The sequence below is a fragment of the Streptomyces sp. NBC_00448 genome, from assembly GCF_036014115.1.
Taxonomy (GTDB): Bacteria; Actinomycetota; Actinomycetes; order Streptomycetales; family Streptomycetaceae; genus Actinacidiphila.
Genome location: NZ_CP107913.1, coordinates 115,344 through 571,714, shown reverse-complemented (window position 1 = coordinate 571,714; position 456,371 = coordinate 115,344). Strand labels below are relative to the sequence as shown.

Annotated in this window: 404 protein-coding genes, 18 pseudogenes and 2 riboswitches (2 of these 424 cut by a window edge); of the genes and pseudogenes, 212 read left to right on the top strand and 210 right to left on the bottom strand. The window is 72.5% G+C overall.

The window, feature by feature from the left end; all coding sequences use genetic code 11:
* The 5 genes in view from OG370_RS02605 to OG370_RS02585 are tightly spaced (at most 31 nt apart) and all read left to right on the top strand, a layout consistent with a single transcriptional unit that may run on beyond the window.
* On the top strand, positions 1-22,245 hold the 3' portion of the coding sequence (locus OG370_RS02605; protein WP_328460126.1) for a non-ribosomal peptide synthase/polyketide synthase. 1,731 nt of this gene lie to the left of the window's left edge; the window shows 22,245 of its 23,976 coding nt (coding positions 1,732-23,976); the start codon falls outside the window, past its left edge; it ends in the stop codon at positions 22,243-22,245.
* Positions 22,246-22,248: 3 nt separating this feature from the next.
* Entirely contained in the window at positions 22,249-22,464 is a 216-nt protein-coding gene (locus tag OG370_RS02600) for an MbtH family protein (RefSeq protein ID WP_328460124.1), read from the top strand.
* 10 nt (positions 22,465-22,474) lie between these two features.
* Positions 22,475-23,719, top strand: coding sequence for a cytochrome P450 (locus OG370_RS02595; RefSeq protein ID WP_328460122.1), 1,245 nt, complete (start codon positions 22,475-22,477; stop codon positions 23,717-23,719).
* A 31-nt stretch (positions 23,720-23,750) separates the two neighbouring features.
* Positions 23,751-24,509, top strand: a complete 759-nt coding sequence (locus OG370_RS02590; RefSeq protein ID WP_328460120.1) for an SRPBCC family protein — start codon at positions 23,751-23,753, stop codon at positions 24,507-24,509.
* On the top strand, positions 24,509-24,709 hold the full coding sequence (locus OG370_RS02585) for a hypothetical protein (RefSeq protein ID WP_328460118.1): 201 nt from the start codon (positions 24,509-24,511) through the stop codon (positions 24,707-24,709). Before OG370_RS02590 ends, OG370_RS02585 begins: the two co-directional genes overlap by 1 nt.
* Positions 24,710-24,800: 91 nt before the next feature.
* Here OG370_RS02585 and OG370_RS02580 read toward each other — a convergent pair whose 3' ends face one another.
* The 3 genes from OG370_RS02580 to OG370_RS02570 all read right to left on the bottom strand — a co-directional run bounded on the left by OG370_RS02580 (position 24,801) and on the right by OG370_RS02570 (position 25,565).
* Complete coding sequence (locus tag OG370_RS02580; RefSeq protein WP_328460116.1) at positions 24,801-24,935, bottom strand: hypothetical protein; 135 nt, start codon at positions 24,933-24,935, stop codon at positions 24,801-24,803.
* 64 nt (positions 24,936-24,999) lie between these two features.
* Positions 25,000-25,233 (bottom strand): hypothetical protein, encoded by a 234-nt coding sequence (locus OG370_RS02575; RefSeq protein WP_328460114.1) that lies wholly within the window; start codon positions 25,231-25,233, stop codon positions 25,000-25,002.
* Positions 25,234-25,391: 158 nt separating this feature from the next.
* Complete coding sequence (locus OG370_RS02570; RefSeq protein WP_328460112.1) at positions 25,392-25,565, bottom strand: hypothetical protein; 174 nt, start codon at positions 25,563-25,565, stop codon at positions 25,392-25,394.
* Between the two features lie 732 nt (positions 25,566-26,297).
* On the opposite strand from OG370_RS02570, the gene OG370_RS02565 reads away from it, so the two are divergent.
* The 4 genes and pseudogenes from OG370_RS02565 (at position 26,298) to OG370_RS02550 (ending at position 28,311) form a co-directional block, all read left to right on the top strand.
* Positions 26,298-26,552, top strand: coding sequence for a hypothetical protein (locus OG370_RS02565; RefSeq protein ID WP_328460110.1), 255 nt, complete (start codon positions 26,298-26,300; stop codon positions 26,550-26,552).
* 9 nt (positions 26,553-26,561) lie between these two features.
* Positions 26,562-27,389 (top strand): lipase family protein, encoded by an 828-nt coding sequence (locus tag OG370_RS02560; RefSeq protein WP_328460108.1) that lies wholly within the window; start codon positions 26,562-26,564, stop codon positions 27,387-27,389.
* Positions 27,390-27,628: 239 nt separating this feature from the next.
* A pseudogene (locus OG370_RS02555) lies at positions 27,629-27,847 on the top strand (transposase domain-containing protein); the annotation flags it as partial.
* Positions 27,848-27,885: 38 nt separating this feature from the next.
* Positions 27,886-28,311: a hypothetical protein gene (locus tag OG370_RS02550; RefSeq protein ID WP_328474888.1), complete on the top strand. Its 426-nt coding sequence runs from the start codon at positions 27,886-27,888 to the stop codon at positions 28,309-28,311.
* Positions 28,312-28,522: 211 nt separating this feature from the next.
* Here the strand turns inward: OG370_RS02550 and OG370_RS02545 are convergent, their stop codons facing one another.
* Positions 28,523-29,944 carry a DUF1254 domain-containing protein gene (locus OG370_RS02545; protein WP_328460106.1) on the bottom strand — a complete coding sequence of 474 codons (1,422 nt, stop codon included), beginning with the start codon at positions 29,942-29,944 and terminating at the stop codon, positions 28,523-28,525.
* A gap of 164 nt (positions 29,945-30,108) precedes the next feature.
* Here OG370_RS02545 and OG370_RS02540 point away from each other — a divergent pair.
* Positions 30,109-30,570: pseudogene (locus OG370_RS02540) on the top strand (ABC transporter permease); the annotation flags it as partial.
* Positions 30,571-31,063: 493 nt separating this feature from the next.
* Positions 31,064-31,362 (top strand): annotated as a pseudogene (locus OG370_RS02530) (DNA-binding response regulator); the annotation flags it as partial.
* Here the strand turns inward: OG370_RS02530 and OG370_RS02525 are convergent.
* Both OG370_RS02525 and OG370_RS02520 read right to left on the bottom strand, forming a co-directional pair.
* Positions 31,350-32,654 carry a sensor histidine kinase gene (locus OG370_RS02525; RefSeq protein ID WP_328460104.1) on the bottom strand — a complete coding sequence of 435 codons (1,305 nt, stop codon included), beginning with the start codon at positions 32,652-32,654 and terminating at the stop codon, positions 31,350-31,352. The pseudogene OG370_RS02530 and the gene OG370_RS02525 sit on opposite strands and share 13 nt — an antisense overlap.
* Positions 32,655-32,788: 134 nt before the next feature.
* Positions 32,789-33,463 carry a response regulator transcription factor gene (locus OG370_RS02520; RefSeq protein WP_328460102.1) on the bottom strand — a complete coding sequence of 225 codons (675 nt, stop codon included), beginning with the start codon at positions 33,461-33,463 and terminating at the stop codon, positions 32,789-32,791.
* 435 nt (positions 33,464-33,898) lie between these two features.
* Between OG370_RS02520 and OG370_RS02515 the strand changes: the two genes are divergently transcribed.
* Positions 33,899-35,206 (top strand): COG4705 family protein, encoded by a 1,308-nt coding sequence (locus OG370_RS02515; protein WP_328460100.1) that lies wholly within the window; start codon positions 33,899-33,901, stop codon positions 35,204-35,206.
* Between the two features lie 364 nt (positions 35,207-35,570).
* Here OG370_RS02515 and OG370_RS02510 read toward each other — a convergent pair whose 3' ends face one another.
* Positions 35,571-36,518, bottom strand: a complete 948-nt coding sequence (locus OG370_RS02510) for a Rieske 2Fe-2S domain-containing protein (RefSeq protein ID WP_443060604.1) — start codon at positions 36,516-36,518, stop codon at positions 35,571-35,573.
* Positions 36,519-37,173: 655 nt separating this feature from the next.
* On the opposite strand from OG370_RS02510, the gene OG370_RS02505 reads away from it, so the two are divergent.
* The 3 genes from OG370_RS02505 to OG370_RS41395 all read left to right on the top strand — a co-directional run bounded on the left by OG370_RS02505 (position 37,174) and on the right by OG370_RS41395 (position 39,175).
* Positions 37,174-38,151 carry an NAD-dependent epimerase/dehydratase family protein gene (locus OG370_RS02505; RefSeq protein WP_328460096.1) on the top strand — a complete coding sequence of 326 codons (978 nt, stop codon included), beginning with the start codon at positions 37,174-37,176 and terminating at the stop codon, positions 38,149-38,151.
* 532 nt (positions 38,152-38,683) lie between these two features.
* On the top strand, positions 38,684-38,794 hold the full coding sequence (locus OG370_RS02500; RefSeq protein WP_328460094.1) for a hypothetical protein: 111 nt from the start codon (positions 38,684-38,686) through the stop codon (positions 38,792-38,794).
* Between the two features lie 57 nt (positions 38,795-38,851).
* Positions 38,852-39,175, top strand: a complete 324-nt coding sequence (locus OG370_RS41395; RefSeq protein WP_443060603.1) for a helix-turn-helix domain-containing protein — start codon at positions 38,852-38,854, stop codon at positions 39,173-39,175.
* 44 nt (positions 39,176-39,219) lie between these two features.
* On the opposite strand, the gene OG370_RS02495 is transcribed toward OG370_RS41395, so the two are convergent.
* From OG370_RS02495 to OG370_RS02480, 4 genes are all read right to left on the bottom strand, one after another.
* A complete protein-coding gene (locus tag OG370_RS02495) occupies positions 39,220-39,756 on the bottom strand; it encodes a hypothetical protein (RefSeq protein ID WP_328460092.1) in 537 nt (178 codons plus the stop codon).
* Positions 39,753-42,719, bottom strand: a complete 2,967-nt coding sequence (locus tag OG370_RS02490; protein WP_328460090.1) for a hypothetical protein — start codon at positions 42,717-42,719, stop codon at positions 39,753-39,755. The genes OG370_RS02495 and OG370_RS02490 overlap by 4 nt, the downstream gene beginning before the upstream one ends.
* 196 nt (positions 42,720-42,915) lie before the next feature.
* Positions 42,916-44,355: a carboxylesterase/lipase family protein gene (locus OG370_RS02485; RefSeq protein WP_328460088.1), complete on the bottom strand. Its 1,440-nt coding sequence runs from the start codon at positions 44,353-44,355 to the stop codon at positions 42,916-42,918.
* 27 nt (positions 44,356-44,382) lie between these two features.
* The gene (locus tag OG370_RS02480; RefSeq protein WP_328460086.1) at positions 44,383-45,288 is read right to left on the bottom strand and encodes an MBL fold metallo-hydrolase; all 906 of its coding nucleotides are present in this window, start codon (positions 45,286-45,288) and stop codon (positions 44,383-44,385) included.
* A 134-nt stretch (positions 45,289-45,422) separates the two neighbouring features.
* Here OG370_RS02480 and OG370_RS02475 point away from each other — a divergent pair, with 134 nt between their 5' ends.
* Entirely contained in the window at positions 45,423-46,319 is an 897-nt protein-coding gene (locus OG370_RS02475; RefSeq protein WP_328460084.1) for a helix-turn-helix transcriptional regulator, read from the top strand.
* Between the two features lie 519 nt (positions 46,320-46,838).
* Here the strand turns inward: OG370_RS02475 and OG370_RS02470 are convergent.
* Positions 46,839-47,555, bottom strand: coding sequence for a class I SAM-dependent methyltransferase (locus OG370_RS02470; RefSeq protein WP_328460082.1), 717 nt, complete (start codon positions 47,553-47,555; stop codon positions 46,839-46,841).
* Positions 47,556-47,635: 80 nt separating this feature from the next.
* Complete coding sequence (locus tag OG370_RS02465; protein WP_328460080.1) at positions 47,636-48,133, bottom strand: hypothetical protein; 498 nt, start codon at positions 48,131-48,133, stop codon at positions 47,636-47,638.
* 135 nt (positions 48,134-48,268) lie between these two features.
* Between OG370_RS02465 and OG370_RS02460 the strand changes: the two genes are divergently transcribed.
* The 6 genes from OG370_RS02460 (at position 48,269) to pip (ending at position 54,451) form a co-directional block, all read left to right on the top strand.
* Positions 48,269-49,528, top strand: a complete 1,260-nt coding sequence (locus OG370_RS02460) for a sensor histidine kinase (protein WP_328460078.1) — start codon at positions 48,269-48,271, stop codon at positions 49,526-49,528.
* Positions 49,516-50,166, top strand: a complete 651-nt coding sequence (locus OG370_RS02455; RefSeq protein WP_328460076.1) for a response regulator transcription factor — start codon at positions 49,516-49,518, stop codon at positions 50,164-50,166. Before OG370_RS02460 ends, OG370_RS02455 begins: the two co-directional genes overlap by 13 nt.
* 652 nt (positions 50,167-50,818) lie before the next feature.
* A complete protein-coding gene (locus tag OG370_RS02450) occupies positions 50,819-51,289 on the top strand; it encodes a hypothetical protein (protein WP_328460074.1) in 471 nt (156 codons plus the stop codon).
* 310 nt (positions 51,290-51,599) lie between these two features.
* Positions 51,600-52,673 (top strand): pentapeptide repeat-containing protein, encoded by a 1,074-nt coding sequence (locus tag OG370_RS02445; protein ID WP_328460072.1) that lies wholly within the window; start codon positions 51,600-51,602, stop codon positions 52,671-52,673.
* A 151-nt stretch (positions 52,674-52,824) separates the two neighbouring features.
* Positions 52,825-52,986, top strand: coding sequence for a hypothetical protein (locus tag OG370_RS02440; protein ID WP_328460070.1), 162 nt, complete (start codon positions 52,825-52,827; stop codon positions 52,984-52,986).
* Positions 52,987-53,449: 463 nt separating this feature from the next.
* Positions 53,450-54,451, top strand: coding sequence for a prolyl aminopeptidase (gene pip / locus OG370_RS02435; protein WP_328460068.1), 1,002 nt, complete (start codon positions 53,450-53,452; stop codon positions 54,449-54,451).
* A gap of 332 nt (positions 54,452-54,783) precedes the next feature.
* On the opposite strand, the gene OG370_RS02425 is transcribed toward pip, so the two are convergent.
* Complete coding sequence (locus OG370_RS02425) at positions 54,784-57,573, bottom strand: hypothetical protein (RefSeq protein WP_328460066.1); 2,790 nt, start codon at positions 57,571-57,573, stop codon at positions 54,784-54,786.
* 592 nt (positions 57,574-58,165) lie between these two features.
* On the opposite strand from OG370_RS02425, the gene OG370_RS02420 reads away from it, so the two are divergent.
* The gene (locus tag OG370_RS02420; RefSeq protein WP_328460064.1) at positions 58,166-59,623 is read left to right on the top strand and encodes a sensor histidine kinase; all 1,458 of its coding nucleotides are present in this window, start codon (positions 58,166-58,168) and stop codon (positions 59,621-59,623) included.
* Here the strand turns inward: OG370_RS02420 and OG370_RS02415 are convergent.
* Complete coding sequence (locus OG370_RS02415) at positions 59,517-60,305, bottom strand: response regulator transcription factor (protein WP_328460062.1); 789 nt, start codon at positions 60,303-60,305, stop codon at positions 59,517-59,519. The genes OG370_RS02420 and OG370_RS02415 overlap by 107 nt on opposite strands.
* Before the next feature lie 117 nt (positions 60,306-60,422).
* Between OG370_RS02415 and OG370_RS02410 the strand changes: the two genes are divergently transcribed.
* Positions 60,423-61,679 carry a CaiB/BaiF CoA transferase family protein gene (locus OG370_RS02410; protein ID WP_328460060.1) on the top strand — a complete coding sequence of 419 codons (1,257 nt, stop codon included), beginning with the start codon at positions 60,423-60,425 and terminating at the stop codon, positions 61,677-61,679.
* A gap of 65 nt (positions 61,680-61,744) precedes the next feature.
* Positions 61,745-62,806 carry a bile acid:sodium symporter family protein gene (locus OG370_RS02405; RefSeq protein WP_328460058.1) on the top strand — a complete coding sequence of 354 codons (1,062 nt, stop codon included), beginning with the start codon at positions 61,745-61,747 and terminating at the stop codon, positions 62,804-62,806.
* On the opposite strand, the gene OG370_RS02400 is transcribed toward OG370_RS02405, so the two are convergent.
* The 3 genes from OG370_RS02400 to OG370_RS02390 form a co-directional block, all read right to left on the bottom strand.
* Complete coding sequence (locus OG370_RS02400) at positions 62,724-64,463, bottom strand: MFS transporter (RefSeq protein WP_328460055.1); 1,740 nt, start codon at positions 64,461-64,463, stop codon at positions 62,724-62,726. The two genes, OG370_RS02405 and OG370_RS02400, sit on opposite strands and share 83 nt — an antisense overlap.
* A gap of 322 nt (positions 64,464-64,785) precedes the next feature.
* Positions 64,786-64,956 (bottom strand): hypothetical protein, encoded by a 171-nt coding sequence (locus OG370_RS02395; RefSeq protein WP_328460053.1) that lies wholly within the window; start codon positions 64,954-64,956, stop codon positions 64,786-64,788.
* A gap of 640 nt (positions 64,957-65,596) precedes the next feature.
* A complete protein-coding gene (locus tag OG370_RS02390) occupies positions 65,597-65,743 on the bottom strand; it encodes a hypothetical protein (protein ID WP_328460051.1) in 147 nt (48 codons plus the stop codon).
* A 93-nt stretch (positions 65,744-65,836) separates the two neighbouring features.
* Here OG370_RS02390 and OG370_RS02385 point away from each other — a divergent pair, with 93 nt between their 5' ends.
* Both OG370_RS02385 and OG370_RS02380 read left to right on the top strand, forming a co-directional pair.
* Positions 65,837-67,237, top strand: a complete 1,401-nt coding sequence (locus tag OG370_RS02385) for a cytochrome ubiquinol oxidase subunit I (protein WP_328460049.1) — start codon at positions 65,837-65,839, stop codon at positions 67,235-67,237.
* The gene (locus OG370_RS02380) at positions 67,234-68,418 is read left to right on the top strand and encodes a cytochrome d ubiquinol oxidase subunit II (protein WP_328460047.1); all 1,185 of its coding nucleotides are present in this window, start codon (positions 67,234-67,236) and stop codon (positions 68,416-68,418) included. Before OG370_RS02385 ends, OG370_RS02380 begins: the two co-directional genes overlap by 4 nt.
* 9 nt (positions 68,419-68,427) lie before the next feature.
* On the opposite strand, the gene OG370_RS02375 is transcribed toward OG370_RS02380, so the two are convergent.
* Positions 68,428-68,607 carry a hypothetical protein gene (locus tag OG370_RS02375; RefSeq protein ID WP_328460045.1) on the bottom strand — a complete coding sequence of 60 codons (180 nt, stop codon included), beginning with the start codon at positions 68,605-68,607 and terminating at the stop codon, positions 68,428-68,430.
* Positions 68,608-68,999: 392 nt separating this feature from the next.
* Here OG370_RS02375 and OG370_RS02370 point away from each other — a divergent pair.
* A pseudogene (locus OG370_RS02370) lies at positions 69,000-69,203 on the top strand (integrase core domain-containing protein); the annotation flags it as partial.
* Positions 69,204-69,332: 129 nt separating this feature from the next.
* Here OG370_RS02370 and OG370_RS02365 read toward each other — a convergent pair.
* From OG370_RS02365 to OG370_RS02355, 3 genes are all read right to left on the bottom strand, one after another.
* Complete coding sequence (locus OG370_RS02365) at positions 69,333-70,928, bottom strand: carboxylesterase/lipase family protein (protein ID WP_328460043.1); 1,596 nt, start codon at positions 70,926-70,928, stop codon at positions 69,333-69,335.
* Between the two features lie 85 nt (positions 70,929-71,013).
* Positions 71,014-71,688 carry a GntR family transcriptional regulator gene (locus OG370_RS02360; protein ID WP_328460041.1) on the bottom strand — a complete coding sequence of 225 codons (675 nt, stop codon included), beginning with the start codon at positions 71,686-71,688 and terminating at the stop codon, positions 71,014-71,016.
* 608 nt (positions 71,689-72,296) lie between these two features.
* Complete coding sequence (locus OG370_RS02355) at positions 72,297-73,283, bottom strand: ABC transporter substrate-binding protein (protein ID WP_328460039.1); 987 nt, start codon at positions 73,281-73,283, stop codon at positions 72,297-72,299.
* 1,264 nt (positions 73,284-74,547) lie between these two features.
* On the opposite strand from OG370_RS02355, the gene OG370_RS02350 reads away from it, so the two are divergent.
* The 15 genes from OG370_RS02350 (at position 74,548) to OG370_RS02280 (ending at position 91,852) form a co-directional block, all read left to right on the top strand.
* The gene (locus OG370_RS02350) at positions 74,548-75,351 is read left to right on the top strand and encodes an ABC transporter ATP-binding protein (protein ID WP_328460037.1); all 804 of its coding nucleotides are present in this window, start codon (positions 74,548-74,550) and stop codon (positions 75,349-75,351) included.
* A gap of 9 nt (positions 75,352-75,360) precedes the next feature.
* Positions 75,361-76,131 carry an SRPBCC domain-containing protein gene (locus OG370_RS02345; RefSeq protein ID WP_328460035.1) on the top strand — a complete coding sequence of 257 codons (771 nt, stop codon included), beginning with the start codon at positions 75,361-75,363 and terminating at the stop codon, positions 76,129-76,131.
* Positions 76,115-76,969, top strand: coding sequence for an HpcH/HpaI aldolase family protein (locus OG370_RS02340; protein ID WP_328460033.1), 855 nt, complete (start codon positions 76,115-76,117; stop codon positions 76,967-76,969). Before OG370_RS02345 ends, OG370_RS02340 begins: the two co-directional genes overlap by 17 nt.
* 124 nt (positions 76,970-77,093) lie before the next feature.
* Complete coding sequence (locus OG370_RS02335; RefSeq protein WP_328460031.1) at positions 77,094-78,233, top strand: amidohydrolase family protein; 1,140 nt, start codon at positions 77,094-77,096, stop codon at positions 78,231-78,233.
* Complete coding sequence (locus tag OG370_RS02330) at positions 78,230-79,882, top strand: thiamine pyrophosphate-binding protein (RefSeq protein WP_328460029.1); 1,653 nt, start codon at positions 78,230-78,232, stop codon at positions 79,880-79,882. The genes OG370_RS02335 and OG370_RS02330 overlap by 4 nt, the downstream gene beginning before the upstream one ends.
* Positions 79,882-80,775, top strand: coding sequence for an ABC transporter substrate-binding protein (locus OG370_RS02325; RefSeq protein WP_328460027.1), 894 nt, complete (start codon positions 79,882-79,884; stop codon positions 80,773-80,775). The genes OG370_RS02330 and OG370_RS02325 overlap by 1 nt, the downstream gene beginning before the upstream one ends.
* A 45-nt stretch (positions 80,776-80,820) precedes the next feature.
* Entirely contained in the window at positions 80,821-82,035 is a 1,215-nt protein-coding gene (locus OG370_RS02320) for a DUF3500 domain-containing protein (RefSeq protein ID WP_328460025.1), read from the top strand.
* Between the two features lie 17 nt (positions 82,036-82,052).
* A complete protein-coding gene (locus OG370_RS02315; RefSeq protein ID WP_328460023.1) occupies positions 82,053-82,919 on the top strand; it encodes a hypothetical protein in 867 nt (288 codons plus the stop codon).
* Between the two features lie 53 nt (positions 82,920-82,972).
* Positions 82,973-83,983, top strand: coding sequence for an ABC transporter substrate-binding protein (locus tag OG370_RS02310; RefSeq protein WP_328460021.1), 1,011 nt, complete (start codon positions 82,973-82,975; stop codon positions 83,981-83,983).
* Between the two features lie 81 nt (positions 83,984-84,064).
* Entirely contained in the window at positions 84,065-84,925 is an 861-nt protein-coding gene (locus OG370_RS02305; protein WP_328460019.1) for an amidohydrolase family protein, read from the top strand.
* A 77-nt stretch (positions 84,926-85,002) separates the two neighbouring features.
* Positions 85,003-85,671 carry a GntR family transcriptional regulator gene (locus OG370_RS02300; protein ID WP_328460017.1) on the top strand — a complete coding sequence of 223 codons (669 nt, stop codon included), beginning with the start codon at positions 85,003-85,005 and terminating at the stop codon, positions 85,669-85,671.
* A gap of 180 nt (positions 85,672-85,851) precedes the next feature.
* Positions 85,852-86,961, top strand: a complete 1,110-nt coding sequence (locus tag OG370_RS02295; protein WP_328460015.1) for an ABC transporter substrate-binding protein — start codon at positions 85,852-85,854, stop codon at positions 86,959-86,961.
* 38 nt (positions 86,962-86,999) lie between these two features.
* Positions 87,000-87,872 carry an ABC transporter permease gene (locus OG370_RS02290; protein ID WP_443060602.1) on the top strand — a complete coding sequence of 291 codons (873 nt, stop codon included), beginning with the start codon at positions 87,000-87,002 and terminating at the stop codon, positions 87,870-87,872.
* 106 nt (positions 87,873-87,978) lie between these two features.
* Entirely contained in the window at positions 87,979-89,265 is a 1,287-nt protein-coding gene (locus OG370_RS02285; protein WP_328460011.1) for a lactonase family protein, read from the top strand.
* 514 nt (positions 89,266-89,779) lie between these two features.
* A complete protein-coding gene (locus OG370_RS02280) occupies positions 89,780-91,852 on the top strand; it encodes a hypothetical protein (protein ID WP_328460009.1) in 2,073 nt (690 codons plus the stop codon).
* Between the two features lie 86 nt (positions 91,853-91,938).
* Here OG370_RS02280 and OG370_RS02275 read toward each other — a convergent pair whose 3' ends face one another.
* Positions 91,939-92,484, bottom strand: coding sequence for an ATP-binding cassette domain-containing protein (locus tag OG370_RS02275; protein WP_328460007.1), 546 nt, complete (start codon positions 92,482-92,484; stop codon positions 91,939-91,941).
* Positions 92,485-92,602: 118 nt separating this feature from the next.
* Here OG370_RS02275 and OG370_RS02270 point away from each other — a divergent pair, with 118 nt between their 5' ends.
* Positions 92,603-93,220, top strand: coding sequence for a flavin reductase family protein (locus OG370_RS02270; protein WP_328460005.1), 618 nt, complete (start codon positions 92,603-92,605; stop codon positions 93,218-93,220).
* Here OG370_RS02270 and OG370_RS02265 read toward each other — a convergent pair.
* A complete protein-coding gene (locus OG370_RS02265) occupies positions 93,174-93,974 on the bottom strand; it encodes a TVP38/TMEM64 family protein (protein WP_328473731.1) in 801 nt (266 codons plus the stop codon). The two genes, OG370_RS02270 and OG370_RS02265, sit on opposite strands and share 47 nt — an antisense overlap.
* 207 nt (positions 93,975-94,181) lie before the next feature.
* Positions 94,182-95,396 carry an MFS transporter gene (locus OG370_RS02260; RefSeq protein WP_328460003.1) on the bottom strand — a complete coding sequence of 405 codons (1,215 nt, stop codon included), beginning with the start codon at positions 95,394-95,396 and terminating at the stop codon, positions 94,182-94,184.
* A 581-nt stretch (positions 95,397-95,977) separates the two neighbouring features.
* On the opposite strand from OG370_RS02260, the gene tuf reads away from it, so the two are divergent.
* Both tuf and OG370_RS02250 read left to right on the top strand, forming a co-directional pair.
* Positions 95,978-97,156: an elongation factor Tu gene (tuf, locus tag OG370_RS02255; protein WP_328460001.1), complete on the top strand. Its 1,179-nt coding sequence runs from the start codon at positions 95,978-95,980 to the stop codon at positions 97,154-97,156.
* Between the two features lie 125 nt (positions 97,157-97,281).
* Positions 97,282-98,136: a spermidine synthase gene (locus OG370_RS02250; protein WP_328459999.1), complete on the top strand. Its 855-nt coding sequence runs from the start codon at positions 97,282-97,284 to the stop codon at positions 98,134-98,136.
* Positions 98,137-98,228: 92 nt separating this feature from the next.
* On the opposite strand, the gene OG370_RS02245 is transcribed toward OG370_RS02250, so the two are convergent.
* Positions 98,229-99,584 carry an MFS transporter gene (locus tag OG370_RS02245; protein WP_328473730.1) on the bottom strand — a complete coding sequence of 452 codons (1,356 nt, stop codon included), beginning with the start codon at positions 99,582-99,584 and terminating at the stop codon, positions 98,229-98,231.
* A 227-nt stretch (positions 99,585-99,811) separates the two neighbouring features.
* Positions 99,812-101,020, bottom strand: coding sequence for a hypothetical protein (locus tag OG370_RS02240; protein ID WP_328459997.1), 1,209 nt, complete (start codon positions 101,018-101,020; stop codon positions 99,812-99,814).
* A gap of 72 nt (positions 101,021-101,092) precedes the next feature.
* Here OG370_RS02240 and OG370_RS02235 point away from each other — a divergent pair, with 72 nt between their 5' ends.
* Both OG370_RS02235 and OG370_RS02230 read left to right on the top strand, forming a co-directional pair.
* Entirely contained in the window at positions 101,093-101,545 is a 453-nt protein-coding gene (locus OG370_RS02235; RefSeq protein WP_328459995.1) for a DUF4442 domain-containing protein, read from the top strand.
* Positions 101,546-101,858: 313 nt separating this feature from the next.
* Positions 101,859-102,515, top strand: coding sequence for a DedA family protein (locus OG370_RS02230; RefSeq protein ID WP_328459993.1), 657 nt, complete (start codon positions 101,859-101,861; stop codon positions 102,513-102,515).
* 105 nt (positions 102,516-102,620) lie between these two features.
* On the opposite strand, the gene OG370_RS02225 is transcribed toward OG370_RS02230, so the two are convergent.
* Positions 102,621-103,133, bottom strand: a complete 513-nt coding sequence (locus OG370_RS02225) for a gamma carbonic anhydrase family protein (RefSeq protein ID WP_328473729.1) — start codon at positions 103,131-103,133, stop codon at positions 102,621-102,623.
* Positions 103,134-103,310: 177 nt separating this feature from the next.
* Between OG370_RS02225 and OG370_RS02220 the strand changes: the two genes are divergently transcribed.
* Positions 103,311-104,072, top strand: coding sequence for an acyltransferase (locus tag OG370_RS02220; RefSeq protein WP_328459991.1), 762 nt, complete (start codon positions 103,311-103,313; stop codon positions 104,070-104,072).
* Positions 104,073-104,471: 399 nt separating this feature from the next.
* The gene (locus tag OG370_RS02215; protein ID WP_328459990.1) at positions 104,472-105,002 is read left to right on the top strand and encodes a YbaK/EbsC family protein; all 531 of its coding nucleotides are present in this window, start codon (positions 104,472-104,474) and stop codon (positions 105,000-105,002) included.
* A gap of 46 nt (positions 105,003-105,048) precedes the next feature.
* Here OG370_RS02215 and OG370_RS02210 read toward each other — a convergent pair whose 3' ends face one another.
* Entirely contained in the window at positions 105,049-105,453 is a 405-nt protein-coding gene (locus tag OG370_RS02210) for a CoA-binding protein (RefSeq protein WP_328459989.1), read from the bottom strand.
* 108 nt (positions 105,454-105,561) lie between these two features.
* On the opposite strand from OG370_RS02210, the gene OG370_RS02205 reads away from it, so the two are divergent.
* The 3 genes from OG370_RS02205 to OG370_RS02195 all read left to right on the top strand — a co-directional run bounded on the left by OG370_RS02205 (position 105,562) and on the right by OG370_RS02195 (position 110,817).
* Entirely contained in the window at positions 105,562-106,191 is a 630-nt protein-coding gene (locus OG370_RS02205) for a YigZ family protein (RefSeq protein ID WP_328459988.1), read from the top strand.
* Positions 106,192-106,351: 160 nt separating this feature from the next.
* Positions 106,352-107,515: an exonuclease SbcCD subunit D gene (locus OG370_RS02200; RefSeq protein WP_328459986.1), complete on the top strand. Its 1,164-nt coding sequence runs from the start codon at positions 106,352-106,354 to the stop codon at positions 107,513-107,515.
* Positions 107,515-110,817, top strand: a complete 3,303-nt coding sequence (locus OG370_RS02195) for an AAA family ATPase (RefSeq protein WP_328459984.1) — start codon at positions 107,515-107,517, stop codon at positions 110,815-110,817. The genes OG370_RS02200 and OG370_RS02195 overlap by 1 nt, the downstream gene beginning before the upstream one ends.
* Before the next feature lie 219 nt (positions 110,818-111,036).
* Here OG370_RS02195 and OG370_RS02190 read toward each other — a convergent pair whose 3' ends face one another.
* Complete coding sequence (locus tag OG370_RS02190; protein WP_328459982.1) at positions 111,037-111,780, bottom strand: SDR family NAD(P)-dependent oxidoreductase; 744 nt, start codon at positions 111,778-111,780, stop codon at positions 111,037-111,039.
* Complete coding sequence (locus OG370_RS02185) at positions 111,777-112,664, bottom strand: SDR family NAD(P)-dependent oxidoreductase (RefSeq protein WP_328459980.1); 888 nt, start codon at positions 112,662-112,664, stop codon at positions 111,777-111,779. Before OG370_RS02185 ends, OG370_RS02190 begins: the two co-directional genes overlap by 4 nt.
* Before the next feature lie 147 nt (positions 112,665-112,811).
* On the opposite strand from OG370_RS02185, the gene OG370_RS02180 reads away from it, so the two are divergent.
* A complete protein-coding gene (locus OG370_RS02180; RefSeq protein WP_328459978.1) occupies positions 112,812-113,525 on the top strand; it encodes a TetR family transcriptional regulator in 714 nt (237 codons plus the stop codon).
* Positions 113,526-113,570: 45 nt separating this feature from the next.
* Here the strand turns inward: OG370_RS02180 and OG370_RS02175 are convergent, their stop codons facing one another.
* Positions 113,571-114,017 (bottom strand): Lrp/AsnC family transcriptional regulator, encoded by a 447-nt coding sequence (locus tag OG370_RS02175; protein WP_328459976.1) that lies wholly within the window; start codon positions 114,015-114,017, stop codon positions 113,571-113,573.
* A 93-nt stretch (positions 114,018-114,110) separates the two neighbouring features.
* Here OG370_RS02175 and OG370_RS02170 point away from each other — a divergent pair, with 93 nt between their 5' ends.
* Positions 114,111-114,629, top strand: coding sequence for a rhodanese-like domain-containing protein (locus tag OG370_RS02170; RefSeq protein ID WP_328459974.1), 519 nt, complete (start codon positions 114,111-114,113; stop codon positions 114,627-114,629).
* A gap of 38 nt (positions 114,630-114,667) precedes the next feature.
* Here the strand turns inward: OG370_RS02170 and OG370_RS02165 are convergent, their stop codons facing one another.
* From OG370_RS02165 to pdxR, 4 genes are all read right to left on the bottom strand, one after another.
* Positions 114,668-115,192 (bottom strand): GNAT family N-acetyltransferase, encoded by a 525-nt coding sequence (locus OG370_RS02165; RefSeq protein WP_328459972.1) that lies wholly within the window; start codon positions 115,190-115,192, stop codon positions 114,668-114,670.
* Positions 115,193-115,428: 236 nt separating this feature from the next.
* Positions 115,429-117,117, bottom strand: a complete 1,689-nt coding sequence (locus tag OG370_RS02160; protein ID WP_328459970.1) for a DUF885 domain-containing protein — start codon at positions 117,115-117,117, stop codon at positions 115,429-115,431.
* 217 nt (positions 117,118-117,334) lie between these two features.
* A complete protein-coding gene (locus tag OG370_RS02155) occupies positions 117,335-118,798 on the bottom strand; it encodes a GNAT family N-acetyltransferase (RefSeq protein WP_328459968.1) in 1,464 nt (487 codons plus the stop codon).
* An 81-nt stretch (positions 118,799-118,879) separates the two neighbouring features.
* On the bottom strand, positions 118,880-120,460 hold the full coding sequence (pdxR, locus tag OG370_RS02150; RefSeq protein WP_443060601.1) for a MocR-like pyridoxine biosynthesis transcription factor PdxR: 1,581 nt from the start codon (positions 120,458-120,460) through the stop codon (positions 118,880-118,882).
* A gap of 47 nt (positions 120,461-120,507) precedes the next feature.
* Here pdxR and OG370_RS02145 point away from each other — a divergent pair, with 47 nt between their 5' ends.
* Positions 120,508-121,494, top strand: coding sequence for a DMT family transporter (locus tag OG370_RS02145; RefSeq protein ID WP_328459966.1), 987 nt, complete (start codon positions 120,508-120,510; stop codon positions 121,492-121,494).
* Positions 121,495-121,867: 373 nt separating this feature from the next.
* Here OG370_RS02145 and OG370_RS02140 read toward each other — a convergent pair whose 3' ends face one another.
* Positions 121,868-123,346: an NCS2 family permease gene (locus OG370_RS02140; protein WP_328459964.1), complete on the bottom strand. Its 1,479-nt coding sequence runs from the start codon at positions 123,344-123,346 to the stop codon at positions 121,868-121,870.
* A 304-nt stretch (positions 123,347-123,650) separates the two neighbouring features.
* Positions 123,651-124,397 (bottom strand): SDR family oxidoreductase, encoded by a 747-nt coding sequence (locus OG370_RS02135; RefSeq protein WP_328459962.1) that lies wholly within the window; start codon positions 124,395-124,397, stop codon positions 123,651-123,653.
* 366 nt (positions 124,398-124,763) lie between these two features.
* Here OG370_RS02135 and OG370_RS02130 point away from each other — a divergent pair, with 366 nt between their 5' ends.
* Positions 124,764-125,528, top strand: a complete 765-nt coding sequence (locus OG370_RS02130; protein WP_328459960.1) for a GntR family transcriptional regulator — start codon at positions 124,764-124,766, stop codon at positions 125,526-125,528.
* A gap of 195 nt (positions 125,529-125,723) precedes the next feature.
* On the opposite strand, the gene OG370_RS02125 is transcribed toward OG370_RS02130, so the two are convergent.
* Together OG370_RS02125 and OG370_RS02120 are read right to left on the bottom strand one after the other, a co-directional pair.
* Entirely contained in the window at positions 125,724-126,881 is a 1,158-nt protein-coding gene (locus OG370_RS02125) for an ROK family protein (RefSeq protein ID WP_328459958.1), read from the bottom strand.
* Positions 126,882-127,115: 234 nt separating this feature from the next.
* Positions 127,116-127,997, bottom strand: a complete 882-nt coding sequence (locus tag OG370_RS02120) for a helix-turn-helix domain-containing protein (protein WP_328459956.1) — start codon at positions 127,995-127,997, stop codon at positions 127,116-127,118.
* Between the two features lie 174 nt (positions 127,998-128,171).
* On the opposite strand from OG370_RS02120, the pseudogene OG370_RS02115 reads away from it, so the two are divergent.
* A pseudogene (locus OG370_RS02115) lies at positions 128,172-128,501 on the top strand (alpha/beta hydrolase); the annotation flags it as partial.
* A gap of 679 nt (positions 128,502-129,180) precedes the next feature.
* Complete coding sequence (locus OG370_RS02110) at positions 129,181-129,867, top strand: LysR substrate-binding domain-containing protein (RefSeq protein ID WP_328473726.1); 687 nt, start codon at positions 129,181-129,183, stop codon at positions 129,865-129,867.
* Here the strand turns inward: OG370_RS02110 and mug are convergent.
* The 8 genes from mug to OG370_RS02070 form a co-directional block, all read right to left on the bottom strand.
* The gene (gene mug / locus OG370_RS02105; RefSeq protein WP_328473724.1) at positions 129,854-130,477 is read right to left on the bottom strand and encodes a G/U mismatch-specific DNA glycosylase; all 624 of its coding nucleotides are present in this window, start codon (positions 130,475-130,477) and stop codon (positions 129,854-129,856) included. The genes OG370_RS02110 and mug overlap by 14 nt on opposite strands.
* Positions 130,474-131,907 carry an adenylosuccinate lyase gene (gene purB / locus OG370_RS02100; protein WP_328459954.1) on the bottom strand — a complete coding sequence of 478 codons (1,434 nt, stop codon included), beginning with the start codon at positions 131,905-131,907 and terminating at the stop codon, positions 130,474-130,476. The genes mug and purB overlap by 4 nt, the downstream gene beginning before the upstream one ends.
* 40 nt (positions 131,908-131,947) lie before the next feature.
* Positions 131,948-132,790, bottom strand: coding sequence for an SGNH/GDSL hydrolase family protein (locus tag OG370_RS02095; protein WP_328459953.1), 843 nt, complete (start codon positions 132,788-132,790; stop codon positions 131,948-131,950).
* A gap of 67 nt (positions 132,791-132,857) precedes the next feature.
* Positions 132,858-133,199, bottom strand: a complete 342-nt coding sequence (locus tag OG370_RS02090; RefSeq protein WP_328459951.1) for a hypothetical protein — start codon at positions 133,197-133,199, stop codon at positions 132,858-132,860.
* Between the two features lie 27 nt (positions 133,200-133,226).
* Positions 133,227-134,957 carry an aa3-type cytochrome oxidase subunit I gene (gene ctaD / locus OG370_RS02085; RefSeq protein ID WP_328459949.1) on the bottom strand — a complete coding sequence of 577 codons (1,731 nt, stop codon included), beginning with the start codon at positions 134,955-134,957 and terminating at the stop codon, positions 133,227-133,229.
* A gap of 193 nt (positions 134,958-135,150) precedes the next feature.
* On the bottom strand, positions 135,151-136,167 hold the full coding sequence (locus OG370_RS02080) for a hemolysin family protein (RefSeq protein WP_328459947.1): 1,017 nt from the start codon (positions 136,165-136,167) through the stop codon (positions 135,151-135,153).
* The gene (locus OG370_RS02075; RefSeq protein WP_328459944.1) at positions 136,164-137,528 is read right to left on the bottom strand and encodes a hemolysin family protein; all 1,365 of its coding nucleotides are present in this window, start codon (positions 137,526-137,528) and stop codon (positions 136,164-136,166) included. The genes OG370_RS02080 and OG370_RS02075 overlap by 4 nt, the downstream gene beginning before the upstream one ends.
* 167 nt (positions 137,529-137,695) lie before the next feature.
* Complete coding sequence (locus OG370_RS02070; RefSeq protein WP_328459942.1) at positions 137,696-138,118, bottom strand: GNAT family N-acetyltransferase; 423 nt, start codon at positions 138,116-138,118, stop codon at positions 137,696-137,698.
* Between the two features lie 156 nt (positions 138,119-138,274).
* Here OG370_RS02070 and OG370_RS02065 point away from each other — a divergent pair, with 156 nt between their 5' ends.
* Together OG370_RS02065 and OG370_RS02060 are read left to right on the top strand one after the other, a co-directional pair.
* Positions 138,275-138,511, top strand: a complete 237-nt coding sequence (locus tag OG370_RS02065) for an antitoxin (protein ID WP_328459941.1) — start codon at positions 138,275-138,277, stop codon at positions 138,509-138,511.
* A complete protein-coding gene (locus OG370_RS02060) occupies positions 138,508-138,879 on the top strand; it encodes a fic family toxin-antitoxin system, toxin component (RefSeq protein WP_328459940.1) in 372 nt (123 codons plus the stop codon). The genes OG370_RS02065 and OG370_RS02060 overlap by 4 nt, the downstream gene beginning before the upstream one ends.
* A gap of 61 nt (positions 138,880-138,940) precedes the next feature.
* On the opposite strand, the gene bioD is transcribed toward OG370_RS02060, so the two are convergent.
* Entirely contained in the window at positions 138,941-139,678 is a 738-nt protein-coding gene (bioD, locus tag OG370_RS02055; RefSeq protein WP_328459939.1) for a dethiobiotin synthase, read from the bottom strand.
* Positions 139,679-139,758: 80 nt separating this feature from the next.
* Between bioD and OG370_RS02050 the strand changes: the two genes are divergently transcribed.
* Entirely contained in the window at positions 139,759-140,028 is a 270-nt protein-coding gene (locus OG370_RS02050) for a 3,4-dihydroxy-2-butanone-4-phosphate synthase (protein ID WP_443060600.1), read from the top strand.
* Between the two features lie 109 nt (positions 140,029-140,137).
* Here the strand turns inward: OG370_RS02050 and OG370_RS02045 are convergent, their stop codons facing one another.
* A complete protein-coding gene (locus OG370_RS02045; RefSeq protein ID WP_328459936.1) occupies positions 140,138-141,442 on the bottom strand; it encodes an adenosylmethionine--8-amino-7-oxononanoate transaminase in 1,305 nt (434 codons plus the stop codon).
* On the bottom strand, positions 141,435-142,661 hold the full coding sequence (bioB, locus tag OG370_RS02040) for a biotin synthase BioB (protein ID WP_328459933.1): 1,227 nt from the start codon (positions 142,659-142,661) through the stop codon (positions 141,435-141,437). Before bioB ends, OG370_RS02045 begins: the two co-directional genes overlap by 8 nt.
* A gap of 120 nt (positions 142,662-142,781) precedes the next feature.
* Between bioB and OG370_RS02035 the strand changes: the two genes are divergently transcribed.
* Positions 142,782-143,981 (top strand): 8-amino-7-oxononanoate synthase, encoded by a 1,200-nt coding sequence (locus tag OG370_RS02035; RefSeq protein WP_328459931.1) that lies wholly within the window; start codon positions 142,782-142,784, stop codon positions 143,979-143,981.
* On the opposite strand, the gene OG370_RS02030 is transcribed toward OG370_RS02035, so the two are convergent.
* Positions 143,953-144,204: a DUF397 domain-containing protein gene (locus OG370_RS02030; protein WP_328459929.1), complete on the bottom strand. Its 252-nt coding sequence runs from the start codon at positions 144,202-144,204 to the stop codon at positions 143,953-143,955. The genes OG370_RS02035 and OG370_RS02030 overlap by 29 nt on opposite strands.
* Entirely contained in the window at positions 144,201-145,055 is an 855-nt protein-coding gene (locus tag OG370_RS02025; protein WP_328459927.1) for a helix-turn-helix domain-containing protein, read from the bottom strand. The genes OG370_RS02030 and OG370_RS02025 overlap by 4 nt, the downstream gene beginning before the upstream one ends.
* Positions 145,056-145,320: 265 nt before the next feature.
* Between OG370_RS02025 and OG370_RS02020 the strand changes: the two genes are divergently transcribed.
* A complete protein-coding gene (locus OG370_RS02020; RefSeq protein WP_328459925.1) occupies positions 145,321-145,749 on the top strand; it encodes an ATP-binding protein in 429 nt (142 codons plus the stop codon).
* 30 nt (positions 145,750-145,779) lie between these two features.
* On the opposite strand, the gene OG370_RS02015 is transcribed toward OG370_RS02020, so the two are convergent.
* Positions 145,780-146,517, bottom strand: coding sequence for a GNAT family N-acetyltransferase (locus OG370_RS02015; RefSeq protein ID WP_328459923.1), 738 nt, complete (start codon positions 146,515-146,517; stop codon positions 145,780-145,782).
* Positions 146,518-146,753: 236 nt separating this feature from the next.
* On the opposite strand from OG370_RS02015, the gene OG370_RS02010 reads away from it, so the two are divergent.
* The 5 genes from OG370_RS02010 (at position 146,754) to OG370_RS01990 (ending at position 150,540) form a co-directional block, all read left to right on the top strand.
* A complete protein-coding gene (locus tag OG370_RS02010) occupies positions 146,754-147,422 on the top strand; it encodes an ADP-ribosyltransferase (protein ID WP_328459921.1) in 669 nt (222 codons plus the stop codon).
* 117 nt (positions 147,423-147,539) lie between these two features.
* Positions 147,540-147,986: a hypothetical protein gene (locus OG370_RS02005; protein WP_328459919.1), complete on the top strand. Its 447-nt coding sequence runs from the start codon at positions 147,540-147,542 to the stop codon at positions 147,984-147,986.
* A gap of 98 nt (positions 147,987-148,084) precedes the next feature.
* Positions 148,085-149,014: a hypothetical protein gene (locus OG370_RS02000; protein ID WP_328459917.1), complete on the top strand. Its 930-nt coding sequence runs from the start codon at positions 148,085-148,087 to the stop codon at positions 149,012-149,014.
* A gap of 108 nt (positions 149,015-149,122) precedes the next feature.
* Entirely contained in the window at positions 149,123-150,313 is a 1,191-nt protein-coding gene (locus OG370_RS01995; RefSeq protein ID WP_328459915.1) for a permease, read from the top strand.
* Complete coding sequence (locus tag OG370_RS01990; protein ID WP_328459913.1) at positions 150,310-150,540, top strand: hypothetical protein; 231 nt, start codon at positions 150,310-150,312, stop codon at positions 150,538-150,540. The genes OG370_RS01995 and OG370_RS01990 overlap by 4 nt, the downstream gene beginning before the upstream one ends.
* 185 nt (positions 150,541-150,725) lie before the next feature.
* Here the strand turns inward: OG370_RS01990 and OG370_RS01985 are convergent, their stop codons facing one another.
* From OG370_RS01985 to OG370_RS01975, 3 genes are all read right to left on the bottom strand, one after another.
* Positions 150,726-151,223 carry a C40 family peptidase gene (locus OG370_RS01985; protein WP_328459911.1) on the bottom strand — a complete coding sequence of 166 codons (498 nt, stop codon included), beginning with the start codon at positions 151,221-151,223 and terminating at the stop codon, positions 150,726-150,728.
* A gap of 3 nt (positions 151,224-151,226) precedes the next feature.
* A riboswitch (cyclic di-AMP (ydaO/yuaA leader) is annotated at positions 151,227-151,358 on the bottom strand.
* A gap of 506 nt (positions 151,359-151,864) precedes the next feature.
* On the bottom strand, positions 151,865-152,200 hold the full coding sequence (locus tag OG370_RS01980; RefSeq protein WP_328459909.1) for a hypothetical protein: 336 nt from the start codon (positions 152,198-152,200) through the stop codon (positions 151,865-151,867).
* A gap of 6 nt (positions 152,201-152,206) precedes the next feature.
* Entirely contained in the window at positions 152,207-152,872 is a 666-nt protein-coding gene (locus OG370_RS01975) for an ATP-dependent Clp protease proteolytic subunit (protein WP_328473722.1), read from the bottom strand.
* 182 nt (positions 152,873-153,054) lie between these two features.
* Here OG370_RS01975 and OG370_RS01970 point away from each other — a divergent pair, with 182 nt between their 5' ends.
* From OG370_RS01970 to OG370_RS01940, 7 genes are all read left to right on the top strand, one after another.
* Entirely contained in the window at positions 153,055-153,345 is a 291-nt protein-coding gene (locus OG370_RS01970; protein WP_328459907.1) for a type II toxin-antitoxin system Phd/YefM family antitoxin, read from the top strand.
* A 67-nt stretch (positions 153,346-153,412) separates the two neighbouring features.
* Positions 153,413-153,715 (top strand): urease subunit gamma, encoded by a 303-nt coding sequence (locus OG370_RS01965; protein ID WP_328459905.1) that lies wholly within the window; start codon positions 153,413-153,415, stop codon positions 153,713-153,715.
* A 12-nt stretch (positions 153,716-153,727) separates the two neighbouring features.
* Positions 153,728-154,060, top strand: a complete 333-nt coding sequence (locus OG370_RS01960; RefSeq protein WP_328459903.1) for an urease subunit beta — start codon at positions 153,728-153,730, stop codon at positions 154,058-154,060.
* Positions 154,053-155,792, top strand: coding sequence for an urease subunit alpha (locus OG370_RS01955; protein WP_328459901.1), 1,740 nt, complete (start codon positions 154,053-154,055; stop codon positions 155,790-155,792). Before OG370_RS01960 ends, OG370_RS01955 begins: the two co-directional genes overlap by 8 nt.
* A gap of 6 nt (positions 155,793-155,798) precedes the next feature.
* Positions 155,799-156,548: an urease accessory protein UreF gene (locus OG370_RS01950; RefSeq protein WP_443060837.1), complete on the top strand. Its 750-nt coding sequence runs from the start codon at positions 155,799-155,801 to the stop codon at positions 156,546-156,548.
* Positions 156,549-156,737: 189 nt separating this feature from the next.
* Positions 156,738-157,421: an urease accessory protein UreG gene (ureG, locus tag OG370_RS01945; RefSeq protein ID WP_328459896.1), complete on the top strand. Its 684-nt coding sequence runs from the start codon at positions 156,738-156,740 to the stop codon at positions 157,419-157,421.
* Between the two features lie 104 nt (positions 157,422-157,525).
* On the top strand, positions 157,526-158,269 hold the full coding sequence (locus OG370_RS01940) for an urease accessory protein UreD (RefSeq protein WP_328473720.1): 744 nt from the start codon (positions 157,526-157,528) through the stop codon (positions 158,267-158,269).
* Positions 158,270-158,332: 63 nt separating this feature from the next.
* Here the strand turns inward: OG370_RS01940 and OG370_RS01935 are convergent, their stop codons facing one another.
* Together OG370_RS01935 and OG370_RS01930 are read right to left on the bottom strand one after the other, a co-directional pair.
* Positions 158,333-158,908: a YbaK/EbsC family protein gene (locus OG370_RS01935; protein ID WP_328459894.1), complete on the bottom strand. Its 576-nt coding sequence runs from the start codon at positions 158,906-158,908 to the stop codon at positions 158,333-158,335.
* Between the two features lie 57 nt (positions 158,909-158,965).
* Complete coding sequence (locus tag OG370_RS01930; protein ID WP_328459892.1) at positions 158,966-159,790, bottom strand: TIGR02452 family protein; 825 nt, start codon at positions 159,788-159,790, stop codon at positions 158,966-158,968.
* A gap of 187 nt (positions 159,791-159,977) precedes the next feature.
* Here OG370_RS01930 and OG370_RS01925 point away from each other — a divergent pair, with 187 nt between their 5' ends.
* A complete protein-coding gene (locus tag OG370_RS01925; RefSeq protein ID WP_328459890.1) occupies positions 159,978-160,751 on the top strand; it encodes a DUF1707 SHOCT-like domain-containing protein in 774 nt (257 codons plus the stop codon).
* 147 nt (positions 160,752-160,898) lie between these two features.
* Here the strand turns inward: OG370_RS01925 and OG370_RS01920 are convergent, their stop codons facing one another.
* A complete protein-coding gene (locus OG370_RS01920) occupies positions 160,899-161,942 on the bottom strand; it encodes an NAD-dependent epimerase/dehydratase family protein (RefSeq protein ID WP_328459888.1) in 1,044 nt (347 codons plus the stop codon).
* Between the two features lie 473 nt (positions 161,943-162,415).
* Between OG370_RS01920 and OG370_RS01915 the strand changes: the two genes are divergently transcribed.
* Positions 162,416-164,005, top strand: a complete 1,590-nt coding sequence (locus OG370_RS01915) for a TROVE domain-containing protein (RefSeq protein ID WP_328459886.1) — start codon at positions 162,416-162,418, stop codon at positions 164,003-164,005.
* Positions 164,006-164,198: 193 nt separating this feature from the next.
* On the opposite strand, the gene OG370_RS01910 is transcribed toward OG370_RS01915, so the two are convergent.
* The 6 genes from OG370_RS01910 to OG370_RS01885 all read right to left on the bottom strand — a co-directional run bounded on the left by OG370_RS01910 (position 164,199) and on the right by OG370_RS01885 (position 170,530).
* Positions 164,199-165,188: a hypothetical protein gene (locus tag OG370_RS01910; RefSeq protein WP_328459884.1), complete on the bottom strand. Its 990-nt coding sequence runs from the start codon at positions 165,186-165,188 to the stop codon at positions 164,199-164,201.
* A gap of 18 nt (positions 165,189-165,206) precedes the next feature.
* Positions 165,207-166,187 carry a cytochrome c oxidase assembly protein gene (locus tag OG370_RS01905; RefSeq protein ID WP_328459882.1) on the bottom strand — a complete coding sequence of 327 codons (981 nt, stop codon included), beginning with the start codon at positions 166,185-166,187 and terminating at the stop codon, positions 165,207-165,209.
* Positions 166,188-166,319: 132 nt separating this feature from the next.
* Positions 166,320-167,345, bottom strand: coding sequence for a 6-phosphofructokinase (locus OG370_RS01900; protein WP_328459880.1), 1,026 nt, complete (start codon positions 167,343-167,345; stop codon positions 166,320-166,322).
* A 199-nt stretch (positions 167,346-167,544) separates the two neighbouring features.
* Positions 167,545-168,273 (bottom strand): type 1 glutamine amidotransferase, encoded by a 729-nt coding sequence (locus tag OG370_RS01895; protein WP_328459878.1) that lies wholly within the window; start codon positions 168,271-168,273, stop codon positions 167,545-167,547.
* Positions 168,274-168,347: 74 nt separating this feature from the next.
* Positions 168,348-169,586, bottom strand: a complete 1,239-nt coding sequence (locus OG370_RS01890; RefSeq protein WP_328459876.1) for a Mur ligase family protein — start codon at positions 169,584-169,586, stop codon at positions 168,348-168,350.
* 296 nt (positions 169,587-169,882) lie between these two features.
* Positions 169,883-170,530, bottom strand: a complete 648-nt coding sequence (locus OG370_RS01885; protein WP_328459874.1) for a TetR family transcriptional regulator — start codon at positions 170,528-170,530, stop codon at positions 169,883-169,885.
* A 207-nt stretch (positions 170,531-170,737) separates the two neighbouring features.
* Between OG370_RS01885 and OG370_RS01880 the strand changes: the two genes are divergently transcribed.
* Positions 170,738-171,967, top strand: a complete 1,230-nt coding sequence (locus OG370_RS01880; protein WP_328459871.1) for an acyl-CoA dehydrogenase family protein — start codon at positions 170,738-170,740, stop codon at positions 171,965-171,967.
* Between the two features lie 255 nt (positions 171,968-172,222).
* Here the strand turns inward: OG370_RS01880 and OG370_RS01875 are convergent, their stop codons facing one another.
* Positions 172,223-172,363 (bottom strand): hypothetical protein, encoded by a 141-nt coding sequence (locus tag OG370_RS01875; protein ID WP_328459869.1) that lies wholly within the window; start codon positions 172,361-172,363, stop codon positions 172,223-172,225.
* A 163-nt stretch (positions 172,364-172,526) separates the two neighbouring features.
* Between OG370_RS01875 and OG370_RS01870 the strand changes: the two genes are divergently transcribed.
* Positions 172,527-172,655, top strand: a complete 129-nt coding sequence (locus tag OG370_RS01870; protein ID WP_328459867.1) for a hypothetical protein — start codon at positions 172,527-172,529, stop codon at positions 172,653-172,655.
* Between the two features lie 107 nt (positions 172,656-172,762).
* A complete protein-coding gene (locus OG370_RS01865; protein WP_328459865.1) occupies positions 172,763-173,383 on the top strand; it encodes a winged helix-turn-helix domain-containing protein in 621 nt (206 codons plus the stop codon).
* Positions 173,384-173,464: 81 nt separating this feature from the next.
* Here the strand turns inward: OG370_RS01865 and OG370_RS01860 are convergent, their stop codons facing one another.
* Positions 173,465-173,929, bottom strand: coding sequence for a universal stress protein (locus tag OG370_RS01860; protein ID WP_328459863.1), 465 nt, complete (start codon positions 173,927-173,929; stop codon positions 173,465-173,467).
* A 221-nt stretch (positions 173,930-174,150) separates the two neighbouring features.
* Here OG370_RS01860 and OG370_RS01855 point away from each other — a divergent pair, with 221 nt between their 5' ends.
* Positions 174,151-174,780: an SRPBCC family protein gene (locus tag OG370_RS01855; RefSeq protein ID WP_328459861.1), complete on the top strand. Its 630-nt coding sequence runs from the start codon at positions 174,151-174,153 to the stop codon at positions 174,778-174,780.
* A gap of 97 nt (positions 174,781-174,877) precedes the next feature.
* Here the strand turns inward: OG370_RS01855 and OG370_RS01850 are convergent, their stop codons facing one another.
* From OG370_RS01850 to glsA, 5 genes are all read right to left on the bottom strand, one after another.
* Positions 174,878-176,125, bottom strand: a complete 1,248-nt coding sequence (locus OG370_RS01850; RefSeq protein WP_328459859.1) for an MAB_1171c family putative transporter — start codon at positions 176,123-176,125, stop codon at positions 174,878-174,880.
* Positions 176,118-176,678: a ParH-like protein gene (locus OG370_RS01845; protein WP_328459857.1), complete on the bottom strand. Its 561-nt coding sequence runs from the start codon at positions 176,676-176,678 to the stop codon at positions 176,118-176,120. Before OG370_RS01845 ends, OG370_RS01850 begins: the two co-directional genes overlap by 8 nt.
* Before the next feature lie 266 nt (positions 176,679-176,944).
* A complete protein-coding gene (locus tag OG370_RS01840; RefSeq protein ID WP_328459855.1) occupies positions 176,945-177,379 on the bottom strand; it encodes an XRE family transcriptional regulator in 435 nt (144 codons plus the stop codon).
* Between the two features lie 166 nt (positions 177,380-177,545).
* Positions 177,546-178,643 (bottom strand): baeRF3 domain-containing protein, encoded by a 1,098-nt coding sequence (locus tag OG370_RS01835; protein ID WP_328473718.1) that lies wholly within the window; start codon positions 178,641-178,643, stop codon positions 177,546-177,548.
* Between the two features lie 195 nt (positions 178,644-178,838).
* Entirely contained in the window at positions 178,839-180,224 is a 1,386-nt protein-coding gene (gene glsA / locus OG370_RS01830) for a glutaminase A (protein WP_328459853.1), read from the bottom strand.
* A 191-nt stretch (positions 180,225-180,415) separates the two neighbouring features.
* Between glsA and OG370_RS01825 the strand changes: the two genes are divergently transcribed.
* The 7 genes from OG370_RS01825 to OG370_RS01795 all read left to right on the top strand — a co-directional run bounded on the left by OG370_RS01825 (position 180,416) and on the right by OG370_RS01795 (position 188,721).
* Positions 180,416-181,354, top strand: a complete 939-nt coding sequence (locus OG370_RS01825) for a DUF4129 domain-containing protein (RefSeq protein WP_328459851.1) — start codon at positions 180,416-180,418, stop codon at positions 181,352-181,354.
* Entirely contained in the window at positions 181,351-181,899 is a 549-nt protein-coding gene (locus tag OG370_RS01820; RefSeq protein ID WP_328459849.1) for a hypothetical protein, read from the top strand. Before OG370_RS01825 ends, OG370_RS01820 begins: the two co-directional genes overlap by 4 nt.
* A 126-nt stretch (positions 181,900-182,025) precedes the next feature.
* Complete coding sequence (locus OG370_RS01815; protein ID WP_328459847.1) at positions 182,026-183,036, top strand: AAA family ATPase; 1,011 nt, start codon at positions 182,026-182,028, stop codon at positions 183,034-183,036.
* Positions 183,033-184,445 (top strand): DUF58 domain-containing protein, encoded by a 1,413-nt coding sequence (locus OG370_RS01810; RefSeq protein WP_328459845.1) that lies wholly within the window; start codon positions 183,033-183,035, stop codon positions 184,443-184,445. Before OG370_RS01815 ends, OG370_RS01810 begins: the two co-directional genes overlap by 4 nt.
* Positions 184,442-185,089 (top strand): hypothetical protein, encoded by a 648-nt coding sequence (locus OG370_RS01805; RefSeq protein ID WP_328459843.1) that lies wholly within the window; start codon positions 184,442-184,444, stop codon positions 185,087-185,089. The genes OG370_RS01810 and OG370_RS01805 overlap by 4 nt, the downstream gene beginning before the upstream one ends.
* Before the next feature lie 150 nt (positions 185,090-185,239).
* Positions 185,240-187,726, top strand: coding sequence for a glycoside hydrolase family 2 protein (locus OG370_RS01800; protein ID WP_328459841.1), 2,487 nt, complete (start codon positions 185,240-185,242; stop codon positions 187,724-187,726).
* Positions 187,727-187,914: 188 nt separating this feature from the next.
* Positions 187,915-188,721 carry a putative protein N(5)-glutamine methyltransferase gene (locus tag OG370_RS01795; protein WP_328459839.1) on the top strand — a complete coding sequence of 269 codons (807 nt, stop codon included), beginning with the start codon at positions 187,915-187,917 and terminating at the stop codon, positions 188,719-188,721.
* Between the two features lie 27 nt (positions 188,722-188,748).
* Here OG370_RS01795 and OG370_RS01790 read toward each other — a convergent pair whose 3' ends face one another.
* Entirely contained in the window at positions 188,749-189,375 is a 627-nt protein-coding gene (locus tag OG370_RS01790; protein WP_328459837.1) for an NADPH-dependent F420 reductase, read from the bottom strand.
* 617 nt (positions 189,376-189,992) lie between these two features.
* Positions 189,993-190,613 (bottom strand): TetR/AcrR family transcriptional regulator, encoded by a 621-nt coding sequence (locus OG370_RS01785; RefSeq protein WP_328459835.1) that lies wholly within the window; start codon positions 190,611-190,613, stop codon positions 189,993-189,995.
* Between the two features lie 87 nt (positions 190,614-190,700).
* On the opposite strand from OG370_RS01785, the gene OG370_RS01780 reads away from it, so the two are divergent.
* A complete protein-coding gene (locus OG370_RS01780) occupies positions 190,701-192,236 on the top strand; it encodes an MFS transporter (RefSeq protein ID WP_328459833.1) in 1,536 nt (511 codons plus the stop codon).
* A 705-nt stretch (positions 192,237-192,941) separates the two neighbouring features.
* Here the strand turns inward: OG370_RS01780 and OG370_RS01775 are convergent.
* Both OG370_RS01775 and OG370_RS01770 read right to left on the bottom strand, forming a co-directional pair.
* Positions 192,942-193,367 (bottom strand): hypothetical protein, encoded by a 426-nt coding sequence (locus OG370_RS01775; protein ID WP_328459831.1) that lies wholly within the window; start codon positions 193,365-193,367, stop codon positions 192,942-192,944.
* Between the two features lie 284 nt (positions 193,368-193,651).
* Positions 193,652-193,870, bottom strand: a complete 219-nt coding sequence (locus OG370_RS01770; protein WP_328459829.1) for a hypothetical protein — start codon at positions 193,868-193,870, stop codon at positions 193,652-193,654.
* Positions 193,871-194,185: 315 nt separating this feature from the next.
* On the opposite strand from OG370_RS01770, the gene OG370_RS01765 reads away from it, so the two are divergent.
* Entirely contained in the window at positions 194,186-195,196 is a 1,011-nt protein-coding gene (locus tag OG370_RS01765; RefSeq protein ID WP_328459827.1) for an alcohol dehydrogenase catalytic domain-containing protein, read from the top strand.
* A 184-nt stretch (positions 195,197-195,380) separates the two neighbouring features.
* On the top strand, positions 195,381-195,761 hold the full coding sequence (locus tag OG370_RS01760; RefSeq protein ID WP_328459825.1) for a VOC family protein: 381 nt from the start codon (positions 195,381-195,383) through the stop codon (positions 195,759-195,761).
* 45 nt (positions 195,762-195,806) lie between these two features.
* Here the strand turns inward: OG370_RS01760 and OG370_RS01755 are convergent, their stop codons facing one another.
* The 9 genes from OG370_RS01755 to OG370_RS01715 form a co-directional block, all read right to left on the bottom strand.
* Positions 195,807-196,712, bottom strand: a complete 906-nt coding sequence (locus OG370_RS01755; RefSeq protein WP_328459823.1) for a hypothetical protein — start codon at positions 196,710-196,712, stop codon at positions 195,807-195,809.
* A 73-nt stretch (positions 196,713-196,785) separates the two neighbouring features.
* A complete protein-coding gene (locus tag OG370_RS01750; protein WP_328459821.1) occupies positions 196,786-197,307 on the bottom strand; it encodes a methyltransferase domain-containing protein in 522 nt (173 codons plus the stop codon).
* A complete protein-coding gene (locus OG370_RS01745; protein WP_328459819.1) occupies positions 197,304-197,654 on the bottom strand; it encodes a class I SAM-dependent methyltransferase in 351 nt (116 codons plus the stop codon). Before OG370_RS01745 ends, OG370_RS01750 begins: the two co-directional genes overlap by 4 nt.
* An 82-nt stretch (positions 197,655-197,736) precedes the next feature.
* Positions 197,737-198,810, bottom strand: coding sequence for a HoxN/HupN/NixA family nickel/cobalt transporter (locus tag OG370_RS01740; RefSeq protein WP_328473717.1), 1,074 nt, complete (start codon positions 198,808-198,810; stop codon positions 197,737-197,739).
* 171 nt (positions 198,811-198,981) lie between these two features.
* The gene (locus tag OG370_RS01735) at positions 198,982-199,863 is read right to left on the bottom strand and encodes a (2Fe-2S)-binding protein (RefSeq protein WP_328459817.1); all 882 of its coding nucleotides are present in this window, start codon (positions 199,861-199,863) and stop codon (positions 198,982-198,984) included.
* Between the two features lie 50 nt (positions 199,864-199,913).
* On the bottom strand, positions 199,914-200,780 hold the full coding sequence (locus tag OG370_RS01730) for a CbtA family protein (protein WP_328459815.1): 867 nt from the start codon (positions 200,778-200,780) through the stop codon (positions 199,914-199,916).
* A 29-nt stretch (positions 200,781-200,809) separates the two neighbouring features.
* Positions 200,810-201,028: a CbtB domain-containing protein gene (locus OG370_RS01725; protein ID WP_402443661.1), complete on the bottom strand. Its 219-nt coding sequence runs from the start codon at positions 201,026-201,028 to the stop codon at positions 200,810-200,812.
* Positions 201,029-201,065: 37 nt separating this feature from the next.
* Positions 201,066-201,191, bottom strand: a riboswitch (cobalamin riboswitch).
* Positions 201,192-201,222: 31 nt separating this feature from the next.
* Positions 201,223-202,437 carry a homoserine O-acetyltransferase MetX gene (metX, locus tag OG370_RS01720; protein WP_443060836.1) on the bottom strand — a complete coding sequence of 405 codons (1,215 nt, stop codon included), beginning with the start codon at positions 202,435-202,437 and terminating at the stop codon, positions 201,223-201,225.
* Positions 202,434-203,801: a bifunctional o-acetylhomoserine/o-acetylserine sulfhydrylase gene (locus OG370_RS01715; RefSeq protein WP_328459811.1), complete on the bottom strand. Its 1,368-nt coding sequence runs from the start codon at positions 203,799-203,801 to the stop codon at positions 202,434-202,436. The genes metX and OG370_RS01715 overlap by 4 nt, the downstream gene beginning before the upstream one ends.
* A gap of 553 nt (positions 203,802-204,354) precedes the next feature.
* On the opposite strand from OG370_RS01715, the gene OG370_RS01710 reads away from it, so the two are divergent.
* The 6 genes from OG370_RS01710 to OG370_RS01685 all read left to right on the top strand — a co-directional run bounded on the left by OG370_RS01710 (position 204,355) and on the right by OG370_RS01685 (position 210,191).
* Positions 204,355-205,002, top strand: a complete 648-nt coding sequence (locus OG370_RS01710) for an HD domain-containing protein (RefSeq protein ID WP_328459809.1) — start codon at positions 204,355-204,357, stop codon at positions 205,000-205,002.
* A gap of 5 nt (positions 205,003-205,007) precedes the next feature.
* Entirely contained in the window at positions 205,008-206,063 is a 1,056-nt protein-coding gene (locus OG370_RS01705) for a GlxA family transcriptional regulator (RefSeq protein WP_328459807.1), read from the top strand.
* A 196-nt stretch (positions 206,064-206,259) separates the two neighbouring features.
* Positions 206,260-207,168, top strand: a complete 909-nt coding sequence (locus OG370_RS01700; protein ID WP_328459805.1) for an ABC transporter ATP-binding protein — start codon at positions 206,260-206,262, stop codon at positions 207,166-207,168.
* 107 nt (positions 207,169-207,275) lie between these two features.
* Positions 207,276-208,064 carry an ABC transporter permease gene (locus OG370_RS01695; RefSeq protein ID WP_328459803.1) on the top strand — a complete coding sequence of 263 codons (789 nt, stop codon included), beginning with the start codon at positions 207,276-207,278 and terminating at the stop codon, positions 208,062-208,064.
* Positions 208,065-208,071: 7 nt separating this feature from the next.
* Positions 208,072-209,565, top strand: a complete 1,494-nt coding sequence (locus OG370_RS01690) for a sensor histidine kinase (RefSeq protein WP_328459801.1) — start codon at positions 208,072-208,074, stop codon at positions 209,563-209,565.
* Positions 209,562-210,191 (top strand): response regulator transcription factor, encoded by a 630-nt coding sequence (locus OG370_RS01685; RefSeq protein ID WP_328459799.1) that lies wholly within the window; start codon positions 209,562-209,564, stop codon positions 210,189-210,191. The genes OG370_RS01690 and OG370_RS01685 overlap by 4 nt, the downstream gene beginning before the upstream one ends.
* Positions 210,192-210,242: 51 nt before the next feature.
* Here OG370_RS01685 and OG370_RS01680 read toward each other — a convergent pair whose 3' ends face one another.
* Positions 210,243-211,163: an NAD-dependent protein deacetylase gene (locus OG370_RS01680; RefSeq protein ID WP_443060599.1), complete on the bottom strand. Its 921-nt coding sequence runs from the start codon at positions 211,161-211,163 to the stop codon at positions 210,243-210,245.
* An 82-nt stretch (positions 211,164-211,245) separates the two neighbouring features.
* Between OG370_RS01680 and OG370_RS01675 the strand changes: the two genes are divergently transcribed.
* Positions 211,246-211,473, top strand: coding sequence for a DUF6296 family protein (locus OG370_RS01675; protein WP_328459797.1), 228 nt, complete (start codon positions 211,246-211,248; stop codon positions 211,471-211,473).
* A gap of 139 nt (positions 211,474-211,612) precedes the next feature.
* On the opposite strand, the gene nhaA is transcribed toward OG370_RS01675, so the two are convergent.
* A complete protein-coding gene (gene nhaA / locus OG370_RS01670; protein ID WP_328459795.1) occupies positions 211,613-213,529 on the bottom strand; it encodes a Na+/H+ antiporter NhaA in 1,917 nt (638 codons plus the stop codon).
* Between the two features lie 231 nt (positions 213,530-213,760).
* Between nhaA and OG370_RS01665 the strand changes: the two genes are divergently transcribed.
* The 4 genes from OG370_RS01665 to OG370_RS01650 all read left to right on the top strand — a co-directional run bounded on the left by OG370_RS01665 (position 213,761) and on the right by OG370_RS01650 (position 216,730).
* A complete protein-coding gene (locus OG370_RS01665) occupies positions 213,761-214,624 on the top strand; it encodes an alpha/beta fold hydrolase (protein WP_328459793.1) in 864 nt (287 codons plus the stop codon).
* Positions 214,625-214,810: 186 nt separating this feature from the next.
* Complete coding sequence (locus tag OG370_RS01660; RefSeq protein ID WP_328459791.1) at positions 214,811-215,044, top strand: hypothetical protein; 234 nt, start codon at positions 214,811-214,813, stop codon at positions 215,042-215,044.
* Between the two features lie 50 nt (positions 215,045-215,094).
* Complete coding sequence (locus OG370_RS01655) at positions 215,095-216,276, top strand: SPFH domain-containing protein (RefSeq protein WP_328459789.1); 1,182 nt, start codon at positions 215,095-215,097, stop codon at positions 216,274-216,276.
* 202 nt (positions 216,277-216,478) lie between these two features.
* Complete coding sequence (locus tag OG370_RS01650; RefSeq protein ID WP_328459787.1) at positions 216,479-216,730, top strand: DUF6480 family protein; 252 nt, start codon at positions 216,479-216,481, stop codon at positions 216,728-216,730.
* A 34-nt stretch (positions 216,731-216,764) separates the two neighbouring features.
* Here OG370_RS01650 and OG370_RS01645 read toward each other — a convergent pair whose 3' ends face one another.
* Positions 216,765-217,565, bottom strand: coding sequence for an IclR family transcriptional regulator (locus OG370_RS01645; protein WP_328459785.1), 801 nt, complete (start codon positions 217,563-217,565; stop codon positions 216,765-216,767).
* Positions 217,566-218,015: 450 nt separating this feature from the next.
* Here OG370_RS01645 and OG370_RS01640 point away from each other — a divergent pair, with 450 nt between their 5' ends.
* From OG370_RS01640 to OG370_RS01610, 7 genes are all read left to right on the top strand, one after another.
* Positions 218,016-219,173, top strand: coding sequence for an ABC transporter substrate-binding protein (locus OG370_RS01640; protein WP_328459783.1), 1,158 nt, complete (start codon positions 218,016-218,018; stop codon positions 219,171-219,173).
* Between the two features lie 41 nt (positions 219,174-219,214).
* Entirely contained in the window at positions 219,215-220,237 is a 1,023-nt protein-coding gene (locus tag OG370_RS01635; RefSeq protein ID WP_328459781.1) for an NrtA/SsuA/CpmA family ABC transporter substrate-binding protein, read from the top strand.
* A gap of 11 nt (positions 220,238-220,248) precedes the next feature.
* Positions 220,249-221,082 carry an ABC transporter permease gene (locus OG370_RS01630; protein WP_328473711.1) on the top strand — a complete coding sequence of 278 codons (834 nt, stop codon included), beginning with the start codon at positions 220,249-220,251 and terminating at the stop codon, positions 221,080-221,082.
* 215 nt (positions 221,083-221,297) lie between these two features.
* Positions 221,298-222,155, top strand: a complete 858-nt coding sequence (locus OG370_RS01625) for an ABC transporter ATP-binding protein (RefSeq protein ID WP_328473709.1) — start codon at positions 221,298-221,300, stop codon at positions 222,153-222,155.
* Entirely contained in the window at positions 222,152-223,114 is a 963-nt protein-coding gene (locus OG370_RS01620) for an ABC transporter substrate-binding protein (RefSeq protein WP_328459779.1), read from the top strand. Before OG370_RS01625 ends, OG370_RS01620 begins: the two co-directional genes overlap by 4 nt.
* Positions 223,111-224,199: an LLM class flavin-dependent oxidoreductase gene (locus tag OG370_RS01615; protein WP_328459777.1), complete on the top strand. Its 1,089-nt coding sequence runs from the start codon at positions 223,111-223,113 to the stop codon at positions 224,197-224,199. Before OG370_RS01620 ends, OG370_RS01615 begins: the two co-directional genes overlap by 4 nt.
* Entirely contained in the window at positions 224,199-225,371 is a 1,173-nt protein-coding gene (locus tag OG370_RS01610; RefSeq protein ID WP_328459774.1) for a M20 metallopeptidase family protein, read from the top strand. Before OG370_RS01615 ends, OG370_RS01610 begins: the two co-directional genes overlap by 1 nt.
* 100 nt (positions 225,372-225,471) lie before the next feature.
* Here the strand turns inward: OG370_RS01610 and paaK are convergent, their stop codons facing one another.
* Together paaK and OG370_RS01600 are read right to left on the bottom strand one after the other, a co-directional pair.
* Positions 225,472-226,779 (bottom strand): phenylacetate--CoA ligase PaaK, encoded by a 1,308-nt coding sequence (paaK, locus tag OG370_RS01605; protein ID WP_328459772.1) that lies wholly within the window; start codon positions 226,777-226,779, stop codon positions 225,472-225,474.
* A 622-nt stretch (positions 226,780-227,401) separates the two neighbouring features.
* The gene (locus OG370_RS01600) at positions 227,402-228,130 is read right to left on the bottom strand and encodes a TetR/AcrR family transcriptional regulator (protein WP_328459770.1); all 729 of its coding nucleotides are present in this window, start codon (positions 228,128-228,130) and stop codon (positions 227,402-227,404) included.
* A 241-nt stretch (positions 228,131-228,371) separates the two neighbouring features.
* Between OG370_RS01600 and OG370_RS01595 the strand changes: the two genes are divergently transcribed.
* Entirely contained in the window at positions 228,372-228,959 is a 588-nt protein-coding gene (locus tag OG370_RS01595; RefSeq protein WP_328459768.1) for a flavodoxin family protein, read from the top strand.
* Between the two features lie 84 nt (positions 228,960-229,043).
* Positions 229,044-230,033 (top strand): aldo/keto reductase, encoded by a 990-nt coding sequence (locus tag OG370_RS01590; protein ID WP_328459766.1) that lies wholly within the window; start codon positions 229,044-229,046, stop codon positions 230,031-230,033.
* A 302-nt stretch (positions 230,034-230,335) separates the two neighbouring features.
* Here the strand turns inward: OG370_RS01590 and OG370_RS01585 are convergent, their stop codons facing one another.
* Entirely contained in the window at positions 230,336-231,073 is a 738-nt protein-coding gene (locus tag OG370_RS01585) for a CGNR zinc finger domain-containing protein (protein WP_328459764.1), read from the bottom strand.
* Between the two features lie 134 nt (positions 231,074-231,207).
* On the opposite strand from OG370_RS01585, the gene OG370_RS01580 reads away from it, so the two are divergent.
* On the top strand, positions 231,208-232,200 hold the full coding sequence (locus tag OG370_RS01580) for a quinone oxidoreductase family protein (protein ID WP_328459762.1): 993 nt from the start codon (positions 231,208-231,210) through the stop codon (positions 232,198-232,200).
* Between the two features lie 527 nt (positions 232,201-232,727).
* Here OG370_RS01580 and OG370_RS01575 read toward each other — a convergent pair.
* Positions 232,728-233,222, bottom strand: a complete 495-nt coding sequence (locus OG370_RS01575; RefSeq protein WP_328459760.1) for a MarR family winged helix-turn-helix transcriptional regulator — start codon at positions 233,220-233,222, stop codon at positions 232,728-232,730.
* 105 nt (positions 233,223-233,327) lie between these two features.
* On the opposite strand from OG370_RS01575, the gene OG370_RS01570 reads away from it, so the two are divergent.
* The 3 genes from OG370_RS01570 (at position 233,328) to OG370_RS01560 (ending at position 236,563) form a co-directional block, all read left to right on the top strand.
* Positions 233,328-234,290 carry a quinone oxidoreductase family protein gene (locus OG370_RS01570; RefSeq protein WP_328459757.1) on the top strand — a complete coding sequence of 321 codons (963 nt, stop codon included), beginning with the start codon at positions 233,328-233,330 and terminating at the stop codon, positions 234,288-234,290.
* Positions 234,291-234,426: 136 nt separating this feature from the next.
* The gene (locus OG370_RS01565; protein ID WP_328459755.1) at positions 234,427-235,794 is read left to right on the top strand and encodes an NAD(P)/FAD-dependent oxidoreductase; all 1,368 of its coding nucleotides are present in this window, start codon (positions 234,427-234,429) and stop codon (positions 235,792-235,794) included.
* A gap of 76 nt (positions 235,795-235,870) precedes the next feature.
* Complete coding sequence (locus OG370_RS01560; protein WP_328459753.1) at positions 235,871-236,563, top strand: ribonuclease H family protein; 693 nt, start codon at positions 235,871-235,873, stop codon at positions 236,561-236,563.
* On the opposite strand, the gene OG370_RS01555 is transcribed toward OG370_RS01560, so the two are convergent.
* The 5 genes from OG370_RS01555 to OG370_RS01535 form a co-directional block, all read right to left on the bottom strand.
* Positions 236,520-237,677, bottom strand: coding sequence for a PP2C family protein-serine/threonine phosphatase (locus OG370_RS01555; RefSeq protein ID WP_443060835.1), 1,158 nt, complete (start codon positions 237,675-237,677; stop codon positions 236,520-236,522). The genes OG370_RS01560 and OG370_RS01555 overlap by 44 nt on opposite strands.
* 552 nt (positions 237,678-238,229) lie before the next feature.
* On the bottom strand, positions 238,230-239,177 hold the full coding sequence (locus tag OG370_RS01550) for a DUF4232 domain-containing protein (protein WP_328459751.1): 948 nt from the start codon (positions 239,175-239,177) through the stop codon (positions 238,230-238,232).
* Positions 239,178-239,301: 124 nt separating this feature from the next.
* A complete protein-coding gene (locus OG370_RS01545) occupies positions 239,302-239,790 on the bottom strand; it encodes an RNA polymerase sigma factor (RefSeq protein ID WP_328473707.1) in 489 nt (162 codons plus the stop codon).
* A gap of 95 nt (positions 239,791-239,885) precedes the next feature.
* Positions 239,886-240,584 (bottom strand): class F sortase, encoded by a 699-nt coding sequence (locus tag OG370_RS01540; protein WP_328459749.1) that lies wholly within the window; start codon positions 240,582-240,584, stop codon positions 239,886-239,888.
* Complete coding sequence (locus tag OG370_RS01535) at positions 240,581-241,309, bottom strand: DUF4232 domain-containing protein (protein ID WP_328459747.1); 729 nt, start codon at positions 241,307-241,309, stop codon at positions 240,581-240,583. Before OG370_RS01535 ends, OG370_RS01540 begins: the two co-directional genes overlap by 4 nt.
* Positions 241,310-241,520: 211 nt before the next feature.
* Between OG370_RS01535 and OG370_RS01530 the strand changes: the two genes are divergently transcribed.
* From OG370_RS01530 to OG370_RS01520, 3 genes are all read left to right on the top strand, one after another.
* Positions 241,521-242,780, top strand: a complete 1,260-nt coding sequence (locus tag OG370_RS01530; protein ID WP_328459745.1) for a VWA domain-containing protein — start codon at positions 241,521-241,523, stop codon at positions 242,778-242,780.
* Positions 242,780-243,616, top strand: coding sequence for a hypothetical protein (locus tag OG370_RS01525; protein ID WP_328459743.1), 837 nt, complete (start codon positions 242,780-242,782; stop codon positions 243,614-243,616). The genes OG370_RS01530 and OG370_RS01525 overlap by 1 nt, the downstream gene beginning before the upstream one ends.
* A 367-nt stretch (positions 243,617-243,983) precedes the next feature.
* Positions 243,984-244,799 (top strand): VOC family protein, encoded by an 816-nt coding sequence (locus OG370_RS01520; protein ID WP_328459741.1) that lies wholly within the window; start codon positions 243,984-243,986, stop codon positions 244,797-244,799.
* Positions 244,800-244,841: 42 nt separating this feature from the next.
* Here OG370_RS01520 and OG370_RS01515 read toward each other — a convergent pair whose 3' ends face one another.
* The 4 genes from OG370_RS01515 to OG370_RS01500 form a co-directional block, all read right to left on the bottom strand.
* On the bottom strand, positions 244,842-245,756 hold the full coding sequence (locus OG370_RS01515; RefSeq protein WP_328459740.1) for an NADP-dependent oxidoreductase: 915 nt from the start codon (positions 245,754-245,756) through the stop codon (positions 244,842-244,844).
* 92 nt (positions 245,757-245,848) lie between these two features.
* A complete protein-coding gene (locus OG370_RS01510) occupies positions 245,849-246,748 on the bottom strand; it encodes an alpha/beta hydrolase (protein ID WP_328459738.1) in 900 nt (299 codons plus the stop codon).
* Between the two features lie 42 nt (positions 246,749-246,790).
* Positions 246,791-247,681, bottom strand: a complete 891-nt coding sequence (locus tag OG370_RS01505) for an SDR family NAD(P)-dependent oxidoreductase (protein WP_328459737.1) — start codon at positions 247,679-247,681, stop codon at positions 246,791-246,793.
* A gap of 81 nt (positions 247,682-247,762) precedes the next feature.
* The gene (locus OG370_RS01500) at positions 247,763-248,512 is read right to left on the bottom strand and encodes an SDR family oxidoreductase (RefSeq protein ID WP_328459736.1); all 750 of its coding nucleotides are present in this window, start codon (positions 248,510-248,512) and stop codon (positions 247,763-247,765) included.
* Between the two features lie 155 nt (positions 248,513-248,667).
* Between OG370_RS01500 and OG370_RS01495 the strand changes: the two genes are divergently transcribed.
* Entirely contained in the window at positions 248,668-249,345 is a 678-nt protein-coding gene (locus tag OG370_RS01495) for a TetR-like C-terminal domain-containing protein (RefSeq protein WP_328459734.1), read from the top strand.
* 83 nt (positions 249,346-249,428) lie between these two features.
* Here OG370_RS01495 and OG370_RS01490 read toward each other — a convergent pair whose 3' ends face one another.
* The 4 genes from OG370_RS01490 to OG370_RS01475 form a co-directional block, all read right to left on the bottom strand.
* Positions 249,429-251,246 carry a right-handed parallel beta-helix repeat-containing protein gene (locus OG370_RS01490; RefSeq protein ID WP_328459732.1) on the bottom strand — a complete coding sequence of 606 codons (1,818 nt, stop codon included), beginning with the start codon at positions 251,244-251,246 and terminating at the stop codon, positions 249,429-249,431.
* A gap of 156 nt (positions 251,247-251,402) precedes the next feature.
* The gene (locus OG370_RS01485; RefSeq protein WP_328459730.1) at positions 251,403-253,028 is read right to left on the bottom strand and encodes a substrate-binding domain-containing protein; all 1,626 of its coding nucleotides are present in this window, start codon (positions 253,026-253,028) and stop codon (positions 251,403-251,405) included.
* Positions 253,029-253,101: 73 nt separating this feature from the next.
* Positions 253,102-254,043 (bottom strand): carbohydrate ABC transporter permease, encoded by a 942-nt coding sequence (locus OG370_RS01480; RefSeq protein ID WP_328459728.1) that lies wholly within the window; start codon positions 254,041-254,043, stop codon positions 253,102-253,104.
* Entirely contained in the window at positions 254,040-255,017 is a 978-nt protein-coding gene (locus OG370_RS01475) for an ABC transporter permease (RefSeq protein ID WP_328459726.1), read from the bottom strand. Before OG370_RS01475 ends, OG370_RS01480 begins: the two co-directional genes overlap by 4 nt.
* A gap of 282 nt (positions 255,018-255,299) precedes the next feature.
* Between OG370_RS01475 and OG370_RS01470 the strand changes: the two genes are divergently transcribed.
* Positions 255,300-257,474 carry an ROK family protein gene (locus OG370_RS01470; protein WP_328459724.1) on the top strand — a complete coding sequence of 725 codons (2,175 nt, stop codon included), beginning with the start codon at positions 255,300-255,302 and terminating at the stop codon, positions 257,472-257,474.
* Positions 257,475-257,516: 42 nt separating this feature from the next.
* Here OG370_RS01470 and OG370_RS01465 read toward each other — a convergent pair whose 3' ends face one another.
* Positions 257,517-258,155 carry a TetR/AcrR family transcriptional regulator gene (locus tag OG370_RS01465; protein ID WP_328459722.1) on the bottom strand — a complete coding sequence of 213 codons (639 nt, stop codon included), beginning with the start codon at positions 258,153-258,155 and terminating at the stop codon, positions 257,517-257,519.
* 103 nt (positions 258,156-258,258) lie between these two features.
* Here OG370_RS01465 and OG370_RS01460 point away from each other — a divergent pair, with 103 nt between their 5' ends.
* Complete coding sequence (locus OG370_RS01460; protein WP_328459720.1) at positions 258,259-259,314, top strand: medium chain dehydrogenase/reductase family protein; 1,056 nt, start codon at positions 258,259-258,261, stop codon at positions 259,312-259,314.
* Between the two features lie 117 nt (positions 259,315-259,431).
* On the opposite strand, the gene OG370_RS01455 is transcribed toward OG370_RS01460, so the two are convergent.
* Positions 259,432-260,526 carry an NAD(P)-dependent oxidoreductase gene (locus tag OG370_RS01455; protein ID WP_328459718.1) on the bottom strand — a complete coding sequence of 365 codons (1,095 nt, stop codon included), beginning with the start codon at positions 260,524-260,526 and terminating at the stop codon, positions 259,432-259,434.
* Complete coding sequence (locus tag OG370_RS01450) at positions 260,454-261,293, bottom strand: SDR family NAD(P)-dependent oxidoreductase (RefSeq protein ID WP_328459716.1); 840 nt, start codon at positions 261,291-261,293, stop codon at positions 260,454-260,456. The genes OG370_RS01455 and OG370_RS01450 overlap by 73 nt, the downstream gene beginning before the upstream one ends.
* Positions 261,294-261,380: 87 nt before the next feature.
* On the opposite strand from OG370_RS01450, the gene OG370_RS01445 reads away from it, so the two are divergent.
* The 4 genes from OG370_RS01445 to OG370_RS01430 all read left to right on the top strand — a co-directional run bounded on the left by OG370_RS01445 (position 261,381) and on the right by OG370_RS01430 (position 265,343).
* Complete coding sequence (locus OG370_RS01445; protein WP_328459714.1) at positions 261,381-262,232, top strand: helix-turn-helix transcriptional regulator; 852 nt, start codon at positions 261,381-261,383, stop codon at positions 262,230-262,232.
* A gap of 138 nt (positions 262,233-262,370) precedes the next feature.
* A complete protein-coding gene (locus OG370_RS01440) occupies positions 262,371-262,922 on the top strand; it encodes a hypothetical protein (RefSeq protein ID WP_328459712.1) in 552 nt (183 codons plus the stop codon).
* 429 nt (positions 262,923-263,351) lie between these two features.
* Positions 263,352-264,500, top strand: a complete 1,149-nt coding sequence (locus OG370_RS01435) for an RICIN domain-containing protein (protein ID WP_328459710.1) — start codon at positions 263,352-263,354, stop codon at positions 264,498-264,500.
* 159 nt (positions 264,501-264,659) lie between these two features.
* Positions 264,660-265,343, top strand: a complete 684-nt coding sequence (locus tag OG370_RS01430; protein ID WP_328459708.1) for a class I SAM-dependent methyltransferase — start codon at positions 264,660-264,662, stop codon at positions 265,341-265,343.
* 78 nt (positions 265,344-265,421) lie between these two features.
* Here the strand turns inward: OG370_RS01430 and OG370_RS01425 are convergent, their stop codons facing one another.
* Positions 265,422-266,006, bottom strand: coding sequence for a TetR/AcrR family transcriptional regulator (locus tag OG370_RS01425; RefSeq protein ID WP_328459706.1), 585 nt, complete (start codon positions 266,004-266,006; stop codon positions 265,422-265,424).
* Between the two features lie 38 nt (positions 266,007-266,044).
* On the opposite strand from OG370_RS01425, the gene OG370_RS01420 reads away from it, so the two are divergent.
* The gene (locus tag OG370_RS01420) at positions 266,045-266,419 is read left to right on the top strand and encodes a nuclear transport factor 2 family protein (protein WP_328459704.1); all 375 of its coding nucleotides are present in this window, start codon (positions 266,045-266,047) and stop codon (positions 266,417-266,419) included.
* A gap of 39 nt (positions 266,420-266,458) precedes the next feature.
* On the opposite strand, the gene OG370_RS01415 is transcribed toward OG370_RS01420, so the two are convergent.
* A complete protein-coding gene (locus tag OG370_RS01415; RefSeq protein WP_328459702.1) occupies positions 266,459-267,478 on the bottom strand; it encodes an NADP-dependent oxidoreductase in 1,020 nt (339 codons plus the stop codon).
* Between the two features lie 110 nt (positions 267,479-267,588).
* On the opposite strand from OG370_RS01415, the gene OG370_RS01410 reads away from it, so the two are divergent.
* Positions 267,589-268,185, top strand: coding sequence for a TetR/AcrR family transcriptional regulator (locus tag OG370_RS01410; RefSeq protein ID WP_328459700.1), 597 nt, complete (start codon positions 267,589-267,591; stop codon positions 268,183-268,185).
* Between the two features lie 214 nt (positions 268,186-268,399).
* On the opposite strand, the gene OG370_RS01405 is transcribed toward OG370_RS01410, so the two are convergent.
* The 6 genes from OG370_RS01405 to OG370_RS01380 form a co-directional block, all read right to left on the bottom strand.
* Positions 268,400-268,969, bottom strand: a complete 570-nt coding sequence (locus OG370_RS01405; RefSeq protein ID WP_328459698.1) for a histidine phosphatase family protein — start codon at positions 268,967-268,969, stop codon at positions 268,400-268,402.
* A 218-nt stretch (positions 268,970-269,187) separates the two neighbouring features.
* A complete protein-coding gene (locus OG370_RS01400; protein WP_328459696.1) occupies positions 269,188-271,794 on the bottom strand; it encodes a hypothetical protein in 2,607 nt (868 codons plus the stop codon).
* Between the two features lie 356 nt (positions 271,795-272,150).
* Complete coding sequence (locus OG370_RS01395; protein WP_328459694.1) at positions 272,151-273,227, bottom strand: NAD(P)/FAD-dependent oxidoreductase; 1,077 nt, start codon at positions 273,225-273,227, stop codon at positions 272,151-272,153.
* A 326-nt stretch (positions 273,228-273,553) separates the two neighbouring features.
* Positions 273,554-274,228: a DUF6000 family protein gene (locus OG370_RS01390; RefSeq protein WP_328459691.1), complete on the bottom strand. Its 675-nt coding sequence runs from the start codon at positions 274,226-274,228 to the stop codon at positions 273,554-273,556.
* 260 nt (positions 274,229-274,488) lie between these two features.
* On the bottom strand, positions 274,489-275,094 hold the full coding sequence (locus OG370_RS01385) for a YdeI/OmpD-associated family protein (RefSeq protein ID WP_328459689.1): 606 nt from the start codon (positions 275,092-275,094) through the stop codon (positions 274,489-274,491).
* A gap of 225 nt (positions 275,095-275,319) precedes the next feature.
* Positions 275,320-276,216 carry a DUF3626 domain-containing protein gene (locus OG370_RS01380; RefSeq protein ID WP_328459687.1) on the bottom strand — a complete coding sequence of 299 codons (897 nt, stop codon included), beginning with the start codon at positions 276,214-276,216 and terminating at the stop codon, positions 275,320-275,322.
* 339 nt (positions 276,217-276,555) lie between these two features.
* Between OG370_RS01380 and OG370_RS01375 the strand changes: the two genes are divergently transcribed.
* Together OG370_RS01375 and OG370_RS01370 are read left to right on the top strand one after the other, a co-directional pair.
* The gene (locus OG370_RS01375; protein ID WP_328459685.1) at positions 276,556-276,996 is read left to right on the top strand and encodes a hypothetical protein; all 441 of its coding nucleotides are present in this window, start codon (positions 276,556-276,558) and stop codon (positions 276,994-276,996) included.
* 67 nt (positions 276,997-277,063) lie between these two features.
* Positions 277,064-277,747 (top strand): class F sortase, encoded by a 684-nt coding sequence (locus OG370_RS01370; protein ID WP_328459683.1) that lies wholly within the window; start codon positions 277,064-277,066, stop codon positions 277,745-277,747.
* Positions 277,748-277,835: 88 nt separating this feature from the next.
* On the opposite strand, the gene OG370_RS01365 is transcribed toward OG370_RS01370, so the two are convergent.
* The 5 genes and pseudogenes from OG370_RS01365 to OG370_RS01345 form a co-directional block, all read right to left on the bottom strand.
* A complete protein-coding gene (locus tag OG370_RS01365; RefSeq protein WP_328459681.1) occupies positions 277,836-278,501 on the bottom strand; it encodes an SDR family NAD(P)-dependent oxidoreductase in 666 nt (221 codons plus the stop codon).
* A gap of 108 nt (positions 278,502-278,609) precedes the next feature.
* A pseudogene (locus OG370_RS01360) lies at positions 278,610-278,983 on the bottom strand (DUF2255 family protein).
* A gap of 76 nt (positions 278,984-279,059) precedes the next feature.
* The gene (locus OG370_RS01355; protein WP_328459679.1) at positions 279,060-280,082 is read right to left on the bottom strand and encodes a zinc-dependent alcohol dehydrogenase family protein; all 1,023 of its coding nucleotides are present in this window, start codon (positions 280,080-280,082) and stop codon (positions 279,060-279,062) included.
* A gap of 287 nt (positions 280,083-280,369) precedes the next feature.
* Positions 280,370-280,579: pseudogene (locus OG370_RS41390) on the bottom strand (cupin domain-containing protein); the annotation flags it as partial.
* Positions 280,580-280,682: 103 nt separating this feature from the next.
* A complete protein-coding gene (locus OG370_RS01345; RefSeq protein WP_328459677.1) occupies positions 280,683-281,000 on the bottom strand; it encodes a carboxymuconolactone decarboxylase family protein in 318 nt (105 codons plus the stop codon).
* Between the two features lie 245 nt (positions 281,001-281,245).
* On the opposite strand from OG370_RS01345, the pseudogene OG370_RS01340 reads away from it, so the two are divergent.
* From OG370_RS01340 to OG370_RS01325, 4 genes and pseudogenes are all read left to right on the top strand, one after another.
* Positions 281,246-282,141 (top strand): annotated as a pseudogene (locus tag OG370_RS01340) (helix-turn-helix domain-containing protein).
* A gap of 99 nt (positions 282,142-282,240) precedes the next feature.
* Positions 282,241-282,648, top strand: a complete 408-nt coding sequence (locus OG370_RS01335; RefSeq protein WP_328459675.1) for a RidA family protein — start codon at positions 282,241-282,243, stop codon at positions 282,646-282,648.
* Positions 282,649-282,667: 19 nt separating this feature from the next.
* On the top strand, positions 282,668-283,276 hold the full coding sequence (locus OG370_RS01330; protein WP_328459672.1) for a histidine phosphatase family protein: 609 nt from the start codon (positions 282,668-282,670) through the stop codon (positions 283,274-283,276).
* Between the two features lie 106 nt (positions 283,277-283,382).
* Positions 283,383-284,003 carry a hypothetical protein gene (locus tag OG370_RS01325; protein WP_328459670.1) on the top strand — a complete coding sequence of 207 codons (621 nt, stop codon included), beginning with the start codon at positions 283,383-283,385 and terminating at the stop codon, positions 284,001-284,003.
* 111 nt (positions 284,004-284,114) lie between these two features.
* Here the strand turns inward: OG370_RS01325 and OG370_RS01320 are convergent, their stop codons facing one another.
* The 3 genes from OG370_RS01320 to OG370_RS01310 all read right to left on the bottom strand — a co-directional run bounded on the left by OG370_RS01320 (position 284,115) and on the right by OG370_RS01310 (position 290,009).
* Positions 284,115-285,074, bottom strand: a complete 960-nt coding sequence (locus OG370_RS01320; protein WP_328459668.1) for an aminoglycoside phosphotransferase family protein — start codon at positions 285,072-285,074, stop codon at positions 284,115-284,117.
* 138 nt (positions 285,075-285,212) lie between these two features.
* Positions 285,213-286,325: a PP2C family protein-serine/threonine phosphatase gene (locus tag OG370_RS01315; protein ID WP_328459666.1), complete on the bottom strand. Its 1,113-nt coding sequence runs from the start codon at positions 286,323-286,325 to the stop codon at positions 285,213-285,215.
* A gap of 279 nt (positions 286,326-286,604) precedes the next feature.
* Complete coding sequence (locus OG370_RS01310) at positions 286,605-290,009, bottom strand: lectin (RefSeq protein ID WP_328459664.1); 3,405 nt, start codon at positions 290,007-290,009, stop codon at positions 286,605-286,607.
* 563 nt (positions 290,010-290,572) lie between these two features.
* Between OG370_RS01310 and OG370_RS01305 the strand changes: the two genes are divergently transcribed.
* The 6 genes from OG370_RS01305 to OG370_RS01280 all read left to right on the top strand — a co-directional run bounded on the left by OG370_RS01305 (position 290,573) and on the right by OG370_RS01280 (position 295,695).
* Entirely contained in the window at positions 290,573-291,388 is an 816-nt protein-coding gene (locus OG370_RS01305) for a class I SAM-dependent methyltransferase (protein ID WP_328459662.1), read from the top strand.
* A gap of 296 nt (positions 291,389-291,684) precedes the next feature.
* A complete protein-coding gene (locus OG370_RS01300; protein ID WP_328459660.1) occupies positions 291,685-292,254 on the top strand; it encodes a carboxymuconolactone decarboxylase family protein in 570 nt (189 codons plus the stop codon).
* Positions 292,247-293,053, top strand: coding sequence for a helix-turn-helix domain-containing protein (locus OG370_RS01295; protein WP_328459658.1), 807 nt, complete (start codon positions 292,247-292,249; stop codon positions 293,051-293,053). Before OG370_RS01300 ends, OG370_RS01295 begins: the two co-directional genes overlap by 8 nt.
* 182 nt (positions 293,054-293,235) lie before the next feature.
* Positions 293,236-293,805, top strand: a complete 570-nt coding sequence (locus OG370_RS01290) for a universal stress protein (RefSeq protein ID WP_328459656.1) — start codon at positions 293,236-293,238, stop codon at positions 293,803-293,805.
* Between the two features lie 31 nt (positions 293,806-293,836).
* Positions 293,837-294,763 carry a phosphotransferase family protein gene (locus tag OG370_RS01285; protein ID WP_328459654.1) on the top strand — a complete coding sequence of 309 codons (927 nt, stop codon included), beginning with the start codon at positions 293,837-293,839 and terminating at the stop codon, positions 294,761-294,763.
* A 569-nt stretch (positions 294,764-295,332) separates the two neighbouring features.
* A complete protein-coding gene (locus OG370_RS01280) occupies positions 295,333-295,695 on the top strand; it encodes a beta/gamma crystallin domain-containing protein (protein ID WP_328459652.1) in 363 nt (120 codons plus the stop codon).
* A 241-nt stretch (positions 295,696-295,936) separates the two neighbouring features.
* Here the strand turns inward: OG370_RS01280 and OG370_RS01275 are convergent, their stop codons facing one another.
* Positions 295,937-296,614 (bottom strand): hypothetical protein, encoded by a 678-nt coding sequence (locus OG370_RS01275; protein WP_328459650.1) that lies wholly within the window; start codon positions 296,612-296,614, stop codon positions 295,937-295,939.
* Positions 296,615-296,640: 26 nt separating this feature from the next.
* Here OG370_RS01275 and OG370_RS01270 point away from each other — a divergent pair, with 26 nt between their 5' ends.
* Positions 296,641-296,814, top strand: a complete 174-nt coding sequence (locus tag OG370_RS01270) for a hypothetical protein (protein WP_328459648.1) — start codon at positions 296,641-296,643, stop codon at positions 296,812-296,814.
* 26 nt (positions 296,815-296,840) lie between these two features.
* Here OG370_RS01270 and OG370_RS01265 read toward each other — a convergent pair whose 3' ends face one another.
* On the bottom strand, positions 296,841-297,233 hold the full coding sequence (locus tag OG370_RS01265) for a PPOX class F420-dependent oxidoreductase (protein WP_328459646.1): 393 nt from the start codon (positions 297,231-297,233) through the stop codon (positions 296,841-296,843).
* A gap of 220 nt (positions 297,234-297,453) precedes the next feature.
* A complete protein-coding gene (locus OG370_RS01260; protein ID WP_328459644.1) occupies positions 297,454-297,624 on the bottom strand; it encodes a hypothetical protein in 171 nt (56 codons plus the stop codon).
* A 272-nt stretch (positions 297,625-297,896) separates the two neighbouring features.
* Between OG370_RS01260 and OG370_RS01255 the strand changes: the two genes are divergently transcribed.
* Both OG370_RS01255 and OG370_RS01250 read left to right on the top strand, forming a co-directional pair.
* The gene (locus OG370_RS01255) at positions 297,897-299,573 is read left to right on the top strand and encodes an FAD-binding oxidoreductase (protein ID WP_328459642.1); all 1,677 of its coding nucleotides are present in this window, start codon (positions 297,897-297,899) and stop codon (positions 299,571-299,573) included.
* A gap of 116 nt (positions 299,574-299,689) precedes the next feature.
* On the top strand, positions 299,690-300,796 hold the full coding sequence (locus OG370_RS01250) for a DUF4037 domain-containing protein (protein WP_328459640.1): 1,107 nt from the start codon (positions 299,690-299,692) through the stop codon (positions 300,794-300,796).
* Between the two features lie 111 nt (positions 300,797-300,907).
* Here the strand turns inward: OG370_RS01250 and OG370_RS01245 are convergent, their stop codons facing one another.
* The 7 genes from OG370_RS01245 to OG370_RS01215 form a co-directional block, all read right to left on the bottom strand.
* Positions 300,908-302,098 carry a Gfo/Idh/MocA family protein gene (locus OG370_RS01245; RefSeq protein ID WP_328459638.1) on the bottom strand — a complete coding sequence of 397 codons (1,191 nt, stop codon included), beginning with the start codon at positions 302,096-302,098 and terminating at the stop codon, positions 300,908-300,910.
* A gap of 100 nt (positions 302,099-302,198) precedes the next feature.
* A complete protein-coding gene (locus OG370_RS01240; protein ID WP_328459635.1) occupies positions 302,199-303,794 on the bottom strand; it encodes a peptide ABC transporter substrate-binding protein in 1,596 nt (531 codons plus the stop codon).
* 60 nt (positions 303,795-303,854) lie between these two features.
* A complete protein-coding gene (locus OG370_RS01235) occupies positions 303,855-304,871 on the bottom strand; it encodes an ABC transporter ATP-binding protein (RefSeq protein WP_328459633.1) in 1,017 nt (338 codons plus the stop codon).
* Positions 304,846-305,847, bottom strand: a complete 1,002-nt coding sequence (locus tag OG370_RS01230) for an ABC transporter ATP-binding protein (protein ID WP_328459631.1) — start codon at positions 305,845-305,847, stop codon at positions 304,846-304,848. Before OG370_RS01230 ends, OG370_RS01235 begins: the two co-directional genes overlap by 26 nt.
* Positions 305,847-306,773 carry an ABC transporter permease gene (locus OG370_RS01225; protein WP_328459629.1) on the bottom strand — a complete coding sequence of 309 codons (927 nt, stop codon included), beginning with the start codon at positions 306,771-306,773 and terminating at the stop codon, positions 305,847-305,849. The genes OG370_RS01230 and OG370_RS01225 overlap by 1 nt, the downstream gene beginning before the upstream one ends.
* Positions 306,766-307,662, bottom strand: coding sequence for an ABC transporter permease (locus OG370_RS01220; protein ID WP_328473705.1), 897 nt, complete (start codon positions 307,660-307,662; stop codon positions 306,766-306,768). Before OG370_RS01220 ends, OG370_RS01225 begins: the two co-directional genes overlap by 8 nt.
* 26 nt (positions 307,663-307,688) lie before the next feature.
* A complete protein-coding gene (locus OG370_RS01215) occupies positions 307,689-309,824 on the bottom strand; it encodes an ROK family protein (protein ID WP_328459627.1) in 2,136 nt (711 codons plus the stop codon).
* A gap of 436 nt (positions 309,825-310,260) precedes the next feature.
* Between OG370_RS01215 and tdh the strand changes: the two genes are divergently transcribed.
* The 4 genes from tdh (at position 310,261) to OG370_RS01195 (ending at position 314,469) form a co-directional block, all read left to right on the top strand.
* Positions 310,261-311,289, top strand: a complete 1,029-nt coding sequence (gene tdh, locus OG370_RS01210; RefSeq protein WP_328459625.1) for an L-threonine 3-dehydrogenase — start codon at positions 310,261-310,263, stop codon at positions 311,287-311,289.
* Between the two features lie 133 nt (positions 311,290-311,422).
* The gene (locus OG370_RS01205) at positions 311,423-312,634 is read left to right on the top strand and encodes a glycine C-acetyltransferase (protein WP_328459623.1); all 1,212 of its coding nucleotides are present in this window, start codon (positions 311,423-311,425) and stop codon (positions 312,632-312,634) included.
* Between the two features lie 4 nt (positions 312,635-312,638).
* A complete protein-coding gene (locus OG370_RS01200; protein ID WP_328459621.1) occupies positions 312,639-313,559 on the top strand; it encodes a LysR family transcriptional regulator in 921 nt (306 codons plus the stop codon).
* Positions 313,560-313,662: 103 nt separating this feature from the next.
* Complete coding sequence (locus OG370_RS01195; protein WP_328459619.1) at positions 313,663-314,469, top strand: DUF6461 domain-containing protein; 807 nt, start codon at positions 313,663-313,665, stop codon at positions 314,467-314,469.
* A gap of 255 nt (positions 314,470-314,724) precedes the next feature.
* On the opposite strand, the gene OG370_RS01190 is transcribed toward OG370_RS01195, so the two are convergent.
* From OG370_RS01190 to OG370_RS01180, 3 genes are all read right to left on the bottom strand, one after another.
* A complete protein-coding gene (locus OG370_RS01190; protein WP_328459617.1) occupies positions 314,725-316,365 on the bottom strand; it encodes an MFS transporter in 1,641 nt (546 codons plus the stop codon).
* A gap of 295 nt (positions 316,366-316,660) precedes the next feature.
* Positions 316,661-316,786 carry a hypothetical protein gene (locus OG370_RS01185; protein ID WP_443060598.1) on the bottom strand — a complete coding sequence of 42 codons (126 nt, stop codon included), beginning with the start codon at positions 316,784-316,786 and terminating at the stop codon, positions 316,661-316,663.
* A gap of 1 nt (position 316,787) precedes the next feature.
* Positions 316,788-316,967 (bottom strand): CopG family transcriptional regulator, encoded by a 180-nt coding sequence (locus OG370_RS01180; RefSeq protein ID WP_328459615.1) that lies wholly within the window; start codon positions 316,965-316,967, stop codon positions 316,788-316,790.
* Positions 316,968-317,019: 52 nt separating this feature from the next.
* Between OG370_RS01180 and OG370_RS01175 the strand changes: the two genes are divergently transcribed.
* Positions 317,020-317,493 carry a cupin domain-containing protein gene (locus tag OG370_RS01175; RefSeq protein ID WP_328459613.1) on the top strand — a complete coding sequence of 158 codons (474 nt, stop codon included), beginning with the start codon at positions 317,020-317,022 and terminating at the stop codon, positions 317,491-317,493.
* Positions 317,494-317,617: 124 nt separating this feature from the next.
* On the opposite strand, the gene OG370_RS01170 is transcribed toward OG370_RS01175, so the two are convergent.
* Both OG370_RS01170 and OG370_RS01165 read right to left on the bottom strand, forming a co-directional pair.
* Positions 317,618-319,420 carry a vWA domain-containing protein gene (locus tag OG370_RS01170; protein ID WP_328459611.1) on the bottom strand — a complete coding sequence of 601 codons (1,803 nt, stop codon included), beginning with the start codon at positions 319,418-319,420 and terminating at the stop codon, positions 317,618-317,620.
* Positions 319,417-320,478 carry an ATP-binding protein gene (locus OG370_RS01165; RefSeq protein ID WP_328459609.1) on the bottom strand — a complete coding sequence of 354 codons (1,062 nt, stop codon included), beginning with the start codon at positions 320,476-320,478 and terminating at the stop codon, positions 319,417-319,419. Before OG370_RS01165 ends, OG370_RS01170 begins: the two co-directional genes overlap by 4 nt.
* A 231-nt stretch (positions 320,479-320,709) precedes the next feature.
* Between OG370_RS01165 and OG370_RS01160 the strand changes: the two genes are divergently transcribed.
* The 3 genes and pseudogenes from OG370_RS01160 to OG370_RS01145 all read left to right on the top strand — a co-directional run bounded on the left by OG370_RS01160 (position 320,710) and on the right by OG370_RS01145 (position 325,018).
* On the top strand, positions 320,710-322,242 hold the full coding sequence (locus tag OG370_RS01160; RefSeq protein WP_328459607.1) for a ricin-type beta-trefoil lectin domain protein: 1,533 nt from the start codon (positions 320,710-320,712) through the stop codon (positions 322,240-322,242).
* A 450-nt stretch (positions 322,243-322,692) separates the two neighbouring features.
* Positions 322,693-324,215, top strand: a pseudogene (locus OG370_RS41385) (UxaA family hydrolase).
* Positions 324,216-324,235: 20 nt separating this feature from the next.
* Positions 324,236-325,018 carry a LysR family transcriptional regulator substrate-binding protein gene (locus OG370_RS01145; protein ID WP_328473701.1) on the top strand — a complete coding sequence of 261 codons (783 nt, stop codon included), beginning with the start codon at positions 324,236-324,238 and terminating at the stop codon, positions 325,016-325,018.
* Positions 325,019-325,050: 32 nt separating this feature from the next.
* Here OG370_RS01145 and OG370_RS01140 read toward each other — a convergent pair whose 3' ends face one another.
* Positions 325,051-326,115, bottom strand: a complete 1,065-nt coding sequence (locus tag OG370_RS01140) for a dipeptidase (RefSeq protein ID WP_328459605.1) — start codon at positions 326,113-326,115, stop codon at positions 325,051-325,053.
* Positions 326,112-327,455 (bottom strand): amidohydrolase family protein, encoded by a 1,344-nt coding sequence (locus OG370_RS01135; protein ID WP_328459603.1) that lies wholly within the window; start codon positions 327,453-327,455, stop codon positions 326,112-326,114. Before OG370_RS01135 ends, OG370_RS01140 begins: the two co-directional genes overlap by 4 nt.
* A gap of 272 nt (positions 327,456-327,727) precedes the next feature.
* On the opposite strand from OG370_RS01135, the gene OG370_RS01130 reads away from it, so the two are divergent.
* The 5 genes from OG370_RS01130 to OG370_RS01110 all read left to right on the top strand — a co-directional run bounded on the left by OG370_RS01130 (position 327,728) and on the right by OG370_RS01110 (position 332,806).
* Complete coding sequence (locus OG370_RS01130; RefSeq protein WP_328459601.1) at positions 327,728-328,495, top strand: IclR family transcriptional regulator; 768 nt, start codon at positions 327,728-327,730, stop codon at positions 328,493-328,495.
* Positions 328,492-329,541, top strand: coding sequence for an ornithine cyclodeaminase family protein (locus OG370_RS01125; RefSeq protein ID WP_328459599.1), 1,050 nt, complete (start codon positions 328,492-328,494; stop codon positions 329,539-329,541). Before OG370_RS01130 ends, OG370_RS01125 begins: the two co-directional genes overlap by 4 nt.
* 318 nt (positions 329,542-329,859) lie before the next feature.
* A complete protein-coding gene (locus OG370_RS01120; RefSeq protein ID WP_328459597.1) occupies positions 329,860-330,774 on the top strand; it encodes an NADP-dependent oxidoreductase in 915 nt (304 codons plus the stop codon).
* Between the two features lie 169 nt (positions 330,775-330,943).
* Positions 330,944-331,432 (top strand): MarR family winged helix-turn-helix transcriptional regulator, encoded by a 489-nt coding sequence (locus tag OG370_RS01115; protein WP_328459595.1) that lies wholly within the window; start codon positions 330,944-330,946, stop codon positions 331,430-331,432.
* Positions 331,433-331,732: 300 nt separating this feature from the next.
* Positions 331,733-332,806 carry an alkene reductase gene (locus OG370_RS01110; protein WP_328459593.1) on the top strand — a complete coding sequence of 358 codons (1,074 nt, stop codon included), beginning with the start codon at positions 331,733-331,735 and terminating at the stop codon, positions 332,804-332,806.
* A gap of 222 nt (positions 332,807-333,028) precedes the next feature.
* Here OG370_RS01110 and OG370_RS01105 read toward each other — a convergent pair whose 3' ends face one another.
* Positions 333,029-333,664, bottom strand: a complete 636-nt coding sequence (locus OG370_RS01105; RefSeq protein ID WP_328459591.1) for a TetR/AcrR family transcriptional regulator — start codon at positions 333,662-333,664, stop codon at positions 333,029-333,031.
* 91 nt (positions 333,665-333,755) lie between these two features.
* Between OG370_RS01105 and OG370_RS01100 the strand changes: the two genes are divergently transcribed.
* Positions 333,756-334,877, top strand: a complete 1,122-nt coding sequence (locus OG370_RS01100; RefSeq protein ID WP_328459589.1) for a Gfo/Idh/MocA family protein — start codon at positions 333,756-333,758, stop codon at positions 334,875-334,877.
* A gap of 401 nt (positions 334,878-335,278) precedes the next feature.
* Here OG370_RS01100 and OG370_RS01095 read toward each other — a convergent pair whose 3' ends face one another.
* The gene (locus tag OG370_RS01095) at positions 335,279-335,740 is read right to left on the bottom strand and encodes a MarR family winged helix-turn-helix transcriptional regulator (protein WP_328459587.1); all 462 of its coding nucleotides are present in this window, start codon (positions 335,738-335,740) and stop codon (positions 335,279-335,281) included.
* 61 nt (positions 335,741-335,801) lie between these two features.
* Here OG370_RS01095 and OG370_RS01090 point away from each other — a divergent pair, with 61 nt between their 5' ends.
* A complete protein-coding gene (locus OG370_RS01090) occupies positions 335,802-336,713 on the top strand; it encodes an LLM class flavin-dependent oxidoreductase (RefSeq protein WP_328459585.1) in 912 nt (303 codons plus the stop codon).
* Positions 336,714-337,208: 495 nt separating this feature from the next.
* Here OG370_RS01090 and OG370_RS01085 read toward each other — a convergent pair whose 3' ends face one another.
* Positions 337,209-338,075: an LLM class flavin-dependent oxidoreductase gene (locus OG370_RS01085; RefSeq protein ID WP_328459583.1), complete on the bottom strand. Its 867-nt coding sequence runs from the start codon at positions 338,073-338,075 to the stop codon at positions 337,209-337,211.
* A gap of 582 nt (positions 338,076-338,657) precedes the next feature.
* Between OG370_RS01085 and OG370_RS01080 the strand changes: the two genes are divergently transcribed.
* Positions 338,658-339,383 carry a dienelactone hydrolase family protein gene (locus OG370_RS01080; RefSeq protein ID WP_328459581.1) on the top strand — a complete coding sequence of 242 codons (726 nt, stop codon included), beginning with the start codon at positions 338,658-338,660 and terminating at the stop codon, positions 339,381-339,383.
* A gap of 159 nt (positions 339,384-339,542) precedes the next feature.
* On the opposite strand, the gene OG370_RS01075 is transcribed toward OG370_RS01080, so the two are convergent.
* Both OG370_RS01075 and OG370_RS01070 read right to left on the bottom strand, forming a co-directional pair.
* A complete protein-coding gene (locus OG370_RS01075; protein ID WP_328459579.1) occupies positions 339,543-339,791 on the bottom strand; it encodes a hypothetical protein in 249 nt (82 codons plus the stop codon).
* A gap of 267 nt (positions 339,792-340,058) precedes the next feature.
* Positions 340,059-340,976, bottom strand: a pseudogene (locus OG370_RS01070) (DMT family transporter); the annotation flags it as partial.
* Here OG370_RS01070 and OG370_RS01065 point away from each other — a divergent pair.
* Both OG370_RS01065 and OG370_RS01060 read left to right on the top strand, forming a co-directional pair.
* A complete protein-coding gene (locus OG370_RS01065; RefSeq protein WP_328459575.1) occupies positions 340,975-342,402 on the top strand; it encodes an aminotransferase-like domain-containing protein in 1,428 nt (475 codons plus the stop codon). The pseudogene OG370_RS01070 and the gene OG370_RS01065 overlap by 2 nt on opposite strands.
* Positions 342,403-342,443: 41 nt before the next feature.
* Positions 342,444-342,680: a tetratricopeptide repeat protein gene (locus OG370_RS01060; protein ID WP_328459573.1), complete on the top strand. Its 237-nt coding sequence runs from the start codon at positions 342,444-342,446 to the stop codon at positions 342,678-342,680.
* 60 nt (positions 342,681-342,740) lie between these two features.
* Here the strand turns inward: OG370_RS01060 and OG370_RS01055 are convergent, their stop codons facing one another.
* Positions 342,741-343,712: a helix-turn-helix transcriptional regulator gene (locus OG370_RS01055; protein ID WP_328459571.1), complete on the bottom strand. Its 972-nt coding sequence runs from the start codon at positions 343,710-343,712 to the stop codon at positions 342,741-342,743.
* A gap of 192 nt (positions 343,713-343,904) precedes the next feature.
* Between OG370_RS01055 and OG370_RS01050 the strand changes: the two genes are divergently transcribed.
* Positions 343,905-344,666, top strand: coding sequence for an SDR family oxidoreductase (locus OG370_RS01050; protein WP_328459569.1), 762 nt, complete (start codon positions 343,905-343,907; stop codon positions 344,664-344,666).
* An 83-nt stretch (positions 344,667-344,749) separates the two neighbouring features.
* Here OG370_RS01050 and OG370_RS01045 read toward each other — a convergent pair whose 3' ends face one another.
* The gene (locus OG370_RS01045; protein WP_328459567.1) at positions 344,750-345,880 is read right to left on the bottom strand and encodes an FAD-dependent oxidoreductase; all 1,131 of its coding nucleotides are present in this window, start codon (positions 345,878-345,880) and stop codon (positions 344,750-344,752) included.
* A gap of 100 nt (positions 345,881-345,980) precedes the next feature.
* On the opposite strand from OG370_RS01045, the gene OG370_RS01040 reads away from it, so the two are divergent.
* A complete protein-coding gene (locus OG370_RS01040; protein ID WP_328459565.1) occupies positions 345,981-346,682 on the top strand; it encodes a TetR/AcrR family transcriptional regulator in 702 nt (233 codons plus the stop codon).
* Between the two features lie 33 nt (positions 346,683-346,715).
* On the opposite strand, the gene OG370_RS01035 is transcribed toward OG370_RS01040, so the two are convergent.
* Complete coding sequence (locus tag OG370_RS01035) at positions 346,716-346,886, bottom strand: hypothetical protein (protein WP_328459563.1); 171 nt, start codon at positions 346,884-346,886, stop codon at positions 346,716-346,718.
* Between the two features lie 307 nt (positions 346,887-347,193).
* Here OG370_RS01035 and OG370_RS01030 point away from each other — a divergent pair, with 307 nt between their 5' ends.
* Positions 347,194-347,520 (top strand): putative quinol monooxygenase, encoded by a 327-nt coding sequence (locus OG370_RS01030; RefSeq protein WP_328459561.1) that lies wholly within the window; start codon positions 347,194-347,196, stop codon positions 347,518-347,520.
* Positions 347,510-348,337, top strand: a complete 828-nt coding sequence (locus tag OG370_RS01025; RefSeq protein ID WP_328459559.1) for a hypothetical protein — start codon at positions 347,510-347,512, stop codon at positions 348,335-348,337. Before OG370_RS01030 ends, OG370_RS01025 begins: the two co-directional genes overlap by 11 nt.
* Here the strand turns inward: OG370_RS01025 and OG370_RS01020 are convergent.
* Positions 348,334-348,882, bottom strand: coding sequence for a hypothetical protein (locus OG370_RS01020; RefSeq protein ID WP_328459557.1), 549 nt, complete (start codon positions 348,880-348,882; stop codon positions 348,334-348,336). The two genes, OG370_RS01025 and OG370_RS01020, sit on opposite strands and share 4 nt — an antisense overlap.
* 276 nt (positions 348,883-349,158) lie before the next feature.
* Between OG370_RS01020 and OG370_RS01015 the strand changes: the two genes are divergently transcribed.
* Both OG370_RS01015 and OG370_RS01010 read left to right on the top strand, forming a co-directional pair.
* The gene (locus OG370_RS01015; protein ID WP_443060834.1) at positions 349,159-350,166 is read left to right on the top strand and encodes a DUF3533 domain-containing protein; all 1,008 of its coding nucleotides are present in this window, start codon (positions 349,159-349,161) and stop codon (positions 350,164-350,166) included.
* A gap of 54 nt (positions 350,167-350,220) precedes the next feature.
* A complete protein-coding gene (locus OG370_RS01010; protein ID WP_328459553.1) occupies positions 350,221-350,643 on the top strand; it encodes a GNAT family N-acetyltransferase in 423 nt (140 codons plus the stop codon).
* 184 nt (positions 350,644-350,827) lie between these two features.
* On the opposite strand, the pseudogene OG370_RS01005 reads toward OG370_RS01010, so the two are convergent.
* From OG370_RS01005 to OG370_RS00995, 3 genes and pseudogenes are all read right to left on the bottom strand, one after another.
* Positions 350,828-352,024 (bottom strand): annotated as a pseudogene (locus tag OG370_RS01005) (Cmx/CmrA family chloramphenicol efflux MFS transporter); the annotation flags it as partial.
* A 225-nt stretch (positions 352,025-352,249) separates the two neighbouring features.
* The gene (locus OG370_RS01000; RefSeq protein ID WP_328459551.1) at positions 352,250-353,206 is read right to left on the bottom strand and encodes an aldo/keto reductase; all 957 of its coding nucleotides are present in this window, start codon (positions 353,204-353,206) and stop codon (positions 352,250-352,252) included.
* Positions 353,203-355,101, bottom strand: a complete 1,899-nt coding sequence (locus OG370_RS00995; protein ID WP_328459549.1) for a hypothetical protein — start codon at positions 355,099-355,101, stop codon at positions 353,203-353,205. The genes OG370_RS01000 and OG370_RS00995 overlap by 4 nt, the downstream gene beginning before the upstream one ends.
* A gap of 158 nt (positions 355,102-355,259) precedes the next feature.
* Here OG370_RS00995 and OG370_RS00990 point away from each other — a divergent pair, with 158 nt between their 5' ends.
* Together OG370_RS00990 and OG370_RS00985 are read left to right on the top strand one after the other, a co-directional pair.
* The gene (locus OG370_RS00990) at positions 355,260-356,105 is read left to right on the top strand and encodes an amidohydrolase family protein (protein ID WP_328459547.1); all 846 of its coding nucleotides are present in this window, start codon (positions 355,260-355,262) and stop codon (positions 356,103-356,105) included.
* A gap of 332 nt (positions 356,106-356,437) precedes the next feature.
* Positions 356,438-357,175 (top strand): GntR family transcriptional regulator, encoded by a 738-nt coding sequence (locus OG370_RS00985; RefSeq protein ID WP_328459545.1) that lies wholly within the window; start codon positions 356,438-356,440, stop codon positions 357,173-357,175.
* 63 nt (positions 357,176-357,238) lie between these two features.
* Here the strand turns inward: OG370_RS00985 and OG370_RS00980 are convergent, their stop codons facing one another.
* The 6 genes from OG370_RS00980 to OG370_RS00955 form a co-directional block, all read right to left on the bottom strand.
* Complete coding sequence (locus tag OG370_RS00980) at positions 357,239-359,239, bottom strand: right-handed parallel beta-helix repeat-containing protein (protein WP_328459543.1); 2,001 nt, start codon at positions 359,237-359,239, stop codon at positions 357,239-357,241.
* A 49-nt stretch (positions 359,240-359,288) separates the two neighbouring features.
* Positions 359,289-360,203 carry a carbohydrate ABC transporter permease gene (locus OG370_RS00975; protein WP_328459541.1) on the bottom strand — a complete coding sequence of 305 codons (915 nt, stop codon included), beginning with the start codon at positions 360,201-360,203 and terminating at the stop codon, positions 359,289-359,291.
* A 9-nt stretch (positions 360,204-360,212) separates the two neighbouring features.
* Complete coding sequence (locus OG370_RS00970) at positions 360,213-361,052, bottom strand: carbohydrate ABC transporter permease (RefSeq protein WP_328473699.1); 840 nt, start codon at positions 361,050-361,052, stop codon at positions 360,213-360,215.
* Between the two features lie 98 nt (positions 361,053-361,150).
* Entirely contained in the window at positions 361,151-362,398 is a 1,248-nt protein-coding gene (locus OG370_RS00965; RefSeq protein WP_328459539.1) for an ABC transporter substrate-binding protein, read from the bottom strand.
* 634 nt (positions 362,399-363,032) lie between these two features.
* Entirely contained in the window at positions 363,033-365,027 is a 1,995-nt protein-coding gene (locus OG370_RS00960) for a heparinase II/III domain-containing protein (protein ID WP_328459537.1), read from the bottom strand.
* Between the two features lie 5 nt (positions 365,028-365,032).
* Positions 365,033-366,292 (bottom strand): alpha-L-fucosidase, encoded by a 1,260-nt coding sequence (locus OG370_RS00955; RefSeq protein ID WP_328459535.1) that lies wholly within the window; start codon positions 366,290-366,292, stop codon positions 365,033-365,035.
* A gap of 155 nt (positions 366,293-366,447) precedes the next feature.
* On the opposite strand from OG370_RS00955, the gene OG370_RS00950 reads away from it, so the two are divergent.
* Positions 366,448-367,224 (top strand): ribonuclease activity regulator RraA, encoded by a 777-nt coding sequence (locus OG370_RS00950; protein WP_328459533.1) that lies wholly within the window; start codon positions 366,448-366,450, stop codon positions 367,222-367,224.
* 167 nt (positions 367,225-367,391) lie between these two features.
* On the opposite strand, the pseudogene OG370_RS00945 reads toward OG370_RS00950, so the two are convergent.
* Positions 367,392-367,784 (bottom strand): annotated as a pseudogene (locus OG370_RS00945) (VOC family protein).
* Positions 367,781-368,083, bottom strand: coding sequence for an ArsR/SmtB family transcription factor (locus OG370_RS00940; protein ID WP_328459531.1), 303 nt, complete (start codon positions 368,081-368,083; stop codon positions 367,781-367,783). Before OG370_RS00940 ends, OG370_RS00945 begins: the two are co-directional and overlap by 4 nt.
* Positions 368,084-368,252: 169 nt before the next feature.
* On the opposite strand from OG370_RS00940, the gene OG370_RS00935 reads away from it, so the two are divergent.
* The gene (locus OG370_RS00935; protein ID WP_328459529.1) at positions 368,253-369,644 is read left to right on the top strand and encodes an FG-GAP repeat domain-containing protein; all 1,392 of its coding nucleotides are present in this window, start codon (positions 368,253-368,255) and stop codon (positions 369,642-369,644) included.
* A gap of 395 nt (positions 369,645-370,039) precedes the next feature.
* Entirely contained in the window at positions 370,040-370,849 is an 810-nt protein-coding gene (locus OG370_RS00930; protein ID WP_328459527.1) for a trypsin-like serine peptidase, read from the top strand.
* 85 nt (positions 370,850-370,934) lie between these two features.
* Here OG370_RS00930 and OG370_RS00925 read toward each other — a convergent pair whose 3' ends face one another.
* Complete coding sequence (locus OG370_RS00925; protein WP_328459525.1) at positions 370,935-371,957, bottom strand: lactonase family protein; 1,023 nt, start codon at positions 371,955-371,957, stop codon at positions 370,935-370,937.
* Positions 371,958-372,410: 453 nt separating this feature from the next.
* Here OG370_RS00925 and OG370_RS00920 point away from each other — a divergent pair, with 453 nt between their 5' ends.
* Together OG370_RS00920 and OG370_RS00915 are read left to right on the top strand one after the other, a co-directional pair.
* The gene (locus OG370_RS00920; protein WP_328459523.1) at positions 372,411-373,148 is read left to right on the top strand and encodes a hypothetical protein; all 738 of its coding nucleotides are present in this window, start codon (positions 372,411-372,413) and stop codon (positions 373,146-373,148) included.
* A gap of 62 nt (positions 373,149-373,210) precedes the next feature.
* Positions 373,211-373,791 (top strand): annotated as a pseudogene (locus tag OG370_RS00915) (class I SAM-dependent methyltransferase).
* 138 nt (positions 373,792-373,929) lie between these two features.
* On the opposite strand, the gene OG370_RS00910 reads toward OG370_RS00915, so the two are convergent.
* Entirely contained in the window at positions 373,930-374,346 is a 417-nt protein-coding gene (locus OG370_RS00910; protein ID WP_328459521.1) for a hypothetical protein, read from the bottom strand.
* Between the two features lie 312 nt (positions 374,347-374,658).
* Between OG370_RS00910 and OG370_RS00905 the strand changes: the two genes are divergently transcribed.
* On the top strand, positions 374,659-375,582 hold the full coding sequence (locus tag OG370_RS00905) for an ArsR/SmtB family transcription factor (RefSeq protein ID WP_328459519.1): 924 nt from the start codon (positions 374,659-374,661) through the stop codon (positions 375,580-375,582).
* Between the two features lie 462 nt (positions 375,583-376,044).
* On the opposite strand, the gene OG370_RS00900 is transcribed toward OG370_RS00905, so the two are convergent.
* The 7 genes from OG370_RS00900 to OG370_RS00870 all read right to left on the bottom strand — a co-directional run bounded on the left by OG370_RS00900 (position 376,045) and on the right by OG370_RS00870 (position 384,931).
* Positions 376,045-377,358, bottom strand: coding sequence for a nucleotidyl transferase AbiEii/AbiGii toxin family protein (locus tag OG370_RS00900; protein WP_328459517.1), 1,314 nt, complete (start codon positions 377,356-377,358; stop codon positions 376,045-376,047).
* On the bottom strand, positions 377,355-378,065 hold the full coding sequence (locus OG370_RS00895) for a hypothetical protein (protein ID WP_328459515.1): 711 nt from the start codon (positions 378,063-378,065) through the stop codon (positions 377,355-377,357). The genes OG370_RS00900 and OG370_RS00895 overlap by 4 nt, the downstream gene beginning before the upstream one ends.
* Before the next feature lie 109 nt (positions 378,066-378,174).
* Positions 378,175-379,944, bottom strand: coding sequence for a glycoside hydrolase family 35 protein (locus OG370_RS00890; RefSeq protein WP_328459513.1), 1,770 nt, complete (start codon positions 379,942-379,944; stop codon positions 378,175-378,177).
* A gap of 281 nt (positions 379,945-380,225) precedes the next feature.
* Complete coding sequence (locus tag OG370_RS00885) at positions 380,226-381,221, bottom strand: LacI family DNA-binding transcriptional regulator (protein ID WP_328473697.1); 996 nt, start codon at positions 381,219-381,221, stop codon at positions 380,226-380,228.
* A gap of 382 nt (positions 381,222-381,603) precedes the next feature.
* Positions 381,604-382,947 carry an ABC transporter substrate-binding protein gene (locus OG370_RS00880; RefSeq protein ID WP_328459511.1) on the bottom strand — a complete coding sequence of 448 codons (1,344 nt, stop codon included), beginning with the start codon at positions 382,945-382,947 and terminating at the stop codon, positions 381,604-381,606.
* A 97-nt stretch (positions 382,948-383,044) separates the two neighbouring features.
* Entirely contained in the window at positions 383,045-383,989 is a 945-nt protein-coding gene (locus OG370_RS00875; RefSeq protein WP_328459509.1) for a carbohydrate ABC transporter permease, read from the bottom strand.
* 3 nt (positions 383,990-383,992) lie between these two features.
* Positions 383,993-384,931: a carbohydrate ABC transporter permease gene (locus tag OG370_RS00870; protein ID WP_328459507.1), complete on the bottom strand. Its 939-nt coding sequence runs from the start codon at positions 384,929-384,931 to the stop codon at positions 383,993-383,995.
* A 499-nt stretch (positions 384,932-385,430) separates the two neighbouring features.
* On the opposite strand from OG370_RS00870, the gene OG370_RS00865 reads away from it, so the two are divergent.
* Entirely contained in the window at positions 385,431-386,528 is a 1,098-nt protein-coding gene (locus OG370_RS00865; protein ID WP_328459505.1) for an alpha/beta hydrolase family protein, read from the top strand.
* A gap of 712 nt (positions 386,529-387,240) precedes the next feature.
* Here OG370_RS00865 and OG370_RS00860 read toward each other — a convergent pair.
* Positions 387,241-388,803: an MFS transporter gene (locus tag OG370_RS00860; protein ID WP_328459503.1), complete on the bottom strand. Its 1,563-nt coding sequence runs from the start codon at positions 388,801-388,803 to the stop codon at positions 387,241-387,243.
* A 115-nt stretch (positions 388,804-388,918) separates the two neighbouring features.
* Here OG370_RS00860 and OG370_RS00855 point away from each other — a divergent pair, with 115 nt between their 5' ends.
* A complete protein-coding gene (locus tag OG370_RS00855; RefSeq protein ID WP_328459501.1) occupies positions 388,919-389,830 on the top strand; it encodes a TetR/AcrR family transcriptional regulator C-terminal domain-containing protein in 912 nt (303 codons plus the stop codon).
* A gap of 323 nt (positions 389,831-390,153) precedes the next feature.
* Here OG370_RS00855 and OG370_RS00850 read toward each other — a convergent pair whose 3' ends face one another.
* Both OG370_RS00850 and OG370_RS00845 read right to left on the bottom strand, forming a co-directional pair.
* The gene (locus tag OG370_RS00850) at positions 390,154-390,849 is read right to left on the bottom strand and encodes an HAD family hydrolase (RefSeq protein ID WP_328459499.1); all 696 of its coding nucleotides are present in this window, start codon (positions 390,847-390,849) and stop codon (positions 390,154-390,156) included.
* Positions 390,850-390,990: 141 nt separating this feature from the next.
* Entirely contained in the window at positions 390,991-391,503 is a 513-nt protein-coding gene (locus OG370_RS00845) for an NAD-dependent epimerase/dehydratase family protein (protein ID WP_328459497.1), read from the bottom strand.
* A gap of 78 nt (positions 391,504-391,581) precedes the next feature.
* Here OG370_RS00845 and OG370_RS00840 point away from each other — a divergent pair, with 78 nt between their 5' ends.
* A complete protein-coding gene (locus tag OG370_RS00840; RefSeq protein WP_328459495.1) occupies positions 391,582-392,115 on the top strand; it encodes a GNAT family N-acetyltransferase in 534 nt (177 codons plus the stop codon).
* Positions 392,116-392,159: 44 nt separating this feature from the next.
* Here the strand turns inward: OG370_RS00840 and OG370_RS00835 are convergent, their stop codons facing one another.
* From OG370_RS00835 to OG370_RS00820, 4 genes are all read right to left on the bottom strand, one after another.
* Entirely contained in the window at positions 392,160-392,516 is a 357-nt protein-coding gene (locus OG370_RS00835) for a MazG-like family protein (RefSeq protein WP_328459493.1), read from the bottom strand.
* Positions 392,458-392,967: a DUF6907 domain-containing protein gene (locus OG370_RS00830; protein WP_328459491.1), complete on the bottom strand. Its 510-nt coding sequence runs from the start codon at positions 392,965-392,967 to the stop codon at positions 392,458-392,460. Before OG370_RS00830 ends, OG370_RS00835 begins: the two co-directional genes overlap by 59 nt.
* A 39-nt stretch (positions 392,968-393,006) precedes the next feature.
* Positions 393,007-393,420, bottom strand: coding sequence for a hypothetical protein (locus OG370_RS00825; RefSeq protein ID WP_328459489.1), 414 nt, complete (start codon positions 393,418-393,420; stop codon positions 393,007-393,009).
* Between the two features lie 712 nt (positions 393,421-394,132).
* A complete protein-coding gene (locus tag OG370_RS00820; RefSeq protein WP_328459487.1) occupies positions 394,133-394,282 on the bottom strand; it encodes a hypothetical protein in 150 nt (49 codons plus the stop codon).
* Between the two features lie 200 nt (positions 394,283-394,482).
* Here OG370_RS00820 and OG370_RS00815 point away from each other — a divergent pair, with 200 nt between their 5' ends.
* Positions 394,483-394,935 carry a hypothetical protein gene (locus tag OG370_RS00815; protein ID WP_328459485.1) on the top strand — a complete coding sequence of 151 codons (453 nt, stop codon included), beginning with the start codon at positions 394,483-394,485 and terminating at the stop codon, positions 394,933-394,935.
* Positions 394,936-394,960: 25 nt separating this feature from the next.
* A complete protein-coding gene (locus tag OG370_RS00810) occupies positions 394,961-396,301 on the top strand; it encodes a hypothetical protein (protein WP_328459483.1) in 1,341 nt (446 codons plus the stop codon).
* A 650-nt stretch (positions 396,302-396,951) separates the two neighbouring features.
* Here the strand turns inward: OG370_RS00810 and OG370_RS00805 are convergent.
* Positions 396,952-397,707, bottom strand: a complete 756-nt coding sequence (locus OG370_RS00805; protein WP_328459481.1) for a DUF6348 family protein — start codon at positions 397,705-397,707, stop codon at positions 396,952-396,954.
* 105 nt (positions 397,708-397,812) lie between these two features.
* On the opposite strand from OG370_RS00805, the gene OG370_RS00800 reads away from it, so the two are divergent.
* Entirely contained in the window at positions 397,813-398,346 is a 534-nt protein-coding gene (locus OG370_RS00800) for a hypothetical protein (protein WP_328459479.1), read from the top strand.
* Positions 398,347-398,362: 16 nt separating this feature from the next.
* Here OG370_RS00800 and OG370_RS00795 read toward each other — a convergent pair whose 3' ends face one another.
* Entirely contained in the window at positions 398,363-399,067 is a 705-nt protein-coding gene (locus OG370_RS00795; RefSeq protein WP_328459477.1) for a TetR/AcrR family transcriptional regulator, read from the bottom strand.
* 167 nt (positions 399,068-399,234) lie between these two features.
* Here OG370_RS00795 and OG370_RS00790 point away from each other — a divergent pair, with 167 nt between their 5' ends.
* The 6 genes from OG370_RS00790 to OG370_RS00765 all read left to right on the top strand — a co-directional run bounded on the left by OG370_RS00790 (position 399,235) and on the right by OG370_RS00765 (position 405,045).
* Positions 399,235-399,795 (top strand): hypothetical protein, encoded by a 561-nt coding sequence (locus tag OG370_RS00790; RefSeq protein WP_328459475.1) that lies wholly within the window; start codon positions 399,235-399,237, stop codon positions 399,793-399,795.
* Positions 399,796-400,042: 247 nt separating this feature from the next.
* Entirely contained in the window at positions 400,043-400,804 is a 762-nt protein-coding gene (locus OG370_RS00785; RefSeq protein WP_328459473.1) for a (5-formylfuran-3-yl)methyl phosphate synthase, read from the top strand.
* A gap of 8 nt (positions 400,805-400,812) precedes the next feature.
* Positions 400,813-402,216: an aldehyde dehydrogenase family protein gene (locus OG370_RS00780; protein ID WP_328459470.1), complete on the top strand. Its 1,404-nt coding sequence runs from the start codon at positions 400,813-400,815 to the stop codon at positions 402,214-402,216.
* 8 nt (positions 402,217-402,224) lie between these two features.
* Positions 402,225-403,325: an NAD(P)-dependent alcohol dehydrogenase gene (locus OG370_RS00775; protein WP_328473695.1), complete on the top strand. Its 1,101-nt coding sequence runs from the start codon at positions 402,225-402,227 to the stop codon at positions 403,323-403,325.
* A 185-nt stretch (positions 403,326-403,510) separates the two neighbouring features.
* On the top strand, positions 403,511-404,419 hold the full coding sequence (locus tag OG370_RS00770) for a class I SAM-dependent methyltransferase (RefSeq protein WP_328459468.1): 909 nt from the start codon (positions 403,511-403,513) through the stop codon (positions 404,417-404,419).
* A gap of 89 nt (positions 404,420-404,508) precedes the next feature.
* Positions 404,509-405,045 carry a hypothetical protein gene (locus OG370_RS00765; protein ID WP_328459466.1) on the top strand — a complete coding sequence of 179 codons (537 nt, stop codon included), beginning with the start codon at positions 404,509-404,511 and terminating at the stop codon, positions 405,043-405,045.
* Positions 405,046-405,150: 105 nt separating this feature from the next.
* Here the strand turns inward: OG370_RS00765 and OG370_RS00760 are convergent, their stop codons facing one another.
* Complete coding sequence (locus tag OG370_RS00760) at positions 405,151-405,930, bottom strand: class I SAM-dependent methyltransferase (protein WP_328459464.1); 780 nt, start codon at positions 405,928-405,930, stop codon at positions 405,151-405,153.
* Complete coding sequence (locus tag OG370_RS00755) at positions 405,873-406,472, bottom strand: VOC family protein (RefSeq protein WP_328459462.1); 600 nt, start codon at positions 406,470-406,472, stop codon at positions 405,873-405,875. Before OG370_RS00755 ends, OG370_RS00760 begins: the two co-directional genes overlap by 58 nt.
* 126 nt (positions 406,473-406,598) lie before the next feature.
* Between OG370_RS00755 and OG370_RS00750 the strand changes: the two genes are divergently transcribed.
* Positions 406,599-406,868: a hypothetical protein gene (locus OG370_RS00750; protein ID WP_328459460.1), complete on the top strand. Its 270-nt coding sequence runs from the start codon at positions 406,599-406,601 to the stop codon at positions 406,866-406,868.
* 12 nt (positions 406,869-406,880) lie between these two features.
* Here OG370_RS00750 and OG370_RS00745 read toward each other — a convergent pair whose 3' ends face one another.
* A complete protein-coding gene (locus OG370_RS00745) occupies positions 406,881-407,588 on the bottom strand; it encodes a 2-phosphosulfolactate phosphatase (RefSeq protein WP_328459458.1) in 708 nt (235 codons plus the stop codon).
* A 320-nt stretch (positions 407,589-407,908) separates the two neighbouring features.
* Between OG370_RS00745 and OG370_RS00740 the strand changes: the two genes are divergently transcribed.
* From OG370_RS00740 to OG370_RS00725, 4 genes and pseudogenes are all read left to right on the top strand, one after another.
* A complete protein-coding gene (locus OG370_RS00740; RefSeq protein ID WP_328459457.1) occupies positions 407,909-408,262 on the top strand; it encodes a hypothetical protein in 354 nt (117 codons plus the stop codon).
* A gap of 108 nt (positions 408,263-408,370) precedes the next feature.
* Positions 408,371-408,688, top strand: a pseudogene (locus tag OG370_RS00735) (molybdopterin-dependent oxidoreductase); the annotation flags it as partial.
* Entirely contained in the window at positions 408,630-408,923 is a 294-nt protein-coding gene (locus tag OG370_RS41380) for a hypothetical protein (RefSeq protein ID WP_443060597.1), read from the top strand. The pseudogene OG370_RS00735 and the gene OG370_RS41380, both read left to right, overlap by 59 nt.
* Positions 408,924-409,126: 203 nt before the next feature.
* Positions 409,127-409,771 (top strand): peptide deformylase, encoded by a 645-nt coding sequence (locus OG370_RS00725; protein ID WP_328459455.1) that lies wholly within the window; start codon positions 409,127-409,129, stop codon positions 409,769-409,771.
* A gap of 176 nt (positions 409,772-409,947) precedes the next feature.
* Here OG370_RS00725 and OG370_RS00720 read toward each other — a convergent pair whose 3' ends face one another.
* The 3 genes from OG370_RS00720 to OG370_RS00710 all read right to left on the bottom strand — a co-directional run bounded on the left by OG370_RS00720 (position 409,948) and on the right by OG370_RS00710 (position 412,488).
* Positions 409,948-411,036 (bottom strand): alpha/beta fold hydrolase, encoded by a 1,089-nt coding sequence (locus OG370_RS00720; RefSeq protein WP_328459453.1) that lies wholly within the window; start codon positions 411,034-411,036, stop codon positions 409,948-409,950.
* A 541-nt stretch (positions 411,037-411,577) separates the two neighbouring features.
* On the bottom strand, positions 411,578-411,886 hold the full coding sequence (locus tag OG370_RS00715) for a hypothetical protein (protein WP_328459451.1): 309 nt from the start codon (positions 411,884-411,886) through the stop codon (positions 411,578-411,580).
* Positions 411,883-412,488, bottom strand: coding sequence for a SigE family RNA polymerase sigma factor (locus OG370_RS00710; protein WP_328459449.1), 606 nt, complete (start codon positions 412,486-412,488; stop codon positions 411,883-411,885). Before OG370_RS00710 ends, OG370_RS00715 begins: the two co-directional genes overlap by 4 nt.
* 408 nt (positions 412,489-412,896) lie before the next feature.
* Here OG370_RS00710 and OG370_RS00705 point away from each other — a divergent pair, with 408 nt between their 5' ends.
* Entirely contained in the window at positions 412,897-414,177 is a 1,281-nt protein-coding gene (locus OG370_RS00705) for an alpha/beta hydrolase (RefSeq protein WP_328459447.1), read from the top strand.
* Between the two features lie 251 nt (positions 414,178-414,428).
* Here OG370_RS00705 and OG370_RS00700 read toward each other — a convergent pair whose 3' ends face one another.
* Together OG370_RS00700 and OG370_RS00695 are read right to left on the bottom strand one after the other, a co-directional pair.
* Positions 414,429-414,668, bottom strand: a complete 240-nt coding sequence (locus tag OG370_RS00700) for a hypothetical protein (RefSeq protein WP_328459445.1) — start codon at positions 414,666-414,668, stop codon at positions 414,429-414,431.
* A 666-nt stretch (positions 414,669-415,334) separates the two neighbouring features.
* A complete protein-coding gene (locus tag OG370_RS00695; RefSeq protein ID WP_328459443.1) occupies positions 415,335-415,898 on the bottom strand; it encodes a dihydrofolate reductase family protein in 564 nt (187 codons plus the stop codon).
* Between the two features lie 134 nt (positions 415,899-416,032).
* Here OG370_RS00695 and OG370_RS00690 point away from each other — a divergent pair, with 134 nt between their 5' ends.
* Positions 416,033-417,475, top strand: coding sequence for an FG-GAP and VCBS repeat-containing protein (locus OG370_RS00690; protein WP_328459441.1), 1,443 nt, complete (start codon positions 416,033-416,035; stop codon positions 417,473-417,475).
* A 102-nt stretch (positions 417,476-417,577) separates the two neighbouring features.
* Here the strand turns inward: OG370_RS00690 and OG370_RS00685 are convergent, their stop codons facing one another.
* Positions 417,578-418,330, bottom strand: coding sequence for a hypothetical protein (locus OG370_RS00685; RefSeq protein ID WP_328459439.1), 753 nt, complete (start codon positions 418,328-418,330; stop codon positions 417,578-417,580).
* A gap of 267 nt (positions 418,331-418,597) precedes the next feature.
* Between OG370_RS00685 and OG370_RS00680 the strand changes: the two genes are divergently transcribed.
* A complete protein-coding gene (locus OG370_RS00680; RefSeq protein ID WP_328459437.1) occupies positions 418,598-419,599 on the top strand; it encodes a LysR family transcriptional regulator in 1,002 nt (333 codons plus the stop codon).
* Here the strand turns inward: OG370_RS00680 and OG370_RS00675 are convergent.
* On the bottom strand, positions 419,583-420,002 hold the full coding sequence (locus tag OG370_RS00675) for a VOC family protein (protein ID WP_328459435.1): 420 nt from the start codon (positions 420,000-420,002) through the stop codon (positions 419,583-419,585). The two genes, OG370_RS00680 and OG370_RS00675, sit on opposite strands and share 17 nt — an antisense overlap.
* Positions 420,003-420,060: 58 nt before the next feature.
* Here OG370_RS00675 and OG370_RS00670 point away from each other — a divergent pair, with 58 nt between their 5' ends.
* A complete protein-coding gene (locus tag OG370_RS00670; protein ID WP_328459433.1) occupies positions 420,061-420,660 on the top strand; it encodes a TetR/AcrR family transcriptional regulator in 600 nt (199 codons plus the stop codon).
* 130 nt (positions 420,661-420,790) lie between these two features.
* Here the strand turns inward: OG370_RS00670 and OG370_RS00665 are convergent, their stop codons facing one another.
* A complete protein-coding gene (locus OG370_RS00665; RefSeq protein ID WP_328459431.1) occupies positions 420,791-421,939 on the bottom strand; it encodes a phosphotransferase in 1,149 nt (382 codons plus the stop codon).
* A gap of 280 nt (positions 421,940-422,219) precedes the next feature.
* Between OG370_RS00665 and OG370_RS00660 the strand changes: the two genes are divergently transcribed.
* Positions 422,220-422,516: a hypothetical protein gene (locus tag OG370_RS00660; protein WP_328459429.1), complete on the top strand. Its 297-nt coding sequence runs from the start codon at positions 422,220-422,222 to the stop codon at positions 422,514-422,516.
* Here OG370_RS00660 and OG370_RS00655 read toward each other — a convergent pair.
* A complete protein-coding gene (locus OG370_RS00655; protein WP_328459427.1) occupies positions 422,500-422,856 on the bottom strand; it encodes a hypothetical protein in 357 nt (118 codons plus the stop codon). The genes OG370_RS00660 and OG370_RS00655 overlap by 17 nt on opposite strands.
* 390 nt (positions 422,857-423,246) lie before the next feature.
* Here OG370_RS00655 and OG370_RS00650 point away from each other — a divergent pair, with 390 nt between their 5' ends.
* A complete protein-coding gene (locus OG370_RS00650) occupies positions 423,247-423,732 on the top strand; it encodes a hypothetical protein (protein ID WP_328459425.1) in 486 nt (161 codons plus the stop codon).
* 61 nt (positions 423,733-423,793) lie between these two features.
* On the opposite strand, the pseudogene OG370_RS00645 reads toward OG370_RS00650, so the two are convergent.
* Positions 423,794-424,150 (bottom strand): annotated as a pseudogene (locus tag OG370_RS00645) (DUF2083 domain-containing protein); the annotation flags it as partial.
* Positions 424,151-424,251: 101 nt separating this feature from the next.
* Here OG370_RS00645 and OG370_RS00640 point away from each other — a divergent pair.
* From OG370_RS00640 to OG370_RS00630, 3 genes and pseudogenes are all read left to right on the top strand, one after another.
* Positions 424,252-424,668: pseudogene (locus tag OG370_RS00640) on the top strand (citrate/2-methylcitrate synthase); the annotation flags it as partial.
* A gap of 410 nt (positions 424,669-425,078) precedes the next feature.
* Positions 425,079-427,655 (top strand): DNA/RNA non-specific endonuclease, encoded by a 2,577-nt coding sequence (locus OG370_RS00635; RefSeq protein ID WP_328459423.1) that lies wholly within the window; start codon positions 425,079-425,081, stop codon positions 427,653-427,655.
* Positions 427,656-427,669: 14 nt separating this feature from the next.
* Positions 427,670-428,224: a hypothetical protein gene (locus OG370_RS00630; protein WP_328459421.1), complete on the top strand. Its 555-nt coding sequence runs from the start codon at positions 427,670-427,672 to the stop codon at positions 428,222-428,224.
* A gap of 69 nt (positions 428,225-428,293) precedes the next feature.
* On the opposite strand, the gene OG370_RS00625 is transcribed toward OG370_RS00630, so the two are convergent.
* Complete coding sequence (locus OG370_RS00625; RefSeq protein ID WP_328459419.1) at positions 428,294-428,623, bottom strand: peptidase inhibitor family I36 protein; 330 nt, start codon at positions 428,621-428,623, stop codon at positions 428,294-428,296.
* Positions 428,624-428,987: 364 nt separating this feature from the next.
* Here OG370_RS00625 and OG370_RS00620 point away from each other — a divergent pair, with 364 nt between their 5' ends.
* Positions 428,988-429,269 carry a DUF2087 domain-containing protein gene (locus tag OG370_RS00620; protein WP_328459417.1) on the top strand — a complete coding sequence of 94 codons (282 nt, stop codon included), beginning with the start codon at positions 428,988-428,990 and terminating at the stop codon, positions 429,267-429,269.
* An 89-nt stretch (positions 429,270-429,358) separates the two neighbouring features.
* On the opposite strand, the gene OG370_RS00615 is transcribed toward OG370_RS00620, so the two are convergent.
* Both OG370_RS00615 and OG370_RS00610 read right to left on the bottom strand, forming a co-directional pair.
* On the bottom strand, positions 429,359-429,634 hold the full coding sequence (locus OG370_RS00615) for a hypothetical protein (RefSeq protein ID WP_328459414.1): 276 nt from the start codon (positions 429,632-429,634) through the stop codon (positions 429,359-429,361).
* Between the two features lie 100 nt (positions 429,635-429,734).
* Positions 429,735-430,466, bottom strand: a complete 732-nt coding sequence (locus OG370_RS00610) for a hypothetical protein (RefSeq protein WP_328459412.1) — start codon at positions 430,464-430,466, stop codon at positions 429,735-429,737.
* A 386-nt stretch (positions 430,467-430,852) separates the two neighbouring features.
* On the opposite strand from OG370_RS00610, the gene OG370_RS00605 reads away from it, so the two are divergent.
* Positions 430,853-431,620: a hypothetical protein gene (locus OG370_RS00605; protein ID WP_328459410.1), complete on the top strand. Its 768-nt coding sequence runs from the start codon at positions 430,853-430,855 to the stop codon at positions 431,618-431,620.
* Positions 431,621-431,893: 273 nt separating this feature from the next.
* On the opposite strand, the gene OG370_RS00600 is transcribed toward OG370_RS00605, so the two are convergent.
* On the bottom strand, positions 431,894-432,817 hold the full coding sequence (locus tag OG370_RS00600; protein WP_328459408.1) for a CDP-diacylglycerol diphosphatase: 924 nt from the start codon (positions 432,815-432,817) through the stop codon (positions 431,894-431,896).
* Between the two features lie 339 nt (positions 432,818-433,156).
* Positions 433,157-433,908 (bottom strand): annotated as a pseudogene (locus OG370_RS00595) (transposase family protein).
* 181 nt (positions 433,909-434,089) lie between these two features.
* On the opposite strand from OG370_RS00595, the gene OG370_RS00590 reads away from it, so the two are divergent.
* Positions 434,090-434,731: an HAD family hydrolase gene (locus tag OG370_RS00590; protein ID WP_328459406.1), complete on the top strand. Its 642-nt coding sequence runs from the start codon at positions 434,090-434,092 to the stop codon at positions 434,729-434,731.
* A gap of 143 nt (positions 434,732-434,874) precedes the next feature.
* Here OG370_RS00590 and OG370_RS00585 read toward each other — a convergent pair whose 3' ends face one another.
* Positions 434,875-435,480 (bottom strand): hypothetical protein, encoded by a 606-nt coding sequence (locus tag OG370_RS00585; protein ID WP_328459404.1) that lies wholly within the window; start codon positions 435,478-435,480, stop codon positions 434,875-434,877.
* Between the two features lie 274 nt (positions 435,481-435,754).
* Complete coding sequence (locus OG370_RS00580; RefSeq protein ID WP_328459402.1) at positions 435,755-436,198, bottom strand: NUDIX hydrolase; 444 nt, start codon at positions 436,196-436,198, stop codon at positions 435,755-435,757.
* 517 nt (positions 436,199-436,715) lie between these two features.
* Here OG370_RS00580 and OG370_RS00575 point away from each other — a divergent pair.
* Positions 436,716-436,934: a hypothetical protein gene (locus OG370_RS00575; RefSeq protein ID WP_328459400.1), complete on the top strand. Its 219-nt coding sequence runs from the start codon at positions 436,716-436,718 to the stop codon at positions 436,932-436,934.
* Positions 436,935-437,720: 786 nt separating this feature from the next.
* The gene (locus tag OG370_RS00570) at positions 437,721-437,903 is read left to right on the top strand and encodes a hypothetical protein (RefSeq protein ID WP_328459398.1); all 183 of its coding nucleotides are present in this window, start codon (positions 437,721-437,723) and stop codon (positions 437,901-437,903) included.
* 24 nt (positions 437,904-437,927) lie between these two features.
* Here OG370_RS00570 and OG370_RS00565 read toward each other — a convergent pair whose 3' ends face one another.
* From OG370_RS00565 to OG370_RS00540, 6 genes and pseudogenes are all read right to left on the bottom strand, one after another.
* The gene (locus OG370_RS00565) at positions 437,928-438,635 is read right to left on the bottom strand and encodes a dienelactone hydrolase family protein (RefSeq protein WP_328459396.1); all 708 of its coding nucleotides are present in this window, start codon (positions 438,633-438,635) and stop codon (positions 437,928-437,930) included.
* A gap of 31 nt (positions 438,636-438,666) precedes the next feature.
* Positions 438,667-438,885 carry a hypothetical protein gene (locus OG370_RS00560; protein ID WP_328459394.1) on the bottom strand — a complete coding sequence of 73 codons (219 nt, stop codon included), beginning with the start codon at positions 438,883-438,885 and terminating at the stop codon, positions 438,667-438,669.
* A gap of 121 nt (positions 438,886-439,006) precedes the next feature.
* The gene (locus tag OG370_RS00555; RefSeq protein WP_328459392.1) at positions 439,007-439,741 is read right to left on the bottom strand and encodes a Type 1 glutamine amidotransferase-like domain-containing protein; all 735 of its coding nucleotides are present in this window, start codon (positions 439,739-439,741) and stop codon (positions 439,007-439,009) included.
* 541 nt (positions 439,742-440,282) lie between these two features.
* Positions 440,283-440,468: pseudogene (locus tag OG370_RS00550) on the bottom strand (sigma factor); the annotation flags it as partial.
* Positions 440,461-441,042 (bottom strand): carboxymuconolactone decarboxylase family protein, encoded by a 582-nt coding sequence (locus OG370_RS00545; RefSeq protein WP_328459390.1) that lies wholly within the window; start codon positions 441,040-441,042, stop codon positions 440,461-440,463. The gene OG370_RS00545 and the pseudogene OG370_RS00550, both read right to left, overlap by 8 nt.
* A 382-nt stretch (positions 441,043-441,424) precedes the next feature.
* Positions 441,425-442,252 carry a LysR family substrate-binding domain-containing protein gene (locus OG370_RS00540; RefSeq protein WP_328459388.1) on the bottom strand — a complete coding sequence of 276 codons (828 nt, stop codon included), beginning with the start codon at positions 442,250-442,252 and terminating at the stop codon, positions 441,425-441,427.
* Between the two features lie 59 nt (positions 442,253-442,311).
* On the opposite strand from OG370_RS00540, the gene OG370_RS00535 reads away from it, so the two are divergent.
* Positions 442,312-442,704 carry a DUF5997 family protein gene (locus OG370_RS00535; protein WP_328459386.1) on the top strand — a complete coding sequence of 131 codons (393 nt, stop codon included), beginning with the start codon at positions 442,312-442,314 and terminating at the stop codon, positions 442,702-442,704.
* Between the two features lie 518 nt (positions 442,705-443,222).
* On the opposite strand, the gene OG370_RS00530 is transcribed toward OG370_RS00535, so the two are convergent.
* The gene (locus OG370_RS00530; RefSeq protein ID WP_328459384.1) at positions 443,223-444,194 is read right to left on the bottom strand and encodes a LacI family DNA-binding transcriptional regulator; all 972 of its coding nucleotides are present in this window, start codon (positions 444,192-444,194) and stop codon (positions 443,223-443,225) included.
* 94 nt (positions 444,195-444,288) lie between these two features.
* Here OG370_RS00530 and OG370_RS00525 point away from each other — a divergent pair, with 94 nt between their 5' ends.
* The 4 genes from OG370_RS00525 to OG370_RS00510 are packed head-to-tail and all read left to right on the top strand — an operon-like array spanning position 444,289 to position 450,196.
* A complete protein-coding gene (locus OG370_RS00525) occupies positions 444,289-445,278 on the top strand; it encodes a PfkB family carbohydrate kinase (RefSeq protein WP_328473693.1) in 990 nt (329 codons plus the stop codon).
* A gap of 41 nt (positions 445,279-445,319) precedes the next feature.
* Positions 445,320-446,903, top strand: coding sequence for a purine-cytosine permease family protein (locus tag OG370_RS00520; RefSeq protein WP_328459382.1), 1,584 nt, complete (start codon positions 445,320-445,322; stop codon positions 446,901-446,903).
* A gap of 57 nt (positions 446,904-446,960) precedes the next feature.
* On the top strand, positions 446,961-449,717 hold the full coding sequence (locus OG370_RS00515; protein WP_328459380.1) for a hypothetical protein: 2,757 nt from the start codon (positions 446,961-446,963) through the stop codon (positions 449,715-449,717).
* Between the two features lie 35 nt (positions 449,718-449,752).
* Positions 449,753-450,196, top strand: a complete 444-nt coding sequence (locus OG370_RS00510; RefSeq protein WP_328459378.1) for an RbsD/FucU family protein — start codon at positions 449,753-449,755, stop codon at positions 450,194-450,196.
* Positions 450,197-450,282: 86 nt separating this feature from the next.
* Here the strand turns inward: OG370_RS00510 and OG370_RS00505 are convergent, their stop codons facing one another.
* The gene (locus OG370_RS00505) at positions 450,283-450,420 is read right to left on the bottom strand and encodes a hypothetical protein (RefSeq protein WP_328459376.1); all 138 of its coding nucleotides are present in this window, start codon (positions 450,418-450,420) and stop codon (positions 450,283-450,285) included.
* 936 nt (positions 450,421-451,356) lie between these two features.
* On the opposite strand from OG370_RS00505, the gene OG370_RS00500 reads away from it, so the two are divergent.
* A complete protein-coding gene (locus OG370_RS00500; RefSeq protein WP_328459374.1) occupies positions 451,357-451,842 on the top strand; it encodes a DoxX family protein in 486 nt (161 codons plus the stop codon).
* Between the two features lie 312 nt (positions 451,843-452,154).
* Here the strand turns inward: OG370_RS00500 and OG370_RS00495 are convergent, their stop codons facing one another.
* A complete protein-coding gene (locus tag OG370_RS00495) occupies positions 452,155-452,535 on the bottom strand; it encodes a hypothetical protein (RefSeq protein WP_328459372.1) in 381 nt (126 codons plus the stop codon).
* Positions 452,536-453,700: 1,165 nt separating this feature from the next.
* On the bottom strand, positions 453,701-456,371 hold the 3' portion of the coding sequence (locus tag OG370_RS00490) for a carboxypeptidase regulatory-like domain-containing protein (protein ID WP_328459370.1). 1,433 nt of this gene lie beyond the right edge of the window; the window shows 2,671 of its 4,104 coding nt (coding positions 1,434-4,104); its start codon lies off the right edge, out of view — the gene reads right to left on this strand; it ends in the stop codon at positions 453,701-453,703.

Here is a 456,371-nt window from a genome sequence, read left to right as displayed (position 1 = left end):
GCCGATCGGCTGGTGCTCGACGATCCTGCGACGGCTGCTTGGGTGGCGGGTTGTCCGGCGGTCGACCCGCGGGTGGCCGTCGATCCTCGCCACCCGGTGTACGTGATCCACACCTCCGGTTCCACCGGCAGGCCCAAGGGCGTGGTGGCCACCCACGGCGGCCTGCTCAACCTGCTCACCGACCAGCGGCTGGTGCGGTTCGCACCGCTGCTGGAGGACCGGCAGCGGCTGCGGGTGGCGCTGACCACCTCGGTGTCGTTCGACGCCTCCTGGAACCAGCTCCTCGCCCTCTTCGCGGGTCACGAGCTGCACGTCCTGGACCACGCGACCTGGACCGACCCGGAAGCCCTGGTCGACTACGCGGCGCGCCGAGGGCTGGACTATGTGGAGGCCACTCCTTCCTATCTTCAAGTCCTCCTTGCCCACGGGCTGTTGGACGATCCGCTGCGCCGTCCCGCACTGGTCGCGGCGGGCGGGGAGGCCGTTCCCGAGCAGTTGTGGGAGTGGCTGCGGGCCGCCGGCGGGGGCTCCTGCCTCAACTTCTACGGACCCTCCGAATGCACCGTCAACTCGGTGGCCGCGGCCGTGGCCGCGAGTCCGCGCCCGGTGATCGGCCGACCCGTCACCAACGCCCGGCTGTACGTGCTCGATGCCGCGTTGCGGTTGGTGCCCGCGGGTGTGGCGGGTGAGCTGTACATCTCGGGTGCGGGGTTGGCGCGGGGGTATCTGCGGCGGCCGGGTCTGACCGCGGGGCGGTTCGTGGCGGACCCGTTCGGTCCGGACGGGTCGCGGATGTACCGCACGGGCGACCTGGTGCGGTGGAACCCGGAGGGGAACCTGGAGTTCCTGGGCCGTACCGACGACCAGGTCAAGGTGCGCGGGTTCCGGATCGAACCCGGCGAGATCGAGGCGGCGCTCGCCGAACACCCGCACGTCGCGCGGGCCGTCGTCACGGTACGCACGGACGAGGAAGCCCGGTTGGTCGCCTACGTCCTCCCCGCCGCGGGGCAGACCGTCCGAGCGGAGGCGCTGCGGGCCCGGCTGCGGGAGCGGCTGCCCGCGTACATGGTGCCGTCGGCGTTCGTGGTGCTGGACGAGCTGCCCCTGACCCCGAACGGCAAGCTCGACCGGCGCGCTCTCCCGGCGCCCGGACAGCAGCCCGTCGCATCGGGCCGCGCACCGCGCACCGCGGTCGAGCACCTGCTCTGCGGGTTGTTCGCCGAGGTGCTGGGGGTCGCCGAGGCCGGGCCGGACGACAGCTTCTTCGACCTCGGCGGGCACTCCCTGCTCGCCACCCGGCTGGTCGCCCGGGCCCGGTCCGTGCTCGGTGTGGAGCTGAGGCTGCGCGACCTGTTCGACGCGCCGACGGTGGCGGAACTGGCGGCCGCGGTGGACGTCGCGGGCCGGGCGCGCCCGGCGCTGGGGCGGCGCGAGCGGCCGGGGACGGTCCCGCTGTCCTTCGCGCAGCGGAGGCTGTGGTTCCTGCACCGGCTGGAGGGGCCGAGCGCCACCTACAACATCCCGCTGACCCTGCGGCTGTCCGGAAGCCTGGACCAGTGTGCCCTGGAAGCCGCACTGGCCGACGTGGTCGAGCGGCACGAGAGCCTGCGCACCGTGTTCCCGGTGGTCGACGGCGTGCCGAACCAACGGGTGCTCGACCTCGACGCCGCACGGCCGCGGCTGCGGGTGACCGAGGTCGGCGAGCACGACCTGCCGGACCGGCTGGCGGAGGCCGCGCGGTACGGCTTCGAGCTCTCCGAGGAGCCGCCGCTGCGTGCCGAACTGTTCCGGCTCGGCACGGACGAGCACGTGCTGCTGCTGGTGGTGCACCACATCGCCGGCGACGGCTGGTCGACCGGACCTCTCGCGCGGCACCTGACGACCGCCTACGCTGCCCGGAGCGAGGGTGCGACGCCGCAGTGGGAGGAACTGCCAGTCCAGTACGCCGACTACGCTCTCTGGCAGCAGGAGCTGCTGGGCGACGGCGCCGACCCGGACAGCCTGCTCAACGACCAACTCGCCTACTGGCGCGAACAGTTGGCGGACCTGCCCGAGCAGGTCGAGCTGCCCTTCGACCGACCCCGGCCGGCGGCGATGTCCTACCAGGGCGCCCACCTGCCGATGCGGATCGACGCCGAGCTGCACCGGGGCCTGCGCGAGCTCGCCCGTGACGACGGAGCCAGCCTCTTCATGGCGCTCCAGGCCGGCCTGGCCGCTCTGCTGGGCAAGCTCGGAGCCGGCACCGACGTTCCGATCGGTACCCCGGTCGCGGGACGCACCGACGAGGCACTGGACGACCTGGTCGGCTTCTTCGTCAACACCCTGGTGCTGCGCACCGACCTGTCCGGCGACCCGTCGTTCACCGAACTGCTGGGCCGGGTGCGCTCCGACGCGCTGGCCGGGTACGCGCACCAGGACGTGCCGTTCGAGCACCTCGTGGAGGCGCTGAACCCGACCCGGACACTGGCGCACCACCCGCTGTTCCAGACCATGCTCACGCTGCAGAACGCGCCGTCCGGCACCTTCGACCTGCCGCGGCTGCGGGTGGCGACCGACCTGGTCCCCACCGGGACGGCCAAATGCGACCTGACCTTCGTCCTGGCCGAACAGCCCGGCGAGGACGGGCTGTCGGGCGTGGTGGAGTACAGCACCGACCTGTTCGACGCGGCCACCGTCAGCGGGATCGTCGAGCGGTGGCTGCGGCTGCTGCGCGCCGTCGTCGCCGCCCCCGGCCGACGGATCGGACAGGTGGACGTGCTGTCCGCCGACGAGCTCCGGGCGCTGCTGCCGGCCGGCACCGACCAGGGCGATGAGCGGCCGGAGTCCGGCCTGCCCGCGCTGTTCGAGCGGCAGGTCCGGGCGAACCCGGCCGCGATCGCCCTCACGGACGGCGAAGCCACGCTCACGTACGGCCGGTTGAACGCCCGCGCCAACCAGCTCGCGCATGCCCTGGCCGACCGGGGGGTGGGGCCGGAGCAGTTGGTGGCCCTGGCCCTGCCGCGCTCGGCGGAGTTGGTCGTCGCGGTGCTCGCGGTGCTCAAGGCCGGCGCCGCGTACGTACCGGTCGACCCCCAGTACCCGGCCGCCCGGATCGCCTACCTGCTCCAGGACACCCGACCTGCGCTGCTCGTGACGACCAGCCGGATCGGAGAGCTTCCGGGGGCGGACCACGTGGACCGGCTGCTGCTGGACGCCGCGGACCTGGACGGGCTGCCGGACACGGACCTCGGGGTCCCCGTCGACCCGAGCCACGCCGCCTACGTCATCCACACCTCCGGTTCCACCGGCAACCCCAAGGGCGTGGTGGTCCCGCACCGCAACGTGGTGCGCCTGTTCGGCACTACCCGGGAGCTGTTCGACTTCTCCGCCGAGGACGTGTGGACCCTCTTCCACTCCTACGCCTTCGACTTCTCGGTGTGGGAGCTGTGGGGCCCGCTGCTGCACGGCGGCCGCCTGGTGGTCGTGGACCACGAGACCAGCCGCTCGCCCGGCCGGTTCCTGGAACTGCTCGCCCGCGAGCGGGTGACGGTGCTCAACCAGACACCGTCCGCCTTCTACCAGCTGATGGAAGCGGACGCGGAGGCTCCGGAGACCGGCAGCCGGCTCGCCCTGCGAACAGTAGTGTTCGGCGGAGAGGCGTTGGAACACGCCCGACTGGAGGGCTGGTACCGCAGGCACCCGGAGGACGCGCCGCGGCTGGTCAACATGTACGGCATCACCGAGACCACGGTGCACGTCACGTACGCGGCGCTCGACCGGTCCGGCACCACCGCCGGCCAGGTCGGTGCGGCCCTCCCGGACCTGCGCGCGTACGTGCTCGACAGCGGCCTGCGGCCGGTCGCCCCGGGCGTGCCGGGTGAGCTGTACGTCGCGGGAGCGGGGCTGGCGCGCGGCTACCTCAACCGGCCCGGCCTGACCGCCGGCCGGTTCGTGGCGGACCCGTTCGGAGCGCCGGGGTCGCGCATGTACCGCAGCGGCGACGTGGTGCGCCGCGCGGCTGACGGCAGCCTGCGCTACGTCGGCAGGGCGGACCAGCAGGTCAAGGTGCGCGGCTTCCGGATCGAGCTCGGCGAGGTCGAGGCGGCGCTGGCCGGGTACCCCGGCATCGCCCAGGTCGCCGTCCTGGCCCGGCAGGACCGCGCCGACGACACCCGGCTGACCGCGTACCTGGTGCCGGCCGCGGGCGCCGCACCGAGGTCCGCGGACCTGCGGGAGTACCTGCGCGAGCGGTTGCCGGAGTACATGGTGCCGTCGGCGTTCGTCGTGCTGGACGCGCTGCCGCTGACCGTCAACGGCAAGCTGGACCACCGGGCCCTGCCTGCCCCCGACCTCGCCCCGGCGGCCACATCCCGCGCGCCGCGCACCTCGCAGGAGCAGATCCTCTGCGAGCTGTTCGCGGAGGTCCTGGGGGTGGCGTCGGCCGGCGTCGAGGACGGGTTCTTCGACCTGGGCGGGCATTCGCTGCTGGCCACCCGGCTGGCCGCCCGCATCCGCGCGACGCTCGGCGTGGAAATGCCGCTGCGCACCCTGTTCGAGGCGCCGACACCGGAGGGTCTGGCCGCCGCCCTGGTGGCGGCCGGGCCGGCGCAGGTCGCCCTGGCCCGGCGCGAGCGCCCCGCGGTGGTCCCGCTGTCGTTCGCGCAGCGGCGGCTGTGGTTCCTGCACCAGTTGGAGGGAGCCGGCGCGAACTACCACATCTCCCTGGCCTGGCGGCTGTCCGGGGACCTGGACCGACCGGCCCTGGCGTCCGCCGTCGCGGACGTGGTGGCCCGGCACGAGAGCCTGCGCACCGTCTTCCCGGCGGTGGACGGCGTGCCGTACCAGCGGGTGCTGGACATCGAGGCAGCCCGCCCGCGACTGCCTGTGCACCGGACCACCGAGGCCGGGCTGCCGGCCGCCATGGCGGAAGCGAAGGACCGCCTGTTCGACCTGGCGGTCGACGTGCCGCTGCGGGGCGAGCTGTTCGAACTGGCGCCGGACGAGCACGTCTTCCAGGTGGTGCTCCACCACATCGCGGGTGACGGCTGGTCGCTGGGCCCGCTCGCGCGGGACCTGACCGCCGCCTACGCGGCGCGCCGCCGCGGCGAGGAGCCGCAGTGGGAGGAACTGCCGGTCCAGTACGCCGACTACACCCTGTGGCAGCACGAACTGCTCGGCGACTCAGCCGATCCGGACAGCTTGTTCGCCGGCCAGGCGGAGTACTGGACGAGGGCGCTGGCCGGTCTGCCGGAACGGGTCCAGCTGCCCACCACCCGGCCCCGTCCGCCGGTCGCCTCGCACCGTGGCGGTTCCGTGCGCGCCGGGCTGGACGCCGAGCTGCACCGCGGTCTGCGCGAGCTCGCCCGCGCGCACGGGACCAGTCTGTTCATGGTGCTCCAGGCAGGGCTGGCGGCGTTGCTGAGCAAGCTCGGCGCGGGAGACGACATCCCGGTCGGCAGCCCGGTCGCCGGTCGGACCGACCAGGCGCAGGACGAGCTGGTCGGCTACTTCGTCAACACCCTGGTGTTCCGTACCGACACCTCGGGCGATCCGACGTTCGCCGAGCTGCTGGACCGGGTCCGGGACACCGCGCTGGCCGGGTACGCCCACCAGGACCTTCCGTTCGAGTACCTGGTCGAGGTCCTGAATCCGTCCCGGTCGCTGGCGCACCACCCGCTGTTCCAGGTCATGCTGGTGCTGCAGAACGCACCCCGGGCCGACTTCGCGCCGGCCGGGCTGCGGGTCGGCGAGATGCCGCCCACGTCGACCACCGCCAAGCTCGACCTGATCTTCACCATGTCCGAGCGGTACGCGGAGGACGGCTCTCCGGAGGGGATCGACGGGGCCGTCGAGTACGCCCTCGACCTGTACGATCCGGCCGCCGTCGAGGCGGTGATCGGGCGGTGGGAGCGGTTGCTCCGCGCCGCGGTCGCCGACCCGGGGCAGCGGCCCAGCCGGATCGACCTGCTCACCGACGAGGAGCACCGCCGGCTTGACGCCCTCGGCAGCGGGCCGGCGGCGCGGGTTCCGGCCGGAAGCCTGCCGGAGTTGTTCCGGGACCACGTGCGCAGGGTTCCCGACGCCCTCGCGGTGGTGGGTCCGGAAGCGTCGCTGACGTACGCGGAGTTGGATGCGCGGGCGAACCGGTTGGCGCACGCGTTGATCGCGCGGGGTGCGGGGCCGGAGCGGTTGGTGGCGGTGGCGCTGCCGAGGTCGGCCGAGTTGGTGGTGGCGATCCTGGCGGTGTTGAAGTCGGGGGCGGCGTACGTGCCGGTGGACCCGGGGTATCCGGCGGCCCGGGTCGCCTATCTGCTGGACGACGCGTGTCCGGTGCTGGTGGTGACCGATGTGCGCAGCGGGGGGCGGCTGCCGGAGGGCGGAGCCGACCGGCTGGTGCTCGACGATCCTGCGACGGCTGCTTCGGTGGAGGCTTGTCCGGCGGTCGACCCGCGGGTGGCCGTCGATCCTCGCCACCCGGTGTACGTGATCCACACCTCCGGTTCCACCGGCAGGCCCAAGGGTGTCGTGGCCACGCACGGCGGCCTGGCCAACCTGTTCGCCAACCAGTGTGCGCTGGTCTTCCGGACAGGGGAGCGGATGCGGGTCGGGTTGACCACGTCCGTGTCGTTCGACGCCTCCTGCGACCAGTTCCTCGCCCTCTTCGCGGGGCACGAGCTGCACGTCCTGGACGAGGCGACCTGGTCCGACCCGGACGCTTACCTCGAGTACGCCGTACGCGCGGGACTGGACACCGTCGGCGGCACTCCCTCCTACCTTCAGGTCCTCGTCGACCGCGGCCTGCTGGACGACCCGCGATGGCGCCCCTCGGTCATCGGATTGGGCGGGGAGGCCGTTCCGGAGCAGTTGTGGGAGCGGCTGCGAGCGGCCGACGGGGTGACGTCCCTGAACTTCTACGGCCCCACCGAGTGCACGGTGGACTCGGTCTTCGCACCGCTGGAGTCGAGCCCGCGGCAAGTGATCGGCCGACCGCTCGGCGGTGCCCGGCTGTACGTGCTCGATGCCGCGTTGCGGTTGGTGCCCGCGGGTGTGGCGGGTGAGCTGTACATCTCGGGTGCGGGGTTGGCGCGGGGGTATCTGCGGCGGCCGGGTCTGACCGCGGGGCGGTTCGTGGCGGACCCGTTCGGTCCGGACGGGTCGCGGATGTACCGCACGGGCGACCTGGTGCGGTGGAACCCGGAGGGGAACCTGGAGTTCCTGGGCCGTACCGACGACCAGGTCAAGGTGCGCGGGTTCCGGATCGAACTCGGTGAGATCGAGGCGGCGCTCGCCGAACACCCGCACGTCGCGCGGGCCGCCGTGATCGTCCGGCAGGATCGGCCGCAGGACCCCCGTCTGGTCGCCTACCTGCAGCCCGCCACCGGGGCGGAGCCCCGGACGGAGGACCTGCGGGCGCACCTGCGCGAGCGGCTGCCGGACTACATGGTGCCGACCGCGTTCGTCTCCCTCGACACCCTGCCGCTGAACACCAGCGGCAAACTGGACCGGCGCGCCCTGCCCGAGCCCGAGTCCACCGCGTCGCGGGCCGGCCGGGCACCGCACACTCCTCAGGAACAGGTGCTGGCGGGGCTGTTCGCCGAGGTGCTGGGCCTGCCGCGGGTCGGTGTCGACGAGGACTTCTTCGACCTCGGCGGGCACTCGCTGCTCGCCACCCGGCTGGTCTCACGGGTCCGGGCGACCCTCGGGGTCGAACTGGAGCTGCGTGCCCTGTTCCGCACCCCGACGGTGGCCGGGCTGGCCGCCGGGCTGGGCGGCGCCGACCGGGCCAGGCTCGCCCTGGGGCGGGCGGAGCGGCCCGGGACGGTCCCGCTGTCGTCCGCGCAGCGGCGGCTGTGGTTCCTGCGCCAGTTGGAGGGCGCCGAATCGGTCTACAACATGCCGCTCGCGTGGCGGCTCTCGGGACCGCTGGACCCGGCGGCCCTGGAAGCCGCGCTGGGCGACCTCGTCGACCGGCACGAAACCCTGCGGACGGTCTTCCCGGCCGTTGACGGCGTGCCCCACCAGCAGGTGCTGGCCGCCGGTCAGGCGCGCCCGGGGCTGTCGGTCACCCCGGCCGACGAGACGTCCCTGCCGCGACTGCTGACGTCGGCCGCGGCGCGCGGATTCGATCTGGCGGCCGAACCGCCGCTGCGCGCCGAGGTGTTCGAGGTCTCGGCGGACGAGCACGTGCTGCTCCTGGTGATGCACCACATCGCCGGTGACGGTTGGTCGCTGGGCCCGCTGGCCGCTGACCTGGCCACCGCTTACGCGGCGCGCCACCGGGGCGAGGAGCCGCAGTGGGCGCCCCTGCCGGTGCAGTACGCCGACTACACGCTGTGGCAGCGCGAGCTGCTCGGTGACGCCGCCGACCCGCGGAGCCGGTTCGCCGAGCAACTCGACTACTGGAAGCGGCAGCTGTCCGACCTGCCGGAGCAGATCCGGCTCCCCGCCGACCGCCACCGCCCCGCGACCCCCTCCCACTCCGGCGGCCACCTGGCGATCGAACTGGACGCCGAACTGCACGCCGGGCTCGTCCGGCTGGGCCGCGAGCACGGCGCCAGCGTGTACATGGTGCTGCAAGCCGCCCTGGCATCGCTGCTGGACAAGCTGGGTGCGGGAGACGACATCCCGGTCGGCAGCCTGATCGCCGGCCGGACCGACCAGGCGCTGGACGACCTGGTCGGGTTCTTCGTCAACACCCTGGTGCTCCGCACCGACACCAGTGGCGACCCGTCCTTCGCCGAACTGCTGGTCCGGGTCCGGGAGGGCGCCCTCGGCGCGTACGCGCACCAGGACCTGCCCTTCGAGCACGTCGTCGAGGCCCTCAACCCGTCCCGGTCGCCGGCCCATCAGCCGCTGTTCCAGGTGCTGCTCGCGCTGCAGAACGTGCCCCGCACCGAGTTCGCGCTGAGCGGTCTGGCCGCCGAGGTCGTCCTGGTGCGGACACCGACGGCCATGTTCGACCTGGGCTTCCACCTGCTGGAGCGCGGCGGCACGGGCGGTCCGGCCGAGGGCATCGTCGGACGGGTCGAGTACAGCACCGACCTGTTCGATGCCGCCACGGTGGAGGCGCTGGTCGCCCGGTGGCTGCGGCTGCTGGCGGCGGTGGTCGCCGATCCGGAGCGTCCGCTGAGCCGGATCGACGTCCTCACCGCCGAGGAGCGGCACGAGCTGCTGGTCGTTCGCAACGACACCGCCCGCCCGGTCCCTGACGCCACCCTGCCCGCGCTGTTCGAGGCGCGGGTCCGGGCGACCCCCGAGGCCCCGGCGGTGCTGTTCGAGGACATCGCGCTGACCTACCGCGAGCTGAACCGCCGGGCCAATCGCCTGGCCCACGCGCTCATCGCCCGCGGCGTGGGCCCGGAGCAGATCGTCGCCCTGCGGCTGCCGCGCTCGGCCGAGCTGGTGGTCGCCGTGCTCGCGGTGCTCAAGACGGGCGCGGCGTACCTGCCCGTCGACCCGGACTACCCGGCCGCGCGCATCGCGCACATGCTTCAGGACGCCCGCCCGGCCGTGGTGCTCGACGACCTCGCTGCCGTCACACCGGCCGGGGAACTGCCGGAGCACGATCCGGCCGTTCCCGTGGACACCCGGCACCCCGCCTACGCCATCTACACCTCCGGTTCCACCGGCCGGCCCAAGGCCGTGGTGATGCCCGCCGCCGGGCTGCTGAACCTGCTGGCGTGGCACCACCGGACCGTCGGTGGCGAACCCGGCACGCGCACCGCGCAGTTCACCGCGATCAGCTTCGACGTCTCGGTGCAGGAGATGCTGTCCGCGCTGCTGTACGGCAAGACCCTGGTGGTGCCGACCGAGGAACAGCGCCGCAGCGCCGAACTGTTCGCCCACTGGCTCGACCGCCACCGGGTCGAGGAGCTGTTCGCGCCGAACCTGGTGGTCGAGGCGCTGGCCGAAGCCGCCGAGGAGGCCGGGCTCGACCTGCCGCACCTGCGGCTGGTCGCGCAGGCCGGAGAGGCCATGAGGCTGGGCGCTGCCGTGCGCCGCTTCCAGGCCGGCCGGCCGGGGCGGGTGCTGCACAACCACTACGGGCCGGCCGAAACCCATGTGATCACCGCCTACGCGCTTCCGGCCGACCCCGCCGACTGCCCGCTGCCGGTGCCGATCGGCCGTCCGATCGCGAACTGCCGGGCGTACGTGCTGGATTCGGCACTGCGACCGGTGGCCCCCGGCGTGCTGGGCGAGCTGTACCTGGCCGGAGAGGGTCTGGCCCGCGGTTACCTGAACCGGCCCGGGCTGAGCGCCGGGCGCTTCGTCGCCGACCCGTACGGCCTCGCCGGCACGCGGATGTACCGCACCGGCGACCTGGTGCGCTGGCGCGACGATGGTGAGCTGGAGTTCGCCGGCCGCAGCGACCACCAGGTCAAGGTCCGAGGATTCCGGATCGAGCCGGGCGAGGTCGAGGCCGAGCTGACCGCGCACCCGGGCGTCGCCCAGGTCGCGGTGCTCGCCCGGGAGGACCGGATCGTCGCGTACGTCGTCCCCTCGGACGGGGCCGGGGCGACCGCCGCGACGCTCGCGGCGTACCTGCGCGATCGGGTGCCGGAGTACATGGTGCCGTCCGCGTTCGTGCTGCTGGACGCGCTGCCGTTGACGCCGAACGGGAAGCTGGACCGGGCGGCGCTGCCCGCGCCGGAGCCGGGTACGACCGTCGCCGGCCGGGCGCCGCGCACGCCGCAGGAGCAGATCCTCTGCGAGCTGTTCGCCGAGGTGCTGGGCCTCGCCCGGGCCGGTGTCGACGAGGATTTCTTCGAGCTGGGCGGGCACTCGCTGCTCGCCACCCGGCTGGTCTCACGGGTCCGGGCGACCCTCGGGGTCGAACTGGAGCTGCGCGCCCTGTTCCGCACACCGACGCCTGCCGGACTGGCGGCCGCGCTGCATCACGCCGGCACCGCGCGGCAGGCCCTGGTGCCACGGCCCCGCCGTGAACCGATGCCGCTGTCGTTCGCCCAGCGCCGGCTCTGGTTCCTCCAGCAGTTCGGGGCGCCGAGCGCCACCTACCACTTGCCGCTGGCGCTGCGGCTGTCCGGCGACCTCGACCGGGACGCACTGAGCGCCGCGCTCGTGGACATGGTGGCCCGACACGAGACCCTGCGCACGGTCTTCCCGCACACCGCCGGAATCCCGCACCAGCGGGTGCTGGACACCGCCGAGGCCGCCGTTCCGCTGCGCGTGCGCCCGGTCGGCGAGGCGGAGCTGCCCGCCCTGCTGCGCGAGGCGGCGGTGCGCGGCTTCGACCTGACCTCGGAAGTACCGCTGCGGGCGGAGCTGTTCGCGGTCGCGCCGGACGAGCACGTGCTGCTGCTGGTCATGCACCACATCGTCGGGGACGGCTGGTCCATGGGCCCGCTGGCTCGTGACCTGGCCGCCGCGTACACCACCCGGCAGGGCGGCGGGGCACCCGCGTGGCCACCGCTCCCGGTGACATACGGCGACTACACCCTGTGGCAGCACGAGATCCTGGGTGACGAGCGGGACGCCGACAGCGTGTTCGGCCGCCAGGTCGCCTACTGGACGCGGGCGCTGGCCGGGTTGCCCGAGCAGCTGCGACTGCCCGCCGACCGGCCGCGCCCGGCCGCCATGTCGTACCGCGGCGACGTGCTGGAACTCCGGCTCGACCGGGAACTGCACGTGGCTCTGGTGGAGTTGGCGCGGAGTACCGGGACAAGTCTGTTCATGGTGCTGCAGGCGGCGTTGGCGGCTTTGTACACGCGGTTGGGTGCGGGTACGGACATCGCGATCGGGAGTCCGATCGCGGGGCGTACGGACGAGGCGCTGGACGATCTGGTGGGGTTCTTCGTCAATACTCTGGTGTTGCGCACGGACACGAGTGGTGATCCGGGTTTCGCCGAGTTGCTGGGCCGGGTACGGGAGACGGCCCTGTCGGCGTACGCGCACCAGGACGTGCCGTTCGAGCACCTGGTGGAGGCGCTGAACCCGTCCCGCTCGCTGTCCCACCACCCGCTGTTCCAGACCGGTCTGGTCGTGCAGAACGCGCCCGGTGGCGACTTCGAACTGCCGGGACTCCAGGTCTCCGGGGTCGCCGTGCTCACCGGGACCGCGCGGCTCGACCTGACCTTCGGGTTCGCGGAGGAGTACGGGCCCGACGGCGCGCCGGCCGGAATCGGCGGTGCGGTCGAGTACAGCACCGACCTGTTCGACCGCTCGACGGTCGAGGCCCTGGCCGCCCGGTGGACCAGGCTGCTGACCGCGGTCGCCGCCGCACCCGACCGGCCGATCGGCGGGATCGACCTGCTGTCCGCCGAGGAACGCGGCGAGCTGCTGCCCGCCGTCGGGGACGGAGCGGCCGGGGCGAGCCTGCCCGAGCTGTTCGCGGCGCGGGTGGCGGGGGTGCCGGACGCGGTGGCGCTCGTCTGTGGTGGGACGGAGTTGACGTATCGTCAGCTCGATGTGCGGGCGAACCGTTTCGCGCATGCGCTGATCGCTCGGGGTGTGGGTCCGGAGCAGGTGGTGGCGGTGGCTCTGCCGCGGTCGGTGGAGTCGGTGGTGGCGGTTCTGGGTGTGCTGAAGGCCGGAGCCGCGTACTTGCCGGTGGACCCGTCGTATCCGCGGTCGCGGATCGCGTTCATGGTGGAGGACGCGCGTCCGGCGGTGGTGGTCGACGACGTCGCCATGGTGGTGGAGTCCTCCGGTCTGCCGGAGACCGATCCGCAGGTCGTGCTCGATGTCCGGCACCCGGCCTACGTGATCTACACCTCGGGCTCGACCGGCCGCCCCAAGGGCGTCGTCGTGAGCCACGCCGGCGTGTCGGGCCTGGTCGCCGAGCAGGCCGACCGGCTCGGCGTGGCGCCGGGCAGCCGGGTGCTCCAGTTCGCCTCGCCCAGCTTCGACGCGTCCTTCTGGGACCTCTGCGGCGCGCTGCTCACCGGCGCCGCCCTCGTCCTGGCCCCCGCCGAGGCCCCGCTGGAGGCCCTGACAGACCGCCGGCTCTCCGTCACCCACGTGACGCTGCCGCCCTCGGCCCTGGCCGCGCTGGACGGCGCCGAACTCACGGCGACCACCCTGGTGGTGGCGGGTGAGGCGTGCCCGCCGGAGCTGGTGGAGCGATGGGCGCCCGGGCGCCGGATGATCAACGCGTACGGCCCGACCGAGACCACGGTGTGCGCGACCATGAGCGACCCGCTCTCGCCGGGGTCCGGCGTGCCGCCGATCGGGCGACCGGTCGCGGGCTTCCGGGCGTACGTCCTGGACGAGCGGCTGTGCGTCGTACCGCCGGGCGTGGAAGGGGAGTTGTACGTCGCTGGGCCGGGTCTGGCCCGCGGTTACCTGAACCGGCCCGGGCTGAGCGCCGGGCGCTTCGTCGCCGACCCGTACGGCCTCGCCGGCACGCGGATGTACCGCACCGGCGACCTGGTGCGGAGGCGCGCCGACGGGGAGCTGGAGTACGTCGGCCGAGCCGACCAGCAGGTGAAGGTCCGCGGCTTCCGCGTCGAACTCGGCGAGGTCGAGGCGGCCCTGGCCGAGCACCCCGCCGTCGCGCAGGCCGCCGTCGCGGCCAGGGACGACCGGCTCGTCGGCTATGTGGCGACCCGCCCCGACCAGGCCGTCCGTCCCGCGCAACTGGCGGCGCACCTGCGCGAGCGACTGCCGGACTACCTGGTGCCGGCCGTCTTCATGGTGCTGGACGCGCTGCCGTTGACGCCGAACGGGAAGCTGGACCGGGCGGCGCTGCCCGCCCCCGAAGCCGTTCCCGCGGGCAGCGGTCGGGCGCCGCGCACGCCGCAGGAGCAGATCCTCGCCGAGCTGTTCGCCGAGGTGCTCGACGTGCCGCGGGTCTCGGTCGACGACGACTTCTTCGGCCTGGGAGGCCACTCCCTGCTCGCCACCCGGCTGGCCGCCAGGGTGCGCTCGGTGCTCGGCGTGGAGGTCGGCCTGCGCGCACTCTTCCAAGCGCCCACCGTGGCCGGCCTGGCCGAGGCGCTGGCCGAAGCCGGCCGCGCCCGTCCGGCGCTGACCGCGTACGAGCGGCCCCAGGCGGTTCCGCTGTCGTTCGCCCAGCGCCGGCTCTGGTTCCTGCACAGCATGGACGCCGCCGCCGCGACCTACCACATCCCGCTGGCGCTGCGGCTGTCCGGCGACCTCGACCGGACCGCGCTGGACCAGGCGCTGGCCGACGTGGTGGACCGGCACGAGAGCCTGCGGACGGTGTTCCCGGAGATCGCCGGCGTTCCCTGCCAGCGCGTGCTGGACCCGGCCGCGGTCCGCCTCCGGGCCCGGCCGACCGAGGTGACGCGGGACGAACTGCCGCAGCGGCTGGCCGGAACCGCCCGGCAGCCGTTCGACCTGGCGACGGAACCGCCGCTGCGGGCCGAGCTGTTCGCGGTCGCGCCGGACGAGCACGTGCTGCTGCTGGTCATGCACCACATCGCCGCTGACGGCTGGTCCACCGGCCCGCTGGCCCGCGACCTGGCCGAGGCGTACGCGGCCCGCTGCGAGGGCCGGACGGCGAACAGGCCGGCCCTGCCGGTGCAGTACGCCGACTACACCCTGTGGCAGCGCGAGCTGCTCGGTGACGCCGCCGACCCGCGGAGCCGGTTCGCCGAGCAGCTCGACTACTGGAAGCGCCAGTTGTCCGACCTGCCGGAGCTGCTCCAGCTGCCCGCCGACCGGCCCCGCCCGGCTGTCGCCGGCCGGCACGGGGACCATGTCGGCCTGGAGCTCGACCGGGAACTGCACGTGGCTCTGGTGGAGTTGGCGCGGAGTACCGGGACGAGTCTGTTCATGGTGCTGCAGGCGGCGTTGGCGGCTTTGTACACGCGGTTGGGTGCGGGTACGGACATCGCGATCGGGAGTCCGATCGCGGGGCGTACGGACGAGGCGCTGGACGATCTGGTGGGGTTCTTCGTCAATACTCTGGTGTTGCGCACGGACACGAGTGGTGATCCGGGTTTCGCCGAGTTGCTGGGCCGGGTACGGGAGACGGCCCTGTCGGCGTACGCGCACCAGGACGTGCCGTTCGAGCACCTGGTGGAGGCGCTGAACCCGTCCCGCTCGCTGTCCCACCACCCGCTGTTCCAGACCATCCTTGCTGTGCAGAACGCGCCGATGGGACGGTTCTCGCTGCCGGGCCTCGATGTCGCCACCTACGCGGTCGCGACCGGAACCGCCAAGTTCGACCTCGGCGTGAGCATGGCCGAACAGTTCGGTCCGGACGGGAGCCCGGCCGGAATCGCCGGAACGGTCGAGTACGCCACGGACCTGTTCGACCGCTCGACGATCGCCGCCCTGGTCCGGCGCTGGACGCTCCTGCTGAAGGCCGTCACCGCCGACCCGGAGCGGCCGATCGGCGGGATCGACATCCTCGACGCCGACGAGAGGCACCGGCTGCTGGAGCGGGACAACGCGACCACCACGGACGTGGGCGCCGTCCCGGTGCCGCAGGCCTTCGCGGCGCGGGTGGCGGCGGTGCCGGACGCGGTGGCGCTCGTCTGTGGTGGGACGGAGTTGACGTATCGTCAGCTCGATGTGCGGGCGAACCGTTTCGCGCATGCGCTGATCGCTCGGGGTGTGGGTCCGGAGCAGGTGGTGGCGGTGGCTCTGCCGCGGTCGGTGGAGTCGGTGGTGGCGGTTCTGGGTGTGCTGAAGGCCGGAGCTGCGTACCTGCCGGTGGACCCGTCGTATCCGCGGTCGCGGATCGCGTTCATGGTGGAGGATGCCCGTCCGGCGGTGGTGGTCGACGACGTCGCCATGGTGGTGGAGTCCTCCGGTCTGCCGGACACCGATCCGCGGGTCGTGCTCGATGTCCGGCACCCGGCCTACGTGATCTACACCTCGGGCTCGACCGGCCGCCCCAAGGGCGTCGTCGTGAGCCACGCCGGCGTGGCGAGCCTGGTCGCCGGACAGATCGAGCGCTTCGCGGTCGAACCCGACAGCAGGGTGCTCCAGTTCGCCTCGCCCAGCTTCGACGCCTCGGTGTCGGAGATCTGCACCGCCCTGCTGCGCGGCGCCACGCTGGTGCTGCCCCCCGCGGCCGATCCGCTCGCCGCGCTGACCGACCCGCGCCTCGACATCACCCACGTGACGGTCCCCCCGTCCGTACTCGCCGCCCTGCCGGACGGCGCGGTGACCGTGTCGACGCTGGTGGTGGCGGGTGAGGCGTGCCCGCCGGAGCTGGTGGAGCGCTGGGCGCCCGGGCGCCGGATGATCAACGCGTACGGCCCGACCGAGACCACGGTGTGCGCGACCATGAGCGACCCGCTCTCGCCGGGGTCCGGCGTGCCGCCGATCGGGCGACCGATCGCCAACACCCGGGTGTACGTCCTGGACGACCGGTTGCAGCCGGTGCCGCAGGGCGTGACGGGGGAACTGTACGTCGCGGGCGCGGGCCTGGCCCGCGGCTACCTGAACCGGCCGGACCTGACCGCGAGCAGGTTCGTCGCCTGTCCGTTCGGGTCCGATGGGCCCCTCCTGCCCGATAGCGGGCAGGGAGGGAGGATGTACCGCACCGGCGACCTGGTACGACGGCTGGGCGACGGTCAACTGCAGTACGTCGGCCGAGCCGACCAGCAGGTGAAGGTCCGCGGCTTCCGCGTCGAGCCCGGCGAGGTCGAGGCGGCCCTGGCCGAGCACCCCGCCGTCGCCCAGGCCGCCGTCCTCGCCCAGGACCACCGGCTCGTCGGCTACGTCGTCCCGCGCCAGGACACGCCCCGGGACAGCGGGCTGGAAGCGGACCACGTGGAGGAGTGGCAGGACATCTACGACGCCCTGCCCATCGCCCCCGGCGAAGCGGCCTTCGGAGACAACTTCGTCGGCTGGAACAGCAGTTACGACGCCAGCCCGATTCCCGTGGAGCAGATGCGGGAGTGGCGGGACGCCACCGTGGCCCGCATCCTGGCCCTGCGTCCGCGCCGGGTACTGGAGGTCGGCGTCGGCGCCGGCCTGCTGCTCTCGCAGATCGCACCCCAGTGCGACAGCTACTGGGCGACCGACTTCTCCGCCACCGCGATCGACGCCCTGGCCGCCCAGGTGGCGGGGGAGGAGCGGCTGGCCGGACGCGTGGTGCTGCAGACCCGTCCGGCGCACGACACCGACGGACTGCCGACCGGGGAGTTCGACACCATCGTGATCAACTCGGTGGTGCAGTACTTCCCTTCCGCCGACTACCTCGCGGACGTGATCGCGAAGCTGATGCGCCTGCTCGCCCCTGGCGGCGCACTCTTCATCGGCGACGTCCGCAACCTGCGGCTGCTGCGCCCGCTGGCCACTGCCGTCCAACTGCACCGGGTCGGCGACGGCGCCGACGGCGCGGCCGTGCGCCGCGCGGTGGAGCAGGCCGTCAGGGTGGAGAAGGAACTCCTCGTCGATCCGGACTTCTTCACCGTCCTGCGCGAGCACGGCACGGACATCGGCGCGGTGACCGTGGAGGTCAAGCGGGGCCACCACCACAACGAACTGACCCGCTACCGCTACGAGGTGACGCTGCACAAACCGCCGGTCGCCCCGCAGCCCCCGAGCCGGTCCGTCGAGCTGGCGTGGGGGCGGCAGGTCACCGGGCCGGCCGGTCTGCGCGAGCTGCTCGCCCAGCCGCCCGCCGAGGTGGTGCGGATCACCGGGGTCCCGAACCGGCGCGTGGTACGGGAGGCAGCCCTGGCCCGCGCGGTGCAGGACGGGAACGAGCCGCTCGCGCAATTGCTGGAGCGGTTGCACGCCCCGGAAGAGAGCGACCTCCCCGACCCGGAGGACTTCCACGCCCTCGGGCGGGAGTTCGGCCGCGTGGTGGCCGTCACCTGGTCGGCCACCGCGGACGACGCGGTGGACGTGGTCCTCGCCGACCCGCGGACGCTCCACGGCTCCCCGGTCGAGCCGTACCGGTCGGCCGGGGCCACCGGCCGGGCGTTGTCCTCGCTGACCAACCGCCCCATCGGCGGCCGCGGCACCGGAGCCCTCCTCGGCGAACTCCGCGACTGGCTGCGCGGGCGGCTGCCCGACTACCTGGTCCCGTCGGCGTTCGTGGCACTGGACATGCTGCCGCTGACCGCCAGCGGCAAGCTCGACCGCCGCGCACTGCCCGCCCCCGACCTCGGCCGGGCCGCAGGCGGGCGGGCTCCGCGCACCCCGCAGGAGCAACTCCTCGCCGAGCTGTTCGCCGAGGTGCTCGGGCTGGCGCAGGTCGGGGTCGAGGACAGCTTCTTCGACCTCGGCGGTCACTCGCTGCTGGCGACGCGCCTGGCCTCCCGGGTCCGGGCGACCCTCGGCGCGGAACTGGAGGTCCGCACCCTGTTCGAAACCCCGACGGTGGCGGGACTGGCGGCCCGCCTGGACGGTTCCGGAAGGGCGCGGCCCGCGCTGATCGCCCGGCTGCGCCCGGAGCACGTGGAGCTGTCCTTCGCCCAGCGCCGCCTGTGGTTCCTGCACCGGATGGACGGTCCGAGCGCCACCTACAACATGCCGCTCGCGCTGAGCCTGACCGGCGACCTCGACCGGTCGGCCCTGCACGCCGCACTCGCGGACGTGGTCGCCCGGCACGAGAGCCTGCGGACGGTCTTCCGCGAGACGGGCGGCGTCCCGTACCAGGTCGTGCTGGACACCGCGCAGGCGCAACCGGCGCTGCCGGTGGTCGAGCTCGACGAGAGCCGGCTGGCCGGGCAGCTCGCGGACGCGGCCCGGCGCGGCTTCGACCTGGCCGAGCAGCCGCCGATCCGGGCCGAGCTGTTCGCGCTCGCCCCCGACCGGCACGTGCTGCTGGTCGTGGTGCACCACATCGCCGCCGACGGCTGGTCGATGGGACCGCTGTCCGCCGACCTCGCCGCGGCCTACGCGGCGCGCTGCCGGGGCGAGCAGCCGCAGTGGTCCCCGCTGCCGGTGCAGTACGCCGACTACGCCGGCTGGCAGCGCGACCTGCTCGGCGACGCCGCCGACCCGGACAGCCTCTTCGCCCGGCAACTGGCCTACTGGAAGGAGGAGCTGGCGGGCATCCCGCAGCAGGTCCAGCTGCCCGCCGACCGGCCCCGTCCGGCGGTCGCCTCCCAGCGCGGCGAGCGGGTCGTGGTCCGGCTGGACCCCGAACTGCACCAGGCGCTGCGGGAGCTGGCCACCGCACGCGGCGCCAGCATGTTCATGGTGCTGCAGGCCGGACTCGCCGCGCTGCTCACCCGGCTCGGCGCCGGTACGGACATCCCGATCGGCAGCCCCATCGCCGGCCGAACCGACCAGGCGCTCGACGACCTCGTCGGCTTCTTCGTCAACACCCTGGTGCTGCGCACCGACACCGGCGGCGATCCCGGCTTCGCCGAACTGCTCGGCCGGGTCCGGCACAAGGCACTGGCCGCCTACGACCACCAGGACGTGCCGTTCGAGTACCTGGTCGAGATCGCCAACCCGGTGCGCTCACTGGCCCACCACCCGCTCTTCCAGATCATGCTGGCCCTGCAGAACGCCCCGCTCGGCGAGTTCGCGCTGCCGGGGCTGGAGACCGGCCACCTGGAGGCGCCCACCGGGACCGCGCGGGTCGACCTGACGTTCAGCCTCGCCGAGCAGTTCCGCCCGGACGGCAGCGCCGGCGGTCTGGTCGGCGCGGTGGAGTACGCCACCGACCTCTTCGACGCGCCCACCGTGGAACTGCTCTTCGAGCGCTGGGCCCGCCTGCTGCGCGCGGCGGCCGCCGACCCGGACCGGCCGATCGGTCTGATCGACCTCATGTCGGACGCGGAACGCCACCGGCTGCTGCACGGGTTCAACGACACGGCCGCGGAGCTGCCGTCGGCCTCGGTGCCGGAGCTGTTCGGCCGCCAGGTGCGGGCCACCCCGGACGCGGTCGCGGTCGTGGCGGGCGGCACCGAACTGACCTACGCGGAACTCGACCTGCGGGCCGACCGCCTGGCGACGGCGCTGATCCGCCAGGGCGTACGGCCGGAGACGCCGGTCGCGGTCATGATGGACCGCTCGGCCGAGCTGGTCGTGGCGATCCTGGCGGTCATCAAGGCGGGCGGCGCCTACCTGCCGCTGGACTCGCGCTTCCCCTCCTCCCGGATCGACCTGATCATGCGGGAGAGCGGAGCCGCCCTGGTGCTCACCCCGGAGGTGCTCGCCGCACTGGCGCAGTCCGCGGCCGACGACCCGTCCGACGTCGAAGTCCGCTGCGAGCCGCAGCAGTTGGCGTACATCATGTACACCTCCGGCTCGACCGGACGGCCGAAGGGCGTGGCCGTCACCCACCGGGACGTGGTGGGTCTCGCGCTGACCCCCGAGTGGCGCGGCGGCGGACACGAGCGGGTGCTGATGCACTCCCCGACGGCCTTCGACCTCTCGACCTACGAGCTGTGGGTGCCGCTGCTCAACGGCGGCCGGGTCGTGGTCGCACCGCCCGAGCAACTCGACCTCGACCTCCTGCAGCACACGATCACCACCCACGGGGTGACCGGACTGTGGCTGACCGCCGGACTGTTCCGGCTGGTCGCCGAGGAGCGACCGGACCTGCTCGCCGGGGTACGCGAGGTGTGGACCGGCGGCGACGTGGTCTCCCCGGCCGCCGCCGCACGGGTGCTCGCGGCGTGCCCCGGCATCGAGGTGGTCAACGGCTACGGGCCCACCGAGGCCACCACCCTGGCCGCCTGCCATCCGGTGCACGGGCTCCCCGAGAACGCCTCGAGCGTGCCGATCGGCGCGCCGATGGCGAACATGCGCGCCTACGTGCTCGACGACCGGCTGCGGCCGGTGCCGACGGGCATGGTCGGCGAGCTGTACCTCGCGGGGACGGGCGTGGCGCGCGGCTACTTCGGCCGACCCGGCCTGACGGCGGAGCGCTTCACCGCCGACCCGTACGGGCCGGCCGGGAGCCGGATGTACCGCACCGGCGACCTTGCCTGGTGGCTCCCCGACGGGACGCTGGAGTTCGCCGGACGCGTCGACCACCAGGTCAAGCTGCGCGGTCTGCGGATCGAGCCCGGAGAGATCGAGGCGGTCCTGGCCGGCTGCCCGGGCGTCGCCCAGGCGGCCGTGGTCGCCCGTGAGGACCGGCCGGGGGACAAACGGCTGGTCGCCTACCTGGTGCCCGCGCCCGAGGGCGCACCCGAGACGGCCGAGCTGGCCGGCCGGCTGCGGCGCGAACTGCCCGACTACATGGTGCCGGCGGCGTTCGTCACCGTGGACGCGCTGCCGCTGACCGCCAACGGCAAGCTCGACCGGGCCGCCCTGCCGGCCCCCGACTACGGGGCACGGGACGCCGGACGCGGCCCCCGGACGCCGCAGGAACAGCTGCTGTGCGGCCTGTTCGCCGAGGTCCTGGGCCGGGAGCAGGTGAGCATCGACGACGGCTTCTTCGACCTGGGCGGGCACTCGCTGCTGGCCGCCCGGCTGGCCTCCCGGGTCCGCGAGACCCTCGGGCTGGAGCTGGGGCTGCGCATGCTGTTCGAGGCGCCGACCGTGGCCGGGCTCACCGAGCGCCTGGCCATGAACGATCCGGCCGACGCGCTGGACGTCCTGCTGCCACTGCGTTCGACCGGGACGGCCACACCGCTGTTCTGCGTCCACCCCGGCGGCGGGATCAGCTGGTCGTACAGCGGGCTGCTGAACCACCTCGGCCCGCAGCACCCGGTCTACGCTCTCCAGGCGCGCGGCCTCGGCCGGCCCGAACCGCTGCCGAGGTCCTACGAGGAGATGGCGGCCGACTACGCCGACCAGGTCCAGAAGATCCAGCCGGAGGGCCCGTACCTGCTGCTCGGCTGGTCCGCCGGCGGGCTGATTGCCCACGCGCTGTCCTGCGAACTGCAGGCGCGCGGCGAGCGGACCGCGCTGCTGGCGATCCTCGACGCCTACCCGGTGAAGGACGTGCGGTTCGAGGACGAGCCGGTGCCCAGCGTGCGGGACGTCCTCGTCGGTGTGCTCGACGTGGACCCGGACGAACTGGGCGACCGGGAGATCACCTACGCCGAGGTCGCCGAGGTACTGAACCGGCGGGGCAGCGCGCTGGCCGGCCTGAACGAGCGGCAGGTCGAGGTGATCGTCCAGATCATGATCAACAACGCGAAGCTGGCGGTCGACTTCGTCCCCGGCCGGTACGACGGAGACCTGCTGCTGTTCAACTCCACCATCGACCGGGGCGACGACGACGCCGGGCCCGAGGTCTGGCGCCCGTACATCGCGGGCCGGATCGAATCGCACGAGATCACCACCCGGCACGACCAGATGACCAAAGCGGGCTCGCTGGCCCAGATCGGCCCGATCCTGGCCGCCAGGATCGCCGACACCACCGGTGACGCCCGTGACACCACCCTTTCCCACCAGGAGGACTGACCCGTGACCAACCCCTTCGACGACCAGGACGGCACCTTCCTCGTCCTCGTCAACGACGAGAACCAGCACTCGCTCTGGCCGCAGTTCGCGGACGTCCCGGCCGGCTGGACCGTCGCCCACGGACCCGACACCCACGCCGCCTGCCTGGAGCACGTCGAGCGGGCCTGGACCGACATGCGTCCCAAGAGCCTCGCCGACGCCATGGACGCCCAGCGGTAGCGCGGCCGACATGACCTCCACCGAGACACCGGGCGGGGCCCGCGTAGCGGCCCCCGCCCGGCCGGACGACTTCGCCGCGGCTCTGCTCACCCCCGAGGCGCGCCGGGACCCCTACCCGTTCTACGCCCGCATGCGGCGCGAGGACCCGGTCCACCGCAGCACGCAGGGCATCTGGTACCTCACCCGGTACGCCGACGTCGAGGCGGCGCTGGGCGACCTGCGGCTGTCCAACGACCGGGACCGGATGACCCGTGCCTACAGCGCGCTCGGCGGCGACCTCAAGGCCCTCAGCCGGCTCACCGAGCGACTCGGCCGGGTGATGACCAACACCGACCCGCCGGACCACGCCCGGCTGCGCAAACTGGCCAACAAGGCGTTCACCGCCCGGCGCGTCGAGGCCCTGCGCGACGGTGTCCAGCGGATCGTCGACCGGCTCGTCGACGAGGCGGTCGCGGCCGGGCCGACCATGGACCTGATCGAGGCGGTCGCCTCTCGGCTGCCGATGTCGGTCGTCTGCGAGCTCTTCGGCATCCCCGACGAGGACCGTCCGCAGGTCAAGAGCTGGTTCCGCCGCTTCGGCCGGCTCAGCGAGGACATCGACAAGTCCGAGGCGGCGATCGAACAGTACGAGGACTACCTGACCGGGCTCATCCGGCAGCGCCGGCGTGAACCGGGCGACGACCTGATCAGTGCCTTGGTCGCCACGCAGACGCAGGACGACCGGCTCACCGACTCGGAACTGCTGGCCACCTGCTTCATCCTCATCACCGCCGGCGACGAGACCACCACCCACCTGATCGGCAACGGCGTGCTGGCCCTGCTGCGCCACCCGGACCAGCTGGCCCTGCTGCGCGCGGACCCGGGCCTGATCCGCGGCGCCGTCGAGGAACTGGCCCGCTACGACACGGTGACCCAGGCGGTCGTCAGGGTCGTCGCGGAGGATCTGGAGATCGGCGGACGGAGGCTGCGGGAGGGCGAGTTGGTCTACCTGTTCCTCGGCGCGACCAACCGTGATCCCGAGCGCTTCGAGCACCCCGACCGGCTCGACCTGACCCGCCCGGGCAACCGGCACCTGAGCTTCGGCCACGGCCCGCACTTCTGCCTGGGCGGCCCGCTGGCCAAGCTCCAGGCGGAGGTGGCCGTCGGCACGCTGGTGCGCCGGCTGCCCGAGCTGCGGCTGAGCGACGGGGCAGCGCTGGAATGGCGGCTCAACCCGCTGCAACGGCGGCTGAGCAACCTCCCGCTCGCCTTCTGACCGTGAACGACACGAAGGAGCAGTACCGACCATGGCCCGAGAGTTCGAGGTCCGCCGGGAGCAGGACCTGCCCGCCACGCCCGAGCAGGTCTGGGACGCGGTGGCCACCGGCGCCGGCAACCTGGGTTGGCTCTACCCGATGGAGGTCGAGCCGCGCGCCGGCGGGAAGGCCACCCGGGGCGACGCCACCGTCCTGGCCTGGGAGCCACCACGGCACTTCGCCCTCCGGGCGACCCAGGACGGCGGGTTCTCCAACACGCTCAGCTACCACATCGAGCCTGCCGCCGGCCGGACGAGCCACCTGCGGATGGGAATCCACTGGGTGCACACGGGCGTCGTCGACGAGGCGTGGGCCTGGGAAGCCAAGTCGGACGCGGCCGAGAAGCACGTCGACTTCTACCAGCACGGACTCGCCGAGTACCTCCGGCACTTCGCGGGCCGCCCCGCCGTCTACGTCCGGGCGGCGCACCCCGAACCCACCGCCGACCCGGCTGACTTCGCCGCCCTGCGCCGACGCCTCGGCCTCGTCGACGACGCTGCCGTCGGCGACCGGTTCACCCTCCTCGCACCCGGCTCGGACGGTGACCCCGTGGAGGTGGTCGTCGACTGGCTCAGCGCCGACTTCGTCGGCCTGCGCGGCCCGGACGCCCTGTACCGGTTCTTCAACGGCAGTACCTGGAAGGTGCCGACCTGGCTCGGCCACCACCTGTTCGCCGAGGGCACCGACGAGCAGCAGGCGACCAAGGCATGGACCGCCTGGCTCAACGACACCCAAGCGCGGGAGCGGTGATGGAGACCTCCACGCGGACGCTGCTCTTCGCCGCGGAACTCGTCGAGGAGGACGGCACCTACGCCCTCGTCGTCCAGGACATGAGGCGGGGCACCGTCCAGACCACCCCGGTCCCCAAAGCCATGGTCGACAAGCTCCCGGCCTTCCTCTCGGCGCTTGCCGCCAAGCTCAACCCGATCCCGCCGCGCCGCCGCTGGTAGCCGCTTCGGAAGTCCGGCCCGGAGCGGATCGCCGGGCCGGCGCCGAAAGCGGCTGCTGCCGCTCCGAACGTGACGGCAGCGTTTTCGCCGGTCAGGCATAAGGCTCGGTGATTCGGTGGGAGCCGTGGCCCGCCGGGTTGTCGCTCGCCGGAGCGGCCGGGGCCCAGCCGAGCCGGGTGCGGGTGTCTTCGGTGTCGTCCCACGGAGACGGGGTGGTCGTGGACATGGGGCTCGGCTTTCGGTGCGTCGGTCGTCCGACTCCGGGCGCCGTGGATGCCGGCAGCACCACTTCACCGCCGCCGCCACGGCCCTGACTTCGAGCCGAAGACCCCTGGCTCCGGGGCGGGCCCGGCCCTGCTCCCGGAAAGCGACCACCACGTCCGCTGACGGCGGGTCAGGGAGGTACCGGCCGCTGTGTTCGTGCCCTCGTCCGCCACGGCGATGACGATGAACTCCTCGGCACTCGCCCGTTGCGACCGGGCCTGGTCCGCCTTGGCGTGCGCGTGGGCAATACCTCGGGGCATCCTGCTCCTCACCCAGGAGCCCGACGGGTGGCAGGAGCCGGCGTCCTTCGAGGCCCATGTGCCGGCACCGCCACTTTCGGCGGCCTCACCGGTGTCCTTCTCGGTCCCCACGCACACGGCGACGCGGGCGCGGCACCGGCTGAGTTCGGCCGGTTCGACTACAGCCCTGCTGAGGGGCCGGTCAGCGTGACGGTGACTGACGGCGCGGGCCAAGGCTTCGGACCGGCGAAGAGTCGCTCCTCGACCCAGTCCAGTGCCGTGCGGATCGCGCCCAGGGCCACCGCCGCCTCGTCGCCCAGGACGGAGGCGGCGAGCCGGGTGTGAACAGGCACTGCTCCGCCAGTTGGCGCCGGACCGGTTCCAGCAGCGCGGCTCCTCCTCGGCGCCACCGCGCCCACGCCGCCACCGCGGATGACGGCGGGCGGCACGGAGTCTCACCCCCTCAGGAGCAGTTCACCGCCGAAAGCGGCGGCAGCTCCACGCCGAGTCCTTCGCCGCCGTCAACTGACCGACCCGGCCAGGGCAGGTGGTCGGCGGGCGGCCACCGACTGGCCCGGGAGACCGAGCGCTCGGCTTGTTCGGCGATCGCGCGCCCTTGGGGCGGGTCTTCCGCCCGCCGAGGATGCCGTGCGGCCGACCCGTTGCATGAGCGCGAAGCCTGTCCGGCAAGCGGCCCCGACTGGTCGGGCGTGGTCAAGGCGATTGGCGGAGTTGCTCGTTGGGGTGAAACGACCTCGCACCACTGGTTGCTCAGCGGAGTCGCCCGGCACTGTAGGTAGTCGTCCGGTCGGGTTCGCCGAGAGGGCTCTCCCATGATTGTTCGCAAGAAGTCGCACGGCATCGGTGGTGGTGGCGGCCTCCGTCCTCACTGCCGGAACTGTCGCGGCCGCCTCTGCGGACAAGGCACCGGCCGTCGCCGCGGCGGTGCCGATCGCCGTCGCCCCCTACGCGCGGGCCGCCGCCGTCGACCCGAGCGGTCCGCTGGTCCGTGCCAAGGGCATCGCGTCCGTCAAGCGCGTCGCGGTCGGCGAGTACTGCGGAAGATCCCCACCCCCGGCATCGACATGCGGACCGCCGCACCCGAGGCGACGTTCAACCTCAACTCCGACTTCAACGCGACCATCGCCGTCTCCCGCGCCGTGCAGAAGCTGTGCGCCGACAGCGCCACCACCGCGTTCGTCAGGACGACCAAAGGCAGCGCCCTCCACAACGAGGGCTTCTTCCTGGTCATCCCGTGGCCGGACCCGTCGCCCGCCGGGCTCCGGCGGGCGCGGTCCACGCCACCGTCTGCCGTTCCCGCCGGGGCCGGCCCTTCGTGAAGGAGACTGATGACTGTATCCCCGTTGGATCACACGGCGACCGGGTACTCCCTGGCGCACGCCTACGGCATGGGCCAGGCCGCCGGCCTGGCCGCGCTGGACCGCGACGGGATCGAGGCCCAGGCCCACGCGTGGGGATTCGACCAGGTGCGGTACTTCGAGTCGACGCACGCGATGCCGTTCCCGATCGAGGACACCCAGGCGTACGTCATGGCCAGCGACCGGATGATCGTCACGGGCTTCCGGGGCACCGAGGTCGCCAAGATCCGCGACTGGCTCACCGACGTCGACACCCCGCCCGTTCCCGGACCAGGAAACAAGGGCTTCGTCCACTACGGCTTCGACCGTGCCCTGGAATCCGTCTATGCCCAAGTCCGCGACACCATCCTGGACATGCGTGGGAACGGGCAGACCATCTGGTTCACCGGCCACAGCCTCGGCGCGGCACTGGCCATGCTGGCCGGCGCCCGCCTCTACTTCGAGCAGCCCCGGCTGCTCGCCGACGGCATCTACACCTTCGGCCAGCCCCGCACCTGCGACCGGCTGCTCGCCGCCGCGCACAACACCGCGTACGCCGAGCGCTGCTACCGGTTCGTCAACAACAACGACATCGTGCCGCAACTCCCGCCCGAACCCGCCTACACCCATGTCCACGCGCTGCGTTACTTCGACGCCGACGGCCGCCTCCACGAGAAGATGCCGCTGATCGCGACCCTGCAGGACCGGGCCAAGGGCGTGGGTGCCGACCTGTTCGCCCCCGAGACCGACGCGATCAAGGACCACCACCTGGCGAACTACCTGGCGGCGTTCAAGAAGAGCCTCGCCACCCCTGCCTGACACCCGGGCGGCGCCAACGCGCCCAGTGGCAGCGACCATTGCCGCTTGGGTTGGGGAGGACCTTCTGGACTCCCCGGGCTACGCGTACACGAGAGAGACCCGCAGAAGGCCCGGGGCGCACACGCACAGACCACCGAATTCCTTCGGACCCTGGACGATGACGAGAGCCGCGTTGGAGCAGGTGGTCCGCCACGACTTCCGCCGCTTACGGAGCTCCGTTGCCTGTCCGTCATGGTGCCCTGTCGCCTGGTCCGACGACCGTGTCCCGCGCGTTCACGGTGGCCGAGGGGCGGTTCGCTCCCGGTCACCTGGGCGAGCTGACCCAGGTGCTGCCGTTCGATCTCGTCAATGCCGTCCTGGAAGAGACATTGACGGTGCGACGCCGACTGCGGGACCTGCCCTCTCGGGTCGGCGTCCACTTCGTACTCGCGATATGCCTGTTCCCGGAGGTCGGCTACCGGCTGGTGGCGCTCGCTGAGAGGCCGCCTGCCCGGTCGTGTGCGCGCGTGAGGACCTGCTGCGTGCGGGCTTTGTCGATGTGCTCGCGGACTCCGCCTGCGTAGACCAGCCGGTTGAGATCCTTCGCGCGCCGACGGACTTCGGCGAACGTCACGGTCTCCCCGGCGGCCACCATCTGGTCCGCCAAGCTCAAGGTCCGGGCGCGTTTGCGGGTGCTGTGGTGCCGTCCGACACCGGTACGGCCTGTGCGGCATCGCGATGGGTGCTCGGCGCCCACCTGACCAGCCGCGGGCAGGACGCCGCGATCGACCGTGCAGTCCTTGACCGGCTCCGCGCATCACCCAGGGAGGCGGTCCTGCACGCCGCTGTTCACGGCTGGTACGAAGGCCACATCGAAGGCGAGGACACCTGCCCCGGCTGCGACTACCGGGGCCGGCTCCCCACGAACGGCAACCGCGGTTGACCACGTAACGACGAAGCGCCACCGGAAGACCGGTGGCGCTCCTCGGTGTTGCCGACCCGTCCGGCTCTATCGGTGGAGGGCACTTATTCGTAGCTGCCGTATTCCTGCCGCCTGGACGCACCGTGCTGTGGGACGGCGCGTTCCGACCGGGTCACCGTGCTCCTGTGGAACGCTGACGCGAGCGGCCCTTCGCGGGCGGCCGTCGCTGGTGTCAGGTGAGGGGTTCGATCTCAGGCAGGCGCCAGGTCTGGTCGAAGAAGGGCTGGGTGGGTCCGTAGAGGCGGAACAGGATGAAGTACGCGCGGCCTTCGAGAGTGGGAATCCAGTTGGCGTCGGCCGCACCCTCGGGCCTGGTGGGGCCGAAGTACAGGTCGAGGGAGCCGTCGGTGTCGTAGGTGAGGGTGTCCAGGGAGTTGACGGAGGGGAAGGGGCGTCCATTGTCGATCATGGAGGCGTCGTCGGCGTTGTAGAGGGTCGCGGCCCAGTACAGGGCTGCCGGCACGTCGGCGGGCACGTGCAGGCGGTACGAGCGGCCCCCGGTGAGCTGGTCGCCGTTGGCGTCACGCAACGAGAACGGGTACTTGCTGCCGTGCCCGACGAAGGGGCCGACCATGGCCGGTGAGGTGGAATAGGCCCAGATGAAGAAGGCGGCGCGGGTGTCGACGTCGAGGTAACTGCCGGTGTGGAAGTCCTCGTCGACACCGCCGAAGCACGCCCGCCAGGAGCCGCTGTCGTAGTACGCGGCGTTGGGCAGGGCGTCGGTCTGCGGGATGGACAGCACCATCCGCGGGGCGATACGGCCGGCCCGGTCCAGGATCTTGCGCATGCGCTCGTCGGGCTGGAAGGGATGTCCCTTGACGATGCCGAGGGTCGCGAGCATGCCGCGGGTGACCATATCGGTCATGCCGATCGGTTCGTCCTGCACGAAACGGGCGAGCTTGTCGAAGTAGGCGCCGTCGCGGGGGAAGAGCATGTCCAGTTCGACGCCGGAGGCGTTGGGGAACTGCATGGCCGGGCGGTCCTGCTCGCGGCTGCGCAGCGGGAAGATCCGGGTCTGCTCGATGATGGCGACGCCGGGGGCGGTGTCGGGGCCGTCGTCGCCGGGGACCAGGACGGCTCGCCAGAACAGGAACACGTTGTAGGTGCTGGAGCGCACCACGTGGTAACCGCCGGGGACCGGCCCGTGGTGGTCGGGGGGCAGCAGCAGATAGGCGCCGCCCTGTCCGGCGTCGGGGCCGGAGGGGCCCACGTCGCTCAGGCAGCGCTGCCAGAAGTCGGTGAACAGCCCCAGCACCTTGGGCGGGGCCTGGACGACCAGGGGGCCGTCCTCCTTCAGGTTCAGGTAGCTCATCGCGTAGATGACGTCCGCGTTAGGGGTGGTCACCTTGCACCGGGCGTCCATCCGGTCCTTCCAGACCGGCAGGACGTGGTAGCCGGACCCGAACTGCTTCTCGGAGGCGTCGCGCATCGCGATCACGTTCACTGCCGGCAGCGTCAGGGCGAAAGCCTGCACTGCGCGCTGGAAGAGCATCTCCTCGTACAGTCGCCGCGCCGACGCCTCTGCGGGGATGCCGTCCGCGAGGTTCAGTTCCAGCAGTCCTTCACCCGGCAGTCCCGTGTCCGGTTCGGTCATGGCCAGCCCGCTTTCCGATGAGGGCGCAGCCGATGCCCGTGGCGCCGGGCCGGATACTGCTGCGCCGAAGAGACGCTCGGATTTTCCGATCCAATCCCTCATGGCCAGGCAACGCCGCCGATGCGTAGCTGAACGGGTGACATCGCGGATATCCGGCAACAGACTCGACCGGGATGATCCGCCCCTCGCCGGCGGCGGTGCCGCGCCGGCTTCCGGTCCTGTGGTCCAAGGCCGCCGTGTTCGGCCTGGTCGAGCCGGCCGTCGCCATGGTGGGCGTGTTCGCCGCCTTCCTCTTCGGCAACCGCATCGTCTCGGGCACGCCCGCGGCCAAGGGCTTCTCGCACGCTGGTGCCGCCCTCAGCCTGCTGGGCGCCGCGCTCTACCTGGGCCTGGTGGGCGTGATCGGCACGGCGCCGGGCTCGCTGCTGCGATCGGTGGCCGGCGGCAGCTCCGTGTTCGTCGCCGTGCTCATCCCCGGCCTTGCCTTGCTGCTGCCCTCCTCGCGGCGGGACGACATCACCCGCTACCTGCCGAGCAACGCCGACGAGTCGATGTTCGCCCTGACCCACGACATCGCCGGCCCGTCCCTCAGCGCCGGCCCGCTGGTCTTCCTCGGCTGGACCGCGCGCCTCGGCCGACTCGCCGCCGCAGCCGAACGCGCCTGGGTGGCCCGTGACGTGCACGACATGATCGGACATCATCGGCCACAACCTGGCCGTCATCATCGCCCTCGCCGACGCCGGCTACGCCGGCGTCACTGCCCCGGAACGCCGCACGGAGATGCTCCACCTCATCGGCGAGACGGGCCGTCAGGCGCTCCGCGAGCTCCGGCGTGTCCTGGGCGTTCTGGGCGTCCTGCGGGAGGAGTCCAGCGGCCCGCAGGATGGTCCGGAGCTGCACCCGCAGCCCGGCTTCGGCGACATCGGCGACCTGTGCGAGGGCGTACGCGCCGCGGGCCTCGGCGTTGTCCACCGCACCCCGCTGTCGAGGCCCTCGACAGCGGGGTGCAGCTCACGGTCTACCGCATCGTCCAGGAAGCCCCGGCCAACTTTCTCAGGCATGCCGGAGCCGGCGCCCGCGTACACCTGGCGATCACCGCCCTGCACGCCCGGTTGACCCTCCGGCTTCCTCCTCAAGGGCGCCCGCCCCGAGGAGTTGCTCTCCGGCATCCGCGCCGTCGCCGCCGGTGACCCGGTGATCGTCCCCGCGCTCACCCGCCGCCTGCTGCGCGAGTTCGCCCATCTGACACCGCCCCGCCCCGCCCCGGCGCGCGCCCGAGGCTGGGCCTCCTTACCGAACGCGAGCGCGAGATCCTCGTCGCCGTCGGCCGGGTCTTCGCCAAGTTCGGCGCGCGCGACCGCATCCAGGCCGTGATCTTCGCCTACGGCCACGGGCCGGCAGGCCCTCATACCGAGTGAGCCGCAGACCCCCGCGCCCCGGGGAGGGTGATGACGAAGTGCGCACCCCCCAGGGGACCGGGGGATTCGGACAGGGTGATGTCGCCGCCCGCATTTCTGGCCAGGCGGCGGGCCAGGGCGAGGCCAAGACCCGCCCCGTCGTGGCCGTCCGCGGGGTCGGCTCGGCGCCCGGCCTCGAAGACCGCGGAGCCCAGGGCGGCTGGAACGCCGGGGCCGTCGTCGCTCACGTGGACCTGCGCTCCGCTCGGAGCCGGTAGGCACTCCACGAGAATCTGGTGCGAGCCGTAGCGGTCGGCGTTGTCGAGCAGCGGGGTGAGGATGCGTTCGACCAGCGCCGCCGGGACGTCGGCGGTAACCGCGCGCCCCTCGACGGCGACCGGGACCGTCTTCGGCGCAGCCTCGGCACGCCGCTGGGCCAGCGACGCCGCGACCTCGCTGGGGGCGCAGCGGCCGGGATCGGCCGAGCCCGCGCGCGCGTCGGCAAGCAGCGCCTCGCAGATCTGCGCCATCGCCGCGGCGCTCGCCGCGATGGCTTCGTGGGAGGCCGCCTGCTCGGCCCGGCTGCGTGGCCGAGCGGTCAGCCACTCGGCCTCGGCGGTGATCCGCGCCAGCGGTGTGCGCAACTCGTGCGACAGTTCCGCGGTGAGCTGCTGCTCGTGGCGGACGAGGGCCGCCAACCGGTCCAGCAGACCGTCGAGGTTGCCTGCGAGGTGCGCGAGTTCCCGCGGGCGCTCACCAGTGCCGAAGCGCCGCGAGAGGCCCTGCTCGCTCCATTCCGCCGCCTGGGCGCTCATCGCCCCCACCGGCTGGAGCGCACGGCCGGCGACCGACCGTGCCACCGGATAGACACCGACCAGCAGCGCGAGCGCGAGTCCTATCGACCCGAGGAGTACGTACCGGGCGGTCGACCGGTCCGGGTCGAGCGCGACGGTCGCCACCACGGTGCCCACCTGCCGCCCGCCGTCCGGGGCCATGACGGGCAGGGCGTAGAGCCGGTTGGCGGCGGGCTCCCCGGTGTCGGCGAACACCGCAGACCGGCCCGCCAGCCGGTCCGCCTGGCGCTGCAGTGCGTCGGGCGCGGCGGGGCGCTCCACGGCGACCCCGCCCTGGTAGATCCACACGCCGACGTCCAGCGCCTGGTCGTCGCTGGGCTCGTGCACGACGATCCGGCCGTCGGCTCGCGCCTCGACCGTGGCCGCTACCGCCGCGGACCTCGTACGCAGCAGGTCGTCGGCCTGACCGCGCAGTTGCGCGCCCAGGACCAGGTTGGCGGCGACCGTGAGCACCGTCACCCACACCGCGGTGGTGGCCAGGGCCAGCAGGGCCAGCCGTCCGCGCAGCGTACGCGGCCGCAGCGCGGGCCGCCGCGGTCGCCGCCCCGGAGGTCGTGTAGCCGAGGCCGATGCCCGGGGCCAGGGGAGACGCCTCACGAGAACCGGTACCCGACGCCCCGTACGGTGCTGATCGCCTGGCCGCCGCCGGCCTCGCGCAGCTTGCGCCGCAGTCGCGTCATGTACTGGTCGAGGGTGTTGTCGCTGACCTGGGCCCCCTCGGGCCAGGCCGCCCTGAGCAGGGCCCGGCGGCGTACCACCGTGCCCGGCGCCGCGGCCATCACGCAGGCCATCAGCCGAAACTCCGTCGGCGTCAGCGGCACGTCCCGCCCGTGCACCTGGAGGACATGCGCCACCGGGTCGAGCCGGACGCCGGACGACTCGACGGTCGCGTCCCGCCCATCCCTGCGCAGCGCCGCCCGGACCCTGGCGGCCAGCTCCACCAGGTGGAACGGCTTGGCGAGGAAGTCGTCGCCGCCGGCGGTGAAGCCGGACAGCCGGTCCGGGAGCGTGTTGTGCGCGGTCAGGAACACCACGGGGACGTCGATGCCGGCCGCCCGCATCGCATGGCACACGTCACGCCCGTCGGAGTCGGGCAGCCCGATGTCGAGGACGACGGCGTCCACCCGCGTCTGCGACCGTACGGCCCGCAGCGCGCCGGCGCCGTCGCCGGCGGTGAGGACATCGAAGTCCTCCTCCCGCAGGCCGCGGGCGAGTATCGCGCGAAGGCCCGGGTCGTCTTCCACGACCAGGACGCGGTGAGAGGTCACCGTACGATTGTCACCGATCCCGGCGCTTCCCCTGCGGCCCCTCGCAGGCCCCGGCGCCGATGACGTCCTCACGCTCGTGGTCGTGCTCATGGGCCGAGGTTGACACGCGGCACCTGAAAAATACCTGACTGCGTGCCCCCGCCCGTAGCTACTCCGCTGCACCTTGCAGCGCAATCCCATCGCAAGGCCGTGACCTGCACGACCGCGCCGCAACAGGGGCGGATCGGCCGGGAGCGGGAGCCGTGCTCCACGGTGCCCCGTCGCGCTTGTGTGTGCGGTGCTCGTGCGACCAGGGTGGAGCCGGTATCCAGGGGGCCAGGGCGGTCATGTCGTCGCCGGCGAGGGGAACCGTATCCCTTCCCGGGGCACGACACCCCTGGCCGGACCGCACCGCGACATTATTGACTACAAGCTTGTAGACGCTAACGTCGCGACATGACGACTCCCACCACTCCCACCACTTCCGCGACCCGGCAGGGTGCTGCGGGAAGCAGCGCACTGAACAAGGTGCCCGAGGTCACGGTCTGGTTCTGGATCATCAAGATCCTCTGCACGACGGTCGGCGAGAGCTTCGCCGACTACATCAACACCACACTGGGCTTCGGCCTGACCAACACCATGCTGCTGTTCACCGCGATCTTCGCGGTCGTGCTGACCATCCAGTTCCGGACCAGGCGCTACAGCCCGTTCCCCTACTGGCTCACCGTGGTCGTGGTCAGCGTCACCGGCACCCTCTACACCGACATGCTCACCGATCAGCAGAACGTCCCGCTGCGGCTCAGCACGACGGTGTTCTCGGTCCTGCTGGCCCTCGTCTTCGGGGTCTGGTGGCTGCGCGAGCGGACCCTGTCGATCCACAGCATCACCACCTTCCCGCGGGAGGCGTTCTACTGGCTGACCGTCCTGGTGACCTTCGCGCTGGGCACGGCCACCGGCGACTGGACGCTCGAACTGACCAACTGGACGCCTGCCAAGTCGGTGCTCCTGCCACTGGGCCTCATCGCGGCGGTCACCGGACTGTGGAAGTCCGGCGCCAACCCGGTGCTCTCCTTCTGGATTGCCTACATCCTCACCCGCCCGCTCGGCGCCAACATCGGTGACTGGCTCGCCTCCCCGAAGACCGCAACCAGCCCCGGCGAGCCCGTCGGGCTGGGCCTCGGCACCTTCGCCACGAGCCTGATCTTCCTCAGCGCCATCCTGGCGACGGTCATCTACCTGGCGCTCAGCCGTTCCGACGTCGCCGAGACCTACGAACTGACCCACGAGGCGCCGGTCACCACCAACCCGCGCAAGGAGCGCATCGCGCTGGGAGGCTTCGGAACGCTCGCCGTCGCCACCGTCGCGCTGCTGGTCTGGGCCCACCACCAGCCGCACGTCACCTGCGACCCAACCGGTCAGAGCGAGACGCTCCCGGCCTGCCAGAAGGCCGCCATGACCGCCGGCCAGACCGCGGCGGCGGTGGCGAAGTACGAGAAGCTGTCGCAGACAGCGATCACGCAGGACAAGGCGGGCAGTGCCGCGGCCTCCCGAGCCACCGTGCAGAAGATGCGCGACGACTGGGACGCGGACGCCACCTCGCTCCAGGCGGTGAACAAGGCGACCTGGACGCTGCTCGACAACCAGATGGACGAGGTCCTCAAGACGTACGCCATCGACCACGGCAACATCAAGCCCGCTCCGGCGGCCGAGCAGGAAAAGCAACTCAAGGTCCTGCTGGGCGACTTCACCGGTCACCACTTCTGATCAGGCGACTCGCCCCGCGATCTCCCCGCAGGCCGGGCGAGGGGCGTCAAAATCGATGTCCTACCTCCGGCCGACCCTGGCAAGCCGTCCCGACCCGGACGGCCGCCCGTCCCTCGTCGCCGAGTTTGTCGGTGGGGGGCGTGGCGCTGGGCTTTCGGTGCGGCGGAAGCGTTCGCCGGCGAACGCCGAGCACCAGCGTCCGCCGCCTGCTGAGCGTCACCGGCGCGCTCGACCTCTTCCCCTTGGCCGACGCTTGATAGCGCAACGTCTCGGAACACTGGTCCGTGCCTACGCCGTAGACGGCGTAGTCCACGGGCAGCCGCACGGCGGAAGGGGATCGGTTTCGTGTTGCTGCGGCCGCGCGTCAGTCGGCCACGACGTCCTCTTCGCCGACACGGCTCGAACCCAGGCGCACCTGCACGCGCCCGTCGCGTACGCGGGTGTCGAAGGCGGGTTGCGGGGCCGTGGCCGGCCCGGTGACGTTCCGGCCGTCGGAGAGCCGGAAGGTGCTGCCGTGCCACGGGCATCGTACGCAGCCGTCGGCGACTTCGCCCTCGGACAGCGGTCCGCCGAGGTGACTGCACCGTTCGGCGAGTGCGGACAGCGTCCCGTCGGCCTCGCACACGACGAGCACCGCCACGTCCCCCACGAGTCGGCGCACTGGCCGCCCGGCCGGCAACCCCTGCACCGGACCCATGTCGTGCCAGCCGGGCGGCATGATCCGGGGGATCGCCTCGGCGTGGTTGGCGCCGGCTGCCTGACGGTACGCCAGGTGACCACCGAGCGCGCCGCTCACAGCCACGGCCGCAAGTCCCCCAAGAGCCGTCTTCCTGCCGCCGTGCCCGGCCAGCCGTGACGCCAGCGAAACGGTGTAGCAGGTGGTCGCCACCGCGTTGAGTGCGGCGTGCACGATCCCGACCCGTGCCTGTTCGTCCTCGAGCTCCGCCCAGTCCACGAGGCCGGCCGCGGCGGCAGGAGCGGCTCCGGCGACCCCGACGGCCACCAGTACGCCCGCGGCTCGCCGGCCGCCTGGCGTCCAGTCCAGAACGGCCGAAGAGATCCATGCACCCATGGGCACCTGCACGAGCAGGGGGTGCACGGGGTGGCCGAGCCAGCGGCCATGCAGCAGATCGCGCGCTCCGCGCAGTGGCAGTGCGCGTACGCCCCTCCTCAGGAGTTCGATCGCTCCGTCCAGTGAACGGGCCCCCTCCAGTTCGCTTACGGCGTCAGCCACGTGCCCGGGGTGCTCCGGATCTGGCGCCAACCTCAGCAGCGGCCTGGCCGCGGTCCTGACCGCACTCCACCGTGTCATGCCCCCAGCCTCCCTTCCCCGATCGGTTTTCGCGCCTCGTCGCCTACCCTCGCGCCGGACCGCCGCGAGTGGTGCGGGTGGCTGTCCAGGCGGTCGGCATGACATTCACAAGCCACAGCTCACGCCGGCGGCCGCTACGCCAGACCGGTGATCACTTCCACGGCACGGGGAAACGGGCGAGTGCCCGTACGGGACAACCTGCGTTGTTCCGACGGCGACCTTGCTCGTCCGCCGGTGGAGCACTGCCCGCATCGACGGAGGAGGTCGGTCCTCGGCCGTTTCCCGGATGGTCCTCACCTCCGGGTCGGCCGCATCGAGACTGACCATGCCGGCCGCCACTCCGGAGCGTAGATGGCCGACGACGTCGCTGTTCAGCCGTTCTCCTGGAAGCGCCGCGGGTAGGGAGTCGGCAACTCGGCGGCGACCCGTCCGGTCCCTCGCAGGGCACGGTCTCAACAGGTCGAACGCGTCTCGCGGAAGCATGACCTGTTCCTGCCGCAACCCACTGGGAGGGGTGACGTGGAGGGCAAGCCACCAGGGGCGGACGAACCTGGTGAACTGCCGTACCACGGACGCGGGGTAGCGTTGGCCCGGACGGGACGTTCGCGTGCGCCTGCTTGCACGTCGGCCCGGCGGAACGCGGGAGGGAGCGGCTGTGCGGGTTATCGTCATCGGCGGTACAGGCCACGTCGGCAGTTATCTGGTGCCGAGGCTGGTGCGGGGCGGGCACGAGGTGACCGTCCTCACGCGGGGACCCAGTGAGCCGTACCACCACGACGCCGCCTGGGGCCAGGCGCGCAGAGTCCATGTCGACCGGGAGAGCGAGGACGCCACGGGAGAATTCGGCAGGCGCATCGCAGCGTACGAGGCGGACGCGGTGATCGACATGGTGTGCTTCACCCCGGACAGCGCGCGCGGTCTTGCCGACGCGCTGCGCGGGGCGACCGGCCACCTTCTGCACTGTGGCACGGTGTGGGTGCACGGGGTCCCTTCCGAGGTCCCGGTCCCCGAGGACGCGCCGCGCAGACCCTTCGGTGAGTACGGCGTGAACAAGGCAGCAGCCGAGAGCTATCTGCTTCAGCAGTCTGCCAGGGGCGGAACACCTGTCAGCGTGTTGCATCCCGGACACATCAGTGGACCGGGCTGGGTGCCGATCAACCCAGCCGGCAATCTCGACCTTCGGGTCTTCGGTGCCCTGGCACGCGGCGAGCGGGTCGTACTGCCCAATTCGGGCCTCGAAACGCTGCATCACGTGCACGCCGACGATGTGGCGCAGGCATTCGAGTCGGCACTGTCCGACCCCGTCGCGGCTGTCGGCCGAGCGTTTCACGTGTGTTCCGAGCGAGCTCTGACGTTGCGTGGCTACGCCGAGGCGGTCGCCGGCTGGTTCGGTCTGCAGCCGCAGTTGGTCTACGCGCCGTACGAACAGTGGGCGGCCGAAGTGGGCGACGAGAATGCTGCCCTCACCCACGACCACATCAGCCGTAGCAGCAATGTCAGCATCGAGCGGGCTCGGCGTCTGCTGGGGTACGCACCGCGGTACTCCTCGCTCCAAGCAGTGCGCGAGGCGCTGGCATGGCTGGTCGCGGCCGGGCGTGTCGATACGGGGGGTCGTCCGCTGAGCCCTGCCTGAGAGGGCGTCACGGGCGTCAGGCGCCCCTGAGGGGTTGGCCGGTGCGGGACGCAAGAGCACAGAGCGCTCCACGATCCGTTGCCCGTAGTGTGCGGGCCGCCGGGCAGCCGGGCGAACAGGCGGGATTGCGGCCGCCGGTGTCTGTCCTCCCTCGAAGCGGGACATCACCAGTGGCCGCTGCAGGGACTCTTTCTCCAGCAGCTCGATCAGCACGTACAGCGGGTCCAGACCGCCGGACAGCACACGGCGACCGCTTCCACGAGGACGTGGGTCACCACGGAACTGACCACCAGGGCCCGGCCGGTGTGCGGCGCGCACGAACCCTGCACTGATCGCCGGCGCAGGAGGGCGACCGGCCGAAGTCCTCGGATGAACCGGCGATCCAGCCGTCGATCCAGTTCGCCGCCCGCTCCGGTGCCTACCGCGGGCAACTGCCGCTGCCGCCCAACTACAAGATCACCAGGGATGATTGGGGCATCCGGCGGGACAAGGCGGTGGAGGCGATCACGCTCGGAGCCGGGGCGCCGAGGGTATGACCTGGGGTCCGACCCTGCCGAACGGAGAACGAACTCTGGTCCTGGTCAGTGACGACAACTTCTCTGAGGACGCGGTCACCCAGATCGTCGCGCTCGGCATCCGCTGAGCACGGCGGTGGTGCTGGGCCACGCCTGCGGCCCAAGCAGTCCTTGAGGCACGTGACTTGGGTGCCATTCTGCGTTTCTACCGGGCTGCCAACGGCCTCAACCAGTCCCGGTTGGGCATGCTGCCCGGGTACGACAGGACGTACGTCAGCCTGTTGGAGACCGGCAGGCGAATCGTGACCGACCTCGGCTCGATCGAGCGGGTCTGCGAGCGACTGGGGCCGCCCACCCCATGTGAGGTGGCTGCCCGCTGGTCGGTGCGCCGGAGCGGGTCGCGGAGAAGCCCGTGCGGTTGCACGAGGCCGGAGTGGACGGTTTCCTGGTGGGCTTCATGGACTGTGTCGAAGAACTGGTGCCGTTCGGCGAGACCGTCATGCCACTGATCCGTCAGCTCGGCCCGCGCAACCCAGGCCGGAAGAGGGGCGGCTCACCAGTGGTTGAGGGCGGAGCGGGTGACGGCGATCGCGTCGCCGCCGCGCGCCAGGGCGTCGACGGCCTGGCGCAGCAGGGACGCCGCGAGGGTGAAGGCGGTCTCGCTGGAGGTGAGGGCGTCGAAGCCCGCGCGGTCCACGTGCAGCACTCCGGCGGGCAGCGGCCGGTCCGCGGCGGTACCCGCCAGGGCGTCGAGTACGGCGGGGGCGAAGTCGGAGGGCAGCCCGGCTGCCAGTGGGCTGCCAAGTTCGCTGCGGCACGTGTGCGGCGTGTCCAGCTCCAGGGGCGTGCCGTGGCGCAGTTCGAAAACGGTCGGGGTGCCGGGCGCACCCGGTTCGAAGGCGGCGCCGAGCAGGGCCCGCATCGCCGTACCGCCGCACGACCGGCGCAGTTCCACGACGGTCCGTACCGGCCGACCGCGCCGTTCGGAGCCGGGCCGTTCGCGGCGCATGGTGTGAGGGCCGGTGTACGCGGCCGAGTTCTCGTCGTTGCGGATGGCGGCACGCCTGCCGCCCAGCCTGCTGATGATCACCGCGGGTCCATTCCCCAGGCGCGACGCCAGGCGTTGTTGAAGAGTTCGGGGAACCGGCCGATCACCTCGGGGGTGTAGTTCCTGGCCGCCGGGTGGGTGCGCAGCGCCGCTTCGTACGCGTCCTCGGGGGCCTGGCCGGCGTCCATCAGCGCGGCCTCGGTGAGCTGGTGGCGCAGGAAGTTGACCTCGCCCTCGCTCAACGGGCGCCCGGTGGTCAGGGCCTGGCGGATGCCGGCGACCATGGCGTCGTTCGGCGCGAAGCGGTCGAGTTCGGGCCGGGCCAGGTGCCGGACGACGCGGCTGACATGTTCGAGGGTGTAGCCGCCTGCGGCGGGCGGATCAGCGGGAGTTGGCGTTTCGGGTATCGGACCAATCGGTCTCGCCGCTGCCGGTTTCGGGCCTGTCGGTTTCGGACCTGCCGGTTTCGGGCCCGCTCGTTTCGAGCCGGCCTGTTCTTGCCCCGGTGCCTGCGTCGATGGCCCTGACCGCGTGCCGGGGCGCAGCCGTATCCGGGTCAGCAGGCCGGTACGCGGTGCGGACGACGTGCGGGTGGCCCGGCGGAATCGTGCGCTCGGGCCGGCCGGTCCGGCGGCCGCGAGCCTGCGGCGGCGCCGGTAGACCAGCACCAGCACCAGCAGGACCAGTTCGGGGAGCACGCGGATCACGGGAGTGAAGGAGCGGACGGAGATGCCGTGGTGTGATGAGGCGGCGGACACCTGCTTGGGGGTGGGCGCGCCGAGGAAGACCGTGTGCGAGCCGCCGTGCGCGGTGGGCTTGGTCAGCGAGTCGCCGACGCTCCGCGGTAGTTGGGCGTAGTGCGCCTTGAAGCTGCTGCCGCTGACCTGCTGGAAGGGGACCTTGGTGAGGTCGACCCCGCCGTAGACGTAGGTGTGGGTCAGGACCGTGTCGCCCTCGGTGGTCTTGCGGGTGACGTTGAACTCGCCCTTGGTGTAGGAGTCGACGTAGTCGTGGAAGGTGTCGGTGGGCTTCCATCTGGTCGCGGTCGTCCAGTCGTCGACGTCCCCCTTGTCGACGAGGTCGCCGTACGCGGTGTGCTGGTCGCGGCTGAGCCGGCGGTACCACTCGGCGGCGACCCGGGCGAGGTAGACGCGGCGCAGATCGGCGTACACGGGAGCGGTGTTGATCTGGTTCTTGAGCTTGGGCAGGACCAGGCTGCGGAACAGCTGCTCGTTGTGGCTCTCGGTCGCCTTGTCCTGCTTCGGGCACGACGCGGCGGCCGTGCTGCCGTGCACCTTGAGGTACTGCGTCTCCATCTCGACGTCGAGCGGCGCGTCGAGGATGTAGAGCTTGTCGCCGTCCTGGTACACCTTGGCGGGTTCGGGCACGATCCACGTGCGGTAGGACATGCAGTTGCCCGCCATCCGACCCCAGAACTGCTTGCCGAGCGCGGTGTCGGGGTGGATGAGCTTGCCGATGCTCCTCTTCATCCCCAGGTCGGCTTCGAGCATGATCCGTCCGGCGTCGGTACGGCCCAGCTCGGCGTCGACGATGCGGTTGGGCTCGGTGGGGTTGAGGTTGACCCAGAACGCCGAGGGGTTCAGCTCCAGCCAGACGAAGAACGCGTCGGAACTCTCGGTCGCGGCAGTGATGCCGGTGGACTGGCGGTTGTCCCCCTTGAGGGGGTCGAGGCCGGCGCTGAACGAGTACTGCAGGCCACTGCCGTCACCGGGGTCCGCGAGGTAGCGCAGCTCCAGGGTGGAGAAGTCGATGCCGCCGTTGGCCATGCCCGGCTGCGTGAGGGCCGGGCCCAGGCCGGTGGTGTGCTGCGACCCCGCCGAGTCCTCGTCTGCCTCGTCGCAGGGTCCGGCTTCGACCACCGCCGCCGCGGGGGCGAACGCCGGCGGGGCCGCGCCGCCCCGCGCGGGCCCGAACTGCCCCTGGGCGCCGGCTTTCCGGCAGGGCGATTGCGAGGGAGCGACGAAGAGCCGTCTGGGCCTGTCATCGGGCAGCTTGTCCATCTCCGCCCGCACACCCGTGAGATCGGTCGACAACTCGTCCAGGGCCCTGCCGTTGCGGGCGTTGCGGAGCCGGGTGTACTTCTTCTCGACCGCCCGCTGCGCCTTGTTCTGTGCAGCGGTTCCCTCGGCGGCAACTTTCTGGCGGGCCGCGGCGATGTCCTTCTGCTGCCTGGCGACCTCCGTGGCGTTGAGATCGTACGGACGTCCGTAGACCAGGGGGGTCTCCGGATGGTAGAGCGGAGCGCAGGCGCCGCACTGCTGGCGTTCGGACCCCGCGAGGGCTATCGCCTGCCAGGGGATGCCGAGTTCGTCGAGCAGCGTCTGCAGGACTACCTCGGAATGCGCCTTGCCGGGATCGTCCACCTCGGAATTCCCCTTGCCAGAGGGAACGTTCAGTGCGGCGAGTGTCATGAGGTGCGGATAGCCCTTCGCCGTCAACTCGTCGACCAGTCCCGGCGACAGGTAGCTCTTCAGCGGATCGAGCATGGCGACGGAGGCGGCCCAGGCGCCTCTGCCACCGAAGTTGGCGGTGTAGGAGGTGAGTTCGTCCAGCTGCTTGGCGGTGAGCATCAGCGGGTTGAGGTAGACCACGGCGCCGTTGCGGATCTGCTCGAACGCCGAGTCCTTGTCGGTCTTGAGGTTCTCGTACAGGGCCATCCGCAGGTTCTCCACCGGCAGGAGCGGCGGACTCAGCAGGGGGTTGGTATAGCTGCGGGACAGGTTGGTCCCCTCCGCCGCAGGGGCGGGTACCTTCTTCTTGGCCGGATTCTTGGCCGGATTCTTGGTCGCTTTCGGGGTTGCCTTCGCGGGAGCCGCGGCCAGAGGCGGCTTGTTGACGTCGGCCACTCCGTGGGGTGCCGTGGCGACGGTCGCCGCCAGCGCGAGCAGCAGGACCAGCAGGACCCGTGGCCGGCCGCGGACGGCCGATCGGCTCGGCGAGCGTCCTCGGCTCCGCTCCACCTCCAACCGGATGTCGTGCAGCATGACTTCACGCCCCCCGCGTCGATGACCGGTACCGCGCATCCCAGCGTCCCACCCGTTTCAGCTGCCTCACAAGACGGAGGGCAGGGCAGCCCGCGCGGCGGCCGCCGATGCCCGGGAGTGTCGGCGATCGCCCCGCCCTCCGTTCGGCGCATGAGTGCGGTCCCGGCCGTCATGGCGGTGCCGCGGGCAGGGTGCGTCAGCCCCCGAAGACCTTCACCACCGGTTGTTCCGGGTCAAAGGCGGCCCAGCCGGGGTCGCCGTCGCGGGCGAACGCGATCCAGGCTCCGTGCATCGCCTTGGCAAGATCCTCCGGAGCCGCGTCCGGGCCCAGTAGTCCGCTGTCGCCGTGCAGCCATGGCTCGTCGGCAAGGTCGAACACGTAGGGCAGCTCGATCGTGTGCGTGGCCCCGAGCCGGCCGTCAAGGGCCGTCGAGCGTTGGGCGAATGAGTAGACGTGCGTCCGGCGGCCCGAAATCCGGGAGTGCGCCCTGGCCATGCGGGCGGTGCCGGCGCCGAACAGTGCTTGGCCGAGCAGTGCCGAGCGCAGTTCACCGGGCGTGGCGTCCGGGTGTGCTGTTCTGCGGGCGGCGACCGCTGTGGCGGGTTCTGCGTACGCCGCTGCGGCGAGGGTGAGGACGTCGGCTTCGGTGGAGGTCTCCAGCTTGCCCTGGGGAACGAGGTACAGGTTCCCCTCCTCGGTGTTGCCGCCGATGAGCACGGAGACCTCGGCGGCAGGTCCGTCGCTCAGCGCGTCGGCGGGCTGGACGGGCAGGACCAGGCTGAACGGGCTCAGCCCGAGCAGCGGGTCCGTCGCGGTGGCGGTGCGCAGGTCGAGTCCTGCCAGCTCCGGCATGATGCCGAGGAAGCGCTCGTCCGGGATACCGGCGAACTGCTCAGCGGTCGCCTGGACGCCGAGGGCGTTCGCCGCCGCCGCGGTGACCCGCTGGGCCTGCTCAGGGGTGAAGGCACCGGTGCCGCTGCCGCTTTGGATGATCGCGCGGCGGAACAGGCCGTCGGCCTCCGGTACCGCGAGCAGTGCGCCGGTGATCGTCGCGCCCGCCGATTGCCCGAAGACCGTGACGTTGCCGGGGTCACCGCCGAAGGAGGAGATGGTGTCGCGCACCCAGCGCAGTGCCGCCAGCACGTCGAGCAGTCCGCGGTTCGCCGGGGCTCCGGGCAGATCGAGGAAGCCGGGAATGCCGACCCGGTAGTTCATCGTCACCAGGACGACACCGTCGCGGGCGAAGGCCCTGCCGTCGTACAGCGCGGCGCGGGTGGAGCCGGTGACGAACCCGCCGCCGTGCACGAAGACCATGACCGGGCGCTTCTCGCCGTCTGCGGCCGGGGTGCGGATGTCGACGGTCAGGTACTCGTCGCCCGGTACCCAGCCCGGTCCGAAGTAGGGGCTCATGTCGAGACGGCCGAAGGCGCGGGCGGGCTGTGGTGCCGTCGGTGAGGGTTGCGTGGCGTTCCTGACTCCGGACCAGCCGGAGTGCGGTACGGGTGGCGCGAAGCGTCGAGCGCCCAGCGGTGCTGCCGCATACGGGATCGCGCGGTACAGGTCACCGAACCGGTCGCGCAGACCGCGCACGGCGCCTGAAGGCGTCTCGACGACTGGGTGTGAGTGCTGGGGCACGGAACTCTTCCTTTCGATCTCGGTGCTTCACGCGATGCGGGAGAACCCCGCCCATTCCCTGATCGCGAACTTCGAGCCGTCCCTCTCGACCTCGACCGCGCCGTGGCCGCCCAGGTGGGCGGGGAGGACAAGGGCGTTGCTCTCGGCCGCGCGGCCGAGCAGCTTGTGCCTGGTCGCTCGTGCCTGGACCGCGTCCTCGCAGAAGCAGGAATTGGTGTCCGGCTCCATGATCTGCAGCGCGGTGTGCACCAGGTCCCCGACGAAGAGCGCACGGTCGCGACCCGACTCCAGCGCCAGGACGGACGAACCCGGGGTGTGGCCGGGCGCGAGATCCAGCCGCAGGTTCTTGTCGATCCGGTAGGAGCCGTCCCACAGTTCGGCCAACCCGGCCCGATGCACCGGGGCGACGCTGTCCTCGAACACGTTCTGGTTGCCACGGCCGAGGAGCGGTTGGTGGCCGTTGGCCGGGTTCCAGAAGTCGAAGTCCCGCCGAGGCATGAGGTACGTGGCATTGGGGAACGTCGGTATCCACGTGCGGCCGTCGAGGTAGGTGTTCCAGCCGACGTGGTCGATGTGCAGGTGTGTGTTGACCACGATGTCGACGTCTTCGGGCCGGACGCCTGACGCCGCGAGGTTGTCGAGGTAGTCGGTGTCGAGGCGGTTCCAGACCGGCGCGTACGGCCGGTCCTTGTGGTTCCCCACACCGGTGTCGACGAGGATGGTGCGCCCTTCGCTGTGCAGAAGCCAGGACTGGATCGCCGTGTTGCACTCGTTCGTGCCGGGGTCCCAGAAGTCGGGCACCAGGACGGGGCGGTGCTGCCCCCATGCCCCATCGGGGCTGTCCGGGAAGAACTCCGCCGGAGCCATCCCGACCGAGCCGTAGTACTCCTTGACGCGAGTGACGGTGACGTCACCCAAGGTGATGCGTTGCATGGTTTTCCTCATGGTTCGGGCGCATGGCCGGGTGCTCCCGAGCTTGGGCGCTGTCACCCTGGGCAGCCAGTCCCGCTGTGTCCTACCCCTCGCAGGGAGTGGCTGCGTCCGCTGCCGCGTCGCACACTGCACGTATGGACGGACCTGGCCCACTGGGCGACTTCCTGCAGGCGCGCCGGGCTCAGCTCCGGCCGGAGGACGTTGGACTGCCCGCCTACGGGCCTCGCAGGGTGGCCGGGCTGCGCCGGGAGGAGCTGGCGCAGTTGGCCGGCGTCAGCTCCTCCTACTACACCCGGCTCGAACAGGGACTGTCCCGTGGCGCCTCGGCCGAGGTGCTGGACGCCATCGGGCGGGCTCTGCGACTCGGTGACCACGAGCGCGATCACCTCGCGCGGCTCGCCGATGCTTCACGCCGTACGACCCGGGTCCGCCGACCGCGACCGGAGAAGGTCGCGGACGAGACATGGGACCTGATGCGCGCGCTGGACGGCGTTCCGGCTCTGGTACTCGGCCGACGCACCGATGTGCTCGCCTGGAACAGCCTGGGCCATGGACTGCTCGCCGGGCACCTGGACCCGCTCGCCCCGCAGAGCTCGGGGCGCCGCCCGAACATGAGCCGGATGCTGTTCCTCGACCCGCACTGCCGTGAGCTGTACCGGGACTGGAACCGCAAGGCGCGCGCGGTTGTGGGCAACCTGCGCACTGTAGTGGGCCGGCACCCGGAGGACCCGCTGCTCGCGGAGCTGATCGGCGAGTTGACGATGAAGAGCCCGGAGTTCGTCGCACTGTGGCGGGACCACCGCGTGTCGGCCTGCGACGCGGCGTCCTACGACGTGCACCATCCGGCGATGGGACCGCTGACGATCACGCAACAGACGCTGGCGCTCGTCCGCTCGCCGGAGCAGGTCCTCGTGGTGTGCACGACACCCGCCGGGTCCTCGTCGGAGGCCGCTCTCGCACTGCTTCGGCAGACGGGCGCGGCGCGCCCGGGCGAGGCGAAGTCGGCCCGCGCCTTGACCACCAGGCCGTGATCCGGCTTGTCCACATGCCCCGCGACCTACGACACAGGGTTCTCCCTCGGAGGCGGCCACTGATGGCGAGGACGGAGCCGGTCAGGCGCGGTGGCAGGGATCGCAGCCAGCGGGGGCAGGGCGAGCAGTTGCGTCGGGAGATCCTTGCCCCCGCACCGGGCCCGTCACCCGTCCTTTCCGGTCGCCCTCGGAGAGACGGCCGCGTCCCGCCACATCAAGGCCATCCCCTCCGGCGCGCAGCGGAACGACGGCTGGTCACTCCCGCGTCGAGCCGCGTGCTCACTTGCCACGAGTGCCCGACTTCCCTTTTCAGCCAACGGACTTGGGCCGGGCTGCGCTCCAGGGGTGCGGACCGTGACGGCTTTCGCCACGCCACCATGGACATGAGGGACGTGGCGAAACCCCGGGAAGAGCGCGACGCGGGCGCCCGCGGTCGGGGCGGCGCCCCCCTGCCTCCTGGAGCGGCCTACCGCGCGCCAGGTTGTTCAGCTCGGTGATCGCGGTCCCTGCGTGCGGTGCTCACGCTTCCCCGTCGTCGGTGTCCCGGTCGCTGTGGGCGAGGCGCTCGCTCTGGTGGCCTGGCGCGACGGCTCCGCAGGGTCGGAAGCGGGCGAGGTATGCCGGGCTTGGGCCGCGGCGCTCGGTCAGGTGGAGGCCGGCGGAGTCGGCGAGCCGGTGCAGTCGGCCGAAGGGGACCCAGTGCCGGTCGAAGAACTCGCCGATCACCAGCCGCCCGCCTGGTGCCAGCACCCGTGCCGCCTCGCGCAGTACCCGATCAGGCTCGGGGATCTCGCCGAGCGCGGTCACGGCGTATACGGCGTCGAACGTCCCGTCGGCGTAGGGCAGTTCACGTGCGTCCGAGCGGGTGGGCCTGATCGTCGCCAGGCCGTCGCGCTCGGCGCGGCACATCACGTGGTCGAGCATCTCCTGCTGGATGTCGAGCACATCGAGCCGTCCCTCCGGCCCGAGCTGCGGGGCGACGTGCAGCGACTGCAGGCCGGTCCCCGGACCGATCTCCAGGATCAGCTCCCCCGGCCGCGGTTGCAGTACGGCGTCCATCCGGTCGGCTGTCAGGAACGGCAACGGCATGTCGAGGAGGCCGCGTTGGGCGTACGGATAGGGCGCCGTGTCGCACAGCCACCAGGCGGCGGCCAACGCGGCGCCGACGCCGGCGGCGACCGCCCAGCGGGTCCGGGCCGGGATCGGGGCGACGGGGGCGGTAGTGATGCGGTGCATGGTGTTCTCCGGTGGATCGATTCGGTTCGTGATCGTTGTTCGTTGTTCGTTGTTCGTGGTGTGCGGTCGGGCGGTCGGCGTCACGCGCGTCGGTGCAGCGCCCGCAGCGCCAGCCGGCCGCACAGCGCGGCGAGTGGCAGCTCGGCGCCGAGCGCCATGGCGACCGCGGTGGCGAAGTCGCCGCCCGGGGCCGCGGTCGTGGTGTCGAACCAGGCGTCCACCACAAGCAGCGTCGCGGTCGCGGCGGCCGCCAGGGCGTGCCGCCGGTCACCGCGGGCGGCGAGGAGGCCGGTGGCGATCAGGCCGAGCGCCTCCAGCGCGTCGAGCCCGACCCAGGCGACCGGCCAGTGCGCCGCGGTCGCGGTGGCCGGCAGGCCGGTGGCCAGCACGTACAGCCACGGCAGCAGGGCGAGCCCGCAGGCGACCAGCAGCCCGCCGGCCCGCCGCAGGCCCCGCGCCGGGCGCGGCTCCTCCGCTTCTTCGTGGAGCGGGATCACCTCGGCGCCGGCCACTTCCTCATCGCACAAAGCCAGTTGACGCATCGTCTTCCCCCGCTCTCCGTCGGCTGTCCCCTTCACGTGCTCCAGCCTCCGGCGTGCACTGGGGCGCTGTCAGTCACGCAGGGTTCCGACCCGGGGTGGAGAAAAGTGCACCCCCGAACCGGGCGGCAGCGTCATGGCGTGGGGATGGCCTGCGGCTTTACCGTTTGACGCATGCAACTCACGACGTGGCTGCAGCTGGTGCCGGGCCGGCCGTTCCGCAGGGCGGGACACCGGACCGCGCTCGTCGCCGCCGGCCTGCCGCTCCACCTCGCCGTGGTGCCCATGTGGCTCTGGCTGGCCGGCACGTTGGCGGCGTTGGTGCCGGCCGTGACTCCGCTGCCCGTGCTGCTCACGCTCGTGGTGACACCCCTGCTGACCGCCGGGCAGCGGTGGCGCTACCGCGCGCTCGTCGGCAAGGACCTCCCGCGCCCCGCCGCACCAGGGCCCGGACGCAACTGGACGTCGGCGGTACGCCGGCTGACCACACGGGCCTTGTGGCGGCAGGTCTGCTACCACGCCGTGGCGGGGCCGCTGCTCGCTGTCCTGGACCTCGCCGTCCTCGCCGTCTGGGCCGCCGCTCTCGTGGCCGCCTCCATCTACGTGTGGATCTGGGCGCTGCCGCCGCAATGGCGGGTCACCGACCTCGGGTACACCACGCAGGCCGCGTACATCACCGCCGGCGGCCTCGTCCTGCTGTTCCTCGGGCCCCGGCTGACCGGCGCTCTGGTGCGGCTGGACACCCGGGCGGCCGAGGTCCTGCTCGGCCCCAGCCGCACGGAGAAGCTCGCCCGCCGGGTCGCCGACCTCGCCGAGAGCCGGGCCGGCGTGCTCGACGCCGCCGACGCCGAGCGGCGGCGGATCGAGCGCGACCTGCACGACGGCGCACAGCAGCGCCTCGTCTCACTCGCCGTCAACCTGGGCCTGGCCAGGGCCACCCTCGGCGACCTGCCGGAGGACGCCCGCAAGGTGATCGACGAGGCGCACCGCGAGGCGAAGGAGGCGATCGCCGAGCTGAACAACCTGGTGCGCGGCCTGCATCCGGCCGTCCTTGAGGACCGCGGCCTCGACGCCGCGCTGTCCGGGGTCGCCGCCCGCCTCCCGATCCCGGTGCGTGTGGCGGTGGACCTGCCGCAGCGCCCCTCACCCACGGTCGAGGCCGTCGCGTACTTCGTGGTCTCCGAGGCCCTGACGAACGTGGTCAAACACGCACAGGCGACCCGGGCGGATGTGACCGTGGAGCGGATGGGGGAGACACTGCTGGTGGTCGTCGCGGACGACGGCGCGGGCGGCGTGGATCTCGCAGCGGCCGGTGGCGGCACCGGGCTCGCCGGGCTCGCCAGGCGCGTCGCGTCCGTCGACGGCACGTTCTCCTGCCGCAGCCCCTCCGGGGGCCCGACCGTCATCACCGTGGAGCTGCCGTGCGCGCCGTGATCGCCGAGGATTCCCTCTTGCTGCGCATCGGCGTGGTCAAGGTGCTGGAGGCGGCCGGCTTCGAGATGTGCGCGCAGGCCACCGACGCAGAAGGGCTGCTGGCGGCCGTCGAGGAGCACCGTCCCGACATCGCCGTGGTCGACGTGCGCATGCCGCCCGGCTTCACCGACGAGGGAGTACGTGCCGCGCTGGTGATCCGCCGACTGTATCCGCGTACCGCCGTGCTCCTGCTGTCGCAGTACGTGGAGGAGCGGTACGCCGCCGATCTGCTCGCCGCCCACACCTCGGGCGTCGGCTATCTGCTCAAGCAACGGGTCGCCGACGTCGAGGAGTTCGCCGAGGCGGTACGCCGGGTGGCGGCCGGCGGCACCGCGCTCGACCCGCAGGTCGTCGCACAGCTGCTGGTGCGCCGGCACAGCGATCCGCTCGACCGGCTGACACCGCGCGAGCGGGAGGTGCTGGAGCTGATGGCGGGCGGCCGGTCCAACTCCGGCGTCGCCGCCGAGCTGGTGGTGAGCGAGAGCGCTGTCGCCAAGCACATCAACAGCATCTTCACCAAGCTCGACCTGCCCAAGGCCGACGCCGACCACCGCCGCGTCCTGGCGGTGTTGCGCTTCCTGGGCGTTGCGACCGCATAGCACGCGATCCTGCCCGTACGCCCGGTCGACAACGGTGCTGATCGCCATGTGGTGGGGAACGCGGCACCTTCGGACAGGTGCTCTCCACCAGGCGTTGCCGCGCTGGGAGTCGACGGCGGTGACCGTCGTGCGCAGGACCATGGCATGGGTGGGGCCGGTCATCACCGGTGTCCTCGCAGTCTTCGGGGCTGGGCGCGGTGGCTCGGGCCGGTCGCTCGGCTGTTGTCCGGAGCAGATGTGATGTCAGGGCGGTCGTGTCGCGTCAGCGCCTTCGTCCCGGGTTCGGCGGTGCGGCGGTGGGGAGTCGGACGGAGCCGGGGAGGACTGGCCGGGAGCGGCCGGGGCCGCCCGCGGGCTGCGCTTTCCTCGCTGATGGACATCGCCTCGGAGCCGCCCGCCGTCGTCCTCAGCCGACTGCTCGGCTTCCACCAGTCCAGCGGAGACAGCCGGACCCGCGAAAGCCAGGGCTTTGGTGCCGCCTACGCTGCGGAGCTCAGCCGTCGGTGACCAGAAAATGTCCTCACTTCCCACATCAGGGCCCGTATGCTCTCCGGGTTGTCGTGTGTTCGTGCTGTGTCGATCTGGCTCAGATCTCCCCCCGGTGGAACGTAGTTCAGGAAAGTGAACGTGCACGTCCAGGAGGGGGATCTCGTTGGCAGGCGATGTCTGGGCTTCTGCGCTGCCGCTTGTCGGTGTCGCACTGGGAGGCGGGCTGGCCGCGTACGTGGAGCGTGCCGCTCAGCGGTCCGCCGAGCGGGTCGAAGAACGGAGACAGGCTTCCGTCACGGCGGAGAGTCGGCGGGCGGAGCAACTTCAGGTACTCAAGGACTTCATCATGAGCGCGCAGGCGGCCGAAAGCGCTGCGTACAGCCGCCCTGAACCGTGGGGCGATGACGAGAGCGGCTGGATGACGCGCTCAAAGGCCGTCATGGTCTCATTGTGGACAGCATCGGGAAACGTGATGCTGTTGTGCGACGAGTCGTTGCAGGAGCCGGTCCGCGCCTACGGGCACGCACTGAACCAGGCTGTCTGGCGGGAGATCGGGGATGTCGAGGTGAACGAGCATCTGGAGACGCGGAAGGCAGCCTTCATGACCGCAGCCCGCGAAGCGCTGGCGTCGTGACGCTTTCCTCCCCGCTTCGTGCGGAAGGCGGCGTGGACGCTCTCCGCGTTCCTCTGGACGTCGCCGCGCCCCTTGTTCGACCTTGCCCGAATCGCCCTGGTACGCGCCGTCGGCGGGCACCTACCCGTCCTCTCGGCCGTCCGCCCGGTGCGGGAGAGTCGAGGCTGTTCGATCAGGGTGTGTTGATCGGATCTGGAGGGGGCCCTAGGCTCGCTTGTCCATGGGGACGGGAAGCTCCGGCGGGGGCCGGCGGGAATGGCGCGGCCGGTGGGCCGGCCACCGCGTAGCCCTGGTCCTGCTGGTCGGGATCGTGGGACTGGTCGTTCTGGGTGCGGTGTTCGTCTTCCTGCCGGATGCGGTGGTCGACCATGATCTCGCCGGGGCGAGAGTGGCCCCGCAGGATCGCCTGAGCGCGGTCAACGACGTGCGTACCACGCTGTTGCAGGTGGTCGGCGGTCTGGTCGTACTCTTCGGCGCGTACGCCACCTGGCGGCAGTTGCGGGTCAGTCAGGAGGGGCTGCGGGCCGCGCAACTGGGCTACGTCACCGACCGGTTCAGCAGGGCGGTCGACCAACTCGGCAGCGACAAGCTGGATGTGCGCATCGGCGGCCTGCACGCGCTGTGGCAGATCGGGGAGCAGTCCGCCAGGGACCGTGAGGCCATCCTCTCGATCCAGGCCGCGTACCTGCGTACGCACTTGCCCTGGACGTCCACGGGGCCGGGATCAGCGGCGGACGTGTCCATCAACGACGTCGCGCCGTTGGAGACCCGTGCCGCAGACGCCCAGGTGGCGCTGACTGCTCTCGGCGTGCTGTGCCAGCATCCCCGTGACAATCCCTGGCTCAACCTCAGTTCCACCGACCTTCGGCGGGCCGACTGCGACGGGCTGTGGCTGCCCGAGATCAACTTTGACCGCTCCTGCATGGAGGCGGCGGGTCTCTACCACGCCAATTTGACCCAGTCGTCCCTGGTCTCGGTCAACCTGCGGCATGCCGACTTCACCACGGCGATCCTCCGCCGGGCTCGCTGCGTTCTGGCCGACCTGCGCGGCGCGAAACTGGTCAGTGCGGACCTGCGCGACACCGACTTCACCGAGACTGACCTACGCGAGGCGATCCTTCGCAAGGCCGACGCCCGGGGCGCGGTCTTCCGCAACGCCGATCTCCGCATGGCCGACGTGCGCGGCACCGACCTGAGTACGGCCGATCTTCTCCGGGCACGGCTGACCGGCGCTCTTGCCAGCGAGCGCACTCGCTGGCCGAGCGGCTTCGACCACTCCGGCGCCGGGGTCATCACCACCGAAGATCCTGGCCCCGAGCCATCGCCTCTACTTCAGCCTCCAACGATGTTCTGGCAAGTCCCGCCCCTGAGTTCCGCGCCGTAGCCATGGTGCCGACGGCCAAGGCTTGGCCGAAGCGCTGCTGCCTCGCCCGCCCGCGCGCCTCTGCCCGGGGCATTCCGCACCTTTCAACAGCCGGACTTACCGACAACGGCCGTGGGAGCCGCTTCTCCAAGGAGTTGGGGGTGTCCACCGGGTGGGGGAGAGCGCCACGCGCAGGTCCACCGGCCGGGAGAGCGGCGCGGCGGCCGCGGGCGTGGGGGTCGGGGGCGCCAACGGTGACCCCGCGGTGCTCAGCGGCGGCAGCGACGCCCTCAGCTGCGACGAGCGGGCCCGGTACACACCCGGGAAGCCGTAGGGGCCGGCTACCGTCAGGCACTGCGGCAGCGGCGCGAGGCGGAGTTTGCCGACGCCCGTGAGCTGACGGAGCTGTTGCAGACCCGTGCCCGAGCCACGGTCGACCCTCCGTGAGCGTGCTCGCGTCTGTGCGGAGAAGCCCACCACGTCGTTGCGCTGCGCGCTCGGCCGCGAGTGCGCAGACCGGATGAACTCACTGTGGAGTCGGGGCGGGTGGACAAAGACCGCTCCCATCGTCCAGTCGGCCGATGCTGTCCATGAGCACGTCGGCCGGTTGCGCGGGACGGCGATGTCGGCGCCCGGGCGTTCGCGTGTCTGCTCTACCTCAACGGCAGGCCAGGAGGCGCCGGGAAGGACGCTCCGATCGCGGCCACCAGGCCGGTTGTCGCTGTGCGGCCGAGGCGGACGGGACGGCCTGTTGTCTCAGCGCGGCCGACCGTCATCTGCCCCTAGGATCAACGGCCATGGTCGATCTCTACCCCCCGACGAGTCCCTACGATTCCGGGTTCCTCGACACGGGAGACGGCAACTTCGTCTACTACGAGCAGCTGGGCAATCCCGAGGGCAAACCCGCTCTGATGGTGCACGGCGGTCCGGGGGGCGGCGCGATGCGGCGGCCCACCAGGGCGTGGGACCCCCAGGCGTACCGGATCATCCGCTACGACCAACGCAACTGCGGCCGCAGCACCCCGCACGCCAGCGACCCCGCCGCCGACATGGGCCTCAACACCACACGGCACCTGATCGACGACATGGAGCGCCTGCGTCGGCACCTCGGCATCGAGCGGTGGCTGCTCAACGGAGCCTCCTGGGGCCCGACGCTCATCCTTGCCTACGCACAGCAATACCCCGAGCGGGTCAGCGAGATCGTCATTCAGTCGGTCATGACGTCTCGCCGTTCGGAGATCGAATGGCTCTATCAGGGCGCCGGGCGGTTCCGCCCCGAGGCGTGGGACCGTTTCCGTGAGGGTCTTCCCGAAGCGGCGCGGGACGGCGACCTGCTCGCCGGCTACGCACGGCTGATGGAAAGCCCCGACCGGTCGGTCCGCGAGAAGGCCGCCGCCGACTGGCTGGCTTGGGAGGACGCGGTCATCACCGGCGAGCCCAACGGCGTCCCCGGCATGTACAGCGATCGCGACATCGACGCGCGGATCGCGTTCGTCCGGATCTGCGCACACATCTTCAGCAACGGCGCCTGGTTGGAGGAAGACCAGCTGATCCGCGACGCGCACAAGCTGGCGGGGATTCCGGGGGTGATCGTGCACGGCCGGCACGACATGGGATGCCCGCTCCAGACGGCGTGGGAGCTGGCGAAGGCGTGGCCGGGCGCGCGGCTCCGCATCATCGAGGACGCCGGGCATGCCGGAAGTGACGCGGCGGGCGAAGTGCTCCGCGAGGCGATCGAGGAGTTCAAGAACCGGTGCCCCCGTAGCCCAGGGCGGCACCGGGAGCCGTCCAAGACATGAGAAGCGCGCCGCGTCGTGGGGCAGGTAGTCGTCATAGCCCGGCCCTTGCCGCGGCGCCAGCTCCGGCCCGCGGTCCCGGACGACCGTCATCCGGTAGCGGCGCCCTGCCTCACCGCCGGATCGCCGTCCAACCCGATCAGCAGCCCCGCGTCATCGGCCGTGAAACGGCGCAGGGCCAGGCGCTCGGTCTCCAGATACGTGTCCACGGAGCCGGAGCATGCCCGACCCGGCCGGCGCCGCCCAAGGCATTTCCGGGAGCCCACGGGGAACGTGGGACCGGGCGGTCCGTCGGGTCGCCGACGAGCCGCCCGGTCACCGCACCCGCCTGCGTGCTAGCGTCCCGCGGCCGGGGTGCCGTCCTGCGCCAGCGCGAAGACGTGGATGTCCTTGTCGGTGGGCAGGGTGATCGACGCGACGACCTTCGCCGGGTCGACCGGGACGGTCTGCTCGTCGACGTAGAAGGCGTGGTCCTGCTTGCCGAGCGCCTGGTTGCGGTAGGTCATCGCGGAGACCTCGGTGTTGCCGGTGCCGGGTGCGGTGCCCCAGTCCGACTGCGCCAGCTTCGCGGTGCCGCTGCTGCCGTCGGTGTAGTGGATCGTCACCGTGCCCGAGTGGGCGCCGTCCGTCGCCGCGCCGAGGAAGCCGATCACACTGGCGCCGGACCGGTGGGGCAGCAGGACGGTCTGGCCGAGCGCGCGCACGTTGTCGTTCTCGCACGGCCGTGCCTGCGGCCAGGTGAAGGTCAGGCCGCCGACGGTCACGGGTGCGCCGGGGGTGAGCGGGTGCGGCGAGGCCGTGGCGAGCGCGTCGGCGGAGTACGTGTCGGTGCCGTTGTCGAGCGCGCCGCAACCGCGGTTGGTGTCGGGCGAGACGCCCACGTCGTTGGAGTAGTCCGACAGCGCGTCGGTGGGTGCGACGGTGAACTGCCCGCTGCCGGACGTCCCGCCGGGCCCGGTGACCACCGCGACGCTCGCGGTGCTGCCGGGTTCGACCCGCCAGATGTTCGCCGGCCCCGAACTCGTCGAGATCGCCGGGCCGCTGGGCCGCGGCACCGTGAAGGTGACGGACCGGTCCGACCAGTGGTCGATCGTGAGCGTGCCCAGGTCGCCCGCCCCGCCCCAGTTGACGCCGCCGTCGGACAGCAGCAGGTGCCGGCCGCCCGAGGAGGCGCCGAAGCCGGTGCCGGTGAGGGTGACCTGCTGGCCCGGGGCAGCCTGCGCCGGTGTGACGCGGCTGATCGTCGCGGGATGTGACGGGGTGTTCGAGAGCGCGATGTCGTCGACGTAGCCGCGGTAGCCCCCGCTGCCGGCCGGCTGGTCGTAGCCCAGGTCGACGCGGACGATCTTCCGGCCCGCGGCCGCCTTGCCGATGTCCACGCTGACCTGGTTCCACCGGCCGAGTGTGAGCTTGCCGCACTGCGACGCGGGCGTGAGCGGGGACCCGCGGAGGGAGTGCAGGGTGCTGCCGTCGGAGAAGACGAGGTCCGGCGCCACGCAACTGCTGTTGTCGCCGCTGACACCGGTGGCGGACGGGCCGTTGGCCTGCGGGTAGATCCAGTAGCTCAGGGTGGTGTCCCTGCCGACGCGCACCGGCCGGTCGGACAGGTCGAACAGCCGCAGGTAGGCGTGGTCGTCGGCCGCCCCGGCGGCGTGGCCGGAGTACATGAGCGCGTTGGTGCCGTCGTGGTCGTTCTCCTGGCGTGCGCCGGCCTCGGGGCCGGTCGCGCCGCCGTACGCGGTGACGTTCGCGATCCCGCCGCCCCCGGGTGAGGTGTCGACGCTGTCGACCCAGTCCGGTGCGGGCTGACCGTGCTCGAAGCCGGTCCGGAACGGCGTCCCGGCCGGGCGGGCCGGCAGCGGGCGGCGCAGCCCCGCGGTGGCGAGGCCGGTGACCGTGTCGCCGGCGCCGTAGTACATCATCCACTGGCCGTCGTGGAAGAAGATGCTGTTCATCCAGGCCGTCTTGGGGGTCTGGCCGTTCCACTCGTACGGCACGTCCGGTGTCGGCGTGAGCACCGCGTCGCTGAGCTGGTGCAGCATCCGCGTCGGGTCCTGGCCGGAGAACTCCTCCTCGCTGATCGCGTAGAACCAGCGGCCGTTGGCCATCAGGGTGCCGGCGGTGAACACGACGATGTCGGAGTTGGCCGGCCGGCCCACCACGGTCCGGTAGCCGGTGACCGCGACGGACACCTCGTACGGTTGCCAGCCCTTCGGGTAGTGGATGTCGAGCGGGTCGGCCGTCCGCGCGGTGGTGCTGCCCTTCGCGTGCCAGGTGCGCAGGTCCGAGGAGTACGCGATGTCCGTGCCGGTGTCGCCCTGGCCGAAGTACATGACGTACTCGCCGTTGACCTTCCTCGGGCTGCCGTTCGCGTCGGTGACCACCGCCGCGTCCTTGTTGTTGCCGGCGTTCGGCTCCACCGTCCACGGCGTGCTCCAGTGGACGCCGTCGGACGAGGTGGACTCGGCGATGTCGTACGAGCCGTAGCACGAGCCGTCCGCCTTCGGGTGGACGGAGGTGAAGAACGAGTAGTAGGTGCCGTGCAGTTCGAACAGCCGCGGGTCCTCGAGACCGCACTTGTCCTGCTGGCCGGCCAGCCCGAAGTCGATCACCGGGTTCGCGGCGGTGTCCTCGGCGAAGTGCGTGCCGTCCTTGCTGGAGGCGTAGCCGATCTGCGACGGGCCGCCGTAGGAACCCTGCGCGCGGTAGAGCATCTTGTACTGGCCACCGCGGTAGAGCACGCCCGGGTTGTACAGGGCGCCGGCCTCGTACCCGCTGCCGCTCGGCGTCATCAGAGGATTGTCCGCGCTGCGGGTGAACGGGCCGATGGCCCAGTCCGGAAGATTCGCGGCGGTGTAACCGGCGTCGTCGGCGGCGGTCTTCGTGGGCGAGGACGGTGACGGCGTTGACGGCGACGGCGCGCCCGCGGGAGCGGCGCCCACGTGGTCCGGCGGGCGGGGGGCGCCGACCGCCGATGTCGCGGCGGTCGGCGCCAGGCCGACCGCCGCGGCGATCGCACCCACCGCCAGCAGTCGCAGCGCCGTGCGCCGGGGCCGGGCGCGCGGCGGCCGGGGCGAATCCGGCCTCTTCCGCAGGCACGCGACGACTCGATGGAAAACGACCATGACCCGACACCTCTCAACTCGACGCGAACGGTCCCAGGGGTTCTTCGGAGCGCACCGTGCGGCCACCGGCCGCGGGCAGGCTCTGACAACGTTGTCAGGTGCGCGCCGATACTTCCACCGCGGGCGGCAAGCGTCAAGGGGAGCGGGGGAGTTCGCTGCGCGGGGGATCGGGGTTCGGGGTTCGGGGAGAGGGGATCGCGAGGAGCGTGAGCGCCCCCGGGCCGGCCTGGTTGACGGAGATGCCGTCCGGCACCGGCCTCCTCTCCGACCGGGTCGGGAACGGGCCACGGGTGCGGCAACAGCGCCGCGCGGGGGCCGACATGACGGCCGCGGGGCGTGCGGCGGCCGGCCGCCGTCGCCGCGGGACGCGGGCCACGGCGCTCCGCGCGTTTTCGATCAAACCGCCGAGACGTGCGTATACCGGGCGGTTGCGTCCAGGATTGCTCCTGCCGCGGGGGAACGGCGGGTGGGCCGTCGCCCGGACCCGCAGGTCGGCCCGTCGCCCGCTCGGCCAGGCCGGCGGGTGGGTCGACCGGCCGGTGGTTCGGCCATTCGGTGGTTCGGGATGCGCGCGAGAGGAGGTCCGGCCGCGTTGAAGCTGCGCATGCGCGGGCACCGCGGTGTGCCGGCGGACCCGGTGACCGGACGGCGCGGCACGTCCGTGCACCGCAAGGTGCTGGTGTCGATCATCGCCGTGACGGCGTGCGCGGTCATGGTCTTCACTCTGCCGCTGGCCGTGGCCGTCAGCCGGATCTACCGCGATGCGGCGGTGGCGCGGCTGCAACGGGACGCGGTCTGGGCGGCGGCCGACGTGTCCGGCGACGTGCCCGGCGACATGTCCGGCCGTGAAGCGGAGCGTCGCATCCGCCCGTCCGGGCGCCGCGGCCCGTCGCGCGGGACGGATCTGGCGGTGTACGGGCCGTCCGGCCGCCGAGTGTGGGGTTCCGGCCCCGCATCCTCGGCGATCACCGTTCTGGCCCGGGACGGCCAGGTGCACCAGGGGGTGGAGCGGGGGCGGCTCGAGGTCGCCGCGCCGGTGCTGCACGACGGCGCGGTCATGGCGGTGGTCCGGGTGTGGATGCCCTGGGACCCGGTGGCGGACAGCACCCTGGTGGCATGGCTGGTGCTCGCCGCGCTCGGCGCGGTCGTCGTCGCCCTGGCGGCGTTGCTCGCCTGGCGGCTCGCCCGCCGGATCGCGACACCGCTCGAACGCCTCACGGCAGCCGCTCGGGCGCTGGGCGCGGGCGATTTCACCGTGCGTCCCGAGCACACCGGGCTGCGGGAAGCCGACGCCGTGGGGCGGGCCCTGGCCGTGACGGGTCGGCGGCTCGGCGAACTGCTGGAGCGCGAGCGCCGGTTCAGCACCTCGGTCTCCCATCAGCTCCGAACTCCCCTCACCGCACTGGTCCTCGGCCTGGAGTCGGCCGAGCCGTGCACGGAGGGGGAGTGCGGCCGGGCCTTGGCCGACGCCGCCCGCCGTGCCGCACACCTCGGTGACACCGTCGAGGATCTCCTGCGCCTGTCGCGGGACACCCACCGGCCCAGCGCGTCCACCGCGGTCGCCTCGCTCCTCGACCGCGTGGTCCAGCGCAACCGCGACGCGGTCCGCGACGCCGGCCGTACTCTCGCCGTCCGATGCGAGCCGGGTCTGCCACCGGTCACCGCGTCGGCGGCCGCGATCGTCCAGATCATGGACACCCTGCTGGACAACGCACTGACCCACGGCCGCGGCGCCATCACCGTGACCGCGGCCGACCTGGGCATGGGCATCGCGCTCGAAGTCGGCGACGAGGGCCCAGGGCCGGCCGGCGACTGGTGCGACGGATTCGGCGTGGTGCAGCGCGACGGCCGGCGGCACGGTATCGGACTGCCGCTGGCCCGCTCCCTTGCCGAGGCCGAGGGCGGCCGGCTGGTGCTGCGCCGGGCGGGGCCGCGTACGGTCCTCAGCCTGCTGCTGCCCGCGCTGGAGGCCCCGGAAGCACCCGAGGAACCGGAAGCCGACGAGGGGCCGCCGGCCGAGGAGCCGTGGTACCGCTACGAGGTCTCGTAGCGGTACCCCTGCCCCGGACGGTGGTGATACGGGCGGCCTCCGGACCGCAGTCCGCGTCGGCGAGCCTGCGGCGCAGCGCCGACACATGGACGTCGAGGGTCTTGCTGCTGGTGCCGAACCATTCGTCGTCCCAGACCTCGGCCATCAGACGACTCCGGCTGACCACCGTGCCGGCCGACCGGGCGAGCGTGGCCAGCAAGTCGAACTCCTTGGGCCGCAGGCGTACTTCACGGTCGCCGATGTGCACGCGGCGGGTGGCCGTGTCGATCCGGGCGCTGCCGATTCTCATCACCGCCGGGCCCGCCGCCGTCGCCCGGCGGCGCAGGTGCGCGCGAAGACGGGCCAGCAGTTCGGTGAGCCGGAACGGCTTGGTGAGGTAGTCGTCGGCCCCCGCGTCGAGCGCCACCACCACCTCGAACTCCTGGGTGCGGGCCGTGAGGACGACGATCACCGTCTCCACCGGGAGGCCGGCGCGCAGCCTGCGGCACAGGTCGACGCCGTCCATGTCCGGCAGGCCCAGGTCGAGCAGGACCAGGTCGGGCGGCAAGCGCCCGGCCTGCTCCGTGGCCTGCCCGCCGTTCGCCGCCAGCGCGACGTGATAGCCGTGGCTCACCAGCGCCCGGTCAAGCTCCGACGCGATCTCGGTGTCGTCCTCCACGACCAACAGCTCAGCGATAGCCATGTGCCGCAAGGTAAACCATTTTTCGCATTCGGCGGAGGTTGCCCTCATACAGGCGTGCCTACGGTGGTTCGGCAGCCATCGTCCAGGTGTACGCACCCGAAGAAGGGACCCGCAGGCATGAGCCTCTCCGCACCTCCCCGTCGCGGACCACTCGACGACTGCCTGGTCGTCGACCTGTCGCACGCGCTGGCCGGGCCGCACGCGGCCATGCTCCTCGGCGACCTGGGGGCGCGGGTGATCAAGGTCGAGAAACCTCGGGTGGGCGACGAGACCCGAGGCTGGGGCCCGCCGTTCGCGGGGCCGGCGCCGACCCGGGAGTCGACGTACTTCCTCTCCTGCAACCGCAACAAGGAGTCGGTCACCGCCGATCTCTCCACCACCCAGGGCCGCGATCTGCTCGACCGGCTGATCCGCCGTGCCGACGTGCTGGTGGAGAACTTCCGCCCCGGCGTGCTCGACCGGCTCGGCTTTCCCCTCGACCGGCTGCGGGAGGCGAACCCGGCACTGGTGGTCCTGTCCATCAGCGGCTTCGGCCACGACGGCCCGGCTGCGGGGCGGACCGGCTACGACCAGATCGCGCAGGGCGAGGCAGGTCTGATGAGCCTGACCGGCGAGCCCGGCCACCCCACGAAGGCCGGTGTGCCGATCGCCGACCTGATGGCGGGCACCTACGGCGTACTCGGAGTGCTGGGCGCCCTGGCCGACCGCCGCGCGAGCGGACGGGGACGGGTCGTGCGCACCTCGCTGCTGTCCGCGGTCGTCGGCGTCCACAGCTTCCAGGGAACGCGCTGGACCGTCGCGGGGGAGGTGCCGCGTGGCAGCGGCAACCGGCACCCGGCGATCGCGCCGTACGGCCTCTACCGGTGCGCGGACGGCGACATCCAGATCGCGGCCGGCAGCGAAGCGCTCTGGCAGGCGGTCGCAGGCGTCACCGGACTCGACCCGGCCGACCCGCGCTACGCCGCCAACGCCGACCGGGTCCTGCACCACGCGGAACTGGCCGCCGACCTCGAAGCCGTACTCGCGCACGGCACCGTCGCCACGTGGACCGCCAGGTTCGACGCCGCCGGCGTGCCGGCCGGCCGCGTCCGCACCCTCGACGAGGTGTACGACTGGGAGCAGACCCGGCAGCAGGGCCTGGTCATCACGGTGGACCACGCCACCCTCGGGGCCATCGAACTGCCGGGAACGCCCTGGCACTTCGACGACCCCGAAGGTTCCCCCCGGCACACCGCGCCACCGGTGCTCGGCCAGCACGACTCGTCCGTTCGCGCCTGGCTCGACGGACTCGACGAGGTCGACACCGCGAACGGCAACGACGTCCGCGTGACGATCGGGCCGGGCGCCGCGCGCCCCGCCCGCGCACCCCGCTGAGCCACCCGCGCAACCCCGCTCAGCGGCCCGCACGCCGACCGCCGGAAAGCCACGAGGTCACCGCCATGCACGGCACCGCGTCACCACCGGGAACGCCCGGCCCGCCCACCGCGCCCGGCCGCCGGCGGGTCCGCCCGCCCCGTATCGACCCCTACGTCGCCGCGCTGTTCGGCACGGTCGGGGTCGCCGCGCTCCTCCCGGCGACGGGCGCCGCCGAGGCGCCGGTCGGCACCGCCTCGAACCTTGCCATCGCCGGATTGTTCTTCCTCTACGGCGCCCGGCTGTCCTCCCGTGCGGCTGTCGACGGGCTGCGGCACTGGCGGCTGCACCTCACCATCACCGGCAGCACGTTCGTCCTCTTCCCGCTGCTCGGCCTCGCCGCCCGCGTGCTCGTGCCGGACGTCATCGCCCCCGACCTCTATCCCGGCCTGCTCTTCCTGTGCCTGCTGCCCACCACCGTGCAGTCCGCCATCGGCTTCACCGCGATCGCCCGCGGCAATGTGGCGGCGGCGATCTGCGCCGGAACGTATTCAAGCCTGCTCGGCATGCTCGTCACGCCGTTCCTGGCGGCGGCGCTGCTCGGCTCGGCGGTCGCGATCCCCGCGGGACGCTTCGCGGTGATCGGCGCGGAGTTGCTGCTGCCGTTCCTCGCCGGGCATGCCCTGCACGGCCGGATCGGGCCGCTCCTCGCCCGGCACGGGCGGCTGCTCGGCCTCGTCGACCGGGGGTCGGTGCTGCTGGTCGTCTACACCGCCTTCAGCCAGGGCATGGCACGGGGCATCTGGTTCCGCGCGACGGTGCCGCGGCTGGCCGCGCTGCTCGCGGTCGAAGCCGTGCTGCTCGCCGTGGTCCTCGCGGCGACCGCGGCGGCGTCGGCGCTGCTCGGGTTCGGCCGGGCGGACCGCGTGGCGATCGTCTTCTCCGGCTCGAAGAAGAGCCTGGTGAACGGCCTCCCGATGGCCGCGGTGCTGTTCGGATCGCGGGCGGGGCTCACGGTGCTGCCCCTGATGATGTTCCACCAGCTGCAACTGGTCGTCTGTGCCGTCATCGCCCGCCGGTGGCCCCTCCGGCGCCCGGTCCGTGTGCCGCGCCCGAGCCTTGCCCGTCCCAGTCGGCCAGGTCCGTGAGTTCCTCCTTGCCGCACGGCGTGCCGCGGATCTGCCGGTAGCTGCCGCCGATCCGGTAGGTGCCGGGGGCCGGCGCGTAGAGCCGGCTCCAGGGGCCGTCCGACGTCACGCAGCCGTGCTGGTCGTCCCGCGCGCCCTCGACGCCCAGCACCGGGGACCACGGGATGCGCAGCAGCACCGAACCGGCCCGGGACATCGTCACCGTCAACTCGGCCTGACCTGCCTTCACCACCACGGCCGGCGGATCGGCCAGCGGCTCGGCCCCGCTCACCTGGTACACCTGCCAGTCCGCGTTCTGCCACAGCGGGTGCAGCCAGGGCTGGTCGGTGGCGACGAGCTTCGCCTCGGTCACCGCGGCGAAATCCGGTTGGCCGGACGGCAGTATGACGTAGTCGACACTCCAGCGGCGCAGCCAGTCGCGGTAGGCGTCGGCGGTGAGGGTGCCGTGGTAGAAGAGCGGGTTGCGTTCCTCGTCGGCCTGCCGGTTCCAGCCGCGGGCCAGGTTGACGTAGGGCGACAGACCGGAAGCCTCCCAGTGCGAACTCATCGGTACCACCTCGACTCGCCCGCGGTCGGCCCTGATCTTCTGCAGTTCGGAGATGAGCGGGCCCGCGTGCTCGACGGTGGCGGGGAGCGCACGGGTCGTCACCTGATCATAGACCGGCTCGACGATCTGCCAGGTCGCCACGGCGCCGAACGCCAGCCACAGCGCCATGGACCGCCGGGTCCCCCTGGTGCTGCCCATCGCCACGATCAGCAGTACGGTGCCGCCGAAGAGCAGCGCCAGCCGCTCCACGTTGCTGCCGATGGGTGACGGTATGGCCCAGGTGACCAGGACGCCCAACGCGTACACCGACGCACCGAGTTGGACCGAGCGCCAGGACTTCGGGACCACCAGCGAGATCGCGCCCGAGACGGCCAGCGGGATGATCGCCAGGTACCAGGCGAAGGGCTGCACGCCGTAGAAGGGGAACAGCAGCGAGGTGGTCCCCACCACCAGGGGCGGGGCCGCGGCCAGTACGAAGGCGTCCGTGCGTCGCTTGTCCAGGAACAGCGCCGCCGCGACCACCAGCACGAACAGCCCGGCCACCGGGCTGCACATGGTGGCCAGCGCCCCCATCGTGGTGGCGGCCGTCAGCCGCCAGAAGCGGCCTCGGGCGGCCAGTTCGGAGGGGAACAGCAGCGCGGTCGCCACCAGGCCGAACAGCACGCCCAGCGCGAAGGTCACCCGCCCGGAAACGGCGTCGCACCACAGGGCGAACACCGTCCACAGCACCGGCACCAGCGGCCGCTTCACACCGGCGCGCACCAGTACCGTCGCGGCCACCGCCGTCGACAGCGTGCCCGCGACGACCGCGCTCGTGCGCACGCCCAGCACCGCCATGATGTACGGGGACAGGACGCTGTACGAGGCGGGATGCATGCCGCCGTACCAGGACAGGTCGTACGACGCCCAGGGATGGGCCCGTATGAAGTCCGTCCAGGCGTACTGCGCCGCCATGTCGCCCGAGTCCTTGGCCAGCAGCAGCGCCCACAGCAGGTGCAGCGCGGCGGCAGCGGCCGTGGCGAGCAGGACCGGGTGCCGGGGGCCGGCCAGGTCCAGGAGCGCGCTCGGACCACGTCGAACGCGGGATCGCGCGGGCTGCCAGGTGATCACGTGACTTCTTCCGATCGGGGGGACACGCCTCATGGTGAGCGGGTCCAGCGGTGGGGTGCCGGCACCCGCTTCCACACGGGTCTGCCGCTGCGGTGGAACCGGAGCGGTGAATTCTGCGTCGCCGCCCCTGTGGTGACTGCGGGTCAGCTCCTGTGCTGACCGCAGAGGTGGGAGGGTCCGGCCGCACCGAACAGGCCGTCGAGATCCTGAGCGGCCGGGAACGGGCCGGCAGATCGCGCATGCCCGCTGCCGTGTGGGCCGGCGCGTCGCGTACCGGGGACAAGGCGCAGGAGCGGGCCGGCCGGTGGCCGGTGACCAGTCCTCAGTCGCACAGGCGGGTGAGGACCGTGGTGTGGGCGGGTCCGCCGGCCGCCTGTCTGCGTACGGCGCCCGCGGCCACCGGACCGTCGGACGACCACAGGGCCGCGAGTACCTCGCCCTCCAACACGCCGGGCGCCCGCCTGTCTTCGGCCGGTCCCACCTCTTCGCCCATACCGCTCGCTCCGTTCACCTGCGCCGCCGCGTCGACCGTGCATGGTCGTTCTTCCCGCGCTCGCACACCGGCAGCGGCTCCCGCGCCCGGCGGTGTGCGGCGGAGGATGGCGATCAGGGTACTTCGACTCCCACACGTTGTGGGACCGGCCCGGTGGTCGGAGCTTCGCCCCCGGCCGCCGAGGCCGGCCACGCGGCCGATCCGCACGCTCGCCGTGCGGGTGGCCCGGTGGCCGGGTGACCGGGACGGCGGCCTGCCGCACCCACCCGTAGCTGCGCAGGCGGCAGGGCCGTGGTGACCCTCCGGCGGGTGGAGGCCGGTCCCTCACCGGCCCCGCCGGCAGCATCGAGCTGGACGGTTGCCCCCTCGCTGTCGCCGCCGATGACGTGTCCGTACGGCTGCGGAACCTGCGCACGGGGGCCTGCCTGGACGAACACCCCACGCCCGCACGGGTCCACCACCTCGGGCTCGCGAGGAGTGGAGCACTCGTCGTCGGGTTCCCGAGCGACATCGCGGTGTTCGAAAGCCGGCGGTCCGTGGTCAGCAAGGACGCCGGGAAATCCGCGGACCGTACTCGGCCCTTCGGGTGAGGCGGCGGATCGGGTCGGGCGTGTCGGGCCCGCGAGCCATCGCGGGGGGCCTATTCACGTGTGGGGCGGACCCAGTCGGCCAGTCGGACCAGGATGCCGATCGCGCCGATGAACGCGATCAGGAGACCGACCACCCAGAGATCATCGTCGACGAGACCAAGGGTTGAGATGCCGCAACCAACCAGGAAGAACGCCACGGGCGTCAACACCTGGACCCCACCTCCTCATGTGCGCGCCGTCCGTGGAGCGGGCCCCCGGCCCGTAGGCCGCGAGCCACGTCCCGCCTGCGGGTGGGAACGGTGACCGTCGGCGGGCTGGCCCAGCTGGCCGGCGCGGTACCGGCCCGCAGCCAGATGGGGGCGTCGCTCGGTTTCCACATCATCTTCGCCTGTTTCGGCATCGCGTTCCCGTCGGTGGTGCTCGTCGCGCACTGGATCGGGCTGCGCCACGGCGACCCGGTGGCGCTGCTGCTGGCCCGCCGCTGGTCCAAGGTCATGGGCGTGCTCGGGGCGGTGGGCGCGGTGTCCGGCACCGTGCTCTCCTACGAGCTCGGTCTGCTGTGGCCGGGGCTGATGGGGCGGTTCGGCGCAGCCTTCGGCATCCCGTTCAGCATCGAGGGGATCTTCTTCTTCGTCGAGTCCATCTTCATCGGCATCTACCTCTACGGCTGGACCCGCCTGCCGCCCTGGGTGCACTGGTGGACCGGGGTGCCGATCGCGGTCGCCGGCATCTTCGGAGCATGGGCGGTGGTGGCCGCGAACTCCTGGATGAACCAGCCCGCCGGATTCACCCTCCACAACGGGCAGATCACCTCCGTGCGCCCCTGGTCGGTGCTGTTCAACCGGGCCAGCGGCTACGAAGTGCCGCACATGCTGCTGGCCGCCTACATGGTGACCGCCCTGACCGTGGCCGGCGTCTACGCGACGGGCCTGCTGCGCGGCCGCCGTGACCGCTACCACCGGCTGGGCTTCGCGGTCCCGTTCGCCGTCGGCGCCGTCGCCGCACCGTTCCAGATCGCGGTCGGCGACATCGCGGCGCGAGCGGTCGCCGACGACCAGCCGGCGAAGTTCGCCGCGATGGAGCTGGTCCCGCACACCGGCCGCTACGTCACCGAGTGGCTCGGCGGCATCTACAGCAACGGCCACGTCTACTTCGGAGTCGGCGTGCCCTGGGCGGACTCCCTCCTGGTGGGCTTCTCGCCGAGCACCCGGGTGTTGGGCTGGGACAGCATTCCACCGGAGTACCGCCCGCCGCTGGCCAACCTGCTGCACCTGGCGTTCGACGCCATGGTCGGCATCGGAACGGTGCTGCTGGTGCTCGGCGCCTGGCAGGGGTGGGTGTGGTGGTTCCACCGCCGGGTGTTGCTCACCCGCTGGTTCCTCGTGCCGGCGGCGCTCTCCGGCGCCGGCGCGATCGCGGCGATGGAGTGCGGCTGGATCGTCACCGAGGTCGGCCGCCAGCCGTGGACCGTCTACAACGTCCTGCTGACCCAGGACGCGGTGACCCCCTCGCGCGGTGTGCCGGTCACCTTGGGGGTGATCCTCGCGGTCTACGCGGTGCTCACCGGCATCTCCGTCTTCGTGCCGTGGCTGATGGGCCACCGCTGGCGCACGGAGCCGCCCGCGGCGGAGGACGCCGAGGCCACGCCCTACGGACCGCCGACCGATCAACCCGAGAGGGCACGGCTGTGACCGCCTCGTCCGAAGCGATCGGGGTCGGGGTCCTGCTGGTCGCGGTCATCGCGGCGTACGCGCTGTTCGCCGGCGCCGACTTCGGCGCCGGCATCTGGGATCTCCTGGCCGGCGGCACCCGGCGCGGGACCGGCCCCCGCGCGGCCATCGACGCGTCCCTGACGCCGGTGTGGGAGGGCAACCACGTCTGGCTCATCTTCGGCCTGGTCATCACCTGGACGGGGTTCCCGCAGGCGTTCGCCGCCGTGATGACCGCGCTGTTCGTGCCGCTGTTCGTCTCGCTGATGGGCATCGTGTTGCGCGGCGTCGGGTTCGCCTTCCGGCACGAGGCTCGGCGGCTGCGGTTCCGGCAGCTCGCCGGGGCGGTCTTCGCGGTGTCCTCCCTGATCACGCCGTTCTTCCTCGGCACGGTGATCGGGGCAGTCGTCACCGGCCGGGTGCCGGCCCGGCCGTCCGGGAACCTGCCGTCCGCCTGGACCACGCCGACCGCCCTGGTCACCGGCTTCCTCTTCACTGCCACGTGTGCCTACATCAGCGCCATCTATCTCGTCGGCGACTCCCACCGCCGCGGGGACCCGCGGATGGTGACGTACTTCGTCCGCCGGGCGGCGGCCGCCGGTGTCGTGACCGGCGTGCTGGCCGGAGTGAACATGCTCCTGATGCGGCACAGCGCGACGTATGTGTCCGACCGGCTGACCGGCGACGCGCTCCCCCTCGTCGCCCTGTCGGTCGCCGCGGGGGCCGCGGCCCTGGTCCTGGTCCTGTTCCGGCCCACCCGGATCGCGCTGCTGCGGGTGACCGCCGCGATCGCGGTGGCGGCCGTCGTCGGCGGCTGGGGGTGGGCGCAGTACCCCTATCTGCTGCCCACCTCGCTGACCCTCGCGGCCGGCAGCGCGCCCACCGCCGCGGCCCAGGCCGAGTTCGCCGTCGCCGCACTGGCCGCCCTGCTGGTGGTGCCGTCCTTCGGGTACCTGTACTGGCTTCAGCAGCACGGCCGGCTCCAGGAGGGTTCCTCCGCGAGCCTGCGGGCGGCGGCGGGCCCCGGGGATCTCGCGGTGCCGGCCGCCGAGCCGCCGGCACCCCGCAAGGGTGGGTTCCTCACCGGTCTGATGCTCACCGCCGCCATCGTCGACCTGGTCCGTGACGCCCTCGCCAGACGACGCGGACGCCGGCCCTCCTGAGCACGTACGTCAGCTGACCGCTTCGGCGGCGTCCATGACGAGGTCGGCGACGATCTTCGGGTGGCCGAGCACCGCGACGGGGGACGAGGTGGGCACTTCGACGACCCCGCGTGGGTTGGCGCGGCGGTACATCCAGCGTTCGCAGGCCGGCGGGATCGCCTTGTCCTGGCCGGCGACCGGTCCCCACACCGGATCGTCCGCCAGGCGGCGGCCGTCGGGTAGGTGAAGGAATCGGCGTCGAAGGGCCGTTGCGTGGCCTGGAGGACCTTGGACTCGGCGGTGGAGATATCCGCGGCGAAGGCCGCCTGGCAGTCCTTGCTCAGGTACGGGTCGTTTCCGGTCGTGCCGTCGGGCTTGGTGTAGGGGACCGGCGCACTCACGGGCAGCAAGGTGCCGGCACTGGGCGGCGGGGGCCAACCGGCCTTCGCCGGTGTGTGGTTCGGGGAGGGGTGGAGTGGTCGGTTTGGTCGTGTGCGGTGTCACGGGCGGGTGCCTGGGGTGTGGGGGTGGTGGGTGGTCCAGTCGGTGCGGGCGTTGACCAGGGTGGGGATGGTGTCGTGGTCGAGGCGGGCGACCGCACCGGGCAGTGCTGGGACAACGCACTCGCTGAGTCGTTCTTCGCCACCATCGAACGCGAACTGCCCGACACGACCGCCTGGCCCAGCCGGGCCAACGCACGAACCGCGATCTTTGACTTCATCGAAGACTGGTACAACTTGCACCGACTGCACAGCAGCCTCGGCTACCTCAGTCCCGCCGACTACGAGACCGCACTCGCAGCCTGACCTCTCGGGGGCACTCCGATCGCGCGCCTTGGAACTCACCAGAGCGTGCGTGGTGTGGTCTTCACCGATGGTCCTTGAGACTCGCCGTCTGTGGCCGCTACGTGGTCCAGCGGTGCGGAAAATTCCTGGTCACCAGGGTTTCTGGGTCCGGAAGAAGCGCTTCCAGAAGTCGAGCCGTGCCGGGTCGGCGATCGGGATGGGCGCGAACTGGGCTCCCAACTCCATCACCGTCGGGGCGTTGACCGAGTATGCAGGCCAGTGGGGCAGCCCGGGGCCGTTGGGGTCTCCGTTGGCGGCGAAGTTGGCCCAGTACGCGGAGACGACCGCCGCGACCTCGCGGTCCTCCTCCGTCCAGGGGGCGCTGATCGAGTCGAGGTTGTCGAAGACGAATTCGATCTCCGAGCTGTGTGAGGCGCGGCGTGGCTCCTGCCCCTGGGCGGGTGACGGGTGGGTCCAGAAGTAGGTGTAGACGGGCTGGGTCGCCCGTTCGGTCCACTGGGTGCCCCACAGATACGTGGATATCCGGGAGTTGTCGCCCACCGCCGTGTTGCTGGCCCGTGCCGCTTCGTCGTCCGAGCCGGCGGGATACAGCCGCAGGAACTCGTCGGCCATCGGTCCGAACTTGTGCCGAGCCGCGGCGACGAAGGCGTCCAGCGTCACGTGCACCGGCGGGGCACCCGGGTTCGGCGCGGCTGTTCTGCGCGCCCGGTGGCCGGCGAAGGTGGACTCCGGGACGGCGCCGCTTTCGTGGAGGTTGTTGCCGGCGAGGTAGGGGACGTCGTTCTGCTGTCCGGCGGCGTAGGTCCCGTCGTAGCCGTGGGGGAGGACCCAGCCGTCGATGACCGGGCGGAACAGCGGCGGCTTGCCCGTGCTGCCGCTGTCCACCTGTGTGTCGAAGGCGGGTCTGCCGTCGACGAGTTTCTGCCACGGAAGGGCGCGCAGGTCGGTGAGTGACCTCGCGCCGTGTTCCCGTGCGTACTTCTCCCCGGCCTGCTCGGCGTCGGACAGGGTCCGATAGGAGGTTGCCAGGTAGCGCAGCTCGGGATCGCGCGAGTGGCGGACGTGGCTCTGCGCGATGGCCCGGTGGAACAGCCCCTTGGCCAAGGGCGACATCGCGAGGAAGTTGACCGTCCCGGCGCCCGCCGACTGCCCGGCGATGGTGACCCGGCCCGGATCACCGCCGAAAGCCGCGATGTTGTCGCGCACCCAGCGCAGGAGCGCGATGCTGTCGAGGAGGCCGTAGTTGCCGGACACCTCGTGTGCGGATTCCTCGCTCAGCTCCGGCGTGGCCAGAAAACCGAAAGCACCCAAGCGGTAGTTGAAGGTCACCACGACCAGTCCCCGGCGGGCCAGGCCCTCCCCGTCGTACCGTGGGTGCGCGCCGGTGCCGGCCCGGAACCCCCCGCCGTAGATCCAGACCAGCACGGGCAGTGGTCCGCTGCATGACGCGTTCGTCGGCGTCCACACGTTGAGGTACAGGCAGTCCTCGCTCATGGGCAGGTCGATGCCGGCCCTGGACGCGTCGCGTGGCGACTGTGGGCACATCGGTGCGAAGGCACCTGCCCTGAGCAGTTCCTGCCCATGAGCCGGCGGCTCGGGAGGCCGCCACCGCAGTGGACCGACCGGAGGCGCGGCGTAAGGGATGCCTCGGTAGACCGTGATCGAGCGGTCCCGGCCGTATATGCCTTCGACCTGGCCGGACTCGGTCTCCACTGGTGCGGTCATGTATCGCTCTCTGCTGGACGAAGACGAGGTGGGCGTCCCACTGCGGAGACCCCCAGGGGGCGTTCGCAGCGGACCGGCCCGGGACTCACTTGAGGACGAGCGCGTGCCGGGCTGTGGCCACGTGGTGGCGCATGGCGGCGGTGGCCGCTGCCGTGTTGCGGGTGACGATGGCCAGCAGGATGGCCTGGTGCTCCTCGTAGGAGCCGGCCCGCGGGTGGTGAGCGGAGAGGTTGCGGTACTGGCGCATCACCAGCGGGTACAGCAGGGTGTCGTAGGCGCGCGCCAATGTGTACTGGTGAGCGGCGTTCTTCACCAGCTGGTGGAAGCGGCGGTTGCCCTGCGAGTACGCCACCTGGTCGTCGCGGGAGTGGGCGTCGGCCATCTCTTCCAGGATGGCGCGCAACTGCGCGATCTCCTCCTCGGTGGCCCGCTCGGCGGCCCATCCCGCCAGCGCGGACTCCAGGGTCTCCCGCGCCTCCAGGATGTCCCGGGCCTCGTCGGGCGAGAAACTCCGTGTACGTACACCACGGTTGACCTCGCTGGTGACGTATCCCTCCTGCGCCAAGCGCGCGAGGATGGCCCGCATGGTGCTGCGCGAGACGCTGAACATCCTGGTCAGGTCAGCTTCGGTGAGCCGGGTGTTCGGTTCGATACTGCCCGACAGCAGCAGCAAGCGCAGTTCCTCGTACGCCTGGCTGGACCGGGTGGCGGACGACTTGTTCTCGTCCGCGACGTCGTCGTTGCTGCTTTGTTCCACCATGATCGCCTATGGATGTGAGAGGGGAGGACATTGCCGGGAGATGCTCGGTGAAACCGTGCAGGTTCCCGGGCCGCGCTGATCGCGACCGCTCGCGAGCGGCACCGAGGTCAGCGTAGGGGCGAAGCACGGTGTCGACGAGACGGTCCGGCCGTGCCCGCTCGATCGTTCGTCCGCGCCGGCGAGACTTCCTTCTGCGTCACATGTCCTCCTTGACCTGCCGCGGGAACGCGACACCGCACCATGTGCGCGGTGGTCGCGGCGTCCACCTTGTCGGTCGCGGTTCGGCTCCGTCCGCCGAACACACACAAGGATCGACCCACAACTCCGCACTTCACCCACGGGACCCCTTGGATTGTCCAACAACTCATCGCCAAGCGCAATACCAACGATGCACCGCGAGGTATCTCCCGGTAGCTCGCGACGTTCATGCGGGAGCGCGCCTGACGCCCGTGTCGGCAGGCGCACGATGGCCACACTCGCCAGTTCGTTGGACGTGTGATGACGCCGTTACGGACTGCTGCGAGTTGTTGGACAATGTTGGAAACCTCAGGCGTGGAGATCCGGCCTCTTCGGGTCCGGCCTCTTCCATCGACGACGCGCGAACGGCCCTACGGCAGGTACTTGTTGGTGAAGTTGTCGGAGGAGACGATCGCCGCTCCGGAGTCGAGCGCGTCCAGTGAGTTGATGAACGTCAGGGTCGTGATCCAGACCGACAGTTTCATCGCGTCGCTCTTGGGCCATTCGACCTGCGGGAGGCTGGCCTTGACGACCGAGGCCGACACTCCGGGCAGAGCCTGGTGCGCGACGTTCTGCACGGTCGCCGAGTCGAGGTTGGCGTTCATGTACGCCGTCGCTTCCTGCACCGCGGTGGCGAACTTCTTGGCGATGTCGGCGTGCCGGCTGAGGTAGCTGTTGCGGCTGACCACGATCTGCCCGTACCCGGCCTGCTCCTCGGACCAGGCCGGGACCTTGGTGGAGTCGGCCACCACGACGCCGTCGCCGGCGTCCTGGACCTGGAGGGGGGTCGGCTGGGAGGTGACGAACCAGTCGATCCGGTGGGTCTTCAGGGCGGCCTTGTCGGCGGCCGGGCTGGGCAGGGAGACCCACTTGACCTTGCCGGCGTCGACGCCGTACGCCTTGAGGAAGACGCCTGCCTCGCCCTTGGTGTTGGCGGAACTGGCGCCTCCGGTGGAACCGTCCAGGGCCTTGGCGACCTGGGCCGCCGGGGTGTCGGCGGTCAGCCCGTGCGCCTTGGCGAACTTGGTGCCGACGATGAGCCCGAGCGGGTTGCCGCCACCGTCCGCGGCGATCGCGGTTTCCGGGACGCGCCGGTCGACGGCGGACAGGAAGTCGGTGGGGCTGTCGTTGAGGAACTGGATCGAGCCGGACTGGAGGGCGGCGGTGCCGGTGGCGGCGGTCGTCGTCACGTACTTGACCTTCAACTTCTGCTTGCCGAAATAGCCGTTGGCGTCCGCCAGTCGGATCGGCATGTCGAAGATGTTGCCCGCGACCCCGACGCTGACCGTGGTCGTACCAGACGCATCAGCGGCACTCGCACCGCCGCACGCGGTCAGCGCCACTGCGCCGAGTGCCATGGCGCTTCCCATCGCGACGGCCCGAGCGGGCATCACGTCGGTGTGGGCATGGGGCGTGCCGGTGCGCGGGGTGAGTTCGCCTGTCCGTGGGGCCTGTCTGCCGGACTCGACGTCATCGGCGTCCGAGGTAGGACGTCTCATGGATTCTCCCAATCGCCACACTCACTGGGGCGGTGGCATAAGTGCTCTCGGCGGTTGCCGGTACGGGTCGCAGCAGGCGGGTTCAGTACCCGGATCGTGCGCAGGACCGTGCGGCTCGTCGCGGTTCACGCAGACGCTGATTGTCGTACAATATGTGGGAGAACGTAACACTGGCGAATCTCTCTCGCAACAACACCGCTCCAAAGCAACTCAGAAGAGGGGCTGGCCTTCGAGTGGTGGAGAGAATTGTTCGACAATGTCGTGTGCTGTCGTTGCCTTCCGGTGGTGATCCGACGACCGGCTCCCGCCAGGACCGCGTCTGCTGCCCGCGGGTGGCAGAGCTCCCGCCCCTGCTTCCGGGAGCTCGTCCCGGAAGCAGGGGCGGCGGGTCGGGTTCCTGCTGGCGAAATGCCGGCGGATGTTCGGCGGTCGCAGGAATTCGTCCACTCCGGTCGCCGACGGACTGCCGTACTGGCTCGGCGTCATGAGGTGTGTGGCGTGAGTGACGGACGCGATGCGTGGGCGCGGAGGGCGTCCGGATGTCGGCGAGTCGGTGAGCGACCGTAGTGGTGCCGCGATGCCGCCACAAGTGGCCTGTACAAGGAATGCGTTCGGGCCTGCCGGTGAACGTGCGGTCGGGCGGCTCCGTACGAAGCCGCCCGAGGCGTTGCCCGACGATGTCGCGTGCGGGGGCCGACGTCGCCACGTCGAAGCCGGCGGATGGGCGGGGTGCTTCCAGGCTGCCTCGTCTCCGGAAGGACTCGGATCGGTGCGTCGCGGCGGGCGGCGCCTTGAGCGGATTCGGTTGCGAGGAGTCGGCGGAGGGACGGCCCGTCGTTTTGTTCAACAGAAGGCAACATCCCCGATGCGGCCGCATGATCCGAACCAAGGATTTTCGTGCACCCTTCTTGAGCTGACGATTCGGCGGTGTTACGGTCGCTCGCAAGTTGTTGGACAATCCGTCAGTCGGGTTGCGTGCTCCCACTTCAGCGTGGGTGCCGCGCGCACCGGACTGCCGTGAGGGAGCCGAGCCGCAGCCAGCGGCATCCACCGCCGGGGCTGCTCGGACGCCGTACACACGAGTGCCGGATCGCCTCTCCCGTAGCCGGTCAAGGAGACAGAGTTGTCGACCAACCAGCAAGACCCCAGTGCGGAGGCGCTCCGCTTCGAGGACGTGACCCTGGAATTCCCCGGGAGTCACCAACCGGCCATCGAGGACGTCTCGTTCCGGGTCGCGCGGCGCAAGTTCGTTGCGGTGATCGGACCGAGCGGGTGCGGCAAGAGCACGATCCTCAACCTGGCCGCCGGACTGCTCGGCCCGACCAGGGGCGAGGTCCACTTCAACGGCGAACCCGTCACCGGCGTCAACTCCGAAGCGGCGTACGTGACCCAGAAGGCCAACTTGCTGCCCTGGCTCAGCGTGAAGGCCAACATCGGCCTGGCGCTGAAGTTCCGGAGGGTCCCCAAGGACGAGCGGAATGAGCGGATCGCGCACTGGATCAAGGTGGTCGGCCTCACCGGGTTCGAGGACCACTACCCGCGCGAGCTGTCCGGCGGCATGCAGAAACGTGTCGCCATCGCCCGCGCGCTGATCTACGACCCGTCCATCGTGCTGATGGACGAGCCGTTCGGCCCGCTGGACGCCATCACCCGGCTCAAGCTCCAGCAGGATCTGCTCAACCTGTGGGAGGAGCAGGAAGGCACGCTCGTCTTCGTCACCCATGACCTCAACGAGGCGCTCTACCTCGCCGACCAGGTGATCGTGATGTCCAAGGGGCCCGGGACGGTGCGCCGTGTCCTGGACGTGCCCTTCGAGCGGCCACGTGACATCGGCTCCCTGGTCGAGTCGCGTGAGTTCTCCGAGCTCTACAACGACCTGTGGAGCCTGTTCAAGTCGGAGATCGACCTGTCCGGCGCCTCCGCGTAAGGAACCGCAGTGATAACGATCAAGGAAGAGATCGACGTCCCGAGCCCGCGCAGCCGGGTCTGGGAGGTCGTGTCGAGCCCCTCGGACGTCGTGTCGTGCATCGCCGGGGCCGAACTCGGCGAGGCTCATGACGACGGGTCGTTCGACGGGGCCCTGGTGATCAAGTTCGGGGCGATCCGGGTGAAGTTCGCGGCCCGGATCACGCTGGACCTGGACCCGGGGGAGTTCGAGGGCCGTTTGTCGGCCCGCGGGGGCGACGGGCAGGGGGCGACGCGCTTCCGCGGCGATGCGACCTTCCGCGTGGTAGACGGTGCGGAGCCTGGCAGCGCGCGGGTGCTCATGGACGGCGAGGTGACCCTCAGCGGCAAGCTCGCCTCGCTGGTCGAGTCGGGCGCCGGCGTCGTGGTCTCCCGGATGACCAAGGACTTCACCGCCAAACTCATCGCCCTGTGCGGAGAGCCCGCTGCCGAGGCCGCCGAAGCCGCGGTCGCTGCCGCACCGGCCGGCTCCGGTGCTCCGGAAGGCTCCACCGTTCCGGCCCCCGTCGGCGCACCCGCCGCCGCTCCCGCCGGCCAGGAGGCGAGCGGCACCTGGCTGGGCAGGGTGCGTGCCTGGTTCGGCAAGTTGCTGGGCCGCAAGCAGAAGCCGTCGCGGTCACCGCAGTCGCCGCCCGCGCGACCGTCGGCTTCCGGCACGGAAGCCCCCGGCGCTCCATCCCCTCAACCGCAGCAGACGACGCAGACCGAGGAGGTCGGCAGTGGCAATGCCTCGGCTCAATAAGGTGATCGGCGCCCTCGAAGCGGGGCAGCACGTCTTCGCGTCGTTCGCCGCGGCCGACCCGTCCGCCGCCCTGGAGTTCGGCACCACCGGGTACGACGCCCTGGTGTTCGAGACCGAGCACAAGCCCTGGGACGTCCCGGCGCTGCGCGACAGCCTGCAGTACCTGCTGAACCGGCGGCAGATCTTCGGCGCCGACAGCGTGGCACCCGCGCTCACCCCGCTGGTCCGGATACCGGTCAACGGCGGCGAGAAGGGGCAGTGGCAGGCCAAGCAGGCGCTCGACCTGGGCGCGTACGGCATCGTGTGGCCGCACATCTCCACGGTCGAGGAGGCGTACAACGCGGTCGCCGCCTGCCGCTACCCGCGGCTGCCCGACCGCCCCCGCCATGAACCCGCGGGCTTGCGCGGTGACAGCCCGGCCGCCGCGGCCCGCTACTGGGGCATCTCCAACGCGGAGTACTACGCGAAGGCGGACGTCTGGCCGCTCGACCCGGACGGCGAGATCCTGGTGGCCCTCATGATCGAGGACCAGCTCGCCATCGAGAACCTGCCGGACATCCTCGACCAGGTTCCGGGTATCGGCCTGATCATCATCGGCGAGGGTGACATGAGCCAGGAGCTGGGCATCCCCCGTCAGTACGACCACCCGCTGATGCGGGAGTCCAAGCGCCGCATCCTCGACATCTGCGCCGCCCGTGGAGTCCCGGTCGGCCACCCCCATGTGACGGCCGACAACGTCAAGCAGGTACTGGACGACGGCTACCGGTTCCTGATGTCCATGCCGGTACGGACCTACCCCGGCCTGGAGCTGGGTCGGACGCTGACCGGCCGCGACTGAGCCGCACGTACCCGCGCCGCGTTCCGGCGGCGCCGCATTCCACATCCACGGTCCCGTGTCCCGCGGTCCCGCCCCTCGCCGTACGCGCGGTTAGGCGCTCGGCATGTTGAGTTTCGGAGTTTCCATGCATATCGACTGTCACGGCCACTTCACCACGGCCCCGGCCGCGTTGGGGGAGTGGCGCACGCGGCAGATCCGGGCGTTCGAGGAATCGGGCGCGCGGGTGTCGCCCGCCGAACTGCGCATCAGCGATGACGAGATCACCGAGGCCATCGAGAACGGGCAGTTGAAGCTCCAGAAGGAGCGGGGCACCGACCTGGCGCTGTTCTCGCCGGGCGCGGGCAAGATGGCGCACCACTACGGCGACGAGCAGACCAGCCTGGCCTGGTCGCACGTCAGCAACGACCTGATCGCCCGGGTGTGCGGGCTTTTCCCCGACCGGTTCGTCGGGGTGTGCCAGCTGCCGCAGTCCCCGGGCGAGGCGCTCGCCTCCTCGGTTCGCCGCAGCGCGGTGGAACTGCAGCGCTGTGTGGAGGAACTGGGCTTCGTCGGTTGCCTGCTCAACCCGGACCCGTCGGACGGCTACTGGCAGGCGCCGCCGCTGACCGACAAGGTCTACTACCCGCTCTACGAGAAGATGGTGGAGCTGGACGTCCCCGCGATGGTGCACGTCGCGATGTCGCGCAACTCCGCGATCCAGGGCACCTGCGCGCACTACCTCGGCGGCGACACCACGGCGTTCATGCAGCTGTGCCAGTCGGACCTGTTCAAGGACTTCCCGACGCTCAAGCTCGTCATCCCGCACGGCGGAGGTGCCGTTCCCTACCACTGGGGCCGCTACCGCGGGTTCATGCAGGACCAGGGGCGGCCGCCGCTGGAGGAGGCGGTGCTGCGGAACGTCTTCTTCGACACCTGTGTGTACCACCAGCGCGGCATGCAGCTCCTGGTGGATGTCGTCCCCGCGCAGAACATCCTCTTCGCCTCGGAGATGATCGGCGCCGTCCGCGGGGTGGACCCGGAGACCGGGCACCGGTTCGACGACACCGGCTACCTGCTGGACTCGCTGGAGTCGCTGAGCGAGCCGGACCGACAGGCGATCTTCGCGGGCAACGCGCTGCGGGTGTTCTCCCGGCTGCCCGCCGTCTTGGCCGCCAGGGGCATCACTGCCCCGGCCCCCACCCCCGCGTCCGCCCCGTCCCCCGTGCCCACCGGCTCGGGCCCGGCCGGCACGTCCGCCACCACCGCGAAGGAGTCCGGCAAGTGAAGGTCTACGAGGCGCTCGCCGAGGCGTTCGTCAACGAGGGCGCGAGCGACGTCTTCGGCATGATGGGCGACGCCAACATGCACTGGATGAACGCCCTGCACGACCGCGGCGTGAAGCTGTACGAGGTGCGGCACGAGGGCTCCGGCCTGGGCATGGCCGACGGCTGGGCGCGCACCGCGGGCCGGCCCGGGGTGGTCACCACCACCAGCGGCCCGGGCACCGCGCAGCTGGCCACCTCGATGATTGTGGCGGCCCGGGCCCGTACCCCGCTGGTCGCGTTCTGCGGCGAGACGCCGGTGGGCGACGAGTCGGCCGTGCAGTACCTGGACCAGCGCCGATTCGCCGCCGCCATCGAGTGCGGCTTCGTCCACGTCTCTCGGCCCGAACTCGCCGAGGAGGCCGTGCAGCGTGCCTTCTACCTGGCCAGGACCGAGTCCCGGCCGATCATGCTCAGCGCCCCGATCGACGTGCAGGTCATGGAGTACGAGGAGGCGGGCCCGTACGTCCCGTCCACCGAACTCATCGACACCGCGCGGCTGCTGCCGGACCCGGGCCGCGTGGAGCAGGCCGCGGCGATCGTCCAGGCGGCCAAGCGGATCGTGGTCATCGCCGGACGCGGCGCGCGCTCCTCGGAGTCCGGCGAGGAACTGCTGAGCTTCCAGCGGCGGACCGGGGCGCTGCTGGCCACCACGCTTCAGGCGAAGAACTGGCTGTGCGACGCGACCGAGTTCCACGTCGGGATCTCCGGGCTTTACGGCAACAAGGTCGCGATGGAACTGCTCCAGGAGGCGGATTGCGTGATCGCGGTCGGTGCCAGCCTGAACCACTACACCACCGAGCACGGCCTGCTCTTCCCCGACGCCACCTACGTGCAGATCGACACCGCGCAGAACGTGGTGATGGGCAACGGCCGGGCCGCCGAGTGCTATGTACGGGCCGACGCGCGCACCGCGCTCGCCGAGCTGAACCAGGCTCTGGAGCAGCGCTCACTGCAGGTGGAGGGCTTCCACACCGACGACGTGCGGCGCCGGCTCGCCGACGCGCTGGCGGAGCCGTCCGGCTACGAGACCGAGCCGGGCCGGCTCGACCCGCGCGAGGCGATCCGCGTGCTGGACGCCGCGCTGCCGCGCGAGATCGGGCTGGTGCTCGGCAGCGGTCACCAGACCGACTTCGGCACGATGCTCTTCCAGCGCTCCCGCGAGGTGCTGTCGAACTACGGCATGTTCGGCGCGATCGGCCAGGCCCCGCTGCTGACCATCGGCTCGATCGTGGCCGACGGCGGCCGCCCGGCCTTCGTGGTGGAGGGCGACGCCAGCTTCCTGATGCACCTGTCGGAGTTCGAGACCGCCTGCCGGTACGGCATCCCGGTGCTGGTGGTGGTGATGAACGACGAGGGCCTGGGCGCGGAGTTCCACAAGGCGAAGGCGAAGGGCCTGGACCCGCAGCTCGCGGTGATCCCGAACCCGGACCTCGGCCCGGTAGCGATCGCGCTCGGCGGCGCCGGCGCCACCGTCCGTACCGCCGGCGAACTGCGCGACGCGCTCGCGGAGTTCGTCCGCGACCCGCGCCCGACCGTGGTCGACGTGCGGATCACCCGGAACGTGCTGAGCGTGCCCTACCGGCGGCTGCAGTACGGCGAGGACGTGTGATGACCTCCCTGTCGGTCCTGCTGGGGGACTACCCGCACACCCGGCCGCTGAAGGACGGCACCGTCCCGGTCCCCGGGGTGGAGTGCGACTACGTGACCGCGTCGCCGCTGTACTCCGCCTTCGCCCGGATGGTCAGGAACCTGGAGTACGACGTCTGCGAGATGGCGCTGGCGACGTACTTCCAGGCCAGGGAGGCCGGCGTGCCGATCACACTGCTGCCGGTGGCGATGATCGGCGGCACCCACCACGCCTCGCTCACCCGCCTGCCGGACGGGCCGGCGCTCTCCCCGCGGCAACTGGCCGGCGCCCGGGTCGGGGTGCGCTCCTACAGCCAGACCACCGGCCTGTGGGTGCGCGGCGTGCTGCGCGAGGACTACGGCGTGCAGCCGTCGGACGTCACCTGGGTCACCACCGAGGAGCCGCACGTCGCGCAGTACCGCGAGCCGGACAACGTCCAGCGGTCGAAGGCGGCCAAGGTCGCCGACCTGCTGCGCGAGGGCGACGTGGCCGCGGCGGTGCTCGGCCCGCGCGCCATCGGCACCCAGGGCGTCGAACTCGTCCCGGTTCTGCCGGACGCGCCGGCCGCCGCGCAGGCGTGGATCGACCGGCACCGCACCGTGCCGGTGAACCACATGGTCGTGGTGCGCAACGAAGTCGCCAAGCGGCACCCCGAAGCGGTCGCCGCACTGGTGCGGGCGCTGCGCGAGACGATCCGGCTGACCGCGGACGAGCGCGACGACTCACCGGCCGGCCGCGTGGTCGCCGCCGGCTGGAGCGAGCCGCTACGGACGGCCGTCGAGATCGGCGCCCGCTACGCCCTGGAGCAGCAGGTCGTGCGCTCGGGGATCGACGTCGACCGGATCGAGAAGGAGGCCCCGTTCCTTGACGCGTGACGCAGCCGAAGCAACGAGCGGCCACGGAGACGAGATGGAGCAGCAGTGAACACGGACGGACTGCGGTACCGGCCGAAGGCGCCCACGCGCAAACCCGAGGTCTGGACACCGGACCTGCTGGAACGCGTGGAGTGGCGCAGGCGCGCGGCCGACGAGCCCTTCCGCGGCGTCGCCGACGTGTCCGGCGTACGCCCCGGCCTGTTCCCGCTGCACACCACCGGCGTGGACGTCAGCGGAGTGCGCCGCGCGGGAGGGGACTATCTCGCCGCCCTCAAGCCGGACCAGCTGGCCGAGGGCCGGCGGCCGATGGACGACGTGACCTGGCGGCACTGGGCCAACGGCGCCCGCTACTTCCTGCGGCACGGCGTGTGCCTGGAGGAACTCGACGACCAGGGCAGGCGGCTGGCGCTCGACGTCATCCGGTTCAGCCTCAGCGACTCCGGCTTCGCACAGGTCCTCGACCTGATGCACCTGAACCTGACGATCGGCGAGCTGCGCGGCGAGGAGGACCTGCTCAACGAGTGGCTGTACTGGTTCACCGTCTACGGCGACCCCGGCAAGGGCTCCGAGCCGTGGGGCTGGCAGCTCGACGGCCACCACGTCAACGTCAACTGCGCCTTCGTCGGCGACCAGATGGTGCTCACCCCGACCTTCCTCGGCGCGGAACCGGTCCACGCCACCTCAGGAAAGTACGCCGGCACGCATGTCTTCCGGCGCGAGGAGACCATCGGGCAGGAGCTGTTCGACAGCCTGACCGGGCGCCAGCGCGAGCAGGCCGTGACCGGCGAGGTGCTGCCGCCCGACCTGTTCGTCGGTGCCTTCCGGGACAACTACGAACTCAACTATCAGGGGCTGCTCTTCAGCGACCTCAATGGCCGGCAAGCCGAGTTGGCCGCCGAGATGGTCGGTTTGTACGTCGGCCGCGCCGGCAGCGGCCACGCCCGGGGCCGGATGGAGGAGGTGCTCGCCCGCCGGGAGGAGACCTACTTCTCCTGGATCGGCGACGGCGGCCCGGACAGCGCCTTCTACTACCGCGTGCACAGCCCGGTGATCCTCATCGAGTTCGAGCACCAGGCCGGCGTGATGTTCGACAACGACGTGCCGACCCGGCGGCACATCCACACCGTGGTCCGTACCCCGAACGGCAACGACTACGGAGCCGACCTGCTGCGCCAGCACCACGAGCGGCACCACCGGCACGGGCATGGCGACGGGCACGGGCAGCAGGACCGACACGGCACCGAGGCGGACCAGACGTGAAGCAGAAGGAGTCGAAGATGAAGTTGGTTGTGGGCCGGGACGACCTCGCGGCGGCAGCGCTGGGCGCGGCCCGGGAACGTGGGGCGGACATCGAGCGCCAGAACGTGAAGCCGGTGCACAAGGCATCCCGGGGTTTCGTGAACGACCAGGCGGTCGACGTGTGCGAACTGGCAGTGGTGACGCTGCTGCAGGCCGTCGCCTACGACAAGCCGGTGGTACTGCTTCCGGTCACCACGCTCGGCCGCACCCAGCACCAGACCCTGGTCACCATGGGCAACCTGTCGGTGAAAGACATCGAGGGCCGCAGCGTCGGCGTCCGCTCCTGGAGCCAGACGACCGGAGTGTGGGTGCGCGGCTTCCTCACCGAGCAGTACGGCGTGGACCTGCGCAAGGTGGACTGGACGGTGTACGAGTCCGGGCACGTCGACTCCTACCAGGACCCGTCGTGGGTGCGGCGGGCGCCGGAAGGGGCCAAGCTGCAGGCGGACTTCCTCGACGGCCGCCTCGACTACGGGGTCATGGGCAACGAGCTCCCGGCCGACGACCGTATCCGCACGGCCGTCCCGGACGCGCTCGACGTCGGCGCGCAGTGGACCGCGGACCGGGGATTCCTCCCCCTCAACCACGTGATCGGCGTGACCGCGGAAGCGGCCTCGGAGCACTCCGCGGCGATCGTCGCCATGTACGACGCGATGCGCGAGACAGCTGCGAAGGACCCGGGCGGGACGAACCCAGTGGGCTTCGAGGCGCTGCGCGGGCCGGTCAGCCTGGCCGCCCGGTACGCGCTGGAACAGGAAGTGCTCCCGCGACCGGTGGACTTCGAGGAGCTGCTGGAGCAGTCCTGCGTCGCCCTCGGCGTCACCCCCGCGCGCCTGGGCGGCTGAAGAAGCACCCCGGCACCACGTTCGCACGCACCTATCCGATTGGAAGGCAGGTCATGGCAAAGCTCTCGGTGGCCCTCGGAAACTACCGGCACGCCCAGGCGCTGGTCGACGGCAGCATCCCGGTGAACGGCTACGACGTCGAGGAGGTACGGGTCAGGCCGATCATCGGCGCCTACCGGCGGATGATCAGGGACCTGGAGTTCGACGTGTGCGAACTCGCCCCGGTCTCCTACCTGATGGCCCTCCAGGAGGACGTGCCGCTCACCGCGGTGCCGGTCTTCCTCAACCGCCGCTTCCACCACGGCGACATCCAGTGCGCCGCCGACTCGGGCATCCGCGTCCCGAAGGACCTGGAGGGACGCCGGGTCGGGGTGCGCGCCTACACCGTGAGCACCGGCGTGTGGGTGCGCGGGGTCCTGAGCAACGAGTACGGCGTGGACGTCGACAAGATCACCTGGGTGGTCGACGACGACGACCATATTGAGGGGCGGGCACCGGCGAACGTCGAACGGGTCACCGACGGCCGCTCACTGGGCGAGTTGCTGCGCGCCGGCGAGATCGACGCCGCGTTCACCGGCAACGCCGGTACCGGGCGGGCCGGCGCGCCCAAGGCCGGCTGGACCGCCACGGCCGAACCCACCGCCACCGAAGCCACCGCCTCCGGTGACGCGGCCGCCGACGAGGGCCCGTATCCGCTGTTCGCCGACGCCGACGTGCTCGGTGCCGACTGGTACCTGCGCACCGGGATCTACCCGCTGCACTCGGTCGTCGCGCTCCGGTCCGATCTCGTCAAGGACGATCCTGACCTGCCCACGGCGCTCTACGCGGCGCTGGCCGACAGCAAGCGGCGACAGGTCGCCGCTGACCCGGAGTGGACGGAACTGCCGCGGCTGGGCCGGCAGGCCCGGCAGGTCGGCGGCGACCCGATCCCCTACGGCTTCGAAGCGAACAAGGCCACCCTCCAGGCCCTGGTGCGCTACTCGCGGGAACAGGGTCTGCTCGAAGCGGACTTCCCCAGCGAACCCCGCCGGCTGTTCGCCGAAGGCGACTACCCCGGCGCCTGAGCCGACGCCGCCCCGGACACCGGCCCGGGGCCGCGTACCGCGACTGCCAGCACATCCCAAGGCGAAGGAAATCGGACGAACATGGATATCGTCGACACGCACTGTCACATCATCTCGCAGGACCTGGCGGTCTACCCGCGGGCGCCGATCGGCGGCAAGCAGTCCGAGTGGGCTGCCTCCAGGCCGGTCACCGCGGAGGAGATGGTCTCCCGGATGGACGACACCGGCATACGCCAGGCCGTCCTGGTGCAGGCCACCACCGCCTACGGGTACGACAACTCCTACGTCCTGGACAGCCGCAAGCGGTGGCCCGGCCGGTTCGTCGCCGTGGGCACCTTCGACCCGCTCAAGCCCGGGGCCGGCGCGCGCCTGGCGGACCTGGTCGGAGACGGGGGTCTCGCCGGGGTCCGGCTGTTCACCAGCGGCAGCACCGTACCCGAGCAGGGACAGTGGTTCGCGACACCGGAGACGTACGACTTCTGGCGGTCGGCCGAGGAACTGGGCGTCACCGTCTGCCTCCAGATGCGGCACGGGCCCGCGACGAAGCACCTGATCTCGGTGCTGGTGCGGTTCCCCGGGGTGCGCGTCCTGCTGGACCACATGGGCTACCCCGATATCGCCTCCTCACCCGCGGAGGCCGGCCGGGAGATCGCCGCTCTCGCGAAGAACCCCGGCCTGCACCTGAAGCTGACCCACCGGAACCTCGAACGGCTCCACGACGCCGGTGACAAGGCCGCTGACTTCCTCCAGCCGGTCATCGACTCCTTCGGCGCAGACCGGATCGCCTGGGGCTCCAACTGCCCTGCGGCGGAGCAGTCGTTGCCCGAACTTCGCAAGCTCGCCGAGACCGTGCTGGCCGACCTGCCAGAACAGGCACGGGCCGACATCTTCGCCGGCACGGCCCGCCGCCTCTACCCCGGCCTCGGCGTGGTCCACGACTGACCGCCTGGCACGCGGGCGTCCCGCCACTCACCGGACCGGATACGGGCGCCTCTCCCCTTCTAGACACGTAGGCGATCATGGTGCAGAGCGACAACGGCATCACCCACGACACCAGGGCATCCGCGACCCGGTACAGCCAGGCGTACGACGAACTGCGCTCGCTGCTGCTGTCAGGCAGCATCGAGCCCAACACGCGACTGACCGAAGCCGACCTGACCAGGATGTGCAACGTCTCGCGAGGGACCATGCGGGCCGTTCTCGTCCGCTTGGCGCAGGAGGGATACCTCACCAGCGAGGTCAACCGCGGTGTTCGCACCAGGATCTTCTCCCCTGAAGAGGCGAAGGACATTCTGGAGGCGCGCGAGACCCTCGAATCCGCGCTGGCCGGAAAAGCCGCGGAGCGGGCCACCCAGGACGAGATCCGCGAACTGCGGGCCACCCTGGAGGGAATGACGGACGCCCGGGCGCGAGGCGACCAGGCAGCGTATTCGCAGGGAAATCGCCGATTCCACCAGCAGGTAAAGGCCGCCGCCCATCAGATGACACTGTCCCGCGCCTACGACACCCTGCTCTACCCCCTCGTGATGCGCCAATATCGCAATGTCTCCGCCCAACATCCCAGGACCGGGTCGGTCGAAGAACACCAGACCATTCTTCTCGGCATCGTGACCCGAAACCCCGAGGCAGCCACCGCAGCGATGCGCCACCACGTCGCCACCGCTCGGCACGCACTCGTCCTCGGCTAGCGACGAGTTCAGCTATCCGATAACCGAAAGAGCATCATGCGCAATGGCGGTCAAGCGAAACGCGACGGTGGGCTCGTCGGACGGAACGCGTTCCGGGTTGATCCCCGTGGCGCACCCGATCCGACTCGCGTAGTGGAAGCGCTTCTTCCACGTCAGACAATCACGGTGACAGGAGATCTCATGACCCAGCACGACGCGGAAAGCCCCACCGCAAGAACCACCGGGCGGGCGGAGCACGGCAGCGCGGGGCCCACGCGCACCAGGGCCCGGGCCGGCGCCCGGTTTGTCGCGGCGGGCAGCGCCGTGGTGCTCTGCGCGGTGGCACTCACCGCGTGCGGAGGCGGCGGTACCTCCAAGAACTCCGACGGGACCACCACGGTCACCGTCGGGGTCGCGGGCAACATCTTCGACATGCCGATCCGTCTGGCCGAGGCCAACGGCTACTTCAGCAAGCAGAAGCTGAAGGTCAAGTACGTCACCACGACCGCCGCCACCGGAACTTCCGCGCTGGAATCGGGCTCGATCCAGTTCCTCAACGACAGCCCCACCGACTTCGTGTCGGCGATCGGCAAGAAAGTCCCGGAGACCGCGATCGCGGCAGACGGCGGCGGCAACCCGCTCGGCCTGATCGTCAGCACCAAGTTCGCCAAGGCGCACGGGCTGACCGCCGACACTCCGGCGGCCCAGGTCGCCAAGGCCCTGGACGGCTCGACCGGCGGTTCCAGCTCGGCGAACACCAAGGGCGAGGCGAGCGTCTTCCTCAAGGCGTACGGCGTCGACGCCGGCAAGGTGAAGTGGGTGTCGCTGCCCAGCCCGGCCGCCGACAAGGCCGCCTTGAAGAGCAACCAGATCGACTGGTTCGTCACCTCGCAGCCGACTCCGCTGGCCATCCAGGGCACCGGCGACGGTGTCGTGGTGGCCGACTCCATCAAGGTGACGGCCTGGTCCGAGCAAGAGGCCGGGTACGGACAGGTCGTGGTCGGCCGTAACAGCTACCTCTCCCAGCACGCCGACATCGCCAAGAAGTTCGCCACCGCGGTGCAGCAGGCGACGGCCTACATGAACGCCAACATCGACTCGGCCACCGTGCAGACCGTGGCACAGAAGGCGCTGCCCGGCGTGCCGGCGGCGGTCATCAAGGCCAGCCTCCCCCAGGTCGGGTGGCCCAAGAGCGACACGATGACGGCCGCCGACTGGACCAAGACAGTGACGTTCGTCAACTCGCTGGGGGCACTGACCCAGGAGGCGAAGGTCACTTCCGACAACTGGACCAACAAGTACCTGCCGTAGCACTGCCCGCTGGCGGCTGAAGAGACTGGAAGGAGCAGATGGTGGTGACTGCTACCCGTGAGATAGCGGAAAAGAAGGTCGGGACGAAGGTTCCGGCGGCAACCGGCAAGAAGGAGGCCGGCCGGTGGCGGGGCACCGTCCTGGTGGTGGTGCTGCGCCTCGCCGTGATCGCGCTCTGCCTGATCCTGTGGCAGGTGATGAGCGGTCCGGTGATCCCGGAGTACGCGGTGAGCAAACCGACCGACGTGTGGACGGCGCTTCACCACCTGCTCGGCTCGTCGCAGGGGTGGACCGACATCAAGACGACCTCGTTCGAGGTGGTGGTCGGGTTCGGCATCGGCGTGGCGATCGGCACCGTGATGGGCCTGGTGCTGGGCTCCTTCCCGCTCGCCGGGCGGGTGATGGAGCCGCTGGTCGCGGCCGTCAACGGCGTCCCCAAGATCGCGCTGGCCCCGCTGTTCGTGCTGTTCTTCGGGATCGGCTCCTGGTCGAAGATCTACATCGCCGCCACCGGTGTGGCCTTCGTGGTCTTCTACAACCTCTACTTGGGGCTGCGGCTGCGGGAGCGCGAACTCGTGGAGATCATTCAGGTGATGGGCGGCCGCAAGCACCACGTGCTCAGCTACGTGACCGTCCCGACGCTGGCCGCGCCGTTCTTCGCCGCGCTCAAGACCGGCGGTCCGCTGGCCATCCTCGGCGTCATCGGCGGGGAGTTCATCGCCTCGTCCGAAGGGGTGGGCCACGAGCTGTTCACCTCCGCGATGAACCTGGACGCCGCGACCGAGTTCGCCGGGTTGATCGTCCTGATGGCGATCACGTTGATCCTCAACGGCATCCTGGGCCAGTTGGACAAGTACGCCCTCAAGCGGCTCGGCCTGGCCACCCGCCACGCGTCGGGCCCGCGCCCGTAACACCAAGGTCCCTTGTCACGACGACTTCCCGCCTGTCAATCAGCGGCCCCCGGGCTGCCGAGCATTCCCTTCACGTGCATTCGAGATGCAAAGGAGCACTCTCGACATGTCTGGTTCCAGACCTGACTCGACAGACGTTTCCACGCCCCACTCCGGCCGCCCCACTCCGGCCGACCCGGTCGCCGGCAGATCCGGAGGTCCTTCCCGCCGCTTCGTCCTGGGATCGCTGGCGGCCACCGTCAGTGCCGCCGCGGCTGTGCCGCTGCTCGGCGCGATGCCCTCCGCGGCAGCGGCTCCGGCCAGGCGAGCGGCGGCGCCCAGGAGCGCCACGCGGGAACTCGTCTACTTCAACACCTGGAAGGGCACCCAGATCTACGGGGCCTGGTTCGACCCCGGCTGCGGCGACCTGACGCCGATCGGGCCGGTGGGCGACGCCAACGCCGACTGGGCGGTCACGCACCCGACGCTGCCGATCCTGTACGTGGCGACCATGGCGGTCGGCGGCGTCGTCGACACCTTCCGGATCGACCCGGCGAGCGGCGCCCTGACGAAGACCGGTGAGCTGTCCACCGGCGGCACCGGCCTGAACGGCGGCGGGGTGTCGTACATCGGCATCGACCAGCCGTCCAACACCCTGCTGGCCACGAACTTCGAGGACGGCTTCACCGCCGCCGTGCCGATCTCCCGGACCGGCGAGCTGGCCCCGCCCGCCTCGCTCGCGCAGGACACCGGCTCCGGCCCCAACCCCCGGCAGGCCGGCCCGCATCCGCACCACGCGGAGGTCGATCCGAGCGGCAGGTTCGCCCTGGTCGCGGACTTCGGCGCCGACCGCGTCTTCGTCTACCGCTTCGACCGGGAGACCCGCACCCTGTCCACGGGCGGCCCGGCCGGCCCGTACGCCTACGCGACGGCGGCCGGCTCCGGTCCGCGCCGGGTCGCCTTCCACCCCGACGGCCGCACCGTCTACCTGCTGAGCGAACTCAGCTCGGACCTCCAGACCCTCCAGTGGAACCCGGCCAGCGGTGAGTTGACGCAACGTCAGACAGTCGCCCTCGACGGCCCCGACTTCACCGGCGCGAAGAGCGCCTCCGACCTGGCGATCAGCGCCGACGGCCGCTTCGTCTACGCCGGCAACCGGGGCGAGAACTCGCTCATGGTCTTTGCCGTCGCCCCGCGGACCGACCTGCTCAGCACGCTCCAGAGCGTCCCCTGCGGAGGCACCACGCCCTGGGGCTTCACGGTCCATCCGAGCGGGCGGTGGCTGCTCGTTGCCAACGAGGCGAGCAGCACCGTCAACGTGTTCGGCATCGACCAGCACTCCGGGAGGCTCACGGACACCGGCACCTCTCTGGCCGTGCCCAACCCGGACTCCATCACCTTCTTCCGCCCCTGACACCGCTTTCCCGGGTGCTCGCGCGTCACTGCGCGGGCACCCCGGAAGCGCGCCCGCCGTGCAGGGGTTCCCGCGGTCGCTGCAGCTGCGGTGCCGGCGAGGGAGTGGCGCCGAAACGTTCGGGTGCATTCGTCCCTGTCGGCCATTCGCCTTTCCTGAACCAAGAAAGTAATTTCCTTCCGCCTGCTCGAATCACGCTCACGAAGTGGTCCCGAGCGGTTTTCCGCATGTCCGTGTGAAAACCTGTGGATGGTTCGCCCGGCGCAATAAATCCGACCGTTTCATTGACGGTGATTCAGGTGCGGAGTAGCGTCCCGCACGGCCTCCAGGAAAACACGGGTCAACCCGGTTCTGGTAGCGAGTGGTTGGCCGCCGGCCCAGGGAAAGGGCCACCCGTATTCCGGCGGTCTCTCATGGTCCGGCGGTCATGCCGGATTCGGCAGATCCTCTCTTGCCCCGGCATGTCCACTCAAGGTGAAGCCCGATCATTCAATCGACGGAAGCTGGAAGAGAAATGGGATCATCCGAGAAAAAGGGTATAGGGCGTCGCGCGTTCCTGGCCGCGAGCGCGGCCACCGCCGGCGCCGTGCTGCTGCCCAAGCCGTCCTTCGCCGTGGCGGCAGCCAGTAGCGGCAAGAAGGGTGTGATGCTGATGAACCGCATCGCGCCGTCGAAGTCGACCCTGTACATCGCGAACGCCGACGGGTCGAACGAGCGCCAGCTGCTGTCGGGCACCGACGCGGCGTTCGACCGGCACGCCAACTACTCGCCCGACGGCAAGACGATCTACTTCACCTCGGAGCGGTCCGGGGACGGCAACGCGAACATCTACTCCGCGAGCCTGAACGGCTCGGGCCAAGGCGTCGGTGTCACCTCCGTGATCGGTGGCCCCGCGGTGTACGACAGCGCCACCCTGTCCCCGGACAAGCGGACCCTGGCCTTCTCCTCCACCCGCTCCGCGGACCACCTGTCGCAGATCTGGTTGATGGACACCAAGACCGGCGCGCTCACCAACCTCAGCGGCACCGCGGCGCTGGCCGGCGACCCCAGCAGCCCCGACGGCCACTTCCGCCCGGTCTGGTCGCCCGACGGCCAGTGGATCGCGTTCTCCAGCGACCGCAACACGCAGTGGATGGGCCACGACAACGGCACCGGCTGGGAGCACACCCAGGAACTGAGCATCTATGTCATCAAGCCCGACGGCACCGGGTTCCGGCAGCTGGCGACCAAGCCCGGCTACTGCCTCGGCTCGCCCAAGTGGTCCCCGGACGGGCAGCGGATCGTCTACTACGAGATGACGGTGCAGAACACCTGGGACGCTCACCGCCCGGAGGACATCGGGATCGCCGAGTCGCAGATCGTCTCGGTCGACCTCGCCACCGGCACCGACCGCGTCGAGCACACCTCCGGCGCCAACCTGAAGGTCTCGCCGCAGTACGTCACCAACACCGAGATCGGCTACCTGCTCAAGAACGGCGCGGACGAGGGCCTGGTCTACGTCAATGGCTCGATCCCCAACCTCACCCGCGCCGGGGTACGTTCACCGTGCTGGTCACCGGACGGGAAGTCGGTGATCTACGAGAAGCAGGACTTCACCGTCCGACCCCTCGACGAGACCCTCTACAGCTGGGACGCGGACTGGGACTACCGCTTCTGCGACGTCTTCCCGGCCCTGTCGCTCCAGGGCAAGTTGGCGATCACCCAGAAGCAACTCGGCGCGGCCATGTCCGATGTCGTCACCATGAACCCGGACGGCACCGACCAGAAGGTGGTCTTCGACACCACCACCTCGGGCCTGGACCAGACGCTGGTCGCCGAGGGCCTGGCCGGCGCGTTCCGGCCGACCTGGTCGCCGGACGGCGAGTGGCTCGCGTTCGGCCTGGGCGGCTGGTTCCAGGAGCGCGCCGTCATGACGGCCGCGATCTGGCGGGTCCGCAGCGACGGCACCGGCGCGCAGGCGCTCACCGACAACTCCACCAACTCCGGCTTCCCGAGCTACTCGGCCGACGGGACCAAGCTCGTCTACCGGGTGTGGGGCGCGCAGAACGGCCTGCGCGTCCTCGACCTCACCACCATGACGACCACCGTCCTCACCACCGAGTCCGACAACCTGCCCGACTGGTCCCCGGACGACAGCCTCATCCTGTTCACCCGCAAGACCGCGCCGACCAACTTCGACGTCTGCACCATCAAGCCCGACGGCACCGGCCTGACCGTCCTGACCAGCAGCGGCGCGAACGACGGCCACGCGGTCTGGAACCCGGACGGACGCATCCTCTACAACACCGGGATGTACGGCTTCCGGGAGGAGGCCGCGCTGTACGACAACACCTTCCAGCCGTACGGCATGGTCATGGTCATGAACGCCGACGGCTCCGGCAAGACGATGCTGACCGACAGCCAGTGGGAGGACTCGATGCCGCTGTACCTCCCGCAGGCCGTTCTCACCGGCGGCGGCCAGGGCCAGTCCGGCGGGCAGAGTGGCGGCCAGGGCCAGTCCGGCGGTCAGGGCCAGAGCGGAGGCCAGGGTCAAAGCGGCGGCCGGTCCGGCGGCCAGGGCGGCAGCGGGGGCCGCGGCGGCAGGTGACCTCGTGCCGTGACAACCCGCGGTAGAAGCCCGTCGGCTGCTTCCCTTCGTCTGCGCGAGGAGGGGAAGCAGCCGACCGGCTCAGGTCACTGCTCGTCGCCAGGAGCCTTCCGGGCCCGCACGACCTCCCAGATCTTGAGCCGTTCGGCCCGCATGCTCTCGCGTGTCTGCCCGTCGAGACCGGAGAACGGTTTGTCCAGGAGCAGGATGTCGGGGTCCGCGGCCAGGGCGCGCGCGATGATGAACCGTTGCTTCATGCCGGCGGAGAGCTGATCGGGGTAGAAGCCCTCGAAACCCTTGAGCCCGGTCAGCGCGAGTAGGTCGGCCGCGATGCGCAGCCGCTCCTTCTTACCGCGTCCGGCGAGCTCCAGACCGTAGGCGACGTTGTCGATCAGGTAGACCTTCGCGAACGGGGCCCAGCCGAGTCGGGCGCGGGTGTCTTCGGCGTCGTCGTTCTGGCGTTCCACGCCGGCTTCCAGGCCGAAACGGTCGCTGGAGATCCGCAGGTAGGCGCCGGGACGTTGGGGCACGTAGGCGGAGAGCTGGTCGTAGAGGTTGAGGGTGATGCCCCGCTTGCGGGCGTGCGGGGGGATGGTGAGGTCGTCCCACGGGGACGGGGTGGTCGTGGACATGGGGCTCGGCTTTCGGTGCGTCGGTCGTCCGATACCGGGCACCTTCCGGAGAAGCACAGGTTTGGTCAGGCCGCGATCCCCTGGTGGGGGCGGAGGTGGGCGCGTGGATACTGGGCCCATGCGTATCGACTTCGATCCCGCCCAGCAGGACCGCAACGCGTTCTACCGGCTTCTGACCTCGGTGGTCGTGCCCCGGCCGATCGCGTGGGTGTCGACGACCGACCGAGACGGGGTTTCTGACAACCTCGCACCGCACAGCTTCTTCACGGTGTCGTGTGTGAGCCCGCCGATCGTGCAGTTCACGTCGGTGGGGCGGAAGGACTCGGTGCGGAATGTGGAGGAGACCGGGCAGTTCGTGGTGAACCTGGCGCCGGAGCACCTGTTCGAGCAGATCAACGCGACGGCGACGGACTTTCCGCACGGGGTGAGCGAGTTCGACGCGGTGGGGATCGCCCGGGAGCCCAGCGCGCGGGTGAAGCCGCCGCGGGTGGCGGCGTCGCCGGTGGCGCTGGAGTGCGAGCTGCACAGCACGCTCCGGCTGGGGGACTCGACCGTGGTGTTCGGGCGGGTGGTGTACGCGGTGGTGTCGGAGGCCGTGATGGTGGACGGGCTGCCGGACGTCCACGCGCTGCGGCCGTTGACGCGGCTGGGGAAGGACGAGTGGGGCACGCTCGGCGAGGTACTGGAGATCAAGCGGATTCCGCTGGCGGAGTGGCCGAACCCGCTGGGTCGTTGACGGCGGAGGGCGTGCCGGTCGTACCGGTCGTACTGGTCACACCGGCCGTATCGGGCGCGAGAGGTACGTCGGCCCCGCCGCCTTCGGCGCGTACGACCGCCGCACCGGGGCCGGTCGCCGTCCTGCGGGTACGGCGCCGGGCGTAGGCCGTCGCCGCCACCCCGGTCACCCCGAGGAACCCGAGCGCGAGCAGGAACGTCGGCGAGGTGGGCGACGCGGCCCGGGCGCCCGCGATCACGTACGCGGCGGTGTTGGCGGCGCTGCCCGCGGCGGTGGCGGTCAGGAAGGGCGTCAGGCGGATACGGGACAGCGCCGCCGCGTAGTTCGCGGCGGCGAACGGCACGCCCGGGAAGAGCCGCAGCGCGAGAGTGCTCCGGAAACCGTGCTTGCTGAGCTGGCGGTCCAGCGACAGCACGAACCGCCCGCGCAGCAACGGCCGTACGGCGTCGCGCCCGAGGAAACGGCCGAGCAGGAAGGCCAGTCCGGCGCCGAGCACGGTGCCGCCGATCGCCGCGGGCAGCCCGGCGTGGATGCCGTAGAGCGCGCCGGCGGCGGCGTTGAGCAAAGGGCGCGGGACGAAGACGACCGTGGCGACACCGTAGGCCAGCGCGAAGACCAGCACCGCGGAAGTGCCCGAGGTCTGGGGTGGCCAGCCCCTGGTCAGCAGCCGCTGCGGCTGCCACGCGACGGCCAGCGCGATCCCGACGGCCAGCACCGCGACCAGCACGCCGAACCGCGCCCAGGGCGAGAGCATCAGCCGCGAGCAGCGCACCACGGCCCGCGCCGCGGCTCTCCGTACACCCCGTACACCCCGCCCACCCCGCACATCGCGGGCGTCGCGGGCCTCGCGGGCGTCGCGGACATCTGGTCCGGAGGGCGCGGGCGTGAAGTCCGGCTCGGCTTCTGCCATTTGCCGAGCCTAACCGAGGTGGGGGCCGGCCATTGCCCCCGGAGTGCCGGGTCAGGCCGGCTCCTCCACCTCCCGCAGCGCCCGCGGCCCCCCTTCCGCGATCACCTCCGACGCCGTCACCTCCGCACGGCGGTCGAGCAGACCCGCGGTCACGGCGATACCGAGCCCGGCCACCGCGAGGACGGCGCCGACCAGGGTGGGCGACGTCCAGCCCCAGCCGGCCGAGATGGCCACGCCGCCGAGCCAGGCGCCGCCGGCGTTCGCGAGGTTGAACGCGGAGTGGTTGGAGGCGGAGGCGATGGTCGGGGCGTGCCGGGCCTTGTTCATGACCAGCATCTGCAGCGGCGTGGTGGTCATGAAGCCGACCGCGCCGAGGACGACGACCGCGATCGGCGCGGCGACCTTGGAGTGGGCCGCGAAGTGGAAGCCGACCAGGACGACGGCGAGGGCGGCGAGCGAACCGTAGAGGGTGGGGCGCAGCGCGCGGTCGGTGAGCGGGCCGGCGGCGAGGGCGCCCAGCGTCATGCCGATGCCGAACAGCGCGAGCAGGAGGGTGACCGAGGAGTCGGCGAACCCGGTGACCTCGGTCATCATCGAGGCGAGGTAGCTGTAGACGGCGAACACCCCGGCGAACCCGAACACCGCGGTGAGCAGGCCGAGTACGACCTGGGGTTCGCGCAGCGCCCGGATCTCCTGGCCCACGCCGACGTGCTCCTCGGCGGGCAGCCGCGGGACCAGCAGCGCGAGCGAGGCGAGCCCGACGAGGCCGATGGCGGAGACCACGACGAAGGTCGCGCGCCAGCCGAGGTGCTGGCCGAGCGCGGTCGCGGCGGGCACGCCGACGATGTTGGCGACGGTCAGCCCGAGGAACATCGCGGCCACCGCGCGGGCCCGGCGCTCCTCGGCGACCATCCGCGAGGCGACGACCGCGCCGACCCCGAAGAACGCGCCGTGCGGCAGCCCGGCGAGGAACCGGCCGCCGAGCAGCGTCCAGTAGCCCGGCGCGACGGCGGAGGCGAGGTTGCCGACGGTGAACAGCCCCATCAGCAGGAGCAGCATGCGCTTGCGCGGGATACGGGAGCCGAGCGCGGTGAGCAGCGGGGCGCCGACGACGACGCCGAGCGCGTAGGCGGAGACGAGGTAGCCGGCGGTGGGCACGGAGGTACCGAGGTCGCCCGCGACGTTGGGCAGCAGGCCCATCATCACGAACTCCGTGGTGCCGATGCCGAAGGCGCTCACCGCGAGGGCGAGGATGGCCAGGGGCATGGAGGGGTCCTTTACGGGAGCGGAACGGGGTGGGGCAGGACGGGGTGGGCAGGACGGGGCGGGGACGGGTGGGGCGGGGAGACGCAGGTTAAGTTCATCAACGGAACAAAGTGTCCCACGCTGCGAATTCCCGTACGTCACCAGCGGATGAAGAACCGTTGACGGTTGCGTCACCCGGCGGTTCACGCAGGTGGGAGGAGACTGAGGCGGCGGCGCCGGGACGGGCGGCCCAACAGGCGGGCGCGGGGCGGAAAACCGTTCGACGGACGGCGGTCCCGCGGCGCATGATCGTCGCATGTTCCGGCCCGCCTTCCTCGCAGACGCCACCGCAGCAGCGGTCGCGCTGGAGGCTGCCCGGAACGCATCGGTCGCAGCGGTCGCACAGGCCGCGGCCGCCGCACGGCCGGCACTCCTCGACGGCGCATTCGACGGCGCACGAAGCTGACCCTCCCCGGTACGACGTATCCGGCGGACCCCGCAGGGGGAGGGTCGGTACGGCCCGGGGTCCGTGAGGCGGCTCACCGCCTTCCCCCTTCCGGTCACCGCGTGGCACGCGGCGACCGTCGAGGAAGAGTCTTCCCATGCCCAAGCAGGCGTACATCCGCACCAAGCCGCACCTGAACATCGGCACCATGGGTCATGTCGACCACGGCAAGACCACGCTGACCGCCGCCATCACCAAGGTGCTCGCCGACGACGGCAACGGCACCTTCGTGCCGTTCGACCGGATCGACCGGGCCCCGGAGGAGGCGCGGCGCGGCATCACCATCACCATCGCGCACGTCGAGTACGAGACCGGCACGCGGCACTACGCGCACGTCGACATGCCGGGTCACGCCGACTACGTCAAGAACATGATCACCGGCGCGGCCCAGCTGGACGGGGCGATCCTCGTCGTCTCCGCGCTCGACGGCGTTATGCCGCAGACCGCCGAGCACGTGCTGCTCGCCCGCCAGGTGGGCGTGCGGCACATCGTGGTGGCGCTCAACAAGGCCGACGCGGCCGACGACGAGCTGGCCGACCTGGTCGAGTTGGAGGTGCGCGAACTGCTCAGCGCGCACGGCTTCGCGGGCGACACGCTCCCGGTGGTCCGCGTCTCCGGGCTGGGCGCGCTGGCCGGCGAGCCGCGCTGGACCGCCGCGATCCGGGCGCTGCTCGACGCCGTCGACACCTACGTGCCGGTGCCCGAGCGGTACGTCGACGCGCCGTTCCTGCTGTCGGTGGAGAACGTGCTCACCATCACCGGGCGCGGCACCGTCGTCACCGGCGCGGTCGAGCGCGGGGTGGTACGGCCCGGCGACCGGGTCGGCGTACACGGCGTCGACGACGAGGCGCTCACCAGCGTCGTCACCGGCCTGGAGACGTTCGGCAAGCCGATGGAGTCCGCGCAGGCGGGGGACAACGTGGCGTTGCTGCTGCGCGGGGTGCAGCGCGGTCAGGTGCGGCGCGGCGACATCGTCGCGGCGCCGGACAGCGTGACGACGCACCGCCGCTTCACCGCGCACGTCTACTTCGTGCCGGCGGCGGAGGGCGGGCGGCACACGCCGGTCGCCACCGGGTACCGGCCGCAGTTCTACATCCGCACCGCGGACGTGGTCGGCGACGTGTCGCTCGGGTCCGAGGGGATGGCGCTGCCGGGTGACACCGCCGACATCGCCGTCGAGTTGGGGCGTGCGCTGCCGCTGGAGCCCGGGCTCGGCTTCGCGATTCGCGAGGGCGGTCGCACGGTCGGCGCGGGCACGGTGACGTCCCTGGGTTGACCGGTCCCCGGACGGGGCCGGGCGGGTCCGCCCGCCCGGCCCCGTCCTGCCCTGTCCGGTCGGCGGGGGCTGCCGCGCGGTTCCCCGCGTCCCCGCGGGCCCCGGGGGTGGGAGAGGATGGGCCGGTGGAAGGTGAAGCGATTCCGGTGCTGCGGGCCGTGGACTTCGGGGAGGCGAAGCTGCTGCCGGATGTGGACCGCGCGCGGGCGTGGCTGCTGACGGTGGACGGCGCGCCACAGTCGTACGTCGATCTGGCGGACCCGGAGCACCTGGAGTTCGAGTACGTACGGCGTGTCGCGTATGTCGTGGAGGCGGTGTGCGACACGCGGGAGGCGCCGGTGGGGATCGTGCACCTCGGCGGTGGGGCGCTGACCCTGCCGCGCAGGTTCGCGCGGACCGTGCCGGGGGCGGTGCAGGACGTGGTGGAGGCGGACCGCGGCCTTGCCGGGCTGGTCGCGGAGTACCTGCCGTGGGACGCGCCGGAGGTCCGTACCCATGTCGCGGACGCCCGGGAGTGGCTGGCCGGGCGGGCGGACGCGAGCGCCGACGTGCTGGTGGTGGACGTGTTCGGCGGGTCGCGGGTCCCCGCGCACCTGACCACGGTCGAGTGCGCGACGGAGGCGGCACGGGTGCTGCGCCCGGGCGGCCTGTACGTGGCGAACCTCGCCGACGCCGCGCCGTTCGCCTTCCTCGGCTCGCAACTGGCCACCGTACGCGCGGCGTTCGGCCCGGACACGGAGGTGTGCGTGCTGGTGGAGCCGGGGGTGCTGCGCGGGCGCCGGTACGGCAACGCGGTGCTCGCGGTCGCCCGCGGCCCGCTGCCGGCGGACGTGGTCGCACGGCGGTGCGCCGCGGACCCGTTCCCGGCACGGGTGTTGGGGACGGAGGAGGCGGTACGGGCGTTTCCGGGCGCGCCGGTGCACGACGCGGAGGCGGCCGACTCGCCCGAGCCGCCCGGCGGCGCCTTCACGATCGGCTGACCCGGGAGCGTGTTCCGCCCGCGAAGGCCGGCTCGGGGGTGGCGGGGGCGGCAGGGCCGCACGGCGCGGTGTGCGGTGGTGTCGTGGACGGATCAGGTCGCGTCGGGGAGCCCGTCCACGCTCTCCGCGACGGGCTTGGCGCCGGCCGGAAGCGGGAACGGAAGCGGCTCGGCTGCGGGCAGGTCGTCGACGGGGTGGTCGACCGGTGCCGACGTGACCTTCGTACGCCGTTCCAGCCGCCGTACGTCCGGCAGCAGCAGGACCGCGCCGGTGAGCAGCACGATCAGCGCGGCGGAGCCCCACAGCGACTGGGTCCGGCCGAAGGTGATCGCGGCCGGGCCGGCGAGCGCGGTGGCGACGGGGGTCAGGGAGACCGAGCCGAGCCAGTCGTAGGCCGACACGCGCGACATCTTGTCCTCGGGGATCTCCTGGTGCAGGGCCAGCATCCAGCCGACCGCGAAGACCTCCACCGCGAGACCGGCGGTGAAGGTGGCGGCCGACAGCAGCGGGAGCGGTGCGGCGATCGCGAGGGCGGCGGCGGGCAGCGCCAGCGGGAAGACGCCGAGGGTGCCGGCGAGCAGCATCCGGCGCGGGCGCCAGCGGATCATCAGCACGCCGCCGCAGACCGTGCCGACACCACCCGCGGCGATCGCGAGTCCCCAGGGTCCGGCGCCGCCGAGGTGCTCGCGGGCGACCAGCGGACCGTAGACCGACTCGGAGGCGGTTTCCAAGCCGTTGACGACCCCGAACTGGAGCACGATGCCCCACAGCCACGGGCGGGAGGCGAACTCGTGCCAGCCCTCGCGCAGTTCACGGACGATCCCGCCGGACTCGGCGGGCCGTTCCACCACGGGGGTGCGCAGCTTCGCGCGCATGGCCGCGGCGATCGCGAAGCCGGTGGCATCGACGGCGAGCACCCAGCCCGGGCCGACCGCCGCCACCAGCGCGCCGCCGAGGGCCGCGCCGCCGATGCTCGCGCCGTTCATCGACAGCCGGAAGACCGAGAACGCCTTGCCCGCGTGCCCGGGGTCCACCGTGGACAGGAGCATGCCCTCGGAAGCGGGCGAGAAGAACGCCTGTCCGGTGCCGCCCACGGCGGCCAGCGCGGCCATCATCCACAGCGACGGAGACCCGGTGAGCACCAGCACCGCGAACGCGGCCTGGGAGGTGGCGTTGACCAGGTTCGCGCTGACCATCACCCGGTGCCGGGGCAGCCGGTCCGCGATGGCGCCGCCGACCAGCAGGAAGACGACCAGGGCCAGCGTGCGGGCGGCGATCACCAGGCCGACGTCGGTGGCGCTGCCGCCCTGCACGATGACCGCGTAGGCGGCGGCGATGGTGGCGCCGGAGTTGCCGAGGTTGGCGATGAACGACGCGCCGACCAGCAGCCGGAAGTCCCGGCCGGCCCAGGAGGGCGGTTGGGGGAGTGCCGGCAGCCTGCCGAGCAGGGCACGGGGAGTGCCGGGGCGGGGGCGGGGGCCGGTGCGCTTCACCCGGGCACTATCCAGGAACGCCCGGGTGGCGCGCCAGCGGTTATCGCCGGCGGGCGCTCCCGTGCCGCGCCCACCCCGCAGGCCGTGCCGCCGCCGCCCCGCCGCCCTGGTGCCACTCCGCCCCGCCGCTGCCGCGCCGGGCCGGTCTCGCCTGCTTCCGTCTCCTCCGTCTTCTCCTGCTTCTACTGCTTCAGCGGGCGGATGGTGCTCTTGATCTTGTCCACGATGGACTGCGAGAGCTGGTCGGGGACGCCGGTGTCGGCGTAGAGCACCCACACCACCGGTGTCGGGGTCTTCTGGGAGGGGTCCAGCCAGGCGACGGTGTAGGCGATGCCGCTGGGCGGCGTGCACTTGTCGGCCTTGACCACGTTGGTGGCCGTGGCCTCGGACTGCCAGCCGGTGATGCCGTGGTCGTTCTTGAACGCCTTGCTGTCCTTCGCCTTGGAGAAGGTGCCCTTGCCCTTGGTCTGGTAGACCCAGTACGCCCACGCCTCGGCCTCGTTGTCGGCGGCGTTCTTCAGGCTCTTCGCACCGTTGCCGCCCTTGGTGCCGACGGTCGCGCGGTCGGCGCTGTCGTGGCCCGACGTGCACCAGTCGTACTTGTAGTGGGCGGGCGCCCCCATCGCCTCCTGCGCGGCACCCTTGTCGTCGGTGAAGATCAGGCTCATGCCCTGGGTGTCGACCTTCCAGTCCGGCGGCACGTCGAAGGCGACGTTGCGCTGGTCGCGGCGGACCACCTTCCAGCCGGGGATGACCGGTTTCACCTCGGCGCCGCCGTTGCGCGGGTTGTCGTCGTCGGTGCCGTCGGTCGCGCTGTCGGAGGGGCTGGGGGTGGCGGTGGGCTTCGCCGGCGTCGTCGCGGTGGGCGTGGCGGGCCCCTTCGCGTCGTCCTTCTTGTCGTGCTTGCCGGTGAGGTAGACGGCGCCGACCGTCACGGCAGCGATGACCGCGAGCGAGGCGGTGATGGCGATGCCTATGGTCAGCTTCCGGTTGTCCTTCTCCGGCGGCTGCCCGCCGGGCCCGCCCGGGCCTCCGGGGGCGCCGGGCCCGCCCGGGCCCCACGCCTGCGGAGTCGGGTAGCCGCCGGCGGGCGGCTGTCCGGGCTGCTGGGGCTGCGGGTAGCCGGGCTGCGCATACGGGTTCGGGGGTGCGGGCTGACCGTACGGCGGGGTCGGCGGCGGCTGCTGGTAGCCGGGCTGCGGGGGTTGCTGGGAGGGCTGCTGCGGAGGTTGCTGGGGCTGCTGGTAACCCGGCTGCTGGTACCCGGGCTGCGCGTACGGGTTGGGCGGTTGCCCGTACGGTCCCTGGGAGGGCTGCGGTTGCTGCGGATTCTGAGGGGGGTTGCCCTGCGGGTACTGCTGTCCCCCGTGCTGCTGGTCTCCTGGCCACATGGCTGGAAACACTAGGGGAGCGGGCCCGCGGGTTCCACGGCGGACCGCGATACTGGCTGGTAACATCGGTCCATGTCCGACACGTTGCCCAACATAGGCGAACTCCTCACGTCCACCGTGCCGATGGTCCGCACCCTGGACCTCCGGTACATCGAGACCACGGCCGAGCGCGCCGTCGTGTCGCTGCCCGACCACCCCGACTACCGCAACCACGTCGGCGGGCCGCACGCGGGCGCGATGTTCACCGTCGGCGAGTCCGCGTCCGGCGCCGTCGTGATCGGCGCGTTCGGCGACCAACTCGGCCGCGCCGTCCCGCTCCCGGTGCGGGTCGAGGTCACCTACGCCAAGATCGCCCGGGGCGAGGTGCGCGCGACCGCCACGCTCGGCCGGCCCGCCGCCGAGGTCGTCGCCGAACTCGACGCCGGACAGCGCCCCGAGTTCCCGGTCGAGGTCGTGCTCACCCGCGAGGACGGCGCCGAGACCGGCCGGATGACCGTCATCTGGACCCTGCGCCCCAACCGCTGAGAGCCCGCCGGCCCGGGGGCCGGTGGGGTGACTCGGGTCCGGCGGCGGCGATTCGCCGAGGGGTAGGTCCACGGGTTCGGGGTGCGTCCGGGGTCCGTCCACGGGTCCGGCGGTGCGGAGCCCGGGTGTTCGGCGGCCCGGGGGCGGGGGGGGTTCGGCGGGGCCGGGCGGACGGTGATCGGTGGTCGCGTGGCCGGGGATCGGTGGCCGGGGGCACACCGCTGAGCGGACAGCATGTCCTTTCGGTCGGTTACGCTTCACAGGAGCGCGCTGCGGGCGCGCGTTCGACCGTCACCCCGGGGAGGGACCTGCTGTGCACGTGCAGGACTGGCTGGACGGCATTCCGCCGATCGCCGTCTATCTGATGGTCGGTCTCGTGGTGGGGGTGGAGAGCCTCGGCATCCCGCTGCCCGGCGAGATCGTACTGATGACGGCGGCGCTGCTGTCCTCGCAGGGCCACGTCAGCCCCTGGGTGGTCGGCGCCTGCGCGATCTTCGGCGCGGTCGTCGGCGACTCCATCGGCTACGCCATCGGGCACAAGGGCGGCAGACCGCTGCTGGACTGGCTCGGCCGCCGCTTCCCGAGCCATTTCTCGCCGGCCAACATCGCCACCGCCGAACGCTCCTTCCACCGCTGGGGTATGTGGGCGGTCTTCTTCGGCCGTTTCGTGGCCCTGCTGCGGATCTTCGCCGGGCCGCTCGCCGGCGTCCTGAAGATGCCGTACCACAAGTTCCTCATCGCCAACGCCCTCGGCGGCATCGTCTGGGCCGGCGGCATCACCGCGATCATCTACTACGTCGGCGTGGTCGCCGAGCCCTGGCTCACCCGCTTCGGCTACGTCGGCCTCGGCATCGCGGTCCTCTTCGGCATCGGCTCCTTCCTCTACGTCCGGCGCCGCGCCGCCAAGGCGCACGCCGAGCAGGAGACGGACACCGAACGCGAGGTCGCCGTCGCCCAGTCCGGCGAGTAGCCGCCCGCGCGATGGGCGGCGCCGTACGGGGAGCGCCGGAGTGCCGACCGGAAGCCGAGCGGCTCCGACCGGGACTCGACCGGGCTCCGCGTCCGGGGGCGCCGCTCAGCCCAGGGCCTCCCGATGCGCCTCGGCGAGCGCCACATAGTGCTCCGCGCTCATCCGCAGCGCCTCCTGCTCCTCCCCGGTCAGCTCCCGCTTGACCCTCGCGGGCACCCCGGCCACCAGCGAGTGCGGCGGCACCTGCATGCCCTGCGGCACCAGAGCCGCGGCCGCCACCAGCGAACCCGTGCCGATCCGCGCCCCGTTGAGCACTGTCGCGCCCATCCCCACCAGTACGCCGTCCTCGACCACGCACCCGTGCAGCACCGCGTTGTGCCCCACCGTGACGCCCGCGCCGACGACCGCCGGGAAGCCGGGATCGGCGTGCACCGTGCAGTTGTCCTGGATGTTGGAGCCGGCGCCGATCCGGATCTCCTCGGCGTCGCCACGCAGCACCGCGTGGTACCAGATGCTCGCCCGCGCGCCCAGCTGCACATCGCCCAGCACCACCGAGGTCGGCGCGGTGTACGCGGTCGGGTCCAGCCGCGGCTCCCGGCCGAGAACGCCCGCGACCAGCGCTCCGGCACCGCCGACCGGCGCGCCCTCGCCCGGCCCGCCGGCCGTTCCACGCTGTCCGCCTGCCGCACCCCCTGAATCCGCCGCGCCCGCCTGCTCCACCGACTCGCTCATCCCCGCTCCGTCCGATCCCGCGCCGCTCCACCACTGTCCAGCGGCACCGTATACGGTGGCCGTGTGCCCGAGAACGAGAACGTGTTCTTCTCCCTGCTGTCCGGTGCCGCTGCCTGGCGCCGGCGCGCCACCACGCGGCTGGTGCACCGCGCCTGGCACCGCGTGCAGAACGCGGGCGCGGTCACCGCGGAGCGCCCCGGGCTGCTGCGCTTCGGCCGGATCGGCTGGGGCACCCGGCTCGCCTTCCCGCAGGGCACCGTCTTCGGCGAACCCTGGATTCACCTCGGCGCGTGCTGCATCATCGGCGAGCAGGTCACCCTCACCGTCGGCCTGGCCCCCGCCGACATCGACTACGGCCCGGACCCGGTCATCCGCATCGGCGACGGCGTCGTCATCGGCCGCGACAGCCACATCGTCGCGATGGCCCCGATCATCATCGGCGACAAGGTCTACTGCGGCCCCAACGTCTACGTGACCAGCACCAACCACTCCTACCACGACCCCGACCAGGCGATCGGCGAGCAGTGGCCCAGCTCCGCGCCGGTCGAGATCGGCTCCGGCAGCTGGCTCGGCGTGGACAGCGTGGTGCTGCCCGGCGCCCGGCTCGGCCGCAACGTCGTCGTGGCCGCCGGCTCCGTCGTCCGCGGCGAGATCCCCGACCACGCGGTGGTGGCCGGCGCCCCGGCCAGGATCGTCCGGCGCTGGGCACCCGACACCGGCTGGCAACCGCCCCTGCGCACCCCCGCACCGTCACCGCTCCCGGACGGGGTGCCGCCCGAGCAACGCCTCGACCTCCCCGGCCTCGAAGCCCCCGCCGGCACCTGAACGCCAGCTCGGTGACCGGTCGGCACGTACCGTCGCTCAGCGGCCGGCCGGCCCCCGAGCACCCGCCCGCGCCTGATCGCCGACCCGCGGGCCCGCCGGGCCCGCCGGACCCGCCACATCGGAACGCACCGCCGCCCGCCCGTTGCCCGCCGCCCGCCGGTAGCCGACTCCGTCGCCCGTGGCCCGCCGCCTGCCCATGGCCGACGGCACCGCCCGCCGCCGCCCGTGGTCTCCCTGTTCGCTCGCACCGCCCGGGGCCCGCCCATCGGCGACCGCACCGCCCGAGGCCCGTTGCGCGCCGCCCAGCCGTGGCCGACGGCACCGCCCGCCGCCACCGCCCGCCCTCCGCCCGTGAACACGCGCCCACGACCGCCGCGCGGGCCTTGCTAGATTGCCCGTATGCGCGCACCGATCGGCTCATTCGAGGACGCCCATCCCGCCACAGAGCGACGGGAGTTGCTGCCCCCGCCGGTCGCCGCGGCGGTGACCGCGCAGATGGTGCATGTGGACACCGACCCCGACAAGGCCGACACCGCGGACTTCGTCGCCGCCTACGGCCAGGACCTGCTGGACCAGTCCGCCAACTGCGTGGTGGTCGCGGGCAAGCGCGGCACCGAGCTGACGCTGGCCGCGTGCGTGGTGCTCTCCACCACCCGGGTCGACGTCAACGGCACGGTCCGCCGCCACCTCGGCGCCCGCAAGGCGTCCTTCGCCCCGATGGACACGGCCGTGAGCGAGACGGGCATGGAGTACGGCGGGATCACCCCGGTCGGGCTGCCCGCGCACTGGCCGCTGCTCATCGACTCCGCCGTCGCGGAGGCGCCCTATCTGGTGATCGGCAGCGGGGCCAGGCGCGGCAAGCTCATCGTGCCCGGCAAGGTGCTGGCGTCGCTGCCCGGCGCGGTGGTGCTCGACGGCCTGGGCGGCTGAACCGGGCCAGGGGTCGTGGTCGCAGGCCCTCTCACCGAGGGCCCTGTCACAACTGCGGTATCTCGATCGCCGGGCATCGGTCCATGACCATGTCAAGGCCCGCGGCCCGCACCCGTTCGTACGCCTTCTCGTCGATCACGTCGAGCTGGAACCAGACCGCCTTCGCGCCGGCCGCCACCGCGTCGTCGGCCACCGCACCGGCCCACGCGGAGTGCACGAAGACGTCCACCACGTCGACGGGGAAGGGGATGTCCGCCAGCTTGGCGTACCCCTGCTCGCCGTGCACCGTCTCGGCCTTCGGATGCACCGGCACCACCCGCTTGCCGAACCGCTGCAGCACCGCCGCCACGCCGTACGCCGCGCGCGACGTGTTGTTCGACAGCCCGACGACCGCCCAGGTGTCACCGCTGTCGGTCAGGATCTTCCGCACCGTCTCCGCGTCCCCGTACATCCCCGCTCACCAACCCCTCGCCTCAGCCCGCCCGCACGCTTCCCCGCACGTCCTGCCAGATCAACGCCCCACCCGGCACCATGATTCCCCCCGCACTAGGCTGAACGGGTGGTAGATCGGTATCTGACGGTGGCGCGCCCGGGCGTGTACGAAAGTGAGATCAAACGCTCGCGGTTCCGCTGCGCGCTGGCCCCGGCCGGCAGCCAGGAGGCCGCCGAGGAGTTCGTCCGGGCCGTCCGCAAGGAGCACCCGGGCGCCACGCACAACTGCTTCGCGTACGTCATCGGCCCCGACGGCCGCCTGCACCGGGCGAGCGACGACGGAGAGCCCGGCGGCACCGCGGGCACCCCGATGCTCCAGGTGCTGCTCGGCCGCGAGGTCCGCGACACCGTCGCGGTCGTGACCCGCTACTACGGCGGCGTCCAGCTCGGCGCCGGCGGCCTGGCCCGCGCGTACGGCGGCGCGGTCTCCGCGGCGCTCGACGCGACCGGCACCGTCGAACGGCGCCTGCTCGCGCTGCTCACCGTCACCGCCGACCACCAGCGCGCCGGGCGGCTGGAGAACGAGTTGCGCGCCGCCGGCCACGCGGTGCGCGAGGTCGTCTACGGCGCCGCCGTCACCTTCCACCTCGGCGTCCCCGAACCCGATGTCGCCGCCTTCCGCTCCTGGCTGGCCGACGCCACGTCCGGCACCTCCACCTGCGCCACCGAGGGCAGCGCGTACGTGGACGTCCGCTGACCGGCGGGGCGTAAGCGGGCGGCGCGGAAGCGTCGGCGCGGCGCGATCCGGGCCGATCGGGGTGTGCCGTCCGGGGGCGGGAGTGATCGGTAGTACGGTGCTGGTCTGCGGGCGGACGCCCGGGACGGTGAGGGGGACGGGTGCGGTTCGGAGCGGTGGCGTGAGATTCCTGCACACCTCGGACTGGCACCTCGGCCGGTCCTTCCACCGGGTGAGCATGCTCGACGCCCAGCGGACCTTCCTCGACCACCTGGTGGCCACCGCGCGCACCGAGCAGGTCGACGCCGTGATCGTGGCCGGTGACGTCTACGACCGGGCCGTGCCGCCGCTGGCCGCGATCGAGCTGTACGACGAGGCCCTGCACGCCCTCGCCGACCTCGGCGTGCCGACGGTACTGACCTCGGGCAACCACGACTCGGCCCGGCGGCTCGGCGTCGGCGCCGGGCTGATCGACCGCGCCGGCGTCCACCTGCGCACCGATCCCGCGACCTGCCACCACCCGGTGCTGCTGCCCGACCCGCCACACGGCGACGTGGCGGTCTACGGCCTGCCCTACCTCGAACCCGCCCTGGTCCGTGCCGAGTTCGGCGCCGAGCGGGCCGACCACACCGCGGTGCTCGGCGCCGCCATGGACCGGGTGCGGGGCGATCTCGCCACCCGCCCGGCCGGCACCCGCGCCGTTGTCGTCGCGCACGCCTTCGTCACCGGCGCCGCCCCTTGCGACAGCGAGCGCGACATCACCGCCGGCGGCGTCGAGGCGGTGCCCGCCGAGCTGTTCGACGGCGCGCACTACGTCGCGCTCGGCCACCTGCACGGCTGCCAGACGATCAACGACCGTGTGCGGTACTCCGGTTCGCCGCTCGCCTACTCCTTCTCCGAGCAGCACCACCACAAGAGCATGTGGCTGGTCGATCTCGATCCCGACGGCGCCGTCACCGCGCGGCGCCTCGACACTCCGGTGCCGCGCCCGCTCGCCCGCCTGCGCGGCCGCCTGGACGACCTGCTCGCCGACCCCGCGCTCGAACCGCACACCGGGTCCTGGGTCGAGGCCACCCTCACCGACCCGTACCGCCCGCACGAGCCGATGGCCGCGCTCGCCAAGCGCTTCCCGTACATCCTCGCGCTCGCCTTCGACCCCGACCGCGACACCGAAGACCCGCTCGCCTCCTACGCCCGCAGGCTGCGCGGGCGCACCGACCAGCAGATCGCCGAGGACTTCGTCGCACACGTCCGCGGCACCGCCCCCGACCGGGCCGAACGCGCCGTGCTGCGGGCCGCGTTCGACGCGGTACGGGCCGACGCCGTACAGGCGGAGCGCGACTGATGCGCCTGCACCGCCTCGAACTGACCGCGTTCGGCCCCTTCGCCGGCACCCAGCAGGTCGACTTCGACGAGCTGTCCGCCGCCGGGCTGTTCCTGCTGCACGGCCCAACCGGCGCGGGCAAGACCTCCGTCCTGGACGCCGTCTGCTACGCGCTGTACGGGCAGGTGCCCGGCGCCCGGCCCGCGAACCGGCTGCGCAGCGACCACGCCGCTTCCGGCACCGCGACCGAGGTGGTGCTCGAACTCACTCTCGGCGAGCGCCGGTTGGAGATCACCCGGCGACCGGAGCAGGTGCGGGCGAAGAAGCGCGGCACCGGCACCACCGTCGACAAGGCGGTCACGCTGCTGCGCGAGCACATCGGCGGCGCGTGGCAGGGCGTCTCCAAGTCGCACCAGGAGATCGGCGAGGAGGTCCGGCAACTCGTCGGGATGAGCTGCGAGCAGTTCTGCCAGGTGGTGCTGCTGCCGCAGGGCGAGTTCGCGACGTTCCTGCGGGCGGGCGCGGTGGAGCGGGCCGCGCTGCTCGGACGGCTCTTCGACACCCGCCGGTTCAAGGCGGTCGAGCAGTGGCTGCGCGACCGCAGGAACGAGGCGGACCGGCGGCTCGCCGCCGGCGACGACGGACTGCGGCAACTCGCCGCGCGGATGCGGCAGGCGGCGGGGTACGGCGACGCCGAACCCGGGCCCGGTGCCGACTCCGGTTCCGAACCCGGTCTCGGCGCGGGGGTGTTGACCGACGCCGCCCTCGCGCGGTGCGACGCCCGCGAGCGGCACGCCATCGCGCGCACGGCCGTACTCCTCAGCGAGGACGCGCATCGCTCCGCCGCCGAAGCGGCCACCGCGGCACGCGAGTTGGCCGCCCTGCAACGCCGCCACCGGGAAGCCCTCGACCACGAGTCGGCCGCTGCCAGGCAACGTCCGGTCCGCACCGCAGTCCGCGGCCGCCTCGACCGCGCCCGGAGCGCCCTCACCGTCGACCCCGCACTCGGGCTCCACGACAAGGCCGCCGCCCAGTACGAAGACGCCCTCACCGCGGAACGCGCGGCCGCCGCCGAACTCGCCGCCGCGGGAGAGCTCCTGGTCGAGCCCGTGGACGTCTCGTCGGCGGAACCGGACGCTGAGCTGCCCCGAGGCGGCGGCTCGGACGCCTTTCCCACTCAGAGAGGCGGCGCCGCGCCCGTTCGGCCCGGTAGTCCAGGAGAGTCGGGGTCGGGCGTCGATTGGGTCGGTGCGGGGGCGACGCGAGGCAGCTCGGGGACAAGTGGGCGGACGTCGGCCGCTGATGAGGGGCTCAGGTCCGATCCGGCCCGGCACGGCGGCGGCGTGGGAGAACAGCGGCCTGGCGGGGCGCTTGGCGCCCAGGGAGCGCCGGCGGGCGCACGGCTTTCGGTCGAGGTGATGACCCGCAGGGTGGGGGAGTTGCGGGAGGAACTGGGCGGGCTGGCCGGAGCGGGGGAGGCCGAGGCCCGTTTGGAGGAGATCGGGCGGCGCCGGGAGATGCTGGCGCGGGAGGAGCGGGCGGACGAAGGGGCCGTGCGCGAGGCGCAGGCGTGGCTGGAGCGTTGGGCGGGGGAGCGCGGCGGGCTCCAGGCGCGGGTGGAGGCGGCGGCGGAGGCGGCCGCGCGGGCGGAAGGGCTGGCGGGGAGGGTCGAGGCGGCGCGGGCGCGCCGGGACGCCGCATCCGAACGGGACCGGCTGGCACGGGAGTCGGCCCGGGCCGAGGAGGCCGCGCGCGAGGCACGGGACCGGGCCGCCGAGGCCCGCGAGGCGTGGCAGGACGCGCGGGAGGCGCGGATCGCCGGTATCGCGGCCGAGTTGGCCGACGGCCTGGTCGACGGGGAGCCCTGCCGGGTGTGCGGCGCCCAGGAGCACCCCGCCCCGGCGCGGCCCGAAGCGGGGTTGCGGGTCACCTCGGCCGACGAGGACGCGGCGAACGCGGCCTACGAGCGGCGCCGTTCGGCGTATGCGGCGGCCGGCGAGGCAACGGCCCGGCTGCGTGCGGCACTCGACGCGGCCGACGCCGCCGCCGGAGCCGCGCCGCACGCCGAACTCGCCGCCGCCTACGCGGAGTCCGCGGCCGAGCACGCCGCGGCGGTGCGCGGTGCCGGTGACCTCGCCGAGGCGCGACGCGCGCTCGCCCGCGCGGAGGAGGAGCGCGACCGGCGGACCGCGCAGCGCGAGGAGGCGCTCAGCCGCACCGCGGCCCGCACCTCCCGGCGCGAGGAACTCGACGAGCAGCACCGGCGGTTGACCGCCGAGCTGGCCAAGGCCCGGGCCGGCCACGCCACCGTACGGGCCCGGCACGCGCGGCTGAGCGCGCGGATCGCCGTACTGGACCGGGCCGTCGACGCGGCGAGGGAGCGCGCCGACGGCGAGCGGCGGCTGGCCGAGGCAGAGTCCGCGGTGAGCGAGGCCGCTGCCGCGGCCGGGTTCGGGTCGCCGGCGGAGGCCGCGTCGGCGCTGCTCGCGCCGGCCGAACTGGCCCGTACCGAGCGGGATGTGGCCGCCTGGCAGCGGGAGGAGGCCGCGATCGAGGCGGCCCTGGCGGCTCCCGAACCGGCCGCGGCCGCGGCGCTGCCGGCCGCCGACCCCGAGCGCGCGCAGCGGATCGCGGACGAGGCGCACCGCCGGCTGCGGGACGCCTCGTCCGCGGAGTCCGCCGCCGCCACCCGGTGCCGGGAACTCGACCGGCTGACCGGGATCGCCACCGCGCGGGTCCGCGAACTCGCCCCGGCCCGGGCGGAGTTCGACCGGCTGAAGCGGTTGGCGGACCTCGCGGCGGGCAACTCGGCGGAGAACCGGTACCGGATGGAGCTGGAGACCTACGTCCTGGCGGCGCGGCTGGAGCAGGTCGCCGCCGCCGCGGGCGTACGGCTCCAGCGGATGTCGGCGGGCCGCTACACGCTCGCGCACAGCGACGCCCGCGCGGGTAACCGGGCCAAGTCCGGCCTCGGCCTGATGGTGGTGGACGCCTGGACCGGCACCGAACGGGACACCGCGACGCTCTCCGGCGGCGAGACGTTCTTCGCGTCGCTGGCGCTGGCGCTGGGCTTGGCCGACGTCGTCACCGACGAGGCGGGCGGCATGCGACTGGACACCCTCTTCATCGACGAGGGCTTCGGCAGCCTCGACGAGCAGACCCTCGACGAGGTCCTGGACGTGCTGGACGGGCTGCGCGAACGGGACCGGGCCGTCGGCATCGTCAGCCACGTGGCCGACCTGCGGCACCGTATCCCCGTCCAGCTCCGGGTGGTCAAGGACCGCGACGGCTCCAGCGTCCGGCTGCACACCACCGCGAGCTGACCCGGGCCGTCGGGCCGCCCGTGTGAACGCCCAGCGGGCCGATGGCAGGCTGCCTTGGCCGCGTGACCTATCGGCCAGCCGTGCGGTCAGGTCTCCCATCCGGCCCGTCATGGCGGTTGAGGAGAAGATGCTGCGCGACGGTGCCGGAGGCGCGGGCCGTGGGCGGGCGGCCCGCCGCGCGGAGCGGGCGGGCCGCCTGGGGAGCGCGCCGGGTGCCGGCTACGCGAGGAACCCCCCGTCGACCGCGAGGTGGGCTCCGGTGATGTAGGACGCGTCGTCGGAGAGCAGGAAGGCGACGGCGGTGGCGATCTCCTCGCCGCGCCCGATGCGCCGCATGGGGATGCCGCGCTCGGCCACCTGCTGGGTGCCGTCCGGGTCGGCCTGGGTCATCTCGGTGTCGATGACGCCGGGCTGGAGTTCGTTGATGCGCACTCCCCGGGCCGCGTACTCCTGGGCCGCGGTGCGGGTCAGACCGCGGATGGCGTGCTTGGCGGCGGAGTACTCGACGGTCGGGCCGCCGCGGTCGGCGAACACGCTGGAGACGTTGACGATCGCGCCGCCGCCGGCGTCGAGGATCGCCGGAATCTGGTACTTGAGGCCGTAGAAGAGGCCGTCCAGGTTGATCGCGACGACGTTGTGCCAGGCGTCCAGGGGCATGTCGGCGGTGGGGATGAAGTTGCCGGTCACCCCGGCGTTGTTGACGGCGTAGTGCGGCGCGCCGAACGAGTCCACGGTCCGGGCGACCGCCCGCTCGACGTCCTCGGCGTTGCTGACGTCGCCGGTGACGGGGAGCGCCTGTCCGCCGGCCTCCTTGATCTGCCGGGCGACGTCCTCGAGCTTGTCGGCGCGCCGGCCGACGAGGGTGACGGCCGCGCCGCGGGCGGCGAGCAGCCGTGCCGTCGCCGCGCCCATGCCGGTTCCGGCGCAGGTGACGAGCGCGACCTTGTCCGGGAACCGCGTCATGACCGGTCCTCCGTCTCCTGTGCGGGGGCGGGCAGTTCGACCGGGTCCTGGTCGAAGTCGGCCGACCGGCTGGCCGCTTCCCACGTGGCGACCTCCTCCAGCTGCCCGCGGGAGTAGTCCTGTGCCATCTGGACGGCAGTGGCGCCGAGGACGAGGTGGGAGGGCGGGGTGGGGTGCTTGACGACGCGGACCAGGAGCTCACCGGCGCGCTTGGGGTCGCCCTCTTGGGCCACAGAACCGCTGAACAGGCGCACCATCTCGCCCACGGTCGCGTCGTACTCCGGTGGGACGTCCGGGACCTGCATCGAGGCACCGGCCCAGTCGGTCGCGAAGCCGCCGGGCTCCACCACGAGGTACCTGATGCCGAACGGCGCGGTCTCCGCCGCGAGCACCCGGGTGAAGCCGTCCACGGCGAACTTGGCCGCCTGGTAGGACCCGAGACCGGGAGTGCTGCCGACCCGGCCGCCGATCGAGGAGAACTGCACGACCGTGCCGCCTCCCTGCGCCCGCAGCAGCGGCAGCGCGGCGGTGGAGACGTTGTAGACGCCCCAGAAGTTGGTGTCGAACTGACGGCGGAAGTCGTCCTCGGGCGTGGTCTCGACCGCCGAGGTGTTGGCGTATCCGGCGTTGTTCACGACGACGTCGACCCTGCCGAACCGGTCGACCGCCGCCCGCAGGCCGGCCACCGCGGCCGACCGGTCGGTGACGTCGAGCGCGACGGGCAGCACACGGTCGCCGTACTGCCGTACGAGATCGTCCAGTTGCTCCGGCCTGCGAGCCGTGGCGACGACATTGTCGCCCGCGGCCAGCGCGGCGAGCGCGAGCTGACGGCCGAAGCCGCGCGAGGAACCAGTGATGAACCAGGTGTCGGTGTGTGTATCCATACCTCTACCGAAACACGGTTGCGCTATTAGTGCAACTTGGTTGTGGTAATTCTCCTGAGGTCGTCGTCCTGGCTGCCTGGTCCCAGAAATGTGATATTACTGAAACCTGGTTTCGTTACGATGGGCCATGGCCACGAGGAGGGATTCATGACCAGAGCCGACTTCCTGCGCGCGCGCAGCCCCGAGGCCAAGGCCGCCCGCGAGAGCGAGATCCTCGCTGCCGCGTCGCGCCTCGCCCTGCTCAAGAGCGTCAGGGAGGTGACCATGACCGCCATCGCCGACGAGGTCGGCATGCACAAGTCCGCGATGCTCCGCTACTTCGAGACACGCGAGGACATCTTCCTGCGGCTGGCGGGCACCGCCTGGCGCGACTGGTCGGCCGCGGTGCGCGACCTCCTCGACGCCATCGCGCCCTGTCCCGACGCCGGCGCGCCGCAGTGGGACGAGACGGCCCGCTCGATCGCCGGCGCGCTGGCCGGTTCGCTGGTGGCCCGCCCGCTCTTCTGCGACCTGCTGGCGCACACCCCGCTCAACCTGGAGCGCAACGTCTCCACCGACACCGTCCGGACGTTCAAGACGCGCGCCGTCGCGGAGGTCGAGAACGTCGGCGCCAAGCTCCGCGCCCTCGCAGGGCTCGACGCGGACCAGGCGCGCGGCGTGGTGACGACCGCCACCTCGATGGCCGGAGCCCTGTGGCAGATGGCCGCCCCCGGCACCCGGCTGCGTGCCTTCTACGAGACCGACCCCGAGCTGTCCCACTCCATCGTCGACGTCGAACCGAGGCTGACCGACATCCTGACCGCCCTGCTCACCGGTTACGCCCTCCGCCCGGCCGGACCCGGCGGACCCGACCGCGGGTGAGCCGACCGCGAGTGAGCCGCGCCGCCCCACACGGACCCGGCGCCGTCACAGCACCAGCGGACGGCGGGCCAGCGGTGAGGAGTACACCACGCTCGTGGTGATCGCGCCGAGCCCGGAGATCCGCCCGGTCACCTCCTCCAGGTGACGCATCGACCGCGCCGCGACCTTCATCACGAAGCAGTCGTCGCCGGTGACGTGGTGCGCCTCCAGCACCTCGGGGGTGGTGTCGAGCAGGTCGTGGAACGGCTTGTAGTTGCCGGTCGGGTAGCGCAGTCGGACCATCGCCAGCACCGGCAGCCCGACCCGCTCGTGGTCGACGACCGCGGCGTACCCGGAGATCACCCCGGCCTCCTCCAGCCGCCGCACCCGCTCGGTGACCGCGCTCGGCGACATCGAGACGATACGGGCCAGCTCCGCGTAACTCGCCCGGCCGTCCTGCTGCAGGGCCGCCAGCAGCCGCCAGTCCGTCGCGTCCAGGGAAATCGTGGTCATGCCCCAGAACTACCAGGGAAAGCCCGGCCGATCAACGAGAGCACCGGGGATTCCGCCTTCAGCGGGCGGGCCGCGGACCGTAGATTTCCCGGTATGACCGCAACCACGGACACCCCCGCCCCCGCCCCCGTCCTCGCTCCCGCCCCCGCCGCAAGTCCTGTGCTGGGTGTGCCCCCGGCCGCGCCCGCCGACGCCGCCGCCCACTTCGCCGCGAGCCTCGCCTTCCACACGGACGTCTCCGACGTCGCCGCCGCGCTCACCGACGGCGGCGACCCCGGCTTCACCCTCGTCGACACCCGCAGCACCGCGGCATGGGACCAGGGCCATGTCCCCGGCGCCGTGCACCTGCCCACCGCGCAGATCCCGCGGCTCGCCGCGGACCTCCTCGACCCGGCCCGGCCCGTCGTCGTGTACTGCTGGGGCCCGGGCTGCAACGGCGCCGCCCGTGCCGCGCTCGCGCTGGCCCGACTCGGCTACCAGGTCAAGGAGATGCTCGGCGGCATGGAGTACTGGACCCGCGAGGGCCTTGGCTACGAGACCGCCGCCGGCCCTGCCCGGCGCGACGCCGATCCGCTCACCGCGCCCTTGGCCGCCGGCGCCTGCGGCTGCTGAGCCCGTCCGGCCGCACCGGCGCCGTCACTTCAGCGCCGTCACACCGGCATCAACCGGAGTTCGTACGCCCACAGGTCCCCGCGGTTCGCGACCCGGACGAACCCGATGCGTTCCAGGACCGCCTGCGAGGCCCGGTTGCCGGGCTCGGTGGTGGCCAGCACGAGCACCACGTCCGGCTGCCCGAGCGCCCACTGGCACAGGGCGCGGGCCGCGTCCGTGGCCCATCCCTGGCCCCGGCCGGACTCCGACAGGTCGTAGCCGATCTCGACCGAGCCGCGGTCCGGCGGGCCGTGGAAGCCGACACCGCCGACCGCGATCAGGTCGTCGGCGCGCTGGATCGCGAACAGCCCCCAGCCGGGCCGGTAGACCCCCGCGCTCGCCGCGGCGACCGTCATCGAGGCCGCGCTCATCGTGCCCTCGCCCGGCACCCCGTCGATCCAGGTGAGCGTGCCGGGCTTGCCGTCGGCCAGCAGTGCGGCCTCCCCGGGAAGCTGCTCGCGCAGGATGAGCCGGCCCTGGGTGAGCACCAGGCTGCCGGCGTCGTGGGAAGCGTGCAGAGTCATCGGGCCGAACCGCCTTGTCGCCAACGGAAGGAAGCGGGAGCCGGCACCCGCGCACACGGACCGCGGAAGGTGTGCGCGAAGAACGTGATGACCCCCTCCCAGGCACCCTACGCCCTGGTCACCCGCCCCGGCAGGGCCTCTCGCGCAACGGTGCCGGCACCCCGGCGGGGCGGGTGCGGCGGCCCCGCCGATCATGGACCGCCGCACCCGCCCGCACCCGCCCGCGCCGTACGGGTTCAGAGCACGGACAGCTCCGCGAGGAGGTCGTCCAGGCCCAGCGAACCCAGCGAAAGCGCGGCCATGTGCCATGCCTTGAGGTCGAACGCGTCGCCGTGGGCGGCCCGGGCGGCGGCCCGTCCGGCCAGCCAGGTGCGCTCGCCCATCTTGTAGCCGATCGCCTGCGCGGGCATGCCGAGGTAGCGGATCACCTCGCTGTCGATCATCTCCGCGGGGCTGCCGTTGTGGGCGGCGAAGAAGGCGTGGCCGAGCTCCGGCGTCCAGCGCTCGCCGGGGTGGAAGGGCGAGTCGTCGGGGATGGCCAGCTCCAGGTGCATGCCGATGTCGATGATCACCCGCACCGCCCGCATCATCTGCTTGTCGAGGTAGCCCAGCCGCCGCTCCGGGTCGGTGAGGAAGCCGAGTTCGTCCATCAGCCGCTCCGCGTACAGCGCCCAGCCCTCGGCGTTCGCGCTGACGATGCCGATGGTGGCCTGGTAGCGGGAGAGGCTGTCGGCGATGTGCGCCCACTGGGCCAGCTGGAGGTGGTGGCCCGGCACGCCCTCGTGGTACCAGGTGGAGACCAGGTCGTAGATCGGGAAGCGGGTGTGGCCCATCGTCGGCAGCCAGGTGCGGCCCGGGCGGCTGAAGTCCTCGGTGGGCGCGGTGTAGTAGGGCGCCGAGGCGCCGCCGGGCGGGGCGATGTGCGCCTCCACCCGCTTGACCCGCTCGGCGAGTTCGAAGTGGGTGCCGTCCAGCGCGCGGATCGCCTCGTCCATCAGGCCTTGCAGCCACTCGCGCACCTCCTCCACGCCCTCGATGACGGTGCCGTGCGTGTCGAGGTGGCGCATCACCTGCCACGGGTCGGTGTCCGGCAGGATCTTGCCCGCTTCCGCGCGCATCTCGGCGATCAGCCGGTGGAACTCCGACCAGCCGTACGCGTACGCCTCTTCCAGGTCCAGGTCGGCGCCGTTCCAGTAGCGGGACCAGCGGGCGTAGCGCTCGCGGCCCACGGTGTCGGAGGCGTCCTGGACGGCCGGCGCGTACGTGTCGCGCAGCCAGTCGCGGATCTGCGTGAAGGCAGCCGTGGCCTCGCCCGCCGCGGCGTCCAACTCGGCCCGCAGCTCGGCCGGGCCGTCGGCGGTGAGCTGGGCGAACCAGCTTCCCGCCGCGCCGTCGCCGACCCAGGTGCCGAGCTGCTCGATGACGGTCTCCACCTGCTTGGGACCGCCGTGCAGGTCGCGGGCCAGCCCTTCCTCCAGCGACGCGCGGTAACCGGCCACCGAGGCGGGCACCGCGCGCAGCCGCGCGGCGAGGTCGGCGTGGTCCTCCGCCGTCGCCGTCGGCATCAAGGTGAAGGTCTCGCGGATGGCGTGCAGCGGGGAGTTGATGTTGCTGACCGCGCGCAGGTGCTCACCGGCCTCGTGGATCTCGATGTCGGCGGAGAGCCGGTCCCGGAGCAGGCGCGCGCAGCGCCGCTCCTGCGGGCTGTCGCCGCCGGGCCGCGCCTCGGCCTCGGCCAGCCGGGCCAGCGTCTCCCGCGCCAGGTCGGCCAGCGCCTGCGAGCCGGCGGGCGAGTGGTCGGGCAGCCGGCGGGCGCTGCCCGGCGCGCCGATGTACGTACCGAGGGACGGGTCGAGGGCGACCAGGTCGTCGACGTAGGCGTCGGCGACCTGGCGGGGCAGTGGGCTGCTGGTGAGAGTCGACATGCGGCCATCTTCGTATGCCGGGTGGCGCGGCGTCACCTGGGTTGGTCGCGCGGTACCGGGCGCTGTCGCTTCGCCTGCTCATGACGGCAGGTGATCCGCCCGGCGGCGGGCGGATTCACCGACTCCCCGCCGCCCGGCGGCTCCTGGCGGGTGTGCGCACGGCGTCGCCGCGGCCACCGGCCGCCTCGTACGCGGGTGTCCGCTGCCGCGGTACGCGTCACACCGGGCGGTCGATCGCCGTCCAGGGCAGCGGCGCGGGCGTGCCGTCGGCCGAGGCGGGCAGCGTGGCGGTGATCACGAGGGTGCCGTCCTCGACCTGGTAGTCCTGCGGCAGGTCCAGTTCCCGCATCGCCGCGGTCATCCCGGTGTTGGTGGAGCGGGTGACCGCGTAGACACTCTCACGGCCCGCCTGCGCGGCGAGTTCGACGAGCCTGCGCAGCAGCGCGGCGCCGATGCCGCGGCGCTGCCACGCGTCCTCGACGAGCAGCGCGACCTCGCTCTCCTCGCCGTCCCACAGCAGATGGCCGAGGGCGACCAGCCGGCCGGCGGCGGTCTCGACCGCGAGCGACTGGCCGAAGCGCGGGCTGAGCAGGTGGGTGAGGTAGCGGTCCGCGTCGCCGACGGGGCCGTGGTAGCGCTGGGCGAGGGTGCCGGGCGAGCAGCGTTCGTGCATCGCGAGCGCCGCGTCCAGGTCCTCGGGGTGGGCCCGGCGCAGGCTGATCTCCTGGCCTGCGGGGAGGGTGAGGACGTCGCGGCGGTGCGGCACGCGCACGCCGAGCCGGGCGTCCAGCTCCACCAGGGCGCGTGCCCGGGCGAATTCGGTGGGCGTGAACGGCAGGTGCTCGCGGCGCACGGTGATCACGCCACCGGACGGGTCGCGCAGCCGCATCACCGTCGGCGCGTCCTCGCCGGAGCGGGCGGCCGCGGTCCGTCCGTCCTGCTCCGCCGGCTCCTCGCGCACTTCCTGCCCGTCGATCCGCGTGTCGATGCGCTCGTCGAGCTGCCCGGCGGGCGTCGAGCTGATCGTGCAGCGGCCGAAGAGCTGGCGCAGCGCCAGCGGCAGTTCGGCGGCGTCCAGCGCGGTGCGGGTGGCCAGGGTGAGCATCCGGGTCGGCGTGTCCACCAGGTCGTGGGCGTCGGCCCGCTCCATCCAGGTGTCGGTGCCTCCGGCGTCCGCGACGGATGCGGCGAGGGCGGCCGCCGGGAGCGCGGCCGGCGCCCGCAGCAGGAACTCGTCCACGGTGCCGTCGGCCAGCGGGTGCGTCTGGAGGGTGACGATGTCCACCCGGTGGCGGGCCAGGGCCGTGCACACCGCGCCGAGCGTGCCGGGGGCGTCGCGCACGGTCGTGCGCATCCGCCACAGCGCGGTCGCGGCAGGGGCGGAGTCCGAGGCAGGGTCCGCGGCTGTGTCCGTGGCGGGGGCGGGGGAGGCGCCGGCCGGGGCGGGCGCGCCGGGCGCAAGCCGTACGAAGCCGCGGCCGCGCCACCACGTGCCCAGGCCGGCGGCGACCAGCAGCCCGCCCGCCGAGGCGATCGCCAGCGCTCTCCCCTCCGGGCCGGCGCCCACCATGTCGGCCACGGGGCCCGCGGCGGCCGTCAAGGCCGACAACGCGGCCACGAAAGCGAGTTCACGGCCCCTGTGACGGCGCCGTGCGGAGGCAGAGGAGGTCGGATGCGGCATACGGCAACCATGCCGAACGCGTGTTGCGCGATCACGAACACACCGTGACCGGACGGTAAAGGGGTGCTCTTTTCGGTTAACTCATCGTATGAACCGCTTCGCCGCCTTCGGGTTCCCGCGCCGGGCGCCGGCGCCCCGGCCGCCGTCGCAGGTGCCCAGCGCCCGCACCGCCCGGCTGATCGCCTCCGGTGACAGGTGCGCGTAGCCGACCACGAGGGCGACCTCGTCCGGGGCCGGCGCGGTCGGCGCGTCCGCCGTGGCCGCGTCCCGGGCGGGCGCCGCGCGGTAGTCCGACAGCGGGCGCAGCCGGATACCGGCCGCCGCGGCCCGCGCGAGGAAGCGCTCCTGCGGCCCGTAAACGGCCGGCAGCGTGACGATCGCGTGCAGCCCGGCGGCGATGCCGCCGACCCGGGCGCCCGGCAGGTGCTCGGCCAGGGCGGTGACGAGGGCGTCCCGCCGCGGCCGGTAGAGCCGCTGGCAACGGCGCAACTGCCGGTCGTACTGCCCGGTGGTGAGGAAGTGCGCGAGGACGGCCTGCTCGGTGACGGGGTTGCCCAGGTCCATGGTCCGCTTGCGCGCCGCCGCCTCCGCGACCACGTCCGGCGGTGCCACCAGCCAGCCCAACCGCAGCCCCGGCGCGAGGGACTTGCTCACCGACCCGGTGTACGCGACACGGCCGGGCGCGAGTCCCTGGAGCGCGCCGACCGGCGCCCGGTCGTAGCGGAAGTCCCCGTCGTAGTCGTCCTCGACCACCAGGCCGTCCACCGACCGCGCCCAGCCGGCCAGTTCGGCGCGCCGGGGCGCGGAGTACGCCACCCCGGAGGGGAACTGGTGGCAGGGCGTCACGATCGCGGCGCGCACACCCGTGGCGGCCAGCGCGTCGACCCGCAGCCCGTCGGGATCGACCGGTACCGGCACCGCCGACAGGCCGACCGCGGCCAGCAGTTCGCGCAGTTCCGGGCTGCCCGGGTCCTCCACCGCGACCGCCCGGTGGCCACGGGCCCGCAGTACCATACCGAGCAGGGTGTGCGCTTGCGCCACCCCGGAGACCACCATCACCTGGTCCGGCTCCGCGGCCACGCACCGGCGCCGTACGAGCAGTTCGGCCAGCGCCTGGCGCAGCTCCGGCAGGCCGCGCGGATCGGGGTAGCCGAACGCGGAGTGCGGCAGCCGGGCCACGATCCTGCGGTGCGCGGCCGACCACGCCGCCCGCGGGAAGAGCGAGAGGTCCGGCAGGCCCGGCCGCAGGTCCGCGGGGCCGCCCCGGTCGTCCTCGGCGAAGCCGCTCGCCACGGGCACCGCGGGGCCGGCGGAGGTCCGCGCCACCCAGGTGCCCGCCCCCTGCCGGCCGGTCAGATAGCCCTCGGCGGTCAACTGCTCGTAGGCGTCGGTCACCACGCCCCGCGACACGCCCAGATCGGCGGCCAGTGCCCGGCTCGACGGCATCCGCACCCCGGCCGCCAGGCGCCCGGAGCGCACCTCCTCCCGCAGCGCCGACTGCAGCGCCCGGCCGCGCCCGCGCGGGGCGACGTCCAGCGACGGCAGCAGCACCTCCCACGCGGCCATGCCCTCGGGACGCGCGCCCGGCGGATCGGCCGGCGCATCGCCCGCCGCATCGCCGGACCCACCGCCCGCCGGTGAAGTGGTCCCCCTACTTCCCATGAAAGTGGACCTTAAAGCAGACCGCCTCGCGTCCGTACGGTCCGGGTATGAACTCCTCCTCCCGCAGCGGCGCGCTCTTCGCCGCGGTCGCCTGCGTCCTGGTGGGCGCGTCCTTCACCGCCGGCGGCGCGCTCGTCCACTACCCGCACGCCGGCGGCCAGGCACTGCGCTACGGCGCCGCGTTCCTGCTGCTGGCCGGCCCGGCGTGCCGCGGTGGGAGCGGCCGGCTGCGCGCGCTCGGCGTACGCCAGTGGGCGCTGGTCGCGGCCGTCGCCGCGGTCGGCATGGTCGGCTTCAACCTGTCGGTGCTCGCGGCGGAGCGCACCGCGCAACCGGCGGTGCCCGGCGTGCTGGTGGGCTGTGCGCCCGTGGTGGTGGCCGTGCTGGTCCCGCTGGCCGCGGGACGCCGGCCGGGCACGGCCGTCACCGGGGGAGCGGTGCTGGTGGCGGCGGGCGCGTTCGCCGTGCAGGGCTGGGGCGGCACGGACGGGCGGGGCCTGGCCTGGTCGGTGGCGGCGCTGGGCGGCGAGGTGGGCTTCGCGCTGCTGGCGGCGCCGCTGGTACGGCCGCTGGGCCCGCTGCTGCTGTCCACCTGCGTCTGCGGGTTCGCCGCGGTGGAGGCCGCGGTGCTCGCCGCGGTCGGCGACGGGTTCCGTACCCCGACCGGACCCGAGGCGCTGGCGCTGGGCTGGCAGGCGGTCGTCGCGACCGTGATCGGGTTCGTGTGCTGGTATGCCGGGTTCCAGCGGCTGGGCACCGAGCGGGCCGCGCTCTTCTCCGGGCTGATCCCGGTCTCGGCGGCGCTGACCGCGCCGGTGGTCTCGGTCGGGACGCTGGGGGTGGGCCAGTTGGCCGGCAGCGCGCTGGTCGCGGCGGGCGTGGCGGTCGGCTCGGGCGCGCTGCGCGGGGTACGCGGGGTACGCGGGCGGGCGTACGGTTCCGGCGGCGGCTCGGCGCTGCGGGAGGCCCCCGGTACGGCGGTGGACGGGCCTGCGGGCGGGGAGGAGCCGGTTCCGGCGGCGCGTCGGCGCTGACCGGGGGCGGGCCGGGGCGGCTCGGGAGGGCCGGTCGCGGGTGCGGCGGAGCGGTGCGGGAACGGCGCGGCGCACAGGTCGGAAACCCAGTTCGCATTTATGCGCGCGGGGCGGGAACTCCGCCGGGATGGGGGGAGTTGTCTCAGTACGGGCCGGTGCGCGCACCGGCCCGGCCAGCGGCTCCGACCGGGCGCCCCCGTCCCGGTCGGAGCTTCGAAGGCCGTCCGCGTGTCTGCCGGCCCCCTCCTCCGGCGGACCGCGGACGGCGCGCGGGGGAGGGCGCGGGCCCGGCGGGCATGCCGGGTTCCGTACGGCCGTCGGGCCGCTCGTCCGCAGGACCGCGGTTCCGGCCGGACCGCCCGCCGGGGCCGGGCTACTTGACGCCGAACGCCTGCTGGAGCGGGTCGATCGCGAAGTAGGCGAGGAAGAAGAGCGACACGCACCACACCAGCGGGTGCACCTCGCGGATCTTGCCGAGCGCCGTCTTGAGCACGACGTAGGACAGGAAGCCGGCGCCGATGCCGTTGGTGATGCTGTAGGTGAAGGGCATCACCGCGATGGTCAGGAACGCCGGGATGGCGGTGTCGTACTCGGTCCAGTCGATGGTGCGCACCTGCGCCATCAGCAGGAAGCCGACCGCGACCAGCGCCGGCGCCGCCGCCTGCGAGGGCACCACCCCGGCCAGCGGCGACAGGAAGAGCGCCAGCGCGAACAGCACCCCGGTGACCACGCTCGCCAGCCCGGTGCGGGCCCCCTCGCCGACGCCCGCCGCCGACTCGACGTACGCGGTGTTGGAGGACGACGACGCCATGCCGCCGGCGACCGCCGCCGCGCCGTCGATGAACAGCACCCGGCCGATGTTCGGCACCCGGCCCTCCTTGTCGAGCAGACCCGCCTCGCTGGAGATGCCGACGATCGTGCCCATCGCGTCGAAGAAGTCCGACAGCACCAGCGTGAACACCGACAGCACGCAGGTCACCACACCGGCGTCGCGGAACCCGCCGAACAGACTGAAGTGGCCGACCAGTCCGAAGTCCGGGGTGGCGACGGCCTTGTGCGGGACGGTCGGCGGGTTGAGCCCCCAGGCCAGGTCGGGGATGTCCGCGATCTTGTTGACGATGAGCGCCACGATCGTCATGACCACGATGCTGATCAGGATCGCGCCGCGCATCCGGCGCGCGACCAGGGAGATGGTGAGCAGGACGCCGACGCAGAAGACCAGGACCGGCCAGCCGGTGAGGGTGCCGGTGCCGCCGAGCTGCACCGGGGTGGTGGTACTGGCCGCGTCCGGGATGCGGGTGACGAACCCGGCGTCGACCAGGCCGATGAAGGCGATGAACATGCCGATGCCGACGGCGATCGCCTTCTTGATCGCCTGCGGGATGGCTTCCATGATCGCCTGCCGCAGGCCGGTGACGACCAGCACGCAGATCAGCAGGCCCTCCAGGACGACCAGGCCCATCGCGTCCGGCCAGCTCATCTTGGGTGCCAGCTGGTAGGCCACCACGGCGTTGAGGCCGAGCCCGGTGGCGATGGCCAGCGGCAGGTTGCCGCCCACGCCCATGATCACCGTCATCACCGCGGCCACGAGCGCGGTGACGGTCAGCACCTGCCCCGGGGAGAGGCTGTGGCCGTACTTGTCCAGCACCGGGTGGGCTTTGCTGCCGCTGAGGATGATCGGGTTGAGCACCAGGATGTAGGCCATCGCGAAGAAGGTCGCGAGCCCGCCCCGCACCTCCCGCCCGGGCGTGGAACCCCGCTGGGATATCCGGAACCACCGTTCCAGGAGGTGGTTGGCCGGCGGCGGCGCGGGTGCGGGCTTCACGGCGTCGTCGGCGACGGAACCGGGCATGGTGCTCCTCTGAAGTTGTCCGAAGTCGGTTGCGGGGCAACCGGATTGTGCCCCCGCGAAGCGCCGCGCGGGTTACCCCCGGGTTACCCCGTATCACCGTCGGGTTTCGGCCATGCTCAGGTCAACACTTGTGCCGCGGAAAGATCACCGTGGAAGCGGCTCGACGCGGTGGGGGAGGCGTACGGAGCGGGTGGGTTGCCCCGCCGCCCGGTCAGTACACCGCCCGGTCCGTACGCCGCCCGATACGCCGCCGCCCGGGCCGCCCGCCGCCGGTGCCGCCCGCTCGGTCCGCCGCCCCCGGTGGCTACAGCCCGCCCGTCACCCGCAGGACCGCACCCGTGGTGTACGACGCGTCGGGCGAGAGCAGCCACGCCACCGCGCCGGCCACCTCCTCCGGCTGTCCGGGGCGCCGCATCGGGATGCGGTCGCTCTTGCGCCACGGTCGCTGCGCGTCGCCCATCGCCGCGTGGATGTCGGTCACGATCATCCCGGGCTGCACCGAGTTGACCCGCACGCCCTCCTCGGCCAGTTCCTTCGACAGGCCGACCGTCATCGCGTCGACCGCCGACTTGCTCGCCGCGTAGTGCACGTACTCGCCGGGGCTGCCCAACGTGGCCCCGCCCGAGGAGATGTTCACGATCGCGCCGCCCTCCCCGCCGTACCGCGTGGACATGTCCAGCACCGCGCGGCGGGCGCAGATCAGCGCGCCCATCACGTTGACGTCGACGACCCGGCGCATCACCTCGACCGGGGTCTCCGCGAACCGGCCGAGCGGGCCGGTGATGCCCGCGTTGTTCACCAGGCCGGTGGCGGGGCCGAGTTCGTCGCGCACCGCGCCGAAGAACGTGTCGACCTGCTGCTCGTCGCTGGTGTCGACCTGGTGCACCAGGCAGGTGCCGCCGCCCGCGCGGATCTGCCGGGCCACGTCCTCCGCGGCGTCCTTGGCCCGCTCGTAGCCGATCGCGACCTGGTGGCCGGCGGCGGCCAGCCGCAGCGCCACCGCCGCCCCGATGCCGCGGCTGCCACCCGTGACCACGGTGACCTGAACCATCGCCCTGCTCCTCGCTGTGCCGTTCGTCATGTCGCGCTGTGTTCGTGCTGTGTCCGTGCCGTGCGGCGTCGTGCCCTCGGCGCCCACTCCGCCCGGCCGTACACCGTCCCCGCTCTGTCCCGCGGAGATCACGAACGCTATTGCAGCACACCGTCAACATCGTATGAACGTCACATGTATCCGGTTCCGCCACGCATGGGTGGGTTCGAGGATTGGTCTTGACCAAGTTTGCGACGCGCCTCTATCGTCCTAGTAGTGCAAGGACCTTTAATAAACACTGGTTCGGAAACAAGGCTTAACAAGGCGTAACAAGGTGTGACCCCGGCAGGGTCCGGCGGCCACGACCACGGCGATTGCGAGGACAGGGTGGGGACCACGCAGCTCGAAGCGGTGCAGGAGCCGAAGTACTGGCACCTCAAGACCGTGCTGAACGACGCCCTCGACTCGGAGTTCGAGGTCGGCGAGATCCTGCCCAACGAGCGTGACCTCGCCGCGCGCTTCGGCGTCGCGCGGGCCACGCTCCGCCAGGCGCTCGAACAGCTCGAGCTGGAAGGCCGGCTCCAGCGCAGGCGCGGCGTGGGCACCACCGTGGCGCCGCCCAGGATCGGCGTGGCCGTCGGCCCGTCGGCGAACGTGTGGCCCGGTGCCGTGCGCGACGCCTGGAACACCGTGGGCTGTGTCGAGGCCGCCGCCCCCGCCGCGATCGCCGCGCTGCTCGGCACCGACCGCGAGGAGGCGGTGCACACCGTCCGCCGCGAGCGGGTCACCCAGGGCCAGCCGGTCGCCACCGAACTGCTCTACGTGCCGTCCGCGTCCGTGCCCGGGCTGTCGACGCTGCTCACCCCGGCCGAGCACGGCCCCGCGGTGCTGCGCGAACTGCACGTCCTGGAGCTGGAGGGCGAGGACCGCTCCGTCGAGCTGGGCTCGGCCCGCGCCGAGGACGCCAAGCAGCTCGACCGGTTGCCCGGTGCGCCCGTCCTGGTGGTCACCACCCGCTACTACGCGGCCGGCCGTGTCGCCGCCGCCTCCGTCGCGACGTACCGCGCCGACACCTGCCGGCTCACCTTCGGCGACTCCGGCGCGCTGGAAGTGCTGCACGACCAGCCCGGCAGCCGCCGCCAGGCGTCCTGACGGCCGGGCCCGTACCCGGCCCGCCCGCGCTCCACCCCCGGCCCGCTTCCGTGAACCACGGGAGCGGGCCGCGGTCGTGCGCGTACGGCGCCGCGCGTCCCGGGCCCGTACCGGCGCCCTGCGCAGGACGCCGCGCGCAATACGCCGTAACCGACCCTGGCCGGCCGTCAGTCCGCCCCGACCGGCCGAGTCCGCTCAGTGCCGGGGCAGCGACGTCTGCTCGACCGCGAACAACTGCTCCTCCACGTGGTCCAGCGCCAGCCGCAGCGCCCCCGTGGCGATCGCCTCCTGGCCCAGCGCGGACAGCACCACGTTCGGCGGCCGCAGGCAGTAACGCGCCAACTCCGCGCGCAGCGGCTCCAGTACGCCGTCGAGACCGGCCGCCCAGCCGCCGACCACCACCAGTTCCGGGTCGATCGCCAGCACCAGCGCGGCCACGTCGTGCACCAGCCGGCGCAGGAACCGGTCCAGCGCGTCCTTCGCCTGCACGTCGCCCTCGCGGGCCAGCGCGAACACCCGCTCCACGGCGGGCTCGTCCAGCGGGTGCAGCGGGGTCCCGGTGGTCGACAGCAGGTGCTCGGGGGTCACCTCGCGCCCCAGCAGGTGCAGCGCGCCGATCTCCCCGGCCGCGCCACCGAAACCGCGGTGCAGCCGCCCCCCGATCAGCGAACCGGCGCCCGGGCTCAGCCCGGCCAGCACGAACACCACGTCGTCCGTGCCGACCGCGGCGCCCTTCCAGTGCTCGGCGACCGCGGCCAGGTTCGCGTCGTTCTCCACCAGCACCGGGCAGCGGAAGGAGCGTTGCAGCCGCTCGCCGAGCGCCAGCCCGGTCCAGCCCGGCAGCGCCGTGCCCAGCCGCACCTCGCCGCCCGCCTCCACGATGCCCGGACTGCCCACCCCCACCGCCCACAGCGTGCTGCGCGCCACGCCGGCCTTGCGCAGCAGGTCGGCGACGGTGCCGCGGACCCGGTCGATCCGGTCGTCGGCGCCGGCCGCCTCCGCCACGTCGTGGCCGAGCGTGTCCAGCACCTGGCCGCTGAGGTCGGACAGCACCGCGCGCACCTGGTGCGCGCCGATCTCGACACCCAGCAGGTGCCCGGCCTCGGCGTGGAAGCGGAACCGGCGGGCCGGCCGGCCCTGCTTGCGGGTGTCGCCCGGCTCCGGGGCGACCTCGACCACCAGGTCCGACTCGGTCAGTCCCTCGATGACGCCCTCGACCGTCGGGCGGGACAGCCCGGTGGTGTGCACCAGCTCGGTGAGCGTGGGGGTCTGCGCTCCGCGCAACGCGTGGAGGACGACCGCGGAGTTGATCCGCCGGAGCAGGGACGGGTCCCCACCGGTGAGGCGCTCCAAGGTGTGTCCTCCCAGCCTGTACCTGTGTGTGGCGGATCGTACCCGGCGCGGAGCCACCCGGCGAGTGCCGCCGGGCACCCTTCCGCCCGACTGCGCCCGACCACGCCCGGCCGGCCCCGCACCGGCCTGCCGCGTGCCACCGCCGCACACCGTACGACCTGCTGGGACGCCGGCGCAGCGGAGCCCGGATGCCGGCCGGCATCGGGTCGCGTCGGTGTCCGCGCGGCGAAGTTATCAGGGTTGCGACGAGGCGCGCGCGGGGCGGGGTCCGCCGGACCACCGCAGGAGGAAGTCCAGCGCGTCACGGGACTTCGCGTCGTGGGCGGTGTAGGCGGCCAGCAACTGGTCGGCGTCGGTGTCGACGGACAACTGCTGGACGTCCAGGGTCAGCTCGCCGGCGGTGGGGTGGCGGATGCGCTTGGTCAACTGCCGGGGCCCGGCCACGCGGTAGTCGGCCCACCAGGCGCGGAAGTCCGCGTCCTTCTCGTTCAGCTCGGCGATCAGGGCGCCGAGGTCCGGGTCGTCGGGGTGCCGGCCGGACTCCATGCGCAGCACCGCGACGCACTCGCGGGCCACCACGGGCCAGTCCACGTACTGCGCGCGGAAGGCGTCGTCGAGGAAGGTCAGGCGGATGATGTTGCGCCGGGCCGGGGGCAGCGCGGCGAAGTCGGTGAGCAGGGCGGCCGCCGCGCGGTTCCAGGCCAGGACGTCCATCCGCCGGTGGATGACCATCGCCGGGACGTCGTGCATGTCGTCCAGGAGCTGCCGCAGGCGCGGGGCCACGTCCGGCAGCCCCGGGGCACGGGCGGCCTTGCGCGGGGAGATGTCGGCGAGGCCGAAGAGGTAGTCGCGCTCGTCCGGCGTCATCTGCAGCGCGTCCGCCAGGGCGTCCAGGACGGCGCGGGAGACCTTGCGGGTACGCCCCTGTTCGAGCCGGACGACGTAGTCGAAGCTCACGTGGGCGAGCTGCGCCAGCTCCTCCCGGCGCAGTCCCGGCACGCGGCGCAGCCCGCCGTGGTGCGGCAGCCCGGCCCGGCGCGGATCGAGGGCGGCACGGCGGGCGCGCAGGAACCCGCCCAGCTCGTTGCCGTCTCCGGGTTCGTGGTGGCGGTCCATACCGCCACTCTCCTCCCGGACGCGTCGGGGTGCCTGGTACCGGACTCCCTAGGCACACCCCTCCCTGGCACCGGGCATCCCGCGGCGTGACGGTGGAGCGTGTGGCCACGACGGCCACCGGGCTCCGCGGGTCGCCGCGGTCCCGTTTCGCCAAGGGATGTGGAGCACCACCCCATGCGTATCGATGTGACGTTCGACAGCGCCGGTCTCACCCTGGCCGGGCACCTCTTCACCCCCGACACCGCTGCCGCCGGGCCGCGTCCGGCGATCGTCGTGTCGCACCCGATGACCGGCGTGAAGGAGCAGACCGCCGGCCTCTACGCGGCGCGGCTGGCCCGGGCCGGCTTCGTGGCCCTCGCCTTCGACGCGGCCCACTGGGGCGACAGCCAGGGCCTGCCGCGCTTCCTGGAGGACCCCGCGCAGCGGGTCGAGGACATCAAGAGCGCCGTCACCTTCCTCAGCGTCCGCGACGAGGTCGACCCCGAGCGGATCGGCGCGCTCGGCATCTGCGCCTCGGGCGGGTACGTCGCCGCGGCGGCCGCGACCGATCACCGGATCAGGGCCGTCGGCACCGTCAGCGCGGCCGACGAGGGGAGCTGGTTCCGCGACGGGCTCGGCGGCACCCGGACGCCCGACGAACTCGCGGCGATGCTGGACCTGTCCGCCGCCGCCCGTACCGGCGAGGCACGCGACGGCGAGGTCCGCAGGCAGCAGATCCACCCCGAGGACGAGCCCGAGCGCGGCGAGGTGAAGAAGAGCATCACCCGCCACATCCACGAGGGCTGGGACTACTACCGCACCGAGCGGGCCCATCACCCCCGCACCGAGAACTGGTTCGCGGCGCGCAGCCTGGACCTGCTCACCCAGTTCGACGCGTTCCGGCTGGTCGCGCTCATCGCGCCGCGCCCGCTGCTGATGATCGCCGGCACCGAGGCCGTCTCCGACCACTTCACCGTCGGAGCGATCGAGCAGGCGCGCGAGCCCAAGGAGCTGTTCTGGATCGACGGCGCCGACCACGTCGACCTCTACGACCGCGACGAGTACCGTCACCCCAGCCGTCGAGAAGCTCACCGGGTTCTTCGCCGAGGCGCTCAAGGCGCCCGAGACCGTGGCGGCGTGACGGCGCACCCGGAAGGGGGCGGCGGCGTGCGGGCGTGGACGGCCGCCGAACTTCGCGCGATCGATCGTCCTCGCCGCGGGCCAGGCGACGCGCACCGCCCGCTCCGCGGCACGGGCCCACACCGTCACCGTCGGATACGTCGAGGACCTCGTCGTCACCGCCGCGGTGCGAGAGCTGCGCCGCCGGTTCCCCGAGGCCCACGTCCGCACCCGGCACCTGGACTGGAACGAGACGCGCGCCCTGCCCGACCGCAAGGTCGACGTGCTCGTCGCCCGCACCCCGCTGCCCATCCCGGACGACGGCCTGAGCGTGAGCGTGCTCTACGACGAGCCGCGCGCGCTGCTGGTGCCCGCGGACCACCGCCTGGCCGGCAAGGAGTCGGTCGGCCCGGACGACTTCGCGGGGGAGCCCCTCATCGCCTGCGCGGGCATGGCCGCGGCCTGGACCGTCTTCTGGCGGCTGAACCCGCATCCGGAGGGCGGTTCGGCCCCGCTCGGCCCGCTGCCCGCCGAGACCTTCGAGGACAAGCTCGAAGGCGTCGCGGACGGGCGCTCCGTCGCCCCGGTGCCCGCCTACGACCGCCGCTGCGCCGACCGGGACGACCTCGCGGTGGTGCCGGTCGACGGCATCGAGCCGTGCCAGGTGGTCGTCGCCACCCGGGCCGGTGACCGCAGCCCGCTGGTGGCCGGCTTCCGGGAGGCGGCGGACCGCCTGCTCCGGCCCCCGCGGGGGGAGTTCAGCGGCTCCTGAGCCGGGCCCCGGGTGCCACCGCCGCAGCGGCGCCCGCGTCCGTGTCCGGCTCCGGGGTCGTGTCCGCCGGGCCCTCGGCGAAGGCCGCCACGCGCAGCCGGGCGAACTCCTCGGCCAGGGCCGCCGGCGTCCAGTGCGCGTTCAGGCCGCTGGGGCTGGGCAGCACCCAGACCCGGGTGGCGCCCAGCGTGCGCTCCTGCGGCCCGACCACGGCGCGCTTGTCGGCGAACGCGACCCGGTACGCGGTGACACCGAGCACCGCGAGCCATCGCGGCCGGTGCCGGGCCACCTTCGCGGTCAGCGCCCGGCCGCCCGCGACCAGTTCCTCCGCGGTCAGCTCGTCGGCCCGCGCGGTCGCCCGCGGCGCCACGTTCGTGAGCCCGAAGCCGAGCGCGAGCACGTCCTCCTGCTCGGCGGGCGCGTACCGGCGCGGGGTGAAACCCGAGGCGTGCAGCGCCGGCCAGAACCGGTTGCCCGGCCGGGCGAAGTGCTCGCCCCGGTACGCCGACATCAACCCCGGGTTGATCCCGCAGAACAGCACGTGCAACCCCGGCCCGACCACGTCCCGCAGCGTGCGGGTGCGGGCCTGCGCCAGTTCCCCCGGCGTCAGAGGATCGCCCCCGGCCGGTACGCCGCCGCGCGCGGGTACGCCTTGACGACCTCCTCGACCCGGCGAGCGACCTCCGCGACCTGATCGCCGGCGGCGCCGGTGAACGACAGCCGGTCGGCCATCAGCGCGTCCAGCGCGGCCCGGTCCAGCGGGATACGCGGGTCGGCGGCGAGCCGGTCCAGCAGTTCGTTGCGCTCGGTGCCCTGCTCGCGCATGGCCAGCGCCGACGCGACCGCGTTCTCCTTGATCGCCTCGTGCGCGGCCTCCCGGCCCACCCCGGCCCGCACCGCGCCCATCAGCACCTTCGTGGTGGCCAGGAACGGCAGGTAGCGGTCCAGTTCCCGCGAGACGACCGCCGGGAACGCCCCGAACTCGTCGAGCACCGTCAAGAACGTCTCCAGCAGCCCGTCGAACGCGAAGAACGCGTCCGGCAGCGCCACCCGGCGCACCACCGAGCAGGACACGTCGCCTTCGTTCCACTGGTCGCCGGAGAGCTCACCGGTCATCGAGGCGTAGCCGCGCAGCACCACCATCAGGCCGTTGACCCGCTCGCAGGAGCGGGTGTTCATCTTGTGCGGCATCGCCGAGGAGCCGACCTGGCCGGGCTTGAAGCCCTCGGTGACCAGTTCGTGCCCGGCCATCAGCCGGATCGTCTTGGCCAGCGACGAGGGCGCCGCTGCCAGTTGCACCAGCGCGGTCACCGCCTCGTAGTCCAGCGAGCGCGGGTAGACCTGGCCGACGGAGCTGAACGCCCGCGAGAAGCCCAGGTGTTCGGCGACCCGGTGCTCCAGCTCGGCGAGCCTGCCGCTGTCCCCGCCGAGCAGGTCCAGCATGTCCTGCGCGGTGCCGACCGGGCCCTTCACGCCGCGCAGCGGATACCGCGCCAGCAGCTCCTCGACCCGCCCGAACGCCACCAGCAGCTCGTCGGCCGCCGTGGCGAACCGCTTGCCGAGCGTGGTCGCCTGCGCCGCGACGTTGTGCGAGCGGCCCGCCATCACCAGCTCGCCGTACTGCCCGGCGAGCTGGCCGAGCCGGGCGAGCACCGCGACCGTGCGGTCCCGCGCGTGCTCCAGGGACAGCCGGATCTGCAGCTGTTCGACGTTCTCGGTCAGGTCGCGCGAGGTCATGCCCTTGTGCACCTGCTCGTGCCCGGCGAGCGCGTTGAACTCCTCGATCCGGGCCTTCACGTCGTGCCGGGTGACCTTCTCGCGCTCCGCGATCGAGTCGAGGTCGACCTGCTGCAGCACCCGCTCGTAGTCCTCGATCGCCCCCGGCGGCACCTCGATGCCCAGGTCCGCCTGGGCACGCAGCACCGCCAGCCACAGCCGGCGCTCCAGCACCACTTTCTGCTCGGGCGACCACAGCGCGGCCAGCTCCGCGGAGGCATAGCGACCGGCGAGGACATTCGGGATACGCGGCTTGGCTGTCACGTGGGGAGATTCTACTGGTCGCGCGGGGTGTCCCGTACGGTCAGCCCTCGCCGCTCGGGACCGTGCGCGCGGCGCGCGGGGCGTACGGCGCGGCGCCGGGCAGGTCGTACGGCAGCAACTCGGCGCGCTTGGGGCTGCGGCCGTCGCCGCTGGACCGCCCGGTCAGGCGACGGCCGATCCACGGCAGCAGGTGGGCGCGGGTGAAGCGCAGGTCGGACACGCGGCGGGCGGTCCAGCCGGCGCGCACCTCCGGCGGCAGCGGGCGGGTCCACTCCGCCTGCTCGGGCAGGCCGAGCGCCTGCCAGACCGCCTCGGCGACCCGCTCGTGGCCCTCCGCGGTCAGATGCAGCCGGTCCTCGGCCCACATCCGTGCGTCGCCCAGCACCTGTGCCCCGTACAGGTCGACGACGACCGCGCCGTGCGCGGCCGCCAGCGACTCCACGAAGTCGAACAGCTCCACCATCCGCGGCAGGAACCGCGTCGCCACCGGGCCCCGCCTGATCGGGCTGCGCATCAGCACCAGGCGGTCGCAGGCGGGGGCGAGGCGCTGTACGCAGCTCTCCAGCACCTCGCACACCGCCGCCACGTCGCAGCCGGGCCGCAGGACGTCGTTGAGCCCGCCGACCAGTGTGATCACGTCCGGGCGCATCGCGGCCGCCGCGTCCACCTGCTCGTCGGAGATCTGCCGGATCAGCTTGCCGCGTACCGCGAGGTTGGCGTACCGCACGCCCTCGCCGCCCGCTTCCCGGGACGCGGCCGCCAGCCGCGCCGCGAGCAGGTCCGCCCACCCGCGGTACGAACCGTCGGGCAGCAGATCCGACATGCCCTCGGTGAAGGAGTCCCCGACGGCGACGAGGCTGGAGTACGTGGCTGGCGTCTGCATGGCACGCAGATCCTACCGGCGGGAAACGCGGTGGTGGCGGCGCCCCCGGCGCCGCCGGCGTGTGCCGTCAGCGGGTCAGGTACGCGGCGGCGCCCAGGGCGCCGGCCGTCGCCCCGGCGCCGACCACGGCGGCCGCCACGCAGCGCCTTCTGAGGTACGCGTAGCGCTCGCTGTACTCGCCGCGCAGCTCCGCGGCGCGGTCGATGACGCGCCGCAGCGTCTGGCGGGACAGCCGCACCCGGTCGGCGACATAGACCCGTTCGACCTCCTCGCGCTGCGCGGTGGTCAGCCAGGGCAGATGGGCGGTGAAACCGGCAGCCTCGCGGCGCGCCTGCGCCAGCTCGGCGTTCCACAGCAGGTAGCCCTCGATCCGGTCGAGCCCTGAGTGGTCGTTCCTGTCCGCGCCCACGCGTTGGTCCCGTCCGGTCGTCGGCAGCTACTGGTGGGTGTCGCCCCGCGGCACGGTGATGGACCGGTCGGGCCGGTGCGAGGCGTCGTCGAGGGTCGAGATCTCCGGGTGGTGCAGGTCGAACGCGGGGGACTCGGAGCGAATCCGGGGCAGCGTGACGAAGTTGTGCCGCGGCGGCGGGCAGGAGGTCGCCCACTCCAGCGAACGGCCGTAGCCCCACGGGTCGTCGACCCCGACCTTCTTGCCGTACTTCGCCGTCTTCCACACGTTGTAGAGGAACGGCAGCATCGACATGCCGAGCAGGAACGAGCTGATCGTGGAGACCGTGTTCAGCGTGGTGAAGCCGTCCGCCGCGAGGTAGTCCGCGTAGCGGCGCGGCATTCCGATGACACCCAGCCAGTGCTGGACCAGGAAAGTCCCGTGGAAGCCGAAGAACAGCGTCCAGAAGGTGATTTTCCCGAGCCGTTCGTCGAGCATCTTGCCGGTCATCTTCGGCCACCAGAAATGGAATCCGGCGAACATCGAGAACACCACGGTGCCGAAGACGACGTAGTGGAAGTGCGCGACCACGAAATAGGAGTCCGAGACGTGGAAGTCCAGCGGAGGCGACGCCAGGATGACACCGGTCAGCCCGCCGAAGAGAAACGTGATCAGGAAGCCGATGGACCACAGCATCGGCGTCTCGAAACTCAGTGATCCCCTCCACATCGTGCCGATCCAGTTGAAGAACTTCACACCGGTCGGCACCGCGATCAGGAAGGTCATGAACGAGAAGAACGGCAGCAGCACCGAGTCGGTGACGTACATGTGGTGCGCCCACACCGTCACCGAGAGGCCGGCGATGGCGATCGTCGCCGCGACCAGCCCCAGATATCCGAAGATCGGCTTGCGGGAGAAGACCGGGATGATCTCGGTGATGATCCCGAAGAACGGCAACGCGATGATGTAGACCTCGGGGTGGCCGAAGAACCAGAAGAGGTGCTGCCACAGGATCGCGCCGCCGTTGGCCGCGTCGAAGACGTGTGCCCCGAACTTCCGGTCGGCCTCCAGGCACAGCAGCGCGGCGGCCAGCACCGGGAAGGCGAAGAGGACCAGCAGCGAGGTGAGCACCACGTTCCAGCAGAAGATCGGCATCCGGAACATCGTCATGCCAGGGGCGCGCATGCAGATGATCGTGGTGATGAAGTTGACGGCGCCGAAGATCGTGCTGAAGCCCGTCATCACCAGGCCCATGATCCACATGTCGGCACCGATGCCGGGCGAGTTGATCGCGTTGGACAGCGGCGAGTACGCGAACCAGCCGAAGTCGGCCGCGCCCTGCGGGGTGACGAATCCGCCGACCGCGATCAGCGAGCCGAAGAGGTAGAGCCAGTAGGCGAGCATGTTCAGCCGCGGGAACGCCACATCGGGCGCGCCGATCTGCAGCGGCATGATCCAGTTGGTGAATCCCGAGAACAGCGGTGTCGCGAACAGCAGCAGCATCACGGTACCGTGCATCGTGAACGCCTGGTTGTACTGTTCCGCGGACAGGAACTGAAGGCCGGGGCGGGCGAGTTCGGCCCGCATCAGCAGTGCCATGATGCCGCCGATGAGGAAGAAGGCGAACGTCGTCACCAGGTACATCGTGCCGATGGTCTTGTGATCGGTGGTGGTCGCCCAACTCACGAACACGCTGCCCGGGCGCTTCCGCCTGGCCGGCACCTCGTCCTCGTACGAATCGTCGACGCCGACCGGCTCCGCGGTGCTGCCAGCCGTCACTTCATCACTCCCCGCAATCGACGCCGGCCGGTCATCGGCCGTAGTGGAAGAATGGCAATCCACCAGGCCTTTTCCGAAGCGGCCTCGCCGACAGGTCAGCCGGGTTGATCAATAGTCGGGTAGATCGAAAGTCGGGAATGCGCATTGCGCGGCACGCCGGAACTGCCGTGCGCGCCGGTCGGGTGCCCGAGGGTCAGGGCCGGCCCCGCCCCACCAGCTCCTTGAGGACGTCCTCCATGGTGACCAGGCCGACCCCGTGCCCGTCGGCGTCCACGACGGCGGCGAGGTGGGCGCGGCCGGCGCGCATCGCGGTGAGGACGTCGTCGAGCGGGGTGGCCGCGCCGACGCGGGTGATCCGGCGCAGCGCCGACCGGGGGAAGGGCTCGTCGCGCGGCTCGGCGTCGAGGGCGTCCTTGACGTGGAGGTAGCCGAGGACGCGCCCGTCGTCGTCGGCGACCGGGAAACGGGAGAAGCCGGACCGGGCACTCAGGGCCTCCAGCTCTTCCGCGGTGATGCCGAGCCGGGCGCGCACCACCCGCTCCGGCGGCACCACGATCTCGCCGACGGGCCGCCGCCCGAGCTCCAGCGCGTCCCGCAGCCGCTCGGCGGCCCGTTCGTCCAGCAGCCCGGCGGCGCCCGCGTCCACCACCATCCGCGACAGCTCGTCGTCGGAGAACACCGCGGCGATCTCGGTGCGCGGTTCCACCCGCGCCAGCTTCAGCCCGACGTTGGCGAGGGCGTTGATCGCGAAGATCAGCGGACGAAGCGCCCGGGTGAGCGCGACCAGGGGCGGGCCCAGCAGCAGGGCGGACCGCACGGGGTCGGCGAGCGTGATGTTCTTCGGCACCATCTCCCCGAAGAGCATGTGCAGATAGGTCGCCACCGCCAGCGCGATCACGAACGACACCGGGTGCGCCGCGCCGTCCGGCACGTGCGCGGCATGGAAGAGCGGCTCCAGCAGGTGCTCGATGGCCGGCTCCGCGACGATGCCGAGCACCAGCGTGCAGGCGGTGACGCCGAGCTGGGCGGCGGCCAGCAGCGGTGAGACGTGTTCGAGGCCCCACAGCACCCGCCGCGCCCGCCGGTCGCCCGCCTCGGCGCGCGGCTCGATCTGGTCGCGGCGCACCGAGATCATCGAGAACTCGGCGCCGACGAAGAAGGCGTTCACCACGATGGTGAGCAGGCCCACCACCAGCTGGACGGCGGTCACCGCGCGGCCCCCGTCCCGTCGGCGGCCGTACCGGCGGCGTCGCTGCCGGGCCCGCTCGGCGGGGACACCAGCCGGGCCCGCGCCGCGCGCCGCCCGCTCGCGTCGGTCACCTCGATCCGCCAGCCCTCCACCTCGACCACGTCACCGCGCTCCGGAATCCGCCCGAGCCGCTGGGCGACCAGCCCGGCCAGCGTCTCGTACGGCCCGTCGGGCGCGTGCAGCCCGATCCGCTCCAGCCGGTCCTCGGTACGGGCCGCGCCGTCCGCGTCGTAGATCCGGCGGCCCAGCGGGTCCTCGCGCAGGAAGAGCAGGTCGGGCGCTTCGAGCGGGTCGTGCTCGTCCCGCACCTCGCCGACCACCTCCTCCACGATGTCCTCCAGCGTGGCGACGCCCGCGGTGCCGCCGTACTCGTCGATCACCACGGCCATCGAGCGGCGGGCGGAGAACCGGTCCAGCAGTCGGTCCACGGCCAGGGAGTGCGGGACCAGCAGCGGCTCGCGCAGCAGCTCGGTGACCGGCACCCGGGGCCTGCGGTCGGCGGGGACCGCCAGAACGTCCTTGATGTGCACGGTGCCGATCACCGCGTCGAGGGTGCCGCGGTAGACCGGGAAGCGGGACAGCCCGGTGGCGCGGGTGGCGTTCGCGACGTCCTCGGCGGTGGCGCGCGCCTCCAGGGCGGTGACCTGCACCCGGGGCGTCATCACGTTCTGGGCGGTCAGGTCGGCCAGGCCGATGGTCCGGACGAACAGCTCGGCGGTGTCCGGCTCCAACGCGCCCGCCTTCGCGGAGTGCCGGGCCAGCGCGCGCAGCTCCTGCGGGCCGCGCGCGGAGGCCAGCTCCTCGGCCGGCTCCAGGCCCATCCGGCGCAGCACCCGGTTGGCGGTGTTGTTCAGGTGCCGGATCAGCGGCCCGAACGCTGTGCTGAACGCGCGCTGCGGCGTCGCGACCGCCTTCGCTACTTCCAGCGGCCGCGAGATCGCCCAGTTCTTCGGCACCAGCTCGCCGATGACCATCAGCGCCACCGTGGACAGCGCGGTGCCCAGCACCAGCGCCAGCGACGCCGCCCCGGACGTGGGCAACCCCGCCGCCCGCAGCGGCCCGCGCAGCAGCTTCGCGACCGACGACTCGGCCAACATGCCGATGATCAGCCCGGTGACGGTGATGCCGAGCTGCGCACCGGACAACTGCACGGTCAGCGAACGGACCGCGGCCAGCGCGGCCGCCGCCCCGCGCTCCCCGCCCGCCGCCGCGCGCTCCAGCTCGCCGCGCTCGACGGTCGTCAACGAGAACTCCGCGGCGACGAACACACCGCACACGAACGTGAGCAGCAGCGCCACCGCCACCAGGAGCGTTTCGATCATCGGAACACCTCACCCCCCATGATCAACCAGCCCCCGCCCACCCGCACCCACACAGACCCGGCAAAGTGCGCCCGGGTGCCCGATCAAGGGGCGCGGCAAGCCCCCCACCGGGGGATCGGTCCTGAGCCGACAGTACGGGGTAGCCGGGGGCCCGCCCAAGCCAGGCGCTAGCCCAACCACTTCGTCCAGCGCCGCCACTGCTCCTCCGGCAGGTAGCCGCCGGCCCGCCACGCGTGCTGCGCCCGTTCGTTCGCCACCAGCACCATCGCGTCGCCGCGCCGCCCCCCGAGCGCGAGGAACCGTTCCTCCGCTGCCTCCAGCAGTGCCCGGGCCACACCCTGCCTGCGGGCATCCGGGTGAACGGCCAGCCGGTACAGATGGCACCGCCAGCCGTCGAACCCGGCGATCACCGTCCCCACCAGGGCCCCGTCACGCTCGGCGAGCAGCAGGGCCTCGGGGTCCCGCGTGATCAGCCCGGCCACGCCCGTCTCGTCGTCACTGATGCTGGTGCCCTCCGCGGCCACCTGCCAGAAGGCCAGTACGGCGCGGGCGTCCGCGACAACTGCCGGTCGTATCCGAAGATCGCTCATGCGCCTCAGCCAACCAGCCCGGCTCGCCGCGCCCCGGAGGATTTCGCGATCCGAGACACGCGGAGGACACGCCGGCGACGCGCCCGGGCTGCGCGGTCCGGGCGATCCCGGAGAGCGCTCTTGCCGCTACTAGCACCCGAGCGCTAGCGTGGTCGCATGGCGAAAACCCAGTTGAACGTGCGGGTGGAAGAAGCCACCGCGGAGACGGCGCGGGAACGCGCCTCGCAGCGCGGCATCAGCGTGAACCGCTACATCGAGGAACTCGTCCAGCAGGACGAGGGGGAGAACGGCCGGGCCTTCGTCCAGGCCGCGGCCGACTTCATGAAGCGGTACGAAGCGGTCTTCGACGAGGAGTTCGGCAGCACGCCCCCCACCGGTGAAGGCGCCCGTTGACCCTGCGGATCGACCTCGCCTGGCTGCTGATGGTCGCCGAACACAACACACCGGGGGACCCACAGGTCACCGACTGGGGCGCGCTCGTCGCCGCCGTGAGCCGGCACCGCGCCGAGATATTCGGCCGCCCCGTCTACGGAGACGAGCACCTGCGGGCGGCCGCACTGCTCCAGTTGCTGCTGCACGTGCCGGCCCTGGAGCGGTCCAACGCGCTGTTCGCCACCGCCGTGGCCTACGCCTACCTCGTCGCGGAGGGGCTGAAGGTCACCACGTCGCCCGAGCAGGTCCGCGATCTGGCCCGCCTGGTCAAGGACGGCGGCGTCGGCGTCGACCGGATCGCCCGCGAGCTGCGCGCCTGGACCGGCTGAGGGTGTCGCCGGGGCGCCGATCCGGACCGGGCCACAAGCCCCCGCCCCGCTCCACCCCGGCCTACCCCTGCGCGGCGGGCTGCGGAGGCCCGTAGACGTGCGCGAAGGCGGCCGGGTCCCACACGCCGCCCAGCTGCGGAGCGAGCCAGTCACGGGCCGCGGCGCGGAACGCCGTCGGCGACAGGGACGCGGCAGCCTGCGGCAACGCGCCCAGCAGCGGCGCCCCCGCCGACTCCGGCAGGTCCAGCACGTTGCAGCGCTCGGCCAGGCCCGGTTCGCTCGCCCAACTGCCGATGATCACACCGAGGCAGGTGAGTTTGCGGGCCCGCATCGCCTCCGCGGTCAGCGCCGTCGCGTTCAACGTGCCCAGCCCCGCGGGCGCGACCAGCAGCACGCCCGCGTGCAGCAGCGACGCCGTGTCCGCCAGCGTGGAGCCCTTCTCGTCGTACCGCACCAGCAGCCCCCCGGCGCCCTCCACCAGCACCACGTCGTGCACGGCCGAGAGCTTCGCCGCGGCCTCGGCGATCTCCTCCGGGGTCACCGCCGCCCGCCCCGAGCGCCGCGCCGCCGTGGCCGGCGCCAACGGCTCCGGGTAGCGCGCCAGTTCCACCGCCGTCACCTCACCGGCCAGCCGCGCGACCTCCGCGGCGTCCCCGGGTTCGCCCTCGAGCACCCCCGTCTGCGCGGGTTTCAGCACCGCCACGCTCAGCCCCTGAGCCAGCGAAGCAGCCGCGACCGCCGCCGTCGCCACCGTCTTGCCCACCTCGGTGCCCGTCCCGGTCACCACAACGATCGCCATACCCGCACTCCCCTCGGAAAGCCCCCAGCATGCCCGCCCACCCCCCACCCCGCACAAACCGAGCCGCGACCGTACGGCGGTTGGCCGATCCGGACGCCCGGCCGGCGGACTTCCTGCGGCCCGGGCACGTCTTCCCCCTGGCCGCTCGCCCGGGCGGCCTCGCGGAGCGTGCCGGCCACACGGAAGCCACCGTCGCGCTGTGCACGGCGGCCGGACTGCCGCCGGTGGGCGTCTGCTGCGAGGTCATGAACCACGACGGCACCATGGCCAAGGCGGCCGATCTGGAGATCGCCGCGCTGCGCTGGGGCCTGCCGCTGGTGGACATGGCCGACCTGGCCCGGCACCTGTGAGGCCGGTCAGCGGCCGTGGACTCCACGACGACCCGCGCTTCTTCGCCGGGTGCCGCTCCCTGCGGGAGGGCGGCGCGGGGGCACCCCGGGCGGCCAGGGTGCCCCGGGTTCAGCCGGCGGCGGACGCCGCGACGATGGCCGCACTGATCCGGGCGACGTCCTCGTCCCCGGTGACGTAAGGGGGCATCGCGTAGACGAGGTCGCGGAAGGGCCGCAGCCATACGCCCGCGCGGACCGCGGCGCGGGTGGCCGCGTCGATGTCGACGGGGTGGTCGAGCTGGACCACCCCGATCGCGCCGAGCACACGGACATCGCGCACCCCGGGCAACTCGGCGGCGGGCGCGAGCCCTTCCCGCAGCCCGGCCTCGATCCGCTTGACCTCGGTCGCCCAGTCCTGGGTGAGCAGGACGTCGAGCGACGCGTTCGCCACGGCCGCGGCGAACGGGTTCCCCATGAACGTGGGGCCGTGCGCGAGCACGGGCACCTCGCCGCGCGAGATCCCCTCGGCCACCCGGGAGGTGCACAGGGCCGCGGCGAGGGAGACGTACCCCCCGGTGAGCGCCTTGCCGACGCACATCACGTCGGGTGCGATCCCCGCGTGCTCGGCCGCGAACAGCCTTCCGGTGCGGCCGAACCCGGTGGCGATCTCGTCGAGGACGAGCAGGACGTCGTGCTCGTCGCACGCCTCCCGCAGCACCCGCAGGTACGCGGGGGAGTGGAACGCCATCCCGCCCGCGCCCTGGACGACGGGTTCCACCACGACCGCGGCCAGCTCGTCGGCGTGACGCCCGATCAGCTCGCGCAGGTGGGCGGCGTACGCGGCCGACAGCTCCGTGTCGAACCCGGGCGGCGGCGCGTCCGCGAAGACCTGCTCCTGTAGCACCCCGGACCATAGATGGTGCATACCGCCATCCGGGTCACATACCGACATCGGCTGCCAGGTGTCGCCGTGGTATCCGCCGCGCCAGGTGAGCAGCCGCCGCTTGCCCGGCCGCCCCAGCGAACGCCAGTACTGCAGGCACATCTTGAGCGCCACCTCGACCGACACCGAGCCGGAGTCCGCGAGGAAGACGTGCCGCAACGGCTCCGGCGTGATCTCGACCAGCCGCGCGGCCAGCCGCACCGCAGGCTCATGGGTGAGCCCGCCGAACATGACGTGGCTCATCCGGTCCAGTTGGGCGTGGGCGGCCTCGTCGAGCACCGGGTGCCGGTAGCCGTGGATCGCCGACCACCAGGACGACATGCCGTCCACGAGCTCGGTCCTGCCCTGAGCGGGCGCGGCGAGCCGCAGTCGTACGCCCGAGGCCGACTCCACCACCAGGGGTTCCTGGCGGCCGGGCATCGGGCCGTAAGGGTGCCAGACGTGCCGCCGGTCCAGGTCCAGCAGCACGTCCACCGGCAGCGGTTCAGGCATTGGGCGGCAGGTCCGTCCCCGCGCCTCGCCGGCGCACGGCGACCAGGTCCGTACGGGGACCCGCGCCCGTGCCCGCACCTGAACCCGACGCCGTGCCGGCAGGCTGGCCCGTAGCCGTAGCCGTAGCCGTAGCCGGCTCGCCGGGCTCGCACGATCCGCAGGCCGTGTCGTGGGACCCGCAGCCCGAACCGGCCGCCGTGCGCGCCTCGTCGGAGCGCCGGTGCGCGGGCAGCGTGGTGGTCTCGGCGCCCTCCACCTCGAAGCCGGCGTCCGCGATCATGTCGAGGTCGGTCTGCCCGGCCTGCCCCTCGCTCGTCAGGTAGTCGCCGAGGAAGATCGAGTTGACCAGGTGCAGCGCGAGCGGCTGCATGCTGCGCAGGTGCACCTCGCGCCCGCCGGCCAGCCGTACCTCCACGTCCGGGCAGACGAACCGCACCATCGCCAGGATCCGCAGGCACCGCTGCGGGGTGAGGTTCCACTCCTTGGCCAGCGGGGTGCCCTCGAACGGGATCAGGAAGTTGACCGGCACCGAGTCCGGGTCCAGCGCCCGCAACGAGAACACCACGTCCACCAGGTCCGCGTCGCTCTCGCCCATCCCCGCGATCAGCCCCGAACACGCCGACAGCCCCGCCGCCTGCGCCTGCCGCACCGTGTCCACCCGGTCGGCGTAGGTGTGCGTCGTGGTGATGTCCGCGTAGGTGCCCTCGGACGTGTTGAGGTTGTGGTTGTACGCGTCCGCGCCCGCGGCCCGCAGCCGCTCCGCCTGGTCGCCCGAGAGCAGCCCGAGGCAGGCGCACACCTCCACGCCCTCGTTGCCGTCCTTGATCGCCTCGATGGTCTTCGACACCCGGTCCACGTCCCGGTCGGTCGGCCCGCGCCCGCTGGCCACCAGGCACACCCGCTTCGCGCCCCCCGACACCCCCGCCGTGGCCGCCGCGACCGCCTCGTCCGGCTTCAGCCAGGTGTACTTGAGGATGTCGGCCTGCGAGCCGAGCCGCTGCGAGCAGTACGAGCAGTCCTCCGGGCAGAGGCCGGACTTGAGGTTCACCAGGTAGTTGAGCTTGACCCGGCGACCGAACCACTGCCGGCGCACCCGGCCCGCCGCGGCCACCACGTCCAGCAGTTCGTCGTCGGAGGTCGCGAGCACCGCCAGCGCCTCGTCCCGCGTCGGCGGCTCGCGCCGCAGACCCTTGCCCACCAGTGCCGTCAGCAGATCCATGCCCGCAATCCTCGCGTACGGCGGCGGGCCCGGCCAATGGCGCACCGCACAACATCAGCGGCCGGGTATGTGTGCATCACCACACCCGGTATCGGGCCGCTCACCCAGTACGTTGCTGGCGTGGACAGCACTTCTCAGCAGCACGGACCCGCCGACGGACCCTTCGGATGGCTCACCGCCCAGGACCGGGTGCGGCGGGCCGCCGGCCTGCGCCGCGAACTGCGGCCCCGGGCGGCCGACTCGCCGCTGCTGGACCTGGCCGGCAACGACTACCTCGGCCTGACCCGGCACCCGGAGGTGGTCCGGGCCGGCGCCGACGCCTGCCTGCGCTGGGGCGCCGGCTCCACCGGCTCCCGGCTGGTCACCGGCAGCACCGCGCTGCACGCCGAACTCGAGGCGGAGATCGCCGCGTTCACCGGGTTCGAGGCCGCCCTGGTCTTCGCCTCCGGCTACGCCGCCAACCTCGCCGCCATCACCGCGCTCACCGGCCCCGGCACCCTGCTGGTCTCCGACGCGGCCAACCACGCCTCCTTGATCGACGGCTGCCGGCTGTCCAAGGCCAGGACCGAGGTGGTCCGCCACGCCGACCCCGAAGCGGTCCGCAAGGCGCTCGGCGGCCGCGACAGCGGCGAGCGCCCCGCCGACGGCGCGGGCGGGAACGCGTTCGTCGTCAGCGACGCGGTCTTCTCCGTCGACGGCGACGCGGCGCCGCTGCCCGAACTGGCCGCCGCCTGCCGCGCGTACGGCGCGGCGCTGCTGCTCGACGACGCGCACGGCCTGGGTGTCATGGGCGACGGCGGCCGGGGCAGCGCCCATGCCGCCGGGCTCGCCGGAGCGCCCGACGTGGTGTGCACCGCCACCCTCTCGAAGTCCTTCGGTGCCCAGGGCGGGGTGGTGCTCGGGCCGGCCGCCGTGATCGAGCACCTCGTCAACGCGGCCCGCACCTTCATCTTCGACACCGGACTCGCCCCCGCCGCCGCGGGCGCCGCGCTGGCCGCGCTGCGGCTGCTGCGACGCGAGCCGGACCGGGCCGCCCGCGCCCGCCAGGTGGCTCGGGACTTCCACCGGTTGCTGACCGGGCACGGCCTGGACACCACCGCGCCCGACGCGTGCGTGGTGTCCGTGCGCGCGCCCTCGCCGGACGACGCCCTCGCCTGGGCCGCGCGCTGCCGGGAGGAGGGCCTGGCGGTCGGCTGCTTCCGCCCCCCGTCCGTGCCGGACGGGGTCTCCCGGCTGCGGCTGACCGCGCGGTGCGACCTGACCGGCCCTCAGGTCCGCCGCGCGGTCGACGTCATCGCCCGGGCCGCTCCACCGCGCTGAGCGGCCCGCCGTCGGCCAGATCCCGGACGAAGTCGCTCCACGCCTGCGGGGCGAAGAGCAGCGCGGGCCCGCGTACGTCCTTGGAGTCACGGACCGCGGTCAGACCCGAGGGGAGCCTGGCGGCCTCCACGCAGTTGTTCGCCGCGGTGCTGTGACTGCTGCGCCGCCAACTAGCGCCGCCGAGCGTCTCGCTGGAGGAAATAAAACGGGGCAGCGTTGTCATGAAACCTCCTTACGAATGCTGTTGATCATTTCAGCCGACTCCTCCCGGTGAAGAGCGCGGCCACTCAATCGGGCGAACGCTGCTCCGTACGCCGCGATGTCCTCTTTCCGATCGACGTAGAGACTACTCGTCAAATGGTCGACAACCACCACGTCGAGATCGGCAATGCGCGGAAATGAGAAGATGACGAAAGAATTCGTCACTCCTTGGTGTCCGCCGGCCGCGAACGGGAGCACTTGCAGACGCACCTGGGGCAGCTCCATCGCCTCGCGCAGCCGCAGCAGTTGCTCGGCCATCACCTCCGGGCCGCCCACCCACCGCCGCAGCACCGACTCGTCGAGCACCGCCCACAGCTCCAGCGGCGGGTCCTGGCGCAGGACGGCCTGCCTGGCTATCCGGACGTCAACGAGCGCGTCCACCTCGCGCTCGGTGAGTTGGGGCATCACGTCGCGGGTCAGCGCGCGGGCGTACGCCGGGGTCTGGAGCAGTCCGGGCACCACGCTGTTCTCCATCGAGCGGGCCCGGCTGGCACCCGTCTCCAGGGTGATGAAGTCGCGGTACTCCGGCGGCAGCACGTCGCGGAAGTCGTGCCACCAGCCGCGCTGGTAGCCGCGGCCGGCGAGCGTCGCCAGCAGGTCGCGCAGGTCGCCGTCGCGTACCGCGTACACGCTCAGCAGCACCTCCACGTCCTCGGGGCGCACGCTGCTGCGGCCGGTCTCGATCCGGCTGACCTTCGACTGGTGCCAGCCGGCCAGCCGGGCCGCTTCCCCGCTGGTCAGTCCGGCCAGATCGCGCAGCCGGCGCAGCTCCTCGCCGAGCCGGCGCCGGCGTACGGCCGGGACTCGTTCCATGATGTTTCGCGCCTCCTGGGCTGAAGTGGTGCGGTCGTCGTCCGTCGCGAACGCCGCGATACGACAGTGTGCCGACCAAATGCGTTCTCACGTAGCAGAGTTCACCGTTTTGAGCGACAGATATATGCATAGCGCGCTCGCCGGTCCTAATGGCGGCACGATGGATGACACTCTGGCGCGAATCAGCCGCATCCGGACCCGGAACGTACGGACTCCTCCGTCCGCGCCGGCGTCCGGACCCGGCGAGAAAGGGAACAGCGTCACCATGGCTGACCTTCAGGAAGCATCCGTCACCCTGCCGAGTGACCCCGTAGCGGTGTCCGCGGCGCGGGCCTACGTGTGCGCACGGCTCGCCGAGTGGGGGCTGCCGCCCGACGCGCCGACCCTGGACTGCGTACGTCTGGTCGTCTCCGAACTCGCCACCAACGCGGTGCTGCACACCTCCGGCCTGTCACCCAACTTCACCGTGGACATCCGTTTGGAGCACAGCGAGCACTTGCACATCGGCGTCACCGATTCGCACCCGCGCTGGCCGCAGCGCCTGCCCGGCGCCGTCCAGCAGGACAACGGGCGCGGCATGGCGATCGTCCGCCACCTCGTCGCCGAGTCCGGCGGCACGTTGCGGATCATCCCGACCTGCGACGGCGGCAAGACGGTCTGGATCATGATCCCCTGGGCGATCCCCGTGCTCTGACCAGCAGCCTCCGGGCCGTCGGCGCGCGCCTCACGCGTCGGTCCGGTCCGGGGCCGGCGGGTGCGGCGGGTACGGGTGCGGGTGCGGCGGCAGCGGGTCCGGGGCCGGCACCAGCAGGGCCTCGGCGCCGACCGGGGTGAAACCCGCGGCCAGGAAGGCGCGCAGGCTCGCCGCGTTGCCTGGGGCGATCTGCGCCCACACCGGGGCGCCGTCCGGCACCAGATGGCGCGCGGCCACGGCCAGCGACCGCCCGAGACCCTTGCCGCGGGCCCGGGGTTCGACCTCCACGGCCGTCTCCCAGCGGCCGGCCACACCGCGGCCGAGCAGCAGCGTGGCGCCGGGGACGGTCCAGGCGCGCACGCTGTCGCGGTGCCGCAGCGCGCGCACGATCCGGGGGTGCGAGCGGTCGGCGGTCTCCAGGAGCGCGGGGCCGGGCGGCGGACCCGGCAGCGGACCCGCCACCGCGAGGACGTCGATGTTGTTGACCGGGCGGCCGGTGCGGGCCGTGAGCGTGCTCAGGAAGGGCGGGTTGAGCGGCGCGGACAGGTCGCCGGCCGGCAGCAGCTCCCGCAGCGCGGCCCCGGAGTCCTCCCGGTCGTCCGGCCCGGCGTCCACGTCCGCGAACACCACGCTGTGCGCGGTGAACGCGATCACCCCGGCATCCCGGGGCGACGGCTGCGGCACGAACGCGACGGTGCCGTCGGGCGGCGGGAAGGCGCCGCGCGCGACATCGGCGAGCAGGCGGGCGAGTTCGGTGGGTCGGGCCATCCCCGCATTCTCGCCCCCGGCGGGGGAGCGGTCCCTGGCAGGTCCCTGGCAGGTCCTTGGCAGGCCCCTGGCGGGGACCGCTCCCCCGCGGCGAGGCGCCGGCGCGTCAATGCCGCGCTGACTTCACGTCAACTCCGCTCTGAAACAGCACCGGTACGGTTTCGGCGACGTGCGGACGCGCCTACGATCGGGTGACGTTCAGCGGTCCCGGCTTCCGTGACCGGCACGCTACGTCCATGATCATGAACCGAGTCCGGTCGCTCGCCGCGGCCGGCGCGCTGACCCTCACCGCCGTTCTCGCCACCCAGACGTCCTCCGGTGCGGCGACGGCGGCTCCGACCCGGGCTCCCGAAGCGCCCGCGGCCGCCGCGGACTTCTGCCCCGTCGTCCACGACCCGCTCTTCGCCGCCGCCGACCGCAGCGTCGACGTCCACCGCATCGTCCCCGACCCGCCGACCTACCGCCGCACCTGCGGCGAGCTGTACCGCGCGGACGGGCGGGCGCCGGCCGTGGTCTTCCACGAGGGCTTCCAGCCGAAGGCCCCGCAGGACGGGCAGTACGACCTGGCCGCCTACGTCGAGGTCAACCAGCCGTCGCCGTACGTCAGCACCAGCTACGACCACGACCTCTACAAGCAGTGGAAGTCCGCGTACAACTACTACATCGACGCACCCGGCGGGATCGACGTCAACGCCACGATCGGCGACACCCACAAGTGGGCCGGCCAGCACGAAGTGGCCTTCGCCGGCGGCATCGACCGCCGCTTCGTCGTCGGTGCCTGCCCGGTGGACAAGGCGACGAAGAGCGAGGTCCTCTCCGGCTGCGTGCGCAACCCCTTCTACACCCCCTGGCGTCTCGTCCCGGCCCCCGAGCCCCAGGGCCCGGAGCTCGTCCCGGCGAACTGACCGGGGCGCCCGCGCCGTATACCCCGTGTGGGTATACGGTCGGGGTGGGAGCGGCGCAGCGGCCGGGTGGTCCGGCGGCTGCGTGGCGCGGGACGTCGAGCGGGAAGGGAACGGGTGATGGCAGGCGTGGGGGTGGCCGGTCGGCGGGGTATCGCCCGTCTCCTGCTGGCCTGCGCCGTTCTGGCCGGCCTGTTCCTCATGCACGGCGCCCCGTCAACCGCCGCCGAAGGATGCCACGGTGACGTGACGTCGCTCGCCGCCATGCACGCGGACTCCGGCGGTCCGATGGCGGTTCGCGGACCCGCGACGGCGCCGCGCTCCGGCAGTGCCGTCGACCACGGCGCGCGGGCGGCGGCGCCGGTCATGGCACACGGGGAGAAGTGCGTGTCCACCCCGGCCCGCGGGCGCGGCCCGCTGCCGGTGAACGCGTCGGCGGCCGTCGTCACGGTGGCCGCCGTACCGGTGTTGGTCGGCCGCGCCGCACCGGTCGGCCGCAGGTGGCGGCGCGGACCGCCAACGGGCGGGCGCGACCTGCTGCTTCGGGTGGGCATCGCGCGGACCTGAGCAGGCCGTGCCGGAACGGCGGTTGTGCCGGTTCCGGCGACGCGTCCTGCTCGCTCCGCGCGCCCGTCGTGGCGCGCCCCTCCGGAAAGAACCTCCCGATGTCCTCCTTCCTCCGTCCCTTCGCACACCACCGCGCCCTCTTCGCGGCCGGCGCGGCCGCCGTACTCGCGCTGGCGCTCGCCGGGTGCGGCTCCTCCGGCGACGCCGCCTCGACCCCGGCCGGATCGACGGCGCCGTCCACGGCTGCCGCGACGCCCTCGTCCGTCGGTTCCGCCCACGACGGCCCGACCATGCCCGGCATGGACCACATGGCCGGCGGCGACGGCCTGTCCGCCGCCATGGACGGGTACCAGCTGACCAGCGCGACCAGGACGCTCCCGGCGGGCCGGCCGGGCGCCTACCGGTTCACGGTCACCGGGCCGGACGGCAGGCCGGTCACCGACTTCGCGGTCGATCAGACCAAGCGCCTGCACTTCTATGCCGTCCGCTCGGACCTGACGGGCTTCCAGCACCTGCATCCGGTCATGGCGGCCGGGACGTGGACCGCGGACCTGGCCGAGCTGAAGCCCGGCGCCTGGCGGATGTTCGCGTCCTTCACGCCCGGCGGCGGCCCGGGCACGGGCAGGGCGTTCGTCCTGTCCCGCACTGTCGCCGTGCCGGGGCCGGCCACCATGGCGGCGCTGCCCGCGCCCGCGCCGTCGGTGCGCGTGGACGGCTACACCGTCGGCGTCGCGGGCGAGTTGATGGCCGGGATGGAGCACCCGCTCACCGTCACGATCACGAAGGCGGGCAAGCCCGTCACCGACCTGCAGCCGTATCTGGACTCGTACGCCCACCTGACCGCCTTCCACCAGGGCGACGGCGCGTTCGCGCACCTGCACCCGACCGCGCGGGTGGACGGTGACCACGGCGGGCCGCAACTGTCCTTCCACGCGGAACTTCCCTCGGCCGGCGACTGGCGGCTCTTCCTGCAGTTCCGGACCGCCGGCACCCTGCACACCGCCGCACTGACGCTCGGCGTCGGCTGAACCGGTGGGGGCCGCCCTGTTGGCGGCCCCCACCCACGCCTCCGGGCCGCCCCGCGACCTCGCTCCGGCCCGCCCTTCAAGGAGCACCCGGCAGGGAAGGTTTCGTCCATGCACGCCGTACTGCACGCGCTGTCCATCACGGGCTCCATGACCTGGGAGATCACCTGGGCGCTGATCCTGGGCTTCACCCTGTCCGCCGTCGTCCAGGCGATCATCCGCAAGTCCACGGTGGTCGCGCTGCTCGGCGACGACCGCCCCCGCACCCTCGCCGTCGCCACCGGCCTGGGAGTCGCCTCCTCGTCCTGCTCCTACGCGGCGGTGGCGCTGGCGCGCTCGCTGTTCCGCAAGGGCGCCGACTTCACCGCCGCGATGGCCTTCGAGATCGCCTCCACCAACCTCGTCGTCGAACTCGGCGTGATCCTCGCGCTGCTGATGGGCTGGCAGTTCACGCTGGCCGAGTTCATCGGCGGCCCCGTCATGATCATCCTGCTCGCCGTGCTGTTCCGGCTGTTCCTGCGCGACCGCCTGCTGCGCCAGGCACGCGAGCAGGCCGAGCGCGGCGTGGCCGGGTCCATGGAGGGCCACGCCGCGATGGACATGTCCGTACGGGCGGAGGGCTCGTTCGCCCGCCGGCTGCTGTCCCGCGAGGGGGTCACCGCCACCGCCCACGTGTTCGTCATGGAATGGGCGGCGATCCTGCGCGACCTGGTCGTGGGGCTGCTCATCGCCGGCGCGATCGCGGCCTGGGTGCCGGACTCCTTCTGGCGGGCCTTCTTCTTCTCCGGCCACCCGCTGGCGTCCAAGCTGTGGGGACCGCTGATCGGGCCGCTCGTCGCGGTGGCGTCGTTCGTCTGCTCGATCGGCAACGTGCCGTTGGCGGTGGTGCTGTGGAAGGGCGGCATCAGCTTCGGCGGGGTGGTCGCGTTCATCTTCGCCGACCTGCTGATCCTGCCGATCCTGAACATCTACCGGAAGTACTACGGCGCACGCATGGCCCTGTTCGTCCTCGGCACCTTCTACCTCGCCATGGTCGTCGCGGGATACGTCGTCGAACTCCTCTTCGGCGGCCTCGGCCTGATCCCCGACCAGGCCGACGCGAAGATCCCCATGCAGGGCGTCAGATGGAACTACACCTCCTTCCTCAACATCGCCTTCCTCGTCCTGGCCGCCGCCCTCCTGGTGCCCTTCTTCCGGACCGGCGGCTCCGGGATGCTCCGCATGATGGGCGGCGCCCCCGACGCCGATGACGCCGAGCACGCGGATCACGCGGATCACGCGGATCACGCCGGGCACGGGTGACGGGGAAGGCGCTCAGACCGGTTCCGGGCACCCTGCCCTGGTGGGTCCGCGCGTCCGGCCCCGCCTCGCCGGGCTACTGGGGGGACGACTGTCTGCGGCACGCTGCCGTCGGCGACACCGGCCGTACCCTCACCGGCATCGCGGTCCTCCTCGCCGTGGCAGTGGCCGGCGGAGCGACGGCGGCCTGGCGGGTGTCCCGCGGGTGGGGCCGGGCCACGGCGATATGACGAGGCGTCAGCGGGTGGGGCCGTAGGCGCGCGGCGGGCACGGGCGGGCGCGTGGTTCGTGCCTGGGCGCGGACTTGGGCTCGGCTGGACCCTCGCGCCACCGTGGAGGGTGCCCGGGGCCCGGGCCGCGTCGACCGTCGGGGGCACGGTGAGCGTGCGGCCGAGTGCCCGGCCGCCGGGCGGCGTCAGTTCACCCGTCCGTACCAGACGCCGCTGGTCCAGATGTGTTCGAGCCGGACCGTGCTGCCGGTCTTCGGCGCGTGCCAGATGTTGCCGTCGCCCGCGTAGATCCCCACGTGGTAGACCGACGCGCCGGACGAGCCGCTGTGGAAGAAGACCAGGTCGCCCGCCCGGCGGGAACCCGCCGAGATGTGCGTGGTGCGGTTGTACTGGGCGGCGGCGGTGCGCGGCAGTTGCTCGCCCGCCTGCTTGAACGAGTACAGCGTCAGCCCCGAGCAGTCGAAGCGGTACGGCCCGGTGGCCCCCCACTGGTAGGGCGAGCCCTTCTTCGACGCGGCGATGCTCAGCGCCCTGGCGGCCATGGTGGCGGCGTCGGCCCGCTGGGCGTTGCCCGGCAGCAGGATCGGGACGGCGACGGCCGCTACGGTGAGCAGAGAGGCGGCTCCGAGCCGCGAGAGCCGGGAAGTGGCCGGCCGAAAGCAGATGCGGTTGGGCGTGCACATGCGCAACCCTTCGTCATCAGCCTGCGAAGGATGACCTGTCGGGTTCGGGCTGGCGAAGATGCCCGGCCGCATGCAAGCGGCTTCACCCCAAGGGTGCTCCGGAGCCCGCCGGAGACCGGTGGGCGCCGGAGCGACCCGTCGTGCTGGGTCCTCCGCTCCTGCCGTTGCACTCGTGTCGACCTGGCATCCGCGCGTCGGCAGGACTGGGCATCCGCACGGACCGCCCCGCCACGGCGGCGGGGGCTTGTCGTCACCACGGATGGTTACGCACACAACGGGGCGGCGCCGGGACAGAAACGCGCGATGTGAGCTTCATCACATTGCATCCACCCGGGTGAACCGCCGCCCCCGCGAGCTGCTCACGTACCCCCGCCGTACCCTCTGAACTGCGCTGACCGGTACCGGCGAAGCCGGAGTCCAGCCGACACGCGCAATCGCGCACCCGTTTGCCACGAGAACTTCCGATACGCCAATGGGCTGATGCGACCGGCGGTCGTGTCGCGGAAAACGGTGACACGCGGTGATGACGGGCGGGTTCGGCCGGGTGTGTGCGACCGCGCCGCCTCCGCGGTGCTGCCGCCTCCGTAGCGCCGCCGACGGTGCGGCCCGACTGCGTGCCGCCGACGGCGCGCTGCCGTGGTCTACGCCGACGGGCCGCCGCTGCCACCCGGGTCCGCCGCCGGCTCGGGTGCCACCGCGACCCGCGCGGCCCGCCGCTCCCCGTCCAGTACCCGCAGGGCGCGGCCGAGGGTGGCGTGGTGCAGGTCCGTCTCGCCGCGCAGGTGCATCACCGTGAGCGCGTCCCGCATCGCCAACGCCCGGCTGACGAGTGCCTGCGCGGCCCGTAGCGCCGAGTAGGTGTCAGTGGTGCGGGAGGGGTTGATCCGGCCGAGCAGGTCGACCAGTTCCAGATAGCAGTCGATGAGTTCGCCCTCGGAGCGCGTGAGGGCGGGCAGCGGCGGGAGTTCGGGCGCCACGCCGGCTCACCGCGGGCCGGTGCCGCGCGAGCCGTTGCCGGCCTTGCGGCTGGTGGTCAGCATGTCGGCCAGCCCGTACGCGACCGCCGCTTTCGCGTCGAAGATCGTGTCGCGTTCGAGGTCGGCGGAGATCCGCTCCGCCGGCTGGCCGGTGTGCCGGACCAGCAGGGCCTCCAACTGATCGCGGGTGCGCAGCATTTCGTTGGCCTGGATCTCCAGGTCCGAGGTGTCGCCCCGCACCACGTCGCCGAGCGAGGGCTGGTGGATGAGGATGCGCGCCCCCGGTGTGATCATCCGCTTGCCCGGTGCGCCCGCCGCCAGCAGCACCGCGGCCGCCGACGCGGCCTGCCCGATGCAGACCGTCGCCACGTCGCAGGTGACGAACTGCATCGTGTCGTAGATGGCGGTCATCGACGAGAAGGAGCCGCCGGGGGAGTTGATGTAGAGGTTGATGTCCTGGTCGGGCGAGGCGCTCTCCAGATGGATGAGTTGGGCCATCACGTCGTTGGCCGAGGTGTCGTCGATCTGCGTGCCCAGGAAGACGATGCGCTCCTGGAGCAGCTTGGAGTACGGGTCCATCGTGCGGACGCCGTTGCTGCTGCGCTCGGTGAACTCGGGCAGCACGTAACGGGCCGTGGGAGTCAGGGGAGAGGCGGACGCCAGGTGCGTCATGAAGCTCGGGGTCGCGGGCGTCGTGTGGTCGGTCATCGCACACCTCCGTAGGTGCCGCGTCGGCGCCCGCCGGCTCTGCCGCCGGTTCCGGGGTGGGAGCGGGGGCCGGCGCGGACGTCGGTCGCGGCATCAAGCCGTCAGGTCAAAATGTACAGGACGTACATCTCGTTATGATGGGGAGCATGACCCATGACGTCCCGGTGACACAAGCCCGCGCGCAGCTCGCCGAACTGATCAACCGCGTGGTCTACGGCGGCGAGCAGGTGGTGCTGACCCGGCACGGCAAGCCCCTGGTCGGCCTGGTCTCCGCCGCTGACCTGCAACGACTGCGGGAACTCGACGAGCAGGCCGAGGACCAGGTGATCAGTACGGTCTCCACGCTGGGCGGCCGCGCGTCCGCCACGGGCGAACGCCACCGGTTCGGCATCGCCGCCGAGCACCGCGGCCCGCAGCCGGGCGACCGCCGCCCGTAACAGCTGTTAACGCGTTCGAAACCGCGCCGAACTAGCCTCACGGGCCCGGAGACTGTGAGGTGCGGCTGTGCGGTTGACCCCCCATGAGCAGGAGCGGCTGCTGATCCATGTGGCCGCCGACGTGGCCGAGCGGAGGCGCGCCCGCGGGCTGCGGCTCAACCACCCCGAGGCGGTCGCGCTGATCACCGCGCACATCCTCGAAGGCGCCCGCGACGGGCGGCGGGTGGCCGAGCTGATGGCGTCCGGACGGACCGTGCTCAGCCGGGCGGAGGTCATGGACGGCATCCCCGAGATGATCCCCGAGGTACAGGTCGAGGCCACCTTCCCCGACGGCACCAAGCTCGTCACCGTCCACCAGCCGATCGTCTGAGGGGCGGCGCCCGTGATCCCCGGAGAGATCCTGACCGCTGCCGGTGCCGTGCCGCTCAACGTCGGCCGCCCGGTCACCCGGCTCACCGTGCTCAACGCCGCCGACCGGCCGGTACAGGTCGGTTCCCACTACCACTTCGCCGAGGCCAACCCGGCGCTGCGCTTCGACCGCGCCGCCGCTCGCGGCCGGCGGCTGAACATCGCGGCGGGCACCGCCGTCCGGTTCGAGCCGGGCATCCCGGTCGAGGTCGAGCTGGTGCCCGTCGCCGGGCAGCGCGTCGTGGCCGGACTGCGCGGCGAGACCGCCGGGCCCTTGGACGAGCAGAGCGGAGCCGCCGGTGCCTGAACTGTCCCGGGCCGTATACGCCGACCTCTACGGACCCACCGCCGGCGACCGTATCCGCCTCGCCGACACCGACCTCCTGATCGAGGTCGAACGCGACCTCGCGGGCGGGCCCGGCACCTCCGACCACCCCGGCACCGCGGGCGACGAGGCGGTCTTCGGCGGCGGCAAGGTCATCCGCGAGTCGATGGGCCAGGGCCGTGCCACCCGCGCCGAGGGCGCCCCCGACACCGTGATCACCGGCGCCGTCGTGCTGGACCACTGGGGCGTGGTCAAGGCGGACGTCGGCATCCGCGGCGGCCGGATCACCGCGCTCGGCAAGGCGGGCAACCCGGAGACGATGGACGGGGTCCACCCCGACCTGGTCATCGGCCCCGACACCGAGATCATCGCGGGCAACGGCGCCATCCTGACCGCCGGAACCATCGACGCGCACGTCCACTTCATCTCGCCGACCCTGATCGACCAGGCACTCGCCTCCGGCGTCACCACCCTCGTCGGGGGCGGCACCGGCCCGGCCGAGGGCACCAAGGCGACCACCATCACCCCCGGCGGCTGGCACCTGGCCCGGATGTTCGCCGCGCTGGAGGCGTACCCGGTCAACATCGGGCTGCTCGGCAAGGGCAACACCGTCAACCAGCCCGCCATGCACCAGCAGTTGCGGGACGGCGCGGTCGGCTTCAAGATCCACGAGGACTGGGGCGCGACGCCGGCCGCGATCGACGCGTGCCTGCGCGTGTGCGAGCACAGCGGCGCCCAACTCGCCATCCACACCGACACGTTGAACGAAGCGGGGTTCGTCGAGGACACCCTCGCCGCGATCGCCGGACGCGGCGTGCACGCCTACCACACGGAGGGCGCGGGCGGCGGGCACGCACCCGACATCATCACCGTCGTCTCGCAGCCGTACGTGCTGCCGTCCTCCACCAACCCGACCCGCCCGCACACCGTCAACACCGTCGAGGAGCACCTCGACATGCTGATGGTCTGCCACCACCTCAACCCGGCCGTCCCGGAGGACCTCGCGTTCGCCGAGTCCCGCATCCGCCCCTCCACGATCGCCGCCGAGGACGTGCTGCACGACCTCGGTGCCATCAGCATCATCAGCTCCGACTCCCAGGCGATGGGCCGGATCGGCGAGATCGCGACCCGCACCTGGCAGACCGCGCACGTCATGAAGCGCCGCCGCGGCGCACTGCCCGGCGACGGCCCCGCCGACAACCACCGCGCGCGCCGCTACGTCGCCAAGTACACGATCAACCCCGCCATCGCCCAGGGCCTCGACGCGGAGATCGGCTCGGTGGAAGCGGGCAAGCTCGCCGATCTGGTGCTGTGGCAGCCCGCGTTCTTCGGGGTCAAGCCGCAACTGGTCATCAAGGGCGGCCAGATCGCCTACGCGCAGATGGGAGACGCCAACGCGTCGATCCCCACCCCGCAACCCGTGCTGCCCCGGCCGATGTTCGGCGGCGTTGGCGCCGCGCCCGCCGCGAACTCCGTCAACTTCGTTACCCAGGCGGCCATCGACGACGCGCTGCCCGAACGCCTCGGCCTGGCCAAGTCCTTCACCGCGACCCGCGGCACCCGCGCCGTCACCAAGGCCGACCTGCGGGAGAACGACGCGCTGCCCCGGGTCGAGGTCGACGCCGACACGTTCACGGTGCGGATCGACGGGGAGACGGTGGAGCCCGCGCCCGCCGTCGAACTTCCCATGGCCCAGCGGTACTTCCTCTTCTGAGGCATGATGGCGACGGAATCCGCAACCGGCGGCTCTGACGGTCCTGACCGTTCTGACGGTCCTGTCGGCGCTGACGGTCCCGGCACGCGCGCCGCGCTGCTGCTGCTCGCCGACGGCCGTTTCCCGGCCGGCGGCCACGCCCACTCGGGCGGTGTCGAGGCAGCCGTGGCCGAGGGGAGGGTACGGGACGCGGGTACGCTCGCGGACTTCTGCAGGGGCCGGTTGCACACCACAGGACTGGTCGCCGCCGCACTGGCCGCGGCGGCGACCGCCGGGGCCGATCCGCTCGGCCTGGACGAGGCGGCCGACGCGCGGACGCCCTCCGCGGCGCTGCGGGCGGTCTCCCGGCGGCTGGGCCGCCAACTCCTGCGGGCCGTACGGGCCGTGTGGCCCGCGCCCGCGCTGGACGAACTCGCCGCGGCGCGCCCGCGCGGCGCGCATCAGCCGGTCGTGCTCGGGCTCGCCGCCGCGGCGGCGGGGCTGCGGCCGGCCGATGCCGCGCAGGCCGCCGCCTACGATTGCGTCAGCACGCCCGCGTTCGCCGCGGTGCGGTTGCTCGGGCTCGATCCGTTTCACGCGGTACGCGTTCTGGGGCGGCTCGGGAGTGAGGTGGACGCGGTGGCGGGCGCCGCGGAGGAGGCCGCCCGGCGAGCCTTGCGGGAGGGGCTCGGCGCCCTTCCCGCTGCTTCCTCGCCCCTCCTCGACCTTGGTGCGGAGGCGCATGTCACGTGGCCCGTGCGGCTCTTCGCGTCATGAGAGCGACGGTGGGGGGTGCCGGGTCCGCCCGGGCTGCCCGGTGCTGCGGGTGCCCGGATCTTCCGCCGGTGGGTGGCTGGTCGCGCGGTTCCCCGCGCTCCTGCGTCGCCGCACCGCGGGGGCGGATGGGTGTGCGGTGGTGCTCGTTCCTCTTGGGGCGGGCCGGTGACGAGTGGAGGAGAGGTCGGCATGCACGTGGATCATCCTGAGGTGTTTCCGGAGCGGTACACGGCGTCGGTGGAGGCGGGAGCGGGGGAGCGGGCGCTGCGGGTGGGGTTCGGGGGGCCGGTGGGCTCGGGGAAGACCGCGACCGTGGCGGCGTTGTGCCGGGCGCTGCGCGACTCCGTGGCGATCGGGGTGGTGACGAACGACATCTACACGCGGGAGGACGCGGAGTTCCTGGTGCGGGAGGCGGTGCTGCCCGCGGAGCGCATCGTGGCGGTGGAGACGGGGGCGTGTCCCCACACCGCGATCAGGGACGACATCTCGGCGAACCTGGAGGCGGTCGAGGAGTTGGAGGAGGCGGTCGGCCCACTGGATCTGGTGCTGGTGGAGTCGGGCGGCGACAACCTGACGGCGACCTTCTCGCGCGGCCTGGTGGACGCCCAGGTGTTCGTGATCGACGTGGCGGGCGGGGACGACATCCCCAGGAAGGGCGGTCCGGGGTTGACCACGGCCGACCTGCTGGTGGTGAACAAGACGGACCTCGCCCCGTACGTCGGCGCGGACCTGGAACGGATGGCGGCCGACGCGGCGGCGCAACGAAGGGAGCTGCCGGTGGTGTTCACCTCCGTGAAGAAGCCCGGCGGCGTGGCCCCGATCGCCGCGTGGGTCGGCGAGCGCCTGGCCGCGTGGGCGGCGGTCCGTACGTGACGGCGGCGCCTACGGCGGTGGCGGACACGGCGGATTCGGCAGCCCCAGCGGACACGGCCGGCAGCACGGATACGGCCGCGCGCGGAGTGACCGCCGTCGCGCGGATGCGGGCGGTGCCGGACGGGCGCGGCGGCACCGTGCTGCCGCTGCTGGCCGGGGACGGGCCGCTGGCGCTGCGCAGGACCGGGCCGCCCGGGGGAGCCGGCGCCCACGTCACCGTGGTGGGGGCGATGACGGCTCCGCTCGGCGGCGACCGGCTGCGGATCGAGGCCGAGGCGGCGGCGGGCGCGCGGCTGACCGTCGGCGCGTCGGCGGCCACCGTGTCGCTGCCCGGCCGGGGCGGCGAACGGGCCCGCTACGACGTACGTCTCACGGTCGGCGCGGGCGCCGAACTGCGCTGGCTGCCGGAGCCGTTGATCGCCGCCCGCGGCAGCGACCTGACGATGACCACCCGGGCCCGACTCGCCGCGGGCGCACGGCTGGTGCTGCGGGAGGAACAGGTCCTCGGCCGCCACGACGAGCCGAGCGGCCGCCTCGCCACCCGCCTCACCGTGGAGTACGAAGGGCGCCCGCTGCTCGACCAGGAACTGTCCTTCGGCCCGGGCGCCGCACCCGGATGGGACGGCCCCGCCGTGCTCGGCGGCCACCGCGCGGTCGGCCAACTCCTCCTGGTGGGGCCGGACCTGGGCGACCACGCGGCCGAACTCGTCGATGTGCCCGCGGAGTACGGCCGCGCGGCCCTCACCCCGCTGGCCGGGCCCGCCCGGCTCGTCACCGCGATCGCCCCGGACGGCCGGCACCTGCGGACCCTGCTCGACGGCTACCTGCGGCGGTTCGGCGCCACGTGAACGCCGGTCGAGGCCCGGTCGACCGCCGGCGGACCGCCGTAGCCGCGCCGCGCGTCGCGACCCTCAGCCCGCGGCGGGCTGCTCGGCCGCCGGCTCCCCCGCGATCGGCTCGGTACGCGGCGCGGCCACCCGGACGTAGTCCTTCGTGCTCAGCGCCAGCGAGCGGTCCAGCCGGGCCGCGTTGAAGTAGATCTCGTCGTGGACCAACAGCCCTGGATCGACGACCAGTTCGAGCTTCTCGTCGAAGGAGAACGGCAGCACGGTGCCGCTCACGCTCCCGGCCAGCCGCTCGGCGATGTCCCGCGACGCGAACGACACGTACGTGCCCGACAGCAGCGCCTTCACCGCGCCCAGGTCCACCCGCCGGTCGCCCGGCACCACGGCGAGGACGTAACGCGTCACCTTCTTGCCCACCTTGACCATCACCACGATGCACTTCGCCGCCTGCGCAAGGGAGTTGCCGCGCAGCGCGCTCACCACCTCGGTGGCGCCCTCCGGTTCGTGGTCGATGGTGCGGTACTGCGCGCCCTGCTCGTCCAGCAGCGCGATCAACCGGTCGTAGGTCTCGTGGGTTTCGTGGGTCCCTGACCCGTCGCCCGCCCCGTGGATGTCCTGCCGCTGCGTGTCCTGCTCGCTCATGTCCCCGCTCGCTGTGCTCGTGGTGGTGGTGCTCGTGATGGTGGTGCGGGTGCGCCGTTACGCGAACTCGGCCGTGAACGCCGCCCGGGTGGGGGAGTCCTCGCGCCGGTCCAGCACGGCGAAGACCGCCTCGTCGACGGAGTCGGCGAACCGCCCGCCCGGACCGAGCAGCGCCGCGAAGGCACCGGCGACCACGGCCGGGTCGTTCCGGAACACCCCGCAGCCCCACGCCCCGAGCACCAGACGCCGGTAGCCGTTCGCGACGGCCACCTCCAGCACCCGCTCGGCACGCGCCGCCAGCGCCGGCCCGATCTCCTGCACCCGCTCGGGCATCGTACGCGCGATCACGCCCGCGTTCGGCGCGGGGCAGGTGAGGAAGCCCGCGAGGTACGGCCGGGCGAGCAGCGCGCCCGAGTCGGCGCGGAAGACCGGCACACCGGGGGAGTGGATGACCCGGTCGCTGTAGAAGGTGTCGCGGACCTCGCGGTGGTGGGCGTAGAACTCCGGGGCGCGCAGCAGGCAGTGGTACAGCGCGGAGGCGCGGCACAGCGCCTCCTCTTGCGCCTGGGCGCCGTTGACGTAGCCGCCGCCGGGGTTGCGGGCGGACGCGAAGTTGAGCACCGCGACCGCGCCGCCGCCCTCGGCCACCAGCCGCCGGGCCGCCTGGGTGCTGCCCTCCGGCGTGACCGTGCAGCGGGTGCCGGTGCCGCGGGCCACCGTGTCCGGCACCTCGACCGGCTCGGGCCCGTACATCCTGGTGCCGTCGGCGGCTCGCGCCACCGGCTCGGCCAGATCCACCCATCGGCCGTCCGGCCCGGTGTAACCGCCCTCGGTCACGATCCGCTCGTTCTCGTGGGCGATGTTCCGCAGTCGTGCGCTCATGCCCCGGCACGGTACGGTCAAAGCCCGCTCCCGCGCGATCCGTTATCGGGTGTCCCGGGACCACGGCGAGGACGCGGGGTGCGAGCTTTTCGGCCGTCACGCGATACGGCGGGCCGCCGCCTTGCACCCCCCGCAAGACGCGATATAGCGTGAGTGGCGTTCCGTTCCGTCCCCCAGGAGGTCCCTCGTGTCCGAACGGTCGCCACGGCAGTCGCACGAGTCGGACGGTGCGGCTGACGACGCGCACCTGCGGGTCTCGGACGACGAGCGGGACCACACGGCCGCCCTGCTCGGCGACGCGCTGGCCGCCGGCCGGATCGACGTCGGCGAGCACGCAGAGCGCCTGGAGGCGGTGTACGCCGCGCGCACCCGCGGCGAACTCGTCCCGATCACCGCGGACCTGCCCGCCCTCACGCCCGGCGTCTCCCCGGCCGCACCCGGCGACAGCGCGCCCATCGAGGCGCTGTTCGCCAAGGTGCGGCGCTCGGGGCCGTGGCCGGTGCCGCCGTACACCGTCGCCCGCGCCCGCTTCGGCGCGATCGTGATCGACCTGCGGCAGGCGATGTTCACCCGCCGTGAGGTGGTGATCGAGGCCGGGTCGTTCTTCGGCAAGGTCGAGATCCTGGTCCCGGACAACGCCAACGTCTACGACACCGGGTCGGCGCTGTTCGGGAAGCGGTCCCAGGTCGGGAGCCGCGAGGGCAGGGAGGACGACGGCCCGGTGGTGCGGATCACCGGGCGCTCGGTGTTCGGCCATGTCCGGGTGATGCGCGGCTCGAAGTGGGCCTGGTGGATCGGCCACCAGATGGGCGGTCACGTGGAGGAGCGCATGGAGCACATGACCCGGCACATGGAGGCGCGGATGGAGCACATGAGCCGCCATATGGAGCGTATGGGGAACCTGGGCCGCCACATGGACGGTCGGAGGGGTCGTGGCACCGGCCGCGACCGTGACGCGTGAGCGCCTGAACTCGTCAGCGCCCGAACGTGCGGCCGCCGGTGGCCCGGGTGTCCCGGGCCACCGTCCAAGGCGGAGGGCCCACCCGCCGCACCACCTGGCCGCACCGCACGGCCCCTCCTCACGGACCCCCTCCGCTGACCTACGCGCTCAACTCCGCTGCGCCAGCCAGGCGTTCTCCGCCGCGTAGTCGAACCACTCGTCGCCCTCGTCCGACAGCCGTGCGGGCAGCGGGAACCGCTCCTTCCAGTTGTGCTCCTCCAGCTCCCGCGCGAGCCAGGCCACCGTCTCCGGCAGCGAGTCCTCGTACGTGGTGACGGCGCGGTAGCCCAACTCCCGTTCCGCGGCGGACATGTCCAGCACCATCGGGTGCGGCAGCCCCCACGGGTGGTTGCCCACGGTCGGCGCCGGAGGCGGGCCGTCGACGAGCACCGTCTCGGTGGTACGGCCCAGCACCGCGTCGATCGCGGCACCGATCTCCGCGACCGTCGGCACCCGCGGGTCGCCCGCGTTCAGCACCCTGGAGCCGGGCGTGCGCGCGGCCAGCCGGACCAGCTCGGCGATGTTCGACGCGTGCACCGGGTGGAAGCGGCTGCTGCCCCCGTACGGCAGCACCCGCACCGTGCGCCCGTCCAACGCACGCTTCACGAAGTACAGTTCGCGCGGCAGCGGGCTGTGGGTGCCGTGGATCGCGCCGGCCCGCAGCAGCGTGCTGGGCAGCTCGCCGCCGGCTGCGAGCAGCGTCTGCTCCAGCTCCACCTTGCGGGTGCCGTACGTCGCCGGACCGGCGTCGACCGTCGTCCACGTCTCGGGCAGCGGCACCGGATAGCGCGGCGAGCCGTCCGGCTCGTCCTGGGTGTCGAAACTGCGGTCCTGCTGGTCCTTGTACACGGCGGCGCTGGAGATCACCACCGCCGACCCGATCCGGTCGGCGAGGGACAGCAACTGCCGTGCGTGGTCCGCGTCGTAGGCGACGCAGTCCAGCAGCACGTCGCAACCGTCACCCAGCGCGGCGGCCAGCGCGGCCGTGTCGGCGCGGTCCACCCGGACCGTGCGGACACCGGGCGGCCACCCCGCGTCGGTGCCGCCGCCGCGCGAGGCCGCCGTCACCTGCCAGCCGTCCGAGGCGAGCGCCTGTACCGCCTGCCGGCCGATCTGTCCTGATGCTCCGAGGACGAACGCAGTTCCTGTCATGCCGCGACGCTACGGCCGCCGGGCCCGGGCGGACCAGGGCGTTTCGCCGTGCGCGGATTCGCCCTCGGCGCAACCCGCCCGCACCGGCCCGCGCCCGGGGGATGCCCGCGCCGGCGTCCGGGCCGTCACCCGGTCGCGCGCCGTGGAAATCGCGGTGCGCCGGCCCGCTGGGCTGCCTACAGTGGAAAGCGCCGCGAAGCGCAGCACGGGCATACTTCCGCTCATAACGGGGAGGTCGCGGGTTCGACTCCCGCCCGGCCCACCATCCAGGGCCGGTAGCTCAGTGGCAGAGCACCACAGAACGCCCGTGCGACAGGAACTCGCGGCACCCGTCAGGGTCCACCCGCCGGTCCGGCGTACGCCCCCACCCGCACCGCCCTCAGCGGCTTCGTGCTGCCCGGCCGCGGTCGCACCGGGGGACCGTCACGACGTCACGGCACCATGCGATGACACCACGTCAGGAGACGCGCACCATGAGCAAGTTCGCCGCGCGCCGCCGCGCGCCCACCGGCCCGGTGGCCACCACCGGCCGCACCCGCACGCACGAAGGCGGCGCCGGCTTCACCCGGGACGCCAAGAGCGACCTCTTCCTCTTCGCGGCGACCCACATGGTCGGCGAGGACAGCTTCTACGAGTCCGCGGGCGACCGCGACGACCGCTTCCGCCGGCTGGTCCATGCCGCCACCAAGACCGACCCCGACTGGGTGGCTCGCTTCGTGCCCTACCTGCGCCGGGAGTTGAACATGCGGTCGGCCGCGGTCGTGGTCGCCGCCGAGTCCGCGCTGGCCCGCCGGGCCGGCACCGACGTCGAACCGACCGTGTCCGTACGGACCCTGGTCGACTCCGCGCTGCTGCGCGCCGACGAGCCCGCCGAGTTCCTCGCCTACTGGAAGGCCCGCACCGGCAAGGTCACCCTGCCCGGCGGTGTGCAGCGCGGCCTCGCCGACGCCGTCGCCCGCCTCTACACCGAGCAGGCCGCCCTGAAGTACGACGGGGTGGCCGCGGCCTGGCGGATGGCCGACGTGGTGGCGCTCGCCAAGCCGCGCCCGGCCGGCCCCTGGCAGGCCGACCTGTTCGACTACCTCGCCGACCGGCGCTGGAAGCGCGACAGCGTCCGGGTCACGGACCGGCTGCCGGTGCTCACCGCCTACCGGGCGGCCATGGCGAAGCCGGTGGCCGAGCGGCGCGCGTACTTCCTCGCGGACCCGGCGCGGCTGGGGGCGGCCGGGATGACGTGGGAGCAGCTCTCCTCGCTCGGCGCGATGGACGCCGCCGCCTGGACCGCGATCCTGCCGCGGATGGGGCTGATGGCGCTCACCCGCAACCTGCGCAACCTCGACGAGGCCGGCGTGCCCGACCACGTCGCCGAGCAGGTCGCGGCGCGGCTCGCCGACCCCGTGCAGGTGCGCCGCTCCCGGCAGTTCCCGTACCGCTTCCTGTCCGCGTACCGCGCCGCGCCGTCGCTGCGGTGGGGTCCGGCGCTGGAGCGGGCGCTGCTCGCCTCGACCGCGAACGTGCCGGCGCTGCCCGGCCGCACGCTGGTGCTGGTCGACACGTCGGCGTCGATGCGGCAGCCGGTCACGGAACGCAGCCTGGTCCGGCACGTGGACGTGGGCGCGCTGTTCGCGGTCGCGCTCGCCGCGCGGGGCTGCGAGGTCGACCTGGCCGGTTTCGCCACCGGCGTGTTCGGCCACCGGCTGCGGCGCGGAGGCAGCGTGCTGCGGCAGGCCGACGAGTTCTGCGCGCGGGTCGGCGAGGTCGGGCACGGCACCGAGACGGTCACCGCGCTCAAGACCGCGTACCGGCGGCACGACCGGGTGGTGCTCTTCTCGGACATGCAGGCGTTCGCCCATCCCGGCACCGGCGCGTGCGGCGTGACCGTGTCGACGGCGGTGCCCGCCGCGGTGCCCGTGTTCGGCGTGAACACCGCGGGGTACGCCCCCGCGGCGCTGGACACGGCGACGCCGAACCGGTACGAGATCGGCGGGTTCTCGGACAAGCTGTTCACGATGGTCGACCTGCTCAGCCGCGGCCGCGACGCCACGTGGCCGTGGGAGCGGTAAGGAGGGCCCCTGACCCGCCCGGGTAGCCCGTTCTGCCGGTTCGGGGACCACCTGTCCGTGTGGGCTGGTCGCGCAGTTTCCCGCGTCCCTGTGCAGGTGCGGCTCTCTCCGCGGGAGGACGCCGAGCCGGGAGGGTCAGGAGTGCCCCGGTCCATGGGCGGCGCGGGCGGGGCGTGAGGAAGGCGGCGGCCGGCTACCGCTCCCGGTCCGCCGCCTGCCCCTGCCCGTCCCCGAGGCGAGCGGTCCGCCCAGGGGCGGGCGCCGCCATGTCCGCCGCGTCCGCGTCGTAGTGCTCGAACCACGGCAGCCCCGCCGAGGCGTACGCCGCCCGGTCCACCGGCGAGGCGGGCGCCGGCTCCCCGGTGATCCGCCGCCACTGCGCCGCCGTCGCCAGATGCACGAACACCCGGCCGGAGGGCTCGCGTTCCCAGTCGTCCAGCGGCCGCGGGTCCCGGTAGACCTCCTGCCGCATCCGGCCGCCCGCCCCGAGGCCCGGCGCGGTCACGGTCGGCCCCGCGGGCTCGCCCGGCCCGGCCTCCGCCGCGGGCGCCGCGAGCGGCACCCCCGGCGCCGGCCCGAACCGGCCCGGTCGCGCCCCGCCGACCTCGCCCCACCCCGCCACATCGCGCCCGCGCACCGCCCGCGCCCGCTGCGCGGCCTGCCACCGTGCCCGCACCCGGGCCCGTAGCTCGAAGACCTGCAACTGCACGCCGACCCAGTCCTCCGCGGCCGGTCCGCGGGGCGCCGTGACCGCCCCCGGCTCCGGCGGCACCGCGACGAGCTGACGGATCGTGCCCCGCCCGGAGTTGATGCCGTCCAGCCACGGCTGGCGCGGCAGCACCACGTAGTTCTGCGGGTCCTGCGCCAGGTGGTCGCTCCACGGCCGCCCCGACACCGCGCACACCTGGCCCACCCCCACCTGGAGGGCGACCGGCGCCGACGCGGAGAAACTCAGCCACACCGCCTCGCGCTGGAAGACCGGCAGCAGCACCCCGCCGTGGCCGAGCCACTGCTCAGGCGCCTGATCCGGGTAGTCCGCGGCCCACCGCAGCGGGAAGCCGCCAAGCCCCGGCGGCAGTGGATGGGTGCCGGTCTCCGGCAGCCGCAGCGTCCGCATGAACCGTACGGTGGCCCCGCCGGGCAGCTCGAGCGCCCCCTCCGAGACCCGCACCTGTCCGCCCATCCACGGGCCCCCCTTCGGTCAACCGCGACTGCGCGCCTGCAGTGACGCCAGGTAGGCGTTGTACGCGACGAGCTCCGCATCCCCGTTGCGGTCGGCGGCCCGGTCGGTGCGGCGCGCCTGCCGTTTCTCGGAGGTGTACCACTGGAACAGCAGGGCCACCAGCACGACCACCGACGGGATCTCGCTGAACGCCCAGGCGATACCACCAGCGGCGGTCTGGTCGCTGAGCGGGTGCACGCCCAGCGAGGCCGGCGGGTGCTTGAAGGTGGTGACCATCGGCTGGCTCGCCATCATCAGCGCGATCCCGAAGAACGCGTGGAACGGCATCCCCGCGAACAGCTCCAGCATCCGCATCACATAGCCCGGCCGGTGCGGCCCGGGGTCGACACCCATGATCGGCCAGAAGAACACCAGGCCGACCGCGAGGAAGTGCACCATCATCGCGATGTGCCCGGCCTGGCTGCGCATCAGGCTGTCGAAGATCGGCGTGAAGTACAGCCCGTACAGGCTCGCCACGAACAGCGGGATGGTGAACGCCGGGTGGGTGACCACCCGCATCAGGCGGCTGTGCAGCAGTTTCACCAGCAGCTCGCGCGGGCCGGTGCGGCCGCTCCCGGCGGTCGGCAGCGCCCGCAGCGCCAGGGTCACCGGCGCGCCCAGCAGCAGCAGGATCGGCGAGAGCATGCTGAGCACCATGTGCTGCACCATGTGCACGCTGAACATCGCCATGCCGTAGTCGTTGAGCTTGGTGCACATCGTGAGGCCGACGGTCAGCACGCCGACCACGAAGGAGATCGTGCGGCTCGGTGCCCACCGGTCGCCGCGTGCCAGCAGCCGGATCACCCCCCAGCCGTACAGCGCGAGCAGCACCACGCACAGCACCAGGAAGAACGGGTCCCCGCCGAAGGCCATCCCGCGGCCGAGCGTGAACGGCGGAAGGTCCGCGTCCATGCCCGGCATTCCCGGCATGGCCAGCAAGGCCGAACCGCCGTGATCCATCTGTCACTCCTTCACCCGATGTGCCCGCACCAGACTAGAACCGCCCCCGGTCGTCGATCCGACCGGGGGCGTCAACAGCGGGTCGCGGCGGGCGGCCGCGGCGTGTTCAGGAGGACAGGCGGGGCGTACGGCTCACAGCACGCACTCGGCCTCGGTGTACCGCTCGGCCGGCACCGTCTTGAGGTGCTCGACCGCCTCCGACAGCGGCACCAGGTTGATGTCGGTGCCGCGCAGGGCCGTCATCATGCCGAACCGGCCGTGGTGCACCGCTTCCACCGCGTGCCAGCCGAAGCGGGTGGCGAGCACCCGGTCGTACGCCGTGGGGGTGCCACCGCGCTGCACGTGGCCGAGGATCACCGGGCGCGCCTCCTTGCCCAGCCGCTCCTCCAACTCCACCGAGAGCTGGTTGGCCACACCGGTGAACCGCTCGTGTCCGTAGACGTCGGTCGCGCCGGAGGTGAAGTCCATCGTGCCCTCGCGGGGCTTGGCGCCCTCGGAGACCACCACGATCGCGAACTTCTTGCCCGCCTCGAACCGCTTGCCGACCACGTCGGTCAGCTCCTGCACGTCGAACGGCCGCTCCGGCACCACGATCGCGTGCGCGCCGGCCGCCATGCCCGAGTGCAGTGCGATCCACCCGGTGTGCCGGCCCATGACCTCCACGATCAGCACCCGCTGGTGCGACTCCGCGGTGGTCTTCAACCGGTCCAGTGCCTCGGTGGCGACGGTCACGGCGGTGTCGAAGCCGAAGGTGACGTCGGTGGAGGAGATGTCGTTGTCGATCGTCTTCGGCACGCCGACGATCGGCAGCCCCGCGTCCGACAGCAGCCGGGCCGCCTTGAGGGTGCCCTCACCACCTATCGGGATGATCGCGTCCAGGCCGAGGTCGGCGACATGGCCGCGGGCCTGCTCCACCCCGCCGCGCAGATGCGCCGGCTGCACCCGGGACGAGCCCAGGATGGTGCCGCCGCGGGCCAGGATGCCGCTGACGGCGTCGAGGTCGAGCTTGCGGTAGTCGCATTCGAGCAGGCCCTTCCACCCGTCGTGGAAGCCGATGACCTCGTCACCGTGGTCGACCACGGCGCGGTGCACCACGGACCGGATGACGGCGTTCAGCCCGGGGCAGTCGCCGCCGCTGGTCAGGACACCAATACGCATCGCTCGCTACTCCTGCAACTCAACCGGACGGCCGGACCCCGTCGTCCGGATGGATCGGGCCCAGCTTACCGATCGCGCCGTCCGCGCCTCCACGGCGACCGCACTTCGGACATCTGACGATTACCCCAACAGCAGGTCGCCTCATCACAGCGTGACGGTGCCGGACCGTTGCCGGCTCCGGCACCGCCCGCGGTACGGGTCAGGCGGGTTGCACGGCCGCGGCGATCCGCTCCTCGCGGAGCGCGTCGTACCACTGGTCGTCGACCGGCGGCAGCGCGTTGACGTCCAGCGCCAGCTTGATCAGCAGATCGGCGATGTGCGGGTTGCGGGCCATCACCGGGCCGTGCATGTACGTGCCGAACACCGTGTCGTTGAACGCCCCCTCGGTGCCGTCGCCGGTGCCGTTGCCGCGGCCGACCCGGGTCCGGGCGAACGGCCGGGAGGTCGGGCCGAGGTGCGTGACGCCCTGGTGGTTCTCGAAGCCGGTCAGCGGCGGCAGCCCCAACTGCGGGTCGATGTCCGCCAGCACGTCGCCGACGCAGCGCTCGCCCTCGCCGCGCGTGCTCACCACGTCCAGCAGTCCCAGGCCCGCCTCGGGCCGGCCCAGGTCGTTGACGAACTCGTGGCCGAGGATCTGGTAGCCCGCGCACACCGAGAAGACGATCGCGCCGTTGGCCACCGCCCGGTTCAGCCCCCCGTCGCGGCGCAGCCGCTCGGCCGCCAGCCGCTGCGGCCGGTCCTCGCCCCCGCCGATCAGGTAGATGTCGCCGGAGGTCGGGATCGGCTGGTCGGAGCGGACGTCGACCCGGGTGACCGGCACCCGGCGCTGCTGCGCGCGACGCTCCACCACCAGCGCGTTGCCCTGGTCGCCGTAGGTGCTGAGCAGGTCGGGGTAGACCCACACCAGGCGCAGGCTGGAATCACTCATGCGTGCTTCTCCTCGGGTCCGTCGGGATCGGGCCTGCGGCGACCACGGGTCGTCCGCGGGGCCCGCCTGCCCGTTCAGTTTCCGACCTTGCGGCGCAGGTCCTGGAACGCGGTGTAGTTGGCGATCGCCTCGATCCGGCCGGGCGGCGCGTTGCGCACCGCCTCGTCCAGGTCGGCGCAGACCCGGAACTGCAGTCCGGCCACCTCCAGCCGCACCGCCAGGTCCAGCCGGCGGTCACCGAGCACCATGATCGGGTGTCCGGCCAGCCGGGTGTAGTCCACGTCCCACAGCCAGGAGGTGTCGGTGCCGTCGGCGCCGCGCGCGTTCACCGAGAGGATCACCGGCGCCGGCGGCTGGTCGATCAGCGAGAACGTCTCCAGCCAGCCCGCCGGGTTCTTCGCCAGCAGCAGCCGCACCTGGCGCTGCTGGTAGGTGACCACGTCGTAGCGCCCGGCGACCGCCTGCACCTTGTACATCCGCTCCAGCGCGACCTTGGGGTCGATGCCGAAGGCCGCGGCGACCGCGGTGGACACCGCCGCGTTGGACTTGTTGGCGCGGCCGGGCAGCTGGAGGTGGATCGGCCACGCGACGCCGTACGGATCGACCACGTGGTCGCCGGACAGCCCCCACGTCGGGGTCGGGCGGCGGAAACCGCACTCGGAGCAGAACCAGTCGTCCGAGGGGCGCTGGAGCACCCCGCCGCAGGACGGGCACGACCAGGCGTCGTCCTTCCACTCCTGGCCGGCGGCCACCCACACCACGGTCGGGCTCGACGAGGCGGCCCACACGATCAGCGGGTCGTCGGCGTTGGCGACGACGATCGCCTCGGAACCGGCCAGCCCCTCACGCCACTTCTCGGCGAGCATCCGGGTCTCGGCGGCCCGGTCCAGCTGGTCCCGGGAGAGGTTGAGCAGCGCGATCGCCTTCGGGGTGGTGTCCCGCGCCACGCCCGCGAGGTACTTCTCGTCCACCTCGATCACGCCGAACCTGGCGTCGGAGCCGCCGGCCAGCGCCGACGTGATGCCGGCCGGCATGTTCGCGCCCAGCGCGTTCGAGACCACGGGGCCGCCCGCGCGCAGCGCCTCGGCGAGCAACCGGGTCGTCGTGGTCTTGCCGTTGGTGGCCGACACCAATACGACGTCCAGGTGGCGGGCGAGGCGCGCGAGCAGGTCGGGGTCGAACCTCAGCGCGACCTTGCCGCCGATCACCGATCCACTGCCCTTGCCTGCGGCGCGGGAGACCGCCGCCGCGGCCCTGCCCGCCGTCACGGCGAGCTTCGCCCGCGGCGTCAGCGGCTCAGAGTTGCCTGCCATCGTGGGTGCTTCCTCCTCGACTTCGGCCGAGCTGGCCAGGCCCAGCCTATCGACTTCCGGATGGGGGAGACGACCGCCGCGACGGTCGACGCGGCAGCCCGGCCGCGGGCCGGCGGGGGCAGGCCGCGGAAGGCGTGCACCAGTAAGTGGGCGCCGGGGGCGCCTCCCAGGCGAAGCTGCCGGGGGCAGAACGGCGCTCCCCCAGAGCTTCGCCTGGGAGGTGCCCCCACTCGCCACCCACCGGCGGGTGGTCCCTGGACCGACGGGACCGGGCAGTCCGGGGGGCCAGGGGCGTCCTACAGTCCGCGGCTGCCGGCGCGGTCACCCGCGAGGGTGAGCCGACCCCACAGCAAATCCGCCAGCGTCCGTACGAGTTCGTCCCGGGAGCAGGGCCGCTCGCCCAGCCACCAGTCGCCGGCGGCGTACATCATCCCGACGATCCCGTGCCCCCACACCCGCGCGACCTGCCGGGTGTCGGGCCCGAGGTCGAGCCGCTCGGCGATCACGTCGCCGAGGTCCTCGCCCATCCGCCGCAGCAGCGGCACCTGGTGGCGGCCGACGTCGAACCCCTTCTCTCCGTCGGCCGCGGGCGTCTCCGCCGGGTGCATGAGGAACCGGTAGACCTGCGGCCGGGTCTCGATCGCGGACAGATACGCGTGCAAGGTGGCCTCGACCCGGTCGCGACGGTCCCCGGGGGAGTCCAGCGCGGTGCGCAACGTCGCCAGCAGCGCGTCGGTGTGCCGCTTGGCCAGCGCCCGGTACAGCCCGGACTTGTCACCGAAGTGCCGGTAGAGGATCGGCTTGGTGATGCCCGCCTCCGCGGCGATCGCGTTCATCGACGCCTCGGGGCCCTCGCGCAGCACCACGCGTTCGGCGGCCTCCAGCAGTTCGGTACGGCGGCGCTCGGTGGCGGTCCGCTGATCCTGCCGATGCCCGGTGTCCACCGTGCGCCTCCCGGTCGTTCGCCGCGCTCGTGTGTCACCGGGCGCCATGGGTCCACTGCTCGTCTGCACTGCTCGTGTACTGCAGCTTTATGCGCGCAACGTAACACCCCCGCGGCACTCCACGGCTCGGCGCTCGGTGAGTTGACATTCCTTACCGCACGGTAACAGACTGCTGTTACCGCAAGTAACCAGTACGTGGAGGGGACCATGGGCGACTTCACGCTCGAACTCAACGACGAACAGCAGTCCGTGCGCGAATGGATTCACGGTTTCGCCGCCGACGTGATGCGCCCGGCCGCCGCCGAGTGGGACGAGCGCGAGGAGACGCCCTGGCCCATCATCCAGGAGGCCGCCAAGATAGGGCTGTACTCGCTGGATTTCTACGCCCAGCAGTTCTTCGACCCGACCGGCCTCGGCATCCCCATGACGATGGAGGAGCTGTTCTGGGGTGACGCGGGCATCGCGCTGTCCATCGTCGGCACCGGCCTGGCCGCCGTCGGCGTGCTCGCCAACGGCACCGAGGAGCAGATCGGCACCTGGGTGCCGCAGATGTACGGCGACGCCGCCGACGTGAAGGTGGCCGCCTTCTGCTCCTCCGAGCCGGATGCCGGCTCCGACGTCGGCTCGATGCGCACCCGCGCGGTCTACGACCAGGCCACCGACGAGTGGGTGCTCAACGGCACCAAGACCTGGGCCACCAACGGCGGCATCGCCAACGTGCACGTGGTGGTGGCCGTGGTCGACCCGGAACTCGGCACCAAGGGCCACGCCTCCTTCATCGTGCCGCCCGGCACCCCCGGACTGTCCCAGGGGCAGAAGTTCAAGAAGCACGGCATCCGCGCCTCGCACACCGCCGAGGTCGTGCTGGAGGACGTCCGGGTGCCCGGCGACTGCCTGCTCGGCGGCAAGGAGAAGCTCGACGAGCGGCTGGCCCGCGCCCGTGAGCGGGCGAAGTCCGGCGATGGAGAGAGGGTGAAGAACGCGGCGATGGCCACGTTCGAGGCGTCCCGCCCGGCGGTCGGCGCGATGGCGGTCGGCACCGCGCGCGCCGCCTACGACTACGCCCTCGAATACGCCAAGACCCGCGAGCAGTTCGGCCGCCCGATCATCGACAACCAGGGCGTCGCCTTCCAACTCGCCGATATGCGCACGCAGATCGACGCGGCGCGGCTGCTGGTGTGGCGGGCGTCCTGGATGGCCACCGCCGGCCGCCCGTTCACCTCGGCGGAGGGCTCCATGTCCAAGCTGTTCGCCAGCGAGACCGCGAAGAAGGTCACGGCGCAGGCGATCCAGATCCTCGGGGGCAACGGCTACACCCGGGAGTACCCGGTGGAGCGGATGCACCGGGACAGCGCGATCTACACGATCTTCGAGGGGACCAGCGAGATCCAGCGGCTCGTCATCGCCCGCACCCTCGCTGGAGTGCCGATCCGCTGAGGGTGCTCCCTGGGGTGCCGGACCCTCCGGGGTGGGCGGTGCTGAGGGCAGAGGGACCTTGCGGTCCGCGGTGGCTGGTCGCGCAGTTCCCCGCGCCCCTTGATATGTGCGGCTCCCCCGTGGTTGACGCGGAGGGAGCCGCAGCACTCCAAGGGGCGCGGGGAACTGCGCGACCAACCACCCACCGACCGCAAGGTCCCTTAACGCACGGACCGGTGGCCCCCCGGTGGGACGGGGCCCGGCCGCCCGCAGGGGCTAGTCGCGGTAGCCGCGGAGGAGGAACCAGCCCAGGAACGCGGCGCCGACGACCGACACCACGATGAACGTGCGCATCACCGGCCCGGGTCCGGGGGACTGGTTGACCGCCAGGGTGGTGAGCACGTGGTGGATCTGCATGGCGACTCCTTCAGCTCGACGCCTCAGCGTAGCCCCGGGCGGTACCGCGACCGCCGAGTGGGGTGCGGACGGCGGGGCGTGGCGCCGGGAGCGTGACCGCGGACACGTCGCGGACCCTGCCGGACCCTCACACCGGGAGCGCGGGGTCTGGTTCAATAGGGTCATGGCCAGCATCACTGACCCCGGGACAGGTCGCGACGACCTCGAGCCCTTCTGGCCGTCCCGGCAGGAGCACCACTTCGACCGCTGGTGTTGCCGCGCGATCCCCGCGCGGAACCACGTCGCCCGCTGACCTCGCACCGCTTCCGGCCTCAGCGCCGGTTGCCGTCGGCACCAGCACGTTTCCGGTCCCGCGCACGACGGAGTCCTCCCGACCCATCGCGCGAAAGAGCCGAAACCATGTCGAACGTCTCGCACATCCCGTCCGCACCCGCCGCCGTACCCGCGCCGCCCGCCGCCCGGCAGCGGCTGCGCGCGGTGCGGCCCGACGAGGTCCCGCCCGCCCCCGACTTCCTTCCGCCCGGCGCCACTTGGCTGCCCGCGCCCGGGCACGTGCTGCCCGCGGTGGCCGGTGGTGCCCCGATGGTCGGCTACCTGGTGCTGGTCCCGGCCGACCGGGCCCACGCCGATCAGCCGGTGCCGGCCGCCGACCCGTACCAGTACGCCGTCGAGCCGGTCGTCGAGACCGTGGTGGAGCAGCAGCGGGGCGGGCCGGCGCTGCCCGTCGCGCCGGTGCTCATCGACGGCGAGCGCCGCACCGCCGCCGTCGACGGCCGCCCGCTGGACCTGACCTACCTGGAGTTCGAGTTGCTCGCCCACCTGGTCGCGCACCCGCACCGGGTGCACTCCCGCGACCAGCTCGTCACCACCGTGTGGGGATACGGCCACGTCGGGGACGGCCGCACCGTGGACGTCCACATCGCCCGGCTGCGGCGGAAGTTGGGCGCCGAGCACCGCGGCAGCATCGTGACCGTCCGCCGGGTCGGCTACAAGTACGCGCCCGCCCAGGCCGCCTGCTGAGGGAGGCCGAGGGGGCGGACCGGGCATGCCGGTCGGGTCCCGGTCGCACGCCCGCGTGCGACCGGGGTCATGGCGAGGGGGCTACGGCACGACCGTGACCGGCCAGCGGCCGGACTTCACCAGGCGCACCGCGACCGAGCCGACCAGCCGGTGCCCGGCCCGCTCCGAGGCGCCGACCACGACCGCATCGGCGGTGAGCTGGTCGGCGGCCATCGCCAGGCCGTTGTAGGGGTCGCCGCGGAAGGTGTGGAACTCCCAGCGCACCGTGAAGGTCCCGCGCATCCGCTCCACCGAGTCGCGGATGTCGGCGAGGAGCTGCTCCGCGATCCCGGTGTCCGCCTCCGACACCGGCACGCCGAGCGCGGCGCCGCCGGCGATGTAGGGCTGCACGTACACGAGTGCGAGCAGGGCGTGCTGCCGGCGGGCCAGACCACCGGCGTACGCCGCGGCCCGCCAGGAGGAATCCGAGCCGTCGAGCCCGGCGACGATCACTTTCGGTCCGTCGGTGCCGCGCTCGAAACGTGCCGGCAACTTCTGCTCTTCCACCAGGTCAGGCTATCGGTCCTCGGCACCGCTTGATCACCCCCGTGCACGTAGCGTTCTCACTCGATTGGTCCCATTGCCACGACATGGGCGGTTTTGCGGGGCACGCTGTGGAAGAGGAGTGAAGCAGGCGACCGCCCGTCCGGCGCACGAACCGTTCATCGGTCCGCGCCCGCGCACGGCAGCCGCCCACGCCGCTACCGGGGAGGTTTGCGATGCCTTGCGTGTCCACGAACGTGTTCGTGCGGCGTACACCGACGGAGGTCTTCGACTTTCTCGCCGACGCCCGCAACCTCGCCCTGTGGAGCTCGGGGGTGTCCTCGGTCGCGTCGGCGTACGTACAGCCGGGGGTCAACGCGGTCTACCGCTACCGCTTCCCGGGCCGGCGCCGGTTCCACCGGCTGGTCTGCGCCGACTTCGAGCCCGGTCGCCGGATAGCGTTCCGCGGTCAGCGGATGTGGGGCCCGCTGGGCACCCAGGTCCCGCTCTACGGCTTCGACCTGCTGCCGCACGCCGACGGCACGCTGGTGCGGCTGTCGGTGACCAGTTCGCTGAGTGCGGGGCTCGCCCTGTTCGCGCCCCTGGTGGCGATGGCCTGGCGGCGCGACCTGCCCGCCGACGGCCTGAAGTTCCGGGACCTGCTGGGCGAGGGCCGCCCCGCCGCCGAGGCGCTGCCCACGGCCGCGGCCGGAGCGGGTGCGGCCGGTGCGGGCGCGGCCGGTGCGGGCGCGGAGGCCGGTGCGGGCGCCGAGGCCGAGGCGGCTGCCGACGCGCAGGCCGAGGACGCCTCGGTGCCGGCCGCGACCCCGATGCGGACCTCGCCGACCCCCCGTGGATTCGACTACGCTCATTGAGTGTTAAACTAACTTTGTGATCGGGCGCGCCTGGCGTGCGCTCCGCATCGCCTCGTGACTGCCCCGGCCTGGTCCCCCCGTCCCGGCCGGGGCGCTTTCATGTCCGGCGTTCCACCGGCGGCCGGCCCGCCGCCGTCAGCGCCGTGAACGCCTGCGCGACGACCATCAGCCAGGCCACGTCCCCGTCGATGGTCCCGGTACGCGGCAGGGCGGCCGCCGTCAACGCCGCCCGCCGCGGCGGCGGTTGGAGCCCCGCGCGGCGCGCCTCCACGGCCGCCGCCAGCGCCGCCGCCTCGGTCACCGCGTCCGACGACGCACAGCCGGGCGGCAGCGCCGCCATCGCGGCCGGACCCGACACGGCCGGCGCCCCGGCCGCGCCCCGCTCGGCCAGCCAGGCCCGGACGTCGGCCGGATAGTAGGGCCGCAGCGACAGCCGGCCGTCGTGGATCTCGATCACCCGCCGGTACAGCGCGAACTGCATGTCCCGCAGCGCCGGCTTCCCGGTGCGGCGCCGACCCGCCTTCGACGGCCGCAGCGCGATCCCCGGGTGCGCCTCGTACAGCGCCGACCACAGCGGCTCCAGCGCCCGGTACGCACGCGCGGCGCGCACCAGCCGCACCGGCGCGGTCAACACCCGGCGCCACGTGGTGGCGGTCGCCCCGCCCACCGCGAGCAGCACGCAGGCCACCGCGAGCACCGCCGACCCGAAGTCCTCCGCGGTGTCCTGTCGGCCCCAGCGCAGGACGTGCGCGGCGTCCGGGAGCAGCAGCAGCGTCCACAGCGCCCCGACCGCGCCGCTCGCCTGCATCAGCCGCAGCCCGGTGCGCAGCGCGCTGGGCGGCATCCGGCGGGCGTGGCGGCCCAGCAGCGTGGTGAACAGCGCCAGGCAGCGCAGCGAGTACACCACGAACAGCAGGTCGTAGCCGGCCAGCAGCCAGCGGTCCGAGGTGCCGTCCACGAACCCGGTGCCGTCCTGGTCGCGCAGGCCCGCCGGGAGGAAGAGCGCGGCCATGGCGACGGCCGTGGCCAGCGCCTGCCAGGTCAGCCGCCGCTGCGTGCCGTGTCCCGGCTCACCCAGCGCCCGGGCGATCAGCGCCAGCGCGGTCAGCGCGCACATCTTCAGCTCGGCGCCGAGCAGCACCCCCGCCCGCGGCACCGGCGCGAACCGGTCCAGCGCCGCCACCGAGGCCGGCGCCAGCACCAGCAGCGCCGCGCCCATCGACATCGCGAACCAGCCGATGTACCGCATCGCGGGGTCGGGCTCGCCGCGCCGGTCGACCACCATCCGGTAGCAGGCGAACGCGATCAGCAGCCCGCCGGCGCCGTACGTCCCGGTGTCAACCACGCGCCCCGCCCCGGGCGGGCGGCGCGCCGAACATCGACCCCAGCCGGCGCTGCTGGCCCTCCGCGAGCTGCGGCGTGTCCGCCTCGCGCGCGACGCGTGAGCAGATCAGCGACGCCAGTAACTCCGCCTCGTGCTCCTGCGGCTCGCTGTAGACGGTCCGGCCCAGCACCCGGCGGACCAGGGCGTCGGGCAGGTGGGGGAGCAGCGCCCGCGACCCCGGCGGGACATCGCCGCCCCCGGCCCCGGGGCCGGGCTCGACCCGGTCGTGCCCGCACACCAGGTGGGCCGCCTCGTGCAGCAGGATGTGCCGCTGGTGCAGCGTGCTGGTGTCCGTGGCGTAGACGATGCAGTCGGCCTGGTCGGTGACCATCAGCAGCCCGCACGGCAGGTTCGGCAACGCGTCGACCGGGATCAGCTCGATCGGCCTCCCGCGCCGCGCGGCGAGCCGCGCGATCAGCGCCAGCTCGTCGAACGGTCTGGGCAGCACGGTGTCGCCCATGGCCTGCCGGTACTTGTCCCACAGCACGCCGTGTGTGGTTGCCCGCGCTCTCACGTGCATCACCCCCATCGCCACCGGCGACCGCCGCTCGCGTGACGCCGATGCCCGACGCCGCGCACTGACCGGAACTCCGGGACCCCCGGCGCCGGTGCCGGGACCCCCGCGTCCCGGCACCGAACGGTCCCGCCTGTCCGGAACCCTGCTTCCCTCGGGTCCCGTCTCGCTCGGTTTCCTTCGAACCCCGATTGCCTCGGGCCCCGGAACCCCCGCGTCCCGGACCCCTCCCGCCGCACTCCCTGACGATGCGGAACGGCCCCGCGCTACGGCGAGTTCCGCTCGGCCTCGCGCTTGGCGATCAGATCGATCATGTCGCTGATGGTGCCCATGCCTTCCGGTGAGAGGTTCACCGCCCGCAGGGCGACACTGCGCACTCCGGCGTCCCGCAGGGCGCCGAGCAACTCCAGTTCGGCGGCGATCCGCGCGCCCTGCTCGTCGTCGAAGAAGTACGCGACCGGAATCTGGAAGAACTGCGCGAGCGCTTCCAGATGGCGCTTGGTCGGGTTGGTCCGCCGCCCGGTGCGCAACTGCCACAGGTAGGTGGTCGAGAAGCTCTCGCCGGTCGCCTCCCGGCAGGCCCGTGCGACTTCCTCGTGGGTGTACGCCTCGCGGTCCGGCCTGCGCACCACGCGGAAGAGCGCGTCGATCTTCTCTGCCAGGGTCGCCGCCCCGGGCGCCGCCCCGTCCCCGTCAACCATGTGTTGATTCCACCGCCCCCGCCGTGAACCGGAACCTCATCGTATAGGTGTGGAGCGGCAGTTGACACTGCCGAACGGACTCCTTCCGGAGCCGTGGGGCCAGCGCCCGCCGGCGCCCACCGGCCGGGTCGAGCCGGGTCCGGCCGGGCGCCCTCGCCCGGCCCGGTCAGTAGCGCAGCACCGCCGCGATGTGACCGGAGTCCGCGAGGTGCCCGTCGGGGACGAACCGCACCCGCGCCCCGGTGTCCAGCGCCTGCTCGGCGATCTCGTCCACGATGTCGTCGCGCGCGCCGTGCTCCTCCGCACCGGCCGGCACCAGGTGCTCACCGTCGTCCCTGACCGTGGTCCGGTAGCCGTCCTCGATCGCCACCAGCGAGGCGCGGCCCTCGGTCACCGACTGCCACACCTCGTCCACGCCGCCGGCGAACTCCTTGCGGCCGCGGGCCCGGTCCAGGTCGTCCAGCACGGCCGCCACCGCCCGCTCGTCGCGCTCCCGGTCGGCGTCGGCGACCGCCCTGGCCAGCGCCTCACCCGGGCCCTGGGCCAGACCGCCGTGGCCGACGTGCGCCACCGCGTCCCTGGCCACCGGCCCGACCTCGTCCAGCGCGCTGATCGCCTCCGGCTCGCCGACCAGGTACAGCGGCCGCGGGTCGGCCGCCTGCGCCGCCGCCACGGCCTCGGTGACCTCCCGCAGGAAGACCCGGGTGTCCTCGTCGTTGAAGATGCTCGGGGTGTCCCCGATCCGCTCCTGCCGCTCCGGGTCGAAGTCGATCGGGGCCCGCCGCACCGGGAAGGGTCCCTTCTCCTGCCGCGGCGTGTGCTGCCGCCCGCCGCTCCACATCGTGGCCACGTCCGCGGACAGCGCCAGCACCCGGAACGGCTGGTTCGCCGCGTAGGCCGCCACCAGGTTGCGGGTCAGGAACGTCTGCGCCAGCAGCACCCGCTCCGGCACCGACCGCTCCAGCGACCACACGTGGTGCTCGCCGGGCGCGGCGAAGATCGCCAGCCCCTCCTCTGCGTACACCAGGTCCACCTCGGCCAGCGCCTGGTCGAGCTGGCCGATCACGTCGATCCGGTCCGCCCTGGCCACCTCCGGGTCGCTGTGCACCGCGTTCTTCGCCTCCTCCAGGAGGTTGCGCAGCCGTACGGCGTCCTGCGCGTTGTCAGGCTCGCGCCGGTGGGTGGGCAGCAGCACCGAGACCGCCGGGTACTTGCGGGGCCGGCGCAGTTCGGCGAGCGCGGCAGGAGTCAGCGGCTGGTGCATGGAGGGCATGGGCGGACCTTTCCGGCGGCTGGCGAGGACGCGGGCGGCGACGGAGCGCGTGGGACGCGCGCGGGGCCGGAGCGGGCGGACGCGTACGGCTGGGGGCGTGCAGTCGCGCCGTCAGCCGCGGACGCGGCCCCCGAACCGTCTGGTCGTCTTACGGTTGTCTTCCACTTCTGTCCTTTCCTGGATATATCAATCAGTCGACTTCCGCAGCCCAGCGGACTCGCCGACCAGCCCGTCCTCGGCCCAGGCCACCGCGTCCGCCCGGCTTCCGCGCACCTCGGCGCCCGTCGTCAGCTCGCCGTGCCCGTACGGCTCCGCGCCGGTCACCACGCACACCCGGTGCCCGGCGGCGGTGACCCGCGCCAGCGCCGCCGTCAGCATCGTCCGGGCCGTCGGCCGTACCCACATCACCTCGGCGAGGTCCAGCACCAGCCACCCCGGGCGGTCCGGCGCCACCGACGCCAGCGCGTACAGCACCCGCTCCACCGCCGTGAAGTCCAGCTCGCCGCGCGCGGCCACCAGCGCGATCCGCCGGGCCTCCCGGGCCAGCAGCTCGCGCTCCCGCGGCGGGCGGTCCGCGGCGGGGGGCCAGCGTTCCGCCGTCGTGCACGCCGTGACCGTGGGCGGGCCCGGCGCGGGCGGTTGCATCAGGTGCAGCCCGAGCCGCCGGGACATCTCGCGCAGCGCCGCCACCGCCCGCACCGGGCTGCCGGTGGGGTCCAGCGGCGGGCTGTAGCAGGCGAGCCCGAACCGGCCCGGGCTCGCCGCCGCCAGCCCGCCCGACACGCCGCTCTTGGCCGGCAGCCCGACCCGTACCAGCCAGTCGCCGGCCGCGTCGTACATCCCGCAGGTCGCCATCACCGCAAGCACCTGCACCGCGACCCGCTCGGGCACCACGGTCCTTCCGGTCACCGGGTTGACGCCGCCGGTGGCCAGCGTCGCCGCCATCACGGCCAGGTCCACGGTATTCACCCGGACCGCGCACTGCCGGAAGTACGTCTCCACCGCGGCGCGCGGCTCGGTGCGCAGCGAGCCGGCGGCGTGCATCAGGTAGGCCAGGGCGCGGTTGCGGTCGCCGGTCGCGGACTCCGAGCGGTACACCTCCTCGTCGACCTCCAGCCGGTGCCCGGCGAACGCGCTCAGGCCCTCCAGCACCCGCGCGAACCGCTCCTCCGGGCTGTCCGCCGGGACCAGGTCGGTGGTCGCGATCGCACCCGCGTTGATCATCGGGTTCGCCGGGCGCCCGGTGCCGCGCTCCAGGCTGATCGCGTTGAACGCGTCGCCGCTCGGCTCGTTGCCCACCCAGCGGTGGATCTCGTCGAGCCCCAGCTCCGCCAGCGCCAGCGCGTACACGAAGGGCTTGGCGACCGACTGGATCGAGAACGGCACCTGGGAGCGCCCGGCCTGGTAGCGGTGTCCGTCCATGCTCACCAGCGCCAGCCCGAAGTCGTTCGGATCGGCGAGCGCGAGCTTGGGGATGTACGACGCGACCTCGCCGTCCGTGACCGGCAGGAACTGCCCGTGCACCTCGGCGAGACCCGCGCTGATCACGTCGAACGGAGCCGTGTCGACCATGCGTCCATGCTTGGCGCGGGGCGGGCGGTCCGCAACGCGGGAGAGCGGGCACCGGGGAGCGGGGGCCGACCCCTGCCTGCGACGCCCACAGCGCGGTGTGCCAAGCTGCCCAGCGCGAGGGGGAGGCGTTGCGATTGACGGGGCGGGAACCGGGAACAGGCGCGAGCGGCACGGGATCGGGCGGGGGCCGAGTGGCCCTGGCCGTCATCGTGGTGGCGGGCATCGGCGTGGCGGCCCTGCTGCTGCGGCCGGACAACCTGACGGACAGCCGGGGCCGGGGGCCGCTGGGCGGCAACGCGGCCGCGTTCGGCGTCGCGGTCCTGTGGCTGGTGGCCGCGATCGCCGCCAACAGGCGCTATCGCGAGCGGTTCAGCCCGTACGACGAGCACCGCACCGCCACCCAGCAGCGGCTGGCGGACGTCGTCCGCCACACTCTGATGATCGCGCCGGCGCCCGTGCCCGTGCTGCTGCTCGCCCTGCACGACTTCCGGACCGGCCCCGGTCTGGACTACCGGCCCGGGCGGCCGCGCTCGTTCCAGACCGTGCCGCCCCGCACGGTGAAGCCCACCCACGTCCCGTCCGACAAGGGGTCGCTGCACATCCCGGGCTGGCTGCTGCACCTCGCGATCGGCCTGCTGATCGCCGTCGCCGTCGCCGCGGTCGCCTATGCCGTCCGGTATCTGCTGCGGATGCTGCGGCGGATCGAACACACGGCGCCCAGCGGCGTCTTCAGCGTCGTGGCGGACGACGAGGAACTCCTCGCCCAGGCCGTGCACTCCGGCCGACGCGCCCTGCTCGACAACGACGACGCCCGCGCCGCGGTGATCGCCTGCTACGTGGCGATGGAGACCTCGCTCGCCGCGTCCGGGGTCGCCCGGCGCGTCTCGGACAGCCCGCAGGACCTGCTGGAGCGGGCCGCGGCCGGCGGTCTGCTGGCCGGTCCGGCCGCCGGTGAGCTGACCGAACTGTTCCGCGAGGCCCGCTACTCCACCCACCCCATGGACGACGGCCACCGCCGGAGGGCCTCCGACGCGCTGTCCGAGATCGCCGCACAGCTCGAACGGCGGGCCGACGGCACGGACGGCACCGAAGGGTCGGCCGAGGCCGCCGGGGCGGGGGCCGCCTCGTGACCCGCGCACCCGACGCCCGGTCGGCCCCCCATGCCCCCGAGGCCGACCCCTCCGCCCGGCCGGCGTCCTCACGCACCGTGGTCGGCGCCCTCGTCACGGGCGGTGTCCTCGCGGTCGCGCTGGTCGCCCTCACGGACGGCGTCGCGGCGGCCGGCACCGCGCTGGTGCTGCTCGCCGTCGTCGCGCTCGTCGCCGCCCGCTACGTCGCCGGCGGCGACGCCCAGGACAGCGGCTACCGCAGGGCCGTCCGGCTGCTGAACAGCCGCGCCCCCGCGCTCGGCGAGTGGCAGCGGATCGTGGACCACTCGCTCGGCGAGAAGGGGGCCGTGTACTTCGCCACCACGCTGCGGCCGCAACTCCAGCGGGTCTTCGCGGCCCGGCTGGCCGAGAAGCACGGCATCGACCCGGAGCGCGCCCCGCAGCGGGCCGCCGCGCTGGTCGGCGCCGACCTGTGGCCGTGGATCGACCTGAACCAGCCGCCGCCGGAGCCCGAACTGCCGGAGCCCGTGCTCGCCGCGCTGCTGGACCGGCTCGAAGCGCTGTGACCTGTCGCCGCGGTCCACACGTTCCCGCCTGCCGCCCCCGGCTCCGCCCGCTCGCCCCCGAGCGGCCCGCCCCGTTGACCCCGTCCGCCCTGTTCGCCCAGCCTTCGCGAAGTGAGGAATGTCGTTGTGAGTAGTGAGAAATCGTCCGTCCAGGACGCTGTGACGCTGTCGCCGCAACAGGCCGGGGCACGGGCGGCCGAGGTGCTGGACGAGGTGCGGGGCGCGGTGGTGGGCAAGCCGGAGCCGCTGGCGCTGGTGATGCTGGGCATCCTGGCCGGCGGGCACGTGCTGATCGAGGACCTGCCGGGCCTGGGCAAGACGCTGCTGGCACGCTCCTTCGCGACCGTGCTGGGGCTGGACTTCCGGCGTATCCAGTTCACCCCCGACCTGCTGCCGTCCGACGTGACCGGGGCGCCGTTCTACGACCAGCGGTCGGGCGAGATGGTGTTCCGGGCCGGGCCGGTCTTCACCCACCTGCTGCTGGCCGACGAGGTGAACCGGACCCCGCCGAAGACGCAGGCGGCGCTGCTGGAGGCGATGGCCGAGTCGCAGGTCTCCGTGGACGGCAGCACCCGGGCGCTGCCCGACCCGTTCGTGGTCGTGGCGACCGCGAACCCGATCGAGTACGAGGGGACGTACACCCTCCCCGAGGCGCAGCTGGACCGCTTCCTGCTGCGGGTGCGGATGGGATACCTGCCCGCGGGCGACGAGGTCGGCATGCTGCGGGCCCGGGTGGCGCGCGCGGCGCCGGAGGCCCGGCTGCGGCCGCTGTCGGGGCCGGCCGAGGTGCTGGCGATGCGGGCCGCGGTGGAGCGGGTCGAGGTCGACGACGACCTGCTGGAGTATGTGGTGGCGCTGGTGGGCGCGACCCGGGCGCACCAGCACGTGCAGGTGGGCGCGTCGCCGCGTGGCGGCCTGGCGCTGGTGCAACTGGCGCGCGCCCGGGCGGTGATGGCGCTGCGGGACTACGCGACGCCGGAGGACGTGAAGTCGGTCGCGGTGCCGGCGCTGGCACACCGCGTGACGCTGAAGCCCGAGCTGTGGGTGCGGCAGATCGACGCGGACGAGGTGATCCGGGAGATCGTCGCGACTGTGCCCGCGCCGCAGACGCTGCCCCGAGCCACCGCCTCGTCGTGACCGGGTCGGCGCCGCCCGGCGGCCCGCCCGCGCCCGGCACCACCGGCACCGGGGCCCGTATGGACCCGTCGGACCGGCGCGCGCGGGCCGTCGAACGCGCCCTCGGCGGCAGGGCGCAGGCGGGGGAGGGCGCCGCCACCCACGCGCCGCCCGAGCCGCCGCGCGGCTGGCGGGTCGGCGAACGCGCCCTGGGCTGGAGCACCGTGGCCGTGGTCGGCCTGGCGGCCGCCCTGGTCAGCGGGCACGCGTGGGTGCTCGCGCTCGCCGCGATCCCGCTGACGCTGCTCGCGGTGTCCCTGCCGCTCGGCCCCCGCCCGGGGCGGGTCGAGACCACCGTGCGGGTCGACGCGCGGCGCTGCTTCGAGGGCGAGCAGGTCGTCGCCAGGATCGCGGTGGCCCATGACGGTACAGTCGGCCGGCTCGACCCCGGGGTCATGCTCGGGCCGGGGGTGCGGTTGGACGCGCTGACCGTGGGTGCGGCCCATCTGGAACTGCGGTTCACCGCCGAGCGGTGGGGGCGGTGGACGTTGGGCACGGTGGACGTCGATCTCTATGACGCGGGGGGTGTGGCGCGGCGCACGGTGCGGGTGGATCTGGGTGAGGTGGCGGTCTTTCCGTTGCCGGCGGCGGCGGGGCTCACGCCGATTCCGGTGCGGTTGCCGACCCGGCTGGGGGAGCACGCGTCGCCGCAGCGGGGGGAGGGGATCGAGGTGATCGGGGTGCATCCGTACGTGCGCGGGGAGCGGCAGCGGCGGATCAACTGGCCTGCGACGACGCGGCGCGGGTCGCTGCAACTGCATCAGTTCGCCGCGGAGCGTGCCGCTGACACCGTGGTGATGCTCGACGTCCTGGGCGACATCCGTGATCCCGCGACGGGGCTGTCGTCGCTGGACGAGACGTTCCGTGCGGCGGCCGGCCTGGTCCGGGCGTATTTGCGGACGCACGACCGGGTCGGGGTGGTGGCGGTCGGTGGGACCACGCGGTGGCTGCAACCCGGCAGTGGCGACGGGTACTTCTACCGGATCGTGGAGAGCGTGCTGGAGGTCCGCAAGGACTTCGCCCACCGGGGCGCGGGACCGATCCGGCTGGCCCCCCGCGCGCTGCCCGAGGGCGCGCTCGTCTACATCTTCACCCCGCTCACCGACCAGCGCATCCTCGACGCGCTGCACCAGATCCGGGCCGGCGCCAACCCGATGGTCGTCGTGGAGATCCCCTCCGGTGACCCGCAGGTCGAACCCGGCGACGACCACGCGGCCATGGCGCTGCGGCTGTGGCGGGCCAACCGCCAGGCGATCCGGTTCGCGCTGACCGAGCGCGGCATCGCGCTGATCGCCCACCAGCCGGGCCAGACCCTCGACCTGGCGCTGGCGCCGCTGCTGCGCACCCGTATCCACGGAGGTTCCCGATGAGCCGTATGGCGGGCGGCCCGCGTGCCGCCCGGCTCGCCGTCCGCTGCGTGGGCACCGCGCTCGTGGTGGCCGCCTGCGACCCGCCGGCCGCCGTGCACGGCTCCAAGCTGATGGTGGCGCTGGTGGTGGTGGCCGCGGCCCTGGCCTGGTGGGCGAGCCCGATGGTCGACGAGCGGCCCGCGCAGACCTCGATGCGCTGGCCCGCGCTCGCGGCCCGACGCCGCTGCACCGTCCTGGCGGCCGCCTCGATCGTCATCGCCGCCGTGACCGACCCGCCGGTGTGGCTCGGCGCGTGCGTCGGCGCCCTGCTGCTGGCCTACCTGCTGCTCACCGACGCCTGGACCACCGGCGCCACCGCCCCCACCGGGCGCCCCGAGCCCGGTACCGCGCTGGTGACGGCGGCCGCCTGCGCGCTGGTCTTCCTCGCCGCGGAAGCGCCGCTGGCGCACACCTCGTGGGCCCGGCTGGTCGCCGCGCCGGCCGTCGCCGCGACCACCACCTGCCTGGCGCTGGCCCTGCGCCACCGCGGCGCGCCGGCCGACCGCGGCGGAGCGGCCGACCACGACGGGGCAGGCGGTCCGGGCAGTCCGGGCGGTACACGCCGTACGGGTGGGGCGGGCGGCGGCCCGGTCGCCGGCCGGTAGCCGCGCCGGCGGCGCCGCCGCGGCTGGAGCGGTTCAGCGCGCGGCCCCCCGCTCGCCAAGTGCCCCCTCTGTCATGTCGTGTTCGGCGTGCTTTACCGTTTGATCCGCGCCGTCCTCCGGCGCCGACGGACCAGCAGGCAGGGAGCACGCATGAAGGACATCACGCCGGTCGCCGACGGCTGGGAGCTGCGCCTTCCCGACCGCGGCAGCGTGCCCGCGCAGGTGCCCGGCTGCGTGCACACCGACCTGATGGCCGCCGGGGTGATCCCCGACCCGTATCTCGACCGCAACGAGACCGAGGTGGCCTGGGTCGGCCGCGCGGACTGGACGTACGAAACGGCGCTGCCGCCACTCGACGGGCCCGGCCACGAGCGCACCGACCTGGTCTTCGACGGGCTCGACACCGTCGCCGAGGTGCGGCTCGGCGGGCGCGTGCTCGGCACCACCCGCAACATGCACCGCGGCTACCGCTTCGACGTCACCGGCCGGCCGGACGCCACCGGCGGCACCCCGCTGGCCGTCGCCTTCACCTCCGCCTACACCGAGGCCGAACGGGTCCGCGCCCTGGTCGGCGACCGGCCGAACGCCTACCCCGAGCCGTTCCAGTACCTGCGCAAGATGGCCTGCTCCTTCGGCTGGGACTGGGGGCCGACGCTGGTCACCGCCGGGATCTGGAAGCAGGTGCGCGTCGAGCGCTGGTCCACCGCCCGGCTCGCCCGGGTGATCCCGCTGGCCACCGTCGACGCGGGCACCGGCCGGGTCGAGGCGCGGATCGACCTGGAACGCACCCCCTCCGGCACGGCACGGCCGCTGACCGTACGGCTGCGGGTCGGCGACACCGTCACCGAGACCACCGCCGCGCCCGGCACCGACCACCTCACGGTCGCCTGCGACGTGCCCGACGCCCGGCTGTGGTGGCCGCGCGGCTACGGCGAACAGCCGCTGTACGACTGCGAGGTGACCGTCCTGGACGGCGCCGACCCGCTCGACGCGTGGCAGCGGCGGATCGGCTTCCGCACCGTCGAGCTGGACACCGCGCCCGACGCGCACGGATCGGCGTTCACCCTGGTGGTGAACGGCACCGCGCTCTTCGCGCGCGGCGTGAACTGGATTCCCGACGACGTCTTCCCCAGCCGGATCGACGCGCGGCGCTACCGGACCCGGCTGGGGCAGGCCGTCGACGCGGGCGTGGACCTGGTCCGGGTGTGGGGCGGCGGGATCTACGAGAGCGACGACTTCTACGACGCCTGCGACGAGTTGGGGCTGCTGGTCTGGCAGGACTTCCTCTTCGCGTGCGCGGCCTACCCCGAGGAGCAGCCGCTGCGCGCCGAGGTCGAGGCGGAGGCGCGGGAGAACGTGGCCCGCCTCGCCCCGCACCCCTCGCTGGTGCTGTGGAACGGCAACAACGAGAACCTGTGGGGCTTCCGCGACTGGGAGTGGGAGCCGGAACTGGCCACCGACTCCTGGGGCGAGGGCTACTACCTCGGCGTGCTGCCGCGGATCGTGTCCGAGACCGACCCGACCCGCCCGTACTGGCCCGGCAGCCCCTGGTCCGGCTCCTGGCAGCACCACCCCAACGACCCCGACCACGGCACCGCCCACTCCTGGGACGTGTGGAACCGCACCGACTACACCGAATACCGCGACAGCGTCCCGCGCTTCGTCGCCGAGTTCGGCTGGCAGGCCCCGCCCGCCCACGCCACCGTCCGCCGCGCGATCGGCGACGAGCCGCTCGCACCCGACTCGCCCGGCATGCTGCACCACCAGAAGGCCGGCGACGGCAACGGCAAGCTCGAACGGGGCCTGGCCCGCCACTTCCCGGTCCCGGCCGACTTCGACACCTGGCACTACCTCACCCAGGTCAACCAGGCCCGGGCCGTCGCCACCGGCGTCGAGCACTGGCGCTCGCACTGGCCGCGCTGCGCCGGCACGATCGTCTGGCAGCTCAACGACTGCTGGCCGGTGACCTCGTGGGCCGCGATCGACGGCGACGGCCGGCCCAAGCCGCTCCACCACGAGCTGAAGCGGCTCTACGCCGACCGGCTGCTGACCTTCCAGGAGCGGGACGGCGCCCTGGTGCTCGCAGTGGTCAACCAGGCCGGGCAGGAGTGGTCCGACGGAGTGCTGCTGCGCCGCGTCTCGGTCGACGGCGAGGTGCTCGCCGAGGCCCGGGTGCCGTTCACCGCGGCCGCCCGCACCGTCGCAGACCTCCCGGTCCCCGAGCAGCTCCGGCCCGCGGCCGGCAGCACGACACAACTCCTCACCGCCGATGCGGATGCCGATCCCGATGCGGGCTCCGGCGCCGACGGGCTGCGCGCGTACTGGTTCCCCGCCCGCGACAAGGACTTCGCGTACCCGCGACCGCGCTGGGACCTGGAGCTGGATGTCCGCGGGGACGGCGCCGGCGGTCCGGAGCGGGCCGCGCCCGCGGTCGAGATCACCGTCACCGCCCGCACGCTGCTGCGCGACCTGCTGCTGCAGGCAGACCGGCTCGGCCCGGCCGCGACCGCCGACCGCGGCCTGACCACGCTGCTGCCCGGCGAGCGCGCCACCATCACCGTGCACGGCTGGCCGCACCCCACCGCCGAGGCCGCGACCGCCGCCCTGCACACCGTCAACGCGGCGGTCGTACGGTAGGCGGTCGTACGGTAGGTTGGGCGCGGCGCTGCAGCGCGCCCCGCGACGAGCCGAGGAGGTGGGACCGATCAACCGCAGCACCGCACACCGGTCGCTCCCACCGTACGGCCGCGCGCACTGACGTCGACGTCACGCGGCGCCGGCACGGCCGGGGGAGCGCAGCACGCTTCCCGAAAGGCACCCCACGCATGTCGGAACCCCTCGCCCGCTCCCCGCGACCGCTGTGGCCGCACACCGACGACGTCGTCACCGCACTGCGCACCGCCGGGTGCGTCTTCGCCGAGGAAGAGGCGAGCCTGCTCCTCGCGGCCGCCCGGACCCCGGACGAGCTGACCGCGATGGTGGCGCGGCGCGCCGGCGGGCTGCCCCTCGAACACGTCGTCGGCTGGGCCGAGTTCGCGGGGTTGCGGATCGAGGTCGACGCCGGCGTGTTCGTGCCGCGCCGGCGTACCGAGTTCCTCGTCGCCCGCGCCGCCGCCCTGCTGCGCCCGGGCGCGGTGGTGCTGGACCTGTGCTGCGGGTCCGGAGCGGTCGGCGCCGCGCTCGCCGCGGCCGTCCCCGGGGTGGAACTGCACGCGGCCGACCTCGACCCCGCGGCCGTACGGTGCGCCCGCCGCAACCTGCCGGGCGCGGGCGGGCGGGTGTACGAAGGGGACCTCTTCGCGCCGCTCCCCGCCGACCTGCGCGGGCGGGTGGACGTGCTCGCCGCCAACGTCCCCTACGTCCCCACCGGCGACATCCCCCTCCTCCCGTCCGAGGCGCGCGACCACGAGGCGCCGCTCGCGCTCGACGGCGGCGCCGACGGGCTCGACCTGCTGCGCCGCGTCGCCCGCTCCGCTCGCGCCTGGCTCGCCCCCGGCGGCACGCTGCTCTCCGAGACCAGCGAGCCGCAGGTTCCCCCCGCCCTGCGGGCCCTGCGCGCCGGCGGCTTCACCGCGACCACGGCCCACGACGCCGACCTGGACGCCACGGTCCTGATGGCGACCCGGGAGTAGCCCCGCGGGAGCCCGGTCGACTCGGGGCTACGGCAGGATCTTGATCGCGCTGGACCAGTTCAGGCCGAGCCGGTCCTGGAGCGTCATGTGCAGGAACTGGAACGCCTCCAGTTCCAGGGCCCGGCGCAGGGGGCCCGCGTCGACGGGGCGAAGTCCGCCGCTGCTGACGAGTTCGGTGACGGCGGACCGCGCCGCGTCGTCGTCCGTCGCGATGAAGACGTCCAGGGGCAGCCCGCCCACCTCGCCCGCCACCAGCGCGGTCGAGAAGGTCGTGTTGAACGCCTTGACGAAGCGGGCCCGCGGCGCCTCGGCCGCGATCAGGGAGACGGCGGCCTCGCCGGGCGGGGTGACGAGCGAGTCGAAGGTGGAGAAGTTCACGGGGTTGCAGATGTCCACCACGACCTTGCCCGCGAGGGCCTGTGCGTGCTCGCGGGCCACGGTCTTCGCCGCCTCGAACGGCACGGCGAGCACGACGATGTCGGCGCCGTCCAGCGCGTCGAAGTCGGCGCCGCTCGCACCCTCGCCGAGGTCGGCGGCGAGAGCGTCCGCCTTGGCCCGGGTGCTGTCCACGAGGCGGACCCGATGGCCGCCCGCCAGGGCGCGCGTGCCGATGCCGCGGGCCATCTTGCCCGCGCCGACGATCGTGATGTCCATGGGTGCCTCTTTCCGTGTGAAGGGCGTCGGGCCGCGGCCGGTCCGATCAGCGCGGGCGGCGCCGCGCCGCGGGTCGAGCGGTGCGGGGGAGCGGTACGGTCCGGTGACGCCGCCCGAGTACTCGACTCCCCGTCCGCGGAGAGGCGTTGAGGTCGGTGCGCGGCCGTCGTCCGACGCCGGCGACAAGTCGATGCCGTGCAGCACGGACGGGACGTGCCGGGTGACGCGCGTACCACCGGCGCCGGGTGGTGCCGCGCTGCTCCGGCTCCGGCCTGGTGGGTCGTCCTCCGGAAGACCGAGGACGGGGCGTCGGGGCAGGGACTTCGCGGACGCGCCCTGGGATGCCGGCGCCCCTGCCATCCTGCGGGAGGCCGCGGACGCCCGCATCCGGAGCGGCGACTCGGCGTCACCGGCGGAGCGCCGTACCCCGGGGCGACGACGTGTGCTTCCGGGGCCCGCGGCCGCGACAGGGCCGACGCCCTCTGGTTCGCGTCAGCCGCGGCGGGTCGGGATCGGCCGTCGCTCCCGTCGCTCCCGTCGCTCCCGTCGCTCCCGTCGCTCCCGCGCGGTCACGCGGTCGCTCGGTCACGCGCGTGGACCGGACGGACGGTGGCGGGTCAGTAGATCATCCGGAGGATCACCCCGGCCAGGTCGTCAACGGCGCGTTCCCGTTCGTCCTCGGGCAGTTCGACGATCTCCGCGAGCCTGTGGTCGCGCACGACCGACACCATGCGTGCGAGTACGGCGGCGTCGATGCCTTCGGGGGCGTGCCCGGCAGTCCGGTCGCGCCGGATCTTCTCCGCGACGCCGTCCACGAACCGCTGCTTCGCGCGGCCCATGAGCTCTTCCATCGGGGGGTAACCGCCGGCGAACCCGCTGGGCATGGCGCAGGCGAGGACCCTGCTGTTCTCCTGCCAGATCCCGGCCACTCGCCGGAGCTGTTCGCCCAGTTCGTCCGGGCTGGGACCGCTGCTGCCGAACCACACGTGCGTCTGGCCGAGGCGTTCCCACACCTGGTCCATCAGCGCGGCGAGCACCGCCTGCTTGGTCGGGAAGTAGAAGTAGAAGCTGGTCCGGGAGATGCCGGCCGCGGCGGCGATCTCGTCGATGGTGATGTCGGCCATCGAGCGCTCGCCGACCAGGCGCCGCGTCGCGTCGAGAATCCGCTCCTCGCGCATCTCGCCCTTGCTCGGCCGGCCGCGCCGCCTGGCCGGACGGACGCCGGTGTCTGATGCCATGCCCCGATCCTAGCCTCCCGTCCTGTGTTGTCGACGGTCGTCGGCAATAATCGACATCCGTCGAGTCCGCGCGTTACTGTGCTCCCCATGCCTGATGAACGAACCTCGGCCGGGGTCGAACCAGTGGTCCCGGCGCGCCTCGTCGTCGTGACCATGGCGGCGGCGGTCTTCCTTCTCTCCATGATCCAGACGCTCGTGGTCCCGGTGCTGCCGGAGATCGGTACGCAACTGGGCGCGTCGGCCACCGCCGTCGGGTGGGTCACCACCTCGACCATGCTCACCGCCTCCGCCGTGACGCCCCTGCTGGGCCGGCTCGGCGACGTCTTCGGGCACCGTCGGGTGATCCTCGCGGCGCTGGTCGTGACGCTGGCCGGCAGCGTCCTGGCGGCGGTCACGCACAGCATCGAGCTGCTGATCGCCGGGCGCGTCCTGCAGGGCGCGAGCTTTGGACTCTTCCCCCTCGCGATCAGCGTCCTGCGCCAGGCGCTGCCGAAGGAGAAGCTGACCGGCGCGATGGCGATCACCGCCTCCGCGCTGGGCGTCGGCAGCGGAATCGCCCTCGTCGCGACCGGCCTGCTGACACAAGGCGGCGCCGACTACCGGCGGATCTTCTGGCTCTGCGTCGGTATGACCCTGGTGGTGCTCGTGCTCTCCGCGATCGCGATCCCGCGGCTGCCCGGCCAGGGCGGCCGGGTCGACTACCGCGGGGCCGCGGTCCTGGGCGTCGGGCTCGTCTGCCTGCTCCTGCCGCTGTCCCAGGGGCACGCGTGGGGCTGGGGCTCGGTCAAGGTCATCGGGCTCTTCGTCGCCGCGGTCGTCATCCTGGCCGGCTTCATCGTCCTGCAGCGCCGTACCCGCGAACCCCTCGTCGCGTTCGCCCTGCTGGTCCGCCGGCCCGTCCTCGCGACCAACCTGGCCGCGCTGTGCATCGGCTTCGCGATGTTCAGCGTCTTCCTCGGGATCACCTACTTCGTGGAGACCCCGGACGCGGTCGCCGGGTACGGCTTCACCGCGTCGATCCTGCGCACCAGCGTCGTCTTCATGCTCCCCGGTGCGATCGTCTCGATGTTCACCGGACCGCTGGCCGGCCGTCTCGTCGCCCGAATAGGCCCGCGACTGGTCCTGCTGCTGGCCTGCGTCATCGGGCTGGTCGGCATGGCGCTGCTGGCCGTGCTCCACGACACGACCGCCGAGGTCATCGTCGGAGTCATCATCTGCAACGCGGCCATCGCCGTCGCGTACGCGTCGATGCCGACGCTCCTGGTCATGAACGTGGGCCCGCACGAGACCGGGGTCGCCAACTCGATCAACTCCATCATGCGCACCGTGGGCGGCGCCATCGGCAGCGCGCTCGTCGTCACGATCCTCGCGAGCCAGGTCGCCACCCACCGCCTGCCCACCGGGCCGGTCTCGCTCCCCACCGAGAGCGCCTTCGTCTGGACCTTCGGCCTGGGCGGTGCCTTCTTCCTGCTCGCCGCGCTGCTGGCCCTCTTCGGCATTCCCCGCACCAGCAGCAGCCGGCTCACCCCCACCGAGGAACGCGAGGAGGAGGCGCTGAGTCTCGCCGGCGAGTTCGCGTCCTCCTCGATCGACCTGCGCGAGGCATCCCCCGAGCGCGGCTGATTCGTCGATCGGCGGCGCCCGCGCGTCCCGACGATTCCCCTCTCCTCCCCGAGGCCGCCGAACCGGACCGACCGCTTCTTCGCGTTCCGGGAGCAGCGCTACGCGCGCGAGATCTTCCGGCGGTTCGGGGCGGCGGTCGAGTCGCCGATCGACCCGTTCAACCGGCACGCACACCGCGGTGACTTCGTCCCGCGGGTGCCGCCGTCGACGCGGGCGGTCGGCGAGTTCCTCGCCGGCCGGCGGCGGGAGTTGGCGCACGCCCGCAAGGAGGCGGTGGCGTGCAGGAACCATGTGATGTCGAAGTTGATCTACATCTCCGGGGTGCGGGCCTCGGAGCCGTGCCAGATGCGTGTGAAGGACCTGCACCGCCGGTTCGGCCCTCGGAGCGCCTGCCCCGGGATCCTGGGGGGCTGGCCGAGTCCGGTGGGGCCGGCGGTGACGACCTCGACGCTGCGGAAGGCGCTGCACATCGCGGCCGCGCACTACCTGTCGGGGCCGGTGGCTGGGCTCAAGGCACGCCTGCTCGCGTCGGAGAACGCGAACGGGGACCTCGCCGAACTCCGCGTCCAGGCACTCGCCCGGCTCTCGGCCCAGCACGCGGAGATCGTCCATCTTCGAGCCACGGTCACTCAGGCCCGGTCGGTGACGCGACGACCAGCCGCCCGGACCACCGTGATCGCCTCGTGCAGCCGACGTCCGGCGCGGTCACCGAGCAGACTCACCGCGCGGCAGCGCAAGCACCCGCGCGCTCGGGTCCGGCGCGTCCGGGTCCCGAACTCGATCAGTGATCAAGAAGTCGGCGAGCTCGAATGCTGCGGCATGCTCGTTCTCGGTCAGCAGGAACCTCCCTCCGACCTCGTCGGCCTCCCATCCGTGGGCCAGCGCGTATTCAACGACTGCCCGCGCATCGCGGGACGTCGGATAGGCGCCGTCCGTCGCGCAGGCGCCCCAGGGTCCCGACGGGGTCTTCGACAGCAGGTCCACCTGCAGCACTCGGCCGTTCTTCCCGGAGCCCCACACACGCAAGCGGATGACCCGGTGGCAGTCGCTATCGCCCTGCACATGGCCGATCGCGGCCGTCCATGCGCATCTGCGGTTGCCGACACGCAACACGCGCAGTCTCGTCTTCACGCCGTCCACCCTGCCTCGGAGTACCCAAGGACGCACGATGCATCCAGGCACATGGGCAGCGCCAGCGAATATCCCCACGGCACCGCCGACGGTCGCGTCTCCGGAAGAGGTGGAGCGGGTGGGACCTGATCCGGGGGTTCGTCCCGGCGTTCGGGTTGGCGCCCGCATGGAAAGACGGCCACCGGCTGATCTTCGAAGTGTCCAAGTTCCTCACTGAGGCAGACGGCCACCCCCGGCCGGCACGTGCACCCCAAGTAGCGTCACTCCAGGACCCTGAACCGCCTTCAAGATGGCGGCAGCTCAGTGTTGAGTCTGTCGGCAGGCACTCGCTCGATGCGGGTCCAGCCCCTCCAGCCCCGCTCCTCCAGGATCGCCAACAGCCGTGCGGCGTGCGGCGAGGAGTCGACCATGGTTGAGTCCAGCAGGTCGACGAACTGGTCGTCGATGCCGTCGTCGGCACCCACCTCGCCGGCCTCCACCGCGCGCATCATCAAGCGCTCCATGATGTCGGCGACCTCGACGATCCGCGGATCGTCGGCCGGCCGGTTTCGTGCGGTATCGCGCTGCAGGGCGCGGGGACGGTGCCAGGGGCGTGGTCCGGGGCACCGCCGTGACCCCGCGGTGGGGTCGGAAGCGGGCGGCGAGGGGGTGGGCCCGGTGGCGGGCTCCCTTCAGCATTGCGTGCCCGTTTTGTCCGTTCTAGCCTGGGAACGGCTGCGCGGGATCTCCGGTGCCGGGCTGAAGCCCACCGTGAAGGGCCCGCGGAGCGCCGCGGAGGGTCGCGGGCCGGCGGACTGGCTGGATCTCTGGAGGATTTGATGCGTGCCGCTGTTGCGACAGGAGTTCACGAACCGCTCGCCCTCACCACGCGTGACGTCCCCGAACCCGGACCCGGCGAGCTGCTGGTGAAGGTCACCGCGTGCGGCATCTGCTACTCGGACCTCAACCTCCTCAAGGGCGAGTACCCGTTCGCCGCGTTCCCGGTCGTCCCCGGGCACGAGATCAGCGGGGTGGTGGCGGCGCTCGGCCCGGGGGTGAGCCGGCCCGAGGTCGGGACGGCTGTGGGGGGCCAGTTCCTCCACGACTCGGACGGGCACTGCGACTACTGTGCGCGCGGCGAGCCGATCCTGTGCCCGCGCAAGCGGATCACCGGGGTGGTGGTCGACGGCGGGTACGCCGAGTACACCGTCCTCAAGGAGGGGTTCGCCACGCCCCTTCCGGCGGGCCTCGACCCGGTCGCCGCCGCACCGCTGATGTGTGCGGGTCTGACCGCCTTCAACGGCCTGCGGCAGGGCGGGGCGACCGCCTCGTCGAGGGTCGCCGTGGTCGGTGCCGGCGGCATCGGCGCCCTGGCGATCCGCTACGCCGTGGCGATGGGCGCCCGCGTCGCGGTGGTCGCCCGGTCGCGGCGCGGTGAGGACGCCGCCAAGGCACTGGGCGCGGAGCTGTTCGTGGCCACCGACGACCAGGACCCCGGCGAGACCCTGCGGGCGTGGGACGGCGGCGCGGACGTCGTCCTGAACGCGGCACCCTCCAACGCGCCCGCCGTCGCGGCGATGAGCGGGCTGGCGCCCGACGGCACTCTCGTACTGTGCGGCTACAACACGGAACCCTTCTCCCCGCCCGCCCAGTTGATGATCCTCAACCGGCTGCACATCGTGGCGAACCCGTCCGGCTCGCCCCATGACCTGCGGGACACCCTGGCGTTCTCCGCACAGCACGGCATCCTCCCCGAGATCAGCACCGTCGACCTCGAACAGGCGCCGTCCGTGCTCGACGCGATGGACGCGGGCACCGCCCACGGGCGCAGCGTCATCACCTTCACCTGACCGCGTTCTCCGCCCTCGTATCGGCCGCACCGACGTCCTGGCGGACGGGGGGCCCGAAATCGCTTCGCCCGCGCTCGGCCCGTCCGGTACGGTCGCGGGGTTGTTTTCCGCCGGGCGCCCACGGGTGGGCGAGAGGGTTCCCCGGCGGTTCCCCCGCGGTTCCCGGCTGAGAGCAGGTTGCGTGATGGCGTGTCGTATCGGTGAACTCGTGCTGGGTTGCCGCGACCCCGAGGTGCTGGCGCGGTTCTGGTGCGAGGTCCTGGACTTCGTCGTGCTCGATCGCGAGGACGACGGCTCGGTGGAGATCGGGCCGCGCGAAGGGTTCGGCGGTCCGCAGCCGACGATCTTCCTCAGCCGCAGGGACGAGCCGGAGCCGGGGAAGTCCCGGCTGCACATCGACGTCAACGCCACCGACCGGGATCAGGACGCCGAGCTCGAACGCCTGCTGGGGCTGGGCGCGCGCCCGGCCGACATCGGCCAGACGGGGGAGGAGTCGTGGCATGTCCTGACCGACCCCGAGGGCAATGAGTTCTGCCTGCTCAAGGCGCGCCTCAACCCCCTGTGAGACTCGTGGGTCCTGCCCCGGCACCAGGTTCCCGGCGCCCGCACGTCAGCCGGGGAGCCGTCGAGACGAGGGACGGACCTGGACTCCTGCCGCGCGTGCCCGGGCTGTCCAGCTCCCGGGCGGGCCGCCGACGACGGTGACCGGCACACCTTGCCGCAGGAACTGCAGGATCAGCGGCCACGCGAGGCCCGCCAGGATCGGCGCGCTGCCTTCGAGCGTGCGGGCCCACGCGTCGAGATCGATCGTGACCCCGCCCTGCGCCGGGGCGTCGGCCTGGCCCGGATCGGCCTGGCCCGGTTCGGCGGGGCTCGGATCGGCCTGGCCCGGATCGGCGGGGCTCGGATCGACCGCGTGGCCGCTTTCCAGCAGAAGGCGCCGGTTGGCCGCAAGGAAGTCGACGGGACGCCGCGAGGCGCTTCCCGTGCCGCCGGCGAGGGCTCCGGCAACGGCTCGGCCGGCGCTGTGGGTGACGCGCGCCAGGTCGTCGAGGGTCGGCGCCATGAAGTACCCGTCGATGTCGCTGTCGAGGATGCGGCTGATGGGGCCCCGGAAATCGGCGCCGTAGCTGTCGTCGGTGAACTCGGTGGCGAGGATGCGCGCTTGGGGGAACTGCCGGCGCAGGTGGCCGAGGAGCTGGGCGCTGGCAGGTGGGATGAGCACGATGTCGGCGTCCGGTCCGGCGTGGCGGATGTCCAGGAGGATGTGACCGGGACCGAGGCGCTGGGCAAGGGCGTCGTGGACGTGCCGCTTGAGCGCGATGGCGGTGACGACGATGATCGGCCCGCCCTCCGTGGCCTCTCCGACCAGTTCCTCGCCCCGGGCGTCCGCTCGGCTCTTGGGGACGGGAAGGGCGGGCTCGCCGGGCGTGGCGGGGGTGGTGGGCGTGGCGGGCGACTTCGGCCGGACGCGTTCGGACCCGCCCGCGTGGTCCTGCTGCTGGTCGGAAGCCATGGCACACAAGACGCGTGGGGCGACAGGGCCGGTTCCGTGAGAGACGGCCCGGCGACGGCCCGGCCGGGGACGGTCAACCGGTCCGGGGTACCGGTACGGGTCCCGGCTGGGCGGTCGCGCCGGCGAGCAGGGCCTGGTGCGGGAGGGCGAGCCGACCGTCGGGAGTGGTGAACCCCGCACTGAGCAGATCGAAGTGCCGTTTGATCTCCGCCCGGGTCGCGGCCGGTTGGGCGGCGATGAGGTGACCGGTGAAGCCGACGCCCGACGCCGCGCCCTGCCACCACTGCCCGGCGGAGGTCAGATGGTCCCAGGCGAGGGTGCGGCAGGACGGGCGGGCGAGGCCGGCGGCCGGCAGGAGGTCCAGCAGGCCCCGCTCGGTGCGCGGGAAGTCGGTCTCGGGCGGCAGCACCGCTCGGTGGGGTGGGCGCCGCACGCCGGCGGCCTCGGTCGCCCGTCCCAGCAGGGCCTGCCCGCTCCCGGCCGGCACGCACCACACCGTCACCGCGATCCGGCCGCCCGGCCGGGTCACCCGGTTCAGCTCGGCCAGCGCGCGCCGCGGCCGGCCGACGTGGTCCAGCACGAAGTTGGCGGTCACCGCGTCGAAGGTGGCGTCGGCGAAGGGCAGGACGGCAGTTCGGCGACACGGACGTCGGCTGTCGGCACCGCCTGCGCGGTGAGCTCGACCATGCCCGGTTCGGCGTCGACGGCGGTGATCCGCGCGCCCCTCGCGTACGCCGCCGCGGCGACGTTCCCCGACCCGGTGCCGACATCCAGCAGATGGACGCCGGGACCGGCCCCGACGGCGTCGAGCAGGTCCCCGATCGGATACGCGCACACCGCCGCGAAGGACTCCGCGTACGCGACGGCCCTCCCCGACCAGATCGAGCGCCCGCTCTCGTCGGACCCGCTCTCGTCGAACCCATTGCCGTCGAACCCGGTCACTGCGGCATCAACCCCCCCTGGGACCCGGCGCTTCGCGGCCGGGCTCCGACCGTAGCCGACCTGCCGGTCCGGCCGCCACGCCCTATTCCGCGGGGGTGTCCGTGGCGCGCAGCCCGGTGGACCACTTCTCCTCGATGTTGCCGAACTTCCAGACGGTCAGGGCGACGGCCCAGGTGAGGAAGAACAGGCCGACGATGACGTAGCCGACGATGTTGAGGTCGAGCCCGCCGACCCAGTCCCAGAAGGCGCCGTGGAGGTTCGCCTTGTCGGCGACGAGGCCGAGGAGTTCGACGGTGCCGATGATGAGGGCGACGGCGACGGACAGGCCGGTGATGGTGAGGTTGTAGTAGACCTTGCGGACCGGCTTGGAGAACGCCCACTCGTAGGCGAAGTTCATGAACGAGCCGTCGATGGTGTCGAGCAGGCACATCCCGGCGGCGAAGAGGACGGGCAGGCAGAGGATCGCGTACCAGGGCAGGCCCGAGGCGGCGCCGGAGCCGGCCAGCACGAGCAGCGCGATCTCGGTGGCGGTGTCGAAGCCCAGGCCGAAGAGCAGGCCGATCGGGTACATCTGCCAGGGGCTGGTGACGGACTTCATCAGGCGGCCGAGCAGGCGGTTCATGAAGCCGCGGTTGTTGAGCTGGTCCTCCAGCGCGGCCTCGTCGAACTCGCCGTGCCGCATGCGCCGGAAGACCTTCCAGATCCCGGCCAGGATCAGCAGGTTGACCAGCGCGATGGCGTACAGGAACGTGCTCGAGACGGTGGTGCCGATCCAGCCGGTGACGTCGTGCAGGCCGGAGTTGTCCTGCGCGACCGGGTTGGCGAGCGACTTGATGCCGATGGAGAGCAGGAAGGCCAGCGCGAAGACGATCGAGGAGTGGCCGAGGGAGAACCAGAAGCCCACCGACAGCGGCCGCTTGCCCTCGCCCATCAGCTTGCGGGTGGTGTTGTCGATGGCCGCGATGTGGTCGGCGTCGAAGGCGTGCCGCATCCCGAGCGTGTAGGCGGTCACCCCGATGCCGACGCCGAACACCCCGGTGCCGGTCTTGTAGTGGTGCGGTGCGACGATCACGGCGAGCGTGAACCAGCCGATGACGTGGAGCGCCACGATGAACGCGGCCATGCCGCCCAACCGGGTCCATTCGGCGCGCGACATCGACGCCGATATCCGATGCAGGCGGGACCCCGGAGCGGAGGGGGCCTCGATGGTGGAACTCAACGTGGGGTCCTTTGCGAGGGGACGGGGACTTCTCAACGCGACACGTTACTTGTTGCGACTCACTTGCAACAAGCGGGCGTCGGCGTACTCCCATCGCTCCGACCAGGCTCATCCCGGGCGCACGGGGACACGCGAGAGCGCACAGTCCCCGCACAACGCGCCCGCGTGCCCGGGCGCCGCCCGGTAGATCAGGCAGCAGCTGTTCCGCCGGAACCCCCCGCCGGGGGTACGCCGTCCGCTCCCGCGCAAGCGTCCGCGCTCCAGCAGCAGGCCGGTCAGCGCCTCGGCCCGCGCGGCGGCGTCCGGGCGCGCGGCGGCGATCATCCGCGCCGCGCCGTTCACCGCGGACGCGGTGTTGCCGCGCAGGACGTGCGGCGACACGCGGAACTCCGCGCACGCCGACTCGACCTCGCGTACCGCGCCCTCGAACACCGCGGCGGAGAACCGGTCGGCGAGCGCCGCGAGGTCCGCGCCCGCCGCACGATTCACGCCCCCTGTACGATCCGCGGCCGTCCCGGGCATGTGGTCCGTCCCGGGCGGCAGCGGCAACGCCAGCGGGTACGGTCCGCCGAGCGCGGGCTGCCAGCGCAGATCGGCCAGCCGCACCCGCCCGGGCACCCGCCCGTACAGCACCGCCAGCGCCAGGTACGGGGACAGCAGCCGCGCCACCAGGCCGAGATGGACCACCGACGCGGCCACCCGTTCCTCGACCGCCTCCGCCGGCTGCCCGCCGCCCGCGGCCAGCACCCCCCGTACGGCGGCCACCCGGGCGGCCAGCACCCCGCTTCCGCCGGGCGGGTCGGCCGGGTCGGCCGGGTCGGGCAGTTCGGCGAGTTCGGCCATCGACCGCCACACGCCCGGGCCTTCGCCGGCCGCCTCGGCCCTCTCAGCCGCCTGGACCGGCTCGACCGCCTTGATCGCCTTGATCGCCTCGACCGCGAAGAACGGCCCCAGCTCCGCCAGGGCCGCTCTCACGTCATCGTCGTTCACCGCGCCACCATGTCACCGAGGGACCGGGTGGCCGTGCACGGCGCGCGCCGTCACGCCTTGACCGGGTCGGCGCGGGGCGCCCGGACGGTCCGGCCGGCCGGCGCCGGGCTCAGCACCCGCTCCGCCAGCGGCCCGAAGACCAGCCCGATCGCCGACCAGAGCAGCAACTGCGCGGCCACCGAGTAGAACCGGAACTTGAACAGCACGTCCGCCGGGAAGCCCGGGTAGACGATCCGGCCGTGCGGGTCGGTGAGCGGCACCGGTGTCTCGGTGCCGTGGTTGCCGTACTGCTCGCGGTTGGTGGCGAGATGGCCCAGCGCCGGCAGCAGGCCGATCACCACGCCGATCACGACCAGGAAGGCCGCGCCGGCGAGCAGCGTGGCGTTCCACGTGCCGAACCGCTCCTGGAGCCGCCGTCCCAGCCACACCGCCAGGGCGAGCAGCGTGATCGAGCAGACCACCATGATCAGGTAGAGCCCGGTGCGGGCCTTGATGGTGTCCTCGTGCCCGATCGCCGGCGGGTTCGCCGGGTACTTCACGAACGGCACCAGGTAGAAGCCGAGGAAGCCGCCGCCGGCCACCAGCAGCGCCAGGGTGCGCGGCCGGACGTTGCCGACCCGGCCCAGGCACACCGTGTACACCACCGCGAAGATGGCGCCCATCGCGGCGCCGAAGAGGATCAGCCCCACGCCGATGCCGACGTCGGCCTGCACGGTGCGGCTGAACAGGTCGGGGCCGGCCGGGGAGGCCGGCAGGCCCGCGGCCTTGTCGAGGGCGTTCTGCGCCGCGTCCCGCCCGCTCTCGTAGTCGATCGCCTTGTTGATCTGCGGTTCGGCGAAGATCCGGGCGAAGACGAACGCGAGCAGCCCCGCGATCGCGCCGGCGAGCACGCCGCGCAGTACGAGTCGCTTCTCCATGTCGAGTTGTCCGCCTGCCGTGAGAGCCGTCAGTGGCAGGGGAAACCGAGGAAGTGCCGCGCGTCGTGCACGAACTCGTGGATGTGCATGTCCCTGCCGAACACGGAGACCGCGCCCTGGTCGACGCCGATGAAGTAGTACACGGCGAGCGCGAGGATCGTGGTGCCGGCCAGCCAGAGCACGGCCTTGGAGACGGGCAGGACGACCGGCGTGGCGTCGGACGACGTGTGGGTGGACAGAGAACTCACGGTGGTGCCTCCTTCGGGGATGCTGCGTCCCTCGGTCATATGGGGCTTCGTGACGGCGAAGTGTCTGACTTCCCGGAACGCCCCTGGAGGCGACCGGGTACACAGTGGCGCGACCGCGCCGGATTCCCACCGGCTTCCTCACACCTTCACGAACCATCAGCGTACGGGCGTCAGAATGTGCACGTCAACGCATGTCACGTGCCCTTCGCCACACGGCGGGCCGGCTGCTCCCGATCCGGATACGGGAGCCTGAGACCCGCCGTCAGCTCGCCGACCAGCGACGCCACTTGATCCACTTCGATCAGGAAGCCGTCGTGCCCGTACGGCGAGCGGACTGTCCGCATCCGGTCCGCGCCCGCGATGCCCGCCGCCAACTCCCGCTGCTGCGCGAGTGGATAGAGCCGGTCGGAGTCCACCCCGGCCACCAGCGTCGGTGCCGTCACGCGGCGCAGCGCCGCCGCGGTGCCGCCCCGCCCCCGCCCGACGTCGTGCGCGTTCATCGCCTCGGTCAGTACCACGTAGCTGCCCGCGTCGAACCTGCGGACCAGTTTGTCCGCGTGGTGGTCGAGATACGACTCGACCGCGTACCGGCCGCCGTGCCAAGGGCGTTCGGCGTGCTGCGCGGCGCGGCCGAACCGCTCCCGCAGCTCGGGCTCGCTGCGGTAGGTCAGGTGCGCCAGCCGCCGGGCCTGCCCGAGCCCGGCGTGCGGGCCGCCGCCGGGGGCCGCGTCGTGGTAGTCGCCGCCGTGCCAGCCCGGGTCCGCCCTGATCGCCCGGAGCTGCACCGACGCCCACCCGATCTGCTCGGCGCTCGCCGCCGCCGGGCAGGCGAGCAGCAGCAGCGACCCGACCCGCTCCGGCCGGCCCACCGCCCACTCCAGCGCCCGCATCCCGCCCATCGACCCGCCGACCACCAGCGCCCACCGCTCGACGCCCAGCGCGTCCGCCAACGACGCCTCCGCCGCGACCTGGTCGCGCTGGGTCAGGAACGGGAAGGCGCTGCCCCACCGGCGGCCGTCCGGCCGCGCGGACGCCGGGCCGGTGCTGCCCTGGCAGCCGCCCAGGACGTTCGGCGCCACCACGAAGAAGCGGTCGGTGTCCAGCGCGAGGCCGGGCCCGACCAGCCCGTCCCACCACCCGGCGGTCGGATGGCCGGGTCCGGCCGGACCCGCGACATGGCTGTCACCGGTCAGCGCGTGCAGCACCAGCACCGCGTTCGACGCGTCGGGCGCGAGGTGCCCCCACGTCTCGTACGCCAGCCGCACGCCCGGCAGTGCACCGCCCGCCTCCAGCGGCAGCGGGTGGGAGAGCGGGTGCCAGCGGCGCCGCCCGGGCGGGTCCCCCTGCCGCCACGCCCCGGAGGCGGGCGGCAGGGGGACCTCCGCGGCCGTGCGCCCCGGCACGGTCAGGACGCGCCCTTGGCCGCGCGGAACCCGGCGTCCAGATCCGCCTTGAGGTCCGCGACGTTCTCGATGCCGACCGACAGCCGCACCAGGCCGGCCGAGGTGCCGGTGGCCGCCAACTGCTCCTCGTCCAGCTGGCTGTGCGTGGTGGAGGCCGGGTGGATGATCAGGCTGCGCACGTCGCCGATGTTCGCCAGATGGCTGAAGAGCCGCACCGCGTCCACGAAGCGCTTGCCCGCCTCCGCTCCGTCGCGCAGCTCGAAGGCGAGGACCGCGCCCGCGCCGCGCGGCAGGTAGCGCTGCCCGGCTTCGTACCAGGCGCTGGACGGCAGGCCCGGGTAGTGCACCACCGCGACCTCGTCGCGTGCCTGGAGCCACTCCGCGAGCTCCTGCGCGTTCGCGGAGTGCCGCTCCAGCCGCAGCGACAGCGTCTCGACGCCCTGGAGCAGCAGGAACGCCGAGTGCGGCGACAGCGCGGGACCCAGGTCGCGCAGCAGCTGCACGCGCAGCTTGATCGCGTACGCCCCCGGGCCGAGCGCCGGCCAGTACTCCAGCCCGTGGTAGCTCGGGTCGGGCGTGCTGAAGTCGGGGAAGCGGTCGGCGTGCGCCCCGAAGTCGAAGGTGCCGCCGTCGACGACCACACCGGCGATGGTGGTGCCGTGGCCGCCGAGGAACTTCGTCGCGGAGTGCACCACGATGTCCGCGCCGTGTCGCAGCGGCTGGAGCAGGTACGGCGTCGGCACCGTGTTGTCCACGATCAGCGGCACCCCCTCGGCGTGCGCCGCGTCCGCCACCGCCCGCACGTCCAGCACGTTCCCGCGCGGGTTGCCCAGCGTCTCGGCGAAGAACGCCTTCGTGTTCGGCCGCACCGCCGCACGCCACGCCCCGACGTCGTCCGGGTCGACGAACGACACCTCGATCCCGAACCGCGGCAGCGTGTGCTTGAACAGGTTGTACGTCCCGCCGTAGAGCGACGCGCCCGCCACCACGTGGTCGCCGGTGCTCGCCAGCGTCAGGATCGCCAGCGTCTCCGCGGCCTGCCCCGACGCCAGAGCCACCGCGGCGACCCCGCCCTCCAGCGCGGCGATCCGCTGCTCGAACACGTCCTGGGTGGGGTTGTGGATGCGGGTGTAGATGTTCCCCGGCTCCGCCAGCGCGAACAGGTCCGCGGCATGTCGGGTGTCGCGGAACACGAACGACGACGTCTGGTAGATCGGCACCGCCCGCGCCCCCGTCGTCGGGTCGGGAACGGCCCCCGAGTGCACCTGCTTCGTCTCGAACGACCAGTTCGGCTCCTCCTGCGCCGCGGCGGCCGCGGTCTCGGGCGTGTGCCCGGCGGTGACGGAGTCGACAGGCTGTTGCTCGGTCATGGCTCTCCCAGGTGCTGTCGTGCGGGCGGTGACACTGCGGGTGGGGCGTGGGGCGTGGGGCGTGGGGCGTGTGGTGCGGGGGCGCGGGGGCGCCGTGCGCGGCGGCGGTGACGGCCGGCCGCCGGACGTACGCGACTCCCCGCGGGCGCCCCGGGTGCGTCCCGAGGGCGGGGGAGGGGCGCGGAAGAAGTACGCGGTCGGCTGCCGGGCGGCGGCGCGGAGGCGTCAGCGCGCGCCGGGACAGCCCGTGCTCGTGACACGCGCGTAGTCCACGTGGCGGCGCCTCACCAACGGGGTCATGGCGCCATGGAAGCACGGCCCCACCCGGGTGTCCCGGCCCCGGCGAAGGCTTAACACGCCGTTGGTATTCGCCGCGCCGGGGCCGTGGCACGATGTCCGGATCTGTGGGGAGCAGGTCGCCACGGCCATGGCGGGCGGACGGGTTCGAGCCGATCCTGGAGGAGTGGCGGCCGGGACCCCGGCCGTATCCGGAAGACCGGCGAACCGGCGAACCAGCGGGCCGGCCGATCGAAGAACTGCGCAGGTGACACCGATGACGACCGAGGCCCTCGAGCAGACAGGCGTCCGCTTCCCCGACACCGCCCTGGCCCGCGAGGCCACCGAACTGGTCCGCGACACCGCGACCGAGCTGATCTACCACCACTCCCGGCGGGTCTACTGCTTCGGCAGCCTCCAGGGCCGCCGCCGCGACCTGAGCTTCGACCCCGAACTGCTCTACGTCGCCGCGATGTTCCACGACCTCGGCCTCGGCGAGCGGTTCCACGACAGCGGCCGCCGCTTCGAGGTCGACAGCGCCGACGAGGCCCGCCGGTTCCTGCACGCCCACGGCGTCCCCGAGGACAGCGTCCGCCGGGTGTGGACCGCGATCGCCCTGCACACCACGCCCGGCATCCCGGAGCACATGGAGCCCGAAGTCGCGCTGACCACCGCGGGCGTGGAGTACGACGTGCTCGGCATCGGCTACCGCGACATCAGCGCCGCCGACCGCGCCGCGATCGTCGCGCTGCACCCCCGGCCCGACTTCAAGCGCCGCATCCTCGCCGCCTTCACCGAGGGAATCCGCTCCAAGCCGGAGACCACCTTCGGCAACGTCAAGGCCGACGTGCTGGCCGCGTACGTCCCCGGTTTCGCGCGCGGCGACTTCGTCACCACGATCCTCGACTCGCCGTGGCCGGAGTGAGGCCGATGACGCGAACTCCGGGGGCGCCCGGAACCCCGGGTGCGCCCGGAACGGCGAGGGCCACGGGCCGGGCCGCCGCGCGCCCCCGCCACCTGGTCGCCGTGCTCGCCTTCGACCAGGTGCAACTCCTCGACGTCACCGGCCCGGTCGAGGTCTTCACCACCGCCAACGCCCACGGCGCCCGCTACGACGTACGGATCGTCACCGCGGCGGGCGCCGACGTACGCACCTCCGCGGGCGTGCGGATCGGCGCCGACACCGCGGTCGACGCGCTCCCCGGCCGGCTCGGCACCCTCGTCGTCCCCGGCCGCGCCGACTGGCGGCAGGCCGTCGGCGACCCCGCGCTGACCGGCACCGTCGAGGCGCTCGCGGCCCGCTCCGGCCGGGTCGCCTCGGTCTGCGCGGGCGCGTTCCTGCTCGCCGAGGCGGGCCTGCTCGACGGCCGGCGCGCGGCGACCCACTGGCAGCTCGCGGCCGAACTGGCCGCCGCCTACCCGCGGGTGTCCGTCGAGCCCGATCCGCTCTTCGTCCGCGACGGGCGGGTGACCACGTCGGCGGGCGTCACCGCGGGCATCGACCTCGCGCTCGCGCTGGTCGAGGAGGACCACGGCGCCGACCTGGCCAGGGCCGTCGCCCGGCAGCTCGTGGTGTTCATGGCCAGGCCGGCCGGGCAGTCTCAGTTCAGCGCCCGGCTGGTGCCGCGCGAGGCCCGGCACCCGGCGCTGCGCCAGGTCATGGACGCGGTGGGCGCCGACCCCGCCGCGGCCCACCGCATGGACGACCTCGCCCGCGCCGCCGGGGTCAGCCCCCGCCACCTCGGCCGGCTCTTCCGCGCGGAGACCGGACTGAGCCCCGGGCAGTACGCGGAGTCCGTCCGCCTGGAAGCGGCCCAGGCCCTGCTGGAGGCGGGCAACGACGCCGTGGACACCGTCGCCGAGCAGGCCGGGTTCGGCTCGGCCGAGTCCATGCGCCGCGCGTTCCAGCAGTCCCTTGGGGTGGCCCCGACGACGTACCGGGCGCGCTTCCGCAGCACCGCCCGCCTCCTCGACCCCGCGCCCTGAGCCGTACCGCCCCCGACGGCCGTACGGCTCAGGGCGCGGGGCATCAACCGATCGGTGGATGGCCGCGTCCACCCATCGCGCCCGCGCCCCGCCCCGGTGGTCGATCCGCCCGGCCGCGCCGCGGCGGGAGGCTTCTCCACGACGGCGAACACGCGCCGTCCACCGGGGAAGAACCCGACGGGAAGAGGCGCACGGCATGACGGTCATCGAGGTCGACGGGCTCCACAAGCGCTACGGCGACGTCACCGCCGTGCACGACGTCTCGTTCACGGTCGACGAGGGCGAGATCTTCGGCATCCTCGGCCCGAACGGCGCCGGCAAGACCACCACCGTCGAGTGCCTGTCGGGCCTGCGGGCCCCGGACGGCGGCACCGTGTCCGTACTCGGCCACGACCCGTCCCGCGCGCGCGACGCGCTCCGCCAGGTGCTCGGCGTCCAACTCCAGGAGAGCGGGCTGCCGGAGAAGCTCACCGTCCGCGAGATCCTCGACCTGTTCGCGTCGTTCCACCGGCGGCCCGCCGACATCGGCGAGCTGCTGGACCGGCTCGGCCTGCGCGACAAGGCGGACGCCCGCTACAAGAAGCTCTCCGGCGGCCAGAAGCAGCGCCTCGCGATCGCGCTGGCCATGGTCGGCAGCCCCCGGGCGGTCGTCCTCGACGAGTTGACCACCGGCCTGGACCCGCACGCCCGCCGCACCACCTGGGACCTGGTCGAGCAGGTCCGGGCGTCCGGCGTCACCGTCGTCCTGGTCACCCACTTCATGGAGGAGGCCGAGCGGCTGTGCGACCGGGTCGCACTGATCGACGCCGGCCGGGTCGTGGCCGTCGACACCCCGGCGGGGCTGGCCGCGCGCGGCGACCGGACCCAGCGGATGCGCTTCCGGCCCTCGACGGGCTTCGACGAGGCTCTGGTGCGCGAACTGCCCGAGGTGAGCACCCTGACCTGGCACGGCTCGCAGGTCGAGATCACCGGCGACGGCAATCTCGTGCTCGCGGTCACCTCGCTGCTCGCCCGGCGCCACATCATCGCCGCGGACCTGCGGGTGGAGCAGGCGACCCTCGACGACGCGTTCATCGCGCTCACCGGTGACGACGGCGGGGCGTAGACCCGTACCGCCCGGCGCCGCTCCCCGCTGGCCCGCCCCGCCCTGGCCCGTCCGCCGCCGTCCCGCATCCCCGTATCCTCCGCGCCGCCACAGACAAGGACACCCCGATGAGCGCCACCGCACCCACCGCACCGTCCGCACCCGCCCCACCCGCCGTTCCGCGCATGACCCGCCAGGGCTTCCGCGCGCTGACCGCCACCCAGGCCAGGCTGCTGCTCCGCGAGCCGGCCGCCGTGTTCTGGCTGCTCTTCCCGCTGGGCATGGTGATCCTCTTCGGCAACATCCCCGCCTTCAGGACCGACTCCGACTCCCTGGGCGGCAGGAGCGTCATCGACGTCTACGTGCCGACCATCGCCGCGATGGTGCCGCTCTTCCTCGGCTGCGTCATGCTGCCGATGAACATGGCGAGCCTGCGCGAGAAGGGCGTCCTGCGGCGGCTGTCGGTCAGCCCGGTGCCGGTCGCCGGGATGCTCGCCGCGCTGCTCACGGTCATGGCCGCGCTGATCACGGTCGGCGTCGCGCTGATCATCGCCGTCGGCCGGCTCGCCTTCCACGTCAGGCCGCCGTCCGACATCGGCGCCGTGATCGCGTCCTTCGTCCTCGGCAGCACCGCGGTCCTCGCCCTCGGCCTGGTGGTCGCCGCCCTGGCGCCCACCGCAGGCGCCGCCAGCGGCTCGGGCGTGCCCGTCATGGTGCTGAACTTCTTCTTCAGCGGCCTGTACTTCCCCGTCGCGCAGATGCCGCACGCGCTGCGGGAGATCGGCGGCTACGTCCCCTTCGGCGCGGTGATGGCGGCGTGGTCCGGTGAAGGGGCCCTGTGGCAGCACCTGTTGGTGCTGGCCGGGTACACCGTGGCCGGCAGCGTGGTGGCGGTCCGCGCCTTCCGTTGGGAATGATGAGCGGGTGAACGCGGAGCGGACAGCGCGCAGCAACGGCTCGGAGCCGCCCCACGGCATCCCGCGGGCGCCCGCCCACGTGCGGGTGCGCCCGCCGGCCGCACCCGGCGGCGAGCAGGCGAAGGACGAGCGCTTCCAGCAGCTCCAGCACTACCTGCCCTACGGCGGGCTCGCCGTCTCGCTGGTGCTGGCGGTCGGCCTGGGGCCCTACCGCGCGCTGTACATCGGGGTGGCGGTGGGCCTGTCGGCGGGCGCCGCGCTGTGGCTGCGGTTCATGGACGTGCCGTACCCGACGCCCGCCGGGCGCCAGGGCCGGGCGATCGTCTTCTACGCCGGGCTGATGGCCTTCATCGTGGGCCTGATCCTGCTCAACCCGTTCTTCGGCTTCTTCGGCTTCACCGGCTACCTCCAAGCGGCCCTGCTGCCACGGTGGTTGCGGCCGCCGGCCATCGCGGTCAACGCGGCGGCGATGGCCCTCAGCCAGGTCGGCGGCGTCCGCAACCTGCACGGCGAGGGCGTCGCCGCGTACGTCGGGCTGGTCCTGGTCAACATGCTCGTCGCCGGTGCCATCACCTACCAGGGCATCGAGGAGGACCAGCGCAGCCGGCGGCGGGCCAGGATGATCGACGAGCTGGCCGAGGCCAACCGGCGGCTGCGCGAGACGATGGCCGAGAACGCCGGCCTGCACGCCCAACTGGTCACCCAGGCGCGGGAGGCCGGCATCCTCGACGAGCGGCAGCGGATGGCCGGCGAGATCCACGACACCATCGCGCAGGGCCTGACCGGCATCGTCACCCAACTGGAGGCCGCCGACCGGTTCGACGCCGACCCGAAGCGCCGCACCCGGCACCTGGAACTGGCCCGGCGGCTGGCCCGGGAGTCGCTGGCCGAGGCCCGCCGCTCGGTGCAGGCGCTGCGGCCCGGCCCGCTGGACACCGCCGCCCACCTGCCCGGCGCCCTCGGCGACCTCGCCGAGCAGTGGACCCAGACCTCCGGGATCGCGGTCCGCTTCGAGGTCACCGGCGACGCCGTACCGCTGCCGCCCGCGCTGGAGGTCGCGCTGTTCCGCACCGCCCAGGAGGGCCTGGCCAACATCGCCAAGCACGCCGGAGCGTCCCGGGCCGGGATGACCCTCTCCTACACCCACGAGGTCGTCGTCCTCGACGTCCTTGACGACGGCACCGGTTTCGACGCCGCCGCGTGCGAGCGGGCCGAGCCGCGCGCGGACGGCCACGGCTTCGGGCTCACCGCGATGCGGCAGCGGCTGCGCCAGGTCGGCGGCTCCCTGGCGATCGAGAGCGCGCCGGGCGACGGGACGGTGCTCAGCGCCGGCGTGCCGGCGGTGCCCCTGGCGCCCGGCCCCGCCGACCCTGGTCCCGGCCCCGCCGACCGCGCGACGTCTGACGGCCGTACGGTCCCGGAGCGGCCCGTCCCGACCAGCCCCATCGGCCCTTCCCGCACCGGCGCCGGACACCGGTCGATCATGGAGAATGGCGTGTGACCATTCGCCTGCTCGTCGCCGACGACCACCCCGTCGTACGTGACGGCCTGCGCGGTGTCTTCGACGGTGACCCGGACTTCGAGGTCGCCGGTGAAGCCGCGGACGGGGCCGAGGCCGTGGACCGGGCGCTCGCGCTCGGCGTGGACGTGGTGCTGATGGACCTGCGGATGCCGCGGATGGGCGGCGTCGAGGCGATCGGGCTGCTGCGCGAGCGCGCCCCCGCCGTCCACGTGCTGGTCCTCACCACGTACGACAGCGACGCCGACGTGCTGCCCGCGATCGAGGCGGGCGCCACCGGCTACCTGCTCAAGGACGCGCCGCGCGACGAACTCGTCCGTGCCGTGCGCGCCGCCCACCAGGGCCATCCCGTGCTCGCCCCCACCGTCGCGCAGAAGCTCATCGGCCGGGTCCGCGAACCCGCCACGCCCGCCGGGACGCTCACCGAGCGCGAGCTGGAGGTGCTGCGCCTGGTCGCCGCGGGCACGACCAACCGGGAGGCGGCCCGGCAGCTGTTCATCAGCGAGGCCACCGTCAAGACGCACCTGCTGCACCTCTACGCGAAGCTCGGCGTACGCGACCGCGCCGCCGCGGTCGCCGCCGCCTACCGGACCGGGCTGCTCAGCTGATCCGACGACGCCCGGCGGACGACGCCTGCCGGACGACGCCCGGCGGACCGCTCACCCGCCGAGGCGGTCGCCCAGGCGGTCGGCGAGGGCGGTGAGGGCCGGCCCGAGCGGGAGGTCGAGCCGCAGCGTCGCCAGGTCGTCGCCCCGGGTGGGGCCCTGGTTGACGATGGCCACCGGCGTGCCGTGCTTCGCCGCGTGGCGCGCGAACCGCAGGCCCGACATCACCGTGAGCGAGGAGCCGACGACGAGCAGGAGCGAGGCGGCGTCGACCAGGCCGTAGCAGCGCTCCACCCGGGGCAGCGGCACCTTCTCCCCGAAGAACACCACGTCGGGCTTGAGGACGCCGCTGCCGCACGCGGCGCAGGCCACCGTGCGGAACGCGTCGATGTGCTCGGGCGGCAGCTCGGCGTCGCCGTCGGCGACGATCCGCGCGGTCATCGCCCGGAACCCGGGGTTCGCCGCGTCCAGCCGCTGCGCCAGCTCCTCCCGCGGGCCGCGGGCGCCGCAGTCCAGGCAGACCACCGCGTGCAGAGTGCCGTGCAGCTCCACCGCGTCCGGCGTGCCCGCGGCGGCGTGCAGCCCGTCGACGTTCTGCGTGATCACGCCCGACACCAGCCCGGCGGCCACCAGGCGGGTCACCGCCCGATGGCCCGCGTTGGGCCGGGCCCCGGAGATCGAGGACCAGCCGAGATGGCTGCGCGCCCAGTAACGGCGGCGGCTGCCGGCGCTGCCGGTGAACTCCTGGTACGTCATCGGGTCGCCGCGCCGGCGCCGGCCGGTCTCGCCGCGGTAGTCGGGGATGCCCGACTCCGTGGACAGGCCAGCGCCGCTCAGCACCACGACCCGGCCGGGCCCGACCAGCGGAAGGAGCGCGTCGGCGAGCGCCGCCGGGCCGGACGCGGCTCCCGCGGTGCCGGGGGAGCCGGGCCGGTCCGCCGCGCTCCGTTCCAGGGGGCCGGCGCCGATGTCCACGCCAGCAGGGTACGTCCCCCGGGAGGCGGAACCGGACGATCCGCGGGAGAATGGAGTAATGCCCCTGGGGAGGTGTGTGCCCATGGACGAATATCCCGCTGTTTACGAACTGGTCTTCCAGGCCCCGGCCGTCGAGGACGACGTCGTCGTCGTACACCGCACCGACGCCTCGGGCGCGGGTGGCTACCCCGTCTACGAGGACGAAACCGGCATCGTCCGCGCCGAGATCAGCGGCGAGGGCGAGGTCCGGATGATGGCCAGCGGCGGCCACCAGCAACCGGTGCCGCCGCACGCGGTCCGAGCGGCCTGAGCCGCCACGGGACGGCCGGGTGGGACGCGGCGACGACGCCGCGCCCCACCCGGCCGTCGATCGTGGGCCCGAGGCCGCGGGGCACCTCTCCCGCCCGGGGAACCCGCCCCACCCGGCGTGCCCCGCCGGGAACCCGCGCTCAGGAGCCGGGGCCGGCGCCGTCCACCAGGACCGCGCGGTCGCGCGCGGCCACCACGGCCGCGGACAGGCTCGCGATGTCGTAGGCGCCGTGGTGCCGGCGGCCGTTGATGAAGAACGTCGGCGTGCCCGAGACCCCGCTGAGGTCGGCCGACTCCACGTCCCGCGCGACCCGGGCCGCACCCTTGCGGGCCTTGAGCGCGTGCCGGAACTTCTCCAGGTCCAGGCCGAGACCGTCGGCGTGCCGGATCAGATCCTTGACGCCCAGCTCGTCCTGAGTGGTGATCAGCAGGTCGCGCATCTGCCAGAACCCGCCCTGCAGCGCGGCCGCTTCGGAGGCCTCCGCGGCGAGTTGGGCGTGCGGGTGCACATCGGTCAGCGGCAGGTGGCGCCAGACGTAGCGCACGTCGCCGAAGTCGGCGAGCAGCTCGCGCACCACGCTCTCGGCCTGCCCGCAGTAGGGGCACTCGAAGTCGCCGTACTCCACCACGGTCACCGGGGAGTCCAGCGGGCCGCGGACGTGGTCGTGGTCGGGATCGACCGGCTCGGCCAGGTCGACCACCGACTGCGCGGTGCCCAGCAGCGCCCGGGCCCGCCGCGCCTCGGGCAGCCGGGAGGTCACCAGCGCCACCGTGGAAGTGCTCAGCATCGCGAAGACCACGGCGCTCAGCACGCCGATCTTCGCCTCGTCCAGTTCCCGCCCGGAGAACGCCAGCGTCGCGATCAGCAGGGACACCGTGAAGCCGATGCCGGCGATCGTGCCGCCGCCGGTCACCGCCGCCCAGCCGACCGGCGGGCGCATCCGGCCGCGGCTGAGCCGGGTGGCCAGCGCGGTGGAGCCCACGATGCCGATCGGCTTGCCGATGCCGTAGCCGAGCAGGATGCCCAGCGTGATCGGGGAGGTGTACGCCTGCGACAGCAGCGAGCCGTTGATCTCGATGCCGGCGTTGGCCAGGGCGAACAGCGGCACGATCGCGTAGCTGGACCAGGGGTGCCACAGCCGCTGCAGGCGGTCGTTGGGGGACAGCGCCGAGGCCAGGCCCAGCCGCGCCTCCCGCTCCAGCTCGGGCGTGGGCTGCTCGCGGAAGGACCGGAACAGGCCGCTGGCCCGCTCCAGGGCGTCGCGGGGCGCCGGGTACGCGAACGCCAGCAGGCCGATGATCAGACCGACGACCACCGGGTCCACCCCGGAGTGCACGAACGCCGTCCACGCCGCGATCCCGAGCACCGCGTACGGCCCGCCGCGCCGAACCCCGGCCCGCCGGATCGCCGCCGTCAGCAGCAGGAACCCGATGCCGACCGCCAGCGGCGTCCACGAGATGTGCTTGCTGTAGGCGACCGCGATCACCGCCAGCGCCACGAAGTCGTCGACCACGGCGACGGTCAGGATGAAGGTGTGCAGCCGGCGCGGGAAGCGCGACCCGAGCAGGGCGAGCATGCCCAGCGCGAACGCGGTGTCGGTCGACATCGCGGTGCCCCAGCCGTGCCCGGCGTGCCCGCCGGAGTTCACCGCGAGGTAGATCGCCACCGGCACGATCATGCCGCTGACCCCGGCCAGCAGCGGCAGGGCGATCCTGCGCCGGTCGCGCAGCTCGCCCATGTCGAACTCGCGCCGCGCCTCCAGCCCCACCACCAGGAAGAACAGCGTCATCAGGCCGCTGTTGACCCACTCGCGCAGGTCCAGGTCGACGCCGTGGCCGCCCCACTGCACCGACAGCCGGGTCGCCCACGCCGACGCGTAGTCGCCCGGCGCCACGTTCGCCCACACCAGCGCCGCGACCGTCGCCGCCAGCAGGACCGCGGCGCTGCCGGTCTCGGTGCGGATGTACGCCCAGGGCGATGCCGTGCTGTCGCGGTCCCGCTCGCTCTGGTCCTCTTCGGCCCGGTCCGACGAGGGAGCCGTGAAGCCCCGGAACATCCAGCCTCCTACCGTGTGCGCTGCTCTTCCCCGCTGCCTGCCCTCACCCTGGCATGGCTGGGTGCCGCCGGGCACGCCGAAAGCGCGGACCCTGCCGCGCCGTCGCGGACCTGTGTCGTAGTCTCCCGAACCGGGAGGGTGCGCCGATCATTCCAGCCGCCCGCCCGGCGCGGGACCTGTACGGCGGGCACGGCGGAGGGGACGGGCATGACGACGGGGACGGGGACAGGCATGACGACCGGGACCGGTACGGCGGACGAGCAGCACACCATCGAACTCAGCGCGGGCACGCTGGCCTACGGGGACACCGGCGGTGACGGGCCGGTGGTGGTCCTGCTGCACGGCCTCGCCCAGGACGGCAGCGTGTGGCGGAAGGTCGTCGACGACCTGCGCACCGACCACCGCTGCCTGACCCCGACGCTGCCCGAGGGGAGCCACCGCACTCCGATGCGCCCGGACGCGGACCTCTCGCCGCGGGCGGTCGCCGCGCTCGCCGCGGAGTTCCTGGACCGGCTCGACCTGCGCGACGTCACGCTCGCCGAGGTCGACTCCGGCCGCGCCCAGCAGGTGGCCGCATTCCACGGCGAACGGATCGCCCGGCTGGTGCTGGTCTCCTGCGAGGCGTTCGAGAACTACCCGCCCGGCCTACCCGGCAAGATGATCACCCTTGCGGCGCACATCCCCGGCGCCCTGCACGCCGTGGTGCGGATGATGGCGGCCCGGCCGCTGCGCCGCTCCACCGCGGGTCTGGGGGTGCTGAGCAAGTACCCGGTGCCGGACGAGATCATCGACGGCTGGATGCGCCCGCTGCTGACCGATCCCGCCATCCGCGCGGACCTGCGCCGCTACCTGCTCGGGGCGCGCCGAGGGGAGATGACGGAGGCCGCCGAGGCGCTGCGCGGCTTCGACCGGCCGGCGCTGGTGGTGTGGGCGGCCGAGGACCGGATGATGCCGCTCGCGCACGGCCGCCGGCTGGCCGAACTCCTGCCGCAGGGCAGCCTGTTGGAGGTCGCCGACGCCCGCACGCTGGTCCCCGAGGACCAGCCCGGGCTGCTCGCCGGCGCGCTGCGCGACTTCGTGGCGACGACCGGCTGACGGCTGCGGCCGAACGGCGTACGAGCGGGACGGAAGACGGCGCCGGTATGCCCGTCCCCGGCTGGAACCGCGGGGGCGCGGCACGCGTATTCCGTAACGACCATCGGTGATCCCAGGAGGGCCCCAGGTGGGAGGATGGTCACGGTCGGAATTCGCACAACCACGACGACAAGGGGGCGGCCGGAGATGGCACCGGACGATGCCGTGATCGGCTGCACGGGGGAACTGCTGATCGGCACGCGCGGACCCGCCGGTCCCGGCGAGGTCCTGGTGCGGGTCAGAGGCGGCTCCGAAGCCTTTCTCGCCTGGTCGGACGAACCCTTGCCCAAGGGTGCGACCGTGCTTGTGGTGGAATCCCGCGGCAGCCGCCAGGTCGATGTCATCGAGTGGCTCGACGGGCTCGACGGATCGGCCGGCTGACCGCGCTCATGAAGGACCGGCTGAGCCGCGCGACATGAAGGAGACTATGGATGTTGGGATACCGCGTACCCGCGCCAGATGAGGCGATGCTGATCTCGGGTGGTCGCCGAGGGCTGGGAGGTGCGCCCTTCCGTGTCGTGACCGGGCACGGGAAGTTCGTGTTGCCGGTCTTCCGCAAGACCCGGTTCCTGACCCTCGCGCTGTGCGAGGCGGAGGTCGCCGAGACCTGCGTGACCCGGCAGGGCATCGCGCTGACGGTGAAGGCGGTCATCGCGTTCAAGGTCGGCAACGACCACGAGAGCATCGTCAACGCCGGCCAGCGCTTCCTGTCCGACCAGGACCAGATGTCGGTCCTCACCGGGCGGATCTTCGCCGGCCATCTGCGGTCGATCATCGGGTCGATGACGGTCGAGGAGATCGTCACCGAGCGGCAGAAGCTCGCCAAGGAGGTACTGGAGACCTCCAAGTCGGAGATGGGCAAGATCGGCCTCACCGTCGACTCGCTCCAGATCCAGTCGATCGACGACGGCGCGACCGGGTACATCGACGCGATGTCGGCGCCGCACAAGGCCGCCATCCAGCGGCAGGCGCAGATCGCCCAGGCGCAGGCCACCCAGGCGTCGGTCGAGGCGCAGCAGGTCGCGGCGCGGAACCAGGCGGAGTACGCGCGGCAGACCGCGGTCGTGCAGGCCGAGTACAGCGCCGAGGTGGACCGGGCCCAGGCCCAGGCCGCCCAGGCGGGGCCGCTGGCCCAGGCGCACGCCCAGCAGGAGGTGCTCGCCGCGCAGACCGAACTGGCGCTGCGCGCGGCCGAACTGCGCCAGCAGCAGCTGGTCGCGGAGATCGTCAAGCCGGCCGAGGCCGAGGCGGAGCGGATCAGGGTGCTGGCGGTCGCCGACGCCGAGCGGATGCGTATCCAGGCCGCCGCCGCGGCGTCGCACGACCGGGTCGCGCTGGACCGGATGCTCATCGACCAGCTCCCGCAGATCGTCAAGGAGGCGTCGGCGGGTCTGTCCGGCGCGAACGTCAACGTGCTCAACGGCGCCGACGGTCTCAGCGAGATCGCGGCGGGCCTGGTCAGCCAGGGCCTCACCATCCTCGACTCGGTCCGCAAGAACCTCGGCGGCGAGCAGAACGGCGAGGCGCCCGGCACCGGGCTGACCCTGCGCGGGCACGTCGGCGGCAAGGACAGGCGCGACAGCTCCTCCGACGGGCCGGTCGACATCGACTGACCGCGTCCTCCGGCAGCGCCCGTCCGGCCCTTTTCCGTGGGGGTGGGCGGGCGCTGTGCTGTCCGGGCGTGTGGTGCTGTCCGGGTGCGCGGCGCCTTCCGGGCGCCCGGTGCAGGGGTTCGGAGGTTTGTGCGGCTTTCATGGGGTATGCGGCTGACGTACGGATCTTCCCGTGAACCGCGCGACCGGATGGAGCGCCGCCATGGCGACCGCTACCCACACCAACCCGCACGTGGCCGACGAGGGGCTGAGCATCGCCGGGGACGCCCGGCCCCGGCCCGGCGAGACGCCACCGGCGGAGTCCGGGGTCTCGGACCTGGACGGCCCGGAGCGCGAACCGCTCAGCCGCGGCTGGGGCGCGCTGCCGATCACCCTGATCATGGTGGTGGTGGCACTGTTCGTGGCCGGGCTGCTCGGGTGGGCCGTGCAGATGATCTTCTGGCCGTCGAGCTGAGTCGAGCTGACGTCGCGCTCAGGTTCCGACCGGGTCAGTCCGCGAGCGGCGACCGGCGCTGCGACGGGGGCAGCAGCAGCACTTCGAGCGCCGCGGCGCAGGCCCGCGCGCGGGCGACGAACCAGGGCAGGCGGGCGTCGGTGAGCACGTCGGGCGTCGAGCGCACCGCCAGCGCGGCGTGCGCGTGGCCGTCCACGTCCAGGACGGGCACGGCGGCGGTGCGCACCCCGTAGGCCGACTCGCCGTCGTTGAGCGCGTATCCGGCCGTTCGCGCCCGCTCCAACTCGGTGCGCAGCGCGTCCAGTCCGGTGATCGTCCGGTCGGTGTGCGCACGCAGCGGGGGCAGGGCGGCCAGGTCGCGCTCGCCCGGACGCGCCCACGCCAGGAGCACCTTGCCGAGCGCGGTGGAGTGCAGCGGGCGGCGCAGGCCCAGGCCCGCCGCCGGGTTGACCGAGCCGCCGACCAGGATCACCGCGTGGTCGCCGCCGCGGATCGCCAGGTCCGCCGTGGTGCCCGTGGCCCGTGCCAGCGCGTCGAGTTCGGGTACGGCGCGGTGCATGCCCCGCTGGTGCAGGGAGAGTTGGCCGAGTTCGGCGACGGAGGGCCCGAGCCGGTAGCGGGCGGTGTGCTCGTCCTGCTCCAGGAAGCCGGCCGCGACCAGGGTGCGCGCCAGCCGGTGGGCGGTGGACGCCGACAGCTCCATCCGGCGGGCGAGTTGGGAGGCGCTGAGTTCCCCCGCGTTGTCCCGGAAGCAGTGCAGCAGCCGGAGTGCGCGGGTGACCGCCTGCGCACCCGGGGGCGCGTCGGCAGGCTTGGTGCGCGCATCCGTCGTCATGGCCCTAAGCATGCGGAGGCTGCCACCATCTGGCAACTGTTGCCAGAACATTGCGCCACGTCTCCGGCTGTGAACTCTCGCCCACAAGCGTGTCCCACATCATGGGAAGTGTTGCCCGCGGCCGAGGGTGTGTGCCAGCCTCCGTTGCAGACCGCACGCCACGCACCAGGAACGGAAGGGAGCACCCCGTGATGACCACGTCCGGCCTGCTCAGCCCCTTCCACCAGACCCTGTGCGCACGGCTGTACCTGGACCTCGGCCGGTCCCGCGGCGCCAGCTGTCGCTGACCGCACCGACACCGCCGCATCCGTAGGACGTCCCGCGTTGCGGTGTCCCGCCCGCGTACGGCCACCGGCCGCACCACCCCGGCACCGCCGCCGGCGGTCCGCACCCCGCGTCTCCCGCCCCCGCACGCCGCATCCCCGCGCCCAACTGCCGCCTGGAGCAACCATGTCCGAGCCGGACGAGATCTGGTTCACCCGCTGCCCCGTCCCCACCGCCACCGGCATCGCCGCCGACCGCGGCACCCTGGCCGCCGAGTTCGCCCCCGACGGCATCGCCGTACGCTCGCTGCGCGACGCCGCCGACGACGAGCGCAGCGACGGACTGCCCCGCAGCCACTTCACCCACGAACTGACCGCGCTGTTCCGCGAGGGCGGCAACGTCCCGGCGCTGTGGGCGCGTTCACGCGGCGAGGCGACCAGGGTGATCGCGCTGACCTGGATCGAGGAGCGGCAGTCCGTCCTGGTCCGCGCGGACAGCGACCTGCGCACCCCCGAGCAGTTGCGCGGCCGGCGGCTGGCCGTCCCCCGCCATGACATCGCGATCGACTTCTGGCGGGCCATGGCGCTGCACGGCCACGCCGGAGCCCTCGGACTGGCCGGGCTGACCCTGGACGACGCGCGGCTCGTCGAGGTGCCCGGGCTCCGGCAGGGCCAGTGGGAGGGGGAGTTGGCGGCGCTGCGGGACGGCCGGGTCGACGCGGTCTACGTCAAGGGCGCGGTGGCCGTCGAGACCGCCCGCCGCTACGGCGCCGAGGTCGCGATCGACCTGGACGCCGTCCCCGACCGCCGCAGCCGGGTGAACAACGGCACGCCCCGGCCGATCACCGTCCACCAAAGGCTGCTGGACGAGCGGCCCGACCTTGTGACGCGCTTCCTCGCCGTGCTGCTCGACGCCGCCGAGTGGGCCGCGGCCCACCCCGGCGACCTGGCCCGCATCCTCGGCGCCGAGACCGGGGCCGGCCCCGACGGGGTGGCCGGCGCCTACCGCGCGGGCACCGCCGGCAGCCTCGGACTCGACCTGAGCGAGGAGCGGCTGACGCTGCTGGCCGAGCAGGAGCGGTTCCTGTACGCGCACGGCTTCCTGCCCGAACCGGTCGACGTCGCCGGCTGGGCGGACCACGAACCCTTGCGCCGGGCACGCGAGTTGCGCGCCGCCCGGGCCGCGACCGCCGCCGAGACCACGGCCACCGCGACCACTGCCACCGCTCCCGCCTCCGGCACCCCGCACGCAGCCGCCGCCCCGCAGCAGCCCGGCACGCGGAGCCCGGCCGCCGGGACCCATGCCGTCGCGCCGGCGGCCGGCACCGCCTCCGCCACCCCCTGAACCCGCGCCGACCACGGCCCGCCACTTCCTGGAGACCTTCCGTGAACGTCCGTCAACTAGCCCTCGCCACCACCTCCCTGTTCGCCGCGCTGGCCCTGACCGCCTGCTCCTCGTCCTCCACCGGATCGGCCCGCGCGGACGCCGGCGGCAGCGGTGCGACCATCACCGTCCGCATCCCCGACGGCGGCAACTCCGGAGTGCTCGCCCTCGGACGCAAGGACGGCTCGCTCGCCAAGGCCCTGGCCAAGGTGCACGCCAAGGTGGCCTGGACCGGCACCGCCGGCGCGTTCGCCCCCGCCGCACAGGAACTCGACGCCAACGCACTGGACTTCGCCGAGGGCTCCATCACCTCCGCGATCGCCGCGCTGGCCCAGACACCCGGCTTCAAGCTCTTCTCCGCCGTCGACCCCGACGAGTTGGGCGAAGGCATCCTGGTGAAGAAGAACTCCGACATCAAGACCGTCAGCGACCTGGTCGGCAAGAAGGTCGCCGTCTGGCACGGCGGCACCAGCGAGTACCTGCTGCTCAAGGCCCTCCAGCAGGCGCACATCCCGGCCGACAAGGTCAAGCGGGTCTACCTCCAGCCCAACCAGATCGGCCCGGTCTTCAACTCCGGCCAGGTGGACGCCTGGTCGACGTGGGCGACGTACTCCATCCCGGCCGTCGCCAACTCCGGCGCGCGCTTCCTGACCACCGGCGGCCAGGTCGGCTCGGACAACTACGCCGTCTGGGCGGTCCGCAACAGCTTCGCCACCCAGCACCCGGAGGTCGTCAAGGCGCTCTACGACTACCTGCACGACGCCGGACTGAAGCAGCAGCAGAACCCCGAGGCGTACCTCAACGTCAAGACCGACTCCGGCCCGGAGGCCGTCACCCCCGCCCAGCGGGCGGTCGAACTGCCCATCGACAAGGCGCTCGGCACCGCGCAGCCGATCGGCGCGACCCAGCTGGCGCACTTCGCCACCGTCGCGCAGTTCTTCGCCGACCAGAAGATCACCAAGGGCGTCTTCGACGTCAAGCCGTACGTGCTCGACATCGACAAGACCGCTGCGAGCGCCAAGTGAGCGGCGTGGCCATCGGCACGTCCACGGACCCGGCGGCGCCCGGGCTGGTCGCCCCGCGACCGAAGGTGGTCCGGCCTCGGCCGCGCGCGCTGAGCCTGGGGCTGCGGCTGCTCGGCCCGGTGGCGCTGGTGCTGGTCTGGATCTGGGCCTCCGCCTCGGGCACGCTCAGCCCGTCGCTGCTGGCCTCACCGCGCCAAGTGCTCTCCGCGTTCAAGGAGTTGTGGACGAGTGGGCAACTCGGCGACGCGCTGTCCGTCTCGCTGACCCGGGCCGGCCTCGGCCTGCTGATCGGCGCGTCGGCCGGGCTGGTGCTCGGCGTGCTGACCGGCTTCTCCCGGCTCGGCGAGGAACTGCTCGACTCCTCCATGCAGTTGCTGCGCACCATCCCGTTCCTGTCCCTGGTCCCGCTGTTCATGGTCTGGTTCGGCATCGGCGAGACCGCCCGAGTGGTGCTGATCGCGGTGGCGACCAGCTTCCCGATGTACGTCTCGGCCGCCGGCGGGGTGCGCAACACCGACCGGAAGCTGGTGGAGGCGATGCGCAGCTTCGGCATGGGCCGGCTGGCGCTGGTCCGCGAGGTGGTGCTCCCCGGCGCGCTGCCCGCGCTGCTGTCCGGGCTGCGGCTGTCGATGACCCTCAGCGTGATCGCCCTGATCGCGGCCGAGGAGATCAACTCCACCGCCGGCATCGGCTACCTCATGTCGACGGCGCAGGAGTACAGCCGCACCGACATCCTCACCGTCTGCATCCTCATCTACGCCCTGATCGGACTGGTCGCGGACGGCAGCGCCCGGCTGCTGGAACGGCTGCTCATGCCCTGGCGCACCCAGGGGGCCGCACGATGAGCGAGACCCTCGCGGGCGCCGTCGGCGCCCACGCGAACGACGACCACAGCCACGACCGAAGCCAGGGCCCCGTCCACGCCCAGGTCCAGGCCGACGCCGACACCGAGGCCCAGGACCGTGCCGGCACCCAGGACCGTGCCGGCACCCAGGACCGTGCCGGCACCCAGGACCGTGCCGGCGCTCAGGACCGCACCGGCGGTCGGGCCGCCGTCCGCATCCGCGGGCTGCGCCGCACCTTCGGCACCCGGCATGTGCTCGACGGCCTCGATCTGGACATCGCCCAGGGTGAGTTCCTGGCCCTGCTCGGCGCCAGCGGCACAGGGAAGACCACCCTGCTGCGGATCATCGGCGCACTGGACCGGCACGACGAGGGCACCGTGCTGGTCCCGGAGTCGCGGACCGTCGTCTTCCAGGAGCCGCGCCTGGTGCCGTCCAAGAAGGTGCTGGCCAACGTCACCGTCGCGCTGCCGCGCGGCACGCGCACCAAGGAGACCGGCCGGCGCGCCCTGGCCGAGGTCGGCCTCGACCGGCACGCCGACGCCTGGCCGGCCACCCTGTCCGGTGGTGAGGCCCAACGCGTGGCGCTGGCACGGGCGTTGATCCGTGAGCCGGAACTCCTGCTGCTGGACGAGCCGTTCGCGGCCCTGGACGCGCTGACCCGGCTGCGGATGCACGACCTGGTCGGCGAGTTGTGCCGGCGTCACCAGCCCGCCGTGCTGCTCGTCACCCACGACGTCGACGAGGCGATCCGCCTGGCCGACCGGGTGGCCGTCCTGCGCGACGGCCGGCTGGCGTCCGACGAGCGGATCGCCATCGACCACCCGCGCGACAGTGCCGACCCGCGGTTCGCCGCCCTGCGCACCCGTCTGCTCGCCGAACTCGGCGTGGGCCACGGCCGGTCCGCCGCCGGACCATGCGCGCCGGCCACGGGGGAGAACTCCGCCGGCAAGGACCTCGACCCCGGCGCCGACCCGGGCGCGACTTCCGGCCCGGCCCCCACGACGGCCCCCGCCGACGCCCGCACCACCGAACCCACGACCGGTTCCACCACCCCCGAGGAGTCCTCCGCATGACCGTCAACATCGGCGTCCACAAGGCCAATCCGTCGCTGTATCACCTCTCCCGGCTCGGCCTGCTCGAAGAGGCGCTGCGCCCGTCGGGTGAGACCGTCGCCTGGCACCGGATCGGCGGCCTGGACACCGCGGCCGCGCTGGCCGACGGCACCATCGACTTCGGCGGCACCGGCTCCACCCCGCCGCTGTCCGCCCAGGCGGCGGGCCACGACCTCGTCTACGCCGCCGTGTCGGCGCCGCGTCCGGGCCACGGCGCCCTGCTGGTCCGCGCGGACGGCGACATCGCCTCCCTCGCCGACCTCAAGGGCCGCACCGTGCACCTGGCGATCGGCTCGTGGCAGACCCACTTCGTCGCCAAGTCCCTTGCCCAGCACGGCCTTTCCTACGGCGCCGACATCACCGCGCAGCGGTCCGGCGCCGACTCCCACGCGCGGCTGCTGGACGGCGGCATCGACGCCTGGGTGGGCCAGGGCGCCGAGCTGTCCGCCGCGCGCCGCGACGGCCGGGTGCGCACCCTGGCCGAGGCGGGCGACCTGATCGCCGACCGCTCGGTGTTCTTCACCCGCCGTGAACTCGCCGACAGCCGCCCCGACCTGGTCGGCCTGATCGTCCGGGCGCTCCAGGCCGCGGACACCTGGGCGGCCGGTCACCTGGACGAGGCCGCCGAGATCGCCGCGGCCGACCAGGGCGGCAGCGCGGCGGACTGGCGCGAGGCGCTGGCCGGGTTGCCCTGGCAGCTCGAACCGGTCTCCGCCGGCTTCGTCGCCGAGCAGCAGGAGGCCGCCGACATCCTCGCCGCGGCTGGCTTCCTGCCCCGCCCGATCACCGTCGCGGACGCCCGCCACCCGGGCCTCGACGCCGTCGCCGCGCGATCCCTCACCCCAGCCCCGTCCGAAACCGCCCCGTCCGCAGCGGTCACCGCAGCCGCCGCCGAGACCCGCGAAGCCCCGGAGAAGTGACCGTGCCCAGCCCCGAGATCCTCTGGTACATCATTCCGCGCGAGGGCGCCTACCCCTGGGAGCCCGCCGGGCGCCGCAGCATCGACCTGGCGTACCTCCAGCAACTGGGCGTCGCCGTCGACCGGTTGGGCTACGACGGCGCGCTGTTCGCCACCGACCTGTACGACGTGTGGCCGCTGGCCAGCGCGGTCGCCGCCCAGACCCGGCCGAGCTTCAAGCCGCTGCTCGCGGTCCACCCCGGCCTCATCTCCCCGACCATGCTCGCCAAGATGGCGCTGAGCTTCGCCCACCTCTTCGGCCCCGACCGGCTGCGCTTCAACGTCGTCAACGGCTCGACCGAAGCGCTGCGCCAGGCCGGCCTGCAACTCGAACACGACGAGCGGTACGAACTCAGCGCCGAGTACTGGGACATCGTCAAGCGGCTGACCGCAGGCGAGGTCTTCGACCACAAGGGCCGCTTCTACGAGTTGACCGGCGCCGGCGCGGGCCTGCGCGAACTGGCCCCGATCCAGGGCGGCGTGCACACCCCGCTGTGGTTCGGCGGCTCCTCCGCCCCCGGCATCGAGATGGCCGCCCAGCACGTCGACGTCTACCTCACCTGGGGCGAACCGCCGCACCTGCTGAAGGAGAAGCTGGACCGGGTGCGCGAGCGCGCCGCCCACTACGGCCGCGAGCTGCGGCTCGGCCTGCGGCTGCACCTCATCGTCCGCGACACCGAGGAGCAGGCGTGGGCCGCCGCCGACCGGCTGCTCGACGTCACCAGCCAGGCGACGTACACCCGGATGCTCGGCGACCCGGAGAGCAAGGACGGCGAGGGCTGGGCCCGGCAGTTCCGCCAGCACGGCGGCCGAGTGCCCAAGCACGCACGGGAGTTGGAGAAGCACGCCAACCTGTGGCCGGGCATGAGCCTGTTCCGCCCGGGCCCGGGCACCGCCGTCGTCGGGAGCACCGCCCAAGTCGTGGACCGGCTGCGGGAGTTCCAGGACCTGGGCGTGGACACCTTCATCCTGTCCGGCAACCCGCTGCTGGAGGAGTCCTACCGCATCGCCGAGACCGTACTGCCCGCACTGCGGGGCACCGCCTGATGAACGACCTGGTGGAGCAGGCCCGTTCGCTCGGCCTCGACCGGTTGCGGCACGCCGTCCGCGAGCACCCGGAGACCGGCCTGCACCTGCCCCGTACCCAGGAGACCGTGCTCGCCGCCCTCGACGGGCTGGGCCTGAGTACCCGCACCGGCACGGCGCTCAGCTCCGTGGTGGCCGTGGTCTCCGGTACGGGGCCGGGGCCCACGGTGCTGTTGCGTGCCGACCTGGACGCGTTGCCCTTCGCCGACGGCCCCCGGCACGCGTGCGGCCACGACCAGCACGCCGCGATGCTGGCCGGGGCCGCGCACCTGCTCGCCGCCCGGCGCGACCGGTTCGCGGGGGACGTGCTGCTGATGTTCCAGCCGGGGGAGGAGGGCCACGACGGCGCGCGGCTCATGCTGGAAGAGGGGCTGCTGGAGACCACCGGGAGCCGTCCGGTGGCGGCCTACGCCCTGCACTCCAGCGCGTCCGCGCCCGCCGGTCACTTCAGCAACACGGCCGGGCCCGCGCTGGCCGCCAACGGCACGCTGGCGGTCACCCTGCACGGTGCCGGCGGCCACGGCGCATGGCCGCACCGCAGCCGCGACCCGATCCCCGCGCTGGCCGAACTCGTCACCGCGCTCGGCGCGTTGCCGGCCCGGCGCTTCGACCCGTTCGACCCGGTGGTGCTCACCGTCGGCACCGCGCACGCGGGTACCCGGCCCAACATCATCCCCGCGACGGCCACGATCGAGGCGACGCTGCGCGCGCTGTCCGACGCCACGCTCGCCCGGCTCGCCGAGGAGGCCGAGCGCACCGCCCGCGGCATCGGCGCGGCCCACGGTCTGGAGGTGTCGGTCACGTACGCCCCCGGCTATCCGGCCACCGTGAACGACACCGCCGAGGCCGACCTGGTGGGCCGGGCCGTGGCCGGCCTCTTCGGCGCCGAACGCTTCACCCGCACCACCCGTCCGGCGCTGGTCTCCGACGACATCGGCCGGGTGCTGGCGGAGGTCCCCGGGGTGATGACGAGCCTCGGCGCCTGCCCGCCCGGCCGGGACCCGGCCACCGCGCCGGGCAACCACGCGCCTGACGCGCTCTTCGACGACGCGGTCCTCGCCGACGGCGCGGCCCTGCTCGCCGAGGTCGCCCTGCGCCGCCTCGCCCCGCCCGGACCTCCGGCGGCCGCATGACCGTATGACCCGCGTCACCCGTATGACCGCACGGCCCTATGACCGCACGGCCCCCGAGCCCGCGTACGCCCCCGGCCCCGCGTGCCCGGGGGGCGTGCGGTCAGGGACGGTCCCGCAGGTCCGCGACCCGCTGGATCTTGCCGACCGAACGCTCCAGCGTCTCCGGGTCGACCACCGTGACCTCGACCGTCACCCCCACGCCGTCCTTCACCCCGCGGGCGATCGACGCGGCGGCCGCCGCCCGCTGCTCGGGCCCCGCGCCGGCCCGCGCCTCGACCTTCACCGCCATGTGGTCCATCCGGCCGGGCCGGGTCAGCTCGATCCGGAAGTGCGGCGCGACCGCGGGGGTGCGCAGCACGATCTCCTCGATCTGGCTGGGGAAGACGTTCACCCCGCGCAGGATGATCATGTCGTCGCAGCGGCCGGTGACCTTCTCCATCCGGCGCATCGCCGGGCGCGAGGTGCCCGGCAGCAGCCGGGTCAGGTCCCGGGTGCGGTAGCGGATCACCGGCAGCGCCTGCTTGGTGAGCGAGGTGAGCACCAGTTCGCCGCCCTCGCCCGGCGCCATCACCGCGTCGGTGATCGGGTCCACCACCTCCGGCAGGAAGTGGTCCTCCCAGATGTGCAGGCCGTCCTTGCCCTCGGCGAACTCCTGCGCCACCCCGGGTCCCATCACCTCCGACAGGCCGTAGATGTCCACCGCGTCGATCGCGAACCGCTCCTCGATCTCGGCCCGCATCCCCTCCGTCCACGGCTCCGCGCCGAAGATCCCCACCCGCAGCGAGGTGCTGCGCGGATCGATGCCCTGCCGCTCGAACTCCTCCAGCAGCGTCAGCATGTACGACGGGGTGATCATGATGATCTCCGGCTCGAAGTCCCGGATGATCTGCACCTGCCGCGCCGTCATCCCGCCGGACGCCGGGATCACCGTGCAGCCGGCCCGCTCGGCGCCGTAGTGCGCGCCCAGGCCGCCGGTGAACAGCCCGTAGCCGTAGGCCACATGGACCTTGTGGCCGGGGCGGCCGCCCGCCGCCCTGATCGAGCGGGCCACCACCTCCGCCCACGCCGCGAGGTCGTGCTCGGTGTAGCCGACCACCGTCGGCAGCCCGGTGGTCCCGCTCGACGCGTGCAGTCGGCGCACCTCGGCCATCGGCACCGCGAACATCCCGAACGGGTACGCCGCGCGCAGGTCCGCCTTCGTGGTGAACGGGAAGTGCGCCAGGTCCGCCAGGCTCCGGCAGTCCTCCGGCCGCACCCCGGCCGCGTCGAACTTCCGCCGATACGGCTCCACGTGGTCGTACGCGTGCCGCAGCGTCGCCCGCAACCGCTCCAGCTGGAGCGCGGCCAGTTCGTCCGGCCCCATCCGCTCCGCCGGGTCCAGCAGTTCGTCCGGGACGCTCCCGCTCATGCCGCTCTCCCTCGCACTTCCGGTCACTCCGCGCCGACCGGCATGCCGATCGCCGCGCCGACCGACCCCGCGCCGACCGATCGTTCGGTTTGGTCTCAGTGTCAACGAACCAGCAACCGCTTCCGCTGTCAAGGACTCAGCCGATCATCGTCGCCCAGGGCGCCCGGGACGCCCGGGGCTGCGGCGGCTGATCAGCGCCACTCCCGCCACGGCCGCCGGGACGCCCACCGCTCCCATCGGCACCAGCGCCGCCGTGGCCGCCTGGCAAGGCCACCACCCCGCGCCCGGCGAGCGCGACCGCGTGATGGGCGGCAGGACCCGCACCCGCGGCCACCCTGATCGCCGGAAACGCCGCGCCCACGGCGTGACGGGGGACGTCGGCGCGAGGACACGGGGGACCGCACGCGGTTCAGGACGCCGTCCAGGCCGGGGCGGCGGCGAGGCAAGCCCAAAAGCCGCCGGCAGGGTGCCCACTTGGTGGCGTGCCTTCGGCGGCGCAGACGCTGACGACGCCTTGCCCTGCCCAGGATCGGGGCGTCCTCGCATCCTTCGGGAGTGAGAAGCTGTGTCAGAACCGGTGATCTGTGACGTTCCGTCGCGGACGGAGAGGCGGGCGGCCGGTTCAGCCTGCCAGGTGCTGCAGCCATTCGCGCAGCAGAGCCGTCTCCGTGTCTCGCAGAGGTACCCCGGCGCCCGCAGTTGAGGGCCCGGTGGTGAGCGCGGTTTGAAGTGCGGCATCGAGGGCTAGTGCGCGCGAGGCCAGGTCCGACCCGGATGAGGCGGGCGAGTCCGTGGTGACCGAGGCGATGACGGTGTCCCGCAGCCGTGCCGAAGTGGTCAGGTCCCGCTCCGAGGACTCTTCGCCGATCAGCGCCAGCGTCGCACCCGTCGTCGCCGCGTGGATGACGCGGGTCGCCTGCTCCACCGGAACCCGAAGGCACCCGGCGTCGGCCGCCCGGCCCAGCAGTCTCACCAGCAGGGCGTGCGCCTCGTCCGCGGCCGGGGGCCGCCGCCCGGGCTGCGCGGTGCCGTACATGAGCATGTAGAACGCGGGGTGCCGCAGTCCGAAGTCGACGTGCAGGTCCCAGCCGCGGTAGAGGTCGGCCACCGGGTCGTCGGGGGTCAGCGCCAGCGCCTCCCGTTTCTCGGCCAGGTACATCTCGAATCCGTAGGCGGCGAGCTCGGCCAGGAGTCCGTCCTTGTCGTCGAACATCCGGTAGAGCGCGGGGGCCGTGATGCCCGCGGCTGCGGCGACAGCGCGCGTGGAGACCGCTTCGCTGCCGCCCTCCTCCAAAAGCTTGGCGGCCACCTGCAGTACCTGGCGCCGCGCGGCGCGTCGTCCCTCGTTCATGGAACAACGATATCCCATTTTTCGTATCGCCGCCTTATCGGTGATACTGTTTTCAGCGGAACGACGATCCACGCTGATGCTGCTCGGCGCCGGCCCGTGAGACCTGGGCATGCGCCGCACCCCGACCGGGGCCGTCGGTCCCCCGCGCGTGGAGCAGTGCGGCCGACCGCCGCGGCGGGCAGCTCGCGTCCGCCGGCACCACCACCGAACACGCCGCTGTCGCGGCAGGAGAGGAACACCCATGTCCGATATCTCGATCGTCATCGCGTCGCATTCCGGCTACGGCCACACCGCGCAGATCGCCACGGCGGTGGCCGACGGTGCGCGCTCCATCGCCGGGACGCACGTCCACCGCGTGGACGTCGCCTCCCTCAGCGACGCCGACTGGGAACTGATGGACGCTGCGGACGCCATCATCTTCGGCACCCCCACCTACATGGGCACCGCGTCGGGGGCGTTCCACGCCTTCGCCGAGGCCAGCAGCAAGCGGTGGATGACCCGCGCCTGGAGTGACAAGCTCGCGGCGGGGTTCACCAACTCCGGCTCCATGAGCGGCGACAAGCTGCACACCCTGCAGTACCTCTCGCTCCTGGCGGCCCAGCACGGAATGCTGTGGGTGAGCCTGAACCTCCTGCCGGGCTGGAACACCACCACCTCCAGCCCCCAGGACGACAACCGCCTCGGCTTCTACCTCGGGGCCGGCGCACAGAGTTTCAACGACACCCCCACGGTCCACGACGCGGACCTGAACACCGCTCGCCACCTCGGCCGACGCGTCGCCGAGCACACTCGCACCCACCGCGCCGGACTGACCGCCGCAACGCACTGACGCAACGGTCCGTGAAGCGCTCCGGCCGCCTCACCCTGCACGAGTGGAAGAACAACCTTTCAGTTCTGTTCAAAGGAGCCCGTCATGCAGCACCGGCCACTGGGAAGCCAGGGCCTTGAGGTCTCGGCGATCGGCTACGGCTCGATGGGCCTGACGATGGCCTACGGACCCACCGACGAGGAGGCCGGCGTCGCCGCCCTCCGCCGCGCGTACGACCTGGGCGTCACCTTCTTCGACACCGCCGAGATGTACGGCTGGGGCACCGGATCGAACGAGATCCTGGTCGGCAAGGCGGTCAGGGACTTTCGCGACGACGTGGTCCTGGCCACCAAGTTCGGTGTCGACATGTCCGTGCCTCGCGAGCGGATCGGCGGCGCCCTCAACAGCCGGCCCGACAACATCCGCAAGGTCGCCGACAACAGCCTGCACTACCTCGGCGTGGATCACATCGACGTCTTCTACCAGCACCGCGTCGACCCCGAGGTGCCCATCGAGGAGGTCGCGGGCACCGTCAAGGAGCTGATCGACGTGGGCAAGGTGAGGTACTTCGGCCTCAGCGAGGCAGGCCCGGAGACGATCCGCAAGGCGCATGCCGTGCAGCCGGTTTCCGTCCTGCAGACCGAGTACTCCCTGTTCGAACGGGACGTCGAGCAGCTCTTCCCCACCCTGGACGAACTCGGTATCGGCTTCGTCGCCTACTCCCCCCTCGGCCGCGGGTTCATCACCGGCACCGCCAAACCCGCCGGCCAGTACGAAGCCACCGACATCCGCAACGTCGATCCTCGCTGGCAGCCGGGCGACTTCGAGAAGAACGTCGAAGCCGTCGACCGGCTCGCCGAGCTCGCGGCGGCAAAGGGTGCCACCGTCTCCCAGCTGGCCCTGGCCTGGCTCCTGACCCGGGGCGAGCACATCGTGCCGATCCCCGGCACCCGCAGCCCGACGCGCATCGAGGAAAACGCCGGCGCCGCCGACCTCACCCTCGCCGACGCGGACCTCATGGCCATCGACGAGATCCTGCCTCTGGGCGGCTTCGGCGCCCGCTACACCGAGGGGCACGTGCCCACCTGGATCTGATGATCCACCCCGGGGACGGATGCCACTCGGGTCGGCTCCGGTGAGATCAGCGCAGGGCGGCGGGGGCGGGGCGGACGGTGTCGTGCGAGCGCGTTCGGGTGCGTACGGGCTGAGACGTGCGCGGAAGGCGGGGCGAACACGACGAACGCGCCGTCGCGGCCTTGGCGACGGAGAAGGTCGGCGCAGTGGAGCCATCAAGCCATCAAGCCATCAAGATCAACACGTGGCGGCTTTGGGGCACACTCGGCGATACCCCCGGGCCGGCCCCATCCCGTCCGGAGGGGCCGGCGGACGGTCCTTCGTCAACCCGTAAGGCCCGCTTCCGGTCCGGCGCCGCCCGCCGACGCTGCCGCCTCCTTGCGGCGCGCCCGGGCCCGGTAGCCGGCGACCTTCGCGAGGTTGCCGCAACGGTCCATCGAGCACCAGCGCCGCCGCCGCGCCTGCGAGTCGTCCACGAACAGCAGCGAGCACGCCGGATTGCCGCACTCCTTGACCCGGGCCGCCTCCGGGTGGCCCAGCAGGAGGACGCCGTCCCGCGCCACCGTGGCCAGCGCCGCCCCCGCCACCGGTCCGCGGTGCTGCCAGCGCACCTCCGGGCCGCCGGCGCCGGTCCGGTCGCCGTCCGCGAGCTGCGGGGCCAGGTCCGGCAGCACGGCCACCCGGTTGACGACCGCGATGTCCGTACGGCCGTACGGCCGGCCGTCCATCGCCGCACGCACCAGACGGTTCAGCGCCTCCCGCAGCACCCTCGCCTGGGTGAGTCCCGCCGCTCCGACCTGCGGTACCGCCGCGCCGGGCGGCAGCAGCCCGGCCTCGCCGAACCACCGTGCCAGCGCCGCCGGTTCGGGCAGCCGCTCCACCGGGTCCGTGTGACGCTTGCCGAGGGTGGCCACGAAGTCCAGGCACACCCGGCCGCCCACGAAGCGGAAGCCCGGCCCGCTCTCACCGCTCGCCGCGTCGGCCGAAGCTGCCGCGCCGGCCGCACCCGCAGGGCCTGCCGTCGTACCCGCCACGCCTGTTGCCGTATCCGTCGCCGCCATGACACGACGGTAGCAGTTGACACTCGTTGAAGCAGTGTCGCAAAGTGGGACCACTTCACCGGCGCCCCCCGGCCCGGCAGACCTGACTGGCGCCGAGCCGACGCCGGGAGGGACCGACACGAGACAGGTGGCCCATGCGCGCGGTACGGATCGACACCTTCGGCGGCCCGGACGTCCTCACCCCGGTGGAGATGCCCGACCCGGTGCCGGGCCCCGGCGAGGTGCTGGTCCGGGTCGAGGCGGCCGGCGTCAACCGCGCCGACGCCCTCGCCCGCGCCGGCACCTACCACCGCGCCCGCCCGCTCCCGCTGGTCCTCGGCCTGGAGGCGGCGGGCACGGTCGCCGCCGTGGGGGAGGGCGTCGAGGACCTGGCGCCCGGCCGGCGCGTGATGGCCATGGGCGCGTCCACCCCCGGGTTCTACGCCGAACTCGCCGCCGTGCCCGCCGCCCGCGTGGTCCCGCTGCCCGACGGCGTCGACGCCCACGCCGCCGCCGGGCTCCCGATCGCCTGGGTCACCGCCTGGTACTGCCTGCACCGGCTGGCCCGGCTCCGGAAGGGCGAGACCATCGTCGTCCAGGCCGCCGGGAGCGGCGTGGGCAGCGCCGCGGTGCAGATCGCCGCGCACGCCGGCGCCCGCGTCATCGCCGCCGCCCGAAGCGCCGAGAAGGTCGGCTGGGCGGCCGGATTCGGCGCCCACGACACCATCGACACCTCGGCCTTCCCGGGTGACGCCGCGGTCGAGGAGGTGCTGCGCCTGACCGAAGGACGCGGCGCCGACGTGGTCCTCGACGCCGTCGGCGGGGACGTCTTCGCGCAGAGCCTGCGCCAGATCGGCTTCGCCGGACGCGTCGTCGCCCTGGCGAACGTGGCGCTGCGGCCCAGCACCGTCGACACCCGCGACTTCTATCCGAAGAACGGCTCCGTCCACGGCTTCCAGCTCACCGGCCTGATCGAGCACGGCTACGACCCCCGCCCCGACCTGCGGGAGATCGCCGCCGGAGTGGCGGCCGGCACCTACCGGGTGCCCGTGGAGGCCACCTTCCCCCTCGACCAGGCCGCGCGTGCCCACGAACGCCTCGAAGAGCGCGCCAGCCGCGGCAAGATCGTGCTCACCGCCCAGCCGTGAACCGGGGGCGATGAACGTTCCGCCGCCCGGGGGTTGCCTGGTGCTGTCGGCTCCGGGACCACCTGTCGGTGGGGGCTTGTCGCAGAGGAGTACCCCCGGCGACAAGCCGCCGCGGACCGCAAGATCCCGAAAACCAGAAGGGCGTCCTCCCCTCCCCGGGCGGGCCGTTGCCCCGGAAGGCGTTCACCACTCAGCAGGGGCGCGGGGAACTGCGCGAGCAACCGGCCACCGGCCGGTGGCCGTACGCGACACAACAGCCCCTTCGGGCCGGTGGCGACGCGCGCCACCGTCGCGGGTGGTAACCCAAGGGCGCAACCTCAGGGGCTCAGGGGCTCAGGGGCTCAGGGGCCGGCGGTCCCGATCGGGCGCCCCGGGTCCGCCGGCCCCGTAGCCCCCGGCGGTCCGCCCGCGATGGCCTGCCGGCGCGACGCCCTCACCGCACTGAACCCCCGCTTCCCGCGCCGACCGGCCCCGTACGTGGGGGGCAGTGCGGCGTCAGGGGGCGGTGGGAGCGGCCGGACGCTCGGTCAGATCGTCGAGTGGTCGGCGAGGACGGCGCTGGTGAGCAGGGAGAGCTGCGTGCGCTGCGCGTCGGTGAGGTGCGCGGTCAGGGCGTGGATGCGGCGGCTCGCGTCGGCGGCGCCCGTGCGGGCCAGTTCGCGGCCCTCCGCGGTGAGCGACACCAGGACGACGCGCCCGTCGTGGGGCGAGGCGGTGCGGCGGACGAGGCCGCGCCGCTCGGCGCGGTCGACCAGGCCGGTCATGCTCGACTTGTCCAGGCCCAGGTGCCGGGCGAGCGCCTGCATGCCGGGTTCCCGGTCGCGCAGCACGCCGAGCAGGCGGAGCTGGATCACCGACAGCCCGTACTCGGCCGCGACCTTCCCCAGCACGCCCTGGACCAGGAAGGAGAGCTGCGCCAGGCCGTCCGCGATCCCCACATCGGCCACATCGGCCACGTCGGGCCCGGAGGGGGAGGCGGATGCGGGTGCGGACTCGGTGGTCGGCGGGGCGTCGTCGGACATGCCGTCATCGTAGCTTGACGTAGTACGTGGCACAAACTAATTTGGTTTGTGTTGCGTACTAATGCCGTGGGTGACCTCTGATCCGCCCCGTCCGAAGGAGCCGCCATGCGCGCCGCCGTCGTCCGCTCGTTCGACCACCCGCCCCGCTACGAGGAGTTCGCCACCCCCGACCCGGCCGGGGACCAGGTGCTGGTGGACGTGCTCGCCGCCGGGCTGCACCCCCGGGTCCGCTCCGGCGCGAACGGCACCCACTACACCAGCGACGGCCGCCTGCCGATGGTCCCCGGCGTGGACGCGGTGGGGCGGCTGCCCGACGGCCGACGGGTGTACTTCGTGGCCGACGACGACGCGCCCGGCACCATGGCCGAGCAGGCCATCCTCGATCCGCGCCGCGCCGTCCCGCTGCCCGAGGACGCCGACCCCGTGGTGATCGCGGCCGCGATGAACCCGGCCATGTCCTCGTGGGTGGCGCTGCGCCGCAGGGTCGCCTTCAAGCCCGGGCAGAGCGTGCTGGTGCTCGGCGCGACCGGAAACGCCGGGCAGATGGCCGTACAGATCGCCCGTCACCTCGGCGCGGCGCACGTCGTCGCCGCCGGGCGGGACCCCGAGCGGCTGGCGATGCTCACCGGCCTCGGCGCGACCACCGTGGTCGCGCTGACCGGAGATCCGGAGGAGGCCGCCGGCCGGCTGGGCGAGGCCGCCGCCGATGTCGACGTCGTCATCGACTACACCTGGGGAGCCCCCACCCAACTGGCCATCCCCGCCCTGCTCACCCGCCGGACCGAGCGCAGCACGGCGCTCGACTGGATTCAGATCGGGTCCATGGCCGGGCCGGACATCACCCTGCCGTCGTTCGTGCTCCGCGCGGCGAACCTGCGGATCATGGGCAGCGGCCAGGGGTCCCTCACCGCGGCCGGCATCGTCGCCGAACTTCCGTCCCTGATGGAGCAACTCGCCGCGGGCACGCTCACCGCCGCGGCGCAGCCGGTGCCGCTCGCCGAGGTCGAGCGCGCCTGGACCGCCCCCACCGAGCCGGGCCGCCGCGTGGTGCTGACCGCCTCCGCGTAGCGCGCGTCCCGCCCCGGCTCCGCCGTTCCGCTGGCGGCCCACCCGCCGGCGGGGTAGGACAGAAGTGCGAGGCCGCGATCCGCGGGCAGGCGCAGGGCGAAGGACAGCAGCCGGGCCGCAGAAGGGAAGGGTAATCGTGGCACGACCGAAGATTCTCGTGGTGGGCGCGGGTTTCGCCGGAGTGGGGTGTGTACGGCGGCTGGAGCGCAGACTGGGCGCGGACGAGGCGGATGTCGCCCTCGTGACGCCGTTCTCGTACCAGCTCTACCTGCCGCTGCTGCCGCAGGTTGCCTCCGGCATTCTCACTCCGCAGTCCATCGCGGTGTCGCTGCGCCGCAGCCAGAAGTACCGGACCCGGATCATCCCCGGCGGCGCCATCGGCGTGGACACCAAGGCCAAGGTCTGCGTGGTCCGGAAGATCACCGGCGAGATCGTCGACGAGCCGTACGACTACATCGTGCTGGCGCCCGGCAGCGTCACCCGCACCTTCGACATCCCCGGGCTGGCGGACAACGCGCGGGGCATGAAGACGCTCGCCGAGGCCGCGTTCGTCCGCGATCACGTCATCTCGCAACTGGACCTCGCCGACGCCAGCCACGACGAGGCCGAGCGCGCCTCGCGGCTGCAGTTCGTCGTGGTCGGCGGCGGATACGCGGGCACCGAGACCGCCGCGTGCCTGCAGCGCCTCACCAGCAACGCGGCGACCCGCTACCCGCGGCTGGACCCGCGCCAGATCAAGTGGCACCTGATCGACATCGCGCCGAAGCTGATGCCCGAACTCGGCGACAAGCTCGGCCTCAGCGCGCAGAAGATCCTCCGGGACCGCGGCATCGACATATCGCTCGGCGTGTCCATCGCCAAGGCCGGGCCGGAGGAGGTCACCTTCACCGACGGCCGGGTGCTGCCCTGCCGCACCCTGATCTGGACCGCGGGCGTCGTCGCGAGCCCGCTGGTCGCCACGCTCGACGCGGAGACGGTACGAGGCCGCCTCGCGGTGAGCGCCCAGCTGTCGGTGCCCGATCGCTCCGGGGTCTTCGCCCTCGGCGACGCCGCCGCCGTGCCCGACCTCACGAAGGAGGACGAGACCGCGGTCTGCCCGCCCACCGCGCAGCACGCCATGCGCCAGGGCCGCAAGGTGGCGGACAACGTCATCGCGTCCCTGCGCGGCCAGCCGCTCCAGCCGTACCTGCACAAGGACCTCGGCCTCGTCGTGGACCTCGGCGGCCGCGACGCGGTGTCCAAGCCGCTCGGGGTCGAACTGCGCGGACTGCCCGCCCAGGCCGTCGCCCGCGGCTACCACTGGACGGCGCTGCGCACCAATGTGGCGAAGACCCGCGTGATGACGAACTGGCTGCTCAACGCGGTCGCCGGGGACGACTTCGTGCGGACCGGCTTCCTCGCCCGCACTCCGGCCTCGCTGCGCGACTTCGAGTACACCGACGCGTACCTGACGCCGGAGCAGGTCCGCGAGCACACCGAGGCCGCGCACCTCCAGCAGAAGTGACCGGCGCCAGGGCGGTGTGACGGCGCCGGGACCGGCCGGGGTCCGCACTGCCCTCGCCAGGTGGCATGATCGGAGCGTGGCAGACCGCATCACCGCCGCCTGTGACGGCGCGTCCAAAGGAAATCCGGGTCCGGCCGGCTGGGCCTGGGTCATGGCAGACGGCTCCGGCGAGCCCGAGAGGTGGGAGGCGGGGCCGCTGGGCACCGCGACCAACAACGTCGCCGAACTCACCGCCCTGGAACGGCTGTTGACCGTCGCCGACCCCGCGGTACCGCTGGAGATCCGGATGGACTCCCAGTACGCGATGAAGGCCGTCACCACCTGGCTGCCGGGCTGGAAGCGCAACGGCTGGAAGAACTCGGCGGGCAAGCCCGTGGCCAACCAGGAGCTGGTGGTCCGGATCGACGCCCTGCTCACCGGCCGTACCGTGGACTTCCGCTACGTGCCCGCGCACCAGGTCGACGGCGACCGGCTCAACGACTTCGCCGACCGCGCCGCCAGCCAGGCGGCCGTCACCCAGCAGCCCGCCGGCAGCGCCGAGGGTTCCCCGGCGCCGCCGCCCGCGCCCGCGAGCAGCCGCAAGCCCGCCAAGGGCGGCGCGCGGTCCGGCCCGCGCGCCACCAAGGGCGCCGCCGAGCCGGCCGGCGGCGGGTCGGTGCGCACCTTGAAGGCGAAGTACCCCGGCCGGTGCCGCTGCGGCCGCCCCTACGCGGCCGGCGAGCCGATCACGAAGAACCAGGACGGCTGGGGCCACCCGGACTGCCGCTGACCCCGTCGGGGCCGGAAACGGGGCCTGCGGCGGAACCGGGGTCCGAGCCGGAACCCGAACCCGCGGCGGAACCGGAAGCGGCGTCCGGCGTCGCCGCGGGCACCGGACGCGCCCTCGGGTCCCGGTAGCGCAGCAGCAGCATCGCCGCGTCGTCGTGCAGCGGCCCCTTGGCGTGGGCGATCAGGTCCGCCCGCAGTGCCTCCAGGGCCTGCTGCGGGTCGTCGTCGGCGAGCAGGTGCGCCCGCTCGCCGAGCGGGTAGAACGCCCCGGACGCGTCACGGGCCTCGGTGACGCCGTCGGTGTACAGCAGCAACTGGTCGCCGGGGCGGAAGTCCACCTCGAACGGCACCGGCGGCTCGTCCTGGCGCATCCTCAGCCCCAGCGGCAGCGAGTACGCCGACGGCTCGGGGAAGTCGACCCGCCCGTCGGGGCGGACCACCATCGGCGGCGGGTGGCCGAAGTTCAGCAGCGTGGTGCCGCCCCGCGGGTCGATCTCCGCCATGACCGCGGTGACGAACTTCTCCCCGCGCAGCGTGCGGTCCGCGGCGCGCTGCACCCGCTCGCCGACGCCCTCCAGGGTCTTCTCGTCGTGCGCCGCCTCCCGGAACGCGCCCACCACCACCGCGGCCGTCTCCACCGCTTCCAGCCCCTTGCCCTGCACGTCGCCGATGATCACCCGCACCCCCGCGGGCGTGGGCACCACCTCGTACAGGTCCCCGCCGATCCGAGCCTCGGTCACGGCGGAGGTGTACGACACGGCGGCCCGCAGATGGCCGGCGCTGCGCGGCACCGGGCGCAGCAGCACGCGCTGCGCGACCTCGGCGATCGACCGGACGTTGGCCAGCTCCGCCTCGCGCCGCTGCCGGGTGACAGCGGCGATCACCGCGGCGACCGTCACCCCGACGACGGCGCCGATCGCGGCGAATCCGCGCCGCTCGGCGAACAGGCCGTCCACCGCGCCCAGCGCGCAGACCACGGCCACCGCCAGCACGCCGATCACCGCCGTACGCACCCAGGAGCCGACCAGCCCGGCGAAGGCCGGGCCGAGCGCCACCAGCGGCAGCAGGCCCACGCTCTGCCCGCCGATCCCGTCGACCAGGGCGACCAGCGCCATCACGGCGTACGGCAGCACCGTCAGGGGCAGGGGGGCGGAGGGGCGGTCCAGGCCGACCGGGAGGCGGCTGCTGCCCGAGTCGTCGAGGTCGTCCGCCTCATCGCCGAAGTGGTCCGTGTCGCCAGCGCCGACCGCGTGGTCCGTGGCGAGGCCGTCCGTCGCGGCCAACTGGTCCGTACGGCGGGCGCGGTCCGTCGCGTCGAGGTCGTCGGCCTGGTCGGTCTCGTCGACGGCGCCGCGGTCGTCGTCGTACAGGCGTCCGGCCGGGTGGCGGGTGCCCCGCACGGTCTGCGGGCGCTCGCGGGCAGGGCGGCGGTCGGCCCGGAATCGTCGCAGCTCGCTCACCTCACTTCCCCGACCGTCAGGTTAGGCCCCGGGCGGCCGGCGGGCCTGTCGGTCCTCACGTGCCGTTACCGCATTGAGCCCTGTTTCAAAGCTTCGCGCACCGGGCGCGTGGACGCGAAGCCGCCATGTGCCGCCGCGGGCCTCCTGCGTGCCGCTGCGGCGCGCCCCTTCGCGGGAGCGCGCCGCAGCAGGGACACCGCGGGGGGCTCAGGAGGGCGGGTTGCCGGTCTTGCCCGCGGTGAAGGGGGTGATCTCGAACATGTCGTCGCAGTCGGTGATCTGCCCGGCGAACTTCAGCGACGCCTTGCTGCCCGGCGGGTACATCTTGAGCTGGGCCGACGTGGCCAGGCAGGTGCCCTGCTGGTTGATCGTGTGGATGGTGTCGCTGGCGCTGCCACCGGGCTTGAGGACGACGGGGGAGTAGCTCAGCTTCCGGCGGGTGGCGGGTTGGCCGATCTGCCTGCCGTTCGCGTCGAGCATCGACAGGCCCGGGTAGCCGGCGACGCGGCAGGTGGTCCCGCTGGTGTTGGTGATCACCAGGTAGCGGTAGAGGTTGCCCGCGCCCGCGTCGCTGCCGCCCAGGGTCGCGGTGAGCTGCGCGGCGGTGCACAGCGGGCTGGTGTCCGGCGTCGTCGGGGCCGTGGTGGACACCGTGCCGGGCGCGCCGGCGGTGTCGCCGGCGGACGGCGTGGGCGAGGTGGGCGCCGCGGGCGTGCGCGTGCCGCTCCCGCCGCTGGCCCGCTGCTCGGAGGGCGTGGCGGTCGGCCGCCCGGAGGGCGCGGGGCCGCTGCTGGCCAGGGAGTGGTCGGCCGGCGGGCCGATCGTCTTGTCGCCGTCGGGGGTGACCACTCCGGTGATGAACAGCGCGCCCGCGATGACCGCGGCGACCGCGGTGCCGCCGGCCAGCGCCCGTACCCTGCGGCGCCGTGCGGCCCGGCGCCTGATCCGCTCGAAGGTGCCGGGCGGGGCGGACAGATAGCCGCCCGCGGGCCGCAGCAGCCGCGCCAGGGGGTCCGTGCCGTCGTCGCGGCCGGAGCCCGGGCCGTCGTCGAGGTCGCGGTCGACGTCGCGACCGCCGGCGATGTCGTGGCCGGCCCGCTCGTCCGAGGGATCGTCGAGGCCGCCGAGGCGGTCGAAGCCGTTCGCCCGCTCCACGCGCCCGCCAGGGCCATCGGAAGCGCCGGAGCCACGGGAGTTGCGGGACGCGCCGGAAGGGCCGGAAGCGCCGGGCGTGCCGGACTCCTCGGGGGGCCCGGACCCCTCCGGAACCGCGGGGCCGTCAGGAAATCCGGTCATGGTGCTCCCCGAGCTTGGCGCGCAGCAGTTCGCGGGCGGCGTGCAGGTCGGCCTTGACGGTGCCCTCCCTGCGGCCCAGCAGGGCCGCCACCTCCCGGACCGGCAGGTCCGCGAAGTAGTAGAGCAGGGCCGGGTCGCGCAGCCGCTCCGGCAGCGACTGCACCAGCATCCGCACCGTGGGGTCGGTCGCCCCCGGCTGCTGCTTCACCGCTTCCTCCGTCTTCACCCGGCGCAGCGCGCGCCGCTCGCGCTCCAGTTTGCGCCAGTGGTCGCGCACCAGGTTCGCCGCGGTCACGTAGAGGAAGCCGCTGGGCTCCTCCACCTTCGTCCAGCGCGCCCAGAGCCTGGTGAACGCCTCGGAGGCGATCTCGTGCGCGGTCCCGTCGTCGTCCACCAGCTTGCGCACCCAGCCCGCCAACCGCGGGTACAGGGCCGCGAACAGCTCGGAGGCCGCGCGCTCTTGAGACCGGATGGTCGCTCCCCTCGCTTGTCGTCGTGACGGCCCGGCGGGCCCAGCCGACCGTACCGGCCCGGTGAGGCCGGCCGGACCGGCGGGCGCCATCGGGTTCACGACCCGGACACCAGCGAGGCGTAGACGATCACGTTGTCCGGGTAGCCGCCGCCCCCGCTGATCCGGGTCCCACCGCACGTGATGAGACGCAGTTCGGGGCGGTCCACGTTCCCGTAGACGGAGGATGTCGGAAAATGCGACTTGGCGACGGTCTGCACCCGGTCGACGGCGAAGGTCGCCACCGAGCCGTCCGCCCGGACCACCGACACGGTCTCCCCCTTGCGGATCTTGTCCAGGCGCAGGAACACCCCGTCGCCGTACGACCCGACGGTGACGTGGCCGAGGATCACCGAGGGGCCGAGCTGGCCCGGGGTCGGCGAGCCGTCGAACCACCCCGCGGGCGCGTCCTTCTCGATCGGCGGCACCTTCACCTCGCCGTCGGCGGCCAGGCCCAGCGCCATGACGGTCGTGTCGACGCCGATCGAGGGGATGCGCAGCCGCGACGGCACCGAGCGCGCCATCGGCCGCGCGGGCGCGGCGGGCGCGGTGGCGGACGGGCCGGAGCCGTCGTCCGCCGACACGGAAGTGGTCGGGGCCACCGACCCGCCGCCGGACGGCGTCTGCGCGGGCGAGGTCGACGCACACCCGCACAGCAGGGCCAGACCCGCCGCGAGCGCGCACACAGCGCTCCCGCGGCGGGTCCGGCGGCCGGCGGCCCCCTCACGTACGGCGGTCACGCCGGCCGCGCGGCTCAACGGCTGTCCCGCACCTTGCGGCGCAGCGCCACCGTGACGCCTGCGCCGCCCAGCGCGAGCACGCCCGCGCCGGTCGCGGCGAGCGCCGTGGTGTTCCCGCCGTGCGAACCGGTCTCGGCCAGGCCGGTGTCGGGGGCGCCGGAGGGCACCGTCGGCACCTGCGCGCCGCCACTGGTGCCCGCCGACGGCGCGGCGGTCGGGGCGGCCGTCGGGGTGCCGCCGTCGTTGCCGCCCTTGCCCGCGGCGAGCGGGGTGATCGCGAAGGTGTTGTAGCAGTCGGTGATCGCCCCCGGGATCGTCAGCGACGCGGTGTTCCCCGGCGGGTAGACCTTCAGCTTCGTGGACGCCGGCAGGCACGTGCCCTGGTGGTTGACGGTGTGGATGGTGTCGCTCGCCGACGCGCCGGGCTTCAGCACCACCGCGGAGTACGTCCGCGCGTCCCGCGTGGCGGGCCGGCCGATCTGCTTGCCGCTCGCGTCGAGCATCGACAGGCCCGGGTAGCCCGTCAGGTGACAGGTGGTCCCGCTGGTGTTGGTGATCACCAGGTAGCGGTAGAGGTTCCCGGCGCCCGCGTCGCCGCCGCCGAGGGCGGCGCTGAGCTGCGAGGTGGCGCACATCGGGGTGCCGGAGGCGTCCGCGACGGGCGAGGACGCCATCGCCGGTACGCTTCCCAGCGCGGCCACCGCGAACACCGCGGCCCCCGCGGCGAGTGAACTGCTGCGCATGTCCTGCTCCTTGTCTCCCCGGATGTCTTCCCAGGCCCCTCCCGGGGCTTCCCCGGGCGACTCGCGGAACCCGTCGTCCGGAATCGCGAGCAGAGACGACCCGGCCGCCGCCCGGGTTGTAAAGAAACGTCAAAGTCCGTCCGATTGCGCCCAACGCCCTTGCTGACCAGCCGACTTCGGGAATCGGCCCACCCTTCACTACGATCCACCGATGATCATCCGAAAGCTACTGGCCGCCGGTTCGGCCTGCGGGCTGATGGCCGCACTGGCCTGCGGCCTCCTGCCGGCCACCGCCCAAGCCGGGGAGCCCGTGCCGGGGGCCACCCCCAAGGTCGAACTCGTCCTCGACGTCAGCGGTTCGATGAGCGCCAAGGACATCGACGGGCAGTCGCGGATGTCCGCTGCGAAGCAGGCGTTCGACGACGTGCTGGACTCCACGCCCCAGGGCGTCGAGCTCGGCATACGCACCCTGGGCGCGAACTACCCCGGTGACGACCGCAAGACCGGGTGCAAGGACACCCGGCAGCTCTACCCCGTCGGCGCCCTCAACCGCGACCAGGCCAAGAGCGCCGTCGCCACCCTCCAGCCCACCGGCTGGACCCCGATCGGCCCGGCCCTGCTCGCGGCCGCGAACGACATCAAGGGCGGCGACGGCACCCACCGCCTGGTCCTCATCACCGACGGCGAGGACACCTGCGCGGCCAACCCCTGCGACGTCGCCCGGCAGATCGCCGCCCAGGGCGTGGACCTCACCATCGACACCCTCGGGCTCGTGCCCGACACCCACACCCGCAGCCAGCTCAGCTGCATCGCCGAGGCCACCGGCGGCACCTACACCACCGTGCAGCACCGCCAGCAGCTCACCACCAAGGTCAAGCAGCTCGTCAACCGCAGCACCGACACCGCGGTGACCCCCACCGCCGTGCAGGGCGCCGACACCTGCGCGGCCGCGCCCGTACTCAAGCGCGGCCTGTACACCGACCGCGAGACGTTCTCCCAGAACCGCTGGTACCGCGTCGAGGTCAGCCCCGGCCAGGAACTGCGCGCCGCCGCCACCGTCTCCGACGACCGCTCGGTGAACGCCGACTACGGCGTGCTGCTGCGCGGCGTCACCCTGCACGGGCGGGAGATCGTCCGCGACGACGAGGGCGGCACCGGACGCACCGACGCCGTCTCGGCCGGCATCCGCTACCCGAAGCCGAAGGCCGACGACGACACCCCGGCCGAGACCGTGTGCCTCCAGATCGGCAACTCCTTCTCCGCGCCGGCCTCCGTCAAGACCACCCCGGGCCTGCCGGTCGAGCTGTCCATCGACCTCGTGCACAGCCCGGACCAGCCCTCCGACGTGGCCTTCTACGGACTCGGCCGCGGCTGGTGGCTGCTCGGCCTGCTCGCCGCCGTCGGCGCCGTCGCCGGACTGCTCACCGGCTGGGCCGCCCGCTGGCGCACGAACACCGGGAGGACCCGCTGATGCGCACCGTACGACTGCTGGGCGCCGCCACCTTGCTGGCGGCGGCCGCCCTCACCGCGCTGACCGGACCGGCCGCCGCCGACGACGACTCCGGCACCCCGGACCCCACCCCCACCGCGACCGGGTCCGACGCGCCGCCCACCCAGGCCGGCACCGACTTCCGCACCGCCACCGTCATCGACCAGGGCGTGCACGCCACCGCCGAGGCGTCCACCGGCGACTACCTGTACTGGCAGTTCCCCGCCGACACCGGGCAGCACGTCACCGTGCACGCCACCGTCACCTTCCCCACCACCTCCACCCGGCACGGCGCGTCCACCTGGCAGGTCGACGTCTACGACGGCCTGCGCCGCCACCAGTCCTGCCGCTACGGCACCCAGACCGTTACCGCGGCCGCCGACGCGGCCTCCGTGGACCTGGTCTGTCACCTGCGGACCATCCGCTCGTGGTCCGAGCCGTGGGCCAACGACCCGCTGCGCGGCGCGTACTACGTCCGGGTGACCGTCCTCGACCTGCCCTCGACCGATCTCGGTCAGCCGGTGCAGGCCCAGGTCGAGGCCACCTCGGACGGCACCGCGGGCAGCCAGGCGGTCGACGGCTCCGTGGCGCCGGTGGTGACCGCCAACGGCCCGAGCGTCGCCCCCTCGGGCGGCTGGGCCGGCACCTGGTGGTCGCCGCGCTGGCTGTGGACCGGGGGCGGCGGGCTGCTGGCGGTGCTGCTGGCGTTCGGCGCGCACCGGTTGGCGCGCGGCCCGCTGCGGCCGCCCGCGCCCGCCCGCCCGCCGGCCTACGACCGCCCGGACCGGCCGCGGGAGCCCGCCGGCTACGGCGACTGAGGCCCGGGGCGGGCCCGGTCGATCCCGCCCGGTCAGCCCCGTGCCGCCCACCCGAACCACCACGAGGGCCCGCCGTGTCCCGGCGGGCCCTCACCCGTGCCCGGACCCGGGCGCGCGCGTGCCCGGTCCGGACCGCCGGCCGCCGATCCGACCCCGATCGGTCACGCACCGCCCGGAGCCGGTAACGTCCTGCACACGGCCGCACTCCGGCCGAGCCCCGGTCCGGTGCCGGCCGTCCCACGGCCCGCCCGGAACCAGCGGATCGGGGCGAACCGCGAGGCATGATCACGCCATACCGGGGAAGGCGACGCGAGGCACCCGGCCGACCCCCGGCAGTTCCCTGTCCCCGAAACGGAACGGCACCACAGTGACGAGCGAGCACCCATCAGCGCCCACCGCCATCGCGCCCGCCGCGGACGCGCCCCGCGGAGCCCCCTGCTGGGCCAACCTCACCGCGCGCGACCTCCAGGCGTCCGAGAAGTTCTACGGCAGCGTGCTGGGCTGGGAGTTCCGCAACACCACGCTCGGCGACCACTTCGCGGTCGCCCTCAGCGACGGCCGCCCGGTCGCGGGCATCGGCGCCGTCGCCACCGACCTCCAGATCGCGGTCGGCTGGACCCCGTACTTCTTCGTCCCCCAGGTGGACGAAGCCGCCGGCCGCATCCGCGAGCGCAGCGCGACCGTCGCGCTCGGACCGGTCGCGTTCGCCTCCGGCCGCGCCCTGGTCGCCGCCGACCGCGACGGCGCCGTCTTCGGCGTGTGGGACGGGCGGCTGCCCAGGGGCTGGGAGACCTGGCACGACCAGGGGCCGGTGGTGCTCCGGCTGCGTACCCGCGACGCCTTCGAGGCCGCGATCTTCTACGGCGGCGTCCTGCAGTGGGCCGACGGCAGCCCGGACGGCTGCACCGTCGACTACGAACACGAGGAGGTCGTCGTGCGCAGCGGCGGCGCCGTGGTCGCCCGGCTCAGCTCAGGGGCGGTCGAGGCCGACCCGGACCCGACGGTGCGGCCGCACTGGGACGTGCAGTTCGCCGTCCCGGACACCGGCGCCTGCGTGGCCGCCGCCCGCGGTCTCGGCGGCACCCTGATCCGCCAGGGCAGCACGCACTCCGGTGCCTACGCCGAACTGCGCGACCCCGACGGCGGCCTGTTCACCGTCACCACCACCCGGCCGCCGGCCTGACCCGCGCGGGCTCGCGGGGGCGTGCCGGACGTCCGGCGCCGGTCAGGGGACGAGCACGATCTTGCCGAGCGGGTGGGCGTGTTCGAGCTGATCGAACGCCTGCCGCACCTCCGCCAGCGGGTGGACCGCGCTGATCGGGACCTCCAGGGCCCCGGTGGCCGCCAGCCCGGCGAGTTCGGCGAGGATCTCGGGTTTGGTGCCCTCGGCGCTCGCGTCCGACCGGGTCCCGTACGTGGCGGCCGCCGCGTAGTCGATGGTGTTGATCCGGTCCGGGGGGACGCCGAGGTCGACGGCGAGGCGGACGTAGTCGCCGCCGTAGAAGTCGAGGAACGCGTCCGGCGCCTTCCCGGCCGCCTGCCGCACCCGCTCCGCGACGCCCTCGCCGTACGGGACGACGGTGGCGTCGTGGGCCTCCAGCCAGTCCTGGTGGCGGGCGGAGGCGACGGCGACCACGTCCGCGCCGGCGCGGCGCACCAGTTGGACGGCGATGCTCCCCACGCCCCCGGAGGCCGCGCTGACGACGACGGTCTCGCCCGGTCGAGGGGCGACGGCGGCGACGGCCGCGTAGGCGGTGCAGCCGGACACGTACAGGGCGCCCGCGACCTCCCAGGCCAGGCCCTCGGGCTTGGCGACGAGCTGGTCCTCGGGGACGGCGACGTACTCTGCCTGGCTGGAACGCTCCCAGGACCAGCCGAGGACGTCGTCGCCGACCTGCCACCGGGTGACGTCGGGGCCGATTCCCACCACGGTGCCGGCCAGGTCGCTGCCCTGTCCGGAGGGGAAGGTCGCCGGGAGGCGCTCGCGCAGCTCGCCGCTGCGGATCTTCGCCTCGCCCGGGTTGATGCCCGCGGCGCGCATCCGGACCAGCACGTCGTGCGGTTGGAGGGCTCGCGGTTCGACGTCCTCGACGTCGAGCACCTCGGTGCCTCCGTAACGGTGGAATCGTACGGCTCGCATGGTTCGCTCCTCGTTGTGTCTGCTTCTGTGCGGGGGCGGGAACGCCCCCTGTGCTGGGACCAGGCGGCCGTCCCAGTCTGCGGGCCGGTGCGTCAGACGGCCTGCCGGCCGAGGCGGCCGCGGACGAACGCGCCGACGTCGTCCAGGGCCCGGGCGCCTTCGGGGAGCATGTCGGCGAAGCCCTGGAAGACGTGGGGCGCGCCCGGGAACGTCCGCAGGGTGACCGCCACGTCGTCGTCGGCGGCCTTCGCGGCCAGCCGGACGGCGTCGTCGAGCAGGACCTCGTGGCTGCCGGCCTGGATCAGCAGCGGGGGCAGCCCGCGCAGGTCGGCGAAGAGGGGGCTGGCGAGGGGGCTGCGCGGGTCGGTGCCGGCGAGGTAGTCGGCGGCGCGGGTGGCGAGCCCCTCCCGGGTGAGGGCCGGGTCGAGGGCGGCCTTGGTCACGTGGCTGCGGCCGGCCAGGGTGAGGTCCGCCCACGGGGAGAGGACGGCGGCGACCGCAGGCCGGGGGAGGCCGGCCTCCTTGATCACGACCAGGAGGGCCACGGCGAGTCCTCCACCGGCGGATTCGCCGCTGACGGCGATCTCCTCGGCCGGTATGCCGCGGTCGAGCAGCCCGCGGTAGGCCGCCAGCGCGTCGTCGACCGCGGCCGGGAACGGGTTCTCCGGCGCGAGGCGGTAGTCCACGGAATGGACGGTGGTACCGGTGCGGCGAGCGATGTCGGCCGCCAGGTTGACGCCTGCCGCGGCGGACCCGAGGGCGTAGCCGCCGCCGTGGAAGTACAGCGTCGCTCCCGACGGCGCGCCGCCGGTGGTGACGTCGACGGTCGGGATGCCGCCGAGTTCGCCGGGGACGGCGCGGACGTCCTCGGGGACGGGGTGGGAGCCCATCATCTCGTCGAAGACGAGGCGCATGGTGTGCGGGTCGCCGCCCATGTCGAGCGGGGAGGTGCGCAGCAGGTCGATGATCGCGGCGAGGGGGGACTCGGCCATGGGGGTCTCGCTCTCTTGTGCAGTTCGCAGGGGCCGGGGCGGTCAGGCCCGGCGCAGTTCCAGGACCTCGCCGAAGCCCATGCGGCGGACGAAGTCGGTACGGGCCTCGGTGACGGCGGCGTTGGCCTGTTCCACCTTCGAGTGGGTGAGGTCGACGACGCTGCGCAAGGGCCGCTCGCCGTAGGGGAGGGCGAGGATGCGGACGATCTCCTCGGCCACGACGACGGGGTCGGCCGTGCTGCCCGGGGTGAACAGGCTCGCGGTGGCCTCCTCGTTGCGGGCGACCAGCGGGTCCAGGACCCGGTACGCCTCGGCGACGGCGGTGTCGGCGGCGCGGCCGGCCTTGGGGAAGTGGTCGGTGCCTTCGGTGAAGGCGCCGGGCATGACGATCACGGTCTCGATGCCGAACTGGGAGACCTCGTAGGAGGTGACCAGGGCCAGCGCGTCCATCGCGGCCTTGGAGACGACGTAGGGGCCGAGGAAGGGCGGGGTGGTGACGGGGATGGTGCTGCCGACGTAGAGCAGGGTGCCGTGGCCGCGCTCGCGCAGGTGGGGGAGCGCGGCGCGGTTGAGGCGCTGCACGCCCAGGGTGTTCACGTCGACGAGGTGGGCGATCTCCTCGGCGGTGAAGGCCTCCACGTAACCGACCAGCAGGTGGCCGGCGTTGTGGACGACCACGTCGAGCCCGCCGCCGTCGGCGAGCACGGTGCGCACGGCGGCGTCGGCGGACTCCTGGGAGCTGACGTCGAGTTCGATGACGCGCAGGTCGACGCCTTCCGCGGCGGCGACGTCGCGCAGGTCGCCGGCCCTGGGGGCGTTGCGGCCCTCGGGGTCGCGCATCGTCGCGTAGACGCGGTGCCCGGCGCGAGCGGCCGCGCGGGCGGTGAGGTTGCCGATGCCGGTGGCGGCGCCGGTGATGAGGACAGTGGACATGGGGACTCTCCGGTCGTGGTGGTGGGTGGTGCGTGGTGGGTGGTGCGTGGGTGTGGGTCGCGGGCGGACGGCGCCCGTGGGTCAGGCGATGCCGCCGTTGGCGAACAGCACCTGCCCGTTGATCCACCGGCCGCCGGGACCGGCCAGGAAGGCCACGGCGCGGGCGATGTCCACGGGCGTGCCGAGCCGCTCCAGGGGTGAGGCGGCGGCGAGCCGGTCGACCGCCTGCGCGCTCTTGCCTTCGAGGAAGAGCGGGGTCGCGGTGGGCCCGGGGGCCACGGCGTTGACGGTGACGTCCCGGCCCCGCAGCTCGCGGGCGAGGATCAGGGTCATCGCCTCGACCGCGCCTTTGCTCGCCGCGTAGGCGCCGTAGGTCGGCGGCCGGAGCCGGGTGATGGAGGTGGAGAAGTTGACGAGCGCGCCCCCGGGGCGCAGCCGGCGGGCGGCCAGCTGGGAGACGACGAACGTGCCGCGCACGTTGACCCGGTGCATCCGGTCGAAGGCGTCGAGTTCCATCTCCGCCAGCGGGGCGAGCAGCATGATCCCGGCGGTGTTGACCACGACGTCCACCCCGCCGAAGTGCTCCTGGGCGGCGTCGAACAGGGCGGTCATCGCGGTCTCGTCCGCGACGTCGCCGGGTACGGCGAGCGCCGCACCGCCGGCCTCCTGGATCGCGGCGACGACCTTCTCGGCGCGCTCGGCACTGCCGGAGTAGTGCACGACCACGGACATGCCGTCGGCGGCCAGCGCGAGCGCGACCTCGCTGCCGATCCCGCCCGAACCCCCGGTCACGAGCGCCACACGGGTGGTGGTCTGCGCGGATGTGGTCATGGCGACCTCTCTCTCGGGTCTCTCGTCTTTGTGGACGATGAGTACATTAACAGTATGTGGACGTCGAGTCCATATACATGTGGCCGGAGAGTCCATATAGTTGGTGCCGAGGCCGCGTCGACCAGGCCGGCCACGCCGGACGAGGAGCAGTCGTGATGGAGCGAACAGACGCCGAGGGACGCGGCGCCGAGGAGCCCGGCCCGCTCAAGCCGGGGCGCGGACGGCGCAGGGCGGAGGACGTCCGCCACGCGACGCTCACCGCGGCGGCCGAGCTCCTGCTCGCCGACGGGGTGCAGGCCCTGACCTTCTCCAAGGTCGCCGCGCGGGCGGGGGTCAGCAAGATGACCCTCTACAAGTGGTGGCCGTCGCCCGGGGCACTGGCCTTCGACGCCTACTTCAACGCGTTCCAGGCCACCCTCGCCTTCCCCGACACGGGCGACATCAAGGCCGACCTGACCGCGCAACTGCGGGTGTTCGTCGACCTGCTGAACCGCAACGGTGCCGTCGTCGCCGGGATCATCGGAGCCGCCCAGGGCGACCCCGACCTGGCGCAGGCGCTGTCCACGCACTACGTCGCGCACCGCCGCGCGCTCGCCGTCGCACGCCTCACGCGGGCGCGGGAGGCCGGCCAGATCCGTGCGGGGGTCGACCTCGAGGCGATCGTCGACCAGCTCTGGGGCGCCGTCTACCACCGGCTGCTGCTGCCCGCGCAGCCGCTGACCGCGGAGTTCGTCGACCGGTTGATCGCCAACCTCTTCCAGGGCATCGCCCCGGATTCCGCGGACCCGGACTCCGCCGACCCGGACCCGGATTCCCCGGACCCGGCCGCGTAAGGCGGCACGGACCCTGCCCACCGCACAGTGCCGCCGTCCCCTTCCCCACGGGGGGAGGGGACGGCGGCGGGGGCCGGAAGATTTCAGCCGGTGACGGTGAACGTGGTCGGTGAGTCGTTCTGGGTCGCGACCTGGCCCGGGAGGAGGTTCTTCACCGTGTTGCCGGTGAAGACGCCGGTGCCGGTGACACCGGAGGCGATCCAGATGCCCTGCTTCGCCGGGTGGTCGATCGTGTTGTTCGTGAGCGTCACGTGGTCGCGGGCCGTGTCGATGGACAGGCCCGCGTTCAGGGAGCCGCGCAGGATGTTGTCGCTCATGGTGACGGTCGTGTAGGCGGTCGGGAAGAGCGAGGTGGCGGCCGGGGAGCCGATGTGCACGCCGTGCCGGACGCCGTTCCAGCCGCCACCGCCGATCAGGACGTTTCCGCGGACCGTGGCGGACAGCAGGGGGTTGCCGGTGTCGCCGAACACCCCGATGTCCATGGCGTTGTTCGAGGACACGCTGTTGACCAGGTTGTTCTTCACCTGGATGTGGGAGCCGCCCGCGATCCGGATGCCGTTGGCCCACCAGGGCGCGATCGCGGTGTTGTTGAGGATCTTCGTGCCGTCCACCTGCGGGTCGGTCCCGCTGGTGCCGGCGTCGGAGTACGTCGCGAACGAGTCGTCGCCGGTGTTGCGGGCGAAGTTGTTCTGCACGGTGATGTTCTTGCCGAGCTTGTCCGGGCTGGCGGTGTTGCTGTTGTTGACGTTGAAGCCGTCGCCGTAGGAGTCCGCGGTCCGGCTGTTCTCGATGACGCCGTTGGTGCCCGACAGCCAGTTGGCGTCGGTGTGCCGGGTCCAGATCCGGTCCACCAGCCAGCCGCCGGCGCCGCTGGCGTTGATACCGTAGTCCGAACCGCCGTCACCGCGTACCTGGCGCCAGACCGCGTTGGCGTCGATCTGCACGTCGGTCAGCGTGGTGCCCGAACCCACCAGGATCTCCGAGCGCCAACCGTCGGGGGTGGGGAGCGGGACCTTGCGGTAGAGGGTGGTGTACCACATGCCGGCGCCCTGGACCTTGACGCCGGTGAAGTCCAGCGGCGTGCCGGCCAGGCTGTTCGTCAGGTACTTGCCCGGCGGAATCCACACCGACTTGCCCTGTGTCCTGGCGGCGTTCACGGTGTTCTGGATGGCGATCGTGGAGTCGGTCCCGAACTTGGGGTCCGCGCCGTAGTCCACCACGGAAAGGGAGTTGGTCGGCTGCTTCAGCGCGGCTCCGACGTTCTCGAAGTCGACGGAGTCGACGTCGTAGACGGCGGCGGTGTTGGCGGCGTCCTTCTTGAGCGTGATGGTGCTGCCCGCCGGGATGGGCGAGCCCGTGACCCACAGCGGGAACTCGTTGTAGAAGCGGTAGGGCATCCCGCCGGCGTTCGGGTCGTCCGGGTTGGTGGTCGCGCCACGGTAGTTCCATGCCTGCTTGGAGCTGAGCGGGATCGCCTGGCGCTGCACGCCGTTCACGTACAGGTCCAGCGACGCGTCGATGCCGCCGCCGTTCGGCGCGTCGGGGATCGAGGCCCGGACCACCAGCGTGTTGGCGCTCATGCCGCTGGTGTTCGTGAGGGTCACCGAGTCGCCGGTGGCCTTCAGTTCGACCAGCGCGTAGCCCGACGCCTCGGTTTCGAGGGAGGCCGCGGTCGGCTCCGGCACGCCGGGGCTGATGGAGCGGACGCGGGCGCCGCCGCCCAGCTTCCCGGACTCGGCCTCGACGGTCGTGAACGGTGTGGTCGCGCCGGCCGTCGAGGCGTGCGGCCGGGTATGCGTCGTGACGGTGCCGGCGTGGGCCTCGTCGTGGGGGAGGAGGAACACAGCGCAGGCAGCGAGCAGCAGGGCGCCGCAGGGGGCGGATATCGCTCTTCGATACATGGGTCACGCACCTTGGGGGAGTCGGTGACGGTCGGGAGGACCGGTGGGCCGCGAGCGGGCGCGGTCCCGAGTCGCCTGGGGCCGGTGGCACACCGGTGGTCTGGGGTGGCTGGGCGGCCGGCGCCCGCCGGAAACGGTCATCGGCGGGGGAGCGGGTCACGCGTGGGAGTCCTCCCACGCCTTCTCGTACTCGGCGCGGATCTGGTCGCCGGCGTTCTTGCGCCAGTCCTTCATCACGCCGTCCCACTCGCTGAGCGGGACGCGGCCTTGCATGATGCCCTTGCGGGTGTCGTCGATGGAGGTCTGCAGCAGCCCGGACTTCTTGGCGTTGGTCTCCGAGTACAGCGGCTCGGCCGGGTTGGGCATCAGGATCGGGACGGCTGCCTTCTGGAAGGCGTACTGGGAGGCCACGATCTCCGGCTTGGCCGGGTAGTAGAGGACCTGCGGCGCGTCCGTGGCGAAGATCGTGGGCAGCGTGACCTCGTTCTGGCCCTGCGGGGTGAGGATCGGGTCGGAGCCCTGCATGGTGTGGTCAGGGCCCTGCACGCCGTACTTGCGCAGCAGGTAGCCGTCGGTCCCGAACGGGGCCGCGAGCGCGTTCATGGCGCGCAGGATCTGCTTGATGCGCGGCTTGGGGGCCTTCTTGACGACGAGCACGGCGTAGTTCGCCGAGCCCTGCCACTGGGCACGGGCGCCGCCGTCCCAGCCCGGCGCGATCATGGCGCCGAGTTCGAAGCCCTTGGTGGCCGAGGCGTACGTCGTGTAGTAGTCGTTCCACGAACTGGGCGCGTCGGGGTTCATGGCGATCTGCCCGCCGCCGAACCAGTCCTTGACCTTGCCCGTGACGCTGTAGGCGTCGGGATGCAGGGTGCCCGCCTTGGTGAGCCGGCGGACGGCGTCCAGGGACTGCTTGGCCTCTTCGGTCTCCAGGTACCAGGTGAACTTGCCGTTCTCCTCCCCCCACTGGTTGGCGCCGTGCAGGCTCTGCATCGCGAAGTTGAACGCCGTGATGGGGTCGCCGAGCGCGTACTGGTTCGCCTTGGGGTCGGTGATGTCCTCGCAGAGCTGGGCGAACTCCTTCCAGCTGGTGGGGTTCGGGTCGACCCCTTTCTTCCTGAACAGGTCCAGGCGGGTGTAGTTGGGGCCGCCGGAGAGCATGCGGGGCATCGGCAGGGCGTAGATGCCGCCGTTCATCGCGCACGGCGCCCAGGACGCGGTGGGGATGTTCGCCAGGTAGGGGTAGTCCCGGATGTTGTCGCCGGACAGGTGCTCGGAGAGGTCCTGGAAGAGGATGGACAGCATCTGCGGCGAGCGGTTGGCGCTCTGAAGGAGCATCAGCATCGCGTCCGGAAGGTCCCCGCCCGCGATGACCACGGCGAACTTGTCCGGGTAGTCGCCGACCGGGGTGATCTGGAAGTTCAGGTCGCAGCCGACGGACTTGTCGAGGGCCTTCCACATGGTGTTGCGCCCTACCGGCGGCGGCACCGGGTTGAAGATCAGCGTCATGATGTCGATGCCCGGACCCGCGGCGGGCGGTCCCTCCGGGAACGCCTTGACGGGCTGCGCCGGATAGTGCAGGTACCCGGGGGTGATGCCCTGCGGGCTGCTGGGCATCGTGGTCGGCACCCCCCGGTAGGGGATGTACGACGGAAGCTGCGCCTTGGCGTTGGCCGCGGCCTGGGAGATGGCGGGCCCGCCGTCGCCGCAGCCGGACAGCGCCATCCCGGCGGTGATGCCGGCGGCTCCGAGCAGGAAACCCCGACGGCTGAGTGCCGAAGTCACGGCAGTCTCCTCTCGGTACGCGACGTGTGGGGGGATCGGCGGGCCGGGACGCGGCCCGCGCGGAGGTGAACGCTCATCCCTTCACCGCCCCGACCATCACGCCCTTGTTCATGTGCCGTTGCAGGAACGGGTAGACGATCACGATGGGCACGATCGACAGCACCAGGATCGCCGCCTGCAGGGTCTGGGCCGGCGGCAGCGGCGCACCGGCCGCGGTGTTGACCTGCCCGCCGCTGATCGCCGCGTTGTTGACGACGTACGTGCGCAGCACCAGCTGGAGCGGCCACTTGGAGGCGTCGTTGATGTACAACATGGCGTTGAAGAAGGCGTTCCAGTAGGTCACCGCGTAGAACAGGCCCACGACGGCCACGGACGCCTTCGACAGGGGCAGCACGATCCGGCGCAGGATCGACAGCTCGGACGCGCCGTCGATCCGGGCGGCGTCGATGAGTTCGCGCGGCAGGCCCATGAAGAAGGACCGCAGTACGATCACGTTGAACGCGTTGATCAGGGACGGCAGGATCAGCGACCAGTAGCTGTTGATCAGGTGCAGTTCCTTGATCATCAGATAGCTGGGGATGACACCGGGAGCGAAGAGCATGGTCATCAGCAGCATCATGAGCACGGGCTTGTGCCCGAAGGAGCCCGGCCGGCTGAGGCCGTAGGCGAGCATGATGGAGCAGATCAGGCTCAGCGCGGTGCCCACCACGGTCACGCCGACGCTGACGAGCATCGCCTTGGAGACCATGCCGCCGGACAGCAGCGCGTGGTACGCGGTGAAGGTGATGTGGTGGGGCCACATCACATAGCCCCCGGCCTTGTTCACCTGGTCGGCGCCCGCGAGCGAGGTGGAGACGATCGCCAGGAACGGCAGCAGGACCAGGACCGTGCAGACCAGCAGGATCAGGGACTTGGCCACGCGCCAGGGCGGGGACCCCGGTGACTCCCCGGGGATGGCGCTGTAGGAGCGCCGCGGCCTGCTGCGCACCGGGTGGCTGGGATTGAGCGTGGTCATGACTGGTAGACACCTTCTTCGCCGAAGAAGTGGGCGATCTTGTTGGCGCCCAGGACGAGTACGACTCCGACGACGCCCTTGACCAGGCCGACCGCGGCGCTGACGCCCCACTGCCCGCCGATGAGGCCGTTGTTGTAGACGTAGGTGTCCAGTACCTCGCTCTGGTCCAGTCCCACGCCGCCTTGTTGCAGCAGGATCTGCTCGAAGCCCACGCTCAGCGCGTCGCCGAGGCGGAGGATGAGCAGCAGGATCACCAGGCCGCGCAGCGCGGGCAGGGTGACGTGCCAGGTCTGGCGCAGGCGGCTGGCGCCGTCCATCGCGGCGGCCTCGTAGAGGTCGTTGTCGACGCGGGAGAGCGCGGCCAGGAAGAGGATGGTGCCCCAGCCGGTGTCCTTCCAGATGACCTGGGAGGTGAGCAGCCCCTTGAACAGGTCGGGGTTGCCGATGATGTTCCAGCTGCCCATCTCGTGGGCGCGCAGGAACAGGTTGAGCATGCCGTCGTTGCCGAGCATCTGCTGGAAGAGCGCGACGACGACCACCCAGGACAGGAAGTGCGGCAGGTACAGGACGTTCTGCACCCACTTCTTGACCCGGTCGCTGACCAGGCTGTTCAGCGCAAGCGCCAGCAGGACCGGGGCGGGGAAGACGAAGATGACCTGGATCAGGGTCAGTTCGAGCGTGTTGACCAGCGCGTGGAGGAACCCCTGGTCACCGTTGAAGATGACGTCGAAGTTGTGCAGGCCGCTCCACCGGCTGTGCATGATGCCGATGTAGGGCTGGTAGTCCTGGAAGGCGATGACGTTGCCGAGCAGCGGGATGTACTGGAAGAGCAGCAGTACGACGATGCCCGGTATCAGGAACCAGAGCAGGCCCATGTCGCGGCGGCGGCGTGGACGGGACGCCCGCTGCGGGCTGTCGCCCGGCGGTGCGTCTGCCGAGGGCGGCCGAGCGGCCGGTTGGTCAAGGGTCGTCATGACATGAAAGCCCTTTCCTAGAGAGACGGGTGTCTCCGGCCACCACCAGGGCCAGGGGGGCTATATAAATTCAATGGATTACCTTACGTCAATGCTTCCAACAGGTAAATTGCGTCGGCAACCGCTCGTTCCCCAGCCAGGGAGCAGTGTCTACACTCGTAGAAAGCGCGTTCTTGCTGGTGGCGGCCGGAGTGCCCCGATCGGCGAAGTGAAAGACTTTCTCTGGCCAGCCGGGCATGCTGTCGGCCAATAAGTACTTTTACAAAAGGAGGTAAGCGCATCGTGCAACGGCCCGCGGACGTCGCTCTGACCGACCGTCAGCTCGCTGAACTCGCCGTTTGGGCGGAGGGGGGAGCGGAGCGTGCCGTCCGGGTCGGCATCGTGCGCGACGCGGCCGCGGGTGTCTCCGTGACGGAGAGCGCGCGCCGGCTGGGGGTGTCGCGCCCGACCGTGATGGCCTGGCGGCAGCGCTACGCGCAGAGCGGGCTGGCGGGCCTGGAACACCAGCCCCGCAGCGGCCGGCCGCACCGTATCGACGAGGCCGACGCGGTGGCCGCCACCCTCGCGGGGCCGCCCGCTCCGCTGCGGGAGTGGTCGGCACGGGCCCTCGCCGAACTCCTCGGCGTCTCGCACACCTCGCTCGGGAAGGTGTGGCAGCGCTGGGGCGCGCACCCGGGCGCCCCCGAGGGGCCGTTGCACCTGCCCGCGCGGGGACCGCTCAGCTGCCACCGGCCGGAGCTGCTGGGGGTGTGGGCGGCCGGTCAGGGCGCGGCCGGGCTGGCCGTCGCGGAGACGGACCGGCCCGAGCAGCTCGACACGGTGCAGGCGGGCGGCGAGGAGCGGCGCCGGCGTTACGCGGCCATGACCGTGAGCCTGCGCCGGGCCCAGATGCGCGCCGAGGACGGTGCGGTGCCCCCCGGCACGCCGCCGCAACTCGACGAGCTGGTAAGGATGTTGCCCGGTCGTATTGTCCATGTGCTGCTCTGGGGCGACACCGCGGACGTGCAGCCGCTGCCGCCGGGCGTCGTGCGCCACACGGCCTCGGCGTCGATGGGATGGGCCGCCACGGTGAGCGTGGTGGCCCAACTCGAGCTGCGCTACCAGCCGCACCGGGCCCGTGCGGCGCTCGACTCGCTCGCGGAGGCGACCCGCGTGCACGCGGGCGCGCCCGCCACCGAGCCGTTCCGGTGGTTCCGTTCGGGGAGCGCGGCCGAGGCGCCGCCGGCCAGGGCCACGCACCGCGCGTTCGACCAGTTCACGCTGGGATCGTTCAACGAGAAGCTCGTGATCGAGGCGATCCGCGTGTCCGGGGCGCTGAGCCGGGTGGAGATCGCCGAACGCACCGGGCTCACCCCCCAGGCGGTGTCCCGGATCACCCGCAACCTGCTGACCACGGGTCTGCTCGCCGAGGACGAGCGGCGGATGGCGAGCAGGGGCAAGCCACGGGTCCCGCTGCGGCTGCGCCCCGACGCGGCGTGCGCGATCGGTCTGCACGTGGACCCGGAGGTGATCACCCTGGTCCTGGTCGACCTGTGCGGGAACGTCCGCGACCGCCGCCAGTTGGCGCTGCCCCGGCCGAGCGCACCGGAGTGGTGCGTGGCCCGGATCGGGGACATGGCCCGCGCGGCCGTCGAGACGGTCGGCGCGCTCGCGGAGAACCTGCTCGGCGTCGGTGTGGCGGCGCCCGGACCGCTCGACGTCAACGCCGGGATGCTGCTCGACCCGCCGCTGTTCGAGGGCTGGGACGAGGTGCCGCTGCGCGCCTGGCTCAGCCGTGAACTCGAACTGCCGGTCCTGCTGGAGAAGGACGCGACGGCGGCCACGGTGGGCGAGCGGTGGCTGGGCGCGGCCGAGAGCTCGGGCGACTTCGCCTACCTGTACCTGGGCGCCGGTGCGGGCAGCGGCGCGTTCCTCAACGGGGACGTCTTCCGCGGGGCCTCGGGCAACGCCGGCGAGTTCGGTGTGATGACCGCCTACGCGGCGGACCGGCTCACCCCGGAGGGCGACCCCCGGATGGTGCCCGAGTGCGCGACCATGTCCGCGGTGGTCGCCGCGGCCGCCGAAGCCGGCCTGGCGCTGCCGCACACCGGCGCGCACGCGGCCGTGTGCGCGGCCGCGGCGGACGGCGACGAGCGGGCCGCGGAGGCGATCCGGCGGGTGGCCCGCGTGGTGGCCCGCGGCGCGGTCGCGATGACGGAGCTGTACGACATCGACCTCATCGTCGTCGGCGGCCCCGCGGTGCCGCCGCAGGTCGCGGAGCTCTACCTCACGGAGATCTCGGCGGCCGTCAACCGCCTGCCGGTCGCGCGGCGGGTACGGCAGGTGCGGGTGGTGTACTCGACGCTCGGCGACGCGGCGGCGGCCGTCGGAGCGGCGGCGGGCGTCTTCCACACCACGTTCGCACCGCGCCTGCACACCCACTCCGCGCAGCCCGGCCGCGGCCCGTCAGGAGCGTGACGTACGGCGGAGTGCCCGGCCGGGCGGTTCCGGCAGGCGGGATCAGGCGTCGGTGAAGTGCGCGAGCGCGGTGACGACGCGCTCGGCGATGTCCGGCGGCCAGGGGAACGAGGGGGACGCCGACCGCTGGTGGGCCAGACCGTGCAGGCCGAGCCACAGCGCGACCGCGTCGGCGGGCACGTCGGTGCTGGTCGCGGAGCCCGCCGCGACGCACGCCGCGAGGGTGTCGGTGAGCAGTTCGACGCTCGGCCGGCCGAGCGCGGCCATGTCCTCCTCGCGCACCGAACTCCCCTCCAGATCCGGCCTCCACAGCCCTCCGAACATGGCCCGGTAGCGCCCCGGGCGGGTCCGGGCGAAGTCGAGGTAGCCGTCGCACAGGGCCGTCAGCCGCTGCCGGGGCGAGCCGCCCGCGGTGTCCACGGCGCCGCGCAACTCCCGGTCCAGCTCCGCGAAGGCCTCGCGGACCACCGCCAGCATGATGGCCGGCTGGTCCGGGAAGTGCCGGTAGATCGACGGGGCGGCGATGCCGACGCGGCGAGCGACCGAGCGCAACGTGACGGCGTTGGCCGCGCCGGTCTCGTCGAGCAGGTCCACCGCCGCCGCCACGATCTCCTCGCGCAGCCGCGCGCCCTGCCCGCGCCGGTTGCGGACGCGGGCGGGTATGGCCGTGTCGTCTTCCATAGCCCTCACCTTACACAGCAAAGCTTATGGGTGTGAGTCTTGCGATCCCACGCCTCACATGCGTAGCCTTACCAGTGTTAGGTCATCGAGGAGAGGGCACGCCATGGGCAGCAGCACGGTCGCCGAGGCCGCCACCGAGGTCGTCCTGCCGGGCAAGGTCGAGCCGGAGGGGCTGGAGGTCACCGCCCGCGTGCTCGCGGCGCCCGCCGTCGGCCAGGCCGTCCTGCGCATGGACGCCACCGGGGTCTCGTTCGCCGAGCAGCAGATGCGCCGCGGCAAGTACTACGACCAGCCGCCGTTCCCGTTCGTGCCCGGCTACGACGTGGTCGGCACCGTCGAGGCGGTGGGGTCCGACGTGGACGCCGGCCTGGTGGGGCGGCGGTTCGCGGCGGTCACCAAGACCGGTGCGTGGGCCAGCCGCCTGCTCATCGACGCCGCCGACCTGGTGCCCGTCCCGGACGGCGTGGACCCGGCCGCCGCCGAGACCGTGGTGGTCAACGGCATCACCGCCTGGCAGATGCTGCACCGTACGGCGAAGGTCCGCCCCGGCGGAACCGTCGTGGTGCTGGGCGCCAACGGCGGTGTCGGCTCCACGCTCGTCCAACTCGCCCGGCACGCCGGGATCGCGGTGATCGGAACGGCGTCCGCGCGCCACCACGACGCCGTGCGGCAGTTGGGCGCGGAACCTGTCGACTACCACGACCCCGACATGTACCGGCGGATCAGGGACCTCGCGCCCGGCGGCGTGGACGCGGTGTTCGACCACGTTGGCGGCCCCGGTGCGGCGCGGTCGTGGCGGCTGCTGCGCCGCGGCGGCACGCTGGTCTCCTACGGCACCGCGGCCACGAAGGACAGCGGCGGCAACTCCCGACTGCCGGTGCTTAAGCTGTTCGCGCGCCTGACGCTGTGGAACTACCTGCCCAACGGCAAGAGCGCGCACTTCTACAACTTCTGGGCCGGCCGGCGCCGTCTCGCGGACTTCCGGCGCCGGCTGGGCGAGGACCTCACGCAGGTGCTGCGGCTGCTGGCCGACGGCGTCCTCGCGCCGCAGGTCGCCGCGCGCTTCCCGCTGTCCGAGGCCGCCTCGGCGCTGGCCCTCGCCGAGTCGCGCACCGTCGCCGGGAAGGTCGTCATCGTGCCCGACGCGAACGGGTCGTGAGCCGGAGCCGGGCGGGCGAGCCTGCGCCGGCCGGGCGCCGCGGCCCGCCCGCCGGGGCGTTCCCGTGGCCGCGTCCTCTCGGTGACGTCCCGTCGGTCGGTCCGCTCCTCGTGGGCGTCAGGCGGCCGACGACCGCTTCTGCCTCCGGTAGTCGACGGCGGCGAGGTCGTCCTTGCCGTGCCCGGCCGCGACGGTCTGCTCCAGCCGGTCCCGCACCGCCTGGAACAGGGAACTGGGGACGTCCGCCGACGCCGCCAGGTCGATGTCCTTCAAGGCCAGCCGCACCCCGAACCCGGGCGCGTACGACTCGTCGTCCATCGCGCCGATCTTCTGCAGTGCGTACGGCATCGCCAGCGGACCCGCCTCCAGCGCGCGGACCAGGGCCGCATGGTCGACGCCGAGCGCGTCGCACAGTGCCAGGACGTCGCTCATGGCCACCGTCGAGGCTGCCATCCAGGCGTTGACCGCGAGTTTGACGGCGCTGCCCTCGGCCCCCGTGCCCACGTGCAGCACGGACGAGCCGAGGTCGTCGAGGACGGGACGAGCCCGCGCGAGGACGTCCTCGGAGCCGGCGACGAGCCAGATCAGCGTGCCCCGCAGGGCGGGATCGGTGCTTCCCGAGACCGGCGCGTCGAGGTACGCGACACCGTGGTCGCGCGCCAGGCCGGCCAGGTCGGTGGCGCCGCGCGGACCCACCGTGCTGGCCTGCACCCACACGGCGTCGTCGGCGAGCCTGGCGAAGGCGGCCGACATGACCTCCGCGACCGCCGCGCCGTCACGGAGCACGGTGAAGACGACGGACGCGCCGGCGACCGCGTCGCCCAGGTCCTCCACCGCCGTGACCCCCTCTGCATGTTCCGCCGCCGCGCTCGCCTTCTCCGACGTGCGGTTCCACAGCCGTACCTCGTGCCCGGTCTGTCCGAGCCGCGTCGCCATCGCCGCGCCGAGCGCGCCGGCTCCCAGGACGGTGAGTGTCGTGCTCTGCGACATGGAAGGCTCCCTTGCCCGCGGATTCCCTTCCTGTCCATGCTCCTCCCGGACCCCGCGGACGTCCTGGCGAACGCCTGCGGCGCAGGTGCCGCGCGGCGGTCCCCGCCGCCGGCTCGGGGTGTTCGACGGCTGCGGCCCGTCCCGCCCGCTCAGGTGCGGGCGCCGCCGTCGACGCGCAGGACCGTGCCGGTCACGAAGGAGGAGCGGTCGCTGAGCAGCCACGCGGCGGCCTGGGCGATCTCGTCGGGCTCGGCCGGCCGGCGCAGGGGAGTGGCGGACCTGGTGCGGTCCACGATGCCGGGGGAGTCCGCCTCCCACGCGCGGATCATCTCGGTCATGGTGGTGCCCGGGGCGATGGCGTTGACGCGGATGCCCTCCGGGCCGTAGGTCACGGCGGCCGACTCGGTGAGGCTGTTGACCGCCCGCTTCATCGCGCCGTAGGCCGGCAGCTCCGGGTTGCCCATCAGGCTGCCGACGGACGAGTTGTTGACGATGGCCCCCGTCCCGGCGGTGGCCCGGATGGCCTGGACCTCGGCGACCATGGCCAGCCAGACACCCTTGAGGTTCACCTCGTAGATGCGGTCGAAGTCGTCCTCCGGCAGCCGGTCCATCGGGCCCGGGCGCTGGATCACCGCGCCGTTGTTGAACGCGACGTCGAGCCGGCCGTAGAGGTCCACGGCGCGCGCCACGGCAGCCCGTACGCTCACCGCGTCGGCGAGGTCGCACACCACGTACTCCGCGGTGCAGCCGGCCGCCCGGACCTCCTCGGTCACGGCCTTGAGCTGGTGCTCGGTACGGGCCGCCAGCAGCACGCGGGCGCCCTCGCGGGCGAAGAGCCGGGCCGCGGCGGCGCCGATGCCGCGCCCGGCGCCGCTGACGAAGGCGACCTTGCCGGCCAGCAGGCCCCGGTCCGCGGAAGCGGCGGCGGTGGCGGAAGCGGTGGATGCGTCGGTGGTGGGTGTGTCGTCGACGGGAATGAGGTTGTCCATGGGAACGAGCCTGCGTCCGGCCGCGGAGCCGATCCAGGCACCGGCCGTACCTGGCTGCGCGGTGCGGGCCCGGCCCACACTGGGCGCATGGACCGACGAGAACTGGCCGACTTCCTGCGCAGCAGGCGCGAGCGGATCGGCCCGGCCGACGTGGGGCTGCCGGCCGGGCAGCGCCGCCGTACCCCCGGGCTGCGCCGCGAGGAGGTCGCGCAGCTGGCGTTCATCTCGACGGAGTACTACACGCGCCTGGAGCAGGCCCGCGGCCCGTGGCCGTCGCGCGAGGTGCTGGCCGGGCTGGTCCGGGCCCTGCGGCTGTCGGACGCCGAGCGCGACCACCTCCACCACCTCGCCGGCGCGCCGCCGCAGCGGCCGGCCGGCCCCGCCCGGGAGGTGCGGCAGAGCATCCTCGACCTGCTGCGCCGGCTGCCGCAGGCCGCGGCGATCGTGACGTCCGCGACCTGCGAGGTCCTCGCCTGGAACGATCTCGCGGCGGCCTTGATGGAGGACTTCTCCGCGCTGCCGCGGCGCGACCGCAACCTCGTGCGCAGGTGCTTCCTCGGGCCGCACCCGCAGGGGCTGCGGCTGTACGGGGTGTCCGACGCGGACCTCTTCGCGCGCTCCTCGGCGCAGCGCATGCGCGCGACGGCCGCCCGCTACCCGGAGGACTCCGAAGTGGCCGAGCTGGTGGACGAACTCCTCGCCGGGAGCGAGGAGTTCCGCCGGCTGTGGGACTCCCTCGACGTGTCCGTCGAACCGACCCTGTGCAAGACGTTCCCGCACTCGCCGGTCGGCCCGGTCACCGTCGACTGCGACGTCCTCGACATCACCGACCGCGACCAGCAGGTGGTGATCTACACCGCCGCCCCCGGCTCGCCGTCCGAGGAGGCGCTCCGGCTGTTGTCGGTCCTCGGCACGCAGCGCATGGACGTCCCGCGCTGACCTGTACCTCCGCCGTCGCCGCAGATCCGAATTGTCGTACCCTCCTGCTACATTACGGCTCTGCTCGTCGCCGACCGCCCGCACTTCGCCGACGTGACGCGGCGCCCGCACGTCGTACCGTCCTGGGGGGACTTCTTCATGAGCGTCGACCACCCGCCACCGCCGGCCGGGGGCCGGAACCCGTTCGGCGCGCCGGGCTACCACCGTCCGGAGACTCCGGCCCGCTTCGTGCCACCGCCCGGCGCGGTGGAACGCAGCCACCTCGGCCTCGGTTTGGCGGTGGGCGTGCTCGTGGCGGTCGTGGCGGCGTTCGCCTACGGCGGGCTGCTGTGGGGGCTGACCGACCGTCACGGCACCAGCGTCGAGTTCCACTTCGGCGCCTTCGTGATGGCCGCGCTGGTGGGGGTCACCGTCGGCGAGGTCGGCGGGCGCGTCGTGGCGCTTCCCTTCGCGGCGGCGCTGCTCACGGCCGGCGCGGTGATCTTCGGGAGCCTGTTCGGCGCCGCGCTGATCGCCGGCGACACGGCGGCCGGGCTCGGCCACAGCCTCTCGGTCACGGACGTCTTCTTCCACCACTTCGGCGCCCTGTGGAGGGCGTGGACGCACGACTTCGGCCTGGCGCGGCTCTCCACCCTGTGCTGCTCCGCGCTCGCCGCCTACGGACTGGCCAGGTACTTCGGCGACCGATGAGCGCGGTGAGCCCAGCCGGGCCGAACGGGGAGGGGGGCCGGCCGGGCGGCGTAGACGCGGGAGCCGGCGGGCGGTGGGTGCTTCGCCGCCGCGTACGGGGCCTCGGGCTGCTCGGCCGGTCACGGGATGCGGTCGGCGATCGACGAGACGGACCGGGGTCGATGATCGACCGGGCCGGGCCTGGGCGTATCGTCCGGCAAGGGCGTGTCACGCGGGCCCGTCGGCACGGTGGTCGGGGGCAGTTCGCGCCCAAGTGCGGCCGTACGCGACGGAATTCGGCCGATCCCGGGTCCAACCGCTTCCGCGTGGTGGAGGATGGCGCCTGGGACGGGAGCGCCGGACCGCCTCACCGGCCGGTCCGCGGGGCGTACGCACCGCACGGCCCGGCCGGGCGACCTGAGACCTTACGGAACCTTACGGAGACGACGCATGCCCACCTCGCGGCCCCCGCGGGACCCTGGCGCCGACGGCAGCCGGCCGGAGCCGGACGACGACAGCGCACCGGCGGTGGTGGTCCGCCGCGCGGTCGTGATGCCCTCGGTGCCCGACGGCCCCCCGCCGGCCGCACCCGCGCGGACCGCGACCGGCGGCGCCGCGGGGACGGCGGGCGCCGGGGAACCGCCCGGGTCCGTGCAGCCCGCCGCGGGCGGTTCCGGCGGTGGGGGCGGCAGCGCTTCCGGCGGTGCTTCCGGGCAGGGCCCGGAGGGCGGGCGGCGGTCGGCGGCCCGCTCGCTGCCGGTACTGATCACGGTGGGCGTGGTCGTGGCGATCGGCGCCACGCTCCCGTTCGCGGTCACCACCTGGCAGCACCACGGCGCGGCCCCCGCCGCGCAGACCCGTGACATCCCGTCCGCCGACCCGCACGGCGACACCCCGCAGACGCTGCCGGCCACGGTCACCAGCACCGCGTCGCCCACCGCGAAGGCGTCGCCCCACGCGTCGAAGAAGCCGCCCGCGCACCCGCACCGCGCCGCCGGCACCCCGCACCCGGGAACGACCGGCAAGGCCTCCGGGAAATCCGCGCCGAAGCATACGGCGACGCCGAAGTCGACGCCGAAGAAGAAGGTGTCGACCGCGGCCGCCGCCCGCGCCCGCGCGAACGCCGCCTCCAGCGCGAGCAAGGTGCTCATCGACAACGTGACCACCCACCTGTGCGCCGACGTACCCGGCTTCGGCGACGGGACGAGCGACGGGCCGGTCAACCAGTACGACTGCGACGGCACCGACGGCGACAACCAGTTGTGGGACCTTCAGGTCGCGTACAGGAGCGGTGGCCCGCAGGGCGCCAGCCTGTTCGTGATCCGGAACCACAAGGACGGGCTGTGCATGGACCTGCCGAACTACGGCGCGGAGCCGGCCGGCACGAAGATCGAGGAGTTCGCCTGCAACCGGACGAAGGCCGACAACCAGCTCTGGTGGCTGGACCCGCGCCCGGACGGCACGTACTGGCTTCGCGACTACAGCAGCGGTATGTGCGTCAACGTGCCCGGCGTCGGCACCGGCCGCGAGGACGCCCGGCTCGAACAGGACCCCTGCGGCACCAATCCGAAGGACGACTTCCGCTGGCGCTTCCAGTGAGCCCCTCCGGCGTGGCCTGGCGACCGCCGCCTCCGGGTGCTTGACCTCGGCCGTACTCGACCTTGCCCGAAGGTGAAGGCCGACAGTGGCGGTGGAACCAAGTCGGCGAGCCAGGCGTGAAGGGCTTCGACCGCGCCCCTGTCGAGAGGAGCCCGCACCATGGACGACACCGCACTTCTGGCGGAGCAGAGGGTCTACTACCGGGCCGGCGCGGCCGAGTACGACCGGCAGTACGCGACCTACGAAGCCCTGCGGGAGTTGCTGACGGTCGTCGACGAACTCCCGATCGCCGGGGACGTGTTGGAACTGGCCTGCGGGACGGGCCGGTGGACCCCGGGCCTTGCCGCGCGGGCCCGTTCGGTGACGGCCATCGACGCGTCAGCGGAAGTGCTGGCCCTGGCCCGGGCGCGCACCACCTCCTCCTCGGTCGAGTTCCTCCAGGCCGACCTGTTCACGTGGCGGCCGCCGCGACGCTACGACACGGTGTTCTTCGCCTTCTGGCTCTCCCATGTCCCGCCGGCGCGGCTGCCCGCCTTCTGGAACATCGTCGCCGCCGCACTCGCGCCCGGCGGCCGGACGGTCTTCGTCGATGACGGCCCCGCCACGGCGGCGTACGAGGACGTCCTGCCGGACCAGCCGACCCCGGCGGCGCTGCGCCGGCTCGACGACGGCAGCCAGTACCGCATCGTGAAGGTCTTCCACGATGCCCGGACCCTCACGGACGACCTCACCGCGCTGGGCTGGTCGGTCCAGGTCCGTACCCTCGACGGGAGCATCGTCGGCGTCGCGGAACCGCCGCGTGTTGACGACCGCGCGGCCGGCCGAGGTGACACGGGGGAGTGAGGCGGAGAAGGGGCGGGTGCGGCCAAGGCCGTACCGCGGTGGGACCGGCGCCTGACGCGGGGGCGCCGTTCGTCACGGTCAGAGGCCGGGATCGCCTGCCTCGTACAGGCGCATCACCGACGACCGGAACTGCTCCGCCGCGGCCGGCGCGTCCAGGCGGCCGGCGCGGATCTGCTGGTCGGCGGCGTGGCCGAGCGCGATCGTGGCGGCGACCAGCCAGCCGGTCTCCAGGCCGGTGGTGAACTCGCCGCCCTCGCGCCCACGGCGGATCAGCGCCTCCAGGCGCTGCTCGACCGGCAGGTGGCGCGAGGCGTCCGCGTCCGGATCGCCGCCCGGCCGGCCGAGCGCCGTCTGCTCGGCCAGGAGCGTCCCGACGGCGCCGAGGAACCGGCCGAGCGCCGCGGTGGCGGTGCCCTCTTCGAGGTCGGCGGCCTCCAGCACCGCGAACGCCCTGCGGCTCAACTCGTCGCGCACCGCCGCAAGGAGCGCCTCGCGCGTGCCGAAGTGCACGTACGTGGTCTGCCGCGTCACACCGGCCTCGGACGCGATCTCGGACATGCTCGCCTCGGGACGCTCGGCAAGCACCCGGATCGCCGCCGACACCACGGCGGCACGGTTGCGCCCGACTTCCACCCGCTGACGGCGGCGCCTTATCTCTGACACGGTTGACAACCCTAACAGCCCCGCCAAGGATGGCAGTCATGTCAGAGACAACCGAACGGGCGGCACGCCGCCTCCTGATCGACTACACCCGCGACATCGCCCTGTCCGACGAGGACCCCGCGCTGATCGTGGATCGCACCCTGACCGGCGACGCGGTCTGGGTCACCGACGGCACGGAGCTCACCCGCGAGCAGTTGATCGCGCACGCGGCACCGGCCCGCAAGAACGTCACCGCCACCGGGATGCGGATCGACGAACTCCTCGTCGACGGGCGGCGGTTCGCCGCACGCTGCCGCCTCAGCGCCGAACACCGCAAGCTCGGGACCGTGGTGATGGAGTGGATGCTGATCGGCGAGGTCGCCGACGACGGAAGGGTGCGGCGCATCCGTCAACTGGGCCGGCCGTCGGCGTAGCGCGGGGCCGGCCCCGAGGCGTGAGGAGGCGTGGGGCGGCTACGCATCCTGAGCGACGGTGAGCACGATCTTGCCCTGGATGTGTCCTCGCGCGGCGCGCTCGTGCGCGGCCCGCGCGTCCGCCAGCGGGAACGTGCTGTCGATCGCGACGCGGACCGTGCCCGCGTCCAGCAGGTCCCCCAGTTCGGCGAGTTGCGCGCCGTTCGAGCGGACCTGGGCGAGGGAGACCGCGACCCCCAGCTTCGCGGCCTCCTCGTCGTCGAAGTCCCCGGGGAACACGGGGAACTGGGCGCCGCCGCGCTTGAGCGTGCGCAGGAGGCGCCTGCTGTCGGGGCCGCCCACGGTGTCGAGGACGAGGTCGACGCCGTGCACGAGTTCCTCGGGGCGACTCCTGGTGTAGTCGATGAACCGGTCGGCGCCGAGTTCGGCCAGGAACGCCTCGTGAGCGCCGGAGGCCACCGCGATGACGTGGGCGCCCTTCCCCTTCGCCAGTTGCACCGCGAAGTGGCCCACGCCGCCGGCGGCGCCGTTGACGAGCACCGTCGTGCCGGGGCCGAGTGGGACCGGGCGATGCGGCACCGGCTGGAAGGGTGAGGGGCGGTCGTGGCCGAGTGCGATCAGGAACTGCCACGCGGTGAGTCCGGCCATCGGCGCCCCGGCGGCGTGCACGTGGTCGACGCCGGCCGGCTTGCGGGCCAGGTCCGAGGCGGGCGCGGCCACGTACTCGGCGTAGGCGCTGCCGTCGAAGCTGGGAAAGCGCAGCAGGCCGAAGACCTCGTCGCCGACGGCGAGGCGGTCCACGTCGGCGGCGACGGCCTCGACGACACCCGACACGTCCGTGCCCGGAACCACCGGCAGGCTGACCGTCGAATCCGGCTCCCCGGGGATCGTGGTCAGCCCGCCGCGCAGGTACCAGTCCGGCGGGTTGACGCCGGCCGCGTGCACGCGGACGAGCACCTCGCCCGGGCCCGGCACGGGAATCGGCACCTCGTCGTAGCGCAGTACCTCGGGGCCGCCGTGCTCGTGGAGCCGGACCGCCCTCATCGTGTGTGTCGGCATCGTTTTCTCCTGCTCGCGCTGCGGGCTACGCTGAATCGGATCGGCGATCCACATAAATGGACCGCTGATCCGAATATATGGACCACTGATCCGGATAGTCAAGGGGACAGATGCGGGCGGACGCCAGGAAGAACCGTGACCACGTGCTCGCCGTCGCGGGCACCGTCATCGCCGAGCAGGGCGTCGACGCCTCGCTGCGCGACATCGCGCGCAGGGCCGACGTGGGGCTCGCGACGCTGCTGCGGCACTTCCCGACCCGCGAGGCGCTGCTCGACGCCCTGCTCCGCACGAGTTTCGACGAACTGACGGCGAAGGCGGGCGCGTTCGAGACATCGAGCGCGCCCGAGGACGCCCTCGTCACATGGCTGAGCGACTGCGTCGTGTGGGCGACCGAGTACCGGGGCGTGACCGAGCTGATGGCGGCCGCCATCGAGGACGCCGAGTCCGCGCTCCACGCCTCCTGCGTCACCCTGCGCGCGGCCGGTGCGCGGCTCCTCACCCGTGCTCAGGCCGCGGGCACGGCGCGGAGCGACATCGACGGCGCCGACCTGTTCGCGCTGATCGCCATGCTCGCCTGGCTCGGCGACCAGCCCTCGCTCGCACCCCGCGCCGATCGCCTCTTCGACGTGGTCGCGGGGGCGATCCTGACGGATGGGCGCCTCGGCGATGCGACCGAGGGGGAACGCAGCGCCCGGGGCCGCGGCTGACCGCTTCACCCGCGGGTTCGGCCGCCCGCGACACGACGCCGGGTTCGCCGGGGGAGGGGCGGGCCGTCGGCCCGCAGGCCGGTCCGGGCGCCGGGCCGGGCTCAGGCGTGAGAAACGTCGAACCGGGCGCCGACGCGGCGATGTTCACGAGGGCGCCGCCGTTCGCCGCGAGGACGAGCCGGTGCCGGATCAGGCCGGCTGGGGACAGCCGGTATTACGGCACGTTCCAACCGAGCACGACCGGCAGCCCGTGCTCGTAACCCAGCGTGTTGATCGTGCCCGGATGCGGGTGCCCGAACTGCCGCCCGGCCGACGCGTCAAGCCTGAGCCAACGCGCGGTGAGGATGCGTGACAGGTGGCCGTGCGCGACGACGGCCACGTCGCCCTGGTCCAGCAGCGGCCGGACCCGGCCGAGGAAGGCATCGACCCGCACCGTCACCTGCCCGACGTCCTCGCCGCCGTCGACGCCGTCGCGCCACAGCTCCCAGCCGGGCTTGAGCTCCTGGATCTGCTCGGCGGTCAGCCCCTCGTAGCGGCCGTAGTCCCACTCGATCAGGTCGGTGTCGGGCTCCGCGCCCCTCAGTCCGGCCAGTTCGGCGGTCCGAACCGCGCGAGTCAGCGGGCTGGTGCGGACGGCGGCGAACTCCCGATCGGCCAACCGAGGCGCGAGCGCACGAGCCGAGTCCTCGCCCGCCTCGGTCAGCGGCAGGTCGGTGCGGCCGGCATGCTGCCCGGTCCGGCTCCACGCGGTCTCGCCGTGCCTGATCAATACCAACTGGCCCATGGCCGAGGACCGTATCTCACCTCGAAGACAGGGCGAACGTCGCCTGATGCGGCGTTGGCTGGTGCGAAGGCGGCACCGACGGCGTCCAGGTCGCCGAGCAGGGTGCCGGCGCCGAGCTGACCGGCCTCGCCGCCGCCGCTACGGTCACCCCGGCCACCGGCCCGATCGGCGGCCGACCGAGGAACGGCACCAGGGCTCTCCTCGGCGGCAGTTCGGCGTCACTCCCAGCCCGCGGGGCCCGAGCAGCGCGCCGGCCAGCGCCGGACCCGGCCCCTGCTGCCGGACGGCACGCCCTCGTCCAGCGCCTCGGTGAGGGCGAGCAGCGCGGCCCGGTCCTGCTCGGCCGCCGTGCCCGAGCCCGCGCCGCTCGTCACGTCCCGCAGCAGCACCACGCCGGACCCGCGTACCTCGCGGATGTCCAGCACGCGGAAGGTCGTGCCCGGCGCGAAGACGACCTCGTCCGCGGACTCCGCGGCGCCGCCGGTGCGCGGCTGGGCGCCACCGCGCTCCAGGCGGACCCGTCGCCCGTTCTCGGACCAGACGGCGTACCGGGTGGTCGCGGTGGGGCCGCGCAGGTTCGCGGTCAACGCGCTGACCGGGCCGGGAGCGCGCAGCAGCCCGCCGGGTACGGTCCGCTCGGGCGCCATCGCGTCACCGCTCCTGAACGCGGGGCCCCGATACGGCACCATGCGGCCCAGGCCCGACGCGAGGCACGCGGCGTAGGGCAGCACGCGCGGGTCGCCCGCGCGCAGGGCGGCGCCGAGCGCGAGGTGGCCGAGCGGGCCGTCCCCCGTGGTGAGGTACAGGTGGACGGCCAGCACGTCGACGGGATGCGGTGCCCACTTGCCCATCTCCTCGGTGGCCGCACGGCCCAGCATCCGCTCGACGGCCTCCTCCTGCCCGCGCCAGACCTCGTCCGGCACCAGAGCCCGGAACGCCTCGCGCTGGGCGGCGGAACTACGGTGGCCCAGGCCGAACGACGGTGTCAGCACCGGCCGTCGCACCACGGGCGGTACGGGCGCCGGCGGTGCGGGTTCTGACGGTACGGGTCCTGGCGGTATGGGCGCCGGGGGAGCCGTGCCGGCCGGCGGCCGCGGTGGTATGGGCCGGGGCGCCGTGGACGGCTCGACGGCCTTGCCGGGTACGGCACTTCGGGTGTCGGGCGCGGGTGTGGGCGCGGGGGCCGACACGAGTGCGGGTGCGGCCGGAGGCGGAGGCGCGCTCACTGGTGCCGGGGGCGGTGCCGGAACTGGAACCGGCACCGGCCCTGCCTGACCGGCGCCCGGCGGCCGGGGCGGCAAGGGACGGGCGGGCAGCCGCGGCCCGGGCCCCTGGCGGGACCCATCGGGCGCAGGGAGCGCGGGGACCGCCGGTGCCGCCGGGAGCGGGCGGGGCCGGGCCGGGGGAGCCGGGCGGCGCGCGGCAGGCTGGGGCGGCTTGGTCCGCAGCCGCTTGACGCCGTGCTCGGACAGCACCCGGCTCAACTCGCGCGCCTGCTCCGTGCCGCAGTCGCCGTAGAGGTGGAGCACCGCGCGTTCGCGTACCTCCGGGCTGAGCGCGGCCAGCAGCGTACGGAGGGCGGGCAGTGCGGAGGAGCCCAACGGGCGGCCAGGCGTGCCCAGTTCGATCGCGGGCGCGTCCGCGTCGACCGGGCGCTCGGCGAGTGCGATCGGCGTGCCGCTCACCCGGGTCACGCGCAGCCCGGCCCTGGTCACCGCGACCTGCCAGGACTCGGAGAGCCGCAGCACCCCGGTCCGCGCCGATCCGACGCCCCTGAGCGGGGGCTGCCAGCGCAGCAGCAGCGGCGGTACGGGCGGGCCGTCGAGCTGCGGGCGGCACACGACCGACTCCACGAAGGGGCGCCAGGCGGGGGTGCCGTCCCGTCCGATCAGTACGGTGCGCACCTGGTGCGTGTCGCCGTCGGGTGACAGGCCGTCGGTCATCAGTGGCGCGCCGGTCAGCACCTCCACCTCGATGCGGAACGTGTCCGCGGCCAGCTGTCCGGCTGCGAGCAGGTCGCTGTTGCCGCCCGGGGCGAGCCGGATCGCCGAGCGTATCGGCGGCGGCAGCGGCGTCAGGGCGCCGACCACGTCGTGCGGGGTCAGCTCGACCTCGTCGCCGGGCGCGCCCACCAGCACCACCGGCCGGTCCGGGCCGACCGGTACGGCGAACGCCAGGTCGCCGGGCAGCGGAGCGGGTGCGTCGAGCGGGCGCAGCGCCACGCCCGCCGGAATCCGGTGGATCGCGGTCTCCCCGGTCGTGGTCCCCGACAGCCGGTCCAGGTCAGCCTGCCACGACGGCGCGGGCAACTGCCGTCCCAGCGGCTCGGGTTCGCCCTCGGGGGCGAACCGCCACCAGCCGCGGTTCCGGCCGGCTCCGGCGCCGCTCCCGGTCTCCTCAGGGTCCTCCGGGCGCCGCGGCACGAACAGCGAGCCGCCCGGCACCAGCAGCGCCGCCCCGTCGGGCGCGACCACGCGGACACCCCACCGTTCGACGATCCTGCGTGCGACCGCCGGCCGGTCCGCGCGGGCGGTGGCGCCGTGCGACAGCACCAGCAGCACCTCGCGGAACGAGCCGGGCCGCTGCCCGTGGAGCACTTCCTCCAGGCCCGACCAGGCCCGTTCGCTCTCGGTGCCGACCACGACGGTGACCGTGGTGCCGTCCTGCGCGGCCATGGCGTAGCCGAGTTCGGCGATCGACATCGGGTCAGGCGCGGGCTCGCCCACCGTACGCACCACGTGGACGCCGTCGATCTCCTCGACGTGGATGGCGTCCGGGTCCACCGCGTCCACGGAGCCGGGCCCCGCGCCCGCCGCCCCGCCCACCGCCTCGGCACCCTCCGCGTCCCGCCGTCCGCCGTCCGCCCCACGGCGCGGACGCGTGCCGATCCACCGTCTCACCAACCGTCACCGCATCCTGCTCGCCGATATGTACCCATGAACGCGACCATCGCGTGATTCCGCACAATAACGCAGGTGTATGACTTCCCCTCGACACCGGTGTCACACCCGCCGCAGCCGTCCGAGATCCCCTACGGACAGGGTAGTTGCGACCGCCTCCCCGCCGGCCGCCCGACGAGGTGGCGTACCGCCGTGTGCGGGCCCTCGCCGAGCGGTACTTGGACGGCTTGACCGGGTGAACGGCTGCCGCGAGGGCACCGGTCACACGCGTGCGTGCCTCCTCAGACCTCCGCCGTGGGGGAGTCGAGGCCGTGGACACGGGTGCCCAGGGTGCGGCGGGAGACTTCCGCCTCCATTGCCGGGGCGAACGCGGCGCCGTGCGGGGTGTGTTGCGGCGGGGTGCGGAGGGCCGCGGCGCGTTCCGCGTCGGCCGTGAGGAGGTCCATGTTGATCGCGGCCGCGGCGCCGACTCCCGCGGCGGCGGCCGCCGGAACACCCGCGAGCAGGTCGCTGACGTTGCCCGCCGCCCAGATGCCCGCGACTCCGGTGAACCCGGAAGCGTCCACGGCGAGTTGCTCGCCCACACCCCGGTGATGGTCCCGCAGCGGCAGGTCCAGGCCGTCGAGGAACCCGGCGCGCGCGACGAAGGAGGGGGCGACCACCAGGTGGCGGACGGGCACGACCGCGCCGGACCCGAGCAGGACCCCGGCGAGGTGGTCCTGGTCGTCGATCCGCAGACCGGTCACCGGGCCGTCCACCACCGCGACGCCCAGGCCGGCCAGTTGTTCCCACTGCTGGTCAGTGAGTTCGGGGCCGCCGTTCGGGAACAGCGTGACGTCGTCGGACATCTGACGGAACATCAGTGCCTGGTGGAAGCTGCCCAGCACGCCGATCTTCGTGTCGCGGACCTCCCAGCCGTGGCAGTACACGCAGTGATGGACGTCACGCCCCCACCGCTTCGACAGCCCCGGCACGTCCGGGAGTTCGTCGACCAGGCCCGTGGCCACCAGCAAGCGCCGCGCGCGCACCTCCCGCGCGTCCTGCGTGATCACGCCGAAACCGTCGTCGCGCCGCTCGATCCGGCTGACGCGCCCCGCGACGACCCGGCCACCGTAGGAGGCGACCTCCGCGCGGCCGAGGCGCAGCAGTTCCAGCGGGGAGATCCCCTCACGCCCGAGCAGACCGTGCACCCCCACGTCCTCCGCCGGGGCGTTGCGCGGCTCGCCCGCGTCGATCACCAGCACCGACCGGCGCACCCTGGCCAGGTTCAACGCGGCCGACAGCCCGGCCGTCCCACCCCCGATCACCACGACGTCCCAGGTCGTCCCGTCCACACGCGCCATCTCTCGCTCGCTCATGCCCCCACCCTGCGCGCACCGCGGTCACATGAGCAAAGGGGTGTGCTGTTCCGGCAAAGCGGGATACCGGCCCGCCCTCGATGACGGCCAATCGCCGGCGCCCGTCCTCTGACCGGAAAGGCTCGCCGGGTTGGTGGTGCTGGGCGGTGGGATGGGCGGCGACGTCGTGCCTGCTCGTTCGGGGGTGCGGTGGTCGAACCTTGGCCACCCCAGCGAACCGATGCGTGCAGAGCGTCCGCCCCGGATTCGGGTCTCCCTCAGTCGGGTCGGTGACTCGGCCGCTCTCCGCTCACCACGTCCTCCCGGTACCGGGGAATCCCTCGCACCTATGTCCTGATCAGCGGTCTCCTGCCTGCTGCGAAGGCCACCAACTGTGCCACCAACTCCCGCTCCTCTTCCAAGGAGTTCGAACTGTCCTCACCGGACCACTGCCTCCACAACCCGCCTGGAGCGAGGAACGGTTGCGCGCAGCTGGTGCCGAGCACGCCGTCGAGATACAGGAGCGCCCCCATGGCCCGCCGCTGGCAGTGCGATTCGTCGTCCTCGTCCAGGGGACGGGGAACGAGAAGGGTCTGGTCCAGGTAGCTCCGCAGCAGTTCCGCATCCTGCTCTGTGCCGAGGCGGGCCAAAGCCGTGCAGTAGTCCCAGCCGTACCCGCACGCGGTACCGCTTTGCAGGTCCTGGGCGATTCGGTCGCGGAGGTCGGCGCGCCGTCCGACCGCGATGAGCCACGAGGCGGCCAACTGCTCGCGCCAGCCTCCCGTGTCCAGAAGCGACGTCAGATCTTGAGTGCCGGCCCTGCGCGCGGACCGGCGCAGCCGGTACTGGAAGAGCCGCTGCCGGGGTCGCGGCCAGCACAGCACCTCGCCGCGCAGGTGCAGATAACGACCGCCGTGGCCGACATAGCGCCGGATCAATCGATGCAGGTAGCGGTGCTCAGGGCTGCCAAACCTCCCGCGCAGGAAAGTCGCCGTGTAGTCCCGCAGACCGCCAAGGTCCACTCGGACCATCCACGCCGCCGCACGGAAACGCGACCTGTACCCCCCAATTGCCTTGACCACAAAGCCCCCTACCGCTTGCCGACCACCACGGTGCCCCACACCATCAAACAACGCCCATGGCAAACCATCGCGGGATGCCGCGCGGCCTCTCGCTGGGGCGGCCACCCGAGCATCGAGCAGGATGCCGCTGAACCAGGCACGTTCGGGGTCTCACATGGCGATCCCGGCGCCGCAGTGTCCGCAGCCGAACCGCATCCTGACTACGGGTGCAGCTTCTCGCGCTTCGCCAGCATCGCTACGTACTTTTCGATCCGGCGCGCCCGGGTCTCGGCCTTCTTGGCGTCATGAATCCGGTAGAGGACCGCGTAGCGGTTCTGCCGGTCCAGTGTCTCGAAGAACTCCGCCGCGGCCGGCTCGGCGGCCAGTGCCGCCCTGAGGTCGTCCGGCACCGTGGCGGTCCTCGCGCCGTCGTAGGCCGCTTCCCAGCGGCCGTCTGCCTTGGCGCGGTCGACCTCGGCCTGTCCCGGCGGACGCATCCGGCCCTGCTCGATCAGGGCGGCCACCTTGTCCCGGTTGGCCTTGGACCACTTGCTGCGCGGCTTGCGCGGGGTGAACCGCTGGAGCCACCACTGGTCGTCGAACTTCGCCTTCTGGCCGTCGATCCAGCCGTAGCAGAGGGCCACGTCGAGCGCCTGGGCGTAGTCCAGCGCGGCGACTCCGGGGCCCTTCTTGCGAAGCTTGAGCCAGATGCCGGGCGAGACGGCGTGGTTCTCGCCGAGCCATGCCTGGAACGCCTCGGCGGATTCGAATGCGACGATCTCCAAGTCCTGAGTCACCCCAGCAGCGAACCACACCCGGCCGATCATCGTGAGGCATTCGGCACGGCCTCGGATGCGGCATGCCGGCCCCACCGTCATCCAGGCCGCACGGGATCTGCATCGGTCCTGGCCGACCCTGACGGCAGCCTTCCGCACGCAGGCCCGCGTGGCGAGGCATTGACCGTCCTCGCCGCTGCCCTGGGTCACCCGGTGCAGCAGGTCCGGGCTCACGTCGACGTCCGCAACGGTCCGCCGGACATCACGAGTTCAAGCTCAGTGGGGGGCGCTCGCGGCCGATGTGTCCCGGGGGAGCGGGGCGGCTTCCCGTGTCGCGGGGGCACCGAAGCGGGCCAGGTAGTGCCACACCTTCTTCAGGTCCTGCGGGTCGTGGGTGCCGGTGGCGGCTGCCGCCGCGATGATCGCGGGGTCGAGTTGCCCGTCGACCGCGATCCGGGTGCCCAACTCCATAAATAGCGGCCCCCGGTAGTCGGGATGGCGCCGCAACTCCGCGACGGAGAGCCGGAATCCGGCGTGCCACTCCAGCGGACAGGGCAGCGCCCGGGCCTGCTCCTCGACCGCGGTGTTCCGGTAGCAGGCGTCGAGGACGAGGGCTTCGACGTCCCGCGCCAGCAGGACGGGACCGTGCACCTGGGCCTCGACGTAGTCGTCGAGCGCGTCCTTGTCGTCCGCCTCGGCCAGCGCGATGAGCGCCATGCGGCCCGCGACGCCGAAGTCGGAAGGCTCGCAGAAGCTGTCCGGGTAGCAGAACGTGGTCCGGGCGACGGCGCCCGGGGTCAGCCGGAAGTGCGCCGAGCCGAACCGCGGCGCTCCGCCGGTGGATCGGCGGCGGAAGTCGAGCGCCCCGTACACCGGCCGCTGCTCGGGCGGCGCGTCGTCGTACGCCCCGCCGAAGATCCGGCTCTCCCAGCGCCAGCGGTCGCCGCCCGGACGCGCGGTCAGGCCGCCGTTGCTGGTGCCGGTCACGAACTGGGAGCGGTACACGCCGTCGGCGGCCAGCCGGGCCAGGATCGGCAGGCCGTCGTACGCCCGGTCCGGGTGGAAGTTGAGCGTCACCCGCAGCCGGGGGTCGACCGGGCCGCCGGCCGAGCGCTCCTCGACGTGCCGCAGCGCCCGCTGCGCGGGAGTGGACGGCGGGTCGCTGATCGTCATCCCCGTAGTCTGCCGGGCCGGCCGCCGTACGCAAGGGAATTGCGGCGCCCACGGTGGGCAGCCCGGCCGCACGAACCCACCGGGGCCGCCCTTTCGTGCACCCAAACGGGGTGTCACCCGAATGGAGCCGGCCCCCAGCGGTCGCCCGCCCGCTCCCACGATCCCGCACTGAGCTGCGCGGATGCCGGACGCGCGCAGGTGACACGCGACGCGGAGCGCCCGGTCGGCGCACGCCCCCGGATGCGGCGCCGCACCGCCTGAACTTGTGTGACGGCTGTGAGCGAGCGACCACGAGCGGTGCGCAGCGGCGCCGCGTTCGAAGTCCTCTGGAGGAGACCCATGCGTGCGATCACCACCCTGCTCGGCGCCGCCGTCCTGGCCGCCGGCATCGCGCTGGCCGCGCCGGCCGCCCACGCCGCCCCCGCGCTGCCGCGGACCACCCCGGCGTGCGCGAAGGCGGTCGCCGCCGCGGACAAGGCGCAGTCGGACTACGACGCGGCGCTGGCGGACTACAAGAAGCAGGTCGCGGGCGGCGGCCACCCCGGCCAGGCCGAGCGGGACAACCTGTCCTCGCTGGAGAACAACGTCAACGTGACGGCCTCCTCCGCGGCCCGGGTGTGCCCGGACGCCAAGGTCCCCTCGGGTGCCGTGCACACCGGTGCCGGCAGCACCAGCGAAGGGGTCGACGGCACCGAGATCGCCGTAGGCGCCGGGCTGATCGTGGCGGTGGGCGCCGGTGCGCTGATGCTGCGCCGCCGTCGCGGCGGCAGCACCGCCTGACGGTCACCCGAGCGAGCGGACCGAGCGAGCGGACCAGACCAGGCGAGCAGACCGGGCAGGCACAGCCATGGACGACCGCACCCCCACCCCCGGCGGCACCGCGCGCCGCATCGCGCTGACCACGCTGGCCACGGTGCTGATCGCCCTGGGGATCACCCTGATCGGCAACGGCGCGCGGTCGCGGACCCCGCCGCCGCAGCCGGGCGCCGCGCAGGCGTTCGGGGCAAGGTCCGGGGCCCGCGGCGCCACCGGCTCCCCGACACCCACGGCCGCGCCGCCCCCGCCGCTGCCCCCGTCGGCGCCGACGACCGTACGCATCCCCGCGATCCACGTGGCCGCACCGATGACCGGCCTCGGCCTGGAGCGCGACGGCAGGCTCGAAGCGCCGCCGGACGGCGACCGGAACCTGGCCGGCTGGTACCGCGACGGCACCGCGCCCGGCGCCGTCGGCACGGCGATCGTGGCCGGCCATGTCGACACCGAGCAGGGCAAGGCCGTCTTCTACGACCTCGGGGCGCTGCGAAGGGGCGCCACGGTCGAGATCGGGCGGGCCGACGGGCGTACCGCGGTCTTCACCGTCGACGCCGTCGAGGTCTACCGCGCCGCCGCCTTCCCGGACCGCGAGGTCTACGGCAACTCCGCGCGCCCCGAACTGCGCCTGATCACCTGCGGCGGCGGGTTCGACAAGAAGCGCCAGGAGTACGAGGGCAACGTCGTGGCCTACGCCCACCTCACCGGCACCCGCCCCTGATCCAGCGGGCGACGTCCGGGTCAGGACGGCCCGGGTCGGCCCGGTGATCCGGGTGGTCCGGGTCGGCCCCATTCAGGCGGCCAGGTGGTCAGGTGGTCAGGGGCGAGGCGAAGTGCCGGAAGCCCTCGCGGGTGTGGTGCAGGGACCACAGGGTGTCGGCCAGGATCTCGGGGTCGTTGTGCGGGTCACCCGGGGTGATCGCGCCGGGGATGATCAGCTGGGCGGCGTGGATGCCGGCGTCCGCGAGGGTGTCGTGCAGGAGTTGGGCGTAGACGCTCTCGGCGGCGAAGGCGATGGAGGTGCCGGCGCGCTCGGGGAGCGGCTGGACGGCGCTGCCGCCGTTGACGAACAGCAGGGTGCCGCGGCCGAGTTCGCGCATGCCCGGCAGCACCTGCCCGACGGCCGTCGCGGGACCGTAGACCGAGAACTCGACCGGCCCGACCAGGTCGGCGGCCGTCGTCTCCAGGATGGGCTTCATGAAGTCCCGGTGCGGGACCGGGCTGTACTGGAGCACCTCGATGGTGCCGAGCGCGGCCGCGGCGGCGTCGAGCGCGGTGGTCAGCGCCTTCGGGTCGCGCACGTCGGCGGCGAAGCCCCGCGCGGTCACCCCCTCCCCGCCGAGCTCCGCGGCGAGGGCGTCCGCGTGCTCCTGGGCGCGCGAGATGACGGCGACGTCGAAGCCCTCGCGGCCGAACCGGCGTGCGACGGCGGCTCCGAGACCGGGGCCGGCTCCGATGATGGCGATGGTGGTCACGGCTTCTCCAGGCGGTGTGGGGTGCGGGTGCGGTTCGTACGGTACGGACCTGCCGGCGGTAACGGTGGGAGTGACCGGCGGCGGGAACTCTGCGCCGGGAGCCAGCGGTCAGGGGCGCGGGCGGACCGCGAGCGTGGTGGCCCGCGCCTGCTCCGACACCATCGCTGCGACGTACGGCCCGGAGGAGCCGTACTTGCCGCGGTAGGCGGCGTCCACCCGGTCGTTGAGCGTCGGGTCGTCGACCTCCGCGAAGGCGACGTCGCGCTCCACCCCGCCGGCGCTGATCCGGCCTGGCCGGCCCGGGCGGCGCGCCACCAGCTGCCCTGCCGGCCGCGGTAGGCCCGCACGTACAGCTCGTCGCCGTCGCGGACCACCCAGATCGTCGTGGGTGCGCGCCGGGTGCCGTTCGTGCGTGCGGGCGCGATCGCCAACTCGTCGGCCTCCCCGATCCTTTGGAGTTCGTCGTGCGGCCAGCTCGTCATGGCGTCGGCTCCTTCTCGGTCGGCGTGGGATGCGGGTACGGATGCGGGTGCGGGGGCTGTACGGGGTCGGGTGCGGTCAGGGGAGCAGCAGCGTCTTGACGGCGCGCCGTTCGTCCATCGCGCGGTAGCCCTCGGCGACCTGGTCCAGCGGCAGGGTGAGGTCGAAGACCTTGCCGGGGTCGATCCGGCCGGACAGCACCCGCTCGATCAGGTCGGGCAGGAACGCGCGGACCGGGGCGGGGCCGCCGCGCATGGCGACGTGGGAGAAGAAGAACTCGGTGCCGTCGACGGCGACGCCGTGCGGGACGCCGACGAAGCCGACGTTGCCGCCGGGGCGGGTGGAGCGCAGGGCCTGCTGCATCGACTGCTGCGTGCCGACGCACTCCAGGACGGCGTCGGCGCCGATGCCGCCGGTCATCTCCTTGATCCGGGCCACGCCCTCGTCGCCGCGTTCGGCGACGATGTCGGTGGCGCCGAACCCGGTGGCGAGCTTCTGCCGGGCCGCGTGCCGGCTCATGGCGATGATCCGCTCCGCGCCGAGCTCCTTCGCGGCGATCACCGCGCACAGGCCGACCGCGCCGTCACCGACGACCGCGACCGTCTGCCCGGGCCTGACCTGCGCGGCCACGGCCGCGTACCAGCCGGTGCCCATGACGTCGGAGCAGGCCAGCAGGCTCGGCACGAACGCGTCGTCGGGCAGCTCGGGGGTGGCGACGAGGGTGCCGTCGGCCAGCGGTATGCGCACGTACTCGGCCTGGGAGCCGATGGCGCCGACGGGCACCCGGTGCAGGCAGTTGCTCTGGTAGCCGTTGAGGCAGTTCGGGCAGGTGTTGTCCGAGGCGAAGAACGACCCGACCACGAACTGGCCCGGCTTGACCAGCTCGACGTCGGCGCCGACCTGCTCGACGACACCGACGTACTCGTGGCCCATCGGGGTCGGCCCGGTGACGGGGTTGACGCCGCGGTAGTCCCACAGGTCCGACCCGCACACGCAGGTGGCGACGGTGCGGATGACCGCGTCGGTCGGCTCGACGATCGTCGGGTCGTCGCGCCGTTCCAGGCGCACGTCACCGGGGGAGTGGATGACGGCTCCACGCATGATGATCTACCCTGCCTTCTTGATCGTTTCGGGGTTGCGTTTCGGGGGTTGCGGAGGGGGCGCGGCGAGGGAGCCGCGGGGGCCGGTCGCCCACTCAGGCGCGGGTACCCGCGCGGGGCCCGGCGTACTCGGCGTCGCTGACGTGTTCCAGCCAGTCGACGTCGTCGGTCTCCCACAGTGCGAGGTGCACCATGAACCGGTCGGGGGCGGCACCGTGCCAGTGCTCCTCGCCCGGGCGGGGTCCAGACCACGTCCCCGGGACGCGCCTGGAGGATCTCACCGCCCCGGGACTGGATCAGCGCGATGCCCTCGACGATGTAGAGGGTCTGGCCCAGGCCGTGGGAGTGCCAGGCGGTCCGCGCGCCGGGCGCGAACCGCACCGTGTTCGCGCGCACCCGGGAGGGTTCCTCGCCGCGGTGGACCACATCGGCCCACGCGTCGCCGGTGAACCACTTCCCGGGAAGCTTGGCGGTGGGGGGTGCGGCGAGCAGTTCCATACGACGGTTCTCCCTGCGGGTTTTCAAGTGCGGGTGCGGATTGGGCGCGGCTACGGGCGCTGCCTGCGGTACGGGGACGGGCCCCGCACCGGCGCGCGCCCGTTCAGGCGGTGTCCTCGACGAGGGCGTGCAACCGGTTCGCCGCGGTCATCGCGGCCGGCCAGCCGGCGTAGAACGCCAAATGGGACAGCGCCTCGCCCAGCTCCTCGCGGGTGAGCCCGTTGTCCCTCGCCAGCTTCAGGTGGAAGCCGAGCTGCTCGGTGCGGTACAGCGCGGCCAGCACGCTCACCGTGACCAGGCTGCGGTCGCGCGCGGACAGGCCGGGCCGCTCCCACACGTCGCCGAAGAGCACCTCGTCGGTCAGCTCCACCAGCTTCGGCGCCACCGAGTCCAAGTGCCGGGGTGCGGTCTGTCCTGCCATCGCGTCTCCTCGCGTCGAAAGGTCGATCGGTCGAAAGGTCGTCCCGGCGTCGGAGCGCCGCCGGGACAGGTTCCCCGTACGGGTCCTCCGTGGTGCCGCCGTAGGGCGTCCGTGCGGTGCCCGCCGGGTCGCCGGACCGCTTCACCATCGAGGTAACCGCAGGTCATGCCGGTGAGGAAGGACCTGCTGTTCCAGGTAATGACAGAACCCCTCAGCCGCCGCGGGCCGGCCGTAGCCTGGAGGGCATGGACAGCAGGACCAGCGGGGCCGGCCGGAGCGACGTCAAGGAGTTCCTGGCCACGCGCCGCGCGAGGATCACCCCCCAGCAGGCCGGGCTGCCCGCGTACGGAGGCAACCGGCGGGTGCCGGGACTGCGCCGCGAGGAGGTCGCCCTGCTCGCCGGGGTCAGCGTCGACTACTACGTCCGGCTGGAGCGCGGCAACCTCGCCGGTGTCTCCGACAGCGTCCTGGACGCGATCGCCCGGGCCCTGCAACTCGACGAAGCCGAGCGCTCCCACCTGCACGACCTCGCCCGCGCCGCCGGTACCGGCCCGCGCCGCGGCACCCACCCGGCCCGCCGCCAGGTCCGCCCCACCATGCTGCGGGTCCTGCACTCCATGACCGGCACCCCGGCCTTCATCCGCAACGGCCGGCTGGACATCCTCGCCGCCAACACCCTCGGCCGCGCCCTGTACGCACCGCTGTTCGACGCACCGCAGCGGCCGGTCAACACCGCCCGTTTCCAGTTCCTCCACCCCGACGGGCCCGACTTCTTCCCCGACTGGGACACCTCCGTCTCCACACCACCGTCGCCCTGCTGCGCACCGAGGCCGGCCGCGATCCGTACGACCGGCACCTCACCGACCTGATCGGTGAACTCGTCACCCGCAGCGAGGAGTTCCGCACCGCCTGGGCCAAGCACAACGTGCGCCTGCACCACACCGGCACCAAGCGCTTCCACCACCCCGTCGTCGGCGACCTCACCCTCGACTTCGAGGCCATGGAACTGCCCGCCGACCCCGGCCTGACCCTCACCAGCTACAGCGCCGCCCCCGGCACCCCCTCCGCCGACGGCCTGACCCTCCTGGCCACCTGGGCCGCCACCGAACCGGCGGCCCGAACCGAGCAGACCGCGCCCTGACGCGCCCGCGGCCGTCAGCCGCCGCAACAGTCACCGCCGGTTCGGGCGCCTTCGGAAAACCTGGTGCGCCCCGTGCCCGCGTTCGCCAGGCTCGGGGCCATGAGCCCGAGGATCACCCGCATCAACCCCGACCGGCTCCACCCGACCCCCGTCTACCACCACATCACCGTGGTCGAGGCCGGCCGCACCGCCCACCTCGCCGGGCAGTGCCCGCTCGACCCCGACGGTGTGCTGGTCGGTCCGGGATCGCTCGACGCCCAGATCGACCAGGTCGCCGCGAACGCGCTGGCCGCCCTGGCCGCCGTCGGCGCGGAACCTGACGACGTCGTACGCTCCGTCATCTACGTGTGCACCGACGTCACCGAGGTCCTGGGTGCGGCCTGGCGGCGACTCACCGCTTCGGCGATCGGCCCGGCGTTCACCACCGCGAGCACCCTGCTCGGCGTCAACCGGCTCGGTTTCACCGGGCAGTTGGTCGAGGTCGATCTGACAGCGGCGCTGCCGTGACCCGCGGTACGTTCACGGGATGAAGCCCGAGGTGCGGATCTGGTGCATGCGCCACGCCGAGTCGGAGAACGTCACCAGCGGCACCGCCGGAGCCGTGCCGAGCGTGCCGCTGACGGCCCGAGGCCGCGGTCAAGCCGCCGCGGCGGGCCGCGTGTTGGCCGCCGAACGCCCGGTGGCGATCTACACGAGCACCGCGCTGCGGGCCCGCCAGAGCGGCGAGATAGCCGCCCAGGGCGCGGGCGTGAGCGCCGCCCCGCGGGCGCTGCCCGCCCTGACCGAGGTCGGCATCGGCGCCCTGGAGGGTTCGCGAGATCCCGCCGTCCACCAGCTCACCGCCCAGGTGCTGCACGCGTGGGTGGTCGAGCGGGACCTGGAGCCGCGGGTCGCGGACGGCGAGAGCGGGCACGACGTCCTCGCGCGTACGACCGGCGCGTTCCACGACATCGCCCGCGCGCACCCGGGCGGCACCGTCGCCGTCGTCGGGCACGTCGCCTCCCTGACGGTGGCCCTGAGCCACCTGTGCGGCCTCGGCGGCGCGGTCTGGGGCGCCCCGCTGCCGCACGCGGAACCGTTCCTCGTCAGGTACGACCACGAGCGCCGCGCCTGGCACTGCCCCGCGTGGCCGTGAGGCGGCGCGCCCCGATCGAGGCCGGGCGGCGTTGTCGGTGCCGTGTGGTTGCCTGGGGAGCGGAGGCAGAAGCGGCCTCGGCGGACCGGAAGCGGGAGCGTACGCGATGGCGGAGCGGAACCGGGTCACACCGCTGGGCGACATCGCGGCATTCCCGCTGCGCGGAGCCTGGACGGGGAACCGGGGAATCCTGCACGAGGGCCACCGGGTGGTCCGCTTCCACGCGAGCGACGCCTGGCTGACCTGCGCCCTGGACTTCCGGGGGCGGTGGAACCCGCAGTGGCGGCCGCACCACTACACGTACCTGTACTTCCACGACGAAGCGGTCGCGCTGGCCGCCGGGCACCGCCCCTGCGCGGAGTGCCGCCGCGCGGACTACACGGCGTACCGCGACGCCTGGAGCCGCGCGCTGTCCGTGCCCGTGCCGTCCGCGCGCGCGATCAACAGCCGGTTGCACGCCGAGCGGCTGCACCGCGGCACCCACCGCCGCCGCCTGCACGCACTGCCGTGGTCCGGCCTGCCCGACGGCGTGTTCGCCCTCCTCGACGACGGCACCCCGGCGCTGCTGAAGGGCGACGCGCTGGTGGAGTGGAGCCCCGACGGCTACGGGCGCCGGCGCCGCGTGCCGTCGCTCGGCGCGGCCACCGTCATCACGCCGCCCTCCTCCGTGGCCGCGCTGCGCGCGGGGTACCGCGCCCAGATCGACGCCTCGGCCGGGCGATCCTGACACCGGGTGCGGGTCGGGCGCCGGACAGCGGGGCCCGAGACACCGGGCACCCGGTCCCGGCGCGACCGGGCATGGCGCGGCCGGGCCGTCACGCGGCCTACGGCTCCTCGCCTACTGCTCCTCCCGGTCGGCGAGCACCTCGTCGAGCGAGCGGCGGTGCTCGGCGGCCAGCGCGGGGTTGCTGTCGTGGTGCTCCGCGATGCTGATCAGGGACTTCCAGACCAGCCAGCCACGGGCCCTGGCCCAGGTGTCGCGGTCCTGGCCGACCGCCGCGCGGAACGCCGCCCTGCTACGGCCGCGGAACATCGTCCACGCGACGACGAGATCACACGCCGGATCGCCGACCCCGCAGGTGCCGAAGTCGATGACCGCGGCCAGCCGGCCGTCCCTGACCAGCAGGTTGCCGTGGGCGATGTCGCCGTGGAACCACACCGGCGGCCCCTGCCACCGGCTGGTCAGCGCCTCGTCCCACAGCCGCTCGGCCCGCTCGGTGTCGACCCGGCCGCGCAGCGCGGACAGCACCCGGCGCGTCTCGTCGTCGTAGTACGCGGGCGGCGCGCCGCGATGGAAGCTGTGCGCGCCGGCCGCCGGGCCCCCGGTGGCGTCGATCTGCTGCAGGGCACGGAGGAACCCGCCCAGTTCGACGGCGAACCCGGTCAGGTCGCCGATCCGTTCGGGCCGCGCGGTCCGGCCCTCCAGCCAGCTGCGCACCGACCACGGGTACGGGTAGCCGCAGCCCGGCTCGCCCCTCGCGAGCAGGGGTGGTACCGGAACCGGCAGCTGCGGCCCGAGGACCGGCAGCCACCGGTTCTCCTTGTCCACCGCGGGGACGTAGCCCTCGGCGGTCGGCAGCCGCACCGTCATCCTGTCGCCGAGGCGGTACGTCCGGTTGTCCCACCCGTCGACTGCCACCGGGGTCACCGGCAACCCGGACCACCGCGGGAACTGCTCGGCGATCAGCCGCCGCACGAGCGCCGCGTCGATCCCGGCCCGGCCGTCGTCGCCGGGCGCGTCGTCGCCGGGTCGGTCGCCGCCTTCGCCGGGGGAGCCGCCCCGTACGTTCTCGATCATCCAGGGATCGTGGACGTGGCGCCCGTGCCTGCGCAACGGCTTTTCCGCCGGCCGCCGCTGCCATCCTGGACCGTGACCGGCAGGACGGGGACCGGCAGGACGGGGACCGTCAGGACCGGGACCGTAGGACCGGGACCGTCAGGACGGGGTGCGGGTCTCCGCGACCCGGGTCACGGCGAGGACCGCCATGTCGTCGTGGCGGGTGTGCCCCGTCCACCGGTCGACGTCCTCGGTGAGCGCGTCGACCAGGTCCCGCGGCTCGTCGAAGCGGTGGCCGGCCAGTGCCGAGCGGCACGGATCGTAGAAGACGCCCTTGCGGTTGCGTGCCTCGGTGACGCCGTCGGTCACGAACAGCACCGTCCCGCCGGGTGGCAGGTGCCAGGAGTCGGCGGGGTGGGCGGTGCCGTCGTCGGACACCGGCGACAGCCCCATGCCCAGTGGATACGCGGGCGCGGCAGGCAGTAGCGGCTCGAACGACCCGTCGCTGATCAGATACGGCGGCGGGTGGCCGCGGTTGACCACGTAGAGCGTCCGGCCGTCGGGGGTCACCTCGGCGAGCAGCGCCGTCGTGAACTCCTCGGTCGGGTGGTTGAAACTCTCCCGGGCGGCGTTCCGCGCCAGCGCCTCGTCCATCCGGCGGGCCAGCTCCGGCAGGTCCGGCGCGTGCTCCGCCTCCTGCCGGAACGCGCCGATCGCCACGGACACCGCTCCGACCGCCTGCATCCCCTTGCCGCGCACGTCCCCGATCATCATCCGCACGCCGAACGGCGTCTCCTGCACGGCGAACAGGTCCCCGCCGATCCGCGCCTCCGCCTGCGCCGCGGTGTACGTCGACGCGACCGCCAGCGGTCCGGCCCGGGCCGGAGGCTGCGGGAGCACCGCGCGCTGCGCCGCCTCCGCGACGGCCGTGGCCCGGGCGAGGTCGCTCACCTGCCGGCCCATCAGCACGTTGACCACCAGTGCCAGCACTCCCACCACGCCGACCACCGCCAGGTCGACCAGGCTCGACAGCCACGCCCGGTCCTGGTCGAAGTCCAGCCCGATCGACGCGGCGGAGGCGAGCACCGCGAACACCACACTCGTACGGAACGACAGCGTGGCCGCGGCGACGAGCGGAGCCGCGGCCAGCAGCGGCAGCCCCACATACGGTTCCGGCCCGAACACGTCGAGCAGCGAGCCCGACACCAGCGCCAGCGTGGCGAGCGTCCCGGGCACTCCGGGTGCCCTCCACCATCCGGCCCGCACTCCCATCGCCCGTGCTCCTTGTGGCGCCTGGTTGCCGGGCGCCGCCGCGGCCGCCCCCAGTGCCCGCCGCGGGCACCTGCTCATCCACCGTAGCCCCTGGTGACAGCCCCGCAAGCCCGGCGCCACGCACCCAGGCTCGTCCCCTTGCCCCGAGGGTGCCTCCGCCCGCGGGGCCGGGGGACGGACGGGGCCGGGCGCGGCCCCCGCCGAAGTGGGGGACGCGCCCGGTTCGTTCACCGCCGCTTCAGGCGGCGGGGTGACTGATCACCTCATCCGCTCATCCACTCATCCGCCGAAGCTGATCGCGAAGAGGTGGACGGTTCCCGACGCGCCGGTCACGGGGAGCGTCACCGACGCCACCGTCTTCGTCGCGTCCAGGGGCACCTTCACCGAGAAGACGTACGCCTTGACGTTGTCCTTGCCGCCGCTGCCGGTGTTGCGGTAATCGGTGGTGATCGCGGTGGTGTTGCCCGGCACCGGCTTGCTGCCGGCGCCGTTGAGCGTCCAGTCGGAGAACGTCACCGTCGCCTTGGCGGTCGTGCCGTCGGTGTAGGTGACGGTCAGCGCGCCGGGGACGCCGCTGCCGTCGGTCGGAGCGTTGGTCGCCGACCCCAGCAGTCCGAGGTACGCGCCCGACGTGCCCGCCGGCTGCGGCAGCGTCTGGCCCGCCACCTCCAGGTTGTCCGGCTGTCCCGAGGCGATCGCGGGCCAGGTGTAGTCGAGGCCGTCGGCGCTGACCTTCGCGCCGCCGGTCGCCCCGGCGGCGGCCAGCGCGTTCTGCGAGTACGCCCAGCCGCCGTCGTCGAACCCGCCGGAGAAGTGCGTGGCGTCCGGGTAGATGCCCTCGTTCGTCTCGTACGGCCACAGCTCGCCGGGCTTGGCGACCGCCACCCCCAGGGTCGCGCTCGCCAGCGCCGCGCCGCCGCTGTGGTCGGTCACCGCGAAGGCCACCGCGTACGCGCCTTCGGTGTCACCCGCGGTCACCTGCACCTTCGCCTCGGCGCTGCCCGACGGCGGCACCGTCAGCGAGCCCGAGGAGGTGCCGAGCGTCACTCCCGACGGCGCGGTGGCCGCCCAGTCGGCGGTGACCGCCTTGCTGCCGAGGTTGGTCAGCCGCAAGGTGGCCTCCCCTGAGCCCCCGGGCGCGACGATCAGCCCGTCGCTGCTCGGGCCGGTCGCCGCCAGCACCCGCCCGCCGCCGGTGGCGTCGGACGGCGGAACCGCGTCGGCCGCCGAAGCCCACGACGTGTTCGGCACCGTGTTGAGGCTGTAGTCGAGCGTGCCCGCCTTCTCGAACTGGCCGAAGGTCAGCCAGGAGTCGTTCCACGCCTTGCCCTTGACGTCCAGCGACTGGACGTACGGCGCGTTCGTCGCGGCCTGCGGGGCGTTGATCGCGACCTGCTTGCCGTTGCCGAGGGTGACCTTCGCGACCGGGAAGACCGGACTGCCCAGCACCAGCGTGTCGGTGCCTGGCGTCTCCGGGTACATCCCCAGCGACGACCAGACGTACCACGAACTCATCGCGCCCAGGTCGTCGTTGCCGAACGACCCGACCGGAGCGTTGAAGTACAGGTCCTGCTGCGCCTCGCGCACCGCCGCCTGGGTCTTCCACGGCTGTCCCAGGTAGTTGTACTCCCAGGGGATCTCCAGGCTCGGCTCGTTGCTCAGGTCGGCGTTGGTGCCCGACGGATCGGCGATGTCGCTCAACAGGCTGTCCAGGTACGACCCGTAGGCCGCCGTGCCACCGCGGGCGGTGATCAACTGCTGGAGGTCGAACGGCACCATCGGGGTGTACTGCGCCGAAGTGCCCTCCACGAAGCCGTTCGAGGTGCCCGGCGTGAAGCCGCCGGCGAACTGCCCGTCGGAGTTCTTCGCCTGCATGTAGCCCGTCTGCGGGTTGAAGACGTTCATCCAGTCCTGCGCGCGGGTCGCGAACTTCTTGTAGTCCGCGGTCTTGCCCAGCGACTTCGCGAAGGACGCCAGCGCGTAGTCCGCGCTGTCGTACTCCAGTTGGGTCGAGACCGGGCCGTAGAAGTTGCAGCAGGAGTACGTGCCGTCCAGCGGCAGGTAGCCCTTCGCGTCGCGCACCGCCTCGCCCGGGCGGTCCTGGTTCGGCGCGGTCGCCTCGTGCTCCATCGCCGACAGGGCGTGCGCGGTGTCGAAGTTGCGCACCCCGAACGCGTAGGCGTCGGAGATGATCGAGGTGGCCGGGTCGCCGACCATGACGTAGCTCTCGCCGTTGTTCGACGCCCACTTGGGCAGCAGGCCGGTCTGGTCGTAGCCGTTGAGCATCGAGGTGACGATGTCACCGGTCTGCTTCGGCGCGACCATCGAGATCAGCTGCGTCTGGGAGCGATAGGTGTCCCAGCCCGAGTAGTTGGCGTACTGGGCCTTCTGACCCTTGGTCAGTTTGTGGACCTGGTCGTCCATGCCCATGTACTGGCCGTTGTCGTCCGAGAACACGTTCGGGTGCAGCAGCGCGTGGTAGAGCGCGGTGTAGAACTGCACCTGCTGGTCGTGGCTGCCACCGCCGATCCGCACCTTGTCCAGCACGTCGTTCCACGCGGTGTGGTTGGCCTTGCGCATGGCGTCGAAGTTCCAGCCCTTGACCTCGGTCGACAGGTTGGACTTCGCGTTGCCGTCGCTGGTGTACGAGATGCCGACGGCCGCCGTCACGGCGGCCTTCTTCGCCGTGTCGAACGTGAGGTACATGCCGTTGGCGCCGGTCACCGGCGGGCCCGCCGTCGCGGACGTGGCCGCGGACGAACTCTTCGGGCTCGCGGTGGAGTTGTCCGGGCTCGCGGAGGGCGAGGCGCCGCCGCTGGGGTGGATCTTCGGCGATGCGCTGCCCGGCACCGTGAAGTGCTGCTCGTGCAGCGGGGTGTTGGAGTGCGTGGCGAGCTTCTGCTGCGGCCGGCCCTCGCTGAGCTTGGTGGCGTCGGGGTTGATGGTGCTGCCGACCCAGGTTCCGCTCGCGGTGAAGGGCTGGTCGAACTTGATGTCGAAGTGCAGCGTGTAGCGGTTGGCCGCGCCGCAGAAGTGCCCGCTGTCCACCGACCCGCTCACCTCGCGGTCGCCGACCACCTGCACCCGGGTGCCGTCCACCTGCGAGGCGCCGCTGCTCAGCTTGAGCAGCAGGTTCGACTGCGTGCCGGCCGGGAAGGTGAACCGGCCCAGGCCCGCGCGCGTGGTGTCGGTCAGCTCGGTCTTGACCCCGGCGGAGTCGGTGACGCCGTAGTAGCCCACGCCGGTCTGCTCGTCGTCGTGGCTGAACTGCGAGGACAGGTTCGAGAGGTTCCCCGACAGCGCGCCGGTGACCGGCAGGATCGGCACGTCGCCGGCGACGTCGCAGCCGGGCCCGGAGATGTGCGTCAGGCTGTAGCCCGAGATCTTGCTGTCCTTGTACTCGTAGCCGCCGCCCTGCGTCCGGTCAGGGGTGGTGTCCGGCCCCCACTGCATCATGCCGAACGGCATGTCGGGCCCGGGGAAGGTGTTGACGGCGCCCGAGGTGCCGATCAGCGGATTGATCAACGCGGCCGGGTCCGCGACGAGTTGCGGCCCCGACGCCGCGTCGGCGCCGGTGAGGGACTGGATCGGGAGCGCTGCGATGCCCAACAGGGACACCACGGCGAGGCGTTGACGGAATCTGCTGCTGAAACGGGCCCGGTCGGGGCGCCGTTGTCTGACCATCGGTTGCCTCCGCGATTCGTGCGTCACACATGGGTGTGCCAGGGACGGGTGGCGTCCTCGATCGACAGCGGCGTCGTACGGCTCACGGACTGACAACGTTGCCAATCTGCACGAGGCATGAGTAGAGCGCGGACCCTGAGGGCCTGTCAATGACCCAGGAGGAGTCTTCACTCCCGTCGCTCCCACCCCGCGCACCTCCCCAGGCGTGTCGCGACCGCCCGCCGGAGGGTCCGCCGACGGTTTCGGCGGAGGTCACCTCGCGTGTCGCGTCGGCGCGGGGGAGCGGGACCTCCGGTGGGGCACCGCCCGCCGAGGGGCCGACCGCGCGGCAGGACCGTCGTGGCGCGGGGTCCACCCGCGACCCGCTGCGGTGTGGCCGAGCCGACCGGCGCCGGGCCCGACGAACCGACGCGGTGGGACGAGAGCTGTGCGGATCGCGGGGCGACCGCCTGCTGCTCCATCCCTGTGGTCATCGAGGAAGGGGCGGCTCCCAAAGCGGTGGATTGTGAAGTGTTCCGGTCGGTAGGCTTCCCGCCTGCCGATCAAGAAGCCGAGGGACGCTCATGGGCTCAGAGGGACACGTCAACGCTGCGCGGAGCAAGGTCTTCGGTGAGGTGGCCGAGCTCTACGATGCCGCCCGCCCCGGCTACTCGCCCGCGATGGTCACGGAGGTACTGGCGTACGCGGCTCTCGGGGACCGTGCGGCTGTGGAGGTCGGAGCGGGTACCGGGAAGGCCACCGTGCCGTTCGCCGCGCTGGGGATTCCGCTGGTGTGCGTCGAGCCCGACGCCCGCATGGCCGAGGTCCTGCGACGCAACACCGCCGGCTGTCCGAACGTCCGGGTCGAGGTCGGCGACTTCGAGCGGTGGCAACCGGGCGGGCGACACTACGGGTTGCTGTTCGCCGCCTCCGCCTGGAACTTTCTGGACCGAGACCGGCGCTGGGACCTGGTCCACGCCGCGCTCGCCCCCGGCGGTTCCGTGGCGCTGATCAGAAACCCTCACGGGATACACGACCCCGGACTGCGTGCCGAACTCGCCGGCATCGGGGACCGTCACGGCATCACCGGTTCACCGCACCGCTTCCTGGCTTCCGACCTCTCCGGCGACGAGCCCGGGAACTGGGACCAGGCCTGGCCGGATACCGAATGCCGCCGGGACGGCCGCTTCACCGACCTGCGATCGGTCCGATTCCGGCAGGATTTGCGGTACGACACCGACCGCTACCTCGGCCACCTCGCCTCGCTGTCCGCCTATCGCATCCTGCCCCACGACCATCGCCGGCAGGCACTCGCCGAGGCCGGACGCCTGCTCGACGCCCACGGCGGCGGAATCGACGTACTCCAGGTCACCGACGTCTTCCTCGCCCGCGCCCTTTGAACTACGAGGCGTTCGGGAGCGGTCGGCCGCCGGGAGCCGATGACCGGGGACTGGAAGATCGGGCGGCTCGCCAGGTAGTACGGGGCGACGTCGCGGCGGGCGGGGCAGGCTGGGCCCTGCGGCGGGTGAGGCGCAGCCGGGTCCCCAGTGGGTGAGCCCCCGTTCGACGCGGAGCACAACGCGGGATCAGCTGCCGGCCTCGTCGAACTGCTGCGGTGACCGCGTGCCAGCGGTCTCGCGCGCATTTACCTCCGAGGGAATTGGTTCGACGTCGTGGCTGCCGCAGACTCCGAGTCATGACCAGTTACCAGATCCATACCGCCGACACCGCGTCCGAAGCCGCGAAGGAGCCGCTGACGGTCTTGCAGGGGGCATTCGGGTTCGTGCCGGCCGCGGCCGGGCTCATGGCGAACTCGCCGGCGTTGTTGAACACCTTCTTCTCCGCGTTCGGGCACTTCCGGGGCGGCGGAACGTTCGGCCCGGACGAACGGCAGGTCCTGCTGCTGTCCAACGCGGTCGCCAACGGCAGCGAATGGGCGGTCGCGTTCCACACGCTGGAGGCGCTCGCGGACGGGGTCGAACCGGCGGTGGTCGAGGCCCTGCGCCGCGGCGATCTGCCCACCGACCCGCGGATGGCGGCGCTGTCGGCGCTCACTCGCGCGTTCATCGACAAGCGGGGCCGGCTCGACGAGGCGGACGTGGCGGCGTTCACGGTGGCCGGCTTCACCGAGGGGCAACTGTTCGAAGTGATCACCGGGGTGGCGATCTCCACGATGACGAACTACACCGCGAACGTGGCCCGGCCACCGCTGGAGGTGGCGGTGCAGCCGCACGCGTGGACTGCGGGATACTCGAGCGGTGTCTGACGTCGGTCACCTGCTGAAACACTGGAGGAGCGCCCGGCGGTTGAGCCAGCTGGCCCTGGCCGCCGAGGCCGCGGTGTCGGTCCGCCATCTGTGTTTCCTCGAGACCGGCCGTGCGAACCCCAGCCGGGCCATGGTCCTGAAGCTCGCCGAGGTGCTCGACGTACCCTTGCGCGAACGCAACACCCTGCTGCTCAAGGCCGGGTTCGCGCCCGAGTACCCGGAGTCCGAACTGGACGCGCCGTCGCTCGCCGCCGTCCGAGACGCGCTCGACACCATCCTGACGCAGCAGGAGCCCTTCCCGGCTCTGGTGATGGACCGGAGCTGGAACATCCGGCACACGAACGCCGCCGCTCGCCGCTTCTTCGCTTTCCTCCAGGACGGGCAGGCGAAGACAGGTCCCGGACCGGCGAACGTGCTGCGCCGGATGTTCCACCCCGACGGCGTCCGCCGGCACGTGACGAACTGGCCGGACGTCGCCGAGGCGCTGGTCCGGCGCGCGCGCCGGGAGGCGATCGGGGGTGTCACCGACGAGCGTGCCCAGCGGATTCTCGACGAGGTGCTGGACTACCCCGGGGTGCCGGCCTCCCTGCGGTCGCTCGACGCGGCCACGCCGGTGCTGCCGATCGTGCCGATCCGGTACGCGCGCGGTGGCCGGCGGTTCGACTTCTTCTCCACCGTGACGACGCTCGGGACACCGCAGGACGTGACGCTGCAGGAGTTGCGCATCGAGTGCTTCTTCCCGATGAACGACGAAACCCGGTCCCACGCGCGCCAACTCGCTGAGGCAGCGCAGCCCTGACCCGAGCGGCGCTGGAGCAGCCCTCGACGTCTGGACGTGAAGAGCTTCGACGAGAAGGACTGGGGTCGGTGACCGGCGTACCTCGGCGACCGTGCGGGCAACGTGCTTGTGAGCGTTGGGCGCACGGTCGCCGTCTTCGACGACCACGCAGCAGGCGCAAGCCGAAACGAAGGGAGCGGGCCGTGCAGGAGCAACCGCTGATCGTGGTGATGGTGTCGGACGACCCGCGCTGCCGGCCGGTGCTGCGGATGGCGGCGGCGATGGCCTGCCGATACGAGGGGATGGTGCTGCCGGTGCACATCAGACGGGAGTTCGTGCTGGTGGGCACGCCCGGATTCATTCCGTATCAGGAACCGGGCGCCCACGAGGCGGCCCACGCACGGGTTGCCGCGCAGGTCCGGGAACTGGCCGGACCCCTTTCGGAGTTACGGCTGCGCCAGCTGCACGGCGATCCTGCCGCCGGCCTGGCCCGTATCGCCCGGGAGGTGCGGGCCGACCTCATCATGGTCGCTCACCCGCCGTCGTGGCGGGGAGTACTGGCGCGCCGCATGGTCCGCAGATTGCTGCGCAAGTGCCGGGTCCCCGTAGTCGCGGTACCGGTGGCCGACCGGGAACACACCACGCTGCGGCGGCTGCGTCTGGCAGTGGGGCTTGAGCACCAGTCCACATCCGCGGATCGGGAACTGACCCGGTTACTGTCCGCCGGGGGGCACGGCAGGTCGGACGGTTCCAGGCGGCGGCATGGGAGTTGAGCGACATCGCGCCCGTTCCGCGGAGCAACCGATGCGACCGTTGACGCTGGCTTGGGTCAGCCGGCACTTGGAGGTCGGCGAGCGGATCGTCGGGAGCGAGGTGTTGCACGGCGGTATCACCGCCGAGGTGCGGAAGTTGACTGTCGGCGCGCGGGACGGGCGTAGCCGTGACCTGGTGCTGCGGACCTTCGTGGACGTGGAGGACGCGGAGGACTGGTTGGACCGGGAGTCCGTCGCGTTGACCCTGCTCGTGGGGACCGGTGTGCCGGCGCCCGGGCTGGTCGCGGTCGATGCGACTGCCGCGTACTGCGAGTTTCCGTCGCTCCTCATGACGTGTCTGCCGGGCCGGACGGTCCTGGATGACGAGGGAGTGGAGCGGCGCGTTTCTCTGCTGGCCCGTCAACTCGTGGCGATCCATGCGGTACGCCCGGTCGAGCGGGTGCGGGGGTATGTGGCGTTGACGACCGCCGATACGGTCGTGGTTCCGGAGGGAGCCGAAGCGGCGGTGTGGGCTGCGGCGGTCGACGTGATCCGCGGGCCGGCTCCGCGCTATGAAGGGCGGTTCCTGCACCGGGACTTCCAGCCCGGCAACGTGCTGTTCGACGCGCCGGTGTCAAGCCCGGCAGGGGTTCGGATCGCCGGTGTCGTCGATTGGGCCGGGGCCTGCTGGGGTCCGGCGGACCTCGATGTCGCGCATTGCTGTACCAATCTCGCGCTATTGCACGGTCCGGCGTGGGGGCTGAGGTTCGCTGCGGCGTACGAGGAGGCGGGTGGTGTGCTGGCCGCGGCTGCGAGTGAGCGGTTGTACTGGCTGGTCCGGGACGGGTTGGCGGCGTCGGAAGAGGTGCGGCAGGTCTCGCGGCCGTGGCGGGAGGCGGGGCAGACGGAGCTGACGACGCGAGCGGTGGAGGAACGGCTGGACGCGTATGTCACCACCCTGATGGACACGCTGGGCTGAGCCGACGCGGTCCGGGCCGCGGACGAGCACACGGCCGGGCCGGCCCCCTTCCGCCCGACAGCGGAGTCGTACGGCTCACGGACTGACAGCGTTGCCAATCTGCACGAGGCATGAGTCGAACGCGGACCCTGAGGGCGTGTCGATGACCCCTGAGCACTCTTCACTCCCGCCGCTCCCGCCACCCGCACCTCCCCAGGCGTGTCGCGGGCGCGGCGCGGGTGGGTGCGCCGGCGGCTTCGGTGGAGGTCACGTCGCGTGTCGGGTCGGTGCGGGGAGAGCGGGGCCTCCGGCGGGACGGTCGCCCGCCGAGGGCCGGTCCGGGCGTGCGAGGCGGAGCGGGGCCGTTGGGCCCGAGCCGACGTTGTGCTCTTCGGGCAGGGCGAGAACGTCGGGTTGGTCCATTCCCTGTACAAACGGGCAGTCCTGCCCTGTGCACACGGGCAGTCTTGCCTTCTCAGGATGGCCAGAGCCCGTGCGGATATGAATAATCACCTGCGGATGCCTGGCAACCGCAGGTGACGAGTGAGCGATGCCGCTCATCCTCCGCAGAGCAACAGAGGAGATATTCCGTGAAGAAGATCGCCAAACGGCTGTTACTGCCAATGTTGACAGCGCTCGCCGTTGGGGCTTCGCTCACCTTCGGTGCTACGGGTGCGTCCGCCATCAGCCCGGTGAACTGCGGTCCGAGCGACTACCTGACGGTTGACTGGCACGGCTGGGGGGACGGTGGCGAAGCGTGCTTCGCCAACGCCGGACAGATCGACTACTTCCCCGGCTCCAGCTTCGTCACCCGGATTTCGACAGGCAACAACCTCGTGCAGTGGTACGGGGACGGCCGGTGGCAGCCTCCCACGCCGATCGGCAAGAACACGGTCTTCACCTGGCCGAACAACCCGGGCGGGGTCAACATTACCTCCATCAGGATTCTCTGAGCTTGTTGTTCGACCTCCGTCCCTGGAAGGCCATGCGGGTGCCCGTTGGCTGCTGACGGTCGATGCGACGGCGGTGCGGCCTTGATGTGGTCATGTGCGGTGCCGAGACGCTGTTGATCATGCCAAGGCCGCGAGGGTGAGTCTGCCGCCCGACACCGCCGCACCTGGCGGCCGGCGAACGGATCGCCGCCGGTGGCGGTGTCCACGCGCGCGACCGGCTCGCGCGGACACCGTACGGGCGTCAGGGCTTCGCGTACTTCAGCGGCCGGACGTAGAAGTCCCCGCCGAGGGCCCACAGCCGGGTCTTCACCATGGTGATGCGCAGGGCGAAGAAGGCGCCCGGGTCCAACGAGCCGACGTCGGCGCCGCGCCAACTCACCTGATGCCAGCCGTCCGGCCCCTCGGTGAGCACGCTCCGGCCGGCCTCGAAGCCCGGCTGGACCACGGTTCCGTTCCGGTCCGTCAGCGCGACGGAGATCGAGCCGCCGTGCTCGATGTCGGCGAGCAGGCGCAGGTCCTCGCCGTCGAAGTCGACGATGCCCAGGGCGGGATTGGTCCGGTGGACGCCGTCGGCCGACTCGGCGTAGCTGCAGCCGGTGACCCGGCCCGCGGTCGAGTACGGCTTCCCGGCCCGCTGGTCGACGGGCGTGCTCGACGAGGACGGGTCCACGACGAACAGCGGGTAGTAACAGCGGTACCTGCGGTGCTCGGGGTCCCAGAAGACGTTCGGATAGCCGTTGTCGAATCGCGGCTCCCACGGCGGCGACGGGGTGTCGTACAGCCCCTCGCCGAACTGGGGGTTGTTCGCCGTGTCCTTGACGAACGTCCCACCGCTCCTACGCGCCGTGGCACCTGCTGCGCCACCACCTCCCCGACCTCGTCGCCGAGGGCACCGAACTCGCCACCATCCTCCGGGCATGGGGCGACGGCCGCCGGCTCGAGGGCGTGCCGTCCGAGATCGGCGCGATCATCGACCGCCACGGCCGGCACGCCCTCGTGCTGGACGACTTCCACCGCCGGCTGCTCGACGGGAGCAAGCGCACCCCGTTCCCCGCCGCCGAGGTCGGGCGGGCGCTCGCCGGCGGGCGGGCGCCGCGGGAGGCACCGCGCGCCCGTTGACCCCGCCGGCGCGGGCAGCCCCGGAGTCACTCGCCCGGCGCCGTCAGGGCGTAGTGCAGCGTCGCGTAGTGCTTCCTGCGGTGCACGAACGGCACCAGGACCCCGTGCAGGAAGGGGTACTTGAGCGCGAGGGACTTCGCGGCGCGGTCGGCCTCCTCCCCGGTGACCAGGGTGGCCCGCGCCTCGACCGCCGGGCCGGTGGGCCTGCCCCGAAAGGTGGACGGCGCGATCTCGACCCGCGGGTTGTTCCGCAGCCGCTTGACCTTCCACGCGGCGTCGTAGGTGCGGAAGAAGGCCCGCTCCCCGTCGACCACGATGTTCACCGGCGTGCCGACGGGCGTGCCGTCCTTCTTGTACGTGGTCAGCAGGATCGTCTTCTGCCGGACGAAGGGTTCGAACGGGGTACGGGTGTTCGTCATCGGATGCCTCCGCTGCTTCTCGCCCGCGGGTGTGCGGGCCTTGCGCAGGTACGACAGGGGCGGCGGTCCCGTTGTGACATCGGCCGGCACCGGTCGGCTCCGATCGGCGTGGGTGCCGTATCCGCGGGGGCGCGAAGCGCGTCGGCGCCCGCCCAGTGCTGCCGGGCGGGCGCCGACCGGACCGGACGTTTCACCGTGAGCGGTGGTCGGTCGCGGTCTGCTACCGGTCGTCGCGCTTGAGGGACTGCATGGAGCGGTCCTCGTGCTCGACGAGGTGCTCGTCACCACGGTCCTTGGTCTCGTCCGCCTCGTGGGCGCCGCTCTCCTTCGAGCGCCGCTCGGCCTCGGCGGCCTGCCGCGCTCGCTGATCCTTGTCGCTGGATTTGTCCATGTCGCTCACTTCCCGATGGGAGTGCGTACTCCACCACCGTATGACCGCGACGGGCCGCCCGCCCACCGCGGAATCGCGAAGGGCGCCCGGCCCTTCTCCAGCACGACGCGGAAGGTGCGCGGGCCTGCGGAATCACGGGTGAACCCGCGCGCGCCGACCCGGGCAAATCCGGGCGATTCGCCGTCGCGTGTCTACGATTTCCGAGGGGCCGGGATCACGGCTCCGGATGAACGTGGGCCGGGAGGTCGCGGGTGGACGTGTCGGGTCCTGCCATGGTGGGCCGCCGCGGGTTGCTGGGCGCGGCGGCCGCCCTTGCCGCCGGCGGTGCGGTGACAGGTCTTGCCGTACCCGCCGCAGCCGATGACGCCGCCGCCGTACCCACCCCCGCCGTACCCACCTCCGCGGGAGCCACCCGGGCAGAGCCGCCGGTGTCGATCCGGCCGGCGGATTCCCGCTACGCCAGCCTGCTGCGAGGCGACAACTGGCGCTTCGTGGGGACACCGGACGAGATCCGGGTGGTCGAGTCGACGGACCAGGTGGTGCGCGCGGTGTCGGACGCGGTGGGTTCCGGCCGCCGGATCGCGGTGCGCAGCGGCGGACACTGCTTCGAGGGCTTCAGCGCGGAGCCCGGGGTGCGTCTGCTCCTGGACCTCTCGCCCATGGACCAGGTCGGGTACGACCGCGACCGGGGCGCGTTCGAGATCCGGCCGGGGGCCACGCTGGGCCACGTCTACCGCACGCTCTTCACGCGCTACGGCGTGACCGTTCCCGGCGGCGGCTGCCCGCAGGTGGGGGCCGGCGGGCACGTGTGCGGCGGCGGATACGGGCCCCTTTCGCGGAGGTACGGCTCCGTGGTGGACCACCTCCACGGCGTGGAGGTGGTGGTCGTCGGCCGCGACGGCACCGTGCGTACGGTGACCGCCACCCGCGAACCGGACGATCCGCACCGCGACCTGTGGTGGGCGCACACCGGCGGCGGCGGAGGCAACTTCGGCGTCGTGACCAGGTACTGGATGCGCGCGCCGGGCGCCACCGGCACCGATCCCGCCCGGCTGCTGCCGGCCGCGCCCGCCAGGGTCCTGGAGTGCCTGGTCGTCTGGGCGTGGGACGAGCGGATGACCGAGAAGGCGTTCACCACACTGCTGCGCAACTTCGGGACGTGGCACGAGCGCAACAGCGCACCGGGCACACCGCAGGCGAATCTGTACGCGATCCTGCAAGCGGCGCACCGCAGCGCGGGCGACTTCCGGATGATCGTCCAGATCGACGCGGACACGCCGGGCGCGGACGACCTGGTGACGGACTTCGTGTCCGCCGTCACCGCGGGCACCGGGGTCGAGCCGGCGCTCGACGACCGCCGGACCATGCCGTGGCTGCACCCGATCACCTGGCCGGGCGCGGGCGAGGCCGGCGACGTGGTCAGCCGCAGGTACAAGATCAAGGCCGCCTACCTGCGCCGGTCGTTCACCGGCGGGCAGCTCGCGACGATCCACCGGCACCTGACGAACTCCACCGGGACCGCGGCCGGCAGCCTGGAACTGATCGGCTACGGCGGACAGGTCAACGCCGTCAGGCCCGGGGCGACCGCGGTGGCCCAGCGCGACTCGGTCATGAAGGCCGACTTCCACACCGTCTGGACCGACGAGACCGACGACGCGGCCTGCCTGGCCTGGGTCCGCGCCTTCTACCGCGACGTGTTCCGGGACACCGGCGGCGTCCCCGTACCCGGCACGGTCAGCGACGGCTCCTACATCAACTACCCGGACACCGACCTCGCCGACCCCGCCTGGAACACCTCCACGACGCCCTGGCACACCCTCTACTACAAGGCCGGCTACCCGCGCCTCCAGCAGGTGAAGTCCCGCTGGGACCCCCTCGACGTGTTCCACCATGCCCTCGCGATCCAGCCCGCCTCCTCCGCCCCCGAACCACCCCGACTCCGCAGGTGACCGCGCCGCCGCCTCAGCGCTCCGCGCGGGTGGAGGAGGGGGAGGCGCGGGGCGGTGCGGGGCGGGGTGGGGAAAACGGGTCGCCGGGCGGGGGCGGGCTCTGGGAGGGTGAAGGGGTGACAGGATCGTTCGTACCGGGACTCGCGCTCGCAGAGGCGTTCCACGCCGAGATCGTCGGGCCGCTGCTGGATTCCGCGCTGGGATCGGTGCCGTACTCCGCGGGCCTGATCGGCGCCGGCTCGGAGGTGCAGGGGTACGACACCGAGCGCTCCACCGACCACGCCTGGGGCCCGCGGGTGCAGGTCTTCCTCGGCGGCGAGGACTTCCGTGCCCGCGCCGCCGATCTCACCGCGCTGCTGGACCGCGAACTGCCCGAGGCGTTCGGCGGCCACCCGGTGCGCTGGGAGTTCCCGCCCGGGACGCCGGCCCGGCACCGGGTCGATGTCATCGACCTGGGCGCGTACTTCGCCGAGCAGCTCGGCGCGGACCCGGCCGGCGGTGTGCCGGTCTCCGCCTGGCTGACGACGCCGACTCAGACCCTGCGCGAACTCACCGCAGGCGCCGTCTTCCACGACGGGCTCGGCCGGCTCGCCGCGTACCGCGAGCAGCTCGCCTGGTACCCGGACGACGTGTGGCGCCACGTTCTCGCCTGCCAGTGGATGCGGCTGTCCCAGGAGGAGCCCTTCGTCGGCCGCTGCGGCGAGGTCGGCGACGAACTCGGCTCCGCGGTGGTGGCCGCCCGCCAGGTCCGCGACCTGATGCGGCTGTGCCTGCTGATGCACCGGGTCTACCCGCCCTACGGCAAGTGGCTGGGCACCGCCTTCGCCGCGCTGCCCCGCGCCGCCGACCTCACCCCGCACCTCACCGGCGCGCTGTCCGCCGGCACCTGGCGCGCCCGCGAGCGGCACCTCTCGCCCGCCTACGAGGCCGTCGCCGCGCTCCACAACGCCCTCGCCCTCACCGACCCGCTCGACCCCTCGGTGCGGCCCTTCCACGACCGCCCGTTCCTCGTGCTGGACGCCCACCGCTTCACGCACGCGCTCACCGCCACCATCGCCGACCCCGCCCTGCGCGCCCGGCCCCCGATCGGCGCCGTCGACCAGTACGTCGACAGCACCGAACTCACCGCGAGCCCGAACGCGGCCCTGCGCCACCGCCACGTCCCCTACGTCCCCTACGCACCGGCCGGCACCACGGGCACGACCCCGCCCACGACGTCCTGAGCCGGGCCGCGTCCTGGACCGCCCACTCGTCCGTACGCCCCGAGGCACCGCCAGGGCCGCCTCGCACCGGGCAGCGCGGACGTACTCCGCGCTGCCCGACGCCACCGCCCGCTAGAGACCCGCGTGGTCGGCCTTGACCTGGTCGCGGAGGAAGTACTCCTCGATCTCGGCGGGGATCGGCGGCACCTGGACCGCTCCGCCACCGCTCCGGATCGACTCCGTTCCCGCGATCCCCGCTGCCACCGACTGCCGGGCGGCGACCGGGGACGTCATGGTCGGGCCGCCCTCGACCGCGAATCGGATGAACTCGGAGATCAGCATCGGATCGGCCCCGCCGTGGCCGCCCTCGGCCGGAGGCACCTCGATGATCTCGTCGGCCTCTTCACGATAGGCGTCGGAACGCTTGTTCCAGAGCTTGATCGTGCTGCCCTCACCGTCGCCGAAGTTCTCCAGCCGGCCCTCGGTTCCGATGACCGTGTAGTTGCGCCAGTAGTCAGGCGTGAAGTGGCACTGCTGGTACGAGGCGAGCACGCCGTTGTGCAGCACGAGGTTCGCCATCGAGATGTCCTCGACGTCGATCTCCGGCGCCAACTCCCGCTGGGCGGTGGGCGGCCAGTTGTTCGTGTCGTACCAGTCCCACATCCGGCGCCCGGAGTTGTCCTGCCGATCGGTGATGTCGCCGTACACGCTCAACGACCCGATGGCCGACACGCTCGTCGAGTAGCCGCCGGCCAGCCAGTGGATGATGTCGATGTCGTGGGCGCCCTTCTGCAGCAGGAGCCCGGTGGACTTGGTCCGGTCGGCGTGCCAGTCCTTGAAGTAGAAGTCGCCGCCCGCGGAGACGAAGTGCCGGCACCAGACGGCCTTGACCTGGCCGATCCGGCCGGCCAGGATCGCGTCCCGCATGGCCTTGATCACCGGCATGTGCCGCATGTTGTGCCCGATGTAGAGCCGGGTCCCGGTGCGGTACGCCGTCTCCAGGATCAGGTCCGCGCTCTCGATGGTGATCGCCATCGGCTTTTCCAGGAACGTCGGCACCCCCGCCTCCAACGTCCGGACCGCATGCTCGGCGTGCAGGTAGTCGGGGGTCAGCACCATCACGGCGTCGAGATCGAGGGCCAGCAACTCGTCGATGTCGGCCATCACCTGGACGCCGTCGCCGATCTTCTCCACCGCGTCGGTGCGGCCGCGTTCGTCGCTGTCGCAGACGGCGACCACCCGCGAGCCGTTCCCCGGGTTGTGGGCGTAGCGCCACAGGCTCGACCTGAGGCCGAAACCGATGATGCCGATGCGTGCGTCCATGTGCGATGACTCCTCGTTGCATAGCTTGGTGACCGGAACGGCCACCGGGGTACGCGCCGGGTGCGGCGGCCGGTCGGTCGCCGCACCCGCGCGCTACGCGTCAGTTGCTGGTCTTGCAGGTGATCTGCGTGCGGTAGATCTGCATGTCGCCACCGGCGGAGTGCGGCTTCAGGCACGCGTCGTGCGCGATGTACATCACCTGGTAGTACAGGGGCTGGATGACCTGGTCGGCGAGGATCGAGTCCTCCGCGGCCCGCCAGTGCCGATCGGCGTCGGCCGGGCTCTTCGCCGCCCATGCCTTGGTGACCTCCGAGGACGCCGTCGCGTTGGTGTACTTCAGCCGGTAGTTGGCGTCGACCATGACGGAGGCCACCCACTCCGACGCGCTCGGGAACGACGAACCCCACAGGGCGATGCTCGGCCCGTCCAGGGCGTAGTTGTTGGTGTCCGCGCCGAGTGCGGCTGTCGGCCTGGGGCGCGGCTCGACGTTCAGCCCGATCCTCTTCGCCTCGTTGGAGATGGCCAGGGCCGCCGCGGCGAACGTGGTGTCCGACGAGTCGTAGAGCAGCGGGATGGTGCCCTTGAAGCCCGACCGTTCGAGCAGCTTCTTGGCACCGGCGGGGTCGAAGCCGCACGTCGAGCCGCATGCGTCCGCGCGGTAGGCGGACACCGAGTTCGGCATGAGCGAGCGGGCGGCCTGGCTGGAGCCGAGGAAGAGGTTCTTGGAGATGGCGTCCCGGTCGACGATCATCGAGAACGCCTCACGGACCTCCTTGGGGTACTTCTTGTCCAGGTAGGTCGGCCAGGTGACGTAGGTCTCCAGCGTGTTCTTGGCGATGGCTGTCAGGCCCTTGTCGCCGAGCGCGTTCTTGCCCTGGGCGACGAGGCCCGGGGGCAGGCTGCGCAGGACGTCGGTGTTGCCCGCGACCACGTCCTGGTAGGCGGTGTTGGGGTCGTTGTAGACCCGGAACGTGATCTTCTTCGCCGCGCCCTCGGGCATCCAGCCCTTGTAGTCCTTCCGCCGCTCCACCACCGCCTGGAACTGCGGGTTCAGCTTGGTGAGGACGTAGGGGCCGTTGGTGACGGGCTTCTTGTCGTAGGCGATCGGGTTCTTGAACGCCGACTCCGGCATGGGGCAGAAGGGCAGCGTGGCCAGCATGTAGGGCAGGTCGTTGTTCGGGCTGTCCATGGTCAGGGTGAAGGTGTCGTTGTCGATCACCTTCAGGCCCGACAGCGTGGTCCTCTTGGCCTTGCCCTTGGCCGGGTTCAGCTCCGGGTACCCCCGCACGTGCTCGAAGGCGTAGTTGCTGGCCATCGCGTGGGAGCCGAGTGCGGTGAAGTTGAACGAGTCGACCCATGTCCTCGCGGTGACCGGCGTGCCGTCGGAGAAGGTCCGGCCGGGGGCGACCTTGATCGTCCAGGTGACCTGGTCGGGGCTGCTGACGCTCTGGGCCCCGTCCATCCGGACCTTGCCGGCGTCGTCGATCCTGGTCAGCCCCTCACACAGGGCCATGCCGATCTGGCTGCTGGGGTTCTGCGGGCCGGTGATCCGGGCGATCGTCAACATCTGCACGGCGGTGATGGAACCCGAGCGGATGCCGTTGCCCGAGGTGCCGTTGAGGCTGCCGCAGCCGGTGAGAGCTGCCGAGGCGGCTAGGACCGTGACTGTGGCGACGACGGTGTTGGCGACTCTCAATGCTGTTCCTCTCGGGGGTACGGACCCCGGTATGAGCAGGGGGCCGGGCAGGCGGAGGTGTCAGGAAGCCCGGTAGGGCAGCCCGACACGGGAGGCACGCACGTCCTCGGCGCGCAGGCAGGCTGCGCGGTGGCCGGTGCCGACCTCGGTCAGCGCGGGGAGGGTCTCGGCGCACTCGGCGACCGCGGTGTAGCAGCGGGTGTGGAACGGGCAGCCCGGCGGCGGGTCGATCGGCGACGGCGGATCGCCCTCCAGCACGACGCGGTCGATCCGGTGCCCGGGCGGCAGCCTCTTCGGCACCGCCGACAGCAGCGCCCGGGTGTACGGGTGGGCCGAGGTGCCGTAGACCGCGTCGCACGGTCCTTCCTCGACGATCTTCCCGAGGTACATCGTGACGATCCGGTCGGACATGTGCTGGACCACGTCGAGGTCGTGCGCGATGAAGATGATCGTCAGACCGTGCTTCTCCTTGAGCCGGTTCAGCAGGTTCAGCACCTGCGCCCGGACGGAGATGTCCAGGGCGGACACGGGCTCGTCGCAGACCAGGAGGTCGGGGCTGAGCGCCAGGGCCCGGGCGATGCCGACCCGCTGGAGCTGGCCGCCGGAGCACTCGTGCGGGTACTTGTCCGCGTGTGCCGGGTCCAGGCCCACATCGGCCAGCAGCTCGTCGACCCGCTGCGGGATCTGCTGCTTGGGCAACAGCCCGTGGGCGAGGATGCCCTCGGCGACCGAGTCGCGGATCGTACGGCGGGGGTTGAGCGAGGCGAACGGGTCCTGGAAGATCAGCTGGACGCCCCGGTGGAAGGCGCTCTTCTCCGCGCGGCTCATCTCCGCGAGGTCGCGTCCCTTCCAGAGCACGCGCCCTGACGCCGGCTGCTCCAGCCCGACGATCAGCCTGGCGAGCGACGACTTCCCGCAGCCGGACTCGCCGACCAGGCCGACGGTCTCACCGGGTGCCACGTCCAGTGTCACGCCGTCGACCGCGCGGACCGTGCCCGTCTGCCGGGCACCGAACTTCGCGCTCTTGGGTTTGTACGCCTGCCTGACGTCCTCAAGCGCCAGCAGCCTGGTATTCATCCATGGCCTCCTTCCAGTGATGGCACGCTGCCGTGCGGTCGGCGGACACCTGGAGCTCGTGCGGAGCCTTGGTCCGGCACAGGTCGGTGGCGAACCGGCAGCGGGGGTGGAATCCGCAACCGCTCGGCCGGTTCGCCAGTTGGGGCGGCAGTCCCGGGATGGTCGGCAGGTCCGCGCCCCGGTGCTCCGGTCCGGGGATCGAGCCGAGCAGGCCGATGGTGTAGGGGTGGGCCGGCCGGTCCAGGAGCTCCGCGATCGGTGCCTGCTCGACCGCGCCGCCGGCGTACATCACCAGGGCCTCCTCGGCGATGTGGGCGGCGACACCGAGGTCGTGCGTGATGAGCATGAGGCTCATGTCGCGCTCCTGCTGGAGCTCCGCGAGCAGGTCGAGGATCTGCGCCTGGACGGTGACGTCGAGCGCGGTGGTCGGCTCGTCGGCGATGAGGAGCTTGGGCTCCAGGGCCAGCGCCATGGCGATCATGATCCGCTGCCGCATCCCGCCGGAGAACTGGAACGGGTAGTCCCTGGCCCGGTTCGCGGCGTCCGGGATCTTGACCGCCTTCATCATGTCGATGGCGGCGGTCTCCGCCTCACGCCGACTGGCGCCGCGGTGGATGCGGTACAGCTCGGCGATCTGCCGGACCACCGGCACCACCGGGTTCAGCGCCGACAGCGCGTCCTGGAAGACCATGGCGATCTCGGCCCCCTGCACCTTGCGGAACGCCTTGGGCGACAGGCCCAGCAGGTCGGTTCCGTCCAGCAGGATCTGGCCGCCGGTGATCCGCGCGGGCGGTGTCGGCAGGATGCCCATGATCGCCTTGGCGGTGATGCTCTTGCCGCATCCGGACTCGCCCAGCACGGCCAGGGTCGAGCCCCGGGCGATGCTGAAGCTGAGGTCCTGGACGGCCGGCAACCGGCGCTCGCCGGAGCGGAATTCGATGCCCAGGTTCTTGACCTCGAGCAGTGGGTTGCTCATCAACGCCCCCTGGGATCGAGCACGTCACGCAGGTTCTCGCCCAACACGACGAAGGCGAGCGTGGTCAGGCCGAGCATTCCGGCCGGGAAGAACATCAGGTGCGGGGCGACCTGCCAGTTGCCGTCCGTACTGGCCGCCGCGATCTGGACACCCCAGGAGAACGCCGGCAGCTTGATGCCGACACCGAGGATGGAGAAGCCCGCCTCGGCCGTCATGGCGGCGCCGACGCTGAGGGTCGACATCACGACCAGGGGAGTGATCGCGTTGGGGATGACGTGCCGGCGCAGGATTCCCCAGTGCCGGACGCCCAGCACGCGGGCGGCCTGGACGTACTCCAACTGCTTGATCTGGAGCACCGAACCGCGCAGGTACCGCATCGTTCCGGCCCAGCTGAAGAGCACCAGCACGAAGACGATGGTCCACACGGTCCGCGACTTGAACTGGTAGAGGATCACCAGGCTGGCGATCCCGACCGGCACCCCCAGGACGATGTCGGCGGTGCGGGAGATGACGGTGTCCACGGCGCCGCCGAAGTACCCCGCCAGCGAACCGGCGATCATCGCGATGAAGAACGTGAAGATCGCCACCAGCAGGCCGACCTCCAGGGAGATCCGCGCTCCGTGGACGACGTTGGAGAAGTAGTCGCAGCCCTGCATGTCATAGCCGAACGGATGCCCGGATCGGGGGCCCAGCCGGGAGTCGACGAGGGAGCAGTCCCGCGGGTCGGTGTGGGTGAACAGCCCTGGTACGGCGGCCATCGCCGCGACCAGCGCGATGATGAGCACGGACAGGATGAAGAACGGCTGCCGGCGGGTGCGGAGCAGCCCCTGCGTCACCAGCCCGGGGCGCTTCCCGCCGCGCTGCGGTGGAGCGGACGGCTCGGGTTCGGCTCCGGTCGCGACCAGAGCCTCGATGGCATCAGACATGGCGGACCCTCGGGTCGATGATCGGATAGAGCAGGTCGACCACCAGGGCGGTGACCAGGTAGAAGAGCAGCAGGAACACCGAGACGCCGACGACGACCGGCCCCTGCTGCTGGGAGATCGCGGTGGCGAGGGTGCCGCCGAGACCGGGCAGGTTGAAGATGGACTCGATCAGCACCGAACCGCCCAGCAGGCTGGCCAGGCTCAGCCCGAGGTAGGTCACCACCGGCAGGAACGCGTTCCGTAGGGCGTGTAGCCAGATCACCCGGCCGGGTGAGGCGCCCTTGGCCCGCGCCGTCGTGATGTAGTCCGCCTTCAGGACGTCGACCAGGCTGGTCCGGGTCAGTCTCGCCAGCGGTGCCGCGGTCTCCAGCGCCAGTACCAGGGCCGGCATGATGAACGCCTTCGGGTAGCCGGCCTGGACGCCGGCTATCGGCAGCAGGTGCCCCTTGATACCGATCAGGTACTGGGAGAAGTAGGCGACGAGGAAACCCGGCACGGCGAGGAAGACGACCGTGAAGAACAGGTTGAACTTCTCGGGCATGCCGTCCTTGCGCAGCCCGGCCCAGACCCCCAGCAGCACACCGATGACGATCTTCAACACGAAGGCCGACAGCGCGAGCGCCAAGGTGTAGGGGAAGGCGGTCTTGATCAGCGTGGTGACCGAGTTGTCGTTGAAGTCGTATCCGAAATTGCCGTGCAGCACGTGGTCGAGGTACTTCCCGTACTGCACGAAGAAGGGGTCGTCCAGGTTGTACTGCTTGCGGATCGCGGCGATGCTCGACGGCGAGAGCCGCTTGTTGCCGCCGGCCAGCGCCAGCACCGGGTCACCGGGTACCAGGAAGACCAGCAGATAGATCAGGAGCGTCGAACCGATGACGGTCGGGATCATGTACAGCACTCGCGTGATCGTGTACCTCAGCACTGAGGTTCCTCCTGGTTCGTGCTGGTGAAGTAAGTGACGAGATCCGCGTGGGGCGGCTCGACGCGGCAGCGCTCGCCCTCACGCAGAAGCGAGAGCCGGATCGCGTGCACCGTTGCCATCGCCTCGCGCGCCTCCCGGACCGAGCGGGCGGGGTCGGGCGTCACCGCCCGTACGTCCAGCGGGTCTTCGGGCGGCGGCGGGGGCAGCGGGGCGGACGGGTCGGCGCGGGCCCCGGTCGGGTCCGCTGTCCGCTGTCCGGCCTCCGCTGCCGTTGCGGTGAGCCAGACCTGGTCGCCGTCGCTCTCCAGGCGGCCGGTCGTCCCGACGACGGTGTAGAAGCGCCGATCGGGACCCGCGCCCCACCCGCGCATGTAGCCGGCCGACACACCGTTGTCCAGCACGAACGCGATCATCGAGAGCCGCGGTTCGTGACCGGTGGCCTGGGAAGGGTGCGGGAGGGACGCGACGGCGCTGCAGTGCTCGGTCGTGCCACTCGACAGCCAGTGGATGACGTCGATGTCGAGAGCGAGCTGATCGTCCGTCACCTGGACATCGGTCTCGGTGAGATGCCGGCACCAGATGGCGCTGACGTCCCCGACGAGGCCGTCGGCGATGCAGCGCTGGAGCGTACGGACAGCCGGAGATCTGCGCGGCGCGTGGTCGACGCGCACCGGTGCGCCGGTCCGCCTGGCCACCTCCAGCAGTTCGTCCAGCGCGGCCGGCGAGTCGGCCGGCGGCGCCGCGAGCGTGACGGCGATCCCGCGCTCCAACACGGCCTTCGCCGCCTCGACCCGCTCCGGGCCGGGCAGATCGACGAACACGTGCTCCGGTGCGATGCCGAGTGCCATCACCTCGGACACCTCGGCGTAACCGCGGACTCCACTCGCCAGCGGTGACGCCCTGACCGCTTCGCCCAGCGCCCCGCCGCCGTCCAGCAAGGCGATCCGCGGATGGCTCACGGGGAGCCCGGCGCCGGAGCTGAGGTCGGGGTCCACCCGCGGCGGCGCCACTTCCTCGGTGCCGTAGATCGCACCGGAGAAGTTCTCGAAGGCCCGGTGAACGGCGCCGACGCACACCCCGTGCCGGCCGAGAGAGGTCGGGGTGATCACGACGTCGAGCTCGCCCGCGCCGTCGGTGAACTCGCCCACCGCGGTGGCCAGGTCCGAGGCGATCAGGTCCCCGAAACGAGCGAGTTCGCCCCCCAGCACGACCACGTCGGGGTCGACGGCGAGCACGAGCGCACCGATGGCCGGGGTCATGGCGGACACCAGCGCCTGCTGCGTCCTGCGGCCTTCCGCGTCCGTGGGGTCCGCGAGCAACCGCTCGAGCGGCCGCGCGATCTGGGACACGGCCTCGTTCAGCGGCCCGATGGGAAACTCGATGTCGCTGAACGACCGGAGCAGGCCGACCTCGCCGGCGCTGTTGTGGCGCCCGCGAAGCACCGTGCCGTCGACCGTTATCCGAGCCGAGACATGGTGCCAGGTGAGCGCGTAGACGCCGGTACCGGCGCCCTCCAGGGCACCGAACCGCGACTCGGCCGCAGCGGCGAGCGACAGGTCGTTGTCGACGATCACGGGGACGCCCAGCAGCGCCGTGAACCGGTCCTGGAGGTTGGTGCCGTTCCAGGACCTGACCGGCGACGTCAGAGCCTCGCCGCTCGGCGTCACCAGCCCCGCGGTGCCGATACCGACAGCCCGCAGATCGGCCCGGGTGAAGCCGGCCCGACCGAGGGCGTCGTCGACGACGGAGACCACCCGGCTCGGATCGGGCCGCGCGTCGCTGCAAGTGGGCTGGCCCGACGAACCCATCGCGAGGGTGCGGCCCGCCAGGTCGGTGAGCAGGACGTGCATCTCGGAGGCGCTCAGATCGACGCCGACCACGACGCCCGTCTCGGCGCGGAACCTCGATTGCCTGGCGGGACGGCCACCCGTCTCACCGTGCTGGACCTGGTCCGCCTCGGCCTCGACGAGGCCGTCGGAGGTGAGGTCCGCCAGAGCGGCCTCCACCGTCGGCCTGGAGAGGCGCGCGCGGGCGGCGATCTCGGCGATGGTCGCCCGGCCCAGATCCCGGATCGCGGCAATACAGAGCGCACGCGAGCCGATCGTGCGCTTGCCGTCCGAATTCGCCACTTTTCTCGTCCTTGCCTTCGCCGGCTGCCCGACACTCGGGTTTCACAGCAGCTTTCATATTGGTTAAGAAGGCTGTTGCGCAAGAGATTCGGGCCAGTCTTTCGGCAGGTCAAGACCCTGTCCGACATGTGGACGCCCTCTGTAGGGCTCGCGTGGGTGCCCTTGTTGGGTGATGCAATGAATCATCGGACATACGAATCTATGGGCGTTTTGAGAAGTAGATTCCCTCTCGTTTTCGCCCCCGGGTGAGACGCGGATGGCTCTGCGGGATTTCAGCCGAATCGTCCGTATTTTGATCGGCCGGCACGATCATGAAGCCCAGCTTGGGTGGGGCTTAAGAAACCCTCGATGGACCCGGCGCGGCACGGGGCGGAAAGGTGGGATCGCCACGGCGGTCACGTCGCGGTGATCCCACCCAGCACAGGAGAGTCCGCCGGTGAAGGCACTTGTGAAAGCGAAGGCGGAGCCCGGCCTGTGGCTCACGGACGTGCCCGAGCCCGCCCTCGGCCCGGGCGAGGTCCTGATCAAGGTGCTGCGCACCGGCATCTGCGGCACCGACCTGCACATCCGGGCGTACGACGGATGGGCGCAGCAGGCGATCCGCACCCCGCTGGTGCTGGGCCACGAGTTCGTCGGCGACGTCGTCGAGGTCGCGCCCGGCGTGACCGGCATCGCCGCGGGCGACCGGGTCAGTGGTGAGGGGCACCTGGTCTGCGGCACCTGCCGCAACTGCCTGGCCGGACGCCGGCACCTGTGCCGCAGCACCGTCGGCCTGGGCATCGGCCGGGACGGCGCGTTCGCCGAGTACGTGACGCTGCCGGCCGCCAACGTGTGGGTGCACCGGGTGCCGGTGGACCCGGACGTCGCCGCGATCTTCGACCCGTTCGGCAACGCCGTGCACACCGCGTTGTCGTTCCCGCTGGTCGGCGAGGACGTGCTGATCACCGGGGCCGGCCCGATCGGGATCATGGCGGCGGCGGTCGCCCGGCACGCGGGCGCCCGCAACGTGGTGATCACCGACGTCAGCCCGTTCCGGCTGGAGCTGGCGGAGCGGGTCGGGGTGAGCCTCGCGGTGGACGTGCGCACCTCCACGATCGAGGAGGGCCAGCGCGCGCTGGGGCTGCGCGAGGGCTTCGACGTCGGCCTGGAGATGTCCGGCCGCCCCGAGGCACTGCGCAGCATGGTGGCGAACATGACCCACGGCGGGAAGATCGCCCTGCTCGGCCTGCCGGCCGAGGAGTTCGCCGTCGACTTCGCCCGGATCGTCACGTCGATGATCACGCTCAAGGGGATCTACGGGCGGGAGATGTACGAGACCTGGTACGCCATGTCGGTGCTGCTCGAAGGGGGTCTCGACCTCAGCCCGGTGATCACCGGCCGCTACTCGTACCAGGACTTCGACGAGGCGTTCGACGAGGCTGCGAGCGGGCGCTGCGGCAAGGTCATCCTCGACTGGACCGCCTGAAACGCCCAGGCCGTACGTCCCGCACCGCCGTCGCCGCCCGCGATACCCGCACCCGCGCCCGGTCCTCGCGACCCGCGCCCGCACCCACCTCTCGCCCCCGGCTCCCGCCCCTCGCTTCAAGGAGACCCCCCCGATGCTCGACTCCGTCCGCGCGGATCTGCGCGCCACCCTCGACGAGATCCGCACCGCCGGTCTGCACAAGCCCGAGCGCGTCATCGGCACACCGCAGAGCGCCACCGTCGAAGTCACCGCGGGCGGCCGCCCCGGCGAGGTGCTGAACTTCTGCGCCAACAACTACCTGGGCCTGGCCGACCACCCCGACGTGGTGGCCGCGGCGAAGGACGCGCTGGACCGCTGGGGATACGGCATGGCCTCCGTGCGGTTCATCTGCGGCACCCAGGAGGTGCACAAGGAGCTGGAGTCCCGGCTGTCGGCGTTCCTCGGCATGGAGGACACGATCCTGTACAGCTCGTGCTTCGACGCCAACGGCGGCGTCTTCGAGACGCTGCTGGACGAGCGGGACGCGGTGATCTCCGACGCGCTCAACCACGCCAGCATCATCGACGGCATCCGGCTGTCCAAGGCCCGCCGGCTGCGCTACGCCAACCGGGACATGGCCGAACTGGAGCAGCGCCTCAAGGAGGCGGGTGACGCGCGCCGCAAGCTGATCGTCACCGACGGCGTGTTCTCCATGGACGGCTTCGTCGCCCCGCTGGACGAGATCTGCGACCTGGCCGACCGCTACGGGGCCATGGTCATGGTGGACGACTCGCACGCGGTGGGCTTCGTCGGCCCCGGCGGGCGCGGCACCCACGAACTGCACGGCGTGATGGACCGGGTCGACATCCTCACCGGCACCCTCGGCAAGGCGCTCGGCGGCGCCTCCGGCGGCTACGTCGCCGCCCGCGCCGAGATCGTGGCGCTGCTGCGCCAGCGCTCCCGGCCGTACCTGTTCTCCAACTCCCTCGCCCCGGTGATCGCGGCCGCCTCCCTGAAGGTGCTCGACCTGCTGGAGGACGACTCCGAGGCGGGCCCGGGACCGCTGCTGCGGGCCCGGCTCCAGGAGAACACCGCGCTGTTCCGGGAGCGGATGACCCAGGAGGGCTTCGAGCTCGCGCCGGGCGGCCACCCGATCGTCCCGGTCATGATCGGCGACGCCGAACAGGCCGGGCGGCTGGCCGACCTGCTGCTGGAGCACGCCGTCTACGCGATCGGCTTCTCCTACCCGGTGGTGCCGCACGGCAAGGCCCGGATCAGGGTGCAGCTGTCCGCCAGCCACTCCGCCGAGGACGTCGAGCGGGCCGTCGCAGCATTCGTGGCCGCCCGGGAGTCCCTGGCAGGATGACCAGGTGATCGATACGCGCCGGCTGCGAACCCTGCGGGCCGTGGCGGACCACCGTACGGTGACCGCCGCGGCCGCCGTGCTGTACCTGACCCCCTCCGCGGTCTCGCAGCAACTCGCGGCACTGGAGGCCGAGGTAGGCCACCAGCTGCTGGTGCGCGACGGCCGCGGGGTCCGGCTGACCGCCGCCGGGGAGATCCTGGTCGCGCACAGCAGCACGGTGCTGGCCCAGCTGGAGCGGGCCGAGGCCGAGCTGGCCGCCTACGCGGGCGGGGCGGCCGGCACCGTGACCGTGGTGTCCTTCGCCACAGGCATCACCACCGTGCTGGCCCGGGCGATGGCCGCGCTGACGCTGTCGTCCCCGGGTATCCGGGTCCGCGTGCGCGACGCCGAGGGCGACGAGAGCCTGGCCATGGTGCTGGACGGGCACGCGGATGTCGCGGTCGCGGTCGAGTACCGCGGTGCGCCGCGCGACGACGACCAGCGGCTGTCCCGGGTGGCCCTGTACGCCGAGCCCTTCGACGCGGTCCTGCCGCGCGGCCACCGGCTGGACGACTGCGAGCGGGTCCGGGTCGAGGATCTCGCGGACGAGTACTGGATCAGCCCCTACCCGGGCAACCCCTGCCACGACGTGGTCACCCTCGCCTGCGAGCTGGCGGGCTTCCAGCCCCGCGTGGCGCACTCGTCCGACGACTTCCGCGCGGTCGCCGCGCTGGTCGGGGTCGGCGCGGGTGTCGCGCTGGTGCCGCGCTCCGCGCTGCGCGGGGTGCACCTGCCCGACGTCGTGATCCGCCCCGTCGCCGGCAGCCCCGCCACCCGCCGTGTCTTCGCCGCGGTCCGGCGCGGCGCCGAGCACCACCCCCTGATCCGCCCGGTCCTGTCTGAACTCCAGCAGGCAGCCGCCACGGCGAGCCCCGACGCGGACTGACCGGCGCAGGGCGCCGCGCCAAAGGCGGTCGCTTCAGGGCATCTTGATGCCGCGCGTCGGCGGGGAGGACCGCACTGTCGGTGGCAGCGGTCAGACTCGGCCCATGACTTCGGTGACCGCGCAGGACTACGCCTGGATACGTTCCTCCCCGCTCTTCGGCCACGCGCTGGAGTGCGGCTACAGCCTGGCCCTGGTGCGGGGCGTGCCCCCGGAGGAGGCGCTGCGGGTCATGGGCGCGGAGCCGCAGGGCAGGTGCGCGGGGGTCGCGGAGTTGATCGAGCTCCAGGACGAGCTGTGCGACCAACTGGACTACTCGGACAACTCCTTCCTCGCGGGCGCGTTCACCGTGCCGGGGGAGGACGGCGACTGGACACTCGTCTGGGAACTCGCACGGGGCGGCACGGGCATCCAGCCGCGCTTCATGAAGGCCCTCTCGGCGGGGAGCCGGGCCGTGGAGCACTCCCGTAACGGCGGCAAGCCCATCAACGGCTTCTCCTGGTACGAGGACGGGGAGCTGCGCACCACCTTCGAAGGGCCCACCTTCAGAAGCGGCAGTACCCCCGACGCCCTCCTCCCGATGATGCGCGAGGTCGGCTGCGACCTCTGGGACGAGGACCGCAGGAGCGGCGGCACCGACGACAAGGCGGCGGTCCTCGCCCTGACCGAGCGGCTCACCGGCGTCCGGCTGACGGAGGAAGTGCTCCGGGAGGCGCACTACCGGCTCGGGCTCGTCCCTGACGAGCCCGCCGAGGAGTGGACCGCCGTCGTCGTCGACATCACCGATGCCCACGGCGAGCGCTTCTACCGGAAGTTCACCCGCGCCCGGGTCGATGAAGCCGCGTCCCGCCCCCGCGCGGAGGCCGACCACCCGAGGATCGACCCCCTCTCCGCCCCGGAGGACACGGTCTGAGTGGTCGGCTCCGGAAGTCCCTCGGGGGTGGACTACGGAGCCGACCATGCGTCGGAGCGCTGGTCAGAGGCCGGCGCCGGCGCCGGCAGATCGCGGCCGGACGGGTCGAGACGGGGGCGGCACCCCAGCACAGCCGACAGGCGGGTACCGCCGCCGCACCGCGCCGGCCGGAGGGTGGCCGGCCGCCGCCGGACGCTGTCGTCACCAAGGCGGCAAGGGCGACCGACCACCGTGCGGCCACGGTCGACGACGGCCTCAGCCCAGGAACTCCTGGCGGGTCGGGGCCGAGGTGCCGAGGTCCACCGGTTCCGGTGCGGGGCGCGGGCTGCCGACCGGTCGGCGTCGTACCAAGGAGCATGAGACGGCGCCGACCGCGATCACGATGATGGGCAGTGCCAGGGTCGGTCGCATCGCGTGGACGACCCCGTGCTGGAATGTGGACGCCGCCACCTGATCGATGTGATGGGCCAGGCTTGGCGGTGTTCCCCGCGGCGGGTGGACCACCGTGCCGTTCCGCCCGACGCCGACCTCCTGACCTCTCTTGGCGGCGTTGCGGAAGTCGGCCAGGAACGGGCCGCGGACGTCGGCCGGGAGGCCGGCCGCCCGCTTTGCCGCTTCGTCCTGCAGCGAGGCGGCCAGGCGGTTCTGCAGTACCGCGCCGACCGCGGCGCTGCCGATCACCGTGCCGATCTGGCGGATCGTGTTCATCACGCCGGAGGCCGCCCCGGCCATCGTGGGCTCCACGTTGTACATGGCGACCGTGACCATCGGGCCGAACACGCAGCCGATGCCTACCCCGGCCGTGATCAGGGCGGGCTGGAACTCCCACCACGCGCGGCCGACATCGGTGACCCAGGTGAGCCAGGCCATGCCGGCCGCGAACAGGGTCAGACCGGTCATCAGGACGTACTTGCCGCCGATCCGGTCCGACATCCGGCCCGCGACCGGCGACAGCACCGCCGACACCACCATCGCCGGCGCCATCACGAGCCCGGCTGTGAGGGGGCTGAAGTCCAGCACCGACTGCAGATAGATCATCACCGGCAGGAACAGGCCGAGCATCCCGACCTGGACGGTCGCGGACACGAAGCTCATGACCGCGTAGTCGCGGTCGCGGAAGAGCACGAAGGGCAGCAGCGGTTCGTCGTGCTGCCGATTGCCCTGGTGAACCAGGAACAGCACCAGCAGCAGGGCAGCCGCGCCCAGCAGCGCCCAGATCCCGGCGTTCCAGTCGTATCGCTGGCCCTCGGTGAGCGCGAAGGTCAGGCATACCAGCGTCGCCGCGGCGAGGACGACACCCACAACGTCCAGCTTTCGGTGGTTGCCGTGCCGGATGTCGGGCACGAGCGTGACGGCCATCGCCAGGACGATCGCGCCGATCGGGACGTTGACGAAGAAGATCCACCGCCAGCCGGCCGTGCTCACCAGGAACCCGCCGAGGGTGGGCCCGGCGATCGTGGCCACGCCCGCGACTCCGCCCCAGACGCCGAGTGCGGCGCCCCGGCGCTCGGCCGGAAACGTGCCGATGATGATCGTCATCGTCTGCGGCATCAGCGCCGCCGCGCCCAGGCCCTGCACGGCCCGGGTGGCGATGAGCTGGGCCGGGCCCTGCGACAGGCCGCACAGCACCGATGCCACGGTGAACAGCGCGACACCCCCGATGAACATCGTGCGCGGCCCGCGCACATCGCCCAGCCGGCCGAACGTGATCAGCAGTGCGGCGAGGACGAGAATGTAGACATTGATCACCCATAACACCTCGTCCAGCGACGCGTGCAGGCCGCCGATCATGCTGGGGATGGCGACGTTGACGGCCGTCAGGTCCAGCAGTGTCATGAAGAATCCCAGGCTGAGCGTCAGCAGCACCGCCCAGGGATTGCCGCGCCATCTGCTCATTCGTTTCCCATCCTTCGCTCCTCGCATCCCCACGGTCGGTGGCGGAAGCGCCGCCACCGGGTGGGCCCAACAGGTCTTGTTGCTCCAGATGCCCTCGCCCGGTACCCGGGTACGGGGCCCCTCTCGTGCGCGGTTGCCCGCAGGCGTGTGACCCCGGCTGTCGGCTGGACAGCGCCTGGCAGGGCGAGAATCGCCACTGCCGGGGGATTCGCCGGGCGGAGCGCTGGCGCCATCGGCCGAAGCGCGGGCGCCATCGGCCGAGGGGAATCAGCCCAACCGGACGAGAGGGAAGATGTCAGCTCTTGGCAGGGGCCTGCAGACTCCACAGCCGCCCGTCGTAACCCAGCTCCTGGAAGAACGTTGCGCTCTTCCCCCAGTGGTGGGTCTCCACGAACACCGCCTCGAACCCTTCGGTTGCCATGTCATGACTCCTTTCCGGAAGTGAACAGCCGCTGCCCATGGGCGTCGTCGAGGTAGGCGCGCGAGGCGTCCGTGACCAGCGCGGACAAGGACATGCCCGTCTCGATCGCGGGGTGCTTGACCTGCCTGATCAGCCCCAGCGGCAGATACACGTTGAACTGCTTGACTTCCGCATCACCCATCGGGCGATACTAGCTCTCTAGATTGCTAGCATCCTAGCCCAGGAGGTCTCTCGTGTCTGCTTTCGCAGCTGATCCACACGCCCCGGTTGTCGTCCGCGCAGGCGACGCCGAGCAACTGCCCGAGATCGGCCACTGCCTACTGGCTGACGCCAGTGCCAGCAACGGGGCGCTCAGCGCCCACCGCGTCCAACTCGCCCGCGGCGCCGACGGCGCGGTCCCGCACCGGCACGACCACTCCTCCGAACTGTTCTTCGTCGTCGACGGAACGCTCCAGGTGCTGGTGGGATCGAAGGTCATCACCGCCGGCTCCGGTGACTTCCTGGTCATCCCGCCGCGCTGTGACCACGCCTTCCGCGCCGCCCCGGAGGACACCGCCGATGCCCTGATCGTGATCACCCCTGGCATCGAACGATTCGACTACCTTCGGCAGGTCGCCAGAATCCGCCGGGGCGAAGCCGGCCGCGACAGCCTGCTCACCGAGCAACACCGCTACGACACCCACTTCGTCACCAGCCCTGCCTGGTAAGGCAAGAGCACCACCTCCACGACCACACCGGCGGCGGCACCCCAGACCCCGCGGGCTGAGAAGAGACCGGCGAAGCGGACCAGGTGAAGTCCGGGGAGCCCTTGCGCTGAAGCGGCCCTGCCGGTCAGCGCACCCGGAAGACCGGTCCGCGCGGGGTGAACGGCAGCCCCGCGCCCTCCGGGATCAGGTAGGCGTGCTCGCGGCGGACCCGCAGCACGTCGCACCAGCCGTCGGTGATCACCAGGACGGGGGCCGTCGGCGGGAAGTCGTCGGCCCGCTGCAGCAGGTCGATGCCGGGTTGCAGGACCGTGCCGCCGCGCCCCCTGACCCGTACCCGCCCGGCGATCTCCGTTGGCGCCAGGTACCCGGCGTCGTAGGCGGCGGCGTCACAGAACACCACCCGGGCGGCCGGCACGTCGCGGGCCTCGGCGTAGGAGGCGATCGCGCCCAGTGCCTTGGCGAGCAGCGGGCCGGGCATCGAGCCCGAGGTGTCCAGGACGACGCCGAAGGTGCAGCGGGCGACCTCCTCGGGCGGGAAGGAGCGGCCCGCGCGCGGGATGTCGGGGGTCGAGGCCTGGCGCCGGGCGGGCCGGGAGTAGCTGCGTACCGGCTCGGGCCGTGGCGCGAACTCGTCGAACCAGCACGCCAGTTGGGCATCCCACGGGACGGGCGGGTGGGCGAGTGCGCGGATCTCCTGGATCAGTCCGGCCGGTAGCAGGCCACGCTGCCGGTCGGTGTGCAGCTGGTGGCCCTGGACGAGGGCGCGCCGGTAGAACGCGTCGAGGTCGACGGGGTCGGCGGGCCGGCCGGGCAGTGGTTCGCCCAGGATGTCGCCGGCGCCCTTGCCGCGCAGGGTCGCAAGGCGCCGGCCACGCCGCAGCCCGGTGGCGATCCGGTCGTACACCTCCTCGGTCGACAGACCCTTCAACTCGGCGTCGTACAGCAGCCCTTCGGGCATCGCGCCGATGCTCATCTCCATCAGCCAGCCGTTGATGACGTAGTCGGCGGCGACGTTGAAGAGATAGTGGTCGCGGGCGCCGCGGCGCCCGCCGTGGCGCAACGCGGCGTGCAGCATCTCGTGGGCGAGGATGAACCGCCACTCCTCGTCCGTGAACCGCTTGAGCGGGTTGATGTAGATCTCGCCGGCGGTGGCGTCCACGGCGGCCACAGAGATGTCGTGCACGCGGGCGAGTTCGGCGTCGGCGACGACGGTCAGTCCGGCCGCGAGGGCGCCGAGCAGCGGGTAGGACGAGACGAACCAGTTGAGGGCGCGATCCCAGGGTCGCTGGGCGACGCGCTCACCGGTGAGCCGGTCCCGGCGGCCACCCGCGACGTCCATGGCGGCGGAGACCGTACGGGTCAGGGCGTACGCGAAGGCGAGTTGCCGGTCGGGCAGGGCGGTGTCCCAGTGCGGCCACTGCACCAGCAACTGGTCGGGTTCGCCGTCCGCGGTGCCGCACCGCTCGTAGGCGGCCGGGACGCCGGTCTTACGCCAGCGGGCGGCGATCTGCTCCTCGTCGCCGTCGGGGTAACTCGTGGGGAGGTGGTCGGGGGTGGTGCCGATGGGGAAGGTGGTGAGGAAGCGGTTGACGACGGTGCAGCGGGCGGCGAGGTCGAAGCGGTCGGGCTGCTCGCGGGGCTCCTTGGCGGCGGGGAGGTGGCCGAAGCCGAGGTGGAGGAGGGCATGGGCGAGCGCCCAGGCCCACTCGCCGGGTTCGGCTCGGCGGGTGGGGTGGACGTGCACCCGCCCATTGGAGTCCGCCCGGACGAGGCCCTGGCCTGGGGCGTCGGCGTTGCCCTTGGCGCGGACGAAGTCGGCGTCGATGGCTGCGAGGGCGGGGTTGCGGCCCACCAGGTCCGCGCCGGCGGCGAAAGCCTCGGCGGCCGGGTCGGGGCGGTCCGCGCCCTGCTTGCGGGACCGGCTCAACGCCGGGCCTCGACCAGGCGCGGCATGTCGCGGGCGGCCTCCACCAGGAACCAGGCGGGCAGCACCGGGTTGCCGTCGGCGTCCTCGGCGATGACGGTCTGGGCGACCTCGACGGAGATCTCGGCGAGCTGGACGAGCAGCGACTTGGCGCGGTAGCAGGTCTCGCGCACGGCGGCCGAGGCGTGCTCGCGCCGGGCCGGGAGCTCCTTGACGAGCCGCCCCCGGAACGCCTCGGCGAGGTAGTAGAGCAGGTCGCGGTCTTCCATGCGGCGGGGCCAGGAGGCGTCTCCCTTGATGATCGCCTCGATGCCGTAGGTGTGCCGCACGATCTTGGCGTACCCGCAGAAGGAGACGGCATGGGCGGGGGTCAGCGTCCCGTGGGCCACGACCTTCAGTGTCTCCTCGTCCAGCGTCGGCCCGAAGGAGTGCAGCGCGTCGGAGAGCATGTGCCAGGAGCGGGGCGTGGAGAACGGCTCCTCGGTCTTGGGCGGCTGCGACCACAGGTGGTCGGGCCGGTCGGAGAGGTAGTCCACCACCCAGGGGTGGATGCCGTTCTCGCCCGCCCACACCAGCCAGTCGGTGGCGGAGGCACGCAGGTGGACGTGGGTGAGGCGGTTGACGAGCGCGGAGGCGATGGGGCGTGCCAGGGCGTTGTCGGTGGCGCGGTTGCCGGCGCCGATCACGATCGAGCCCGCCGGGAGTTCGTAGTTGCCGATCCGGCGGTCGAGGATGAGCGAGTAGAACGCCTTCTGCACATCCGGGGTCGCGGCGTTCAACTCGTCCAGGAAGAGGCAGTACGGCTCGTCGCGGGCGATCGCCTCCGGCGGGCAGAACACGGAGCGGCCGTCGCGGATCTGCGGCACGCCGATCAGGTCTTCAGGGGCGAGCTGAGTGCCCAGCAGGCTTACGCACTCAAGGCCCAGGGAGTCGGCGAACTTCCTCACCAGAGAGGACTTTCCGATGCCGGGGGCGCCCCAGAGGAATACCGGGCGGACGGTGGCGAGACCCAGGAGGAGGTCCGGGATCTGGGTGGGCGTGACGGTTGTCGCGGCCTGCATTGGCTCCTCCGCGGGGGATTTTCCTGTTCGCCCAGCGTATGGGGCCGGCGAGGGCAGTCGCACCTGGTTTTCCAAGGCTGCTATTCGCCACACGGATACGGGTGTTCCGAAAGACGCGATCGACGCACGTGGGAAGCGCGGATAGCTTCGTTTCCGCCCTGTCAACGGCGCGTTGCGGTGAATTCACGGCCACGTCCGGCCACTCTCGCGCGCCAAGCCGGAGAGGAAGTCATGCCGCCCCCCACTCCCGTCGCCGTCCACCCCGAAGTCCCCGCCCGCGCCCCCGCCCTCGCCTCCGCGCGCACCCGCCTCCATCGCCGCGTGCTGACCTGGATGCTGTGTGCCCTGGCCCTGCTCACTACGGTGCCGCTCATGACGCTGTCCCTCGCATCCCCGGCCGCCGCCGACAGCGGCCTCGACCCCAGCCAGTTCCACGGCGTGCACTGGTCCCGCCTCGGCGACAACTTCACCCCCGACCGGCTCGTGCTGCAGGGACTGTCCGCGGACGACGACTACAACTCGGCCAGGAGCAAGGCCGACGCGATGTTCGCCACGTTCCAGAGCACGCTGGGCGCCAACACCGTCCGGCTGCCGATGAACCCGGCCACCGCCGACTGGCACACCTATGACTCCGTCATCGACGCCGCGACCGCCAAGGGCTTCAAGGTCATCCTGTGCTACTGGTCCGAGGACGGCAGCAACAAGATCGCCGACAGCTACCTGCCCACCTGGAACCAGATGTGGGACACGGAGGTCGCCAAGTACCTGTCCGACCCGCTGGTCTACTTCGACCCGATGAACGAGCCGGTCGGCTTCACCACCGCCCAGTGGCTGGACTTCGCCGCCACCTGGATCACCCGCGAGAGCGCCAACGGCCTGCCCAGGAACCGGATGTTCATCGAGGGCGCCGAGGCCGACTCGGGCGGCTGGGGCAGCGACCTGCGGCCGCTGTGCGGTGACTCCCGGTTCGACGGCGTCTACCTCGCGATGCACCGCTACGCCTTCCCCTACGGCGCGCGGAGCTACGACGACTGGGTCAACGACATCAAGACCTACATGGGGAACTGCCCCTCGCGCACCGTCATCGAGGAGTTCGGCGCCGACGCCGACAACGGCATCGACTACGACGCCACTCCGAGCGCCACCACCCCCAAGGAGGTCGCGTTCCTGCGGGCCATCACCGACGTCATACGCGAGTACAACCTCGGTGCCATCTGGTGCCACGGCATCGGTGGCAGGACCACGAGCCCGGACCACGACTCGCTGAACATCCTCCGGCTCTTCAGCGGCTTCGACAGCAGCAGCACCCAGAACCTGCCGCTGTGGACACCGAACCCCACCGCCGTCAACCGTCTCAAGTACGCCTGGGGCAGGCCGAGTTCGGACACCACTCGGCTGCAGAACGTCGGCTACGACGCGTGCCTCGACGTGCCCGGCGCGTCGCAGGCCGACGACGTCCAGGTCCAGGTCACGACCTGCGGCAGCGGTGACAACCAGCAGTGGACCCGGCAGTCCGACGGGACGATCACCGTGTACGGCGGGACGAAGTGCCTGGCCGCCGCGGGTTCCGGCACGACCAACGGCACCCATGTGGTCATCGACGACTGCCAGGGCGGGGCCGGGCAGCAGTGGTACCAGTTCTCCGACGGGACGATCCGCAACGCCGGCTCCAAACTCTGCCTGGACGCGGACCTGTACAGCGAGCAGAACGTCCAGCTCTGGTCCTGCGGCAACGGCGACAACCAGAAGTGGCAGACCCTGTAGGCAGGGATCGCCACCGCGCTCGCGCGCCGCCGGCCACGGGAACCGTCACCGTGACCGGCGGCGGGCATTCCCACGAACGGGAGTAGCCCCGACCGGAGTACCGCGAGTCGCCGCCGGGCGAAGCGCTGGGCCAACCGCGAACGGGAGAAGCGCGCCGCCGGGAGAATCGCGAACCGCCGTCCCGTTTCCGGAAGGCGCCCGTTTGCCGGAGGAGAGATCCGAAATCCGGATGGACGCCTGCCGATTCTCGCACTTGGGTTTTCCGGAACGGGAATTTACGGTCGGTGACATGACGACTCGCTCCCCGGGGCCCCCTCCGGGCCCCGACCGCTTCCTGAACGACCGCTCCGCAAAGGGAATTCGCGTCACGCGCGCCGGGGCCCGGCACGTTGCCGAAAGGCTCGGGGAAATGCCGCACCCGGCGATCGGCACCGCCCGGCAGGCCACGGTATGAACGGGGAGGCCCTCGCCCCGGTCCGGCCGCTGGTCCTGCGCCCGGACGTCGACGACGTCGGAGTGGTCCTCGGCGACGCGCCGGGCGGCGCTCCCGTCATGGTCGGGGGCACGACGGTCCCGGCCGCCACGGACATCCCGGCCGGACACAAGGTGGCGGTGCGCGCGGTCGCCGCCGGACAGCCGGTCCGCAGACACGGCGAGGTCATCGGGGTGGCGCTGACCGGCATCAGGCCCGGCGACCACGTCCATCTGCACAACCTCGGGCCCGGCCCGGATCACCCCGGTGAGCGCGGGTGGTCCGCCCCGCCGGCCTGGTCCCCGCCGATCGCCCCGGCCCGCGACCACTTCCTCGGCTACCGCCGTCCCGACGGCCGGGGCGCGACCCGCAACTACATCGCGATCGTGCCCACCGTGAACTGCTCGGCCACCGTGGCCCGGATGGTCGCGCAGGCCGCGCAACGCGAACACGCCGGCGTGCCTGGCCTGGACGGCGTCATCGCGCTCGCCCACGACCTGGGCTGCGGGATGGCCGAAGGGACGCCGGGCGACGGCCTGTTGCGCCGCACGCTGCACGGATACGCCACGCATCCCAACGTGGTGGGGGCGGTTGTGGTCAGCCTCGGCTGCGAGATCAACCAGCCCGGAAACGCCCTCGGCGACGTGGCGGACACCACCGTGACCATCCAGGACGTCGGCGGCACCGCGGCGGCGGTGCGGGCGGCTCTTGCCCAGGTCACCGAACTCGTCGCCGAGGTAAGGACGCTGCGCCGGGAACCCGTTCCGCTGGCCGAACTCACCCTGGGACTGCAGTCCGGCGACGGCGACGCCTGGTCCGGGACCACCGCGAACCCGGCGGTGGGCGTCGCCGCCGATCTGCTGGTCGCCGCGGGCGGGCGGGTGATCCTCGGCGAGACACCCGCTCTGCACGGCGCCGGGCCGCTTCTGCGCCGCCGGGCCGCGACCCCGGCGTCGCCGCCCGTATCGAGGAACTCCTCGCGTGGTGGCGGGAGTACGCCGCCCGCGACGGCGCCGGCCCGGACGGCGAACCCTCGCGGGAGGACCGGGCCGGCGGCATCACCACGCTCGGGGAGAAGTCGCTGGCCGCCGTACTGAAGGCCGGCACCGCCCCGGTGGAGCACGTCGTCGGGTACGCAGATCCGGTGACCGGAGCAGGGCTGACACTCATGGACACCCCCGGGCACGGCCCGGTCTCGGCGACGGGCATGGTCGCCGGGGGAGCGACGGTGCTCGCCTCCGTCACCGGCAGCGGCTCGCTGTTCGGCTCCCGCCCGACCCCGTGCGTAAGGATCAGCACCACCACCGGGCTCTACCAGGCCATGAGCGGCGACATCGACTTCGACGGTGGACGGGCGACGGCCTGCCCGGAACACGTGACACACGGCCGGCTGCTGTTCGAGGCCCTCGTGGACACCGCGTCCGGACGCCCGACCAAGGCGGAGCAACTCGGCTTCGGCGCCGAGGAGATCACGCCGTGGCGGATGGGCGCGGTGCTGTGACCGTCATCCGCTGACCCTTCCTGTCCTGCCCTGCCCTTCCCCGCTCTGCCCCGCGCCGCGCGAATCGCCGGAACAGCGAACCGTCGGCCTCCGCGGCGCGATGCAAAGGTACGCCCGTTTGGCGACGGCCACGGGCGTTCGTCGCGCACCTCACCGTCGCCAGTTACCCGTCGGTGAGTTCCACCTATCTGCCGGCGCTGCTGCAGGTCCTGAAGTCCGAGTGCCCCGGGCTCACCGTCGAACTGTGGGAGGGGACGGCGGCCACCTTGGAGGAGGCCGTCGCGACCGGTGTCGTGGACATCGCGTTCCGGCCCACGCTGCCGAAGATGCGTGAACCCACGCTGTGCCACCGCACGATCTGGCGGGAGGACATCGTCGCGGTGATGCGCGACAGCGATCCGCTCGCCGCGGAACCCCTGATCGGCGTCGACGACATCCTGTCCCGGCCGCTGATCGGCAACCCGGCCGGTTCGGAGGAGGAGGGCGGCGGCTTCGACCTGCGGCACATGCTCGGGGAGTACGAGTCGAAGGCGGACGTCGCCTACCTCACCGACCACCCCGCGACTCTCGTCGCCCTGGTCCGCTCCGCGTTCGGCATCGGCGTCATCAACCAACTCGCCGTGCAGACCACGCCGATCGACGGGCTCGCGGTCCGCCGGATCAAGTCGCCCACCGCGCACCGCGACGTCGCCCTGTTCTGGACCCGGCGGCGTTCCAGCAACGCGGCCGTCTGCGCCTTCCTGCACGCCCAGGAGCACACACCGCTGCCCGCGGGCGTACGGCCGCTGCACGCCGAGGCGTGAGCCGTCGCCGTCGGCGCGGACCTGACGCGTGGTCAGCTTCCCCAGATCCGCTCGGCGTAGTGGACGAAGTTGCCGCCCATGACCCGGGCGATGCGCTCCTCGGACCAGCCGCGCCGCTCCAGCAGCCCGATGAGCCTGCGGAACTGGTCGACGCCGCGCAGGTCCACCACGAAGGGGAAGGTGTCGGCGCGTTCCCCGGCCGCGCCGACCCCGGCGCGGCGGCGCTCCGCCACGTGCTCGGCCAGTGTGGCCCGGTAGCCGTCGAGGTCGTCGATCGCGGTCACCGGCCCGTCGGTGCCGATGCCGACCGCCTCCTCTCCGCACACGTTCACCGCGTGGACCAGGTGCTCGACCACGTCGTCGGCGGTGGGGTGGCCGGAGGCGGCGAGGAAGGGCATGAAGTAGATCCCGACGAAGCCGCCGCGCTCGGCGACCAGGCGCAGTTCCTCGTCGGTCTTGTTGCGCGGCAGGTCGCACAGCGCCCGGCAGCCGGTGTGGTTGATCGAGACCGGCGCGCCGGCGATCCGGGCCGCCTCCAGGCAGGTGTTCTCGCCGCTGTGGGAGAGATCGACCATCAGCCGGTGTGCGCCCAGCCGTTCGACGACCTCCCGTCCGAAGGGGCTGAGCCCGCGGTTCTGCGGTGCCATGGAGCCGTCGCCGATGTGGTTCGCCTGGTTGTAGGTCAGTTGCACGACCCGGACGCCGAGGCGGGCGAACTCCGCCACCCGGTCCAGGTCCCGGCCGACGGCCACCGCGTTCTGGAACCCGTAGACCACGCCGATCCGGCTCTCCTCGCGGGCGCGGAGGATGTCCTGAGCGGTGAGCACCTTGAGCAGGTCCGCCCGGTGCTCGCGGAGGATGCCGTCCCACACCTCGATCTCGGCGAGGGTGTGCGGGTAGGGCTCCATGTCGCCGATGGTGTAGCCGAGCGTGATGTTGACCGCGGTCAGCCCCGAGGCGCGGGCGTCGGCGACGGTGCGTTCGTCCACGCGGATGTCGCTGCTGCTCTGGACCAGGGACCCGGCGGTCTCCGTGGACGCGTTGGGGTTCTGCAGTTCGCCGAGGGCGTTGACGATCAGCGGGGTGCGGGTGCTCACTTCGCCACCGCCGTTCCCGCGGCGGGGGTCGGCTCGACGAAGTCCGCACGGTGGTGCGGGCGGCCGCGCTTGACGACCGTGCGGATGCTGCGCAGGGCGGCGGCCAGGTCGGCCGCCGGGTCGGCGCCGAGGATGACCAGGTCGGCGATCTTGCCCTCCTCGACGGTGCCGCGCTCGTTCTCGGCACCGAGGCTGCGCGCGCCGATCAGGGTGGCGCTGCGGATGACCTGCAGGGGCGTCATGCCGCACCGCTCGTGGAGGTAGACCAACTCGTCGTGCAGGGGCGGCCAGGCCGCGGCGGGGTCGGGGTCGCTGTCGGTGCCGGTGGAGATCTCCACACCGGCCCGGTGGGCCTGGGCGGTGATCGCGGCGGTGACGGCGTCGTTGGCGAGGGCGCGCTCGCGTGGTTCCGCGGCGTCGCCGGCCTCGGCCGCGATCCTGCCCCACATCGACGCGGTGGCGTCCAGGATCGTGCCCCGGTCGCGCATCAGCCCGAACAGGGCCTCGATCGCCGGGTCGTCGCCCCGCTCGAAGCGGGCCGCGTCCACCGGCGGCTTGGTCCGGTAGCGGATCAGCGGGCCCTCGGCGGCTTCGTGGACCAGCAGGCTCGCGTGCGAGATGCTGTCGACTCCGGCGGTGACCACCTCGCCCGGCTTCGCCGGGAAGACGGCGGCGTGCGCCCAGACCAGGAGCCCCTGCCGGTGCGCCTGCGCCGTGATGGCGGCGACGCGGTCCGCCGGCAGGTCCGCGTAGATCTTGACGGCGGTGGCGGAGGTGCCGCGTGCCATGGCGACGGCGAGCGGAAGGTCGGTGTCCTCGTCCACCGCCTGCATCCACGGGTTCCGGCCCGGTATCGCGCCCTGGGAGACCTGCCAGGTCCGCGGGTCGTCGAAGAAGGTCGGGCCGGCCATCAGCGCGGCGTAGTACAGGTCCGGGGCGGGGATCTCGCCGACCCGGGAGGCGCGGGCCAGGTCGCCGACCTGGCGCAGGTCGTCGGCCATGTCGCGGGCCGTGGTCACGCCGCCGAACAGGTCGCGGCGCAACACGGCCTCGGCGACCGGGCGGTTGGGCGGTGTCGCCAGGTGCTGGTGCGAGTCGATCAGGCCCGGCAGGACGAACGCGCCCGTCACGTCCATGACTTCGGCGTCGCGGAAGTCGGCGGGGTCGACCTCGGCGTCGGCGGCGACCCGTACGATCCGCTCGCCGTCGACCACGATCGTGGTCCCGGGGCGGCCGGCCTCGCCGGTGCCGTCGACGAGGGTCGCGCCACGGTAGAGCACCACGGTGCCGGCCGGCGCCGGGGCGAAAGGCGTCGGGGCGGCGACGGGCTCGTCACTCATGGGTCGGTTCTCCCTCCAGGCCCGGACTGTTACATTGCTTGCAACAGGTGATCCGTTGGTCGGAACAGCGGCCACCCTACCCGCCCCCCGGACAGGGTGGCGGACCCGCCCGCGAGCCGCCGGGGAGACCGAGGCGCCCCGCGCGTCCGGCAACCTCCGCCGGCGCGGAAAATGCGGGCGTCCGCGGACCCGTCCGGGCCGCCCGGTGCCGACAACGCGGCGCCCGGTGCCGACAACGCGGCGCCCGGTGCCGACAACGAGAGGACTGCTCCGTGCCCGCGTCCGGCAACTCCGCCGTGGACAAGGCCCTGGACCTGGTGGAAGCGGTCGCCCGGTCCGGCCGCCCGCTGCGGCTCAGCGAGATCGCCGACCCCCTCGGCCTGCAACGGCCCACCGCCCACCGGGTGCTGGCCGACCTGGTCCGCCGCGGCTGGGTGATGCGCATCGGTGACCGCTACCTGCCGGGCACCGTCGTGCTCCAGCTCTCGCGGGCGACCGCCGCGCACTCCCTGGTCGGCATCGCCCGGCCGGTACTGGAGCGGCTGTCCGCGGCCACCGCGACGATGGTCAATCTCCAGGTCCCCGAGGAGGACCGGGCCCGTGTGGTCGACGTGGTCCGTCCGGCAAGGCTGGAGATGATCAGCGACCTGCGCGACGAACTCCTCCCGGTGCACCGGTTCGCCGGTCCGCTGGCCCTGGTCGCCGCCATGGACGAGCGGACCCGCGCCCCCTACCTGGCGGCGGCCGCCGCCGCGGGCCATCCCCTGGAGGGCCCCGACGGCCTGCTCGCCGACCTGGACCGTACGGCCCGCACCGGCTGGGGCGTGCAGATCGGCCGCACCCAGCGGATGGTGGCGTCCGTCAGCCGCGCCGTCCTCACCCCGGACGGCCAGCCGCTGTGCGCGCTGACCCTGGTCGGGCCGACTCCGGAGTTCGAGGAGCCGAACCTCTCCCGGCTGCGGGACGAACTGCGTTCAGCGGTCGATGAGTTGGCCGGCGCTCTGGGCGTACCGGGGGGCGTACCGGGGGGCGCGGCATGACCGCGGGGGAGCGGGCGGCCGGGCCCGCCGTCCTCGGTCACGACGCCACCGTGGCCGCGCTCGACCCGCTGCGGCTGCTGGACGCCGTCGGCACCGCCCTGGCCGCGATCGCCGCGGGGACCGTCTCCGCGCCGCCCCGTATCGCCGCCATCGGGCCGCACGGACTGCTCGGGGCGATGCCCGCCCACGTTCCCGGCCTCGGGCTGGCCGCCAAGCTGGTCACCGTCTTCGACGACCCGGCCCACCCCGGGCGCACCGCGCACCAAGGCGTCGTCGCCCTGTTCGACGAGACGGACGGGCGCCTGCTCACCCTGGTCGACGCCGAACCGCTGACCGCCCTGCGTACCGCGGCCACCGCGACCGCCGCCCTGCTGGCCCTGGCCAGGCCGGGCACCGAGCAGGTCACGGTGATCGGCACGGGCGCCCAGGCGGACGCCCAACTCACCCTGCTGACCGCCGTCCTCGGCGCGCCCGAGGGCGCCCTGCCGGCTCGTCGCCTCCCCTGGCCGGCCGGCGCTGCGCCGACCGTCACCGTGGCCGGGCGCGATCCGGACCGCACCCGCGCGCTGGCCGCCCGGCACGGCGTCGTGGCCGCGCCCTGCGTCGAGTCGGCGGTCCGCGGCGCCGACGCCGTCCTGTGCTGCACCGCGGCCCGCGAGCCCGTCGTGGACCGCGCGTGGCTGCGGCCCGGTGCCCATGTCAGTTCCGTCGGCGGCTCGGGCGGTCCTGAGGTCGACTCGGCCACCGTCCGGGACGCGCTCCTGTTCGCCGAGTGGGACGGCGCGGCCGCAGCCCCGCCCCCGGCCGGCGCCCACGAACTCCAGGGCGTCGACCCGTCCCGGCTCACCCTCCTCGGCGCCGTGCTCACCGGCTCGCGCCCGGGCCGCGGTGACGCCATCGAGCTGACCTTGTTCAAGTCCACCGGGCACGCCGCCCTCGACGTGGCAGCCGCCCGCGTGGCGCACGACGCCGCCCACCTGCCACGTCGCGGGACTGCGGGGGAGTCGCTGCGCGCACAGGACCGCCGGGCACCTCACCGTCGATGACGTCGGCTTCGTAGGCGTCGGCTTCGAGGGCGACACCGTCGCTGTCACGTTCGGCACCTCGCCGGCCGTGACTCCCGGGTGCCGCGCAGCCCGGTCCGCGCAGCCCGGTCCGCGCAGCCCGGTCCGGGCAGCCCGGCCCGAGAACGGGTCGCGTGTCGCCGCGGCAAGGCCGGATCGGCACCCCCTGGGAGCCCCGTCGTCGCGATCGCACCCTCCTCGCCGAGCCATTACTTGGCTAGCCACATAAACGGTGGTACTTTTTATGTGGCTGGCCATGTAAAGGTGGCCGGTGACGTCATCCTTGGGGAGGCAGCAGCCATGAAGGCCATCGTTTTCGACACGTTCGGCGGCACCGAGGTCCTGCACGAGGCGGAGATCGAGGTCCCGCGGCCGGGCCCCGGCCAGGTACGCGTCCGCGTCAGGGCCGTCGGTGTCAACCCGGTGGACGGCAAGATCCGCTCCGGCGGCATGGAGGCGATCTTCCCGACCACGCTCCCCGCCGTGCCCGGCGGGGAGATCGCCGGTGTGGTCGACGCCGTCGGTGAGGGTGTCGACCACCTGAAGGAAGGCGACGAGGTGCTGGGCTGGTCCGACACCGGCTCCTACGCCCAGTACGCCGTGGCATCCGCGTCCGTCCTCGCCCACAAGCCGGCCGGGCTGGACTGGGCACACGCCGCCGCGCTGCCCGTGGCGAGCGACGGTGCCGAACGAGTGCTGGACCTGCTCGGCCTCGGCTCGGGCGAGACGCTGCTGATCCACGGCGCATCCGGTGCGCTCGGCACCATCGCCGTCCAGCTGGCCGTCGCTCGCGGCGCCCGCGTCATCGGCACCGCCGGCCCGGCCAACCAGGAGTACGTCACCTCGCTCGGCGCCACCGCGCTGGTCTACGGGGAGAACCTGGTCGAACGGGTCCGGGCCCTCGCCCCCGAGGGGGTGGACGCCGTCTTCGACGCCGCGGGGAAGGGCGCGCTGGAGGACTCGATCACGCTGCGCGGCGGCACCGACCGGATCGTCACCACCGCCGACTTCCGCGCCCGCGAACTCGGTGTCGTCTTCGCCGAGGGCCCGCAGCGCCGCTCCGCCGCCCGGCTGGCCGAACTGGCCCGGCAGGCCGGCGACGGCACGCTGGTGACCACGGTCGGGGCCACCTACCCGCTCGCGGAAGCCGCCAAGGCGCAGCAGGCCGGCGATGCCGGCCACAACCGCGGCAAGATCGTCCTCACCGTCAACTGAACAGCGGGTGCAGGCTCCTGAGGCGGCTTACCGGATTGCCGGCTTACCGGCTTGCTGAGAACACGGCCGTGCGGCGGCAGCCGCACGCAAGCCGGCTCGTACGATCCCCATAGCCGTACACGCCGCTTGCCTCCGCACCTTGTCCACTCACCATGCCCATGGAGTAGCGATGCCCGACAGCACTTCACCCGAGCCGCCGGCCACGGCGCGTGATGGGCGATTGAGCTACGCCATCTTCCAACTCGCGCGCGCCCACCGCGCCCGCGCCGCCGCCATGCTGCGCGCCATGAACCTGCACCCAGGGCAGGAACTGCTGCTGATGCAGCTCTTCGACAAGGACGGACAGACCCAGGCCGAACTGCTGGGCTGTGTCGGCCTGGACCATTCCACCGTCTCCAAGTCACTGCGCCGCATGCAGGACTCCGGACTGCTCACCCGGGAACCGGCCTCCCACGACCGGCGGGTCATGGTGGTCAGCCTCACGGATGCCGGCCGGGCCCTTCAGGAGCCCATCGCCGACATGTGGCGCACCCTGGAGCAGCTCTCCGTGCGCGACCTGACCCCTGATCAGATCGAAGCGTTCACCACGTGTGCGTACACGATCGAGAAGTCGATCGGGGATCACGGGCGCCCCGTCCCTGGCGCCGAACTCGACTGAGCGGCCCAGTTCCCCAGGGCTGCCCGGGATCGGCCGGCGGGCAGCCCAGGCAGTCCTGGCCGTCCAAGAAGAAAGCATCGCTCCGCGCGGATCTGTGAGCGCCGTGTCCGAGAGACCGTCTCACCGGTGCGTCGCACGCGCCTGGCACCAGCCAGGAAACGCAGGTACGTACACGCCCACCACACACGCCTGTGCAGGTGGGAGCCCCGCGCCCTTTCGCGCGCCACTAGGGTTCCCCTCCGGCCTCGGTCGTGCCGCAGGCGACCCTTCTTCCCTCCTCCGTGACCACAGGGAGATTCCATGATGGACGCATTCGCTCCGATCGACGTCGCCGGACGGCCGCTGGCCAACCGCATCGTGATGGCTCCGATGACCCGTAGCCGGGCCTACGGGCCGGGGGCCACCCCGACCGATCTGATGGCGACCTACTACAGCCAGCGCGCGAGTGCCGGCCTCATCGTCACCGAAGGGATACAGCCCTCGCCGGTCGGCCAGGGGTACCCCGACACGCCGGGCCTGCATGCGCCGCAGCAGGTGGCCGCCTGGCGCAGGGTCACCGATGCCGTCCACCGCGAAGGCGGTGTGATCTTCGCGCAGTTGATGCACACCGGCCGCCTCAGCCATCCCAGCCTGCTTCCTTCCGGTCTGACCCCCGTCGCGCCTTCACCCGTCGCCGCCAAGGGCCAGGTGTTCACCCACCAGGGACCGATGGACTTCGTCACCCCGCAGGAACTGGACACCGGTGCCATCACCCGCACGATCGCCGACTTCGCCGACGCGGCACGCAACGCGATCACCGCCGGCTTCGACGGCGTGGAACTCCACGGCGCGAACGGCTACCTGATCCACCAGTTCCTCGCACCCAACACCAACCAGCGCACCGACGACTGGGGCGGCGACGTCACCGGTCGGGTCCGCTTCGGCCTGGAAGTGGCCGCCGCCGTCGCGGAAGCGATCGGCGGCCACCGCACCGGCTTCCGCATCTCGCCCGGCAACCCCTACAACGACATCGCCGAGAAGGACGCGGCGGACGTGGAGACCACGTACACCACCCTGGTCACCAAGCTCGGCGAGCTGAACCTCGCCTACCTGCACACTCTCGAAGGAGTCGACCGAACGCTGACCACACGCCTGCGCAAGACCTGGCCCTCGACGTTCATCCTCAACCCGTTCACGCTTCCCGAGCGCACCGGCCCGGACGCCCTCACCCTGATCCAGGACGGCACCGCGGACATGATCGCTTTCGGGGCGCTGTTCCTCGCGAACCCCGACCTGCCCGCCCGCCTGGCCGCCCACGGCCCGTACAACACGCCGGACCCCGCCACCTTCTACGGCGGCGACCACCACGGCTACACCGACTACCCGCACCTGTAGGGCAGGTCACAACCGCGGGACGGGCCGAGCCTGGACGTGGCTTCCTGCCGGGCCGGCGGGGAGATGTGCGTCGGTCCGATGATCGGGGTTCTGATCGGCCGTCGGTGTGCGGCAGCAGCCGATGAGCGTCGTCGGAATCCATCGGCCGGACCGTTCACCGACGTTGACTGTCGACGCGAGTTGCCGACACTCCGTCCCAGCTGGATACATCGGGGTCCGAATTCAGGTCGGCGGCGTGCCCGGCAGCATGCTCGGCTGAGCCGTGCGCAGTCCGTCGAGAATGATCTGGAGATTGCGCTCCCACTGCTGACTGCCCGCTCGCATGTCCAGGGTGCGCTCACCAGTCGCGGCGGCAGCGAGCAGGAAGGGGACATCCTGCCAGGCGACATCCGTTCGCATGGCGCCGACCGCTTGGGCGCGCTCCACGAGACGCCGAATCCGTCCTCGCAGGTCCTCCAGGCGCTGGGCGAGAGGGACCCCGCAGGCCCCGCCGAGTGCCTCGCTGACGCCGCAGCTCTCTGCCCGGAGGCGCACGTAAGTCGCGGCGAACACGCAGAGTCCGTTCCAGGCGTCCGGGTCCTCCAGAGCTTGATCGGCCACGTCCGAGATCTCGTCGAGGATCTCCACGAGCACCATCTCCAGGAGCGCATCAAGGGAGGGGATGCGCCGATAGAAGGTGCCGACACCTACGCCTGCCCGGCGCGCGATCTCGTGTGCGGATACACCAACGCCAATGTCGGCAACCGCGACTCGGGCGGCCTCCACCAGGCGCTCGACGTTGCGCCGCGCGTCGGCGCGGGGCCGACGGCCCGACTCGTCGACGAGCAGGCGGTCCACTGTGCTGCGCGGTTGGTTCATGCGCTGATCCTATCGATAACTGGACCGATCTTGTCCGCTTGGCTAGAGTCTCCAACCGGACAGGATTGGTCCGTTTAGTTGGGGGTCTGCCATGGAAGCGAAGAGAATCCGAGTCGGCATCATCGGGGCGAGTCCCGACCGGGGCTGGGCCGCCCGGGCACACGTCCCGGCCTTGCTTGCCCTGCCGGAGTACAGCATTACCGCGGTCGGCACCAGCCGCCCCGAGAGCGCACAGGCCGCAGCGCGGAAGTTCGGGGCCGCGCACGCTTTCGCCGACGCCAGGCGACTTGCCGAGCACCCTGAGGTGGACCTGGTCGTCATCACCGTGAAGGTGCCTGCGCACGCCGAACTGGTCGAGGCGGCGCTGGCAGCCGGCAAACACGTGTACTGCGAGTGGCCGCTGGCCCGAACCACCCAGGAGGCCGCAGCCCTCGCGAAGTCAGCCCACGGCACGGGCGTGCACCACGTGCTCGGGTTGCAGGCGCGGTATGCCCCGGCGATCGCCTACGCCCGCGAGCTGGTCGCCGATGGTCGGGTAGGACGCGTGACCTCGGCGACCGTTCACACCGCCCGCGGGAAGGGACCTGGGGAGCGGATTCCCGCCTGGGCGGCTTACACCCTCGATCGCACCAACGGTGCCGGGACACTTGAGGTCGCCGGCGGGCACACACTCGACGCGGTGCAGTACATGCTCGGTGGCATCAGCGACCTCTCGGCGATGCTGTCCGGCCAGCACCCGGTCCATACCATCGCCGGTACCGGTGACACGGTGGAGGCGACGAGCCCCGACCACCTCCTTCTCCACGCGACCCTCACCAGCGGTGCCGTCCTGTCGGCCCACGTCCACGACGCCAAGGTCACCGGCGCCGGGACCCTACTGGAAATCTCCGGCACCAAGGGAGACCTGGCCATCGTCTCCACCGGGGCTGCCGGCCCAGCAGGCATCCAGATCGGTGAACTGCGCGTGCAAGGGCCAGGTGATGCGGGCGGCACCTGTCAAGAGCTGCCCGTTCCCAGCCGGTACCGCTTGGCCTCCGGGCTCGATCCCGCCGCCGAGGGCTTCAACGTGGCCCAGATGTACGCCCGGCTGGCCCTCGACCTCCGCACCGGCTCGCGCAGCGTCCCGGACTTCGATGCCGGCCTGCGGCTGCACCGCCTCCTTGACGCGATCAGGCACTCCGCGGACACAGGCACCCGGCAACGCTTGGGCTGACAGCCCGGATTGATCGGGGACTGACTGCCGTCGCGAGGTCGAGCCGTGTGTCCATGTCGAGGCGGAAGGTTCCGTACGGGTTGATGTTCGACCGGAAGAGCGCGGTCAGGCCGCGCCGGTCCTCGTTCGAGAGCTTCCTCGCCGAGCCGCGCATCGCTCGATCGGCTCAACGAGGCGCCGAGGGCGGGAAGCGGGCCGTCTGACGACGTGACAGCTACCCGTCGGTGATCTTGCGGCTGGTGTCTGAGCCAGGACGTCGGGGCCGAGACGGTGGTCAGAGCCCTGCGGGACGCCAACCGCACACCGCACGAGGAGAGCGAACGACTCCGCGACGAACTCGCCGTGGCGCTCGGCCGGCTCGGAGACCTCCGCCGAGGCGCTCCGGCTGAACGAGGTCCCGTTCAGGGCCCGTTCGGAGTTCTGATCAGCACCTGCAGCGACTTCACCAGGCGCGCCGCGTCCTTCTCGCCGAGCGGGGCGAGGAACTCGCGCTCCGCCGCCTCGCGGGCGTCCTCCGCATCGGCCCGCGCCCGTCTGCCCCGCTCCGTCAACTCAACGACGTTGCGGCGGCGGTCCTCCTCACTGCGGCGCCGCTCCACCAGCCCTTTGCCCTCCAGCGCGTCGACGAGCGCGACCATCGTCGTGCGGTCCACGCCCAGCCGCCGCGCGGCCTCCAGTTGCGACAGCGGGCGGCCCGCCGCCAGCACCGCGAGCACCGCCAACTCCCGTGCGTCCAGCCCGAACGGGGCCAGTGCGGGCCCGGCGTGCTCGGCCAGCCGCAGTTGCGCGTGTTTGAGCAGGTAGCCCAGCCGCGTGCCGAGCAACTCCTCGACCGTCGCCCCGTCGTCGTCATTCTCCGCCATTCCCAAACCTTAACCATCATCTGATCATCAGCAGTGCTGACGATCAACTAGGCTGATGGTCATGCCTGTTGACGCACCTCACCGCGCGCTCCGCTTCGGCGTCAAGACGACGCCCATGCACCTGGCCTACGACGACATCCTCCGCGTCTGGGAGGAGGCCGACGAACTGCCCGAACTCGACGACGCCTGGCTGTGGGACCACCTGATGCCACTGGCCGGGCCGCCCGGCGGCGCTGTCCTGGAGGGCTGGACGCTGCTGGCCGCACTGGCCGCCCGCACCACCCGACTCCGTCTCGGCCTGCTCGTCACCAGCAACATGCTGCGGGCCCCCGCCCACCTCGGAAAGATCGCCACCACCGTGGACGTGATCTCCCAAGGGCGCCTGATCATGGGCCTGGGCGTCGGCGGAACCCGACAGCCCGACGGCCCCAACCCGGCCGTCGCCGAGTACGCCGCCTACGGCCTCCCGCTCCCGAGTCCCGGCGAGGGTCTGTCCCGCCTCACCGAGACGATCACCATTCTGCGCAGCATGTGGAGCGAGGAGGTCTTCGATCACGACGGCCCCTTCACCACCCTGCGCGGCACCCGCAACGGCCCCGGCCCGGTCCGGCCCGGCGGCCCGCCGCTGCTGCTCGGCGGCTGGGGCGACCGCACCCTGCGGATCATCGCCGAGCACGCCGACATCTGGAACGTCCCCGGCCCGCCCCACAACGGCACCGACTGGATCGCCGAGCGCGCCCGCGTCCTGGACGCGCACTGCGCGGCGATCGGCCGCGACCCCGCCGAGATCACCCGCTCCGCCCAGATCATCGTCGACTACGCCGACCCCGCAACCACCCGCGCCCACGTCTACGCACTCGCCGCTGCCGGCATCCGGCACGTCGTACTCGCCCTGCCCCGCCCCTACCCGGACAAGGCCGCCCGCTGGCTCGTCGACGAGATCGTCACCCCTGTCCGTGAGAAGGGCGCCTGACCGGCCTTTGAACAAGCGACACGGACAACCTGAGTGGCTGACACTGCAAGCCATATGAACGCTCAGGTCGATGCACCCATCGACCTTGAGAGATCCAGATGACCGCCTGCTCGTCAGTCAGGAACCCCACCAGCAGCAAGCGGACCGTGGCCGGTCCCCAATCGTCGGGCAGCCCTGACCAGCAGCTTCCAACGGGGCGGCTGGTCGTCGAAGGCAGCTTCGAGGTGGTTTCGGCTCGGGCGGTGAGCCGCCCGACCGTGCCGGCCCCCGGTGAGAGCGGTCGGTGATGTGGCCGGCCTTCGTCGGCGCCGTACCGGCCGCATCCCGGCACCTCCACAGGCAGACGCTGACACGGACTTCCACCCGTGGCGGGGTTCCACAGAACCCCGCCTTCTCCGGCACCAGCCGCCGGAACAGCTCCCACACCTTCTCGGGCACCATCCGTTCAGCAGGACTGGTCGTGCTCAGCGCGACGACGCGCGACTCCAAAGAAAACTAATCGAGTACCGGCGGCCCCGCCTCGATGCGCCGCAGCACCGGAGCCAGGCAGTCCACATCGGGGCCGGGATCGAGTTGCCTTTCGTCCCACCAGGTGGCGCCCGCGTCGCGCAGCGGGCCGATCACGTCCTTGGCCTCGGCAGCGTCCGCCGGAGTGGCGCCGCCGACCACGAGGTCGAAGGGGCGCTGGGTGTCGCCTTCTCGATGACCGCGCACATAGGTGACCAACTCGCGCACGTCCTCGCGGTCCGGCGGGTATCCGTGCAGGGCGTTCTTGAACAGAGGAACCGCGCCGTCCCACCGCGCGGCCCGGCGCATGGGCGGACGGTTCGGCCAGAAGCCCCCGATCCACACCGGCGGCCGGGGCAGCTGCACGGTGGCGGGCCGCAGGCTCACGTCCCGCGCCTGGTAGTGCCGACCGTGGTGGTCGACGGCCTCGCCCGTCCAGAACCGCGCCAACAACTCCAGCCCTTCGTCCAGTCGTTCGGCGAGCACACGTCGATCGGTGGAGTCGCCGAAGCTGCCGTACTCGTCCTCGACCGGTCCACCCAGCCCAGCCGCGAAGACGACCCTGCCTCCGCTGAGGTTGTCCAAGGTGGCTACCAGCCGCGCGAGTTGCTGTGGCCGATAACGAGCTACCGGAGTGAGCAGTGTCCCCACCCGGATGCGGGACGTCGCGAGTGCGGCCGCGGTCAGCAGCATCCACGCGTCCCCGAAGGGCCGCCCTGAATACGCCCGGTAATGGACGTGATCCCAGATGAAGAGCCCGTCCCATCCGGACTCCTCGGCCGCCGCCGCCACGGTTGCGACGTTTCGGGGGTCGGCGAAGTCGCCGAAGTTCGGGATATTGATCGAGAAACGCATCCGGACATCGTGGGCTACCCCCACCTGTCCAGGCAACGGTATAAGACCGGGCGCTCGTCGTGTGCCTTTCCCAGCGTGTCCGGCTCTCGCCATTTCTCCGCGCAGGCAGGCCGGCCGTTCGGGGCGAACGCGGCAGGCGGCTTCGACCGGCTGGTGCTGAGGCCGGCCTCATGGGGTCTGCATGCAAATTGGTCCACCCACCCACCCACCCTCGCCGAGCGGAGGGTGCCGCGTCAGCATGGACGCCGAGATCCTCGGTGTGGCCTACCGGGAAGCCGATCTGCTGGAGTTCGCCCGCAGGGGCCGGCCTCGACCCCGACGCCCTCGACCGGGACGAGCGGAAGCCTGAGCGTTTCCCGGCCTTCACCGCCGTAGGCACCAGCGTCATCAACTACCGCCGCCTCACCACGTGAAACGACGTCCCGAGGGATTTAGGCATGTTGCTGGGCGTCGATGTCCCGGCGGGAACGGGGTTGGTGACGGATCTTGGGAGCTATCGCCGCATTTCAGAGGCACACGCGCCGTTCTGCCAGCGGTGAACAGCGGCCCGACCGGGCTCGACGATCACTACCGTCCAGTCTCATGACGACGATTACCACGCGCACGGTCGAGTACCCGGCCGACGGTCTGACGATGATCGGGCACCTCGCGCTCCCGGCCGGTGTCGACCGCCGGCCCGCGGTGCTGCTCGGACCAGAGGGCATGGGGCTCAGCGACGTCGAGCGCCGCCGGGCCGATGCGCTCGCCGAGCTGGGATACGTAGCGCTGGCCTTCGACCTTCACGGCGGGCGCTATTTGGGCGACCCCGAGGAGATGCTGGCCCGTTGCATGCCACTGCTCGCCGACCCCGACCGGATGCGGGGCATCGGCCATGCGGCGCTCGACGTGTTGCGCGCCGAACCGCGGACCGACCCCGACCGGATCGCCGCCGTCGGCTACGGCACCGGCGGCGCCATCGGGCTGGAACTCGGGCGCGAGGGCGTCAACCTGCGCGCGATCGGCACAGTCAACGCAACTACCACGGGCCGACCGGGCGAGGCGGCGCGCATTCGCTGCCCGGTGTGGGCCGGGGTCGGGTCGGAAGACCCGATCATGGCGCCCGCGCAACGGGACGCGTTCACCGCCGAGATGCAGGCCGCGGGCGTCGACTGGCGCCTCGTGGTCTACGGCGGTGCCTTGCACGCCTTCCACCACCCGCCGGTCGACCACCCCGCCGTCCCCGGCGTCGGCTACCACCCACAGCACGCGCAGCGCGCCTGGCACGATGTCGTCGACCTGCTCGCCGAGTGCCTGCCCGTGACGGAGTGATCTGGTCGGCAACCGCGACTCCGGGCCGCGAGCCAGGCGGCAGACCGCCACCGGCTCCGGTTGGTGGGGCATCACCGCAGCTCAGAGAAATGGTGCCGGGGCGCTCTGCGGGGGCGATCCCACTCGGCGGCGGGAACCGGCTCCGCCCGATGACAGGGCTCATCCGCCTTCAGGGGCATCCGGGTTGGTGTTCTCCCTGCGCCTCATCCTGCGCAGGCTCGCGCGAGCCGCGTCCCGATCCGCCTCGGCCTCGGCCTCGGCAAGCTTCTCCTCCCACTCGGCCTTGCCCCGAGTCAGCGCATCCCTCTCGGCGGTCAGCTCGGCGTTCTGGCGGCTGAGTTCGTCGATACGTGCCCCCAGTTCGCCCGTGCCGACCTGGTCGAGTTGCTGCCCCAGCTGTCGTAGCACGACGTCCTTGAGCTTGTCCCGCTCCTCCCGCAGTGCGCTGATCTCCTGGCGAGCCAGCTGGTCGAAGCGCTCGCGTCGGTGTCAGCGGTGGGGGTCGAGCCGGGGATCGAGGTCGAGACGGTCACCGGCACCGCCCATACCGGCACCGCCCATACCGGCACCACCCACACCGGCACCGCCGACACCCGCATCCTCGGACCCGACCCGCGCGGGCTCCTCGTCGAACCGGGCGGGACCCCGGGGGCTGTCCGCGGGTGCCGTCCTCGTCCGCGCCCGCTGGGTCGCCGCCACGCAGACCAGCACCGCCAGCGCCGTGGGCAGGGTCGCGGCCCCCAGGTGCTCGCCGAGCAGCAGCGCCGACCAGACGAGGGTCAACACCGGCTGCGCGAGCTGGAGTTGGCTGGCCCGGGCCACCCCGATCGCAGCCAGCCCCCGGTACCAGACCAGCAGACCGAGAAACTGCGCCACCACCGCGAGCCACACCAGCCCGCTCACCGACTCGCCGGTCAGCCGCACCGGTTCACAGGCAAGAGCAACCGCCGCGCCCGGAACCGTCAGGGGCAGTACGCCGACCAGCGACCAGCCGGCCACCTGCCAGCCGGGCATCACCGCGGCCAGCCGACCGCCCTCCACGTAGCCCGCCGCGCACACCAGCAGTGCGGCGAAGAGGTAGCCGTCCCCTGCGGTGAGCGCCCCGCCGCCGGTCCCCAGGGCGAAGCCCACCACGACGGTTCCGCCGGCGACAGCCGCGACCCAGAACGTGAGGGACGGCCGTACGCCCGTGCGCAGGGCGCCGAAGACCGCGGTGCACAGCGGGAGCGCGCCCACCACGACAGCCGCGTGCGAGGTGGCGGTGGTGCCGAGGGCGAGTGTGGTCAGCAACGGGTAGGCGAGGACCACCCCGAGGGCGACCACGGCCAGTCCCGGCCAGTGCTCCCGGTCCGGCAGCGGGACGCGGCCCAGGAAGAGGAACACTCCGGCCACCGCGGCCGCCAGCACCGCACGCAGGCTCACCGTGCTCCAGGGCCCGAGGCCGCTCAACGCCCAGTGCGTGGCGGGAAAGGTGAGCGAGAAGATCGCGACCCCGAGGCAGGCGAGCAGGGTGCCGCGCGGGGTGGAATCGCCTCGCACGGCACCGGCGACCGGTACCGCGGCCGTTATGGTAGCGCTATTGTCATCTCTCATGAACGACGATAGCAGTGCGACCGCCGTCGCCGAATCGCTTCGGGCGGAGCTGAACCGCTTCTCCCCGGGCGAGAAGCTGCCGTCGAGCCGGACACTGGTGCAGCGTTTCCGGGTCAGCCCGGTCACCGTCTCCCGCGCGCTGTCGGCCCTCGCGGCCGAGGGCCTGGTCATCCTCCGCCCCGGCGCCGGTACCTACCGCGCGCCGAACCACGCGGCGCGCATCGGCAGCATCGACACCTCCTGGCAGCAGGTGGCGTTGACCACGCAGGACCCGGACGGCCCGCCGCGCGTGGTCGACGCCTCCGGGGTGCTGGCCAACTTCGCCACGCACGCACAGGACGTGATCCCCTTCAACGAGGGCTACCTGCACCCGACTCTCGCGCCCGAGCGGGAGCTCACCACCGCGTTGGCCAGGGCCGCCCGCCGGGCCGGCGCCTGGGAACGGCCGCCCGTGGACGGACTGACCGCACTGCGCACCTGGTTCGGCCGAGGCGCCGGCGTCGGGCCCGCCCAGGTGCTGGTCACCGCGGGCGGGCAGGCGGCCCTCACCGCCTCGCTGCGAGCCCTGGCACCCCCGGGAGCACCGGTCCTCGTCGAGTCGCCCACCTACCCGGGGGTCCTGGCTGTCGCCCGCGCCGCCGGCCTGCGACTCGTACCGGTACCGATCGACGCGGACGGGGTACGCCCCGACCTGCTCGCCGACGCCTTCTCCGCCAGCGGCGCACGGGTGTTCCTGTGCCAGCCGCTCTTCCAGAACCCGACCGGCGCCGTCCTCGCCGACGCGCGCCGCCGCGTGGTCCTCGACATCGCGCACGCCGCGGGCGCGTTCGTCATCGAGGACGACTTCGCCCGCCACCTCGGGCACGGCGACCCGCTGCCGCCCCCGCTGATCTCCGAGGACCGGCACGGCACCGTCGTGCACATCACCTCCCTCACCAAACCCACGTCGCCCAACCTGCGGGTCGGAGCCATGATCGCCCGTGGCCCCGCGCTGGAGCGGCTGCGCGCCGTCCACTTCGTCGACAACTTCTTCGTGCCGCGCCCCTTGCAGGAGGCCGCTCTCGAACTCGTCGGCGCCCCGGCCTGGCCGCGCCACCTGCGCGCGGTCGCCTCCGGTCTGCGTGAGCGCCGCGTCGCCATGGTCGCCGCCCTGGAGCGCGAACTCCCCGGCCTGCTCCCGAAACCCGTACCCTTCGGCGGCTACCACCTGTGGCTGAGGCTGCCCGACGGCACCGACGAGACCGCGCTGACGTATGCCGCCCTCCGCACGGGCGTGGCCATTTCCCCCGGCCGCCCCTACTTTCCGGCGGAGGCCCCGGCGCCCCATCTGCGGATCGCCTTCGCGGCCACCGCAGGTCCCGAGGAGATCGTGGAAGGAGTCGAGCGGCTGTCCCGCGCGCTCGCCGAGACGGCTCCCGGACTGTGAAGGCGGGCTGCCGCCCGCGGGACCCGGGGCGAGCGGCTGCCGTGTCTGCTCTTCCCGGGCCCCGACCCCCGGACATCTTCATCGTCCGGAGCAACCTCGCCTACTTCCGCGGGGAAGCGGGGGATGCGGAGGGTGCCGCGGCTGCTTTCGCCGAGCTGTTGGACGACATAGTGCGGGTGCTGGGCCCCGACCACCCCAGCACCCGTACGGCCCAGAACAACCTCGCCAGATGGCAGGGCATGCTCCGGACCGACGAGGACACTCCCGATGCCGGGTGACGATCGTCCGGCGACGCGCAGGGGGTGCGTCCGGCGAAGCCGGAAACAGGGGGCCGGCCATCACGCCCGGCCAGGGCCCTCCGCCCGGTGCCCCGGGGATGACGGGCGCGGGGCGGTGTCCGGCGGGGGGCCGGGTGGTGCGGCGGTGGCGTGGTCGGGGTGGGCGGAGGTCTCGGGGTGGGCGGTGGTCTCGGCGGTGTCCGGGTGCGCGGTGGTCTCGGGGTGGGCGAGGGCGGCCAGGAGGCGGAGCTTCTCGTCGCTGTCGCTGTCCTTGTCGGGGTAGTAGACGACGAGGATGACGTCGTCGATGGGGAGCTTGTCGCGGTGGAGCCGTAGTTCACCGACGACGGGGTGGTGGACGGTGGTGGTGCCGCCGTCGAGGCTGCGGACGTCGTGCCGGGCCCACAGAGCGCGGAACCGCTCGCTGGACAGGGCGAGTTCGCCGACGATCTCGACGAACCGGGGGTTGTCGGTGTCGTCCCCGATGGTGGTGCGCAGGGCCGCGATGAAACCGGCGGCGGCCTTCGTCCAGTCCTGCTGGAAGGCCTGCTCCTCGGGGTCGAGGAAGAGGGAGCGCAGCCGGTTGTGGCCCGGCCGCAGCCGAGGGGAGAACGCGACGGCCATCGGGTTGGAGGCCAGTACGTCGAAGGCGCGACCTTCGACGAACGCGGGAAACGGCAACTGCGCGAGGAGCTGGTGCACCCGTGCCGGCACCTGCTCGGGTCGCTTGCGGCGCGGCGCCCTGGGCCGGGCCGCCGCGAGACCGAGCAGATAGGTCCGCTCGACGTCGTCGAGGCAGAGCACGCGGGCGAGCGATTCGAGCACCTGGACGGACGGGTTCTTGTCGCGGCCCCGCTCCAGGCGCAGGTAGTAGTCGGCGCTGATCCCGGCGAGCAGGGCGACCTCCTCGCGGCGCAGGCCGGGCACGCGGCGGTTGCCGCCGGGCGGGAGCCCGGCCTGCGCGGGGGAGACCAGCTCGCGCCGGGCGCGCAGGTAGCCGCCGAGCCGGTTGCCGGATTCCTCGTCGTTCATGCCGACCACCGTAATGCGGTCCGCGCGTCTCAACGGGGGCCCTGTCAGGACCCTGGAAGATCGGGGCCCTGCCACACCCGGCGGATGCCGTCAAGACTTGCGGCATCGCTGTTCGAGAGGGACAGGGACCATCGCAGAACAGGCGCCGCGGGTCCGACCGCCGGCGGCGCTCCGAACCGAAGGAAGCACCTCATGGATCTGTCCGACCGTACCGTCCTCATCGTCGGCGGAACGTCCGGCATCGGCCGGGAGCTGGCCCGGCGGTTCGCCGCGGCAGGCAGCACCGTGGCCGTCGGCGGCCGCAGCGAGCAGGCGCTCGCCGAACTGTCCGCGGAAGGCTTCGGCACCTTCGCCGTCGATGTCACCGACGGCGCCTCCGTCGCACGGGCCCGCGACGCGGTACTCGCGACGTACCCCGACCTCGACACCGTGGTGACGATGTCGGGCGCCATGCTCCTGGAGGACCTGCGCGACCCCGCCCACTTCGAGGCGGCGCTGACCACCATCGACACCAACCTGGTCGGCACCATCCGGGTCATCGACGCCTTCACCCCGCACCTGATCCGGCGCGGCGCCGGCACCTTCGTCACCGTCACCTCGGGCATCGCCTTCCTGCCGTTCCCGCCCATGCCCACCTACGCCGCCTCGAAGGCCGCGGTGCACGCCTACTCCGAGGCGCTGCGCGCGCAGCTCGACGGCACCGGCGTCGGCGTCGTGGAGCTGGTCCCCCCGGCCGTCGCCACGGCCGGACAGGAGCAGGTCAACCCGCACGCCCTGCCGCTCGACGCCTTCGCCACCGAGGTCATGCGGCTGCTCGCGCAGGACCCCACCCCCGACGAGATCCTCGTCGAGCGGGTCCTCATGCACCGCTGGGCCGAGCGCGAGGGCACCTACGACGACCTCGTCGCCCAGCGCTCCCAGGCGCTGGCCATGCTCCCCGGCCGCAAGAGCTGACACCGCCGGTACGAGCTGACACCCCCACAGCCCAGGCACCGTACGAACGGACGGCCGGGTTCCACCTTGCGGCGGCCACCTGGTCACGACGCCCGCTCGGCGCCGCCCATCATGGCGACCCAGCTGTGGGGCGCGTCGTCGCCGAGCATGAGCTCGTAGACGTCCTCGCCTCCCGCGTCGGCGGCGGTGCGCGCGAACATCGCCTGCTCGTACGCCGCCAGCGCGACCTCGACGTCGTCGGGGTGCGCGGCGAGGGCCCGGCCGAGTTCGGCGCCGTCCTGCATGGCCGTGTTCGCGCCTTCGCCGTTCGGGGGCTCGAGGTGGGCGGCGTCGCCGATCAGGGTCACACCGGGCACCCGGGCCCAGCGGTGCCCGGCCGGCAGCGCGTGCAGGGGGCGGACGACCGGCGCGGTGTCGCTGCCGGTGATCAGCGCGGTGAGCTCGGGCGCCCATCCGTCGAACTCGGCGGCGACCCGCGCCGACACGGCCGCGCCGTCGGCCGCGTCGATGCCGGCGAGCCAGTCCCGCGCCACCGTGAGCTGGACGTACGCGTGCAGGGTGCCGCCCCGTTCCCGGTAGACCAGCAAGCCCCTTCCCGGCGCGAGCGCGAACAGAGACCCGGCGCCGACCGCCGCCGCGGTGGCGGGATGCCGGGTGTCCGCGTCGCACAGGAAGTACTCGACGGAGGTGACGCCCACGTACCGCGGGGTCGCGCCGGACAGCAGCGGGCGGACCCGCGACCACGCCCCGTCCGCCCCGATCAGCAGGCTGGTCTTGACGGTGGCGCCGTCGGTGAAGCGCACCTCGTGGCCGCCCCCGCCGAGGGCCCGCACGCCGCTGACCTTGCGCCCCCACCGCACGGTGCCGTCCGGAAGCGAGTCGAGCAGCATCTGCCGCAGCTCGCCGCGCGCCACCTCGGGGCGTACGCCCGTGCCGTCGTCGGGCCGGTCGAGCAGCACGGTCCCGGCCCGGTCCAGCACCCGGTAGGACTCGCGGCCGGGCAGCACCAGGCCGCGGAACTCCTCGATCAGGCCGGCCGCTTCGAGCGCCGGTTGGCCGTTCCACGGGTGGATGTCGAGCAGGCCGCCCTGGGTGCGCGCGGCCGACGAGGTCTCGGCCTCACAGACCGTGACCGGTATGCCGTTCCTGTGCAGGACGCGGGCCAGGACGAGGCCGCCGAGGCCGGCTCCGACGACGGTGATCGGTGGCGTCACGGTGGACCTCCGAAAATCGTTGGATTGTCACTCCAATGACGCTAGCACGGGTGTGGAGCGGCAATCCAAGTGGCGATCCAAGCGTGGCAGAATGGGGCGCATGACGACCAAGTCCCGGCGGACCCCCCGACGCACGGAGGCGCTGTCCCGGGACGTCATCGTCGAGGCCGCCACCGGGATACTCGACGCCGAGGGCGAGGACGCGCTGACCTTGCGGGCGCTCACCGTGCGGCTGTCCACCGGGTACGGGGCGATCTACCACCACGTCGCGGACCGCGGCGACCTGCTCGCCGCGGCCACCGACCACGTCATCGCCCGTGTCGTGGCCGGCCTCGACGCCGACGCCGAGCCCCGGCAGGCGCTGCGCGCCGTCGCGCTCGGCCTGTTCGACGCGATCGACGCCCACCCGTGGGTCGGCGCCCAGCTCACCCGCGAACCCTGGCGGCCGCCGCTGCTGGACATCTACGAGAAGATCAGCACGCACCTGCAGGCGCTGGGAGTTCCCGAGCGAGCGCTGTCCGACGCCGCGGGCGTCCTGGTCAACTACATCCTCGGCGTCGCCGGGCAGAACGCCGCCAACGCCCGCGCGCTCGCCGACAGCAAGACCGACCGGTCGACGTTCCTCGCCGCCGTCGCCGCGCGGTGGGCGCAGCTCGACCCCGCGCGCTACCCGTCCCTGCGCCGCGCCGGGACCCGACCGCGCGAACACGACGACCGCGAGCAGTTCCTGGCCGGCGTCGATCTCATCCTCGCGGGCATCGAGTCCGTCCACCGCCCGGGCAACCCCGGCTCCGCCGGGTAAGGGGCCGAGCCCCGTCGGGAGCAGACTCGGGGTCTACGCGTCGCGCAGGGTCCCGATTTCCGTGGCCGGCACGGCCATGGCGCGCACGTGCACGAAGTACCCGGCCGCGCATGCGTCGCCGGTCGCCGGGAGAACGGTCGCGAACACCGCGGTGAGCCGCGGCAGGCCCGCACGGGACTGGATCGGGAGCGGGCCCTTGAGCACGCCGGAGCCGCAGCCGTAGCCGTCCGTGTCGAGCTGGCCGAGGAGCCTGCGGACGATTCTGCTGGGGCCGAGCAGCCAGGCGAGGCTGTGGGCGTGGAAGCCGTTGCGGAGCGAGGTCCAGGCGATGCCGGAGCCGGCGAGGAGCTGGCCGGCCTTCCGGCGGGTATCAGCGCCCGGCGGGGCCGGTTGAGGTCGTCCTCGGTGCGAGGAGCACGGGGCGGACGCGTGGCGTGGTGGCTAGACTCGTCTGACGACGTGTCACGGGAGTGTGGCGCGGGCGCGGATGGCTCAGGCGAGGGGTGGCTGCGTGTCCAGGGGGAACATGTTCAGCGTCTACGGACGAATGACCGCACTGCCGGGGCGGCGGGACGAGCTGGTCGCCGTGCTCCTTGACGGTTTCCGCGCGAGCGGCGACAACGGCGGCCTGCTCGGCTACAGCATCAACACAGCCCTGGACGACCCGGACACGCTCTGGCTGACCCAGCTGTGGATCGACAAGGACGCACACGACACGACCACCCGTTCCGTGCCGGTCGCAGCCGTGAGCAGCCGGGTTCCGCCGCTCCTGGCCCGGCAGCCCGAGGGCTTCCACGGCTACGCCGCTCATGTGCACAGTCGAGCCGTTGATCGGTGAACCGGAGGTCGAGGGCGACGGGGGAGACCCGGAGGGCGCGTGGAGGAAAGGCGCGTCCGCGGACGTGGTGCGCGGCGGCGTCAGGGGTGCTCGAACGCGGCCGTGGCCGTGGGTGTTCGGGGCGGTCGTCGCGACCTCGGCCGCGTGGGCGCTGGTGCTGCACCTGTCCGGGTACGGGAAGGAAGCAGTCCCCGACCTCCATCACTACCGGATCTCCGGGAGCCCTTGCAGCGGCTCAAGCCTCAAGCCGTTGACGGACGCGCTCGGCACGGGCCACGTCGAGGTGTCCCCGGCAGAGATGCAGACCGGTCCGGCGCTCGACGCGGCCGAGTGCACGCTCACGGCGCAGCGCTCCGTCGGGACCCACTGGCAGGCTTCGTACAGCACCGTCGTCACGGTGCAACTGCACAAGAAGACCGACCCCGCTGCCGAGTTCGACGATGTCGGCGGCAGCCGGCACACCCTGGAGCCGGTCGCGCCCTCGGACGACGGCTCGGGTACGACCACGGCGATCCTGGCAGTCGGAGGGTCGACGCACGTCGTTCGGGTGCCCGATATCGGGGACCGGGCCTACCTGATGACCAGCGACGGTGACGAGACCCTGACCGTCCTGCACGGCGGCGCGGTGCTCACCGTCGCCGTCGACGTCCAGGAGAAGTGGACCGGCCCGGGCGCGCTACCGCCCCCGGACGCCGACGGAATCCCGCAGCGGCCACCTCGCCAGGCCGGCTACCGGCCGGCCCTCGTCGCGACGATGCGCGGCCTGATGTCCGCGCTGTCCGGGCCCACCACCCAGGTCGGGAAGGAGACTCCCTAGGTCAGGAACGAAGCGGACGTGGACTCCTTGACCTGCTGGACCCGGCGCTGGAAGGCGTGCAGGACCTCCTTCTCGTGCCGCCAGGCGGCGTGGCGGCGGTGGTGGGTGGGAGAGGCCGGATCGGTGGTCGCGTCGGGGGTGGCGCGCAGGGCGCGGATCGCCTGGCCGATCTTCTGTATCGCGTCGCACCACTGACGGGCCGGCTCCTCCAACTCGGCGCAGCACCACCTGACTTCGTGGGTGGCCATGAGCGCCGCGCTGATGGAGACGCTGAACTCCCGCTCCTGGCTGCTGCCGTCGTGACCGTCCATGACAGCCGCCTCGAACTCCACGACGGCCTGTATCGCGACGTACCCCTTTTGATGGAAGGCGTTGCAGGCCGTGTCGATCGCCTCGATGGCGGCGCCCCGCGCGCGTAACGCCTGTTCGTGGGCGGCCTGTCCGCGCGCGGCCCGGCCCGCCGCCCGTGCCCCAGCGACCGCCCCCAGCGCGCCCGCCGCGCCCGCCACGCCGGCCGCGAGGATCGCGGCCACCCCCTGATCCATGCCGAGCATCCTGCCGTCCCCGGCAGGTGGACGCCAGAGGGGCCTCGCCCGCTGCCCGTTCGGGCGGTTTCACCGGTGCCCGCCTCCACCGAATGGGGCGTGTGGGCCGGTGCGGTGGGCGCGTCCGAGCCGGCGGGCGGTACGGGCGGCGGAGGATGTGCCGGGCCCGGTCGTGCTGGTGCGGACGGGTGTGCCGCTGGAGGGAGAACGGTGTTGCCGGGCGAAGGCGATCGGGCAGGACAGGACGAGGTGGGCGCGCGCGGCGCGGTGGCGGAGGTGCGGGACGCGATCACCGTCCGGGCCGCACTGATCATGCTGGGCGTCCTGCTCCTGCAGTTGGGGTTCGCGCTGTCGTACATGGGGGCCTTCCACGCGCCCAAGGCGCACCGCGTGCCGGTGGCCGTGGTGGCGCCGGCGGCGCTCGAAGGCAGTGCGGTCACGCGGCTCAACGCGCTTCCGGGTACGCCGCTGGCCGCTACCGCCGTCGCCGACCGGGCGCAGGGCCGGAAGCGGTTGCTGGACCGCCGTGCCGACGCGGTGTTCATCGTCGACGCGACCGGCCGTACGGACACCGTCCTGATCGCCTCGGCCGGCGGGCCGTCGGCGTCCGACGCCGCCACGAAGGTCGTGCAGGTCGTCGACGGGAAGCAGGACCGCCGGATCACCGTGCGGGACATCCGCCCGCCGGCGTCGGGCGACTCGCGCGGCCTGTCGTCGTTCTACCTGGTGCTGAGCTGGACGATCGGCGGATACCTCGCCTCGTCGGCGCTGAGCATGGCGACCGGCTCGGCCCGTCCGACGCTCCGCCGCATCCTGGTGCGGCTCGCGGCGATGGTGCCCTACGCGTTCATCTCCGGCATCGGAGGCGCGGTCATCGTCGGCCCGGTGCTGGACTGCCTGCCCGGCGCGTTCTGGGAGCTGGTCGGCATCGGCACCCTGGTGGTCTTCGCCTCCGGCGCCGTGGGCGTCGCGCTCCAGTCGCTGCTGGGCACGATCGGGCTCGGTGTCACCATCCTCATCTTCACCGTCCTGGGCAATCCCAGTTCGGGCGGCGTCTACCCGGCCGCCCTGCTGCCGCCGTTCTGGCGCGCGATCGGCCAGGCGCTGCCCCCGGGCGCGGGCACCACGGTCGTACGCAACACCGTCTACTTCGACGGCCACGCCACCACCGGTTCCCTGTGGGTGCTGGGCGCCTGGGCGTTCGGCGGCCTGGTCGTCGCGATCGGCTCCGCGGCGGTCCGCCACCGGCGCACCCGACGCACGTCCGTCGCACCGGCGACCTGACGCCGGCGGAAAACCGGGGAGCGTCGGGTGACCCGGGCGGCATACGCTCGCGCCATGACGATCACGTACGCGTGGCGGGACGACTTCGACAACACGGCCGTCGACGCGCTGCATGCGGCGGGCTTCGGCCACCCGGCCTCGGGCGCCTCGGGCGCCTCGGGCGCCTCGGGCACCGACTGGCAGGCGCAGGTACGGCGCCACAGCCTGGGCTGGGTCTGCGCCCGCGACGACGGTGACCTCGTCGGGTTCGTGAACGTGGCGTGGGACGGCGGTGTCCACGCGTTCATCCTGGACACCGTGGTCGCGGGCAGCCACCGCCGTACGGGAATCGGCGCCGGGCTCGTCGCCGAGGCCGCCCGCCAGGCGCGTGCCGCCGAATGCACTTGGCTGCACGTCGACTTCGAGGAGGACCTGCGGGCGTTCTACCTCGACGCCTGCGGGTTCAGGCCGACGGCCGCGGGGCTCATCGCGCTCTGAGCCCGCGCCGCGGCGGCCGGCCCGCACCTCAACTCCGCCCGCCCGCGCGGCGATGCGCGCCGTCCGGCTCGAAGCGGCGCGCGCCGTCCGGTTCGACGGCGCGCTCGGTGGCCGGTTCGGTGGCCGGCTCGATGGCCCGCCCGGTGGTGCGCTCGCTGTCGTGCCGCCCTTCCTCGCCGGTGCCCGTCACGATCGCGCGGCGGTGGGGGAGGGCGACCAGCAGGGCCAGCAGGACGAGCAGCCCGCTCGCCCACAGCGGCCCGAGGTCCCCGGCCGGGGTGGTGAGGGCGGCCGCTGCGACGAGCGGCCCGAGCGCGGCGCCGACGTTGAGCGCCGCGGTCGCGTACGCGCCGGCCATGGTGGGCGCGGCCGCGGCCGCGTAGAGGACCCGCGTGATCAGGGTGCTGCCCAGCGCGAAGGACAGCGCGCCCTGGACGCACACGAGGGTGAACAGGGCGACGGGGGAGCCGGCGAGCAGTGCCAGGGCGGGCCAGCCGGTGAGCAGCATCGGACCGCCGGCCGCCACGACCAGCCCGGGCCGCCGGTCGGCCAGGCGCCCGGCGACGGTGACCCCGGCGAAGGAGCCCGCGCCGAAGAGCATCAGGACGACCGGGACCCACAGCCGGCCCAGGCCGGCGGTGCCGGTCGTGACGGGGGCGAGAAAGGTGAAGCTCGCGAAGGTCGCCGCGTTCACCAGCGCGCCGAGCAGCATCGCCAGGATCAGCTGACGGCTCTTGAGTTGGGCCAACTCCGACCGCAGCGGCGGCGTACCCGGCGTAGCCGTCGCACATGGCGTACCCGGCTCACCCGGCGTACCCGGCCCGGCGCGCCCCGCAGCTCGCCCCGGGACCGCCTTGAGGATGCCGAGCGCCGCGGGCAGGCAGAGCGCGGCGACGGCCCAGAACGTGGCCCGCCAGTCCAGCAGCGTGCCGAGCACCGCGCCCGCGGGGACACCGGCGACGGTCGCCAGCGTCGTGCCCGACAGGAGCACGCCGAGCGCGCGGCCCTTGCGGTCCGGCGGGACCAGGGCGGTGGCCGTCGTCAGGGCCACCGCGAGGAACCCGGCGTTCGCGAGCGCGGCGACGACCCGGGTGGCGAACAGGACCGGGAAACTCGTGGTGGTGGCGGCCGCGGCATGGGCCGCCGCGAACACCAGGAGGAACCCGAGCAGGCTCGTTCGGCTCGGCAGGTTGCGGGCGAGCGCGGCCGTCAGCGGGGCGCCGATGGTCATGCCGACCGCGAACGCCGAGGTGAGCGCGCCCGCCGTGGCCACGGTCACGCCGAGGTCGGCGGCGAGGTCCGGCAGCAGGCCGGCGAGCATGAACTCGGACGTGCCCATGGCGAAGACGGCCAGGGCGAGCAGATACAGCGCGAGGGGCATGGGGTGGCTCCGAGGTGGGGCGAAACGTGAACAGGACGTCTCGTCACCGCGGTCAGCCCACGGGCAGGCACCTCGTCCGGCCGCGTGACGCGGCGGGACGATCAGGGCTGCGAACTCAGCGGTTCAGGGGGCTGACGGCGTGACCGAAAGCCCCCACCGGGTCCGACTCGGGGCTCACCATGCCCCGCACGCTACCGGACCGAACCGCCCGCTCGCACCGTTGAACTATCCGGCCACCAACTCCCTTGGCACGAAGCCCTCGTCGGCCAGGCGCCGCCACAGCTCGTCCGGCACGGGCGTCCGTGCCGCCTCGGCGTTCGCCGTCACCTCGGCGGCCGAACGGCAGCCGACGACGACGGAGGTGACCGCCGGGTGCAGGTACGGGAACTGGACCGCCGCAGCCGGCAGTGCCACCCCGAACTCGTCGCACAGGGCCTGGCAGCGCCGGGCCCGGGCGAGCGCCTCCGCGGGCACCGGACGGTAGTTGAACATGGCGTCGTCCGAAGGGTCCGCCAGCAGACCGGTGTTGAAGACCCCGCCCACCACCACCGCGGTGCCGGTCTTCGCGCACAGCGGCAGCAGCGTGTCCATCGCGTCGTGGTCGAGCAGGGAGAACCGGCCCGCGATCAGGACGACGTCCACCTCGTAGCCGGCCACGTACGCGGCGAGCGCCGCGCTGTGGTTCATGCCGAACCCGATCGCCTTGACCAGGCCCTCGTCCCGCAGCCGCCGCACGGCCGCGTACGCGGTGTCACGGACCTCGTCTGCGTATTCGTCAGCGTCGTGCAGGTAGAGGATGTCCACCGCGTCCCGCCCGAGGCGTTCCAGGCTGGACTCCAGGGACTCGCGGATGCCCCCCTCGGTCCAGTCGGTGACCACGTCGGTGCCGGAGCCGTCGGCCCGCGGTCGCAGCAGCCAGCCGGTCTTGGTCGAGATCACCGGCCGGTTCACCCCGGCCGGCTCCAGCAGCCGGCCCAGCCGCTCCTCGGCCTGGCCGTGGCCGTAGCGCGGCGCGGTGTCGAAGTAGCGGATGCCGGCCTCGGCCGCGGCCCGCAGCGTCGCCGCCGCGTCCTGCTCGGTCACCTCCTCGAACAGCCCGCCCAGCGGGGCGGTGCCGATCCCCAGCGGGGGCAGGTCGAACGGCAGCCGGGACGGGGTCCTTCGGGCCAGGGGCGCGGTCATCGGGCCACCTCCCAGGGGGAGGTGCGGGCGGGATCGCCGCCGCGCAGCGTCATCGTCATGGTCAGCCGCACCCGGGTGCCGCCGGGGAGCACCACCTTGCAGTAGCGGCCCTCGACCGGGAGTGCGGCGCCGTCGTCGGCGCGGACGGTGTGCAGCACGTGCTCGGCGAACGAGCCCGCCTGGAGCAGGACCGTGCGTGCGGCGGTGCCGAGGTTGACCAGTTCCACCACGGTGTGCTCGGGCCGGATGTCGGACACCAGCGCGGCGACGTCCGCGGGCAGCCCGGGGCGCTGCTCGACGGCGTCGTGGTAGCGCACGTGCAGCTGGGCCAGACCGCCGTTGTAGAGCACCTGCGGTGCGCCGGTGGTCAGTTGGAGCAGTGCCTCGGTGACCACCGGGTTGAGGTTCTGCCAGTGGTGGATACCCAGGGCGTCGGGGCCGACGGCCGGGTCCATGTCGTCGCGCTCGATCGCCTCGACCCGCTGGGCGCAGACCGCGAGGGCACTGGCCAGCATCCGCTCGGGGAAGTCGGCGTTGCGTCCGCTCAGGAACTCGTGCCAGGGCTCCTCGTGGCCGCACTCGTCCTTGGTGCGCTGGGTGTGCACCGCCGCCCAGTCCCAGCGGGACCCCTCGCGCAGCCGCTCGACCCGTTCCGCGTCGCCGGCGTCGCGGCTGAAGTGCCACAGGGACAGGGGGAGTTGGGTCGGCATGACGGTGAAGTCGAACCAGCCGGAGTCGTTGTGGCGCTGCGGCACCATCAAGGTGCGCTCACCCGGGATAGTGCCCAGGTGCGGACGCCAGCGGCTGCCGAGGGTGCCCATCTCGCCGGCGGTGCGCTGCTCGGCGTGGCGCAGCACCGCGTCCAGCGGGTTGCGGGCCAGCTCCAGGAAGCCGTCGTCGCCGGTCACCAGGCTCGCGTTGACCGAGCCGACGATCGCGGCCGACGCGACCGACGACAGCCCGTGCGGCCACGACCAGCCGTAGTGCCCGCCGTACCAGCGGCCCTCCAGGTACTCGCCGACCTCGCCGCCGAGCCCGGCGTTGTCGGGCACGACCTCGCGGCCGGCCAGCCGCTCCCGCCAGGCGCCGACGTACTCGGCCACCCAGTCCGCGTAGCGCCGGTCGCCGCCGAGCAGCCAGGCGTTGGTGGCGAGCGTGGTGGAGGCCACGTTGACGAGCGTGTCGCCGCGCCCCATCCGGTCCCACATCACGCGTCCGTAGGCCCGGGCCCGCTCCGGCGAGTCGGCCAGCTCGTCGAAGGAGGCGACCCCGGTGCCCCAGTCCAGCGGCAGGCCGTAGGGCCGCAGCGCCAGGCTCCAGGGGAAGTAGACGTCGTGGTCGCTGAATCCGGGGCGCGGTCCGCCGGTGCCGGTGTGCGGCGCCCGGACGACCCGGTGCTCGGGGTCGTAGTTGGGGCCGCCGGGCAGGTAGACGTCGGCGAACCGGCAGGCCAGCTCCCGCAGTTCGGCGTCGCCCGGGTCGGCGAGGCACAGGCCGTAGAAGAGCAGCATGCCCTCGCCCTGGTGGAACCAGTCGTAGCCCCGCTCCAGCCCGTCCACGACCAGGCCCATCTCGGTGAGCTGCCGCGTCACCCCGCGCCAGTGCCGGCGCGCGGCGGGCAGCAGGTCCGCGCTGCCGCCGAGCAGGTACAGCGTCGGCCAGTTGAAGAACGGCTCGTAGAAGTCGTCCACGCCGTCGCGGTCGTCCAGGCCGTGGCCGAGCGAGTCGCGGAAGACGAGGCGGCCGTCGCCCTCGGTGTAGCGCTCGGCGAACACGCGCCACGCCTTGTCCTGGACGGCGAACAACTCCCGCTCCAGCGCGGCCCACCGAGGTGCGTCGGTGACCTGGCGGGTGGCGGTCAGCTCCGGTACGCGCGCGGCTTCGGGGGCGGTCATCGGCCCGCCGTCCCGCGGTCCGTGCCGTCGATCCGTTCAACCCCGAGTATCGGGTACACCCGGCCTCCCATAATCGCCCATCGATAGCCGATTACTAGACTTCAGTGCGGGGACGGCTGTGTCAAGAGCCGTCGACGACCCTGGAGAAGGAGCCGACCATGATCGACTGCCACGCCCATCTGTGGGACCCGCGCCGGGGTTTCCCCTGGATACGGCCGGGTTCCGCGCACTACCGGCCCTTCACGGCGGACGACCTGGCGGCCGCGGCCGCGGCCGCGGGCGCGGGCGCGGGTACGGGCGCCGGCCTGACCGGGACCGTGCTCGTCGAAGCCTCCCGCGGAGATGCGGCCGAGACCCTGGACCTGCGCGAACTGCGGCTGCGCCGACCGGATCTCGTCGCCGGATACGTCGGCAACCTTCATGTGCACGGCGGCGCCGGGCCGCACCGCTTCCGCGCACTGCTCGACGCGTGGGGCGACACCCGGCCGAACGGCATGCGGATGGGCGGGCCGGCCTGGAAGGACACCCCGGAACCGGCCCGGCGGCTGGTCCCCGTGCTGGCCGAGGCCGGCGTGGCACTCGAACTCAACCTGGGCGAAGGGGCCTTGCGGGCCGCGGCCGAGGCGGCCGCCGCGCACCCCGCGCTCGCCGTGGTCGTCGACCACCTCGGCAACCCGCCCAACCTCCTCAAGGAGCCAGGGAGTTGGTACCAGGACATGGAACTGGCCGCCGCGGTGCCGAACGTGCACGTGAAGATCTCCGGCCTGCTCACCCAGCAGCACGGCGTGCCGGCCGACCGGACGACGCGGCTGGTCCGGCAGGTGGTGGACGCCTTCGGTCCCGACCGCTGCCTGGTCGGCTCGGACTGGCCGATCTGCCTGCCGCGCGGCTCCCGGGCGCAGTCGCTGGACGTGGCCCGGGCCGGTCTGGCCCATCTGCCCGCCGCGCGGCAGCAGGACGTCCTGCACGCGACGGCCGTCCGCGTCTACGGGTTGCGCGGTTGACAGTGCTCGGGCCATCCTGCTTCGATTCAGTCGATCGATAGGCGATAGGTGAGTACACCTGTCCGCCCGGGCCGGTGCGCGCCGCCGCCCCGCTCGCCGCGTCCGCGCGGCCCGGGCGGGCCGGCGGGCCGACCGGAATCCGATCGACATCCGATCGGACGGCCCGGGCGAGGCCGCCGTACGCGGGGTTGCCACCCGGGCCGGACCCGAGCCGGGCGCCGCGCGGTGCGCGAGCCCGGCGGCAGGTGTGCGAGCTTGGGCGGTTATCCATCGATAGACGATAAAAGTGCGTACCATGGAAGACTCGCCCTCAGAGCGCAGGATTGGGAATCATGGCATCGAACCCGTCGGCTGACTTCGTCTCCACGCTGGCCACCAACAAGGACCGGTTCAGAAAGACCCTGATCTCGGACCAGGTGTACGGGCTCCTTCGCCAGTCCATCGTCGACGGCGAACTCGGGCCCAACGACCGGGTGGTCGAATCGGAGATCGCACGGCGGCTGGGGGTCAGCCAGGCACCGGTGCGCGAAGCGGTCAAGCAACTGGCCCGTGAGGGCCTGCTGATGCACGTCCCGCGCCGCGGCCACTTCGTCGTGGAGATCTCCTCCCAGGACGCCGAGTACGCCCGCCAGGTGCGGGAACCGCTGGAACGCCTGGCCGCGCAGCTCGCCACCGAGCGCATCACCGAGGAGCAGCTGCAAGCGCTCGACGAGCTGGTCGAGCAGATGCACGGCGCCGTCAAGACCAACGACGTCGGCCGGTTCCGCGACGCCGACATCGAGTTCCACACCCTGATCAGCCAGAGCGCCGGCAACCCGTTCCTGGCGCGGATGTGGGAGGTCATCGAGCCCAGTCTGCGGGCGCTGCGGGCCATCGCCGACCCGCTGTTCGAAGGCGACTGGCACGCCATGGCCGACGAGCACGGCCGCCTGGTGGGCCTGCTGCGCGCCGGTGACGGCGACCAGGCGGCCGACGCGTTCGCCGACCACGCCGCGGGCCGCGGCCCGGTCCCCGACGCGCGGCCGAAGCAGCCCCGCAAGAAGACCGCGGCGGCCAAGCGCCGCAGCTGAACCGAACGCCCAGGTGCCCGGGCCGGCGAACTCCGCCGGCCCGGGCACACCTGTCTCCAGCCGTCAACGGCGGGCGCCCGCCGTCCACTTCGGCGCACCGTACTGGTAGGCGCCGAGGCTCGGAACCGCGTCCGTCGAGCCGTCGTTGATCCCCGCCAGCGGGATCGCCTGGTTGCGGGCCGGCGACGCGGCGGTCAACTCGTAGTCGTGGCCGGCCGCGTCCACGAAGAGCGGATCGACCGTGGGATCGAGGTTGTTGGACATCAGCAGCCCCCCGTCGGTGGCACCGTCCGAGCCCGTGATCGTCCCGATGTTGTTGTAGATCTTGGTCCCGGTCGACTGGTTCGTGCCCTTGACGTACATCATCGTCATGCCGCCGGTGTTGTTGTACACGCCGTTGTTGTACGACCCGGAGCCCAGGCCGTTCAGCATCACCGTGCCCTGGAGGTTGTTCCAGCCGACGTTGTTCGCGATCACCAGGTCACTCTGCCCGTTGTCCGCGTAGACACCGGCGACCGCGAACGGCGTCACCCCCGGGGTCGGCGTGCCGTCGTGCAGCAGGTTGTGGTCGACAGAGGTGCCCATCATGTCGGCGCCGCAGCAGGTGTAGATGCCGGCGGTGTCCAGGCTGAGCCGGGCGTACTGCGAGATGTCGTTGTACGCGATCCGGTCCTTGTCGGCGGTGAGCCCCGCGTTCGTCCCCCACTGCAGGTTGATGCCGCTGCGGCCGACCCGGTAGATCGTGTTGTTCATGACCGTCTGGGAGTTGCCCATCACGGCGATGCCGGCCGCGTAGGTGCCCATGTAGTCCACGTCGTGGATGATGTTGTCGGTGGCGGTGTTGTTCTGCCCGCCCAGCGCGATGCCGTTGCCGGCGCTCAGCGACAGGTCGCTGTTCACGATCGTGTTGTTCGTGCCGTTCAGCACGACGCCGGTGTCACTGATCCCGCGGTCCACGCTGGACCCGCAGTCCGTGGTGCCCTGCGTGATGTCCGTGTAGTGCGACAGGTAGCTGCCGGTGATCGTGTCCAGCGTGTCGTGGCTGGTCGTCGACCCGGTCCTGATCGTCGAGGCGAACAGGTCGACCCCGACGACCGAGGTGTACGACGCGTTCGTCAGGTCGAAGGCGAGCTGCCGCGCCTTCGCCTCGACGGTGTGCTGCGCCGGGCTGTCCGTGCTGTAGAGGTACAGGCGGTGCGCGGTCGGGTCGTAGAACCACTCACCGGGGTTCGCCAGCTCGCCGATCTTGCCGGACAGCGAGTAGCGGGTGTCGGTCGGCACCACCTTGTGGACGCACGGCGGCGCGGCGGCCAGCGTCACCGAGCCGGCGGCGGAACTGGCCACGGTGGTGGTGGCCGACACGTACCAGTAGCCGGTCAGCGCCCGCGCGCCGTTCCAGTACCCCGCGGGGCGGGTCAGCGAGGCGTCGTCGATGGTGGCGTCCGCGCTGCCGGCACCGGCGTGCTCGATCGTCGGGTTGAGCAGGTCCAGGCCCGGGTAGGGCCACTGGGCCTCGATGTCCATCTGCTTGTCGGTGAAGACCTGCACCGTGGACGGGTCGCTGCCGAGGTCGACGCCCGTGCTCCAGACGTGGCCGGCGGCCACCGCGTCGCTGAACGCCGAGTTCAGCGCGTAGGGGTCGCTCTGGCCGATGGCGGTGACGTCGGCGCCGGTCACCTGCGTCCAGCCGGCGACGCTGGAGGCGCCGCTGATGGTCACCTTGGCGCCCGCGGCCGCGCGGTAGGTGATGGGCAGGCCCGAGCTGCCCGAGTGGGCGGGCACGACCGTCTCCTGGTAGGTGCCCGACTCGATCATGCAGGTGTCGCCGGCGACCATGACATCGGCACACTTCTGGATGTGCTGGAACGGCGTGCCGGAGCTGAGCCCGCCCGAGGTGTCGCTGCCCGACGGCGAGACGTAGTACGTCTGGCCCGTCTCGGCGGCGTGCCGGTGGGCACTGTGGGCGTCGGCCGGGGCGGCCGCCACCATCGACAGGACGGCCGCCGCGGCGGTCACCGCGGTGAGCAGGCCCCGGCGGGTGCGGGTGTGCGATCTGTTGAGCACTCCACTGTCCTTTCTCCTGACTGGACTGATGGGAACCGGTCGGGCGGTGTCATCCCTTGACCGCGCCGACCGTGAGACCGCTGATGATGTGGCGCTGCATGTAGATGAAGAAGATGACCACGGGGGCCACCGCGAGCAGCAGGTTGGGGAAGACCTTCGTCAGGTCGGTCGAGTACTGGCTGATCCCGGCGTAGATCGCCGTCGTCACCGTGTAGTGCCCGGACGACGGGCTCAGCAGGATCTGCGGACTGATGAAGTCGTTCCAGATACCGATGGAGTTGAGGATCAGCACGGTCACGACCGCGGGACGCATCAGCGGGAAGATGATGGTCCAGAAGGTCCGGTAGCGGCCCGCGCCGTCGATGGTCGCCGCGTGGTCGATGTCCACCGGGATGGTGCGGATGAAGCCGACGAACAGGAAGATGCTCACCGGCAGCGTGGACGCCACGTCGTGGGCGACCAGGCCGGTGACGGTGTTGGCGAGCCCGAGGTCCCGCAGTACGTAGATCACCGGGATGATCACCGCCGCGCCCGGGATGAAGGTCCCGGCGAGGAAGTACAGCATCACCAGTTGCGTGCGCCGCTTCATGCTCCGGGCGATCGCGTACGCGGCCGGTCCGGCGAACACGATGCACAGCACGTCCACGGCCACGACCAGGAACAGGGTGAACCCGTAGCCGCCGATGACGTTGTACTGCGGGCTGTGGATCGCCGCCGACAGGTGCGAGAACGTCAGACGGCTCGGCACCAGCGAGAAGGGGTTGTTGAGAATGTCGGTCTGTGACTTGAAACTGTTGACCACCAGCAGGTACACCGGCACGACCATGACCAGGAACAACAAGGTCAGCAGGAACCAGCGCAGCGGGGAGCGCGCCTCCCGCCGCTCCTCGCGCGTGGGACCGTCACCTCCGGCGACCGATGTCGTCCTGCTCTTGTCCCGGGGCTCCGCCTCCAGCACGGCCATCACCGCCTCCTAACCTGTCGCTGCTTGATCTTGGCGGTTGCGCAGTGCCGTCACCACGAGGGCCAGCACGGCGGACACGACCATCAGGAACACCGCCTGGGCGGTCGCGTATCCGACCTTGGTGCTCTCGAAGGAGCGGGCCAGAATGAGGTACGAGAACGTCTGGGTCGAACCGGCCGGCCCGCCGCCGGTGAGGCTCACCACGATGTCGTAGGCGCGGATCAGCCCGACCAGGTTGAGCACCGTCGCGATGGTCACCACCGGCGCGATCATCGGGATGACGACCCGCAGGTTGGTCTGGCGCCGGTTCGCGCCGTCGATCGCCGCGGCCTCCAGCAGTTCGGCGGGCACCGTCTGCAACGCCGCCACGAACAGCACCACGTTGAAGCCGAAACCGGCCCACACGATGACGGCGATCAGCGAGATCAGCGCCATGTGCTCGTCGAAGAGGAACCCGACCGGGTCGACGCCGAACTTGGCCAGCGTGTTGTTGATGGCGCCGTTGGTGCCGAGGATCGCCGCCCACAGATAGCCGAGGATCAGCGCGCTGATCACATGCGGGAAGTACGCCACGGCACGGAAGAACGAGTTGCCGCGGGAACGCCCCTTCAGGATCAGCGCGTACACCAGGCCCAGACCCACCTCGAACACGGTGCCGAAGACGGCGATGAGCGCCGTCACGTACCAGGACTGGGTGGAGTTGGGGTCGTCGAACAGGTGCCGGTAGTTGGCCAGGCCGATGAAGTCGGCGGAGGAGAAGCCGTTCCAGTCGGTCAGGCTCAGATAGATCGCGACCCCGACCGGTACGACGGTCAGCACCGTGTACAGCACCACCGCCGGGCCCATCATGGCCACGGAGACGGCGGCCCCCCGGATGCGGGTGGCCCGGCGGCTCGGCGCGGGTCTGCCCGGGCCGGGGACAGCGCCGGAGCGCTGCCCCCGCCGTGTCAGCTCTGCGAGTTCCACCACTTGTCCAATCCGGACGCCGCGCTCTTCGCGGACTTACCCGAGAACAGCGACTGGATCGTCGTGTTGAGCTGGTCGCTGTAGCCGGCGATCGGCTGGTTCTTCCCCGACTTGACGATCACCGAGGGCGCCTTGTCCAGGATCTGCTGAACGGACTTGCCGAGGCTGGACATCGGGTAGTCGAAGCCCTGCCGCAGGTTGCCGTCGGCGGCGAGCTGGCTCTTGACCGCCGCGGGGTCGGTGACCAGCCACTTGACGAAGTCGATCGCCGCTGCCTTGTGCTTGGAGTGGTTGACCACGACGTACGGGTCGGAGATGTTGCCGAACTGGCCCGAGGGGTAGGCGCCGTCGGTCGGCATGGAGAACACGCCGATCCCGTCGCTCTTCTTGGCCTGGTCCGCGGCGGGCACGAAGTACGAACCCATGATGTACATCGCCGACTTGCCGTTGAGGAAAGCCGTCTGGCCGTCCGCGTAGGTCAGGCCGAGCGCGCTCTTGTTCAGGTAACCGGAGTCGATCCAGTTCTTGTAGTCCTGGAAATAGGACGTGTAACCGCTGTCGGCGAATTTGACCTTGCCGTCATTGCGCTTGGCGACCCAGTCCGGGTCCGCGGTCATCACGCCGGCGTCGGCCATCATCGAGAACTGGGCACCCGTCACCCACTGCCCGGCGGTCTGCAACGGGGTGTATCCCGCGGTCTTCAACTTCCCCATCGCGGCGGTGAACTGAGCCATCGTCTTGATACTCGACGCGTCCACGCCGGCCTTGGTGAAAGCGGCCTTGTCGTAGAAGACGAGCGACTGGATCTGCTCGCCCACACCGACCACATACCGCTTTCCGTCGATCGCGTACTGGTCGGCCAGCGGGGTCTTCGCCGTCCAGGGCTGGTCGGTGAGGTCGGTGTACAGGTCCGTGTCGTCCGCGGTCGGCGTGATCTGCTGCGCGATGTCCGGCGGGTCGCCCGCGGCGAGGTCCTGGGTGAGCTTGGCGTTCGCCGATATCGTGCCGGTCAGCTCCAGCTTGACCTTCGTGCCGGGGTGCGCCTTCTCGTACGTGTCGAAAAGGGTGTTCCAGTACTGCTCGGTGAGGTTGGGAGTGATGTTGACGATGACGCGGAGGGTCGTGCCCCCGGCGGAACTCCCGGAATCGTTACCACCACAGGCCGCGGCCGATGCCATTACCAAAGGGGCCGCGGCGAGAGCGCAGGTGCGGCGCCAGATCTTTCTCATAGAGACACGCTCCGTTGCGTAGTCATGAACACAGACGGCCGAGATCGAAGCACATGATTTCGGCGGGGTCAACTGCCCGCAGGAGACCGGGAAATCGGTTCCGACGGTCCCGACCGCAGGGTTCCTTATTGCGTCGACGAAAGGGTCGCTTGCTGCGGGAACCGCCATGCGGCGATTCCCGTGGGGCCACCGACCGGCTGCGGTGCGGGCGGTGGGAATTGCTGCGGCCGGGCGGGCGTGGCCCGCCGGCCGGTCCTGGGCGAGCCGGCTCCGCGGGGGAGCGGCACGGCTCGCGTGTGGTGCGGGCCTTCCGGCCGTCCCCTCACCGGTGGGGAGGGGACCCGCCCGCCCGGCGCGGTGCCGTCCCGCGGGACGCGGGACGCCGGCCGCCGCGCGGGCGGGTGCGGCCCGGACGCCGGCACGCGTCCCGTGCCGGCCTCTCGTCCGGGCCGGCCGCGCGCGGGGACCGGCCCGGTGCGCGGTGCGGGTGTCAGGGCCGCACCGCGCGGCCACGAAGTGACGGCCCACGGCCTCTGGTGGAGTCGCATGGACCTTCACCTCCAAGGATTATCGTCTATCGATTACTGATGCTATGTGGGCCGCCCCGCATGTTCAAGAGCCGTGCAGCAAGCCCTTACCTTCCGTCGGACCGGCGCCAACGCACGGAGATCCGGCCGGAGTCGGCGGGCGCCGGGACCGTCAGGGTCAGCCGGGTGAGCCGGTCGCCCCAGCTCAGCCGCACCTGCGCGTCGTCCAGCTCCCGCGGCTCGATCGCGGCGACGGCGATGCGCTGGTCCCACTCCATACGCAGAGCGGGACCCGAGCGCGCCGACACCAGCGCCCACCCCTCGCCCAACTCGACCTCACCGGAAAGAACATGACGGACGGTCAGCTCTCTGCTCGGTCCTTCCCAGCGGTCCTCCACGACCACCTCGGCCGGCTCGCCGCCGGCGGCGCGGACCAGTCGCACCTCCCGCTCCCAGCGGGCCACCAGGCCCGGCGGATAGGCGCCGCTCAACTCGGCGCGCAGCGCGGTGACCGCGTCGTCGAGTCGTACGGTCACCTCGCGAGCGCCGTGTTCGGTGCCCGGTGCCTGCCCGCCGCCCGGCTCGGGGACGTTGTGCCACGCGCTCTGGAACGGCCAGGCCTCGTAGCGCCGAGGCCCGAAGGTCTGCGCGGTGTAGACCGGCCGCCCCACGTCCACCACCAGCGGCCGGCCGTCCACCGCCACCCAGTACGAGCCGACGTCCAGGTGGTTGTGATGCTCGCCGTTGTGCCCCGCCTTCACCGCCATCGCCAGCCCGGACGACGTGCCCGCCGTCTCACGGGCCACCAGGAGTTGCAGGCGCGGCAGCCAGGAGGCGTGCGCCAGCCACGGCGCACCGTCCTCGGCACGCTCGGCGGCCTCGGGGGAGAGGGCGGCCCCGGCGGTGACCGTGTCCTCGGTGGTGACGGCACGGCACCACCGCGCGTCCGCCAGCGCGGCCAGTGAGCGCCCGAGGCCGCCGACGTCCGCCACGCCACCCGCCTGCCGGGCCGCGGCCACCGCGTGGGCGGCCGTCTCCGCCTGGCCCAGCCGTTCGCCCCACCGGAACACTACCTGCCAGGGCCGCCCGCCCCCCAACCGTGCAGGCGCGTCACCGACGTTGACGTAGAAGTCCGCGCCGAAGTGCATCCGCTGCGGGTAGCGCAGCACCTGCGGCAGCAGCGGCAGGTCCCGCGCGTCGAGCTGCGCGCCGCCGGTGTCGGCGAGCAGGTCCAGCGTCTCCAGCACGCGGCACGCCCCCGCGAACCAGTACGCGATGCCCTCGTCGATCCCGCCGTCGTCGGGCAGCGCGACCAGGTAGTGGTCCAGGTCCCGGACGGCCAGGCGGACCAGGCGGGCACGCCGGGTGTCGTCGTCGCACAGCAGCAACGCCGAGGCCACGACGGCACTGTGGACCCAGGGGTTCCAGTTGTTGGCGCTGCCGTCGGCGCCGATCCAGTGCCAGTCCCGGACCTGTTCGAACGGTGTGAGCACCCGGTGGTCCACCTCGCGGCGCAGCCGGCGACGCACGCCGGGCGCCCTCCGGTCGAGGTGCGGCCCGAGCACGCGGTCCGCCCACGCGAACAGCGCCGCGGCCTCCGCCGCGCCCAGATCGAGGAACGGCTGCTCCGGGTCGGGCACCACCTCCCCGCGGGAGGACGTATGGCGGTCGTGCGGCGCCCAGCACCAGGTGCTCGCCTCGGCGAAGGCGACCAGCCCGTCCACAGCGGCATCCAGGTGCGGGCACCCCCCGGGCGCGTCCGCGTCCGCCACCTCGCCGGTGAGCACGGCGGCCAGCACCAACAGCGTCACCCGCTCCCGCAGCGCCCTGGCCCGCCCCTCGTAGGCGTCCCGATCGCCGTCGCGCAGCGCCCTGGCCCAGGCCGAGGCGGTCAACGACGGTGCCGGGCGGGCCAGTTCGGCGCCGGCCAGGGACAGGACCTCGGCACGTATCGGCTCGGGGACGGCGTCCCACACGGACCGGTCGGTCACGTCGGGAACACCACAGCGCGCGGCGGGGCCGGCCGACAGCGGATGCGCGGGTGCGGCGCCGCCGGGCGGGTCCAGGGCCGGGGCCAGACGCTCGTACAGGGGTCCGGTCACGGCGATCAGCCCTCCCCGTCCAGCACCAGCTCGATCACGGGGAGCAGCACGTCGGGCCGGGCGATCGGCACCGTGAGGGTGAGCGTGTCCGCGCTGCGGCCGGGAGGAGCCAGGTTGTTGTGCTCGTGCTGGGCGCCGTCGAGCCGGCTGAACCGGACCTCCGACCCGTCGTGCAGGAACTGCGCGTAGCGCACCCGGCCCGCGAGTCCGGGCAGGTGGACGTGCTTGAGCGGCCAGGTGGGCAGGTGCAGGTAGAGCCGGTTTCCCGCCTGCGTGTACAGGCCCTGGCTGGGCGGCTGGTATGCGCTCGGGCCGGCGCCGTGCACGGACCGGGCGTGCACCTCGCTCCACTCGCCGAGCTGCCGCAGCGTGTCCCGGGCCCGCGGGTCCAGCGCGCCGCGGCCGGTCGGGCCGACGTTGAGCAGCATGTTGCCGCCGCAGGCCACCGACTGCACCAGCATCCGGACCAGCAGGCCGGGGTCCTTGTAGTCGTGGTTGTCCCGGTCGTAGCCCCACGACCCGTTGAGCGTGTGGCACGCCTCCCACATGACCGGCACGCCGTCCCGCTCCAGCGGCTCGTCCGGCTGGTACTGCTCGGGCGTCACGTAGTCGCCCGGGATGCCGAGCCGGTCGTTGACGACGATGCCGGGCTGCAACTCGCGCACGGTGCCGAGCAGTTCCTCGGCGCCCCACTCGGCGGGTCCCATCCCCGGGTAGCTGAAGTCGAAGAACAGAAGGTCGATCTGCCCGTAGCCGGTGAGCAACTCCCGTACCTGGTCGTGCAGATACCTGCGGTATTCGGCCAGGTCCCGGGGCTCCTGTTCCGCCGGCGTGCCGCGCAGCGGATGGTGGCGGTCCACCGGGAAGTCGGGGTGGTGCCAGTCGAGCAGCGAGTAGTACAGCCCGACCCGCAGCCCCTCCGCCCGCATCGCGTCGGCGAACTCGGCCACCAGGTCCCGGCCGGTCGCGCGTGCCGAGGTGTAGTCGGTGAGCGAGGAGTCGAACAGGCAGAACCCGTCGTGGTGCTTGGCGGTCAGCACCGCGTACCGCATCCCGGCCTCGCGCGCGGCCCGCGCCAGCTTCTTCGCGTCGAACAGGTCCGGGTCGAAGTGCTCCAGGTAACGGTCGTACGCCTCCTGGGACATGGCCTCCCGGCTGCGCACCCACTCGTGGCGCGCCGCGAGGCTGTAGAGCCCGAAGTGGACGAAAAGTCCGAAGCGCGCGGCCCTGAACCATGCGAGGGAGGGCGGGGTTGGGGTGGGCACTGAAGTCTCCTGTCGTGGTTGACAGTTCTTGTCGGTCGGCTGTTATCTACCATCGATAGGCGATAATGTCACTGATGGTTGCGTGCAGAGCTGTGCGCAGAAAGGCGTGGCGGATGAACCCGACAGGGGATCAGGGAGCGCCGAAAGTGGGGGACATGCAGACGTACGATTCGATGCTGGCGCCGGTCCACACCGCGTCCTACGTCCGGCCGACCGAGCGCATGCTCACGGCACTCAAGGGGGTGAGCGCCGCGACGGCCTGCGCGAAGCTGCACCAGACCGGCATCACGCGGACCTTCATCGACGGGCCGGTGCCGCTGCACAGGGAACCGGACGTCACGGTCATCGGCGGCGCCGTGACCTTGGAGTTCCTCCCGCAGCGGGAGGACGTCTTCTCCGGCGCCGAACAGGAGGACGCCGAGCGCAAGACCGCGCTGTGGGGCGTGCTGGAGTCCATCCAGCCCGGTGACGTGCTGGTGGTGTCGGCGCACGGCAGCCACTTCACCGGCTGCCTCGGCGACATGCTGGTGCGCTACTTCAAGCTGCGCGGCGGCGCGGGCATCGTGGTGGACGGACGGGTCCGCGACGCGGCCCGGATTCGGGCGCTGGGCGTACCCGTCTGGTGCACCGGGGTGACGCCGCACTACGCGTCGCAGACGGAGCTGTTCCCGTCCGCCTTCAACGTGCCGGTGGGCGTCGGCGGTGTCCTGGTGACCCCGGGAGACCTGATCGTCGCCGACGAGGACGGGGCGGTCGCGGTGCCGCAGGCCAACGCGGTTCCGCTGGGCGAGGACTCGCTGGCCCACCAGGACCGGGAGATCTTCGCCCGGCAGCGCCTCGACGAGGGCGGACGGCTCTCCGACTACTACCCGCTCACCGGCGCGGGGCTGTCGGAGTACCTCGTGGGACGCGCGGCGGAGGGCGCGAGCTAGACAGAGAGTTCCGTCCGGTCGGGACGATGGTCGCGGTCTTGCCGTATGGGGCGGCGAGGCCGCGCCGTCGGCGGCGCGGTCGGCGACTTCGGCCCCTTCGGTCTCGCTCCGGTGGTGTGTGACGCCGGGTGCCCGCGGGTCCGTGGGTCCGCGGCCTGGCCGGCCGCCTACTGGGGCGCTGTCGCGATCTGGATGAGGTTGCCGCAGGTGTCGTCGAAGACGGCGGTGGTGACGGGGCCCATCGTCAGGGGCTCCTGGGTGAAGCGGACACCGAGGCCGAGCAGCCGCTCGTACTGCGCCCGCACGTCGTCGACGGCGAACTGGGCGAGCGGGATACCGTCCTTGACCAGCGCGTCGCGGTAGGGCTTGACGGCCGGGTGGCCGGCGGGCTCCAGAAGGAGTTCGGTGCCGTCGGGATCGTTCGGCGAGACGACGGTCAATCAGCGGTCCTGCTCGCCGAGCGGCACGTCCTGCTTCTTCACGAAGCCGAGGATCTCGGTGTAGAAGCGCTCCGCCTCGGCCTGGTCGTCGACGAAGACACTGGTCAGATGGATCTTCACGGGGTGCTCTCTTCCGGTGCGGAGGTGTCGGGCACGGGCCATCGCTCTGCGATCTGCCGCAGCGGGGCCGTGTCGAGGTCGTGGAACTTGTAACGGCCCTCCCGCCTGGTCACGACGAGCCCGGCGGCCTCCAGTACGGCGAGGTGCTGGGAGACCCCCTGACGCGAGATGCCGAGCCGGTGCTTCATGGTCAGGCGCGCGCAGATCTCGAACAGCGTCTGCCCGGACTTCTCCGCCAACTCGTCCAGGATGGTGCGACGGGTGGCGTCCGCCAGGGCTTTGAAGAGGTCGTCTGCCACCACCTCAGGATAGGCAAGCGTTCACTTGCCTATCAAGTCGAAGACCACCGCACTCCGGCTCGTCCCGCGCTCGCGGGTGCGGGTCCGTGGGTGCGCGGGTGGCCCGGTCAGCCCGGATGGATCGGTGGCGCAGGGCAACCTTTCCCGGCCGTCCCGAGTCTGCGTTCCCATGCGAAGGCGGATTGCCGCGGGTGTCGCGGCCACGGTGTGCTGGGCGATCCTGGGCCTGGCGGGCTGCTCGGGCGACTCGTCCGGAGACAGCAAGGGCGCGGCTCCGTACGACTTCGACGGGACCGGCAAGGACGGCCTCGTCGTCACCAACAGCGAGGCCACGGTCGACGGTCTGCGGTATGGCGGGTACGCCGCGGTACTGCCGGGCAGCGCTCGCGGACCGGACCCGAAGCACGCGCGGATGCTGACGCAGAACGGCGTCGGCGCGGGCCCCGCGGGCCAGGGCGCCTACTTCGGGGCGAACGCGACCTCGGCCGACCTGGACGGCGACGGCAAGGCCGACCTCGTCGTCCAAGCCGGCTACAGCACGCTGTTCGTGGTGTGGAGCGGCTCCGCGGCAGGCGGCAAGCCCGCGCGGCTGCACGGCACCCGGCCCTTCACCGGCGACTTCGACGGCGACGGCCACGCCGACCTGATCGCCACCGTGGGCGGCGGCTACGACGACGGGTCCTCGACCGAGACCATCTTCTACGGGCCGTTCAGCCGTTCCGGCAAGCCGGCCCGCACCGCGACCGTGAAGATGCCGATGGACGAGAACGGCTTCCAGAGCGAGAACGTGGTCGCGGTCGGCGACGTCAACGGGGACGGCCGCGACGACCTGATCACCTCCTGGGCCGCCGAGTACACCGACGTGGCCCACACCCCGCGCGCCACGGTCGTCTGGTACGGCACGCGCAAGGGGATCAGCCGGGGCCCGCGGCTGAAGGACGCCCAGGGCAGGGACGTGTACGGCAGTTCCTACGGCGAGCCCGTCACCGTCGGCGACTTCGACCACGACGGCTGCGACGACATCGCGGTCGGCCTGCCGGACGAGTTGCGCTCGAACGACGAGGAGCCGGTCCCGCCGACCGGCGGCAGCCGGCTGACCGTGTGGTACGGCAGCAAGCACGGCACCGCGCGCAAGCCGGTCACCTTGACGGCCAGGACTCCCGGGCTGCCCGGGGCGCCTGTCGCGGACGGGTTCGGCAGCCTGCCGGTGGCGGGGGACGTGAACGGGGACGGCTACGCGGATCTCGCGTTCGTCGCCCAGGCCGGCAAGGACTCGGCCGAGCTGCTGGTGCTGCTCGGTGGTCCGCGGGGGCTGACCACGTCCGGTGCCCAGCGCGTGCCCCGCAAGGGTGTGACGGCCATGGCGATGCTCGACACCGACGGCGACGGTCGGGCCGACCTCGTCACCGGGGCGTCCTACCTCCGCCCCCAGCGGCTGACGGTGCTGCGCGGCAGCGCGAGCGGCCTCGACCTGCGGCATCCGGTCACGATCAGCTCCGGCGACCTCGATACGGCCGTCCCGCCCGACGGCCCGGGCTTCGGATCGGCCTTCGGCCACTGAACGGCTCATGCCGGCGGGGCGGTGACGGCTCCCGCCGGGGCGACCCGGAGGACGCCCGCTCTGGAGGCCGAGCTGGTGCCACCCCGGTTCGCCCCGGAGCGCCGGGCGGGGCGCCCACCGATTCCGTTTCACCCGGGTGGAGTGGTTTCGTCCGGGCGGAAGTCGCGGGACTGCTGTTCCGGGTGGGGATCGGGGGGTAGCGTTCCGGGTCGTGCCGCGGAACCGGCGACACGCCGGGTGGCCGGTCCGGCGGCACGTGCGGATGGGCGTGCGGGCGGGAGGATCGTCCGTGAGTTCGCGGGTCCAGGGGGTACTCGTCCCCCGATGCGCCGACCAGCCCACCCGCCGGCTGCGCTCCACCCGTCCGACCGGCCGTTCGAGCGAAGGGTCCTCCCATGGTCAGGTTCTCCCGCGCGAGGGTGATGACGGTGATCGCGACCGCGCTGGCGGCGGTGGGGATCATGTCCGCCGTCCCCGCGCTGGCCGACCCGCCCCCGCCGCCGCAGACCCCCACGGCGACCACGTTCGACGGGACGCCCACCGTGGGCCCGCTGTTCCGCAACGGGCTCGACCAGCACCACGGCTGCACCGCCAGCGTGGTGGCGAGCCCCCGCCACGACCTTCTCGTCACCGCCGCGCACTGCGTCACGGGCACCGCCGCCGGCTGGCAGTTCGCCCCCGGCTACCGCGGCGGGCAGACCCCGTACGGCGTGTGGACCGTGACGCACGCCTACATCGACCCGCGGTGGGCCGGCGGCCAGGACCCGCACTACGACTACGCGATCCTGCAGGTCGCCGACCAGTCGATCGGGGGCGTCAAGACCGCGATCCAGGACGTGACGGGCGGCAACGTCCTGGCCCCCGCGCCCCGCGCGGGCCGGAGCATCACGGACGTCGCGTACAACTCCGGCATCGACGACCTGCCGATCCACTGCGCCACCACCGCCACGTACACCGACGGGTTCCCCGGCTTCAACTGCCATGGCTTCGTGGGCGGCAGCAGCGGCAGCCCGTGGCTGGCGAAGGTGCCGGGCACCCATGTCACCGAGGTGGTCGGTGTCATCGGCGGCCTGTACCAGGGCGGTTGCTACGAGTACACCTCCTACTCCTCGCCGCTCACCTGGCAGGCGGACAAGCTGATCCTCCGCGCGACCCTGGGCCAGCACCCCGACGTGGTGCCGGCCGCCGGAAGCGACGGCTGCTGAGACGTCCGGCGGCGTCCACCCGGGCCGGCCCCGGATCTGCGAGGGCCGGCCGTTCCGGGAGTACGCCGGAGCACGTCGGAGCACATCAGAGCGCGACGATTCCCTCGCCGCCGACGGCTCGGGGGACCGTCACGCGGCCGACCGAGATGAGGGCCCCGTCCGGCGCGATCCGGAAGGCGTCGACACCGCCGGTGGCGCCGGTCTGGACGTAGAGGAAGTGCTGGTCGGGGGTCACGGCGGAATCGACGGTGCCGTCGCCGGTCGCGGTGTTCCCGAGGGATTCGAGGGTCGCCCGGCGGGTCTGCCGAAACCCGGAGAGCGTGTTGCTGCCGGCGTTGGAGGCGTAGAAGCGGTCGCCGGCCCGGACCACCCAGCAGGTGGCCATCTGGCCGGTGGACGCGCTGTCGAGCCGGACGGCGCTGCCGTCCCGGCGGATCGCGAAGGTCAGCACGGCGTTGGTGCCGGCGTCGGTGACGACCAGACGGCCCCGGTCGTCGAAGGTGAACCCGAAGGGCACCGACCCGCTCGCCTCGGTGACGACGGGCCGGGCGGTCAGGGCTCCGGAGGGGCGCACTCCGAAGACGTCGATACTGCTGCCGCCCGCCTTCGTGGTGACGACCAGGCGGGAACCGTCCGGGGTGAAGGACACCTGGCCGGGGGTGTGGGTGAACTCCGGTGCCGTGGTGGTGTCGAGGCCGAGCTTCCGGTGCCACCCCGCGACGCGCTCCAGCCGGTTGCCGCCGGTGATCCGGTAGCCCTGGAGGGAACCGCCCTCGCGCGCGTTGAGGACGTAGACCCGGTCACCGCGGACGGTGACGCTGACCGGGAAGTTTCCGCCGGACGTGACGACCTGTTCGCGGTGGAGCCTGTCGCCGTCGACCGAGAAGACGGTGACGGTGTCGCTGCCCGCGTTGACCGCCAGGAGCAGGTGGTGCGCGCAGTCGTAGGCGAGGGAGCCCTGGGAGGCGAGGTGGTCGACGACCGAACCGTCGAGCATGCCGCCCTTGCCGCCGGTGGCGAAGGTGCCCTGCCGGTGGAGGGAGCCGTCGGCGGCGCGCCGGTAGGCGACGATCTCGTTGCCCGCGGTGTTGTCCGTCTGGACGAACACCGGACCTTGGGATCCGATAGGACGCGGGGTGGGTGACGCCGCCGCCGAAGCGGCGGGGAGAGCACACACGGTCAGGGAGCCCGCCACAGCGACGGCGGTCCTGGCAACCTGAGCGAACGTGGGCAAGCGCTTCATCGTTCCCCTTCGGGCAGAGTTCGGGCAGAGTTCGGGCAGAGTTCGGGCAGAGTTCGGGCAGAGTTCGGGCAGAGTTCGGGCAGAGTTCGGGCGGAGTTCGGGCAGAGACGGGTGTGCGGGACGGGCTCCACGGCCACGGCCCGGGTGGATGCAGCCCGCCGCCAGAGTCGGGCAAGGGGCGGACCGCGACCGTGACCGACGCGGCCGCCCCCCCCCCCGCCGTTGGCGTAAGCGACCCAGCCGAACGGCCCCTCCGGCCGGGGGCACCGTCGAAAATCCGGGCGCGCGGCGGAGCAGCCCGGCGTAGGCTCCGCCCCTGTGGAACTGCGGACCTTTGCCTTCGACGACCGGCCCGATCTGCACGGACAGGCCGACGAGGTCTTCAGCGCGGGCTGGCCGGAGTTCATCTTCCACGACTCCCTCGCCGACCGGCAGATGGACCGGGTCCGGCGCTGGTTCGGGGACCTGAACCTCCTGCTGGTCGACGACGAGGACCGGATCGCGGCCGGCGGGTGGGGCGTTCCGTTGCGCTGGGACGGCTCGGTCGGCGACCTGCCCGGCGGCTACGACGACGCGCTGGCGCGGGCGGTGGCGCTACGGGAGGCGGGCGGCCGGGCCGACACCCTGGTGATCGCCGCGGCTCAGGTCCGCGGCGACCTGCAGGGGCGCGGCCTGGCCGCCGACGTGCTCGGCCGGCTCGCCTCCGCCGGCGAACGGGCCGGTCTGGCACGGGCGATCGCCCCGGTGCGGCCGACCTCGAAGGCGCGTTACCCCCTGACCGCGATGGCCGAGTTCATGCGCTGGACCCGTCCCGACGGTGCCCCCTCGGACCCGTGGCTGCGGACCCACCTGCGGATGGGCGCCCGCATGCTGGGCGTCGCGGAGCGGTCCATGACGATGGCCGGTTCGGTCGCCGAGTGGGAGAAGTGGGCAGGCTTCCCGCTGCCGGCCTCCGGTCCCTACGTGATCCCGGGCGCCCTCGCCCCGCTGGTGATCGACCACCCCGCGGACCGGGGCGAGTTGGTCGAGCCGAACGTGTGGGTGCGGCACCGGTGAGGTCCGGCGCCGGAGGCGGATGTTCGCCGGACACCGTCCGGGCGGGGGAGCAGCGTAGGGGCATGCAGCAGGAGGACATCTGGGACGCCGAGACCGCCCGGGGCTACGACACGCCCGGGTCCGGCATGTTCGCCCCCGAGGTCGTGGGGCCGACCGTGGACCGACGCGCGGAACTCGCGGGGCAGGGAGCGGCGGTCGAGTTCGCCGTCGGTACCGGCCGGGTGGCGGTCCCGCTCGCCGAGCGGGGAGTCCCCCGTCACAGGTGTCGAGCTGTCCGTGCCGATGGTGCGGCAGCTGCGCACGAAGGCGGAGGAGACGACGATCCCCGTCGTCATGGGCGACATGGCGACCACCGTCGTGCCGGGGGGAGTTCACCCTCGTCCACCTCGTCTTCGACACGATCTCCAACCTGCTCTCCCAGCAGCGGCAGCGCGTCGTCTCGCACTACTTCCGGTGCGACGACACCCGGCAGGCCGCCCTCTTCCGCAGCCCGCACCGGTACATCTGGCCGGCCGAACTCGACCTGATGGCCCAGCTCGCCGGGTTCGAGTTGGAGACCAGGCACGCGGACCGGTCCGGTGCCCCCTTCACCGCCGAGTCACCCTGCCGCGTCTCCGTCCACCGCCTCCCGGATCCGAGGTAGGGGCGAAGAACCGTCGCTCGATTGCCGGACCGCGGGCGGCCGGGACCCGGGGAACATGCCCCGAGCCCCAACCGCCCGCACCGCAGTCCGTCAGCCTGTCAGCCCGTCAGCCCGTCAGCCCACGTGACCACGGTGCGGTCAGGCCGCCCAATACCCGTTGGACAGCGCGGTCGAGCGGAAATCGAAGTAGAACACGGTGCCGCTCGCCACGTCGGTGGCGATCGCCTTCCATTGGCCGGCGGTCACGAGAGTGTAGGACGACTGGCAGTATGCCGGGGCGGAACTGGGGACGAAGCACACCGAGATGTAGCGGTTCGTGTCGGACTTGATGTTGATGTCCGAGCAGGCGCTCGTCGTCTTCAGGTTGGGCGAGTTCAGCGGGGGATACCACTCGCTCCCCGCGGGCTTCGAGTAGGAGTGGGCGCTGCCGTAGCACGACGCGGCCGCGGAGGGTGACTGGTGAGCTGCGGCGTGAGCCGCAGGTGACAAAGCCACGTAGCTGCTGATGAGCGCCGTCGCCACTGCGGCCACAGTGGCCGGCTTGCGTATGGTCATGGTCTTCGCTCCTAAGGGCGTGTTTCCGCACCCGGACGTACTGATCAGAGCGGAGACCGCGGATGATGCTGTGGATCACACCGTTTTGCCTCGGAGCCACGGTGACGCCAACACGAATGCTGGGTCCTTCGGGACCGGGGCGGATTTGCGGCCGTTCATCACAGTGGTGCGGGTCGGTTGCCGGTTGGCGGGTAACACCCTCCCGTTCCGGCGGAGGCGCTGCGATGCTTTCAGCGAGCGCTGAATAGTTCGGGCATCGGCCGGGGGGCTGTTGTGCTGCGTGTGCACTGCACGTCGGAGGATCTGCTCAGGGTGACGGTCGCCGACCGTCCGGCGCCGCTGGTGGAACTCAGCCAGGCTTTCGGGATGCTGCAACATCGTGGTCTGCACCCGGTGTTCAGCCTGTGGCGGCAGCGCACGACCCGCACCCTGCCGCGGTCGGCATGGCTGATCTTGCAGCTGGTTTCCCCACTGGGCGCCGGGCCGCTGTTCCTGGACCCGCCCAGTCACGACCTCGAAGAAGGCTTGGACCAGGTCCTGTCCACGCCTCGCGCCCAGGCTCGCGCGGAGCTGCGTCGAATGTGCGCGATCGACCGCCGCCCGACCCCCTGGGTGCGCCGCCTCGCCGACAACGACCGGGATGCCTGGCAGATCCTCGGGCGGGCCGTCCGTACCGCCCACACAAGTGTCATCGCCGAAGCATGGCCCCGTATCCAAGCCGGCTTCCACGCCGAAACCGCCTGGCGCGCCCGCATCATCGCCCAGCAGGGCCTGCACGCCGCCTTGACCGGCCTGGCCCCGTCCATCCGCTGGCACGGCATGACCCTGGAAGCACCCTTTCCCCGCGACCTCGACATCACCTTGCACGGGCACGGGATCATCTTGCAGCCGTCCCTGTTCTGGCCCGAGCACCTCCTGGCAGGACTCCAGCCTGACGGACGGCTCCTCCTGATCCACCCGGCCGTCACCCCCCTGCCGCTGCGAGACCCCGCGACCTCCCACGACCCGCTCACCGCCCTCGTCGGCGCCACCCGGGCCGAGGCCCTGCGCCTGCTGGTGCGCCAGCAGACCACCACCGACCTCGCCCGAGGGCTCGCCGTCAGCCCGGCAGCCGCCTCCATGCAGGCCAAGACCCTCCGCGAGGCCGGACTGATCGTCTCCCAGCGCGACGGCAAATCCATGTGGCACTGGTGCACGCCCCTGGGCCTGGACCTCCTCGTGCACGGGAGCGCGTGAGCGCGAAGCAGCTATGACACTGGGCGTCGCCGGCGGTGACTCCGGCAGGCCAGTCGTTCCGGATGACCCGGCCGACGTGTTCGGAATCAACTCCATGACGCGCAGGGCGTCGGCGTCGAGTGCCTCGGCGACCTCGTCCAGGTGCTGGTAGCCGACGACGAGGGCGGCGGGGGCCGAAGACCTCGGTGGTGACGAGGGAGGGGCGGCGAGGACGGCCCGCGCCGCCGGGTCGGGCCCGGCCGTGGCGGCCGGGACAGCGCTCACGAAGGCGTCGGCGGCGGGCACGAAGACGACGCCGGGCCGGGTGCAGAACTGACCGGAGCCGAGGGTGCAGGAGACGGCGAAGCCCCCCGCGATCCCGGGCCGCGCTCGGCCCAACCCGCCGGGGCGCGACAACGGGGTTCGTCGCACCCAGCCGGCCGTAGAAAGGGATCGGGTCGGGCCGGCGGACAGCCAGATGTGTCAGGCGCCGAAGTCGGTGCTCGCGACCACCTCGACCAGCCGACTCATGTAGGTGGGTCGATTGAGGTGGTGCGTGGCGAGGCCGGACCAGGCCGGGTGCTCCAGGACGTGGGCCAGCGCGGTGGCGGGGTCGCAGTCGTCGGGGCCGAGGAGTTCACGGGTCACGGCCGCGGCCAGGACCGCCGTGACCCCTCGCGCCGCGAGGCCGGTGAGCAGGGCGGGCAGGCCGCCGGTGGCGTGGTCGGCACGGAAGGCGGCGAGCCAGTCCGCCGACCACCGGCGTCGCAGGGAGCGCGGGTCGCCGGAGGCGGTGCGGAAGGTGGGCGCCATGGCGGTGCGCAACCGGCGCGCCAACTCGGCTGGCTGGTCCGCGAGATGGGGATACTCGGCGGCGAAGTGCCGCCACTCGTAGGTGGCCGGCAGTTCGCCGGTGATGTCGGGCTGCAACGGGTGGGCGGCGTTGGTGGGGTCCGCCGCGATGAACACGGCGGCGAGGGTCTCGTAGTCGACCGTGCAGTGCTCGGCGAGGAGCACGGCGTCGTACAGGTCCTTGCCCTGCGGGTACATGTCGTCGACGATCCACACGAGCTTCCAGGCGAGGGAGAGTTCGGGGGTCGCCCCGAGCAGGCGGGCGCCGGCGACGGACACCTCCTGCGGCGGTATCGGCAGCGACTCGTTGAAGACGAAGTCGAGTTGGACGATGCCGCCGGGAGTGGTGCCGCTGGTCCACGGCAGGACCAGCCGCCGGCCGGGGACCCGGTCGTAGGTCCAGATGTCCTCGCTCACCGCGTCGCCGGCATCGAAGCGGATCGTGTGCGGCGCGGCGGCGGGAGCGGCGGCCCGGCCGACGGCCTGCCGGGCCGCGTGCTCGGCCGCCTGCGCGATGCCGTGCAGCATCGCGCCGGTGCGCTCCTCCTCGATCCGCCACTGCGCGGGCGTGACGACGAAGTCCAGGTCACCGGGCTCACGCGCGGCCTCGCCGAACCACTGGGAGAGCAGCACGCTGCCGCGCAGCACGAGGTGATCACGCCATGGCGAGGCGGCGATCGCGGTCAGCACGAGGTTCATTGCGGTGCGGCGGGCCGCCAGCCACGCCTCCCGGGCGGCCGGCTCGGTGAACTCCGGGTCACCCGCCCGGTAGGCGCTGACGTGGTGTTTGAGCGCCGGGTCGAAGACGGGCCGCTGGACCGCGCGCTCGTCGTCGACCAGGTGGAGGGTGAGCGGCAGGTCGAGCCGGTCGCGCGCGGCCTCGGTCGGGCGCCCGCGCGCCATCTCGGTCTCGCGTATGCCCAGGGACTCCCACGCGTCGGTCATCGCCGTGCCTCCTGGTCCCGTGCCGCGATGATCCATCCGTCGTCGATCGCGGCGTTGCTGTCGTAGACCACGAACTCCTCCTCCGTCTCGGCGATCTCCACCGACAGCTCCCGCACCGCGCGGGTGAGAGCCGCCAGTCGTGCCCGGGCGGTCGGCAGGCCGACGCCGTGGCAGCGTTGGGTGACGAAGCGCTCCTGCCGGCCGGTGCCGCCATGGGTGCGGCGCGCGTTCCACGACACGTGCGCGTCGTGGGCGACGGCGGCCGCGGTGAGCGCGTCGAGAGTGGCGGCGGCGCCCGGGCCGATCGGGTCGAGCAGCACCTTCAGGTGGTGCTCGAAGTAGCGGCCGGCATGGCGTCCCGAGTCGTCTGAGCCGCCCGTGCCGCCGGGGCCGTTCAGCAGCCGCGCCTGTGCGTCGGAGCGCGGCACCACCGGCTCCCACGGCGCGACCTCGATCTTCACCCGCACCGGCGGGAACCCTGCCCCGCGCAGCGCCTCCGACGCCTGGCGGCAGACGCGCAGTTGCTCCTCGTACGGGCCGCGGCCGCGCAGCGTGAGCATCGGCTGCGAGGGCGTACGGCCACGGGCCAGCACGATGTGCGTGAACTTCCAGCCGCGCACGGCCGACCACCGCTCCAGCCGGGCGGCCGAAGCGGGGTCGTCCGCGCCGCGCACCGTGAGGTGCGCCTCGAACCCGCCATCCGTCATGACCGCATGATTTCAAGCCGCCCCGCGCGGAGGGAAACGACTTTGCGGCCGGGCGGAACACCGGGGGACAGCGCGGCAGCGCCGCCGGCCCCGGGCCCCGCGGACGGGCTCACTCCTCGGTCGGTCCCAGGTCCGGCGTGTCGCGCAGGTCCACCACGTCGCGGAGCGCCGCGTGGAGTTCGAGCACCACGATCTCGTTGCGGCCCCGGCGCAGCGCGGTCCCGGGGACGTAGAGGCGGCGCTGCGGGCCGCGGGACCAGTAGCGGCCGAGGGCGAAGCCGTTCACCCAGGCGCAGCCCTTGGTCCAGCCGTCCAGTTCGAGGTAGGTGTCGGCGGGCTCGGCCAGGTCGAACTCGCCGCGGTGGAAGGCCGGTCCGACGGCCGGGCGCGGTCCGGCGTCCGCGAAGTCCAGCCCGGACAGGTCGTCCAGCGGCAGCGACCGGCTGGACCAGCCGGTGATCGGCGCGCCGTTGGCGGTGACGGGCCCGAGCAGACCCTTGCGGTCGTGGACCGCCTGCCCGTAGTTGACCCGGCCCTGGTTCTCGACCAGCAGCGACAGTTCGGCGCCGCCGTCGGGCACGGTGAACGCCAGGGAGTGCTCGTGGCTCTCGCGTTCCAGGACGCCGACCGGCTGGCCGTCGAGGAAGACCTGGGCGCGGTCGCGTACGGCCGGCACGTGCAGCAGGACCGGGCCTGGCGCGTCCAACCGCGCCTGGTAGAGCACGAATCCGAGGCCGTCGCCCGCGCCGTGTCCGGCGGCCAGCTCCTCCATGGTCAGCGGACGGTCGCCGGCGACCGAGGTGCCCAGGGCCAGCAGCCGGTTGAACAGCGGTGCGCGCTGCGGGAGTCGGACGCCGAGCTGGCTGAGCTTCTTGGAGGGCTCGGGCAACGGCGCGTCGGGGACCGGCGCGTAGCGGGCGATGACCTCGCGGAAGGCCGCGTACTTCGGCGTCGGATCGCCGGCCTCGTCCAGCGGCGCGTCGTAGTCGTAGGAGGTGAGGGTCGGCCGGTAGGTGTGCTTGTCGTTGGCGCCGTTGGTGAAGCCGAAGTTGGTCCCGCCGTGGAACATGTACAGGTTGACGCTCGCGCCGGCCGCCAGCAGCCGGTCCAGGTCCGCGGCGGCGCTCTCCGCCGGCCTGGCGGCGTGCAGCCCGCCCCAGCGGTCGAACCAGCCGTTCCAGAACTCCGTGCACATCAGCGGCCCTTCGGGCTGGTGCGCGCGCAACCGGTCGAGGTTCTCCGCGACCCGGCTGCCGAAGTTCGCGGTCGCCAGCACCCCCGGCAGCGAGCCGCGGGCCAGGTCGCCCGGCTGGTCGCAGGTGAACAGCGGGACGTCCACGCCCTGTTCGCGCAGGATCTCCGCCAGCCGCAGCAGATACGGCTGGTCGTCGCCGTACGCGCCGAACTCGTTCTCCACCTGCACCGCGAGCACCGGCCCGCCCCGGCTGCCCAGGTACGGCGCCACCCGCGGCATCAGCTCGCCGAGGAAGCGCTCGACCGCGCCGAGGAAGCGCGGGTCGGCGCTGCGCAGCCGGATGTCCGGGTCGGCCAGCAGCCAGGCGGGCAGCCCGCCGCCCTCCCACTCGCCGCAGATGTACGGGCCGGGGCGCAGCAGGACGTACAGGCCCTCGTCGCGGGCCAGTTCGAGGAAGCGCTCCAGGTCCAGGCCGCCGTCGGCCCGGAACTCGCCCGGCCGTGGCTCGTGGAGGTTCCACGGCACGTACGTGTCCACGGTGTTGAGGCCGAGCAGCCGGGCCTTGCGCAGGCGGTCCCGCCACTGGCCGGGATGCACGCGGAAGTAGTGCAGGGCCCCGGAGATGATGCGGAAGGGTTCGCCGTCGAGACGGAACCCTTCCCGGTCGATCCGCAGTACGGGCATGGGGTCCAGGTCCTCCGCCTTGGTGGTTCGAACATCGGTGCACGCATGATCGATGTTTGCGTAACCATCGACCTGATGCGAGTCTGACCAGCGCGGAGTGCCGTGTCAAGGCTCCGGCCGGAGGGCGGGTGCGCGGCAGCCCAAGGGCGTGCGGCGGCGCGGGTGTTGGCAGGCGCCGGCTCGGCCGCGGGCAGGCGCGGGTACGGCGCGGGCCGGGAGTCGGCGGGGGGCGTAGGTGAAGCGCCGACGGGGGAGCGGGTCGGGCGTTGGACGGGGTCCGCTCAGCGCGCGCCGGCGGGCGGCGGCGCGGTGCTGCCGCGCGGGACCAGCCGGGTCGGCACCAGGTCGGTGCCGCGCGCCGCCTCGTCGTCGCGGATCTGCCGCAGCACCGTCGCCACGCAGCGGCGGCCGACCTCGGCGAAGTCCTGGTGGACCGTGGTCAGCGGGGGCATGTACGACGCGGCCTCCGCGATGTCGTCGAACCCGACGACGCTGACGTCCTCCGGCACCCGGCGGCCCGCCTCGTGCAGCGCCCGCAGCACGCCCAGCGCCATCTGGTCGTTGGCCACGAACACCGCGGTGCACTCCGGGTCCGCCGCCAGCCGCAGACCGGCCCGGTACCCCGACTCCGCCGACCAGTCGCCCCGCAGGACCTCCGGCTCGGCCCGGCCCGCCGCGCCCAGCACCGCGCGCCAGGCGCCGACGCGGCGCTCCGCCGCGAACGACTCCTCGGGCCCGGCCACATGCCACACCGTGGAGTGCCCGAGGTCGAGCAGATGCCGCACCGCGGCCTCGGCGCCGCCCGCCTGGTCGGTGTCGACCACGCTGTAGCGGTCGCCGGCGTTGGAGTCCACGACGACCACCTGCGCGTGGGGCGGCAACGCCACGGTCGCCGAGTCCAGCAGGTGCACCTCCATGATGATCACGATGCCGTCGACCGCCAGCTCGCCCAGCCGGGTGAACGCCCCGCGCACCTCGTCCTGCGTCGGCACGGTCACCGGCAGCAGCGTGGTGGCGTAGCCCTCCTCGGCGGCCGACGTCGCGACCGCCTCCAGGGTGCGCATGTTGCCGGTGGTCGACATGTTGAACAGGATGACGCCCAGCGTGCGGAACTCACCGCGCTTGAGCGCGCGCGCCGCGCTGTTCGGCCGGTAGCCGAGCTCCTTCATGGCCGCGAGCACCTGCTGCCGGGTGGAGTCCACCACGCCCGGGAAGCCGTTCGAGACCCGGGAGACCGTCTGCGCCGACACCCCGGCGAGTTTCGCCACGTCGCCCATGGAGGCGCCGCGCTTGCGCCGGGCCCCCTCCGCGGCCGGCTCGGTACGGGAGGCGGCCTTCGCCCGGGACTGATCGCGGGCGACGCGCTTGCCCCGCCCGGCCTTTGTGCTGTCGCTCACCGCGGTCGTACACCTCGCTGCCGCGGCCGCCGTGCGCGGGCGGCCGTGCTGGTCGTCGTCCTCGCGCGCCCGGCCCGGTCCGGCGAGCGGCCGGGGGCGGCGCTGTGTGATCGCGCAATCATACGGGCCACGCGCACGGACCCGCCGGGCATCGGCCGCCCGACGTGTCGGGCGCGAAGGGGGGAGAGCGACGGGGCCGTGGAACCACCGGACCCCGCCACTCGCCCTCCTGCCGAATTCCTGCCGCATTCCTGTCGAAGCGTCAGTTGACGCTGAAGCCCTGCTGCTTGCCGTAGGAGACGGACTGGTCCTGCCACGCGCTGAGCCCGGAGGTCAGCGTGGTGGAGGAGACGTACGCCTTGCCGACGGTGTCGTTGAAGATCGAGTTCGCGTAGACCTGGTAGGGCAGGTACGACCAGCCGGGCACCACGTCCTTGGCCGACTGCGAGAAGATCTTGTTGGCCTGCTGCCCGCCGAAGTACGGGAACTTCGTGTCGAGGAACGCCTGCGAGTCCAGGTCCGCGGTGGTCGCGGGGAACGCGCCGCCCTTGATCCGGGCCTGCACGCCGGCGCCCCGGTTCGCGTACTGCAGGAACGCGTACGCGAGGGCCTTCTTGCTGCTGGCCTTGGTGACGGCGAGGGAGCTGCCGCCGTTCTCGGCGCTGGCGTGCTGCCCGGCCTGCCACTGCGGCAGCGGCGCCGCCCGCCAGTCACCGGACGCCGAGGCCACCCCCGAGCTGAAGTTGGCGGGCATCCACGCGCCCGTCGCCAGCGTGGCGATGGTGCCGTCGGCCAGGCCCTTGTACCACTGGTCGCTCCAGCCGGAGACCGGCGACAGCAGGTGCTCGGAGACCAGCTGCTGCCACACCTTGGTGTAGGCCGCAGTGCCCGCGTCCGCGCCGAAGTCGACCGAGACCTTGGTGCCGTCGACCTTGTACGGCTTGCCGCCGGCCTGCCAGATCAGGCTGGTGGCCATGCCCGCGTCACCGGTGTCGCTGGTGATGTACGCCTTCGGGTCGGCCTTGTGGAGCTTGCGGGCGTCGTCGAGGTACTGGTCCCAGGTGGTGGGGACCGGCAGCTTGTACTTGTCGAAGACCTTCTTGTTGTAGAACAGCGCCATCGGCCCGGAGTCCATCGGCAGGCCGTAGACGCCGCCGTCGATGTTCACCGAGTTCCACGGGCCGGGGGAGTAGTCCTTGGCCAGGTCCTTGGCGCCGTACGCGCTCAGGTCGGTCACGGACTTGCCGAGCGCGAACTGGCTGAGCGCGTAGTACTCGATCTGCGCGACGTCGGGCACGCCCTTGCCCGCCTGGACGGCGTTCTGCAGCGCGGTGTACTGGGTGTTGCCGGTGCCGGCGTTGACCAGCTTGACGTGCACCTTGGGGTACTTGGCCTGGAAGTCGGTGACCACCTGCTTGAGGGTGGGCTCCCAGGCCCACACCGTGATCGAGCCGCCCTTGGCCAGCGCGGACGTGACGGCGCCCGCGCCGGTGTCGCCGCTCTTCGACCCGGAGCCACCGGAGGAGCCGCATGCGGTGAGCCCCAGTGCGCCGGCGGCGAGGAGCGCGACCGCGGGCGCCCAGCGGCGAAGTGCTGTGTTCGTCATCTCTTTCACTCCGTTGTGCGTGATGTCCCCGAACAGGGAAGCGGGGGGAGTCAGGGGAAAACAGGGAGAGCGCTGCGGTTGTGGACAGCGCCGGCGGTCACTCCTTCACGCTTCCGGCGGCCAGCCCGGACTGCCAGTAGCGCTGGAGCAGCAGGAAGGCCGCGATGAGCGGGACGATGGTCAGCAGCGACCCGGTGATGACCAGGTTGAACACCGGCTGGCCGCCGGCCGTGGCCGCCTGCGCGTTCCAGGAGTTCAGGCCGATGGTCAGCGGGTACCAGTCCGGGTTCTTGATCATGATCAGCGGCAGGAAGTAGTTGTTCCAGGTCGCGACCGTGGTGAAGAGCAGCACCGTGACGATGCCGGGAGCCAGCAGCGGCAGGCTGATCCGGAAGAAGGTGCGCAACTCGCCGGAGCCGTCCATCCGGGCGGCCTCCAGCAGCTCGTCGGGGATCGCCTCGGCGGCGAACACCCACATCAGGTAGAGGCCGAAGGGCGAGATCAGCGACGGGATGATCACCGCCCAGGGGGTGTTGGTCAGCCCCATCTTGCTGAACATCAGGAACGTCGGCACCGCCAGCGCCGCGCTCGGCACCGCGACCGCGCCGATCACCACGGCGAAGACCGCCCGCCGGCCGGCGAAGTCGAACTTCGCCAGCCCGTAGCCGCCGAGCACCGCCAGGAACGTCGCGCCGCCGGCCCCGAGCACCACGTACAGCAGGGTGTTGAGCAGCCACCGGACGAAGATGTGGTCGTTGTAGGTCAGCGTCTCCCTGATGTTGTCCCACAGCGCGAAGCGGCCGCTGAACCACAGGCCGAAGGAGTCGAGCAGCTTCGGCTGGGTCTTGCACGCGTTGATGACCAGCCAGGCCAGCGGCACCAGGGAGTACAGCACGACGATCGAGGTCAGCACGGTCAGCAGCACGCTGCGCCGCGGTCTGCCGGGGGTGTGGCGACGGGCGGAGCGGGACGTGCGCGGCAGCGGGCGGGTCCTGGTCCGGGGCGCGGGCCCGGTGCCCGCCGTGGCGGTGTCGGCGGCCATCGCTCACGCCTCCTTTCGCATGCCGCGCAGTTGGACGACGTAGGCGACGATCATCGTGACGACTCCCATGACGATCGCGACCGTCGCGGCGTAGTTGTGCTGCTGGCCGGAGAAGGACAGCGAGAAGGTGTACAGGTTCGGGGTGAAGTACGTGGTGATGGCGTTGGGCGCGAGGCTCTTGAGGATGCTCGGCTCGTTGAACAGCTGGAAGCTGCCGATGACCGAGAAGATCGTGGCGATGACCAGCGCGCCGCGGATCGCCGGGATCTTGATCGACCGGATGACCCGCCACTGGCCGGCGCCGTCGATCTCGGCCGCCTCGTACAGCGACTCCGGGACGACCCGCAGCGCGGCGTAGAAGATCAGCATGTTGTAGCCGACGAACTCCCAGGTGACGATGTTGCCGATGCTCGCCAGCACCCAGCCGGGGGCGAGCGGGTCGGGGATCGACGTGTGCAGGTGCTCGTTGACGCTCGCGACCAGGCCGAACTGCTTGCCGTACATGAAGCCCCACATCAAGGTGGCGACCACCGCGGGCACCGCGTACGGCAGGAAGATCGAGATCCGGAAGAAGTCGCGCCCGTACAGCCGCCCGCTGTCCAGCGCCAGGGCGACCAGCAGGGCGATGCCGAGCATGATCGGCACCTGGACCACCAGGAAGAGCCCGACGCGGCCGAGGCCGGACCAGAACTCGTGGTCCTGGAACGCCTGCCGGTAGTTGTCGAGGCCGACGAAGTGGTTGCCGCCGATCAACTGGTCCCGGAACAGGCTCAGATGGATCGAGTAGACGATCGGGGCCAGGAACACGAGGACGAAGACCGCCAGGAACGGGGCGACGAAGCCCCACCCGGCCAGTCGCCGCCTACCGACGCGCCCCCTGCCGCCGCGCCCCCGCCCGGTGGCGGGCCGACCCGCGGCCGATGGGGGCGAGAGGACCGCCATGGCTCATCCCTTCGCTCGGCGTCACAACCTCGCCGCGGGCTCGCGGCGAGGGAATGTTTACGCAACCATGGGCGGTGCGGAACCGCTCCTGTTTACGTAAACATTGGATTACCGTGATGCTGGCATCGCAGGTCGGCGACGTCAAGGTCTGAGTCGTGGTTGTGGACGGAACGTGATCACCGGTGGGGACGACCTCTTGGTGGTCGGCTCCGGAAATCCTTCGGGGGTCGGCACGAGGCTGGACCTTGGTGGCGTGGTGGGGCTGGCCCCAGGACGGACACACCTGCTGGCCGGGCAGTGGGCGAGAGTGGTCGTCACTAGCGTCTGCGCCATGAAATCCGTTGATTCGAAAGGCAGTTCGCGCTCCGCGTTCCGTCAGGTCAGGGCCGTGGCAGTCCTGCTCGGGCTGGTGTCAGCCGCCGCCACGCTGACGTCCGGTACCGCGTCGGCGGCTGGGACGGCCCCGAGCGATCGCGGACAGTTGGTGTCCGCTCGGCAGGTGAGCACACTGGCGACGAAGCAGGACGTCGCCGCGGCAGTGGCCGCTGCCGGATTCGACACGGGCACGATCCGGTTCGGGGTGGAGGCCTACCAGCTCGTGTATCGCACCGTGGACCCCGAGGGTCGGCCCACCACCGCCAGCGGCCTGCTGGTGCTCCCCCGTAGCCGCGAACACGCGTTGCGGACCGTCTCGTTCGCCCACGGCACGGCCAGCTACCGGGCCGATGCACCGTCCTCCCTGACCGCGGTCGGGTTCGCGTCCGCGCCCGCCGTCACCTACGCGTCCGCCGGGTTTGCCGCTGTCGCCCCGGACTACCTCGGCCTCGGCGCCGGTCCCGGACCCCACCCCTGGATGGACGTGCCCTCCGAGACGACCGCCTCGTTGGACATGCTGCGGGCAGCCCGCGCCTTCGTGCCACGCACCGGCCGGGTTCTTGGACACGACGTGCTGGTCACCGGGTTCTCCCAGGGAGCATCGGCGGCCATGGCACTCGCGCGGACCCTCCAAGCCGGTGGCGATCGATGGTTCCGGCTCGAAGCCGTCGCCCCGATCAGCGGCGCGTACGACTTCCAGCACGCCGAACTGCCGGCCCTGCTCGCCGGCTCCCTCGACGCGAAATCCAGCGTCTTGTACACCGCGTATCTTCTCGTCGCGTGGAATCGGCTGCACCACCTGTACGACTCACCGGACGAGGTCTTCCAAGCTCCGTACGACACCACCATCGAGGCACTGTTCGACGGTGCGCACACCGGGCAGCAGCTTCTCGCCGGCACACCCGACACCCTCGGCCCGCTGCTCACCCCCCACGGCCTCGACATGCTGCGCCACCCGACCGGCCGGCTGGCCGCAGCGCTGCGGGTGGCCGACAACACGTGCGACTGGAAACCCCGCGTCCCGGTCCGCCTGTACGACGCCGGCGCGGACGAGCAGGCGGCCAATGCCAACACCGGTCATTGCGAGGCCGCCTTGCGATCACACGGCGCGCACGCACCAGTCGTCGATCTCGGCAGCCCGGACTACGAGGGGTCGCGGCACCTGGGCTCCAATGTCGCAGGCACGGCCGCCATCGTCCGCTGGTTCGGCCGACTGCACTGAGCCGGGTCGACGTGCCGCGCGCTCGCGGGGCGCACCGGCGCACCGACCTCCCGATCGATCGGCGAGGCGGAACGAGGACTTCCGGAGCCCGTCACCGAGGTCCGCGCGTAGGCGCCGTCGGTGGCCTGACGCGGCCAGGGCAGGTCGGCGGGGCGCAGGTGGTCCGTTCGTGGACGTGTCCGTCCAGGCGGACCTCGCCGGTGTCGCGGCCGGCGTGGCTGCCGAAGAAACCTTTGACGCCGACCAGTCCGTCGCGGGGGAGCGCGGTGCGGGTCAGGGCATCGGTCGGCGGTCAGGGGCGGGTGGTCGGCGGCCCCCTCCCGGACGGCCGCGTGGTCAGGGCTGCTGCCCCGGCCACGCCCGACAGGGGGCAGGGGGCAGGGGGACGATCGTCGACGTGAGCGGATGAAGTGACCCGAGGGTCCACTTCAGCACGCTGCTGCTCCCGAAGCAGTCCCGAAGCCGGAGCCCCGGCGGCGTCCGCGGATCGCGCGCCGAAGTGCTCCTGGACGCGACGAAGCCCGCTGGGCTGGAGCGATGTGCTCCGCCCGCGGGCTTCCCCGTCTGTCGGGACGACAGGATGCGAACCTGCGACCCCCTGACCCCCGGTTGGGTCGGGCTGGGGGATATCCGCACGGTCGAGGACGAACGCCGCGTGCGGGACGTACGGGTCCGCGAGCATCGCTCACCGCCGCGCACGGCGTGCGGTGCCCTACCGCGCGAGCGTCGTGGGCCGCGGGTCGGCGGACTGTGCCGTCGGGCGACTCGTCCTGCCTGCGCCCCTCAGCCAGGTGAACGAGAGGAGTCCGGCACCGGCCATGACGACGGCCGCACCGACCCCCGCGATGCTCATCCCGTGCGTGAACGCGCCCCGAGCGGCCGTCAGTACGGCATCCGCGGTCCCGTTCGGCAACCTGGTCGCGGCGGCCGTGGCTCCGCCCAGCGTTTCGCGGGCGGCTGCGGCCTGGGGTACTCCGGGGGGCAGCGCGCCGGCCATGTCGCGGCTGTAGGCCGCTGCCCCGATGGAGCCGAGGATCGCCATCCCCAACGCCCCGCCGAGCTCCTGGCCCGACTGCAGCACTGCCGCGGCTGATCCCGCACGTTCCGGTGGGGCCGCGCCCAGGGCGAGTTCGTTGGCGAGGGTCATGGCGGCGACCAGGCCGCCCGCGTAGAGGGAGGCGCCGGCGAGGACGAACCAGAGTGCCGAGTCGGTTCGTACCTGGGCGATCCAGAGGAACCCGCAGGCGGACAGGAGGAAGCTGCCGCCCATGACGTACGCGCGGTCGACACGCTGGGCGAGCGCGGCCCCGGCCGGGGCCGCGACGGCAACCCCGGCGGACGGCACCAGGGTCCACAGCGCGGCGTCGAACGGGCTCAACTCGAGGACGGACTGCAGATACTGGGTGAGGAAGACAGCCATCCCGACCGTGGCGAACATCGCGAGGAGATTGGCGAGCACCGGGCCGCCGAAGGCTCGCCGGCCGAGCAGCCCGAGGTCGACCATCGGATGCGCGAGGCGCTTCTGCCGGCGTACGAAGACGATCCCGAGCACGAGCCCCACGCCGATGGCGAGAGCGGGCAGCGGCTCGTACCCGTTCCGCGCCCACTCCTTGACTCCGTAGATGACCAGGAGCACCGCGCCGAGCGACAGCACCGCGCTCAGCAGGTCCACGCGCTCGCGCTTCGCCGACTTGTACTCGGGCACCAGGAACGGCACCAGCACGAGGAGCAGCGCCATCGCGGGCACGTTGATCAGGAAGACCGCGCCCCACCAGAAGTGCTCCAGCAGCAGGCCGCTGACCACGGGCCCCAGTGAGATGCCCGTCGTCATGACGGCGGTCCACAAGGTCACCGCCTTGCCGCGCTGCCTGTCGTCGAGGAAGAGGTTGCGGATCAGGCCGAGCGTCGAGGGCATCAAGGCAGCGCCGCCGAGACCCAGCAGCGCCCGTACGGCGATGAGCAGTTCGGCCGTGTGCGCGTACGCGGCGGCAGCCGAGGCCGCTCCGAAGAGGACCGCGCCCATGAGCACCAGTCTGCGTCGGCCGATCCGGTCGCCGAACGCACCCATCGGGATGAGCAGCCCGGCGAGGACGAAGCCGTACATGTCGAGAATCCACAACTGCTGCGTGGCGCTGGGCTCCAGGTCCTGACTGATGGAGGGGATCGCGAAGTACAGGACGGAGACGTCCATCGAGACGAGTGCCAGGGGCAGCATCAGGACGCCGAGGGCGGTCCATTCCTTGCGCCCCGCGCGGGGGCCGGGTGTGTTCTCCATGAACGGCAGGGAACCGAGCACAAGGCGTACACCGCAAGCAGGGGCCTAGTACACCCCGTACTCTGCCGTCTTGACCAGCCTGAACTACTCGCAAGTGCACTAGTACAGTGCAGTCATGGCCATGGAACCGCCCTATCTCCGCATCGCCGGTGACATCCGTCGACGTATCGCCTCTGGCGAGCTCGCGCCCGGTGACCGCGTCCCCTCCACCCGGCACCTCACCCGGGAATGGGGCGTCGCCATGGCGACCGCGACGAAGGCGCTCGCCACCCTGAACCAGGAGGGGCTGGTGCGGGCCGTGCCCGGCGTCGGCACGGTGGTGGCCGAGCCGGGACGAGAACGGCCCTCGACGCCCCACCACGGACTCACCCGAGATCGCATCATCCACGCCGCGATCGCTCTCGCCGATGTCGAGGGGCTCACCGCACTGTCCATGCGCCGAATCGCCACCGACTTCGGCGTGTCCACGATGGCGCTGTACCGCCATGTCCCGAGCAAGGGCGAACTCGTCCGGCTGATGTCGGAGTCGGTGCTCGACGGAGAGCCGCCGGGTCCGCGACCACCCGGCTGGCGAGCGCAACTGGAGCGGGAGGCACGGTGGTTGTGGGGGCGGTACCGGCGCCACCCCTGGCTGGCGCGAGCCATGTCGGCTCTCACCAGGCCGACGGCCTCCCCCCACGCGATGCGCTACATCGAGCGGGTCCTCAGCGCCCTGAAGGGCTTGGGATTGACGCCGACCCAGATCATCCACGTCCACCTCGCTCTCATCGGCTATGCCCAGGGCGTGGCGGCCGCCGTCGAGTTGGAGTCGCAGGCGTGGCAGGAGACCGGCATGACGCCCGAGGAGTGGATGGCCTCCAACGAGCCGCGGATGGAGACGATCCAGACCGCCGGGTCCTACCCGACCTTGTCCACCCTCTTCGACCAGGAGGAGTTCGACCTCGAACTCGACACGCTCTTCGAGTTCGGACTCGCACGCATGCTGGACGGAGTCGAAGCGCTGATCGTGCGATCCGGAGACTGCTGAACCTCGAACTCGGGCGGCCGTGTGCTCGGTCGTGCTTGGTAGTCGGCGAGGTGGACGAGGGCGGGCCTCTGCCGCCCCCTCACTCGGGCGGCCGTCATCCTCATGAGAAGCGCGCCGCAGTCGATCAGCGGCTTCGCCCACGACGATCTCCAGCACAGCACTCGCCGCACAGCCCGCCAGGTCCGTCGGCTGATCGGCAACCTGGGCCAAGAGCCCAAAGGCCGCGGTCGTAGCCGCCCACCACACCGCATCGCGAACGCATCCGGATGGCCTCTTCGGTCAGAACCCGGCCATTGCCGAAGCTGACGAACGGAGCGGCAGCGTCACGCCACCATCCCGAGCACAGCCTGCAGCCCGTCCGGTCGGCTCTCTACCGGAAGGTGCTCCACCGGCAGGTAGCGGCACCCGACCGCCTCGGCCCCGCCGTCCTTCTGCCGCTCGTCACCGACCATCAGTGCTTCGGCGGGGTTGACGCCCAACTGGTCGCAGGCGAGCCGGAAGATCCGTGGATCGGGTTTGTCCATCCCCACCTCGTACGAGAATATGTTGGCGTCGATGTACGGCGTGAGGCCGAGCGCGTCGAAAACCGGCCGCCAGTCCCAGCCGACGTTGCTCACGACCGCGATCCGCACACCCCGCTCGCGCAGTCCGCGCAGCACGTCGAGGGCGTCCGGGTAGAGCCGCCACGCGGCGGGCTGGAACGTCCGCTCGTACAGCGCGTCGTACAGGCCCTCCCAGGGCAGCTCCGCCTGCCGCGCCAGACCGGTGAACGCCGCACGGTGCGCCTCCTCGCTGCTGTCGCGCGCCTGCCACACCGCGGCCAACCGATCCGGCACCACCCGTGGCGGCGTGCCACCGGGTACGGCCCCCACGGCGTCGAGCCGCTCCCCGTACCGGCGTACCTCCTCGTCAGAGGCATCGATGCCACGGTCGTCGAGCACCCCGCGCAGCCAGCTCCGCGCTGACTCGATCCGCAGCAGGGTCCCGGACGCGTCGAACAACACACCCTTGATCGTCATGATCGCGACCCTAGCCGCAGCACACCGTCGAGCGTCAAGATCAGGACCCTGGCGACAGTTCACTGTCGAGCGTCAAGACCACGAGGCCGCTCCCGGGATCAAGAACAGGCTCGAAGGCGTCCTGGGAGCGGTGCGAGGTCGTCACCTGGCCGGCCATGATCTGCTGGATCGCCGTGACCGAGGTTCCCGGGTCGTCGGAGAGAGGGGCCCAATCACCGCGCCCGGGTTGATGACGGCGAGCCGGTCGCGCGCGCCGCGTCGGTCGGCGATGTCCCAGGCCGCGCGCTCGGCCCGTCCCTTCGAAACTCTGTAGGCACCGAGCCCGCGGCGGTCCGGTGGGGTCCAGTCGGATGCCGTGAAGACGTGATCTCTGCGCGCCGGGGCGAACTGCACCGTCGCCAGAGCCGAGGTGACGACCACGCGCACCACGTCTGCATCGAGTGCCGCGTCGATCGCCCGCGTCGTGCCCTGAACGGCGGGGCGGATCAGGTCCTCCGGGTCCTTCGGTTTCGTTGTGACGAAGGGGGAGGCAACGTGCAGTACGAACCGGCAGCCCGCGGTCGCGACCGCCCATCCCCCGTCCGACAGCAGATCGAGCTGCCGGATCTCCAGCAACGTGTCGTCTGCGCCTGCCCCTGCCATCGCAGCGCGCACCTCGGCGGCCCGGGACGGTGACCTGACCGACCCGCGGACCGCGTATCCGCGCGGGAACGCGCGTGCGAAGATCGAGACGTGAACACCCTCCGCTTCCGCCTCGCCACCGACGCCGACCTTGCCTCTGTCGTGCGCCTACGCGACGACGCCGCCCACTGGATGCTCGCCCAAGGCGTCACCGGTCAGTGGCGGCCCGGCGAGCTGGGCGTGGATCACTTCCGCCGGATCATGGAGAACGGGGAGGTATGGCTCGCGGAAGCCGCCGGGCGTGCCGTCGGGGCCTGGGAGTTGTGGTGGCAGGACGAGGAGGCATGGGGGCCGCAGCCGTCGACGGCCGGCTATGTGCACCGGCTGATGGTGGACCGCGGCAGTGTCCCGCCCGGTACGGGACGGCGGCTTCTGCGAGTCGCGGAGCGCCGCGTGGCCGAGGCGGGCCGACCGCTGGTACGTCTGGACTGCCTGGCCGACAACGCACCGCTGAACGCGTATTACCTCGATGCCGGATATCGGGTTGTCGGACGCAAGGAGGGAAAGCCGCAACCGGGTGGTACGCCCAAGTCGTTCACGCTCCTGGAAAAGTCCGTGGCGGACGGAGAGGAACCGTCCCGGTAGCGGGCCAGATCCGGAACCGCCGCCCCACCCGCCCGCAGCAGCGGCTACCAGGAGTCGGGGTGCAGACCGTGCCCCGCCGTATCCAGCTGGGACAGTGACCGCTGGGCGAGGATGCCCAGCCGCTCCTGAAACACCTTGCCCGCGTCCGGGGTGAGCGTGGCCAGGGCCGCCCTGCTGCTGAGAACGACGTCGCACAGCTCGTGCTGGACGTCCTCCCACGTGTGCGAACCGCTCTTTCGGGGGTTGGCCGCCGTGGCGCCCATCGCCGCCTGCGCGACCTCGCCGACCTCCTCCGAGAGCCGCAGCAGCCGCGCAGTCTCCGGCGTCGCGTTGTCCTTCTCGTCAAGCCACCGCCCGAGCCGGTCGATCGTCGTCCAAGCGGCTGCGACCAGGCACGCCAAGGTCGCCCCCGGTGCGGGAGGCGCCGGCTGTGGTGGGCCTTGGCCACTCCCGAGCAGCACGAAGCTGAGCGGAGAACTTCGCGAGTCCGTCCGGGTCGAGATCCCCGACGCGGCACACCGACGTGACGTTGACGGCGGCCGTCGGAACGCGGGGCTCGGGATCTTCGGCATACGGGTTGCAATCGATGCTGCCGGAAAGTATCTGCTGACCGCGCCCGTCGTCAGCGTCGATGAACTGATCACGGAACGCGGCGTGGTGGCTGATGTCGCTCAGCCGGGCCCCGAGCTGTTCGACGAGCACTCCGGCCTCACTGGGGTCCTCGGCTGCCCACGCCGGCAGGTAGCCGGTGACCTTGAGCCCGGTCGTCGTGGTGATCGTCCATCGCGCCCCAGGGCCGCCGCAGGTCTCGGCTGGGCCCACGGCAGGAACAGGAAGAGCTGAGCTGGTCATTCACGTCCTTGTCGGTCGGATCGAAACGCGGACCAGTGCTTACGGCGCCGGCCGGCGGGGGAGGGGGAATTCGGCCGCGATCCGGGGTGGGTCGTCCAACTCCCAGCTGTGGCCGCCCGGGTGGCCCTTGAACTCACTGCACGAGTTGTCCGCTTCGCGGCCGGCCGAGCAGTCAGCCTTCTCGACCACGGTGGTCGGGTCGCTGCGGTCTCGCCACTGAGCCCACAGCGTCCCCGCCTCCCGCCCGCGCAGGTTGAGCACCGCCCCGTGGTGAATCCGGCTCGCGGGATGAGCTTCGATCGTGCAGACCAAGCTGATGCTCACGTCGTCCCTGGTGTAGACGTAGCCATTGCCAGCATTGGCAAGCTCCAGCACGGTGTGGCCCAGCGCGGCCGGGACCAGGGTGCGCCGGCCGCAGATGAACCGCTGCGCGCGTTTGACGGGCACGTCCACCAACTCCTCTCGTCTCAAGCGTTTCTCTTGTGTGCGTGCCCGTGATGAAGGGGCCCGCTCCGGCCTCGGCGACCAGACCAGTGGGTCCAACCCCGTCCGGGGGTGGGAAGACGCGGCTTGCCAGGACCTGGCGCGACCGGAGCGGGCGGCCAAGGGGGCCGTTCGATCAAGGGCGGTACGCGTTCCCGGCGATGACGAGACCGATCTCCAGACCGCACAGCACCGACAACGCGATCACGAAGACGATCCCGGTCCAGCCCGCCAGGAGCACCGGTCCCCAGTCCCGGACTATGCGCCGGTGCGGACCGCGAACCTCGCGTTGAGGAATCTCGACGCTCGGTTCCGTATCCTTGACGTGACTTGGCTGTACCACCACACGGGAGTCATCCACAGTGATCGCCTCGCTCGGCTTCGGACAGGACGCCGAGGCTGGTGACGATCAGACGCTCCACGCCGTGCGCTCCACTCAGTGTGCTCGACCTGACCTGCTGGGTCCCCGGTTGGCGTCGGAGAGGCTCGGCGCGGGCCGAGGTGACGCTCGGGTGGACCCCGGGCGCTGAGCGCTTGATGGGTACGAGGCCCAGGGACCGGATGCATTCGAGACAGGCGTAGAGGGGTGAACCCGGTCCGGTGATCGCGGCGGTGGCGTCCACCTGCTCCGCAGACCGGGCCGAGACATCGCCGTGGTGGTAAATGCAGTGCCGTGTCTCGATCACGAACCGGCCTCGGCAAGGGCCACGCACTTCTTGCCCGCCCGGACGACGTTCATCCGTACGACCGTTCCCGGAGGCGCCGTCCCCGGCTCGTACACCGAGTTCGCCACGCTGGTGGTCGTGCCGCTGTCCGCGTGCTCGACAATCACCTGACCCTGCACGTGAGACCGCAGCGCCCATCCATGGAAGGTCCTCGGCTGTTTGAGCGGTCGCGGTAATGTTGCCATGTTGCGCCCCTTCCGGCGTGGCTACACCCCGGACCGTGGCGCGGTCGCGGGGCATCTTTGTCTTGACACTCGTGCACCGCTGATCACTGCGGAATGTGACAACGCACGACACGGAGTTGATCTTGATTCAAACGGTGACCATCACCGGCACCCGAAGCACCGAGCACCGCACACCTGACGAGTACGGTTGCCTCTTCGCCGACCACCTCGGCCCCTACGCCGGGGCGCACTTCCGCATCGGGGGCGCACGGGGCATCGACAGCCTCACCCTGCTGTGGCTCGCGCGGAACACCCAGGCGGCCCTGTCCGTCGTCGTCCCTGGCCGCGTCGTCCAACAGCCGGCGGAGGCCCAGCAAGCCATTGCCCAGGCACGAGACCGCATCACCGACATAGTCGAGTTGGCGGCTGCCGAGCTGCACACGCCCACTTACCACGCGCGCAACAGGTGGATGGTCGACCGCTCGGAGATGGTGATCGGGTTCCCCCGCTCGGACGCCGAGGGCGCGTCAGGTACGTGGCAGACGCTCAACTACGCACGCGTGCAGGGGAAACCTCAGCTGATCGTGCCCATCTGACCACGTTCGGGTGCACGATGAGGACATGCAGGACGAGAGCGGTGCCGCGGGGGCGGCCACCATGAAGGCTCTGAGGCGTCGGCGAGGTCGGTCCCTTGCAGGTGCCGCCCGCGCCCTGGCCGCCCTGGCCGACGACTTACGGCTTCCCGCACTGCCCGCCGTGGCCAGCGTGCAGCGATCCGTGGCCCGATGGGAGTCCGTACGGCCGCCCCGGCCGGACGACCGCTACCAGCTCCTTCTCGCCCACCTCTACGCCCGCACTCCCACGGGCGGCATCGCAGTCGGGCCTGGCAGCGACTTTGAGGAGTACCTCACTGCCCTGCAACTCCTCGGCGAGAGTGAGCACCGCACGGCCGAGCTGCGTACCGTGGTCCTGCGTACTGCGACCGACCACGGCGGCGGAATGCTTGCCCTCCTGGCCCCCGGGCTCCAGGTGGGCTTGGCCGCTGCACTCGCCGACCCCGCCCGCACCACTGACGAGACCGTCGCCGGACTCGCCGCAACCGTCGCCGACGTCAACCGGCAGATCAGCAGCCTGCCCATGGCGCGCCTCCAGCTCCTCCTGGCGCCGGCCGTGGATGCGGTCCGACAACTTCTCAACGGCCGCGTCCCGGAACCCCTACAGGAGCCCCTCCGAATCGCCGCCGTCTCCGCCTACACCCTTGCCGGTCGACTCGCATTCGAGACCCGCGACGACACCGCGTCCGGCAACCTCTATGTCGCAGCCACCCGGGAAGCCCGGCGACTCAGCACGCCGTGGCGGCAGGCGGGCGTACACATGAGCCATGCCCTGACCACCATGTACGCCACACAAGACCTCGATTCCGCCCGGGCCCTGGCCGACAGCGCAGTCGAGGCGGCACACCGCGGAGAAAGCGTTCTCGTTCGATCTCGCGCCATGGCGCTCCGGGCGGAGATGTCGGCCCGAGCCGGGCAGCCGCGCCAGGTGGACACCGCGCTGCGGCTCGCCTGGTACGACATGGACGCCGATCACACCGGGGACCCGGCGTCGACCTCGTTCTCCCGGGCTCATCTGCGGGGCTTCGAGGGCGTCTGCGAGCTGTACGCCGGGGACCCGGCATCGGCACATGCCCAGTTCGAGCGGGCCGCCGACGCGCTCACCGCTCCGCGCGACCAGGTTCAGCGGGCCATCGTCAGCACTGACCAGGCCCTGGCGCGCATCCGCATGGGCGCGCCGCAAGATGCCTCCGAGTTGCTGCACGACTCCGTCTCCGCCGTGGCGAACACCGGCGGCAGAGTGCCGGCGATCCGGATACGAGAAGCCCGGCGCGCGCTGCGGCGATGGCGACGAGAGGACTGGGTCTCGGACCTGGACGACCACCTGCTGGACGTACTTGGGGCCTGACTCCCCAGCATGCGCATCGCCGGACGCAGGCTGCGCCGAGGGACAAAGCTCCGCCGGCAACCCGCGAGGAGCCAACCGGGCAGTGGACGGACCGCGGACGGTTCCCGGGCGTGTCCGGCGGCGTGGACCAGCGGCCGTCCGTCCAAGCCCTGTGACGGGGGGCGTCCCTGCCCGCCTGGTCGGGCGCGGTCCCCGGGGGCGAGGTGTGCGCGCTGCACGTCGACCGGTGTGTCGTGTACGTGGTGAGCAGGATGCGCGTGGTCGACCTGGAGCGGCGCGGACGCCGCGGCCACGTGCCGGCATGGTGGGACGCCCCCGAGTTCCCGGGGCATTCGGCCTGCCGCAGTGGGGCCAGGCAGCCCAGGAGGAAGCCGGTGAAGCCCTCGCGTCCGGGCACGAGAAGCAGCTCGCGCTGCTCCAACTCGACCTGGCGGCCGCGCGCCTCGCGGCCGGCCGGATCGACGGCGCGTTCTTCCTCGCCACGCGGGCACTCGACACAGGGGTGCGCTACCGTTCCGGCCGGATCGTGGAGCGGGCCCGAGCGGTACGGCGCGCGCACAGCTCGGCGACCCCGCCGAAGGTCGTGCGGGACTTCGACGACCGGCGCCGCGCCGTGGAACACGTACGCGCGAACTCGGACCGGCCTCCCGTCAGCTGTGCGCGAGGTCGTCGGACGTCGGGTGGACCAGGAGGACGAAGGTCCGGGCGTAGGCGGCGTCGGTGGCCTGGCGCGGCCAGGGCAGTTCGCGCAGGGCGCGGGTCGCCCGGTCGTGGACGTGTCCGTCCACGCGGACCTCGGCGGTGTCGCGGCCGGCGCGGCTGCCGAAGAACATCTTCACGCCGACCGGCCGGTCGCGGGGGAGGGCGGTGCCGGTCAGCGCATCGGCCAGCGCGGGCAGGAGCGGGTGGTCGGCGATCCACTCCTGGACGGCCGCGCGGTCGGGCCCGCTGCCCAGGCCGATGATACCGCCGTGGATGGCGTGCCAGCCGTGCAGGCCGTCGGGCGAGGACCCGAGCATGTGGGTGGCGAACTCCCCGCTCTGCGCGCCGAATTCGAGAAGGGTCACCGCGGTGGTGGTGGCCCACGCGGTGACCCCGCCGCGGATCTTGTCCTCCAGGGTGGAGCCGTGCCCGGTGACGCAGTCGGGTACGGCGGTCCGCTCCGGGCGGTCGCGGTCGACCAGATAGACGAGATCGACGTGCCCCGGCGACCCCGGGTGGTCGTGACCGAGTACCACCGCCGCGGTACCGGGCCCCTCCACGGCGCCGTCCACCACCTGCCAGGACTCACCCGACACGTCGGTCAGCACCTCCGCCACGATCGCGAGGACAGCCGCATCCGGCAGCCGCTCCCGGCCGTCTCCTGTCGTGGCGCGGCCGTCGCGGCGCCATGGTCTCCACCCCATGCGCCGCACCGTAGCGGGACGGGCCCGCTCCGGCCAACTGGGTTCTGCCCGGGCCCGACTTGCGGGGGAGCGGCGTTGTCGGTGGTGGTTCGTAGCATCGGCTGTATGCCTGATGCCTTCACCGTTCTGTGGACCCATGACACCTGCCGGGCGTTGCGTCGCGCGGGGCGGGTGGGGGAGCGGCCGCCGGTCGCGTTCGGGGGCGTGCACACGTCCCTGCCCGCCTGGTCGGGCGCCGGCCCCGGGGACGAGGTGTACGCGCTGCACGTCAACCGGTGTGTCGTGTACGTGGTGAGCCGGATGCGCGTGGTCGACCTGGAGCGGCGCGAGTGCTGCGGGGTGGCGCCGGCCGTGTGGAACGAACCCGCGTTCCCCGGACATGACGACTGGGCGATGCTGGGCTCCCACGGCTGCGGTGCGGCGGCGATACACGTGGAGGCGACACCCGTACGATTCGACCTGGCCGTCCCGGGCGACCTCCTGGAGCGCCTGACCTGGCGCAATCGGCGAGGCCGGACCCGCGCTCTGAAGCACGTGGCCGACGGCCGCCTCGAACGCTCGATCAGCCTCCAGGGCTTCTACCGCCTGACCGAGGACTCCGCCGGCGAGTTGGGGAAGCTGCTCGGCGCGGGCGCCTGACCGTTCCGGCGACCGGCTACGGGCCGGGCGGCGCGCAGTCGATGCCGGAGAGGGCCGTGGCCGCCGACGGTTCCTGGCCGGGGCCGGGGCCGGGGGAGGCGGCGTCGTCGCGAGCGCGGCCGGTGTGCACCCGCAGCAGTCCGTCGATGCCGCGCATCAGGGTCTCACCGGCCAGGACCGGGTCGCCGAGATAGCCGGCGCTCATCGCACCGTCGCGGAGCATGACGAAGTGCCGGCCGGCGTGCTCGGCGGGAGCGTCGGAGGTCTCGGCGAACAGCCCGGTGATCGTCTCCAGGAACCACTCGCGGTGCTGCACGACGGCCCGGTGCACCGGGTGGTCGGGGGCGGGGAACTCCGCTGCCGCGTTGAGGAAGGCGCAGCCGCGGTAGCCGGGCGCGCGGATCTGCTCGACCAGGGACGCGCCTATGCCCCGAAGGATGTCGTCGGTCGGCAGGTCCGCGGCCGTCAGGGAGCCGATCTGGGCGCGGATCGCCTGGTCGACGCTTCCGATGTAGGCGACGGCCAGGTCCTCCTTGCTGCGGAAGTGCCGGTAGAAGGTGGCGTTGGTGACCTTGGCCTCGGCGACCAGCCGGTCGACCCCCACCGTGTGGATGCCCTCCGCGTAGAAGAGCTGCCCGGCGGTCCTCAGCAGCCGCTCCCGGGCCTCGGAGACTCTCCGGCCGGTGCCGATGCCGGTTTCCGTCTGCGTCATATTGCCCATCGTAGCAGGTAGAACGGTCTCTCTAGGGCTGAGGTAGAACGTTCTCTCTTGTGTTGGCCGCCGGGGGTGTGTCAAGCTGCGTCTCGCTAGAGAGAACGTTCGCTCTACCACTCCTGGGGAAGCTCGGCGAACGCTCCCCGTACCCCTCCCACTCACTGGAGAACCCCATGGCATCCGCCGCCTCCGCCGCCCAGCACCTCGGCGCCACGCCCGCGCTGCGCCGGCTGTACGTCATCCGCTTCGTCTTCGCCGCCGCGTGGGCGGCGCTCCTGCTGGCGTACGGCTCCGACCTCACCGCCGGGGCGAAGCTGCTGCTGTTCGTCTACCCCGCCTTCGACGTGGTCGCGGCCGTCGTCGACGCCCGCTCGGCGCACGACGCCGGGCCGGTCAAGGGCCTGTACGCCAACATGGCCGTCAGTTCGCTCGCCGCCGTCGGCGTCGCGGTCGCCACCGCCTCCGGCGTCGCCGACGTGCTGCGCGTGTGGGGCGCCTGGGCGATCGTCTCCGGCCTGGTCCAGCTCCTGGTGGGCGTCGCGCGCCGGGCGATGGGCGGCCAGTGGGCCATGATCGCCAGCGGCGGCATCTCCGTGCTGGCCGGTGCGTCCTTCGTCGCGAGTGCCTCGAAGGACGACCCCTCGCTGACCAGCCTCGCCGGCTACGCGGCGCTCGGCGGGATCTTCTTCCTCGTCTCGGCGATCCGCCTGCCCCGCTCGACCCCGAAGGACTGACCCGCGCGGGCCGGGGACCGCGACCCGCGGGCCGGTCGCCGAGCGCCGTTTGCGCGCCGCCCGTTCGGACCGGCGTGGACGGCGCGTTGGAGGGCGCGAGGCGGTGCGGGCAGTGACCCGTACGGGTTCCGCGCGCTCTGCCGGGGGCCGGGAGCCGCCGTAATGATGAGCAGACCGCACGTGATCCGGGCGGCTCAGCGTCACTGCCGTGTGGCAGGTGGACGATGCGAGGAAGAAGGAGTCCACGGTGTTGCTTCTCATCTCCCCGGACAGCGTCGAGGAGGCCCTCGACTGCGCCAAGGCGGCCGAGCACCTCGACATCGTCGACGTCAAGAAGCCCGACGAGGGATCGCTCGGCGCGAACTACCCGTGGGTGATCCGGGAGATCCGCGGCGCGGTCCCGGCGGACAAGCCCGTCTCCGCGACCGTGGGCGACGTGCCGTACAAGCCCGGCACCGTGGCCCAGGCGGCGCTCGGCGCGGTGGTGTCCGGTGCGTCGTACATCAAGGTCGGCCTCTACGGATGCACGACGCCCGCACAGGCCGTCGAGGTGATGCGCGGAGTCGTCCGCGCGGTGAAGGACCACCGGCCGGACGCGTTCGTGGTGGCCTCCGGTTACGCCGACGCGCATCGGATCGGCTGCGTCAACCCGCTCGCGCTGCCCGACATCGCGCACCGCTCCGGCTCCGACGCGGCCATGCTCGACACCGCGATCAAGGACGGGAGCGGGCTGTTCGACCACGTTCCGCCGGACGTCTGCGGGGAGTTCGTCCGGCGGGCGCACGACGCCGGTCTGCTCGCCGCCCTCGCGGGCAGCGTCAAGGTCGCGGACCTCGGCGCGCTGACCCGGATCGGCACGGACATTGTGGGCGTGCGCGGGGCGGTCTGCGAGGGCGGGGACCGCAACACCGGCAGGATTCAGCCGCACCTGGTGGCCGCGTTCCGGGCGGAGATGGACCGGCACGCCCGGGAACACGGCACCGTCGCCACTGTCGCCGCCGCGAGCTGACCGCCGGCATGCCGACGTACCAGCCCCTGCGCGCGCCGGAGGGCCGAGGTGAGCGCTTCGCGGTCGTCGACCCCGCTACGGGCGAGGCGTTCGACGAGGCCCCCGACCAGCGGCCGGACGCACTGGACGCCGCCGTCGACCGGGCGCACGCGGCCTGGCCCGGCTGGCGGCGCGACCCCGCGGCCAGGGCCGGCGCGCTGCTCGCGGCAGCCGACGCGGTCGAGGCGGCCGGCGCCGACCTCGCCCCGCTGCTGACCCGCGAACAGGGCAAGCCGCTGGCCGAGTCGTACGCCGAGATCGCCCGCGCCGCGGCCCGGCTGCGCTACTTCGCCGAGCTGGACCCCGGGCGGCTGCCGATCACCGACGGCCGCCCGGTACGCAGCGAAGTCCGCTGGCGTCCGCTCGGGCCGGTCGCCGCGATCGTCCCGTGGAACTTCCCGCTCCAGCTCGCGTCGGCGAAGTTCGCACCCGCGCTGGCCGCGGGCAACACGGTGGTGCTCAAGCCGTCCCCGTTCACGCCCCTGGCCACCCGGCTGCTGGGCTCGGTCGTCTCGGCCGTCCTGCCCGAGGACGTCCTGACGGTCGTCACCGGCCACGAACCCTTGGGCGCCCGCCTCGCCTCCCACCCGGGCATCCGCCATGTGACCTTCACCGGCTCGATTCCCACCGGGCGGGCCGTCGCGACCGGCGCGGCGCCCTCGCTCGCCCGGGTCACCCTGGAACTGGGCGGCAACGACGCCGCCATCCTGCTGGACGACGTGGACGTCGAACGGATCGCCGACCGGCTGTTCTGGGCGGCGTTCCGCAACTGCGGCCAGGTCTGCATGGCGGTCAAACGCGTCTACGCCCCGGCCCGGCTCTACCCCCAGGTCGTGGAGGCCCTCGCGCAGCGTGCGAAGTCCGTCGTCGTCGGTCCCGGGCTCGACCCGGGCACGCAACTGGGACCGGTGAACAACGCGCCCCAACTGGCCCGGGTGGAGAGCTACATGGCCCGCGCCCTGGCGGACGGCGCCCGGGCCGTGGCCGGCGGCCACCGGCTGGACCGGCCCGGCTACTTCTTCGCCCCGACGGTGCTGGCCGATGTCCCGCCGGGCAGCCCGGTGGTGCTGGAGGAGCAGTTCGGCCCGCTGCTGCCGGTGCTGCCGTACGACCACCTCGCCGACGCCGTCGCGGCGGCCAACGCCACCGGCTACGGGCTGGGCGGCTCGGTGTGGGGGACCGACCTCGACCGGGCCGAGGCGGTGGCCGAGCGGCTGGAGTGCGGGACGGTCTGGATCAACCACCACGCCGAACTTTCCCTCGCCCAGCCCTTCGCGGGCACCAAGGACAGCGGAGTGGGCGTCGCGGGCGGGCCGTGGGGGCTGTACGGGAACCTCCAACCGTTCGTCGTGCACCGCCCGTTGGAGGTGTAGGCGTGGCGTTGAGGTTCGACGCGGCGGTCCTGCGCTCGTACGAGAGCCCGTTCACCGTGGAGGAGGTGGTCCTGGCCGCGGGGCCGGCCGACGGCGAGGTCCTGGTGCGGGTCGCGGGCTGCGGGATGTGCCGGACCGATCTCGCGGTGCGGCGTTCGGCGGGCCGCTCACCGGTGCCGGCCGTGCTCGGACACGAGGGGGCCGGGGTGGTGGTGGAGACGGGCGGTCCCGACACCGGCCTGAACGCCGGCGACCACGTCGTACTGAGCTTCGACTCCTGCGGACGCTGCCGGAACTGCCAGGGCGCGGCCCCCGCGTACTGCGACTCCTTCGCCGCGCTCAACCTCTTCGGCGGGCGCAAGGAGAACGCGGAACGGTTCACGGACGCGGCCGGGGGCGAGTTGGCACCCCGGTGGTTCGGGCAGTCGTCGTTCGCCGAGTACGCGATGGTCCCGGCACGCAACGCCGTCCGGGTCGACCCGTCGCTGCCCATCGAGCTGCTCGGGCCGCTCGGTTGCGGGTTCCTCACCGGCGCCGGCGCGGTCTTCCACTCCTTCGGCGCGGGCCCGGGCGAGAGCGTCGCGGTCTTCGGTGCGGGAGCGGTGGGCCTGGCGGCGGTGATGGCGGCCACCGCCGCCGGGGCGGTGGCCGTGGCCGTCGACCGGTACCCCGAACGGCTGGCCGTGGCGGAGCGGCTGGGCGCGGTCCCGGTCCACGCCGAGGCGGACGACCTGCCGGGCCGCATCCGCCGACTGACCGACGGCGGGGCCCAGTTCGCACTCGACACCACGGGCTCGGCCCGACTGATCAACGACGCGCTGGGGGCGCTGCGCCCCACCGGGCACCTCGGGTTGGTGGCGCGGCTGCACACCGCGCTACCGCTGGAGGTGGGGGCGTTGGACCGGGGCCGGCGGATCTCCCACATCTGCGAGGGGGACGCGGTGCCGGGGCTGCTGATTCCGCGGTTGGTCGGGTTGTGGCGGGCGGGGCGGTTCCCGTTCGACGAGCTGATCCGTACGTATCCGCTCGGCGCGATCAACGAGGCCGAACGCGACTGCGACGCCGGGCGGGTGGTCAAGCCCGTGCTGATTCCGGAGGGGCGGGGGTAGCGGGGACGCGTACCGCATCTGACGAGCTATCAACTTTCTTGCTGCGCAGTGGCGTTCGGCTGCCCAGGTGCCGTACTGCCGAACTCCCGTGCCGCCGAAGTTCCGTACTGCCGTGCCGCCGTGGCCGGCCCACCATCCGGCATGCGGGTCCGCCGGACTCTCACTTACACCAAGGGAGCACACACATGGTCAGCACAGCGCAGCAGGACGCCGGGGTGGAGGACGTGGAAGGAGGCGTCGGCCTCACCGCTCTCATGGTCGCCGCGGCACGCGCGATCGAGACCCACCGCCCGGACAGCCTGGCCCAGGACGTCTACGCGGAGCACTTCGTGCGGGCCGCGCCGGCCTGCGCGGAGTGGCCGATGCGCATCGAGCAGGTTCCGGACGGGGACGCGAACCCGCTGTGGGGGCGGTTCGCACGCTACTTCGGGCTGCGGACCAGAGTCCTCGACGACTTCGTGCACCGAACGGTGCACACCGCCGGCGCCCGCCAAGTGGTCCTGCTCGGGGCGGGGTTGGACACCCGGGCGTTCCGGCTCAAGTGGCCGGCCGGCTGCGTGGTCTACGAGATCGACCGGGACGGCGTACTGGCGTTCAAGCACCAGGTCCTCGCCGGACTGTCGGCCACCCCGAAGGCGACGCGCGTCCCGATCCCGATCGACCTGCGCGACGACTGGGTCACCGCGCTCACCGACGCCGGCTTCGACCCGGCCGCCCCCAGCGTCTGGCTGGCCGAGGGCGTGCTCTTCTACCTGCCCCACGCCGCCGAGACGTACCTGATCGACACGGTGGACCAACTGACCACGGGAGGAAGCGCTCTGGCGTTCGAGGTCAAGCTGGAGAAGGACCTGCTGGCCTACCGCGACAGCCCGATCTACCTCTCGACGCGTCAGCAGATCGGCATCGACCTGCTCACCTTGTTCGATCGCCAGGCGCGACCCGACTCCGCGGGTGCCCTGGCGGCCAACGGCTGGTCCACCACGGTGCGCACCCCCTTCGACTTCACCCGCCAGCACGGCCGCGGCCCGCTCCCCGAGCAGAACGACGCGCTGGAGGGCAACCGCTGGGTGTTCGCCAACAAGCCGCACCAGTAACTCCGCCGCCGCTGCTCCGCGTTCGCTCGACGGATCTTCAACAGGGCTACGGTGGTTCCTGGCCTTGATGCCGTCCGAAGCGGGGACCGTTGAGCAGCGACGCAGATCCGGACCGGGCGGTCCGGGACCTCAGCACCTGGACGGTCGGCCGCCTCGAAACCCTCACGGCCACGCAGCAAGGCCAGGAGCTGGAGCGGATCAGGGTCGTCGCCCAGGCCCACGTCTACCGGTCCGGTGAGCCACGGTCGGCCCGGCTGCGCTGGGCCAAGCTGTCCTTGCACGCCAACGCACGCCTCCCCGGCGACAGTTCGTGGAGCCGGGCCCGGAAGACCCGGCAGAACTTCGCGCTGCGCACCTGGGTCATCGATCACCTCGGCCCCGACACCGACCCGGACTGGGAGCCCGCGGTCCTCGTCGCCGACACGCTGGCGGCGCTCACGCTCGACCCCGACCGGGCCGTCGCGCTTGCCGCGCGGTGGCGTGACCTCCCGGTCGGGCAGATCGGTGAACTGCGCCGGCACAAGAACATGACCGCCCACCTGGACCGGCTGGTGGACTTCGTGCCGCCGGGGCCGGCCAGGGACCGGCTCGTCACCTGGACGCAGGCGCGCACGCACCTGCCCTGACCCGCCGCCCGATCCCGGAGGTTCGTGGAACGGGCCCCGGTCCACGGCCGGTTGACCGCCGGCGGCTCCCAGTCGGCGGCGTACTGCCCACTCCCGGCGGACCGCCTACTCGCCGGCGCGGGCCAGGAGCAGGGGCTGGAAGAAGCCGGTCTCCGGCGGCATCCGCCACCCGGGGTCGACGAACCCCGCCTCGGCCGCGAAGCCGGCCAACCGGTCCCGGGGGAGTGCCCAGTAGGTGGTCCGCCGAACCTCGACACGCCACTCGCCGCCGGCCGGAACGAGCTGGAAGTGCTCCAAGTCGTAGCGCTCGCCGTCGTCGTGCCAGTGCCAGAGCTGGAAGGTGACGGTCCGCTCCTCGCCGCTGCCGTCGCCCCCGGCGATCCGGTGGACCTGCGGGGGCGTCGAAGCCGGGCGCTCGCGCACCAGCTCGTCGTACGGGCGCGTGCTGACCAGCAGCAGGCCGTCGGGACGCAGCACGCGGCGCATCTCGGCCAGGGCGGCGCGCACCTCCCGCCCGGTCAACAGGTGAGGCAGCGAGTTGTCGGCGCAGACGACGGCGTCGAACCGGCTGTCAGGAAAAGGGAGATGCCGCATGTCGGCGGCGGCCGTGCGCAGCCGCAGGCTCCGGCGCGCGGCCTCCCGTGCCGCGCGGGCGGCGGCGCGAGGGCTGATATCCGTCCCGGTCACGCGGTGCCCGCGCAGCGCCAACCCGATCGCCTGCGTGCCGATCCCGCACGCACAGTCGAGCACGTCCGCACCCGCCCGGCCGATCAGGGCGTCCAGAGCCGCACCCTGCCGACGGATGCTCGCGTCCCAGTCCGAGTAGATCAGGTGGTAGTCATCGACCAACTCGTCGTAGAAACGCGCCACCGACATCCCGGGCATGACCCGAGATTACCGTCCCCGGTTCCCCGGAGGCGCCGGCCGCAGCCCGCGAGGCCGGAGCGAAAGCCGCCACCTCGCTGCCGGTGGGCCCTGAACCGCCGCCGCGTCACTCGAAGCGTCCTACGTCGGCCGGTCAGCCGGTCAGCCGGTCGGCCCCTCAGCCCGGCGGCTTCGGCGAACGCATCGCTGATGCAGAACGGGTGGCCGGCCGGGTCGAGCATCACCAGGAGTCCGGCCGCGCGATCCGACGGGTACTCAGCCGTCGTGGCGCCGAGACCGATCAGTTCTTCCTCGGCCGCGGTGAGGTCGTCGACGGAGAACTCCAGGTGCATCTGCAGCGGCACCCGGGCCGAGGGCCAGGTCGGCGGCCGGTAGTCCTCGACCCGGCGGAAGATCCACAGTATCCCGGCGATCTTGACCCGGGCCGAGTCGGCCCCTGATCGAACGCTCTCGCCCCCGGTGGCAGCCTGGTAGAAGGCCGCGATCGGGCCCGGGTCCTGGCAGTCGACGGTGATGGCCGCGAGTTCGACCGTTGCGGGCATGCGCACTCCTCCGCCGGAACGTGAATCGCCCTCATGCTCCCACCCGGCGCCGGTGGTCCTCCGGGACGGGAGCCGGGCCCGGCCGGGGGCCGGGCGTTGTCGGTGGGGGGTGGGAAGGTGGTGGGTATGGATGCGCGGTGGATGCAGCGGCGGGTGTACGGCGCCGATCATGAGGACCCCGATCCCGGGCCGCGGCCGGGGCGTCGGTACGTGGAGCTGGTGGGCGGCCCGCTGGACGGGCTGCTGTTCGACCTGACCGGGTTGGCGGACTCGGAGCGGTCCGGCGGTGTCGCGCTGCCCACGGAGATCGGCGCGTTCGGGCCGGGCGGGCGGGCGTACTACGGGCCGCGGCCGGGCAGCGAGGGCAGTTGGCACTGGGAGGGCGACATGCCCTGACGACCGGATGGGTCAGATCGGGGCCGCGTCCGTCGGCGAAGGGACGGGGACGGGGAGGGGACGGAGGACCGTCAGCGAGTCCTCCGAGGTCGCGGCCATGGCGAAGGGAAACCGGTCGAGCTCGACGCAGAGGGCCACGTCATCGGGATGGACGCCCTGACGTACGCCCGAGGCCAGTTCGGCGGCGGCGCGCGACTCGGCGGCGCGGCGCAGGAAGGCGGCCGCATCCGTCGCCGACCCGGTCGCCCGCCGGGCGATGTACTGGGCGCACGCCAGGTCCTCGTCGGCGCGCCCGTCCTCGCCGGTGACCACGAAGGTGACGCTGTCGCAGCCGCGGGCCCGCAGGAGCCGAGCCGTCGCCTCCGCCACCACGAACCCGGCGCACAGCACCAGCGACGCCTCCTTGACCGCGAGGGCGCCGACCGTTCCCGCGGTGGTCTTCTGCACGACGGTCCGTCCGCCCAGGTCGACGGTGCGCAGCAGGCCCGGCGAGTTGACCAGGTCGAAGCCGGGCGCGGGCGGACCGTCCTTGAGCGCCGCCCAGTCCGGGTGGCGGGCCTTGAGCGCCCGGGCCTCGTCCAGCGACCCGGCGAGAACGATCTTCTCCGCCCCCCGGGCGAAGGCCCAGGCGGCCACCGTGAACGCGCGCATGACGTCGACCACGACCGCCACGGACGGGACTTCGGCCAGATCGGGGATACCGAGGAAGCGTGCCTTCATCCGGTCATGATCGCGCACGCCCGACCCGAAGCACCCGGACGGTGCCGCGCATCACATCGACGGCCCCGGCCCCGCGCCATGGCGGGGCGCCCAAGTCGGGCGGCCCCTGATCCGTATCCTGAGGGCTGGTTTTCGCTCGGCGCCGTATCGGCGATCGCAACGGGGGAAGGGCGCGGATGATGCGCATGTCGGAGGGGCGGCGTCGAAGCATGTTCGCCCTTGGTGCCGCGGGGGTGGCTCTGGCTTCGGTGTCGGGCTGTGGCGGTTCGGGTTCCTCCTCGGACGGCGGGTCACCGCCTCCGGCAACGGCGCCGCGCACCGTGGCCGCGACGACGCGTCCTGCCGCCACGCCGGTGGTGCTGCACGGCTGCGGCGGGAAACCGGTCACCTCGCCCACGACGTTCACCCTCGCGTGCGGCGACGGCGAGATCAGCCTGGGCAACCTGGTCTGGTCGGACTGGGGGCGGCCGACAGCCAGCGCCACAGGGAAGTACCTGGCGGTGCGCTGCGTCCCGGCCTGCGCGAGCGGGACCGAAGTCCCCTACGCGGCCACGGTGACCGTCAGCGGCCTGCGCGACGGCGGCTACACGGTGATGCACATCAGCGCGCCCCACGCCCCGAGCCTCACCCCCGACTACCGGCTCGACGCCCAGGGACCGGTCGAGGCCCGCTGACCCGGGAGCCGACCCGCCCGGCTCCTCGGGAGCACGGCGGTCGACGCGCTGCCGGACGGCTCTGCCGCGCTTCCGAAGTGGACGGAGAGGCGTGCGGCGAGCATCGAAGCGGGGGTGCGCCCGCAGGGCAAGGCGCTGCGCTTCACCTGCTTCGACGGGGCCTACTCCGAGAACCTCACCCTGGAGCAGGCCCGCCGGCCGGACATGCTGGTGGCCCTGAAGATGCAGGACAGGCCGATCAGCCACGCGCACGGCGGGCCGGTGCGGCTGTACGCGGCCCCGATGTCCTTCTACAAGTCGGCCAAGTGGCTGTCGGGCATCTCGGTCACCGACGAGGTCGTCCCCGGGTACTGGGAGGAGCGTGGTTATGACATCGACGGCTGGTTCGACGGGGCTGACAAGCACCGCGGCGGCGGGCAGGGCTGATACCGCGGACCGTATCCGCCGGTTCAGCCGGGCCGAGCGCCTGGTGCACCGGAGCACCGGCCTGCTCATGCGGTTCATGGGGCTGCTGCCCTCGATCTCCCGCACCAGTGCGACCTTCGTCCACGACTTCCTGGCCCGGGCGATCGTGGGGGTGCTGGCCGGCCATGTCCGCAAGGCCTACCAGGACCCGGAGACCGCCCCGGGCATGCGCACGGGCTTCGTCAGCCGCAGTTGAGCGAAGCGGCACCATCCCCGCTGGGTCGACGAGTTGGACGAGTTCGACATGGCGGACGGCGGTCCCGCACCCCCACCCGTACCGCGCTCCCACCGCCGCCCGCCCGCTCAGCGAGGGGACCGTACGGTCCGGCCGCGCGGGGACCGGGTCCCGCCGCGCGCCCCCGGCACACCCGGGCCCGCCCGGCTGGCATGCTGACCCGCATGACTGCTTCCGCGACACCCATGTCCCTGCCCGACCGGGTGGAGGAACTCCTGGCGGCCGGCGGACCGTTGCCCATCGTCGCCGCGGGCGAGGCCGTCCTGCGCGGCGTCGCCGAGCCGTACGACGGCCAGCTCGACGACGCGCAGCTCGACCGGTTCGTGGCCGCGCTGCGCGAGACGATGCACGCGGCGCCGGGCGTCGGACTGGCCGCGACCCAGGTCGGCATCCCGTTGAGCATCGCGGTGGTGGAGGACCCGGCGCCGGGCTCGCCGGAGGTGCTGGAGGCGCGAGGACGCAGCCCGCTGCCCTTCCGGGTGCTGGTCAATCCCGCCTACGAACCCGAGGACGAGGCCCAAGCGGCTTTCTTCGAGGGCTGCCTGAGCATGCCCGGGTGGCAGGCGGTGGTGGCCCGGCACGCCCGCGTGCGGTTGCGGGCACAGGACGAGCACGGCCGGTCCGTCGACGAGGTGTTCACCGGCTGGCCGGCACGTATCGTGCAGCACGAGACCGACCACCTCGGCGGCGTCCTCTACCTCGACTCGGCCCTGACGCGCTCGCTGTCCACCAACGCGGCCGTGGCCGAGCACTGGTCGCAGCCCACCCCCGAGGCGGCCGCCCGGGCGCTGGGTTTCGAGCTGCCGTGACGCCACGAACCGCCCCGGCGGGGGACGACCCCGGGTGGGGAGGCGTCGCCCGTCGGGGCGGTGGGGGGTGGCCGTCGTGCCTGCTCCGCCGCAGCGGTCCAGCCGCGCTGCCCACGAGTCCTGCACGATGACGCCGGCCAGCGCCTGCGCGCGGGGATCGCTGTCGCGGGTGGGAATCAGAGGTGGTCGGCATCGACGACGGCCTGGGCGAACACGGTCGGCGCCTCCTGCGGGAGGTTGTGGCCGATGTTCTGGATCGTGCGGTGGTCGTAGGCGCCGGTGAAGTACGTCCGGTAGTTCGCACCGTCGCCGGCCGGGGTGAAGGGGTCGAGCGCCGGGTCGAGGGTGATGGTGGGGACGCCGATCTTGGGAGCGGCGGCGAGCAGTTTCTCGTAGCGGACGTAGCGCGGGTCGGTCTCCACCAGCCCGATGCGCCAGCGGTAGTTGAACAGCACGGTGGCGGCGTAGTCGGGGTTGGTGAACGCCTGCGCGGTGCGTTCGAAGGTGGCGTCGTCGAAGTTCCAGTTGGGAGAGACGATCTGCCACACCAGGCGGCACAGGGCCTTGCACTCGTCGGCGTTCTCCATGGCCTGCTTGCCGCGGTCGGTCGAGAAGTACCACTGGTACCACCAGTTGTGCTCGACGGCGGCCGCGGCCGGGGTCTTCTGCGCCTCGACGTTGGTGATGACGTAGCCGCCGGTGGACACCAGCGCCTTGACCCGCTCCGGCCACAGGGCGGAGATGATGTCGGCGGTGCGCGAACCCCAGTCGAAGCCGGCGAGTACGGCCTGGTCGATGCGCAGGGCGTCCATGAACGCGATGATGTCCAGCGCCACCGCGGACTGCTCCGCGGTGCGCGGCGTCCGACGGGACAGGAACATGGTGCTGCCGTGGCCACGCAGGTAGGGGACGAGCACCCGGTAGCCGAGCCGGGACAGCGCCGGGGCGACGTCGACGAAGCTGTGGATGTCGTAGGGCCAGCCGTGCAGCAGCAGGACCACCGGGCCGTGCGACGGGCCGAGTTCCGAGTAGCCGACGTCCAGCAGGCCCGCCTTGACCTGCTTGGTGGCGGGGAAGGTGGTGTGGGTGCCGGGAACGATCGGGGGCACGGTGGAGGCGGGGATGCCCGTGCCCTTCGTGCTGCTGCCGCGCCGGGCGGCCGCGCCGGTGCCGGCGGCGTTCGCGGTGCCCAGACCGGTCATGGCCATGGCCGCCGCGCCGGTGCCCACGCCGAAGGCCTTGCCGAAGGTACGCCTGTCGATCATGTGAAAACCCTCTGTGTCCCGTGTGTATCGGTGGCCGACCCGCGCAGCAGGCGACCTTGTGCAAAGCGTCCGCCTCCGCCCGGCCGTGCGCTCCGACCGCCGCGCCGCGAGGCCGACGGTTCACCACTGTCGACTCCGGCGCAGCCGCCCACATCAGTCAGTTGACGGTGAGTCGCGCGCGGCAGTAGCGAGCATGCGCGGACACCGTCTGCGGCAGCCGGGTCCGGCCGGTCCCCGCACGGCGCCGCTCCAGGACGAAACCCACCGATGCGCGCCCTCCAGCGGCCCGCCGGCGCCGGGGCACGCCCACCCTGCGACCGGCTACGTCATCTGACGGCGTGCGAGTCCGCGCCCCCGCTCCCGAACCCGGACACGTGTGAGCGCGCCATCACGGTGCCTGTCGCCCCCGAGACTCCCGGGGAAGCCCTCCGGAGGAGCGAGGGCCGCGGCCGTCCGCACGGCGGTCGGCCGCGGCCGGCCCGAGGCCGGGGCGCCCGACCGGGGCCCGCAACCCTTGGGCCCGGCCGCGACTTGGGCTGCTCTACGGTGCGACAGGTCGGGGCGCCTCGTCCGGCGGGGGCGACGCGGGTGAAGGTGGCGCGCTGCTGCTCGGGCCGGCCGGTGGGGAGGTGCCGGCGGGGGCCGACGGGGCGCCGTGCGAGAGGAGCCGTGGCAGCACGAGGAGGACGGCCGTCACCGCCGCGGCCAGGAGGACCACCGCAGCCTTGCGCAGCCCGGGGTGGGCGACCGTCCGGGTGCGGGTCGATGGCCGGAAGGTCGGGCGGAGCGTGGTGACCTGGTCGGCCCGGGCGTGCAGTGCGGCGCGAAGACGGTCCTCGACGGCGGTCACGACATCTCCTTCAGTCTTCTGGCCAGAGCCGTGAGTGCTCGGCTCGCTGTGGACTTCACCGCGCCCTGGGACAGGCCCAAGGTCGCCGCGATGTCCGCTTCGGACAGGTTCGACCAGTACCTGAGGACGAGGACCTCCCGCTGGCGCACGGTGAGCAACCTCAAGCCCCGCAGCACCTCCTGGTGCTCCTCCCTGAGGAGCACCTCCTCCTCCGGCGGCGGTGCGGGCAGGACGCGCGGGGGGATGTAGGCGCGCACGGTGCGCCTCCGGCGCAGCACGTCCCGGGAGGTGTTGACCACGCTGCGCCGTATGTAGGCCTCGGGGTCGGCGAGGTCGTCGAGCGTGTCGCCGTGACGTCGGTACACGGCCGCGAAGGCTTCCTGGACGACGTCCTCGGCCGTGGGGATGTCGTCGACCAGGAGGACGGCCAGGCGCACGAGCTCGAGCCTGCGGTGACGGTACAGCGCGTCGATCTCCTCCGCCGCCGTGCCGGACGGCCGGCTCCTGAGGTCCGACCTGTCGCGGTCCTGGGAGAGCCGGGCCAGCAGCCATCGCCACGGGGTACGGCGGAAAGCACCTTCCCAGGCGGGGACGGCAGCCATCAACGCCCTGTTCCCGCGGGCGGGATGGCGACGTCCTGGCGCCGTGGGGGCCGGCTGCCGTCCGGTCGGCGGCGCCTTGGGGACGTCGGAGTGCTGCCATGGACGGTTTCCCAGCGGGTCATTTCTGGCATGTGCGTCAATCTGTTGTGTATCGGGCGGTTCAGGGCTTCCAGGGAGTGCCCTCCACTGGGAAGGACGTCTGGGGCACCGGCAGGTTGCAGTCCCGCGCGCGATGCCTACGTGTGTCCGTGTGGCCGTGCGTGCGTGCGTGCGTGACGCTGCGGCGCACCCCGCCCGTCTCCCGCCTCCGGGACTTCGATCCTCGGGACCCGCAACCTCGGCCGGGCCCGCACGTCTGTCAGGGAGTAGCGGGAGGTTCCACCCCGCTGCGGACCCGAGGGAGACACGATGAAACGACACCAACGCAGGCGGACTTCGGCTCGCGCGCTGGGCCTGTCGGCGGCGGTGCTGTCCGCCGCAGCGGCAGCCTTCACGTACGCGCCCGCGGCCGGCGCCGCGGCACCGCACGACGCGACGGGGCTGAGCGCGGCGCATGTGTCCGGCGCCGTCAGGACGGTCCGCTACAACCTGGGCAACGAGGCCTGGCACCTGCCACAGACCGGCGAACCGGTCGAGCTGGCCGGGGTGGTGCACTACCCCGCCGACCTGGGCAGGGGGCGGCACCCGCTGATCGTGATGCTGCACGGCTGGCACGAGACCTGCGCCGACCGGGCGGCGGACGCCGCGCGCACCGCCGCCGAGACCAGTGGGGACGACGCCGCGTACGAAGCCGCCGGCGCCAAGCTGTTCGCCTGGCCGTGTGCGGCGGGCACACCCGCCCTGCCCAGCGATGCCGGATACGACTACCTGGGCCGCAGCCTGGCCGCCCAGGGGTTCGTCGTGGTGTCGATCGGCGCCAACGGCGTCAACGCCTCCTCCGTGTGGGGCGATGACAATGCCGCCGCGCGTTCGGATCTCGTCAACCAGCACCTGCGCATGTGGCAGGAGCTCAGCTCCAAGGGCGAGGGTGCGCTCGCGGGCAAGTTCGCCGACCCGGCCACCGGAGCGCACCGGGACGTCGGCTTCGCCCACCACGTGGACATGGGCGACGTGGGGATCATGGGGCATTCCCGGGCCGGGGCAGGGGTCACATGGCTGGCGGCCGACAGCCACCGGGGGCAGTGGCCCAAGGGCGTCGACGTCAGGGCGGTGGCGGCGGTGGCGCCCGCCTACAACGTGATGACGGAGGACATGTCCGCCTACACGATCACCAAGACCCCCTTCGCCGTCCTCCGGGGGACCTGCGACGGACAGGTCGGCGGCGAGGCGTTCGCGTTCGCGGCCGACGCGGCCAAGGAAGACCGGGGCGGCTTCTACCGGTTCGCGATCCACGGGGCGAACCACGACTACTTCAACACGCAGTGGTCGCCGCGGAGCGGTCAGGTCGCCGCCTCCGACGACGCGACGTCGGTGGCGGGGCACCCCGGGCAGTGCACCGACCGTGAGGGTGCCGCGCCGGCCAGGGAGCTGACCGAGGCGCAGCAGCGCCGCGTCGCCGTCACGTACCTCGGCGCCTTCTTCGACCGCTACCTCCTCGGAGACACCCGGCAGGACCAGGTCCTGACGGGGGCGCGGCACCCCGACGCGGCCCTCACGGAGGTGGACGTCACCACCGCCGGCCTCTCCTGACCGCCGCGGGGCCCTCACGCCGCGATGCCGACAACGCGAGAACGCCGGGAACGCCTCGGCGAGCGCCCGGACGCAATCGGTCGGGGGAGCAGTCTGCGCATTTCGTCGGATGACTCGGGTGGGGTGACGGTGCCGGGGTTGCCCCCATCTCCCCCAGGATGCGCCCGTCCGCACCCCTTCGGCCGGCGCATCGCGGGAACCAGGGTCGGTCGTTCGGATCTCCGTGGCCGCGGAGATTTGAACGGCCGGCCCTAGGCCGTGGGGAGCAGCCGTTCGAGGTACCGGAGGATCTCCGTCTCTTCCGGGTCGACGACACGCAGTCCCACGTACCCGGCAGGCCGGACGACGAAAAGGGCGTCGTCCTCGTCCACGCCGTAGTCGCGGCGGCCCTGCCCTTCGGCGTCGGAGAACACGCCGAGGTCGCTGCGGTGGTGGGACAGCCCTTGGCGTGCAACCCGTTCGTCGCCCTGTGAGCCCACCGTGGAAGGCACGGCGCCGGTGATCGAGGACAAGCACGGCGCGGGGGCCGGCGGTCAGCGTGCTGGCGTGGTCCGTGCTGTGCACGGCGGCGACGGTCCTGTTCGCCGGCAGCTGCTCTCCCTCATGGGCATCCGGGGGGGAAGTGGCCGGGCTGGGGCGGCAGTTCCTCGTGACGCTCGGCGCCGGATACGCGGCGACCTTCGGCGTGAGCGCCGTCACCTTCTTCGCGCGCAGCCTGGGCGACTCGCGCCGACCGATGTACGTACAGGACTGGGGGAGCGGGCTCAACCTCGCACTGGCCTGGCTGTTCGTGGCGATCCTCGGGCTGGGGGTGCGAGGCGCGGCGCGGGCCACGGTCATCACGGACTCGGTCGATCTGGTGGTCATCCTCGGCTACCTGCGCCGCGAGTCGCCCGTGGCACGCCACACCGTCTCCTGGGCCGCGAACGTCTCAACGGCCGTGGACACAGCGTGGCGCCGATCGGGTGGCGGTCGGCGCCGTCCACTCCGGCGTCATCACCCGTCTCCACGCAGGCCGGGACAGCCGTACGGACCCGACACGACCGCGGCCGGTGCTCCGCCGGCCGATCCGGCGCGGCGCCGGTACGCGCAGCGGCCAGGACGACAACGGCAGCCGCGCCCGGACACGGGGGAGCCGCGCCTGGATACGCGGGAGCTCAGCGCGGTACGCGGTAGCGGAAGCAGACGACGCGCGAGCCGAACGTGCGGGTCTCCAGGAGTTCGAGGTCCACCCGGTGCTCGTGCCGGGAGAAGTAGGGGGTGCCGCCGCCGATCAGCACCGGGTGCACCCGGGGCCGGTACTCGTCGATCAGACCCGCCGCGGCGGCCTGCGCCGCGAGCGCCGCACCGCCGATGGCGATGTCGCCTTCCCCTGGCTCGGCCCGCAGCCTCGCGATCTCCTCGGCCAGGTCGCCGGAGGCCAGGCGGGCGTTGCCCCGCACCTCCGACAGCGTGGTGGAGAACACCACCTTCGGGAGCGGCTTCCAGAGCGCGGCCCACTCCAGCATGGAGTCGTCGAGCGACGGGTCCTGGTCGGCGGTCTCCCAGTACAGCATCGTCTCGTACAGCCGTCGCCCCATCAGGTGGACGCCGATCCCCCGCAACTCGTCGGTGACGAAGCGGAAGAGCTCCTCGTCGGGCGCCCCCCAGTCGAGGTCGCCGTCCGGCCCCACGATGTAGCCGTCGAGCGAGACGCCCATCGAATAGGTCACCTTGCGCATCGGGGTTCCTCCTAGGTAGCGGGTTCGACAGTACGACTGCCGGACGCCGCGGAACTCATCGCGACGCGCGGGAGGACCAGCGGTGATCCTGACCGCCCGCACAACCCTTCGGGGCCGGCCCGGGTCCAACCCGCATGCGGAAGCGACTTCTCGCCGTCCTGGCCCTGACCGCGGCAGCGGCCTGCGGCGCTCCTGGTGGCGGGCCCGGCTCCGCCGCCCCACCGAGCGGGTCCCGGACCGGCACGGCCACCACCGCCGTTACGGCCACGGCCTCCGCCACGGCCACGGCCACCATCGGGCTCCACCCCGACTTCGACGGCGACGGCCACGCCGACCTCGTCCTCACCGACACCTCCGCCACGGTCAACGGCAAGTACGCCGCCGGCTACGTGGCCGTGGTGTACGGCTCGGCGGCCGGCCCCGACATCCGGCGCCACCAGGTGATCACGCAGGACAGCCTCGGCCTGGGCAAGGCGGGCACCGGCGGCGGGTTCGGCAGAGGCACGATCACCGCCGACCTCGACGGCGACGGCCGCAGCGACCTCGTCACGCAGGCCGGCGGCAGTACGGTCTTCGTGGTCTGGGGCGGAAAGAAGGGGCTCGCCGGAGCGGTCAAGCTGCCTGGTGCCGCACCGCTCGTCGGCGACTTCGACGGCGACGGTCACGCCGACCTCGTCACGACCGGCGGCACGGACGGCCAGGCGACGATCCGGTTCGGCCCGTTCACCCGCGCGGGCAAGCCCGCCCGCACCACGACGCTCGACCTCACCCCCGACGACCCGTCGTACTACACCGCCCGCCCCACCGCGATCGGCGACGTGAACGGCGACGGCAAGGACGATGTGGTGGTCACCTGGTCGCACGTGTTCGCGGACGAGGCCCCGACCCCCCGCGCCACCGTCGTGTACCTCGGGGCGGCCGACGGCGTGTTGACGAAGGGCCCGCGCCTCAAGGACGAGAACGGCAAGGACCTGTACGGCGCGGACACCCTCACTTCCGACGTGAACCACGACGGCTACGCCGATGTGATCGTCGGCCTCACCTGCGAGAGCATCGGCGACGAGACCACGCCCGAGGGCGGCAGCCGGCTGATGGTCGTGTACGGCGGACAGAGCGGACAGAGCGGACAGAGCGGCGGCCTGAAACCCACCGCGATCAACGCGAAGACACCAGGGCTGCCCGGTGCACCGGACCCCTCGCGCTGCGACTTCGGGTACGCGCCGGCGACGGGTGACGTGAACGGCGACGGTTACGCCGACGTCGCGCTCGCCGTCCCGGCCAAGGGCGGGGCGATGGTGGCGCTGGTGCTGCGCGGCGGCCCGAAGGGCCTCACCGTCAAGAACGCGATGAGCGTGCCCGGCCTCTCGACGCGGCCCACACTGGCGATCCAGGACCTGAACGGCGACGGCGCGGCCGAACTCGCGATCGGCACGTCCTACGCGAGCGCGGCCGACGACGCGGTGCGGGTGCTGCGCGGCGGCCCCGCCGGCATCAGCCCCGCCGAGCCGACGCGCATCGGGCCCGCGGATCTGGGACTGAAGCCGGCGCCGGGGGACGGCCTCGACTTCGGCCGCTGACACAGGCAGCCACGGACACGGGCGGCCCTGACAACTGGCGGCCGCCGCTTCGTCGTCGCCGGACCCCTGGCCGGCCGGCTCGATCACACCGCACCCGCCGCGTCAGGACCGGGGTTTCTCCACGGCCGCGCGAATGGCGCGCATGACGGGGGCGACGTCGGCCGCGGTGAAGCCGATCTTGGTGTTGGTGCCGTCCCCCTTGATGACGAGGGTGACGGCGGCGGCCGTGGTCGGGGTGAACCAGGAACACGTGGTGGCCGCGGTGGCGAGCATCGCGTTCTCGATCATGTAGGTGTTGCAGATCGCGCGCCCGCCGTGCGGTCCGGGGTCGGCGTCGGCGGCGCTGGTGGTGATCCGGTCGCCCGCGCCGTCCTCCTTGACGGCCGGGGGCCGGTCGAGGGTGTCGTGCAGATGGTCGGGGTCGAAGCCGGCGCCGTTGACGCCGCTGTAGAAGATCCACGCGCCGTCCGCGCGGTCGTCGTAGTAGGCGTGCACCGCCGTGCCGGACACGTCGAGTTGCTTGGCGGACTGCTGGACGTCGCTGTTCACCCGCTTGATGACGTCGGCCGACGGTTGCCCCTGCGGGTAGCCGGCCGCGGTCCGCGGGGCGGTGAGCACGTACGAGGTGCCGCCGGCGCTGGTGTTGGCGCCGGGCTTGCTACCGGCGCTGCCACCGGCTGAGCCGCCCGCGCCCGTCGAGCCCCCTGCGCCGGCGGCGGCGCTGGGCCGGGCCGTGGAGCCGGCGGGGGCGGCGGCCGCGTGGTGGGCCGGGCCGCAGGCCGACAACGGCGCGCAGGCCACGGCCAGTACGACAGCGGCCGATGTCCGTATGCGCGGCGGGACGGTACGTGCCATGTGCGGCCTCCTCAGGGCGGGACCCGTTTCCGGGCGGGCGGAACCAGGGCGGTTGCCGGCCGGAGCCCTGGGGTCGCCGGCAAGTCTGGCACCGGTACGCCCGCGGGGCAGCTCACTCGTACAGCGGTGCTTTCCACCCCCCGCCAGCGGAACTGGTGCCGGGCCCGACCACATGGCACGATGTCGCCGGAGTTGGAGCCGGGCTCGGAGGCGGAGTCGGAGCCCGAGCCGGAGGAAGGCGACCGGGCCGGAGGAGGGCGAACACGGATGGACCTCGATCCGAGGCGCCTGCTGGTCCTGCACGCGATCGCGCACCACGGCGGGCTCGCCCCCGCGGCGCGGGCCCTCGGGCACACCCGGTCGGCCGTCTCGCAGCAACTGGCCAGCCTGGAAAGGGAGGTGGGCCTCGCCTTGGTGGACCGCTCCGGCCCGTGGCTGGAACTCACCGCGGCCGGACGGCTGCTGGCCGCGGCCGGTGAGCGCATCGCCCACGAACTCACCGTCGCCGCACAGCAGTTGGGCACGGCGAACCGCGGGCTCGTGCAGGGCCCGGTGGAGATCGGCGCCCCCTCGGGAGTGCTCGCCCGGATCGCGGTGCCCGCGCTGCGGTTGCTCGAACGGTGGTTCCCGCAGGTCGAGCCGAGGTTCACCGAGACCTCCCCGCCGGAGGGCCTGCGGCGGCTGCGGCTGGGCGAGTTGGACGTCCTGGTCGTCGTGGACGACCGGGACACGGCGCTGCCGCTGCCACCGGCGGTGCGCGCGCAGGTACTGAGCGAGGACGAGTACCGGGTGGTCGTCCCGGCCGCCTGGGGCATGCCCACCGCCGCCGAGCTCTCCGGCCGCCCCTGGATCAGCGCCCCGGCCCACTCCGCGCGCGGCCGGGCCTTCGCCCGTTTCGCCGCCGCCCACGGGGTCACACCCTCGGTCGAGCATCTCGCCGACCACGTGATCGCCGTCAAGGCGATGCTGGCGGGGCAGGTCGGAGCGGCGGTGCTGCCCGCGTATCTCGCCGCGCGGCTCGACCAGGTCGCGGTGACCGGACTGCCCGTCACCGGCAGCCAGATCACGCGGACGTTCTACCGCACCGGCCACGGCGACAGCGCCACCGCGGCCAAAGCGGCGGTCGACGCGCTCCAGCAGGCGGCCCGCGACCACGCCGAGGCCCTCACCCTGGCCGACCAGGGCAGCGGCGACATCATCATCCGTCCCCTGCGCGACCCGGCCGACCCGCCCCCGACGCCCGCGCGCGGCCTTACCGGACCTCGATGAGTTCGAGCAGGTTGTCCTCCGGGTCGTGGACGTAGGCGTAGCGCATGCCCGCGGTGGCGCCCGGCGCCGGGGGAGAGACGGTCCGCGCCCCGCAGTCCCCGGTGAGGTGGGCGAACGCCGCGTCGAGGTCGGGGACTTGGAGCGCGAGATGGCCGAAGGTCCGGTCAGCCGCGGCGGCCATCGGATCGGGGTGGGACACCGGCCGGGACCCGCTGCGCTCGATCAGTTCCACGCGCAGGCCGCGGCCGTCGGACAGGACGGCGGTACGCACCCCGGCGGCGGGCAGGTCGACGCGCTCCTCGACCTGGTCGAGGCCGAACGCGGCGCCGTACCAGCGCTCCTGGGCGGGCAGGTCGGCCACCGAGAGGCTGACGTGATGGAAGCGGGCGGCGGGGGACGGCATGGCGGGCACCTCCGAGGTTAATCCTCTTTACCTGGTGAATGCTGTTAACCTTGCCGCCATGGCTCCCCCTGGCAAGCGGCGCACCGGCCGGCACCACGGTGACCTTCGGCGTGCTCTGGAAGAGGCCGCGCTGGTCCTGGTCGCCGAGCGCGGGCCCCACGGCTTCACCCTGGCCGAGGCCAGCCGCCGGGCCGGGGTCAGCGCCGCCGCTCCCTACAAGCACTTCGCCGACCGCGACGCCCTGCTCGCCGTGCTGGCGGAGCGCGGCTACCGCGAACAGCGCGAGCGCTTCACCCGGGTGATGGCCCGCACCGACGACCCGGTCGAGCAGATGGCTGCCTTCGCGGCCGCCTACGTCCGCTTCGCGGCGGAGGACCGCGCCCTGTTCGACGTCACCTTCTCCGCCGGGCTGGACAAGGCGGAGCACCCGGAACTCGCCGCCGCGGGGGAGGACCTGCTGGTCGCGCTGATGCCGGCCGCCGCACGACTCGCCCCCGACGACGACGCGGCCTACGACCTGCTGCTGCGCGTCGCCGCCGCGGCCCACGGGATCGCGGTCTTCCTGCGGCAGGGGCTGTTCGGGGTCTCGGAGGAGGCCCTGGACCAGACCGCGCACCGCGCGGCCCGCACCGCGCGGGACATCTGCGCACCTGACTGACGAGGGCGTCCGAACGGCGACCGGGTGCCGTCGGGTCGGCCGGTTATCGCGCCCGCCGCATCGTGGCGGCCGCCGAAGCAGCCCGCGGCGGGCCGTGGACGGGGGAGGGGCGGGGGAGCCGAGCGGGGCCTCAACTGGCCGCCGCCTCCGCCCACTCGGCGATCAGGGTGAGCAGCGGCGTCAGGCGCGCGGCCGACTCCGCGGCCGACCCGTCGCTGTTGTACGACGACGCGCCGAGGTCGTCGCGGACGGCTCGGCCGAGTACGGCGGGGCCGAGCCAACTGTACTTCGCCGCGCCGCACGCCGCGATGGCGCCGCGCAGATCGGCGTCCGAACCCGACCAGCCGCCGTCGCGCAGCCCTTCGAGGTAGCCGTCGGTGGCGGCCTGCGCGACCTCGGGCAGCAGGCCGATGTCCATCAGCCCGTCGCTGAAGGAGTCCAGGACCAGGTTCGCCAGGTCCTCGCCGACCGCGCCCTCCCCGGTGAACGACCAGTCCAGCAGGGTCGATTGACCGGCGTCGTCGATGAGGTTGGCCGGCCACAGGTCGAGGTGGCAGAGGGTGCGCGGAGCGGACCGCGCCGCCGCGAGCACCCGGTCCCGCCCGGTCCACAACCGCCGCAGCCCCGCCCGCAGCCGATCCGGCCACACCCGCACGCTCGGGTGGTCCCAGTCGGAGTCCCGCACGTCCACGGACAGCGCCGGGCCCTCGGCCAGGTACTGCGCCAGGAATCCCCGCGACAGCCAGGCGGTCTCGGGCACCCGGCCGGCCCACCGGGCCTGGCCCGCGCCCAACTCACGGGCGAAGCGCGCGATCCGGGGCACCGACCACGCGAGACCCTCGTTGCCCTCGACGTCCGCGAGCCACACCTCGACGAGGCCGTCCGCGCGGTCGTGGATCTTCAGCGGCTCCGGTGCCACGATGCCGGCGTCGCGGTAGGCCGTGGCGGCCAGGCCCGACTCGTAGGCCGACACCTCGCGCCGCCAGTAGTTCCAGTGCGCGGGGTCGCCGCTGGTGGGCCAGTACCTGCTCGTCTCGACGCCGGGCGGGCGGGCGACCTTGACCACGGCCGTTCCTCGCGGACCGCGCACCCGCCAGATGCCGAAGACGGCGGCGTTCACCTTGTTGTGCCGCAGCGACTCCGCGCTCACGGGGCCGTCGCCGAGGACGGAAGGCGGGGGCGAGGTGACCACGGTCCTGCCGTCACCGGCGTCGAGGACAACTCCCGCGCCCTCCTCGCCCGATGCGAGATCGGTCCGGCGGTGGTCGGCGCTGTGCACGATGTCCCCGCCCTCTTCCCAGGTGCCCGGCGGTCGTCAGGCGTGCGGCGGCCCTGCGCCCCACCGTGGCCATCCTGCCAGGTGCGCGGCGCCGATGTCGCTGATCGCGCCGCCGAAGGCGGAGGGACGGCAGGGCAGTTGGGCGTCGGAAGCCGGAAGCCGGAAGCCGGAAGCCGGAAGCCGGAAGCCGGAAGCCGGAAGCCGGAACGCGGTACGCGGCAGCGGGCGGTGACCCCGGCGAGCGGACCGGCGGCGGTGACGTGCGGCCGGCGGTAGTGGCGTGGCGCGCCGCACCGCGTTCGCCGTGGCCGCCTGGATGCGCTGGGTGTGGACCGACCGCACCGACACCGGGGCCCCGCGACCTGGACGACCCGCTCGCCCCCGAGCTGCGGGCACCGCCGTCCAGGGCTGCACCTCGGCCGGCCAGGTCGTCGGCCGACTCCTCGCGGTCACCGAGGTCTTCGGCCCGGACCTGATCGCCGATCCGGTGGTCGTGACCCTGCTGACCGACGCACTGACCCTGCTGACCGCGGACGGCGCCCGAGCCGCCGCCCGCAGCGTCAGTGCTCGGTGGTGAGGTGCCGGGCCGCGGGGCTTCGGGTGTTGAGCCGGCACAGGGGGTCGCCGTGGGCGGACAGGTGGAGCCAGTGCGCGGTGAAGCGCTGTCCGCCGCTGCCGTACGTCCCGTGCTCCGTGCGTTCCTCGATGTGGAGGTCCGGCCAGGCGCACAGGGCGTGGTGGCCGTGCCTGGTGACCACGAGGCCGTGGTCGAAGATGTGCAGCCGCGTGTCGCGGTGGCGGAGCCGGCCTTCGGCCCGGATTCCGATGACGGGGATCGCCACCGCGCAGGCGAGGAGCACGGCCGCGATCGTATGGGCCGTCGTGGGGTACGGGCCGAGCAGCAGGCCGATACCCACCGCTGTCAGGGGGACCGCGAGAGCCGTCGAGGCGCATCCAAGTCCACCGGTACGACTGCCGAGTTGCTCTGTCAGGACGTGGCCGCCCAGGCGGTGCTCCTCGGCCGCATGCCGTGCGCGCGCGAGTGCCTCGCGGTCGGCCTCGTCCGCACGCGTTCCCCGAGCCATCGTCACCCCTTCCCCTGGCACAGCAGCGCTGCCGCGCGTACGAGACCAGTGTCCCCCGCCACGGCGTGTCAGGGTTGATTCCTTGGCACGCGGATAGGGCCCCGGGTGAGACGCGCGGGCTACGCTGGTACGCAGTGGTGTCGACTCGCCGGAGGGAGAGGGGCCATGAGGATACCGAGGTGGTTGCGGCCTCGCGCGAAACAGGCGGTACCGGTTGATCCCGTGGTGCAGCAGCCGCGGTTCCGGCCCGCGCAACACTTCGTGGTGCGCGTCGTGTTGGCATTGGAGACACCCGCGTCGGCCGACGCGATCGCGGCGGCGATCGACGTCGAGCGGGGCCTGGCCGCGGACGCCCCGGCTACCGGGAGGACATCGGCCGACGCCGTCCACGAGGTGCTGCGACAGATGGCCTCGGACGGACGCGTCACCGCGATGCGCCCGTTCCAGTGGCACGACAATCGCGTCCCGGTGCCGGGGTGTTGGGACAATTCCGACTGGTGGTGGCCCACGCACAAGTGGAACCAGCTGCGCAATTCCCGTAGCCAGCACCGAAGTTCGGGGACGACGTTCGGGGCGGCGGCGGCGAGCGACCGGCGCCGGCGGCCCCCGGAGAAGAGCGACGTGGCCAAGGCCGTCGACCGGGTCATCGCCGCGAACGACGCTCACTACCAGGCCCACAAGAACGACTTCGGCTCCAGCGGTTACTGAGGGCTCCTCACCCGGGACGTGATGGCGAGGACCGCGAAGCGAAGACCGTCCCCTGGCGATATCAGGTGGCGCTGTCGGAGCTTTCCACGGGGTAGGGGACGTAGGTGCGGCGGTCGGGGTCGACGGCGAGCCGGCCGCCGGCCGGTGGCCTGGCGCGCTGGGCGCAGTCGCGGCGTTCGCAGATCCGGCAGCCGAGGCCGATGGGGGTAGCGGCACGCGGATCGTCAAGCGCGATGCCTTCGGCGTAGACGAGCCGGTGGGCGTGGCGCAGCTCGCATCCCAGGGCTTCGGCGAATTCGGCGCGGGGCGCGTGGTGTCCCGCGCCGCCTCGGGAGACGGTGCGGGCGACCCAGAAGTAGCGTTTGCCGTCGGGCATTTCGGCGACCTGGGTGAGGATGCGGCCGGGGGAGGAGAACGCCGGACTGGGGGGAGGTCAGGTCGGCGGAGTCGATGAGGGTGTCGAGCAGCGGGCGCCGGCGCAGGACGTCCGCCGCCGTACGCGCCGAGCGAGATCGGCGACCCCAGCGCGCCGGGGCCTGGCTCGACGACGCCCTGGCCTCGAAGCGCAAGATCATGGGCTTCGGCCACCGCGTCTACAAGCGCGGCGACTCGCGGGTCCCGATCATGCAGGAGGCCACCGACCGCCTCGTCGCCCGCACCACCGACCCCGAAGCCGCGCGCCTGGCCGCCCTGCACGCCGCGCTGCGGCAAGCCATGGCCGACCGCAAGGGCATCCACCCCAACCTGGACTACCCGGCCGGCCTCGCCTACCACCTCATGGACTGCGACATCCCGGCCTTCACCCCGATCTTCGTGATGAGCCGCATCACCGGCTGGACCGCCCACATCACCGAACAGCTCGCCCACAACGCCCTGATCCGCCCCCTCGCCTCCTACGACGGCCGCCCCCAGCGCCCCGTCCCGAGCGCCTCCTGACCGGGCGCGACGACGGGGCGGCCCACGTCGGATCGTCACGCGGGTCGTCACTCAAGTCGTCAACTGAAACATAAGGAAGTTCATCCCCAAGGGTGCTTCCGTCGGTAACGTGGAATACCCGGATTCCAGGGTCGGCGGAAGCAACTGGGGGTGTCGCTGTGACGGATGACCATGGCCAGCAGCCGGAGTCCGGTGCGCGGGACGAGACCGGTGCGCCGCCTCCACCTCCGCCGCCCTTCCCCGCCCAGCCGCCCGCGGTTACCCCGCCGCCACCCCGGCCGCCCCACCCGCCGCAGCCGCCCGCGGCTATATCGCCGCCCTGGCCGTCGCTTCCGCCGCGGCCACCCGCGGTTCCTCCGCCGCCTGCCCGGCCTCCCACGGCGGGCGCGCCGGCCGGGTCCCCGCGCGCGGTGGCCGGGTGGTTACGGCAGTCGCGCGCCCGGTCCCTCACGGCCACGGGCGTCGCGCTGGCCGTACTGGCGAGCCTGCTGTACGTGCTGTGGCCGAGCGGGTCCAACGGATCGGGCGGGTCCGGGGACGCCAAGCACGAGGCGTCGGCTCCCCACGTGTCACCGGCCCGGCAGGGCGCGTCGGCGGCACGGGAGTTGAGCACCCTGCCCGCGGTGAACCTGTCGATGGTCTACGCCCCGGCCGAGCACCGGTCCATGACCCGGGCGAACCTCACGGTCAACAGCACAGGACAGGCGTCGGGAACCCTCAGCGAACCGGTGGCCGGGAAATCCACCCTCGCGTGGTCCGGCGACCAGCTCTACCTGAAGGGCGACTCGGCGTTCTGGGCACAGCAGGAACCCCTCTTCGGCACGGACCTGACCAGCACCGGCCACTGGGTGGCGCCGCAGAAGCGCTCCGGCTACTACATGCTCGACGGCTTCGGGGTGGACGCCGGCTCGCTGACGCCGGCCTCGCTCGCCGCGCTGGTCCGCCAGGTCACCTCCGACCCCGAGGCGGTGCGGGAGGACGGCGCGACGTTCCAGGGCCGTAACGCGGTCTCCTACACCTCTCAGGGCTGGACGGTCGTCCTCGCCGGTGCGGCCCCCTACTCCGTCCTCGCCATCGGCGGCGACCCCGGCGGCGACAGCCCCGTCAAGTCCGCCACCTGGCACTCCGCCCGGCGCACCGGGGACGCGGCGGTGCAGGCGGGCCCCCGTACGAACGCCGCGCCGGCCGACGACAGCGACTACGGCAGCTACCTGCTGCTGGAGCCGAAGCCGGCCACCACCGAGCAGGCCGGCTCGGTCCCCACCACCACCGCCTCGGCCGTGGCGACCGCCGTCCCGCCCGCCACGTCGGCCGAGGCGACGTCCAAGACGATGGGGCCCGACTTCACGATCACCAGCAACTCGCCGTACCTGTGCACGACCGACCCGTGCGCGTACTCCTTCACGGTCACCAACAGCGGTGACCAGGCGGGCGCGGCCACCCTCTATCTGACCCTTCCGCAGGTGCCCGACCAGCCCCACCCGCTGGGCACCTTGCAGCCCAAGCAGTCCAAGACGGTCAGCGGCTCCCGCCCCAACATCGCCCCGCCCGGCAAGACGGTGACCCACACCGACTACGCCTGGGTGTACTCGGCCGCCGAGTACGGCTCCGACCCGAAGGTCGGCAGCCGGCTGCACGCACGCAACCTCCAGCCGGACGACGTCTCGGTCGGCACGCCCCTGAAGCCCACCGTGGCGAAACTGCTGGACCAGATGACGAAGGACCGGCCGACGAGCGACACCGAGACGGGCAGCAAGGCGGTCGACGCGCTCGAAGGGGCCGACGACCAGGGCGAGTTGCCCGACCTGGGGGAGATCGTCGACTCCGGCCGGCTGGACAACCCGCAGGACCTGCGGACGATCCTTCCCACCACCGACAAGGTCGAGAACCAGCGCGTGCTGGAGCAGATCGCGGCTCTGCTCCTGGCCGACCCGCAGGCGCACGTCACCTGGAGCGTGCCGTCCACGACCGCAGGAGCGACCCCCCCGGCGGACTACCTCTACACGACCACCGAGCAGGGCCGGCCGGTCAAGCGCGCCGTGAAGACGGAAACGGTCCGCAGCCCGGCCGAACTCGGGTCGCAGGCACGCATAGGCGCCGCGCAGCTCAACGGCGAGCAGCCGGACTCCTCGGCCGGCGGAGGCCAGCGGGTGCGGTCCGGATACGAACGGGTGCTGCGCCTCGACCTCGAACCGTTCGTGGGCCCGCTGCTGGACCTGGCCACCACGCAGGACCTGGAGCATCTCCTGTCGACAGGGCGGCAGTTCCAGCAGCTGCGGGACAGCCTCTGCGAGGCGAACGGCGGCGGCCCCCGCGTCGACCGCCTCGTCATCGTCAACGGCGCCGGCACCCACCAGTGGACCGACCCGAGCCAGGTCGGCGCCCGCTGCGGCTCCGGCGGGGCCTCGCCGTCGCCGTCCCCGTCGACCAGCACCGAGCCGGACAGCAAGCCGACCTGCCTGACGCAGCGTCCTCCGGCCGGCGTCGCCGAGTCCAGCGGGGCGGGCTGGATCTACTACGCCCCCACCGGGTCGCACCAGCGGGCCACCGCGGCCACCGCGTGCCTGAAGAATCCGCTGGGCAAGGGCACCGCCTCCAACTCCAACAGCCCCGGCATGACCACGGCCCGCAACCGCGCGAAGGCACTGCTCCCGGGAGTGCCGGGGGTCCTGGTCAACAGCTGCCACCTGATCCCCAACGAGTTCGGCGGCCGCGGCATCCAACGCAACCTCACGCCGTGCTGGGCCACGCCCGTGAACGTCGGTGAGATGACGGACATCCAGACAGCGGTCCGCACCTTCCTCAACAAGCGAGGAACCGTGCGGATGACGGTGACCGCCCAGTACAAGGACGCCGCGGCCGTGATCCCGTACGCGTTCACCTTCCAGATCACCGCCTGGGACTCCCGCGGGAATCCGTACCCGCTCGCGGTGCCCGGCGGCGGCACGGTCCAGAATGTGAAGGGCGGAAAGAACCTCAGTCCCTGACAGGTGGTGGTCCGGTGGTGCGGGACGACATCGCCGCGTTCGCGCGGATCACCGGGGCCGCGCCCGGGACGGCCGGGCCGGCGCTGCCCTGGGCCGACACCCGGGCCGCGTACGGCCTCGACCTGCCCGCCGACTACCGGGCGTTCGTCGACGCCTACGGGCCCGGGACGGTGGGCAGCCGGCTCACCCCCCTGATCCCGCTGCCCCCGTGCGGCACCGGGACCGGGATCGCCGCCCTGGGACCCGTGCTGGACGCGGCCGCCGAGATCGGTGCCCTGCTGCGCGGCCTACGGGAGAAGTACCCGGACGCGTTCCCGTACTCCTTCCACCCCGAGCCCGGCGGCCTGCTCGCCTGGGGCGGCGGCGTCGGCGGCGAGCAGTGCTTCTGGCTGACCCAGCCCGCGGACCCGGACACCTGGCCGGTCGTGGTCTGGGACAAGGCGGACTGGCACCGCTACGACATGGGCATGGTCGCCCTGCTGAACCGCGCCCTCAGCGGGCACGACGCGTTCCTCGACGAACTGGTCGGCCCCAGGCCCGGCCACCCCCTGTGGAACCCCGAACCCTGATCCGCCCCGCCCCTTACCTGACACGGCGCCCGAGGAGCAGCCGCAGCTCCGAGAACCGTTCGGAACCGGTCAGCAGTTCCATTTGGACGAGCCGGGGCTGTAGTTGTCCGCGAGGTAGACGACCTTCCCCCGGGGAACGCAACTCCCGATGGGACTGCTGTAGTTGTGGTTCCGATACATGGTGACACCCGCGCCCGAGGTGCCGTTGTTGTAGACGGCGTACGTGAACTTCCCGTCCTGGACCCAGGAGCAGTTGTCCCAGTCGGGGGCGTCGTCCTCCCACTTGCACGGATGGGTGTCACCACTGAACTGATAGGCGCAGAAGTACTTGCTGGGACAGGCGCTCGTGCTGATGCCGGACGGCGCGGCCGAAGCCGGAGCGACGGTCGCGGCGGTCACGGCCCCGACGGTGACAGCGGCAGCCGCGGCACACCGCGCCGCGCGTGATCGAATGCGCATTTCTTTCCTTCCGATCGACTCACCAGCCGATTCTGAGCGCCCCCACCTCAAACCGCATTCGCCGACAGCGCACACCTCTTGGCCCCCAGCGCAACGGAGCCGAACCCGTCGGCGACGAAGCCCGGGCCCCTTGCCCCCGTCAGGGCAGGCGAGCCGGACTGCGAGCAGCCGTTTCACAGCCGCTGCGCCGGAGCTCTGACCATGCGGCTGCGGCGGATGAGCGGTGTGCGTGCGTTCGGACGCGGTTCTTGAACCGTCTCGGAAATGCGTTGCCGACGGCGGCGGGTGGCAGCAGGGTGGCCTGGTGAGTACCGACGACGAAGTCCGCCAAGCGGCCCACGGCGTGGCCGACCTGTTCGCGCACGGGCGGCTGACCGCCATCCCGCGTCGCCCCGTCCGACGCGAGCAACTGCTCGACTACCTCGCCGCCCGCTTGTTCACGGCCGGCCGCGACTACACCGAGCAAGAGGTGAACGAGGCCATCGCCACCGTGCACGAGGACACCTCCGCGCTGCGCCGCTACCTGATCGAGGCGGGATTCCTCGGGCGCACCAGAGACGGCGCGGTCTACCAGCGCCTGCGCTGAGCCGACCCCGCCGCCGGCAGCCAGCCGCCGCATCCGTTGACATTGGCCGGTGCCGAGGGCTTCCCGGTGGGGGCGTCGCGGATGTGGGCTCACCAAGCGTCGGCAATCTTGCCGGAATATATCGCTTCAGTGCGGTTTTGCAGTTCTGGTAGGAACTGGGTTATGGCGGTGGTGTCGGGGTGCCCTGAGGTGCGGGCCATGAGCTCGGTCCGGCTGATGATCGCGCCGTAGTGGGTTCCTTCGCGGGGGCATACCGCGATGTGCTCGGTGCCGTCGTCGTCGGTGACGATGTAGAGGCCAGGGTCTTCCCCGGGGTCGGCCCGTATGAGGCGCTGTACGTCGTCCGCGGTGATGTGCAGGGCCATGCGCGCACGGTAGGCGACCCTGGTTTCCCTTGTCGAGATGATCGGCGTGCTGGGGCACCTGCGTTCGCGTGCGCGCGTTCGTTCGTGGGGCGGGTGGTGGTCAGGCCATGTGGAGGGTGCGCTGGATTCTGTGGTGGACGAGGGTCGCGAGATCGTCGGTCACGGCTTGGGGGTGGGTGATGTCCTCGACGGCTTGGTAGAAGGCGAGGATGCTGCCGGTGCGGACGATGGTGATCGCGGTTCCTCGGAACGGTTCCTCGTCGTCGCCGAGGAAGTAGGCGGCAGAGGCGTCGCCGGCGTGCGGGGCGGGCAGCGGGCGGACGGTGAAGTGTTTGAGCCAGCCGGTGGCGGACGAGGCGGAGAAGTGGCGGCAGCGGCCGAGGGTGGTGGTGAGGTCGTCGACCCATGCGGTGGCATCGTGGCGGGTGTGGCTGGTGAGGGTGATCAGGTCGGGTGCGGGCGCGGTGGTGTCGCCGCTGGCGGTTGCCCAGACCTGGGCGAGGCGGGGGTACTTCGTGTCGTAGCTCATGGTGTCGGCGACGAGCTGGCAGGTGGCGGGAGTGGCGGTGACCAGATCGTCGGGGGTGAGCAGCATCATGTCGTGCGCGGTCATCGGCAGGCCGGGTATGTCGTTCCGGCCTGGAAGCGCTGTCCGGAGCTGATCCTTGCTCACCAGCGTTTCGGCGGGCGCGGTGTGCGCGGGTTGGACGGTGTGCCGACTGGTGGGTGTCGCGCCGGGCGTGTCGTGTGTGCTTCCGCAGCCGGCGGTGGCGCCGATGATGCCGGCGCAGGCTGCGGCGATCGACCAGGCGGCCCAGCGTGTGGTGCTCACGTGATTCCTCCCCTGCCCGGAGCCTGCTGCGGCTCCGGGGATGACCTCTGCGGTGCGCTGATCATGCCAGAACCCGGTCGGATGCCGGTCCGTCGAGGCCGTGCGACGGGCCGTGGGAAGGGGCTGGCGGGTCGACAGGTCGTCGATGGTTCGGGCCAGTGGACTCAGGGGCTGCGCGAGCCCGGCCGGCGAACTGGACCTGGAGGCGTGGGTCTTGGTGGGGAGGGTGGTCAGGCTGGCTGTCGCGAGCCGTGGCCGATGTCCCGGTGAAGTCGATGACCTTGTGGAGTGGAACTCCTGGTCACCGCACCGACACCACGTTCGCAGGTTCAGTAGTCTCTGCCGGATCGGTTCGAGCGCGCACAGGGGCAGAAGGCAGGGCCAGGGTGGGGATAGGAAGAAGCGGCGCGCTGGGCGCCGCGGCGGTGATGGCCGTCGCGGTTCTCGGCGGCTGTTCCGCTGGGGGTACGGACACCACGAAGGCGAAGGTGGTCGGGGGCGCGTCGTTGCCCGTCACCAGCACGCCGCGTCCGTACGTGGGGAAGCTGTCGTTCGTGTACCACGGGACGCAGCCGGAGAAGGAGACGATCAATCAGATCGTGGACATCAGGAACGACGACGACAGGTCCGTCGTTCCGGTCCTCGCCTTCACCCCGCTGGACAAGCACCACAAGGCGCTGCCGCAGGTGAAGGTCCGCACGGTGTACGGCTCGGACCGGGGCACCCTCGTCGTTCCGTACGGGTGGGGCATGGACATCCTGCGCTTTTCGGGTCCCGGTGCCCATGAGGTTGCCGACGTCCGGGCACGTGTCGTCAGTGTCGTGCCGGCCCGAATCCGGGCGGGTGTTCATGACGTCACGGTCCAGCCGCTGGATGCGCAAGGCCGCAAGGTCGACAAGTTCCACCAGTTCACGGCGCTACGGCTCTCGAACACCGACGGCTTCCCGGTGTCCGTACGCTTGGCGTACCTGGTCTACGATCAGCCGCCCAAGGGCCAGACGCAGCAGGCCGTGGTCGTCGTGCCGGTCGGTGGGCTGACGCGCGTGCCCGCCCACGGAACGGCGCTCGTGAAGGTCACCGGCGCCGCGGCGGCGGCCGTCGCCCGGTACTCCAACGGTCCCGCTGTGAGCATCAAGCCGTACAACTCGCAGTAGGACCGCGGGTGGGTCGGCCGAGGTTACCGTGGAGCGAACGACGCCGAGCCGCCTGGCAGTTGAGCGCCTCACCACCTCACCACCGCGCGGCGGCGAGGCTGGGTGAGGCGCTCTTCGCTGGGAGGGACAGCTGAACCGACGAACGTGATCGGTGCCGGCGAGTATCCCGCCTCTTCCGCTGGGCCTGGACATACGCGTCATCGTCACCCGTCCGTACGGACCCGGGATTCGCGGCCCGGCGCTGCCCGGCCGCAGGCCCTTGCCGAAGCGGCGTCAGCGGTACACGAGCAGGTGGTCACACGTGGTCGTGCCGTCGTGGAGCGAGTCGTCGCTGCTGAGGACGTAGAAGGACCCGGCGAACCCGGCGGCCGTCATCTTCGGCACCACGATCAGTGTCTGCCTCGCCATGTCCAGCCCGGCCGGGTTCACCACGTACCGGTACAGCAGCGTGAAGAGGTTCTGCCCGAGGTCGGGCAGCTTGAGGACCCGGTACGTGCGGTCGCCGGAGCCCTCGGCCCCGGTGATGGCAGCTTGGTACTGCGGGGAACCCCAGTGTGAGAGTTGCGTGGCGATACGGGACATCTTTTCGAGGTCCTGCAGCCGCGCCTGCGTACTCGGCCGGACGCCGGCCATGTGGATGTGCAACTGCTGGAGTTGCCGGGAGAGCGCCGAATTGATGCCCAATCCGATATTCGGGTACTGCACCGGAACGCTCCCGCCGCTCCGGGCGTTCTGCCACGCGTCGTTCCAGTAGTTCGCCGCACCGGAGGTCTCGAGAAACGGGCATTCGATACCAGTGATCCGGCATGTGGGGACCAGGAGATAGTTGTGCCGGGTTTCGGGCATGCCGTGCAGGATGATGTAATCCGCGCTCATCTTGAGGCAGTTGGGCTTGAGTTGCGGCGGGGGCGGAACTGTCCCGTGCACGCAGAACTGCACGTCGTTCCACAGCGGGTCCTTGTCGGTGGGCTTACCGCAAAGGGGCTGGAACTGGGCAGGAGGACAGGGGCTCGGACCTGCCCCGGGAGGGGAGGTGGGGCAGGAGTCGGCCGGCGACTCCGCGTGCGCCGGGTCGGCCGCCGAGGCGGCGCCCCCGAGCGGCCCCGCACCGGCCAGGAGAGCCGCCGCACCGACGGCTCCGGAGAGCGCGACGAATTGACGGCGCGGCACCTCGCGCGCGTTGCTGGGGTCGTTCATGCGCGATCTCCCTTGGTGGTGGCCGATGCTTTGGTCGTGGCGGTGAGCGAAATGGAACAGCCGGACGGAATTTGCCCTTCACTGATTCACTCACAGGATATGCGACCGGGAGAAACCTGCCCATCGACTGAATGGGTGAGCTTCACGTGACGCGATCGAGCCGTCGGCCCGTCAGGGCGGCCGGCGCGCGGGGATGTTCACCGAGAGAAACTGTTTCGGCCCGAGTCCGAAGAGCCGTGGTCGACGTGGAAATAGCGCCGTACGTTCTCGTGCTTCTTGGGGTTGGAAGCCAGGTAGTCGGTGAGCCGAGGGGCCCGCGCCGCCGGTCACTGAGCCTTTTCAGCGTTGCCTCTCCAGGGTGAGGACGGCTTTGGCGATGACGGTCATGCGGTTGGGGCTGATGCGTGGTCTGCGGAAGGTCTGCCAGGACTTCAGCCGTGCCATTGCCGCGTTCGACTGGTGCTCTGGTCTGGGCGAGGGCTCGGTTGATGGTGCGCCGGGTGGGGGCGAGTTCTCTGCCAGGTGGTCGTTTGACGCCGGTGGTGACGTGCGTGCCAGCATCGGTGTAGGCACGGTCGGCGAGGACGGGGACGCCCTAGAGTGCGCAGATTCGGACGATCTTGTGGGTCCGAGCGACGGTAAGGTCGTGGGTGCGGCCCGGCAAGGCCGCCGAGATCCACAGGAGTTCACCGTCGGGATGAGTGAGGACCTGGACGTTCACGCCGTGCCGGCGGTGCTTGGCGGAGTAGTCGGCGCGGCTGTCGCCGACGCGGGCGCACTCGGCGAGCGTCCGGTCGAGGAGTACGAAGTCCGGGTCGTTCTCGCGCAGGGTCTTCAGCGGGCCCGGTGCCCGCTCGGCGAGCAGGTCGGTGACGGTGGTGGCGTAGGCGTGGGCGGTGCCGACGGATACGCCGAAGGCCTCAGCGATCCTGGCGAGGTGTCGTGGTGGCGCAGGTACACGAGTGCGACGAGCGCCGCCCGTCGGTGCGGCGGGAGCTTGCACCGTGGGTCACCCTCGCGCGCCACCAGGAGCATCGTGATCCACTCGACCAGGCGTGGGGGAGGTCGAGTACGGCAGGATATGGAACCAACGAGGCTTCCTCGCTGTTGAGGTGAGACGTGGAAAACCGCACACAACGGCAAGGTAGCCCTGCGGGTTGTGGCACCCACCCGACCTGCCCGACCAGTGGCCACACTGAAACGCTCGCTTATGGGTGACGACGGTACGATCCGCGGTGGCGCGGCCCGCGGCTGCCGGAAAGGAACGAGGCCGTGAAGAAATACATACTCTTCGACCATGATGGTGTCTTGGTCGACACCGAGTTCTGGTATTTCAGGTCCGCGGAACGCGCCCTGATGGAGGCCGGTTTCACGCTGGACAAGGATCAGTACCTCCGGGACATGGCCCGGGGATCGGGCTCTTGGGCCCAAGCCAAGACGGCCGGCATCGACGATCGGACCCTCAGCCGGGTTCGCGAGGCCCGCAATAGCTACTACCAGGAGTACCTGCGGACCGAGGCCATCGAGATCGACGGCGTCGTCGACACTCTCGCCGAGCTGTCGAGGTACGTCCGCATGGCCATCGTGACGACCGCGAAACGGGCCGACTTCGACATCATCCATGAAGAGCGCCAGATGAGGCAGTTCATGGATTTCGTCATTGTTCGCGAGGACTACGAACTCGCCAAGCCGCACCCGGAACCGTACCTGGCCGGGCTCAAACGTTTCGGTGCCGCCAGGGAGGAGACCCTGGTCGTGGAGGATTCGGCCAGAGGGCTGACCTCGGCTGTGGCGGCCGGTATCGACTGCGCCGTTGTCCATAACGAGTTCACGAAGACGAACGACTTTTCCCAGGCAAGCTACCGGATCGACAGCCTGAGCGAATTGAAGCGCGTCCTTGTCGACGAAAGCTGACCGCCTTGGCGCGGAGCCCGTACCGGGTGAGCCGGGTGCGGGCCGCACCCACGACCTTACCGTCGCTCGGACCCACAAGGAGGCCGGCAGGGCGATGACGGGGGCCGAAGCCCGCTGCGGGAGGACGTTTCTTGGCCCGCGGGCTATCTCACGCCGATGATGCCCCACGCGCGGCGCTGGGCCTCGGCCGTCACCTCGCCCCACTGGGACAGCAGGTCCGCCCATTCCTCGAAGGTGCCGCTCCAACGCCCAGGTTCGGCCGCGTGACGGTCGAAGCACGGGCGCAGCTCCTCCAGGCGCGGTGATACCCGGCGCCAGAGATCGGCTGCGACTGCGGCACTGTCCGGGGAACAGGCGGTGAGCAGATCCGGGGGAGCTTCGGGGTCGGTCCCCAGCAGCCGGGCCCCGTCGGTGTTCTCCGGCAGGCCGTAGAAGTCGTAGAGCAGATCCAGCCGCCCCAGGAAGTCGTCCAGTGCCGCGCGCAGCGGCCACCCGGGGAAGTGCCGGCGGACTTTGTCCCAGCGTTCCACGGCCCAGAAGTGCGCCTTGTAGAGGGACATGGTTCCGCGGAAGTCGAAGCCGATCCGCCAGTCCGCGCCCTGCGGCGGCAGGAGCAGGCCGGTGCCGGGGACGGGCAACCAGTCGATGTCGTCCAACGCGGCATGGTCGAGCAGGCTGAGCCGGTCCCGGGCGGGGACCGCCGTCACCCGGCCCCAGTCGACGAGCATGACGGTGATGTCGGTCCCCATGACGCCGGAGCGTATACCGGCCACCTACCGACCCACTCCCTGTTCAGGTGGAGTGCCTGCGTGCACCCGGACAAGGGGAGCCTGGACCAACCGGACCAACCGGATCGAGCGGGCCGGCGCGAGCAAGGAGAAGTCGAATCCCCGTGACCTGCTGTTCGACCAGAAGCAGCACCATCAGGTGGATGCCTCGGCAGCAGGAACGAGCGCCGGCCCCCACAGCGGCTGTCAGCACCGAGCCGGTCCCTGTCCACGCGGACCAGGCCGGTGGACGCGGTCACCCCGATGTGTGGACGAGGTGGATGAACTCGCCTTGGCCGTCCGCGAGTAGACCGGCTGCCTGTTCCACCGGGATGAAGCGGCACCGGAAGACCAAGCCGTAGTCCTCGTCGCTCTCTTGGCCCGCGACGGTATGCGTCCACGTGTCGCGCGTCTCGGTGCTGCGCGCGTGGAAGAACACGGTCACCTGTGGCTGGCCGGTGTGTGGATGCGGGCGCTGCTGCACGGCGAGCGCCGGCCCCACTGACACGGCGGCTGCGCCGGTCTCCTCCGTGATCTCCCTCAGAACGGCTTCGGTCAGGAGTTCCCCGGGATCGACGCCTCCTGCCGGGACTTGGGTCCCGGCGTCGGGATGGTCCCGGTGGTCGAAGACGAGAAGCTCCAGCCCACGAGGCGCGCTGCGGGTCACGTAGGCGGCTGTCCTGACGCGCGCGGGTTGCATCGAGACTTCCTTTCAGCGGACTTGTGCGACGCGGTGTCGGCGGCGGGGAGGGACGGGTCGTCACCTGATCGAGCCACGCAGGTACCTCCCCGGTGACCGTAGCCGCGCAGACGCGTCGGGGACACCGGACTTTCGGTGGGCCGGGAGGGTTCTCCAGCAAGCGGGCTTCCGCAACCGCTATTTGGCGTTGTTGGACTTGCCGGAGCAGGATCGGCGGATCGATCCGGGCGCCTGGCGACAGCTGAACCGGCTGGACAGCGAGGACGCGACGGTGGGACGGTCGGGACCTTTCGGTACGCCGTGCTCGGTCACGGCCCCAACTTGGGGCGCGCCCGCCCGACGCGGGAGAACGTGAACTTCTACGAGCAGGCGAACGAACTCCACAACCTCGCTCACCTGCTCCGGACCTGCTCGGCGGAACGGCTGGGATCGGATACGGCCCGCTCCGCGCGATCGACCCGAACGGCGTGTCAGGCATTCTCCTGGCCGGCCTGAGACGATGGACGGGATCATGTGGATGACCGCAACAGAGGGGGAGATCTTGGTCGGTCTGGTGTTGCTCGGGGTTCTGGTGCTTGCCGTCGGCGGGTGCGTATGTGTGGTGTGGGCGGAGCGCGGCGGGCCCCGCTGGGTCCGCGGTGTGGCTGCCGTGACGCTTGCTGCGGGCGATCTGGTGCGTCGTTCGGAGAGGAAGCGGCGCCGGAGCCTGAAGGGGACCTCTGGCGGCGGTGACTAGGAACGGGAAGCGCTCTGAACCGGGCGGAGGACCAGGCAGTGGACCATGCAGAGCCCCGAGACCAGGACGCGGTCTACCCGCCCGGGCCGCAGCCGCACGCTGTCGGCGACCAGCCCGCGAGAATCGGGTTCCGCGGGCTGATCCGTCGATCTGACGCGACGAAGCTGGTCGGAGAGGGATCGGGATCTGTCCGCCAACGGATCGCTGTCCGCAGGTCGTTGCCGGTGATAGAGGGCGATGACAAGCGCGCGCTCGATGATGTCCCTCTCGTTCCAGTCCAGGGGGACGCTGCCCGGAAGTAGAACGACGGTCACATCTCCCGAATCCGCTGCCGCCACCACGCTGCCGCATGCCATGAACTCACGGATGCGGCCCTTGGATCGGGCAGCGTACGACGCAGGAACTCCGCATCGAGTCGGGCGACGATACCGCCCAGCCCTCCCCGCGCTGCGGGCGGGAGCCGACGGAGCGCTTCTTCGAGGGTGTCCCGAGCGTCCGTCGGGTCGCAACAAGGGCAATCGTGCCAGGGCAGATACAGGTGTCGGCCGGGCCTGCGGAGGAAACCCTCGTACCGCTGCAGGGCGTCAGCAACAACACCGAGCCCCAGATAGCGGGCTTCGATCTGCTTGATGGCCGTCTGAGTCCGGCGGGGAATCCCCGGAATCCGGCGGACGGGACGAATGTTGCTGCGGGCTGGCCACCGCCGAGCGCGGATGGCGCCGGGCGGCCTACGCGCCATCGGCCTTTCGGGTCTGCGTCATGGCACCCATCATGCCAGGGCTCACGGTGACAGTCAGCGGGTGCCCGGCAGAGAACGACAGCACCAGCCCGGCTACCCACAACCAGAAGACCCTGACCACCGGTCAACGGTCAGCTCTCAGCGACCTCGACAACGGACTGGTCGATGTCGCCACCCGCACCATCGCCGCCGAGGTGGTGCGGCCGACCACCAAGCCGGTGGACGCCTGAAGGGCGTCCCGTATGACCGCGCGGTCAGCTCTCACCGGCCCGGTCGGTGCGGTGGTGGGCGAGGAGCCAGTCGTAGAGATCGGGGTTGTCGTAGGTCTGGGTCCAGGAGTCGTGCCCGACACCCGGGTACCGGGTGAAGCGGACGTCTGAGCCGAGGGCCTCAAGGCCTGCCACGATCTCCTCGGTGAACTTGATCGGGACGGTCGTGTCCTCCTCGCCGTGAAAGGTCCAGACCGGTAGGTGACGAAGGCTGCCGACGTCTTGGTCCCGCAGGCCCCCGCAGATCGGGACGATGGCGGCGAAGCGCTCGGGGTAGCGGATGGCCAGGCTCCAGGTGCCGAAGCCGCCCATGCTCAGGCCGGTGACGTAGATGCGGGAGGGGTCGATGCGGTAGTCGGCGGCGACGTCATCGAGGAGCCCGCCCAGCGTGTCCACCTCGGCGACCCATTGGCTGGATTCGGGGCACTGCGGGGTGGCGATCACGAAGGGGAACTCGTGGCCGGCCTCGGCCAGTTTCGGGATGCCGTGGCTCATCGCCGCGTCCAGATCGGAGCCGCGTTCGCCGGCGCCGTGCAAGAACAGCACCAGCGGCCACCTGCGCTCGGCGTCGGAGTCGTAGTCCGCCGGCAGGTGGAGGAGGTAGGGCAGGGCGTCAGCGAGGGCCGGGGCGGGGTCGCCGTCGAGCAACTCGAGCGTGTGCGCAGCCGGGGTGACGCTTCGGAGCTTGCGCATCACATGCACCTCAATCTGATGTGGCAGCGTGTCAGATAATCAGCCGGGGCCGGTCGCATCGTGCCCGTTCGGCAGGGCAGGTCAAGAAAGCCGGCTCGCGCGGCCGCACCTGGCCCAGGGCCTCGGAGAACGTGCTGGTCAGGGTGGTGGCGTCGGCCAGGCCCGCGAGGAGGCGCGAGCCGGCGCGGTCGACCACCCCGTGGCAGTCAGGGCTGACGACGAGTTGGGGGCGCGACCAGGTCGTGTGCACGCAGAATCCGCCTTCGTGCTGGAACGACTGGAACCTTGGACCAGCCTCATCGTTGCAGTTCGGAAGGCACTTTCGCTTGACCGATCATGATGCGGGCACGACCTCACATGAGACACGCCGGCTATGGCTGAAACAGCTTCCACTGCCCCTCGGAGACGACCTCGACGCTGCCGTCGACCACCTTGACAGCGCTCTCATCGTCGATCGCGTACGTCGGGGCGGGGATGTGTGCCGCCCACTTCTCGGCGTTGGCCAGGGAGGCGTCGGGATGCCCCGGGTTCTCCAGGTGCGGGATCACCGCGAAGTCGACGAGTCCCGCTCCTCGGCCCGTGACGAGGAGTCTGTCAACGTCGCCGTCAGGCGTGGCGAAGACGACCTCCTGCGAACTCACCGGCCCTTCGTTCCCGCGGGGCGGTTCGGGGTAGGTCTCGACGAAAGTGGTGGCGGCGGCGATGCTCCCGGCGCTCACCCCCACGTAGACCGCCTCGGGGCGCAGCGACGGCAGCAGGCCGGTCAGACCGGAGCGGCGCATCCAGCCGGCCAGGAACAGGGGGTCGCCGCCCCACACCAGCAGCGCGTCGGCGTCCCGCACCGTGGGTACCCAGGCGGCCTCCTTGATGCTCGGCAGCACCGACAGCTCCAGGACCCCCAGGGACTTCCAGCCCAGATCAGCCAGCAGCGACGAACTCCGGCCGCTGAGCGCTCGCCAGGCCATCCCGGGGCCGCCGGGGAAGGGATAGACGGCGGTGGGGATGAACAGCGCGTTGGATTCGGCGATCGGTTTGCCCAGCAGATCCTCCAGCGCGTCGCGGATGCTGCGGTTCTGGATACCGGATGACGTGAGGAGAGCTTTCATGGCCTTGCCTTCCTGGGGTGCCCTGATGAGGTGCCCGACGTGCCCACCGGGGATGACGGCCGGGTCTCGGACCCTAGTACTCGGCACTGACACTGCTCGGCGCCCAGGCACTCCGTGCGGGCGTACCGGTGGGCGGCTGCCTACGGCACGTCGCAGGACATCGCCTTCGACCCGGAGTTGGAGGCCACTTCCAGGGGCGTGGCGCACGCGGGGGTACCGGGGATCATCAGAGCATCGAGATTCACGTCGAGGGCTACCCGGTGGCGCCGGAGCTGATCCTCACTCCCCGGGGGCAGTTCGAACGGGACGCGTCTCGTCGTGAACTCCGCCCACTCACACGATTACTTCTGGATTGGAGACGGCAGGGATGGGGACCTGGCCGTCGCCCTGGTGGTGCTGCGGATCGTCGTTCTGGAGGTGAACGGCCGGCCACCGTGCAGATCACCGGGATGCCGGCCAAGCACCGGGTTTCGCCGATCCGGGGCCTGACCCGGACGAGTTGGCCGGGCCGGTCAGGCGGGTCCGCCGGTGCGCGGAGTACGAGCGTCTGCCGGGTGACGGCCCGGACGAGGTACGCCCGCGGATCGTGGACCTGCGACCGGTCGACGTCGGCCCACCGCAGCCAGGTCTCCTGCAGCACGTCCTCCGCATCGGCCGCGGAGCCGAGCATCTCGTAGGCGACGGTGAACAGAAGGCTGCGGTGGGCGACGAACGGGTCCTCAGTCATTGCGGGGACCTACGCGGGACGTCGCCGGGCGGTTGGCCAGCGGGATCTCGCAGGCGTCGGAGAATCCCTGGGAGGTGACCCCGTTCGCCACGTTGGCCCTGGTCGCCAGGTTGACGTAGGCGATGAACGCGGTGAGCTCCACCATCGCCGGCGTCCCGAGCCGCTCGAGAAGGGCGGCGTACTGCTCGTCGGTGACAGTCGGCGGTGTGTTCGTCATCGCCTCGGAGTACCCCATGACGTCGCGCTCCAGCGGCGTGAACACGTCCGCTTCACGCCAGCGCGGCACCTGGCTCGCCTTGGCCAGGTCCAGGTTCTCGTTCTGCGCCTGGAAATAGCCGACGTCCAGGCACCAACTGCAGCCGACCTGCGACGCGACGGCCATGTGCGCGAACGACTTCAGGCCCGGGTCGACCGCATCCCACGCCCCCACCTTGGCGCCGAACTCCAGATTGTCCTGGGCCACCCGAGGGCTGTGCCACAGCACTTCGACGTTCTCGGGCACGGAGCCCAGTTGCTTGATCATGTTCTCCTCGAGCTCGGCGGGGAGCTCGGCCTTCGGCAGTCGCAGCGTCATGGTGTCTCTCCTTGCACGCGTCTCTGTGGGGCTGTTCGGCGTGAAGACACCGCCCGGTCCCCGCATGTGACAACCACCGCCGCCCCGACGTGCGCCCGCGGCCCGCGGCCTGTTCGTAGGGACTGCTGCTGATTCTCGCGGATATCCACGGGCCCCAAGATCGTCAGCTGCACGTGCGTGAGGCCTTCGGCAACTGCACGACGTAGGTCTTGGCGCAGCCGGTCATGCTCCGGAGAGCCCGGGAGAGCTTGCGACCTGCCACACCCCTGATCGCTGTCCCGCAAATCGACATCGAGGCAGAGCCGTCCGGCTGGGAAGAGGGGAGAGCGGTGCGGTCCGGTACGTGCCGTCGCCGACGTACGGGGGACGGGACCTGGACGGGCTACGAACGGCGGCGGGGTTTACCGCGCCTGGCGCTGCCCGTACTGCCGCTCTTGCCGGTGGGCTTCGCCCCGGAACCGGAACCGGACCCGCCGCGTGCGGGCTTGCGGCGCCCTTCCGCCGCCTTGTCGGGCCGCTTGCCCTTGCCCTTGTCCGTGCCCTGCGTACCCTGCCTGCCCTCTGCGGTCCGGGCCGGAAGCGGGCGACCGCGGGTGCTGTTGACGGTGCGCCCGCGCACGATGCCGATGAGGTGTTCCACCAGGTCGGTGGTCTCCTCCTGCGGCCAGGACAGGGCGACTCGGGACTCGGGGGCGTCCGGGACCGGCCGGTAGGTGAGGTCCCTGCGGTGGTGCAACCGGGCCAGGGACTGGGGGACGAGCAGCAGGCCCACGCCTGCCGCGACCAGTTCCACGGCGTCCGCGGTGGTGGCGGGGCGCTCCTTCGCGGGCTGTCCCGGCAGGGTCTCCCAGGTGAGGGTGGAGTCCAGAGGGTTCAGTACGACGTCGTCGGCGAGGTCGTCCAAGGTCACCTCGTCGACCGCCGCGACGAGGTGGTCCTTGGGGACGACGACCACCGTCGTCTCCGTGTAGAGGGGGATCGCGCTGAGGTCCGGCCCGTCGACCGGCAGCCGTACGAATCCGGCGTCCGCGCCGGACTCGCCGCCGTCCCGCAGCACGCCGAACGCCTCTGCGGCGGTCACCGGCACCAGGGTGAGCGGGATCTCCGGCAGGCGCTCGTTCCAGATCCGGATCCACTTGGTCGGCATCACGCCCGGAACGTAGGCGAGCCGGAACGAAGACGAAGGAGGGGGCACTTCCGAACCTGTCACCACAGAAGGTTATCCGTTGGTGGTCGGAGGCGGCACGCGCGCTCGTTACCCTTGACGGCATGACGTCGCAGCAGACCACCCAGACCATGAAGCCCGCGACAGCGGCGAAGAAACTGGGTGTGTACCTCCAGGCCACACCCGCCGAGTTCCAGGAGGGTGTCGTCTCCCGCACCGAGCTGAGCGCACTCCAGGCCGAGCCCCCCGAGTGGCTGGTGGACCTGCGGCGCAACGGACCGCACCCTCGGCCGGTGGTCGCGTCGAAGCTCGGCGTGTCCATCACGGGCCTCGCGCGCGGCGGCGTCACCGAAGCGCTCACCACCGAGGAGATCGAGGCGCTGAAGCAGGACCAGCCGGAGTGGCTGGTCCAGGAGCGCGCCGTGCAGGCCGAGTTCCGCAAGGAAGCGGTGCGGATCAAGGAGAAGAACGCGGAGCGCGCCGCCCGTACCCGCTGACCGGCACCGCCCTCTCCACCACAGCCGGCAGGTTCCGGCCCCCACCGGTTGGCGCCGGGGCGCTGGTCGTAGCACTCGTCCGGCAGCGGCTCTGCCCCTGCGTCTCACAGGGAACGGCGGCGACGTCGTCCACGACTCGTGCAGCGCCGGCCGGGTGGGGAAGGTGCAGGACCGCGACCGGCGCGCCGCCCGCCGCCAGGTGACCGGCCGGGCCCGGGCCCGCAATCGGGCACCACGCGAGCTGTCGCAGACCGTGACCCGTACCGCGGGCACCGGGCTCGGGCCGCCCGCACGGCGTTTTGTTCGGCTGCCGGTGCCTCGTGACGGCCCGCCGGTGCTCGCCTCACACGGTGAGACCTGCCGGGGTGCCGTGCTGACGCCCGGGCCGCAGGTGCGCCGGCCCCGCTGCGACGCGAGTTCCGTCGCCGGCCTGGACCTGCGCACCGGGTCCTGGCGGATGTTTCGAGGGCCCCGGCGCCCGGCTGCGGAGCACCCTCGCGCTCTCAGCGGATCGAGGCTCAGCCGCTCGAGCCGCGTATCACGAGTTCCGGCGTCAACACGACGTCGCCCCCGCCGCCTTCGAGGAGCGTGAGGGATGCCTCGACCATGCCTTCGGCGACGGAGCCGAGCGTGGTCAACCCCGGTGCGGCCGTGGCGGAGACGAAGGTTCCGTCGAAGGTCGCGATCGCGTAGTCGTCAGGCACGCGCTTGCCCGCGTGCTGGAGTGCGGTGAGCAGTCCGAGTGCGACCACGTCGGCCGTGCAGATGATCGCGTCGGGCTCATGTGGGTCCGCGAGCAGGCGCTTGGCCGCCTCGATGCCGCTCGCGACCGTGAAACTCGGCATCTCCAGCACCCGGTCTCCCGGTCCCGCCAGTGCGCGGAACGCCGAGGTGCGCTCGATGCTGGAGGACGAGTCCTCCTGGGCGTCGACCATCAGAATGCGGTGGCGCCCACGTGAGCGCAGATGGTCGACGAGTATGCGCACCCCCGCGGTGTTGTCGAGCCGCACCGACGGCGCCTCGACGCCGCGCGCGCGGCGGTCGACCTGCACGACCCGGCCGGAGCGGGAGAGCTCGGCTATCGCCGCGCCGCTGCGCTCGTAGGCCGCGGGCACGATGAGCACAGCGTCGACGAGCACGCGGTCCATGCCGGCGAGCTGGCGCTGTTCGATTTCCGGGCTCTCGTCGGTGTCGATGGTCACCAGACGCTTGCCCAGATGGCCGAGACGGCGTGAGTAGGCCGAGACCAGTTCGGCGAAGTACGCGTTCGCGACGGCCGGCACCACCAGTGCGATCGCGTCCATGGACTGGACCCGCAGCGCTCGGGCGGCCGCGTTGACCTTGTAGCCCAGCACCTCGCACGCGACGCGCACGCGTTCGGCGAGTTCCGGGTCGACGTTGCGCTGTACGCCCGAGAGCACACGGCTCGCGGTCGTGACCGACACCTCGGCGCGGGCAGCGACGTCCTTCAAGCTCACCCGTGCGCCCATCGCGATCCCTCCGGTTCCGGCTGGTCGATGCTAGCAGGGAGGTCACAGCTAGTGACTGTTGACGGGGGAGAGCGCTCCGTGTTTACCTTTGGAAATGCATTTCCCAGAGGAGAATCTACCGCATACCCCACCAGAGCGCCGGGCGGATGGCCGCTCGGCGGGCAGTGGGGAAGTGCTTGTCGTCGGTTCCGTCAACCTCGACCTCGGCTACCGGCTCGAGCGCCTGCCGCGCGAGGGCGAGACGGTCCGCGCGAGCGGGAGTTTCCAGGCCGGAGGCGGGAAGGGCGCGAATCAGGCGCTCGCCGCCCGCCGCCTCGGCGCGCGGGTGGCCCTGCTCGCGAGCGTCGGGCGCGACGCCGGTCCCGCCCTGGCCGACCTCGCCGCCGCGGGCGTCGATCTCACTCCGGTTCTCCGGCACGAGGAGACCGTGACGGGGGCCGCGGTCCTGCTGGTCGGCCCGAACGACAACTGCATCGTCGTCGACGCGGGTGCCAACGACCTGCTGCGAGCCGAGCACGTCTGCGCTCTCGCGACGAGCACGGAGCCGCCGGCCGTGGTGGTGACCAACCACGAAGTGCCCGCCTCGGTGGTGGAGGCCACCGTTCGCGCCTATGCCGGCCGGGCGCGTGTGCTGCTCAATCCGTCGCCTGCGCGCGTGCTCGACCCCGAGCTGCTGGCGCTCGTCGACGTCCTCGTGCTCAACGCCGGGGAACTCGCCGACCTGCTCGGCCTCGGCCCGACCCCGCCCACCCCCGAAGCGGTCACCGCTATCCTCGAGCGCAGCGCCCTCGGCGACTGCGTCGTCACACTCGGCCGCGGCGGCGCCGTCGTCTCCGAGCGGGGCGCCATCACCTACGTGCCCGCGTTCCGCGTCGACGCCATCGACACGGTCGGCGCCGGTGACGCATTCCTCGGCGCGCTCGCCGCCGGTCTCGCCGCAGGTCAGGACCTCGGCGCGGCGGCCGTGCGCGCATGCGCCGCGGCCGCGCTCGCCGTGACCGCACCCGGCGCCCGCGGGGCCGCGTTGAGCGAGGGAAGCGTCGACGCGCTCATGGCCGGCGAACCGGCGATGTCCCGAAACTGATCCACCCCTGCCCCCGCGCAGCTCCACCGAAAGGCACGTCCATGAGCAATGTCGCTCAGCAGGGACGACGAGGTACCACCGTCGAGGCGAACGGCGTCAACCCCGTCCCCGACTCCGAACGACGCGGGAAGCCCCGCGGCCTGTTCCCCGTCTGGTTCGCCTGGAACATATCGATCCTCGGCGTCAGCTACGGAATCTTCGTCTTCGGCCTCGGCCTGAACGTCTGGCAGACGATCGTCGCGGGAACCATCGGGTATCTCGTCTCGGCCGCCCTCGTCGGCATCCTCGCGGTCGGCGGGCCCCGCACGGGCCTGCCCACGCTCACTCAGACACGCTTCGCATTCGGCATCAAGGGCAACAGGATTCCCGCGTTCTTCGCCTACCTGTCCAATATGGGCTGGAAGGTGACGATCATCACCCTCGCGTCCGATACCGGCGCCCATCTGTTCGCGAAGCTGTGGCCGTCGGCGTTCGCGAAGTCCGACGGTTCGAGCACCACCCCCGCGCTGGCGCTGTGGTTCGTGATCGTGCTCGCGGTGACCATGACGGTCGCCGTGCTCGGACACCAGCTGATCATGAAGCTCGAAGTGTGGATCTCGTGGGTGACCGGTGTCATGACCCTCGCGTTCCTCGGGTTCGTGCTGCCCAAGATCGAGTGGTCGCACCTCGGCGAGGCCCACGCGGGCGGCGCGCTGGAGTTCGTCGGCGGCATCATCATGGCGATGACGCTCGTCGGCCTGGGCTTCCTGAACTACGGCGGCGACTTCGCCCGCTATCTTCCGCGCGAGAGCAGGGCACGCGGGGTGATCGGATGGACGGTCTCCGGACTGGCCACGCCGGTTGTCATCATGCTCGTCGTCGGGGCGCTGCTGGTCGGCGGGGACCCGAAACTCGGCAGCGCCGCGGCCGCCGATCCCATCGGGGCCCTGACCGCGCTCCTGCCGATGTGGTTCTTCGTCCCGTTCTCCGTCGTGATCGTCATCTCGCTGGTCTCGGCGGCCATCACGGGCATGTACAGCTCGGGTCTCGCGCTGATGTCGGTCGGCGTTCCGCTGCGCCGCTCCGCCACCACCGCGATCAACGCGACGATCATCGCGGCCGGCGCGTTCTACCTGGAGTTCGTCTCCACCTCGTTCCTCGCGACCTTCCAGTCGTTCCTGTCGCTCATCGCCGTGATGATGGGAAGCATGGGCGCGATCCAACTCGTCGACTTCGTCCGGCAGCGCCGACTGGGCTGGAACACCGACATGGCCAACCCGCGTGGTCATGGCGGGCGCAACGGGCGATGGACGGCGATCACCAGCCTGGTCGTCGCCACCTTCCTGGGCCTGGGCCTGGTCACCAGCTCCGATCCGAACTTCGCGAAGATCACCGGATTCCTGCTCACGCGGAGTGCGCGTGACGGCGTGTTCGGCGCGAGCGGGCTCGGGATCGTCATCGCCATGGTGATCGGCGCGGGGCTCTACGCGTTCCTGACCTTCGGGCTCCACCTGGACCCGAAGCCCGATCGCTCGCTCGCGACCGACACCGGCGCCGACACCGGCGCCGCGCGCGGCACCACCGGGCCGGCGGTGCCCTCCCGCGACATCGTCGGCCATGGCGCGGCCGACCTGACCGAACACTGACCGACCCGGTGGCGGCGGGCCCACAGCGCCCCGCCGCCACCCGAGGAGCTGACATCCGTGTCCGCACGCCAGACCGCACTGGAGCGGTTCCAGAAGCCCGATCCGTGGCACTCTCCCGCCACCTACTGGTTCTGGCACCACCTGCCCGACAAGGACACGATCCGCGCCCAGGTGCGGCAGATGCACGACGCCGGAATCCTCAGCTTCCAGGTGCAGGCACGCCTGTCGTACCCGATCGCGGGCTACCTGGACGAGGACTACCTCGCCGCCTGCCGGTGCGCCGTCGAGACAGCCGCAGAACTCGGCATGATCGTGGGCATCTACGACGACTACAACTGGCAGACCGGCCACGCCGCGGGCCGCGCGGTGGACGGCCATGACGAGCTGCGCGAGCGGCACCTGTTCTGGACGCGGATCGGCGCGGGCAAGAGCGGGGGGACGCTCGGGAAGATCCGGTCGGCGACCGAGAACCTGGGCCCGGCCGCGATGCGGTGGCACTACGAGGGCGGTGCGGTCGCCTGGGCCGACTGGCGGACCGAGTACGTGCTCGTCACCGCATCGCCGCAGGGCGAGGTCTCCGAACGGCCGGATCTCGTCGACCGTATCGAGGGCGCTGCCGACGGGTGTCGCGTCCACCTCACCGAACCCGTGCCGGACGGAGCCGAGGTGATCGTGTTCGTCTCGGCCCGGTGCGCCACCTCCCGGCTGGTCAACCCGGTCGACCCGGTCGCCGTCGACCGCTTCATCGAGGCCGGCTATCAGCCGTTCGCCGACGCTCTGGGCGAGTTCTTCGGCAGCACCGTCGCCTACATGTTCTTCGACCAGCCGCATGCCGTGTACTACGACTGGGAGACGCGCACCGGCGATCTGCGCTCGGCAATGCCGTTCCACGCACGTCTGGCCACCTCGATCCGGGAACGGTGGGGCGAGCGGACGCCTCAGGTGCTCGCCGCGGTACTCGAAGGCGACGATCCGGAGCGGCTGGCCCTTCGCGCCCAGTTCTACGAGCACTTCAGCAGCTACGCGATGGAGACCTTCCTCGGCCGGCTCCGTGCCTGGAGCCACGCCCACGGTCTGCGCCAGTCCGGACACGAGGTGCTCGGGCACGTCGGCGGGTGGCGGCTGGACACCGCGTTCACCGACTGGGACCTGCGCGTGAACTTCGGGCTCGACCACTTCGGCGTGGACGGATACCGGGACCTGACGGCGGTGGACGCCCAAGACGCCCTCACGCAACTCAGCCCGGTGTTCGGCGACTCGGTCGCCCGCCACCACGGCCGCAGCGGCACGATGGTCGAGCAGTACTTCCTGACCCCGCCCCAGGGCGGCGCACCGTGGTCGGGGCACTGGGGGCTGAGCCTGCAGGAGCTGCGCGCCACCGCGATCAACCACCATCTGCAAGGCATGCGGCAGATGATCTTCCACGGGTTCTACCAGACCCACGGTCACGGCGCGGACCACGAATCGCTGAGCAATCCCCGCTTCGACTTCCCACCGGGGATCAACTTCGAGCCCTGGTTCGCCGATCACTATCCGCGGTTCGCGCTCGAAAGCGCCCGTCTGAGCGAGTTCCTGGAGCCGGTCACCCCCCGGGCCGACGCAGCGGTCCTCTATCCGTTGCGCACGGTGTGGACGGCGGGGCAGCTCGGCATGCAGGCCTCCGCGACGGGCGACTGGGCGCGGGCACTCACCGAAGCCGGCGTCGGCTTCCACCTCGTCGACGAACGCGACCTCGAAGCCGCCGTCGTGGAAGAGGGCGCGGTCCGCTTCGGCGAGCGGCGGTACCGGGCGCTCGTGCTGCCCGCCGTGACCACGCTGCGCTCCGCGGCGGTGCTGCGCCAGCTCCGCCGCATCGCCGAAGCGGGGATACGGGTGCTCGCCAGTGGCACGACGCCCACCGTCTACCAGCACGGACCGCAGACGGCCGCGGCGGACTGGGCGGAACTCGCCCCGGCCGTTGAGGTGTTCGCCTCGGTCCCCGGCAGCGAGGTGCTGCACGGACTCGCCCCGTACGACGGGAGCGTGCCCGACGTGCGCACACCGGACAGGCCGGCGGTGCGCCGGCGCGGCGGCCAGGAGTCACCCGGCGTGTTCAGGTTCGCCTGCTTCGTCGAACCCGGGGCCGAAGCCGAGACGACCATGGAACTCGTGCTGCCCGAAGGGACCTGGCAACTCGAGGAGTGGATGCCCGCTGACGGGACGGTGCGCAGCCTCGGGTCCGCCGAGGGCACCGTCGTGTGGCGGCTGGAGCCGAATGCGCTGCGCCTGCTGCGCGTGCTGCGGGTGCACTCCGACGCGGAAGCCTGGTGCGGCCCGACGCCGGCCGCCGACGGGCGGGGACACCAGGACGGTGCTGAATGGTCGGGGCCGCAGGTGCTCGGGGCCGAGTGGCTCCTGGAGATCCCGGACGACGCCCACGAGCAGGCCGGCACACGCCGCGAGATCGCGGTCACCCGCGGCTGGGAACGGCAGGGCCTTTCGACGTTCGCGGGCGCCGCCGACTACGTACGGCAGTTCACGCTCGACGCGCCGACCGAGGTGGAACTGACCCTCCCTGCCGTCGCCGGAGGGGCCGCCCTGTCCGTGAACGGAACGAGAGTCGCTGAACGCGCCTGGTCGCCCTATCGCTTCACGATCCCCGCCGACCACCTGCGAGCAGGCTCGAACGAACTGCGAATCCGCCTCACCCCGTCGGCAGCCAACCGCTACTACGCCGGCACCGGCCTACGCGCCGCGCCCGAGCCATGCGGACTGCTCGCTCCGCCCGTGCTGCGTCACCGGGTCGCGCCGCCGCTTCCCGACACCGAACACTGACCACCGACCGCTACCACGACAGAAGGCTGCCCATCATGCTCAAGGGGCTCGACCCGCTGCTCACCCCGGAGTTGCTCTTCGCGCTCGCCCGCATGGGCCACGGGGACACGATCGCGCTCGTCGACCGGAACTTCCCCGCTCACTCCGTGAACGACCGCGTGATCCGTCTCGACGGTGCCGACGTCGTCTCAGCGGGCCGGGCCGTACTCGGGCTCCTGCCGCTCGACACGTTCGTCGCCGAACCCATCGCGCGGATGCGGGTGGTCGGAGACGCCGACAGCCGGCCGGCGGTGCAAACACAGTTCCTCGCCGTCGCCGACGAGGCGGCCGGCCGGGCCGTCGCGGTCGAAGCACTCGAGCGCCAGGCGTTCTACGAACGAGCCCGCGCCGCATTCGCCGTCGTCATCACCGGTGAAGACAGGCCGTACGGCTGCTTCGTGCTCGCCAAGGGCGTTCTTCCCGAGTTCACACCGGAGTGACCCGTGACCTCCGGGACCGGAGCGGACACCGCCCCCACGGACCGGTGCCGTGCAGGTGGTCGAGCGGTAACCCTGGTGCATGAGGATCACCCTGTCCGTGGGCGCCAAGGCGAGGGGATGTTGTTGTCGGCCGGCAGTTCGTCGGCGGCCCGGCGTAGGCCCAGGACCTCGGGGTGGAAGACGTCGCTGCCGTGCGGGAAGCGGCCGACGCCGAGCCCGACCAAGGCGTGAGGCGGGAAGCTCGCCGGGTGGAGGTACCACCGTGATCGTTCGACTCGTGGGCGGCCCGCTCGCCGGTCGCGTGCTGAAGACCACCGACGCTCCCTGGGCTGGGGCTGCCTCACGACTGGTGACGCGACGGGGGCCGGTACGTCCCTGTGCACCACGACCCGGCGTCCGGCTTCGTCCTGGCGGAGGTGCGGTAGGTGTGTCGGCGTTCGCCGGGCCCTTGCCGAACGGGCTCTGCCGCAGAAGCACCCAGTGCCGGGGGAGAGGCTGGAGTGACCCCAGAAGTGACCCCCAACCCCAGAAGCGACCCCAGGAGTAACCCCAGAAGTATCCCCGGGCGGGGCTACTTCAACGGCCCGCGGGGTGGGGCGTTGTCGCGTCGTCGCGTTCGAGGATGGCGCGGGCTCGGTCGGTGGTGGCGGGCGGGTGAGGTCGGGGATGGCGTGGCGGTCGCCGCGGTGCACGATGCGGGCCGGACCGCGCTCGGGTCCGAAGCAGACCCGCTCTTCGATCGTTCTGGTGGGGGCCGATCGGACCCGTCCGTGCGGTGCCGGCCGACCCTGGCCGGCCTGGAGAGCTGCCTCTTCATCTGACGCCGCCTCACGCCGTGGCGGACACCGGACCGGCCCGCGCGGATGACGTGCCGGGTCTCAGCGGTGCGGCCGAACCCGGCCGGTGCGGCGGTGTCGCCGTGGTCCCTTGGACATGGCTGCTCTTCCGACCGACGGTTCCCGGTTGCGACCGCCCGGTCCTCGGCGCAGCGGCGGGGGACAAGCGCACCGCGGTTTCTGGCCGATCAGGGGGCCGGGCGCCCGAAAACTGGCCGGAAAGGCGTTCTTGCGCGGGTGCGGTCGCTCACGGGTAACTTCCGGCGTCCTCTGCAACCCCCCACTCCCGTCCCCCAACGGGGGATGCCTTACATGAGGAGCCAAATGAAACCGCTGGATCTGGAACGGGTGCGTCCCGTGGTCATCGGTTTATTCAGGATGGTCGTCGGGATGCTGTTCGCCTGCCACGGAGTAGCGACGCTGTTCGGTGTGCTCGGTGGGCCGGAGGGCGGCGGCCCCGGCCCTGCCGCGTTCGCGTGGCCGGGCTGGTGGGCGTCCGCCATTGAACTGGTCGGCGGCATCCTGGTGGTGCTCGGTCTCGGCACCAGGCTTGCCGCGCTGGCGTGCTCCGGCTCGATGGCGTACGCGTACTTCGACGTTCACCAGCGCAACGCTGTGATGCCCATCCAGAACCACGGCGAGCCCGCGGCCATGTTCTGCTGGGCTTTCCTGCTCATCGCCGTCCTGGGCGCGGGTGCCTTCTCGCTGGAGGGCTTGCTCGGCCGCTTCACCTCCGGCACCCGTCCGATAGCCGGCCTGCCGCAGGAGAAGGGCGCCGGTGAGCCGGTACCCGTGAGCGCCGACAGCTGATCAGCTGAACTCGATCATATGACGGGAAATACGCCAGGGGGCGGGGCGGGACCTTTGCCTGTCCCGTCCCCTGGCGCCGCGTTCGGCAGCGTGGGTGGCCCATCCGGCCCATCCGGCCGACCGCGTGCGGTGCCCAACCCACCTCGCCGGCCACGTCCTTGTTCGACGCCCCGCCCCATCACGGCAGGGGACCGAGTCAAGGTCGCCGCGAGCACAGCGAAGAAGCTGGTGAACTCGCCGGCCACGTCCGGGTGAAGCAAGGGAGCAGTCGGCCACTCGCGCACGCGCTGGAGATCAGCAGGGGCCAACCCCTCAGCAGGCTTGATACTCCACGTAGCCGTCCCCGTTGTCGTCGTAGCCCTGAATCTGGAGATCGTCGGCGGAGAACCAGCCCATGGTGTTGATTCCGTTCACGCGGCCGTACCACCACTCGTTTCCGACCGTGTTGTCGTAGTAGCACCAGAGCCAGAACACGACGTGATCCACCGTCAAGGCGTTGGTGCAGTCACCGTATGGACCTAGTTTCAGATTGCGGTTCGCATTCATGAGGGCCTTCCCCTCCCCATTGGCGGTGGGAGACCACGATCCCTTGCAGTTCGTGGCGCTGGCCGTGGGCGCGGTGACCAACGTCGTTCCTCCGGCGACCATCAGCAAGCCGACGATCGTTGCCAGTGCACGCTTGCGGACCCTCATATCTCGTCTCCCTCTGGTCGGTTCGTTTTCGTTCCCATGCAGTCAGTTCGCCTTCTGATTCGGCTCGTTACGTAAGCGGCCCGGGCCGCGGGCGGCGTAGCCCTGACGGGGCGAACCGGGCGCCCGCCCCGCTGGGCTGCGGCGGTCAGCAGGCGTGTACGGGGTTCGTCTCGCTGGAGATGTTCCGGTCGTCGGCGTAGCCCCATGCCTCGTTGCTGCTGTCGCCCAGGGTCCAGAGCCAGCGGTTGGGCAGGGGACTGCCTTCTCCGTTGGAGGGCCCGTAGTCGATGCGGCACGCGAACCACGACGTCGTGGTGGTGAGGTGGCCGACGACCGCCGTGAACCCGCTGTTCCACAGCGGCGTGTTCGCCTTGTTGTTGCAGTAGTACGCCTCGTATCCGCTGTTCCTGAAACCGGCGTCCCAGCAGCCCGACGCGCGTGAGCCGGCGAGGTGAACAGGCCGAGGGACACCGGTAGGGCGAGAGCGGTGACGGCGATCGCCGCGCGCGAGCGCCTGAGGCCGAACAGTGACATGTGGGTCTCCACTGGTAGGAGGGATGCCCGCAGACAACGGCCGGCCGGCCGCCTGGGGTCGGGCGCTGCCTTCGCCAGGACACGCCGGCCGGCCGTCACCTCCGCGTCCGAGGGACGCGGCAGCTGCCGGAGGTTCTGCGAGCACCGGTCACTCTGGTTGCCGGCGAACAAGTCGGACAAGGGACTTTCCCGGTGCGGAAAATCCCCGGCGGCCGTCGCCGAAGAGACTGGTCGGCACACCGGTCCCGGGGACCTGAAGACCGCCGCCCGCGAGTCCCAAGCCGTCCTCGGTCGAGGTCCGGTTGGCGTTCCCCGGGGCGGGACCGGCCGCGGACGACTCGTGGACAGTGGGGGCACCTCACTACGGGCGGCGAGGCCGAGCGCGCCCGCTCCTGGACGGACGCGGCCGGGTGGCCGAACGCGAGCCGCGCCGTGCGGCGGGCCCGGTGGCCGGTCGTCGGGCCGCCGATGGCGGAGTCGGCCGTTGAATCCGGGTCCGGCGGGGAAGCCGCGGAATCCTGCGGTCCCTCGCCCCCCGCGGGGCGGCGGCGGTGCGCGACGGCGGTGCCACCTCGGATGCCCACGCGGGGGAAGAAGGCGGGCCTGACGCGGCCCTCGGTGCCTGGCCCGGCTACTGGCAGCCGTGGTCGGGCTTCAGGGTGAAGTCCTCCGTGATCGTGGCGCCCTTGGCCAGTTTGACGGTGGCGCCCTTGGGGGCCCAGCCGTCCTTCGCCACGATCAGGCTGAGCGGGTTGTTGCGCACGTCCATCCACATCGCGTACGCGCCGCCGGCGTCGGTCTTGAGGGTGACGCTCTCGGCCCAGCTGTCGATCTGGACGGTCGCGCTCCTGATGCCGGCGGTGGTGCCGGTGCAGTCGGTGCCCGAGACCGTTCCGCTGATCTTTCCCCAGGTCTTCGGCGGATTCACGGTCATGGCGACGGTGATCGGGTCGATCTGGTACGGGGTGTCATGGGCGATCTTGAGCCACGCCGTGTACGTACCGGGCTGGACGATCTCCGGTCCTGACGCGTCGACCGTGACCGTGACCGTCTTCGACGCCCCCGGCGCGAGGGTCAGCGCGGTGGTGTCCTCCGACAGCCAGGAGGCTTCGGTCGACGTACCGCACTGGCCGTAGCCGGGGAGCAGTTCGGCGCTCCTGGTCGGGCTGAAGGAGCTCACCGAGCCGCCGACCTTGTAGAAGCCGCAGGCGCTGCCGCCGCGGTAGACAGCGTTGTTGGAGTTGGGCAGGTTGCTCCAGGTGTCGGTGGACGGGTCGTAGGCGACGCCCTTGTTGGTGAGGGTGACCGAGTTGTCGGTGATGCCGCCGGAGAGCAGGAGCTTGCCGTTGGCGCCCACCGCGCCGGTCCCCCACAGGTCGAAGGGCATGTCCGGCAGGGACGTCCAGGTGCCGGCCGACGGGTCGAAGGTGTAGGCGGCCTTGGTGCTGGTGGAGGCGGCGGTGCCGCCGGCGCAGTAGAGTGCCCGGTCGATCGCACCGCAGCCCAGCCAGGAGATGGACTGCGGGTAGGCGGCGCCGCTACTCCAGGTGTCGGTGTCGGTGTCGTAGACCTCGACGGTGTTCGTGCCGCACGTGGTGGTGCAGCCGCCGATGAGGTACCACTTGCCGTCGATCACGGCCGAGGCCGCTCCGGCCTGCGGCCGCGGGTTGGGGGCGCCGCTGCTCCAGGTGTTGGTCCTCGGGTCGTAGATCCGCAGCGACGCGACGGTGCCCTGGGAGGCGTCCCAGCCGCCCGTGAGGTAGAGCTTGCCGTCCACGAAGGCGGCCTGTCCTGCCTCGCGCGGGGTGCCGGAGTCGGCGATCGGCGACCACGCGAGGGTGGTCGGATCGTAGACGTAGCCCGCCGAGGTGATGGCGGAGTTGGTCGCCCCGGTCACGCTGTAGACCTTGCCGTCGTCGCCGGCGGCGACGGCGTTGTCCATCAGCGAGGTCGGGAGGTCGGCGATCGAGGTCCACGGCTCGGCTGCTGGGGACACCGGCACGGTGGCGGCCTTCGTGCCCTTGGCCGGGTTCAGGAAGCCCGGCGAGTAGCGGCCCGGGATGTCCTGGACCGCCGCGCCCGCCGGCTGCTTCGCCCGGTCCTGCGGGGTGAAGCCCTTGTCGCGCTCGCCCAGTGTCAGGCTCGCGTCGGCGGTGCCGGTGTTGGTCACGGTGACGGTGGCGGTCTTGCTGCCCTGCCAGGCAACGGTCTTGGCGATGCCGGCCGGGGTGACGGACAGCCGGCCGGCGCCCAACTTGACGTTGGCGGTGGTGACCTGGTCCGCGATGATGTCCGGCTTGGCGGTCGCGCCCTCGTACAGCAGCTTCGTGGCCTTCACCGGGTGGGTACCGGTGAGGGTGGAGACGAACCAGTAGAAGCCGTCCTTGAGCGCCGCGTCGTCCGGCGTGGCGACCGAGGTGGCCCCCTCGCTCGTCCGGTCGGCGGACACCACCGAGGCGCCGGCCACCCCCGCGCCGGTGTTCTTGTCCAGGACCTGGCCGATCACCAGGCCGCCGGCCGTGGGCGCGCAGGGCCGGTCGCCGACGAAGACGTCGTCGACCTGCCAGTAGTGGGCGGCGGTGGCGGCGAAGTGGAAGCGGACCCGGACGTCGCTGTGGCCGGCGGCGGCCGCGAGGTCCGCGATCTCGGTGCGCGGGCCGACGCGGTTGACGGCGGTGAAGCGGCTGACGTTCTGCCAGGTCGCTCCGCCGTCGAGGCTGAGGTCCACGTCTGCCGTGCTGTTGACGGAGTAGGCCCAGTAGGAGCTGGCGAAGGACATGAAGGGGTCGGCCACGTCGCTGAAGTCGTAGGCAGGGCTGACCAGGGAGGTGTCCTCGCTGACGCCGGGTCCGTACTTGGCGCTGTCCATGATGGCGAAGGTGCCGGAGCCGCCGGTGTGGTTCCCGCGCGCGCCGGGGTCGTCGAAGCGCCAGGCCCGGCCCGCACCGAGGGCGTCGGTGACGGTCCAGCCGGTGGGCGGGGTGGCGGCGGAGGCGGTGGAGAAGTCCTCCGTGGAGCCGCTGTAGCGGTACGCGTAGCCGGACGCGGTGCAGGTGGCGGTGTCGACCTTGACGCCGAAGTCCTGCGTGGTGGCGGCACTGCCGACGGTGACCTGGGCGGTCGGCGCGCTGTAGCCGGGGTAAGCGGACGTCGTCCGGAGGGTGTACGTGCCGTCCACCGGGACGCTCAGCTGGTAGCGGCCGGTGGCCGGGTCGGTGTGCACGGCGCTGCTCGGCACGCCCTCGACCTGGACGCCCGCGTAGAGCGGCCAGCCGTGCCCTGAGGCGTCCTTGACCGTTCCG

What these genes read in the sequence shown, in the direction of transcription:
- OG370_RS02595 (WP_328460122.1), top strand. Translation starts at nt 22,475, where the DNA reads ATGACCTCCACCGAGACACCGGGCGGGGCCCGCGTAGCGGCCCCCGCC.
- OG370_RS02590 (WP_328460120.1), top strand. Translation starts at nt 23,751, where the DNA reads ATGGCCCGAGAGTTCGAGGTCCGCCGGGAGCAGGACCTGCCCGCCACG.
- OG370_RS02585 (WP_328460118.1), top strand. Translation starts at nt 24,509, where the DNA reads ATGGAGACCTCCACGCGGACGCTGCTCTTCGCCGCGGAACTCGTCGAG.
- OG370_RS02580 (WP_328460116.1), bottom strand. Translation starts at nt 24,935, where the DNA reads ATGTCCACGACCACCCCGTCTCCGTGGGACGACACCGAAGACACCCGC.
- OG370_RS02575 (WP_328460114.1), bottom strand. Translation starts at nt 25,233, where the DNA reads ATGCCCCGAGGTATTGCCCACGCGCACGCCAAGGCGGACCAGGCCCGG.
- OG370_RS02565 (WP_328460110.1), top strand. Translation starts at nt 26,298, where the DNA reads ATGCGGACCGCCGCACCCGAGGCGACGTTCAACCTCAACTCCGACTTC.
- OG370_RS02560 (WP_328460108.1), top strand. Translation starts at nt 26,562, where the DNA reads ATGACTGTATCCCCGTTGGATCACACGGCGACCGGGTACTCCCTGGCG.
- OG370_RS02545 (WP_328460106.1), bottom strand. Translation starts at nt 29,944, where the DNA reads ATGACCGAACCGGACACGGGACTGCCGGGTGAAGGACTGCTGGAACTG.
- OG370_RS02515 (WP_328460100.1), top strand. Translation starts at nt 33,899, where the DNA reads ATGACGACTCCCACCACTCCCACCACTTCCGCGACCCGGCAGGGTGCT.
- OG370_RS02510 (WP_443060604.1), bottom strand. Translation starts at nt 36,518, where the DNA reads ATGACACGGTGGAGTGCGGTCAGGACCGCGGCCAGGCCGCTGCTGAGG.
- OG370_RS02500 (WP_328460094.1), top strand. Translation starts at nt 38,684, where the DNA reads ATGACCTGGGGTCCGACCCTGCCGAACGGAGAACGAACTCTGGTCCTG.
- OG370_RS02490 (WP_328460090.1), bottom strand. Translation starts at nt 42,719, where the DNA reads ATGCTGCACGACATCCGGTTGGAGGTGGAGCGGAGCCGAGGACGCTCG.
- OG370_RS02480 (WP_328460086.1), bottom strand. Translation starts at nt 45,288, where the DNA reads ATGCAACGCATCACCTTGGGTGACGTCACCGTCACTCGCGTCAAGGAG.
- OG370_RS02475 (WP_328460084.1), top strand. Translation starts at nt 45,423, where the DNA reads ATGGACGGACCTGGCCCACTGGGCGACTTCCTGCAGGCGCGCCGGGCT.
- OG370_RS02470 (WP_328460082.1), bottom strand. Translation starts at nt 47,555, where the DNA reads ATGCACCGCATCACTACCGCCCCCGTCGCCCCGATCCCGGCCCGGACC.
- OG370_RS02460 (WP_328460078.1), top strand. Translation starts at nt 48,269, where the DNA reads ATGCAACTCACGACGTGGCTGCAGCTGGTGCCGGGCCGGCCGTTCCGC.
- pip (WP_328460068.1), top strand. Translation starts at nt 53,450, where the DNA reads ATGGTCGATCTCTACCCCCCGACGAGTCCCTACGATTCCGGGTTCCTC.
- OG370_RS02425 (WP_328460066.1), bottom strand. Translation starts at nt 57,573, where the DNA reads ATGGTCGTTTTCCATCGAGTCGTCGCGTGCCTGCGGAAGAGGCCGGAT.
- OG370_RS02415 (WP_328460062.1), bottom strand. Translation starts at nt 60,305, where the DNA reads ATGGCTATCGCTGAGCTGTTGGTCGTGGAGGACGACACCGAGATCGCG.
- OG370_RS02410 (WP_328460060.1), top strand. Translation starts at nt 60,423, where the DNA reads ATGAGCCTCTCCGCACCTCCCCGTCGCGGACCACTCGACGACTGCCTG.
- OG370_RS02405 (WP_328460058.1), top strand. Translation starts at nt 61,745, where the DNA reads ATGCACGGCACCGCGTCACCACCGGGAACGCCCGGCCCGCCCACCGCG.
- OG370_RS02395 (WP_328460053.1), bottom strand. Translation starts at nt 64,956, where the DNA reads ATGGGCGAAGAGGTGGGACCGGCCGAAGACAGGCGGGCGCCCGGCGTG.
- OG370_RS02365 (WP_328460043.1), bottom strand. Translation starts at nt 70,928, where the DNA reads ATGACCGCACCAGTGGAGACCGAGTCCGGCCAGGTCGAAGGCATATAC.
- OG370_RS02360 (WP_328460041.1), bottom strand. Translation starts at nt 71,688, where the DNA reads ATGGTGGAACAAAGCAGCAACGACGACGTCGCGGACGAGAACAAGTCG.
- OG370_RS02355 (WP_328460039.1), bottom strand. Translation starts at nt 73,283, where the DNA reads ATGGCACTCGGCGCAGTGGCGCTGACCGCGTGCGGCGGTGCGAGTGCC.
- OG370_RS02340 (WP_328460033.1), top strand. Translation starts at nt 76,115, where the DNA reads ATGCCTCGGCTCAATAAGGTGATCGGCGCCCTCGAAGCGGGGCAGCAC.
- OG370_RS02335 (WP_328460031.1), top strand. Translation starts at nt 77,094, where the DNA reads ATGCATATCGACTGTCACGGCCACTTCACCACGGCCCCGGCCGCGTTG.
- OG370_RS02325 (WP_328460027.1), top strand. Translation starts at nt 79,882, where the DNA reads ATGACCTCCCTGTCGGTCCTGCTGGGGGACTACCCGCACACCCGGCCG.
- OG370_RS02315 (WP_328460023.1), top strand. Translation starts at nt 82,053, where the DNA reads ATGAAGTTGGTTGTGGGCCGGGACGACCTCGCGGCGGCAGCGCTGGGC.
- OG370_RS02310 (WP_328460021.1), top strand. Translation starts at nt 82,973, where the DNA reads ATGGCAAAGCTCTCGGTGGCCCTCGGAAACTACCGGCACGCCCAGGCG.
- OG370_RS02305 (WP_328460019.1), top strand. Translation starts at nt 84,065, where the DNA reads ATGGATATCGTCGACACGCACTGTCACATCATCTCGCAGGACCTGGCG.
- OG370_RS02300 (WP_328460017.1), top strand. Translation starts at nt 85,003, where the DNA reads ATGGTGCAGAGCGACAACGGCATCACCCACGACACCAGGGCATCCGCG.
- OG370_RS02295 (WP_328460015.1), top strand. Translation starts at nt 85,852, where the DNA reads ATGACCCAGCACGACGCGGAAAGCCCCACCGCAAGAACCACCGGGCGG.
- OG370_RS02290 (WP_443060602.1), top strand. Translation starts at nt 87,000, where the DNA reads ATGGTGGTGACTGCTACCCGTGAGATAGCGGAAAAGAAGGTCGGGACG.
- OG370_RS02285 (WP_328460011.1), top strand. Translation starts at nt 87,979, where the DNA reads ATGTCTGGTTCCAGACCTGACTCGACAGACGTTTCCACGCCCCACTCC.
- OG370_RS02280 (WP_328460009.1), top strand. Translation starts at nt 89,780, where the DNA reads ATGGGATCATCCGAGAAAAAGGGTATAGGGCGTCGCGCGTTCCTGGCC.
- OG370_RS02275 (WP_328460007.1), bottom strand. Translation starts at nt 92,484, where the DNA reads ATGTCCACGACCACCCCGTCCCCGTGGGACGACCTCACCATCCCCCCG.
- OG370_RS02270 (WP_328460005.1), top strand. Translation starts at nt 92,603, where the DNA reads ATGCGTATCGACTTCGATCCCGCCCAGCAGGACCGCAACGCGTTCTAC.
- OG370_RS02265 (WP_328473731.1), bottom strand. Translation starts at nt 93,974, where the DNA reads ATGCTCTCGCCCTGGGCGCGGTTCGGCGTGCTGGTCGCGGTGCTGGCC.
- OG370_RS02260 (WP_328460003.1), bottom strand. Translation starts at nt 95,396, where the DNA reads ATGCCCCTGGCCATCCTCGCCCTCGCGGTGAGCGCCTTCGGCATCGGC.
- tuf (WP_328460001.1), top strand. Translation starts at nt 95,978, where the DNA reads ATGCCCAAGCAGGCGTACATCCGCACCAAGCCGCACCTGAACATCGGC.
- OG370_RS02240 (WP_328459997.1), bottom strand. Translation starts at nt 101,020, where the DNA reads ATGTGGCCAGGAGACCAGCAGCACGGGGGACAGCAGTACCCGCAGGGC.
- OG370_RS02235 (WP_328459995.1), top strand. Translation starts at nt 101,093, where the DNA reads ATGTCCGACACGTTGCCCAACATAGGCGAACTCCTCACGTCCACCGTG.
- OG370_RS02215 (WP_328459990.1), top strand. Translation starts at nt 104,472, where the DNA reads ATGCGCGCACCGATCGGCTCATTCGAGGACGCCCATCCCGCCACAGAG.
- OG370_RS02210 (WP_328459989.1), bottom strand. Translation starts at nt 105,453, where the DNA reads ATGTACGGGGACGCGGAGACGGTGCGGAAGATCCTGACCGACAGCGGT.
- OG370_RS02195 (WP_328459984.1), top strand. Translation starts at nt 107,515, where the DNA reads ATGCGCCTGCACCGCCTCGAACTGACCGCGTTCGGCCCCTTCGCCGGC.
- OG370_RS02190 (WP_328459982.1), bottom strand. Translation starts at nt 111,780, where the DNA reads ATGACGCGGTTCCCGGACAAGGTCGCGCTCGTCACCTGCGCCGGAACC.
- OG370_RS02185 (WP_328459980.1), bottom strand. Translation starts at nt 112,664, where the DNA reads ATGGATACACACACCGACACCTGGTTCATCACTGGTTCCTCGCGCGGC.
- OG370_RS02180 (WP_328459978.1), top strand. Translation starts at nt 112,812, where the DNA reads ATGACCAGAGCCGACTTCCTGCGCGCGCGCAGCCCCGAGGCCAAGGCC.
- OG370_RS02175 (WP_328459976.1), bottom strand. Translation starts at nt 114,017, where the DNA reads ATGACCACGATTTCCCTGGACGCGACGGACTGGCGGCTGCTGGCGGCC.
- OG370_RS02170 (WP_328459974.1), top strand. Translation starts at nt 114,111, where the DNA reads ATGACCGCAACCACGGACACCCCCGCCCCCGCCCCCGTCCTCGCTCCC.
- OG370_RS02165 (WP_328459972.1), bottom strand. Translation starts at nt 115,192, where the DNA reads ATGACTCTGCACGCTTCCCACGACGCCGGCAGCCTGGTGCTCACCCAG.
- OG370_RS02160 (WP_328459970.1), bottom strand. Translation starts at nt 117,117, where the DNA reads ATGTCGACTCTCACCAGCAGCCCACTGCCCCGCCAGGTCGCCGACGCC.
- OG370_RS02155 (WP_328459968.1), bottom strand. Translation starts at nt 118,798, where the DNA reads ATGCCGCATCCGACCTCCTCTGCCTCCGCACGGCGCCGTCACAGGGGC.
- pdxR (WP_443060601.1), bottom strand. Translation starts at nt 120,460, where the DNA reads ATGGGAAGTAGGGGGACCACTTCACCGGCGGGCGGTGGGTCCGGCGAT.
- OG370_RS02145 (WP_328459966.1), top strand. Translation starts at nt 120,508, where the DNA reads ATGAACTCCTCCTCCCGCAGCGGCGCGCTCTTCGCCGCGGTCGCCTGC.
- OG370_RS02140 (WP_328459964.1), bottom strand. Translation starts at nt 123,346, where the DNA reads ATGCCCGGTTCCGTCGCCGACGACGCCGTGAAGCCCGCACCCGCGCCG.
- OG370_RS02135 (WP_328459962.1), bottom strand. Translation starts at nt 124,397, where the DNA reads ATGGTTCAGGTCACCGTGGTCACGGGTGGCAGCCGCGGCATCGGGGCG.
- OG370_RS02120 (WP_328459956.1), bottom strand. Translation starts at nt 127,997, where the DNA reads ATGGACCGCCACCACGAACCCGGAGACGGCAACGAGCTGGGCGGGTTC.
- OG370_RS02095 (WP_328459953.1), bottom strand. Translation starts at nt 132,790, where the DNA reads ATGCAGACGCCAGCCACGTACTCCAGCCTCGTCGCCGTCGGGGACTCC.
- OG370_RS02075 (WP_328459944.1), bottom strand. Translation starts at nt 137,528, where the DNA reads ATGATCGAAACGCTCCTGGTGGCGGTGGCGCTGCTGCTCACGTTCGTG.
- OG370_RS02070 (WP_328459942.1), bottom strand. Translation starts at nt 138,118, where the DNA reads ATGAGCGATCTTCGGATACGACCGGCAGTTGTCGCGGACGCCCGCGCC.
- OG370_RS02065 (WP_328459941.1), top strand. Translation starts at nt 138,275, where the DNA reads ATGGCGAAAACCCAGTTGAACGTGCGGGTGGAAGAAGCCACCGCGGAG.
- bioD (WP_328459939.1), bottom strand. Translation starts at nt 139,678, where the DNA reads ATGGCGATCGTTGTGGTGACCGGGACGGGCACCGAGGTGGGCAAGACG.
- OG370_RS02045 (WP_328459936.1), bottom strand. Translation starts at nt 141,442, where the DNA reads ATGCCTGAACCGCTGCCGGTGGACGTGCTGCTGGACCTGGACCGGCGG.
- bioB (WP_328459933.1), bottom strand. Translation starts at nt 142,661, where the DNA reads ATGGATCTGCTGACGGCACTGGTGGGCAAGGGTCTGCGGCGCGAGCCG.
- OG370_RS02030 (WP_328459929.1), bottom strand. Translation starts at nt 144,204, where the DNA reads ATGACAACGCTGCCCCGTTTTATTTCCTCCAGCGAGACGCTCGGCGGC.
- OG370_RS02025 (WP_328459927.1), bottom strand. Translation starts at nt 145,055, where the DNA reads ATGGAACGAGTCCCGGCCGTACGCCGGCGCCGGCTCGGCGAGGAGCTG.
- OG370_RS02020 (WP_328459925.1), top strand. Translation starts at nt 145,321, where the DNA reads ATGGCTGACCTTCAGGAAGCATCCGTCACCCTGCCGAGTGACCCCGTA.
- OG370_RS02015 (WP_328459923.1), bottom strand. Translation starts at nt 146,517, where the DNA reads ATGGCCCGACCCACCGAACTCGCCCGCCTGCTCGCCGATGTCGCGCGC.
- OG370_RS02010 (WP_328459921.1), top strand. Translation starts at nt 146,754, where the DNA reads ATGATCATGAACCGAGTCCGGTCGCTCGCCGCGGCCGGCGCGCTGACC.
- OG370_RS02005 (WP_328459919.1), top strand. Translation starts at nt 147,540, where the DNA reads ATGGCAGGCGTGGGGGTGGCCGGTCGGCGGGGTATCGCCCGTCTCCTG.
- OG370_RS02000 (WP_328459917.1), top strand. Translation starts at nt 148,085, where the DNA reads ATGTCCTCCTTCCTCCGTCCCTTCGCACACCACCGCGCCCTCTTCGCG.
- OG370_RS01995 (WP_328459915.1), top strand. Translation starts at nt 149,123, where the DNA reads ATGCACGCCGTACTGCACGCGCTGTCCATCACGGGCTCCATGACCTGG.
- OG370_RS01985 (WP_328459911.1), bottom strand. Translation starts at nt 151,223, where the DNA reads ATGTGCACGCCCAACCGCATCTGCTTTCGGCCGGCCACTTCCCGGCTC.
- OG370_RS01975 (WP_328473722.1), bottom strand. Translation starts at nt 152,872, where the DNA reads ATGACGCACCTGGCGTCCGCCTCTCCCCTGACTCCCACGGCCCGTTAC.
- OG370_RS01970 (WP_328459907.1), top strand. Translation starts at nt 153,055, where the DNA reads ATGACCCATGACGTCCCGGTGACACAAGCCCGCGCGCAGCTCGCCGAA.
- OG370_RS01950 (WP_443060837.1), top strand. Translation starts at nt 155,799, where the DNA reads ATGGCGACGGAATCCGCAACCGGCGGCTCTGACGGTCCTGACCGTTCT.
- ureG (WP_328459896.1), top strand. Translation starts at nt 156,738, where the DNA reads ATGCACGTGGATCATCCTGAGGTGTTTCCGGAGCGGTACACGGCGTCG.
- OG370_RS01940 (WP_328473720.1), top strand. Translation starts at nt 157,526, where the DNA reads ATGCGGGCGGTGCCGGACGGGCGCGGCGGCACCGTGCTGCCGCTGCTG.
- OG370_RS01935 (WP_328459894.1), bottom strand. Translation starts at nt 158,908, where the DNA reads ATGAGCGAGCAGGACACGCAGCGGCAGGACATCCACGGGGCGGGCGAC.
- OG370_RS01930 (WP_328459892.1), bottom strand. Translation starts at nt 159,790, where the DNA reads ATGAGCGCACGACTGCGGAACATCGCCCACGAGAACGAGCGGATCGTG.
- OG370_RS01920 (WP_328459888.1), bottom strand. Translation starts at nt 161,942, where the DNA reads ATGACAGGAACTGCGTTCGTCCTCGGAGCATCAGGACAGATCGGCCGG.
- OG370_RS01915 (WP_328459886.1), top strand. Translation starts at nt 162,416, where the DNA reads ATGAGCAAGTTCGCCGCGCGCCGCCGCGCGCCCACCGGCCCGGTGGCC.
- OG370_RS01910 (WP_328459884.1), bottom strand. Translation starts at nt 165,188, where the DNA reads ATGGGCGGACAGGTGCGGGTCTCGGAGGGGGCGCTCGAGCTGCCCGGC.
- OG370_RS01905 (WP_328459882.1), bottom strand. Translation starts at nt 166,187, where the DNA reads ATGGATCACGGCGGTTCGGCCTTGCTGGCCATGCCGGGAATGCCGGGC.
- OG370_RS01900 (WP_328459880.1), bottom strand. Translation starts at nt 167,345, where the DNA reads ATGCGTATTGGTGTCCTGACCAGCGGCGGCGACTGCCCCGGGCTGAAC.
- OG370_RS01895 (WP_328459878.1), bottom strand. Translation starts at nt 168,273, where the DNA reads ATGAGTGATTCCAGCCTGCGCCTGGTGTGGGTCTACCCCGACCTGCTC.
- OG370_RS01890 (WP_328459876.1), bottom strand. Translation starts at nt 169,586, where the DNA reads ATGGCAGGCAACTCTGAGCCGCTGACGCCGCGGGCGAAGCTCGCCGTG.
- OG370_RS01880 (WP_328459871.1), top strand. Translation starts at nt 170,738, where the DNA reads ATGGGCGACTTCACGCTCGAACTCAACGACGAACAGCAGTCCGTGCGC.
- OG370_RS01875 (WP_328459869.1), bottom strand. Translation starts at nt 172,363, where the DNA reads ATGCAGATCCACCACGTGCTCACCACCCTGGCGGTCAACCAGTCCCCC.
- OG370_RS01870 (WP_328459867.1), top strand. Translation starts at nt 172,527, where the DNA reads ATGGCCAGCATCACTGACCCCGGGACAGGTCGCGACGACCTCGAGCCC.
- OG370_RS01865 (WP_328459865.1), top strand. Translation starts at nt 172,763, where the DNA reads ATGTCGAACGTCTCGCACATCCCGTCCGCACCCGCCGCCGTACCCGCG.
- OG370_RS01840 (WP_328459855.1), bottom strand. Translation starts at nt 177,379, where the DNA reads ATGGTTGACGGGGACGGGGCGGCGCCCGGGGCGGCGACCCTGGCAGAG.
- OG370_RS01835 (WP_328473718.1), bottom strand. Translation starts at nt 178,643, where the DNA reads ATGCACCAGCCGCTGACTCCTGCCGCGCTCGCCGAACTGCGCCGGCCC.
- glsA (WP_328459853.1), bottom strand. Translation starts at nt 180,224, where the DNA reads ATGGTCGACACGGCTCCGTTCGACGTGATCAGCGCGGGTCTCGCCGAG.
- OG370_RS01805 (WP_328459843.1), top strand. Translation starts at nt 184,442, where the DNA reads ATGAGCCGTATGGCGGGCGGCCCGCGTGCCGCCCGGCTCGCCGTCCGC.
- OG370_RS01800 (WP_328459841.1), top strand. Translation starts at nt 185,240, where the DNA reads ATGAAGGACATCACGCCGGTCGCCGACGGCTGGGAGCTGCGCCTTCCC.
- OG370_RS01795 (WP_328459839.1), top strand. Translation starts at nt 187,915, where the DNA reads ATGTCGGAACCCCTCGCCCGCTCCCCGCGACCGCTGTGGCCGCACACC.
- OG370_RS01790 (WP_328459837.1), bottom strand. Translation starts at nt 189,375, where the DNA reads ATGGACATCACGATCGTCGGCGCGGGCAAGATGGCCCGCGGCATCGGC.
- OG370_RS01785 (WP_328459835.1), bottom strand. Translation starts at nt 190,613, where the DNA reads ATGGCATCAGACACCGGCGTCCGTCCGGCCAGGCGGCGCGGCCGGCCG.
- OG370_RS01780 (WP_328459833.1), top strand. Translation starts at nt 190,701, where the DNA reads ATGCCTGATGAACGAACCTCGGCCGGGGTCGAACCAGTGGTCCCGGCG.
- OG370_RS01770 (WP_328459829.1), bottom strand. Translation starts at nt 193,870, where the DNA reads ATGGAGCGCTTGATGATGCGCGCGGTGGAGGCCGGCGAGGTGGGTGCC.
- OG370_RS01765 (WP_328459827.1), top strand. Translation starts at nt 194,186, where the DNA reads ATGCGTGCCGCTGTTGCGACAGGAGTTCACGAACCGCTCGCCCTCACC.
- OG370_RS01760 (WP_328459825.1), top strand. Translation starts at nt 195,381, where the DNA reads ATGGCGTGTCGTATCGGTGAACTCGTGCTGGGTTGCCGCGACCCCGAG.
- OG370_RS01755 (WP_328459823.1), bottom strand. Translation starts at nt 196,712, where the DNA reads ATGGCTTCCGACCAGCAGCAGGACCACGCGGGCGGGTCCGAACGCGTC.
- OG370_RS01740 (WP_328473717.1), bottom strand. Translation starts at nt 198,810, where the DNA reads ATGTCGCGCGCCGAATGGACCCGGTTGGGCGGCATGGCCGCGTTCATC.
- OG370_RS01730 (WP_328459815.1), bottom strand. Translation starts at nt 200,780, where the DNA reads ATGGAGAAGCGACTCGTACTGCGCGGCGTGCTCGCCGGCGCGATCGCG.
- OG370_RS01715 (WP_328459811.1), bottom strand. Translation starts at nt 203,801, where the DNA reads ATGACCGAGCAACAGCCTGTCGACTCCGTCACCGCCGGGCACACGCCC.
- OG370_RS01710 (WP_328459809.1), top strand. Translation starts at nt 204,355, where the DNA reads ATGACGACCGAGGCCCTCGAGCAGACAGGCGTCCGCTTCCCCGACACC.
- OG370_RS01705 (WP_328459807.1), top strand. Translation starts at nt 205,008, where the DNA reads ATGACGCGAACTCCGGGGGCGCCCGGAACCCCGGGTGCGCCCGGAACG.
- OG370_RS01700 (WP_328459805.1), top strand. Translation starts at nt 206,260, where the DNA reads ATGACGGTCATCGAGGTCGACGGGCTCCACAAGCGCTACGGCGACGTC.
- OG370_RS01695 (WP_328459803.1), top strand. Translation starts at nt 207,276, where the DNA reads ATGAGCGCCACCGCACCCACCGCACCGTCCGCACCCGCCCCACCCGCC.
- OG370_RS01675 (WP_328459797.1), top strand. Translation starts at nt 211,246, where the DNA reads ATGGACGAATATCCCGCTGTTTACGAACTGGTCTTCCAGGCCCCGGCC.
- nhaA (WP_328459795.1), bottom strand. Translation starts at nt 213,529, where the DNA reads ATGTTCCGGGGCTTCACGGCTCCCTCGTCGGACCGGGCCGAAGAGGAC.
- OG370_RS01665 (WP_328459793.1), top strand. Translation starts at nt 213,761, where the DNA reads ATGACGACCGGGACCGGTACGGCGGACGAGCAGCACACCATCGAACTC.
- OG370_RS01660 (WP_328459791.1), top strand. Translation starts at nt 214,811, where the DNA reads ATGGCACCGGACGATGCCGTGATCGGCTGCACGGGGGAACTGCTGATC.
- OG370_RS01655 (WP_328459789.1), top strand. Translation starts at nt 215,095, where the DNA reads ATGTTGGGATACCGCGTACCCGCGCCAGATGAGGCGATGCTGATCTCG.
- OG370_RS01650 (WP_328459787.1), top strand. Translation starts at nt 216,479, where the DNA reads ATGGCGACCGCTACCCACACCAACCCGCACGTGGCCGACGAGGGGCTG.
- OG370_RS01645 (WP_328459785.1), bottom strand. Translation starts at nt 217,565, where the DNA reads ATGACGACGGATGCGCGCACCAAGCCTGCCGACGCGCCCCCGGGTGCG.
- OG370_RS01640 (WP_328459783.1), top strand. Translation starts at nt 218,016, where the DNA reads ATGTCCGAGCCGGACGAGATCTGGTTCACCCGCTGCCCCGTCCCCACC.
- OG370_RS01620 (WP_328459779.1), top strand. Translation starts at nt 222,152, where the DNA reads ATGACCGTCAACATCGGCGTCCACAAGGCCAATCCGTCGCTGTATCAC.
- OG370_RS01610 (WP_328459774.1), top strand. Translation starts at nt 224,199, where the DNA reads ATGAACGACCTGGTGGAGCAGGCCCGTTCGCTCGGCCTCGACCGGTTG.
- paaK (WP_328459772.1), bottom strand. Translation starts at nt 226,779, where the DNA reads ATGAGCGGGAGCGTCCCGGACGAACTGCTGGACCCGGCGGAGCGGATG.
- OG370_RS01600 (WP_328459770.1), bottom strand. Translation starts at nt 228,130, where the DNA reads ATGAACGAGGGACGACGCGCCGCGCGGCGCCAGGTACTGCAGGTGGCC.
- OG370_RS01595 (WP_328459768.1), top strand. Translation starts at nt 228,372, where the DNA reads ATGTCCGATATCTCGATCGTCATCGCGTCGCATTCCGGCTACGGCCAC.
- OG370_RS01590 (WP_328459766.1), top strand. Translation starts at nt 229,044, where the DNA reads ATGCAGCACCGGCCACTGGGAAGCCAGGGCCTTGAGGTCTCGGCGATC.
- OG370_RS01585 (WP_328459764.1), bottom strand. Translation starts at nt 231,073, where the DNA reads ATGGCGGCGACGGATACGGCAACAGGCGTGGCGGGTACGACGGCAGGC.
- OG370_RS01580 (WP_328459762.1), top strand. Translation starts at nt 231,208, where the DNA reads ATGCGCGCGGTACGGATCGACACCTTCGGCGGCCCGGACGTCCTCACC.
- OG370_RS01575 (WP_328459760.1), bottom strand. Translation starts at nt 233,222, where the DNA reads ATGTCCGACGACGCCCCGCCGACCACCGAGTCCGCACCCGCATCCGCC.
- OG370_RS01570 (WP_328459757.1), top strand. Translation starts at nt 233,328, where the DNA reads ATGCGCGCCGCCGTCGTCCGCTCGTTCGACCACCCGCCCCGCTACGAG.
- OG370_RS01555 (WP_443060835.1), bottom strand. Translation starts at nt 237,677, where the DNA reads ATGGCGCTGGTCGCCCTGGTCGACGGGATCGGCGGGCAGAGCGTGGGC.
- OG370_RS01535 (WP_328459747.1), bottom strand. Translation starts at nt 241,309, where the DNA reads ATGCGCAGCAGTTCACTCGCCGCGGGGGCCGCGGTGTTCGCGGTGGCC.
- OG370_RS01530 (WP_328459745.1), top strand. Translation starts at nt 241,521, where the DNA reads ATGATCATCCGAAAGCTACTGGCCGCCGGTTCGGCCTGCGGGCTGATG.
- OG370_RS01525 (WP_328459743.1), top strand. Translation starts at nt 242,780, where the DNA reads ATGCGCACCGTACGACTGCTGGGCGCCGCCACCTTGCTGGCGGCGGCC.
- OG370_RS01515 (WP_328459740.1), bottom strand. Translation starts at nt 245,756, where the DNA reads ATGCGAGCCGTACGATTCCACCGTTACGGAGGCACCGAGGTGCTCGAC.
- OG370_RS01510 (WP_328459738.1), bottom strand. Translation starts at nt 246,748, where the DNA reads ATGGCCGAGTCCCCCCTCGCCGCGATCATCGACCTGCTGCGCACCTCC.
- OG370_RS01505 (WP_328459737.1), bottom strand. Translation starts at nt 247,681, where the DNA reads ATGTCCACTGTCCTCATCACCGGCGCCGCCACCGGCATCGGCAACCTC.
- OG370_RS01500 (WP_328459736.1), bottom strand. Translation starts at nt 248,512, where the DNA reads ATGACCACATCCGCGCAGACCACCACCCGTGTGGCGCTCGTGACCGGG.
- OG370_RS01495 (WP_328459734.1), top strand. Translation starts at nt 248,668, where the DNA reads ATGGAGCGAACAGACGCCGAGGGACGCGGCGCCGAGGAGCCCGGCCCG.
- OG370_RS01490 (WP_328459732.1), bottom strand. Translation starts at nt 251,246, where the DNA reads ATGTATCGAAGAGCGATATCCGCCCCCTGCGGCGCCCTGCTGCTCGCT.
- OG370_RS01480 (WP_328459728.1), bottom strand. Translation starts at nt 254,043, where the DNA reads ATGACCACGCTCAATCCCAGCCACCCGGTGCGCAGCAGGCCGCGGCGC.
- OG370_RS01475 (WP_328459726.1), bottom strand. Translation starts at nt 255,017, where the DNA reads ATGACGACCCTTGACCAACCGGCCGCTCGGCCGCCCTCGGCAGACGCA.
- OG370_RS01465 (WP_328459722.1), bottom strand. Translation starts at nt 258,155, where the DNA reads ATGGAAGACGACACGGCCATACCCGCCCGCGTCCGCAACCGGCGCGGG.
- OG370_RS01460 (WP_328459720.1), top strand. Translation starts at nt 258,259, where the DNA reads ATGGGCAGCAGCACGGTCGCCGAGGCCGCCACCGAGGTCGTCCTGCCG.
- OG370_RS01450 (WP_328459716.1), bottom strand. Translation starts at nt 261,293, where the DNA reads ATGGACAACCTCATTCCCGTCGACGACACACCCACCACCGACGCATCC.
- OG370_RS01445 (WP_328459714.1), top strand. Translation starts at nt 261,381, where the DNA reads ATGGACCGACGAGAACTGGCCGACTTCCTGCGCAGCAGGCGCGAGCGG.
- OG370_RS01440 (WP_328459712.1), top strand. Translation starts at nt 262,371, where the DNA reads ATGAGCGTCGACCACCCGCCACCGCCGGCCGGGGGCCGGAACCCGTTC.
- OG370_RS01435 (WP_328459710.1), top strand. Translation starts at nt 263,352, where the DNA reads ATGCCCACCTCGCGGCCCCCGCGGGACCCTGGCGCCGACGGCAGCCGG.
- OG370_RS01430 (WP_328459708.1), top strand. Translation starts at nt 264,660, where the DNA reads ATGGACGACACCGCACTTCTGGCGGAGCAGAGGGTCTACTACCGGGCC.
- OG370_RS01420 (WP_328459704.1), top strand. Translation starts at nt 266,045, where the DNA reads ATGTCAGAGACAACCGAACGGGCGGCACGCCGCCTCCTGATCGACTAC.
- OG370_RS01415 (WP_328459702.1), bottom strand. Translation starts at nt 267,478, where the DNA reads ATGCCGACACACACGATGAGGGCGGTCCGGCTCCACGAGCACGGCGGC.
- OG370_RS01410 (WP_328459700.1), top strand. Translation starts at nt 267,589, where the DNA reads ATGCGGGCGGACGCCAGGAAGAACCGTGACCACGTGCTCGCCGTCGCG.
- OG370_RS01405 (WP_328459698.1), bottom strand. Translation starts at nt 268,969, where the DNA reads ATGGGCCAGTTGGTATTGATCAGGCACGGCGAGACCGCGTGGAGCCGG.
- OG370_RS01395 (WP_328459694.1), bottom strand. Translation starts at nt 273,227, where the DNA reads ATGAGCGAGCGAGAGATGGCGCGTGTGGACGGGACGACCTGGGACGTC.
- OG370_RS01385 (WP_328459689.1), bottom strand. Translation starts at nt 275,094, where the DNA reads ATGATCGGCCGGGTGTGGTTCGCTGCTGGGGTGACTCAGGACTTGGAG.
- OG370_RS01380 (WP_328459687.1), bottom strand. Translation starts at nt 276,216, where the DNA reads ATGACGATCAGCGACCCGCCGTCCACTCCCGCGCAGCGGGCGCTGCGG.
- OG370_RS01375 (WP_328459685.1), top strand. Translation starts at nt 276,556, where the DNA reads ATGCGTGCGATCACCACCCTGCTCGGCGCCGCCGTCCTGGCCGCCGGC.
- OG370_RS01370 (WP_328459683.1), top strand. Translation starts at nt 277,064, where the DNA reads ATGGACGACCGCACCCCCACCCCCGGCGGCACCGCGCGCCGCATCGCG.
- OG370_RS01355 (WP_328459679.1), bottom strand. Translation starts at nt 280,082, where the DNA reads ATGCGTGGAGCCGTCATCCACTCCCCCGGTGACGTGCGCCTGGAACGG.
- OG370_RS01345 (WP_328459677.1), bottom strand. Translation starts at nt 281,000, where the DNA reads ATGGCAGGACAGACCGCACCCCGGCACTTGGACTCGGTGGCGCCGAAG.
- OG370_RS01335 (WP_328459675.1), top strand. Translation starts at nt 282,241, where the DNA reads ATGAGCCCGAGGATCACCCGCATCAACCCCGACCGGCTCCACCCGACC.
- OG370_RS01330 (WP_328459672.1), top strand. Translation starts at nt 282,668, where the DNA reads ATGAAGCCCGAGGTGCGGATCTGGTGCATGCGCCACGCCGAGTCGGAG.
- OG370_RS01325 (WP_328459670.1), top strand. Translation starts at nt 283,383, where the DNA reads ATGGCGGAGCGGAACCGGGTCACACCGCTGGGCGACATCGCGGCATTC.
- OG370_RS01320 (WP_328459668.1), bottom strand. Translation starts at nt 285,074, where the DNA reads ATGATCGAGAACGTACGGGGCGGCTCCCCCGGCGAAGGCGGCGACCGA.
- OG370_RS01315 (WP_328459666.1), bottom strand. Translation starts at nt 286,325, where the DNA reads ATGGGAGTGCGGGCCGGATGGTGGAGGGCACCCGGAGTGCCCGGGACG.
- OG370_RS01310 (WP_328459664.1), bottom strand. Translation starts at nt 290,009, where the DNA reads ATGGTCAGACAACGGCGCCCCGACCGGGCCCGTTTCAGCAGCAGATTC.
- OG370_RS01305 (WP_328459662.1), top strand. Translation starts at nt 290,573, where the DNA reads ATGGGCTCAGAGGGACACGTCAACGCTGCGCGGAGCAAGGTCTTCGGT.
- OG370_RS01300 (WP_328459660.1), top strand. Translation starts at nt 291,685, where the DNA reads ATGACCAGTTACCAGATCCATACCGCCGACACCGCGTCCGAAGCCGCG.
- OG370_RS01285 (WP_328459654.1), top strand. Translation starts at nt 293,837, where the DNA reads ATGCGACCGTTGACGCTGGCTTGGGTCAGCCGGCACTTGGAGGTCGGC.
- OG370_RS01275 (WP_328459650.1), bottom strand. Translation starts at nt 296,614, where the DNA reads ATGCCCGGAGGATGGTGGCGAGTTCGGTGCCCTCGGCGACGAGGTCGG.
- OG370_RS01265 (WP_328459646.1), bottom strand. Translation starts at nt 297,233, where the DNA reads ATGACGAACACCCGTACCCCGTTCGAACCCTTCGTCCGGCAGAAGACG.
- OG370_RS01260 (WP_328459644.1), bottom strand. Translation starts at nt 297,624, where the DNA reads ATGGACAAATCCAGCGACAAGGATCAGCGAGCGCGGCAGGCCGCCGAG.
- OG370_RS01255 (WP_328459642.1), top strand. Translation starts at nt 297,897, where the DNA reads ATGGTGGGCCGCCGCGGGTTGCTGGGCGCGGCGGCCGCCCTTGCCGCC.
- OG370_RS01245 (WP_328459638.1), bottom strand. Translation starts at nt 302,098, where the DNA reads ATGGACGCACGCATCGGCATCATCGGTTTCGGCCTCAGGTCGAGCCTG.
- OG370_RS01235 (WP_328459633.1), bottom strand. Translation starts at nt 304,871, where the DNA reads ATGAATACCAGGCTGCTGGCGCTTGAGGACGTCAGGCAGGCGTACAAA.
- OG370_RS01230 (WP_328459631.1), bottom strand. Translation starts at nt 305,847, where the DNA reads ATGAGCAACCCACTGCTCGAGGTCAAGAACCTGGGCATCGAATTCCGC.
- OG370_RS01225 (WP_328459629.1), bottom strand. Translation starts at nt 306,773, where the DNA reads ATGTCTGATGCCATCGAGGCTCTGGTCGCGACCGGAGCCGAACCCGAG.
- OG370_RS01220 (WP_328473705.1), bottom strand. Translation starts at nt 307,662, where the DNA reads ATGATCCCGACCGTCATCGGTTCGACGCTCCTGATCTATCTGCTGGTC.
- OG370_RS01205 (WP_328459623.1), top strand. Translation starts at nt 311,423, where the DNA reads ATGCTCGACTCCGTCCGCGCGGATCTGCGCGCCACCCTCGACGAGATC.
- OG370_RS01195 (WP_328459619.1), top strand. Translation starts at nt 313,663, where the DNA reads ATGACTTCGGTGACCGCGCAGGACTACGCCTGGATACGTTCCTCCCCG.
- OG370_RS01190 (WP_328459617.1), bottom strand. Translation starts at nt 316,365, where the DNA reads ATGAGCAGATGGCGCGGCAATCCCTGGGCGGTGCTGCTGACGCTCAGC.
- OG370_RS01185 (WP_443060598.1), bottom strand. Translation starts at nt 316,786, where the DNA reads ATGGCAACCGAAGGGTTCGAGGCGGTGTTCGTGGAGACCCACCACTGG.
- OG370_RS01180 (WP_328459615.1), bottom strand. Translation starts at nt 316,967, where the DNA reads ATGGGTGATGCGGAAGTCAAGCAGTTCAACGTGTATCTGCCGCTGGGG.
- OG370_RS01165 (WP_328459609.1), bottom strand. Translation starts at nt 320,478, where the DNA reads ATGCAGGCCGCGACAACCGTCACGCCCACCCAGATCCCGGACCTCCTC.
- OG370_RS01160 (WP_328459607.1), top strand. Translation starts at nt 320,710, where the DNA reads ATGCCGCCCCCCACTCCCGTCGCCGTCCACCCCGAAGTCCCCGCCCGC.
- OG370_RS01135 (WP_328459603.1), bottom strand. Translation starts at nt 327,455, where the DNA reads ATGAGTGACGAGCCCGTCGCCGCCCCGACGCCTTTCGCCCCGGCGCCG.
- OG370_RS01125 (WP_328459599.1), top strand. Translation starts at nt 328,492, where the DNA reads ATGACCGCGGGGGAGCGGGCGGCCGGGCCCGCCGTCCTCGGTCACGAC.
- OG370_RS01120 (WP_328459597.1), top strand. Translation starts at nt 329,860, where the DNA reads ATGAAGGCCATCGTTTTCGACACGTTCGGCGGCACCGAGGTCCTGCAC.
- OG370_RS01115 (WP_328459595.1), top strand. Translation starts at nt 330,944, where the DNA reads ATGCCCGACAGCACTTCACCCGAGCCGCCGGCCACGGCGCGTGATGGG.
- OG370_RS01110 (WP_328459593.1), top strand. Translation starts at nt 331,733, where the DNA reads ATGATGGACGCATTCGCTCCGATCGACGTCGCCGGACGGCCGCTGGCC.
- OG370_RS01105 (WP_328459591.1), bottom strand. Translation starts at nt 333,664, where the DNA reads ATGAACCAACCGCGCAGCACAGTGGACCGCCTGCTCGTCGACGAGTCG.
- OG370_RS01100 (WP_328459589.1), top strand. Translation starts at nt 333,756, where the DNA reads ATGGAAGCGAAGAGAATCCGAGTCGGCATCATCGGGGCGAGTCCCGAC.
- OG370_RS01095 (WP_328459587.1), bottom strand. Translation starts at nt 335,740, where the DNA reads ATGGCGGAGAATGACGACGACGGGGCGACGGTCGAGGAGTTGCTCGGC.
- OG370_RS01090 (WP_328459585.1), top strand. Translation starts at nt 335,802, where the DNA reads ATGCCTGTTGACGCACCTCACCGCGCGCTCCGCTTCGGCGTCAAGACG.
- OG370_RS01085 (WP_328459583.1), bottom strand. Translation starts at nt 338,075, where the DNA reads ATGCGTTTCTCGATCAATATCCCGAACTTCGGCGACTTCGCCGACCCC.
- OG370_RS01080 (WP_328459581.1), top strand. Translation starts at nt 338,658, where the DNA reads ATGACGACGATTACCACGCGCACGGTCGAGTACCCGGCCGACGGTCTG.
- OG370_RS01065 (WP_328459575.1), top strand. Translation starts at nt 340,975, where the DNA reads ATGAACGACGATAGCAGTGCGACCGCCGTCGCCGAATCGCTTCGGGCG.
- OG370_RS01055 (WP_328459571.1), bottom strand. Translation starts at nt 343,712, where the DNA reads ATGAACGACGAGGAATCCGGCAACCGGCTCGGCGGCTACCTGCGCGCC.
- OG370_RS01050 (WP_328459569.1), top strand. Translation starts at nt 343,905, where the DNA reads ATGGATCTGTCCGACCGTACCGTCCTCATCGTCGGCGGAACGTCCGGC.
- OG370_RS01040 (WP_328459565.1), top strand. Translation starts at nt 345,981, where the DNA reads ATGACGACCAAGTCCCGGCGGACCCCCCGACGCACGGAGGCGCTGTCC.
- OG370_RS01020 (WP_328459557.1), bottom strand. Translation starts at nt 348,882, where the DNA reads ATGGATCAGGGGGTGGCCGCGATCCTCGCGGCCGGCGTGGCGGGCGCG.
- OG370_RS01010 (WP_328459553.1), top strand. Translation starts at nt 350,221, where the DNA reads ATGACGATCACGTACGCGTGGCGGGACGACTTCGACAACACGGCCGTC.
- OG370_RS01000 (WP_328459551.1), bottom strand. Translation starts at nt 353,206, where the DNA reads ATGACCGCGCCCCTGGCCCGAAGGACCCCGTCCCGGCTGCCGTTCGAC.
- OG370_RS00995 (WP_328459549.1), bottom strand. Translation starts at nt 355,101, where the DNA reads ATGACCGCCCCCGAAGCCGCGCGCGTACCGGAGCTGACCGCCACCCGC.
- OG370_RS00990 (WP_328459547.1), top strand. Translation starts at nt 355,260, where the DNA reads ATGATCGACTGCCACGCCCATCTGTGGGACCCGCGCCGGGGTTTCCCC.
- OG370_RS00985 (WP_328459545.1), top strand. Translation starts at nt 356,438, where the DNA reads ATGGCATCGAACCCGTCGGCTGACTTCGTCTCCACGCTGGCCACCAAC.
- OG370_RS00975 (WP_328459541.1), bottom strand. Translation starts at nt 360,203, where the DNA reads ATGGCCGTGCTGGAGGCGGAGCCCCGGGACAAGAGCAGGACGACATCG.
- OG370_RS00970 (WP_328473699.1), bottom strand. Translation starts at nt 361,052, where the DNA reads ATGATGGGCCCGGCGGTGGTGCTGTACACGGTGCTGACCGTCGTACCG.
- OG370_RS00965 (WP_328459539.1), bottom strand. Translation starts at nt 362,398, where the DNA reads ATGAGAAAGATCTGGCGCCGCACCTGCGCTCTCGCCGCGGCCCCTTTG.
- OG370_RS00950 (WP_328459533.1), top strand. Translation starts at nt 366,448, where the DNA reads ATGCAGACGTACGATTCGATGCTGGCGCCGGTCCACACCGCGTCCTAC.
- OG370_RS00935 (WP_328459529.1), top strand. Translation starts at nt 368,253, where the DNA reads ATGCGAAGGCGGATTGCCGCGGGTGTCGCGGCCACGGTGTGCTGGGCG.
- OG370_RS00930 (WP_328459527.1), top strand. Translation starts at nt 370,040, where the DNA reads ATGGTCAGGTTCTCCCGCGCGAGGGTGATGACGGTGATCGCGACCGCG.
- OG370_RS00910 (WP_328459521.1), bottom strand. Translation starts at nt 374,346, where the DNA reads ATGACCATACGCAAGCCGGCCACTGTGGCCGCAGTGGCGACGGCGCTC.
- OG370_RS00900 (WP_328459517.1), bottom strand. Translation starts at nt 377,358, where the DNA reads ATGACCGACGCGTGGGAGTCCCTGGGCATACGCGAGACCGAGATGGCG.
- OG370_RS00895 (WP_328459515.1), bottom strand. Translation starts at nt 378,065, where the DNA reads ATGACGGATGGCGGGTTCGAGGCGCACCTCACGGTGCGCGGCGCGGAC.
- OG370_RS00890 (WP_328459513.1), bottom strand. Translation starts at nt 379,944, where the DNA reads ATGCCCGTACTGCGGATCGACCGGGAAGGGTTCCGTCTCGACGGCGAA.
- OG370_RS00885 (WP_328473697.1), bottom strand. Translation starts at nt 381,221, where the DNA reads ATGGGCGACGTGGCGAAACTCGCCGGGGTGTCGGCGCAGACGGTCTCC.
- OG370_RS00880 (WP_328459511.1), bottom strand. Translation starts at nt 382,947, where the DNA reads ATGACGAACACAGCACTTCGCCGCTGGGCGCCCGCGGTCGCGCTCCTC.
- OG370_RS00875 (WP_328459509.1), bottom strand. Translation starts at nt 383,989, where the DNA reads ATGGCCGCCGACACCGCCACGGCGGGCACCGGGCCCGCGCCCCGGACC.
- OG370_RS00870 (WP_328459507.1), bottom strand. Translation starts at nt 384,931, where the DNA reads ATGGCGGTCCTCTCGCCCCCATCGGCCGCGGGTCGGCCCGCCACCGGG.
- OG370_RS00860 (WP_328459503.1), bottom strand. Translation starts at nt 388,803, where the DNA reads ATGGAGAACACACCCGGCCCCCGCGCGGGGCGCAAGGAATGGACCGCC.
- OG370_RS00855 (WP_328459501.1), top strand. Translation starts at nt 388,919, where the DNA reads ATGGCCATGGAACCGCCCTATCTCCGCATCGCCGGTGACATCCGTCGA.
- OG370_RS00850 (WP_328459499.1), bottom strand. Translation starts at nt 390,849, where the DNA reads ATGACGATCAAGGGTGTGTTGTTCGACGCGTCCGGGACCCTGCTGCGG.
- OG370_RS00830 (WP_328459491.1), bottom strand. Translation starts at nt 392,967, where the DNA reads ATGACCAGCTCAGCTCTTCCTGTTCCTGCCGTGGGCCCAGCCGAGACC.
- OG370_RS00810 (WP_328459483.1), top strand. Translation starts at nt 394,961, where the DNA reads ATGCAGGACGAGAGCGGTGCCGCGGGGGCGGCCACCATGAAGGCTCTG.
- OG370_RS00805 (WP_328459481.1), bottom strand. Translation starts at nt 397,707, where the DNA reads ATGGGGTGGAGACCATGGCGCCGCGACGGCCGCGCCACGACAGGAGAC.
- OG370_RS00800 (WP_328459479.1), top strand. Translation starts at nt 397,813, where the DNA reads ATGCCTGATGCCTTCACCGTTCTGTGGACCCATGACACCTGCCGGGCG.
- OG370_RS00795 (WP_328459477.1), bottom strand. Translation starts at nt 399,067, where the DNA reads ATGGGCAATATGACGCAGACGGAAACCGGCATCGGCACCGGCCGGAGA.
- OG370_RS00790 (WP_328459475.1), top strand. Translation starts at nt 399,235, where the DNA reads ATGGCATCCGCCGCCTCCGCCGCCCAGCACCTCGGCGCCACGCCCGCG.
- OG370_RS00780 (WP_328459470.1), top strand. Translation starts at nt 400,813, where the DNA reads ATGCCGACGTACCAGCCCCTGCGCGCGCCGGAGGGCCGAGGTGAGCGC.
- OG370_RS00770 (WP_328459468.1), top strand. Translation starts at nt 403,511, where the DNA reads ATGGTCAGCACAGCGCAGCAGGACGCCGGGGTGGAGGACGTGGAAGGA.
- OG370_RS00760 (WP_328459464.1), bottom strand. Translation starts at nt 405,930, where the DNA reads ATGCCCGGGATGTCGGTGGCGCGTTTCTACGACGAGTTGGTCGATGAC.
- OG370_RS00755 (WP_328459462.1), bottom strand. Translation starts at nt 406,472, where the DNA reads ATGCCCGCAACGGTCGAACTCGCGGCCATCACCGTCGACTGCCAGGAC.
- OG370_RS00750 (WP_328459460.1), top strand. Translation starts at nt 406,599, where the DNA reads ATGGATGCGCGGTGGATGCAGCGGCGGGTGTACGGCGCCGATCATGAG.
- OG370_RS00745 (WP_328459458.1), bottom strand. Translation starts at nt 407,588, where the DNA reads ATGAAGGCACGCTTCCTCGGTATCCCCGATCTGGCCGAAGTCCCGTCC.
- OG370_RS41380 (WP_443060597.1), top strand. Translation starts at nt 408,630, where the DNA reads ATGACATCGACGGCTGGTTCGACGGGGCTGACAAGCACCGCGGCGGCG.
- OG370_RS00725 (WP_328459455.1), top strand. Translation starts at nt 409,127, where the DNA reads ATGACTGCTTCCGCGACACCCATGTCCCTGCCCGACCGGGTGGAGGAA.
- OG370_RS00720 (WP_328459453.1), bottom strand. Translation starts at nt 411,036, where the DNA reads ATGATCGACAGGCGTACCTTCGGCAAGGCCTTCGGCGTGGGCACCGGC.
- OG370_RS00710 (WP_328459449.1), bottom strand. Translation starts at nt 412,488, where the DNA reads ATGGCTGCCGTCCCCGCCTGGGAAGGTGCTTTCCGCCGTACCCCGTGG.
- OG370_RS00705 (WP_328459447.1), top strand. Translation starts at nt 412,897, where the DNA reads ATGAAACGACACCAACGCAGGCGGACTTCGGCTCGCGCGCTGGGCCTG.
- OG370_RS00695 (WP_328459443.1), bottom strand. Translation starts at nt 415,898, where the DNA reads ATGCGCAAGGTGACCTATTCGATGGGCGTCTCGCTCGACGGCTACATC.
- OG370_RS00690 (WP_328459441.1), top strand. Translation starts at nt 416,033, where the DNA reads ATGCGGAAGCGACTTCTCGCCGTCCTGGCCCTGACCGCGGCAGCGGCC.
- OG370_RS00685 (WP_328459439.1), bottom strand. Translation starts at nt 418,330, where the DNA reads ATGGCACGTACCGTCCCGCCGCGCATACGGACATCGGCCGCTGTCGTA.
- OG370_RS00680 (WP_328459437.1), top strand. Translation starts at nt 418,598, where the DNA reads ATGGACCTCGATCCGAGGCGCCTGCTGGTCCTGCACGCGATCGCGCAC.
- OG370_RS00675 (WP_328459435.1), bottom strand. Translation starts at nt 420,002, where the DNA reads ATGCCGTCCCCCGCCGCCCGCTTCCATCACGTCAGCCTCTCGGTGGCC.
- OG370_RS00670 (WP_328459433.1), top strand. Translation starts at nt 420,061, where the DNA reads ATGGCTCCCCCTGGCAAGCGGCGCACCGGCCGGCACCACGGTGACCTT.
- OG370_RS00615 (WP_328459414.1), bottom strand. Translation starts at nt 429,634, where the DNA reads ATGGCCCTGCACATCACCGCGGACGACGTACAGCGCCTCATACGGGCC.
- OG370_RS00600 (WP_328459408.1), bottom strand. Translation starts at nt 432,817, where the DNA reads ATGAACGACCCCAGCAACGCGCGCGAGGTGCCGCGCCGTCAATTCGTC.
- OG370_RS00585 (WP_328459404.1), bottom strand. Translation starts at nt 435,480, where the DNA reads ATGGGGACCGACATCACCGTCATGCTCGTCGACTGGGGCCGGGTGACG.
- OG370_RS00580 (WP_328459402.1), bottom strand. Translation starts at nt 436,198, where the DNA reads ATGCAACCCGCGCGCGTCAGGACAGCCGCCTACGTGACCCGCAGCGCG.
- OG370_RS00575 (WP_328459400.1), top strand. Translation starts at nt 436,716, where the DNA reads ATGACCGCAACAGAGGGGGAGATCTTGGTCGGTCTGGTGTTGCTCGGG.
- OG370_RS00565 (WP_328459396.1), bottom strand. Translation starts at nt 438,635, where the DNA reads ATGCGCAAGCTCCGAAGCGTCACCCCGGCTGCGCACACGCTCGAGTTG.
- OG370_RS00555 (WP_328459392.1), bottom strand. Translation starts at nt 439,741, where the DNA reads ATGAAAGCTCTCCTCACGTCATCCGGTATCCAGAACCGCAGCATCCGC.
- OG370_RS00545 (WP_328459390.1), bottom strand. Translation starts at nt 441,042, where the DNA reads ATGACGCTGCGACTGCCGAAGGCCGAGCTCCCCGCCGAGCTCGAGGAG.
- OG370_RS00535 (WP_328459386.1), top strand. Translation starts at nt 442,312, where the DNA reads ATGACGTCGCAGCAGACCACCCAGACCATGAAGCCCGCGACAGCGGCG.
- OG370_RS00530 (WP_328459384.1), bottom strand. Translation starts at nt 444,194, where the DNA reads ATGGGCGCACGGGTGAGCTTGAAGGACGTCGCTGCCCGCGCCGAGGTG.
- OG370_RS00525 (WP_328473693.1), top strand. Translation starts at nt 444,289, where the DNA reads ATGCATTTCCCAGAGGAGAATCTACCGCATACCCCACCAGAGCGCCGG.
- OG370_RS00520 (WP_328459382.1), top strand. Translation starts at nt 445,320, where the DNA reads ATGAGCAATGTCGCTCAGCAGGGACGACGAGGTACCACCGTCGAGGCG.
- OG370_RS00510 (WP_328459378.1), top strand. Translation starts at nt 449,753, where the DNA reads ATGCTCAAGGGGCTCGACCCGCTGCTCACCCCGGAGTTGCTCTTCGCG.
- OG370_RS00500 (WP_328459374.1), top strand. Translation starts at nt 451,357, where the DNA reads ATGAAACCGCTGGATCTGGAACGGGTGCGTCCCGTGGTCATCGGTTTA.
- OG370_RS00495 (WP_328459372.1), bottom strand. Translation starts at nt 452,535, where the DNA reads ATGAGGGTCCGCAAGCGTGCACTGGCAACGATCGTCGGCTTGCTGATG.